397 protein-coding genes, 15 tRNA genes, 4 pseudogenes and 1 other annotated feature (2 of these 417 running past the window's edge) are annotated in these 461,373 nt (G+C 58.5%); of the genes and pseudogenes, 180 read left to right on the plus strand and 236 right to left on the minus strand.

What is annotated here, in order from left to right:
* The 6 genes in view from I6L35_RS16035 to I6L35_RS16060 are tightly spaced (at most 20 nt apart) and all read right to left on the minus strand, a layout consistent with a single transcriptional unit that may run on beyond the window.
* On the minus strand, window positions 1-746 hold the 5' portion of the coding sequence (locus I6L35_RS16035; RefSeq protein ID WP_216978737.1) for a BatD family protein. It extends 742 nt beyond the left edge of the window; the window shows 746 of its 1,488 coding nt (coding positions 1-746); its start codon is at window positions 744-746; its stop codon lies beyond the left edge, outside the window.
* 20 nt (window positions 747-766) lie between these two features.
* Window positions 767-2,218, minus strand: a complete 1,452-nt coding sequence (locus I6L35_RS16040) for a VWA domain-containing protein (protein ID WP_216978738.1) — start codon at window positions 2,216-2,218, stop codon at window positions 767-769.
* Window positions 2,209-3,201, minus strand: coding sequence for a VWA domain-containing protein (locus tag I6L35_RS16045; protein ID WP_216978739.1), 993 nt, complete (start codon window positions 3,199-3,201; stop codon window positions 2,209-2,211). Before I6L35_RS16045 ends, I6L35_RS16040 begins: the two co-directional genes overlap by 10 nt.
* Window positions 3,198-3,737: a DUF4381 domain-containing protein gene (locus tag I6L35_RS16050; RefSeq protein ID WP_204383140.1), complete on the minus strand. Its 540-nt coding sequence runs from the start codon at window positions 3,735-3,737 to the stop codon at window positions 3,198-3,200. The genes I6L35_RS16045 and I6L35_RS16050 overlap by 4 nt, the downstream gene beginning before the upstream one ends.
* Complete coding sequence (locus I6L35_RS16055) at window positions 3,722-4,624, minus strand: DUF58 domain-containing protein (protein WP_204383141.1); 903 nt, start codon at window positions 4,622-4,624, stop codon at window positions 3,722-3,724. The genes I6L35_RS16050 and I6L35_RS16055 overlap by 16 nt, the downstream gene beginning before the upstream one ends.
* A complete protein-coding gene (locus I6L35_RS16060; RefSeq protein WP_201902410.1) occupies window positions 4,615-5,565 on the minus strand; it encodes a MoxR family ATPase in 951 nt (316 codons plus the stop codon). Before I6L35_RS16060 ends, I6L35_RS16055 begins: the two co-directional genes overlap by 10 nt.
* A gap of 182 nt (window positions 5,566-5,747) precedes the next feature.
* Here I6L35_RS16060 and fadI point away from each other — a divergent pair, with 182 nt between their 5' ends.
* Together fadI and fadJ are read left to right on the plus strand one after the other, a co-directional pair.
* Window positions 5,748-7,058, plus strand: a complete 1,311-nt coding sequence (fadI, locus tag I6L35_RS16065; RefSeq protein ID WP_216978740.1) for an acetyl-CoA C-acyltransferase FadI — start codon at window positions 5,748-5,750, stop codon at window positions 7,056-7,058.
* Window positions 7,058-9,205 (plus strand): fatty acid oxidation complex subunit alpha FadJ, encoded by a 2,148-nt coding sequence (gene fadJ / locus I6L35_RS16070; protein ID WP_216980303.1) that lies wholly within the window; start codon window positions 7,058-7,060, stop codon window positions 9,203-9,205. Before fadI ends, fadJ begins: the two co-directional genes overlap by 1 nt.
* A gap of 168 nt (window positions 9,206-9,373) precedes the next feature.
* Here fadJ and I6L35_RS16075 read toward each other — a convergent pair whose 3' ends face one another.
* The 4 genes from I6L35_RS16075 to I6L35_RS16090 form a co-directional block, all read right to left on the minus strand.
* A complete protein-coding gene (locus I6L35_RS16075; RefSeq protein ID WP_040065652.1) occupies window positions 9,374-10,894 on the minus strand; it encodes a SpoVR family protein in 1,521 nt (506 codons plus the stop codon).
* 9 nt (window positions 10,895-10,903) lie between these two features.
* The gene (locus I6L35_RS16080; RefSeq protein ID WP_058058196.1) at window positions 10,904-12,175 is read right to left on the minus strand and encodes a YeaH/YhbH family protein; all 1,272 of its coding nucleotides are present in this window, start codon (window positions 12,173-12,175) and stop codon (window positions 10,904-10,906) included.
* 23 nt (window positions 12,176-12,198) lie between these two features.
* Window positions 12,199-14,121 carry a PrkA family serine protein kinase gene (locus I6L35_RS16085; protein ID WP_033113275.1) on the minus strand — a complete coding sequence of 641 codons (1,923 nt, stop codon included), beginning with the start codon at window positions 14,119-14,121 and terminating at the stop codon, window positions 12,199-12,201.
* Window positions 14,122-14,712: 591 nt separating this feature from the next.
* Complete coding sequence (locus I6L35_RS16090) at window positions 14,713-16,629, minus strand: ATP-dependent DNA helicase RecQ (protein WP_216978741.1); 1,917 nt, start codon at window positions 16,627-16,629, stop codon at window positions 14,713-14,715.
* Window positions 16,630-16,984: 355 nt separating this feature from the next.
* Here I6L35_RS16090 and sstT point away from each other — a divergent pair, with 355 nt between their 5' ends.
* Window positions 16,985-18,235 (plus strand): serine/threonine transporter SstT, encoded by a 1,251-nt coding sequence (sstT, locus tag I6L35_RS16095; RefSeq protein WP_005345324.1) that lies wholly within the window; start codon window positions 16,985-16,987, stop codon window positions 18,233-18,235.
* Between the two features lie 546 nt (window positions 18,236-18,781).
* On the opposite strand, the gene I6L35_RS16100 is transcribed toward sstT, so the two are convergent.
* The 3 genes from I6L35_RS16100 to pabB all read right to left on the minus strand — a co-directional run bounded on the left by I6L35_RS16100 (window position 18,782) and on the right by pabB (window position 22,189).
* Entirely contained in the window at window positions 18,782-20,080 is a 1,299-nt protein-coding gene (locus tag I6L35_RS16100) for a serine/threonine transporter (protein WP_164536753.1), read from the minus strand.
* 216 nt (window positions 20,081-20,296) lie between these two features.
* Window positions 20,297-20,863: a CoA pyrophosphatase gene (locus tag I6L35_RS16105; RefSeq protein WP_019445121.1), complete on the minus strand. Its 567-nt coding sequence runs from the start codon at window positions 20,861-20,863 to the stop codon at window positions 20,297-20,299.
* A 42-nt stretch (window positions 20,864-20,905) separates the two neighbouring features.
* On the minus strand, window positions 20,906-22,189 hold the full coding sequence (gene pabB / locus I6L35_RS16110; RefSeq protein ID WP_254204579.1) for an aminodeoxychorismate synthase component I: 1,284 nt from the start codon (window positions 22,187-22,189) through the stop codon (window positions 20,906-20,908).
* A 294-nt stretch (window positions 22,190-22,483) separates the two neighbouring features.
* On the opposite strand from pabB, the gene I6L35_RS16115 reads away from it, so the two are divergent.
* On the plus strand, window positions 22,484-24,010 hold the full coding sequence (locus I6L35_RS16115) for a fumarate hydratase (RefSeq protein WP_005351759.1): 1,527 nt from the start codon (window positions 22,484-22,486) through the stop codon (window positions 24,008-24,010).
* A gap of 203 nt (window positions 24,011-24,213) precedes the next feature.
* Here the strand turns inward: I6L35_RS16115 and I6L35_RS16120 are convergent, their stop codons facing one another.
* On the minus strand, window positions 24,214-24,792 hold the full coding sequence (locus tag I6L35_RS16120; RefSeq protein ID WP_005333203.1) for an alkylphosphonate utilization protein: 579 nt from the start codon (window positions 24,790-24,792) through the stop codon (window positions 24,214-24,216).
* 183 nt (window positions 24,793-24,975) lie between these two features.
* On the opposite strand from I6L35_RS16120, the gene I6L35_RS16125 reads away from it, so the two are divergent.
* Both I6L35_RS16125 and I6L35_RS16130 read left to right on the plus strand, forming a co-directional pair.
* Window positions 24,976-26,196: a methyltransferase gene (locus I6L35_RS16125; RefSeq protein WP_216978743.1), complete on the plus strand. Its 1,221-nt coding sequence runs from the start codon at window positions 24,976-24,978 to the stop codon at window positions 26,194-26,196.
* 306 nt (window positions 26,197-26,502) lie between these two features.
* A complete protein-coding gene (locus I6L35_RS16130; protein ID WP_216978744.1) occupies window positions 26,503-27,966 on the plus strand; it encodes a chitinase in 1,464 nt (487 codons plus the stop codon).
* A gap of 125 nt (window positions 27,967-28,091) precedes the next feature.
* On the opposite strand, the gene I6L35_RS16135 is transcribed toward I6L35_RS16130, so the two are convergent.
* Window positions 28,092-28,646 carry a porin family protein gene (locus tag I6L35_RS16135; protein ID WP_227342831.1) on the minus strand — a complete coding sequence of 185 codons (555 nt, stop codon included), beginning with the start codon at window positions 28,644-28,646 and terminating at the stop codon, window positions 28,092-28,094.
* Between the two features lie 328 nt (window positions 28,647-28,974).
* Here I6L35_RS16135 and I6L35_RS16140 point away from each other — a divergent pair, with 328 nt between their 5' ends.
* A complete protein-coding gene (locus I6L35_RS16140) occupies window positions 28,975-29,382 on the plus strand; it encodes a GFA family protein (RefSeq protein ID WP_216978745.1) in 408 nt (135 codons plus the stop codon).
* Between the two features lie 35 nt (window positions 29,383-29,417).
* Window positions 29,418-30,020 (plus strand): annotated as a pseudogene (locus tag I6L35_RS16145) (histidine phosphatase family protein).
* A gap of 17 nt (window positions 30,021-30,037) precedes the next feature.
* Here I6L35_RS16145 and smrB read toward each other — a convergent pair.
* The gene (gene smrB, locus I6L35_RS16150) at window positions 30,038-30,562 is read right to left on the minus strand and encodes an endonuclease SmrB (RefSeq protein WP_005333198.1); all 525 of its coding nucleotides are present in this window, start codon (window positions 30,560-30,562) and stop codon (window positions 30,038-30,040) included.
* An 82-nt stretch (window positions 30,563-30,644) separates the two neighbouring features.
* Here smrB and prmB point away from each other — a divergent pair, with 82 nt between their 5' ends.
* Window positions 30,645-31,580 carry a 50S ribosomal protein L3 N(5)-glutamine methyltransferase gene (gene prmB / locus I6L35_RS16155; protein ID WP_139462539.1) on the plus strand — a complete coding sequence of 312 codons (936 nt, stop codon included), beginning with the start codon at window positions 30,645-30,647 and terminating at the stop codon, window positions 31,578-31,580.
* Between the two features lie 12 nt (window positions 31,581-31,592).
* On the plus strand, window positions 31,593-32,681 hold the full coding sequence (gene aroC / locus I6L35_RS16160) for a chorismate synthase (protein ID WP_021230156.1): 1,089 nt from the start codon (window positions 31,593-31,595) through the stop codon (window positions 32,679-32,681).
* Between the two features lie 125 nt (window positions 32,682-32,806).
* On the opposite strand, the gene I6L35_RS16165 is transcribed toward aroC, so the two are convergent.
* Window positions 32,807-33,616, minus strand: a complete 810-nt coding sequence (locus I6L35_RS16165) for an ABC transporter substrate-binding protein (RefSeq protein WP_106843347.1) — start codon at window positions 33,614-33,616, stop codon at window positions 32,807-32,809.
* Window positions 33,617-33,974: 358 nt separating this feature from the next.
* Between I6L35_RS16165 and I6L35_RS16170 the strand changes: the two genes are divergently transcribed.
* Window positions 33,975-35,375 carry a DEAD/DEAH box helicase gene (locus tag I6L35_RS16170; RefSeq protein ID WP_216978746.1) on the plus strand — a complete coding sequence of 467 codons (1,401 nt, stop codon included), beginning with the start codon at window positions 33,975-33,977 and terminating at the stop codon, window positions 35,373-35,375.
* A gap of 113 nt (window positions 35,376-35,488) precedes the next feature.
* Here I6L35_RS16170 and I6L35_RS16175 read toward each other — a convergent pair whose 3' ends face one another.
* From I6L35_RS16175 to cra, 3 genes are all read right to left on the minus strand, one after another.
* Window positions 35,489-35,875 carry an MAPEG family protein gene (locus I6L35_RS16175; protein WP_216978747.1) on the minus strand — a complete coding sequence of 129 codons (387 nt, stop codon included), beginning with the start codon at window positions 35,873-35,875 and terminating at the stop codon, window positions 35,489-35,491.
* A gap of 220 nt (window positions 35,876-36,095) precedes the next feature.
* Window positions 36,096-37,289: an aromatic amino acid transport family protein gene (locus I6L35_RS16180; RefSeq protein WP_216978748.1), complete on the minus strand. Its 1,194-nt coding sequence runs from the start codon at window positions 37,287-37,289 to the stop codon at window positions 36,096-36,098.
* A gap of 559 nt (window positions 37,290-37,848) precedes the next feature.
* Complete coding sequence (cra, locus tag I6L35_RS16185) at window positions 37,849-38,835, minus strand: catabolite repressor/activator (RefSeq protein WP_216978749.1); 987 nt, start codon at window positions 38,833-38,835, stop codon at window positions 37,849-37,851.
* 296 nt (window positions 38,836-39,131) lie between these two features.
* Between cra and fruB the strand changes: the two genes are divergently transcribed.
* Genes fruB through fruA form a run of 3 tightly spaced genes read left to right on the plus strand, consistent with a single transcriptional unit; the run spans window position 39,132 to window position 42,942 of the window.
* Complete coding sequence (gene fruB, locus I6L35_RS16190) at window positions 39,132-40,232, plus strand: fused PTS fructose transporter subunit IIA/HPr protein (RefSeq protein WP_216978750.1); 1,101 nt, start codon at window positions 39,132-39,134, stop codon at window positions 40,230-40,232.
* The gene (gene pfkB / locus I6L35_RS16195) at window positions 40,232-41,221 is read left to right on the plus strand and encodes a 1-phosphofructokinase (protein WP_216978751.1); all 990 of its coding nucleotides are present in this window, start codon (window positions 40,232-40,234) and stop codon (window positions 41,219-41,221) included. Before fruB ends, pfkB begins: the two co-directional genes overlap by 1 nt.
* Window positions 41,218-42,942, plus strand: a complete 1,725-nt coding sequence (fruA, locus tag I6L35_RS16200; protein ID WP_216978752.1) for a PTS fructose transporter subunit IIBC — start codon at window positions 41,218-41,220, stop codon at window positions 42,940-42,942. The genes pfkB and fruA overlap by 4 nt, the downstream gene beginning before the upstream one ends.
* A gap of 101 nt (window positions 42,943-43,043) precedes the next feature.
* Here fruA and I6L35_RS16205 read toward each other — a convergent pair whose 3' ends face one another.
* On the minus strand, window positions 43,044-43,295 hold the full coding sequence (locus I6L35_RS16205) for a DUF1289 domain-containing protein (RefSeq protein ID WP_216953548.1): 252 nt from the start codon (window positions 43,293-43,295) through the stop codon (window positions 43,044-43,046).
* A 149-nt stretch (window positions 43,296-43,444) separates the two neighbouring features.
* Between I6L35_RS16205 and mltA the strand changes: the two genes are divergently transcribed.
* Window positions 43,445-44,596: a murein transglycosylase A gene (gene mltA / locus I6L35_RS16210; RefSeq protein WP_216978753.1), complete on the plus strand. Its 1,152-nt coding sequence runs from the start codon at window positions 43,445-43,447 to the stop codon at window positions 44,594-44,596.
* Between the two features lie 117 nt (window positions 44,597-44,713).
* On the opposite strand, the gene yfaE is transcribed toward mltA, so the two are convergent.
* The 5 genes from yfaE to ubiG form a co-directional block, all read right to left on the minus strand.
* Window positions 44,714-45,037: a class I ribonucleotide reductase maintenance protein YfaE gene (gene yfaE / locus I6L35_RS16215; protein WP_216978754.1), complete on the minus strand. Its 324-nt coding sequence runs from the start codon at window positions 45,035-45,037 to the stop codon at window positions 44,714-44,716.
* The gene (gene nrdB, locus I6L35_RS16220) at window positions 45,034-46,167 is read right to left on the minus strand and encodes a class Ia ribonucleoside-diphosphate reductase subunit beta (RefSeq protein ID WP_216978755.1); all 1,134 of its coding nucleotides are present in this window, start codon (window positions 46,165-46,167) and stop codon (window positions 45,034-45,036) included. The genes yfaE and nrdB overlap by 4 nt, the downstream gene beginning before the upstream one ends.
* A gap of 80 nt (window positions 46,168-46,247) precedes the next feature.
* Window positions 46,248-48,515, minus strand: coding sequence for a class 1a ribonucleoside-diphosphate reductase subunit alpha (gene nrdA / locus I6L35_RS16225; RefSeq protein ID WP_216978756.1), 2,268 nt, complete (start codon window positions 48,513-48,515; stop codon window positions 46,248-46,250).
* A gap of 622 nt (window positions 48,516-49,137) precedes the next feature.
* On the minus strand, window positions 49,138-49,833 hold the full coding sequence (locus I6L35_RS16230) for an HAD family hydrolase (RefSeq protein WP_216978757.1): 696 nt from the start codon (window positions 49,831-49,833) through the stop codon (window positions 49,138-49,140).
* The gene (gene ubiG / locus I6L35_RS16235) at window positions 49,833-50,549 is read right to left on the minus strand and encodes a bifunctional 2-polyprenyl-6-hydroxyphenol methylase/3-demethylubiquinol 3-O-methyltransferase UbiG (protein ID WP_064341269.1); all 717 of its coding nucleotides are present in this window, start codon (window positions 50,547-50,549) and stop codon (window positions 49,833-49,835) included. Before ubiG ends, I6L35_RS16230 begins: the two co-directional genes overlap by 1 nt.
* Window positions 50,550-50,747: 198 nt before the next feature.
* Between ubiG and gyrA the strand changes: the two genes are divergently transcribed.
* Window positions 50,748-53,495 (plus strand): DNA topoisomerase (ATP-hydrolyzing) subunit A, encoded by a 2,748-nt coding sequence (gyrA, locus tag I6L35_RS16240; RefSeq protein WP_216978758.1) that lies wholly within the window; start codon window positions 50,748-50,750, stop codon window positions 53,493-53,495.
* 110 nt (window positions 53,496-53,605) lie between these two features.
* Here gyrA and I6L35_RS16245 read toward each other — a convergent pair whose 3' ends face one another.
* The gene (locus I6L35_RS16245) at window positions 53,606-55,003 is read right to left on the minus strand and encodes an alpha-amylase family protein (protein WP_254204477.1); all 1,398 of its coding nucleotides are present in this window, start codon (window positions 55,001-55,003) and stop codon (window positions 53,606-53,608) included.
* A 261-nt stretch (window positions 55,004-55,264) separates the two neighbouring features.
* On the opposite strand from I6L35_RS16245, the gene I6L35_RS16250 reads away from it, so the two are divergent.
* On the plus strand, window positions 55,265-55,420 hold the full coding sequence (locus I6L35_RS16250; protein ID WP_005345370.1) for a hypothetical protein: 156 nt from the start codon (window positions 55,265-55,267) through the stop codon (window positions 55,418-55,420).
* Window positions 55,421-55,591: 171 nt separating this feature from the next.
* Here the strand turns inward: I6L35_RS16250 and I6L35_RS16255 are convergent, their stop codons facing one another.
* Entirely contained in the window at window positions 55,592-56,647 is a 1,056-nt protein-coding gene (locus tag I6L35_RS16255; RefSeq protein WP_216978759.1) for a PA0069 family radical SAM protein, read from the minus strand.
* Between the two features lie 173 nt (window positions 56,648-56,820).
* Between I6L35_RS16255 and I6L35_RS16260 the strand changes: the two genes are divergently transcribed.
* The 14 genes from I6L35_RS16260 to I6L35_RS16325 all read left to right on the plus strand — a co-directional run bounded on the left by I6L35_RS16260 (window position 56,821) and on the right by I6L35_RS16325 (window position 73,755).
* Window positions 56,821-57,408, plus strand: coding sequence for a tetratricopeptide repeat protein (locus tag I6L35_RS16260; RefSeq protein ID WP_216978760.1), 588 nt, complete (start codon window positions 56,821-56,823; stop codon window positions 57,406-57,408).
* Between the two features lie 232 nt (window positions 57,409-57,640).
* Entirely contained in the window at window positions 57,641-59,569 is a 1,929-nt protein-coding gene (gene thrS / locus I6L35_RS16265; RefSeq protein WP_216978761.1) for a threonine--tRNA ligase, read from the plus strand.
* 21 nt (window positions 59,570-59,590) lie between these two features.
* The gene (gene infC / locus I6L35_RS16270) at window positions 59,591-60,121 is read left to right on the plus strand and encodes a translation initiation factor IF-3 (RefSeq protein ID WP_196783562.1); all 531 of its coding nucleotides are present in this window, start codon (window positions 59,591-59,593) and stop codon (window positions 60,119-60,121) included.
* Window positions 60,122-60,207: 86 nt separating this feature from the next.
* Window positions 60,208-60,405: a 50S ribosomal protein L35 gene (gene rpmI, locus I6L35_RS16275; RefSeq protein WP_005300673.1), complete on the plus strand. Its 198-nt coding sequence runs from the start codon at window positions 60,208-60,210 to the stop codon at window positions 60,403-60,405.
* A gap of 15 nt (window positions 60,406-60,420) precedes the next feature.
* Window positions 60,421-60,777: a 50S ribosomal protein L20 gene (gene rplT / locus I6L35_RS16280; protein ID WP_005300683.1), complete on the plus strand. Its 357-nt coding sequence runs from the start codon at window positions 60,421-60,423 to the stop codon at window positions 60,775-60,777.
* Between the two features lie 365 nt (window positions 60,778-61,142).
* Entirely contained in the window at window positions 61,143-62,126 is a 984-nt protein-coding gene (pheS, locus tag I6L35_RS16285) for a phenylalanine--tRNA ligase subunit alpha (RefSeq protein WP_005336686.1), read from the plus strand.
* A 12-nt stretch (window positions 62,127-62,138) separates the two neighbouring features.
* On the plus strand, window positions 62,139-64,526 hold the full coding sequence (gene pheT / locus I6L35_RS16290; protein WP_216978762.1) for a phenylalanine--tRNA ligase subunit beta: 2,388 nt from the start codon (window positions 62,139-62,141) through the stop codon (window positions 64,524-64,526).
* A gap of 3 nt (window positions 64,527-64,529) precedes the next feature.
* Window positions 64,530-64,826 (plus strand): integration host factor subunit alpha, encoded by a 297-nt coding sequence (gene ihfA, locus I6L35_RS16295; protein WP_005300715.1) that lies wholly within the window; start codon window positions 64,530-64,532, stop codon window positions 64,824-64,826.
* A gap of 15 nt (window positions 64,827-64,841) precedes the next feature.
* Window positions 64,842-68,831, plus strand: a complete 3,990-nt coding sequence (locus I6L35_RS16300; RefSeq protein ID WP_216978763.1) for a transporter substrate-binding domain-containing protein — start codon at window positions 64,842-64,844, stop codon at window positions 68,829-68,831.
* Window positions 68,818-70,062, plus strand: coding sequence for a response regulator (locus tag I6L35_RS16305; RefSeq protein WP_216978764.1), 1,245 nt, complete (start codon window positions 68,818-68,820; stop codon window positions 70,060-70,062). The genes I6L35_RS16300 and I6L35_RS16305 overlap by 14 nt, the downstream gene beginning before the upstream one ends.
* Window positions 70,063-70,065: 3 nt before the next feature.
* The gene (locus I6L35_RS16310; RefSeq protein ID WP_216978765.1) at window positions 70,066-70,707 is read left to right on the plus strand and encodes a GNAT family N-acetyltransferase; all 642 of its coding nucleotides are present in this window, start codon (window positions 70,066-70,068) and stop codon (window positions 70,705-70,707) included.
* A 59-nt stretch (window positions 70,708-70,766) separates the two neighbouring features.
* Entirely contained in the window at window positions 70,767-71,540 is a 774-nt protein-coding gene (gene cobB / locus I6L35_RS16315; RefSeq protein ID WP_216978766.1) for a Sir2 family NAD+-dependent deacetylase, read from the plus strand.
* An 89-nt stretch (window positions 71,541-71,629) separates the two neighbouring features.
* Entirely contained in the window at window positions 71,630-72,106 is a 477-nt protein-coding gene (locus I6L35_RS16320) for a hypothetical protein (RefSeq protein ID WP_216978767.1), read from the plus strand.
* Window positions 72,106-73,755: a diguanylate cyclase gene (locus I6L35_RS16325; RefSeq protein ID WP_216978768.1), complete on the plus strand. Its 1,650-nt coding sequence runs from the start codon at window positions 72,106-72,108 to the stop codon at window positions 73,753-73,755. Before I6L35_RS16320 ends, I6L35_RS16325 begins: the two co-directional genes overlap by 1 nt.
* Before the next feature lie 87 nt (window positions 73,756-73,842).
* On the opposite strand, the gene I6L35_RS16330 is transcribed toward I6L35_RS16325, so the two are convergent.
* The 7 genes from I6L35_RS16330 to I6L35_RS16360 form a co-directional block, all read right to left on the minus strand.
* Window positions 73,843-74,847 (minus strand): substrate-binding domain-containing protein, encoded by a 1,005-nt coding sequence (locus tag I6L35_RS16330; protein ID WP_216978769.1) that lies wholly within the window; start codon window positions 74,845-74,847, stop codon window positions 73,843-73,845.
* Window positions 74,847-75,779, minus strand: coding sequence for a ribokinase (gene rbsK / locus I6L35_RS16335; protein WP_216978770.1), 933 nt, complete (start codon window positions 75,777-75,779; stop codon window positions 74,847-74,849). Before rbsK ends, I6L35_RS16330 begins: the two co-directional genes overlap by 1 nt.
* Before the next feature lie 108 nt (window positions 75,780-75,887).
* On the minus strand, window positions 75,888-76,763 hold the full coding sequence (gene rbsB / locus I6L35_RS16340) for a ribose ABC transporter substrate-binding protein RbsB (RefSeq protein ID WP_216980305.1): 876 nt from the start codon (window positions 76,761-76,763) through the stop codon (window positions 75,888-75,890).
* A gap of 35 nt (window positions 76,764-76,798) precedes the next feature.
* Window positions 76,799-77,767: a ribose ABC transporter permease gene (gene rbsC / locus I6L35_RS16345; protein ID WP_041207818.1), complete on the minus strand. Its 969-nt coding sequence runs from the start codon at window positions 77,765-77,767 to the stop codon at window positions 76,799-76,801.
* A complete protein-coding gene (rbsA, locus tag I6L35_RS16350) occupies window positions 77,764-79,293 on the minus strand; it encodes a ribose ABC transporter ATP-binding protein RbsA (RefSeq protein WP_216962780.1) in 1,530 nt (509 codons plus the stop codon). The genes rbsC and rbsA overlap by 4 nt, the downstream gene beginning before the upstream one ends.
* A gap of 35 nt (window positions 79,294-79,328) precedes the next feature.
* Window positions 79,329-79,748 (minus strand): D-ribose pyranase, encoded by a 420-nt coding sequence (rbsD, locus tag I6L35_RS16355; protein WP_144713133.1) that lies wholly within the window; start codon window positions 79,746-79,748, stop codon window positions 79,329-79,331.
* A 205-nt stretch (window positions 79,749-79,953) separates the two neighbouring features.
* Window positions 79,954-80,571, minus strand: coding sequence for a glutathione S-transferase family protein (locus I6L35_RS16360; RefSeq protein WP_216978771.1), 618 nt, complete (start codon window positions 80,569-80,571; stop codon window positions 79,954-79,956).
* A gap of 654 nt (window positions 80,572-81,225) precedes the next feature.
* Between I6L35_RS16360 and I6L35_RS16365 the strand changes: the two genes are divergently transcribed.
* Window positions 81,226-82,017 carry a hypothetical protein gene (locus I6L35_RS16365; protein ID WP_216953561.1) on the plus strand — a complete coding sequence of 264 codons (792 nt, stop codon included), beginning with the start codon at window positions 81,226-81,228 and terminating at the stop codon, window positions 82,015-82,017.
* Window positions 82,018-82,410: 393 nt separating this feature from the next.
* Here I6L35_RS16365 and I6L35_RS16370 read toward each other — a convergent pair whose 3' ends face one another.
* From I6L35_RS16370 to potA, 4 genes are all read right to left on the minus strand, one after another.
* On the minus strand, window positions 82,411-83,478 hold the full coding sequence (locus tag I6L35_RS16370; RefSeq protein WP_216978772.1) for an extracellular solute-binding protein: 1,068 nt from the start codon (window positions 83,476-83,478) through the stop codon (window positions 82,411-82,413).
* 81 nt (window positions 83,479-83,559) lie between these two features.
* The gene (gene potC, locus I6L35_RS16375; protein ID WP_005336644.1) at window positions 83,560-84,330 is read right to left on the minus strand and encodes a spermidine/putrescine ABC transporter permease PotC; all 771 of its coding nucleotides are present in this window, start codon (window positions 84,328-84,330) and stop codon (window positions 83,560-83,562) included.
* Complete coding sequence (gene potB, locus I6L35_RS16380; protein ID WP_042083135.1) at window positions 84,327-85,214, minus strand: spermidine/putrescine ABC transporter permease PotB; 888 nt, start codon at window positions 85,212-85,214, stop codon at window positions 84,327-84,329. Before potB ends, potC begins: the two co-directional genes overlap by 4 nt.
* Window positions 85,201-86,304 carry a spermidine/putrescine ABC transporter ATP-binding protein PotA gene (gene potA / locus I6L35_RS16385; protein ID WP_216978773.1) on the minus strand — a complete coding sequence of 368 codons (1,104 nt, stop codon included), beginning with the start codon at window positions 86,302-86,304 and terminating at the stop codon, window positions 85,201-85,203. Before potA ends, potB begins: the two co-directional genes overlap by 14 nt.
* A gap of 201 nt (window positions 86,305-86,505) precedes the next feature.
* On the opposite strand from potA, the gene I6L35_RS16390 reads away from it, so the two are divergent.
* Both I6L35_RS16390 and I6L35_RS16395 read left to right on the plus strand, forming a co-directional pair.
* Complete coding sequence (locus I6L35_RS16390; protein WP_216978774.1) at window positions 86,506-87,243, plus strand: hypothetical protein; 738 nt, start codon at window positions 86,506-86,508, stop codon at window positions 87,241-87,243.
* Between the two features lie 16 nt (window positions 87,244-87,259).
* Window positions 87,260-87,946: a DUF2987 domain-containing protein gene (locus tag I6L35_RS16395; RefSeq protein WP_216978775.1), complete on the plus strand. Its 687-nt coding sequence runs from the start codon at window positions 87,260-87,262 to the stop codon at window positions 87,944-87,946.
* Between the two features lie 104 nt (window positions 87,947-88,050).
* Here I6L35_RS16395 and ttcA read toward each other — a convergent pair whose 3' ends face one another.
* The 11 genes from ttcA to ccoN form a co-directional block, all read right to left on the minus strand.
* Complete coding sequence (ttcA, locus tag I6L35_RS16400; protein WP_139408168.1) at window positions 88,051-88,959, minus strand: tRNA 2-thiocytidine(32) synthetase TtcA; 909 nt, start codon at window positions 88,957-88,959, stop codon at window positions 88,051-88,053.
* 74 nt (window positions 88,960-89,033) lie between these two features.
* Entirely contained in the window at window positions 89,034-89,981 is a 948-nt protein-coding gene (gene uspE / locus I6L35_RS16405; protein WP_184233743.1) for a universal stress protein UspE, read from the minus strand.
* A gap of 151 nt (window positions 89,982-90,132) precedes the next feature.
* A complete protein-coding gene (locus I6L35_RS16410) occupies window positions 90,133-90,888 on the minus strand; it encodes an FNR family transcription factor (protein ID WP_005336632.1) in 756 nt (251 codons plus the stop codon).
* Window positions 90,889-90,956: 68 nt separating this feature from the next.
* Window positions 90,957-91,643 carry a sulfite exporter TauE/SafE family protein gene (locus tag I6L35_RS16415; RefSeq protein ID WP_019446375.1) on the minus strand — a complete coding sequence of 229 codons (687 nt, stop codon included), beginning with the start codon at window positions 91,641-91,643 and terminating at the stop codon, window positions 90,957-90,959.
* A complete protein-coding gene (gene ccoS, locus I6L35_RS16420; protein WP_005336630.1) occupies window positions 91,627-91,815 on the minus strand; it encodes a cbb3-type cytochrome oxidase assembly protein CcoS in 189 nt (62 codons plus the stop codon). Before ccoS ends, I6L35_RS16415 begins: the two co-directional genes overlap by 17 nt.
* Window positions 91,816-91,953: 138 nt before the next feature.
* Complete coding sequence (locus tag I6L35_RS16425; protein ID WP_216978776.1) at window positions 91,954-94,338, minus strand: heavy metal translocating P-type ATPase; 2,385 nt, start codon at window positions 94,336-94,338, stop codon at window positions 91,954-91,956.
* Between the two features lie 86 nt (window positions 94,339-94,424).
* Window positions 94,425-94,925 (minus strand): FixH family protein, encoded by a 501-nt coding sequence (locus tag I6L35_RS16430; protein WP_216978777.1) that lies wholly within the window; start codon window positions 94,923-94,925, stop codon window positions 94,425-94,427.
* A 140-nt stretch (window positions 94,926-95,065) separates the two neighbouring features.
* Window positions 95,066-96,049 carry a cytochrome-c oxidase, cbb3-type subunit III gene (gene ccoP, locus I6L35_RS16435; RefSeq protein WP_019446377.1) on the minus strand — a complete coding sequence of 328 codons (984 nt, stop codon included), beginning with the start codon at window positions 96,047-96,049 and terminating at the stop codon, window positions 95,066-95,068.
* Window positions 96,049-96,228 (minus strand): CcoQ/FixQ family Cbb3-type cytochrome c oxidase assembly chaperone, encoded by a 180-nt coding sequence (locus I6L35_RS16440; protein ID WP_005336620.1) that lies wholly within the window; start codon window positions 96,226-96,228, stop codon window positions 96,049-96,051. The genes ccoP and I6L35_RS16440 overlap by 1 nt, the downstream gene beginning before the upstream one ends.
* A gap of 10 nt (window positions 96,229-96,238) precedes the next feature.
* A complete protein-coding gene (ccoO, locus tag I6L35_RS16445; protein WP_021230095.1) occupies window positions 96,239-96,853 on the minus strand; it encodes a cytochrome-c oxidase, cbb3-type subunit II in 615 nt (204 codons plus the stop codon).
* 16 nt (window positions 96,854-96,869) lie between these two features.
* Window positions 96,870-98,294: a cytochrome-c oxidase, cbb3-type subunit I gene (ccoN, locus tag I6L35_RS16450; protein WP_005336616.1), complete on the minus strand. Its 1,425-nt coding sequence runs from the start codon at window positions 98,292-98,294 to the stop codon at window positions 96,870-96,872.
* Window positions 98,295-98,575: 281 nt separating this feature from the next.
* On the opposite strand from ccoN, the gene I6L35_RS16455 reads away from it, so the two are divergent.
* From I6L35_RS16455 to rmf, 15 genes are all read left to right on the plus strand, one after another.
* On the plus strand, window positions 98,576-99,037 hold the full coding sequence (locus tag I6L35_RS16455) for a hypothetical protein (RefSeq protein ID WP_040065751.1): 462 nt from the start codon (window positions 98,576-98,578) through the stop codon (window positions 99,035-99,037).
* Between the two features lie 93 nt (window positions 99,038-99,130).
* Window positions 99,131-99,589, plus strand: coding sequence for a GAF domain-containing protein (locus I6L35_RS16460; protein WP_216978778.1), 459 nt, complete (start codon window positions 99,131-99,133; stop codon window positions 99,587-99,589).
* Window positions 99,590-99,691: 102 nt separating this feature from the next.
* Window positions 99,692-100,330 carry an RNA chaperone ProQ gene (gene proQ / locus I6L35_RS16465; protein ID WP_005351923.1) on the plus strand — a complete coding sequence of 213 codons (639 nt, stop codon included), beginning with the start codon at window positions 99,692-99,694 and terminating at the stop codon, window positions 100,328-100,330.
* Window positions 100,331-100,338: 8 nt separating this feature from the next.
* On the plus strand, window positions 100,339-102,354 hold the full coding sequence (gene prc / locus I6L35_RS16470; RefSeq protein WP_216978779.1) for a carboxy terminal-processing peptidase: 2,016 nt from the start codon (window positions 100,339-100,341) through the stop codon (window positions 102,352-102,354).
* Window positions 102,355-102,498: 144 nt separating this feature from the next.
* Window positions 102,499-105,123, plus strand: a complete 2,625-nt coding sequence (pepN, locus tag I6L35_RS16475; RefSeq protein WP_216978780.1) for an aminopeptidase N — start codon at window positions 102,499-102,501, stop codon at window positions 105,121-105,123.
* A 68-nt stretch (window positions 105,124-105,191) separates the two neighbouring features.
* On the plus strand, window positions 105,192-105,413 hold the full coding sequence (locus I6L35_RS16480; protein WP_005345441.1) for a DUF2835 family protein: 222 nt from the start codon (window positions 105,192-105,194) through the stop codon (window positions 105,411-105,413).
* A gap of 278 nt (window positions 105,414-105,691) precedes the next feature.
* Window positions 105,692-110,530 (plus strand): NAD-glutamate dehydrogenase, encoded by a 4,839-nt coding sequence (locus tag I6L35_RS16485; protein ID WP_216978781.1) that lies wholly within the window; start codon window positions 105,692-105,694, stop codon window positions 110,528-110,530.
* A 77-nt stretch (window positions 110,531-110,607) separates the two neighbouring features.
* Window positions 110,608-111,618: a quinone-dependent dihydroorotate dehydrogenase gene (gene pyrD / locus I6L35_RS16490; RefSeq protein WP_216978782.1), complete on the plus strand. Its 1,011-nt coding sequence runs from the start codon at window positions 110,608-110,610 to the stop codon at window positions 111,616-111,618.
* Window positions 111,619-111,708: 90 nt separating this feature from the next.
* Window positions 111,709-112,245, plus strand: coding sequence for a cell division protein ZapC (locus I6L35_RS16495; RefSeq protein WP_216978783.1), 537 nt, complete (start codon window positions 111,709-111,711; stop codon window positions 112,243-112,245).
* Between the two features lie 372 nt (window positions 112,246-112,617).
* A complete protein-coding gene (locus tag I6L35_RS16500) occupies window positions 112,618-112,881 on the plus strand; it encodes a type B 50S ribosomal protein L31 (protein WP_005336598.1) in 264 nt (87 codons plus the stop codon).
* Window positions 112,882-113,007: a type B 50S ribosomal protein L36 gene (gene ykgO, locus I6L35_RS16505; RefSeq protein ID WP_005336596.1), complete on the plus strand. Its 126-nt coding sequence runs from the start codon at window positions 112,882-112,884 to the stop codon at window positions 113,005-113,007.
* Between the two features lie 141 nt (window positions 113,008-113,148).
* A complete protein-coding gene (gene rlmKL / locus I6L35_RS16510; RefSeq protein WP_216978784.1) occupies window positions 113,149-115,344 on the plus strand; it encodes a bifunctional 23S rRNA (guanine(2069)-N(7))-methyltransferase RlmK/23S rRNA (guanine(2445)-N(2))-methyltransferase RlmL in 2,196 nt (731 codons plus the stop codon).
* Window positions 115,344-115,574, plus strand: coding sequence for a glutaredoxin family protein (locus I6L35_RS16515; protein ID WP_216978785.1), 231 nt, complete (start codon window positions 115,344-115,346; stop codon window positions 115,572-115,574). The genes rlmKL and I6L35_RS16515 overlap by 1 nt, the downstream gene beginning before the upstream one ends.
* A gap of 73 nt (window positions 115,575-115,647) precedes the next feature.
* Window positions 115,648-117,561 (plus strand): ABC transporter ATP-binding protein, encoded by a 1,914-nt coding sequence (locus tag I6L35_RS16520; RefSeq protein WP_216978786.1) that lies wholly within the window; start codon window positions 115,648-115,650, stop codon window positions 117,559-117,561.
* A 160-nt stretch (window positions 117,562-117,721) separates the two neighbouring features.
* The gene (gene rmf / locus I6L35_RS16525) at window positions 117,722-117,898 is read left to right on the plus strand and encodes a ribosome modulation factor (protein WP_010674759.1); all 177 of its coding nucleotides are present in this window, start codon (window positions 117,722-117,724) and stop codon (window positions 117,896-117,898) included.
* A gap of 84 nt (window positions 117,899-117,982) precedes the next feature.
* Here the strand turns inward: rmf and fabA are convergent, their stop codons facing one another.
* The 5 genes from fabA to I6L35_RS16550 all read right to left on the minus strand — a co-directional run bounded on the left by fabA (window position 117,983) and on the right by I6L35_RS16550 (window position 123,847).
* Window positions 117,983-118,522 (minus strand): 3-hydroxyacyl-[acyl-carrier-protein] dehydratase FabA, encoded by a 540-nt coding sequence (fabA, locus tag I6L35_RS16530; RefSeq protein WP_196783564.1) that lies wholly within the window; start codon window positions 118,520-118,522, stop codon window positions 117,983-117,985.
* 98 nt (window positions 118,523-118,620) lie between these two features.
* Window positions 118,621-120,597, minus strand: coding sequence for a Lon protease family protein (locus I6L35_RS16535; protein ID WP_005336580.1), 1,977 nt, complete (start codon window positions 120,595-120,597; stop codon window positions 118,621-118,623).
* Between the two features lie 915 nt (window positions 120,598-121,512).
* Window positions 121,513-121,821 (minus strand): hypothetical protein, encoded by a 309-nt coding sequence (locus I6L35_RS16540; protein WP_216978787.1) that lies wholly within the window; start codon window positions 121,819-121,821, stop codon window positions 121,513-121,515.
* Window positions 121,822-121,921: 100 nt separating this feature from the next.
* The gene (locus tag I6L35_RS16545; protein ID WP_216980306.1) at window positions 121,922-123,169 is read right to left on the minus strand and encodes a tyrosine-type recombinase/integrase; all 1,248 of its coding nucleotides are present in this window, start codon (window positions 123,167-123,169) and stop codon (window positions 121,922-121,924) included.
* A 375-nt stretch (window positions 123,170-123,544) separates the two neighbouring features.
* Window positions 123,545-123,847 (minus strand): YebG family protein, encoded by a 303-nt coding sequence (locus tag I6L35_RS16550; RefSeq protein ID WP_005333111.1) that lies wholly within the window; start codon window positions 123,845-123,847, stop codon window positions 123,545-123,547.
* Window positions 123,848-124,017: 170 nt separating this feature from the next.
* On the opposite strand from I6L35_RS16550, the gene I6L35_RS16555 reads away from it, so the two are divergent.
* Entirely contained in the window at window positions 124,018-124,893 is an 876-nt protein-coding gene (locus tag I6L35_RS16555; RefSeq protein WP_216978788.1) for a triacylglycerol lipase, read from the plus strand.
* Window positions 124,894-124,983: 90 nt separating this feature from the next.
* Here the strand turns inward: I6L35_RS16555 and I6L35_RS16560 are convergent, their stop codons facing one another.
* Complete coding sequence (locus I6L35_RS16560; protein ID WP_206876881.1) at window positions 124,984-126,957, minus strand: SDR family oxidoreductase; 1,974 nt, start codon at window positions 126,955-126,957, stop codon at window positions 124,984-124,986.
* 248 nt (window positions 126,958-127,205) lie between these two features.
* Here I6L35_RS16560 and I6L35_RS16565 point away from each other — a divergent pair, with 248 nt between their 5' ends.
* The 4 genes from I6L35_RS16565 to I6L35_RS16580 all read left to right on the plus strand — a co-directional run bounded on the left by I6L35_RS16565 (window position 127,206) and on the right by I6L35_RS16580 (window position 130,517).
* Window positions 127,206-127,778, plus strand: coding sequence for a phasin family protein (locus tag I6L35_RS16565; protein ID WP_216978789.1), 573 nt, complete (start codon window positions 127,206-127,208; stop codon window positions 127,776-127,778).
* Between the two features lie 94 nt (window positions 127,779-127,872).
* Window positions 127,873-129,060, plus strand: a complete 1,188-nt coding sequence (locus I6L35_RS16570; RefSeq protein WP_108612728.1) for a patatin-like phospholipase family protein — start codon at window positions 127,873-127,875, stop codon at window positions 129,058-129,060.
* A 1-nt stretch (window position 129,061) separates the two neighbouring features.
* Window positions 129,062-129,703 (plus strand): TetR/AcrR family transcriptional regulator, encoded by a 642-nt coding sequence (locus tag I6L35_RS16575; protein WP_201956796.1) that lies wholly within the window; start codon window positions 129,062-129,064, stop codon window positions 129,701-129,703.
* A gap of 25 nt (window positions 129,704-129,728) precedes the next feature.
* Window positions 129,729-130,517, plus strand: a complete 789-nt coding sequence (locus tag I6L35_RS16580; protein ID WP_216978790.1) for a hypothetical protein — start codon at window positions 129,729-129,731, stop codon at window positions 130,515-130,517.
* A gap of 115 nt (window positions 130,518-130,632) precedes the next feature.
* Here the strand turns inward: I6L35_RS16580 and I6L35_RS16585 are convergent, their stop codons facing one another.
* Both I6L35_RS16585 and I6L35_RS16590 read right to left on the minus strand, forming a co-directional pair.
* On the minus strand, window positions 130,633-132,063 hold the full coding sequence (locus I6L35_RS16585; RefSeq protein WP_216978791.1) for a wax ester/triacylglycerol synthase family O-acyltransferase: 1,431 nt from the start codon (window positions 132,061-132,063) through the stop codon (window positions 130,633-130,635).
* Between the two features lie 255 nt (window positions 132,064-132,318).
* Entirely contained in the window at window positions 132,319-132,651 is a 333-nt protein-coding gene (locus tag I6L35_RS16590; protein ID WP_216978792.1) for a polyhydroxyalkanoic acid system family protein, read from the minus strand.
* Window positions 132,652-132,911: 260 nt separating this feature from the next.
* Between I6L35_RS16590 and I6L35_RS16595 the strand changes: the two genes are divergently transcribed.
* Window positions 132,912-133,640, plus strand: a complete 729-nt coding sequence (locus tag I6L35_RS16595) for a hypothetical protein (RefSeq protein WP_021230124.1) — start codon at window positions 132,912-132,914, stop codon at window positions 133,638-133,640.
* Window positions 133,641-133,740: 100 nt separating this feature from the next.
* On the opposite strand, the gene I6L35_RS16600 is transcribed toward I6L35_RS16595, so the two are convergent.
* The 3 genes from I6L35_RS16600 to prpB are packed head-to-tail and all read right to left on the minus strand — an operon-like array spanning window position 133,741 to window position 137,222.
* Window positions 133,741-135,186, minus strand: a complete 1,446-nt coding sequence (locus tag I6L35_RS16600; protein WP_216978793.1) for a bifunctional 2-methylcitrate dehydratase/aconitate hydratase — start codon at window positions 135,184-135,186, stop codon at window positions 133,741-133,743.
* Window positions 135,187-135,196: 10 nt separating this feature from the next.
* Complete coding sequence (gene prpC, locus I6L35_RS16605; protein WP_216978794.1) at window positions 135,197-136,324, minus strand: 2-methylcitrate synthase; 1,128 nt, start codon at window positions 136,322-136,324, stop codon at window positions 135,197-135,199.
* A 10-nt stretch (window positions 136,325-136,334) separates the two neighbouring features.
* Window positions 136,335-137,222, minus strand: coding sequence for a methylisocitrate lyase (gene prpB, locus I6L35_RS16610; RefSeq protein ID WP_216980307.1), 888 nt, complete (start codon window positions 137,220-137,222; stop codon window positions 136,335-136,337).
* A gap of 147 nt (window positions 137,223-137,369) precedes the next feature.
* On the opposite strand from prpB, the gene I6L35_RS16615 reads away from it, so the two are divergent.
* The 4 genes from I6L35_RS16615 to rsmF all read left to right on the plus strand — a co-directional run bounded on the left by I6L35_RS16615 (window position 137,370) and on the right by rsmF (window position 142,765).
* Entirely contained in the window at window positions 137,370-137,996 is a 627-nt protein-coding gene (locus I6L35_RS16615; RefSeq protein ID WP_216978795.1) for a paraquat-inducible protein A, read from the plus strand.
* A complete protein-coding gene (locus tag I6L35_RS16620; RefSeq protein ID WP_216978796.1) occupies window positions 137,980-138,582 on the plus strand; it encodes a paraquat-inducible protein A in 603 nt (200 codons plus the stop codon). The genes I6L35_RS16615 and I6L35_RS16620 overlap by 17 nt, the downstream gene beginning before the upstream one ends.
* 55 nt (window positions 138,583-138,637) lie before the next feature.
* Entirely contained in the window at window positions 138,638-141,190 is a 2,553-nt protein-coding gene (locus tag I6L35_RS16625; protein WP_216978797.1) for an MlaD family protein, read from the plus strand.
* 144 nt (window positions 141,191-141,334) lie between these two features.
* A complete protein-coding gene (gene rsmF / locus I6L35_RS16630) occupies window positions 141,335-142,765 on the plus strand; it encodes a 16S rRNA (cytosine(1407)-C(5))-methyltransferase RsmF (RefSeq protein WP_216978798.1) in 1,431 nt (476 codons plus the stop codon).
* A 226-nt stretch (window positions 142,766-142,991) separates the two neighbouring features.
* On the opposite strand, the gene I6L35_RS16635 is transcribed toward rsmF, so the two are convergent.
* The 15 genes from I6L35_RS16635 to yceD all read right to left on the minus strand — a co-directional run bounded on the left by I6L35_RS16635 (window position 142,992) and on the right by yceD (window position 155,172).
* Window positions 142,992-143,276: a RepB family protein gene (locus I6L35_RS16635; protein ID WP_216978799.1), complete on the minus strand. Its 285-nt coding sequence runs from the start codon at window positions 143,274-143,276 to the stop codon at window positions 142,992-142,994.
* Window positions 143,277-143,437: 161 nt separating this feature from the next.
* Window positions 143,438-144,379: a site-specific integrase gene (locus I6L35_RS16640; protein WP_254204480.1), complete on the minus strand. Its 942-nt coding sequence runs from the start codon at window positions 144,377-144,379 to the stop codon at window positions 143,438-143,440.
* Between the two features lie 370 nt (window positions 144,380-144,749).
* A complete protein-coding gene (locus I6L35_RS16645) occupies window positions 144,750-145,529 on the minus strand; it encodes a TatD family hydrolase (RefSeq protein ID WP_216978800.1) in 780 nt (259 codons plus the stop codon).
* A 25-nt stretch (window positions 145,530-145,554) separates the two neighbouring features.
* Window positions 145,555-146,502, minus strand: coding sequence for a DNA polymerase III subunit delta' (gene holB, locus I6L35_RS16650; protein ID WP_216978801.1), 948 nt, complete (start codon window positions 146,500-146,502; stop codon window positions 145,555-145,557).
* Window positions 146,487-147,128, minus strand: a complete 642-nt coding sequence (gene tmk / locus I6L35_RS16655; RefSeq protein WP_216978802.1) for a dTMP kinase — start codon at window positions 147,126-147,128, stop codon at window positions 146,487-146,489. Before tmk ends, holB begins: the two co-directional genes overlap by 16 nt.
* Window positions 147,128-148,129, minus strand: a complete 1,002-nt coding sequence (mltG, locus tag I6L35_RS16660) for an endolytic transglycosylase MltG (RefSeq protein ID WP_162632596.1) — start codon at window positions 148,127-148,129, stop codon at window positions 147,128-147,130. The genes tmk and mltG overlap by 1 nt, the downstream gene beginning before the upstream one ends.
* Window positions 148,119-148,925, minus strand: coding sequence for an aminodeoxychorismate lyase (gene pabC / locus I6L35_RS16665; protein ID WP_216978803.1), 807 nt, complete (start codon window positions 148,923-148,925; stop codon window positions 148,119-148,121). The genes mltG and pabC overlap by 11 nt, the downstream gene beginning before the upstream one ends.
* Window positions 148,926-148,993: 68 nt before the next feature.
* On the minus strand, window positions 148,994-150,235 hold the full coding sequence (gene fabF, locus I6L35_RS16670) for a beta-ketoacyl-ACP synthase II (RefSeq protein WP_064337925.1): 1,242 nt from the start codon (window positions 150,233-150,235) through the stop codon (window positions 148,994-148,996).
* A gap of 82 nt (window positions 150,236-150,317) precedes the next feature.
* On the minus strand, window positions 150,318-150,554 hold the full coding sequence (acpP, locus tag I6L35_RS16675; protein ID WP_005300909.1) for an acyl carrier protein: 237 nt from the start codon (window positions 150,552-150,554) through the stop codon (window positions 150,318-150,320).
* A 158-nt stretch (window positions 150,555-150,712) separates the two neighbouring features.
* On the minus strand, window positions 150,713-151,447 hold the full coding sequence (fabG, locus tag I6L35_RS16680; protein ID WP_005351850.1) for a 3-oxoacyl-ACP reductase FabG: 735 nt from the start codon (window positions 151,445-151,447) through the stop codon (window positions 150,713-150,715).
* Window positions 151,448-151,460: 13 nt separating this feature from the next.
* On the minus strand, window positions 151,461-152,396 hold the full coding sequence (fabD, locus tag I6L35_RS16685; protein ID WP_216980309.1) for an ACP S-malonyltransferase: 936 nt from the start codon (window positions 152,394-152,396) through the stop codon (window positions 151,461-151,463).
* Between the two features lie 71 nt (window positions 152,397-152,467).
* Window positions 152,468-153,427, minus strand: a complete 960-nt coding sequence (locus tag I6L35_RS16690; RefSeq protein ID WP_216978804.1) for a beta-ketoacyl-ACP synthase III — start codon at window positions 153,425-153,427, stop codon at window positions 152,468-152,470.
* Between the two features lie 7 nt (window positions 153,428-153,434).
* Complete coding sequence (gene plsX / locus I6L35_RS16695) at window positions 153,435-154,454, minus strand: phosphate acyltransferase PlsX (protein ID WP_216978805.1); 1,020 nt, start codon at window positions 154,452-154,454, stop codon at window positions 153,435-153,437.
* A 9-nt stretch (window positions 154,455-154,463) separates the two neighbouring features.
* A complete protein-coding gene (rpmF, locus tag I6L35_RS16700; RefSeq protein WP_005300935.1) occupies window positions 154,464-154,631 on the minus strand; it encodes a 50S ribosomal protein L32 in 168 nt (55 codons plus the stop codon).
* A gap of 19 nt (window positions 154,632-154,650) precedes the next feature.
* On the minus strand, window positions 154,651-155,172 hold the full coding sequence (gene yceD, locus I6L35_RS16705; RefSeq protein ID WP_013723766.1) for a 23S rRNA accumulation protein YceD: 522 nt from the start codon (window positions 155,170-155,172) through the stop codon (window positions 154,651-154,653).
* 118 nt (window positions 155,173-155,290) lie between these two features.
* On the opposite strand from yceD, the gene I6L35_RS16710 reads away from it, so the two are divergent.
* Window positions 155,291-155,872, plus strand: coding sequence for a nucleoside triphosphate pyrophosphatase (locus I6L35_RS16710; RefSeq protein ID WP_216978806.1), 582 nt, complete (start codon window positions 155,291-155,293; stop codon window positions 155,870-155,872).
* A gap of 100 nt (window positions 155,873-155,972) precedes the next feature.
* Here the strand turns inward: I6L35_RS16710 and I6L35_RS16715 are convergent, their stop codons facing one another.
* Together I6L35_RS16715 and rluC are read right to left on the minus strand one after the other, a co-directional pair.
* Window positions 155,973-156,635, minus strand: a complete 663-nt coding sequence (locus tag I6L35_RS16715) for an HAD-IA family hydrolase (protein ID WP_167572738.1) — start codon at window positions 156,633-156,635, stop codon at window positions 155,973-155,975.
* Window positions 156,635-157,579, minus strand: coding sequence for a 23S rRNA pseudouridine(955/2504/2580) synthase RluC (gene rluC, locus I6L35_RS16720; RefSeq protein WP_005351815.1), 945 nt, complete (start codon window positions 157,577-157,579; stop codon window positions 156,635-156,637). Before rluC ends, I6L35_RS16715 begins: the two co-directional genes overlap by 1 nt.
* A 413-nt stretch (window positions 157,580-157,992) precedes the next feature.
* On the opposite strand from rluC, the gene rne reads away from it, so the two are divergent.
* Complete coding sequence (gene rne, locus I6L35_RS16725; protein WP_216978807.1) at window positions 157,993-161,073, plus strand: ribonuclease E; 3,081 nt, start codon at window positions 157,993-157,995, stop codon at window positions 161,071-161,073.
* A gap of 994 nt (window positions 161,074-162,067) precedes the next feature.
* On the opposite strand, the gene I6L35_RS16730 is transcribed toward rne, so the two are convergent.
* From I6L35_RS16730 to apbC, 4 genes are all read right to left on the minus strand, one after another.
* Entirely contained in the window at window positions 162,068-163,537 is a 1,470-nt protein-coding gene (locus tag I6L35_RS16730; protein ID WP_216950818.1) for an inorganic phosphate transporter, read from the minus strand.
* Between the two features lie 377 nt (window positions 163,538-163,914).
* Window positions 163,915-164,496: a dCTP deaminase gene (dcd, locus tag I6L35_RS16735; protein WP_005336719.1), complete on the minus strand. Its 582-nt coding sequence runs from the start codon at window positions 164,494-164,496 to the stop codon at window positions 163,915-163,917.
* Window positions 164,497-164,559: 63 nt separating this feature from the next.
* Window positions 164,560-165,204, minus strand: coding sequence for a uridine kinase (gene udk, locus I6L35_RS16740; RefSeq protein WP_005345570.1), 645 nt, complete (start codon window positions 165,202-165,204; stop codon window positions 164,560-164,562).
* 110 nt (window positions 165,205-165,314) lie between these two features.
* Window positions 165,315-166,397 carry an iron-sulfur cluster carrier protein ApbC gene (gene apbC / locus I6L35_RS16745; protein ID WP_005345574.1) on the minus strand — a complete coding sequence of 361 codons (1,083 nt, stop codon included), beginning with the start codon at window positions 166,395-166,397 and terminating at the stop codon, window positions 165,315-165,317.
* A gap of 186 nt (window positions 166,398-166,583) precedes the next feature.
* Here apbC and metG point away from each other — a divergent pair, with 186 nt between their 5' ends.
* A complete protein-coding gene (metG, locus tag I6L35_RS16750) occupies window positions 166,584-168,617 on the plus strand; it encodes a methionine--tRNA ligase (RefSeq protein WP_128835679.1) in 2,034 nt (677 codons plus the stop codon).
* 137 nt (window positions 168,618-168,754) lie between these two features.
* On the opposite strand, the gene I6L35_RS16755 is transcribed toward metG, so the two are convergent.
* Complete coding sequence (locus I6L35_RS16755) at window positions 168,755-169,621, minus strand: CHAD domain-containing protein (protein WP_128816434.1); 867 nt, start codon at window positions 169,619-169,621, stop codon at window positions 168,755-168,757.
* Between the two features lie 15 nt (window positions 169,622-169,636).
* On the minus strand, window positions 169,637-169,909 hold the full coding sequence (locus tag I6L35_RS16760; RefSeq protein ID WP_005345583.1) for an acylphosphatase: 273 nt from the start codon (window positions 169,907-169,909) through the stop codon (window positions 169,637-169,639).
* Window positions 169,910-169,991: 82 nt separating this feature from the next.
* Between I6L35_RS16760 and I6L35_RS16765 the strand changes: the two genes are divergently transcribed.
* Window positions 169,992-171,422, plus strand: coding sequence for a methyl-accepting chemotaxis protein (locus I6L35_RS16765; protein WP_216978808.1), 1,431 nt, complete (start codon window positions 169,992-169,994; stop codon window positions 171,420-171,422).
* A gap of 129 nt (window positions 171,423-171,551) precedes the next feature.
* Here the strand turns inward: I6L35_RS16765 and I6L35_RS16770 are convergent, their stop codons facing one another.
* The gene (locus I6L35_RS16770) at window positions 171,552-173,120 is read right to left on the minus strand and encodes a flagellin (protein WP_216978809.1); all 1,569 of its coding nucleotides are present in this window, start codon (window positions 173,118-173,120) and stop codon (window positions 171,552-171,554) included.
* Between the two features lie 293 nt (window positions 173,121-173,413).
* Between I6L35_RS16770 and I6L35_RS16775 the strand changes: the two genes are divergently transcribed.
* On the plus strand, window positions 173,414-174,607 hold the full coding sequence (locus I6L35_RS16775; RefSeq protein WP_005336736.1) for a class I SAM-dependent methyltransferase: 1,194 nt from the start codon (window positions 173,414-173,416) through the stop codon (window positions 174,605-174,607).
* A gap of 343 nt (window positions 174,608-174,950) precedes the next feature.
* Entirely contained in the window at window positions 174,951-176,135 is a 1,185-nt protein-coding gene (locus tag I6L35_RS16780) for an acyltransferase (protein WP_216978810.1), read from the plus strand.
* A 34-nt stretch (window positions 176,136-176,169) separates the two neighbouring features.
* On the opposite strand, the gene I6L35_RS16785 is transcribed toward I6L35_RS16780, so the two are convergent.
* Window positions 176,170-176,598 carry a GNAT family N-acetyltransferase gene (locus I6L35_RS16785; RefSeq protein ID WP_216978811.1) on the minus strand — a complete coding sequence of 143 codons (429 nt, stop codon included), beginning with the start codon at window positions 176,596-176,598 and terminating at the stop codon, window positions 176,170-176,172.
* Window positions 176,599-177,003: 405 nt separating this feature from the next.
* Here I6L35_RS16785 and selD point away from each other — a divergent pair, with 405 nt between their 5' ends.
* Genes selD through I6L35_RS16800 form a run of 3 tightly spaced genes read left to right on the plus strand, consistent with a single transcriptional unit; the run spans window position 177,004 to window position 179,820 of the window.
* Entirely contained in the window at window positions 177,004-178,041 is a 1,038-nt protein-coding gene (selD, locus tag I6L35_RS16790) for a selenide, water dikinase SelD (RefSeq protein ID WP_139408216.1), read from the plus strand.
* Window positions 178,038-179,153 carry a tRNA 2-selenouridine(34) synthase MnmH gene (gene mnmH / locus I6L35_RS16795; protein ID WP_216978812.1) on the plus strand — a complete coding sequence of 372 codons (1,116 nt, stop codon included), beginning with the start codon at window positions 178,038-178,040 and terminating at the stop codon, window positions 179,151-179,153. The genes selD and mnmH overlap by 4 nt, the downstream gene beginning before the upstream one ends.
* 22 nt (window positions 179,154-179,175) lie before the next feature.
* A complete protein-coding gene (locus I6L35_RS16800) occupies window positions 179,176-179,820 on the plus strand; it encodes an MBL fold metallo-hydrolase (protein WP_216978813.1) in 645 nt (214 codons plus the stop codon).
* Window positions 179,821-180,629: 809 nt separating this feature from the next.
* Here I6L35_RS16800 and rnd read toward each other — a convergent pair.
* The 7 genes from rnd to I6L35_RS16835 form a co-directional block, all read right to left on the minus strand.
* On the minus strand, window positions 180,630-181,742 hold the full coding sequence (rnd, locus tag I6L35_RS16805; protein ID WP_216978814.1) for a ribonuclease D: 1,113 nt from the start codon (window positions 181,740-181,742) through the stop codon (window positions 180,630-180,632).
* A gap of 108 nt (window positions 181,743-181,850) precedes the next feature.
* Window positions 181,851-183,527: a long-chain-fatty-acid--CoA ligase FadD gene (gene fadD, locus I6L35_RS16810; RefSeq protein WP_085942148.1), complete on the minus strand. Its 1,677-nt coding sequence runs from the start codon at window positions 183,525-183,527 to the stop codon at window positions 181,851-181,853.
* A gap of 198 nt (window positions 183,528-183,725) precedes the next feature.
* A complete protein-coding gene (locus tag I6L35_RS16815) occupies window positions 183,726-184,592 on the minus strand; it encodes an alpha/beta fold hydrolase (RefSeq protein ID WP_216978815.1) in 867 nt (288 codons plus the stop codon).
* A 20-nt stretch (window positions 184,593-184,612) separates the two neighbouring features.
* Window positions 184,613-185,128: a Slp family lipoprotein gene (locus I6L35_RS16820; protein WP_216980310.1), complete on the minus strand. Its 516-nt coding sequence runs from the start codon at window positions 185,126-185,128 to the stop codon at window positions 184,613-184,615.
* 118 nt (window positions 185,129-185,246) lie between these two features.
* Window positions 185,247-185,948 carry a tRNA (adenosine(37)-N6)-threonylcarbamoyltransferase complex dimerization subunit type 1 TsaB gene (gene tsaB, locus I6L35_RS16825; protein ID WP_005345613.1) on the minus strand — a complete coding sequence of 234 codons (702 nt, stop codon included), beginning with the start codon at window positions 185,946-185,948 and terminating at the stop codon, window positions 185,247-185,249.
* Between the two features lie 90 nt (window positions 185,949-186,038).
* Window positions 186,039-187,958 carry an ATP-dependent DNA helicase gene (locus I6L35_RS16830; RefSeq protein WP_216978816.1) on the minus strand — a complete coding sequence of 640 codons (1,920 nt, stop codon included), beginning with the start codon at window positions 187,956-187,958 and terminating at the stop codon, window positions 186,039-186,041.
* A 67-nt stretch (window positions 187,959-188,025) separates the two neighbouring features.
* Window positions 188,026-188,271 carry a hypothetical protein gene (locus I6L35_RS16835; protein ID WP_216978817.1) on the minus strand — a complete coding sequence of 82 codons (246 nt, stop codon included), beginning with the start codon at window positions 188,269-188,271 and terminating at the stop codon, window positions 188,026-188,028.
* A gap of 188 nt (window positions 188,272-188,459) precedes the next feature.
* Window positions 188,460-188,584 (plus strand) — a sequence feature (His leader region).
* Window positions 188,585-188,612: 28 nt separating this feature from the next.
* Between I6L35_RS16835 and hisG the strand changes: the two genes are divergently transcribed.
* From hisG to hisIE, 8 genes are all read left to right on the plus strand, one after another.
* Window positions 188,613-189,509 carry an ATP phosphoribosyltransferase gene (gene hisG / locus I6L35_RS16840; RefSeq protein ID WP_071910208.1) on the plus strand — a complete coding sequence of 299 codons (897 nt, stop codon included), beginning with the start codon at window positions 188,613-188,615 and terminating at the stop codon, window positions 189,507-189,509.
* A gap of 12 nt (window positions 189,510-189,521) precedes the next feature.
* Window positions 189,522-190,847 (plus strand): histidinol dehydrogenase, encoded by a 1,326-nt coding sequence (gene hisD, locus I6L35_RS16845; RefSeq protein ID WP_216978818.1) that lies wholly within the window; start codon window positions 189,522-189,524, stop codon window positions 190,845-190,847.
* On the plus strand, window positions 190,844-191,914 hold the full coding sequence (gene hisC / locus I6L35_RS16850; RefSeq protein ID WP_216978819.1) for a histidinol-phosphate transaminase: 1,071 nt from the start codon (window positions 190,844-190,846) through the stop codon (window positions 191,912-191,914). The genes hisD and hisC overlap by 4 nt, the downstream gene beginning before the upstream one ends.
* Before the next feature lie 15 nt (window positions 191,915-191,929).
* Window positions 191,930-193,060, plus strand: coding sequence for a bifunctional histidinol-phosphatase/imidazoleglycerol-phosphate dehydratase HisB (gene hisB / locus I6L35_RS16855; RefSeq protein WP_216978820.1), 1,131 nt, complete (start codon window positions 191,930-191,932; stop codon window positions 193,058-193,060).
* Complete coding sequence (gene hisH, locus I6L35_RS16860) at window positions 193,060-193,689, plus strand: imidazole glycerol phosphate synthase subunit HisH (protein WP_216978821.1); 630 nt, start codon at window positions 193,060-193,062, stop codon at window positions 193,687-193,689. The genes hisB and hisH overlap by 1 nt, the downstream gene beginning before the upstream one ends.
* Window positions 193,690-193,694: 5 nt before the next feature.
* Window positions 193,695-194,456 carry a 1-(5-phosphoribosyl)-5-[(5-phosphoribosylamino)methylideneamino]imidazole-4-carboxamide isomerase gene (gene hisA / locus I6L35_RS16865; protein ID WP_216978822.1) on the plus strand — a complete coding sequence of 254 codons (762 nt, stop codon included), beginning with the start codon at window positions 193,695-193,697 and terminating at the stop codon, window positions 194,454-194,456.
* Window positions 194,456-195,229: an imidazole glycerol phosphate synthase subunit HisF gene (hisF, locus tag I6L35_RS16870; RefSeq protein ID WP_047440078.1), complete on the plus strand. Its 774-nt coding sequence runs from the start codon at window positions 194,456-194,458 to the stop codon at window positions 195,227-195,229. Before hisA ends, hisF begins: the two co-directional genes overlap by 1 nt.
* 182 nt (window positions 195,230-195,411) lie before the next feature.
* Window positions 195,412-195,978: a bifunctional phosphoribosyl-AMP cyclohydrolase/phosphoribosyl-ATP diphosphatase HisIE gene (hisIE, locus tag I6L35_RS16875; RefSeq protein WP_254204581.1), complete on the plus strand. Its 567-nt coding sequence runs from the start codon at window positions 195,412-195,414 to the stop codon at window positions 195,976-195,978.
* 34 nt (window positions 195,979-196,012) lie between these two features.
* On the opposite strand, the gene I6L35_RS16880 is transcribed toward hisIE, so the two are convergent.
* Window positions 196,013-197,515: a P-loop NTPase fold protein gene (locus I6L35_RS16880; RefSeq protein ID WP_216978823.1), complete on the minus strand. Its 1,503-nt coding sequence runs from the start codon at window positions 197,513-197,515 to the stop codon at window positions 196,013-196,015.
* Between the two features lie 359 nt (window positions 197,516-197,874).
* On the opposite strand from I6L35_RS16880, the gene I6L35_RS16885 reads away from it, so the two are divergent.
* Window positions 197,875-199,164 carry a diguanylate cyclase gene (locus I6L35_RS16885; protein WP_216978824.1) on the plus strand — a complete coding sequence of 430 codons (1,290 nt, stop codon included), beginning with the start codon at window positions 197,875-197,877 and terminating at the stop codon, window positions 199,162-199,164.
* A gap of 75 nt (window positions 199,165-199,239) precedes the next feature.
* Here the strand turns inward: I6L35_RS16885 and I6L35_RS16890 are convergent, their stop codons facing one another.
* Window positions 199,240-200,862, minus strand: coding sequence for an acyl-CoA synthetase (locus I6L35_RS16890; protein ID WP_216978825.1), 1,623 nt, complete (start codon window positions 200,860-200,862; stop codon window positions 199,240-199,242).
* Between the two features lie 667 nt (window positions 200,863-201,529).
* Here I6L35_RS16890 and I6L35_RS16895 point away from each other — a divergent pair.
* Entirely contained in the window at window positions 201,530-203,056 is a 1,527-nt protein-coding gene (locus I6L35_RS16895) for a YfcC family protein (RefSeq protein WP_216978826.1), read from the plus strand.
* A 62-nt stretch (window positions 203,057-203,118) separates the two neighbouring features.
* Here the strand turns inward: I6L35_RS16895 and I6L35_RS16900 are convergent, their stop codons facing one another.
* On the minus strand, window positions 203,119-203,307 hold the full coding sequence (locus tag I6L35_RS16900; RefSeq protein ID WP_159158888.1) for a hypothetical protein: 189 nt from the start codon (window positions 203,305-203,307) through the stop codon (window positions 203,119-203,121).
* Window positions 203,308-203,810: 503 nt separating this feature from the next.
* Between I6L35_RS16900 and I6L35_RS16905 the strand changes: the two genes are divergently transcribed.
* Window positions 203,811-204,350, plus strand: coding sequence for a glycine zipper 2TM domain-containing protein (locus I6L35_RS16905; RefSeq protein WP_031227576.1), 540 nt, complete (start codon window positions 203,811-203,813; stop codon window positions 204,348-204,350).
* A 114-nt stretch (window positions 204,351-204,464) separates the two neighbouring features.
* Here I6L35_RS16905 and xdhC read toward each other — a convergent pair whose 3' ends face one another.
* From xdhC to I6L35_RS16960, 11 genes are all read right to left on the minus strand, one after another.
* Window positions 204,465-204,950, minus strand: a complete 486-nt coding sequence (gene xdhC, locus I6L35_RS16910; RefSeq protein WP_058056839.1) for a xanthine dehydrogenase iron sulfur-binding subunit XdhC — start codon at window positions 204,948-204,950, stop codon at window positions 204,465-204,467.
* Entirely contained in the window at window positions 204,947-205,825 is an 879-nt protein-coding gene (gene xdhB / locus I6L35_RS16915; protein WP_216978827.1) for a xanthine dehydrogenase FAD-binding subunit XdhB, read from the minus strand. The genes xdhC and xdhB overlap by 4 nt, the downstream gene beginning before the upstream one ends.
* Entirely contained in the window at window positions 205,818-208,136 is a 2,319-nt protein-coding gene (xdhA, locus tag I6L35_RS16920; protein WP_216978828.1) for a xanthine dehydrogenase molybdenum-binding subunit XdhA, read from the minus strand. The genes xdhB and xdhA overlap by 8 nt, the downstream gene beginning before the upstream one ends.
* 384 nt (window positions 208,137-208,520) lie before the next feature.
* Window positions 208,521-209,822, minus strand: coding sequence for an NCS2 family permease (locus I6L35_RS16925; RefSeq protein WP_254203418.1), 1,302 nt, complete (start codon window positions 209,820-209,822; stop codon window positions 208,521-208,523).
* A 396-nt stretch (window positions 209,823-210,218) separates the two neighbouring features.
* Window positions 210,219-211,535 carry a guanine deaminase gene (gene guaD, locus I6L35_RS16930; protein ID WP_216978829.1) on the minus strand — a complete coding sequence of 439 codons (1,317 nt, stop codon included), beginning with the start codon at window positions 211,533-211,535 and terminating at the stop codon, window positions 210,219-210,221.
* A gap of 51 nt (window positions 211,536-211,586) precedes the next feature.
* Window positions 211,587-213,110 (minus strand): nucleobase:cation symporter-2 family protein, encoded by a 1,524-nt coding sequence (locus tag I6L35_RS16935; protein WP_216978830.1) that lies wholly within the window; start codon window positions 213,108-213,110, stop codon window positions 211,587-211,589.
* A gap of 95 nt (window positions 213,111-213,205) precedes the next feature.
* On the minus strand, window positions 213,206-216,103 hold the full coding sequence (locus I6L35_RS16940; RefSeq protein ID WP_216978831.1) for a molybdopterin-dependent oxidoreductase Mo/Fe-S-binding subunit: 2,898 nt from the start codon (window positions 216,101-216,103) through the stop codon (window positions 213,206-213,208).
* Window positions 216,100-216,876, minus strand: coding sequence for a molybdopterin-dependent oxidoreductase FAD-binding subunit (ygfM, locus tag I6L35_RS16945; RefSeq protein ID WP_204383217.1), 777 nt, complete (start codon window positions 216,874-216,876; stop codon window positions 216,100-216,102). Before ygfM ends, I6L35_RS16940 begins: the two co-directional genes overlap by 4 nt.
* Window positions 216,877-216,956: 80 nt before the next feature.
* Complete coding sequence (ssnA, locus tag I6L35_RS16950; RefSeq protein WP_216978832.1) at window positions 216,957-218,285, minus strand: putative aminohydrolase SsnA; 1,329 nt, start codon at window positions 218,283-218,285, stop codon at window positions 216,957-216,959.
* Window positions 218,286-218,315: 30 nt separating this feature from the next.
* Entirely contained in the window at window positions 218,316-221,426 is a 3,111-nt protein-coding gene (gene ygfK / locus I6L35_RS16955) for a putative selenate reductase subunit YgfK (protein WP_216978833.1), read from the minus strand.
* Window positions 221,427-221,769: 343 nt separating this feature from the next.
* Window positions 221,770-222,306, minus strand: coding sequence for an NTP transferase domain-containing protein (locus tag I6L35_RS16960; RefSeq protein WP_206525802.1), 537 nt, complete (start codon window positions 222,304-222,306; stop codon window positions 221,770-221,772).
* 100 nt (window positions 222,307-222,406) lie between these two features.
* On the opposite strand from I6L35_RS16960, the gene yqeC reads away from it, so the two are divergent.
* Together yqeC and yqeB are read left to right on the plus strand one after the other, a co-directional pair.
* A complete protein-coding gene (gene yqeC / locus I6L35_RS16965) occupies window positions 222,407-223,243 on the plus strand; it encodes a selenium cofactor biosynthesis protein YqeC (protein ID WP_216978834.1) in 837 nt (278 codons plus the stop codon).
* Between the two features lie 39 nt (window positions 223,244-223,282).
* A complete protein-coding gene (gene yqeB / locus I6L35_RS16970) occupies window positions 223,283-224,875 on the plus strand; it encodes a selenium-dependent molybdenum cofactor biosynthesis protein YqeB (RefSeq protein ID WP_216978835.1) in 1,593 nt (530 codons plus the stop codon).
* Between the two features lie 70 nt (window positions 224,876-224,945).
* Here the strand turns inward: yqeB and I6L35_RS16975 are convergent.
* The 8 genes from I6L35_RS16975 to ygeW form a co-directional block, all read right to left on the minus strand.
* Window positions 224,946-226,165, minus strand: a protein-coding gene (locus I6L35_RS16975; RefSeq protein ID WP_216978836.1) for an IS3 family transposase whose coding sequence is annotated in 2 segments (ribosomal slippage) — window positions 224,946-225,817 and window positions 225,817-226,165 — 1,221 coding nt in all. Because the reading frame shifts where the segments join, the coding sequence is not laid out codon by codon here.
* 139 nt (window positions 226,166-226,304) lie between these two features.
* Window positions 226,305-227,390: a calcium/sodium antiporter gene (locus tag I6L35_RS16980; RefSeq protein WP_216978837.1), complete on the minus strand. Its 1,086-nt coding sequence runs from the start codon at window positions 227,388-227,390 to the stop codon at window positions 226,305-226,307.
* Window positions 227,391-227,550: 160 nt separating this feature from the next.
* Complete coding sequence (locus I6L35_RS16985; RefSeq protein ID WP_216978838.1) at window positions 227,551-228,474, minus strand: DMT family transporter; 924 nt, start codon at window positions 228,472-228,474, stop codon at window positions 227,551-227,553.
* 193 nt (window positions 228,475-228,667) lie between these two features.
* Window positions 228,668-229,600: a carbamate kinase gene (gene arcC, locus I6L35_RS16990; protein WP_216978839.1), complete on the minus strand. Its 933-nt coding sequence runs from the start codon at window positions 229,598-229,600 to the stop codon at window positions 228,668-228,670.
* A 95-nt stretch (window positions 229,601-229,695) separates the two neighbouring features.
* A complete protein-coding gene (gene hydA / locus I6L35_RS16995) occupies window positions 229,696-231,120 on the minus strand; it encodes a dihydropyrimidinase (protein WP_216978840.1) in 1,425 nt (474 codons plus the stop codon).
* Between the two features lie 105 nt (window positions 231,121-231,225).
* The gene (locus I6L35_RS17000) at window positions 231,226-232,443 is read right to left on the minus strand and encodes a YgeY family selenium metabolism-linked hydrolase (RefSeq protein ID WP_101530615.1); all 1,218 of its coding nucleotides are present in this window, start codon (window positions 232,441-232,443) and stop codon (window positions 231,226-231,228) included.
* Between the two features lie 125 nt (window positions 232,444-232,568).
* Complete coding sequence (gene dpaL / locus I6L35_RS17005) at window positions 232,569-233,768, minus strand: diaminopropionate ammonia-lyase (protein WP_139408281.1); 1,200 nt, start codon at window positions 233,766-233,768, stop codon at window positions 232,569-232,571.
* A gap of 138 nt (window positions 233,769-233,906) precedes the next feature.
* Window positions 233,907-235,094, minus strand: coding sequence for a knotted carbamoyltransferase YgeW (gene ygeW / locus I6L35_RS17010; RefSeq protein WP_005336811.1), 1,188 nt, complete (start codon window positions 235,092-235,094; stop codon window positions 233,907-233,909).
* 612 nt (window positions 235,095-235,706) lie between these two features.
* Between ygeW and I6L35_RS17015 the strand changes: the two genes are divergently transcribed.
* Window positions 235,707-236,300 carry a hypothetical protein gene (locus I6L35_RS17015; protein ID WP_216978841.1) on the plus strand — a complete coding sequence of 198 codons (594 nt, stop codon included), beginning with the start codon at window positions 235,707-235,709 and terminating at the stop codon, window positions 236,298-236,300.
* Between the two features lie 41 nt (window positions 236,301-236,341).
* Here I6L35_RS17015 and I6L35_RS17020 read toward each other — a convergent pair whose 3' ends face one another.
* Complete coding sequence (locus I6L35_RS17020; RefSeq protein WP_216978842.1) at window positions 236,342-237,346, minus strand: Wadjet anti-phage system protein JetD domain-containing protein; 1,005 nt, start codon at window positions 237,344-237,346, stop codon at window positions 236,342-236,344.
* 211 nt (window positions 237,347-237,557) lie between these two features.
* Here I6L35_RS17020 and I6L35_RS17025 point away from each other — a divergent pair, with 211 nt between their 5' ends.
* The 3 genes from I6L35_RS17025 to I6L35_RS17035 all read left to right on the plus strand — a co-directional run bounded on the left by I6L35_RS17025 (window position 237,558) and on the right by I6L35_RS17035 (window position 240,407).
* Complete coding sequence (locus tag I6L35_RS17025; protein ID WP_216978843.1) at window positions 237,558-238,799, plus strand: alpha/beta fold hydrolase; 1,242 nt, start codon at window positions 237,558-237,560, stop codon at window positions 238,797-238,799.
* Window positions 238,800-239,278: 479 nt separating this feature from the next.
* Complete coding sequence (locus tag I6L35_RS17030) at window positions 239,279-239,482, plus strand: hypothetical protein (RefSeq protein WP_005345744.1); 204 nt, start codon at window positions 239,279-239,281, stop codon at window positions 239,480-239,482.
* Between the two features lie 298 nt (window positions 239,483-239,780).
* Window positions 239,781-240,407, plus strand: coding sequence for a heme-binding beta-barrel domain-containing protein (locus I6L35_RS17035; protein WP_216978844.1), 627 nt, complete (start codon window positions 239,781-239,783; stop codon window positions 240,405-240,407).
* Between the two features lie 36 nt (window positions 240,408-240,443).
* On the opposite strand, the gene I6L35_RS17040 is transcribed toward I6L35_RS17035, so the two are convergent.
* The 6 genes from I6L35_RS17040 to cmoM all read right to left on the minus strand — a co-directional run bounded on the left by I6L35_RS17040 (window position 240,444) and on the right by cmoM (window position 249,104).
* Window positions 240,444-240,971, minus strand: coding sequence for a hypothetical protein (locus I6L35_RS17040; protein ID WP_254204482.1), 528 nt, complete (start codon window positions 240,969-240,971; stop codon window positions 240,444-240,446).
* Window positions 240,972-241,121: 150 nt separating this feature from the next.
* Window positions 241,122-241,511 (minus strand): septal ring lytic transglycosylase RlpA family protein, encoded by a 390-nt coding sequence (locus I6L35_RS17045; protein ID WP_216978845.1) that lies wholly within the window; start codon window positions 241,509-241,511, stop codon window positions 241,122-241,124.
* Between the two features lie 247 nt (window positions 241,512-241,758).
* Window positions 241,759-246,186 carry a chromosome partition protein MukB gene (gene mukB, locus I6L35_RS17050; protein WP_216978846.1) on the minus strand — a complete coding sequence of 1,476 codons (4,428 nt, stop codon included), beginning with the start codon at window positions 246,184-246,186 and terminating at the stop codon, window positions 241,759-241,761.
* Between the two features lie 3 nt (window positions 246,187-246,189).
* Window positions 246,190-246,909 (minus strand): chromosome partition protein MukE, encoded by a 720-nt coding sequence (gene mukE / locus I6L35_RS17055; protein WP_005336835.1) that lies wholly within the window; start codon window positions 246,907-246,909, stop codon window positions 246,190-246,192.
* On the minus strand, window positions 246,890-248,224 hold the full coding sequence (mukF, locus tag I6L35_RS17060; protein ID WP_111901131.1) for a chromosome partition protein MukF: 1,335 nt from the start codon (window positions 248,222-248,224) through the stop codon (window positions 246,890-246,892). The genes mukE and mukF overlap by 20 nt, the downstream gene beginning before the upstream one ends.
* A 103-nt stretch (window positions 248,225-248,327) precedes the next feature.
* Window positions 248,328-249,104 (minus strand): tRNA uridine 5-oxyacetic acid(34) methyltransferase CmoM, encoded by a 777-nt coding sequence (gene cmoM / locus I6L35_RS17065; protein ID WP_031227571.1) that lies wholly within the window; start codon window positions 249,102-249,104, stop codon window positions 248,328-248,330.
* A gap of 101 nt (window positions 249,105-249,205) precedes the next feature.
* On the opposite strand from cmoM, the gene elyC reads away from it, so the two are divergent.
* From elyC to pfkA, 3 genes are all read left to right on the plus strand, one after another.
* Window positions 249,206-249,976: an envelope biogenesis factor ElyC gene (elyC, locus tag I6L35_RS17070; RefSeq protein ID WP_216978847.1), complete on the plus strand. Its 771-nt coding sequence runs from the start codon at window positions 249,206-249,208 to the stop codon at window positions 249,974-249,976.
* A gap of 135 nt (window positions 249,977-250,111) precedes the next feature.
* The gene (gene tpiA / locus I6L35_RS17075; RefSeq protein WP_120414341.1) at window positions 250,112-250,867 is read left to right on the plus strand and encodes a triose-phosphate isomerase; all 756 of its coding nucleotides are present in this window, start codon (window positions 250,112-250,114) and stop codon (window positions 250,865-250,867) included.
* 149 nt (window positions 250,868-251,016) lie between these two features.
* Window positions 251,017-251,988: a 6-phosphofructokinase gene (gene pfkA / locus I6L35_RS17080; RefSeq protein WP_005336840.1), complete on the plus strand. Its 972-nt coding sequence runs from the start codon at window positions 251,017-251,019 to the stop codon at window positions 251,986-251,988.
* Between the two features lie 1,612 nt (window positions 251,989-253,600).
* On the opposite strand, the gene I6L35_RS17085 is transcribed toward pfkA, so the two are convergent.
* Window positions 253,601-254,842 carry a dicarboxylate/amino acid:cation symporter gene (locus I6L35_RS17085; RefSeq protein ID WP_216978848.1) on the minus strand — a complete coding sequence of 414 codons (1,242 nt, stop codon included), beginning with the start codon at window positions 254,840-254,842 and terminating at the stop codon, window positions 253,601-253,603.
* A 270-nt stretch (window positions 254,843-255,112) separates the two neighbouring features.
* Between I6L35_RS17085 and I6L35_RS17090 the strand changes: the two genes are divergently transcribed.
* The 3 genes from I6L35_RS17090 (at window position 255,113) to I6L35_RS17100 (ending at window position 258,580) form a co-directional block, all read left to right on the plus strand.
* Window positions 255,113-255,397 (plus strand): pyrimidine/purine nucleoside phosphorylase, encoded by a 285-nt coding sequence (locus I6L35_RS17090; RefSeq protein WP_167556500.1) that lies wholly within the window; start codon window positions 255,113-255,115, stop codon window positions 255,395-255,397.
* 151 nt (window positions 255,398-255,548) lie between these two features.
* Window positions 255,549-256,934 carry an L-serine ammonia-lyase gene (locus tag I6L35_RS17095; protein WP_216978849.1) on the plus strand — a complete coding sequence of 462 codons (1,386 nt, stop codon included), beginning with the start codon at window positions 255,549-255,551 and terminating at the stop codon, window positions 256,932-256,934.
* Window positions 256,935-257,209: 275 nt separating this feature from the next.
* Window positions 257,210-258,580, plus strand: a complete 1,371-nt coding sequence (locus I6L35_RS17100; protein ID WP_005336844.1) for an L-serine ammonia-lyase — start codon at window positions 257,210-257,212, stop codon at window positions 258,578-258,580.
* Between the two features lie 847 nt (window positions 258,581-259,427).
* On the opposite strand, the gene I6L35_RS17105 is transcribed toward I6L35_RS17100, so the two are convergent.
* Window positions 259,428-259,706 carry a YcgL domain-containing protein gene (locus I6L35_RS17105; RefSeq protein WP_216978850.1) on the minus strand — a complete coding sequence of 93 codons (279 nt, stop codon included), beginning with the start codon at window positions 259,704-259,706 and terminating at the stop codon, window positions 259,428-259,430.
* Window positions 259,707-259,813: 107 nt separating this feature from the next.
* On the opposite strand from I6L35_RS17105, the gene minC reads away from it, so the two are divergent.
* From minC to mtgA, 5 genes are all read left to right on the plus strand, one after another.
* On the plus strand, window positions 259,814-260,521 hold the full coding sequence (minC, locus tag I6L35_RS17110; RefSeq protein ID WP_216978851.1) for a septum site-determining protein MinC: 708 nt from the start codon (window positions 259,814-259,816) through the stop codon (window positions 260,519-260,521).
* Between the two features lie 18 nt (window positions 260,522-260,539).
* The gene (gene minD / locus I6L35_RS17115) at window positions 260,540-261,352 is read left to right on the plus strand and encodes a septum site-determining protein MinD (protein WP_005345776.1); all 813 of its coding nucleotides are present in this window, start codon (window positions 260,540-260,542) and stop codon (window positions 261,350-261,352) included.
* 2 nt (window positions 261,353-261,354) lie between these two features.
* Window positions 261,355-261,624 (plus strand): cell division topological specificity factor MinE, encoded by a 270-nt coding sequence (gene minE, locus I6L35_RS17120; RefSeq protein WP_005345779.1) that lies wholly within the window; start codon window positions 261,355-261,357, stop codon window positions 261,622-261,624.
* 195 nt (window positions 261,625-261,819) lie between these two features.
* Window positions 261,820-262,146: an HI1450 family dsDNA-mimic protein gene (locus I6L35_RS17125; protein WP_005352317.1), complete on the plus strand. Its 327-nt coding sequence runs from the start codon at window positions 261,820-261,822 to the stop codon at window positions 262,144-262,146.
* Window positions 262,147-262,208: 62 nt separating this feature from the next.
* Entirely contained in the window at window positions 262,209-262,922 is a 714-nt protein-coding gene (gene mtgA, locus I6L35_RS17130; protein WP_123174166.1) for a monofunctional biosynthetic peptidoglycan transglycosylase, read from the plus strand.
* Between the two features lie 3 nt (window positions 262,923-262,925).
* On the opposite strand, the gene I6L35_RS21270 is transcribed toward mtgA, so the two are convergent.
* Window positions 262,926-263,054 (minus strand): hypothetical protein, encoded by a 129-nt coding sequence (locus I6L35_RS21270; protein ID WP_256689486.1) that lies wholly within the window; start codon window positions 263,052-263,054, stop codon window positions 262,926-262,928.
* A gap of 147 nt (window positions 263,055-263,201) precedes the next feature.
* On the opposite strand from I6L35_RS21270, the gene I6L35_RS17135 reads away from it, so the two are divergent.
* On the plus strand, window positions 263,202-263,525 hold the full coding sequence (locus I6L35_RS17135; protein ID WP_005336851.1) for an HI1450 family dsDNA-mimic protein: 324 nt from the start codon (window positions 263,202-263,204) through the stop codon (window positions 263,523-263,525).
* 55 nt (window positions 263,526-263,580) lie between these two features.
* Here I6L35_RS17135 and I6L35_RS17140 read toward each other — a convergent pair whose 3' ends face one another.
* The gene (locus I6L35_RS17140) at window positions 263,581-263,892 is read right to left on the minus strand and encodes a DUF1289 domain-containing protein (RefSeq protein ID WP_021229998.1); all 312 of its coding nucleotides are present in this window, start codon (window positions 263,890-263,892) and stop codon (window positions 263,581-263,583) included.
* 1 nt (window position 263,893) lies between these two features.
* A complete protein-coding gene (locus tag I6L35_RS17145; protein ID WP_005336853.1) occupies window positions 263,894-264,754 on the minus strand; it encodes a S1 RNA-binding domain-containing protein in 861 nt (286 codons plus the stop codon).
* Between the two features lie 231 nt (window positions 264,755-264,985).
* Here I6L35_RS17145 and I6L35_RS17150 point away from each other — a divergent pair, with 231 nt between their 5' ends.
* The 4 genes from I6L35_RS17150 to I6L35_RS17165 all read left to right on the plus strand — a co-directional run bounded on the left by I6L35_RS17150 (window position 264,986) and on the right by I6L35_RS17165 (window position 267,369).
* On the plus strand, window positions 264,986-266,200 hold the full coding sequence (locus I6L35_RS17150) for a UPF0149 family protein (protein ID WP_216978852.1): 1,215 nt from the start codon (window positions 264,986-264,988) through the stop codon (window positions 266,198-266,200).
* Between the two features lie 170 nt (window positions 266,201-266,370).
* Complete coding sequence (locus I6L35_RS17155) at window positions 266,371-266,835, plus strand: MarR family winged helix-turn-helix transcriptional regulator (protein ID WP_005345795.1); 465 nt, start codon at window positions 266,371-266,373, stop codon at window positions 266,833-266,835.
* Window positions 266,836-266,837: 2 nt separating this feature from the next.
* Window positions 266,838-267,026, plus strand: coding sequence for a DUF4250 domain-containing protein (locus I6L35_RS17160; RefSeq protein WP_204383253.1), 189 nt, complete (start codon window positions 266,838-266,840; stop codon window positions 267,024-267,026).
* A gap of 163 nt (window positions 267,027-267,189) precedes the next feature.
* Window positions 267,190-267,369 carry a hypothetical protein gene (locus tag I6L35_RS17165; RefSeq protein WP_005345799.1) on the plus strand — a complete coding sequence of 60 codons (180 nt, stop codon included), beginning with the start codon at window positions 267,190-267,192 and terminating at the stop codon, window positions 267,367-267,369.
* A 168-nt stretch (window positions 267,370-267,537) separates the two neighbouring features.
* On the opposite strand, the gene I6L35_RS17170 is transcribed toward I6L35_RS17165, so the two are convergent.
* Window positions 267,538-268,125 carry an FMN-dependent NADH-azoreductase gene (locus I6L35_RS17170; protein ID WP_005336864.1) on the minus strand — a complete coding sequence of 196 codons (588 nt, stop codon included), beginning with the start codon at window positions 268,123-268,125 and terminating at the stop codon, window positions 267,538-267,540.
* A 226-nt stretch (window positions 268,126-268,351) separates the two neighbouring features.
* On the opposite strand from I6L35_RS17170, the gene I6L35_RS17175 reads away from it, so the two are divergent.
* The 4 genes from I6L35_RS17175 (at window position 268,352) to I6L35_RS17190 (ending at window position 271,767) form a co-directional block, all read left to right on the plus strand.
* Window positions 268,352-269,242, plus strand: a complete 891-nt coding sequence (locus I6L35_RS17175; protein WP_216978853.1) for a DMT family transporter — start codon at window positions 268,352-268,354, stop codon at window positions 269,240-269,242.
* Between the two features lie 85 nt (window positions 269,243-269,327).
* Window positions 269,328-270,506, plus strand: a complete 1,179-nt coding sequence (purT, locus tag I6L35_RS17180) for a formate-dependent phosphoribosylglycinamide formyltransferase (RefSeq protein WP_216978854.1) — start codon at window positions 269,328-269,330, stop codon at window positions 270,504-270,506.
* A gap of 126 nt (window positions 270,507-270,632) precedes the next feature.
* Complete coding sequence (gene hxpB, locus I6L35_RS17185; protein WP_139478532.1) at window positions 270,633-271,292, plus strand: hexitol phosphatase HxpB; 660 nt, start codon at window positions 270,633-270,635, stop codon at window positions 271,290-271,292.
* Window positions 271,293-271,563: 271 nt separating this feature from the next.
* A complete protein-coding gene (locus tag I6L35_RS17190; protein WP_005336871.1) occupies window positions 271,564-271,767 on the plus strand; it encodes a CPXCG motif-containing cysteine-rich protein in 204 nt (67 codons plus the stop codon).
* Between the two features lie 174 nt (window positions 271,768-271,941).
* Here the strand turns inward: I6L35_RS17190 and I6L35_RS17195 are convergent, their stop codons facing one another.
* Window positions 271,942-272,559 (minus strand): riboflavin synthase subunit alpha, encoded by a 618-nt coding sequence (locus tag I6L35_RS17195; protein ID WP_216978855.1) that lies wholly within the window; start codon window positions 272,557-272,559, stop codon window positions 271,942-271,944.
* 132 nt (window positions 272,560-272,691) lie between these two features.
* Between I6L35_RS17195 and I6L35_RS17200 the strand changes: the two genes are divergently transcribed.
* The 7 genes from I6L35_RS17200 (at window position 272,692) to I6L35_RS17230 (ending at window position 275,065) form a co-directional block, all read left to right on the plus strand.
* Window positions 272,692-272,898: a YaeP family protein gene (locus I6L35_RS17200; protein ID WP_005345813.1), complete on the plus strand. Its 207-nt coding sequence runs from the start codon at window positions 272,692-272,694 to the stop codon at window positions 272,896-272,898.
* A 149-nt stretch (window positions 272,899-273,047) separates the two neighbouring features.
* Complete coding sequence (locus tag I6L35_RS17205) at window positions 273,048-274,427, plus strand: MATE family efflux transporter (RefSeq protein WP_040069252.1); 1,380 nt, start codon at window positions 273,048-273,050, stop codon at window positions 274,425-274,427.
* A gap of 159 nt (window positions 274,428-274,586) precedes the next feature.
* Window positions 274,587-274,663: transfer RNA gene (locus I6L35_RS17210), tRNA-Val, on the plus strand.
* Window positions 274,664-274,675: 12 nt separating this feature from the next.
* Window positions 274,676-274,752 (plus strand) — tRNA-Val (locus tag I6L35_RS17215).
* A gap of 18 nt (window positions 274,753-274,770) precedes the next feature.
* Window positions 274,771-274,847 (plus strand) — tRNA-Val (locus I6L35_RS17220).
* A 26-nt stretch (window positions 274,848-274,873) separates the two neighbouring features.
* Window positions 274,874-274,950, plus strand: a tRNA-Val gene (locus tag I6L35_RS17225).
* Between the two features lie 38 nt (window positions 274,951-274,988).
* Window positions 274,989-275,065, plus strand: a tRNA-Val gene (locus I6L35_RS17230).
* 170 nt (window positions 275,066-275,235) lie between these two features.
* Here the strand turns inward: I6L35_RS17230 and I6L35_RS17235 are convergent.
* The 6 genes from I6L35_RS17235 to fadR form a co-directional block, all read right to left on the minus strand.
* Window positions 275,236-277,071, minus strand: coding sequence for a sigma 54-interacting transcriptional regulator (locus tag I6L35_RS17235; protein WP_216978856.1), 1,836 nt, complete (start codon window positions 277,069-277,071; stop codon window positions 275,236-275,238).
* 283 nt (window positions 277,072-277,354) lie between these two features.
* The gene (locus I6L35_RS17240) at window positions 277,355-277,819 is read right to left on the minus strand and encodes a hypothetical protein (protein ID WP_127005689.1); all 465 of its coding nucleotides are present in this window, start codon (window positions 277,817-277,819) and stop codon (window positions 277,355-277,357) included.
* A gap of 215 nt (window positions 277,820-278,034) precedes the next feature.
* Complete coding sequence (locus I6L35_RS17245) at window positions 278,035-278,919, minus strand: AEC family transporter (RefSeq protein ID WP_216978857.1); 885 nt, start codon at window positions 278,917-278,919, stop codon at window positions 278,035-278,037.
* A 12-nt stretch (window positions 278,920-278,931) separates the two neighbouring features.
* Window positions 278,932-279,489: a YaeQ family protein gene (locus I6L35_RS17250; RefSeq protein WP_005336887.1), complete on the minus strand. Its 558-nt coding sequence runs from the start codon at window positions 279,487-279,489 to the stop codon at window positions 278,932-278,934.
* 187 nt (window positions 279,490-279,676) lie between these two features.
* Window positions 279,677-279,817 carry a TIGR02808 family protein gene (locus I6L35_RS17255; protein WP_005345965.1) on the minus strand — a complete coding sequence of 47 codons (141 nt, stop codon included), beginning with the start codon at window positions 279,815-279,817 and terminating at the stop codon, window positions 279,677-279,679.
* A 265-nt stretch (window positions 279,818-280,082) separates the two neighbouring features.
* Complete coding sequence (gene fadR / locus I6L35_RS17260) at window positions 280,083-280,796, minus strand: fatty acid metabolism transcriptional regulator FadR (protein ID WP_026034983.1); 714 nt, start codon at window positions 280,794-280,796, stop codon at window positions 280,083-280,085.
* Window positions 280,797-281,129: 333 nt separating this feature from the next.
* Here fadR and nhaB point away from each other — a divergent pair, with 333 nt between their 5' ends.
* Window positions 281,130-282,710: a sodium/proton antiporter NhaB gene (gene nhaB, locus I6L35_RS17265; protein ID WP_216962989.1), complete on the plus strand. Its 1,581-nt coding sequence runs from the start codon at window positions 281,130-281,132 to the stop codon at window positions 282,708-282,710.
* A 98-nt stretch (window positions 282,711-282,808) separates the two neighbouring features.
* On the plus strand, window positions 282,809-283,330 hold the full coding sequence (gene dsbB / locus I6L35_RS17270) for a disulfide bond formation protein DsbB (protein ID WP_005336895.1): 522 nt from the start codon (window positions 282,809-282,811) through the stop codon (window positions 283,328-283,330).
* Between the two features lie 78 nt (window positions 283,331-283,408).
* Here the strand turns inward: dsbB and I6L35_RS17275 are convergent, their stop codons facing one another.
* The 3 genes from I6L35_RS17275 to uvrB form a co-directional block, all read right to left on the minus strand.
* Window positions 283,409-284,056, minus strand: a complete 648-nt coding sequence (locus I6L35_RS17275; RefSeq protein ID WP_040069761.1) for a DedA family protein — start codon at window positions 284,054-284,056, stop codon at window positions 283,409-283,411.
* 171 nt (window positions 284,057-284,227) lie between these two features.
* Complete coding sequence (locus I6L35_RS17280) at window positions 284,228-284,488, minus strand: YkvA family protein (RefSeq protein WP_005345974.1); 261 nt, start codon at window positions 284,486-284,488, stop codon at window positions 284,228-284,230.
* Window positions 284,485-286,497, minus strand: coding sequence for an excinuclease ABC subunit UvrB (gene uvrB / locus I6L35_RS17285; protein WP_216978858.1), 2,013 nt, complete (start codon window positions 286,495-286,497; stop codon window positions 284,485-284,487). Before uvrB ends, I6L35_RS17280 begins: the two co-directional genes overlap by 4 nt.
* Window positions 286,498-286,630: 133 nt before the next feature.
* On the opposite strand from uvrB, the gene I6L35_RS17290 reads away from it, so the two are divergent.
* Window positions 286,631-286,706, plus strand: a tRNA-Asn gene (locus tag I6L35_RS17290).
* A 138-nt stretch (window positions 286,707-286,844) separates the two neighbouring features.
* Here I6L35_RS17290 and I6L35_RS17295 read toward each other — a convergent pair.
* The gene (locus I6L35_RS17295) at window positions 286,845-287,342 is read right to left on the minus strand and encodes a hypothetical protein (protein ID WP_216978859.1); all 498 of its coding nucleotides are present in this window, start codon (window positions 287,340-287,342) and stop codon (window positions 286,845-286,847) included.
* A gap of 137 nt (window positions 287,343-287,479) precedes the next feature.
* On the opposite strand from I6L35_RS17295, the gene I6L35_RS17300 reads away from it, so the two are divergent.
* Entirely contained in the window at window positions 287,480-289,165 is a 1,686-nt protein-coding gene (locus I6L35_RS17300; protein WP_005345980.1) for an aspartate:alanine antiporter, read from the plus strand.
* 284 nt (window positions 289,166-289,449) lie between these two features.
* On the opposite strand, the gene fabB is transcribed toward I6L35_RS17300, so the two are convergent.
* Window positions 289,450-290,661, minus strand: coding sequence for a beta-ketoacyl-ACP synthase I (fabB, locus tag I6L35_RS17305; protein ID WP_216978860.1), 1,212 nt, complete (start codon window positions 290,659-290,661; stop codon window positions 289,450-289,452).
* Window positions 290,662-290,751: 90 nt separating this feature from the next.
* On the opposite strand from fabB, the gene mnmC reads away from it, so the two are divergent.
* The gene (gene mnmC / locus I6L35_RS17310) at window positions 290,752-292,770 is read left to right on the plus strand and encodes a bifunctional tRNA (5-methylaminomethyl-2-thiouridine)(34)-methyltransferase MnmD/FAD-dependent 5-carboxymethylaminomethyl-2-thiouridine(34) oxidoreductase MnmC (protein WP_216978861.1); all 2,019 of its coding nucleotides are present in this window, start codon (window positions 290,752-290,754) and stop codon (window positions 292,768-292,770) included.
* A gap of 109 nt (window positions 292,771-292,879) precedes the next feature.
* Here the strand turns inward: mnmC and I6L35_RS17315 are convergent, their stop codons facing one another.
* Window positions 292,880-293,476 (minus strand): DUF922 domain-containing protein, encoded by a 597-nt coding sequence (locus tag I6L35_RS17315; protein ID WP_216978862.1) that lies wholly within the window; start codon window positions 293,474-293,476, stop codon window positions 292,880-292,882.
* Between the two features lie 183 nt (window positions 293,477-293,659).
* The gene (locus I6L35_RS17320) at window positions 293,660-294,124 is read right to left on the minus strand and encodes a hypothetical protein (RefSeq protein WP_216953505.1); all 465 of its coding nucleotides are present in this window, start codon (window positions 294,122-294,124) and stop codon (window positions 293,660-293,662) included.
* Between the two features lie 195 nt (window positions 294,125-294,319).
* Between I6L35_RS17320 and dcuC the strand changes: the two genes are divergently transcribed.
* The 5 genes from dcuC (at window position 294,320) to I6L35_RS17345 (ending at window position 300,769) form a co-directional block, all read left to right on the plus strand.
* Window positions 294,320-295,672, plus strand: coding sequence for an anaerobic C4-dicarboxylate transporter DcuC (gene dcuC, locus I6L35_RS17325; RefSeq protein WP_005336914.1), 1,353 nt, complete (start codon window positions 294,320-294,322; stop codon window positions 295,670-295,672).
* A gap of 90 nt (window positions 295,673-295,762) precedes the next feature.
* Window positions 295,763-297,409, plus strand: coding sequence for a bifunctional UDP-sugar hydrolase/5'-nucleotidase (locus I6L35_RS17330; RefSeq protein ID WP_216978863.1), 1,647 nt, complete (start codon window positions 295,763-295,765; stop codon window positions 297,407-297,409).
* A 193-nt stretch (window positions 297,410-297,602) separates the two neighbouring features.
* A complete protein-coding gene (locus I6L35_RS17335; RefSeq protein ID WP_216978864.1) occupies window positions 297,603-299,246 on the plus strand; it encodes a hypothetical protein in 1,644 nt (547 codons plus the stop codon).
* 144 nt (window positions 299,247-299,390) lie between these two features.
* Window positions 299,391-299,894 carry a M48 family metallopeptidase gene (locus I6L35_RS17340; protein ID WP_216978865.1) on the plus strand — a complete coding sequence of 168 codons (504 nt, stop codon included), beginning with the start codon at window positions 299,391-299,393 and terminating at the stop codon, window positions 299,892-299,894.
* Between the two features lie 26 nt (window positions 299,895-299,920).
* On the plus strand, window positions 299,921-300,769 hold the full coding sequence (locus I6L35_RS17345) for a DUF2927 domain-containing protein (RefSeq protein ID WP_216978866.1): 849 nt from the start codon (window positions 299,921-299,923) through the stop codon (window positions 300,767-300,769).
* Between the two features lie 172 nt (window positions 300,770-300,941).
* Here I6L35_RS17345 and I6L35_RS17350 read toward each other — a convergent pair whose 3' ends face one another.
* Window positions 300,942-301,193: a DinI family protein gene (locus I6L35_RS17350; RefSeq protein ID WP_129503940.1), complete on the minus strand. Its 252-nt coding sequence runs from the start codon at window positions 301,191-301,193 to the stop codon at window positions 300,942-300,944.
* A 74-nt stretch (window positions 301,194-301,267) separates the two neighbouring features.
* Complete coding sequence (locus I6L35_RS17355; RefSeq protein WP_216978867.1) at window positions 301,268-303,694, minus strand: DNA polymerase II; 2,427 nt, start codon at window positions 303,692-303,694, stop codon at window positions 301,268-301,270.
* A gap of 166 nt (window positions 303,695-303,860) precedes the next feature.
* On the opposite strand from I6L35_RS17355, the gene I6L35_RS17360 reads away from it, so the two are divergent.
* From I6L35_RS17360 to I6L35_RS17370, 3 genes and pseudogenes are all read left to right on the plus strand, one after another.
* Window positions 303,861-304,352, plus strand: a complete 492-nt coding sequence (locus tag I6L35_RS17360; protein ID WP_216978868.1) for a prolyl-tRNA synthetase associated domain-containing protein — start codon at window positions 303,861-303,863, stop codon at window positions 304,350-304,352.
* 208 nt (window positions 304,353-304,560) lie between these two features.
* Window positions 304,561-305,799 carry a GGDEF domain-containing protein gene (locus tag I6L35_RS17365; protein WP_216978869.1) on the plus strand — a complete coding sequence of 413 codons (1,239 nt, stop codon included), beginning with the start codon at window positions 304,561-304,563 and terminating at the stop codon, window positions 305,797-305,799.
* Window positions 305,799-306,332: pseudogene (locus I6L35_RS17370) on the plus strand (GNAT family N-acetyltransferase). The gene I6L35_RS17365 and the pseudogene I6L35_RS17370 overlap by 1 nt, the downstream one beginning before the upstream one ends.
* Before the next feature lie 52 nt (window positions 306,333-306,384).
* Here the strand turns inward: I6L35_RS17370 and I6L35_RS17375 are convergent.
* The 4 genes from I6L35_RS17375 to I6L35_RS17390 all read right to left on the minus strand — a co-directional run bounded on the left by I6L35_RS17375 (window position 306,385) and on the right by I6L35_RS17390 (window position 310,824).
* Window positions 306,385-307,245 carry a PA4780 family RIO1-like protein kinase gene (locus I6L35_RS17375; RefSeq protein ID WP_216978870.1) on the minus strand — a complete coding sequence of 287 codons (861 nt, stop codon included), beginning with the start codon at window positions 307,243-307,245 and terminating at the stop codon, window positions 306,385-306,387.
* A 195-nt stretch (window positions 307,246-307,440) separates the two neighbouring features.
* Window positions 307,441-308,436: a lauroyl-Kdo(2)-lipid IV(A) myristoyltransferase gene (locus I6L35_RS17380; RefSeq protein WP_216978871.1), complete on the minus strand. Its 996-nt coding sequence runs from the start codon at window positions 308,434-308,436 to the stop codon at window positions 307,441-307,443.
* 150 nt (window positions 308,437-308,586) lie between these two features.
* Window positions 308,587-309,576, minus strand: coding sequence for a lauroyl-Kdo(2)-lipid IV(A) myristoyltransferase (gene lpxM / locus I6L35_RS17385; protein ID WP_216978872.1), 990 nt, complete (start codon window positions 309,574-309,576; stop codon window positions 308,587-308,589).
* Window positions 309,577-309,831: 255 nt separating this feature from the next.
* Entirely contained in the window at window positions 309,832-310,824 is a 993-nt protein-coding gene (locus I6L35_RS17390; protein ID WP_216978873.1) for a TDT family transporter, read from the minus strand.
* 102 nt (window positions 310,825-310,926) lie between these two features.
* Between I6L35_RS17390 and I6L35_RS17395 the strand changes: the two genes are divergently transcribed.
* Window positions 310,927-311,832 carry a LysR substrate-binding domain-containing protein gene (locus I6L35_RS17395; RefSeq protein WP_216978874.1) on the plus strand — a complete coding sequence of 302 codons (906 nt, stop codon included), beginning with the start codon at window positions 310,927-310,929 and terminating at the stop codon, window positions 311,830-311,832.
* 100 nt (window positions 311,833-311,932) lie between these two features.
* Here I6L35_RS17395 and nfo read toward each other — a convergent pair whose 3' ends face one another.
* From nfo to I6L35_RS17420, 5 genes are all read right to left on the minus strand, one after another.
* On the minus strand, window positions 311,933-312,775 hold the full coding sequence (nfo, locus tag I6L35_RS17400; RefSeq protein ID WP_216978875.1) for a deoxyribonuclease IV: 843 nt from the start codon (window positions 312,773-312,775) through the stop codon (window positions 311,933-311,935).
* Between the two features lie 320 nt (window positions 312,776-313,095).
* Complete coding sequence (locus I6L35_RS17405; protein WP_041210739.1) at window positions 313,096-313,425, minus strand: YbaB/EbfC family nucleoid-associated protein; 330 nt, start codon at window positions 313,423-313,425, stop codon at window positions 313,096-313,098.
* Between the two features lie 114 nt (window positions 313,426-313,539).
* Window positions 313,540-316,065: a DNA polymerase III subunit gamma/tau gene (dnaX, locus tag I6L35_RS17410; RefSeq protein WP_216978876.1), complete on the minus strand. Its 2,526-nt coding sequence runs from the start codon at window positions 316,063-316,065 to the stop codon at window positions 313,540-313,542.
* 172 nt (window positions 316,066-316,237) lie between these two features.
* Window positions 316,238-316,783, minus strand: a complete 546-nt coding sequence (gene apt / locus I6L35_RS17415; RefSeq protein WP_005352403.1) for an adenine phosphoribosyltransferase — start codon at window positions 316,781-316,783, stop codon at window positions 316,238-316,240.
* Between the two features lie 134 nt (window positions 316,784-316,917).
* Complete coding sequence (locus tag I6L35_RS17420) at window positions 316,918-317,295, minus strand: YbaN family protein (RefSeq protein ID WP_216978877.1); 378 nt, start codon at window positions 317,293-317,295, stop codon at window positions 316,918-316,920.
* A gap of 218 nt (window positions 317,296-317,513) precedes the next feature.
* Between I6L35_RS17420 and dusC the strand changes: the two genes are divergently transcribed.
* The 3 genes from dusC (at window position 317,514) to I6L35_RS17435 (ending at window position 319,790) form a co-directional block, all read left to right on the plus strand.
* A complete protein-coding gene (dusC, locus tag I6L35_RS17425; protein ID WP_216978878.1) occupies window positions 317,514-318,458 on the plus strand; it encodes a tRNA dihydrouridine(16) synthase DusC in 945 nt (314 codons plus the stop codon).
* Between the two features lie 97 nt (window positions 318,459-318,555).
* On the plus strand, window positions 318,556-318,924 hold the full coding sequence (locus tag I6L35_RS17430; protein ID WP_216978879.1) for a conjugal transfer protein TraR: 369 nt from the start codon (window positions 318,556-318,558) through the stop codon (window positions 318,922-318,924).
* A 158-nt stretch (window positions 318,925-319,082) separates the two neighbouring features.
* Window positions 319,083-319,790 carry an ABC transporter substrate-binding protein gene (locus tag I6L35_RS17435; RefSeq protein WP_254204484.1) on the plus strand — a complete coding sequence of 236 codons (708 nt, stop codon included), beginning with the start codon at window positions 319,083-319,085 and terminating at the stop codon, window positions 319,788-319,790.
* A gap of 74 nt (window positions 319,791-319,864) precedes the next feature.
* On the opposite strand, the gene yjjG is transcribed toward I6L35_RS17435, so the two are convergent.
* The 10 genes from yjjG to I6L35_RS17485 form a co-directional block, all read right to left on the minus strand.
* Window positions 319,865-320,548 (minus strand): pyrimidine 5'-nucleotidase, encoded by a 684-nt coding sequence (gene yjjG, locus I6L35_RS17440; RefSeq protein ID WP_216978880.1) that lies wholly within the window; start codon window positions 320,546-320,548, stop codon window positions 319,865-319,867.
* Between the two features lie 22 nt (window positions 320,549-320,570).
* The gene (locus I6L35_RS17445) at window positions 320,571-322,061 is read right to left on the minus strand and encodes a leucyl aminopeptidase family protein (RefSeq protein ID WP_005346046.1); all 1,491 of its coding nucleotides are present in this window, start codon (window positions 322,059-322,061) and stop codon (window positions 320,571-320,573) included.
* Between the two features lie 171 nt (window positions 322,062-322,232).
* Window positions 322,233-322,309 (minus strand) — tRNA-Met (locus I6L35_RS17450).
* A gap of 87 nt (window positions 322,310-322,396) precedes the next feature.
* Window positions 322,397-322,473: transfer RNA gene (locus I6L35_RS17455), tRNA-Met, on the minus strand.
* A gap of 88 nt (window positions 322,474-322,561) precedes the next feature.
* Window positions 322,562-322,638 (minus strand) — tRNA-Met (locus tag I6L35_RS17460).
* Between the two features lie 86 nt (window positions 322,639-322,724).
* Window positions 322,725-322,801: transfer RNA gene (locus I6L35_RS17465), tRNA-Met, on the minus strand.
* Window positions 322,802-322,889: 88 nt separating this feature from the next.
* Window positions 322,890-322,966, minus strand: a tRNA-Met gene (locus tag I6L35_RS17470).
* An 88-nt stretch (window positions 322,967-323,054) separates the two neighbouring features.
* Window positions 323,055-323,131 (minus strand) — tRNA-Met (locus I6L35_RS17475).
* Between the two features lie 88 nt (window positions 323,132-323,219).
* Window positions 323,220-323,296 (minus strand) — tRNA-Met (locus tag I6L35_RS17480).
* Window positions 323,297-323,390: 94 nt separating this feature from the next.
* Window positions 323,391-323,467, minus strand: a tRNA-Met gene (locus I6L35_RS17485).
* Window positions 323,468-323,663: 196 nt separating this feature from the next.
* Here I6L35_RS17485 and glgX point away from each other — a divergent pair.
* On the plus strand, window positions 323,664-325,727 hold the full coding sequence (glgX, locus tag I6L35_RS17490; RefSeq protein ID WP_216978881.1) for a glycogen debranching protein GlgX: 2,064 nt from the start codon (window positions 323,664-323,666) through the stop codon (window positions 325,725-325,727).
* A gap of 66 nt (window positions 325,728-325,793) precedes the next feature.
* Here glgX and I6L35_RS17495 read toward each other — a convergent pair whose 3' ends face one another.
* From I6L35_RS17495 to I6L35_RS17505, 3 genes are all read right to left on the minus strand, one after another.
* Window positions 325,794-326,513: a hypothetical protein gene (locus I6L35_RS17495; RefSeq protein WP_216978882.1), complete on the minus strand. Its 720-nt coding sequence runs from the start codon at window positions 326,511-326,513 to the stop codon at window positions 325,794-325,796.
* Window positions 326,514-326,711: 198 nt separating this feature from the next.
* Window positions 326,712-328,349 (minus strand): ATP-dependent endonuclease, encoded by a 1,638-nt coding sequence (locus tag I6L35_RS17500; RefSeq protein WP_216978883.1) that lies wholly within the window; start codon window positions 328,347-328,349, stop codon window positions 326,712-326,714.
* A gap of 262 nt (window positions 328,350-328,611) precedes the next feature.
* Window positions 328,612-329,490, minus strand: coding sequence for a helix-turn-helix domain-containing protein (locus I6L35_RS17505; RefSeq protein WP_216978884.1), 879 nt, complete (start codon window positions 329,488-329,490; stop codon window positions 328,612-328,614).
* A 168-nt stretch (window positions 329,491-329,658) separates the two neighbouring features.
* Here I6L35_RS17505 and I6L35_RS17510 point away from each other — a divergent pair, with 168 nt between their 5' ends.
* Together I6L35_RS17510 and I6L35_RS17515 are read left to right on the plus strand one after the other, a co-directional pair.
* Window positions 329,659-330,576 (plus strand): DMT family transporter, encoded by a 918-nt coding sequence (locus I6L35_RS17510; RefSeq protein ID WP_216978885.1) that lies wholly within the window; start codon window positions 329,659-329,661, stop codon window positions 330,574-330,576.
* Window positions 330,577-330,645: 69 nt separating this feature from the next.
* Window positions 330,646-331,512, plus strand: coding sequence for a LysR family transcriptional regulator (locus I6L35_RS17515; RefSeq protein ID WP_216978886.1), 867 nt, complete (start codon window positions 330,646-330,648; stop codon window positions 331,510-331,512).
* A 77-nt stretch (window positions 331,513-331,589) separates the two neighbouring features.
* Here the strand turns inward: I6L35_RS17515 and I6L35_RS17520 are convergent, their stop codons facing one another.
* From I6L35_RS17520 to I6L35_RS17535, 4 genes are all read right to left on the minus strand, one after another.
* Window positions 331,590-332,366 (minus strand): TSUP family transporter, encoded by a 777-nt coding sequence (locus tag I6L35_RS17520; RefSeq protein WP_005333472.1) that lies wholly within the window; start codon window positions 332,364-332,366, stop codon window positions 331,590-331,592.
* A gap of 203 nt (window positions 332,367-332,569) precedes the next feature.
* Entirely contained in the window at window positions 332,570-333,325 is a 756-nt protein-coding gene (locus I6L35_RS17525) for a tRNA-uridine aminocarboxypropyltransferase (protein WP_005346055.1), read from the minus strand.
* Between the two features lie 174 nt (window positions 333,326-333,499).
* Window positions 333,500-334,711: an ROK family transcriptional regulator gene (locus I6L35_RS17530; RefSeq protein ID WP_216978887.1), complete on the minus strand. Its 1,212-nt coding sequence runs from the start codon at window positions 334,709-334,711 to the stop codon at window positions 333,500-333,502.
* Between the two features lie 130 nt (window positions 334,712-334,841).
* On the minus strand, window positions 334,842-336,509 hold the full coding sequence (locus I6L35_RS17535) for a methyl-accepting chemotaxis protein (protein WP_216978888.1): 1,668 nt from the start codon (window positions 336,507-336,509) through the stop codon (window positions 334,842-334,844).
* Between the two features lie 123 nt (window positions 336,510-336,632).
* Between I6L35_RS17535 and I6L35_RS17540 the strand changes: the two genes are divergently transcribed.
* From I6L35_RS17540 to I6L35_RS17600, 13 genes are all read left to right on the plus strand, one after another.
* Window positions 336,633-337,088: a YchJ family protein gene (locus I6L35_RS17540; protein WP_081042821.1), complete on the plus strand. Its 456-nt coding sequence runs from the start codon at window positions 336,633-336,635 to the stop codon at window positions 337,086-337,088.
* A 242-nt stretch (window positions 337,089-337,330) separates the two neighbouring features.
* On the plus strand, window positions 337,331-339,004 hold the full coding sequence (glpA, locus tag I6L35_RS17545) for an anaerobic glycerol-3-phosphate dehydrogenase subunit A (protein WP_058058474.1): 1,674 nt from the start codon (window positions 337,331-337,333) through the stop codon (window positions 339,002-339,004).
* Window positions 338,994-340,259, plus strand: a complete 1,266-nt coding sequence (gene glpB, locus I6L35_RS17550) for a glycerol-3-phosphate dehydrogenase subunit GlpB (RefSeq protein ID WP_058058475.1) — start codon at window positions 338,994-338,996, stop codon at window positions 340,257-340,259. The genes glpA and glpB overlap by 11 nt, the downstream gene beginning before the upstream one ends.
* 51 nt (window positions 340,260-340,310) lie before the next feature.
* Window positions 340,311-341,513, plus strand: coding sequence for an anaerobic glycerol-3-phosphate dehydrogenase subunit GlpC (gene glpC, locus I6L35_RS17555; protein WP_058058476.1), 1,203 nt, complete (start codon window positions 340,311-340,313; stop codon window positions 341,511-341,513).
* 623 nt (window positions 341,514-342,136) lie between these two features.
* Window positions 342,137-343,582, plus strand: coding sequence for an ammonia-forming nitrite reductase cytochrome c552 subunit (nrfA, locus tag I6L35_RS17560; protein ID WP_216978889.1), 1,446 nt, complete (start codon window positions 342,137-342,139; stop codon window positions 343,580-343,582).
* Between the two features lie 51 nt (window positions 343,583-343,633).
* Complete coding sequence (gene nrfB / locus I6L35_RS17565) at window positions 343,634-344,233, plus strand: cytochrome c nitrite reductase pentaheme subunit (RefSeq protein WP_216978890.1); 600 nt, start codon at window positions 343,634-343,636, stop codon at window positions 344,231-344,233.
* Complete coding sequence (gene nrfC / locus I6L35_RS17570) at window positions 344,230-344,910, plus strand: cytochrome c nitrite reductase Fe-S protein (RefSeq protein ID WP_216978891.1); 681 nt, start codon at window positions 344,230-344,232, stop codon at window positions 344,908-344,910. The genes nrfB and nrfC overlap by 4 nt, the downstream gene beginning before the upstream one ends.
* A complete protein-coding gene (gene nrfD / locus I6L35_RS17575; protein WP_216978892.1) occupies window positions 344,907-345,863 on the plus strand; it encodes a cytochrome c nitrite reductase subunit NrfD in 957 nt (318 codons plus the stop codon). Before nrfC ends, nrfD begins: the two co-directional genes overlap by 4 nt.
* A 172-nt stretch (window positions 345,864-346,035) precedes the next feature.
* On the plus strand, window positions 346,036-348,003 hold the full coding sequence (gene nrfE, locus I6L35_RS17580; RefSeq protein ID WP_216978893.1) for a heme lyase NrfEFG subunit NrfE: 1,968 nt from the start codon (window positions 346,036-346,038) through the stop codon (window positions 348,001-348,003).
* Window positions 348,000-348,602 carry a DsbE family thiol:disulfide interchange protein gene (locus I6L35_RS17585; RefSeq protein WP_144713450.1) on the plus strand — a complete coding sequence of 201 codons (603 nt, stop codon included), beginning with the start codon at window positions 348,000-348,002 and terminating at the stop codon, window positions 348,600-348,602. The genes nrfE and I6L35_RS17585 overlap by 4 nt, the downstream gene beginning before the upstream one ends.
* Before the next feature lie 38 nt (window positions 348,603-348,640).
* Window positions 348,641-349,804 (plus strand): heme lyase NrfEFG subunit NrfF, encoded by a 1,164-nt coding sequence (nrfF, locus tag I6L35_RS17590; RefSeq protein ID WP_254204583.1) that lies wholly within the window; start codon window positions 348,641-348,643, stop codon window positions 349,802-349,804.
* Window positions 349,805-349,895: 91 nt separating this feature from the next.
* Window positions 349,896-350,525, plus strand: a complete 630-nt coding sequence (locus I6L35_RS17595) for a DUF2268 domain-containing putative Zn-dependent protease (protein WP_216978895.1) — start codon at window positions 349,896-349,898, stop codon at window positions 350,523-350,525.
* Between the two features lie 54 nt (window positions 350,526-350,579).
* Complete coding sequence (locus I6L35_RS17600; RefSeq protein ID WP_216978896.1) at window positions 350,580-351,032, plus strand: NUDIX pyrophosphatase; 453 nt, start codon at window positions 350,580-350,582, stop codon at window positions 351,030-351,032.
* Between the two features lie 40 nt (window positions 351,033-351,072).
* On the opposite strand, the gene I6L35_RS17605 is transcribed toward I6L35_RS17600, so the two are convergent.
* Window positions 351,073-351,753, minus strand: coding sequence for a TetR/AcrR family transcriptional regulator (locus I6L35_RS17605; protein ID WP_216978897.1), 681 nt, complete (start codon window positions 351,751-351,753; stop codon window positions 351,073-351,075).
* 197 nt (window positions 351,754-351,950) lie between these two features.
* Between I6L35_RS17605 and I6L35_RS17610 the strand changes: the two genes are divergently transcribed.
* Window positions 351,951-353,882 carry an amidohydrolase gene (locus I6L35_RS17610; RefSeq protein ID WP_216978898.1) on the plus strand — a complete coding sequence of 644 codons (1,932 nt, stop codon included), beginning with the start codon at window positions 351,951-351,953 and terminating at the stop codon, window positions 353,880-353,882.
* Window positions 353,883-354,096: 214 nt separating this feature from the next.
* Window positions 354,097-354,699, plus strand: a complete 603-nt coding sequence (locus I6L35_RS17615; RefSeq protein ID WP_216978899.1) for a DUF6680 family protein — start codon at window positions 354,097-354,099, stop codon at window positions 354,697-354,699.
* A 185-nt stretch (window positions 354,700-354,884) separates the two neighbouring features.
* On the opposite strand, the gene I6L35_RS17620 is transcribed toward I6L35_RS17615, so the two are convergent.
* From I6L35_RS17620 to sdhC, 10 genes are all read right to left on the minus strand, one after another.
* Complete coding sequence (locus I6L35_RS17620) at window positions 354,885-355,481, minus strand: hypothetical protein (RefSeq protein ID WP_216978900.1); 597 nt, start codon at window positions 355,479-355,481, stop codon at window positions 354,885-354,887.
* Window positions 355,482-355,645: 164 nt separating this feature from the next.
* Window positions 355,646-356,865, minus strand: a protein-coding gene (locus tag I6L35_RS17625) for an IS3 family transposase (protein ID WP_216978836.1) whose coding sequence is annotated in 2 segments (ribosomal slippage) — window positions 355,646-356,517 and window positions 356,517-356,865 — 1,221 coding nt in all. Because the reading frame shifts where the segments join, the coding sequence is not laid out codon by codon here.
* 115 nt (window positions 356,866-356,980) lie between these two features.
* Window positions 356,981-357,853, minus strand: coding sequence for a succinate--CoA ligase subunit alpha (gene sucD, locus I6L35_RS17630; protein WP_005333542.1), 873 nt, complete (start codon window positions 357,851-357,853; stop codon window positions 356,981-356,983).
* Window positions 357,853-359,019 (minus strand): ADP-forming succinate--CoA ligase subunit beta, encoded by a 1,167-nt coding sequence (gene sucC, locus I6L35_RS17635; protein ID WP_216978901.1) that lies wholly within the window; start codon window positions 359,017-359,019, stop codon window positions 357,853-357,855. The genes sucD and sucC overlap by 1 nt, the downstream gene beginning before the upstream one ends.
* 104 nt (window positions 359,020-359,123) lie before the next feature.
* Window positions 359,124-360,314, minus strand: a complete 1,191-nt coding sequence (odhB, locus tag I6L35_RS17640; protein WP_216978902.1) for a 2-oxoglutarate dehydrogenase complex dihydrolipoyllysine-residue succinyltransferase — start codon at window positions 360,312-360,314, stop codon at window positions 359,124-359,126.
* Between the two features lie 33 nt (window positions 360,315-360,347).
* The gene (gene sucA / locus I6L35_RS17645) at window positions 360,348-363,158 is read right to left on the minus strand and encodes a 2-oxoglutarate dehydrogenase E1 component (RefSeq protein ID WP_216978903.1); all 2,811 of its coding nucleotides are present in this window, start codon (window positions 363,156-363,158) and stop codon (window positions 360,348-360,350) included.
* A 115-nt stretch (window positions 363,159-363,273) separates the two neighbouring features.
* Entirely contained in the window at window positions 363,274-363,990 is a 717-nt protein-coding gene (locus tag I6L35_RS17650) for a succinate dehydrogenase iron-sulfur subunit (RefSeq protein WP_216978904.1), read from the minus strand.
* A gap of 16 nt (window positions 363,991-364,006) precedes the next feature.
* On the minus strand, window positions 364,007-365,773 hold the full coding sequence (gene sdhA / locus I6L35_RS17655; RefSeq protein WP_013723668.1) for a succinate dehydrogenase flavoprotein subunit: 1,767 nt from the start codon (window positions 365,771-365,773) through the stop codon (window positions 364,007-364,009).
* Window position 365,774: 1 nt separating this feature from the next.
* Entirely contained in the window at window positions 365,775-366,119 is a 345-nt protein-coding gene (gene sdhD, locus I6L35_RS17660) for a succinate dehydrogenase, hydrophobic membrane anchor protein (RefSeq protein ID WP_216953466.1), read from the minus strand.
* A complete protein-coding gene (gene sdhC, locus I6L35_RS17665) occupies window positions 366,113-366,490 on the minus strand; it encodes a succinate dehydrogenase cytochrome b556 subunit (RefSeq protein ID WP_005346101.1) in 378 nt (125 codons plus the stop codon). Before sdhC ends, sdhD begins: the two co-directional genes overlap by 7 nt.
* Before the next feature lie 64 nt (window positions 366,491-366,554).
* Between sdhC and I6L35_RS17670 the strand changes: the two genes are divergently transcribed.
* The 3 genes from I6L35_RS17670 to I6L35_RS17680 all read left to right on the plus strand — a co-directional run bounded on the left by I6L35_RS17670 (window position 366,555) and on the right by I6L35_RS17680 (window position 368,630).
* On the plus strand, window positions 366,555-366,743 hold the full coding sequence (locus I6L35_RS17670; RefSeq protein WP_005346115.1) for a hypothetical protein: 189 nt from the start codon (window positions 366,555-366,557) through the stop codon (window positions 366,741-366,743).
* A 189-nt stretch (window positions 366,744-366,932) separates the two neighbouring features.
* Window positions 366,933-368,219 (plus strand): citrate synthase, encoded by a 1,287-nt coding sequence (locus I6L35_RS17675; RefSeq protein ID WP_005346116.1) that lies wholly within the window; start codon window positions 366,933-366,935, stop codon window positions 368,217-368,219.
* A gap of 93 nt (window positions 368,220-368,312) precedes the next feature.
* The gene (locus I6L35_RS17680) at window positions 368,313-368,630 is read left to right on the plus strand and encodes a DUF4377 domain-containing protein (protein WP_216978905.1); all 318 of its coding nucleotides are present in this window, start codon (window positions 368,313-368,315) and stop codon (window positions 368,628-368,630) included.
* A 62-nt stretch (window positions 368,631-368,692) separates the two neighbouring features.
* Here I6L35_RS17680 and I6L35_RS17685 read toward each other — a convergent pair whose 3' ends face one another.
* Both I6L35_RS17685 and I6L35_RS17690 read right to left on the minus strand, forming a co-directional pair.
* Entirely contained in the window at window positions 368,693-369,133 is a 441-nt protein-coding gene (locus tag I6L35_RS17685) for an acetyltransferase (protein WP_216978906.1), read from the minus strand.
* Between the two features lie 58 nt (window positions 369,134-369,191).
* Entirely contained in the window at window positions 369,192-370,037 is an 846-nt protein-coding gene (locus I6L35_RS17690) for a DUF5718 family protein (protein WP_216978907.1), read from the minus strand.
* 337 nt (window positions 370,038-370,374) lie between these two features.
* Between I6L35_RS17690 and I6L35_RS17695 the strand changes: the two genes are divergently transcribed.
* Window positions 370,375-370,767 carry an NUDIX domain-containing protein gene (locus tag I6L35_RS17695; protein ID WP_216978908.1) on the plus strand — a complete coding sequence of 131 codons (393 nt, stop codon included), beginning with the start codon at window positions 370,375-370,377 and terminating at the stop codon, window positions 370,765-370,767.
* Window positions 370,768-370,842: 75 nt separating this feature from the next.
* Here the strand turns inward: I6L35_RS17695 and pdxY are convergent, their stop codons facing one another.
* The 3 genes from pdxY to I6L35_RS17710 form a co-directional block, all read right to left on the minus strand.
* Window positions 370,843-371,706, minus strand: coding sequence for a pyridoxal kinase PdxY (gene pdxY / locus I6L35_RS17700; protein WP_216953460.1), 864 nt, complete (start codon window positions 371,704-371,706; stop codon window positions 370,843-370,845).
* A 173-nt stretch (window positions 371,707-371,879) separates the two neighbouring features.
* A complete protein-coding gene (locus I6L35_RS17705; RefSeq protein ID WP_216978909.1) occupies window positions 371,880-372,653 on the minus strand; it encodes a DUF429 domain-containing protein in 774 nt (257 codons plus the stop codon).
* Between the two features lie 84 nt (window positions 372,654-372,737).
* The gene (locus tag I6L35_RS17710) at window positions 372,738-373,301 is read right to left on the minus strand and encodes a phaC PHA synthase (RefSeq protein ID WP_100645709.1); all 564 of its coding nucleotides are present in this window, start codon (window positions 373,299-373,301) and stop codon (window positions 372,738-372,740) included.
* Between the two features lie 260 nt (window positions 373,302-373,561).
* Here I6L35_RS17710 and ybcJ point away from each other — a divergent pair, with 260 nt between their 5' ends.
* Entirely contained in the window at window positions 373,562-373,795 is a 234-nt protein-coding gene (gene ybcJ / locus I6L35_RS17715) for a ribosome-associated protein YbcJ (RefSeq protein WP_005361116.1), read from the plus strand.
* A 33-nt stretch (window positions 373,796-373,828) separates the two neighbouring features.
* Here ybcJ and I6L35_RS17720 read toward each other — a convergent pair whose 3' ends face one another.
* The 4 genes from I6L35_RS17720 to I6L35_RS17735 all read right to left on the minus strand — a co-directional run bounded on the left by I6L35_RS17720 (window position 373,829) and on the right by I6L35_RS17735 (window position 380,925).
* On the minus strand, window positions 373,829-374,302 hold the full coding sequence (locus I6L35_RS17720) for a DUF4442 domain-containing protein (protein ID WP_019446113.1): 474 nt from the start codon (window positions 374,300-374,302) through the stop codon (window positions 373,829-373,831).
* Between the two features lie 167 nt (window positions 374,303-374,469).
* Window positions 374,470-376,221, minus strand: a complete 1,752-nt coding sequence (locus I6L35_RS17725; protein ID WP_216978910.1) for an ABC transporter transmembrane domain-containing protein — start codon at window positions 376,219-376,221, stop codon at window positions 374,470-374,472.
* Window positions 376,218-377,954: an ABC transporter transmembrane domain-containing protein gene (locus I6L35_RS17730; protein ID WP_216978911.1), complete on the minus strand. Its 1,737-nt coding sequence runs from the start codon at window positions 377,952-377,954 to the stop codon at window positions 376,218-376,220. Before I6L35_RS17730 ends, I6L35_RS17725 begins: the two co-directional genes overlap by 4 nt.
* A gap of 166 nt (window positions 377,955-378,120) precedes the next feature.
* Complete coding sequence (locus I6L35_RS17735) at window positions 378,121-380,925, minus strand: response regulator (protein ID WP_216978912.1); 2,805 nt, start codon at window positions 380,923-380,925, stop codon at window positions 378,121-378,123.
* A 167-nt stretch (window positions 380,926-381,092) separates the two neighbouring features.
* Between I6L35_RS17735 and trxC the strand changes: the two genes are divergently transcribed.
* Complete coding sequence (gene trxC / locus I6L35_RS17740; protein WP_216978913.1) at window positions 381,093-381,527, plus strand: thioredoxin TrxC; 435 nt, start codon at window positions 381,093-381,095, stop codon at window positions 381,525-381,527.
* Window positions 381,528-381,688: 161 nt separating this feature from the next.
* Window positions 381,689-383,074 (plus strand): DASS family sodium-coupled anion symporter, encoded by a 1,386-nt coding sequence (locus I6L35_RS17745; RefSeq protein ID WP_216978914.1) that lies wholly within the window; start codon window positions 381,689-381,691, stop codon window positions 383,072-383,074.
* 366 nt (window positions 383,075-383,440) lie between these two features.
* Here the strand turns inward: I6L35_RS17745 and I6L35_RS17750 are convergent, their stop codons facing one another.
* Together I6L35_RS17750 and I6L35_RS17755 are read right to left on the minus strand one after the other, a co-directional pair.
* Window positions 383,441-385,915: a glycogen/starch/alpha-glucan phosphorylase gene (locus I6L35_RS17750; protein WP_216978915.1), complete on the minus strand. Its 2,475-nt coding sequence runs from the start codon at window positions 385,913-385,915 to the stop codon at window positions 383,441-383,443.
* A gap of 375 nt (window positions 385,916-386,290) precedes the next feature.
* A complete protein-coding gene (locus I6L35_RS17755) occupies window positions 386,291-386,488 on the minus strand; it encodes a DUF4250 domain-containing protein (protein ID WP_005333612.1) in 198 nt (65 codons plus the stop codon).
* A gap of 230 nt (window positions 386,489-386,718) precedes the next feature.
* Between I6L35_RS17755 and I6L35_RS17760 the strand changes: the two genes are divergently transcribed.
* On the plus strand, window positions 386,719-387,204 hold the full coding sequence (locus I6L35_RS17760; RefSeq protein WP_216978916.1) for a cell division inhibitor: 486 nt from the start codon (window positions 386,719-386,721) through the stop codon (window positions 387,202-387,204).
* A 412-nt stretch (window positions 387,205-387,616) separates the two neighbouring features.
* A complete protein-coding gene (locus I6L35_RS17765) occupies window positions 387,617-388,051 on the plus strand; it encodes a YcgN family cysteine cluster protein (protein WP_005361134.1) in 435 nt (144 codons plus the stop codon).
* A 546-nt stretch (window positions 388,052-388,597) separates the two neighbouring features.
* Here the strand turns inward: I6L35_RS17765 and pflB are convergent.
* The 4 genes from pflB to I6L35_RS17785 all read right to left on the minus strand — a co-directional run bounded on the left by pflB (window position 388,598) and on the right by I6L35_RS17785 (window position 395,563).
* Entirely contained in the window at window positions 388,598-390,880 is a 2,283-nt protein-coding gene (pflB, locus tag I6L35_RS17770) for a formate C-acetyltransferase (RefSeq protein ID WP_005346160.1), read from the minus strand.
* A 46-nt stretch (window positions 390,881-390,926) separates the two neighbouring features.
* A complete protein-coding gene (gene focA / locus I6L35_RS17775) occupies window positions 390,927-391,775 on the minus strand; it encodes a formate transporter FocA (protein ID WP_041210327.1) in 849 nt (282 codons plus the stop codon).
* 392 nt (window positions 391,776-392,167) lie between these two features.
* Window positions 392,168-393,928: a 30S ribosomal protein S12 methylthiotransferase accessory factor YcaO gene (gene ycaO, locus I6L35_RS17780; RefSeq protein ID WP_216978917.1), complete on the minus strand. Its 1,761-nt coding sequence runs from the start codon at window positions 393,926-393,928 to the stop codon at window positions 392,168-392,170.
* 201 nt (window positions 393,929-394,129) lie between these two features.
* Window positions 394,130-395,563, minus strand: coding sequence for a glycoside hydrolase family 1 protein (locus I6L35_RS17785; protein ID WP_216978918.1), 1,434 nt, complete (start codon window positions 395,561-395,563; stop codon window positions 394,130-394,132).
* A 157-nt stretch (window positions 395,564-395,720) separates the two neighbouring features.
* Here I6L35_RS17785 and I6L35_RS17790 point away from each other — a divergent pair, with 157 nt between their 5' ends.
* Window positions 395,721-396,584, plus strand: coding sequence for a LysR family transcriptional regulator (locus I6L35_RS17790; RefSeq protein WP_216978919.1), 864 nt, complete (start codon window positions 395,721-395,723; stop codon window positions 396,582-396,584).
* Between the two features lie 36 nt (window positions 396,585-396,620).
* Here I6L35_RS17790 and I6L35_RS17795 read toward each other — a convergent pair whose 3' ends face one another.
* On the minus strand, window positions 396,621-397,370 hold the full coding sequence (locus I6L35_RS17795; RefSeq protein WP_120414108.1) for an ABC transporter substrate-binding protein: 750 nt from the start codon (window positions 397,368-397,370) through the stop codon (window positions 396,621-396,623).
* Window positions 397,371-397,545: 175 nt separating this feature from the next.
* Entirely contained in the window at window positions 397,546-399,810 is a 2,265-nt protein-coding gene (gene metE, locus I6L35_RS17800; protein WP_216978920.1) for a 5-methyltetrahydropteroyltriglutamate--homocysteine S-methyltransferase, read from the minus strand.
* A 274-nt stretch (window positions 399,811-400,084) separates the two neighbouring features.
* Between metE and I6L35_RS17805 the strand changes: the two genes are divergently transcribed.
* Window positions 400,085-400,990 (plus strand): LysR substrate-binding domain-containing protein, encoded by a 906-nt coding sequence (locus I6L35_RS17805; protein ID WP_216978921.1) that lies wholly within the window; start codon window positions 400,085-400,087, stop codon window positions 400,988-400,990.
* A gap of 7 nt (window positions 400,991-400,997) precedes the next feature.
* On the opposite strand, the gene I6L35_RS17810 is transcribed toward I6L35_RS17805, so the two are convergent.
* Window positions 400,998-401,879 carry a LysR family transcriptional regulator gene (locus I6L35_RS17810; RefSeq protein ID WP_216978922.1) on the minus strand — a complete coding sequence of 294 codons (882 nt, stop codon included), beginning with the start codon at window positions 401,877-401,879 and terminating at the stop codon, window positions 400,998-401,000.
* 101 nt (window positions 401,880-401,980) lie between these two features.
* Between I6L35_RS17810 and I6L35_RS17815 the strand changes: the two genes are divergently transcribed.
* From I6L35_RS17815 to I6L35_RS17825, 3 genes are all read left to right on the plus strand, one after another.
* A complete protein-coding gene (locus I6L35_RS17815; RefSeq protein ID WP_216978923.1) occupies window positions 401,981-402,619 on the plus strand; it encodes an NAD(P)-dependent oxidoreductase in 639 nt (212 codons plus the stop codon).
* Window positions 402,620-403,064: 445 nt separating this feature from the next.
* The gene (locus I6L35_RS17820) at window positions 403,065-404,102 is read left to right on the plus strand and encodes an isopenicillin N synthase family oxygenase (RefSeq protein ID WP_216978924.1); all 1,038 of its coding nucleotides are present in this window, start codon (window positions 403,065-403,067) and stop codon (window positions 404,100-404,102) included.
* A gap of 133 nt (window positions 404,103-404,235) precedes the next feature.
* Window positions 404,236-405,399: a PLP-dependent aspartate aminotransferase family protein gene (locus I6L35_RS17825; protein ID WP_216977532.1), complete on the plus strand. Its 1,164-nt coding sequence runs from the start codon at window positions 404,236-404,238 to the stop codon at window positions 405,397-405,399.
* A gap of 110 nt (window positions 405,400-405,509) precedes the next feature.
* Here the strand turns inward: I6L35_RS17825 and I6L35_RS17830 are convergent, their stop codons facing one another.
* The 3 genes from I6L35_RS17830 to I6L35_RS17840 all read right to left on the minus strand — a co-directional run bounded on the left by I6L35_RS17830 (window position 405,510) and on the right by I6L35_RS17840 (window position 408,766).
* On the minus strand, window positions 405,510-407,174 hold the full coding sequence (locus I6L35_RS17830) for an AMP-binding protein (RefSeq protein WP_216978925.1): 1,665 nt from the start codon (window positions 407,172-407,174) through the stop codon (window positions 405,510-405,512).
* 98 nt (window positions 407,175-407,272) lie between these two features.
* Window positions 407,273-407,551, minus strand: a complete 279-nt coding sequence (locus I6L35_RS17835; RefSeq protein ID WP_139740389.1) for a YfcL family protein — start codon at window positions 407,549-407,551, stop codon at window positions 407,273-407,275.
* A gap of 99 nt (window positions 407,552-407,650) precedes the next feature.
* Window positions 407,651-408,766: an ATP-NAD kinase family protein gene (locus I6L35_RS17840; RefSeq protein WP_216978926.1), complete on the minus strand. Its 1,116-nt coding sequence runs from the start codon at window positions 408,764-408,766 to the stop codon at window positions 407,651-407,653.
* A gap of 120 nt (window positions 408,767-408,886) precedes the next feature.
* On the opposite strand from I6L35_RS17840, the gene I6L35_RS17845 reads away from it, so the two are divergent.
* Window positions 408,887-409,615: a TerC family protein gene (locus I6L35_RS17845; RefSeq protein ID WP_216978927.1), complete on the plus strand. Its 729-nt coding sequence runs from the start codon at window positions 408,887-408,889 to the stop codon at window positions 409,613-409,615.
* A 72-nt stretch (window positions 409,616-409,687) separates the two neighbouring features.
* Here I6L35_RS17845 and I6L35_RS17850 read toward each other — a convergent pair whose 3' ends face one another.
* The 18 genes and pseudogenes from I6L35_RS17850 to pspA form a co-directional block, all read right to left on the minus strand.
* Window positions 409,688-410,176: an OmpA family protein gene (locus I6L35_RS17850; protein ID WP_216978928.1), complete on the minus strand. Its 489-nt coding sequence runs from the start codon at window positions 410,174-410,176 to the stop codon at window positions 409,688-409,690.
* Between the two features lie 25 nt (window positions 410,177-410,201).
* Window positions 410,202-411,443, minus strand: a complete 1,242-nt coding sequence (locus I6L35_RS17855) for a diguanylate cyclase (protein ID WP_216978929.1) — start codon at window positions 411,441-411,443, stop codon at window positions 410,202-410,204.
* Entirely contained in the window at window positions 411,440-411,997 is a 558-nt protein-coding gene (locus tag I6L35_RS17860) for a YfiR family protein (RefSeq protein WP_216978930.1), read from the minus strand. The genes I6L35_RS17855 and I6L35_RS17860 overlap by 4 nt, the downstream gene beginning before the upstream one ends.
* Before the next feature lie 188 nt (window positions 411,998-412,185).
* A complete protein-coding gene (gene tyrR, locus I6L35_RS17865; RefSeq protein WP_005333656.1) occupies window positions 412,186-413,733 on the minus strand; it encodes a transcriptional regulator TyrR in 1,548 nt (515 codons plus the stop codon).
* A gap of 148 nt (window positions 413,734-413,881) precedes the next feature.
* A pseudogene (locus I6L35_RS17870) lies at window positions 413,882-413,977 on the minus strand (4a-hydroxytetrahydrobiopterin dehydratase); the annotation flags it as partial.
* Between the two features lie 53 nt (window positions 413,978-414,030).
* On the minus strand, window positions 414,031-414,369 hold the full coding sequence (locus I6L35_RS17875) for a 4a-hydroxytetrahydrobiopterin dehydratase (RefSeq protein ID WP_216978931.1): 339 nt from the start codon (window positions 414,367-414,369) through the stop codon (window positions 414,031-414,033).
* 63 nt (window positions 414,370-414,432) lie between these two features.
* Window positions 414,433-415,227: a phenylalanine 4-monooxygenase gene (gene phhA, locus I6L35_RS17880; RefSeq protein ID WP_167567042.1), complete on the minus strand. Its 795-nt coding sequence runs from the start codon at window positions 415,225-415,227 to the stop codon at window positions 414,433-414,435.
* A 152-nt stretch (window positions 415,228-415,379) separates the two neighbouring features.
* Window positions 415,380-416,810, minus strand: coding sequence for a gamma-aminobutyraldehyde dehydrogenase (locus tag I6L35_RS17885; protein WP_216978932.1), 1,431 nt, complete (start codon window positions 416,808-416,810; stop codon window positions 415,380-415,382).
* Between the two features lie 29 nt (window positions 416,811-416,839).
* Window positions 416,840-417,667, minus strand: coding sequence for an ABC transporter permease (locus tag I6L35_RS17890; RefSeq protein WP_216978933.1), 828 nt, complete (start codon window positions 417,665-417,667; stop codon window positions 416,840-416,842).
* Window positions 417,668-417,702: 35 nt separating this feature from the next.
* Window positions 417,703-418,671 carry an ABC transporter permease gene (locus I6L35_RS17895; protein ID WP_216978934.1) on the minus strand — a complete coding sequence of 323 codons (969 nt, stop codon included), beginning with the start codon at window positions 418,669-418,671 and terminating at the stop codon, window positions 417,703-417,705.
* Complete coding sequence (locus tag I6L35_RS17900) at window positions 418,668-419,681, minus strand: ABC transporter ATP-binding protein (RefSeq protein ID WP_206877046.1); 1,014 nt, start codon at window positions 419,679-419,681, stop codon at window positions 418,668-418,670. The genes I6L35_RS17895 and I6L35_RS17900 overlap by 4 nt, the downstream gene beginning before the upstream one ends.
* A 100-nt stretch (window positions 419,682-419,781) precedes the next feature.
* Window positions 419,782-420,927: an ABC transporter substrate-binding protein gene (locus I6L35_RS17905; RefSeq protein ID WP_216980315.1), complete on the minus strand. Its 1,146-nt coding sequence runs from the start codon at window positions 420,925-420,927 to the stop codon at window positions 419,782-419,784.
* Window positions 420,928-421,124: 197 nt separating this feature from the next.
* Window positions 421,125-422,048 (minus strand): LysR family transcriptional regulator, encoded by a 924-nt coding sequence (locus tag I6L35_RS17910; RefSeq protein WP_005346246.1) that lies wholly within the window; start codon window positions 422,046-422,048, stop codon window positions 421,125-421,127.
* A gap of 190 nt (window positions 422,049-422,238) precedes the next feature.
* Window positions 422,239-423,270: a YcjF family protein gene (locus I6L35_RS17915; protein WP_043824835.1), complete on the minus strand. Its 1,032-nt coding sequence runs from the start codon at window positions 423,268-423,270 to the stop codon at window positions 422,239-422,241.
* Between the two features lie 65 nt (window positions 423,271-423,335).
* Window positions 423,336-424,742, minus strand: a complete 1,407-nt coding sequence (locus I6L35_RS17920; RefSeq protein WP_216978935.1) for a YcjX family protein — start codon at window positions 424,740-424,742, stop codon at window positions 423,336-423,338.
* Window positions 424,743-424,843: 101 nt separating this feature from the next.
* Window positions 424,844-425,248 carry an envelope stress response membrane protein PspC gene (gene pspC, locus I6L35_RS17925; RefSeq protein ID WP_005333670.1) on the minus strand — a complete coding sequence of 135 codons (405 nt, stop codon included), beginning with the start codon at window positions 425,246-425,248 and terminating at the stop codon, window positions 424,844-424,846.
* A complete protein-coding gene (gene pspB, locus I6L35_RS17930; RefSeq protein ID WP_005333672.1) occupies window positions 425,245-425,481 on the minus strand; it encodes an envelope stress response membrane protein PspB in 237 nt (78 codons plus the stop codon). Before pspB ends, pspC begins: the two co-directional genes overlap by 4 nt.
* 3 nt (window positions 425,482-425,484) lie before the next feature.
* Entirely contained in the window at window positions 425,485-426,171 is a 687-nt protein-coding gene (gene pspA, locus I6L35_RS17935) for a phage shock protein PspA (RefSeq protein ID WP_005361184.1), read from the minus strand.
* Window positions 426,172-426,367: 196 nt separating this feature from the next.
* On the opposite strand from pspA, the gene pspF reads away from it, so the two are divergent.
* From pspF to I6L35_RS17965, 6 genes are all read left to right on the plus strand, one after another.
* Window positions 426,368-427,396 (plus strand): phage shock protein operon transcriptional activator, encoded by a 1,029-nt coding sequence (gene pspF, locus I6L35_RS17940; protein ID WP_005333674.1) that lies wholly within the window; start codon window positions 426,368-426,370, stop codon window positions 427,394-427,396.
* A gap of 108 nt (window positions 427,397-427,504) precedes the next feature.
* Complete coding sequence (gene sapA, locus I6L35_RS17945) at window positions 427,505-429,100, plus strand: ABC transporter substrate-binding protein SapA (RefSeq protein ID WP_216980316.1); 1,596 nt, start codon at window positions 427,505-427,507, stop codon at window positions 429,098-429,100.
* A gap of 2 nt (window positions 429,101-429,102) precedes the next feature.
* Window positions 429,103-430,062 carry an ABC transporter permease subunit gene (locus I6L35_RS17950; protein ID WP_216978936.1) on the plus strand — a complete coding sequence of 320 codons (960 nt, stop codon included), beginning with the start codon at window positions 429,103-429,105 and terminating at the stop codon, window positions 430,060-430,062.
* A 35-nt stretch (window positions 430,063-430,097) separates the two neighbouring features.
* Window positions 430,098-430,991 (plus strand): ABC transporter permease subunit, encoded by an 894-nt coding sequence (locus I6L35_RS17955; RefSeq protein WP_005346264.1) that lies wholly within the window; start codon window positions 430,098-430,100, stop codon window positions 430,989-430,991.
* Between the two features lie 127 nt (window positions 430,992-431,118).
* A complete protein-coding gene (locus tag I6L35_RS17960) occupies window positions 431,119-432,117 on the plus strand; it encodes an oligopeptide/dipeptide ABC transporter ATP-binding protein (protein ID WP_216978937.1) in 999 nt (332 codons plus the stop codon).
* A gap of 34 nt (window positions 432,118-432,151) precedes the next feature.
* Entirely contained in the window at window positions 432,152-432,937 is a 786-nt protein-coding gene (locus tag I6L35_RS17965; RefSeq protein ID WP_139459507.1) for an ATP-binding cassette domain-containing protein, read from the plus strand.
* Between the two features lie 105 nt (window positions 432,938-433,042).
* Here I6L35_RS17965 and htpG read toward each other — a convergent pair whose 3' ends face one another.
* Together htpG and recR are read right to left on the minus strand one after the other, a co-directional pair.
* Window positions 433,043-434,956, minus strand: a complete 1,914-nt coding sequence (gene htpG / locus I6L35_RS17970) for a molecular chaperone HtpG (RefSeq protein WP_216978938.1) — start codon at window positions 434,954-434,956, stop codon at window positions 433,043-433,045.
* Between the two features lie 164 nt (window positions 434,957-435,120).
* Window positions 435,121-435,723: a recombination mediator RecR gene (gene recR / locus I6L35_RS17975; protein WP_005346280.1), complete on the minus strand. Its 603-nt coding sequence runs from the start codon at window positions 435,721-435,723 to the stop codon at window positions 435,121-435,123.
* A gap of 214 nt (window positions 435,724-435,937) precedes the next feature.
* Here recR and I6L35_RS17980 point away from each other — a divergent pair, with 214 nt between their 5' ends.
* Together I6L35_RS17980 and I6L35_RS17985 are read left to right on the plus strand one after the other, a co-directional pair.
* Window positions 435,938-436,660, plus strand: coding sequence for a DUF2982 domain-containing protein (locus I6L35_RS17980; RefSeq protein WP_216978939.1), 723 nt, complete (start codon window positions 435,938-435,940; stop codon window positions 436,658-436,660).
* Between the two features lie 474 nt (window positions 436,661-437,134).
* A complete protein-coding gene (locus I6L35_RS17985; protein ID WP_005346285.1) occupies window positions 437,135-438,166 on the plus strand; it encodes a LacI family DNA-binding transcriptional regulator in 1,032 nt (343 codons plus the stop codon).
* 145 nt (window positions 438,167-438,311) lie between these two features.
* On the opposite strand, the gene I6L35_RS17990 is transcribed toward I6L35_RS17985, so the two are convergent.
* The 3 genes from I6L35_RS17990 to I6L35_RS21165 all read right to left on the minus strand — a co-directional run bounded on the left by I6L35_RS17990 (window position 438,312) and on the right by I6L35_RS21165 (window position 441,156).
* A complete protein-coding gene (locus tag I6L35_RS17990; protein WP_216978940.1) occupies window positions 438,312-438,731 on the minus strand; it encodes a GNAT family N-acetyltransferase in 420 nt (139 codons plus the stop codon).
* 96 nt (window positions 438,732-438,827) lie between these two features.
* Window positions 438,828-440,849, minus strand: a complete 2,022-nt coding sequence (locus tag I6L35_RS17995; protein WP_216978941.1) for an alpha-glucosidase — start codon at window positions 440,847-440,849, stop codon at window positions 438,828-438,830.
* Window positions 440,850-440,952: 103 nt separating this feature from the next.
* Entirely contained in the window at window positions 440,953-441,156 is a 204-nt protein-coding gene (locus I6L35_RS21165; RefSeq protein ID WP_254204486.1) for a hypothetical protein, read from the minus strand.
* On the opposite strand from I6L35_RS21165, the gene I6L35_RS18000 reads away from it, so the two are divergent.
* The 10 genes and pseudogenes from I6L35_RS18000 to I6L35_RS18045 all read left to right on the plus strand — a co-directional run.
* Window positions 441,139-442,527, plus strand: a complete 1,389-nt coding sequence (locus tag I6L35_RS18000; RefSeq protein ID WP_041234289.1) for a glycoside-pentoside-hexuronide (GPH):cation symporter — start codon at window positions 441,139-441,141, stop codon at window positions 442,525-442,527. The two genes, I6L35_RS21165 and I6L35_RS18000, sit on opposite strands and share 18 nt — an antisense overlap.
* Before the next feature lie 62 nt (window positions 442,528-442,589).
* A complete protein-coding gene (locus I6L35_RS18005; protein WP_216978943.1) occupies window positions 442,590-444,053 on the plus strand; it encodes a glycoside-pentoside-hexuronide (GPH):cation symporter in 1,464 nt (487 codons plus the stop codon).
* Between the two features lie 58 nt (window positions 444,054-444,111).
* Entirely contained in the window at window positions 444,112-445,866 is a 1,755-nt protein-coding gene (gene araD / locus I6L35_RS18010) for an L-arabinonate dehydratase (protein WP_216978944.1), read from the plus strand.
* 11 nt (window positions 445,867-445,877) lie between these two features.
* Window positions 445,878-446,666, plus strand: a complete 789-nt coding sequence (locus I6L35_RS18015) for an HpcH/HpaI aldolase/citrate lyase family protein (protein WP_216978945.1) — start codon at window positions 445,878-445,880, stop codon at window positions 446,664-446,666.
* A complete protein-coding gene (locus I6L35_RS18020) occupies window positions 446,666-447,559 on the plus strand; it encodes an aldose 1-epimerase (RefSeq protein WP_216978946.1) in 894 nt (297 codons plus the stop codon). The genes I6L35_RS18015 and I6L35_RS18020 overlap by 1 nt, the downstream gene beginning before the upstream one ends.
* Entirely contained in the window at window positions 447,552-448,439 is an 888-nt protein-coding gene (locus I6L35_RS18025; RefSeq protein WP_216978947.1) for an SMP-30/gluconolactonase/LRE family protein, read from the plus strand. The genes I6L35_RS18020 and I6L35_RS18025 overlap by 8 nt, the downstream gene beginning before the upstream one ends.
* On the plus strand, window positions 448,436-449,302 hold the full coding sequence (locus I6L35_RS18030; RefSeq protein WP_069556391.1) for an NAD(P)-dependent oxidoreductase: 867 nt from the start codon (window positions 448,436-448,438) through the stop codon (window positions 449,300-449,302). The genes I6L35_RS18025 and I6L35_RS18030 overlap by 4 nt, the downstream gene beginning before the upstream one ends.
* Window positions 449,303-449,397: 95 nt before the next feature.
* On the plus strand, window positions 449,398-450,087 hold the full coding sequence (gene ompL, locus I6L35_RS18035; protein WP_216978948.1) for a porin OmpL: 690 nt from the start codon (window positions 449,398-449,400) through the stop codon (window positions 450,085-450,087).
* A 42-nt stretch (window positions 450,088-450,129) separates the two neighbouring features.
* Complete coding sequence (locus I6L35_RS18040) at window positions 450,130-450,897, plus strand: SDR family NAD(P)-dependent oxidoreductase (protein WP_216953421.1); 768 nt, start codon at window positions 450,130-450,132, stop codon at window positions 450,895-450,897.
* A 191-nt stretch (window positions 450,898-451,088) separates the two neighbouring features.
* Window positions 451,089-451,217: pseudogene (locus I6L35_RS18045) on the plus strand (IS481 family transposase); the annotation flags it as partial.
* A 126-nt stretch (window positions 451,218-451,343) separates the two neighbouring features.
* On the opposite strand, the gene I6L35_RS18050 reads toward I6L35_RS18045, so the two are convergent.
* The 11 genes from I6L35_RS18050 to dauA form a co-directional block, all read right to left on the minus strand.
* On the minus strand, window positions 451,344-452,042 hold the full coding sequence (locus tag I6L35_RS18050) for a DUF2931 family protein (RefSeq protein WP_216978949.1): 699 nt from the start codon (window positions 452,040-452,042) through the stop codon (window positions 451,344-451,346).
* Between the two features lie 8 nt (window positions 452,043-452,050).
* The gene (locus I6L35_RS18055) at window positions 452,051-452,755 is read right to left on the minus strand and encodes a DUF2931 family protein (RefSeq protein ID WP_216978950.1); all 705 of its coding nucleotides are present in this window, start codon (window positions 452,753-452,755) and stop codon (window positions 452,051-452,053) included.
* An 8-nt stretch (window positions 452,756-452,763) separates the two neighbouring features.
* Window positions 452,764-453,462, minus strand: a complete 699-nt coding sequence (locus tag I6L35_RS18060) for a DUF2931 family protein (protein WP_216978951.1) — start codon at window positions 453,460-453,462, stop codon at window positions 452,764-452,766.
* Between the two features lie 175 nt (window positions 453,463-453,637).
* Window positions 453,638-454,336 (minus strand): DUF2931 family protein, encoded by a 699-nt coding sequence (locus I6L35_RS18065; RefSeq protein WP_216978952.1) that lies wholly within the window; start codon window positions 454,334-454,336, stop codon window positions 453,638-453,640.
* On the minus strand, window positions 454,336-456,288 hold the full coding sequence (locus I6L35_RS18070; RefSeq protein WP_216978953.1) for a DUF2235 domain-containing protein: 1,953 nt from the start codon (window positions 456,286-456,288) through the stop codon (window positions 454,336-454,338). Before I6L35_RS18070 ends, I6L35_RS18065 begins: the two co-directional genes overlap by 1 nt.
* Window positions 456,288-457,082: a DUF4123 domain-containing protein gene (locus I6L35_RS18075; protein WP_216978954.1), complete on the minus strand. Its 795-nt coding sequence runs from the start codon at window positions 457,080-457,082 to the stop codon at window positions 456,288-456,290. The genes I6L35_RS18070 and I6L35_RS18075 overlap by 1 nt, the downstream gene beginning before the upstream one ends.
* Complete coding sequence (locus I6L35_RS18080) at window positions 457,079-459,121, minus strand: type VI secretion system tip protein VgrG (RefSeq protein WP_216978955.1); 2,043 nt, start codon at window positions 459,119-459,121, stop codon at window positions 457,079-457,081. The genes I6L35_RS18075 and I6L35_RS18080 overlap by 4 nt, the downstream gene beginning before the upstream one ends.
* 11 nt (window positions 459,122-459,132) lie before the next feature.
* Window positions 459,133-459,420: a type VI secretion system PAAR protein gene (locus I6L35_RS18085; protein WP_021141173.1), complete on the minus strand. Its 288-nt coding sequence runs from the start codon at window positions 459,418-459,420 to the stop codon at window positions 459,133-459,135.
* 182 nt (window positions 459,421-459,602) lie between these two features.
* Window positions 459,603-460,121 (minus strand): type VI secretion system effector Hcp1, encoded by a 519-nt coding sequence (gene hcp1 / locus I6L35_RS18090; RefSeq protein WP_010634242.1) that lies wholly within the window; start codon window positions 460,119-460,121, stop codon window positions 459,603-459,605.
* Window positions 460,122-460,519: 398 nt separating this feature from the next.
* Window positions 460,520-460,607 (minus strand) — tRNA-Ser (locus tag I6L35_RS18095).
* A 183-nt stretch (window positions 460,608-460,790) separates the two neighbouring features.
* Window positions 460,791-461,373, minus strand: partial view of a C4-dicarboxylic acid transporter DauA gene (gene dauA, locus I6L35_RS18100; protein WP_216978956.1) — the 3' end only. 1,154 nt of this gene lie beyond the right edge of the window; the window shows 583 of its 1,737 coding nt (coding positions 1,155-1,737); the start codon falls outside the window, past its right edge; it ends in the stop codon at window positions 460,791-460,793.

Genomic DNA, 461,373 nt, shown 5'->3' on the forward strand with positions numbered 1-461,373 from the left:
TGGCTCAGGGTCAGCCGGGTGGCCACCGGCGTGGCGGGGGCTTTGTCGACCCTCACCTCTAGCGGTGCCGCGCGGGCCGAGAGTTTTTGCGGCTTGTTCCCTTGCTGCGTGAGCTGCCCCTGCAAGCGGGGTGAGTCGAGGAGCCATAGCCCAGGCGCTTTTGCCTGAACGAGCCAGCTGCGGGTGAGCCGGCCGGGTAGACCAGCCTGAACGGGGGCGATCCACTCGTCGCTACCGAGGCGACGGATGGTAAAGTGGGCAGAGCTGAGCTCGCTCAGGGCCGGGTTTTGCATGCTGGTAGGTAGCCACAGTGTCAGCCGGTAGATCACCGGCTGGCCGGGATAGAGCGGGCCCTGATGCTCAAGGCTAGCCTGCATCTCGAGGGGCGAGGGGGCAGCGGGTTGCGGCAGCGCCGCTGTTTTCACCTCTCTCAATGGCAGGGTGAGCGAGGGGGTAAACTCATTTCCCAGCTTGAGCGGGGCAATCACCACCTTTGTATTAGCGGGTGAGTCGCTCTGGTGCAGCGGGATCTGCCAGCGAGTCAGTTGTTGTACCGGGGTGGTGACCCGGCTCATGGTCACTCTGCCCACTGCAAATTGGCGCAGTAGGGGGGAGATCTCCAGTTCGTTGCTCTGGCGCTCGCCATCTGCTTCGATGATCAGTAGCCAATCGTTGGGGTCGGCCCCCGGCAGCAGCTCTGCCCGGGGGGGCAGGGCCCAACCAAGTGGACTCGCGAGTGCGAGCAACAGCCCCCATCCTGCCCGCGTCACCAGGGCTCCTCCACCTTGATCAGATCCCGGCGCAGCGCCTCTTTGCGCAGTCGCTGTTCCAGCAGCAACACCGGGGGAGAGGGGGGCAGGGGCATTGCCGTCGCCTGCTGAGCGGCCGATGGTTCGGGTTGCTTGCTGTTGCTGGTATCGGGAGCCGCCGCCGCTGCGCCCTGTAACAGAGAGAGGTTATAGAGCGCATCTTCATGACCGGGTTCAAGCGCCAGGGCCGCCAGATAGGCCTCTTTGGCTGCGGCAAACTCCCCCAGTTGCAGCAGGGCATTACCGCGGTTGTAGTGGGCAGTGGCACTCGCTGCTTCCTGATAGGCTGCGATGGCTTGCCGATAGGCACCGGCTCGATACCAGGCGTTGCCGCGCCAGACGGGATCGTTGAAGGTGCGGGCGGCCCGCTGAAAATCCCCCTCTTGATAAGCCTGCATCGCTTGCAGATCTCCCTTCTCTGCTGCTTGCAGATCTTGTGGCGCAAGCAACTGAGCTCCCACCATCAGCGCCATCATCAACCGGGCGCCGACTCTGGCCAGCAAGGCGAGCGGTAACAAGGGGATCAGCAACCAGGGGCCAAGATCCAGTGGCGCCGGGGTGAGGGCCGAGGTAGTGGTGGGCAGCGGTGCAAAGCGGGGGACATCGCTGCCAAGCCACTGCAGCTCACCGCCGAGACGGTTGGCCAGAGCGGCAATGGCCTGACTATCGGGGACGGGCAACTGCGCGGGCATGCGGGTGGCAAACCCCAACTCATTGGCCGGAATGGCGGGCATGGGGGCCGGTTGACCACTGCTGGCGAGCAGAATATCGAGGCGTGCCGACTGGGTGTCGCGGCAGAGAAGGCGTTGTTGGCAGGGCCACAGAGCAGCGATTTGGGCCATCTGATTCTGGGTGAGGTCGTCGGTGATCAGCAGTAGACGGGCCTGCTCACCGGGGGCCAGCTGCTTCATGGCAAGTTCCACCGCCCGTGCCGGGTTGCTGCCCTGCAGCGGCATGATATCGGGGCGCAAGTCGGGCAGTAGCAGCGAAAGGGCTTGATGATCACGGGTTGGTGGCATGGCGAGGTAGGCATCGCCCGCGTAGAGGATCAGCGCAATGCGCTCTCCCTTTGCGCGGCTCAGCAGCTGCTGCAACTGCCATCTGACCCGGGTCGCCCGATCTGGTTTGAGGTCGGTGGCGGTCATCGAGCGTGACAAGTCCAGCAGCCAGATATCGAGCGGCGCCGCAGGCTGCTGTTGCAGCTCGCCGCGCAGTGCGGGACCACTCAGGGCTAAAATGACGGGCAGGGTTGCCAGCCAGAGCCAGGGGCGCTGAGGACGAGATGCTGGCAGCAGATAAGCCTGCATAGCAGGTGCGAGCAGCGGGGGCTGGCGACGATGGTGCCACCCTTGCCAGAGCCAGGGGATGAGTGCGATCAGCCACAGGGGGCGGAGCAAGATCAGCTCCATCTGCGCGTGCCTCGTGCCAGCCAGTTACGCACCATGCGAAACTCCAGTCTGCCGTGCCCTGATGGCAGAAGCAGCAAGCCACAAAGCAGTGCCAACGGCCAGGGATAGAGCTCGATCACCGGCTGGTACTGGGCAATCGGCATGGGGGCAGGTTCAAGGGCATTGAGAGTCGCATTGATGGTATCGAGATCGCTTTGGGTGCGTGCCCGAAAGTAACGCCCCTGGCCTGTCTCGGCCAGCTCTTTCAGGAGCGGCTCGTCAAGTTCGCTGCTGGGATCGGCCTGACCGCTGCCCGCCTCATCGTAGGGTTGGATAAAGGTATCGGGATCGGCCCCGACCCCCAGCGTGTAGATCCGTATTCCCTGCGCTGCGGCGAGTTTGGCCTCCTGCAGCGGATCGGCATTGCCTGCGGTATTGCGGCCATCAGTGACCAGCAGCAGGGCGGTGGGGCGACCCGGATCCCCATGCTGACGTGCCAGCTGGATCGCCTCGCCAAGGGCGGTGGTACGGCCGACCAGATCAAAATCGAGCTCGTCGCTCAAGGTCAACAGCGCCGGGATCTCCTGAGTGAGGGGAGAGAGCAGATAGGCGTGATCGGCAAAGACGATGAGGCCCACCCTGTCACCAGCCCGCTTGGCGATCAACGCCTTGATCTGCTGGCGCACCGCCGTCAGGCGCGCTTGCTGTTCGCCGTTGTCGAGCATATCCGGAGTACGCATACTGTCTGACAGATCCACTGCCAGCAGCAGATCCCGACTCCCTTCATATTGGATAACCGGTTCCCCCCACCACTGGGGGCGGCAGAGGGCGAGAATAAGAGCGCACCAGAGCAGCATGGCGCGCCAGAGCGGCAATCCGGCCTGAGGGCGCAGCAGCGCAAACCCGGGATGAGCCAGATAACCGCGGCGCAGGGGTGGCAAGCCGAAGCGCACCAGCAAGGGCAGCACCAGCGCCAGCGCAAACCAGGGCCAGGCCAGGATCATGGCTGCCTCCGCGCAGCTTTACGCGTCAAGCGGGGATAGCGTTGCAAGAAGAGGCTCTTACCCCAGCGGCGATAATGTTGCCGAAGCTGTTCGCTCTGCTCGCGAGTCGGGTTCTGGCTGCCATAGAGCCAACTGCTCCAGTGAGACGAGAACTGGCTGAAATCGCTGCCACCGTGACGATCGACGAAGGCGAGCCACGCTTCTCCCTGAAGCTGGCGCGCCTCGGGCCAGCGTTGCAGTGCTTCATGACGCAGGGCCTCCTGTATGCGTGCCACCAGCAGTGCCGGATCTCCCTCCAGCTGACGACACCAGCGGCGGTAACGTATCACCCTCTTGGCAATCAGGGCGATCAGCAGCAGTAATAACGCTGTGATCAATAGCCACAATAGCGCCTGCACTCTGGGGTCAAGACTCTGTTCAATCAGATCCGGCCCCGGGTGGATGTCGCGCATCAGGGCGGCCAGCGGCGGAGTGATGGCCTCGGAGGCGGGACTGGCGCTGTCGAGTTCGGTGGGCGAGCTCATCCCTGATGACATAACCCCTCCTGCCACTGCTGTTGCAGCGTCTGGCTGTTATCGAGCAGATAGAGGCGCTGCACCAGCGGCAGCAACAGCTGCTTGCCATGGGCCAGCTGCTGTTCGGCAGCTTGCTGGTAGCGGCGGGAGAAACCGGCATGGCCCCCATCCAGCCAGCCCTGATAGTGCTGGGCTGGCCGATCGATGGCCACCGGCAGCTGGCCGTCAGGGGGAAGGGCAGCCTCAAGGGGATCGCGGATCTGCCAATAGTGGATATCGTGGCGGCGGGAGAGCAGCTGCAACTGCTGACAGAGCGCTGACTCACAGGGTCTGTGGTCGGTGATCAGCGTCAGTTTGGCACCATGGGGCAGCTTCACGCTGGCCAAGGTGTCGGCCAGTGAATGGGATAGTACCCGACGTGCCAGCCCTTGCTGGTAGTGATGGCAGAGGGATTCGAGCAGGGGCAGCACGCTGCCGCGCTGGCTCTGGTGATTTGGGATAAGCCCGTGGCAGATCAGGGTGTTGTGCTGCTTCTCCCCTTGCCAGATCAGGGCTGCTGCCAGCTCGCATCCCAGACGCGCCTTGAGCTGCCGTGTGGAGCCGAAATACATGGCGGGGGAGAGATCAAGCAGCAGCCAGTGCGCCTGATCCAGCTCCTCGCTATAGAGGCGGGTATAGGGACGACCGAGGCGCGCCGTCACTCGCCAGTCGATATGGCGTACCTCGTCACCCGCCTGATAGGCGCGCAGCTCGCGAAACGTGAGTCCGGGAGAGCGGCCAGGTTTGCCGCGTTCGCTATTGATTCGGCCTAAGTTAGGTGGCTTCTTGGCTTTCGCCCAGAGCCGGATATTGAGCAGCCGTGGCAGCGACAGGGCGATATCGGGATGGAGGTCCGGCGCTAGGGACATGGCACCTGATCCAGCAGTTGGGCGATCAGGATGTCGTTATCCAGATTGTCGGCCAGTGCCTGATAGCTGGGAATAAGGCGATGGCGCAGCACCGGATAGGCTTGCAGCTGGATATCTTCCGGCAGCACATAATCTCGTCCGGCAAGCCAGGCTCGGGCGCGGGCGGAGCGAGCCAGCCCCAGCGTAGCCCGAGGGCTGGCCCCCACGGCAATCAATGGCTCAAGGGCAGGGCAAAGACCACTGCCCGGGCGAGTGGCGCAGACCAGCTCCACCAGATAGTGCTCCAGTCTGCTTTGCATGGTCACCGCCAGCACTTCGCTGCGGGCATGCTGCAAGCTGGTCTGACTCAGTGTCACCGGCGCCGCGCCAAGCTGTTCGCCGCTGGCGTTGAGCTGCAAGATGGCGAGCTCCATCGTGGGGCTCGGGTAATCCACCATCAGCTTGAGCAGAAATCGGTCGAGCTGCGCCTCCGGCAGGGGATAGGTTCCCTCCTGCTCGATGGGGTTCTGGGTGGCGGCGACCATAAAGAGAGGCGGCAGTCGCCAGCTCTTTTTGCCCACGGTGATCTGGTGTTCGGCCATGGCTTCCAGCAGCGCTGATTGCACCTTGGCCGGCGCCCGGTTGATCTCGTCCGCCAGCACCAGATGGTTGAAGAGGGGGCCTGGCTGGAAAACAAAACTGGCATCCTGCGGGTGAAACACCTCGCTGCCGGTGAGATCGGCAGGAAGCAGATCGGGGGTGAACTGGATACGGGCAAAGCGCCCCTCGACGGCGCCAGCGAGCGCCTTGACGGCGCGGGTTTTGGCCAGCCCGGGGGCCCCTTCGATTAACACATGTCCTTCACATAACAGGGCAATCAGGAGCCCTTCTATTAGCTCCTCCTGCCCCAGGATCTGACTGCCAAGATAGTCCCTAAGTGCTCTGAACTCGGCCGCTGCCATGCGATAAACCCGTTGTTTTTATGGAAGTTGATCTTTTTATACTCCAGTTGCTCCCCAAGGGCGAGCAAAGGGGCCTTGCCGTGCTTAATTTAGTTTCAATCAGCTGTATGAAACTTGTGATTGGATTGTTAAGATGTGGCGCAATGAGGTCAGACCTCTGCCTTTTAAACCAAGGAGCCAGGATGAAACAGCCATTGAAACTGACGACTCGCCAGGGCGAACGGATTGCCGTCGTGGCGGGGCTGCGTACCCCCTTTGCCAAGCAGGCCACCGCCTTTCATGGCGTGCCTGCAGTCGATCTCGGCAAACTGGTGGTGAGCGAGATGCTCGCCCGTACCAATCTCGATCCCAAGCTTATCGACCAGCTGGTGTTTGGTCAGGTGGTTCAGATGCCGGAAGCCCCCAACATTGCTCGCGAGATCGTGCTTGGCACCGGCATGAGCGTCAATACCGATGCCTATAGCGTCTCCCGCGCCTGCGCCACCAGTTTTCAGGCGGTGGCCAACGTCACCGAATCCATCATGGCGGGCACTGTGGATATCGCCATCGCTGGCGGTGCGGACTCCTCCTCCGTGCTCCCTATCGGAGTGAGCAAGAAGCTGGCCCGCGCCTTGGTGGATCTCAACAAGGCGCGCAATCTGCAGCAGCGCTTCAATATTCTACGTCAGCTGCGGGTCAAGGATCTGCTGCCGGTGCCGCCTGCCGTGGCGGAATACTCTACTGGCCTCTCCATGGGGCAGACCGCCGAGCAGATGGCCAAGAGCCACCAGATCAGCCGCGAGGCGCAAGATGCGCTGGCTCACCGCTCCCACACTCTGGCCGCGCAGGCTTGGGCCGATGGCAAGCTCAGTGGCGAGGTGTTTACCGCCCATGTACCGCCCTACAAGTCGCCGCTGGAGCGGGACAACAATATCCGTGAAAGCTCGGATCTCGCGAGCTACGCCAAGCTCAAGCCGGTGTTTGATCGGGTTCATGGCACAGTGACGGCGGCCAACGCCACGCCGCTGACCGATGGCGCTGCCGCCGTGCTGCTGATGCGCGAAGGGCGGGCGAAAGAGCTGGGCCTCGAACCGCTGGGCTATATCCGCAGCTTCGCTTTCTCGGCCATCGATGTGTGGCAAGACATGCTGATGGGGCCCTCCTACGCCACGCCGCTGGCGCTGGACAGAGCCGGCATCACGCTCAGCGATTTGACTCTGATCGACATGCACGAAGCCTTTGCCGCCCAGACTCTGGCCAACCTCAAGATGTTCTCAAGCCACGAGTTTGCCCGTGACAAGCTGGGCCGCGATCAGGCCATCGGCGAGGTGGACATGGAGAAGTTCAACGTCCTCGGCGGTTCGCTGGCCTATGGCCACCCCTTTGCCGCGACCGGTGCGCGGATGATCACCCAGACCCTGCACGAGCTGCGTCGTCGCGGTGGGGGATTGGGGCTCAACACCGCCTGTGCGGCGGGTGGATTGGGCGTGGCTATGGTGTTGGAGGTTGAATGATGAGCGCTAAGACTTTTTCCCTGGATGTTCGCAAAGATGGCATCGGCATCCTCACCATGGATGTGCCGGGCGAGAGCATGAATACCCTGAAAGCCGCCTTTGTCGAGGAGATCCGCTCCGTACTGGACGAGGTAAAACGCAACAAGGATTTGATCGGGCTGGTGATCACCTCCGGCAAGAAGGACTCCTTCATCGCCGGCGCTGACATTACCATGCTGGCCGCCTGCACCAGTGCCAAGGATGCCGAGACCCTGTCACGAGAAGGGCAGGAGATCTTTGCCGAGATCGAGGGGCTGACCATTCCGGTGATCGCCGCCATTCATGGCCCCTGCCTCGGTGGCGGGTTGGAGCTGGCGCTGGCCTGCCATGGTCGGGTGGTGACCGAGCACGGTAAAACCGTGCTGGGATTGCCGGAAGTGCAGCTCGGTCTGCTGCCGGGCTCTGGCGGTACCCAGCGTCTGCCGCGCCTTATCGGGGTGGCCAAGGCGCTGGATCTGATGCTGACCGGCAAGCAGGTTCGTGCTAAACAAGCCAAGAAATTGGGGCTGGTGGACGATGTGGTGCCGCCGTCAATCTTGCTGGATGCTGCCATCAAGCTGGCCAAGAAGGGCAAACCGCGCCATCAGTTGAAACGGGATCTGCAGGGCAAGGTGCTGGAGACCAACAAGCTGGGCCGTAAGGTGCTGTTCGATCAGGCCAGCAAGGGGGTGAAAGCCAAGACCCGCGGCAACTATCCGGCGCCGGAGCGGATCCTGGATGTTGTGCGCATCGGCGTGGAGGAGGGGATGAAGGCCGGTCTGGCCGCTGAATCCCGCCACTTTGGCGAGCTGGTGATGACTGCTGAGTCTGCCGCCCTGCGTTCCATCTTCTTTGCCACCACCGAGATGAAGAAAGAGGTCACCTATCAGGGAGCCGAGCCGCGCAAGGTGGCCCATGCCGCCGTGCTGGGCGGTGGTCTGATGGGGGGCGGCATTGCGTTCGTCACCGCTACCAAGGCGGGCGTGCCGGTGCGGATCAAGGATGTGGCAAGCGCCGGGATCGGCAATGCCATGCGCTACAGCTATGACATTCTGGCCAAGAAGCTCAAGCGCCGTCATATCCTGCGCAGCGAGCTGGAAAAGCAGATGAGCCTGTTGACCGGTACCCTCGACTACTCCGGTTTCCACCGGGTGGACATGGTGGTGGAGGCGGTGTTTGAAGATCTCAATCTCAAACACCAGATGGTGAAGGACGTGGAGCGTGAGTGCGGTGAGCACACAGTGTTTGCCTCCAACACCTCTTCCTTGCCCATCAACCAGATTGCGGCAGAGGCGGCGCACCCAGAGCGAGTCGTGGGGCTGCACTACTTCAGCCCGGTGGACAAGATGCCGCTGGCGGAGATCATCCCCCACGCTGGCACCAGTGCCGAGACGGTCGCTACCACCCTGGCTTTTGCCCGCGCCCAGGGCAAAACGCCCATCGTGGTGAAGGACGAAGCCGGTTTCTACGTCAACCGCATCTTGGCGCCCTACATGAATGAGGCGGCAAGACTGGTGCTGGAAGGGGAGCCGGTAGAGGTGCTGGATAGCGCGCTGCTGGACTTTGGCTTCCCGGTTGGCCCCATCACCTTGCTCGATGAGGTGGGGATCGATGTGGGCGCCAAGATCTCCCCTATTCTTGAAAAAGAGCTGGGCGGCGAGCAGTTCCAGGCGCCCAAGGCGTTCGACAAGCTGCTGCAAAATGATCGCAAGGGACGCAAGAACGGCAAGGGCTTCTATCTCTATGGCAAGGCGGCACCGCGCAACAAGCTGACTGGCAAAGAGGGCAAGAAGACGGTGGACGAGAGCGTCTATGGCGTGCTCGGCATCAAGCCGTCTGCCAAGCTGGCCCGTCAGGAGATCGCCGAGCGCTGCGTGTTGCTGATGCTCAACGAAGCGGCCATGGCGTTGGATAGTGGTGTGGTGGCCTCGGCCCGTGATGGCGATATCGGCGCCATCTTCGGCATCGGTTTCCCGCCTTTCCTTGGCGGCCCGTTCCGTTATATGGATACGCTCGGGATCGATCATCTGGTTGGCCGTCTGGAGTATTACCAGAAGCGCCACGGCGACCGGTTCGCCCCCTGTGCCCGTCTCAAGGCGATGGCCGCAGAGCAGCAGACCTTCTACTGATAATCGCTGCCGAGTGACAGCAAGGCAAAGAGGCCCGCACACCATGCGGGCCTCCTTCTATGTTGTGGTTTGTTCGGGTTGTACGGCTTGGGCAGCGCTCATGCTGGCAGAAGCAACCGATTAAAAAACGGCCCACCGAAGTGGGCCGTCGAGATATCACGTCACGGGTCAGATCCCCGGTTTGCGCTCCGGGCAGCGGCCGATGATATCGGGCGGCAGCTCGCCGTTATCCTGCTCCAGCACCACGTCGAATCCCCACAGTTGATGCAGGTGTTTGAGCACCTCATGGCGTGAGTCGCCAAGGGGTATGCGGTTGTGGGGCACATAGCGCAGGGTGAGGGAGCGATCCCCCTTCACGGCAACGTTGTAGACCTGAATATTGGGTTCCAGATTACTGAGGTTGTATTGGGCCGACAGGGTATTGCGCACCTGACGGTACCCTTCGTCATTGTGGATGGCGGAGACCTTCAGATAGTTCTTCAGATCGTCGTCATCAATGGCGAACAGCTTCATATCCCGCATCACTTTGGGACTGAGGAACTGGCTGATAAAGCTCTCGTCCTTGAAGTTCTGCATGGCAAAGTGGAGGGTGTCGACCCAGTTGCTGCCGGCATAGTCGGGGAACCAGTATCTATCTTCCTCGGTCGGGTTCTCGCAGATGCGGCGCAGGTCGGTAAACATGGCAAACCCCAGCGCATAGGGGTTGATCCCCGAGTAGTAGCGGCTGTTGTAAGCAGGTTGATAGACCACATTGGTGTGGCTGTGCAGCACCTCCATCATGAAGCGATCGCTCAGCTTGCCCTCGTCATAGAGGTGATTGAGGATGGTGTAGTGCCAGAAGGTGGCCCACCCCTCGTTCATCACCTGAGTCTGCTTTTGCGGATAGAAATATTGGCTGATTTTGCGCACGATACGCACCACTTCCCGCTGCCAGGGCTCCAGCAAGGGTGCATTCTTCTCGATAAAGTAGAGAATGTTCTCCTGGGGCTCGGCCGGGTAGCGCCTGTCCTCCACGCCAGCCGCTTTATGCTGCTTGGGCAGGGTTCGCCACAGCTCGTTGACCTGAGTCTGCAGATAATCTTCCCGCGCCTTCTGACGCCGCTTCTCCTCAGCCATCGAGATCTTCTGTGGACGCTTGTAGCGATCCACCCCGAAGTTCATCAGGGCATGGCAGGAGTCGAGCAGCTGTTCCACCGCCTCGATGCCATGCTTCTCTTCGCACTGGGTGATGTAGTTCTTGGCGAACAGCAGGTAGTCGATGATGGAGGAGGCATCGGTCCAGGCCTTGAACAGGTAGTTGTTCTTGAAGAAGGAGTTGTGGCCGTAGCAGGCGTGTGCCATCACCAGCGCCTGCATCGGCATGGTGTTCTCCTCCATCAGGTAGGCGATGCAGGGATCGGAGTTGATGACGATCTCGTAGGCCAGCCCCATCTGGCCGCGCTTGTAGTTTCGCTCGGTATGGATAAAGCGCTTGCCGAACGACCAGTGCTGATAGCCGATGGGCATGCCGACGCTGGAGTAGGCATCCATCATCTGCTCGGCGGTGATCACCTCGATCTGGTTGGGGTAGGTATCCAGCTTGTAGAAACGGGCGACCCGGGCGATCTCCTGGTGATAGGTCTCCAGCAGATCGAAGTTCCAGTCTGGTCCGTCATCCAGTGGCGCTACACGTTTTTCTGTTTCGATCATGTGACCTCCTCACGCCGCTTGTTTCTTGAACAGCTCGCGGAACACCGGATAGATATCCTCGACCTTGCGAATGTGCTCCATCGCAAAGTGGGGGAACTGGCTGGCTACCGATTCATATTCGTGCCACAGGGTCTGGTGGGCACGGGTGGTGATCTCGATGTAGGAGTAGTACCTCACCCTTGGCATGATGTCCCGCGCCAGGATCTCCCTGCACTGCGGTGAGTCATCAGCCCAGTTGTCTCCATCCGACGCCTGCGCCGCATAGATGTTCCACTGGTTGGCGGGGTAACGCTCGTTGATGATGTCGTTCATCATCTTGAGGGCGCTGGAGACGATGGTGCCGCCAGTCTCCTGGGAGTAGAAGAACTCGTGCTCGTCCACCTCCTTGGCCTGGGTGTGGTGGCGGATATAGACCACCTCGACGTTTTTGTAGGTCCGGCTCAGGAACAGATAGAGCAGGATATAGAAACGCTTGGCCATCTCCTTGGTGGCCTGATCCATGGAGCCCGAGACGTCCATCAGGCAGAACATCACCGCCTGGCTGGAGGGAACGGGCCGTTTGACGAAGTTGTTGAACTTGAGATCGAAGGTGTCGATAAACGGAACCGCATCGATCCGCCGCTTCAGCTCGCGGATCTCCTTCTCGAGCAGGGCGATTTCTGCAAAGTGCTCGTTGGGATCGGCGGCCAGCAGGGCCAGCCTATCTTCCAGTTCATGCAACTGGCGTTTCTTGCCAGCTTGCAACGCCATGCGACGCGCCAGCGAATTTTGCAGGGAACGCACCACGTTGATGTTGGCGGGCACCCCGTTGGAGGTGTAGCCCGCCCGATAGGTTTTCACCTCCATTAGCTGATTGAGCTGGGTTTTCTGTAGCCTGGGCAACTCCAGATCTTCAAACAGCAGATCGAGATACTCATCCTTGGAGATCTGGAACACGAAATCATCGGCCCCTTCACCCTGATTGGATGCCTGTCCCTCGCCGGAACCCTGTCCACCGCCCCCTCCTTTGGGGCGGTCAATCTTGTCGCCGGAGACGAACTGATCATTGCCGGGATGCACCATCTCCCGTTTACCGCCGTGCCCCTGATGAAAATGGGGCTCGCCGATATCCTTGGTCGGGATGCTGATGCTCTCACCCTTGTCTACGTCCTGAATGCTGCGCTTGGAGACAGCATCCGAGACCGCTTGTTTTATCTGCTTCTTGTAGCGGCGGATGAAGCGCTGCCGATTGACAGCGCTTTTGTTTTTGCCGTTGAGCCTGCGGTCGATAAAATGCGCCATAACTCCCCCTTGAACAGTCAGGGTCAGGATGACTTGCGTACCCTGAGATACCATTCGGAGAGCAGTCGCACCTGTTTACGGGTGTAGCCTTTCTCCATCATCCGTTCGACAAAGTTATCGTGCTTCTTCTGCTCCTCGGCCGAGGTTTTGCTGTTGAAGGAGATAACCGGCAGCAGCTCTTCCGTGTTGGAGAACATCTTTTTCTCGATCACGGTGCGCAGCTTCTCGTAACTGGTCCAGTTGGGGTTACGGCCTGCATTGTTGGCCCGGGCACGCAGCACGAAGTTGACGATTTCGTTACGGAAATCTTTCGGGTTGCTGATCCCGGCGGGTTTTTCAATCTTCTCCAGCTCGCTGTTGAGCGAAGCCCGATCAAACAGCTGGCCGGTTTCGGGGTCACGGTACTCCTGATCCTGGATCCAGAAGTCGGCGTAGGTGACGTAGCGATCGAAGATGTTCTGCCCGTACTCGGAGTAGGACTCGAGATAGGCGGTCTGGATCTCCTTGCCGATGAACTCCACATAGCGGGGGGTCAGATAACCCTTGATGAACTCAAGGTAGCGATCGTGCAGCTCTTGCGGGAACTGTTCGCGCTCGATCTGCTGCTCCAGCACATAGAAGAGGTGCACCGGGTTGGCGGCTACTTCCGCGTGGTCGAAGTTGAAGACGCGGGAAAGGATCTTGAACGCAAAGCGGGTAGAGAGACCATTCATCCCCTCGTCCACACCGGCGTAGTCGCGATACTCCTGATAGCTCTTCGCCTTTGGATCGGTGTCTTTGAGGCTTTCGCCATCATAGACCCGCATCTTGGAGTAGATGCTGGAGTTTTCGGGTTCTTTCAGCCGTGACAACACCGAGAACTGGCCCAGCAACTCGAGGGTACCCGGGGCGCACTTGGCCTCGGTCAGCTCGCTGTTGACCAGCAGCTTCTCGTAGATCTTCACCTCTTCGGAGACGCGCAGGCAGTAAGGCACCTTGACGATGTAGACCCGGTCGAGGAAGGCCTCGTTGTTCTTGTTGTTGCGGAACTGCTGCCACTCGGATTCGTTGGAGTGAGCCAGCAAGATGCCGTCAAAGGGGAGGGCTGAGAGCCCTTCGGTACCGTTGTAGTTCCCCTCCTGAGTTGCAGTCAACAGCGGGTGCAGCACCTTGATAGGCGCTTTGAACATCTCCACAAATTCCATCACACCCTGGTTTGCTTTACACAGCGCACCGGAGTAGGAGTAGGCATCGGCGTCATCCTGGGCGAAGTGCTCCAGCATGCGGATATCTACCTTGCCGACCAGTGAGGATATGTCCTGGTTGTTGTCATCACCGGGTTCAGTCTTGGCGATGGCGATTTGATCGAGGATGGAGGGGTTGACCTTCTCCACCTTGAACTTGGTGATGTCGCCGCCAAACTCGTGCAGGCGCTTGGCAACCCAGGGCGACATGATGGGGCGCAGATAACGGCGCGGAATGCCGTACTCTTTTTCCAGGATTTCACCATCCTCTTCGATGTCAAACAGACAGAAGGGGTGATCGTTGACCGGTGAGCCCTTGATGCGATAGATAGGCACCTTCTGCATCAGGGATTTGAGTTTTTCTGCCAGCGAGGATTTACCGCCGCCAACAGGGCCCAACAGATAGAGGATCTGTTTCTTCTCCTCCAGCCCCTGGGCGGAGTGTTTGAGGTAGGAGACAATCTGCTCGATCGCCTCTTCCATACCGTAGAAATCTTTGAATGCCGGATAGCGTGCCACGACGCGGTTGGAGAAAAGCCGGCTCAGTCTGGGATTGGCAGAGGTGTCTACCATCTCAGGTTCACCGATGGCGGTCAGCAGACGTTCGGCCGCAGAGGCGTAGCAGGCTTTGTCCTGCTTGCACATATCCAGAAACTCCTGGATGGTGTACTCCTCTTCCCTTGCCTTTTCGTATCGCTGTTGGTAGTGCTCGAAGATGCCCATAACTTTGCCCTCGTTATAGTCGCTTACCCTGAAAAAAGTGGATGGCTGCTTTTGTGTTGTGCGCTTTTAAAGCCTAGTCAACAGACTCCAGTAATCCATCACGGTTGATAGGTTAAATTCTGAAGAAACCTGCCCGATCCTTGTGCGGGGAGGGTCAGTCAACAACACCGCTATGTTACTGACTGTTAAATTATTTTTGCCACGATAGCGAGGTAAATGTCAAAGACATAAAAAATAAATGTTTATGGGAAACAGGGAACTTATTGCGAAAAGATTAAGGGGTTTGACGAAAGGCAATGGGGCTGCGGGTTGGCGGGGTTATGGATGAGAATGTCATTACGTGAACGTCAACGTAAATCACTTTGTTTGGAGTTTTGGCTCTAATTTTTACATTGACGCTACATTTTGAGTGCCCTAGATTGGCGATGTGTGAGCAGCAAGACGCTTTAGCAAGAGAGTTGACTGTTGCCTCACCAAGCTCTGTTTAAGCACGTTTCCGTTGGCTTGACCCTCGCAACCGCGAGGGTCTTCTTTTTCTGTGTCTGTAAACGCTTGTTTCTGCTGGTGGCTATTGACGCCGCCAGAACTCATCTAGCAAGGGTAGGCTTGTTGCACTGCCGCCAAGACGCGGGCAAACGGGTGCGCGGCCAACTGGCCTGCGCCTGCCAGCGATTTGGCCTTGACCCGGCTGGTCAGCGGTGTGGCGATACCACACAAAAAACGGGCCAGAACACGAGCATCCACCGAACCTGTCTTGGCAATGAGCGGATCGCACCAGGCGCGGATCCCCGCCTCGTTTGGCATGGTCAGTTGGGGCAGGGGAGGAAGATGTACCACCTCGCCGCGACAAACCGAACAGTGGCCACAATGAACCGGCGCCACCTCATCGGCAAAATAGCGTGCGAGGCGGTGACTCAGGCACTCATCCGAGGTGAAAAAGTCGAGCATGGCTTGCAGTCTGGCCAGCTCACTCTGCTCTTTTTGCAGGAACAGGGCGTGCAGGGCATTTGCTTCCTGCTCGTTGTCCCACCCCTGACGGGTGATCCGGTAGACCTCGGTCATCTGTTTGCTTTCAAGCTCGATCCAGCCTTGCTGCTGCAGGTAGTCGAGCGCCGCAACGGCCCGCTGCCGCTCCCCCTGATAGCCCTGCCAGAGGGCGTCAAAGTCCATGGTGCACCAGCTGCGCGCTTGCGGGGCGCAGGCGAACAGCTGCTCCAGAAACTGGCGGCGATCCGGATTGAAGCGGCTCACTATCTCGCCTTTATCCAGCACAAACTTGAAGCGGTAGTCGGCGTAGTAGCTGTAGGCCGGGGTGATGATGCCTGCCATCTCCAGATAGACCAGCAGGGTTTTAAGGGGCAACTGGCGGATATTGGTGTCGTTGGAGAGGCGCAGCAGGGTGAATTCCCACTCGCTCCCGCTCTGTTTGATGAGGGCAAGTAGCTGGAGGATGGCACTCAAATCTGGCGTATCGCCGTAGACGAAGTTCTCCAGCACCGGCAGCTGGCTCTGGTTGGCCAGCACGATACAGCGCGATGGCTGGCCATCCCGTCCGGCGCGGCCAATCTCCTGGCTGTAGTTCTCGATGGATTTGGGCAGATCGTAGTGAATGACCCGCCGGATATCCGCTTTGTCGATGCCCATGCCAAAGGCGATGGTGGCGACGATGCAGTCCACCTTGCCCGCCATGAAGTCGTGCTGGATCTGACTGCGCAGCGCCGAGTCGAGTCCGGCATGATAGGCGCGGGCGTTGATCCCTTCTCTAATGAGTTGCTCGGCACAGGCTTCTGCGGTGTGTTGCAAGGTGACGTAGACGATGGTGGGGGCCGCCGGATCGTTGGCCAACTCCTGCGCGAGCCAGCTATCCCGCGCGTCGGGCGCCAGGGGAATGACCGCCAGATCAAGATTGGATCGGTAGAAACCGGTGACCACGACCCCCTCCGGTTCGATGCCGAATTTGGTCTGCATATCCTGAATCACCGCTGGCGTGGCGGTAGCGGTCAGCAGCAACACCTGCGGGATCTTCAGGTCATGACGATAGCTCGGCAGCTTGAGGTAGTCGGGGCGAAAGTTGTGGCCCCACTCCGAGATACAGTGCGCCTCATCGACGACCAGCAGCGAGAGCGGCACTTGCTGGATAAAACGGCGAAAACGCTCGTTCTTGAGTCGCTCCACCGAGATCATCAGGATCTTGAGCTGGCCATCCAGCGCCTGCTGCATCACTCGTCGGCTCTCCTCCGGGCTCTGGCTAGAGTCGAGGGTAGCGGCGCTTATTCCCTTGCTTTTGAGGAAGGCGAGCTGATCGTGCATCAGCGCCAGCAGCGGAGAGATAACCAGGGTCAGGTGAGGCAGGGCGAGGGCAGGCAGTTGATAACAGAGCGACTTGCCGGAGCCGGTGGGAAAGATGGCGGCGGCACTCTGACCTGCCAGCACCCGGCTGATCACCGCCTCCTGGCCTGGCCTGAGTGCGGAGAAACCAAAATATTGGTTGAGCAGGGATGGGATCATGGCAAGGCTCCACGGCAAATGGGGGATGATAGCACAGCGATGCCGGTCACGGGTGACACAGGAATGGTCGTGAGGGTAAGGGCAGAGAGTGTCGATAAAACGTACAAAAATGGGTGGTTGCGCTGTGGTTAAGGTTTTGTTGCGGTTTTTTGTGATGGAAACGGGATATTTTTTGGTGAGTCTCTGGAAAAAAAAGATGGCGAATGGGATATTCCGTCATGCAATCCGGTGACTGGCGGATCGGCCCGACAGAAGGCTGGCCACAGACACTACATTCGGGCGACAGGGGTCTCCCGATGAGTGGTTGCAGACAGGACTCATGATTCATGCACTACGGTGCTTAGGGACTTTTTTGATGACACAACAACACCCCCTTCTTCGGCTGGTCAATAGCACCAGTCTGGTCAGCCAGATCCTGGTTGGTCTGGTATTCGGTATCTTGCTGGCACTGTTTGCGCCCGAGTGGGCAAAAACGGCAGGTCTGCTCGGCAGTCTGTTCGTTGGTGCACTGAAAGCGGTAGCCCCGCTGCTGGTATTCGTACTGGTGATGGCGGCCATCATTGGTCACAAGCAGGGCCAGAAGACCAATATTCGCCCGCTGCTGGCGCTCTACCTGTTTGGTACTTTCTCTGCGGCCGTGGTCGCGGTGATTGCCAGCTTCCTGTTCCCCTCCAACCTCCATCTGGTGGCCAATACTGCCGAGATCACCCCGCCAGGCGGGATCACCGAGGTGCTGCAGACCTTGTTGTTCAATGTAGTGACCAACCCGGTCAAGGCGTTGATGGATGCCAACTATATCGGGATCTTGGCGTGGGCCATCGGTCTGGGTATCGCCATGCGCCATGCCAACGAGAGCACCAAGGCGCTGATCACTGACCTGTCTCACGGTGTCTCCGCCATCGTGAAAGCGGTGATCCGCTGTGCCCCGCTCGGGATCCTGGGTCTGGTTGCCTCCACGCTGGCAGAGACCGGCTTCGATGCCCTGTTTGGCTATGCTCAACTGCTGGTGGTGCTGATCGGCTGCATGCTGTTTATCGCCTTTGTGGTCAACCCGCTGATCGTGTTCTGGAAGATCAAGCGCAACCCCTATCCGCTGGTGCTGACTTGCCTCAAAGAGAGCGGCGTTACCGCCTTCTTTACCCGCAGCTCTGCCGCCAACATTCCGGTCAACATGGCGCTGTGTGAAAAACTGCGCCTGCCCAAAGATACCTACGCGGTCTCCATCCCGCTGGGTGCCACCATCAACATGGCGGGTGCGGCCATCACCATCACTGTGCTTGCCATGGCGGCGGTACATACCCTGGGGATGGAAGTGGACATGGCAACGGCCGTGCTGCTCTCCGTGGTTGCCACCGTCAGTGCCTGTGGCGCGTCCGGTGTCGCCGGTGGCTCTTTGCTGCTGATCCCGCTGGCCTGTAGCCTGTTTGGTATCAGCAACGACATCGCCATGCAGGTGGTGGCCGTCGGCTTTATCATCGGCGTGTTGCAGGATTCTGCCGAGACAGCGCTGAACAGCTCCACCGACGTGCTGTTCACCGCCGCTGCTTGCATGGCCGAAGATGAAACCCTGCTGGATGTGGCTCCGGTACCGAGCCGCGAAGCCTGATCTCGCAACGGTCAGTTTCGCAACACACTTGCGCCCTCTTCGGAGGGCGCTTTTTATTGCCGGATTTGCTCTCTTTTCCTCTTTAAGCAGGCTCTTTGGCTGATGTGCCGGACACTCTGTCGACCTTGTCCAGGGCGCTGCCTTATCTTTATCCCTTGGAGTTGTGCTTCCTCCTTCTGTTGTGCGTTACACATTTTTGTCTGTTCTGCTAACAGCCGATTGCTATGGCTGACCCCAGATCTTCAGGACAATCACAGCATCACAGCACCAAAGAAGAATGGAGGTGGCTGGCTGTGGCAGATGAACCCGTCCTATCAGACACGCCATCATGGTTTGGTGAGGGGGAGTAAACGTGTTGGCGATACTGAGCTGCGGGCATGAGGGGTCATGTTGATACCCGACGTGCTCAGTCATGGTGCTGGTGAGCATGCAGATATCCAACAAGGTGAGGAGAGTAGCAGGGCAATCGCGGATGCACAGATTGCAGAGATAAAAAAGCCAGCCGAGTGTTCGGCTGGCTTTTTGCTATCAGTGGCAGGTGAGGGATTAACCGACCAGCTGATAGAGGATGGCGGAGATAGCGGTCAGACCCATCACGGTTACGAAGACGTTGCTGATATGACCCTGATACTTCGCCATGGCCGGTACGCGCTTGATGGCGTACATCGGCATGATGAACAGGATGGTAGCGATGATCGGGCCGCCCAAGGATTCAATCATGCCCAGGATGGAAGGGTTGGCAATGGCAGTGCCCCACAGGGTCAGGATGAAGAAGGCGATGATGAACATCTCGACTTTCTTGGCGTTCGGCTCTTTGCCTGACTTGCGCATGTTCTGCACGATCATCCCTTTCAGACCTTCACGGGCACCCAGATAGTGGCCGAAGAAGGAGGAGACGATGGCTACGAACGCAACCAACGGACCGAAGTAGGAGATGATGGGGCTGGCATGCTGGTTGGCCAGATAGGAGAGCACGGCGATGTTCTGAGCCTTGGCTTCCGCCAGCTGGGCCGGTGTCAGGCTCATGACGCAGGAGAAGACGAAGAACATCACGAAGCCCAGCAGCACCATGGCGGTACGCTTGAGGATGGCATCGGCTTTCTCGACAGCCTGATCACCGTGGTCGCGGCGCTGGGCCAGAGAGAAGCTGGAGATAGCCGGGCTGTGGTTGAAGGAGAAGACCAGTACCGGGATGGTCAGCCACAGGGTAGTAGCGAAATCCTTGGCAGAGGGCACTTGCTCCAGCGCGGCGCCGGTCCAGTCCGGGATCAGGTACAAAGAGATACCGGCCAGAATGGCGATCAGCGGATAAACCAGCAGCTCGGTCACTTTCAGCATCAGCTTTTCACCGGCCAGCATCACCGACATCATGCCCATGATCAGCACGATGGAGAGGATCCAGCGCGGCGGAGCACTCATCTGCAGCTGGTTGACCATGAAGCTTTCCACGGTGTTGGTGATACCCACGCCGTAGATCAGCACGATGGGGTAGATGGCGAAGAAGTAGAGCAGGGTGATTAATTTACCGGCACCCACGCCAAAGTGTTCTTCCACCACTTCGGTGATGTCTGCGTTTGGCTTTTTGGAGGAGAGCACGAAGCGGGCCAGACCACGGTGGGCCAGATAGGTCATGGGACCTACCAGCAGCGCCATGACGACCAGCGGCCAGAAACCGCCCATACCCGCGTTGATCGGCAGGAACAGGATACCCGCACCAACCGCGGTCCCGAACAGACTGATGACCCAGGTAGAGTCGCGTTTTTCCCAACGAGTGGTTTGAGTAGAGCTGATCCCTTGCTCTGTTGACGCCGCAACTCCCTGCGTGCCAGTGACTGTGTTTGACATCTATCTCACCCCGAATGTGTGGTTCTTATTAAGTCGGCGCAAGGATACGGTTTTTCTAATCAAAAATGTTGATCAAATTCATCTTTACGGCACGAAAAACCGCACTTTCTTATGGAAATGTGATCAAAACAAGAAAAATTCAATTATTGTTTATCAATTGGCACGTTATTTTAGTGTTAATGATTAAATCTCGCTCAGCCAAATGTAGGTAAATTGTTATTTTGCGAGGTGCTGGGCTAGCTGGTTGATCATGCTGGCGGTAGCCCCCCAGATAAAGTGCTGTTGCCAGGGGATCCAGTAGATGGTGTGTGCTTTCCCCCCTCTGGAAAGGATCAGGGGGATGTGGTTGCGCCGATCCAGCAGATGGGTCAGCGGCACTTCGAAGGCGTGATCCACCTCATCCGGACTCAGGATGAGGGGATAGTTGCCATCGAGCAGCCCCAGCACCGGCAGCACCTCGAATCGTGACACTGTATTGAGCGGGTTGAGGGTGCCGATCACTTCAATCAGCCGGGCCGGAATGCCGAGCTCCTCTTCGGTTTCCCGCAGCGCTGTGGCAATGAGGTTTTCGTCGCCGGGATCCTGTCGCCCGCCGGGGAAGCTGATCTGCCCTCCATGATGACGTAGCCGGGGGCTGCGCCGGGTCAATAACACGCTGAGCCCCTCATCGCGCATCACCACCGGGATCAACACCGCAGCCGGACTGAGCCCGCCGATGGCGAGTCGATGGGCCGGGGCGGGTCGCTGCAACTGGAAGCGGGTCAGCAGTTCGTGGCGATCCATGGCGGGGAGCTCTCCTGTGCGTTGGCCTGACAGTGGGGAGGGTTACAGCGCCGACAGCGGCGGCAGGATGCGGGCGACCTTGTCATAGGTCTCCTGATATTCGCTGTCGGCGTCGGAGTCGGCGATGATGCCGCCACCGGCCCAGCAGTGCAGACGACCCGCTTCGGCGATCAAAGTGCGAATGCAGATGTTGGTATCCATCCGGCCGTGCTGGCTGAGATAGCCGATGCTGCCGCAATAGGCGTTGCGACGCTGGGGTTCCAGCTCTTCGATGATCTCCATGGCGCGGATCTTGGGGGCGCCGGTGATGGAGCCACCCGGGAAACAGGCCCGCAGCAGATCGACCCCTTGCCAGTGTGCATCCAGCTCACCGTGGATGGTGGAGACCAGATGATGTACCGCCGGAAACGACTCCACCGCAAAGAGATGGGGCACGCTGACCGAGCCCGGCCGGCTGACCCGACCTATATCGTTGCGCAGCAGATCAACGATCATCAGATTCTCTGATCTGTCCTTGTCCGCCTGCGCCAGCTCTTGCGCGACTTGTCGATCGGTCGCCGGATCGGGGTGGCGAGGGCGAGTGCCTTTGATGGGTTTGGTTTCGATATAACGGCCATCAAGCAGCAGGAACCGCTCGGGGGAGAGGCTCAGCAGCGCACTATCCGGCAAGCGGATAAAGGCAGAGAAGGGGGCCTTGTTAGCAGCCGCCAGCAGGCAATAGGCCTGCCACTCATCACCCTGATAGGGGGCGCTGAAACGCTGGGTCAGGTTGATCTGGTAGCAATCCCCCGCGGCAAGGTATTCCTGAATGCGGGCAAACTTCTCGCCATATTCCGCGCGGCTCATATTGCTCTGCCACTCCCCCTGCAAGGCAAAAGCGGGGAGCGGGGCGGCCTGTTGTTGCTCAAGCCAGGCCAGCCGCTTGGCAAGGCCCGCTTCATCCCCCCAGTGCACCAGCTGCCAGTCGCCGGTCGCCACATTGCGCAGCAGCGCCCAGTCGTAGATGCCTACCGCCATGTCTGGCACCGCGATATCGGCGGCGGCCTGCACTGGCAGTCGTTCGAAGCGACGGCCGAGATCATAGCCAAACAGGCCGAGGGCGCCGCCAATAAAGGGCAGGTGAGTGGCGCACAGTTCCAGCTCCCCCAGCAGCTGTTGCTGGGTATGGGCCAGCAGAGCGAGGGGATCTTCGTGGTGTTTGCTGATATCCGCCCCGACACGCAGAGTGGTCACCTCGCCGCGGGTTTCGAGGGTCGCCAGCGGATCGGCAGTGATGATATCAACGCCGTTATCGGCGCCGAGTGGCCCCGCCGATTCCAGCAACATGGCCCACGGCTGATGTTGCAGGCGGGCAAAAAGCTGATGGAGTTCAGCACTATGGTCTAGATGATGGATATGAAGTGTTGGCGTCATTTTATGTTACACAGGCAACAGTTTGGTTCCCGAACCCTAGTCGGTGCTGGTGGGCAAGCGTATCATAGGTGTCGGTGACTTAAGAAAAAACTGCCGTGTCGTTCGTTTTTTGTTGGTTGATAGTTTTTAGCCAGCACGTCAGCACGGCCCATCATATGGAAGCCCTTGCCCTGCTCTGTGGCAGAGACAAGGACCAGTGAGGATGATATGAGCATTATAAAAAAACAGGATTTCATCGATTCTATCGCAGATGCCCTCCAGTACATCTCCTATTACCACCCGTTGGATTTTGTTCAGGCTGCCAAAGCGGCGTATGACCGCGAGGCCAACCCGGCCGCCAAAGATGCGCTGGCCCAGATCCTGATCAACTCCCGCATGTCCGCCGAAGGTCATCGTCCGCTCTGCCAGGACACCGGCATCGTGACCTGTTTCGTCAAAATTGGCATGCAAGTCCAGTGGGACAGCGACATGACAGTGCAGGAGATGGTGGACGAAGGGACCCGTCGTGCCTACACCAATCCTGACAACCCGCTGCGCGCCTCCGTGCTGGCCGATCCGGCCGGCAGTCGCAAAAACACCAAAGACAACGCCCCTGCCGTGGTCCATATCGACATGATCCCCGGCAACAAGGTGGAAGTGAGCATCGCGGCCAAAGGCGGCGGCTCCGAGAACAAATCCAAGATGGTGATGCTCAACCCTTCTGACGATATCGTCGAGTGGGTGCTGAAAACCGTGCCGACCATGGGCGCAGGCTGGTGCCCACCCGGCATGCTGGGCATCGGCATCGGCGGTACCGCCGAGAAAGCGGCGGTGCTGGCCAAAGAGGCCCTGATGGAGCACATCGACATTCAGGAGCTGATCGCCCGTGGCCCGCAAACCACCGAAGAGAAGCTGCGGGTCGAGCTCTACGACAAGGTCAACAAGCTGGGGATCGGTGCCCAGGGGTTGGGCGGCCTCACTACCGTGCTGGATGTGAAGGTAAAATCTGCGCCGACTCACGCCGCTTCCAAGCCGGTGGTGATGATCCCCAACTGCGCCGCGACCCGCCACGTTCACTTCGAGCTGGATGGTTCAGGCCCTGCCGAACTGACGCCGCCGAAACTGAGCGACTGGCCGGAGATCACCCGTGAAGCGGGTGGCAACGTGCGCCGCGTCAACGTCGATGGCATCACCAAGGCCGAGCTGGCCAGCTGGAAGAGCGGTGATACCGTGCTGCTCTCCGGCAAGATCCTCACCGGTCGCGACGCCGCCCACAAGCGTATCGCCGACATGCTGAAAAATGGCGAAGGGCTGCCGGAAGGGGTCGATTTCACCAACCGCTTTATCTATTACGTTGGCCCGGTCGATGCGGTGCGCGACGAAGTGGTCGGCCCGGCAGGCCCCACCACCTCCACCCGTATGGACAAGTTCACCGACATGATGCTGGGTGAAACCGGCCTTATCGGCATGATCGGCAAATCCGAGCGGGGCCCGAAAACCGTCGAGAGCATCAAGCAGCACAAGGCCGTCTATCTGATGGCGGTGGGCGGCGCCGCCTATCTGGTGGCCAAGGCCATCAAGAAGGCGCGCGTGGTGGCTTTTGCCGATCTCGGCATGGAAGCGATCTACGAGTTTGAAGTGGAAGATATGCCGGTGACCGTTGCGGTCGATTCCGAAGGCAACAATATCCACGAAACCGGCCCGGCCTACTGGTCTGCCAAGATTGCCGAGCTGGATGGCAAGCTCTCCTCCTGAGTGACCGTTTCCGCTGCCGGTTAACGGTATCGGCCCTGTAAGAAGGCGCGTCCATCCGGATGCGCCTTTTTGCTTTGGCTGGCCTGTTATGGGCTCAAGTTGGCCGTTTGCGGCAAGCGGGTATAAAAAAGGATGGCGTGACGCCATCCTTTTTCGTTGTGCATGTGCTCTGGTAGTAGACAGCAGAGCAATCGCCCTTGGCTTTAGGCCTTTTTCAGGTAGGCCGCAACCAGAACGATCTGCACGCCGTTGACCTTGCCTTCGATATGAAGCGGGTTGTTGGTCAGACGGATGCCCTTGACCAGGGTGCCGCGCTTGGCGGTAAAACCGGCGCCTTTCACGTCCAGATCCTTGATCAGGGTAACGGAGTCGCCCTCTTGCAGCACGGCGCCGTTGGAGTCAACGGTCGGTACGCTGTCGTCATCTTCGTCAGCAATACCAGCTTCAGCCCAAGCCTTGGCTTCGTCTTCCATGTACATCATGTCCAGCAGATCCTGAGCCCACACTTCACCCTTGCCGGAGAGAGCTTTCAGCTGGCGCCATGCCATCACCTGCACCGCAGGCACCTGGCTCCACATGCTGTCACTCAGGCAACGCCAGTGGTTGACCACTAGGGTATCCGGTTGTTCCAGCTGACCACGGCAGGTGTCACAGATAGCAACGCTGTGATCATCGTCGCTGGCGGGGGAGTGAGGCACCACGAAGGCGGTCAGCGCCTGCTCGGCGCTGCACAGTTCACACTTGGCGCCCGCGCGCGCTTGCAGAATGGCGTTGATGGTCATGTTGTTGGTCCCATAGCTAGTGTAAAGCGACCCGCGTTGGGCGGGGCGCGTGAAAGAGGGGGCGGAATATAGCATAAAACCCCGTACTTTGTCAGGTCTGCCCTGGCTCACAAGGTTGGCTGTGCTGTTGCGCGGCGCTGATCGTTTGGTATTGAGAGTGCAATTTGAAGCGGGATCGCTAGAATGAGCCTCCTTTTTGACTGCAAGGCAGGGGCATTCGTGCTGGCTCAACGTTTTCAACAACTGGATCGACTGCTCACCCGCTACCGACGCTGGTGGCAATATCAGCCATATCATCATCTGACCATGGCCTTTGCCGATGAGGCGCCCGAACTGGCGGCACTGCTCAATGGGCTGACCCTTGCCCAGTTGGCAGAACTCGATGCAGATATGGGCGCCCTCAGCAGTCTGCTTGCCCCCTGGATTGCCGAGGGAGCCGAGCTGCAGCAACTCAGCCAGCTTGCCCCGTTTACCCCGGAGCCCATCAGCTGCAGCAAGGAGATGGCGCTGCATATGCCGGGGCGCAAGCAGGCCCAGATCGAGGCGTTCACCGCCTGTTTGCCGGCCCATCAGGGCCCCTATCTGGAGTGGTGTGCCGGCAAGGGCCACCTTGGGCGGCTGGTGTCACTTCATCGACAGGCTCCTATCCTCAGTCTGGAGTTGCAAGGGCAGCTTTGTGACGAAGGTCGGCTGCTGGCCGAGCGGGATGGCGCGAATATGACCTTTACCTGCGCCGATGCTTTTGCCCCCGAGTCGGCGGCGCTGATCGCCCCCGAACATCACGCTATGGCACTCCATGCCTGCGGCGAGCTCCACACCCATCTGCTGGAGCGGGTGGCCGAACGCAGTGCCCGCGGCGTGACTATCTCTCCCTGTTGTTACCACCTGATCCGTACCAGCCACTATCGCCCGCTGTCGGCCGCGGCCAACTCCAGCGAGCTGGTGTTGAGCAAGGCGGATCTCAAGTTGCCGCTACAGGAGACGGTCACCGGCGGTGCGCGGATCGCCCGCCTGCGTGAGCAGGAAGTGGTGTGGCGTCTCGGGTTTGACTGCCTGCAGCGTCAGGTGCGTGGCATAGATGAGTATCTGCCGGTGCCCAATATGCAAAAGAGCCTGCTGACCGGCACCTTCGAGGCATTCTGCGTTTGGGCTGCTGAACGCAAAGGGATTGTGCTGCCCGCCGGGCTCGACTATCCCGCCTGGTTGGAGCACGGGGAGCGTCGCTTTGGTGATGTCGCCCGCATGGAGCTGGTGCGTCATCTGTTTCGCCGTCCTCTCGAGATCTGGCTGGCGCTGGATCGCGCGCTCTTTTTGCAAGAGCAGGGTTATCGGGTCGAAGTGGGGGAGTTCTGTGCCAAACCCATGACCCCGCGCAATATCCTGATCCGTGCCGTGCGCGCCTGACAGCGAGCTCTTTGTGAGCGTTATTTGAACATTGTTGATGGCTGACTGGTGAAGCGGGTCAGCCATTTTTTTCATCACGAACAATGACCGTATGGCAGGCCACCTGGCCGTCTCAACTGTTCTAAAAATGGGCGAAAGATCACGCTTTGGCGTTTTCGTTTGGGTTCTATTTCTTTGTTTCAGCTGCACTGAATATCACAAGGTGAAATGGTTCACAAATTACGCGCATTTCTTAATTTTCATCGTGAATTTAGTTGTTGGAACACCTACTCTTGGAGCGCATTAATTCAAACAAGGACGATAAACATGTTCAAACCCAAGCGTTGTGCCTGGCTGATCGCTGCCGCTTGCGTATTGCCCAGCTATGCCGTAATAAGTGCAACCATGAATATTCAACCCGATCCACAAAATGCGGGAGGATATGTGATTGCGGCCCCGGATCTGGCCGCGGTGGAAAAGGCCAAGACGGCCAACCCCATGTATACAATATGGGCCAAGGCACTGGCCACCCGGTCAAATAAAATAGTCGATGCCATTGAACCGGGTCTGGCAAGCAATCCTGACAACGTAAAACGGGTTGAACGGGTATTTCCCCAATCTGAATGGGAATATTTAACCCAGATGGCCGCGCCGGAATATACCTATGTCCGCTTCTTGCGGGCCATCGGTAAATTTCCTGCGTTCTGCGGCGAATATAACGACGGGCGCGATTCTGATGCGATCTGTAAAAAATCCATTGTGACGGCCTTTGCCCACTTCTCTCAGGAGACCGGCGGCCATATTGCCAAGGAGAACGTCTCCGATAACCCGCTGGGGCTGGAGGAGTGGCAACAGGCGCTAGTGCATGTGCGGGAGATGGGCTGGTCAGAGGGACAGACCGGTTATACCACCGGCTGTGGCCAGAACGACTGGCAGAACAAGAAGTGGCCCTGCAGTACCGGACAAGGTTACTTTGGCCGCGGCGCCAAGCAGCTTTCTTACCACTTCAACTACGGGGCCTTCTCCGAGGCGATGTTTGATGGCGATGCCTCAGTGCTGCTCAACAACCCGGGGCTGGTGGCGGACTCCTGGCTCAACCTCGCTTCTGCCATCTGGTTCTTCCTCACCCCGCAGGCCCCGAAACCGGCCATGCTGCACGTGATTGATCGCACCTGGGTACCCTCCAAACGGGAAGCTGACGCCGGTATCGGCTATGGCTTCGGTACCACCATCAACGTCATCAACGGCGGTATCGAGTGTGGTGAACAGAACAAGGACAAAGGGCAGCCGGTCAATCGCATCCGCTACTGGGAAGGGCTGGCCAACCACTACCAGATCCCGGTCAAGGCGGATGAGAAGAACACCTGCTGGCAGCAGACTCCCTATGGCAGCCTCAATCTCAACGGCGCTACCGACATGCTCTACACCAACTGGGATGGCAACTGGAAGTACTATCCTGATCGCCCGGGCGGTTACTCCTTCGAGTGTGAGCTGGTGGGCTTCCAGACTGCTTATTCTGCGCTGGTGCCGGGTGATTACGAGAAGTGCGTGACCAACTTCTACGGTTCCCACGCCAACTGGCCGAAAGTGCGGATCGTCGCCAAGCTCGATCCTGCCCCGGTCGATCCGGTTGACCCGCCCATTGATGGCCAGCCTGCCTGGGAGGCCAGCAAGGTCTATACCGCGGGCAACAAGGTGAGCTACAAGGGCGCCGTCTATCAGGCCAAATGGTGGACGCAAGGGGATGATCCCGCCAAAGGTGGCCCCTGGGCTGTGGTGGTGACCAAATAAGGTTGCCGTTGGGATCATGGTCAATCACCATGATCTATCGGTAGTGGAAACAAGCAGGCAGCAGGGAGGAGATATCTCCCTGCTTTTTACCCGTTATCGGCCTGTTGTCGCCCCATCAGGCGGGATCAGAAACGGTAGTTGAGACCGACACTGACCCCTTTGACATCGAGTCGAGGCATGGGGATATATTGGTACTCCGCATTGAGTCCGATACCCGAATCAAAGCGATATTGCCAACCCGCAGCGCCATAAAAACCGACCCCGGAGTTGCTCTGATCTTCCTTGTTGATCGTGTATTCGACTCTGTGGGCGTTGGCACCCAGTTTGGCATAAAAGCTGTTGCCGGAAGAGACCGGGAATTGTGCATACAAGGCAGAGCGGATCCCTTTGTAATGGATATCTTTTACGTCATTGAGGGTTGCATCGAAGAGGGCGCTGACTACGCCACCGGTACCAAACAATATTCCTGAATCGATACCGATATAATCGTTGAACATATAACGGTAATAGAGATCGGCAGTCATATTGTCACCGCCATCGGCCTGATCCCCATTTTGTGCTTTGAATGACTGGGTGCCATAGCCAAGGGTGGCGCCGACGATATGGGGAGAGGGGGTTGCTATCGCCACGGAAGAGAAGATCGCCGTGGCAACCACCAGGGGAGTGAATAACTTCATCATGCAGGTTCCAATTAAATAGCGTGGAATATGGCTGCGACGAACAGATTTATATGGGCTCGGGTGAGCTTGTCTTATATTCGCAGGCCAGTAGTGAGTGGCAATATCTCATATTGTCAGCGGGATGAATAATCAGAGCCCCCATAACCGTTATGATGGGAGGTGAGAGTGGTTATCTTCTGTCTGAACAATGGTGAACTGTGTCAATACTATCTGAAACGGGCGCTGATAAATCGCAAATTTCATTGGTTTTCTGCACTAATCAACTTAGTGTAACGGGATGTTAGGCTGGCAATATATGCCTTCAAACGTGGACTGGATGGTAAACAAGATGGTGATTTCTCGTGACGGTATATTAGAGGGGGGTTGCCATTGTGGTGCAATCCGCTACAAGGTGCTAGCTGCTCCCTTTGCTACCGATTTTTGCCACTGCCGGGATTGTCAGCGCACGACCGGCGCTCCGGTCGGCGCCTGGATGGATTTTCGGGTGAAACAGGTGCAATGGCTATGCGGCGTATTGACTGAGTACGCCTCGTCGGAGGCGATTCGACGCGGCTTTTGTGCAACCTGTGGCGCCACCCTCAGCTATCGCAGCATTCAATACCCCGAGTACCTGATGGCTATTGTCTCACTTGATAACCCCGAAACGGTCGCACCAACCTATCACATCCATACCGTCAGCCAGCTCTCCTGGTTGCCGATCCAGGACGATCATCCCCGTTATCCGAAAGGGAAGTAGTTTTGCGATATTCCACGTAGAAAGAGGAGTACACCATGGAGCTGATAGTGATCCGCCATGGAGAGACTCACGCCAACGCCGAGGGGCGCTATCAAGGGGCGTTGGATATCGGGCTCAACCAAGATGGCGCGTGGCATATATGCTGACTGGCCGATGAGATGGTGACCACACTGGCCCCGTTCGATCGGTTGCTGGCGTCGCCCCTGCTGCGAACAAGAGAGAGCGCCGCGATCTTCTCACGTCAGTTGGGCTTGCCTGTGGAACTTGCTCCGGACTTTCGTGAACGGCATGTCGGCCTGTTCGAGGGGCTGACGCAGGCAGAGGCGAGAACACGCTATCCCGAACTGCGGGCACGCAACATCACCCGGCGCTGGGCTGAAGCTCCTCCTGGTGGTGAAACCATTGATGAGGTGATAGCCCGGATCTCGCAGGGACTCACGGAACTTGCTTCGACCATGAAAGGAGAGCGGATACTGCTGGTGGCGCACGGTGTGGTCGCCAAGGTGATCCGAGCCCTAACGACCGCCGGATTTGATGACTTCTTCGCGTGGCAGTTGCCCAACGGCGGCATGCTGGTGGTCAATATTGACTCCTTTATATCACCATTGCGATTCAAGCGACCGGTTGGGCAGAGTTAGTTTGTGCGCTGCTTTTTCTACTCTTCGATATCCAGCAACACCAGAATGGCGCTGTCGCCGCCCCATTCGCGGGGGGCCTGATGGAAGGCGCGCACATTGGGGTGCTGGGCCAGCCAGCTGGGAATGCGCTGCTTGAGAATATGTTTGCCGATGCCGTGCATCACTGAGGCGACGTGAATGTTCTCTTTCTGGCAGAGGGTGAGCAGGGCGGCCAGCTCCTGTTTTGCCTGCTGCTGGTTCATGCCGTGCAGATCGAGGTAGATCTCCGGCGGATAAATGCCCCGCTTGAGCTTTTTCAGCTCAAATTTTGACACATCTTCCCGCACGTAACGGGTCGGCCCATCATCGTCGAGATGGGGCTGATACTCATCGCTGAAATAGTGGTCAACCCCAAGCTTTTCGCGGGTTTCGCGCAATTCGCGTTTCTGCTTGACCGGGCGTAACTCGGCCCTTATGGTATCTTGCTTGATTTTCCGGGTACCTTTTATCGCATCGCGGAACAGCAGGGTTTCCTCGTCTGTCGGTGAGGGCGTTTTTTTCATCAGATGCTCATGTATTAGGTATGCGTCTTGCCCGTCAGGTAAACGGGGCTCGGGCCGGATATTACTCGACTTGGAGGTGGATTTGGACAAGATATTTATCGATGAGGTGGTTGCCGAGATGCACACCATCCAGGACATGTTGCGTTGGGCCATGAGTCGTTTCAACGACGCCGGGATTTTTTACGGTCATGGAACCGACAACGCCTGGGATGAAGCTGTGCAGCTGGTACTGCCCGCGTTACATCTGCCACCGGATGTAGACCCGGCCATGCGCCACTCCCGTCTCACCAGCAGCGAGCGTCACCGCATCGCCGAGCTGATTATCCGCCGTGTACAGGAGCGGGTACCGGCCGCCTATCTGACCAACAAGGCCTGGTATGCCGGTTGGGAGTTCTACGTGGACGAGCGGGTGCTCATTCCCCGTTCTCCCATCGCCGAGATGGTTGCCAACCGTTTCGCGCCCTTCCTCAAACATGAACCGACCCGGATCATGGACTTGTGCACTGGCTCCGGTTGCATCGCCATCATCATGGCCCACGAGTTCCCGGAAGCGGAAGTGGATGCCATCGACATCAGCATCGATGCGCTGAACGTGGCCGAGCGCAACATCAACGATCACGGGTTGGAGCAGCAGGTCATTCCGATCCGCTCCGATCTGTTCCGCGATCTGCCCGCGGGTGACAAGTACGATCTCATCGTCTCCAATCCGCCCTATGTGGATTCCGAAGATATGTCGGATCTGCCGGAAGAGTTCCGTCACGAGCCAGAGCTGGCGCTGGCGTCCGGTTCCGATGGCCTCAAGCTGACCAAGCGTCTGCTGGCCCATGCGGCAGATTTCCTCAAGGATAACGGCGTGCTGGTGGTCGAAGTGGGCAACAGCATGATCCATCTGGAAGCCCAGTTCCCCGAGATCCCCTTTACCTGGGTTGAATTCGAAAACGGCGGTCACGGCGTCTTTGTGATGACCCGTGAAGAGCTGGTGCAGTATCAGGATCATTTCGCCATCTACAAGAACTAAGCAGGAGCGCGCATGGCAGGGAACAGTTTTGGTCAACTCTTTCGGGTCACTACCTTTGGCGAGAGCCACGGCCTGGCGCTGGGCGCCGTGGTCGATGGTTGCCCGCCTGGGCTGGAGATCAGCGAAGCGGATCTGCAGGGGGATCTGGATCGGCGCAAGCCCGGCACTTCCCGCTACACCACGCCGCGCCGCGAGCCGGACGAGGTGAAGATCCTCTCCGGGGTGTTCGAGGGCAAGACCACCGGCACCTCCATCGGGCTGCTCATCGAGAATACCGATCAGCGCTCCAAGGATTACTCCGATATCAAGGATCTGTTCCGGCCGGGTCATGCTGACTACACCTACCACCAGAAGTATGGTCAGCGGGACTATCGTGGCGGTGGTCGCTCATCTGCCCGCGAGACCGCGATGCGAGTGGCGGCGGGGGCGATTGCCAAGAAGTACCTGAAACAGGTACATGGCATCGAGATCACCGGTTTTCTCTCCCAGCTCGGCCCCATCAAGGCTGAGGCGTTTGACGCGGCGCAGATTGAGCAGAATCCCTTCTTCTTCCCCGATGCGGGCAAGCTGGAAGAGCTCGATCAATATATGCGCGACCTGAAAAAAGAGGGCAACAGTATCGGTGCCAAGGTGCAGGTCATTGCGCGCAATGTGCCGGTGGGCCTGGGTGAGCCGGTGTTTGATCGTCTCGACGCCGATATCGCCCACGCCATGATGGGCATCAATGCGGTGAAAGGGGTGGAGATCGGCGATGGCTTTGCGGTAGTGGAGCAAAAAGGCTCCGAGCATCGTGACGAGATGACTCCGGCGGGCTTTGCCAGCAACCATGCGGGCGGCATTCTGGGTGGGATCTCGTCAGGTCAGGATATCGTGGTAAGCATGGCGCTCAAGCCTACTTCCAGCATCACTGTGCCGGGCAAGACCATCAATACCGAAGGCGAGGCCATCGAGATGATCACCAAGGGGCGCCACGATCCTTGTGTCGGCATTCGCGCCGTGCCTATTGCCGAGGCCATGCTGGCACTGGTGTTGATGGATCACCTGCTGCGCCATCGTGCCCAGAATCAGGGGGTGTTGACCCATACCCCACAGCTGCGTTGATCGCTCTTGCTGCACATCGACTGATCGCACCCTGTTCAGGGTGCTGGTTCGTCAACCAAATCAAAGGCGACCTTCGGGTCGCCTTTGTTCTTATGCTCTGCGGTACTTCTATCACTCGTCGGTTATCAAGAGTGATCAGCGTCCTGCGGATCGGCATCGAGACGGCAGTTGGGGGGAGAGAACTTCCCATGGTGTTTGGGCATAGCGTGAATGGCCTCGTTGACCTTGAGGAGCTGCTCTTCGCTCATGCTGTTTTTGGCAAACATCAGGCTGACCGGCTGATGGTGCAGCAACAGCTGACAACTGATAAACCCCTCGGCGCCCAATTGGGAGAGCCGATAGCGTGCATATTGCCACTCCATAATGATGCCATCGAGACGGCGGGCCAGCAGCAGTTCGATTAGTCGATCATCGGCATTGTACTCGGTCGCCCCCTTGAGGGCAGGACACTCGTCCATTTGATGAATGGGGCGAGTACCGCGCAGTTTGCCAATTTTGAGATCCTTGTTGTGGCACAGTTTGGACAAGGTATCGAGCTTTCCCCAGCGATCCTGATGGCCTGGAATCGGGTTATTACTCAACAGCACATAGGCGCTCTGGCGATAGGGTGCAGAGAAGCGGGCATACTTCTGCCGCTCCGGTAGTGGTAGTGCGGCCATCGCCACATCCAGCTGATCGTGCTCCACCAGATGGAGTGCCCGCGCCCAGGGGATCTCACGAAATTTGGGGGCAAAGCCCGCCTGGGTGAGGATCTGGCGAGTCAGGCTGACATCCAGCCCGTCCAGCTCACCCCTGTTGTTGATTTGACTGAAGGGGGGCCAGTGGCTCCAGGCCACGGTCAGGGTCTGACTGGCCTGCAGGGAAGGGGTCAGCAAAAGCAGCAGCAGGCAGAGCTTGGCCTGCCAGTTGCCGTGGGGACGATATTGCGTGCTCATAGCTTAACCTCGTTATTCTGCTTTTTGTTCTCTGCTATCCCGTGCGCCTGCGACCCGCGCATCACGATGGCGGGACAGGTAATAAGTTGTCAGTTAATAGTGTGGTGCGTGCTTCACTGGTCAACGGGATTATTCGGTGGAGAGCAGAGGGCTTTTCTGTGCGTGCTGGGAGGAGCATCACATTTTTCTCGTTTATCCGGCACAACTCCGTTAGACTGCGCCCCTATTCTTTCCCCTTTGCTCTGCTCCCCGGGGAAATCGTTGTGTTCTCAACAGGCCCGAGTCTGGCGAGATGGCATCGGCTCAGCAGAGGAGCCCCATCCCGGATTGTCGGCGCCCCTATCCCTAGCAGGTAACTATGAGTTTTACTTCCCTCGGTCTGGCCGAACCCTTGTTGCGTGCCGTTGCCGAACAAGGCTACGACACCCCGTCTCCCATTCAGCAACAAGCGATCCCCGCCGTTCTGGCTGGCCGCGATCTGATGGCGGCGGCCCAAACAGGGACCGGCAAGACCGCAGGCTTTACCCTGCCGATGCTGCAACGTCTGATGGAGAGCAAGCGCAAGGTCTCTCCGAACCGCGTCCGTGCGCTGGTACTGACCCCGACGCGCGAGCTGGCCGCCCAGGTGGGCGAGAGCGTGCGCAACTATGGCAAGCATCTGCCCCTGCGCAGCCACGTGGTATTCGGTGGCGTGAGCATCAACCCGCAGATGATGGCGACTCGCCGTGGTCTGGACGTGCTGGTGGCCTGTCCGGGCCGTCTGATCGATCTCTACAACCAGAACGCCGTCAAGTTTGACGAGGTGGAGATCCTGGTACTGGACGAAGCGGATCGCATGCTCGACATGGGCTTTATCCGCGACATCCGCCGCATCCTGACCCTGCTGCCGAAGAAGCGCCAGAACCTGCTCTTCTCCGCCACCTTCGCCGATGAAATTCGCGAGCTGGCCACTGGCCTGCTGGACAACCCGGCTGTCATTGAAGTTGCCCCGCGCAACAGCACTGCCGAGCGTATCGAGCAGCTGGTGCATCCGTGCGACAAGGCCAACAAGATCGCGCTGCTGAGTCATCTGGTCACCAGCAACAACTGGCAGCAGGTACTGGTGTTCACCCGTACCAAGCACATGGCCAATCGCGTTGCCGAGACTCTCGACAAGAACGGCGTCAGCGCCGCCGCCATTCACGGTAACAAGAGCCAGGGTGCCCGTACTCGCGCGCTGGCCGGTTTCAAGGATGGTAGCGTCAAGGTGCTGGTGGCGACCGACATCGCCGCCCGTGGTCTGGACATCGACAAGTTGCCGCAAGTGGTCAACTTCGAGTTGCCCAACGTGGCGGAAGATTACGTGCACCGCATCGGTCGTACCGGCCGTGCCGGTGCTGCCGGTCACGCCATCTCGCTGGTGGCTGCAGATGAAGGGAAGCTTATCAAGGCGATCGAGCGTCTGACCAAGCAGAACATTCCGTGCGAGCAGGTGGCCGGTTTTGAAGCTTCCCGCGAGACCCTCGACAACATCGCCCGTGGTATCGGCGCGCCGCTGCGCAAAGAGCCCCGGGATCCGAGCGAGCAGCGCCGTGCACCGCGTCCGCAAGGTCAAGGTCAGCGTCAGGGGGCCGGTCGTTCCGCCTCCAATGGCAATGCGGGTGGTACACGTACCGGTAACGGTGGCAAGCCCAAGCCGCAAGGTGGTCAGCGTCCGGCTGATGGCGCTGGCAAACCGGCTCAGGCCCGTCGTCCCCGTCGCGCCAGCCACAACCAGTAAGGGCAAGGAGAGTCACTCTCCCGCTCTGAACGGTTAAACGAAAAGCCCTGCCATATCGGCAGGGCTTTTCTATTTCTGTTTCGGCGGCTCCGCGTTTGGCTGACCTGCTCTGGTCAGGAGAGCAGGGCGGTGAGCAGGAGACAGGCCGCGCTCACCAGGATCACCGTGAAGGTCAGCCCCATTCCCACCACCCGATAGCGGAAATTCTCCGGTGTGCGACTCATGCCAAAGGCGTGACAGAGGCGACCAAGCAGCAAGGCACTCCCCAGCAGATGAACCACCCAAGGGGCATGGCTGCCGGTTTCGACGAAATAGATCAGTAGCAGAGCGAGGGGGACATACTCGGCAAAGTTGGCGTGCACCCGCATGGCCCGCAGCATGGCGGGATCATCGCCATGGCCGAGCGCCACTTTCTGGCGGTGACGGGTGCGAATGGTACGAATGCTCAGCAACACAAACAGCAGAGCGAGCAGGGCCGCGTAAACAGGCAGTATGGTCATGGTATCTGGCTCCCGGTGTGATGATATCGGGTGGCTGGTGTTGAGAGACGCCACATTGCTCGGCATCTCAAGGTCTTGCCTTGAGGGTAGCAGCCATTAGTACCAGATTGAGCCGTCATATTGCGATATGGCGCACGTTATGCAGACCCCAATAGCAAAAGCCCCGCCAATCTGATTGGCGGGGCTTTTGCCTATCTGGCGTATTGAATTGCAGCAAAGATTACAGCGCGGGCAGCATTCCAAGGCTGACGCTGATCTGGACGCCGACAATCAATGCGCCCATGGCGGCAGCCACTCCCAGCGCCACCACGCCACCCGGGGCGCGGTAGTGGTGGGCGGGAGCTTGCTTGCGGCTCTGCCATACCAGCGCTACCGGCAGCAGTACCGCGAGGATCGCCAGCGCAATGGCAGCGTAGCCAAGCGCCATGATAAAGCCCTGCGGGAAGTAGAGGGCAAACAGCAGCGGCGGCACGAAGGTGATAAGACCGGTCTGGCTGCGGCCCTGCCAGTTGTCCTTGCGGCGGGTTACCTTGGCCATAAAGTCGAACAGCCCCAGCGTCACCCCGAGGAAGGAGGTGGCGAGCGCCAGATCGGCAAACAGGTGCATAGCCTGATTGAAGGCCGGCCAGCTCACCAGCTTGCCGACGTTGGCCAGCAGGCTGTCCAGCGCGCCGCCGGTTTGCAGCAGGGCTTGCTGGCCGAGCAGACCGAGGATCGCTACCTGCCACAGCACGTAGAGGATCAGCGGCAGGGCGGAGCCCCAGACAAAGACCCGGCGCAGCTGTTTGGGACAATCGCCGAGGTAGAGCATGACACTCGGAATGGAGCCGTGAAAGCCGAACGAGGTGAAGATGACCGGCAGGCCCGCCAGCAACAGGCCCTGACCCAGCGGCATCGAAAGTAGATGCTGCCCTTCGGTGCGGGGCAGCAGCAACGCCAGCACCACCACCATGATTACCAGTTTGACGGTGAACATCAGCCGGTTGAGGTAATCCACCGAGCGGGTGCCGACACAGACCATGCCGCCAAACAGCAGAGTAAAGGCCCAGGCGGCCTGCTCCTGGCTGAGAGTCATGCCCGCATCGGCCAGCGCCTGTGCCAGCAGGCTGCTGCCACCGCTGATGTAAGCGGAGGCCAGCGAGTAGAACAGCATCAGGATACATAAGGAGGCGATGCGCTTGCCCCAGGGGCCGAGCAAATGATCCGCCAGCTGGTGCAGGTACCATTTGCCGGTGTTGAGGCTTGCCTCTACTTGCAGCATGGCGGTGAAGGCCATCAGGGCCCAGAGGCCAACCATCAGCAGCAGGGTGGCGGGGCCGCCGAGGGAGGAGGAGGCCAGCGGCAGGGCCAGCATGCCGGCGCCTATGGTGGTGCCGGCAATCAACAGGGTACAACCCAGAGTTTTGGTATTCATGTTATCCATCCGAACGTAGCGGTGTCAGTGCAAACAGACGATGTCAGCATTAACGTCAACAAAAGGGGGCCGATTGGCGTTATCAGAAGGTGCCTCCGGTGATAGGGCCGGAGGCTAGCAATATCGGAACGGGAACATCTGTACCTAAAACCTGTCAGTTGTAAAAGATGGTTGCCACGTTAGCGGATCAAAATAGCGGAAACAACCCCTTTTATACGGATCTTGTGCTGGCTTGTGGCAATAAGTGGAAATAAATGATGACAGTGATGGCTGATTGCAGAAAAAAGCACCGAAAAAATGACTGGCAGGGGCTCATTGATACAGGTCAGCCAAGTGGTTGCAGCACGGATGGGGGAGTGCCTTGTCGTGGCGTTGGCGTTTAGTTGCGGGGTGAAAGGAGTGTGGAGGCCGGTTGTTTAGTCGGGCAGACGGTAGAGAAAGCAAAGCGGGCGGGTAGGGTTGTGGGGAAAAACAATAAGGCTGCCAATCCTGGCAGCCTTATTGTCATCTGCATTCTTTACCCACCCATTAATAGCAAATCGGGTCTGCTTCGAGCAGGTTAGCGACGGCGCTTGAGGGTGCGGCTCACATAGTGCAGCCCGCTCTGGTAGTTGCCGTTCACCGCCTTGAGTGCCAGCTCCAGCGCCTGGCTCGCCAGCGCGTCGTGCTGCTGGGGCAGGGAGTTGATGCCAAAGGGGAGGAAGTCGAGCAGCCGATCGTCCCCGAAGGTGGCCATGGCGAGCTGGCTCATATCGATCTCTTGCTCCAACAGGTAGTCGAGTACCCCCTCCATCAGGATATAGGAGGTGGTGATCAGCGCTTCGGGCAACTGGCCCAGCTGCTGGTGCAGATCTTTGATCAGGCGATACCCCTCAAGGCGGGAGAAGTGATCCCCCTGACACAGGTGGCGAGCCGCGCTGTGACTGGCGACCGCCTGCTCGAAACCGGCTTTGCGCTCCTGACTGATCGTGAGTGCTGGCAGCGCGGTGATCAAGGCGATATGGCGCAAGGTCGGGGTGAGCAGGGAGCTGGTGAGATCAAAGCTCGCCTTCTCGTTTTCACTGGCGACGGTGACAAACTTGTCGGCGGCCATCGCCCGGTCGATGGCGAGGATCTGGCTGCCTTGCGCCTGCAATTTGCCGTAGAAGGGGTCGTCCGGGGGCAGGCAACTGGCCACCAGCAGGGCATCCACATGACGGCTCACCAGCATCTGGGCCAGCTCTTTTTCGGTGGCGGGCTCATCTTCCGAGCAGACGATGAGCAGCTGATAGCCCTGCGCCCGGGCCCCCTGTTCCAGCCGTTTGGCCAGCTTGGCATAACTGGCGTTCTCAAGGTCGGGCAGGATAAAGCCGAGGGTCTTGGTCTGGCCGCCACGCAGGGAGGCGGCGCGGCTGTCCGGCTGGTAGTTATGGGCGGTGACAACGGCCATCACCTTGTCGCGGGTGGCCTGACTGATGCGGTATTGGTCGGCCTTGCCATTGATCACATAGCTTGCCGTGGTGCGCGAGACACCGGCGAGGGCGGCGATTTCATCCAGTTTCATCATATTGGCTCTGTTTGAGTTGCAAGGCCCACGGTCACTGCCGGGTGAGGGCACCGAAAAGTGTGCGCGGGATCATATCATTGAAAAGCACTCTTTGTGGGTACTTGATCAATTCGCTGAAACGATTCAGTCTGAGTGTAAGTGAAACGATTCAGCCTGTCAGCAACGAAGAGACCCAGTGGCCTGAAAATCAGGCTCCGATCACAGTCAACCGTGTTCGGGTCTATTGTCAGCTGGCGAGTTACCCGAATGTTCAATTGTGACGTACCGGCGCGGCCGGAACCTGATGGAGAGTCTCTATGTTGAAGTTGGCGCGAGAGCAGATCTTGCTGGGGCAGTCGGTGGCGACCAAGTCGGACGCCATTGCCCTGCTGGCAGGCAAACTGACCGAAGCCGGTCTGGTGGAAGCGGGCTATGTGGATGGGATGCTGGCCCGTGAAGCGCAGCATGCCACCTATCTTGGCAGCGGCATCGCCATTCCCCACGGCACCACCGACACCCGTCATCTGGTGAAGAGCACCGGCGTCATGGTGGCCCAGTTCCCCAATGGTATCGAGTGGGAGGAGGGGCAGATCGCCTACGTCGCCATCGGCATCGCCGCCAAGTCAGACGAACATCTGGGCATTTTGCGCCAGCTCACCCATGTGCTGGGTGACGAGCAGGCGGCAGCTCAGCTCAAAGAGGCCACCGATGCCGACACCATCATCAACATCCTGACTGGCGCCACTGCCGCGAAAGAGGTGCAATACCTGACCCTAGCTGACTTCCCGGCCGATGATGGCGACCAACTGCTGCTGGGAGCAGCCGCCCGCGCCAAATCGGCGGGCTGGGGCGATGCCGCCATGGTGAGCGCGCTGCTGGCAAGCGATCCCGCCTATCTGGGCGAGGGCATCTGGCTGGCCCGGGCGCAAGCGGCCCAGACTGGCTGGGTGTTGGCAACGCCCAGCAGCGAACTTCGCGCAGGGGAGCTGCCGGTCAGCGCCATGCTACTGCTGTGCGCCGCAGATAGCGGCCATCTGCCGCAGCTGGAGAATCTGGCCAAACTGGCGGCTGCTGGTCAGCTGGCGACGCTGGCGGGCGGCGAGGGACTGGCCATGCTGCAAGCAGGCCCCGCGAGCGGTCTTTCCGAAACCTTCACCATCATCAATCCCCACGGCTTGCACGCTCGTCCCGGCGCCATGCTGGTCAAGGTGGCCAAAGAGTTTGAATCCGACATCCGGGTGGCCAATCTGGATGGCAGCGGCGAAGCGGTTTCCGCCAAGAGCCTGATGAAAGTGATCGGTCTTGGGGTCAAATGCGGGCACCGTCTGGCGTTTCGCGCCGAAGGGGCTGATGCCGAAGCGGCTCTCAAGGGGATCGGTGAGGCCATCGCCGCTGGTCTCGGCGAGGGGGCGCATTAATGAAGATTGTTACCATCACCCTCAATCCGGCCCTTGATCTCACTACTCGCCTCGAGGCGATGAGCCTCGGTGAGGTCAATCTGGTGAGCGAGGCCAACCTGCGTGCCGCAGGCAAGGGGATCAACGTCGCCATGGTGCTCAAAGATCTTGGCAGAGACGTGGGCGTCACAGGCTGGCTGGGCGCTGACAATGAGCAGAGCTTTGTCTCCCTGTTTGCAGAGCGGACGCTTGATGATCACTTTGTCCGTGTCGTGGGCAGCACCCGCATCAACGTCAAGATCTCCGAACAGTCCGGTCGGGTTACCGATCTCAACTTGCCGGGGCTCACCATCCAGCAAGGGGAAGTGTGCGCGCTGGAGCAGGCCATCGACAAATTGGCACCTCACGCCGAGTGGTTCGTGCTGGCGGGCAGCCTGCCCAAAGGGGTGGCCCCCGATTACTGCGCCCATCTGATCCGCCTGCTCAAGGCCAAGGGCAAGCAGGTGATCTTCGATTGCAGCGGTGCGGCGTTAAGCGAAGGGATCAAGGCGGCGCCGACCCTGGTCAAACCCAATCTGGAGGAGCTGAGCCAATGGGCTGGTCGCCCCATCAAGACCCTGAGCGAGCAGGCCGAGTGTGCCCGCGCGCTGCAGGCGAGCGGGATCCCCAACGTGGTGATCTCCAACGGCGCCGATGGCCTCATCTGGTTTGCCCCAGATGCCGTTTGGCAGGCCATTCCGCCGCGGATGCAGGTGGTCAGCACGGTTGGTGCTGGCGATTCTCTGGTGGCAGGTCTCGCCCATGGTCTGAGCCTTGGCTGGGCGCCGGAGCAGACCCTGCGGCTGGCCACCGCCGTCTCGGCATTGGCGGTCAGTCAGGTGGCGGTCGGCTTTGACGATATCAATGTGCTCAACCCTTTACTTGAACAGGTGCGCGTAGAGCGTCTGGATGCGCTGGCACCGGTTCAGTGCAATACCCCCTCAATGGAAAACTCAGGAGATGCCCAATGAAAGCAATCTTGGTTACGGCTTGCCCGGCGGGCATTGCCACCAGCTTTCTCGCTGCAAAACGGATAGAACAGCAGGCCAAACTGGCTGGCTGGGAACTCACCCTCGACGTCGGCTCCAGCGTGCAGCCCCGCCAGGTACCGAATAAGGAGCAGATTACCGCCGCCGATCTGGTGCTGGTTGTCGCCAGTGCCCCGGTGGATCTCGCCGCCTATGATGGCAAGCGAGTCTATCAGGGCAGCATGGATCTCGCCCTGCAGGATCCGGCTGCCTTGCTGGAAGCAGCCACCAGCGGTGCCAGCGTCTATCGTCATCAAGCCGCGCCTGCTGCCGCCAAATCGGTCGCCGCTGGGAAGCGCATCGTGGCAGTGACAGCGTGCCCGACTGGCGTTGCCCACACCTTTATGTCGGCAGAAGCGCTGGAGACCATGGCCAAACAGCTGGGTTATCAGATCCGCGTCGAGACCCAAGGCTCGGTCGGTGCCCAGAACGCCCTGACCGCCGAGGAGATTGCATCCGCTGATCTGGTGTTCCTCGCCACCGATATCGAGGTGGACATGGCTCGTTTCGACGGCAAGCTGGTCTATCGCACCAGTACCGGTGCGGCACTGAAGAAAACCCGTGCCGAGTTGGGCAAGGCGTGGACCGAGGCGAAAACCTATCGTCACAGCGGTGCCAGCCAGCCCAAGAAAGAGGAAAAAGCTGGCCCCTACAAGCATCTGCTGACCGGTGTCTCCTTTATGTTGCCGATGGTGGTGGCGGGCGGCCTGATTATCGCGCTCTCGTTCGTGTTCGGGATTGAGGCGTTCAAGGTGGAAGGCACTCTGGCCGCCGCTCTGATGAAGATCGGTGGCGGCTCTGCCTTTGCCCTGATGATCCCGGTGCTGGCCGGTTACATTGCCTACTCCATCGCTGACCGCCCGGGTCTCGCTCCCGGCATGATCGGTGGCATGCTGGCAAGCTCGCTGGGCGCCGGTTTCCTTGGCGGCATCGTCGCCGGTTTTCTGGCCGGTTACAGTGCCAAATACCTGAGTGACAAGGTGCGCCTGCCGACTACCCTGGAAGCGCTCAAGCCGATCCTGATTATTCCGCTGTTTGCCAGCCTGTTTACCGGCCTGGTGATGATCTACGTCGTCGGTGGCCCTGTGGCCGGTATCATGAATGCCATGACCGAGTTCCTCAACAACATGGGCTCTGCCAACGCTGTGCTGCTGGGTGTCATCATCGGTGCCATGATGTGCTTCGACATGGGTGGCCCGGTCAACAAGGCAGCCTACGCCTTCGGGGTCGGCCTGCTGGCCTCCAAAACCTACGCCCCCATGGCTGCCGTGATGGCCGCCGGCATGGTGCCGGCGCTGGGGATGGGGATCGCCACCTTCCTGGCCCGCGCCAAGTTCATCAAGGCGGAACAGGAAGCGGGCAAGGCCTCCTTCGTGCTGGGTCTGTGCTTTATCTCCGAGGGGGCCATCCCGTTTGCCGCCAAGGATCCGATGCGGGTCATCCCGGCCTGCATGGTCGGCGGCGCCCTGACCGGTGCGCTCTCCATGCTGTTCGGTTGCGAGCTGATGGCTCCCCACGGCGGTCTGTTCGTGCTGTTCATCCCGCACGCCATCAGCAATGTCATGATGTATATCGTGGCCATTGCAGCAGGCTCGCTGCTGACCGGTGTCTCCTACGCCATGCTCAAGCGCGGCGAAGAGCAGGCCAAGCTGGCCACGGCATAAGCCTCGCCACCCGGCAAGACGTCATAACCAAGAGCGGCCTGTGGGCCGCTTTTTGTTTTGTCGGGAGGATAGGTAACCTGTGAGGGGAAGATAGGGAGTGGTTAAAACTCCCAGCCTTGTTGTTCTGGCAACTGGGGTTGCGCTCCTTCCAGCGCTTTGCGCCTCGCAGCCTCAACCCGCGCCTTGCGGGCGCGACACAGACGCATTACATCCTGTTGCTGGGCCGGGCTCATTTTCTGCCAGTTGAAACGCTCCTCGCGATTGCGCAGGCATCCTTTGCAATAGCCCTTGTTGTTCACCTCGCAGACCCCGATACAGGGGCTCTGCAACGGGAATATTTCGAGCTGTTCCATCCATTACCTCGCATATCCTGTCACCTTGTTATAACCCAGCATCCTCCCTTTGGAGAAATCTCTCTTCAAGTGATTGATGTCGTTTGCTTTCCCCCTGCAAATTTGGCATCTTGCCGCCGAGCAGGACTCTTGGTGTTAAATGAGGACATATGAACAAACACGGATTCTGGCTGACCGCGATAGTGCTGGGGTTGGCCGGGTGTGCGGGTAACTCTGACAAAGCAGAGGTGCCAAAAAAACAGACTGATGACAGATGTTTTCTCAACTGCGAGGTGCCGGAAAATCTGGGCAAGCAGTATCTGGACGGTACCTTGCCGGGGGATCTGGTGCGGGTCGAGCGGGTCAACAGTCGTGCCAGTGCCGATTACAGCAAGTTTGGCCCCCAGAGTCGCATTGTCATGCAGCGTTCAGGGCGGATGGCGAGCCGTTATGGCGAGCTCTATCACCAGCTCTCCCGCTGGGTGGCGGGCGGCGGCAATCCTGCCGACATCACCCGTTACGGCATCAGCCTGGCTCAGCTGGGCGGCGCCGATCGCATGGGCAACGTGCTCTTTACCGGTTACTACTCGCCGGTGCTGGAGGTGCGTCACCGCCCCGATGCCAAATACAAATATCCCATCTATGCCATGCCAAAATGTGGCGGTCGCTGTCCGACCCGGGCCGAGATCCATCAGGGAGCACTGGCCAACCGCGGGCTGGAGCTGGGTTACAGCAAATCCCTTATAGACAATTTCCTGATGGATGTGCAGGGCTCGGGCTTTGTCCACTACGGGGATGACGATCGGCTGCAATATCTGGGCTACAGCGGCAAGAACGGCCACGGTTACGTCAGTATCGGTCGGGTACTGATCGACCGCGGTGAAGTACCCAAAGAGCAGATGTCGATGAAGGCCATCAAGGAGTGGGCCAACCGTCAACCGGAGGAGAGCGTCAAGGAGTTGGTGGAGCAGAATCCCTCCTATGTCTTCTTCGAGCGTCGACCCACCAATGACGTGATCGGCGCCGCCGGTATCCCGCTGCTGCCGATGGCGGCCGTCGCTGCCGACAAGACCCTGTTGCCGATGGGGACGCCGATCCTCGCTGAAGTTCCTTTGCTCGATAAAGAGGGCAACTGGACCGGCAAGCACCAGCTGCGCTTGTTGATTGCGCTGGATGTGGGCGGGGCGGTGAAGAAGGGACACCTCGATCTCTACCACGGTATGGGTGAGAAGGCTGGTGTCGCAGCCGGTCACTACAAGCACTTCGGCCGGGTCTGGAAGCTTGGCCTGCACCACGGGCCGACTGCCGCCCCCTGGTTGTAATCCTCTGAGGCTTTGGGCGTCTGTCATCGGGCGCCCGAGCAATGTGAAGAGACAAAGAAAGCCGCCGGATTGCTCCGGCGGCTTTCTATTTTGTGAGAGTGGCAGCTGGTGGCGGTGTCAGCTCTTCTGGATATCCAGCCGGATGGCGCCGACCGGTTTGCAGCAGCAGGGGAGACACTCCCCTTGGGCGACAAATGCCAGCGGCACATTGGGGTAGTGCACCTTGCCAGCCATCAGCGGAGTGCGGCAAGCGCCGCAATAGCCGCTGCGACACTGGAACTCCACATGATGACCATGGCGCTCCAGGGTCTCCAACACGCTTTCGCCGGGATGGGCGTGCAGCACGGCACCATCCCGGGTATGTACCCGTGGTGCCACGACCGTATGCTGTTCGGCAGGTGCGTGCGGGGCAGGGGTCAGCGTGTTGGTGGCGTCACTCACAGCTCGAAATCACCTAGGTCGTCGGCATTGACTTCGCTGTCGATCTGACCAACCAGATAGGAGCTGACCTCTACCTCTTGCGGGGCGACCTGCACGTTGTCGGATGACAGCCACGTGTTGATCCATGGGATCGGGTTTTGCTTGGTGCCGGCAAAGGCTGGCTGCAGGCCGACTGCGCTCATGCGCAGGTTTGTGATGTACTCCACGTACTGGCAGAGGATGTCCTTGTTCAGGCCGATCATGGAGCCGTCCTGGAACAGGTACTCGGCCCACTCTTTCTCCTGAATGGCGGCCTCTTTGAACAGGTCGAAACAGGCTTGCTCGCACTCCAGCGCGATCTCGGCCATCTCCGGGTCGTCCTGACCGCTGCGCATCAGATTCAGCATGTGCTGGGTGCCGGTGAGGTGCAGCGCTTCGTCGCGGGCGATCATCTTGATGATCTTGGCGTTGCCTTCCATCAGTTCGCGCTCGGCGAAGGCAAAGGAGCAGGCAAAGCTGACATAGAAGCGGATTGCCTCCAGCGCGTTGACGCTCATCAGGCAGAGATAGAGCTTCTTCTTGAGATCGCGTAAGGTGATGGTCACCTCGCGGCCAGCAACGGTGTGGGTTCCTTCACCATGCAGGTTGTAGAGGGCGGTCGCTTCGATCAGATCGTCGTAGAAGTGGCTGATGGAGCCGGCGCGCTTCAAAATCTGCTCGTTGGTCACGATGTCGTCAAACACCTGGGCGGGGGTGTTGACGATATTGCGGATGATGTGGGTGTAGGAGCGAGAGTGGATGGTCTCGGAGAAAGCCCAGGTCTCGATCCAGGTTTCCAGCTCCGGAATGGAGACCAGCGGCAGCAGCGCCACGTTGGGGCTGCGACCCTGAATGGAGTCAAGCAGGGTCTGGTACTTCAGGTTGGAGATGAAGATGTGCTGCTCGTGGGGCGGCAGGGCCTGGTAGTCGATGCGATCACGGGAGACATCCACCTCTTCCGGGCGCCAGAAGAAGGATAGTTGCTTTTCGATCAGCCGCTCGAACACTTCGTGCTTTTGCTGGTCATAACGGGCTACGTTGACCGATTGGCCAAAAAACATCGGCTCTTTGAGCTGGTCGTTTTGGGTTTGGCAGAAAGTTGAATAGGCCATGGTTACCAGAATGTCTGTATGGAGAAAACAGGAGAGCGGGAGCGACAAGCTCCCGCTCGGTTATCAGATCTTGCCGTGACTTAGATTTTGCAAGCCCCGCCAGCACAACCGTCATCTTGCAGGTCGGTCTGGGTGTCGTCTGCACCATCACGGGTGTTGTGATAGTAGAGGGTCTTGAGGCCGTATTTGTAGGCGGTCAGCAAGTCCTTCAACAGCTGCTTCATCGGCACCTTGTTGCCTTCGAAACGGGCCGGATCGTAGTTGGTGTTGGCGGAGATCGCCTGATCCACAAACTTCTGCATGATACCGACCAGCTGCAGGTAGCCGTCAACGCTCGGTTGCTTCCAGAGCAGTTCGTATTGATCTTTCAGGCGATCATACTCGGGCACCACCTGTTTGAGAATGCCGTCTTTGGACGCCTTGACCGAAACCAGACCGCGCGGCGGCTCGATGCCGTTGGTGGCGTTGGAGATCTGGCTGGAGGTCTCGCTCGGCATCAGGGCGGTCAGGGTTGAGTTGCGTAAGCCCACGGACTTGATCTCTTCGCGCAGGCTTTCCCAATCCAGATGCAGCGGCTCGTTGCACAGCGCATCCAGATCCTTCTTGTAGGTGTCGATGGGCAGGATGCCCTGAGCATAGGTGGTCTCGCCAAACAGCGGGCAGGGGCCGAACTCGCGGGCCAGCTGCACGGAGGCTTTCAGCAGATAGTACTGAATGGCCTCAAAGGTGCGGTGAGTCAGGGCCAGACCGGAGCCGTCGGAGTAACGGGCACCGTTTTTGGCCAGGTAGTAGGCGTAGTTGATGACGCCGATCCCCAGGGTACGACGACCCATGCTGCCCTTCTTGGCGGCGGCAATCGGGTAATCCTGATAGTCGAGCAGGGCGTCGAGGGCACGCACGGCCAGATCGGCCATCTCTTCCAGATCTTCCAGCTTCTCGATGGCACCGAGGTTGAAGGCGGAGAGGGTGCACAGGGCGATTTCGCCACTCTCGTCGTCGATGTTGTTGAGCGGCTTGGTCGGCAGCGCAATCTCGAGGCAGAGGTTGGACTGGCGTACCGGCGCCACACTCGGGTCGAACGGGCTGTGGGTGTTGCAATGATCCACGTTCTGGATGTAGATGCGACCGGTACCGGCACGCTCCTGCATCATCAGGGAGAAGAGGTCTACCGCTTTCAGAGTCTTCTTGCGAATGGCCGGATCCTGCTCGTACTTGACGTAGAGCTCTTCGAACTTGTCCTGATCGGCAAAGAAGGCATCGTACAGACCCGGCGCATCGGACGGGGAGAACAGGGTGATGTCACCGCCCTTGATGAGGCGCTGGTACATCAGCTTGTTGATCTGCACGCCGTAGTCCATGTGACGAACACGGTTCTCTTCCACGCCGCGGTTGTTCTTCAGCACCAGTAGGCTTTCCACTTCGGTGTGCCACAGCGGGTAGAACAGGGTAGCCGCACCGCCTCGCACGCCGCCTTGGGAGCAGCACTTCACGGCAGTCTGGAAGTATTTGTAGAAGGGGATGCAACCGGTGTGGAACGCCTCGCCACCACGGATGGGGCTGCCCAGACCGCGGATGCGACCGGCGTTGATACCGATACCGGCGCGCTGGGAGACATAACGCACAATGGAGCTGGCGGTAGCGTTGATGGAATCCAGGCTGTCATCGCACTCGATCAGCACGCAGGAGCTGAACTGGCGGGTCGGGGTGCGCACGCCGCTCATGATCGGGGTTGGCAGGGAGATCTTGAAGGTCGAGACTGCATCATAGAAGCGCTTGATGTAGTCCAGACGAGTATCTTTCGGGTACTTGGAGAAGAGGCAGGCCGCAACCAGCATATAGAGGAACTGCGGGCTCTCGTAGATCTCGCCGGTAACGCGGTTCTGGACCAGATATTTGCCTTCCAGCTGTTTGACTGCCGCGTAGGAGAAATCCATGTCGCGCCAGTGATCCAGATGGGTGTTCAGCTCTTCGAATTCGGCCTGGCTGTAGTCTTCCAGCAGGTGCTTGTCGTACTTGCCCATGTCCACCAGACGAGCCACGTGCTGGTAGAGGTGGGGCGGTTCGAACTGGCCGTAGGCCTTCTTGCGCAGGTGGAAGATGGCCAGACGGGCTGCCATGTACTGGTAGTCCGGGGTCTGCTCGGAGATGAGGTCAGCCGTCGCCTTGATGATGGTTTCGTGAATGTCGGCGGTACGGATACCGTCATAGAACTGGATGTGGGATTTGAGCTCTACCTGGGAGACCGACACGTTGTCGAGCCCTTCGGCGGCCCAGTCCAGCACGCGGTGAATTTTATCCAGATCGATGGGTTCTTTGTGTCCGTTACGCTTCGTCACAAACAAGTTCATTGGCTGATGACCTTCAGTTGATTCCCGAAAAACCATCGCACAATGGCGCCACCCAGGCCCCGGCGGTGTGCGGGAGTTGGGTAGAGATTGTGCGATGAATCACAAGATGTAGTGTTATTTTAAGTTCGAGCTACAAGATAGTGAGGTCAGCCCGCCATTGCAATGTGTGGATAAGTGACGAGCTGTGGATAAATTGTGAGTCTTGCCCCATCAGTTAGTGACCGCTCACAGTGAGCGGGTTTTCATTCGTCCGCTCCGCTAAATGCAAGTCTCCCGATCGAAGATGGAAAATTTAAATAACTTTTTTTGCTTGCGAAACGGGGGGCTTTTTACTAGCAAACGACGGATGATTATCCCTTATGCAACAAGGGTCAAAAGCTGTCCAGTTGTCGCAGCCGCGGGCTCAGCGTGGCAAGGGCTTTGCATCAGATGAGGGTGGTTTGTGGCCGCTTTTTGACGGCTGCGAGTTTGTCAAATGGGTATCCAACAGGCGGTAAGTTGCCTTTATTATCCATCAATAGAGGAGTGACGGTGGCGCAGGACGCGGGAGCGTAAAGGAAGAGATTCAGGGGGCGGAGAGTCTCTCCACCCCGTTATCACATGTCAGCCGGTAAGGCTGCCGTTACACCTTGGCCGTCAACTCATAGCGCAGCCAGTGGTGCAGGGCTTGCAAGGTATCAAACTGCAGATCAGCGCCCCACTGGGCGGGGTCTTCCTCATCATTGAGATACCCCCAACCAGCGACGGCGGTGCGCATCCCAGCATTGCGGCCCGCTTCGATATCCCGCACATGATCCCCCACATAGAGGCAGTGAGCCGCCTCGACCCCCAGCTTCTCACAGGCAAAGAACATGGGAGCGGGGTCGGGCTTGCGTACTGGCAGGGTATCGGCACTGACGGTGACGCCGCAGCTGGCAAGCTGTGGCAGGGCTGCCAGCAGTGGCTCGGTGAGAAAGCCCGGCTTGTTGGTGACGATGCCCCAGGGGAGCTGTTTCTCGTCGAGCCACTCGATAAGATCCACCATTCCCTCATAGGGACGGGTACCGACGCAGAGATTGGCCGCGTAGTAGTCGAGCAGGGCATTGCGCAGGCGGGTGGCCCCCAGCTCTTCAAGCAGTTCGTCGCCGAGGCCCGCTTTCAGCAGCCCGAGCGCCCCGTGGGAGGTGGTCTGACGAATAATATCGTCAGAGAGCGGCGCAAAGCCTTCGCTGATCAGCACGTGGTTGACGGCGGCCCCCAGATCCGGGGCCGTGTCGAGCAGGGTGCCGTCCAGATCGAACAGCACACCGTGCAGGGGCAGAGGGTGAGAGGCGCTCATCAACCTTGCTCCGGGCGGACAAACTCCACCATATAGTTGACGTCGACATTTTTGCCGAGCTTGAAACTGTTGGAGAGCGGTGCATAGTGCACACCGCTCATATCCCGCACCAGCAGGCCAGCTGCTTCACCCATGCGACACAGTTCGGCCGGGGTGATGAATTTTTTGTGATCGTGGGTACCCTTGGGCACCATCTTCATCAGGTATTCGGCCCCGATGATCATCATCAGATAGGATTTGGGGTTGCGGTTGATGGTGGAGACGAACACTCGGCCGCCCGGGCGTACCAGAGTCGCGATGGCGCGCAACACGGAGGCGGGGTCCGGCACATGCTCCAGCATCTCCATGCAGGTGACCACGTCATACTGGCCCGGTACTTCGGCGGCATGGGCTTCGGCGGTGATCTGGCGATATTCGAGCTCAACACCCTGCTCCAAGGCGTGCAGGCGGGCGACGCCGAGAGGTTCCTTGCCCATGTCGATGCCGGTGACCTTGGCACCACGGCGGGCCATGCTCTCGGAGAGAATACCGCCACCACATCCGATATCGAGAATGCGCTTGCCAAACAGACCGCCACTTTTGTCGGTGATCCAGTCAAGGCGTACCGGATTGATTTGATGCAGGGGTTTGAATTCACCTTCCATGTCCCACCAGCGGGAGGCGATGGCTTCAAACTTGGCGATTTCTGTCAGATCGACATTGGCATCACTGTTCATTTTTCGAAGATCCTGTGGCAGGGCGCCCGCTTCTGAGTCATGGGCGCAATCTATTGTCCTGGCGGGCATTATAACGGACGGACTTTGTCACACCAGCCCGATCTGATACCCGATTTGTGGCTTAAGGTATTTGGCTCAGTGTGTTACCATGTCGCGCTGTTTAAGCCAAAGAACAACTAATTAGGGATAAGGCTTTCTATGAGCGATCTGGCCAGAGAGATCACGCCGGTCAACATCGAAGAAGAGCTCAAGAGTTCCTATCTTGATTACGCCATGAGCGTGATCGTAGGACGAGCTCTGCCGGATGTGCGTGATGGCTTGAAACCGGTTCACCGCCGCGTTCTGTTTGCTATGAACGAGTTGGGGAACGACTGGAACAAGCCCTATAAAAAATCGGCCCGTGTGGTCGGTGACGTAATCGGTAAATATCACCCGCACGGCGATAGCGCTGTGTATGACACCATTGTCCGGATGGCGCAGGATTTCTCCATGCGTTACATGCTGGTCGATGGTCAGGGCAACTTCGGTTCAGTCGACGGCGACAGCGCCGCGGCGATGCGTTATACCGAAGTGCGGATGGCCCGCATCTCCCACGAGCTGCTGGCTGATCTGGACAAAGAGACCGTGGACTGGGTGCCGAACTATGACGGCACCGAGATGATCCCGGCTGTCATGCCTACCAAGGTTCCCAACCTGCTGGTCAACGGCTCCTCCGGTATCGCGGTGGGCATGGCGACCAACATTCCGCCTCACAACCTTACCGAGATTGTCAATGGCTGCCTGGCGCTGATCGAAAACGGCGACCTCACCATTGACGAGCTGATGACCTACATCACCGGCCCGGATTTCCCCACCGGCGGCATTATCAACGGGCGTTCCGGCATCGTGCAGGCGTACCGTACCGGTCGTGGCTCCATCTATGTGCGGGCCAAAGCTGAAGTGGAAGTGGACGAGAAGACCAGTCGCGAGACCATCATCGTTCACGAGATCCCCTATCAGGTGAACAAGGCTCGACTGATCGAGAAGATCGCCGAGCTGGTCAAAGAGAAGAAGATCGAGGGCATCAGTGCCCTGCGCGATGAGTCTGACAAAGACGGCATGCGCATCGTTATCGAGATCAAGCGCGGTGAGTCTGGCGAGATTGTGCTGAACAATCTCTACAAGCACACCCAGATGCAGACCACGTTCGGCATCAACATGGTGGCGCTCGATAACAACCAGCCCAAGGTGATGAACCTTAAAGAGATCCTGGATGCGTTCCTGCTGCACCGCCGTGAAGTGGTGACTCGCCGGACCGTGTTCGAACTGCGCAAGGCGCGGGATCGGGCCCATATCCTTGAAGGTCTGGCGGTTGCGCTGGCCAACATTGATCCCATCATCGAGCTGATCCGCCACAGCGCGACCCCGGCCGACGCGAAAGCGGGCCTGGTTGCCAAGGGCTGGGAACTCGGCAACGTGGCCGCCATGCTGGAAAAAGCGGGCGACGACGCGGCACGGCCAGAGTGGCTGGAGCCGGAGTTCGGTATCCGTGAAGGTCAATACTTCCTGACCGAACAGCAAGCCCAGGCCATCCTTGACCTGCGTCTGCACAAGCTGACTGGCCTCGAGCACGAGAAGATCCTGGAAGAGTACCAGTCTCTGCTGGATCTGATTGCCGAGTTGCTGCACATCCTGGCGAGTCCGGCTCGTCTGATGGAAGTGATCCGCGATGAACTGCTGTCCGTGCGTGAGCAGTATGGCGACGAGCGTCGCACCGAGATCAGCATGTCTAGTGCCGAGATCAACATCGAAGATCTGATCACCCCGGAAGACGTGGTGGTTACCCTGTCTCACCAGGGCTATGTGAAGTATCAGCCGCTCTCCGACTACGAGGCCCAGCGCCGCGGCGGTCGTGGCAAGTCGGCCACCCGGATCAAGGAAGAGGACTTCGTCGAGCGTCTGCTGGTGGCCAACACCCACGACACCATTCTGTGCTTCTCTACCCGCGGCAAGGTCTACTGGCTCAAGGTTTATCAGCTGCCGGAAGCGTCCCGTGGCGCCCGTGGTCGTCCCATCATCAACTTGCTGCCGCTGGAAGAGGGTGAGCGCATCACCGCCATTCTGCCGGTCAAGGAATATGATGCCGAGAAGTATGTATTCTTCGCGACCGCCAACGGTACCGTGAAGAAGACCAGTCTCTCCGACTTCAGCCGTCCGCTCTCCTCCGGTATCCGTGCCATCAACCTCAAAGAGGGCGATGAGCTGATCGGGGTGGATATCACCGATGGCAGTAACGAGATCATGCTCTTCTCCGATGCGGGCAAGGTTGTTCGCTTCGCTGAAGGCAGTGGTCGCGCCGATGCGGATGCCAATGATGAGGTCGAAACCGACGACGATGCCGGCAACGATGATGATGGCAGCGACAACGGCGAAGGCACTGAAAGCAAGGGTACCTTCAAGGGCGTGCGTCCGATGGGCCGTACCGCCGCCGGTGTCCGTGGTATCAAGCTGGCTGCTGGCGACAAGGTGGTTTCCCTTATCGTTCCGCGCGGCGAAGGTGCCATCCTCACCGCTACCGAGAACGGTTACGGCAAGCGTACCGCACTCGACGAGTACCCGACCAAGAGCCGTGGTACCCAGGGCGTTATCTCCATCAAGGTGGACGATCGCAACGGCAAGGTCATCGATGCCATCCAGGTTGAAGAGACCGATCAGATCATGCTGATCACCAACGGCGGCACTCTGGTGCGTACCCGTGTGGCCGAGGTGAGCATTATCGGTCGCAACACCGGTGGTGTGCGTCTGATCCGTACCGGCGAAGACGAAACCGTCGTCGGTTTGCAGCGCATCGCCGAAAGCGATGAAGACGAGAACGATGCAGTGGTTGCTGAGGGTGAGGTGTCCGAAGGCACTGATACCGCAGCAGACGCCGCCGGTTCCGTTGATGGCGAGCCGGGCGACGAGTAATCGTTCCCCCCTTGCTGCAGCAGATAAAAAGAGCGACCTTGCGGTCGCTCTTTTATTTTCTTCGTTTGGATGTTTTCTTCACTTTGGCCCGAGCTGCCGTGGCATCATCATTACTCCTGCAGCCACATTCTGGCGCTGCGAGCAGGGATCGCCAGCCGTACCCACTGACTCTGCACATTGACTACCGCATTCTGATCGAGCACATCCCGGTAGTTGCGATACCAGTTCATCTCGAACTTGGCGGTATCGAGCCAATACTCCTGCTCATAGTCGCACTTGTTTATGCCGACCAGCCCCTGTTTGCCCCGTTTGAACAGCACGAAGCAGTCACCGCTGCCGATCAGCTGCATGGGTTGACCCTGCACCGTATTGTGGAAGCGGATCATCTCCTTGAGATCGGCGCGCTGGTAGTAATCCTGCCAGCGCAGTCCATCCTTGGCCTGGGTTTCGCCGTGATCCGAATAGACCAGTGGCGAGCCACCATCGCGGCCGAGCAGGTAGGCATAGGCCAGCTTCTCGTCAGTCTGGCTCAGGATCTGATAGCGGAAGCCGTCGTTGGTGGGGATGTCGTGGGTCACGGCAAAGGTGACGGCACGACTGCCCGGTAGCGCCTGACCATAGGCGCCCGGATCCGCCAGCAGGTTCATGCTGCCACCGTAACTGAAGGCACCGCGCAGGGAGGCAAACAGCGGAAAGTCATAGGCTCCCTGGCCGCTGCTGTCGAGGTAGGGTTTGAGGAAGCGCTCGTAATCGGTGCTGCCTGCGCCCCCTGTGGTGATCACCTCGCCAAAGACATGCATCCCCTGTTTGATCTCGGGGGTGAACACGGCATTGATCTGGTAATCGCTCATGTGTTTGACCGCATCGACCCGAAAACCCTTGATCCCCATCCCCTTAAGCGCCTTGAGATAGGCCTGTTGCTGGCTCACTACCCAGTTGTTGGGATCCAGATCCGGCAGCCCCTTGTCACCGGCACCACCACAGAGTCGCCAATACTGGACATGACCCGGATCGCTCCAGTCGCTAATGCACCCTTCGGGATGAAAATCCTGACCGGAGAGGAAGTTTTGCCCGAGATCGCCAAACAGTTTCTGGCGCTCGAAATAGGCCGGGTTGCTGGCGTAGCTTTGCAGCAGCTCGTTGCCGGGATAGTTGAGATCGCTGCGTTTCCAGCTTTCGTTGGCCATGTGGTTGAGCACCACATCGGCATAGACGGCGATACCTCGCGCCTTCATGGCGGCGATCAGCTGCTCGAGATCCTGCTTGTTGCCAAGAGGGGAGTCGACAAGACGCAGATCCTGCGGCTGGTAACGAGCCCACCACTCGTTGCCTGATGACTTGAGAGGTGGTGAGATGAGTACCTGTTTGTAACCGGCTGACTTGATAAGATCGGCTTTGGCGGTCACTTCACTGTACTTCCAGTTGAAGGCGTGCAGTATGACGTCGGCGTGCGCCAAGGGGGCGATCAGCATGCCTGCGATCGCCCATATTCCCGCTGTGTGTTTCATTATTGTGTCCCTGTTTTTATAGATGCCTGAATGGGCAACTCAGCTTTGGCGGGAACAGAGTGAGCTGCAATCAACAACCTGCAGATTTGTGACCGCTTTCAGTATGATTCGCCGAATATGTGAACTGTTTCGGCTTTTCCTCGCCACCGCCAGTTGCCTTTTTACAAGTGATTTTTTTGTCATTTCCCTGTCATTCCCAGCCGCTATCCTGCCAGGCGAGTGGTGCGTTGTTGCCATCACCTTCACCGTCAGGAGCTGCATATGACCAGTTGGATCACGTGGGAAATTTGGTGGAGCCGGGTATGGGGCGAATCAGAGGTGCCGCTGTATGAAGAGGATGAGCACGAAGTGGCCCATGAACCCTCGCGACTGCCGGTTGAAATGGTGCAGCAGGGGCGGGATCAGCGCGCAGGCTAAGGCGTTAGCCCTCTCTTTACCGAATAGCGCTTTCTTGTCGCGACATGGCTACTTCGTTGGAAAATTCTGAAACGCGGGGTTTCCACAGGATGTGTCGCGGCAGGTCTTCCTCTCAACCTCTTAGCAGGCAAGGGCTGTGCACGTGATGTGTGAAGGGAGTAAAAGGGAGGATTAGAAGAGCGACAGCTGCTCCCCGGGGCGGATAAACCCATCCAGCCTGAGCTGAATATGGCGTTTGCCCAGATCGAGGCGCTTGCTGATGAGGCGAAAGCGCTGGGCCAGCAGATCGGCAAAGTGCCCCTCACCACGCATGCGGGTGCCGAAGGCGGTACTGTTGAGCCCGCCACCGCGGCTGGCTCGCAACTGATTCAAAATAGCCTCCTTCTGGCCCGGATAGTGGGTATCGAGCCAGTCACCAAATAGCGGCGCCAGCTCGTGGGGTAGCCGTAGCAGGATGTAATCGGCGCAGCTGGCGCCAGCCTCGGCGGCCGATTTGATGATCTGCTCCAGCTCAGGTTCATTGAGCCGCGGGATCATGGGGGCGGCCAGAACCCCCACCTGCACGCCAGCGTTGGCCAGCTTCTCGATCACTTTCAAGCGGCCGGTGCCCGTGCTGGCGCGGGGCTCCAGCTGTCGTCGCAGGGTTTCGTTCAAGGTCGTCACCGATACCATCACCTGACACAGTCCCTCTCTGGCCAGCTCGGTCAACAGATCGAGGTCGCGCAAGATCATGGCGCTCTTGGTAATGAGCCCGACCGGGTGGCGGTGGGCCAGCATCACTTCCAGCAACTGCCGGGTGAGGCGATAGCGCTGCTCGATGGGTTGATAGGGGTCGGTATTGGCGCCAATGAAGATGGTCTGTGGCAGATAGACAGGTTTGGCAAACTCCCGGCGCAGCAGGTCGGCTGCATTGCGTTTGGCAAACAGCTTGCTCTCGAAATCAAGGCCAGGGGAGAGCTCCAGATAGGCGTGGCTGGGTCTGGCATAGCAGTAGATGCAGCCGTGTTCGCACCCCTGATAGGGGTTGATGGAGCGACCAAAAGGCACATCCGGCGAGTTGTTGTAGCTGATAATGCTGCGTGCATCGATCTCCCGCACCTCGGTGCCAGGCACAGAGGGGGTGAAGGCGGCATCCCAATCGGACGATTGCCAGCCGTCATCGACCGCTTCGACAAGGGGACCGCTAAAACGGTGATCGATATTGTTGGGGCTGCCTCGTCCTGCCATGGTGTTCACCGATACTGTTTATACATACAGTTATTTTGCAGGTGCCCCGGATAAATGACAACAACTGCTGATCGAGCGGGTGCAAAAAGGGTTGTCGTAGGGATCTCTTGCTTGATCGCAACGCTACATTTCGTTTACATAGACGAAATGAGAACTGGATCACGGAAATCATCATGAGACCCACCCCTTCCCGCTGGCTGTTTATCGGTCTGCTTGCCCTTGTTATCTGGCGTCTGCTTCCACTCTCTACCGAGCAGGAGATGGCTGCTGCCAACCGTGCTTGGCGTACCGGTCACTTCGATGAGGCGACCCGGATCTGGTCGCCACTGGCGGCGCAAGGGCAACCTAGGGCGCAAGCCTTGATGGGCTGGAGCCATGAGGTGGGGCAGGGGAGCGAGCAGGATATCCATCAGGCCATCAGCTTCTATCTCCAGTCGGCGCAGGCAGGGGATGCCTTCGGCCAATATCGGCTGGCAGAACTCTATCTGCGCGGTGTTGGGGTCAAGCGAGATCTGCGCCAAGCCTTTCACTGGATGGATCAGGCTGCCCGTAATGGTGACGTCCCGGCCATGCTGAAAGTCGGCGTCCTTCATCTGATGGGGGTCAGCGGCAGGGTCGATTTGCCACAGGCGAAACAGTGGCTCTATCAGGCGGCACAAAAGGGCAACAAGCTGGCGCTTCAGGTGCTGCAAGAGCTGGCGCTGGCAGAGGAGGGGAGCAGTGACTTTGACTTCAACTGGCAATCCCTGCTTGGCGAATAGTCGGTAGGCGACTCATTTGACTGTAGAAAATATCTGCAAATCCGATACAGCACGCCCGACTTCTGGTAGCATGGGGCCGTTTTGGCTTGGTTTGTCACGTTAGACATGTGGTTTACGTGTCAGGCCGTCTTCGCAAAGTGCTGTGGAGAACCAAAACATCACCTTTTTGAATCTCTTTTCCATCCCGCATGTGACCTTTGGTAGGGGTCACCACTGTATAAGGAAACACATAATGCCAATCATTACTCTGCCTGACGGCAGCCAACGTCAATTTGCCCACTCTGTTTCCGTCATGGATGTGGCTGCGGACATCGGTCCCGGTCTCGCCAAGGCGTGCATTGCCGGTCGGGTAAACGGTGAACTGGTGGATGCTTGCGAGCTGATCGAAGCCGATGCTGCGCTGGCCATCATCACCGCCAAAGACGAAGAAGGTCTGGACATCCTGCGCCACTCCTGCGCCCACTTGCTGGGTCATGCTATCAAGCAACTTTGGCCCCAGACCAAGATGGCCATCGGTCCTGTCATCGACAACGGCTTCTACTATGACGTTGATCTTGACCGTACCCTGACCGATGAAGATCTGGCTGCCCTGGAAGAGCGCATGCTGGCGCTGGTAGCCAAGGATTACGACGTCATCAAGAAGAAAGTCTCCTGGCAAGAAGCGCGCGATGTATTCGAGGCGCGCGGCGAGTCTTACAAAGTCGAAATCCTGGATCAGAACATTGCCCGTGATGACCAGCCAGGTCTCTATCATCACGAAGAGTACATCGACATGTGTCGCGGCCCGCACGTGCCCAACATGCGTCACTGCCACCACTTCAAGTTGCTGAAGATGTCCGGCGCCTACTGGCGTGGCGACTCCAACAACAAGATGCTGCAGCGTATCTACGGTACTGCCTGGGCTGACAAGAAGCAGCTCAAGGCTTATCTGCAGCGTCTGGAAGAGGCCGCCAAGCGCGACCACCGCAAGATCGGCAAGCAGCTCGACCTGTATCACATGCAGGAAGAAGCACCCGGTATGGTGTTCTGGCACAACGATGGCTGGACCATCTTCCGTGAGCTGGAAACCTTTATCCGCGGCAAGCTCAAAGAGTACGACTATCAGGAAGTGAAAGGTCCGTTCATGATGGACCGCGTCCTGTGGGAGCGTTCAGGTCACTGGGAGAAGTATGCCCAGGCCATGTTCACCACCCAGTCCGAAAACCGCGAGTACGCCATCAAGCCGATGAACTGCCCGGGTCACGTCCAGATCTTCAACCAGGGTCTGAAGTCCTACCGCGATCTGCCGCTGCGGATGGCCGAGTTTGGTTCCTGCCACCGCAACGAGCCGTCCGGTTCCCTGCACGGTCTGATGCGGGTGCGCGGCTTCACTCAGGATGACGCTCACATCTTCTGTACCGAAGAGCAGATCATGGAAGAGGTCTCCGGCTGTATTCGTATGGTCTATGACGTCTACGGTACCTTTGGCTTCGAGAACATCGTGGTCAAGCTCTCCACTCGTCCCGAGCAGCGTATCGGCTCCGACGAGATGTGGGATCGCGCCGAGAAAGCACTGGCCGAAGCGCTGGAGCTCAACGGTCTGAAGTACGATCTGCAGCCGGGTGAAGGGGCGTTCTACGGTCCCAAAATTGAATTTACCCTGCACGATTGCCTTGATCGTGCGTGGCAATGTGGTACCGTGCAGCTCGACTTTGCCCTGCCTGGTCGTCTGGGTGCCACTTATGTGGGCGAAAACAACGATCGCCATGTACCTGTGATGATCCACCGGGCCATCCTGGGTTCTATCGAGCGTTTCATCGGTATTCTGACTGAAGAGTACGCCGGTCTGTTCCCGACCTGGTTGGCACCGACTCAGGCTGTGGTCATGAATATCACGGATAATCAGGCCGATTATGCTGTGAAAGTAGCCAAAGCATTGAATGATGCGGGTCTTCGCGCAAAAGCGGACTTGAGAAATGAGAAGATTGGCTTTAAAATCCGCGAGCATACTTTGAAGCGAGTACCTTTCATGCTGGTCTGCGGCGATAAAGAAGTTGAAGCCGGTAAGATTGCAGTACGTACTCGTAAAGGGGCTGACCTGGGCACTTATCCTGTTGAAGAGTTCATCTCTCTGTTGACCCAGGAAGTTCAGACCCGCGGACAAAAGAAAGTGGAGGAATAAGCTATAAAAGGCGGAAAAAAACTGGGTAAGCAACCGCAAGCCCGCGCTCACCGGATCAATGAAGAGATCCGTCTGAAAGAAGTTCGTCTGACTGGTCTGGATGGTGAAGCCATTGGCATCACCTCCATTCAGGATGCTCTGAACTTGGCCGCAGAGGCCGGAGTTGATCTGGTCGAGATCAGTCCAAATGCTGAGCCGCCCGTTTGCCGGATCATGGATTACGGCAAATTCCTCTACGAAAAGAGCAAAACAACCAAAGAACAGAAGAAAAAGCAGAAAGTCGTCCAGGTCAAGGAAATCAAATTCCGTCCTGGCACTGACGAAGGCGACTATCAGGTAAAACTACGCAACCTGGTTCGCTTTCTGGAAGACGGGGACAAGGCTAAGGTCACTCTGCGCTTCCGTGGTCGTGAAATGGCCCACCAGGATCTTGGTATCAAGGTTTTGGAGCGTGTCAAGAACGATCTGGAAGAGTTGGCCGTAGTCGAGTCGTTCCCGAAAGTCGAAGGCCGTCAAGCTGTGATGGTCCTCGCACCTAAGAAGAAATCTTAAGGCCCACAAGAAATTGACTCATGGGGCTATCCCCATGAGTCGGTTCGCCTTGCGATTTTGTTGTCACTCACAATGCGGAGTATGAAATGCCGAAGATGAAAACCAACCGGGGCGCCGCAAAGCGCTTCAAGAAGACTGGCTCAGGTCGCTTCAAGTGCAAGCACAACCACCTGCGTCACATCCTGACCAAGAAGAGCAGTAAGCGTAAGCGTCAGCTGGGACCGAAGTTCTTTGTTTCCGCTGCCGACCACAAACGTGTTGTCGCTTGTCTGCCGTACGCATAAGGGGGGATGTGAAAAATGCCAAGAGTTAAACGTGGTGTGACTGCTCGTGCTCGTCACAAGAAAGTAATGAAAGCCGCCAAGGGTTACTACGGCGCCCGTTCCCGTGTCTACCGCGTAGCGGTACAAGCGGTAACCAAAGCTGGTCAGTATGCCTACCGTGACCGTCGCCAGAAAAAGCGTCAGTTCCGTCAGCTGTGGATTGCACGTATCAACGCTGCAGCCCGTCAGAACGGTCTGTCCTACAGCCGTCTGATCAACGGTCTGAAGAAGGCTTCTATCGAGATCGATCGCAAGATCCTGTCCGATATCGCCGTTCACGACAAGCTGGCTTTCACCGCCCTGGTTGAAAAAGCTAAAGCAGCTCTGGTCTAATCCAGCTCTGTTATAAAAAATAAAGGAGGCTCAGGCCTCCTTTTTTGTATCTGTAATCCGCAGCGCTACATCACATAGTCCTTTCTCTTGCTACATCTGTCAGCCGGTTAACACATTCTCCACAGAAGGTGATATGTGAGAGATGTCTAGTTCTACAAACATCAGATATGCCAACAAACTAATTTTTTATTCCATTATTTGAGAGTGTAGGTGAGCTGGTGAGACTCACTTGATATAACAAAATGATTTGTAGGGAGAAAAGCCCACCTTAACTATGGTCAGCGAAGGGGCTTTTTTTGTATTATTCCCCTCTTGACCTTATTTAGCCTAAAGGCTCCTGTACCGGGAGTGGTGACGAGGAAGACATGCAACAGCTTGAAGAAGTAGTCGGCCAAGCCAGAGCCGAAATTGAGGGCGTGAGCGATATCGCTACCCTCGACGAGATCCGGGTCAAATATCTGGGTAAAAAGGGCTTTTTTACCGAGCAGATGAAGGGCCTGGGTGCCTTGTCTGCCGAAGAGCGTCCCGCCGCGGGCGCCGTGATCAACCAGGCCAAACAGCAGGTTCAGGATGCCCTGAACGAGCGTCGTGAAGCACTCGAAGTCGCCGTGCTGAACCAGAAGCTGGCCGCCGAGACCATTGACGTCAGCCTGCCGGGCCGCCGGATCGAGAATGGCGGTCTGCACCCGGTAACCCGCACCATTGAACGCATCGAGCGCCTGTTTGGCGAGATGGGCTTCAAGGTGGCCCGTGGTCCCGAGATTGAAGATGGCTTCCACAACTTCGATGCGTTGAACATTCCGGCTCACCATCCGGCGCGTACCGATCACGATACCTTCTACTTCAATCCTGATCTGATGCTGCGTACCCACACCTCGGGCGTGCAGATCCGTACCATGGAGCATCAGCAGCCGCCGATCCGCATCATTGCACCGGGCCGCGTCTATCGTAACGACTACGACATGACCCACACCCCGATGTTCCATCAGGTTGAAGGTCTGCTGGTTGACGAGCATGCCAGCTTTACCGAGCTGAAGGGCATTCTGCACGACTTCCTGCGCAACTACTTCGAGGAAGACCTGACCATTCGCTTCCGTCCTTCCTATTTCCCATTCACCGAGCCGAGCGCCGAAGTAGACGTGATGGGCAAGAACGGCAAGTGGCTGGAAGTGCTGGGCTGCGGCATGGTGCACCCGAACGTGCTGCGTTCGGTCGGTATCGATCCGGAAAAGTACTCCGGCTTTGCCTTCGGCATGGGCGTTGAGCGCCTGACCATGCTGCGTTACGGGGTCAACGACCTGCGTGCCTTCTTCGAAAACGACCTGCGCTTCCTCAAGCAGTTCAAGTAAGGGCGAGAGAACATGAAATTCAGTAAATCCTGGGTGATGGAGTGGGTCCGCACCGAGTTGAGTGACAATGCACTGGCCGAGCAGATCACCATGGCCGGTCTGGAAGTGGACGCCGTGGAAGCGGTGGCTGGCCAGTTCAATAATGTGGTGGTGGGTGAAGTGGTCGAGTGCGCCCAGCATCCGGACGCCGACAAGCTACGTGTAACCAAGGTCAACGTGGGCGAAGCCGAGCTGCTGGATATCGTCTGTGGCGCGCCGAACTGCCGTCAGGGCTTGAAAGTGTGTGTAGCCAAAGTAGGGGCGACCCTGCCGGGTGATTTCACCATCAAGAAAGCCAAGCTGCGTGGCCAGCCGTCTCACGGCATGCTTTGCTCTTTCAGCGAGCTGGGTATCGACGTTGAAGCCGATGGCATCATCGAGCTGCCGGCCGATGCCCCCATCGGTAGCGATATTCGTGACTACCTCAATCTGAACGACGTCTCCATCGACGTGGATCTGACTCCGAACCGTGCCGATTGCCTCGGTATCGCCGGTCTGGCCCGCGAAATCGGCGTGCTCAACAGTGTGGACGTGGTCGAGCCGACCTGGGCACCAGCTGTTGCCACCATCGATGCTATCTTCCCGATCCGGGTTGAAGCGCCGGCAGATTGCCCTCGTTATCTGGGGCGCGTCATCAAGGGGCTGAACTTGCAGGCCCAGAGCCCGCTCTGGATGCAAGAGAAGCTGCGTCGGGGCGGCATTCGCTCCATCGATGCCATCGTCGATATCACCAACTACCTGCTGCTGGAATTCGGTCAGCCGATGCATGCCTTCGATCTGGCGACCCTGGAAGGGGAACTGGTGGTGCGTCGTGCCCACGCCGATGAGCCGATGACCCTGCTCGATGGCAACGAAGTAAAGCTCAAAGAGACTACCCTGGTGATTGCCGATGCCAAAGGTCCTGCCTGCATGGCCGGTATCTTCGGCGGCAACCGCACCGGTGTATCCGAGACCACTACCGACATCCTGCTGGAGTGTGCCTTCTTCGCGCCGCTCTCCATCACAGGTCGTGCCCGTGCTTACGGTCTGCACACCGACTCTTCCCATCGCTTCGAGCGCGGTGTTGATCCCGAGCTGCAAGCCAAGGTGATGGACCGTGCAACTCGCCTGCTGCTGGATATCTGCGGCGGTGAAGCGGGTCCGGTCATCGAGGTCAAATCCGATGCCCATCTGCCCAAGGCTGCCCCCATCAAGCTGCGTCGCGCCAAGCTCGACAAGGTGATCGGTATCAGCGTGGCGGATGCTCAGGTGGTCGAGATCCTGACCCGCCTCGGCATGCAAGTCACTGTGGATGCTGACGGTTGGACGGCTCTGGCACCCTCCTGGCGTTTTGATATCGCCATCGAGGAAGATCTCATCGAGGAAGTGGCCCGCATCTACGGCTACAACAATATCCCGAACCTGAAACCCGCCGCCTCTCTGGCGATGGTGGAGCAGGCAGAAGGGCAGGTGACCCTGAAGCGCGTACGCGATCTGCTGGTTGACCGCGGTTTCCAGGAAGCGATCACCTACAGCTTCGTCGATCCCAAGACCCAGCAAACCCTGTTCCCGCAGAGCGATGCCATCGTACTGCCGAACCCGATCTCGGTCGAGATGTCCGCCATGCGCGTCTCTCTGTTCCCGGGTCTGGTGCAGGCCGTCGTTTACAACCAGAACCGTCAGCAGCCGCGCGTGCGTCTGTTCGAGCAGGGTCTGCGTTTCATCAAGGATGAAAGCGCCGAGAACGGCATCCGTCAGGAGCCGATGCTGGCCGGTATCATCACTGGCAACCAGAGCGACGAGCACTGGGATATCAAAACCCGCGCCGCCGACTTCTTTGATTTGAAAGGGGATCTGGAAGCGGTGCTGGACTTGACCGCCGAAGGGGCCACCTTTACCTTCGAGCGCACCGAGCACAGCGCCCTGCACCCGGGCCAGAGCGCAGCCATCCTGCGCAATGGCGAGATCATCGGCCACATCGGCGTGATCCACCCGAGCCTCGAGAAGAAGCTGGGCCTCAAGAGCCGCGCGGTGATGTTTGAGCTGGAGCTGGACAAGCTGACCCCGGCCAAGGTGCCTGTGGCAGCCGAAGTTTCCAAGTTCCCGGCGAACCGTCGCGACATCGCCGTCGTGGTCGATCGTCAGGTTCTGGCAGGTGATGTGCTTGCGGTAATTAAAAAAGTTGGCGGAAATCAGGTAGTTGGAATAAACTTGTTTGACGTATACCAGGGTGCTGGTATGGCAGAGGACAAGAAGAGCCTGGCCATCAGTCTTGTATTGCAAGACACCCAGCGCACCCTGGAGGAGAAAGAGATTGCCGAGACCGTAGACAATGTCGTGCGGGCCCTTGGTGAAGAGTTGAATGCATCCTTGAGGGATTGATCTATGGCGCTTACCAAAGCCGACATTGCAGAGCACCTGTTCACCCAGCTCGGGATGAGCAAGCGTGAAGCCAAAGATATGGTGGAAGCCTTCTTTGAGGAAATCCGACAGGCGCTTGAGCGTGGTGAACAAGTCAAGATTTCAGGCTTCGGTAACTTTGACCTTCGTGAGAAGAATCAGCGTCCCGGACGCAACCCCAAGACGGGCGAGGATATTCCTATCAGCGCCCGCCGCGTGGTGACCTTCCGGCCTGGCCAGAAGCTCAAGGCCAGGGTAGAAAATGTTGAACCCAACGAGTGATAAAAAGCCAGGCAGATGCCTGGCTTTTGTTTTCAGATGACCAAATTCCCCGTTTTTCTTCTGGGGGCCGTACTGGCACTGCCATTGCACGCCAAGCCTTTGCAGACCACAGTGCTGCCGTTGGCGCCGGCGACCCAGGCTTATGTAAATTCACTGAGTCAGCTTTCGCTCTGCTATCCTGCGACGCTTCCTCCACCATACCTGATGGCCGAGGGGGGACTGCTCAAGGATCGTCTCGCCCGGTTGCAGGAGCTGTTCCCGGTTCCCCTCGTGCTCAAAGAGTTGCCCGATTGGCAGACATTGCGCAACGGGCTCGCAGAGGGGGAATGCGACATCATTCCCTATGTCGGAACCCGCAAGAAGGCCGTGGAGGGTATGCGGTTAAGTCGTCCGATGATGGAAACCGATGCCGCCATCCTCTACAAGGGTGAAAATCTCAAACAGGCCCGCTTTCTGGTCTACTCGCTGGCAGACTCTGCCCGCCTGCTGCACGAGCTCTATCCCCAGGCACGCATTATTTCCCTAAAAAGCGGAGAGAAGGTCTACGACGCGCTGCAGAGTGGCAAGGGGGATGCCTATCTGGGGGACTATCTGCAACTGCGCTATCTGATGCGCGAGTTTCCTGCCGATGGTTTGCGCCTGCGCCGCCTGTTTGGTGAGGATCGGATCATCAGCTATCGCTTGATGATGCGTGATCAGCCTGAGTTGGCCAATCTGGTGGACACCCTGATCCGTCATATGCCCGCCGGTACTATCTATACCGATCTGGCCCGTTATCTCGATCAGGGGTCGCTCTACGTCAACCAACCCCACTTCAGCGATACCGAGCAGGCCTGGTTATCCGGCCGCGGTCGCACCATTCGCCTGGTGGTCAATCCCGAGTTGATGCCCTATAGCGGCGTCAATGATCTGGGGGAGCCGAAAGGGTGGAGCGCGGATGTGTTGCGCTGGGTCACCCAGGAGACCGGCCTGAAATACAAGCTGGTGCCTGCCGCCAGCAAGGCGGAGGCCGTAGAAAAGCTGCGTCGTGGTGAGGCGGATATGATGGCCGGTTTGCCGGAATCCCCGGCATTGACGGATCAGTTCATTTTCAGCCGGACGATCTCCACCAACCGGTTTGCCTTTATCAGCAAGCGCAAGCTGGCTGCTGATCGCATTACCCAACTCAAGCGGCAGCGTATTCTGGTGCCGGAATCCCTCTACGATCCCTCCTTGCTCGCCCTGCTCGGTGATCAGGAGTGGGTTCGCACCGACGGCATCGAACAGGGGCTGGCAGCGATCAAACATGGCAAGGCTGACGCCATGCTGAGCGAGCTATATCAGCTGCAATATCCCCAGCGTACCAACTTGCTGGAAGGGCTCGATATTGAGGAGCTGGAAGATCGCTTCAGTCTTGGCTTTGCCATCAACAAGAGTCAGACCGAACTGGCCGGGGTGATGGATCGCAACCTGATGGCCCTTACCAGCACCCAGATTGACGAACTTAACCAGCGCTGGCGCCGCTTGCTCGTCGTGCAGCAACCCGGTGTGAGCTACGCCGCCTGGTTTGGCTCCATCGCCATGGCACTGCTGATCAGCGGTATTGTCATCGGCGGGATCTGGCGTTCTCGCCAGCAACTGGCAAGGGAAGTGGCCCAGCGTCACGCCGCCGAGAAGGCGCTGGCCATCGAGAGCGAGCTGCGGGAAACCATGTTTCAGGCGTTGCCGGTGCCCGTCTATCTGCGCAACAGCCAGGGCAAGGTGATCAAATCCAATAAACAGGGGCGACGTCTGGCCCTGCGCTACTCTCAGCAGTTGATGCTGCCGCCGGTTCAGCCGCAAAAGAGCGAAGGGGAGCTGGTGCTGGGGGAGCAGGTCTTCGCCTATGCCCAGCATCCGCTGCGGCTGGACAAGCAAGCACCTGCCACCGATCTCATCGCCCTGTCGGATATCAGTGTGCTGCGTGAGCAGGCCCGTTTTCTACGTCAGGCAGAGCGCCGCCTGCGTGCCCTGACCAATACAGTCCCCGGCGTGGTGCTGCAGTTTATGTTCGAGCGGGGACGGGTAGGGGCCATCGAGTTTATCAGCCGAGGCTGTTACGAGCTGCTGGGGCTGGCGAGCCAGCAGATCCGCCGTGAGCCCAAACGGGTGCTCATTATGCTTGAGCGCGAGGATCGCCGCCGGGTAAGCCGTGAGATGTTCGCCATGTTGCAGGCTGGCAAACCCTTCGCATTCACCCTGCGCTATCACCATCCGACCAAGGGTCTGCGCTGGTTGCAGCTCTATGGCCGTGGCCGCAGTCAACCGCATGGTTGGCGAATTTATGCGGTGATGCAGGATGCCACTGCCCGGGTCGAGCAGGATCAAGCATTGCAGCACTCCCATGAACAGGCGCAGCAGGCGGTGCAGGCCAAGGGCCGTTTCCTGGCGGCGATTAGCCACGAGATCCGTACACCGATGAACGCCATGCTCGGCTTGCTTGAGTGGCTGGCCAGCACCCCTTTGTCGAGAGAACAGGATTCGGCGCTGGCGCGGGTGCGTCAGGCGGGGGATGAGCTGCTCGGCCTGCTCAACGATGTACTCGACTTTAGTCGCAACGAAAACAGCAAACTCTCCCTCTCGCCCCAGCCCACCGATTTCGCCGAGCTGTGCGAGCACGTGGCGGCGGTGCACTGGAGTAAGGCCAGATCCAAACGGCTGCAATTACGATTGCGGCTTGACCCTGCCTTGCCAGCCTTGCTGACTCTCGATCCCCATCGGGTACGGCAAGTGCTCCACAATCTGCTCTCCAATGCCATCAAGTTCAGCCTGCGTGGGGAAGTGGTGCTGTGGGTCGAGGTAGTCGCATCGACCTTGCGCTTCGGGGTCGATGATGAAGGGCCGGGGATCACCGCCAAGATGCGTCCTACTCTCTTTATGCCATTCGAACAGTTTGCTGTTGAAGGGCAGTTGCGGGCGCCGGGCACCGGCCTTGGTCTGGCGATCTGCAAGCAGCTGCTCGAGCAGATGGGCGGGTTGATCGATGTCGAGGGACGCCCGGGCGGTGGTAGCCGCTTCTTCTGCGAGTTGCCGTTGCAACAGGTTCAGCAAGATATCGATTGGCAGCCAAGAGTACGCCAGTTATCCCTCTCACTGCCTCACGATGAGGTTTTGGGGGTCACGCCCTGGTTGTCCAGGCTCGGTATTCATGTTGCCAGTCGTGCGGTTGATCTGCTGCAGGCCGAGAGAGACGAGGATAGTCTGTATCACTGGTCATGGCAGGGGGAGTCCTGGGTGCCGGGCACCATGATCAGCCTGTTCCAGCCACGGATGACATCAGAGCAACCTGTGGGTGAGATGCAGCCTGGGCTTGGTATGCGGGTACTGCTTGTTGAGGATCACGATGTCAACCGGGAGCTGATCTGTATGCAACTGGGGCAACTGGGTGCAAGCGTAGTCAGTGCCGCCAATGGGCAGCTGGCGCTGGAGATGCTGGTGAAGCACCAGGTGGATCTTGTGTTGACAGACCTGCAGATGCCGGTGATGAACGGGGCCGAACTGTGCAGGCAATTGCGTAAATCCGCGCGTTGGGCCCGTCTTCCGGTCTATGTGATCACCGCAGATCTCAGTGAGCAAGCGGCAAGGGAGCTGCAATCCTGCGGTTGCGATGGTCATCTGGACAAGCCGGTCGCCCTCAAGGTGCTGGCGACCTTGCTGCGCCATATTGGCAAAGAGGGGAGCAATGCTGTCGCCCCGACGCCGGTTGCCTCGTTGCTGACCGATGAACTGGCTGCCCTTTATCTGAAGGCTACCCGTGATGATTTGGCCGAACTTGAACGCTGCTGCACAGAAGAAGATGAAGTTGGCGTGAATGCTGCTTTACACAAGCTGAAGGGGGCCGCCAGAATGGTAGGAGCCACGGCGCTGGTGACGGTGATTGACGAGTGGCAACAAGCCCCCCATCCAGCTCTCCAGAGCAGTTTGAACCGGGCGTTGGATGAGTTCAGCCAGCATTTCTCGAAAAGGACCCAAGATGATCATTACTGATGAAGAACTGCTGGCGTTGCTCGACTCGGAAGAGCACGAGGCGGCAGATTTTTGCCCTGTCTTGCTCTATGCGCTTGATCGGGCCTCCCATGAGCTGGCAAAGAGCACGACACTCCCCTCCTATGTCACTTTGCAGCGCACCCAACCGGACGCCTGCTGGCAGTGGGAAGGGTTGTTTGCGGCAGGAGCCATTGCCCTTTACGATCCTGCCGCTCACCAGCAGGCGGACTATTTCCCCGAGTTGCAGCATCATCAGGGAATTTATGCCATTGGTGAAGATTGGCTGGGAGGACTTGCCGCCAGTTACCGTGACTGGAACAACTGGCTGGCGGCCAAGCGGGTACTGCTGCTAGAAGATCACCCGTTTCAGGGGATGCAGTTACAGCAGGCTATCGCCGAACTGGGGCTCTCCTGCCAGTGGGTGCAGGATGAAACTGCCTGTCTTGCTGCGTTGGAGGCTGGCGACATCAGTCTGCTGGTGTGTGATCTCAGTCTGGTGGAGCAGGATGCCATCAGCCTGCTGATGAGCCAGCCGCAAATTCAGCGCAGCGGGTTGCCGATCATTCTCTTGTCGGCGCACGAGCAGACATTGATCGACGGTGCCCGCCGTCTGCTGCACGATGCCGGTTTCAATGTGCTGGCTGCACTGGCCAAGCCACTCGATGGCAACGAGTTGCTCAGGTTGCTGCGCGGACTCTATCTGGGGCCTCTGCGTCAGCGTCGGCTGAGTGGCCAACGTCGAACAATTCGTCGTTGGCAGGGGGAAGTGCAGGGTCAGCTTGGGCTGCTCTCCAGCCCCGCGACTCCTCATCCGGTCTGGCTGGCGGTAACGGGTTTACCCGGCCGCTGGGAGGCACTTAAAGAGTGGTTGACGGATCAGTCACGTAGCCCCACAGAGCTGACATTATTGATCCATCGTCGGGATCACCTGTTGAGCAATGGAGAGCGGTTTGCGCTGGTACTGCAAGCGAGTCTGGCGGGGAGCAAGCTGGCGTTGCTGCTCGATAACAGCCAGCATTTGCCATTCGATCTGCTGGAGCGTTTGCCGTTGAGCGCTTTGCTGCTGGGGCAGGCGCTTTTACCCGAAATAGAGTCATTGGCCATGGACTCCCTGCTGGGACGCTTTATGGCCCGAGTCAGAGAGCTGGGGATCGCCGTCTATCTCGATGATCCTTACAATCTGCTCGACGCCGAGGTGTGGCGGGAGCAGGGTATTGCGGGGCGCTGGTAACCCGTGCCCCGTTATCTCTGCTGGCCCATCCATCGGGAGCGTCTCTGCAAGGGGCTGGCAGGCTGGCCCCATCCGGCTTCGCGGTCGGTACTGCCACTGACGATGCAGGTCGCCGACCAACCTTGTCTGCTACGAGAGCTGCAGGGGGTGGATCCTGACCGTATGCTGGCCGCCTATGATGCGCTCAGTGAGGAGAGCATCTACTTGCGTTTTATGCGCCCCAAACGGAGGCCACCGCCGGAGCAGGTGGCCCAGTTTCTCAATTACCATCCCGAACACCAGATCTCGCTGTTGCTGACCGATCTTGCCGGTGAGCCGCTGGCTCAGGCTCAGTCCATCCGGCGTCGACTCCATCCGGAGCGTGCCGAATTTTCCTGCATCGTGGCAGATCATTTCCAGCACAAGGGAGCGGGACGGCGCATTCTGCTGGCGCTGGCACTGCTGGCCCGAGCTGAGGGGATCTGTGAGTGGACCGCGGAGGTGCTGGCCCAGAATCGTCCCATGCTCACTTTGCTCAAGCGCCTTGGTCTGCCGCTGACCCTGGTAACCGGGCGGGAGATGGTTTTTGTCAGGCTCGATCTGACCGTGCTGGATGAGTGGTTGCCCGCACAGCCACGCCAAGCTTTTAAGACCAAGGGCGAATAGTGGCGCTTTTTTCCCTGTGCTAAGGTCACACTATTATGCGGGGATAGACGGAGCAGCTTATGGCGCAGTCATACAAACATATCGTGATCCTGACCGGAGCGGGGATCTCTGCCGAATCCGGCATCAAGACTTTTCGTGCCTGCGACGGTTTGTGGGAAGAGCACAAGGTCGAGGACGTGGCGACCCCCGAGGGTTATGCTCGTGATCCCGATCTGGTGCTGCGCTTTTACAACTCCCGCCGCAAACAGCTGCAACAGCCCCAGGTTCACCCCAATCCGGCCCACTATGCGTTGGCTCGTCTCGAGCGGCTTTTGCCCGGCACGGTCACCCTGGTGACCCAGAACATCGACAATCTGCACGAGAGTGCTGGCAGCAAGAACCTTATCCATATGCACGGCGAGCTGCTCAAGGCTCGCTGCCCGGAGTCCGGTCAGGTGATCGAGTGGCGCGGGGATCTCCATCAGGACGAGCTCTGCTCCTGCTGCCAGTTCCCCCAGCCGATGCGCCCCCACGTGGTCTGGTTTGGCGAGATGCCGCTCGGGTTGGATCGCATCTATAGTGCGCTGGCCCAGTGCGATCTGTTCATCTCCATCGGCACCTCGGGTGCCGTCTATCCGGCCGCCGGTTTCGTGCACGAAGCGGGATTGAACGGGGCCCACACCATAGAGCTCAATCTCGAGCCGAGCGAGGTGGGTAGCCAGTTTGACGAGAAGCGCTATGGGCCGGCCTCCCTGCTGGTACCCGCCTATGTCGATGAGTTGCTGGAGGCGTGCGGCATCCATCAACCGAGGCAAGTCGAGGGGCACAACTGGATGGAGATGCGCGGTCCCTGAGCTAGTGTGTGACGGGACAGTTGCAATGGTTCGGTGAAATCGCCACACTGGCAGCCACAAAAAATGGGACGCAGTTGGCGCAAATTACCATGAACGCAGTAAAGCAATGGATCGCTTTTTTTCTCCTGATGCTGGCCAGTGCCAGCGCATCGGCCTCCATCCCCCTGATGACCCTGGTACTGCCAGATGGCCAGCAGGTGACCCTCGATGAGGCGGCCCTCTCCGCCTTGCCACAGACCGAATTCACCACCACTACTCCCTGGACCCAGGGCACCCACCACTATCGCGGGCCGACCCTGTCAACCGTGCTGGCGGCGCAAGGGATCCCGGATGCTCGCAAGATCGCCGTTTCGGCCCTCAACGGCTATCAGCAGGTGGTGGATCTGGCCCTGTTCGACGGCGTGCCGCTGACCCTGGTGCGTCAGGAGGACGGCAAACCGCTGACCCGGCGCAACAAGGGGCCGCTCTGGCTGCTCATCCCGTTCACCACCTATCCCAAGCTGGACGTGCCTGCCATTCACAACTGCATGGTGTGGCAGGTGACCCGCATCGAGATCGTCGATTGATGGGGCTATCCCGCCAAAATCTGCTGTTGGTTGCGGTGTCGCTGCTGTTTCTGCTCTCGTCGGGCAGCAGCCTCTATCTGCAGTATCGGCAAGAGCAGCTGGTCGATACCTTCTACCGCAATGTCCACTGGAACATCAGCCAGGTGATGCTCGAATCCCAGCGTTTCCTCTACGATCTGCAGCTCTACCGGGCTGGCAGACTGTCGATGGAGACCCTGAGCCTTGATTACGATCTGCTGTGGAACCGGCTCGATATCTTCCTCATCAGCAGTGAAACCGCCGAGATGCGCCAGCGGCACGGGCTCGGCAAAGTGCTGGCCACCCTGTTCGAGCAGATCAAGCAGCTCGAACCCCAGATGGAGGCCGGTGCGCTGCGCGAGGGGGCTGAGCTTGCCCGCTTGCAGGAGGCGATCGCCAGCCAGACCCGTCTCATCGAACAGATTGGGGATCAGATCCTCTCCGGTCAGGAGCGGGAGCATTCGGTCAGCCAGATCCGCAACAGCCTGTTCTGGCTGCAGATCTGGCAACTGATCCTGTTGCTGACCGGTGGCGCTCTGGTCGCAGCCCTCATTCGCGCTAATCTGGCGAACCGTCGGCTTGCCCTGCTCGATCCCCTGACCCAGCTTGGCAACCGCCGTGCCCTGCAGGAGCAGCTCTCTCGCGCTCTTCATGCCGATGATGTGAGCGCCCTGGTGGTGCTCGATCTCAAGCGCTTCAAGCAGGTCAATGATCTGCTGGGTTATCAGGTCGGTGATCGGCTGTTGCAGATGGTGGCCAACAAGCTGCTGCAGGTCCATGGCAGCCACGCTTACCGGCTCGGCGGAGATGAATTTGCCGTGGTGCTGACCAAGGCGGATGATGCGCTGGAAACCGCCATTCATGAGCTGGTGGATCTGCTCCATTTCGAGTTCGTGACCCGGGAGTGCAGCTTCGATCTGGCCTGTCGACTCGGGGTCGCCAAGGCGCAGCAACAGGATGCCGCCCGGTTGCTGGATCAGGCCATCCTGGCCCTCAACCAGGCCAAGCGTAGCCAGGAGGGGGCGATCAGCTGGTTTGAGCCCGCCATGCTGCAGCAGTTGCAGTTGAGTCAGCAGCAGCTTCATCAACTGCGAGAGTGGCTGGCAGGGCGCGAGCCTGCACCGCTGCGAGTGGCATTGCAGGCGCTGACGGACGGACAGGGTAACGAGATGTGGCAATTGGCGCTTGAGTGGGGTGAGCAGGGGGCGCCCTGCCACATGCGCTGGCTGCAGGAGTGCGGTGTGCTGGGGCCCGTGTTGGCCCGTGTGCTGCAAGCGCACGAGGCGCAGTATGCCGATGGCCGGGCACTGCTGGTCCCGCTCGACAACCAGGCCCAGCTGATCCATCTACTGGCCTATCTGCCGGGGTCTTCCCACACGCCGCTGGTGTTGCTGATACCAACGCTGCAGCCGGATGGTGTCTTGCTGGCGGGATTGCGGCAGCAGGGTTGCACTCTGGCGCTCAGAGAGATTGGCAGCACCACCTCGGCGCAGCTGGCAGCCGGCTGGCCTGTTCGCTACTGGTTGCCGCAGGGTGATGATGATGGCGAGTTGTTGCAGCCTCTGGCCAGACGATTGGGACTGGTGCCACTGCAAGTGCTGGCAGCCAGGGAGACCCGGTCGCTGGCCTGAGGGCAAAAAGCGGTATTGCACCGGCAAGAGACAGAATGAAACAAGGCGACCTCGGGGTCGCCTTGTTTCGTTTATTGCCCCTGAACGTTAGGGGCAGGGCGCGCAAGATTGTCTGATCACCAGGTCAGGGTCGACGGTGATCAGGTGGTTCTCCACCGCTTCACCGTTGATCCGCGCCAACAAGCGGGTGACGGCGAGGCGTCCCAGCTCCTCTTTGGGCTGGTTGACGGTGGTGAGCGGCGGCGACATAAATTCGGCCAGCGCCACATTGTCATAGCCAACGATGGAGATATCCCGCGGGATCACCAGCCCCGCCTGATGGGCGGCACTGATGGCCCCCATCGCCATCATGTCGTTGCAGACAAAGAGGGCGGTGGGGCGCTCGGGCAATGCCAGCAGACGGGTCATCGCCTCATGGCCGCTGGCGCAGTCAAAATCTCCCTCCTGGATCCAGTCGGGATTGACAGTGAGTCCTGCCTCCTGCAGCGCCTGCTCAAAGCCAGCCTGCCGCTGGTTGGCGGGGGCGCGGCTGTGGGGGCCGGTGATGCAACCGATGGCGGTATGGCCCAGCTCAATCAGATGGCGGGTCGCCAGATAACCGCCGTGGAAGGAGTTGTCGGCGATAAGATCCACATCTTCGCTGACCAGCCCCCAATCCATCACCACCACCGGCAGGCTCTTGAGCCAGTCGAGCTGGTTGAACACCTCCTGTTGGCCCTCGCTGCACATGATGAGCAGGCCATCGACCCGCTTGCGCAGCATCATCTTGAGGTAGGAGAGGGCTGTTTCCGCCTGCCCCTCGGTGTTGCCCAGCATCAGGTTGTAGCCCTGCTCGAAGCAGTAACGCTCCACCCCGCGCACCACTTCGGCAAAGAAGGGGTTGCTCGAGGTGGTGACCAGCATGCCGATACTGTTGGTCTCCTTCACCTTGAGGCTGCGGGCCACCAGACTCGGGGCATAGTTGAGCTCACGCATGGCGGCGAAGACCCGCTCGCGGGTCTCCTCGGCCACGAAACGGGTCTCGTTGATGACGTGGGAGACGGTGGTGGTGGAGACCTGGGCCCTCGCCGCCACCTCCTTGATATTGGCCATCAGTGCCCCTGTGCAGTCTGCTCAAGCAGGAAGGTGTCTACCTCCTGCTTGCTCGGGATGGAGCTCTGGGCGCCGAACCGAGTGACGGAGAGCGCCGCCGCCCCGTGGGCAAAGCGCACCGCGCTGTGGAAATCGGCACCGGCCAGTTCCGCTGCCAGCAGGGCGCCGTTGAAGGTATCGCCCGCGGCTGTGGTATCCACTGCCTTGACCCGAAAGCCCGGGATCAGCTGTTGCTGCTGTGCGTTGCTGCAATAGACCCCCTGGGAGCCCAGGGTGATCATCACATCCGCAATGCCCATCTGGTGGAAGCGGGCTGCCGCCTCGCGGGCGCTCTTTTCGTCGGTGACTTTGACGCCGGTCAACAGCTCGGCTTCGGTCTGGTTGGGGGTGATAAGGTCGACCAGTGCCAGCAGTTCGCTTGAGAGCGGACGGGCAGGGGCGGGGTTGAGCACCACTCGGGTGCCGTGGGTGCGGGCCAGGCGTGCAGCTTCATGAACGCTTTCCAGCGGCACTTCCAGTTGCAACAGCAGGGTGTGGGCGCCGGCGATCATCGCTTCGTGGTTTTTCACCACAGCCGGAGTGATGGCCCCGTTGGCTTCGGCGGAGATACCGATACTGTTCTCCCCCTCATCGCTCACATAGATGATGGCGATACCGGTCGGGAGCTTGGGATCGAGCTCGACGGCGCTGACGTCGATGCCGTCTTTGGCAAAGCCGGCTTTCATCTGGTGGCCGATGGCGTCATCACCGATGCGGGCGATAAAGGAGACGAGGGCGCCAAGGCGGGCGGCAGCGACTGCCTGATTGGCCCCCTTGCCACCCGGGACTACCTGATAGCTGTGGCCGGTCAGGGTTTCACCCGGGCGAGGAAAGTGGGGAACGCGCAGCACATGGTCTGCATTGACACTGCCCAGAACGACGAGACGATTCATGTTGACTACTCCTGATGCATCTTGGCTTGAACACTGTGATGGAGTGAGCCCAAGCCGGGAGGCACCTGAACGAGAGGGAAAAAGGGAGGCGAACCTCCCCTCGAGCACTTACTTGCTGACCACTTGCAGCGGTACCGGAATGGATTTCTCGACCGGCTGACCTTTCAGCACCTTGTCGGCAGTCTCGACGCCGATGGCACCAATCAGAGCCGGTTGCTGGGCCACGGTGGCGGCCAGTTTACCCTTGGCCACCGCGGCTTTGCCATCGTCAGTGCCGTCGAAGCCGACGATCATCACCTCTTTACCGGCTGCCTGCACCGCACGGATGGCACCCAGCGCCATTTCGTCGTTCTGGGCGAACACCGCCTGCACGCTCGGGTGAGCGGCCAGCAGGTTTTCCATGACGTTCAGACCCTTGGTGCGGTCAAAGTCGGCTGGCTGGGAAGCCAGCACCTGCAGCTTGTTGGCTGCCACGGCCAGGGCAAAACCTTCGCCACGGTCACGGGCGGCGGAGGTACCGGCAATCCCTTCCAGCTGGATCACTTTGGCACCGGTACCCAGTTTTTCGGTGATGAAGTCACCGGCCAGCTTGCCGCCCGCCACGTTGTCAGAGGCAATGTGAGCCTTGACCTCGCCCTGAGCGGCGCCGCGGTCCAGAGTCAGTACCGGGATGTTGGCGCGGTTGGCCAGACGGATGGCGTTGCCCACCGCTTCGGAGTCTGTCGGGTTGATCAGGATGGCGTTGACCTTGCGCACGGTGAGATCTTCCATGTTGGAGAGCTCTTTGGCCGGGTCATTCTGGGAGTCCAGCACCACCAGCTCGTAGCCAAGCTCCTTGGCCTTGGCTTCGGCACCCTCCTTCATGGTGACGAAGAAGGGGTTGTTGAGGGTGGAGACCACCATCGCCAGGGTATGGTCGGCAGCCTGGGCAGTGCCCAGCACAGACATGATGGCGGCAGCGAGCAGGGTATTGAGCTTTTTCATCATTTCATTCCTTGTGTGTGGCGTGTTTTACGTTGTTATCGGGTGCTTTTGTTGTCGACCATCACGGCAAGCAAGATCACGCTGGCCTTGGCGATCATCTGGTAATAGGAGCTGACATCGAGCAGGTTGAGGGCGTTGTTCAGGAAGCCGATGATCAGCGCACCAATCAGGGTGCCCATGATGCGGCCCTTGCCGCCCATCAGGCTGGTACCACCCAGCACTACGGCGGCGATGGCATCCAGCTCGTAACCCATGCCGGCGGTCGGCTGGGCAGAGGAGAGGCGGGAGGTGACGATAAGACCTGCCAGCGCCGAGAGCGCGCCGCACAGACCATACACCGCCAGCTTCACCCGATCCACATTGATGCCGGAGAGACGGGTGGCCGATTCGTTGCCGCCGAGGGCATAGATGTAGCGACCGAGGCGAGTGTGGTTGAGCATGAACCAGGCGAGCAGAAAGACGATGGCCATCAGCCAGATGGGCACCGGCAGACCGAGCAGATAGCCGGTACCGAGCCAGGCGAAGTGGTCGGCGCCATCACTGAAACCGGTGGAGATGGGGCGACCCTCGGTATAGACCATGGTGATGCCGCGCAGGGCGGTCATGGTGACCAGGGTGGCGATAAAGGCTTGCACCTTGCCCTTGGCAATGATGAGGCCGCTGACGCCGCCAAGCAGGGCGCCGGCACCCAGAGTGAGGGGCACCACCAGCCAGATGGGCAGCTCCATCGCCACCATAGTGGCCGCCAGCGCGCCGCACAGGGCCAGCACAGAGCCGACCGACAGATCGATACCGGCGGTGAGGATAACCAGCGTCATGCCGACCGCCATGATGGCGTTGACCGAGGTCTGGCGCAGGATGTTGAGCAGGTTGTCGACGCTGAAGAAGTTGGGATTGAGCGCGGAGACGACACCAATCAGCACCAGCAGTGCGACCAGGGATTTGTTCTCGATCCACCAGGCCTTGTTCATGATGCCGCGGCGGGGAAGGGTTTGGGTTGTCATTGTGCTGCCTCTTGCTCTGCTTGCCACTGTTTACCGACTGCCGCCGCCATCAGCTTCTCCTGATTGGCATCGCGGGTGTTGAACTCTGCGCTGATGCGCCCTTCGTGCATCACCATGATGCGATCGCTCATGCCGAGCACTTCCGGCATCTCGGAGGAGACCAGAATGATGCTCATCCCCTCCTTCTTGAACTGGTTGATCAGCTGATAAATTTCCTTCTTCGCCCCCACGTCGACGCCGCGGGTCGGCTCGTCGAGGATCAGCACCTTGGGCCTTGTCAGCAGTCCCTTGGCGATGGCCACCTTCTGCTGGTTGCCGCCGGAGAGCAGCTTTATCAGCTGATCCTGACTCGGGGTCTTGATGTTGAAGAGGCGTACATAGTCGCTCACCGCCTGCCGTTCGGCCTTGCCGTCGATCTTGCCGTTGCTGATGAACTCGTCGAGGGCGCAGAGACTCATGTTTTCGCGCACCGACAGCTCCAGCACCAGCCCATCACCTTTGCGATCTTCGGAGATATAGGCGATGCCAGCGGCCAGCCCATCGGCCGGACTGGTTGGCACCAGCGCGTGGCCATCGACCGTGATTTCACCGCTGCTGACAGGGCTGGCACCGTAGATGAGCTTCATCAGCTCGGTACGACCGGAGCCCATCAGGCCGCTAAAACCCAGAATTTCCCCCTGACGCAGGGAGAAGCTCACCCCGCGCACGCCGGGACCGGCTAGGTCCTTCACCTGCAGGCTGACGGGGCCGAGCTCGCGCTCAAGACGCGGATACTGCTCTTCCAGACGTCGACCCACCATCATCTCGATGATCTTGTCCTCATCCAGATCGCTCACCGCCTTCTCGCCGATCCACTTGCCATCGCGCAGCACGGTGACCCGATCGCAGATCTCGAAGATCTCCTTGAGGCGGTGGGAGATATAGACGATGCCGCAACCCTGTTCACGCAGCTCGCGGATAACCTTGAACAGCTGCTCGGTCTCGGTATCGGTCAGCGCATCGGTCGGCTCGTCCATGATGATGACGCTGGCATCGAACGACAGCGCCTTGGCAATCTCCACCATCTGCTGTTCGCCGATGGAGAGATCCCCGAGTCGGGTATCCGGCCCGTGTTTGACGCCAAGTCGCGCCAGCAGGCCGCTCGCCCGTTCACGCAGCTGTTTGTGGTCGATGCTGCCAAAACGGGTACGGGGCTCGCGACCGAGGAAGATGTTGGCGGCAATAGACAACTCCGGCAGCAGGTTCAGCTCCTGATGGATGATGCTGATCCCCTGATCCTGAGAGTCGCGCGGCCCCTTGAAGTGAACCGGTTGACCGCGATAGCTGACGCTGCCAGCATCGGCCTGATAGATGCCGGTCAGCACCTTCATCAGGGTGGATTTACCGGCGCCATTTTCACCGAGCAGGGCCATCACCTGGCCCGGATAGACCCGCAGACCCGCTTCGTCGAGGGCGCGCACACCGGGGAAGGTCTTGACGATCCCGGTCAGCTCCAGAATGGGTGAGAGGGGGGAGGTTGTGCTCATTTGCAGCTTCCTTGAAGAGGCCTTCTTTGAAGGATTCAGAACGCCACACCGGCGCAGAGGATCAGGTTGGCGTAGGGAGTCACCTCGCCGCTGCGCACGATTGCCTTGCTCTGGCGGGAGCGGGTTTTGAACTCCTCGTGCAGGCAGTATTCGATGGCGATGGGTTTGCCCTGGGCGGCTGCGTGGGCCTCGAGCTGATCGACCAGCGCCTGATGGGCGGCGGGGCTGATCTGCTTGATCTCGGTCGCCATGATCACCTTCTCCACCACCAGATCGGTGAGCAGGGCGGTCAGCACGGTTTCGAGGCTGGGGGTGCCCGCCATCAACGCCAGATCGATCCGCTCCGGCCCTGCCGGAATGGGCAGCCCCGCATCGCAGACGGTGATCTCGTCGGTGTGACCCATCTGTGCTACCAGAGCACTCAGGGGAGCATTGAGCAGTACGCCTCGTTTCATACAGCACCTCATCAGGCTTTTGCCATCGCAGTTTTTTCAGGCAACCGGTTACGCAACCGGTTGCGTTATGGCGCAAAGATAGGCTTTTTAGGATGGAAGAGCCATGGCAAAACCACGGAAATGTGAAAACGATCTCAAAGGCGGGGGAGGAAAGAGAAAGAAGGGTGCCAGCAGAGCCTCGGCACCCTTTCTATTGATTTTTTACTTAGTTGTCGAGGGCTTTGTTGACCGCCGGACGGGTCAGCATTCGGCGATAATGATCGGCCACTTTGGGGAATTCACTGATCTCGACCCCATCGCTTTTCAGCCAGCCCGCGACCACGAACAGATAGATGTCCGCCACGCTGAACTGCTCGCCGAGTACCCAGGGGCCGGCGAGATAGTGCTGTTCAATTTGGGCAAAGCCATCGCGCATATTGCTGGCGACTTTCTGCTGCATGGCGACAATGGCCTGTTCGTCATCGGCCCAGCGGCTGCCACGGCGACCATGGGCATGGGAGACATGCACGGTGGAGGCGAGGAAGCTGTTGACCTCCTGCATGCGGGCCAGCAGGAACGGGTTGTCCAGCGGCGCCAGCTTGGCATCGGGGAAGCGCTGCGCCACATAGAGCAGCAGGGCCGGGGTCTCGGTCAGGGTGCCCTGCTCGGTGACAAGGGCAGGGACTCGCCCTTTGGGGTTGATGGCAAGATAGGCGGGGTCACGCTGCTCCCCTGCGGCGAGGTTGACGAGACGGGGTTGGAACGTGGCATTCGCTTCCAGCAGGGCAATCTGCACGGCCATGGCACAGGTGCCGGGAGCGAAATAGAGGGTCAGATCGGACATGAATACTCCTGATTGGCTCAGGCCACCCGCGATATCGGCGAAAAATGTGTTTTCGTGATACCTCGAGGGGTCATGAAAAAAGAGAGGGGGCAACGTTTGCCCCCTCAACCAATCTACACCCCTTAGAGGTGATGAAAAAGCGCAGAATTAATCGGTTTGTTTGCCCATTTCATAAATTCCTCGGCTAAGGGCGCAAATCAGATGGTGTTGAACTTGATGGGATAGTTGATACCTGAGGATGGGCGGTTGGTACTGAAAGGACTGGGGCACAATAGCGTCCTTGGTTGTTCTCCCGTTCTTGCACGATATGATCGTCATCAGATATTCTAATTTTTGGGTCGTTACAATGAATCCTATCTAACAAGACTGATCTTCATTTAGATCATCAAACAGAAAACGGCCTTTTTAGATAACTTTTTGATGACTGCAATCGTTTGTGTTTGATACCATGTTCTTCTACAAACTTTCCACGGCTTTCATGGTGGCTGTAATGTTTTATCATGCTTTAATCCGGTTATAAAACAGCATGTAGGTAGTTGGAAATATATATGCAGTAGCCATGTTGTTTACTAAGAGAAGGGGAGTGAAACTCAGCGAAATTGAGAGTCTTAAGGAAAGGTAGGAAGTAGGTTAAGGAAAATAAAGAGGTGATCAATGGATGATGAAAAGGGAAACTCAAGCAATATCAAAAATAAAACCAAACTGATATCGGGTTTTGTAGCTTTGGCCGTGATAGGCGGAGGGTGGTACTGGTGGCTTAAAGAGCCCTATATTGAGCCAGAGATTAATCCCACCCCAACAGAATTGTTTACTATTCAGGGCGAGTTTCCTTTTGATAAGGGCTATCAATTAGCTGTTCATAGTACTTTCATTGCATCTAATAAAACTGACTCTACTTGCAGCAAAACTTTTTATGCGTTCGGTGTTATACCTGCAAATACTAGACTCAGGGGATGGCAAATAGATAACCCCATTAAGAAATATCAATCAAACAGATTCAGTGTAAAAGTGTCAAAAGACTATTTATTGCCTGACCGATGTAATTGGGTGTTAGATTCTGTTGGCTATTTTATAGTGAAGGCAGGTTCCGAGTTGGAGGCTAATTTGAAAGCTAACCCTTCAGATCAACATAATCGTCAAGGGTATTTTTTATCTTCAGCATACAGCAATTGGAGTGAGTTAAAACTGGGGAGTGTAAATATTTCATGCCGACCAGATGTTGGTCTTAACAAATTAAAAGGTGGTGTTGTTTGTAAGCGACTGAATCAAAGAGAAGTAAACACATATAGACGTAACTATAAAGTTCATAATAAACCGCTACCATCGATAGTTAATTTTAAATTCGTTATGGAGGACAAAATGTCAAGCACTGAACAAAATACTGTTTTAGAGAGTGCATATGGCGATCCACTAAATAATAATTTGTCCTATGAAAAGGGGGTATAAAGACTGTTAGTTAGATTAGCGAATCGTAATCGGACGTTAGCTGTTTCGATAAAATTGCACAGTTATTCCCCATAAACACATCCGTTTTGCCTATATCTCCACAGTGGGGTCGCTATGAGTTCCTCCCTTCTAAATGGAGAAATACATCGCCCCCCTCATATTTCCCTACAAATTTGCTCTGAAGCCGGCTGCAGTGGAGCACTTACAAAAATTGTGGTCTGTCTGGCTTAAAGATGACTATCTATATATTTTGCTGTTAATCGATGCGCGCCTGTGCCTCTCAGTGTCTATGACTGTTGTGCTTAAAAATTGCGCTGGTGGTTAAAAAGAGAAGGGGGCAAATATTGCCCCCTTTATCCATTAAGCCCGTCAGAGGGTCGATTAACCGCCGACTTAACCGGCTTTGGCCACCATGGCTTTCAGCTGCAGGAAGTACTGCTCGTAGAGGCGGGAGGCATCACCCACATCAGACTGGAACTCGCCCTTGCGCTTGATCTCGTCGCTCGGGAAGACCATGGGGTTGTTGCGAAACGCCGGGGTGAGCAGGGGAATGGCATCCTTGACCGGGGTGGGGTAGCCAATCGCCTCGGCCACCTTGGCGGCCACATCGGGGCGCATCAGGAAGTTGATCAGGGCGTGGGCTTCCTTCACATGCTTGGCCTTGGCCGGGATGGCGAGGTTGTCCATCCAGAGCACGGCGCCTTCTTCGGGGTAGGTCATCTGGATGGAGGGGTATTCGCGCTGGGCGCCGTAGGCCGAGCCGTTCCACAGCATACCAATATTGACCTCACCGGCGATAAAGGGGTCGGCCGGGTTGTCGGAGTTGAACGCCTTGACGTTGGGCATCAGTTTTTTCAGGTATTCGAACGCTTCGGCAATTTGCGCCTTGTCCTGGGTGTTGGGGCTGTAGCCCAGCTGCACCAGCGCGATATGGAACACCTCGCGGGCATCGTCCATCAGCAGCAGGCTCTCTTTCCACTCCGGTGCCCAGAGCTGCTTCCAGCTGGTAACCGGCTGCTCGATGATATCGGTGTTGGTGCCGATCCCGGTTGCGCCCCAGATATAGGGGATGGAGTAGCTGTTGTCCGGGTCGTACTCGTGGTTGAGCAGGGTAGGGTCGAGGTGCTTGAAGTTGGGCAGCTGGGCGCGATCCAGCGGCTGCAGCATTCCCTCTTTGGCCATTTTCGAGATGAAGTAGGTGCTGGGCACCACCACGTCATAGCCGTCGCCATGGGTTTTCAGTTTGGCGTAGAGGGTCTCGTTGGATTCGTAGGTGGAGTAGATCACCTTGATGCCGGTTTCTTGCTGGAACTGCTCCAGCAGGCCGTCCGGCACATATTCCGACCAGTTGTAGAAGTAGACCACCTTGTCATCGGCCGCGTGAGCGCTCTGGCTCAGCAGCGGGGTGGTGAGGGTGAGGGCGGCTGCCAGCAGGGCGCCGGCCTTGTGTTGGATTGTCATCAACAACTCCTTGGGGTTATGGGGCCTTGCGGCCCACCGTGACAGAGTTCGCCAAAGATGGCGGGGACGAAACGGGCAGGGTCAACCCTGCCGTTTACGCAGTAACAGTTGCGCCAGCAGCACCATCCCGAGGGAGGCGACCAGCATCAGGGTGGCCAGGGCGTTGACCTCGGGGGAGACCCCCACCTTGACCATGGAGTAGATCTTGAGCGGCAGGATCTCGTAGGCCGGGCCGGTCACAAAGGAGCTCACCACCACGTCGTCCAGCGACAGGGTAAAGGAGAGCAGCCAGCCCGCCATCACCGCCGGCAGGGCCAGCGGCAGTATGATGCGGCGCAGGATGATCCACTCGCCAGCCCCCAGATCCCGTGCCGCCTCCAGCATCCGCACATCAAAACCGCACAGCCGCGAGTAGACGGTGATCACCACAAACGGCAGGCAGAAGGTGATGTGGGCAATCAGTAGCGACCAGAAGCCCAGCGCAATGCCGGTCACTACAAACAGGGTCAGCAGCGAAATGGCCATCACGATATCGGGGGACATCATCACCACAAACAGCATGCCGCTCACGTACTGCTTGCCGCGAAAGCGATAGCGAAACAGTGCCACGGCGGTGAGGGTGCCGATCAGGGTGGCGGCGGTGGCGGTGAGGGCGGCAATGGTCAGGGAGTGCTGGGCCGCCTGCATCAGGCTGGCGCTGGCAAACAGCTTCTCATACCACCCCAGGGTAAAGCCGCGCCAGTCGATGCCATATTTCGACAGGTTGAAGGAGTTGGCGATCAACACCCCGATGGGCACATAGAGATAGCCAAACACCAGCAGCAAGAACAGAGCTTTCAGTGCGCGCATCATGCCAGCTCCCCCTTCTTGCTGAGCAGCTTGCCCGCCCGCCAGTAGCAGTAGACCAACAGCGCCATCAGCACCGTCAGCATCACGCTGATGGCCGCGCCAAAGGGCCAGTCACGGCTGTTGAGGAACTGGGTCTTGATCAGGTTGCCGATCAGCAGGTGCTTGGCGCCCCCCAGCAGATCGGAGACATAGAACATCCCCATGGCGGGCAGGAACACCAGCAGACAACCGGCGATGATGCCGGGCAGGGTGAGGGGCAAAATGATCCGCACCAGTCGCTGCCAGCCGTTGGCTCCAAGATCCCGTGCCGCCTCCAGTAAACGGCCATCCAGCTTCTCGATGCTGGAGTAGAGCGGCAGCACCATAAAGGGGAGCAGCACATAGACCAGCCCGATGATGACGGCCACCTCGGTATACATCATCTGCAGCGGCCGCTCGATAAGCCCCAGATCCAGCAGCCAGCCATTGATCAGCCCCCGGGTGCCGAGCAGCACCTTGAGCGCATAGGTACGAATGAGGGAGTTGGTCCAGAACGGCACCACCACCAGAAACAGCAGCAGCGGGCGGATACGCGCTGGCAGATGGGCCAGCAGCCAGGCAAAGGGGTAACCCACCAGCAGGCAGATGGCGGTGGCGAGCAGCGCCAGCCAGAGGGAGTGGAGCAGCACCTCGAAATAGAGGGGGTCCAGCAAGCGGCCATAGTTGCTCAGGGTAAAGAGCGGTGCGATAAGCTCGGACTCGTCACGGGTCAGGAAGCTGACGCCGATGATCATCAGGTTGGGCAGGAAGACAAACAGCGTCAGCCAGCCGAGGATCAGCGCGATGGCCCCGTTGCGAAAGCCGTTGTGGGCAAAGCTGTGCGGTACCCGCAGATTAGTGAGGCTCATAGGGCAGCACCACCTCCCAGCTGTCAACCCAGTGGATCGCCACCTCCTGACCGAGACGGTAGTCAAAGTCGGGGTCATCTTCGTCGAAGAACTCGGAGATAAGCAGCTGTTTGCCACTTTCGAGCTCGATCACCGAATCCAGCGTCGCCCCCTTGTAGTTGCGCTCGCGGATGTTGCCCCGCAGCGCACCGCTCTGATCGTCATCCTGATCGAGAATGCGCAGATCTTCCGGGCGCAGCAGCACCACTACCTTGTCGTCTGGCTGGAATGGCAAGGTGGTATGGAGCAGGCATTCGCGCCCCTCTACCTCGGCCTGCCAGATACCGGGCTCGCGCTGGCTGATCAGCTTGCCATCCATCACGTTGATCTCGCCAATAAAGCGGGCCACGAACAGGTTGGCTGGCGACTCGTAGATATCGCGTGGGGTGCCGCGCTGGATGATCTTGCCGCCCTCCATCACCAGAATGCGATCAGACATGGTGAGCGCCTCTTCCTGATCATGGGTGACGAAGACAAAGGTGATGCCAAGACGACGTTGCAGCGCCTTAAGCTCGCTCTGCATCTGCTTGCGCAGCTTGTAGTCGAGCGCCGAGAGGGATTCGTCGAGCAGCAGCAGGCGGGGCTTGTTGACCACGGCGCGGGCGATGGCGACCCGTTGCTGCTGACCGCCGGAGAGCTGATCCGGGCGGCGGTTGGCCAGCTCGGTGAGCTGCACCATGGCGAGGGTCTCCTCGACCCGCTGACGGATCTCGCTGGCCGGTACTTTCTGCATCTCGAGGCCAAAGGCGACGTTTTCAAACACCGTCATATGGGGGAAGAGCGCATAGCTCTGGAACACGGTGTTGATGTGCCTGTGTTCGGCGGGGATATAGGTGATCTCGTCACCGGCCAGATGGATGGTGCCACCGTCGACCGATTCGAGCCCGGCCAGCAGGCGCAGCAGGGTGGTCTTGCCACAGCCGGAGGGGCCCAGCAGGGTAAGAAATTCACCGTCATAGATTTCAAGGTCAAGGTCACTCAGGATCACCTTGCCATCGTATTTTTTGCTGATCTTGTTCAGCGCGACAATTACCTGTGGATTGTTCATCATCCGCCAGTCTCACCCCAGCCAGTGGCCATCGTGTTGAAAGAGGGCCGCATTCTATGCAGCCGACACATGAAATTAAAGGCTTTTTGGCCCGAATTAGCCGCAAGTGCGCAGGAAAAACGGCTACGAATAGCAGACCAAATCGCTATAATGTGCCACCTGATTTGGTCGTTTTCGATATTGGATAGTCAATTGAGTAATAAAATGCGTATTGGCGGCTCCCTTGAGCAGTCTCTGAACCAGGGCTACCGCCTTGATCTGAAAGGGGTCATCCAGGAGGGATGGCAACAGACCCGCCGTACCGGATTTGGCCTGCTGCTGGCGATTGTCGGGGTGACGGCGATCTGGATCCTGCTTAGCAATGTGCTGCTGTTGCCCTATCTGGGGGATGACAGCCAGATGAATGTGGCCATGGTGCTGAGTCTGCTGATGACGGTGGTAATGGCCCCCATGACCAGCTCCCTCGATATGCTGGGGTTGCAGCAGTCGGTCGGGGTGCGCGCTAGAGCCAACCAGGTGTTCGACTTCTTCCGCCACTTTGTGCGCCTCGGCATGTTGAGCCTGCTTGGCAGTCTGCTCACCAGCCTGTTTGGCCCGCTATTCGAGCTGCTGGGCTTGCCCGCCGTGCTCTCTTTCATCCCCTCGGCCCTGATCGGCATGGGGCTGCTCTTTACCGTCCCGTTGGTGCTGGAGCGCGGTCTGACGCCGCCCCAGGCCATTCTGGTCTCTCTCAAGCTCTTTGCGCGCGGCTGGCCCAGCATTGTGCTGTTCCACGGCGTGATGACTGCGCTCTTCTTCCTGGCTCTGATCCCCATGGGGTTGGGGCTTATCTGGGTGGCACCGCTCTATTTCAACTGCAAGGGGATCCTCTATCGGGATCTCTGCGGGGTGGGGGTAGAGGTTAACGAGGTGACAGAAGGCCCCAACCATTTCAATGCATGATGCAAAAGGACGTTGAATGACCCGTCGAGATGGAGTGACCAAGGCTGTGCGCCAGAGTCTGCTGGGCACGCTCTTGCTGCCAGGGCTGGCGCTGGCTGAGTCGGTGCTGGATCTGCAATACAGCACCTTCTACAGCCAGATGAAGACCTTTGCCAAAGGGGAGTTTGGTCACGCCAGACTGGGGTTTTATCTGACCGATCCGCAAAATGGTCAGCGCTGTGGCCTCACCTTTGCCCGGGTTGCAACCGACAGCAAGGAAGTGGCGGGCGAGGTAACGGTCGATAGCGAACTGCGCCTGCCTTTTGATGAGGATCTCAACCTCGACAAGGGGATCGTGACCGTTGGCCTTAAAAAAGAGCACGCCACTTGCGATATGACGGTACAGGTTATGGCCGACGCACCGAACGGGCCCGAGCTGCCCTTGGCCGAGCTGGCGGCCCGTCAGCAGCAGATGCAGTCGCTGCTCGACAAGATGGCGGGCATGGTCGGCAAGCACTTCCTGCCGAAGATGGAAGGGGTACGCATTACCCTGGTGCAGCAGAGCGGAACAGCTTATCTGATTGATGGCGCCCGTCAGGAAGCGCTGCCCTGGCAGGAAGGCCATCTGTTGCTTAGCAATGAGCAACTGGCCGCGTTCGCTGCCGGGCAACTGCGTCTGCAAGGTGACGTGCTACGACTGACCCCCTGGCTGCACAAAGGCTGATACCGATGGTGCTGTCACGTTGGTAACAGGCAGACCAAGAAAGCAAAAAAGGAGCGATGATCGCTCCTTTTTATATTGCGTGGCGTTTGCCCTGTGAGCGCTGCTTAGCGCACTTCAATCACATCCAGCATGTCCATCTCGTCGATATCCAGCAGCGGCGCCTTTGGCATCTCGGGCGGATCAAACGCCTTGTCGCCGCCATCTATGATGCCGGAGTCGCGGTTGATGCTCTTGAAGTCAAATAGCTTGTGATCGAGCAGGTGGCTCGGGATCACGTCCTGAATGGCGGTGAACATGGTCTCGATACGACCGGGGAAGCGGCGATCCCAATCCTGCATCATCTGTTTGATGGCCTGACGCTGCAGGTTCTCCTGCGAGCCGCACAGGTTGCACGGAATGATGGGGAAGGCTTTGACGTCTGCGTAGCGGATCAGATCCTTCTCTTTGCAGTAGGCCAGCGGGCGGATCACCACGTTCTTGCCATCGTCGCTCACCAGTTTGGGCGGCATGGACTTGAGCTTGCCACCGTAGAACATGTTGAGGAACAGGGTCTCGAGGATGTCGTCGCGGTGGTGGCCAAGGGCAATCTTGGTGCAACCCAGCTCCTGGGCGGTGCGGTAGAGAATGCCGCGACGCAGCCGTGAGCAGAGGGAGCAGGTGGTTTTGCCTTCCGGTACCTTCTCTTTGACGATGGAGTAGGTATCTTCCTCGACTATCTTGTACTCGATGCCGAGGGAATCCAGATACTCGGGCAGCACATGCTCGGGGAAACCAGGCTGCTTCTGATCCAGGTTGACGGCAACCAGATCGAAATGGATGGGGGCACTGGCTTTGAGGTTCATCAGTATGTCGAGCATACCGAAGCTGTCCTTGCCGCCGGAGAGGCAGACCATGACCTTGTCGCCCTCTTCAATCATGTTGAAGTCGGCAATGGCCTGACCCACGTTGCGCCGCAGGCGCTTCTGCAGTTTGTTAAAACTGTATTTTTCTTTGGCGTTCAGCTCTTCTAGCATGCTCGTAAAACCCGGGACACAAATAAGCGCGTTATTATAGCCATGTCCCGGGGGAGGGCAAGGTGCCAGGCACCTTATGATTGATTGCGACGACTGTCGACCGGGCAGCTGTAGTCCGCCGGTTTGAGGATCAGGATGTCGCAGGAGAGGCGGTCAATCACATGTTCGGCGGTATTGCCGAGCAGAGCTGCAGAAAGCCCGGTACGCCCGACGCAGCCCATGATCATCAAGGTCGCCTTGAGCTCTTCGGCCATATCCGGCAACACCTCTTCCGGTAGTCCCTCTGCTACCCGGGTCCAGAGATGACCGATCCCGAACTTGTCGGCATGGCTGAGCAGAAGGCTTTCGTGGTGTTTGCGGATCGCTTCGTTGTAGGCGTTGGGATCAAACTCCGGCAGCTCGATGGCCACGTTGACCGGGGTGCCCGGGTAGGTGTTGACCAGATAGAGGTTGGAGCCCAGCAGCTCGGCGATGTCACTCCCCTCCTGGGTGATCCGTTCGTTGAGCAGTTTCTGATCCGGATCGTCACTTGAGCAGTTGATGGCGGCGATGATGTTGCCGCCCCGTTGCCAGTGACCCTCCTTGACCAGCAGCACTGGACAGGGGCATTTGCGTAGCAGGTGCCAGTCGGTGGGGGTAAAGATGAAGGTTTGCAGGAAGCTGTGATGGTGAGTGGCTTTGACCACCAGATCGTGGCGATGCTCCAGCACTTCCTGAATGACACACTCGAAGGGACGATTGTGCCAGACCACTTTCACTTCGCATTCGATCCCCTGTGCCCGATAGGGGGTCAGGATCTCGTCCAGCCACTCACGTCGCTGTGAAATGACGCCGTCGCGCATCTCTTGCCGCTCGTCCACCGAGAGCATGGCGGTCATTTCATACGAGAAGTCATAGATGGTGAGCAGCAGGGTCAGATGGGCGTTTTCGTCCAGCTCGGCGACTTTGACTGCCCGTTCGAGGGCGATTTGACGCTCCTCTTCTGGATTGATAACCACCAGAATATTCTGATATTTGACCATCTTCTCCTCCTTGGAAAAGTCCAATGACAGCAGAATCTTAGCCATTACAGCTTAGCGCAGGAGGAGGGTATGGGGAACGTACCGGATCACATTCCAGAGGAAAGGATCCGGCAGGGAAAGCAGGAAAATAGCGGGAGGGTAAGCGGAAAAATCAGCCGCAGGGCGGGCGAGTAGCTCCGGCCATCATGCCAAGGGCGACCTGATCCAGCACGGTAATGTATTTGCCTTTGACGCTGATGAGACCGGACTTCTGGAAACGGCCGAGCAGACGACTGATTGTCTCGACTGTCAGACCCAGATAGTTGCCAATGTCACCACGGGTCATGGAGAGACGGAACTCCTTGGCGGAGAAACCGCGCTCGGAGAAGCGTACCGACAGATTGTGCAGGAAGGCGGCGAGGCGCTCTTCGGCATTCTTTTTAGAGAGCAGCAGGATCATCTCCTGATCGCCCATGATTTCGTTGCTCATCAGACGCATGATCTGCTGACGCAGTTTGGGCATCTTGCCGGAGAGATCATCCAGCACTTCAAACGGGATCTCGCACACCATGGCGGTTTCCAGCGCCTGGGCGAAGGAGGGGTGGGCCTGTTTGTGGATGGCGTCAAAACCGACCAGATCGCCAGCGAGGTGGAACGCGGTGATCTGCTCATCCCCTTGCTCGGTGATGGTGTAAGACTTGATGGTCCCGGAACGGATGGCATAGAGCGATTTGAACTCATCGCCAGCCTTGAACAGCTCTTCACCCTTCTGGATCGGCTTCTTGCGCTCGATGATGCTGTCCAGCTGATCAAGCTCGTTGTCGTTCAGAGTGAAGGGAATACAGAGCTGACTGATGCTGCAATCCTGGCAATGAATTGCACAGCCACCGCTCTGGATACGTCTGCCAGGTTTCTTTTCCGGGATCATAGGCTCATACGAATAATTGATTTATATCAAACAAGTTTACCATCAACTCATCCGTTTTGGATAGGGTTTCAAAAGGAAGCAATGCCAATCCAGAAGGTATGCACCCCGAACAAAATGAGCAGCAGGGCACCGCCAAGGCGCAAACTGCGCAGGGTGAGCCAGTATCTCAGGCGATCGGCAAGCCCGCCCAACGCGAACAGGGTGGGCAGGGTGCCGAGACCAAAAAAGAGCATGATCAGCGCCCCGCCACTGGCCGAACCGGCCGCTGCGCTCCAGGTTAGCATGGAGTAGACCAGCCCGCAGGGCAGCCAACCCCACACCATGCCAAAGGGCAGTGCCTGCACAGGTGAGGTGAAGGGGAGAAACTTGCCCGCCAGCGGTTTGATACGGGGCCAAAGTCTTGCGCCGAGCCGCTCCAGCAGCAAGATCCCTTGCCACCAGCCCGCCAGATAGAGACCAAGCGCAATCATCAATAACGCCGCCACCAGGCGTAAGCCGGCAATAGCGTGTTTGCCTGCGCCCAGCTCGCTGGTGGTGGCGAGCAGGCCGCCCACCAGTGCACCTGCAATCACATAGCTCAGGATCCGGCCGAGGTTGTAGTTGAGCAGATAGGCAAGCCGCCCCCAGAAGTGCTGCTTGTTGGCGGGGATCGCCATGGAGAGCGCGGCGGAGACGCCACCGCACATGCCGATACAGTGGGCAGAGCCTGCCAGTCCGACCAGCAGGGCGCCGGCCAGATCAAGGTTGTGGGTCATGGTCAGCAGGCTTTACGGGTTTGTGGGCAGGTTGCTCTTCGTCAAACAGGATGTTGGAACCCTGCCGGTCGAGATCTTCAAACTGTTCGGAGCGAATGGCCCAGAAGAAGACGACCCCGGCGATGATCACAAACAGGATGGCGATGGGGATCAGGACAAAAATTATATTCATGAGAGGTACCTTGGCGTTCATCCTTGGCAAGTGTCCCCTATGGTAACCCTGTTTGGGCAGGGGGCCAGCCGCTATCAGTGAGAAATGTGGCCTGCATTGGAGGCAGGCCACATTTTCAGCTATTTTCCGCCACCGGTCTCATCGGTTGAGGCGCATCGAGTTGGTTACCACGATGAGTGAACTGAGCGACATGCCCGCCGCCGCCAGATAGGGGGGCAGCCAGCCGCAGGCCGCCAGCGGCAGCACCAGCAGGTTGTAACCGATGGACCAGGCGAAGTTCTCGATGATGATCTTGCGGGTACGCATTGCCAGCACTCTGGCCTCGAGCAGTCGGCTCAGGTCATCGGCCAGCAGGATGGCATCGGCGCTGTTTTTCGCCAGATCGGTGCCACCAGCCATGGCAAACGAGGCGTGAGCGCCAGCCAGTACCGGGGCGTCGTTGATGCCATCGCCCACCATGATGCTGATATCCCCTTGGGCTTCCCGGGCCTTGAGGTAGGCCAGCTTGCCATCGGGCGAGACCCCCTTGACCAGCTCATCCACTCCTAGCTCGCGGGCAATCTCGTCTGCCTGCAAAGAGCTGTCGCCAGTCAGCACGGTAGTTTGCAGACCGGCCGCCTTGAATGCCGCGATCAGCGCCCTGGCATCGGGGCGCAGGGTATCTTCCAGATTGAAGCGGGCCAAGACCTTCTGCTCGTCGGCCAGATAGATAGCCAGACCGCGGCCGCGTTCTTGCGCCGGATCCAGCCCAAGCCAGCGGGCACTGCCGATGCGGTAGCGTACGCCATCCACCAGAGCTGTGATGCCGTGACCGATGACCGGAGTGATCTCGCGGGTGGATGGCAGCACACTGATACTGTCGGCAGGTAGCCGGAAGGCGCGAGCTATGGGGTGTTCGGATTGCGCCTCCATGGCCCGGGCGATGGCGAGGCATTGCGTCTCGTCCATCTCTGCCAAGGTAGTGGTGCCTGTCAGACTGATCTCACCGGTGGTCAGGGTGCCGGTCTTGTCCATCACGATCCGGTTTGCCTTGGTCAGCACGTCCAGCACATGACCACGGCGCAGCAGAATGCCGTTGCGGGTCAGATTGGCGGTGGCCGAGGTCAGGGCAGTCGGAGTCGCCAGCGACAGGGCACAGGGGCAGGTGGCAACCAGCACGGCCAGCGCGATCCAGAATGCCTGTTCCGGTTGGTGGAAGTGCCAGAAGGTCCAGACCGCAGCGGCAATGATCAGCAGCACCAGAATAAAGTGGCGCGACAGCTGATCCGCCATCTGGGCGATGGCCGGTTTGTCGTCGAGGGCGTGATCCTGTAGCCGCATGATCTGGGCGATCCGCGACTCTTCGATGCGGTGGGTCACCCGGATCTGTAGCGGTGCATCCGTGTTGATGGTGCCGGCATAGACCTGCTCACCGCGCTGTTTAAGCAGGGGCAGCTGTTCACCGGTCAGCATGGATTCGTTGAGGCTGGCTTGCCCTTCGACAATGATGCCGTCCGCAGGCAAGGTTGCTCCGGCCAGCACCCGTACCCGATCGCCGACCTGCAAGGTCTTGGCCGCTACCTCATGCTCTCCTTTATCATCGATGCGGGTCGCCATAATTGGCACCAGTCGCGCCAGGTTGGAGCTCGACTCCGACGCCTTGCGCCGGGCCCGCAATTCGAGAAAGCGCCCCAGCAGCAGGAAGAAGACGAACATGGTGATGGAGTCGTAATAGACCTCACCGGTATTGAACACGGTGGCCCACATGGAGGCGATAAAAGCCCCGATCAGCGCCAGCGACACCGACACATCCATCGACAGGTGACCCTGTTTCAGGCTGCGCCAGGCACCCACGTAAAAGGGTTGGGCCGAGTAGATCATGATGGGGGTGGAGAGCAGCAGGCTTATCCACTTGAAGTAGACCATGAACTCATCTTCAACGCTGATGAAGAGATCCATATAGAGGGCCACGGCGCACATCATCACCTGCATTGAGCCCAGCCCTGCCAGTGCCAGCCGGAACATATAGCTGCGCACCTCTTTGGCGTAGAGCGCCTCCTGTTGATGGGTCTGGAACGGATAGGCGCGATAGCCGATCTGGGCAAATCCCTTGAGGATGTTACTCAGGGAGAGCTGGTCCGGATCCCACTTGATGCGAGCCCGGTGGGTGGTGGTGTTGACGTTGATGTAGCGCAGGCCCGTCAGTGTCATTAAGTGGCGTTCGATCAGCCAGGCACAGGCGGCGCAGGTTAGCCCTTCTACTGTCAGCTGGATTTCGCGAAGGGTACCACTGTCGGTGACAAACTCCTGTTGCACTTCTGCCAGATCGTAGTGGGTGAGGGCGGCCAGCTCCTCGGGCACCAGATCGCCCTTGGTGCCAGGAGCGGTGCGGTGATCGTAGTAACTGGCGAGGCCGCACTCCATGATGGTTTCTGCCACCGCCTGACAACCGGGGCAGCACATGGGGCGAACAATCCCCTTTATCTCGAGGGAATAGCCACTATTAGCGGGTACCGGCTCGCCACAGTGAAAGCAGGGGGTCATGCGTTATGCCCCCCTGAATGCAGAATGCAAGCAGCAGGGGCGCTGGCGAACACCGGCTCGCCACAGTGAGAACAGCCGGTCATGGCTTAGCGTCCTTTCGGGTCGAGTTCGACAGGGGCCTGGGTGGGCAACTGGACGGTCTCTTGCAATCGCCACTCGTGATCGAAAGCATCGACCCGAATGTGCCACTTGCCGACCAGCGGCTTGTCGAAATGGAGGCGATAGGTGCCGCTCGCATCGGCGGTGATCATGTGTTCGCTGTCCTGACCGGCCAAGGTCGGGTGGAACAATGAGAGATAGAGAGCTTGCCCGGCAGGAATGTCACCGCTGATGGGTTTGAGGATCAGCTCGTTGCCGTCAACCTCCAGCACAAAGCGGATATTGAGTGCTTCGGAGCGGTCAAACTTGCTCAAGTCCTGATTGATCTCTTTCCCTTGTTTGTAATAGTCCTCGGCCACCAGATTGACCCCATCCTTGCTGGCGATGATGGCGGTGGCGATGCTGCCGACAACGGCGGCAGTGGGGAGGGCGATGATAAACCAGGGCCAGAATTGGCGATACCACGGTTTGGATAGAGGTTGGGTCATGATTGCTACTGCCATGAAACGAATGATTAACGTGGAAGATGGTTTTTACGCAACACAAGATAACAAAAAGCCTCGAGGAGTCGAGGCTTTTTGCTGTGTAATCACGTGTTTATCACATGTTACAACGTTACGGGCGAACCTTATTTGGCAGACTGTTGATGAGACAGGCTGTAAACGTAGGAGGCCAGCAGGTGAACCTTGTCCTCACCCAGAATGTCTTTCCAGGCTGGCATCACACCGTGACGACCGTGGGTGATGGTTTGTACCACCACTTCGCGGGAGCCACCGTAGAGCCAGGTGTTGTTGGTCAGATCTGGCGCACCGACGGCAACACCGCCCTTGGCATCGGCCCCGTGGCAGGCAGCGCAGATGGCAAAGCGTGCTTCACCTTTCTTCGCTTCCACCAGGTCGACCTTGCGACCGGAGAGGCTCAGCACATAGGAGGCCACTTCCTGAACGCCATCTTTGCCGAGGATTTCACCCCAGGCAGCCATGATCCCCTGACGACCGCCCATGATGGTGGTCTTGATTTGATCAGGCTGGCCGCCCCATTGCCATTCGCTGTCGGTCAGGTTCGGGAAACCGCGACCACCGCGGGCGTCAGAGCCGTGGCACTGGGAGCAGTTCTGCAGGAACAGACGCTGACCCACTTTCAGGGCTTCCGGATCCTTGGCGATCTCGGTGATGGCACGATAGGTTTTGCCATCCGCTTCGTAGGTGAGTTCACGGAACTTGGCGCCGTAGATCTCGTCAGCCTTGGCGACCTCACGGTCATACTCCACCGCGCGACCTTCAGCCTTGGCCGATTCGGTTGCAGCTTTGGACTCGGCCAGCGAGCGCACGTCCTGGTTGGAACTTTGCCAGCCCAGCAGGCCTTTGAAGTTGCCAAGCCCCGGGAAGGCGATCAAATAAACCAGACCGGTGACGATGAAGAAGAGGAACATGTAAGTCCACCACTTCGGCAGCGGGTTGTTGATCTCCTCGATGCCATCGAAGGAGTGACCCATCGATTTGCCTTCTTCAACACCCATCTTGTCCTTGCGGCACCACATCAGCAGCAAGAAGCAGCCGAGGATGGTTCCCAGACTGATGACAGTCACAAAAATGCTAAACAGAGTGCTCATTATTGTTTCGCTCCTGCGTTCTTTTTATCAGCACCGGGTTGCTCATCATCGGCAAAAACCAAATTGGCAGCCTCGTCGAAAGAGGTCTTGCGGCGTTTGCTGTAGGCCCAGACGATGATGCCAATCATGATGGCCATCAACAGCAAGGTATACAGACCGCGAAATGTGCCGTAGTCCATTTTCGCCTCCTTATTTCAGGGCATGACCCAGTGATTGCAGATAGGCCACCAGCGCATCCAGCTCGGTTTTGCCCTTGACGGCTTCGCCAGCACCCTGAATATCGGCGTCGGTATAGGGCACACCGAAGTGATCGCGGAACAGCGCCAGTTTTTTGCCGGTCATCTCGCCAGTCAGCACATTGGTATCAAGCCAGGGATAGGCGGGCATGTTGGATTCCGGTACCACATCGCGCGGGTTGATCAGGTGAACCTTGTGCCACTCGTCGGAGTACCGGCCACCGACACGGGCCAGATCCGGACCTGTACGCTTGGAACCCCACAGGAAGGGGTGTTCCCAGACGCTCTCACCGGCGACCGAGTAGTGACCGTAACGCTCGGTTTCGGCACGGAACGGACGGATCATCTGGCTGTGGCAGTTGGTGCAGCCTTCGCGAATGAAGATGTCGCGTCCTTCCATCTGCAGAGCGGTGTAGGGCTTGAGGCCCTCCACCGGCTCGGTGGTTTGCTTTTGGAAGAACAGCGGAGTGATTTCAACCAGGCCCCCCAGACTGATGGCGAAGATGATGCCGACCACCAGCATGGGAACGCTTTTTTCAAATATTTCGTGACGGTTATTATTGCTCATGGGTTGACCTCTTCAATCATGCTGGCTGGGCGACAGGTTCCAGAGAACCTTTGGGCGCAGTGATGGTGCGATAGGCGTTGTAAGCCATCAGCAACATGCCGGTGACGAAGAAGCAGCCACCCAGGAAGCGCACGAAATAGAAGGGATAGGATGCCTGCAGCGCTTCAACGAAGCTGTAGGTCAGGGTGCCGTCTTCGTTGACTGCACGCCACATCAGGCCCTGCATCACGCCGGAAATCCACATGGCAACGATGTAGAGCACGGTGCCCACGGTCGCCAGCCAGAAGTGAACGTTGATCAGCTTGACGCTGTACATCCGGCCCTGGCCGAACAGGTTCGGGATCAGGTGATAAACCGCACCGATGGAGACCATGGCAACCCAGCCCAACGCACCGGAGTGAACGTGACCGACGGTCCAGTCGGTGTAGTGGGAGAGGGCGTTAACGGTTTTGATCGCCATCATCGGGCCTTCGAAGGTCGACATGCCGTAGAACGACAGGGAGACGATCAGGAAGCGCAGGATAGGGTCATAACGCAGTTTGTGCCAGGCACCGGAGAGGGTCATGATGCCGTTAATCATGCCGCCCCAGGAGGGTACGAACAGGATCAGGGACATCACCATGCCCAGCGACTGAGCCCAGTCAGGCAGTGCGGTGTAGTGCAGGTGGTGCGGACCGGCCCAGATATAGAGGGAGATCAGCGCCCAGAAGTGCACGATGGAGAGGCGATAGGAGTAAACCGGACGACCCGCCTGCTTGGGCACGAAGTAGTACATCATCCCGAGGAAGCCGGCGGTCAGCAGGAAGCCTACCGCGTTGTGGCCATACCACCACTGCACCATTGCATCCATGGCGCCGGAGTACATGGAGTAGGACTTCATGCCGGAGAGCGGCACTTCCATGTTGTTGACGATGTGCAGCACCGCAACGGTGATGATGAAGGCGCCGAAGAACCAGTTCGCCACATAGATGTGGGAGGTGGTGCGCTTCATCAGTGTGCCGAAGAAGACGATGGCATAGGCGACCCATACCACAGTGATGGCGATATCAATCGGCCACTCCAGCTCGGCATACTCTTTGGCGGAGGTGTAACCCAGCGGCAGAGAGATGGCGGCAGAGAGGATGATTGCTTGCCAGCCCCAGAAGACGAAGGTTGCCAGCGGGCCACCAAACAGTCTGGTTTGACAGGTGCGCTGCACCACGTAAAACGAGGTGGCCATGAGTGCACTGACGCCGAAGGCGAAGATCACTGCGTTGGTATGGAGGGGCCGCAGACGACTGTAAGTCAGCCACGGGGTCTCGAAGTTGAGGGCAGGCCAGATCAACTGGGCTGCGATCAGTACGCCAACCGACATGCCGACAATTCCCCAGACAATCGTCATGACGGTAAACTGGCGAACAACGGTGTAGTTGTACTCAGGATGGTTAGTTGTATGGCTCATCGTTATATTCCGCTTCCGATGCTGCTGTTGTTTGGTTTTGTATCCGGAGAACCGGACTGGCTTCATCAGCCACCGCCGACCAGTTGTTAACATCTGTTAACGAAAGGAAAAGCAAAAGATGGCTAAATGAAAACTGCATGGGAATGATACTGAAGTGACAGGTAAAATAACAGTATAAACAGTGATATATTTGGCTCCGTCCGGTCTCGATATGGCAGTTTTTTACCTTGTTCGAGATCACAAAAAACTATTTTAATTGCATCTTAATCGGGCTGTTTTTGATGAAAGAGAGACTTACCGCACGTAAAGTTTTGCACCTCGTACTGGTATTGGCGCTGTTATTGGCGCTGATGGCCTATCGCACCTGGTTTTCGGTCGATAACAGCGTCTCTGCTGACCAGACAAAAGATCAGATTTGTGATCTTTCCCACACCCCTTGCAGCGCGCTGATTGGTGACAAGTCGCTGACGGTCGCCATCAAGGAATTACCGCTGCGCGCTGAACATGACTTTGTCATCGCTATTAGCGGCGGCGATCCGGCCATCAAACCGGTGAAAGCGACACTCGAAGGCAAAGATATGTTTATGGGCACCATTCCGGTGAACTTTGAACAAATAGACGGACAGTGGCAGGGGGTAACCCAGGTGGGGAGTTGTACATCACCCGTCATGATCTGGTTGTTAAATATCGAGTGGAGTAATGGTCAACGCCAGCAATTGGCGCTTTCCGTTGCCCGGGAATAACGGCGCAAGGAGCGGGGAGTGGAAAAAATATTTGAAATTTCCCGGCCAGGCGTTACCTTCCCCAAACCATCAGGGAGTGAAGTTCATTTAATCATGATTGAAAAACAACCATTTTATCGCACCCTCAACCAGCAGGCCAAGGCGCTGCTGGAGGGGGAAACCGATCTGATTGCCAATCTGGCCAACCTCTCCGCACTGCTGAATCAGGAGCTGGCGGAGATCAACTGGGTCGGTTTTTATCTGTTGCAGGGCGAGACCCTGGTATTGGGGCCATTTCAGGGCAAACCGGCCTGCGTGCGGATCCCGGTCGGCCGCGGGGTGTGTGGTACGGCAGTGGCAGAGGGGAGAACCCAGCTCATTGACGATGTCCACCAGTTCGATGGTCACATCGCTTGCGATGGCGCGAGCAACTCGGAAATCGTGATCCCGGTGCGCCGTGGTGGCGAGATCATCGGGGTACTCGATATCGATAGTCCGATTTTTAACCGTTTCAACCAGGAAGACCGGATTGGCCTCGAAGAAACGGTGCAAATTTTGGAAAGCATGCTCTAAGTCATTGCTAGATGGTTCGCAAAAGGCCCCAAGCTCTCTATAATGGGGCCTTTGTTGTGCTCGGGACGTGCCCGTGCGTTTATATGAAAGCCAAGGTTATACATGGAAAACACTGAGAAGCTGAAGAACAGTAAAGAGATCGTTGCCTACCTGGTCGAGAAATTCCCGGCCTGCTTCGTTGCTGAAGGAGAGGCCAAGCCGCTCAAGATTGGTATCTTCCAGGATTTGGCCGAGCGTCTTGCTGACGATGCCAGAGTCTCCAAGACCATGCTGCGTTCAGCACTGCGTCAATACACCTCCAGCTGGCGCTACCTGCACGGTCTCAAAGCTGGCCAGGCTCGCGTTGATCTGGATGGCAACCCGGGCGAGCTGCTGACCGAAGAGCACATCGAACACGCCAAGCAAGCTCTGAAAGAGAGCAAAGAGCGCGTATTCGCCAGCCGTCGTACCAATACCAAAGAGAAGGATGAGAAGGCCAAGAAGCCCCGTCGTCCTGCTGTGCGCAAAACCGAGAAAGCTGATGTAGCTGCCAAGCCGAAAGCTGCCGCCAAGGCACCGGTCGCTGACGCTCCGCTGGTTAAAGTGGATGCCGCTACGCTGAAAGTGGGCCAGGATGTGCGCGTCGTTATGGGTAAATTCCCGGTTCCGGCAACCATCAAGGAAGTAACCAAGGACGATGTACAGGTCCAACTGCAGACCGGCATGATGGTGCGGGTCAAATCAGAGCACTTGGTTCTCTAAGGAGACAAATGTTGAAGCATGGCGTAATTCGTTTTTCCCTCGTTGCCTGTAGCCTGGCGCTTGCCGGGCTTGCACAGGCCATCGAGCCGGTGCTCAAGGAGAGTGATTTGCCTGTGTTGGCTCAAGAGAGCCAACATGCTACGGCCAGCAAGCGAATTACCAATCTGTTTACCCGCTCGCACTACAAACAGTTCAAGCTGGACGATGCCTTTTCCTCCGTGATTTTCGATAAATATCTGGAGAATCTGGACTACAGCCGCAACCTGTTTTTGGCCTCTGATATCAGCCGTTTTGAAAAGTACCGTAACGGTTTTGACACCGACCTCGAAAGAGGCCGTCTGGCTCCCGCCTACGAGATGTTCAACCTGAGTCAGCAGCGGCGTTATGAGCGGTTCGAATACGCCCTCAAACTGCTTGATACTCCTTTCGATTTTACCCAGACCGACAACTATGTGTTTGATCGGGAAGGGGCGGCTTGGCCCAAAGATGAAGCAGAGCTCAACGAGCTGTGGCGTCAGCGGGTCAAGTTCGATGCCCTGAGCCTAAAGCTCAGCGGCAAGGAGTGGCCCGAGATCAAGGAGCTGCTTGGCAAGCGTTACAACAACGCCATCAAGCGGATGTCCCAGACCGAGAGCGAAGATGTCTTCCAGCTCTTCATGAACTCCTTCGCTCGCGCCATCGAACCACACACTAGTTACCTCTCCCCGCGCAGTGCCGATCGTTTCAACACCGAGATGAACCTCTCGCTGGAAGGGATCGGGGCCGTGTTACAGGCGGAAGATGACTTTACCGTCATCCGTTCTTTGGTGCCCGGTGGCCCGGCTGCCAAATCTAACCACCTCAAGCCCGATGACAAGATCACCGGGGTAGGGCAGGAAGATGGCAAGATTGTTGATGTGATCGGCTGGCGTCTCGATGACGTGGTCGAGCTCATCAAGGGGCCCAAGGGGAGCAAGGTCAAGCTTGAAATTCAGCGCGGCAAGGGCGCAACCGCCAAGACCGAGCAGATCGAGCTGACCCGCGACAAGGTGCGCCTTGAAGACAGAGCCGCCAAGTCCAAGGTGATTAACGCCGAAGGCAAGAAGATTGGTGTCATCGAGATCCCGAGTTTCTACGTCAATCTGCATGACGACGTGATCAAGGAGCTCTCCAGCCTCAACAAGCAGAAGATCGATGGTCTGATCATCGATCTGCGCGGTAACGGCGGCGGCGCCCTGACTGAAGCCTCTGCCCTGAGTGGTCTCTTCTTTGGCAGCGGTCCTGTTGTTCAGATCCGTGATCATATGGGTCGTATCACGGTCAACGGTGACGACGATGGCAACGTCTATTACGGCGGTCCCATGTCGGTGCTGATCGACAGATACAGTGCCTCGGCCTCCGAGATCTTCGCTGCCGCCATGCAGGATTATGGTCGAGCCCTGATCCTGGGTGAAAACTCGTTCGGCAAGGGGACGGTGCAGCAGCATCGCAGCCTCGCCAAGGTCTATGACTTCTACGAGCAGCCGCTGGGTCACGTGCAGTACACCATCGCCAAGTTCTACCGGATCAATGGTGGGAGTACCCAGAACAAGGGCGTTGCGCCGGATATCAGCTTCCCGACACCGGTTGCGCCGGAAGAGACGGGTGAAAGCCGTGAGTTCAATGCGCTGCCGTGGGACAAGATAGCCTCTGCCAACTATCAGACTCTGGGCAATTTCACTACTCTGCTGCCCAAGCTGCAGGCCGCCCACGATGCCCGCATCGCCAAGGATCCCGAGTTTGCCTACGTGATGCAGGATATTGCAGACTACAAGGTGGAGAAGGAGAAGAAGTCGGTCTCCCTCAACGAGGCGGAGCGTGTTGCAGAGCAGGCGAAACAGGATGAGAAAGCGCTCAAACGTACCAACGAGCGTCTGGCACGTCTTGGCAAGCCGGCGGTGAAGAGTCTGGATGAACTGCCCGCTGATTTTGAAGCGCCCGATGAGTATCTCATCGAAGCGGCCAATATCACGGCGGATCTGGCCAAGGTCAGCAAACGCAGCTGACAAGGCGACCTCCAATGTACAAGGGCGACTGCGGTCGCCCTTTCTTTTTGTCTGGCGTATCTGACGTAATGCAAATTGTTTGACCCCGCCAGTTGGTTGTGACAGCCTCTTTCTCGCCTTTAACAAGCGTGGAAGCAGACAATAATGACCGATCACCCCCAGGCCATGACGGCCAAATATCGCCAGGATTATCAGGCGCCGCTCTACTGGATCGACACCATCGACCTCGATTTCCAACTGCAGGAGCCGCTGACCCAGGTCACCGCCATCACCCGCATTCGTCGTAACGGCGAGCACAATGCGCCGCTCGTCCTCGATGGTGAACAGCTGACTCTCAAGAGCGTTGCCATCGATGGCATTCCCTGTGACCACTACGAGCAAGGCGAGAGCAGTCTGACCCTGTTCAACCTGCCGGCCGAATGTGTACTGACCATCGTCACCCTGCTGGATCCGGCCGCCAACACCGCGCTGGAAGGGCTTTACAAATCGGGTGATGCCTACTGTACCCAGTGCGAAGCCGAAGGGTTTCGCCGCATTACCTATTATCTGGACCGCCCCGACATTCTGGCGCGCTACAGCACCCGCATTACTGCCGACAAAGCCCAGTTCCCCTTCCTGCTCTCCAATGGCAACAAGGTCGACAGCGGTGATCTGGATGGCGGCCGTCACTTCGTGCAGTGGCAGGATCCTTTCCCCAAACCCAGCTACCTGTTTGCGCTGGTGGCCGGTGATTTCGATGTGGAGCGCAGCCACTACACCACCAAGAGCGGCCGCAAGGTGGCCCTCGAGATCTTCGTCGACAAGGGCAACCTCGATCGCGCCGGTTTTGCCATGGAGAGCCTCATCAACTCCATGCGCTGGGACGAGCAGCGTTTCGGCCTCGAGTATGATCTCGACATCTACATGATCGTTGCGGTGGACTTCTTCAACATGGGCGCCATGGAGAACAAGGGGCTCAACATCTTCAACTCCAAGTTCGTGCTGGCCAATCCGGCCACCGCTACCGATGGCGACTACCACGGTATCGAACGGGTGATCGGTCACGAATATTTTCACAACTGGACCGGCAACCGCGTCACCTGTCGAGACTGGTTCCAGCTCAGCCTGAAAGAGGGGCTGACGGTATTCCGGGATCAGGAGTTCTCCTCCGATCTGGGCTCCCGTGGCGTCAACCGCATCAACAACGTGCGTACCGTGCGCGGCCCGCAGTTTGCGGAAGATGCCGGCCCCATGGCACACCCGATCCGCCCGGATGTGGTGATCGAGATGAACAACTTCTACACCCTGACCGTCTATGAGAAGGGGTCGGAAGTGATCCGCATGATGCACACCCTGCTGGGGGAAGATTCCTTCCAGGCCGGTATGCGTCTCTACTTCGAGCGTCACGACGGCTCGGCCGCTACTTGCGATGATTTCGTGCAGGCGATGGAGGATGCTTCCGGTGTCGATCTTGGCCGTTTCCGCCGCTGGTACAGCCAGTCAGGCACCCCCGAGTTGACCGTCACCGACGAGTACGATGCCGCCAGCGGTATCTATCGCCTCCATGTGAGCCAGCACACCCCGCCGACTCAGGATCAGCCGCAGAAGCTGCCGCTGCATATCCCCTTCGATATCGAGCTCTATGACGAGCAAGGTGCCGTCATCGCGCTGCAATATCAGGGCAAGGCCATCGGCAACGTGCTCGATGTGCTCGAAGCGGAGCAGACCTTCGAATTCGATCAGGTGCCGGTCAAGCCGGTTCCCTCCCTGCTGCGGGACTTCTCCGCGCCGGTCAAGCTGTACTATGACTACAGCGATGAAGCGCTCGCCTTCCTGATGCGCTTTGCTCGCAACGAGTTTGCCCGCTGGGATGCCGCCCAGATGCTGATCAACAAAGCGGTCATCGACGGGGTGGCGCGGGTGCAACACGGGCAGGGGGTTGAGCTCTCCCAAACCCTGCTGGCCGCCTTCGTCGCCATTTTGGACGACAGCGAGCTGGATTTGGCCCTCAAGGCGGAGATCCTGGCGCTGCCAGGTGAAGCGACCCTAGCCGAGCTGTTCGAGGTGGCCGATATCGATGCCATCCATCAGGTGCGCGACGCGATCCACACCCGTCTTGCCGAGGCCTTTGGCGCGCGCTTGGCGGCTACCTATCAGAGCCTGCGTCTGAGCGGCTATCAGGTGGTGCACGCCGATATGGCCAAGCGGGCCCTCAAAGGGGTGGTGCTCGGCTATCTGGCTGCGCTGGATGCGGAGCATGCCGATGCGCTGGTGCGCGAGCAGTACGCAACCGCCGACAACATGACCGACACCCTGGCGGCGTTGCAGGTGGCCAACGGCTATCTGCTGCCATGCCGCGCTGCGCTGCTGGCCGACTTCGAGGGCAAGTGGGCCAAGGATGGACTGGTGCTGGACAACTGGCTGCGGCTGATTGGCAGCAAGCCGGCTGCCGATGTGCTCGGCGAAGTGAAGCAGGCAATGAATCATCCTACCTTCAGCATTCGCAACCCGAACCGGCTGCGGGCGCTGATCGGCAGCTTCGCCATGAGCAATCAGGTGCAGTTCCATGCGGTGGATGGCAGCGGTTACCGCTTCCTGACCGATCTGCTGATCGAGCTCAACGAGGTCAATCCACAGGTGGCCTCCCGCCTCATCACTCCGCTTATCCAGTTCAAGCGACTGGATGAGGTGCGCAAGGCGCTGATCCGCGCCGAGCTGACCCGTCTTGCCAACCTTGAGGGGCTGGCACGGGATCTGTTCGAGAAGGTCAGCAAGGCGCTGCAGCAGTAAGTGTCGATGGGGCAGGAGCGTTACGCTCCTGCCCCATTGTGTGATTTGTCGTGTGATCAGGAGCAAGCGTGAAGCAGTTTACTTTTCGGCTCTCATTGAATAGCGATGAGGTGATGCTGATGTATCAGGGCCACGTCAGACGGCTGGTGGTGCGTAGCGAACAGGGATTGACCCTGGAACTTGGTATAGAAAAAATACGGCCCTTTGTCGCCATCAATGGTGTGCATGGCTACTTTCGGCTGAAAACCCAGGACGATTACCGCTTTATCAGTCTCGAACGCATAAATTAACAAAAATCGAACAGATTACCGACTGTTTATCTGCTTTGCGTCACTATCTATCCGGTAAACTGGCACAAAGGTAGTGGGAATTTCTGTATTTTTGGTTATTTGCAAAATTTCTCACAGTTTAAGCCGTGATCTGTACCTTGTTTTTAACATCTCGTTAGCACCTTTCCTCGCCTTCCCTTATCCAAGCCATTACACTTCGCAACAACTCTGCACCAGCGGGTAACCAGGGTGGTTGCCTCTGCGTCGGTGGTTAATGTCGTCCGATAAGGAATATAAAAATGGCATTGAAAGACGCCCCTACCTCAGTTCTGCTCGAAAACGTTCTCAGCCTGATCCATCAGAAGTTGCCCAAAAACAGCGCCTCTCTGGTCGAGCGCTTCGTTGCCAAGTTCTACGGCAACATGGCGAGCTCCGACCTGCACGATCGCAATGACAGCGATCTCTACGGCGCGGCCCTGAGCCTGTGGAATGCCCTCAATCAGCGCACCGGCACCGATCCCTACATCCGGGTCTACAATCCCGAGCTGACCCGTCACGGCTGGCAATCGCCCCATACCATCGTCGAGGTGATCCTGCAGGACTCGCCCTTCCTGGTGGACTCCATCCGGATGGCGCTCAAGCGACTCAATATCACCGCCCACATGATGCTGCACCAACCGCTGCACCTCATTCGTGGAGCGGATGGAAAGATTGATGCCATTCTGGAACTCGACAACACCGACGGGCAGACCTCGGTTGAAACGGCATTCCTTATCGAGATCGATCACCTCACCAGCGAGGAGCAGATGGCCGCGCTGGCTGCCGAGCTCAACTCCGTGGCTGGTGAAGTAGCGCTGGCAGTCGGCGACTGGCAGCCCATGCTAGCCAAGCTCAATGAGATCATCGACGAGCTTCCCAAACGCAAGAGTCCGGCCAGCAAGGAGGAGGTGGCCTCCTGCGTTGCCTTCCTCAAATGGGTAGCTGCCCACAACTTCACCCTGATGGGTTATCGTCGCTACGACGTCAAAGCGGTGGAGGGGGATCACGAGATCCTGCCGCAGGCCAGCTCCAGCCTGGGGCTGATGAAGAACTCCATCAAGGAGGTGGGCCAGCGCCTTGGCAACATGCCAGCCAGCGCACGTCACGCCGCTCTGAGTTCTGACCTGCTGATCCTCACCAAATCCAACAGCAAGTCCCGGGTGCACCGTCCGGCTTATGTGGATTACATCGGCATCAAGCGCTTTGACGAGCATGGCAAGGTGATCGGGGAAGATCGCTTCATAGGTCTTTACGCCTCTTCCATCTACAACACCAGCGCGACCCAGATCCCGCTCATCAGCCATCGTCTCGAACGCATCATGGCTGCCTCCGGTCACGAGAAGGGCTCCCACGCCTACAAGGCGCTGCTGAACGTGCTGGAAACCTATCCCCGTGACGAGCTGATCCAGGCCCGTGAAGAGGAGCTGCTGGCCACCGGTCTGGGCGTACTGGAGATGCAGGAGCGGGACATGCTGCGGCTGTTCGTGCGCCGCGATGTGTACGGCCGTTTCTTCTCCTGCATGGTCTATGTCACCAAGGAGCGCTACAACACGGCGCTGCGGATAAAGACCCAGCAAATTTTGCAGAAATATTTTGGCAGTAATGAAGAGGTGGAGTTCAACGTCTACTTCACCGAAGGCGTGCTGGCGCGGACCCACTACATAGTGCGGGTCAACAACAACAACGTGGATGTGGATGTGAACGAAGTACAGAACAACCTGATTGAAGCGGCCCGCAGCTGGGACGACAGACTCGACTCCGTGCTGCTCTCTCACTATGGCGAGGCCCGTGGCAACGAGCTGCGCCGCCGTTTCAGCACCGCATTCCCCCGTGCTTACAAGGAGGATGTGTTGCCTGGCTCGGCCGTGGCCGACATCATGGCGCTCGATAACCTGAGCGAAGCCGAGCCACTCGGCATGCTGTTCTACCGCGCGCAGGAGGAGGAGAACGATCGTCGGGTACGGCTCAAGTTGTTCCATCGCACCGAGCCCATTCACCTCTCCGATGTACTGCCGATGCTGGAAAACATGGGACTGCGGGTGATCGGTGAGACCCCGTATCAGGTACGCACTCCGGGTGGCGATCTGTTCTGGATCCTCGACTTCTCCATGTTGCTGCACGGCGAGCAGCCCTTTGATCTGGCCCAGAGTCAGCAACGCTTCCAGCAAGCCTTTGCCGCCATCTGGAACAAGCAGCTGGAAGATGACGGCTTCAACCGGCTGGTATTGGGGGCGGGTCTCACCGGCCGCCAGGTGTCGGTGCTGCGCGCCTATGCCAAATACATGCGTCAGACCGGCGTCTCTTTTAGCCAGTCCTATATTGAAGAGACCCTGACCCGTTATCCGGAGATTGCTCAGCTGCTGTTCACCTTGTTTGAACAGCGCCTGGATCCGGCCGGCAAGCAGGACGTCAAGGTACAGGCCAAGTTGCACGAGCAGCTTGCCACCAAGCTGGATCAGGTGGCCAACCTGGACGACGATCGCATTATTCGCCGCTATGTGGAGATGATCGACGCTACCCTGCGTACCAACTACTACCAGCTGGACAAGGCGGGCAACATCAAGCCCTACATCTCCTTCAAACTGGCTCCCTCCACTATCACCGACATGCCGCTGCCGCTGCCGAAATTCGAGATCTTCGTCTACTCGCCGCGAGTGGAAGGGGTACATCTGCGCTGGGGCAAAGTAGCTCGTGGCGGTCTGCGCTGGTCAGATCGCAAAGAGGACTTCCGCACCGAAGTACTGGGTCTGGTGAAAGCCCAGCAGGTCAAGAACACCGTCATTGTGCCAGTGGGGGCCAAGGGCGGTTTCTACTGCAAACAGATGCCGGTGGGGGCAACCCGCGCCGTCATTCAGGAGGAGGGAAAGGCCTGTTATCGCCTGTTTATTCGCGGTCTGCTCGATGTGACTGACAACATCATCGGCGGCGAGGTGATCCCGCCCAAATCCGTGGTGCGTCACGACGAGGATGACTACTACCTGGTGGTGGCCGCCGACAAGGGCACGGCTACCTTCTCCGACATCGCCAACGAAATAAGCCTCGAATATGGCCATTGGCTGGGCGACGCGTTTGCCTCCGGTGGCTCGGTCGGTTACGACCACAAGAAGATGGGCATCACCGCCCGTGGCGCCTGGGAGTCGGTCAAACGGCATTTTCGTGAAATTGGCGTCAACTGCCAGACCACCGATTTTACCTGCGTCGGGATCGGCGACATGGCGGGAGACGTGTTCGGCAACGGCATGCTGCTCTCCGAGCACACCCGGCTGGTGGGCGCGTTCAACCACATGCACATCTTTGTTGACCCCGCTCCGGATGCGGCCAAGAGTTTTGTCGAGCGCCAGCGCCTGTTCGATCTGCCGGGCTCCAGCTGGGATGACTACAACCGCGAGCTGATATCACAGGGGGGCGGCATCTTCCTGCGCTCGGCCAAGTCCATCAAGCTGAGCCCGGAAATACAAACCCTGCTCGGTACCGACAAGGCTAGCATGGCGCCAAACGAGCTGATCAAGGCGCTGCTCTGCCTCAATGTCGATCTGCTGTGGAACGGCGGCATCGGCACCTATGTGAAGAGCGCTCGCGAGAGCGATGGGGAAGTTGGGGATCGCAGCAACGACGCACTGCGAGTCAACGGCCGCGATCTGCGGGCCCGTATCGTGGGTGAGGGGGGCAACCTCGGCTTTACCCAGCTCGGTCGGGTGGAGTACGCCAGTCAGGGCGGTCGCATCAACACCGATTTTACCGACAACGTCGGCGGTGTGGATTGCTCCGACAACGAGGTGAACATCAAGATCCTGCTGAACCAGTTGGTTGCGGTAGGGGATCTGACCCTCAAGCAACGTAACCAGATGCTCTACGAGATGACCGACGACGTGGCGCAGATCGTGATCACCAATGCCTATCGCCAGTCCCAGTCCATATCGGTCACCAGCTTCCGCGGTTCTGAACAACTTAAAGAGCAGCAGCGCTTCATTCAGGGGCTGGAGCGGGAAGGCAAGCTCGATCGTGCACTGGAGTTCCTGCCATCCGATGAGGAGCTCTCCGAGCGGATGGCGGCAGGGCAGGGGCTGACCCGCCCCGAACTGGCGGTGTTGGTGGCGTACGGCAAGATGGTACTGAAAGAGCAGCTCAACTGCCCGGAAGTGACCGACGAGCCCTTCCTCGCCAACATGCTGGTCACCAGCTTCCCGGCCAAGGTACAGCAGCAGTTTGGTGCCCAGCTGGCCGATCACCCGCTACGCGGCGAGATCATCGCTACCCGGGTTGCCAACATGCTGGTTAACGACATGGGGCTCAACTTCGCCAGCCGGATGAAGGACGAAACCGGTGCCTCGGTCGCCGAAGTGGCCTGCTGCTTTGCCATGGCCCGCGAAGTGTTTGGCATGAACCAGCTGTGGCGCGATATCGAAGGGTGCGACAACCTGGTGGATGCCCAGACTCAGCTCGAGCTGATGTTCTACAGCCGCCGGATCGTGCGCCGTGCCACCCGCTGGTTCCTGCGCGCCCGCAATCGCAGCTGGAGCATCAGCGAGAACATCGCCTTCTTCCGTCCGGCGTTCGAAACCCTCGGTCAACACCTCTACGAGGTCATGGATGAGAGCGAAGTGGCCGAGCATCGTCAGGCTGTAGCCAAGTGGATGGAGAAACAGGTGCCGGAGGCCATTGCCCGTCAGGTAGCCCATATGAGCAGCCTCTTCTCCAGCCTGGATCTGGCGCAGATTGCCGCGGAGCACAAGACCGATATCCTGCGCGCCGCCAATGTCTACTATCGCCTCGGTGCCAAACTGGATCTGCACTGGTTCCTCGACCAGATCAACCATCAGCCGGTCGGCAACCACTGGCAGGCGATGGCGCGAGCCTCCTTCCGCGAAGATCTGGACTGGCAGCAACGCAGTCTCACTTCTGTGGTACTGGAAGGGTGCAAAGGAGAGGGAGAATGCGCTACCATACTGGCCAACTGGATTTCGGAGCATGAGCAACTCTTGTCCCGTTGGACCCATATGTTGGCCGACTTCAAGACCACCAGCACTCACGAGTTCGCCAAGTTCTCGGTGGCCTTGCGAGAGTTGAACCTGCTCCAGTTGAATTGTCGGGCACTTTAATTACCAGATTAAGGCATGGCACCGACATTACACCCAAAGCCCCGGCCAGTTGCCGGGGCTTTCTTTAAGGAGCAAAGATGTTGTACCCCATCGCCAGGCATTTCCTGTTCAAGCTCAATCCGGAACAGGCTCACGATCTCTCCATGAAATATTTGCCCCGCCTTCTCGGTACGCCACTCGATTGTTTCTTCCGCCAGAATTTGCCGAAACGCCCCGTCACTGTCATGGGGCTTTCTTTTGCCAATCCGGTGGGATTGGCGGCCGGTCTGGATAAAGATGGTGAGTGCATTGACGCGCTGGGCGCCATGGGATTTGGCTTTATCGAGGTCGGTACCGTCACCCCCAGACCCCAGAGTGGCAATGACAAGCCCCGCTTGTTCCGGGTTATTCCGGCAGAGGGGATCATCAACCGGATGGGATTCAACAACAAGGGGGTGGATCATCTGGTGACCAAGGTAAAAGAGGCCAAATATCAGGGGGTCATCGGCATTAATATCGGCAAGAACAAAGACACTCCCATCGAGCAGGGCAAGGATGATTACCTGATCTGCATGGACAAGGTTTATGATCATGCCGGTTATATTGCCGTCAATATCTCTTCCCCCAACACCCCGGGGTTGCGTTCGCTGCAATATGGCGAGGCGCTGGATGAGTTGCTGGCCGCCCTCAAGGTGCGTCAGCAAGAGCTGGCCGCCCAATATAAAAAGTACGTGCCGCTGGCGGTTAAAATTGCCCCGGATTTAAGCCTTGAAGAAATAGATCAGGTGGCCGCTTCGTTGGTACGGAATGGTATTGATGGGGTTATCGCCACCAATACCACCCTCGAGCGTGAAATGATTTATGACATGCCCCACGCCGGTGAAGCGGGTGGCCTGAGTGGTCGTCCGCTACAGCACAAGAGTACCGAGGTGATCCGTCATCTGGCCAAGGCGCTCAATGGTGCTCTGCCAATTATCGGGGTGGGTGGTATTGATAGTGCCATGGCTGCCCGTGAAAAGCTGGCTGCCGGTGCCAGTCTGGTACAAATTTATAGCGGCTTTATTTATAAAGGGCCGGGGCTGGTCAAAGAGATTGTGACCAATATTTAAGAAATAGATGGAGGAGCCCTTTATTTGACGTTGCTGATTTCCTGCATATGGAATAAAGTCAACTGGTAATTATCAAGTAAGGGCTCCAACATGTTTATTCAACCGACCGATAGCTGGCAATGGCACTATGATGCCCAGAATGACCGTCTGATGTTGGACCTGTCTGATAACATGTTATTTGCGACCGAGTATAAAGGGCGACAATTGGTGCCCAGCTCGTTTGCGACCCAACCTTTTTGTGTCGATGATGCAGCCCTCTATTATCAATTGATGGATAAAGCAGCCGAACTCGAGTGGAGTATTCCCCATCAGGTACAGCTGGTGCTTAATGCCATCGCGGTCAGTCGTTTTTATAAACCCCTGATGCCGCAAAGCTGGTTTTTTAGTGAACAGCATCCGCAAGTGCTCCCGCAAAATGGTGATCTGGTCTTGATGAATACACCCCATGGCAACGGTGAATTTATGGTCATTGAGGCTGGGGAGCAGGCCAGCGTCTGTTTGAACCTCACTGCCGAGCTGGTATTGACCACCAGTAAAACCTTGCCGCGTTTCGGGGTGATCAAGGTGATGAATAACCGGATGAAACCGCGTATTACCGTGACCGAGCAATACCGTAAGGTCAGTTGATATAATTTCATCAATCGTTTCATCTCTGTTATTACACCGCGTCTCTTTTACTGTTTTCACCTCTGTAGCATCTCGTTTCTGATATCTCATTGAACCGCGAACATCTTGCCTATTCTCATTGATGGTTATGATTCAGCCTCTCCTGAGGCTTGTTACACTCACTTGCACCTTGTGTTTTGACCCACGCAGTGTCTTGGCCTTCCGTGCTGCAAGTATGGAGCCTCCCTCTTGTTTCTTTCCGCTGGCGTAGTGCCTCCACCTCAGTATCAACACATCACTCACTGAAGCGATTTTCTTCATACGACATTTTATGCTTGAAACGAGAGCTATTCTCACTTACATTTTGTTATAACATAACAAAATGGAGTTGCCATGAAGCCTCATATTCACCCGGATTATCGTTTGGTGCTGTTCCATGACACGGCAGCAGATGCCTTTTTCCTGGTCGGGTCAACCATCAAGAGCGATCGCCGCTATACGTGGCAAGACGGGAAGGAGTATCCCTATGTGTCGCTCGATGTTTCCAGCCAGTCGCACTCGTTCTATACCGGCAAGCAGAAGCAGGTATCGAGTGAGGGGAGTGTGGCCCGTTTCAACAAGCGCTTTGGCGCATTTTCAAGCAAGAAGGAGTCCTGAATGCAGGTCGTCTGTTCACTCAAATCCGCACGGGCACGTCATCCCGATTGTCAGTTGGTGCGCCGTCGGGGCAAATTGTTCGTCATTTGCAAAAGCAATCCCCGTTTCAAGGCTCGTATGAAGTGATCCGCTAAATGATGTCTGGCCCCATGATCTCCCCATCGGGTAGTCATGGGGTCTTTTACCTTTATTCGCCACCTATCAATCTGTTTCCATCCTGCTGTTTGCGCCGACTTTTGCATGCTCCAGCCCGCCTGATGAGGTATAATGCGGCACTATTTTTATGGGTTCCCCGTGAGCGTGATGAAAGAATTTTTTGCAACCTGCCCCAAGGGGCTGGAAAACCTGTTGGCCGATGAGCTGACCAATCTTGGCGCAGAGCAGGTTCGTGAGACCGTGGCTGGCGTCCATTTCAAAGGCGAACTGGCGATTGGCTACAAGGCCTGTCTGTGGAGCCGTTTTGCCTCCCGCATCGTGCTGGTGCTCTCCGAATTCCAGATGAACGACGATCTGGATCTCTATCTGGGCGCCCACACCATACCCTGGGAAGAGCACTTTTCCGGCACCTCTACCATCGCGGTGGACTTTACCGGTACCAACCCTGCCATTCGCAATACCCAATATGGCGCGCTGAAGATCAAGGATGCCATCGTCGACCGCTTCACCAAGCGCGGTCACGTGCGTCCTGACGTGGACAAGAAGTCGCCGGATATTCGCATCATGGCGCACCTGGGCAAGGGCAAGGCCAATATCACGCTGGACTTGTCAGGCCCGGCGCTACACCAGCGTTTCTATCGTCAGGGCACAGGTGAAGCACCGCTCAAAGAGAACCTGGCCTGCGCCATGATTACCCGTAGCGGCTGGGCCGGTGAGCCCATGATGGACCCCATGTGTGGTTCCGGTACCTTGCTGATTGAAGCGGCCTTTATCGCCGCCGACATGGCACCGGCGCTGCGCCGCGAGCGCTTCGGGTTCGATCGCTGGCTGCAGCACGATAGCGAGCTGTGGCAAAGCCTGATGATGGAAGCGCAAGTACGCGCCAAACGTGGCATGCAGCGTTGCGAAGTCAAACTGTTTGGTTGTGATGCCGACCAGCGTGTGCTGCTCAAAGCCCGTGATAACGCCAAAGCAGCCGGTGTGGCCCATCTCATCACCTTCAGGCAGGCCGACGTCACCAAGCTGGAAAACCCGCTGCCGATGTCTGCCGCTGTTGAAGGGGAAGAAGGTCAAGGGGAGGCCCGTCAGGTCGGTATGCTCATCTCCAACCCGCCTTATGGCGAGCGTCTTGGCGAGTTCCCGGCGCTGCTGGAAGTGCATCAGGCCCTCGGTGATGCTCTGCGTCGCAGCTTCCAGGGGTGGAGAGTCTCCATTCTGTCCGCATCCCCCGAGCTGCTTAGCTGTCTGCGCCTGCGCGCCGACAAGCAATATCGCCTGTTCAACGGTGCCCTCGAGTGTCAGCTGCGCAACTACCAGATTGCACTGGACTCCGTGGCCTCCCAAAAAGAGGTGGCACAGGACTTTGCCAACCGTCTGCGCAAGAATCTGAAAACCCTCGAGAAATGGGCCAACAAAGAGGGCATCGATTGCTATCGCATCTACGATGCCGACTTGCCGGAATACAACGCCGCCATCGACCGTTATCAGGACTATCTTGTGGTGCAGGAGTATGCCGCGCCCAAGGACATCCCCGCCCAGAAGACCCGTCAGCGTCTGCTCGACATGGTGCAGGCCGCCATCAAGGTGACCGGGATGGATGGCGAGAAGGTGATCCTGAAGGTGCGTGAGCGTCAGGAAGGGAAACAGCAATATCAGAAGCTCTCCGAAGAGCAGCACCGGATGGAAGTGCAGGAGTACGGTGCCCGTCTGTGGGTCAACCTCTATGACTATCTGGATACCGGTCTGTTCCTCGATCACCGTCAGACTCGCCGTATGCTGGGTCAGATGGCCAAGGGCAAGCGCTTCCTGAACCTGTTTGCCTACACCGGCAGTGCCACCGTGCACGCAGGTCTTGGCGGTGCCAGCGAGACCACCACGGTGGATATGTCGCGCACCTACCTGAACTGGGCGCAGGACAACATGCGTCTCAACTCGCTGGTGGGCCGTCAGCACAAGTTTGTCCAGGCAGATTGCCTGAAGTGGTTGTCTGAAGCCGATGAGCAGTACGACCTCATCTTCATCGATCCGCCCACCTTCTCCAACTCCAAGCGGATGGACGAGAGCTTCGACGTACAGCGCGATCACCTGCTGCTGATGCAGCACCTGAAGCGCCTGCTGGCGGCGGACGGCACTCTGGTCTTCTCCAACAACAAGCGTCACTTCAAGATGGATCTGGCCGGTCTCGAGGCCACTGGTCTCAAGGCCCAGAACATCACCCAGAAGACGCGACCGAAGGATTTCGAACGTAACCAGCACATCCACAACTGCTGGATCATCACCCATGCGCCGGAGCAAGGCGAGGTGTGATGCTGACCCTGTTTCATACCGACGGTTGCCACCTGTGCGAACAGGCGTGGGCGCTGGTGGAGGCGGCTGGCCTTGCCACTACCACCCGCCAGTGCGACATCATGGATGATGAGCAGTGGCTTGCCGCCTATCGGGTGCGCATTCCGGTGCTGCGTGACGAGGCGGGCCGCGAGCTCGGCTGGCCCTTCACGCTGGTGGAGCTCAAGGGCTGGGCCGCCCGTCAGGGGTGAGAGTGATTTGACGATAAAACGGGGGCAGACCCAGTCTGCTGCCCGTTTTTTTCATATGAAATAAGGAACACACATGGCTCTTTTAACATTGCACGGCGCATGTCTGTCGTTCAGTGATTTCCCGCTGCTCGACAATGCCGAATTGACCATCGAGCGGGGCGAGCGCCTCTGTCTGGTTGGCCGCAACGGGGCGGGCAAGTCCACTCTGATGAAGGTCATTGCCAGCGAATTGCCGCTGGACGACGGGCGTCTGGTGCTGCAACAAGATTTGAAAGTGACCCGCCTTGAGCAGGATCCGCCGGCTTCCAGCGAGCTGACGGTGTTTGACTATGCCGCCGAAGGGCTGGCGGGGGTGGGGGAGCTGCTCAAGCAGTACCACCACATCTCCATGGAGCTGGCGAGCGATCCGTCAGATGCCAATATTCGCAAGATGAGCGAATTGCAAGAGCAGCTCGATTATCAGAACGGCTGGCAGTTCGAGACCCGTATCAGTCAGGTGTTGACCCTGCTGGGGCTGGATCCTGACGTGACCCTCGATAGCCTCTCCGGTGGCTGGCTGCGCAAAGTGGCGCTGGCCCGTGCGCTGGCTTGCGATCCCGACTTGTTGCTGCTCGATGAGCCGACCAACCACCTGGATATCGAAGCCATCAACTGGCTGGAAGATTTCCTCAAGGATTTTCGCGGCGCCATCGTCTTTATCTCTCACGATCGGGAGTTCATCCACAAGCTGGCAACCCGGATCATCGATCTCGATCGCGGCGCCATCACCTCCTGGCCGGGCAACTACGACGAGTATCTGCAGGGGAAAGAGGAGTGGCTGCGGGTCGAAGAGCTGAAAAATGCCGAATTCGACCGCAAGCTGGCCCAGGAAGAGGTCTGGGTTCGGCAGGGTATCAAGGCTCGCCGTACCCGTAACGAAGGCCGGGTGCGCGCCCTTGAAGCGATGCGGATGGAGCGCTCCCAGCGCCGCGAGCTGCAGGGCAAGGCCAAGCTGCAACTGGACGAGGTCAATCGCTCCGGCAAGCTGGTGTTCGAGACCGAAGGGCTGGGGTTGGACTTTGGCGATCGCACCCTGTTCAAGGAGCTCAATCTGCAAGTGCTGCGTGGCGACAAGATTGCGTTGGTCGGCCCCAATGGCTGCGGCAAATCGACCCTGATCAAGCTGTTGCTGGGGCAGCTTGAGCCGACCCGTGGCACCGTCAAGGGGGGCACCAATCTGGAGGTTGCCTACTTCGATCAGTACCGCGAGCAGCTCGATCCCGAGCAGACGGTGGTGGACAACGTCGGGGAGGGCAAGCAGGAGGTGATGGTGCGCGGCCGCTCCCGTCACATTCTTGGTTACCTGCAGGACTTTCTGTTCGAGCCCAAGCGGGCCCGTACCCCGGTCAAGGCGCTCTCCGGTGGCGAGAAGAACCGGCTGCTGCTGGCAAAGCTGTTCCTTAAACCCAGCAACCTACTGATCCTAGATGAACCGACCAACGATCTGGATGTGGAAACCCTGGAGCTGCTGGAAGAGCTGCTTTCCGACTATCCCGGCACCCTGCTGCTGGTGAGTCACGATCGTCGCTTCATCGACAACACAGTGACCGGCTGCTGGCTGTTTGAAGGGGATGGCCGCATCAGCGATTACGTGGGTGGTTACGCCGACATGATGGCGACCCGCGAACAGCAGAACGCTCAACAACAGGCCAAGAGTGCACCGGTCAAGGCCCCGGAGCCGGTCGTTGCCGCCGCGCCAGAAGCGCCGAAGAAGAGCAAGAAGCTCTCCTACAAGCTGCAGCTTGAACTGGAAGGGTTGCCTGCTCGTCTTGAGCAGCTGGAAGCCGAGCTGGATGCGCTGCAAAGCGAGATCAACCAGCCAGGGTTCTTCTCGCTGCCGGCAGATAAAACCCAGCCGAAACTGGATGCGCTCAATGCCGCTGAAGCCGCGCTGGAGCAGGCATTTGCTCGCTGGGAAGAGCTGGAAGGACTCAAAAATCAGGAGTAAGCTCCCTGTAATTAAAACTTAATCCAGTTCAGTGCCTTGTGTCACATAGCCCGGTTAGGGTGGAAGTTTTTGTTTGACCGAGTGCGTTCGCAGGAGTAAAGATGAAAGCGACCGATGCAGAATTGGTCGCTTTTTTTTTCCACGAAGAGGGTCGTAGATGATGAAGAGACAGAAGCGGGACCGTCTGGAAAGAGCTCGTGCTCGTGGTTATCAGGCTGGCGTGGTCGGCAAACAGAAAGAAGCGTGTCCGTATCAATGCCTGGATGCCCGAGGGCATTGGCTTGGTGGTTGGCGTGACGCCATGGAAGGGCGGGGCTCAGGCCTCTTCATGAAGTAGCTGCTACTTCATCACTCATTACAAAAGGAAAGGGGCCGTTGTGGCCCCTTTGCGTTAATGCTGTTTTACTACCAATCAGAGAGATCAGAATGCGGTGGTATCTTTGAACAGGCCCACTTTCAGGTCGGTGGCGCTGTAGATCGGACGGCCGTCGACTTCGACCACACCATCAGCAATCCCCATCACCAGCTTGCGGTTGATGACGCGCTTGAAGGTGATCTTGTAGGTCACTTTCTTGGCAGTCGGCAGGATCTGGCCGGTGAATTTCACTTCGCCCACGCCCAGAGCACGACCCTTGCCGGGGCCACCTTTCCAGCCAAGGAAGAAGCCAACCAGCTGCCACATGGCGTCCAGACCGAGACAGCCAGGCATCACAGGGTCACCCGGGAAGTGGCAATCGAAGAACCAGAGATCCGGAGTAATGTCGAGCTCAGCCAGGATCTCGCCCTTGCCGTGTTCGCCGCCGTTGTCATTGATCTTGACGATGCGGTCCATCATCAACATGTTGGGGGCAGGCAGCTGACTGTTACCCTCACCAAACAGTTCGCCACGGCTGCAAGCCAGCAGCTCTTCACGGGTAAAAGAGTTCTTGCCCTGCTCGCACAGGGAAAGGCGGGCTTCCATGGTGGTATTGTCTACGGTCACGCGGTATTTCCTTCAAATGGGTCAAAGCTGGGCCAATTTAGCTTACAGTTGTTCGCTAAACAACTCCGATCACTTCATCAGCGGCCAAACAGGCGCCCCAGCAGGGATTGCAGCAGTCCGACTTTGGCAGTGGAGCCGTTCAACTCGTCCAACCGCTCCTGAATACGGCCAAACAGGGTATCGGGCATATCAGGCTCACCGGCGACACAGCCAGTCAGCAACTCGATGGCCTCTTCCACATGATCCACCGGGTGGATGTGGAACTGGCCTGCTTCAACCGCTGCAATCACCTCGTCAGAGAGGTTCAGCTGCTGGATGTTGGTGCCCGGCAAAATGATCCCTTGCTTGCCGGTGATGCCGTGGATTTTGCACACCCGGAAGAAGCCTTCAATCTTCTCGTTCACGCCACCAACGGCCTGCACATTGCCAAACTGATCGACCGCACCGGTCACGGCGAAGTGCTGATAGATAGGCTGGCGGGCGAGGGCAGAGAGCAGGGCACACAAGCCGGTCAGGGAGGCGCTGTCGCCATCAATTTCGTGGTAAGACTGCTCGAACACCAGATTGGCCGACAGGGGGGAGGGGTTCTCTGCACCAAATTTGTTGGAGAGATAGCCGTGGATAATCATCATCGCCTTGGCGTGGATATGACCGGCCAGCTCCGCTTTGCGCTCGATATCCGCCACATCGCCATCACCAAGGTGTACGGTCGCGGTGAGGCGCACCGGCTCGCCGAAGTCATAAGGGTGACCGGAGACCTGAATGACAGACAGGCCGTTGATCTGGCCAATCTCTTCGCCGTCGGTTTGCAGCAGGATCTGGCCGTCGATAACCCCCTGATCGGACTGCTCAACCAGATAGTTGAGGCGGTAATCCTGCTCCTCCAGTGCGCCGCGGATATGCTCGTCGGTGACCACATCAGATTCCAGCTCCCGGGCCAGACTGTCAGCCATCCGCATGATGGCGGAGAGTTGCACTTCGGAGAGCGACAGCCACTCCTGATGGTCACAGAGGCGGCTGGCATGACGACAAAGGGCGGCGAGGGCGGCTGGCGTGAAGTCCAGCAGGCTCCAGCGCTGGCGCAGCCAGGCCAGGTACTGCAGAAATTCCTGCAGATCCTCTTCAATATTGACCTCTGACACCAGATCCGCGCGCAGGAAGATGCGTTCGGACATATCCCGATCCAGCATCTGGAACTCGGCCACGTCCAGTCGGTCACCAACCAGGATCAGCTTGAGCTTGATGGGGGTCGCTTCAGGCGCGAAGAAGGGGGTCAGAGTTTTCCCTTCCTGATAGGCGTTCCAGTCCAGCTCGCCTTTTTGCATGGCATTTTTCAGTTTGAACCAGAGGTGAGGCTGGTCGAGCAGCTCATCCAGTTGCAAGATGAGGTAACCGCCATTGGCTTCGCGCAGCAAGCCAGGCTCCAACAGGTGCTGATTGGCATAGACAGAGCCTTGTTCTGTCTGGTAATTGATGGAGCCAAACAGGGTATCCCAGTTGAGATCGCGGCCATAAATCACCGGCGCTTCCTGCGCTTCGTGGTGGATCAGCAGGTTGATCAGAATGGGGTGCTGGAACTCCAGACCCAATGCCACGTGAGCCGCCAGATCGGAGAGGAAATCATCGATTTTCGGATCATTGTTCTGCTTGCGCATGATGCGGGTCACGATACGTTCGGCATCGAGATGGTGGCTCAACAGCTTGAGCAGCTCGCCAACCATTTCGCAAAACTCGACGCCGGTGCCCGGTTGCAGGCGCAGCCAGATAGGTTTGTAGGGGTTGTTCAGATTTTCGGTGTAGCAGAGATCAAACAGGTCACCGTCCTTGCCATTGGAGTCGGCAATCAACGTTTGGCAAACGCCTTCGTAATCTGCGCCGGGGAACCCGTTGAGCAGCATGACCGGACAGTCACCATCAAAACTGGCAAGACGTTTGATGCCGGAAATGGCTCTGGGTTGCAGTGCAGCAAAGGGGATAGGTTCAAGCTCGCTAAGCTTGGGGAACTGTTCAATCGCAAAAGCGGGTTTTAATTGTTCTGATGTTAATTCAGCCACTTAAGACATCCGGTCGAAGATAGGATCAATTGTTGCCATTATACACAGTTCAATAAGTGGTGACAGGAAACAAGATACTTGATTTAACATAATATACATTATGCGCAGTGTTGGTTAAGAGTAAAACAGAGGGGCCGGAAGGCCCCCAATTCAAAATCACGGCAGTCTATAGCGCCACGAGCATTATCACCAAGTTTAAACAATGTTCGGCCATAGCCATATAGTTCCTGATTTTCTTTCAGTTTCAGCAGGATACTTGGGAAGGTCCACTCTACGGGCTTTCCGCCCAGTTCGGGATTGAACCATACGCAGCAGGTATCATTGCTCTCCTCATCATTCAGCGGCTTGACGGTTATCCTATAGCCACCGCCTGAAAGTGTCACAACTTGAGAAGTATTGGAATCTTTGCATTACTACGCCTTGTTACGCTAATAGCTCTAGCTTAATCAGTATCAAAATGACAATACAGCAAGCAATGAACCTTCACAGAATGCCATAAGGCTTCAGACATTTTTCCAGGGCTGACCCGTCGCACCAGATCGGCCAGACTCAGCACGTCCCCTTGGCCATAAGCTCCTCGAGGGTTGCGACCCGAAATGGTGAACGTTCTCCCATATATTTTTTTCTCTCTTCTGGTGTGGGCCTACTCTGTGAGACATGTTGAAGGTCAATTTTAACCTTGGTTTCACAAATTATGCCGATAACCCCATTTATCGGCATCACCATCCTAGTCCTTATCAACGTTGTTTTGCTCTGAGCTATCTGGAGCGGCTCTCACGAACCTGACCCCATTACGCTTATAAATATGAAAGTCAGGATGTTTTCCTTCGTGTATATCTTCAATAAGCCTTTACGAGGGCCTGTCCCCCGCCCAGGAATGGTGTAGGTTTGGTTTTCGCCGTTCTTCCCATCTTGTTACCACGAATATTCTTTGCCACGTGCATCCCCTGTTTGAGCACCATGCTTCATACGGATATTGATGCGGTTCTGGCGAAAAAAGAACTCAATGATAACAACCTTGCCTTGTGAGAGATAATGCCCCTCCCCTTTGGTTTGCGTGAGCATGGTGGGGGTGAGCTGTAGAGATAACAAGATATAGCAATCGCCCCCTCCCATTGGTCGATATTCTGAAACCACAAATGTCGTATTTTGAGACAAGCGTTCACTATTAAAATGCTTGAACAATATGTGTATTGGGCTCCCCTTTTCACAGTGGGCAGCCATTGCACTCACTCCGATTGACAGGGATATATTGTAAAATGACGTGGTTCAAGGTGATGCCATTCCATTTCTTCTCTCTTCGTTATCTCTCACTAGTGTGCTTTTATCGCAATCTGTCGAGCGGTTTTTGCTGTGCACTCTCATGGCGCTCGCTTTGGCTTGTGTGCAGGTATTTGGAGGTAGTGTCGATACTGTCGTGGCCCGCATCAGCTTGTACGTGGGAAAGTGGTCGGCCGTTGAGGTTGATGTCATGAGTGATCCCGGTGTGGCGAATAGCGTGGGGAGAGAGTTGCCGCATTTCGGCACCATCCTGATAAAAGCCATCCAGCTCGGCAAGCTCGGCACCTTTGGTTATCACCGCTTGTATCAGCTCACGCAGCTGACGTATCCCTAAATTGGCATTAAGTTCTCCCTGCTCCCGGCCGTGGGCTGCCGCTTTATGACGGATAAAAAGCGGAGTCTGCTCGTTGGGTGCCGGCAAGGGCGAGAGTCCCAGAAACGTGCGATAACGTTCGAGTGCTTGAAGCAGCGCCTGTGAAACGGCAACAGTGCGGCGCTTGCCCCCCTTGCTACTGGGTATGTAGTAACCCCAGACGCCGGTTTTGCGATCCCGCCTGAACTGCCCCATCACAGGGGTAAAGCCCGGCCGGGCTGCAACCTCAGAGATCCGCAGATAGCAAGCGTACATCAGAATGGTGAGAAAACGGCTGCGCTCGTGCTGCTCCGGATGGTCGTTGGCAAGGGTATCGGCGGCCTGCATCACGTATGACCACTGCAACTCGCTGAAGGCCTGCACCTGATCATCGGCCTCCTGCTGTTGCGGCCGTTTGACCCGCTGCAGTAGCAGAGCGGGATTCCTGTCCATGTACTCCTCCTGGATCAGGAACTGGAAGAAGGCCGACAGGATGGCGAGCTTGGTCTTCATCGCCTGCTCGCTAAGACGGTAGGGCAAGGTGCGGCCCAGTTCCCGCTTGCCCAAAAACGGTCGCCATTGCGGATTGGGCAACCGCTCCCCCCACTCCTTGTCTAGGACAAATTGCGCCACGTTGCGATAGGCGATTAACTCTTCAGGTGGCGACTGACAGTAGTCGAGATAGCGGATCATGATGCGGCGAGTGAGATCTTTCGGGCTGATGGCCGCCTCGCAAAAGCACCAGTGCAAAAAGGTGGTCAGTTCGCTGCGATAGGTTTTGTAGTTGTTTTCGCTGTTGCGCTGCTCCAGCAACCAATCGACCGCCAGCTCGTAAACCAGCCCGGCATCGGGCACATCGTTGAGGCTGAGGTTGGCAAGGTACTGATTGACCTGCGGGTTGCCAGTTTCCAGATAGATAAGACTGTCAAACAGCGGCATGGCCGGCGGCAAGGATAATGGGTGTTGAGTCATGGTGTTGCTTGTTGATGATGAATCGATATGTGCCTGTGAGCCGAGATGATAAAAAAGGGCTCGTGATAGATGAATGCTGCTTCTGCTAGTTTTTGTTCTGTCTCTTGTTATTGCTGATTGAGGTCACCGGGAGCGATCTGGATAACGATCTCTCCACTGTTTGCTCATTATTTCCTCATAGATCTGGCTGGTTTCGCTCAGTTGTGTACGCTATTCAGTTATGCATGGGATATGCATCTTTGTTAAAAAACTCTCGGGATAAATAGCCGTAAAAATGGATTTAAATGCAATTAAAGTGAATGGTGTGAGCTATTTATCCCGAGAAATAGCAGGTCTGTGCAATCAGGCAACCTGTTTGAGTGGCTTCTCCTTGCGCTTGGCCGCTGGAGCCTCTTCTTCCTTCGTGCCTGCCTGAACCTTGCCGCCACGCAGCAGGGTTTGCAGCACATCACGCTGCTCTGCCAGGTAGAATGCCAGACTCTCTTGCTGCTCTGGTGCCAGCTCGATCGGGGCGCCAGCCAACAGAGTCATCAACTCGTCGGCCGTATCCAGCAGCTTGTCATAGGCATCGGCCTCTTTTTTGCTGGCAAAGGTCATTTTTTCCACTCCCCCACGAACAACCACATATTTGATCTCGACAGCCATGATGGCCTCCTCTTGGTGATAATGGATAGAGTATATGTATGGATATACAGTATTGCAAATAGCCTCACCGGAAAAGAGTTCGCCGGGGTTTAGCGACAAAAGCCGCGCTGGATCAAGCTGTCTCAAAGTGTCATTTGACTTCCACGTCAGACTGGTCGGATCATGGCCTTATGACGATCGTACGACACCTGTTTATCCTGCTGATGGTAGAGGTGCTGCTCCTTGGGAGTATCGCCCACTTGGTCGTGGGACTCCCCTGGTTGCTGACCCTGCTGTTTGTGGTGTTTTCCCTGCTTGGGGTGCGCTGCCTGGTGGTGCTCGGTAGCTGGCTGTTTACCCGCTTCTACCCCTCCCCGGCTATCGGCCTTTGGCGCAGGGTGAAGATGATGGCGCAGGAGATGCTGGCCTACCTCTACACCTTCACCTTGTTGCTACCGTTTGAGCCTTTGCTGATGGCACCCGATCGGCTGCGTCCATGCCAGCGCCCCGTATTGCTGGTGCATGGTTACGGTTGCAGTCGCGGGATCTGGCGCACCCAGCGCGCCCAACTGGAGGCCGCAGGCCATGTGGTCGCCACCATTACCCTGATGCCACCATTTGGTCATATCGATGAGATGGTGCCGCTACTGGGCAAGCGAATTGACGATGTGCTCGCGCAAACTGGGGCTGACAAGCTGGTGCTGGTCGGTCACAGTATGGGCGGGCTGGTCTGCCGCGACTATCTGGCTATCCATGGTGGTGACAAGGTAGAGTGCCTGGTCACCCTGGCCACCCCCCATCAGGGCAGTCAGCTTGCCGCCCTTGGGCTTGGGGCCAATGCCCGTGAGATGGAGCCCGGTTCCGGCTGGTTGCAGCGTTTCGCCTCGGTTCCTCTCTGCGTACCCGGCATCTCGGTGCGCACCAGTCACGACAATGTGGTGATGCCGCAGGAGCGGCAACGCTTGGCGGGAATGGAAGATATCGAGTTGCCTGCCATTGGCCATCTCTCTCTGCTCTACTCGCGCCGCACGACTGATCTGCTGCTTTATCTGCTGTCCCGAGTCTGACCCTCCTTAACCGTTCTTCAACTGCTATTCCAAATAAAACAGGGGCCTGATTGCTCAGGCCCCTGTTGATCTCTTTATCCCATCACCCGGTTAGAAGTGTATCCCCTTGATCAGGGTCGAGACGGCAACCTGATCGGCGGTGGCCTTGGATTTGTCGCCATCCTTGGGATCGGCAAAGGTGCGGAAGCTGGTGTTCATGATGACCTGAGCGACACGCGGAGCCAGAGCGTGAACCACCTGACCAAATACCCCGAGGCGTGTGGCCAGTCGCACATGCTTGTTGATGATGGTATCGCACACCAGATCGGCCGCCTCTTCCGGCGTCATCATCGGTACCTGCTCATAGACCTTGGTCGGCGCGACCATCGGCGTTTTCACCAGCGGCATATTGATGATGGAGAAGCTGACCCCTTTATCGGCAAACTCGGAGGCGGCGGTACGCACCCAGGCATCGAGGGCCGATTTGGAGGCAACATAGGCGGAGAAGCGCGGCGCATTGGTCAACACCCCGATGGAGGAGATGTTGATGATGTGCCCTTTTTTCTTCTCAATCATGGTGGGCAGTACCCCCATGATCACCTTGAGCGCACCGAAGTAGTTGAGCTGCATGGTGCGCTCCAGATCGTGGAAGCGATCGAAGGAGTCCTCGATGGAGCGGCGGATGGAGCGGCCGGCATTGTTGACCAGAATATCGACGCCACCGTGATCGGCCACGATGCGAGCGGTGATCTCCTCGGCCTGCGCCAGATTGGAGAGATCCCCCTGATAGATTTCGATGGTCAGCCCCAGCTCGGCAAACTCCGCTTTAGTCTCGGCAATCTTCTGCTCGTCGCGAGCGATGGTAACGACGTTGGCCCCCGCACCCGCCAGCTTGCGCGCGGTTGCACGACCAATGCCGGAGGTGGCTCCGGTCACCAGCACCACCTTGCCTTCTACCCGACCACGCAGGGAGCGATCGATGAAGAGCTCCGGGTCGAGGTGGCGCTCCCAGTAATCCCATAACCGCCAGGCGTAGCTGTGCAGCGGTGGCACTTCGATACCGGTCCCTTTCAGTACCCGCTGGGTTTCGCGACTGTCGAAACGGGTGGGATAGCTGATAAGGCGGAACACATCCTTGGGCAGACCCAGATCGGCGATGGCGGCATCGCGGATGCGGCGCACCGGCGCCATGGTCATCAGCATGGCGGTCAGGTGGCGGGGAATGAAATTAAAGAGAGAGGCGTTGATGCGGATCGCAGGCTCCGGCGCATGGGCGGCGCGGGAGAAGGTGCTCAGCATGTCGCCGACCCGCATCGGGTTGGGGTCGGTCAGGTGGAAGGTCTTGTTCTCCTCGCCCTCCTGATGGGCAATATGCACCATGGCATCGACCACAAAGTTGACAGGCACTATGTTGATGCGCCCGCCCTCAACCCCGATGGCGGGCATCCAGGGCGGCAGCAGGCGACGCAGCTTCTGGATGGTCTTGAAGAAGTAGTAAGGGCCGTCAATCTTGTCCATCTCGCCGGTATTGGAGTCACCTACAACGATCCCCGGTCGGTAGACCCGCCACGGAATAGTGCACTCGTTTCGCACAATCCCTTCCGCTTCGTGCTTGGTCTGGAAGTAAGGCATGTCGAGGTGTTCGGCCTCATCGAACATGTCCTCGCGAAACAGACCGTCAAACAGGCCCGCTGCAGCGATGGAGCTGCAGTGGTGGAACTGCCCCGCCCCCAGCCGCTCGGCAAGTTGAACAGCCTGACGGGTCCCTTCGGTGTTGACCTGCTGCTGGATCCCGGCCTTGGCGTTCAGATCATAGATAGCAGCCAGATGGAAGAAGTGGTCTATCTTGCCGATCAACTGTTCCTGTATCTCGACCGATACCCCCAGCAGCGGTTGCGTCATGTCGCCAAAAACCGGGACTGCGCGCGATTCATCCACATTCCAGAATGCAAATAACTCCGGCAATTTATCCTGATGAGAGGCGCGCATCAGAAAATAGACGATACAGTCGGGATGCTGTTGGAATAACTTTTTGATCAATCGACGCCCGATAAAACCACTACCGCCAGTAATGAAATAGTTCATAAAGAGAATCCTGCTACTGATTAGGGTGTTACTAGGTTGTTAGATATATCACGATTCATATGGGAATCCGCAATTTGATTGTCGGTTCGTGAGCAAACCCTAATTTCGGTGGTGTGCCTGTTCCGTTATTAGGTAGAACCCTCTATTTTTTGTCCCTAGACTGAAGTTGAAAAATCAGTAATGCCACAACCCGATTGCAGTTTCGTTGTCGCCATTACATTTAACTGTCGTTATTCAAGGAGAAGATCATGGCTAAGAAATTGAAAGCGCTGGCAGGGTCAGTGACCGACAACCAACTCACCTCCACCATCAAGGAGTCCACCCAGCAGATCTGGTTGGCGGGTCTGGGTGCCTATGCCAAGGCGCAGGAAGAGGGTGGCAAGATCTTTGAAGCCCTGGTGCAGGAAGGTGAAGCGCTGCAAGCAAAAACCCGTCAGAGCGCAGATGAGAAGATTGCCGCTGTGACCGACAAGACTGCCAATACCTGGGGCCGTCTGGAGCAGGTGTTCGAAGAGCGCGTGGCCCGCGCTGTGGCCAGCCTCGGCATTCCGACCCGTAAGGATATCGACAAGCTCTCCAAGCGCATGGCCGAGCTGACCGACGTGGTCCAGCAACTGCTGGATGCACAGGAAGAGGAAGCCCCGGCCGCAGAAGCCAAACCGGCTGCCGCCAAAAAGCCCGCTGCCCGCAAGCCTCCGGTAAAGAAGGCACCGGTAGCCAAGGCTAAAGAGGCCGTAGTTGAGCAGGCCGCCGATCTCCTCTCCGCTGCGGAAGATGCGGTGAAAGAGGTGAAGGCCAAAGCAGAGAGCGTCCTGCCCTGATCCCTCGCGGTGACGGAAGGTGATTGATACCGGCCCATGCCCTGCGCTGGGCCGGTCTTGTCATGGTGAATGTCATGGATAGAGAGGCGACGCTATGAGTACCATCGCAATTGCCCTTGCTGGCGGCGGGCCGCTCGGCGGCATCTACGAGATCGGTGCCTGTGCTGCCCTCTCTGACAGCATCAGTGGCTTGCGCCTTGACCATGCCGATATCTATGTCGGCGTCAGTTCGGGGGCCGTGGTGGCATCGGCGCTGGCCAACGGCATCTCGCCGGCTAAGCTGGTGCGGATCCTGCTCAGCGATGATTCGGGGGAGATGTTTGACCCGGCCACCTTGCTGCGCCCCGCCTTTCGTGAATATGCCGACCGCCTGACCTCGATCCCGCCACTGGCGTGGCAGAGCCTGACCTACTATCTGGCGGCGCCCTGGAAGCGGAGCCTGTTTGAGTCGCTGCAAGGGCTCTCCAAGGCCATTCCGACCGGACTGTTCGACAACCGCGGGGTGGATCGTACCCTGACCCAGTTTTTCTCTCGCCCCGGCCGCAGCAACGATTTTCGCCAGCTGCGCAGCCGACTGTTTGTGGTCGCTACCGAACTCGACACCGGTCATCCGGTTGCCTTCGGTAGCCCGGGGCTCGATGACGTGCCCATCTCGGCGGCGGTACAGGCGTCAGCCGCTCTGCCCGGCCTCTTCCCCCCTTCATTGATTAACGGGCGTTACTATGTGGACGGGGCGCTGATCAAGACCCTGCACGCTTCGGTAGCGCTGGAAGAGGGGGCGGATCTGGTGTTCTGCATCAATCCGCTGGTGCCCTATGATGCGGACATGGCCGCCGGCGCGCCGACCAATCTGGTGGACAGCGGTCTGCCGGTGGTGCTGGCCCAGACTTTTCGCGCCATCATCCACTCCCGCATGCATGTGGGGATGGATCGCTACAAGCACCAATATCCGGACGCCGACGCCCTGCTGTTTGAGCCCTCTTCTGCCGATGGTGAGATGTTCTTCACCAATGTATTCAGTTACCGGGATCGCCGCCGTCTCTGCGAGCACGCTTACCAGCATACCCGCCGCGATCTCTGGCAGCGTCGTGACGAGCTGGCGCCGGTGCTTGCCAAGCATGGCCTCGAGCTCAATCTGGCCGCGCTGGCCGATGAAGATCGCACCCTGCTGGCCCCCGGCATTGGCTCGGTTGCCGCCCTCGACAAGTCGCTGGAGCAGCTGCAGCACTGGCTTGCCAAACGCTATCGCCACGGCGTGCGTCGTTCATCACCAAAGGAGTAGCATGGATCGCAAACCCAAACGCCGTACCCGGGAGCGGATCCTGACCACTGCCCTCGCCTGCTTCAATCGACAAGGGGAACCCAGCGTCACCACCTCGGCTATTGCGGCCGAGATGGAGATCAGCCAGGGCAATCTCTACTACCACTTCCACAACAAGGAGGAGATCGTCAACGCCCTGTTCTGCGAATTTGAACAGCAGATGGATCGCCTGCTGGAGGCGGTCAGCACCCCGTCCGATGAGCCCGAAGATATCTGGCTCTTTCTCCACCTGATGTTTGAAGCCGTCTGGCAGTACCGTTTCCTCTACTACGATATCGCGACCCTGATGAGTGGTTATCATCAGGTGGAACAGCGCTTTTCCGCCCTGCTGCGCCGCAAGGAGCAGACCGCCATCGCCATTTGCAACCATCTGCAAACGGTCGGGCTGATGGAGGGCACGACGCAACAGATGCGCACGCTGGCGGCCAATGTGGCGCTGGTGGGCACATTCTGGATCTCTTACCAGCGGGCACTGCACCCCAAGGCGGACGCCGATATCGCCCTCGGCGTCTTTCAGGTGATGCAGCTGGTCGCACCCTATTTGCGGGCCGATGCCCGCGCTCATCTGGGCGCCCTCGCCCATCACTACACCGACAAGGTTTGATTCACATGCTACAGGGAGAACAAGCATGACCACTTCACAACTCGAATTTGTCCCCTTCCCCTACGCGGATGCGGCCTATGACTATGCTGGCCAGAAGCTGGCGGACAACTGGGATCGTCTCCATCAGGGGGATGCCGAACCTTGGCCCGAGGATGAGCAGGTACAGGATGCCTGGCGGGCCTATCATGCCGGGGATTTTGCCCGAGCTGTCGCCCTTGGCGAAGCGGCCGGTGAGGCGGGCCTCAATGTGGCGAACAAAGCGCTGGTGATCCACGCCAGCTACCTGCTGGAGGACAAGTATGCCAAGCGCGCCGCCTTCGAACGGGCAGCCAGCCATGCCGAGCAGCTGCAAAAGCGCCAGCCCAAGAACGCCAACGCCTGGTATTTCCACGCTCTGGCACTCGGGCGATACAGTCAGGTGATCTCCATCTCCAAGGCCCTCTCGCAAGGGATTGGCGACAAGATCAAGGCAAGCCTGGAAAAGGCGCTGGAGATCGAACCCGACCACGCGGAAGCCCATATCGCCTTTGGCGCCTGGCACGCCGAGATCGTCGACAAGCTGGGTGCCATGATCGGCGGCCTCACCTATGGTGCCAAGAAGGAGGAGTCCGAGCGTCACTTCAAGGAGGCGCTGGCGCTGATCCCCGAATCGGCTATCGCCCGCATGGAGTACGCCAACGCTCAGGTGATGCTGCACGGCAAGAGCCGCCTGAAAGCGGCCGAAGCCCTCTATGCCGAAGCGGCCGAATGCGAACCCATGGATGCCATGGAGCGCCTCGATGTGGAGGCGGCGCGGGAAGAGCTGGAGGATTAACCGCCACTCTTGCCACGGATAGACAACAAAACAAGAGGCCAACCCGCGGGTTGGCCTCTTTTATGATGGGTGCAGTCCGGTTGGCTACGCCGTCACTGGTCGCTCAAATGCTCGCTCAACCGAGCAGCGCATCCAGTCCGTTGGGGTCAAACAATAGCTCCGGCTCCATCAGCACCAACAACAGCAGTTGCTCGAACTCCACCGCAAACCGCTCGACCACCCGATCCGGATCCGGTACCAGCTTCTTGTCGGTGATAAGGCCCAGCTGCACCTTGTGATCGTAAGAGAGGATGGAGACGCCGACGCCGATATCCCCCGATTGCGGCACCCAGAACAGCGGCTGACGCAATTTTGCTCCAGCCAGATAGAGGGTCTGCTGCGGGCCAGGCACATTGGTGATCACCGCACTGGCCTTGGCCGTGAGCAGCTCGACGGCCTGCTGTTGCACCGCATTGGGGGCCATGCCAAGGGCATGTAACAGGTTGAGCACTACTACGGGTTGTAGCGAGGTGCGTAGCGCCTGCATCCGGTCACGCACGGTATAGAGCCGCTGTAACGGGTGTTCAACATCCAGTGGCAAGTCCAGGGCCACCAGCCCGAAGCGGTTGCCCAGCGCCCCCTCATCGTCCGGTGCACGCATATTGACTGGCACCAGGGCGCGGATCTTGACCTTGTTGGCATCATCCCCTTTCTCCTGCAGGTAGTGGCGAAACGCCCCTGCGGTGGCGGCGATCAGCAGATCGTTGACCGAGCAGCCCAGCACCTTGCCCACGGCCTTGATATCCGGCAGATCAATTTGTTCCGACCAGGCCACCCGCTTGGTGCTGGTGGTCTTGCCACGCAGGCGGCAGGGTGAATCATCACCGAGGGTGGCGATATTGCACAGCTCGCTCGCCACATCCCGCCCGGTCTTGAGGTAATCCACCGCCTTGGTGGGATGGGTGACCACTTCGACATATTTGGACCAGAGGCTACCGGTCAGCTTGAGACCGGCCCGCACCAGACGGCTGCCCTGGTGGCAATCCTCCTCATCCTCGTCATCTCTGTCATCCAGTGGCTCCGGTGACGGTGGTCGCGGCGCCCCTTCCGGGGTGTTATCCATCATGGTCAGCATGGCCCGAACCAGCGAGAAGCCATCGCCCATGGCGTGGTGAATGCGCACCACCAGCGCTTGCCCACCCAGCGACGTGTCGGTCAGGTGCATATCCCACAAGGGGCGCTGGTGGTTGAGCGGCGTCGAGGCGAGATCGGCCACCAGCTTCTCCAGCTCCAGCTTGCCTGCTTCACCTGGCAGGATCACTCGCTTGAGGTGCTGATCGAGATCGAAATCGGGATCATGACGCCAGTAGTAGGAGCCCCCCTCCAGCACGGCCCGCTGGTGGAAGCGGGGTTGCACCGAAATGGTGTGGCGCAATCCGGCCCGCAGACGCGTTTCATCAAGCTCTCCTTCAAACATCAGAACACCGATGATCTGCATCAGGTTGTTGGGTCTGTCCATGCGTAACCAGGCGGTATCGACGCAGGAGATAAATTCACTCAGTGGCATGGTTGTTTCCCTACAAAATGAATTTACCGAGGCGGCAAATTGCTCAAGTCCTCATATCCTGATGAAGGCTTGATGCAATCAGAATGACATTAATGAGTGCCGACTCGAAATATGAAATAAAGATGAAAGATTACTTGGAAAATAGAATCGAGACCTTGCCAGATAATAAGCCTGACAAACCATATGGCTTGCCAACTTATTTCAAACAGCCATCGTTTACAGCTGGTTTATTTAAAACCGGTGCAACGAAGAGTTTCAAACACGTTTGGGGCAAGGTAAGCGATTGTCGACATAATCGAGGATCTCCTGCTCCAGTACGCTGCGTACCGGCAACAGCATCAAACCAAGATGCACTTCCAGTTCCAGGGTATCTTCGTCCAGGGTGAGAGTGCCATGTACCCCTGAGCCGCGAAAACGAAGCTCGGTCTCCTCTTCATCTGCCCATTCGCAATCGAGTTGATAGCTCTCGTTCATGTCAGCAGCGATGGCTTCGGCCGCGAGCCGGGCGGCGGCCAATCCCAGTGGATGCTGACGGCTGATCTGAATGATAGAGAGTGCGCTGGTGCCAGCGAGCGAGTTGAAGAACATGGTTGTTACTCTGGGTCAGAAGATATTTATTGATATTAAACACATGTTCACAACAAGTGAAAGGGCCGTTCACATAAATGGGACTCACTTAACAGAGTCGAGAGGCATGAAGGCCATCAGCGGGGCATGGCATTTATTCCCTATCCTTTGCGCGCTACACTTGTCACGTAACATTCAGCAAAAGCTGCTTGTTTTTCATTCACTTGTATCTTCGTATCACCCAATCCCCATCAATGGGCCCCAAGGCCAGAGAGCTGTAGATGACGCATCAAGAACATGCCCACGACGACGATAGTACCCTGGGTCGGCTCTACCGCCAGCTCAAGCGGGTTGCAGCCTTGCGCGAGCAGATGCGTGCTCATCCGGAAGATCAGCAGGATCGGGATCGGCTACGCCAGTGGCAGGCCGACCGGCTGGGGCGCACCCACAGGGATCTGCTGGAGAGTGACCGCTACGGCCCTGCCGCCGAGTTTTTCCTGACCGATCTCTATGGCCCCGGGGATTGCGCCCGCCGCGATGCGGACGTGATGCGGGTGATGCCAACCGCCGAGCGACTGTTGCCGGAGTCCGGCCTCAAGGTGCTGGCGCAGGCGATTGAGCTCGACGCTCTCTCCGAAGAGCTGGACTATCTGATGGTGGTGGCGCTGCGGCGCATTGATGGCATTGATCCCATTACGCCAGACCACTACACCATCGCCTATCGTGCCGTGGGTGAACAGGCGCGCCGTGAACATCAGATTGCATTGGTGAGCGAGCTTGGCATGACGCTGGACAGGCTGGCGAGAAAGCCGCTGCTGGGGGCAACCCTCAAGCTGGTCTCGGGCCCGGCCCATCTGGCGGGGCTTGGCGAGCTATTCTCTTTTGTCGAGCGCGGCTATCAGGTGTGTCATCAGATGGGGCGTGCCAACGAGTTTCTCGAAACCATCGCCAGTCGCGAGACGGCCATCATGACGGCGCTCTTTAACGGCGACAGCAGTGCGCTGGGGTAAGGCTTACGCGAGGGATAAGCCGCCAGAATAACAAAGCGGGCCGATGAGCCCGCTTTTCGTTTATCACTGTTTGCCGATATGTTGCCCAATGCAAGAGCGATCAGATCACCAGCAGATCCATAAAGGCGTGTACCGGGGTGGCTGCAAGCCGTGGCCCATCCTGACAGAGGGCAAGGATGTCGCTGACCCGTTTGGCCGGGAAGCGGGTGGCCAGATTGTGCTGGAATTTATCCACCAGCAGCGGGATCCCCTCCTCCCGACGGCGACGATGGCCGACCGGATACTCCACCTCCACCTTGGCGGTGTGAGTACCGTCCTTGAAGAAGATCTGGATGGCGTTGGCAATGGAGCGCTTGTCCGCCTCCAGATATTCGTGGCTGTAGCGTTTGTCCTCCTGCACCACCATCTTGCTACGCAGCGCGTCGATGCGGGGATCGGCCGCCACGTCATCCTCGTAATCCTCGGCGATCAGGCGCCCAAAGATCAGCGGCACCGCCACCATGTACTGCAGGCAGTGGTCCCGATCGGCCGGGTTATTGAGGGCACCCACCTTGCTGATGATGCGAATGGCCGACTCATGGGTGGTGAGTTCGATGCGGTCGATCTCATCCAGCCGCCCCTTCACCTGACCGTGCAGTTTCATGGCGCACTCAACCGCGGTTTGGGCATGGAACTCGGCGGGATAAGAGATCTTGAACAGCACGTTCTCCATCACATAGCTGCCGTACCCCTGATGCAGGGCGAACTGGTTGCCCTTGAACAGCACATCGTAGAAGCCCCACTTGGGGGCGCTCAGCACACCGGGATAGCCCATCTCGCCGCTCATGGTGATAAGGGCGAGGCGCACCGCGCGAGAGGTGGCATCCCCTGCCGCCCAGCTCTTGCGCGATCCCGCATTGGGGGCATGGCGGTAGGTACGCAGGCTCTGGCCATCGACCCAGGCCTGGGAGACCGCATCGATTACCTGATCGCGGGTGCCACCCAGCATATGAGTCACCACGGCGGTGCTGGCGACCTTGACCAGCACCACGTGATCGAGACCGACCCGGTTGAAGGAGTTCTCCAGCGCAAGCACCCCCTGAATTTCGTGGGCTTTGACCATGGCCACCAGCACATCGCTCATGGTGAGCGGCGCCTTGCCCTCGGCCACGCGAGTACGGGAGAGCCAGTCGGCGGTGGCCAGAATGCCCCCCAGATTGTCGGAGGGGTGACCCCACTCGGCGGCCAGCCAGGTGTCGTTGTAATCGAGCCAGCGGATGATGGCGCCGATATCCCAGGCCGCCTTGACGGGGTCGAGGCAGAGCTGGGTACCGGGCACCCGGGCACCATGGGGTACCAGTGTCCCGGGGACTATAGGGCCAAGGTGCTTGGTGCACTCGGGAAAGCGCAGGGCCAAGAGGCCACAGCCGAGCGTATCCATCAGGCAGTAGCGGGCGGTGTCGAGGGCCGCCTCGCTGGTAATGGGGTGGTTGCAGACATAATCGGCAATATCGACCAGCACCTGATCGGGCTCGGGTCTGTGGTTGACGTCGACGTTGGCGGACATCGTGATTTCCTTATCGTTGTTGTAGAGAGACAAAGTGACGGGGGGCCGGGCCGACATAATCGGCGCTCGGGCGGATGATCCGGTTGTGCTCGCGCTGCTCCATCACGTGGGCGCACCAGCCGCTGACCCGCGAGCAGACGAAGATGGGGGTGAACAGCTTGGTCGGGATCCCCATGTAGTGATAGGCGCTGGCGTGGAAAAAGTCGGCGTTGGGAAAGAGCTCTTTCTCCTCCCACATCACCTTCTCCGCCTCGCAGGAGACGCGATAGAGGCGATCATCCCCTACCGCCTCGGCGAGCTTGGCCGACCACTCCTTGATGATGACGTTGCGTGGATCCGAGGTGCGGTAGATGGCGTGGCCAAAGCCCATGATCTTCTCCTTGGCCGCCAGCTTGGCCAGCAGTTCGCGCCTTGCCTGCTCTTCATCCTGCCAGTGTTCGATCATCGCCATGGCCGCCTCGTTGGCACCGCCATGGAGCGGGCCGCGCAGGGTGCCGATGGCCGCGGTGATGCAGGAGAACATGTCAGAGAGCGTCGAGGCGCAAACCCGTGCCGCAAAGGTGGAGGCGTTGAACTCATGCTCGGCGTAGAGGATGAGGGAGACATGCATCACCCGCCGCTCTAGCTCGCTCGGCGCTTTCTGGTGCAGCAGCGCGAGGAAATGGCCACCGATACACTCTTCATCGCTGTCGAGGGCAATGCGAACGCCTTCATGGCTGAACTTGTACCAGTAGATCAGAATGCCTGGAAAGGCAGCCAGCAGCCGATCCGCCACTTCGTGTTCATGCTCGAAACCATCTTCCGGCTCCAGATCGCCGAGCATGGAGCAGCCAGTGCGCAGCACATCCATCGGATGGGCATCGGCGGGAATGCGTTCCAGCACTTCCAGCAGCGGCTGGGGCAAGGTGCGCAGGCGGCGCAGCTCGCGTTTGTAGGCGTCAAGCTGCTGCTCATCGGGCAACTCCCCCTTGAGCAGCAGATAGGCAACCTCCTCGAACTGGGCGCTGTCGGCCAGCTCCTTGATGTCGTAACCGCGATAGGTAAGACCGGTGCCGCTCTTGCCCACGGTGCAGATACTGGTCTCCCCTGCGCTTTGACCGCGCAGCCCTGCCCCGCCCAACGGTTTTTGCTGTCCCATAAGCTGCCTCCTATTCCTTGGCTGAAAACAGACGATCCAGTGTCTGCTCGTAGTGGTGATATCCGAGAAAGTCGTAGAGTGACTCCCGGGTCTGCATGGTCTCCACGACGGCCCTTTGATGACCATCCTGGCGAATATGGTGATAGACGTTGAGGGCGGCCTGATTGGCGGCGCGGTTGGCACTCAAGGGGTATAGCACCATGTCGACCCCGTGGGCGGCGAGCTGCTCCTTGTCAAACAGCTCGGTTTTGCCGAACTCGGTCATGTTGGCGAGGATCGGCACTTTGGCCGCCTGCTTGAACTGGTCGTACTGGGCAAGTTCGGTCACCGCCTCGGCGAAGATCATGTCGGCACCGGCGGCCACATAGGCGGCAGTGCGTTCAAGAGCCGACTCCATCCCCTCCACCGCCAACGCATCGGTGCGAGCCATGATGACGAACTCGCTATTCTCGCGGGCATCCACTGCTGCTTTTATCCGATCACACATCTCCTCCAGCGACACCACCGCCTTGTTGGGGCGATGACCACAACGCTTCTGGGCCACCTGATCTTCCATGTGCACAGCCGCAACCCCGGCTCGCTCGAACGCACGAATGGTGCGGGCGATATTGAATGCCCCGCCCCAGCCTGTGTCGATATCGACCAGTAGCGGAACACGGGTCGCCGCTGTGATCCGTTCGGCATCGATCAGCACGTCGTTGAGGGAGGTCATACCGAGATCCGGCAAGCCGTAGGAGGCATTGGCCACTCCGGCGCCGGAGAGATAGAGGGCTTGAAAACCGCTGCGCTCGGCCATCCGCGCCATATAGGCATTGATGGTGCCGACGATCTGCAGGGGATGTTCATTGGCAAGGGCGGTGCGAAATCGCAGGCCTGCCGAGGGGGACAAACTGGACATCATGACTCCTTTCACCTGTCTAGTCTGGCTATCTAATATCACGTTTACGTTAACGTCAATTATACTTTCGTGACATTCCGGCCACAGGCAAGACAGGAAACCGGTTTTAGGGTAAATTTTACCAATTCCTTCAACAGGTTGAATTGTATGATGGAGCCCGGTTCCGTAATTGTCTGTCCGGCGTGCGACTTGCTGATCCAGCGCAAAGCACTGCCGCTGCGTCGTCATGCCCACTGCCCGCGTTGTCACCAACATCTCTATGGCCGTTATGCCTTTCGTCCCTCCCAGTTGATGGCCCTGACCATCACCGGATTTCTGCTGCTCCCCTCCGCGTTTTTTGAACCGCTGATCTATCTGCGGCTGGCGGGGGTCAACTCCGATGCCGACCTGCTGCGCGGTATCCTGGTGCTATTTGGCGAAGGTGAGTTTTGGGTGGCCTCTTTGGTGCTCTGGTGCGCCGTACTGGCACCGGTAGGGTTATTGGCGGGGATCTTTGCGCTTGCCTCGGGTCTGGCCAAACGCTGGCATATCTTGGCGCCCACCTTGAAGCTGGTCGAGGTGTTTCGCCATTGGGCCATGCTGGAGGTCTATATCGTCAGTCTGCTTGTTGCCCTGTTCAAACTGATCGACATCGCCGATGTGCGCCTCGGTGGCGGGTTGCTCAGTCTCGGCATTCTGATGCTGCTCAATATGACCCTGCTGATCCTGTTTGACCCCGCCCCCTACTGGGCGCGGATCCCGTTAAAGGAGCCGGAACATGACCAGCGCCCGTGAGATGGGGCTCTGCCGCTGCCATACCTGCGGTCTGCTGGTGCGTTATCAAGCCGGGGCAGCCTGCCCCCGTTGCAGCAGCAAGTTGCAGGTGCGCATCCCCCGCTCCCTTGCCTGGTCGTGGGGCTTGCTGGCACTTGCCACCTTCATGTTGTTGCCTGCCAATCTGTTGCCTATTACCCATTTCTACAACAAGGGTTTACTGCAGTCAGATACCATCTTCAGCGGTATCATGATGCTCTATCGCAGCAAAATGGGCGGGATTGCCACTATCGTCCTTACCGCCAGCATACTGGTGCCGGTGGGCAAAATATTGGGGCTGGGCTGGATCTGCTGGCAGTTGCAGCGGGCCAAACCGGTACGGCGCAAGCGCCAGCTGGTGATGTATCGGGTGATCGATTTTATCGGTCGCTGGTCAATGCTGGACTTGTTCGTGATTTCGCTGATGGTGGCACTGGTCGATCGGGGTGTTCTGCTGAGTGTCCGCGCAGGCCCGGGGGCCACCGCCTTTGCCGGTGTGGTGGTGCTGACCATGATGTCGGCCCGCATGCTCGATACCCGCTTACTGTGGGACAAGGCGGCTCGTTAATGATTTCTCTGTTTTTGTCTGATGTGCTGTTTAATCCAGCCAATAAGGAGTCACTATGATCGGGGCTGAACCCGTCATTGAAAAGCGTCGCTGGTTATCACCGGTCTGGCTGTTACCCCTGATAGCCCTGCTGCTGGCAGGTGGCTTTCTCTATCAGCAGGTATTGAGCCGTGGCCAGCTTATCCAGATCAACTTCGCCCAGGGCAACGGCATTTTGCCGGGCAAAACCCAGGTACGTTATCAGGGGGTGGCCATCGGCGTGGTGCAAGAGCTGGAGCTGGCTGAAGATGGCCGCAAGATTGCGGTGATGGCCAAGATTGACAGCCGTGCCCGGCCGTTGATCCGCAAAGGCTCCGACTTCTGGCTGGTGAGCCCCAAGGCATCGCTGACCGAGATCTCCGGCCTCGATACTCTGGTCTCCGGCAATTACATCAACCTGCAACCGGGGCGTGAAAGCAATCCGCTGGAGGAGACCTTCGATGCCCTTGAGGGCCCTCCCCCCGGCTATCAGGCTCAGGGACGCATGCTGCACCTGACCGCCGATTCGCTGGGTTCTGTGGGGATTGGCGCCAAGCTCTATTTCCGCGGCATCGAGGTGGGCAGCGTTATCAATACCCGCCTGGGTCAGGACAACCAGAATGTCATTCTGGATCTGGTGATCGAGCCGCGTTTCGAACATCTGGTCAAAGCCGATACCCGCTTCTGGAACATCAGCGGCATCAAGGGCTCCTTCAGTCTGGCCGGGGTAAACGTGGAGGCTGGCAGCCTTACCTCCATCCTGAGCGGCGGCATTGCCTTTGACTCGCCCAAAGATTCACCGGAACCGGAGAAGGGACAGACTTTCGTCCTCTATAAAGGGCTGGCGGAAGCGGCGCGTGGCGAGCGTATCGACATTGCGGCTGGCGATCTTCCGGTCAAGGAGGGGATGCCCATCCTCTATGAGGGGATCGAGATTGGTCGTATCGACCCCATTCGCCTCACCGACAAAGGCCGTGTGGTCACAGCGCTGATCAACCCGGAGCAGGCTTACCGCATTACTGACAAGAGTCAACTGGTGTGGGAGAGCGTCTCCCTCTCCGCGACCGGCGTGCAGCATGCAGATCGCCTGCTCTCCGGCCCGGCCATTCGCCTCGACTATGTAGCGGGCAAACCGGTACAGAAGATGACCCTGACCGATCGCGCGCCCCAGAGCGGTACCAAGGTGACGCTGCAGGCTGACGATCTGGCGGGGCTCAATCAGGATGCACCTGTCTGGTACAAGGGATTGCAGGTGGGCCGTATCAGCCAGCTCACCTTGGATGCGCGCGGCAATGCCAGCGTTGAGCTGGTGATGGCGCCGAACTATGGCCATCTGCTCAATCGTGCCCGCTTCTATCGCGCCGCCCCGTTGCAGATCGATGCCGATCTGAGCGGCATCAAAGTAGAAACCAGTCCGGCCAGTGCCTGGTTGGGGGGCGGGATCAAGCTGGTACAAGCCAGCAGTGGCGAGCGGATTAACCGTCTCTACCCGAGTCAGGAGTTGGCACTGCTCGGTACCCGTGATGCCAAGCCGCAGCGCTGGTTGCTCAAGGCAGATCAGGCCGATGGCATTGGCATTGGCTCACCTGTGCTCTATCTGGGGCTGGAAGCGGGCAAAGTCAAACAGCTGCGCGCCGCCAAAGAGGGGGTCGAGATCGAGCTAGAAATTGATGGCGTCTATGCTCCCCTCCTCGCCCAGCAACCCCAGTTTTGGAAAAAACCGGCCATCGACACCAAGGTGCGGGTCGATGGGGTGCAGGTCAAGGTGGGCAACCTCGGTACCCTGCTGCGCGGCGCTATCGAGTTCGACCGGTTGGCCAATGGCCGCAGCAGTCATCAACTGTTCGATTCCAGGGAGCAAGCCAAGGCCAAGGTGCGCCAGCTGTCACTGGTAGCAGATAGCAATCCGGGGCTCGGGATTGGCAGCCCGATCCGCTATCGTGGGGTCGATATCGGCAAAATTGAAGAGATCGAGCTGGAGCCGTCTCTGGGTCAGGTGATCTTCAAGGCGGAACTCGATGGCCACTATGCCGAGCGTTTCCTGCAGTCCGGCGCCCGCTTCACTCTGGTGCAGGCCAAGCTGGGGCTGGGCGGTGTCGCTCACCTCGATACCCTGATCAAGGGGGCGTTTGTAGAAGCACAACCCGGTAAAGGCGCTGGCAAAGATCGCTTCCCCTTGAGTCAGGTCGGCCCGGTGGGTCTGGCCCTGACCCTCAAGAGCCCCTCCGTCAATGGCCTGAGCGTCGGCAGTCCGCTACTGTTTCGTAAGATGGTGGTGGGCAGTGTAACCAAGGTGGCGCTGGCTCGGGATGGCAGCGAGGTGGTGATCGGTGTCAACGTGGATCAGGAGTATGCCCATCTGGTGCGGGCCAACTCCCGTTTCTGGAATGTCTCCGGGGTCAAGGCGGATATCGGGCTGACTGGTGGCACCATCGAAGTGGAGACGGTGCAGAGCCTGCTGGCCGGCGGCATTGCTTTCAATACGCCGGAGAGAGAGATGGGGCCGACCGTCAAAGCGGGCCACAGCTATGCGCTCTACGGCAAGGCCGAGAAAGAGTGGCTGGAGTGGAGCCCGCGCATCCAGCCCTGATCCCTTCCCTTTGTATCTCATCCAAGCCCGGCACCCTGCTGGGCTTTTTTATATTCCGGAGCCTGTTGATAGGGTTCAGATTCAGAATATTCTTAGCCTTGTGGTAGGATATCGTCCCTCTTTTTCGGTCAACGAGACGGCACAGTGCACGACAACACCTTCCTTCCCGATTACTTTTTACGCCACATTGCGGCCATCATGCCGGCCCATCTCTCGATGGATGAGTTTGTGGCCAGTTGTCGACGTCCGCTGCGCCGCAGCATTCGGGTCAACACCTTGAAGATCGCCGTCTCGGATTTCGTCGCCCTGATGGAGCCACTGGGTTGGCAACTCGACCCTGTCCCCTGGTGTGATACCGGCTTCTGGCTGACCCGCTGCGATGAAACCGTCCCCCTTGGCAACACCGCCGAGCATTTGAGCGGGCTCTTCTACATTCAGGAAGCGAGCTCCATGCTGCCGGTAACGGCGCTCTTTGCCAGCGACAAGATCAAAACGGAGGGCATGTTGCTGGATGCGGCGGCGGCCCCCGGCTCCAAGACCACCCAGATCGCGGCCCTGATGAACAATCAGGGGATGCTGGTTGCCAACGAGTTTTCCAGCAGCCGGTTGAAAGTGCTGAATGCCAATATCCAGCGCTGCGGTGTGACCAATGTCGGGATGACCCACTTTGATGCCAAGGTATTTGGCCAGTGGCTGCCGGAGACCTTCGACGCTATCCTGCTCGATGCCCCCTGCTCCGGTGAAGGGACTGTGCGCAAGGATGAAGATGCGCTGCGCAACTGGAGTATCGAGAGCATCGACGAGATTGCGGCGGTGCAACAAGGGTTGCTGGAGAGCGCCTTCCATGCCCTGAAACCGGGTGGTGTGCTGGTCTACTCCACCTGCACCTTGAGTGAGCAGGAGAATCAGGCGGTCTGCCAATCCCTGCTGGACAAGTTTGGCGATGCCTTGAGTTTTGACTCACTGGCCGACCTGTTTCCCCATGCAGAGCAAGCCTGCACACCTGAAGGATATCTGCACGTTTGGCCCCAGATCTTCGATAGTGAAGGCTTTTTCGTCGCCAGATTGCGCAAGCATCACTCGGTACCCAACACCATGTTCAAGCCGGGCAAGCTGGGTAAATTCCCTTTTACGCCCCTTCCTGCCAAAGAGGCGGAACCCATATTGCGCGAGATTGAAGCCAACTTCGGAGTGGCACCGCAGGGTCAACTGTTTGGCCGCAATGACGAGATCTGGCTCTTTCCCCAGCAGTTTGATCTGGTGCAGGGCAAGCTGCGCTTCGATCGCATCGGCATCAAGTTGGCCGAGACCTTCAAGAAAGGTTATCGCCTCACTCATGAGTGGGCATTGGCCTATGGAGATAAAGCGAGCAAGGGCGTGGTCGAGCTGGATTGCACCAATGCGCGGGAATTCATGATGGGGCGAGATGTCTGGCCTGAACAGGATGCGGGCACTGGCGAGGTGATCGTCCGCTATCAGGGGTATACCTTGGGCATGGGGAAATGGGTGGGGAGTCGGGTCAAGAATGCCCTCCCCCGCGAGCTGGTGCGTGACAACAATCTGTTCAATGCGTAGTGGATCGTTCGGTGCATCAGCACTTGAACGAGTCTGAAATACCCACACTCTGGTTGAACTTTTCTTCGGTTCTTGAAAAGCCTTGAGCCTTGTCTAAGCTTAAGGCAATCCGAACACCAGTTAGCGCACGGCTCTGCAAGGAGCCAATTCCCCTATGCCAGGTACAAGGAATTCGTACCTGGCTTTTTTTATCTCTTCACGTATCGCTGTTACTTCACTCTTGGCTCTATTCGACGGTCTCTTCGAGCTGTGTGGCGACTCTGTTTTCAAACGGAGGTTCTCTACCCAGCTCATGTTGGTAGAGCAGATCGATCGCCTGCTCGATGAGTGATGCCTGACTGTCTTCGAGATGAAGACCCAGTGCGGCCAATCGTTCGGCGTGGCGATTGCTGATCCAGCATTGCAGCCGGGTATGGGTCTCCTGCTTGCGTTTTACATGTTGGCGCTGCCGCTCGGCATTGTTTTGGGGCCCCGCCTCTTGCTCTTCACGCACTGTGATTTCTTGGCTCATATGTCCTTGCGATATTACGTTTCCGAGTTTGTTATCTCTCATCACATGCCATTATCCATTGGAAGATGCCCCTTCCACCTTGGGCTGCTGGCTGCACGGCAAATATATCATCAGATCAACAGGATATCATTTAACATAAAAAACGAAGTGACGCAGTTGTGTCAAAGCAAGCCATCAAGGGCATGATCGGAGAACTTATGGGCGTCATCGAAGTACTCCTGCAGGGTCCGCATATCCTTGTGGCGCGTCACTTCTATGATCTTGTTCATCGGCTTACCGGCAGTCACCGCCGAGGTAATGAACCCGCGACGCAGGCTATGGCCACTGACGTAGAGATCGTCAATAGTTTGGCCGGTTCGGCGCTTGATCATCAGATTGATGCCCTGGGGGCCGAGTGGTTCGGCCATCAATTGGCCCCAGCGGTTCATGCGTCGAAACAGCGGCCCCTCGCTGATCCGGCTTTTGTGTAGCCATTTTTGCAGTGCCGACACGGGGCAATAGTGTTTGCCCGGAATCAAGGCTATCTCGGTTTCATGCAGCTGATGCTTGCTCGGTTTGAGGCGAAGGCGGATCCCCTGCCCCACAAAATCGAGATCGCTCACTTCAATTCGGGCTGCTTCCGAGCGGCGCAAGGCGCCACTGAACATCAAGAGCAGCAGGGTATGATCACGCAAGCCAGCCAGATCACCGGTGTCGATGCCATCGAGCACCTGGGTCAATGGTTGCAGCGTCAGGGCGCCGGTTTTGCGTTTACGGTTATCCCCCAACCTGACAATACCGCGCATCATCTCCTTGATTTCGGGATGTTCGGTGGGCATGGGGTGAATGCCTTTCTGCTTGAAGGCATAACGGATCCCCGCCAGCCGTCTCACCAGGGTTGCTGGTTTTCGAGGCTCGCCATTACGCAGTTCTCCCTTCCCCTCCTCTTTATCCAGCCATATCCAGTCGGCCAATACGCCGTCGGCCTGATCAGCGAGAAAATTCATGATGTCGTGATGGGTCGTTTGTAGCGGATCCAGCCCGTGCAATTGACACCAGAAGACAAAAATACGGGTATCCGCCTGATAGGCATTGAGGGTGGAATCCGCTTTTGCACTGCGCAAAAAGCGGCGTGCCCGACTATTTAGCTGCGCATCGAAAACAGTCTGCAGTGACTGATGAGCCGGATTGGATAAGGATGGATATGCCACGGAACACTATGATTCATATGAAGTTTGATAGGATCTTACAGGATCCTTTCCATACATCAAGTATCGATAATGAATATTATCGATACTTATAGCCTGATGTTTTAATACCCTTTGACCACGGTGAAAAAACGAAACATCGGAATATCATTCACCCAGTTTTGTATGGATGAACGAGTTGAATTGACTGGGTGGGTGAGAGATAACGTTGTGCTAGGTTGATTTTCAGGTGGGTAATCAGCTTGGTATTTGAAATATAAAAGCCCCGAGCAACGGGGCTTCTGTGTTATTTTTTCGCCAGCTTGAACAGTTCAAAGAAATTCCGGCTGGTGGCTTCTGCCAATTCATTAAGCGGAATATGACGCAGATCGGCAATAAACTGCGCAACGTCTCGCACAAAGGCAGGTTCGTTCTCCCTCCCCCGATGCGGAACAGGTGCAAGATAGGGCGAGTCGGTCTCGACCAGCAATCTGTCGAGGGGCAGAGCCTTGACCACTTCTTGCAGTGCAGACGCATTTTTGAAGGTGGCGATCCCGGAGATGGAGATATAGAACCCCATCGCCATCGCGGCTTGCGCCATCTCGAGAGACTCGGTGAAACAGTGCAGCACACCGCCCACCTGATCAGCTCCCTCTTCACGCATGATCTGCAAGGTATCTTGCTGGGCATCGCGAGTGTGGATGATCAGCGGCTTGTTCAACGCGCGGGCAACCCGGATATGTTCGCGGAAAGAAGCTTGCTGCACCTCTTTGTTTTCAGGGGAATAAAAGTAGTCAAGCCCAGTTTCGCCGATGGCGATCACTCTTTCGTCCGCAGCCTGTGTCAGCAACAAGGCTGTATCCACCCCGGGTTCCTGATTGAGCGGGTGTACACCGCAAGAGGCAAACACCTGGGGATAGGGAGCGATCGCCTCGAGCATGGTCGGGAACTGTGCCTGAGTCACACTGACACAGAGAAAATATCCCACGTCCAGTTTCGCGGCCTTGGCAAGTACATCAGACATGCTGGTCTGCTTGCTGCCATAGCTGAGGCGATCGAGATGACAGTGGGAATCAACGAGTAACATATAAAACCTTTCTGCTTGTCGGTACTTATAACCAGCGACTGAGCCAGTTCATCAGATGGATGGTGGGATTGGAGAGCTGACCCGGCTGACAGGCCGCTTTCAGGGCAACCAGATCTTGTTCTGCCTCCAGCAGTTTTTCGCTGGAGTGCTGCTCCGCCAACCGCTGGCTCAAGATGGCCAGATCAGGCATGGCCAGCTGATGGTGACCACATCCGGCCTGGGTTTTCAGGGCATCACACAAGAAGAGCTGCAACCAGTGCAACCTGACCTGCGTCTCCTGACCAAGCTGGCTGCACAGTGCCGTCGCCTTGACCGGACTTTGACTCAGGGCGACAAACTGTTCCAGCAGTTCGCGGCGAGTACCGTCCTGTTGCAGCTCGATATAGTCGAGTACCCGCAGCGGTGCCCCCTGACAGATCCGCACCTGAGCCAGAGTGGCCTGATGACCCTGCTCGGCCAACCAGCGTACTGTTTCCCCTTCCGCAGGCAACTGACAGACATGTTTGTGACAGCGACTGAGAATGGTGGGAAGCAACCGGGAAACCTGGGAGGCAATCAGCAACAGCAAGCTGTCGCCGGCCGGCTCTTCCAAGGTTTTCAGCAGGGCATTGGCCGCGGATTCGGTCATCCGCTCCGCATCAGGAATGATCACCACCTTGCCACGGCCGAGATGGGCAGAGCCCTGCAGCCGGGTGCAGATCTCGCGAATGGCCTCGACCCCGATGGTCTTGCTGTCGCGCGTTATGGTGCCGAGATCCGGGTGGTTGCCCTTGTCAAACAGCTGGCAGGAGTGGCACTGACCACACGGTTCTCCACGATCCGGTTGTTGGCAAAGGTGCAAACGCGCCAGCCGCTCAGCCAGTTGCTCCTTGCCAAGACCGGGATCGCCCAGCAACAACCAGGCGTGGCCGAGACGACCGGACTGGGCCGTCTGGCTCAGGGCATGCCAGTCAGGGATCAGCCAGGGATACATAGCGGCTCGTTCGACAGATAGTGATCCAATGCACACTCGATGGCCGCTTTGACCTGTTCCGGCGTTTGCGCCGCATCGATCACCACAATGGAATCATCCTGGGCGGCCAGTTCGAGATAACGAGTTCGGGTACGCTCGAAGAAGCTCAGTTGCTCCAGTTCGATGCGATCCAGCTCGCCGCGATGGCGTGCGCGCTGCAAGCCAAGGGCAGGATCGATATCGAGATAGAGGGTGAAATCCGGCTTGAAGTTGCCGAGCACCGCCTGCTTGATGGCTCCGATAAGCTGGGCATCGATACCACGGCCGCCCCCCTGATAGGCCTGGGAGGAGAGATCGTGGCGATCCCCCACCACCCAGATACCATCGGCCAGTGCCGGCTTGATGCGGGTCTCCACCAGTTGTACCCGGGAGGCATACATCAGCAGCAATTCCGCCTCGATGGTGAGGCGCTCGTCGTGCACCTCTTTGACGATAGCCCGCATCCGCTCGGCCAGTGGCGTACCACCCGGCTCGCGGGTGCACTCGATCCGGTTGATGCCGTGGCGCTGCAGATAGTCGGTCACATAACGAACGGCCGAGCTCTTCCCTGCCCCTTCCAATCCTTCGATCACAATAAATTTAGACATTAGGGTTTCTTCAATATGTATTCACGAACCGCCCGATTGTGTTCATCGAGAGTCTTGGAGAAATAGTGGGCACCGCCCCCCTTGGCGACAAAATAGAGATAATCAGTCGACTTGGGGTTAAGCGCAGCTTCGATGGAGGCCTTTCCTGGCATGGCAATAGGCGTGGGCGGCAGACCGTCGATCACATAGGTGTTGTAGGGATTCTTGTCGGTCAGATCGCTGCGGCGAATGTTGCCATCGAAGCGATCCTTCACCCCGTAAATGACGGTGGGATCGGTTTGCAACTTCATGCCCAGACGCAGACGGTTGACGAATACGGAGGCGATCTGCGCCCGCTCGTCCGGCTGGCCGGTCTCTTTCTCGATGATGGAGGCCATGATCAGCGCCTCATAAGGGGTCTTGTAAGGCAGGTTGGCCTGACGTTTCTCCCAGCTCTGCTGCAGGAAAGTCTCCATATCCTGATGGGCGCGACGCAGGATCGAGAGATCGCTGGCATGGGTGGTATAGGCATAGGTTTCCGGCAGGAACCAACCCTCCAGCTTGCCATTCTCGATGCCGAGTTCCTGCGCCAGGTCGGCTTCGGATTGCTCGACGGTCAACCGCTCAAGGTATGGGGCGCTGGAGAGTTGCTTTTGCCAATCCTCGAAACGGGAACCTTCGACGAAGGTGAGGCTGAAGTGAAACTCCTTGCCCGATGCGAACAGGGAAAGGGTCTCCTTGAGAGGGGCCCCTTCCTTGATTTCATAGGTGCCCGATTTGATGGCCACCAGTTCGGGATGGCTGCGCAGCCAGAGCCGCACCGCCCAGGGGCTGGTTTCCCCCTCACCCAGTTCGGCGATCAGGCGCGCCGCATGGGCGCCCTTCTCCACCGTAAAGAGCCGGGTCGGCCCCTTGTTGGTGAGCGTCTCTACCTGTTGCCATTTGTAATGTACATAGCCCCCGGCAGCGGCTACCGTCAGTGCCGCCCCCGCGAGCAGGGTGTAAAGCCGATTAAACTTCAATGACCAAACGCTCCTGTAAACGGCGACTCAATACCGCTGGGGGATAGTGAATATCCTCGATGCCATTGACCGGCACGATCCCCATCAGGGTATTGGTGAGCCACACCTCTTCCGCCTGCCATAGTGACTCCAGCGGAGCCTCTACCACACGCAACTCAATACTCATCTGTTTCAACATCGCCATCACCTGGCGACGCATGATGCCATCGACACCACCGCGGGCGAGATCGGGCGTAAACACCGTCTTGCCCCGACGCCAAAACAGATTGGCACTGACCCCTTCAATGAGAAAACCGCGACTGTTAAGCACTATCCCTTCGACTGCATTTCGGCTGACAAGTTCGCTTTTCAGCAATACCTGCTCCAGACGATTCAAGGTTTTAAGCCCGGCCAGCATGGGGGCATCACCGATCCGCTGGCGGCACACCACCATCTCGATCCCCTCCTGTTGCCACTGGCCATAGTGAGTGGGAAATGGCGCCAGAGTGACAATCCGGGTTGTGTGCTGACATCCGCTGCCGTCATAGCCCCGCCCCCCCTCGCCGCGGGTCAGGATCACCTTGGCCACGCATTGTGGCTGCTCGGCCACCATCTCTTCAACCTCCCGGGTCAAGAGATCCCAGTCCGGTTCAACCAATCCCAGCCGGCTATTGGTCTGTTGCAGTCGAGCCAGATGCGCTGGCCACAGCAATACCTGTCCTTCTCTCACCGCCATGGTGGTGAAATGACCGTCACCATAAGCCAGCCCCCGATCATGGGCCGAGATGGTATCAAGCTTCACGCCATTGATAAGCAAAGGGATCCCTCCGATAAAAAAGGCCCGATACCGGCAGTATCGGGCCTGTGTCTTTGCCCTGCGGCAAATTATACGCGTTTGAAGATCAGTGAGCCATTGGTGCCGCCAAAACCAAACGAGTTGGAAAGGGCGTACTCGAAGCTGCCTGGCTTGGCCACATGGGGCACCAGATCCAGATCGCACTCATCATCCGGGTTGTCCAGGTTGATGGTGGGTGGAGCCACCTGATCACGCAGAGCCAACACAGTGATGATCGCCTCGATGGCTCCGGCGGCGCCCAGCAGGTGACCGGTCATGGACTTGGTGGAGCTGATCATCAAAGATTTGGCGTGCTCACCAAACACCGACTTCATGCCACGCAGCTCGGCCACATCACCCAGCGGGGTGGAGGTACCATGCGCGTTGATGTAACCAATCTGCTCGGGGGCAATGCCCGCATCCTTGATGGCATTTTTCATGGCGCGGGCGCCACCGTTGCCATCTGCAGGAGGCGCAGTCATGTGGTACGCGTCACCGCTCATGCCAAAACCGACCAGCTCGGCGTAGATCTTGGCGCCACGGGCCTTGGCGTGTTCGTACTCTTCCAGTACCAGTACACCGGCACCGTCACCCAGCACGAAACCATCGCGATCTTTATCCCACGGACGGCTCGCTTTTTGCGGCTCGTCGTTGCGGTTGGAGAGTGCCTTGGCGGCAGCGAAGCCACCCATCCCCATCGCGGTGGAGGCTTTCTCGGCGCCACCGGCGACCATCACATCGGCATCACCGTAAGCGATCATCCGACCCGCCATACCGATGGCATGGGTACCAGTGGTACAGGCGGTGGTCACAGCGATGTTCGGCCCTTGCAGACCTTTCATGATGGAAAGATGACCGGACACCATATTGATGATGGTGGACGGAACGAAGAAGGGACTGATCTTGCGCGGGCCGCCGTTGACCAAGCTTTCGTGGTTCTGTTCAATCAGACCCAGACCGCCGATACCGGAGCCAATCGCCACGCCGACACGTTCGGCATTCTCTTCATTGATGGTCAGCCCGGAATCATCCAGCGCCTGCATACCGGCCGCGATGCCGTATTGAATGAAGAGATCCATCTTGCGAGCGTCTTTACGGTTGATACCGTACTGCTCGGGATCGAAATCCTTGACCAGACCTGCGAAGCGGGTTGCAAACTCGCTGGCATCAAAGTGTTCGATAAGGGAAATGCCGCTCTGCCCGTTGAGCAGTGCTTGCCAGCTGGATTCGGCAGTGTTACCCACCGGGGAAAGCATCCCCAAGCCGGTCACCACGACTCTGCGTTTTGACACTGAGGTAGTCTCCGAGAGGTGTTTTGAAAAGGAACAAATACAAAAGAAGCGGCCCTTGGGCCGCTTCTTTCAGAACAGGAACTTATTCCTGATTAGCGGTGATGTAGTCGATAGCCGCTTGAACAGTGGTGATCTTCTCGGCTTCTTCATCAGGAATTTCGGTATCGAATTCTTCTTCCAGCGCCATTACCAGTTCAACGGTATCCAAAGAGTCAGCGCCCAGGTCGTCGACGAAGGAGGCAGCGTTCTTAACGTCTTCCTCTTTAACACCCAGTTGTTCGATGATGATTTTCTTTACGCGTTCTTCGATGTTGCTCATGACCTGAATTTTCCTTTAAAAATACGCTATTTGCGTCTGGTTGGGGTAGTTTATTCAATTGACGTGAGTTTGCAAGTAGCTTGCCGCTGGTCAAACCACGAAATGTGCCAAACTTCGGCGTACTATCGCAAATTTGAACAGATCTCACGACAAATTGATTACACCATGTACATCCCGCCATTAACATGCAGGGTTTCGCCGGTGATATAGGCTGCTTCATCAGAAGCCAAGAATACCACAGCTGCGGCAATTTCTTTTGGATCACCCAAACGGGCGGCAGGCACCTGACTCATGATGCCGGCACGTTGATCGTCATTCAGGGCACGGGTCATGTCGGTTTCGATGAAACCGGGAGCAACCGCGTTCACTGTGATACCACGGGATGCCACTTCCCGCGCCAACGATTTGGTAAAACCAACCAGACCGGCCTTGGCGGCAGCATAGTTGACCTGACCGGCATTGCCCATGGTTCCCACCACGGAGCCAATGCTGATGATGCGACCGTGACGTTTCTTCATCATGGCACGCAACACCGGTTTGCTCAGACGATAAAGCGAGGTCAGATTGGTATCGATGATCTCGTTCCACTCGTCATCTTTCATCCGCATCAACAAGTTGTCACGGGTGATCCCCGCGTTGTTGATCAGGATGTCGATGTCGCCAAAGCGCGCCTTGATGGCGGCGAAGACGGCTTCGATGGATTCCTGGCTGGTCACGTTCAGTGCCATGCCGCAACCATTGTCGCCCAGATAGGCGCTGATCGCCTCGGCACCGCTCTCACTGGTCGCCGTACCGACCACTTTCGCGCCACGGGCCACGAATGTTTCGGCAATCGCACGGCCGATGCCACGACTGGCACCGGTCACCAACACAACCTTATCGGTAAAGCTCATTACTTGCTCCTGTTTACTTGATCTGGGCCAGCGCCTGCTCGAAAGAGACGGCATCGTTGGCGTGAATACCTTCCACGCGCTTGTCGATACGCTTGGCGAGCCCGGTCAACACTTTGCCCGGTCCCATCTCGATCTCGAGGGTAACCCCCTCGTTGGCCATCCGTTCGACAGTCTCGGTCCAACGAACCGGGCTGAACAGCTGACGTACCAGCGCTTGCTTGATGGCGGCCGGATCCTGTTCACAGGATACGTCGACATTATTGATGACAGCGATGGTTGGAACCTTGATCTCGATCCCGTCCAGCGCAGCTGCCAGTTTTTCTGCGGCAGGTTTCATCAACGCGCAGTGAGACGGTACGGAGACTGGCAGCGGCAACGCACGCTTGGCACCCGACTCTTTCATCAGCACGTTGGCGCGCTCAACGGCCTCTTTGTGACCGGCGATAACCACCTGGCCCGGAGAGTTAAAGTTGACCGGAGAGACCACCTGCCCTTCTGCCGCTTTTTCGCAGTTGGCGGCGATGGATTCGTTATCCAGGCCGATGATGGCCGCCATGGCGCCGGTGCCTTCCGGTACCGCTTCCTGCATGGCCAGACCACGCAGCTCGACCAGTTTGACCGCATCGGCAAAATCGAGTGCGCCGCTGCAAACCAGCGCGGAGTACTCACCCAGGCTGTGACCCGCCATCATGGCAGGCGTTGCCCCACCCTGCTGTTGCCACAGGCGCCACAGAGCGACAGAGGCTGTCAGCAGCGCAGGCTGAGTGCGCCAGGTTTTGTTCAGATCTTCAACCGGACCATCCATCACCAAGGCAAACAGGTCATAACCCAGCACCTGGCTCGCCTCGGCGAAGGTCTCCTTGATCACGGCATGTTGTTCGGCCAGCTCGGCCAGCATGCCTACGGACTGGGAACCTTGTCCCGGGAAGGCAATGGCAAATTGGGTCATCATTGATTCCTTTTAGATAAGACAAAAATGAAATCGGTGACGGAATGATGGAGACACCATCCCGCCGAAGATCAAAGGCGAACCAGCGCCGAGCCCCAGGCGAAACCGCCGCCAAAGGCCTCCAGCAGAACCAGCTGACCCGGTTTGATCCGGCCATCCCGCACCCCTTCGTCGAAGGCAACCGGAACAGAAGCGGCAGAGGTATTGCCGTGCTTGTCGAGGGTCAGTACCACTTTATCGAGGCTCATACCCAGCTTCTTGGCGGTGGCACTGATGATGCGGAAGTTGGCTTGATGCGGCACCAGCCAATCCAGCTCGCTCGGCTCGATACCGGCAGCGGCCAACGTTTCGGTTACGATCTCGCTCAGACGGGTGACTGCTACCTTGAAGACATCGTTGCCCTTCATATACATGTAGGCTTCGAGCTCGGCACCCGGCATGCCACGACGGGGTTGCGGCAGCTTGAGCAGCTCGCCATAACGGCCATCGGCATGAAGATGGGTAGAGAGGATGCCCGGCGTCTCGCTGGCACCGACAATCACAGCCCCGGCCCCGTCACCAAACAGGATGATGGTGCCGCGATCTTGCGGATCGCACATGCGGGAGAGCACATCGGCCCCGACGACCAGCACATGGCGGGCGGCGCCGGATTTGACGAATTGATCGGCAATGGAGAGTGCGTAGGTGAAGCCTGCGCAAGCAGCAGCCACGTCAAAGGCAGGAATGCCCGGAACGCCGAGCAGCCCCTGCAGCTCGCAGGCGGCAGCCGGGAAGGCATTTTCAGCACTGGTGGTGGCCAGCACTATCATATCGAGATCGGCAGCGGTCAGGCCGGCTGCATCCAGGGCGCGCAGGGCGGCCTGGTAAGAGAGGGTGGCAACGGTTTCGTCAGCCCCGGCAATACGGCGCTCACGGATACCGGTGCGTTCCACGATCCACTCATCACTGGTCTCAACCATCTGCTCGAGATCGGCGTTAGTCCGCACTGAACTCGGCAGGTAGCTGCCAGTACCCAGAATTTTGCTATGCATAGAGTTCTTATAGATCCCTGTCAGAGAAGACAGCTTCAAGGCGATCTGCTATTTGCAGTGGAAGTTGATGTTTGGCCTCTTGTGCGGCCAGCAGGATCGCATTACACAGAGCGCGCCGTTCGGCCCGCCCATGACTTTTTACCACAATGCCGCGCAATCCTAACAGACTTGCTCCGTTATACTGGTCGGGGTTCAGGTAAGAAAAACGCCGTTTGAACATAAATCCGGCGATCCGGCCAAGAAAAGTGCGTTTCTTGCGGGGATATCCGGCCAGCTGAGCCATCATCCGCACCACCCCTTCTGCCGTCTTGAGGGCGACATTGCCGACAAAACCGTCGCAGACGATCACGTCGCTGTCGCCGCTGAAGATGCGATCCCCTTCGACGAACCCGACATAATTGAGTGCGGGACACTGACGCAACAATTCGGCACTGTGACGCACCAGATCGTTGCCCTTGATCTCCTCCTCGCCGATGTTGAGCAAGGCAACACGGGGTGATGCAATGCCTTCTACCTTTTCGGCCACGACGGAGCCCATCACCGCAAACTGCAATAGGGTATCGGCATCGCAACTGACGTTGGCGCCAAGATCCAGCATCACGGTGCGTTTGCCGCTCAATGTCGGCAGCGCCTTGATAAGGGCAGGTCTGTCTACCCCGGGCAGGGATTTGAGCACGCACTTGGCCATCGCCATCAACGCACCGGTATTGCCAGCACTGACGCAAGCATCGGCCTCACCGGCTTTCACCAGATTGAGTACCACCCGCATGGAGGAGTCTTTCAGAGTACGCAGCGCCACGATCGGTTTATCGCCCATGCCAACCACCTGGGATGCATGTACGAAACGAACGCGGGGATTATTCAGCAAGCCATGTTGCTGCAGCAGAGAAGAGGTCTGGTGCTGGTCGCCGACCAGGATCAGTTTTAGCTGGGGTAAAAGAGACAGTGCCTGCACGGCGGCAGGCACTGTTTCCGAGGGGCCAATATCTCCCCCCATGATGTCTAGCGCGACAGTTTGCGTAGACAAAGGCAATCCTTAAGCGATTACCTTTTTACCGCGGTAGAAACCATCGGCAGTCACGTGGTGACGACGATGAATTTCGCCACTGGTCTGATCAACAGTCAGGGCAGCAGTGGTCAGCGCATCGTGGGAACGACGCATGCCACGCTTGGCACGGGTTTTACGGTTCTGTTGTACGGCCATTGTAGGCTAACTCCTAAATTCACTTACGTTTAAGCTCTTCAAGAACTGCAAAGGGATTCGGCCGCTCATCAGCAGGTTCGATTTCACCCCAGGTCATCTCCATGTTTCCTCTCGGGCATGCATCCAGAGAATGCATTGCGACTTGAGGCAACGAGAGGATGAGTTCATCCTCCAGGATTTGATGAAGATCTATCTCGCCGTTTTCGTCCAACTCAATGGGCTCATAAGCTTCCGGCAGTTCTTCCTCGTTTGTTCTTTCGAACAGCGGAGTGTAGATAAATTCAGCTTCACAGAGGTGTTCGAATGTCTCTCCGCAACGTTGGCAAACCAGGTCAACCTTGGCATGGGCAGTGCCTTTCATAACGGTCAACTTCTGGACATCTTTGCCAAAGTGCAGTGATACATCGATATCACTCTGCAAGCCAGCGGTTGATTCCTCCAGCCTGGGCATCTGCGACTTTTCCACTATCCCGATGTAATCGAGCAGCTTCAAGGCACTACGGACTGGATCAACCTTAACGGGCAACTTCACCTTTTGCATAGGGCGCGAATAATATAGGTCCAACAACTGATAGTCAAAGGAAAAAGTCCTTACCGCCGATGATTTTAACGTCACAAGTCCCTAGAATGCCGGTACTCGCTTTCATCGGTACCTGATTATGCCACAGAATCTGATCCTCGCCTCAACTTCTCGCTATCGCAAAGCCCTGCTGGAGAAGCTCGGCCTCCCCTTTGAATGTGCCGCCCCCGATGTGGATGAACGCCCGCTGGCTGGCGAATCCGCCGAGGCGCTGGTGGCCAGACTGGCTCGTGCCAAGGCTGATGCTGTTGCCCAACATCGTGATCACGGCTTGATCATCGGATCTGATCAGGTGTGTGTCTGCAATAATCACATCCTCGGCAAACCGGGCACCATCGACAATGCCATCGCCCAGCTGATGGTGGCTCAAGGTCGCAGCGTCACCTTCTATACCGGCCTGTGCGTGGTGAATGCCGCAACCGGTGAGGCTCATCAACTGGTGGAACCTTTTACCGTCCATTTTCGCAACCTCGATGAAGCCGCCATTCGCCGCTATGTAGAGGTAGAATTGCCCCTAGATTGTGCGGGCAGCTTCAAATGTGAAGGAATGGGGATCGTGCTGTTCAAGGGGCTGGAGGGGCGCGATCCTAACGCATTGATCGGTCTGCCACTGATCGGCCTGATCGAGCTGCTGGAGCGCCACGGTATTGCCCTGCCCTGATTGCGGACGAATAGATAAGCTAGAACGAGCATATAAAAAGCCCGGTCAATAGACCGGGCTTCTGTTATCAATCAGATCGATGTCTCTTAAAGAGAGGTGTCTATAACAGCCCGCGAAGAGCCGTCATGGAGTCCACCACCGCCACAGGTCCGTGACGACTGAGGGCATCCCGACTATCTACACCCCAAGTAACGCCAATGCGCGGCATGGCAATTGCCTCGGCCATCGCCATATCGTGAACAGAGTCGCCGATCATTACCGCCTGACGGGGTGACAGCCCCAGCTCGTCCAGGATCTGCTCAAGCATCAGCGGATCAGGCTTGGAGCGAGCCTCATCGGCCCCACGACTGGTCACAAACAACGGGCGCAGCCCGGTCTCATCCAATACCCGATCCAGCCCACGGCGTGATTTCCCGGTCGCGACGGCCAGTTGCAGCCCTCGTGACCGCCAATCATGCAGCAACTCCCCTGCCCCGGAAAACAACGGGCTGGGGGTAGCGTCGTGCAGATAGTGATGACGATAGCGATCGATGAGTGCGGCAATCTGGCGCTCACCGCTGGTAGCACCACTGCCACTGCATAAGGGGAACAGACGGGACATGGCGACATCGAGGCTCAATCCGATGATCTGCCGGATCTGGGCTGGCGCAGGTACCGCCAGCTCACAATCTCTGGCGGCCCCTTGCACACAGGCCACAATCCGGCCCACCGAATCCATCAGGGTACCGTCCCAATCGAAAATGGCGAGCCGGATATCCTGCATCAGCGTGGTAAGCCGTTGAGGAAGTTGTCGAGTTCAGGTGCAAGCGGCGCTTCGACCTGCATCTCGCGACCATCGGCCGGATGGGTGAAGCTGAGCTTCCAGGCATGCAAAAAGAGCCGTTTCAGCCCTTGGCTGCGCATTTTCTCGTCAAACGCCGCTTCACCGTACTTATCGTCACAGGCGATCGGGTGACCGGCATGCAGGGTGTGCACGCGGATCTGGTGGGTACGGCCAGTGATGGGGCTGCACTCGACCAGAGTCGCTTCGGCAAATTGACGCACGATACGGAACCGGGTTTCGGAGGGCTTGCCATCGGCACTGACCCGCACAACCCGTTCGCCTGACTGCAAATCGTTCTTGCGCAGCGGCGCATTAACCACCTTGACGTGAGCCTGCCACTTGCCACGCACCAGCGCCAGATACTGTTTGCGCATGGTCTTGACCCGCAACTGCTCATGCAGGCTGCGCAGGGCGCTGCGCTTCTTGGCAACCAGCAGCACGCCGGAGGTGTCGCGATCCAGTCGATGAACCAGTTCGAGGAAGCGGGCTTCAGGCCGCAGTGCGCGCAGCCCTTCTATCACGCCAAAGCTCAGGCCGCTGCCACCGTGTACTGCCATGCCGGAGGGCTTGTTCAGCACGATCATGGCATCGTCTTCGAACAGGATCTGGCTCTCCAAACGCTGGATAACCCCGAGGTTAGCTGAAGGCAGCTCATTCTTCTCGGCAACGCGCACGGGGGGCACCCTCACCTCGTCACCTGCGCAGAGTTTGTACTCCGGTTTGATGCGCTTTTTGTTTACTCGCACTTCGCCTTTACGAAGGATGCGATAGATCAGGCTCTTGGGGACGCCCTTTAGCTGAGTCTTGAGAAAATTGTCGATGCGCTGCCCGTCATGCTCAGCTTCGATGGTGAGCAGCTGCACTTGTTGTTGTATCTGTGTCATGGCGCGGATTTTAACACTGCCAGCGCCCCTTGGCTGCATGGTTTGTTGAAAAATGGCGCCTTGCTATAAAAGAGGTTTAAATGGGATAATAAACAAGGTTTTGTCATTGTGTTCAAGCCTTGTACTAAGTGGCCAAAAAGTATGCCACCCAATCCCGAAACACCGTGTATACAAGAACATGACGGTTCCCGGGTGCGAGGTACAACGCATGGAGAACACAAACATCACCGTTTATTTGTCTCCATTTCGGCATCCTTATTCATTCCTTCTCGAGAAGTGATGACCAGAACGCCCTTAGTTTGCGCCTCATGCATACCCCAACCGGGAGGTTGCCCCAGTATGCTGAAGACCCGAGGCCGGCGCTGGCAGGACCCAGATGGAGGAAATCAAAATGACACAATAATGAGAACTCAATGAAAAGAATGCTTATCAACGCAACTCAAGAAGAGGAGTTGCGCGTAGCGCTGGTTGACGGACAACAGCTCTACGATTTGGATATTGAAAGTCCGGGACACGAGCAGAAGAAAGCGAACATTTACAAGGGTAAGATCACCCGCGTAGAACCCAGCCTTGAAGCTGCTTTTGTCGACTACGGCGCCGAGCGCCACGGTTTCCTGCCGTTGAAGGAGATCGCCCGCAATTACTTCCCCTCCGGTTACTCCTATCAGGGTCGTCCCAACATCAAAGAAGTGGTCCGCGAAGGTCAGGAAGTTATCGTCCAGATCGACAAGGAAGAGCGTGGCACCAAGGGTGCAGCCCTCACCACCTTTATCAGCCTGGCAGGTAGCTACCTGGTACTGATGCCCAACAACCCCCGTGCCGGTGGTATCTCCCGCCGTATCGAGGGTGATGAGCGGACTGAACTGAAAGAAGCCCTGAGCGGATTGACCGTGCCGGAAGGCATGGGCCTGATCGTACGTACCGCAGGAGTGGGTAAGTCGCCAGAAGAGCTGGAGTGGGACCTGAACGTTCTGCTCAACCACTGGGACTCCATCCACAAGGCCTCCCAGGAGCGCGCTGCGCCGGTGCTGATCCATCAGGAGAGCAACGTCATCGTGCGTGCCATCCGTGACTATCTGCGTCGCGATGTGGGCGAGATCCTGATCGACAATCCGGTGATTTTCGAACGCGCCAAGGCCCATATCGAGCTGGTACGTCCCGATTTCCTCAACCGTGTGAAGCTGTACAAGGGTGAAGTTGCCCTGTTCAACCACTTCCAGATTGAGAGCCAGATTGAATCAGCCTTCCAGCGTGAAGTGCGCCTCCCTTCCGGTGGCAGCATCGTTATCGATCCGACCGAAGCTTTGACCTCCATCGATATCAACTCCTCCCGCGCCACCAAGGGCGGCGATATCGAAGAGACTGCGCTGCAAACCAACCTGGAAGCGGCCGACGAAATTGCCCGTCAATTGCGTCTGCGCGACCTGGGTGGCCTGATCGTTATCGACTTCATCGACATGACGCCGGTTCGCCATCAGCGCGAAGTAGAAAACCGTCTGCGTGAAGCAGTTCATCAGGATCGCGCCCGCATCCAGCTGGGCCGTATCTCCCGTTTCGGTCTGCTGGAGATGTCTCGCCAGCGTCTGCGCCCCTCCCTCAACGAGTCCAGCAGCCATATCTGCCCCCGTTGCCAGGGTCAAGGCGTGATCCGTGACAACGAATCCCTCGCCCTGTCCATCCTGCGTCTCATCGAGGAAGAGGCCATGAAGGACAACACCGAGCAGGTTCACGGCCAGGTGCCGGTGGATGTTGCCGCCTATCTGCTTAACGAGAAACGTGCCGCCATCGCCAGTCTGGAGCAGCGCAATGATGTGCGTGTTTACATCATTCCGAACCAGCATCTGGAAACCCCGCACTACGAAGTAACCCGCATTCGTCAGAACGAGATCCCGGAAGCGGCCAGCTACGAGCTGAAAACCGAGATTGCCAAGCCGGTCTACCAACCGAAGCAAGCTCAGGTGATCGAGCGTGAGCAACCGCTGCTGCAAGGCTTTGCCCAACCGGCACAACCGGCCCCTGTTGCACCGCAACAGCCGGCAGCTCCCGTTGCTGCGGCCCCTGCCGAAGCCGGCTTCTTCAGCAAGCTGATCAAAGGCATTACCGGCCTGTTCAGCAGCGATGCCGCCCCTGCCGACGTGAAAGCGCCCGCCGAGAAACCAGCAGCTCGTGAAGCACGCAAGGATGAAGGTCAACGTCACCAGCGCGAAGAAGGCCGTGGCCGTGGTCAGCGTCCTCGTCGTGATGACAATCGTGGCAACCGCAACAATGCGGAAGCTGGCGAGAAGCGTGAAGGTGGCAACCGCGAAGGTGGTGAAAACCGCAATCGCCGTCCGCGCAAAGAGCGCGAGCCTCGTCAGGAGCGTGAAGCTCGTGGCGAAGTGCGCATGGAACGTGAACCCCGTCAGGAACGCGAGCCTCGCGAACCGCGCCAGGAACGTGCACCACGTCCGGCCCGTGAACCTCGTGCTCCCCGTGAGCCGCGCGCCGAAGTCGTTGTTGAAGCGGTAGACACCGTTGATGCAACTGCCGTCCAGCCACGTCAGGAAAAAGAGCAGAAAGTGGCCGAGCGCCGCGAACGTCGCCAACTGCGCAAGCAGATCCGCGTCGATGTCGCCGCTGCTGACACCCCTGCCCTGCCGGTTGACGAAGTACCTGCGCAAGCTGACGTGATCGATGCCACCGTGGGTAACGAGCAGGAAGAGCAGAGTGAAGGCCAGCGCCGTTCACGCCGCACTCCGCGCAGCCAGCGTATCGAAGGACAGCGCCGCAAGCGCATCAACGAAGATGCCCGCAGCCAGCGTGATGAAGAACAGCAAGATACTACCACTCTGACCACCGCAGCCCAGGCAGATATTGCCAAAGCGCAGGTTGAAGAGCCGGTAGTGCCCGTTGTTACCATCCCGAGCGCTGAAGCCGTCGCAGCTGCCCTGCAAGCCTCTGCCGCACTGACCGAGCATGTGGTTGTCGAAGCCGTTGCAGAAGAAGCTGCCGAACAGGCTGCTGCCCAGGTTGAAGCAACTCAAGCCGATGTGAGCGCTAGCCCGGTTGTTGCAGCTGTTGCAGAAGTCGTGGTTGCAGCAGAGCCGGAAGTTGTCGTTGTCGCCGCTCCGGCTGTCGACATGGCTGCCACTGAAATCGTTGAAACTGCTCCGGTTGTTGAAGAAGCTCCTGCTGTCAACACTCCTGTCGTGGAAGCTGTACCGGCTGCAGCCGAAATGCCAGCTGATGTTGTCGAAGCCCCGGCACCTGTCGCTGCTGTTGCGATTGAAGAGACTCCGGTCGTTACAAAACAGGTAGCTCACGGTGCTGGCCTGTTGGCTCGTGCCCGCAAAGCATCCGCGCCGATGGCAACCCCTGCCGAAGCTCCTGCCCTGCCTACTCGTGAGCCGGTTAACTACCCGCCGCTGGTACGCAACGAAGTGAGCACATCAGGTCGTCATGGTGGCAGCACTGCCGCCGTCGACGTGGCCACCTGCCCAGCGGGTCGCCCCTGATATCCACCGGTAACGACTAAATTGAGAGCCACACCATTGTGTGGCTCTTTTTTATCTGCATGACATCGGTTGATAACGCCTCATCAATAAGGAGTTTGGATTAGGAACCTAATGAAAATATCCCATTAAATGCACTCTGCTCAGTTAGGTAATGCCTCAGATATCCTCCTCTACACCATATTTGGCTTGAGATAGTGATTAACCAGATATGTTTCTCGCCACCAGCCAGGTTAAACCATGCCTCAGAGCTTTATAGCCAACCATATCGGGTAACGATGGTGAAAGTTAGCCTTCGACTCTTGTGGATGCGGGCGAATAGACAAACAAGATACATAGAAGTAACAGCACCACAGATTGGCTCATGACCCGCCCCTCTGCTTGCACTGGCGGACCTGGCGACTGCAAGCAAGGTCAGTATCGCCAAGAATTGGCTCTCTTTTGCCAAGCCCTATCAAGATTTTCTCGTTATCTTCGAATACTTTAAAAATTAAATTCAACAATAAGCTTGTTGGCATATAAAGGCCGAAGGCGATTCAGCGGATACGCAATACAAACAAGGATTGATCTGTATTACCCCGCGGCAATACTGCTCAAACTCTCAGGAGTTGGGTTAGTCAGCATTTCAATCCCTGTTCATTCTAAAAGGGAGCCTGCTGATGATTGATGACCCGCGGCAAAAACTGATAGATCTACCCATCTTCATGATTTACTTGCTACTGACTCGACTGCGATATGGATTTTGCCGATAACAGGTATGTGGAGATCACCGCTGTCGCCATACCAAATAAAGATCCTTGTTTCACACAATCTGGTGAGTGTGAGATGTGTGAAAATATTTCACAAACAAGCCCTGACTATCGCATTCATGATGCGCTCTCATACCATTCAGTGGCCCTTGCCCTGTCCAGCCAGGTATCAAATCGATAATTTACAACCTGATATAGAAGCACAAAAAAAGGGCCCGCAGGCCCTTTATCGAATATGGTATTGGCATTTAGCCAAACAGATGATGGCTGACGATGAACAGGCCGCCGGAGAGCAGCATGGTCAGCGGCAGGGTCAGCACCCAGGCCATCAGGATGGTCTTGATAGTCTGGCTCTGCAGGCCGGATTTGTTGGCAATCATGGTCCCCGCCACCGCAGAAGAGAGGATGTGGGTGGTGGACACCGGCATACCAGTCAGACTGGCGACTCCGATGGAGGTCGCAGCCGTGATCTGGGCCGCGATGCCCTGGCTGTAGGTCATGCCGGTCGTGCCGATCTTCTCTCCCACGGTATGGACGATACGACGCCAGCCCACCATGGTGCCACAACCGAGCGCCAGTGCGATGGAGACGATCACCCAGGTCGGTGCGTATTCAGCGGTCGCGGTCAGATCCTTGCGCCATTTGGCCAGGTCGGTCAGCTCCTTGGCGGGCAGCGGCAGCTTGGCAACCTTGCGGGCAGTGTCATCGATACAGAGCAGCAGACGACGCACTTCGCGACGGTCGGTCAGACTCATCTGATCATAAGTACGCACAGCCCCCAGACGGGCATCCAGGGTGGCCATCGCCTGCAGCACGCCATCGGCGGAGCAGTGAGTCATCAGCTCTTCCTGAGCCGTTGCCGGTGCAGAGAAGTTGATGACACCAGAGAGGGCGGACTGGTTGCGCTGGTAGATCTCCATGATGCGCTGGTTGGCATCCTGGGTCCGATCCAGGTCATAAGAGCGGCTGTTCATGTCCAGCGCGAAATAGGCGGGTGCCATGCAGATCAGCACCAGCATCACCAGACCGATACCCTTCTGGCCATCGTTGGAGCCGTGCACGAAGCTGACGCCCATGGCCGATGCCACCAGGGTCAGACGCGCCCAAAACGGCGGGTGCTTCTTGCCATCCACCAGCTGACGCTCTTCCGGTGTTTTGTGGATCTTGTTGCTGGTCCAGATGCGTTTCATTGCCAGCAGCAGCAGCGCCGCGATGATGAAACCTATGGTGGGAGAGATGATGAGGGAAAGCATGATGTCGATCGCTTTGCCCACGTTGATCCCTTCTGTCACCGGTTTATGGGTGATCCAGGCATAGGCGCCGCCTACCCCCAGAATGGAACCGATCAAGGTATGTGAACTGGAGGCCGGGATCCCGAAGAACCAGGTGCCCAGGTTCCACACGATGGCGGAAAACAGCAAGGAGAAGACCATGATCAACCCTTGGGTGGAGTCCATCCCAAGCAGCAGGTCGATGGGCAACAGATGGACAATGGCATAAGCCACCCCCAGACCGCCGAACATGACGCCAAAAAAGTTGAAGATCCCCGATGCGACAACCGCCAGGTGAGCCGGCATCGCCTTGGTATAGATAACCGTTGCTACCGCGTTGGCGGTATCGTGAAAGCCGTTGATAAATTCATAGGCAAGCACAAAAAAAACGGCCAATACCAAACCGATTGACCACCACAAACCCAAACCACTAAACATTTCAAACATAAAAAAAAGCCTGTTTATGAGTTGCGGCGGATTATGCCAGATGGCGGCCAACACCATAGCCACCATTGAAATATTTCAGCCATAAAAAAAAAGAGCTTTTTGGAAAAAAATATCCTAGAGCCAGTCCTCATGCGGCTTGCCATCGATTAATTAAAGCCAACAATGATTGCAGGAAATGGCAAAATTAGCTGACAATTAAGCCAATGATTTCATTTTTATGACGTTTTTATGACATAAAAACAGGCAAAATTGGTGATAAAACGCCCCTACCCCACCAATCTCATCCGACCAGCACCATCAATCCCATATCCGTTTGATTCCAGATGCAAAAAGGGAGCACCTTGTGCTCCCTTGAATCGTTGCTGTGTTGCCAGTTATCAGTCCTGATTGATGCGGCTGGCGACGGCGCCCTGCTGGCTCTTGTACTTGGCATTTTCCCGCTTGTTGTAGGGACGGGCCGCGACGCCGGAAAGCATCTCGAAGTTCAAGGCGCCGATCTTCATCTTCGGGCGCAGCGCCAGCGGCAGCTTGCCGCCGTTGTAGAACTCCAGCACGATGCGACCGGACCAACCCGGATCGATGCGGTGCGCCGTCACGTGCACCATCAAACCCAGGCGCGCCAGTGAAGAGCGGCCATCCAGCCAGCCAACGATATCGGCAGGCAGAGTAACGGATTCGTAGGTCACCGCCAGCGCCAACTGACCCGGGTGCAGATAGAAGGCTTCGCCATCGGGGATATGGATCTCGTCACTCATCACCCGATCGATGGCATCGGCCATCTCGCTGCTCGGGCCGCTCAGGTCGATATAGGGCGCGGTATGATCGCGAAACACCCGAAACTCGTTACCCAGCAGCACATCGACACTGACACCACTGATCCGCTCTACCCCGGGCCGTGGCTCAATGACGATCTTGCCTTCATCCAGATGGCGTTCAATATCGGTATCACACAGACGCATTGGGCGACTCTCCTGACAAATTGTGCTTTTAAAAAAGCCGGGCATCACCCGGCTTGTTTCATCTTAACCAATCAACATGTGGCGAATACGCGCCTTGAGCATGTCGATGGCGATGCGGTTCTTGCCACCACGGGGCACGATCACATCGGCATACTGTTTGGACGGCTCGATAAACTGCAGGAACATCGGACGCACTGTCTTCTGATACTGCTTGAGCACGGAGTCCATGGTACGGCCACGCTCCTGCACATCACGCACCAGACGGCGAAGCAGGCAGATGTCGAGCGGGGTATCCATAAAGATGGAGGCATCCATCAGATCCCGCAGACGGCTGTCGGTCAGCAGCAGGATCCCTTCCAGAATGATCACCCGGCGCGGGGCAAACGGGGTCACTTCGCTCATCCGGGTGTGTTCGGTGTAGGAGTACTGGGGAATGGCAACCGCGTCACCTTTGACCAGCTGGCTAAGGTGCTGTACCAGCAGGTCGTGATCCAGCGCGTTGGGGTGGTCATAGTTGGTCTTGACCCGCTCTTCCATGGTCAGGTGGGTCTGATCACGGTAGTAGCAATCTTCGGTGATCACACCAATCTGACCTGCGCCCAGTTCGGCCACCAGCTCTTCATAAATGGTCTGGGCTATAAGACTTTTGCCAGACGCAGATGCGCCCGCAATACCGATGATCACACACGAATGTTGAGTATCAGACATGACAAATACCTAAAAGAGAAGAGCAGTGGGGATGGTTTAAACCGATCCATTATATAAAAAAGGGTGGGTCATGCCCACCCTCAATTCCCTTTCAAGTGACCGACCGCCGATTATTCATCCAGCGCCATGGCATAGAGAGGGGTCGCAATCGGTTTTGCGCTGAAAAAGAGTTCAGCCCCTACCCTGCGCGCCAGCTTCAAATAAGCCTGAGCCAAGCTCCCTTCCGGTGCACCGAACACCGTCGGACAGCCATCATCCATGTGTTGGCGGATATCAATGTGCAGCGGTAATTGACCAAGCAGTGCCACTTGATACTGCTCTGCCATCTTCTGGCCGCCACCGGTACCGAACAGCGGCTCATGATGACCACAGGCGCTGCAGACGTGGTAGCTCATGTTCTCGATAATACCGAGCACTGGCACATTGACCTTGTTGAACATGGCGATCCCCTTGCGGGCATCGGCCAGCGCCACATCCTGCGGGGTGGTGACGATCACTGCCGCCGAGGTAGGCACCTGCTGAGCCATAGTGAGCTGGATATCGCCAGTGCCCGGCGGCATGTCTACCACCAGATAATCCACCTCGCCCCAGCGGGTCTCATGGAGGATCTGCGCCAGCGCCTTGCTCGCCATCGGGCCACGCCAGATGGTGGCATCCTGCTCGGAGACCAGATAGCCGATGCTGTTGCTCTTGAGGCCGCAGGCCATCACCGGCTCCATCAGCTTGCCGTCATGGCTGACCGGGCGCTCCTTGAGGGTGCCCATCATTGTGGGAATGGAAGGGCCATAGATATCGGCATCGAGAATAGCGACCCGCGCCCCCTCTTTTTGCAGCGCCAGCGCCAGATTGACTGCGGTGGTGGACTTGCCTACCCCGCCCTTGCCGGAAGCAACCACGATGATGTTGCGAATGCCCTGCACGGCATTGAGGCCCTGCGCCCGCGGCATGCTGGCGACGTCAATCTCCAATGCCCAGTCGATACGGGCAGCGCCGGTGGCACTACGCAGCCTGGCATCGTAGTTCTCTTTGAGCTGATCGAGCAGCGAGAGACCGGCAAACGGCAATACCAGCCGGATAGTAAGCCCCTGACCCTGATTGATGATCTCGCGAACGAATCCGGCATCCACCAGATCCTTGTGCCAGCCTGCTGGCTTAAATTCGGCGAGGATCTGTTTTACTGAATCAATCACCATTAACTCCTCATTATCTTGTCATTATCTTGAGGTGAACGGTTACCGCACACAAATCAGTGGCTTGCCTGCCATCATAACGGCAGGTGCTGCCAAGGTTGGCACAGCCACAACCCTAGGCAGGCTACCCCCAATTCGGGTAACATGCACGGCACTCTATCATCCCAACAAGCACATCAAGAACGTAATATGGCAACTGATCCTCGTAAAATGCTGGTAACCTGCGCCCTCCCCTATGCCAATGGCTCCATCCATCTTGGCCACATGCTGGAACATATCCAGGCCGATATCTGGGTTCGTTATCAGCGAATGCGCGGTCATCAGGTGCACTTCATCTGTGCCGATGATGCCCACGGCACCCCGATCATGCTCAAGGCACAACAGATGGGGATCACCCCGGAAGAGATGATTGCCGCTGTCTCCCAAGAGCACCAGGCCGACTTCGCCGGGTTCAACATCAGCTTTGACAACTATCACTCCACCCACAGCGACGAGAACCGCGAGCTGGCGGAGTTGATCTACGGCCGTCTGAAAAATGGTGGCTTTATCAAGAGCCGCACCATCTCCCAGCTGTTCGATCCGGAAAAATCCATGTTCCTGCCGGACCGTTTCGTCAAGGGAACCTGCCCCAAGTGCAAATCTCCGGAGCAGTATGGCGACAACTGCGACAGCTGCGGCGCCACCTACAGCCCGACTGAACTGATCGATCCGAAATCTGCCGTCTCCGGCGCGACCCCGGTAATGAAGGACTCCGAGCACTTCTTCTTCGACCTGCCGCAGTTTGAAAAATGGCTCTCTGAGTGGGTGCGCGGCTCCGGCGCCATTCAGGAAGAGATGGCCAACAAGATGCAGGAGTGGTTCGAAAGCGGCCTGCAGCAGTGGGACATCACCCGCGACGCCCCCTACTTCGGTTTCGAAATTCCCGGCGCCCCGGGCAAGTACTTCTACGTCTGGCTGGATGCCCCCATCGGTTACATGGCTTCCTTCAAGAACCTGTGCAACAAGCGTGGCGACATCGACTTTGACAGCTACTGGAAAGCGGACTCCGACGCCGAGCTCTACCACTTCATCGGTAAAGATATCGCCTATTTCCACTGCCTGTTCTGGCCGTCCATGCTGGAAGGTGCCAACTTCCGCAAGCCGACCAAGGTCAACGTGCACGGCTATGTGACCGTCAACGGCGCAAAGATGTCCAAATCCAAGGGCACCTTTATCAAGGCATCCACCTACCTGAACCACCTGGATCCGGAGTGCCTGCGTTACTACTACGCCGCCAAGCTCAACAGCCGCATCGATGATCTGGACCTGAACCTCGAAGATTTCGTGCAGCGCGTCAACGCTGACGTGGTCAACAAGCTGGTCAACCTCGCCTCCCGCAACGCCGGTTTTATTGCCAAGCGTTTTGGCGGCAAGCTGGCTGCCACTTGCGCCGAGCCCGAACTCTACGCCGAATTCGCCAACGCCCGTACCGCTATTGCGGAAGCCTATGAGAGCCGCGAGTTCAGCCGCGCCATCCGCGAAATCATGGCGCTGGCCGACAAGGCCAACCGCTACGTGGACGACAAAGCGCCCTGGGTTATCGCCAAGCAGGAAGGCGCTGATGCCGAGCTGCAAGCTGTTTGCTCCGTCGGCATCAACCTGTTCCGTGTGCTGATGGCCTACCTCAAGCCCGTCATGCCGCTGCTGGCCGAGCGTGCCGAAGCCTTCCTGGCTGAAACCCTCAGCTGGGATGGCATCGAAATGCCGCTGGTCGATCACACCGTTGCGCCGTTCAAGGCCCTCTTCTCCCGCATCGAACCTGCGAAGATTGAAGCCATGATCGAGGCATCCAAGGAAGACCTGGCCAAGGAGCAGGCACCGAAAGTGACCGGTCCGCTGGCTGATGACCCCATCAGCGAAACCATCACCTATGACGACTTTGCCAAGATTGACCTGCGCGTAGCGCTGATCAAGAAGGCAGAAGCGGTACCGGAAGCCGAGAAGCTGCTCAAGCTGCAACTGGATATCGGCGGCGAAACCCGTCAGGTGTTTGCCGGTATCAAGTCCGCTTACAACCCGGAAGATCTGGAAGGCAAGCTGACCGTGATGGTGGCCAACCTGGCGCCGCGCAAGATGCGTTTCGGCATGTCCGAAGGCATGGTGCTGGCTGCAGGCCCGGGCGGCAAGGATCTCTGGATCCTGGAGCCGCAGGAAGGCGCCCAGCCGGGCATGCGCGTCAAGTAAGCACATCGCTGACTGTGATCACAGCCAGATAGAGAAGAGAGGCCAAACGGTCTCTCTTTTTTTGTCTCACCTGTTTGGCTTGGTTAGTTTTTGTAGATGCTGGTCGCGGATTACTTTCGTAGATTGCGGCCTCGAGGCTATCCACCGCTTGACTTGGTGGACGATACATTTTGTTCTGAATACCTGACCAGCCGACTTGCCATGTCTTCCATGTTGTGACCTGCCTGCATCGCCAGTTTGAGCGCTACCAGCTCCGCCTGCTGGCAGTCCAGTTGACGCAAACGGACAGTGATCTTTTGCTTCAACTGCTGCCGCAGTTTCGTCTGCTTGTGGGTGCCCCCCTGCTCTGCTCGCAACCTCCGCCGCCATTGACGCCAATCCTGCAACTGGCCGAGTCGTTCCTGCCAGTGAGTCAGGGTACTCAACCAGCCGGGATCTCCACTCCCCAGATCCAGCAACAGTTCCACGCCATAACGGGCCTGCTTGATCTCGAGGCGCAGCCGATGCCAGCGGCGCAACTGTTGCTGACGGGAGCTGACAGATTTCCCAACGCAGGGAATAGGTTCATCGAGAGCGCTCTGCGCCTCATCAAGGCGCAGGGCCAGATGCTGCAGATAGAGGAACGCCAATGCCCGCGCATCCTGCACCTGCGCCACCACCGCAAGCCAGCGGGCCAATCGCCGCGACAACAGGGGCACGCGACAGGCCGATTTGTGGGTATTGCCAGTGCTGGCAGGCAGCTTGCCAAAACGCTCGGCGTAGACCTGAGCATCCCGTAGTGCAGAGAGCCGCCCGACCGAGCGCAGCAGACGCCGCTCCAGCTCGGGATGATAGGTGAGTGGTCGCCACAGGGCGAGCAGTGCCAGCAAGCGGCGCGCCGCGATACGGTAGCCATGCACGGCCGGTTCGCTGGCCTCTTCGCGCACCGCTCGCGCCGCCTCCTGATAACGGGCGACCCAGCTTGTTGCCTGAGTCAGCAACAGACCTTCCTTGTCAGCGTCCATCTCGTCTCCGCCCCTTCAGTTGGTGTGAAAGCCCTGACCGGTGGGAGGCAGCGCCTCTTCATACTCCATCCGGGTCACCCTAGCGGTGCGCGGGCCATGCTCCAGCCACCCCAGCATCATCTGCACCCCCTGTGCGGGGCCGCTGATCAGGATCTCCACCGAGCCATCCTCCAGGTTGTAGGCATGGCCCCGCAAACCCAGTTGCAGCGCCCGCTCACGGGTGAAATAGCGAAATCCCACCCCCTGCACCTGCCCCCACACCCGAATGACAAACGATTGCTCTCCCATTTCTCACACCTTCCGCTTAAGAAAAAATTTCCCGAGACGATAATGTGCCCGACACTCTATCTCTGCAGGATGCAGCTCCATTATGAAAGAAGTTAAATTCCGGTGGGTTGACCGCTATCTCATTCACCTCACCATCAGTGAAAAATTCCATATCGCGTTCTGGTTACCTCTCTTCATCATCGCCTTTCTCAGCTGGTACATGCTGGCGGCCAGCCATCAGCAGGAGGTCTCCCTGCGGGTAGCGCAGTTGCAACAACGGGTCGAGACCACGGCGCAACTGGTCAGCCAGCAGCCAACGCTCACTCTGCCAGCCGATCTGCGCATCCAGCCACAAGGGGTGAGCGGGCTCGAACAGCAGGGCGATCGCTACCGCTTCACCGCACCAGCGGGTCAGGCTGGCTATGTGACCGGCGAGCTCGACACCAGTACGTCCTCAATGTGGGATGATCAGGGCACCACGCTCACCATGATTGGCGCGCTGGCAGCCCTGATGGCGCTGGTGATCCACTACATGATGACCTTTGTCTCCGGAGCGCTTTACTCCACCAACAAGGCGTTGCAAACCGTGGCGGACGGCGATCTCACCTTCCGACTCAACTTCTTCCCGGTGCGAGACGAGTTCTCCACCCTGGCGGGCAGCATCGACCGCTTTACCGACCGCCAGCACCAGATCGTCAAACTGGTGGAGGAGTCTGCCGAAGCGCTGACCATGGCAGCCGACGAGTTTCGTGATCATGCCTGCGAAGGCGAGACCATGGCGCGTTCCCAGCGCCAGCACATGGATTCACTGGCCACTGCCATGGAGCAGATGTCGGCGGCGATCCGCGAAGTAGCGCGCAATGCCAACGACACCCTGCTGCAGACCCGACAATCGAGCGAAGAGGCGGCCAATGGCGCCAACCGGGTGGCCCGCACCATCGAAGCGATCCGTACTCTGGCCGACGAGATTGGCAACGCCTCCGGCGCGGTCGAGCGGCTCACCCACAATGCCAACCGGATCAACGAGGTGGTCAACGTCATCAACGCCATCTCCCAGCAGACCAACCTGCTGGCCCTCAACGCAGCTATCGAAGCGGCCCGAGCCGGTGAGCAGGGTCGCGGCTTTGCAGTGGTGGCGGATGAAGTGCGTACCCTCGCCAGCCGTACCCAGCAGGCGACGGTGGAGATCCAGCAGATGATCGAAGAACTGCAGACCGGTACCGGCGCGCTGAACGAGATCATGGAACAGACTGTAGGACGCGCCGCCAGCAGCCAGCAGCTCATCAGCGAGGTGGGGCTGGATATCGAAAAACTGAGCAACCACAGCGATGCGGTGCTGGAGATGAGCACCCAGATCGCCACCTCCAGCGAGGAACAGAGCTCGGTCGCCGCCGAGATCACCCACAATCTGGATCAGGTGCGCCATGAGGCGGCGCAGGTGGAAGAGTCCGCCAGTGCCTCGGTAGCCGGTACGCAGGGGCTGAAAGCCACCGCCAACGAGCTGACCCAGGCACTCAAGGGGATCACTCTCTGACGCTGCCGAATAGCATCCGGCAACAAGAAGCAATAAGAAAAGAGGCCACCCATTGGGTGGCCTCTTTGTCTTTATGGATAGTGACCATGAATGATAGCGACCAATTGCTATGCCGGCTGGCAGTCCCGCTCAGGATTGAAGCAAACTCAGGACCGCATTGGGGCGACTGTTTGCCTGACTCAAAATCGAAGCACTCGCCTGCTGCAAGATTTGGGTGCTGACCAAGCGCGCCGATTCCACCGCCATGTCGGCATCCCGGATCCTTGAGCGGGCAGCGCTGAGGTTCTCATTGGCATTGGCCAGATTGCGTACCCGGGAATCCAGCGCGTTGGCTTGGGCCCCGAGCCGAGCGCGCTGAACACCCAGCTGTTTCATACCCACATCCAGGGTTTTGATGGCCCTGCTGGCGTTGTCTTCACTAAGAACATCAATGTTATCAACGGTATATTTCTTCTTGTCCTCTTGATAAAAACCAAGCGCATTCAAGCTGGATCCCTGCATATCAATATTGGAATACTTGTCGCCTGATGAGCGCAGCTCCATCTGACCGATATACGTCGTCGATGTAACATCGGGTAACAGAGAGCTCAGAGAGGAACTACTGATCACCGGAGGCGCCGGTGGTGCTGGTTGCGGAGGGGGGGTTGTGCCATTGGCCAGCGCAAGGCTGTTGCCCTGAGCGCTATGCATGGTCAATGAATTGCTGGCGGGATTGCTGTTGTTGGAGGCACTCACATAAAAACCCAGACCTGCCGATTGCGCAGTACTGTTGATGCGTTGCACCACGGTTGCCATGATGGCACTATTTTTTGCTGTCGGATTGACCGGATCCCATCCGGTCATATCAATGCCTGTGGTCAAATCCACAGAGTGACCCGCCACATCGATATAGGAGGGTAATGCGGATAAATCGACCGCGGAGGCGACACAAAATGGCAGTTGTTGCGCTTGTACCGGCCCCTGATTATTGGGAAAGGTGGTGCCATTAATATCTGCCACGAACGCTTCCAGGGTTGAATAGTCCTTGTCAAAAGTGACGCCATTAAGGGTGATAGGCTGAGATGAAAGCTTGAGATCAGCAATGTCATACGCCCCTGGCTTGCTTCCTGCCGGACTGCGCGCTTGCCACTCCATCTCCCCCAGATTTTTGGTCTGGGCATTGAGATCGGTAATGACAGTATTCTGTCCTGCATAGGCACCGACCAAGAAGATACCTTCGTAACTCCCCGCCAGCAGGTCCTGTCCGGCAAACCGGGTACCTGTGGCAATCCGGTCCATCTCCAACTGCAGTTGCTTGAACTCAGCATTCAGGGCTACGCGATCCTCTGCCGTATTGGCACCGCTTCCCGACTGCAGTGCCAGGGTGCGCATCCGCTGCATCAGGTTCACCGACTCATCAAGCGCCCCATCGGCGACGTTGATCACCGAGATCCCATCATTGGCGTTGCGAATAGCGGTGTTGGTCCCGTTCACTTCACTGGTGAGGCGATTACTGATCTGCAAGCCTGCTGCATCATCAGCGGCACTGTTGATGCGCAAGCCGGATGAGAGTCGTCGATATACCGAATCCAGCATGTTGGATGATTGACCAAGATGGCGAGAAGTATTGAGGGCTGAAATATTGGTAGCGATGGAGAGGGACATGGACAGCTCGATACAGGAAAGATTCAAAATGGTCTCCCCCACTATCGACATCATCAAATGACTCTTTAGCGAAAATCACTATAAAGTAAGGTTAAAACGCTTTATTGGCTACATTGTGCACACATAGTGACCAGCACTGAACAAAAAACAAGCACAACCGACTGTGACATATAAGATAAACAGCGTGAAACGCCAACATTGAGATTCTGCAAATCTTGCATATGCAACACTCGGGCGTTGTCCAGACGTACAATTCGTCACTCTGCCATATACCAGCAAAGGCTGGCTTAGCCGCACTATTGCACATAGAATGTGGCCCCTTTTCTTTCTACCATCGGCAAACATCAATGAGCGCTTCCATCTATCTCGTCAAAGGCCGCGAAAAATCCCTGCTGCGTCGCCACCCCTGGATCTTCTCCAAGGGGATTGAGCGGGTTCAGGGCAACCCCATTGACGGCGATACCGTCGAGATCTATGCCAACGATGGCAAGTGGCTCGCCCGTGGCGCCTGGTCAGGCAGCTCCCAGATCCGTGCCCGGGTCTGGACCTTCGACAAGGATGAGACCGTCGATCTCGACTTCTTTATCCGTCGCCTCAAATATGCGCAAGAGTCTCGCGATCCGCTGATCAAGCGTCAGGGTCTCACCGGCTATCGCCTCTGCGCCGCCGAATCCGACGGCCTGCCGGGTCTGACCATCGACCGTTATGCCGATTTTCTGGTGTGCCAGATCCTCTCTGCCGGTGCCGAGTTCCAGCGTGAGCTGATAACGCAAGCACTGCGTACCCTCTACCCAGAGTGCAGCATCTATGAGCGCTCCGATGTGGCAGTGCGCAAGAAGGAAGGGCTGAAAGAGCGCACCGGCGTTATCTATGGCGAGACCCCGAACGAGCCGGTGGTCATCGAGGAGAACGGTGGCGTCAAGATCCTGGTAGACATTCGCAACGGCCACAAAACCGGTTTCTATCTGGATCAGCGGGACAACCGTCAGGCTGCCGCCAAGTACACCGAAGGCAAGCGGGTGCTCAACTGCTTCTGCTACACCGGCGGGTTTGGCGTTTATGCCCTCAAGGGCGGCGCCAAGGAAGTGGTCAACGTCGATCTCTCCCAGAATGCGCTGGATATCGCCCGCCAGAACGCCGAGCTGAACGGGCTGGATACCAGCAACACCCAGTTTGTCCGTCACGACGTATTCAAGCTGCTGCGGGAATACCGCGAGAAGGGCGAGAAGTTCGATGTCATCGTGCTGGATCCGCCCAAGTTTGCCGAGAGCAAGGCCCAGCTGCTTGGCGCCTGCCGTGGCTACAAGGACATCAATATGCTGGCGTTCCAGCTGCTGGCGCCGGGTGGCGTGCTCTTGACCTACTCCTGCTCCGGCCTGATGGAGCAGAGCCTGTTCCAGAAGATAGTGGCCGATGCGGCGCTCGACGCCGGTCGCGATGCCCAGATCCTGGAGCTACTCTCCCAGGCCTCCGATCACCCCATCGGTACCGCCTATCCGGAAGGCTTCTACCTCAAGGGTCTGGTGGTACGCGCCCGCTGATCGGTCGTCATATTCCCTTGTGATCAATCAGGCCCCTTGCGGGCCTGATTGCTTTGCATCGTATGGTGCCTGAGCCTGACGCTCGTCCCGATTCCCCCTCTCTGCTTTATTCGCATTCCTTCTCCTCCTCTTTTGCTGCCATCGCCCCACTTCTTCTCTGTTTAAATTACTTTGCACAATAACTGCACATTTATGATTTAAATCACACCCGTATGACTCTCTTTTCCGTAGTGTGATCCCGCCTGCGGCAGCCAAGCCGGGGCAACCGTCCCATCAGGATTGATGGACGGCACAACAACAAAATAGATGTCAGGCCAAGCTGAACATCACAAAGGATCCCGTTATGAATCAATCATTGCCGCTGTTAACGCCGCTGCGGGGCATCGCTGCCCTGATGGTGGTGCTGTTCCATGCCCGCTTGCTGCTCTTTCCCCAGTGGATGGAGTCGATCGCAGGCCACACCCAGCTCATCGAGAATGGCTACCTCTGGGTCGACCTGTTCTTTATTTTGAGCGGCGTGGTGCTGGCCCATGTCTATGGCGAGGCCTTCACCCGCACGCCCCGCACCGTGAGCTATGGCCGTTTTCTCTGGCTGCGGCTGACCCGTGTCTACCCCCTCTATCTGGTGACCCTGCTGCTGCTGGTCGGCTGGGAGCTTTACAAGGCGCAGCACGGGGTGGGCTTCTACGCCGGCCCCTTGTTCAAGATGTGGGAGTGGGAAGGGATGCCCCCCTTCGGCTCCCCCTTCACCCCGGCCGAGGCGCTGCCGAGCGCCTTCCTGCTGCTGCAGGTGATGACCGATCACGGGCTGACCTGGAACTTCGCCGCCTGGTCGCTCAGCGTGGAGTGGATCAGCTACCTGCTGTTCCCGCTGCTGATTCCCCTCGCAGTCACCCGCAGTCGCTGGAGCCATCTCGCCCCCCTGCTGGCGCTGACGGTGCTGGCCTTTATCGTGCACAGTCGCGGCACCCTGGATGTCACCAGCGGCGCCTTAGCGGTGGGGCGCGGGGTGAGTGAATTTGTGCTCGGCCTCTGGCTGCTGCCGAGGGTCAAGGCCGCGCAAGGCGTGCCCATGATGAAGCGAGATCTGCCGCTGCTGGTCGCCTTTGTGCTGCCCTTCGCGCTGATGCAGTTCACCATGACGCCACCACTGACACTGCTGCTGATCGCCTCCTACGTGCTGCTGATCTGGATTGCCGCCTGCCAAGGCAATCGCCAAAGCACGCTGCTGCGCCTCCTGGATAACCGCTTCACCAACTGGCTGGGGGATCTCTCCTACTCTATCTACCTGCTCCATGCGCTGGTGCTGCTCACCGGCTGCGAGCTCATCCACTATCTGGCACCGGGGCTCACCGAGTGGTGGTATGGCCAGACCAACCCGCTGCTGGGGGTTGTGGCAACCTTACTGATGCTGGCGGTGCTGATCGGCCTCTCGGCATTGAGCTACAACCTGCTGGAGCGACCACTGCAACGGCGCCTGCGCCGCTGGGGCAAGTCACGGCAACCGGCGCTGGAGCAAGCCGGATAAGCTAATCTCGCCCTGTCTGGATGAGTTGACGGCTTTATGCCAACTCATCCAGTACCAGTTCATCCAGACTGCTCATCACCCAGGCGCTCGGGTGCTGGCTAAATCCGAGCTTGGGGTAGTACGCCACCGCCTGCGGCGCGGCCAGCAGGATCAGCTTGCAGCCGGGCTGCAATTGTAAAAACGTCTCGCGAATAAGGGCTTTGCCAATCCACTGCCCCTGCACTGACTCAGCTACCGCCAGATCCGAGAGGTAGCAACAAAAATGAAAATCGGTCACCGAGCGAGCCACCCCGACCAGGGTCTCGCCCTGCCAAGCGGTGATCAGCAAATTGGCGTTATCCAGCATGCCCTGCAGGGTGTCCGGATGGTCCAGCGGCCGTCTCGCCCCCAGCGAGGTCTGCGCCAACAACGCCGCAAACTGCGCCGTGGTGATGGGGTGGTTAACCAAAAATGTGGTGGACACTAAGCTCTCCTGTTGTAGATCGGCGGTTGCGTGCTTTTGGTCTCTTTGGCGTTCTTTTTGCTGCATCTGTACTGCAATCAATCAGCCAGCGCCGGATCCAGACCGATGACAGGCAAGTGCGGGCAATTCCCTGCTGTTTATGTGAATTCCTGTTCGAACCCCAAGGGGCAAATGTGGCATAATGCCCCGTCCTGTGGCCCTTGGCGGGGCTGCGCTGGCGTACCTTGTCGCCCATTTCTTCCCCGTCCGGCCTGGCGGTCTTTCATAACTGCCAGTCATCGCTGCCCCTGTTGGCACCGAGGCCACCCATATTTGCGGCTTCTTGTCTTCCTCACTACAAGGCCGCCCATTGACCAAGACGGCTCCACAGAGCCTCTGCTCTGTTTGCAAATAAAAGGGGTAAGTATGTCTTCCATTCGTCTGACCCAATACAGCCACGGCGCTGGCTGCGGCTGCAAAATCTCTCCCAAGGTACTCGACACCATCCTCAAGAGCCAGATCCCGGGCTTCAACGACCCGACCCTGATCGTTGGCAACAGCAGCAAAGATGACGCGGCCGTGGTCGATATCGGCAACGGTCAGGGCATTGTCTCCACCACCGACTTCTTCATGCCCATCGTCGATGACCCCTTCACCTTTGGCCGCATCGCCGCCACTAACGCCATCAGCGATATCTATGCCATGGGCGGCAAGCCCATCGTCGCCATCGCCATCCTCGGCTGGCCCATCAATACCCTGCCCGCCGAAGTGGCCCAGCAGGTGATCGACGGCGGCCGTCAGGTGTGCCATGAAGCGGGGATTTCGCTGGCCGGTGGCCACAGTATCGATGCCCCCGAGCCCATCTTCGGCCTCGCGGTGACCGGTATCGTGCCCCTTGACGCCATCAAGCAGAACGATACCGCCAAGGTGGGTGACACCCTCTATCTGACCAAGCCCCTTGGTATCGGTATCCTCACCACCGCCCAGAAGAAGGGCAAGCTCAAACCTGAACACGAGCAGCTGGCCCCCAACGCCATGTGCACCCTCAACAAGATTGGCCAGCGCTTTGCCGAGCTGCCGGGTGTGCACGCCATGACCGACGTCACCGGTTTTGGTCTGGCTGGCCATCTGCTGGAGATGTGTGAAGGATCCAATGTCAGTGCCCGCCTCGACTTCAAGGCGCTGCCGCTGCTGGATGAGGTGGATTACTACCTGAGTGAGGGCTGCGTTCCGGGCGGTACCCTGCGCAACCACGACTCCTACGGCCACAAGCTGGATGCCATGGACGATCGCACCCGCAACATCATGTGCGACCCGCAAACCAGCGGCGGCCTGCTGGTCGCCGTGGGTAAAGAGAGCGAAGCCGAGCTGCTCGCCATCGCGCAAGAAGCTGGCCTAGAACTCTCGCCCATCGGTCAGATCAAGCCCCTTGAGGGCTCCCGCTTTATCGAGATTGTCCAATGAGTGAATTGCCACTGGCCACGGACTACGCCCAGATTTTTTTAGGCGATGTGCCGTTGATTGATGTGCGCGCCCCCATCGAGTTCAAGGAGGGGGCCTTCCCCTGCTCGACCAATCTGCCCTTGATGACAGACGATGAGCGCGCCCAGGTGGGGACCTGCTTCAAGAAGCAGGGTCAGGCCGCCGCCATTGAGCTTGGACACAAGCTGGTGGGGGGAGCAGTACGTGCCGAGCGACTCGAAGGCTGGCTGGCGCAGTTGCGCCAGCAGCCCGATGCCGTGCTCTACTGCTTTCGCGGCGGCCTGCGCTCGCAAACCGTACAGCAGTGGCTGGCTGATGCCGGGGTCACTCGCCCCCGCGTCGCCGGTGGCTACAAGGAGCTGCGCCGTTTTCTGATCGACACCCAGGACAAGGCCTCTGCCGAGTGCCGCTGGAGTGTGCTGACCGGCATGACCGGCTCCGGCAAGACCCACATGCTCGATCAGGTGGCCCAGGCGCTCGATCTGGAGGGACATGCCCATCACAGGGGCTCGTCGTTTGGTCAGCTGCCCGGCGGCCAGCCGAGCAACATCAATTTTGAAAACAACATGGCCATCGAGCTGCTCAAGCGCCGCCATCAGGGCGAGCATGCCTTTGTGGTTGAAGATGAGAGCCGGCTGATTGGCCGCTGCTGCCTGCCCCTCTCCCTCCATGAGGCCATGAGTCAGGCACCGCTGGTGGTGGTGGATGTGCCGCAAATAGATCGGGCCGAGCAGATCCGTGAAGATTACGTGCACGATCTCTGGCTGCGCTATCAAGCCATGTATGGCCAGGAAGCCGGTTGGCCGCTGTTTGCCGCCTACCTCACCGATGCGCTGGCCCGCCTCAAGCGCCGTCTTGGCGATCAGGCCCACCGCGAGCTGGATGCCCTGATGCAGACCGCCCTCACCGAGCAGGAAAAGAGCGGCGATACCGCGCTGCATCTGGCCTGGATCACGTTGCTGCTGACCCGCTACTACGACCCCATGTATCTCTATCAGCTTGGCAACAAGCAGGAGCGCATCGTGTTTCGCGGTGACAAGCAGGCCTGCCTCGACTATTTCGCCGAGCAGCATGCCAGCGCACTGCGCGGCTGACCCATCCCAAGCGAGGAACTCTATGTTGAAATTCGAGGTGATCCCGGTCACCCAGTTCGCCCAGAACTGCTCCCTCATCTGGTGTGACGAGACCCATCAGGCGGCCCTGATCGATCCGGGCGGCGAAGCGGACAAACTGCTGGCCGCCATCGCCAAGCGCGGCCTGACCCTGACTCATATCCTGCTGACTCACGGTCATCTGGATCACGTCGGTGCCGCCGCCGAGCTGCGGGAAAAAACTGGCGTCGCCATTACCGGCCCCCACAAGGAGGACGCCTTCTGGCTCGACATGCTGCCCCAGCAGAGCCAGATGTTCGGCTTCGCCCATACCCCCGCCTTCACGCCGGATCGCTGGCTTGAGCAGGGTGACAAGGTGCAGCTTGGCCAGTGCGAGCTGGATGTCTACTTCTGCCCCGGCCACACCCCGGGCCATATAGTGCTGCTCTCCCAAGCCGAGCAGCTCGCCTGGGTGGGCGACGTGCTCTTTGCCGGCAGCATCGGCCGTACCGACTTCCCCCGTGGCGATCACGCCACTTTGATCAAGTCGATCACCGAGACCCTGCTGCCGCTGGGTGACGAAATCGTCTTTATCCCGGGCCACGGCCCCAGCTCCACCTTCAGTCGCGAGAAGGTGAGCAACCCTTATCTGACCCAGCCTATCTGGTGATCAAAAAAGGCAGCGGTGTTCCGCTGCCTTTTCTTTTTTTATGAAGTCCTCATTGATATAGGTACAAGCGAGTCTTTATAATTCACCATGATTTGTCTCTGACCATCAAAACTTGGGAACAAAAATGTATCTTGCTTTAGCTATTGCCATATTGTTATTTATTTTTTTTCTGAAGAAGTCACGAGCCAGATATAGAATCAGAGATTACAAACGCCCAACAATCATTCATGGGATAATAATACTACTCGTTAATATTGCATTTGAAATAATATATAGAGCTGAGTTTGCCCCCATTCAGGCCGGTTACAGCAGCTTACTAACCTATGTACTGCCTCAAGTTATATACTACCTATTGTTGATCACCATTTTTTTAGTTATGGCATATAGATATGGTTTTTTCATATGGCCAGATGATAGAAATGCAATAAATAGACAGCATACAATCAATATCCCTATGTGCTTCTTGTTGACTATTTTTATAGTATGCCCATCTGCCATGCGAAATGGAATTATTGAAGCATCACCCTATCTGCATGTTTGCAGTCTTATTGGTAGCGGACTTACCTCTATCTATCTTGTAAGAATTTTCACAATTAAGTTCAATAAGACAATTAATGATATATAACTTTTTATTGCCATCACAGTCATGAAAAATAAGCGCGTTTATTTCTACCTCTTGTTCTTGAACCACAATTATTTGATAAGCGACCACAATATATTCTGACATTTTAAATCATAAATATCCCCTGAAAATAAAAAATCCCCACCCGAGGGTGAGGATTGATTTATAAGTGCAACCGTAAGGTGGCTTATTGTGCCAGCAGGTGACCGACCAGCTCATGACGCCACCCTTGCAGCAGCATCGGCTTGTCGCTGCGGGCCCGCTCTTCGTCGTTCATCCGCCAGCTCCAGGTGAAGTACTGGTGAATGATCTTCTTGCTGGCAATCAGCTCGGGCGGAATATTGTTCGCCTTGGCCTTCTCTTCCACCATGGATTTGATGCGTTTGAGCTCGGCCTTGTACTGGGGGAAGTCGACCAGCCGGCGAATGGGCTCGGGCCAGCTGTCAGGATCGCTCTGCTGCGCCTTGGCGACAATATCGAGCATCCGCTTGCCGTGGATCTTGATCTCGATGGGCGAGAGGCCGAGCTCGTTGAGATCCCGCAGGGAGGCAGGACGACGCTCTGCCACCTTGAACAGGTGCAGCTCTTTGACCACGAAGTTCAGAGCCAAATCGCGGCGCACCGCCTCTTGCTGGCGCCAGGCGGCCAGCTCGCGCAGAATGGCGAGCTCGCGGCGACCCAGTTGCCAGGCGTTGACGATGTCAAGATATGCCTGACGGGGATCGCTACCCTGGGTCTTGCGGGCGGAGTGGTTCTGACACTCCTGCTCGAACCAGGCAAACTTGCCGCTTTCCCGCAGTTTGGCCATCACTTTCTCGTAGAGCGGCATCAGGTAGAAGACATCCGCTGCCGCGTATTCAAGCTGACGTGGCGTAAGCGGGCGGGCCAGCCAGTCGGTGCGCGCCTGATCTTTTTCCAGCTCGACCCCGAGGAATTCATTCACCAGCGCACCAAAGCCGACCGATACGCCGTAACCGAGAAAGGCGGTAGCCAACTGGGTGTCGTGCATCTGGTTGGGCAGGTGGCCAGCCTGATGCTGGATAAGCTCCAGATCTTCGCCAGAGGCGTGCAGGATGGCGATCTGCCCTTCCCTGCCCAGTCGTTGCCAGAGGGCGGAGAGATCCAGGGTAAGCGGATCCAGCAGCGCCAGATGCTCGCCGTCATAGATCTGGAACAGGCCAAGCTGGGGATAGTAGGTACGGGTGCGAACGAATTCAGTATCGATAGCCAGGGGAACGTCGGCCAGAGAAGCGAGATACTGCTCAAGTTCGTCTTGCTGAGTGATAAGTTGATAGTGCATCTGTGCCTGCGCGGTTGATCAGGGCCAAAAAGAAAAAACCGTGGGATGACCCACGGTTTTGCATAACGACGGTGCTGGTTTGCAGAAGATTCTGCAGCCGCTGTCCGGTTATTGCTTGGCAATCTCCTCGTCGCGCAGTACGCGGCGCAGGATCTTGCCCACATTGGTCTTGGGAAGTTCGTCACGAAATTCTACCAGTTTCGGCACCTTATAGGCAGTCAGATGTTTGCGGCAGTGGGCAATAATCTCATCCTCCTGCAATTTTGCATCTTTCTTGACCACAAAGATCTTCACCAACTCGCCGGAGACCTTGTGTGGCACACCGACAGCGGCCACTTCCAATACTTTCGGGTGCAGGGCAACGACATCTTCAATCTCGTTCGGATAGACGTTGAAACCGGAGACCAGGATCATGTCCTTCTTGCGGTCAACGATCTTGAAGAAGCCCTGCTCGTCGCACACGGCGATATCACCGGTACAGAGCCAGCCATCCTGCATCACTTCGGCTGTCGCCTCGGGGCGCTGCCAGTAGCCCACCATCACCTGCGGGCCACGAACCTGCATTTCGCCGGGGGTGCCGAGGGCGTGGATCACCTGACCGTTGTCATCTACCAGACGGATCTCGGTAGAGCAGACCGGCAAACCGATGGAGCCGTTGTAATCGGTCAGATCGTAGGGACAGACACTCACCAGTGGCGAGCACTCGGTCAGACCATAGCCTTCCAGCAGCGGAGTGTCGGTCAGTGTCTTCCACTTCTCCGCAACCGCGCGCTGCACTGCCATGCCGCCGCCGATGGTGAGCTTGAGCTTGTCAAAGGCGATCCCCTGAAACTCTTCGTTGTTGACCAGCGCATTGAACAGGGTGTTGACCCCGGTAATGCAGGTGAAGGGGTACTTCTTGATCTCTTTGACAAACCCCGGGATGTCGCGCGGGTTGCTGATCAGCAGGTTGTAACCGCCGATACGCATAAAGAGCAGGCAGTTCACGGTCAGGGCGAAGACGTGATAGAGCGGCAGCGCGGTGACCACGAACTCCTTGCCACGCTCCAGCATGGGGCCGTAGACGCCGAGGCACTGCTCGACGTTGGCAATCATGTTTCGATGGGTCAGCATGGCCCCTTTGGAGAGGCCGGTGGTGCCACCGGTGTACTGCAGGAAGGCGAGATCGTCGTTGGTGATCTCCGGCTTGATGTACTGCAGGAAACGCCCCTTGGAGAGGGCCTGACGCATGGTGGTAGCGTGGGGCAGATTGTATTTCGGCACCAGCTTCTTGACGTACTTGACCACGAAGTTGACCAGGGTGCCCTTGGCCAGCCCCAGGTTGTCCCCCATCCGGGTCAGGATAACGTGCTTGATCGGGGTGTCGTAGACCACTTTTTCCAGGGTATGGGCGAAGTTGGAGACGATGACGATGGCTTTGGCACCGGAATCTTTGAGCTGGTGCTCCAGCTCGCGCGGGGTATAGAGCGGGTTGACGTTGACCACTATCATGCCGGCGCGCAGGATGCCGAACACGGCGATGGGATATTGCAGCAGGTTGGGCATCATCACCGCAACCCGATCCCCTTTCTCCAGCTTCAGCTCGTTTTGCAGGTAGGCAGCAAAGGCGCGGGACTGCTCTTCCAGCCGGCGGTAGGTGATGGTTTGGCCCATGTTGACGAAGGCAGGCTGATCGGCAAACTGGGTTACCGAGGACTCGAACATCTCGACCAGGGAGCTGTATTGGTCTGGATTGATCTCGGCGGGGACCCCTTCCGGATAACGTTTCAGCCAGACTTTTTCCACAAACTTCTCCTGCATAACTAGCACCTGTGCGCTCACTGTGTTGCCTCCGTCCCGGTTCACATCCATTTTAATCGGTTGTTTTAAGCTGATGCTCTAATGCCGCACATATTTACACAGCGCAACATCAATTAACAGCAAATTAACAACAGAAAAATGTGAGGGAGAAAACAAACCTGGAATTATTGAAAGCTGGCGATTCTACCGAACTTGACAAAACTTTACGATACAAACGGCCGTATCAACCGAATTTTCCATATGAAAATGGTGGTTTCCACCCAATATGACCCGCTCGATCTGCTGGAAGGCATCCTGACGGGCCTGCCATTGGGCTTCAAGCGCAGCAAAGCCCTGCTCCCCCTGAATCAACAGCACAGGACAACGGATAGCCACCATCAATGCACGAGCCTGTCCTTCGCTCATTCTCAGGGGCGACAGATCCCGCAAACGGGGATCGCTGCGCCAATGCCAGCGCCCTGCCCGCTCTTCAAGCTGCCGCTCACAGATAAGGCGCGCCGACTGCGGCGTGATATCCGCCACTTTGCAACGGGCGGCGACAGCCTCATCGATGGAGGCAAAGCCGTTGGCACTGCGCTCCCGGGTGCGACTGCGGTTTAAAATCGCACGTCGCAGTTGGGCAGCTACCTCCTCATCGGGCTGGCTCAGCGGCCCCAACCCCTCCAGCATGATCAACCGCTCCACCTGTTCGGGAAACACCCCGGCATAGGCGGAGGCGATCAACGCCCCGAGGGAGTGACCGAGCAGGGTGAAACGCGACCAGCCGGCCGCCCGCACGATCTGGTAGAGATCGTCCAGCCAGTCGACAAAGACATAAGGGGTGGTTTTATGATCGGAGTGACCATGTCCCGGCAGATCGACACAGATGAGGTGAAAATCTCCCAGATGCGGCGCCAGCGGCAAGAAGCTGGCACTGTTGTCGAGCCAGCCGTGCAGGGCAATCAGCAGGGGTTTGCCCTGCTGAGCCTGATCCGCGAGTTGATTCTCAAGCAGGGCCACCTGCCGACCATCAGCCAAGGTGAGCAGACGTTCGTGCATGGTGCTCATCATAACGTTAATCATGGTAAGCCTTAGCGACGCAGCGGCCGTCTCGGCCAGAAGGGATCATAGAAGGGGTCGTAGAAGTAGGGGTCCATATAGCGCACCTCCACCTCCTTGACTGGCGGCCACAGCTTGCTGCCCGTCACATTGAGCACAGAGAAGCGGTACTTGTGCTCGCCAATCTGGCTATCAACCGGTTGGCCTATGGTACCAAGCACCGTCAGACTGCGCCCCTTGGCGTAGAGGGTCGGATCGACAAAACCCTTCATGATAGCCAGAAAACGGCCCGGGCTCTGCTCGGTCTGCTCCGGCACACCGTTGGATTTAAGCGGCAGATAGACCACTTCAATAACGCTCTGATCCGCCTTGTTGTGCACCGCCGAGATAACGCCGCTCCAGCGGGCCGGTTTGCCCTCCATCCCGCCAAGGGCGGGCTGATAGGCCACCAGCTGGTTTTCTGGCTCATAGGCCAGCTCTTTAGGAACCGAGCTGCAGGCTCCGAGCAGCAGGGCCAGCGCCCCGACCACCAACCCGCGTTTCATCATGTCGCTTCTGGTATTACGCATCATGTCACTCTCCTGTTGCCGGCGTAGCCCGTCGGGCCATCCGCTTGTGTTGCAGCTGATGAGCGGCAAGAGCGACATGCTGTCAGTGCTCCTGCCCTTATTCGCGACCCGGCAGTTTTTTCCAGGTCACCTTGTCACGCAAATAGACCGGCGTCGCCTGCTCCACTGGCACCGCCTCCCCCGCCAGCCAGGCGGCGCGGGCCAACGGCAACATGTCTTCTGCCGCCGGGAAGCGCACCTGACTCACCGCCAGCTCATCGGCCAGACCACTCAGGGTCTCGCCATAGGTTTCAAAACCGGTGCCGACGCAGGTCACAGGGCCCGCAAGCTTGCCACGGACGTCAACAAGTGCCGCGGGTTCGCTCACCACCTCGTCCCCCACCAGCTGCATACGGCCATCAATTAGCTCATAGCGGCCGAAATAGACCTCGTTCATCCGCGCATCGATGGCGGTCAGCACCTGCTCGGCGCCATCCAGTCGATAGGCGCCTTGCGCCATGGCGGCCAAGGTCGAGATGCCAATCAGCGGCACACCCGCACCAAACGCCAGACCTTGCGCCACACTGATGCCGATCCGCACGCCGGTAAAGGAGCCCGGACCACGGCCGAACGCGATGGCATCGAGGTCACTCAAACTTATCCCGGCATCCTCTAACACAGCCTGAACCATGGGCAGGATTTTTCGGGTGTGATCCCGTGGCGCCTCCTCCCAGCGGGAGAACAGCTTGTCACCCACCAGCAAGGCGGCGGAGCAGGCTTCGGTGGCGGTATCAACGGCCAGGATCTTCAACTCGTTCATGCTTTCCAATCTCTATAAAATCAGTCAATTACATAACCGGCAAGCGAGATATGCTCACCCGTTGTTCAAATCTGTTATCTGGCGGCACACTTATTCACCGCGTTCAGTGCGATCGAAAAAAATCCCCAACGTTCCCAACTCCCGGGTGCGAGGGATGGCGGGCAGACTCTTGATAAAGGTGGCGCCATAAGGCTTGTTGACCATGCGTGGATCACATATCACCAGTACCCCGTGATCACTGCGATCACGAATAAGCCGCCCCACCCCCTGCTTGAGGGCAATCACCGCCTTGGGCAACTGCAGCTCGGCGAAGGGATCCCCCCCCTTGAGCTTGCAATCATCCACCCGCGCCTTGAGCAGCGGATCATCAGGGCTGGCAAACGGCAGCTTGTCGATGATAACACACGACAACGCAGCCCCTCGCACGTCGATCCCCTCCCAGAAACTGCTGGTCGCCACCAGCACGGCACGGCCATTCTCGACAAACTCCTTGAGCAGCCGCTGCTTGTTATCCTCCCCCTGCAACAAGACGGTACGGCCAATCTCCCGGCGCAGCACCTCGGCTACCTGGCGCATCACCTGATGGCTGGTGCAGAGGAAGAAACAGCCCCCCGGTGTCTTGTTGATAAGCGGGATCATCAGATTGGCCAGCTGCTCGCCACGGCCAAAGGCGTTGGGTTCCGGTAGAAAACGGGGCACACAGAGCCGCGCCTGCTCGCCATAGTCAAACGGGCTGTCGAGGATCAGCTCGGCGCTGCCCGCCAGCCCCAGCTCGGCCTTGAAGTGGTCAAAACGCATATCCACCGTCAGGGTGGCGGAAGTGAAGACCCAGGCCACTTCCGGTCTTTGCACCTCGGCACTGAATCGCTCGGCCACCGAAAGCGGCGTGAGATTGAGGGTGAAATGAAGCCGTGAGCAGTCGTACCAGTAGGAGAAACCGGTCTGGTTGACCGCCAGCACTTCACCCAGGCGGGTGCGCAGTTCACTGATGCGCTCGAAGGCGTGATCCAGCTGCTCGCCACGGCCGAGAGCCAGTTTCAGCACCTCGTAGCAGAGCCCGATGGCATCGTTGAGACGAGCCAAGGCCTGACCCCAGAGCGGCCGGCGCAGCATGTCGCGGGTATTACCACGACCGCCATCCACCCCGAAGGCGAGACGCAAGTCCTGACTGGCGATAGCGAGCCGGTCCGCCGCCTTGCCGAGCTGGGCCATGTCGTGCGCCTCTGCCCGATAGGCCAGCTGGATATCCTGCGCCAGATCCTGAATCGTTCGGCTACCCACCGACTTGCCGAAATAGTTGGTGGCGATCTCCGGCAGCTGGTGTGCCTCGTCAAACACGTAGACTTGCGCTTCGGGCACCAACTCGCCAAATCCGGTGTCTTTCACCGCCATATCGGCGAAGAAGAGGTGATGGTTGATCACCACCACCTGGGCATCCATGGCACGGCGACGGGCCACCACCAGATGGCAGTCGTCATAATAGGGGCAGTCGCGACCGAGGCAGTTGTCGTTGGTGCTGGTGACGTGAGCCAGGATCTCGGCGTTCTCCTGCAATCCCGGAATATCCCCCACATCGCCGTTATCGGTAGCGGTGGACCAGGATTTGACCTTCACCAGATCGTTGAGAATTTCAGGCTTTTGCAGATGGGATTCGCTCAAGAGCCGGTTCATCCGCTCGATGCAGAGATAGTTGCTGCGTCCCTTGAGCAGGGCCACCGGCGGGGTGTAGGAGAGCGCGCCGGTAATGGTCGGGAGATCCCGATAGAAGAGCTGTTCCTGCAGATTTTTGGAGCCGGTACTGATCACCACCCGCTTGCCGGACTCCAACGCCGGCACCAGATAGGCGTAGGTCTTGCCGGTACCGGTCCCCGCCTCCACCAGCAGACGGCCACCACTTTTGATGGCGCGCGCGACCGCTTCGGCCATCTCCAGTTGGGGAGCGCGGGCTTTGAAACCGTCGATATGGCTGGCCAGAGGGCCATCTGGCTTGAACAGGGTCTGGATGGTCACAAGGGCGTCCCGCAGCAAAAGCGGCCATTATGCCAAAAGCGCGGCAAAAGCGGGACAGATAATCTGCCTAGACAAACAGATCGATCTGATGCTCGGGATCCGGCTTGTGATCAACCTCCTCCGCCTTGGGCTGATCACGCTTGGCGGGCGTGCTATACGCCTGCTGGCGCTGCTGGGAGTCACTGTTGTCAGTGCTGGTCTTGCGCAGCTGGTGCTTTTTGCTGATCTGGTTCACTTCCCGCTTGATCTCTTCGCTGCCGGGCGCGGCGGGCGCCCGGGGCAAAATGGGGAACAACAGGTCCTGGCTGGGCATGATGGCGACTCCTGCAAGGGGTTATTGTCTAGTTATCGGCCAGAAAACCGTTTTCGCCACTTTAATCGATCAAATCACAATTTCGGGTTGCATTTTCTGTCAAGGCAGGTAGTTTAAATCAGGCGTCAATTACGACATCTTATTTTGTAAAGGATTGATTACATGAAGTTCGCCACCCTGAAGACTCATCACCACCATCATCATCCCGACTAGTCTTTCAGGAGGTTGACTGCTGGAGGACACTTAACTGGTGACTTCCAAAAGGACCGCAAGATTCATAAACCCTCGGAAGCACCCACTTCCGAGGGTTTTTTCGTTTTTGACTAGAAGGAAATCGAGCAATGGAAACACAACGTCTACGTATCGCCATGCAAAAGTCCGGTCGTCTGAGCCAGGACTCCCAAGCCCTGTTCAAGAGCTGCGGCCTGAAAATCAACCTGCGCGAGCAGCGCCTTATCGCCCATGTCGAGAACATGCCCATCGATATCTTGCGGGTGCGCGATGACGACATCCCGGGTCTGGTGATGGAAGGGGTGGTTGACCTTGGCATCATCGGCGAGAACGTGCTGGAAGAGGTGCAGCTTATTCGCGCTTCACAGGGACTGCCCTTCGAGGTCAAAACCCTCAAGCAGCTGGACTTCGGTGGCTGCCGCCTCTCGCTGGCGGTGCCGGAAGATGTGACCTACACAGGGCCAGAGAGCCTTGCCGGCAAGCGCATCGCGACCTCCTACCCCGGGCTGCTCAAGCGCTTCTTTGATGAAAAGGGCCTTGGCTTCAAGAGCGTGATGCTGGGCGGCTCGGTGGAAGTGGCGCCCCGCGCGGGCCTGGCCGATGCCATCTGCGATCTGGTCTCCACCGGCGCGACCCTGGAAGCCAATGGCCTGAAAGAGGTGGAGGTGATCTACCGCTCCAAAGCGGTGCTGGTACAGGCCCCCAACCCCTTGTCCGATGCCAAGCAGAAGCTCATCGACAAACTGCTGCCCCGCATTCAGGGGATGCAGCAGGCCCGCGAGAGCAAGTACATCATGCTGCACGCCCCCAAAGACAAGCTCGATGCCATCACCGATCTGCTACCGGGTGCCGAGCGCCCCACCATCATGCAACTGGCCGGTGACACCAATCAGGTGGCGCTGCACGTCGTCTCCAGCGAGACCCTGTTCTGGGAGACCATGGAGCAGCTCAAGGCCCTCGGTGCCAGCTCCATTCTGGTGCTGCCCATCGAAAAAATGATGGAATAAGGAAGGGATATCATGCAGACCCTGATCTGGAAAACCCTCTCCCCCGCCCAGCAGGCCGACGTGCTGACCCGATCGGCCCTCAATGACGAGGCCGATATCGGCGCCGTGGTCAAAGAGATCATCGCAGCGGTACGCAGCCGTGGCGATGAGGCCCTGCGCGAGCTCAGCCTGCGCTTCGAGCGCGCCCCCCGTGAGCGGTTCCGCGTCAGCGAAGATGAGATTGAAGCTGCCTGCGCGCGGCTGGATGACGACATCAAAAGCGCCATCGAAGCGGCGATTGCCAATATTCGCACCTTCCACGCCGCCCAAGTGCAGCCTGTGGTACGGGTGGAAACCCAGCCCGGGGTGGTGTGCGAGCTGCGCACCCAGCCCATCAACCGGGTCGGCCTCTATGTGCCTGGCGGCAGCGCGCCGCTCCCCTCCACCGTGATGATGCTGGCTATTCCGGCGGCTATCGCCGGTTGCCGTGAAGTGGTGCTCTGCACCCCGTCCCCCGCCAGCGACGAGATCCTGTTTGCCGCCCGCGCCTGCGGGGTCGAGAAGGTGTTCGCCATCGGCGGCGCCCAGGCCATCGCGGCGATGGCATACGGCACCGAGAGCATTCCCAAGGTGGACAAGATCTTCGGCCCGGGCAACGCCTATGTGACCGAAGCCAAGGGGCAGGTTTCCCGCGACTGGCGCGGCGCTGCCATCGACATGCCAGCTGGCCCCTCCGAGGTGCTGGTGATTGCCGACGAGAGCGCCAACCCCGCCTTCGTGGCGGCGGATCTGCTCTCCCAGGCCGAGCATGGCCCCGACAGCCAGGTGGTGCTGGTGACCACCTCACCGCTGCTGGCCGACGCCATCAACGGCGAGATCAAGCGCCAGCTGGCCAAACTCACTCGGCGCGACATCGCCGCCAAGGCGCTGGGTTCAAGCCTGGTGATCCTCTGTGACGATCTGGCCGAGGCCTGCGCCATCTCCAACGCCTACGCGCCGGAGCACCTGATCGTGCAGACCCGCGCCCCGCGTGAGCTGCTGGACCGGCTTGAAAACGCCGGCTCCATCTTCCTCGGGGCATGGACACCAGAATCCGTGGGGGATTACGCCAGCGGCACCAACCACACTTTGCCCACCTACGGCTATGCCCGCACCTGCTCGAGCCTGGGCCTCGCCGACTATCAGCGCCGCTACACGGTGCAGGAGCTGAGCGAGCGCGGCATTCAGGGCCTTGGCCCCATCGTAGAGCGCATCGCCCAGGCCGAGGGGCTTGATGGTCACAAGAATGCCGTCACCCTGAGGTTGAACGCCCTGGCCGCCGCGCCCCAACAAACAGCACAGCAGAAGGATTTGTCATGAGCATTGCCAATCTGGCACGCCGCGTGGTGCGGGCCCTCACCCCCTATCAATCCGCCCGCCGTATCGGCGGCAAGGGCCACGTCTGGCTCAACGCCAACGAGGCCCCGCTGGCCTATCCCTTTACCGTCGAGGGGAGCCGTCTCAACCGCTACCCCGAGTGCCAACCGGTCGAGGTGGTGAACGGCTATGCCGCCTACGCCGGGGTCAATCCCGATCAGGTGCTGGTGAGCCGCGGTGCCGACGAGGCCATCGAGCTCTTGATCCGCACCTTCTGTGAAGCGGGACAGGATCAGATCCTCATCTGCCCCCCCACCTACGGCATGTACGCCATCAGCGCCGAGACCTGTGGTGTCGGCATCGTCGAGCAACCGCTCACCGCTAGCCGCCAGCCGGACTGGCCCGCCATCGCCGATCGCCTCGGCGACGTGAAGCTGGTGTTTCTCTGCTCCCCCAACAACCCCACCGGGGATCTGGTGGGTCGCGACGGCCTCATCGCCCTGCTGGAGAAGGCGCAGGATCGCGCCATCGTGGTGGTGGACGAGGCCTATATCGAGTTCTGCCCCGAGGCTTCCGTGGTGGACCTGCTGGCTCGCTTCCCCAATCTGGTGGTGACCCGCACCCTCTCCAAGGCCTTTGCCCTGGCGGGGATCCGCTGCGGCTTTACGCTGGCAAGCCCGGAGGTGATCGCCATGCTGGCCAAGGTGATCGCCCCCTATCCCATTCCCGAGCCTATCGCCCAGATAGCGGCGCAGGCCCTCTCCCCCATGGGGCTCGAGCTGATGCACGAGCGCGTGGTGGAGCTCAACAAGCAAAAGGCCGCCTTCAAGGCTGAGCTGGCAAGATTTGCCTGCGTGAAGGAAGTGTTCGAGGACAAGGGCAACTTCGTGCTGGTGCGCTTTGTGGATGGCGCCGCCGTCTTTGCCGCCATGAAGGCCGCCGGCATCATCCTGCGGGACTTCTCGACCAAGCCGGGCCTGGACAACAGCATTCGCGTCACCATTGGCTATCAGGGCGAGATGGACGCCGTGCTGGCCGTGCTGCGTGACCTGCCCTCTCCCACTTTGTAAGACAAGGATGTAGCGATGAAGACCCCGTTTTTGTTTATCGACCGCGACGGCACCCTGATTGAAGAGCCGGTGACCGACAAGCAGGTGGACAGCCTCGCCAAGCTGCGCTTCGAGCCCATGGTGATCCCGGTGCTGCGCGAGCTGCAGGCCGCCGGTTACGTGCTGGTGATGGTGACCAACCAGGATGGGCTGGGCACCGCCAGCCTGCCGCTGGAGAACTTCCAGCCGCCCCACGATCTGATGATGCACCTGTTCGAATCGCAAGGAGTGAGCTGGGAGCAGGTGCTGATCTGCCCCCACTTCCCCACCGACGGCTGCAACTGCCGCAAGCCCCACCTCGGCCTGGTGAAGGAGTATCTCGCCTCGGGTCGCATCGACTTTGCCAACTCCTTCGTGATTGGTGACAGACAGACCGATCTGCAACTTGCCGAGAACATGGGCATTCGCGGTATTCGCTACCACCCGCAAGATCACAATTGGCTCGCCATCCGTGATCAGCTGCTCTCCAAGGGGCGTACCGCCTCGGTGGAGCGCTACACCAAGGAGACCCGCATCCAGGTGGCGGTTGATTTGGACAAGAGCGGCGGCAACCAGATTGAAACCGGCATCGGCTTCTTTGATCACATGTTGGATCAGATAGCGACCCACGCCGGCTTCAGGCTCAAGCTCAAGGTGAGCGGCGATCTGCACATCGACGATCACCACACGGTGGAAGATGTAGGACTCGCGCTAGGTCAAGCCCTGCGCCAGGCCCTTGGCAACAAGCGCGGCATCGGCCGCTTCGGCTTCGTGCTGGCGATGGACGAGGTACAGGCGGTGATCGATGGCCGCCCTCGTGCGGATGAAGAGACCCCGCTCACCGAGCAGGAGGTGGCCACCGCGCTGGATTTGAGCGGCCGCCCCTACTTTGTGTTCGACTGCCCGAGCGGTTTTGGCCGCGACAATGTGGGCGAGATGGCCACCGAGATGGTGCCCCACTTCTTCCGCTCACTTTCTGATGCCATGGCCATCACCTTGCAGATGAAGGTAGGCAGCGGCAACACCCACCATCAGGTGGAGGCGCTGTTCAAGGGCTTTGGCCGTGCCCTGCGCCAGGCCATTCGGGTGGAAGGGAGCGAACTCCCCTCCAGCAAGGGGGTGTTGTGATGGATGTGAGCAAGCAGAAGCTGGTTATTATCGACACGGGGTGTGCCAATCTGGCGTCGGTCAGGATGGCGTTCGAGCGCCTCGGCGCGGCGCCTCGGGTCTCCCGCGAGGCTGCCGACATCGAAGCGGCTGACAAGCTGATCCTGCCCGGCGTCGGCACCGCCGTGGCCGCCATGAAGAACCTCAACGAGCGCAATCTGGTGCCGCTCATTCGCACCGCCAAACAGCCGCTGCTGGGCTTTTGCCTCGGCATGCAGATGCTGGCGGAGGCCTCCGAAGAGAGCATGAGTGCCGATGGCAGTGAAGGCGATCTCATCGACTGTCTCGGCATAGTGCCGGGCAAGATCCGGTTGATGGAAGTCGGCAATCTGCGCCTGCCCCATATGGGCTGGAATCAGGTGGAGCACGACGAGAGCCACCCGCTGCTCAAGGGCATTCCAAGCGGCAGCTACTTCTACTTCGTCCACTCCTACGCCCTGGAGGTGACCGACGCCACCATCGCCACCTGCGACTACGGCCAGCCGTTTACCGCCATCGTCGGTCGTGACAACTTCTTTGGCGCCCAATTCCACCCGGAGCGCTCCGGCGCTGCCGGTGCCCGCCTACTGCAAAACTTTCTGGAGCTTTAACAAGGATGATTATCCCAGCCATTGATCTGATTAACGGCCAAGTCGTGAGGCTCTATCAGGGCGACTACGGCCAGAAGACCGCCTACAGCGACAGCCCGCAGGCCCGCTTCGATGAATATGTCTCCCAGGGAGCGGTGCAGCTGCACCTGGTGGATCTGGACGGTGCCAAGGATGCCAGGGCGCGCCAGCTCCCCCTCATCGCCCAGCTGCTGTCGGCCACCGAGGCGCCGGTGCAGGTAGGGGGTGGCGTGCGCAGCGAGCAGGATGTGGCGGATCTGCTGGCCGCCGGCGCCAGCCGGGTGGTGATCGGCTCCACCGCCGTCAAATCGCCGGATCTGGTGGCCAGCTGGATGGAGAAATATGGCCCCGAGCGCATCGTGCTGGCGCTGGACGTCAATATCGACGCCCAGGGCAATCGCCATATCGCGGTAGCCGGCTGGCAGGAGAATAGCGGGGTAACCATAGAGGCACTGATCGAGCGCTTCCTCCCCGCCGGACTCAAGCACGTGCTCTGTACCGACATCAGCCGTGACGGCACCCTGGCCGGTACCAACGTCGAGCTCTACCGGGATCTCTGTGCCCGCTACCCGAGCGTCGGTTTCCAGGCCTCCGGCGGCATTGGCGGCATCGAGGATATCGAGGCGCTCAAGGGCTCAGGGGTCAAGGGGATCATCCTCGGTCGCGCCCTGCTGGAGGGCAAATTCTCGGTAGGTGACGCCATCGCCTGCTGGCAAGCCCCCGCAGCCGATACCACAGGAGGCAACTGATGCTGGCAAGACGCATTATCCCCTGCCTTGACGTGAAAGATGGCGTGGTGGTCAAAGGGGTGCAATTTCGCAACCACGAGGTGATGGGCGGCATTGTCGAGCTGGCCCGCCGCTACGCCGAAGAGGGTGCTGACGAGCTGGTGTTCTATGACATCACCGCCTCCAGCGATGCGCGGGTAGTGGACAAGAGTTGGGTGAGCCGGGTGGCGGAGGTGATTGATATTCCCTTCTGCGTTGCCGGTGGCATCAAAAGCGTCGAAGACGCCCGCCAGATCCTGGAATTTGGCGCCGACAAGGTCTCCATCAACTCTCCGGCGCTGGCCGATCCGACTCTGATCAGCCGACTGGCCGAGCGCTTTGGCGTACAGTGCGTGGTGGTGGGCATTGACTCCTACTTCGACGCCGACACGGGCCACTATCAGGTCAAACAGTTTACCGGTGACGAGAGCCGCACCCGCACCACCGCCTGGCACACCCTCGACTGGGTGCAGGAGGTGCAAAAGCGCGGCGCAGGTGAAATCGTGCTGAACGTGATGAATCAGGACGGCATGCGCCAAGGTTATGATCTCGACCAGCTCAAGCTGGTGCGAAGCGTCTGCAAGGTGCCGCTGATCGCCTCCGGCGGCGCCGGTGCCATGGCGCACTTTCGCGATGCCTTCACCCTCGCCGATGTGGATGGGGCGCTGGCCGCCTCTGTGTTCCACAAGGGCCTTATCCCCATTCCCGAATTGAAACGCTGGCTGAAAAACGAAGGAGTCGCCATCCGTGAATAACTTCTCAGACAACACACAAACAACCGCCAGCGCGCGCCCCCTTGCCGAGCAGCTCGACTGGGAAAAGTGTAAATGCGCCATGATCCCCCGCCCAGAGTGCCGGTCTGATAATAGAGGAGCCGATACCCGTGCATAATTCCAACTTATTAATTGAACAGCTCGACTGGGAAAAATGCGATGGCATGATCCCCGCCATCGTCCAGCACGCCGCCAGCGGCGAGGTGTTGATGCAGGGCTTTATGACCCGTGAAGCGCTGGAAAAGACCCAGAGCAGCGGTCAGGTCACCTTCTTTAGCCGCAGCAAACAGCGACTCTGGACCAAGGGTGAAAGCTCGGGCAATGTGCTCAAGCTCGTGGCTATCAGCACCGACTGCGATCAGGATTCCCTGCTGATCGCCGCCAACCCCGTCGGCCCCACCTGCCACAAAGGGACAACCTCCTGCTTCCATGGTCACCCGCTGCCACCGCTCGGTTTTCTGGCAGAGCTGGAGCAGGTGCTGGCCGCCCGCAAAGGGGCCGATCCGGCCACCAGCTACACCGCCAGCCTCTATGGCAAAGGCACCAAGCGCATCGCCCAGAAGGTCGGTGAGGAAGGTGTCGAAGTGGCGCTGGCCGCCATGGCCAAGGATCGGGAGGAGCTCATCAACGAATCCGCCGATCTGCTCTACCACCTGACCGTGCTGCTGCAAAACGAAGGGCTGGGATTACAGGATGTCGTTCAGCGGCTTTATAAGCGGCACAATAAATAATTATTTGATTCCTCTGTATTTCCATACAGAGGAATCATTTTAATAATGTAGAGAACTCAACCAAATCCATATAGTCAGATTTTGCTTTTCCTGCGTCATAAATTGCACACTTGAAATATGTTTCATCACAATCAGGTTGATTACCGCCATGTACATAGCGTCCAGATATTGTGCTTCCATCTTTCATGGAAAAATATTCCTTTGCAACTGATTCATTTCCCTGCAAAGCTAAATCAACATGCTTTAAATATTCTAAAAGTCCATCACATGTAAATTTAATCAAGCGGCCTTTATGCGAGCTTTCAAAGCCATAAAAAATCACTGATATTTTGTCAGACTTTGACAACCAACTGATCTTATCAGCTCGTTTATGCTCTGGCGTCATTTTGTTGGGAGAGAACACCAAACTAGTATTTTTTATACTGATATATGTATCATTGTCAAACTCATGTGCCATCAATATTGCTGACACATACAAAATGTCAATCTTCCAACTACTGACACTACTAATTGTTGCAACCAATCTATCTAAAAACAATTCCACTTCCCTTGCTGGTAAAGAAAAGGAAGATACAACATAGGATAAAATTTTTGTCAGGTCATCAATGTCGGATAAGTGCTGGATTGCTTTTTCTTTAAAAAGTTCAAAACTATTTAATAGTATTGGTTTCATAAACTTTTCAATAGGCATTTGCTTTAAATGAAAGCGCCTTTTAAAAAACCTTCTCAAATAAGCTTTTGCATCAAACCCATCCCCATAAATTACTTTGATAGCATGCTGCAACTGCTCGGTATCTGTTGCCAACACAAATACCACCCTGGGAATATCAAAAATATGCTTGATAGTCTCCAGCATTTCCACAGCATAGGAAGGACGACAGCGATCCAGCTCATCAATCAGAATAAAGGCGGGATAATCCAATCGACCTTGGCCATCCAATTGGTCTAAGTTTGCTGAAACCGCAGCTTCAACCCATTGCCGAATTTCTTGTTTAAGATACTGGATAGATTCATAACGCTCTTTGTGATTGCTGCAAAGTGTATCAACCAGCTTATCTGCGTCTTCGCCTTCCACAGAAAAATCACCATCTTCAAGTCCAGCTTTTTTAATAGCAGACTTGAGCACCAATTTTCCGCCCAGCTTGAGCAAACCCAATAGCTTGGGCTTGATGCCATCAGGTATGGAAACCTTATTTCCTGTTGCATCTTTCAATTGATCGATAATCGACGAAATCACCGTCAATAAGGGATCATCGGAAAAGTCCTGCTGCCAGGCATCGATATAGACGGTGGGATAGTGCGCTTTCAGCTCCATATACCAGCGCTTGATAAACCAGGTTTTTCCCGCCCCCCACTCGGCATTAAGGTTGAGCACATAGTTGCGCTGCTTGCCTTCGGCGGCGAGGTAGTTGGTCAGAAACTCGGCATAGCGGGCACGTTCCAGCCGATCGGCACTCAAGATCTCTTCGCAACCCGCAATGGCCCCCGGCCCGTCCCACTGAACTGCGTCATTCCAATTAAACGGTGCCACTACCATCTCGTATCTCTCCATATTGCGTTGCTGGAGATGATATCAGGGACACCGAGGAAATAGTTTGACTAAAGACCTGTTCGTTACCCTTTTTGCCACTCGGGGAGGTTTATTTAGCTGTTGTTCAACTTCTCTGTCGAGAGCCGATGATACGGGGTCGATACATGGTGGCAAGCTATCTCAACAACCATGGACTCAACTGATTTCCTTTGATTTGCTAAGAGGTTACAACCATGTGACATAACGCAGAACCTGCGGAAATAAATGAGAAATATGCCGTGAAGAGTGCTTAATTTAAAGCAGTTGATGCACGTTGGCCTCGTGTTCAGCCAACCCATCACAGCGACCCAAGGATGGCCAACTTCATGAAGGATGAACCCTTCTCCACCCGATTGCAGCACGAGCTGGATCACCTCAGATCCATCTTTAACGAGATGGGGGCTTACCTCTTTACCAAGGATCTGGATGGCCGTTATATCTATGCCAATCAGGCTGTGCTGGATCTCTTTGGTTGTACCCTGGCCGAACTGCAAGGCAAGGATGATCGCGCCTTTTTTGACCTCGACTTCTCGGAAGATCTGAGACGAAATGATCGTCAGGTGCTGGAGCAGCAGGTCGCCATCGCCCGGGAGGAGATCAACTACCTCAAACCCACGGGAGAGAAACGGGTCTACTGGAGCGTGAAAAAGCCGATGTACGACCGGGATGGCACGCTGATCGGTCTGTGCGGCATCTCCACCGATATCACGGAACACAAGCTGATTGAGGCCCGTATGGCCGAGCAGCATCAGTTGCTGGAGATCATCCTGGCCAACGTGGATGCCCATATCTATATGAAGGACAGCCAGCACCGCTTTCTCTACGTCAATCAGAAGGTGTGTGCCCTGCTCGGTTTACCCGCCGAACAGATCATCAACCGCAGCGATAATGAGCTGTTCTCCCCACACGGAGCAAACCAGCTGTGGCAGCTGGACAACCGGGTGTTCGAAACGGGTGAGCTGCAAGCCGGTGAAGAGTCACTGACCGATACCGAAGGCAAGCAACATTACTACTGGTCTGTCAAAGTCCCCTTCAAGCTGGCTGATGGTACCCCCACCCTGATCGGTATCTCCTCCGATATCACCGAGCTGCACCAGCTCAAGGAACAACTGCAATATCAATCGGTTCGTGACAGCCTCTCCGGACTTTATAACCGCCGTTTCTTCTTCGAGGTGTGCGAAAAGAACCTGAGTATGAACATGCGCCACCAGCTCACCTCGGTGCTGATAGTGCTGGATGTGGATCAGTTCAAATGCATCAACGATCGCTACGGTCACCCGCTGGGCGATCAGGCGCTGATCCATCTGGGCAGGGTGATGCAATCGGTGCTGCGCAGCGAAGATGTGCTGGCCCGCATCGGCGGTGACGAGTTTGCCATCTTGCTGCCCAACACCACCCTCTCGGCCGCCGCATCACTGGCCGAGCGACTGCGCCTGCAGGTGATGCAAAGCCCGCTTCCCCTGCCAGATGGAGATAAGCTGGTTATCACCATCAGCGCCGGGCTGGTGGAAAATAGCAAGGGGGAGCAGATGGAGAGCCTCTACGCGCGCGCCGATCAGATGCTCTATCAGGCCAAACAGAGCGGCCGCAACTGCGTTGCCTGCAAGGCTCCCTAGCCACACAATGGGAGGGCCCGCAGCCCTCTAGCTCCCTCCTATGAAAGTCTGTGCTGGCTCCTTACGAACAGGCCGCTACCCCAGCTGTTTGCGCAACACGAATTTTTGCACCTTGCCGGTCGAGGTTTTCGGCAGCGGGGTGAAGATGATGCGTTTAGGGGCCTTGAAGTGGGCCATCTGCTCCCGGCAAAAGGCGATCAGCTCCGCCTGGGTGGTCTCTCGCCCCTCTTTCAATTTCACGAAGGCGCAGGGCACCTCCCCCCACTTTTCATCGGGCATGGCGATCACCGCCGCTTCGTCCACATCGGGATGGCGATAGAGCACATCTTCCACCTCCAGACTGGAGATATTCTCCCCGCCGGAGATGATGATGTCCTTGGATCTGTCCTTGATCTCCACATAACCATCCGGGTGCCATACCGCCAGATCGCCACTGCGAAACCACCCCTCCGCCATCGCCTCGGCGCTGGCCGCCGGATTTTTGAGATAGCCCTTCATCACCACATTACCGCGCAGCACTATCTCCCCCATGGTTTTGCCATCTTTGGCCACCGGCTCGCCAGTGACCGGATTGATAACCCGCATCTCCCCCTGCAGAGGCGACGCAACACCCTGCCGTGCCTTGAGGCGGGAGAGCGCCGTGGCATCCTGCCCCTGCCAGCGTCTTTGCGGCTCGCACAACACGCAGGGGCCATAGGTTTCGGTGAGGCCATAGACGTGGGTCACGGCGATCCCCATCGCCTCCATCCCGGCGATCACGGTGGCGGGGGGCGCAGCGCCGGCGGTCATCACCTTGATGGGGAGATCCAGCCCCTGCTTGAGCGCCGGGCCGGCATTGTTGAGCATATTGAGCACGATGGGCGCTGCGCAAAAGTGACTCACCTTGTGCTCGTGCAGCGCCTCATAAATGGCGGCCGCCTGCACATGACGCAGACAGACGCTAACCCCGGCGGTGGCAGCCAGCGTCCAGGGGAAGCACCAGCCGTTGCAGTGAAACATCGGCAAGGTCCAGAGATAGACGGGGTGTTTGGGCAGCTCCCAGGAGAGCACGTTGTTGATGGCGTTGAGGTGGGCGCCGCGATGGTGATAGACCACGCCCTTGGGGTTGCCGGTGGTGCCGGAGGTGTAGTTAAGGGAGATCGCCTTCCACTCATCTTGTGGCAGCCAGCCGGGCTCATCGCCGTTACCAGTGGCAATAAAGGCCTCATAGGTCAGTTCACTGACAAGCGCCCCCTCCCGGTAGAGGGGATCGTCGATGGCGATGACCAGCGGTTGGCGCTCCAGCAGATCCAATGCCTTGCGCACCACGGCGCCGAACTCCCTGTCCACCAGCACCACCTTGCTCTGGGCATGCTGGAAGATAAAGGCCATCGACTCGGCATCGAGCCGGGTATTGATGGTGTTGAGCACGGCGCCGCTCATGGGCACCCCGAAGTGTGCTTCAAACATCGCCGGGATATTGGGCGCAACGATGGAGACGGTATCCCCCTCCCCGATACCGCTGAGCCGCAGGGCCGAGGCCAGCAGGCGGCAACGGCGGGCGGTCTCGCCCCAGCTCTGGCGCAGCGGGCCGTGGATCAGCGCCGGATAGTCGGGATAGACCCGCTCCGCCCGCCCCAAAAAGCTGATGGGGGTCAGGGCCTCAAAATTGGCGGCAGTTTTGGCAAGGTCGCGCTCATAGATGTTCTGCACTGTCATCGGGTTCCTTCCTCACAAGTGGCACAAAACGGGCTATTTCGGGATCAATCAGAGATCAGCAAGCGACATGGGCATCCTGCCCGTCACTGGTCTCTTATGGGGATGACAGCCTAACAGTGAGCCTGCGGCGGCAGGTATTAGCAAAACGTCTTAGACAGGGGCAGCCTGCTGCCAACAGAGGCCCCCTGTTTTCGTTGCAAAAAAATATTTCATTACGGGAAAGCGTGCCATTTTTTTCACAGGCTGTTTTTGGCGAATAACGAAAGATGACGATAATGGAATATTATTCCGTCAAAACTGCTTTATATGTCATTTCATTCATCTCGGCACGCACTATTTTCATGACCTTTATTTAAGGTAAACCGCATAAAACGAAAGCCGAAATAGTTATTGCATAATAACTTTTATTTCATATCAGCTGTTAAATCCATGGAAAATAAATTTTGTGAGCCATCCCATAAAGCGAGCATGGCACCATGTTCATTCAGCCACACACGGGTTACGGTTACAACGTGAAACAATCTACCGGATGTTCAATATCAGGCCAGATTTCTCGCCAATCACTACGCAATCCACAGTGAGTTTGCGTACCTTGGATGTATGACGCAGAAACCCTATCGACCCGATATTCCGCCGAGCCCAAACCTGCTTTATCAAGGAGCATTTTATGTGTGCCGTGCCGAATACCACACCACGCAGACAATTCCCTACTGCATTTACCATTCTGTTTCTTATTATGTTACTGGCCATTGCACTGACCTGGATAATTCCGGCGGGCGCCTATGCCAAGCTCTCTTATAATCCAGCCAGTGAAAGTCTGATGGTCAATAGCCCACAGGGGGAAATAAGCCGACTTCCCGCAACCCAGGATGCCCTGGCAAAACTCAATATCAATATTGCGGTGGAGCAATTTACCAACGGCACCATCCGCAAGCCCATTGCCATTCCCGGCACCTATGCCCGATTGGAGCAAGCGCCCAAGGGGTTCGGTGACGTGGCGGTCAGCATGGTCAAGGGCACCATAGAGGGGGCGGATATCATTGTCTTCATCCTGGTACTGGGGGGACTGATCGGCGTCATCAACAAGACCGGCGCCTTCAATGCCGGGCTGGTCGCCCTCTCGCGCAAGACCCGGGGCAATGAGTTCCTGTTTGTGGCGCTGGTCTGCTTTGTGATGGCGTTGGGGGGCACCACCTGTGGGCTGGAAGAAGAGGCTGTCGCCTTCTACCCCATACTGGTGCCCATCTTTCTGGCGCTCGGCTATGACTCCATCGTCTGCGTAGGGGCCATCTTCCTCGCCGCCTCCATGGGAACCACCTTCTCCACCATCAATCCCTTCTCGGTGGTGATCGCCTCCAATGCCGCCGGCATTCCCTTTACCGAGGGGCTGATCTTTCGCGCCATTGGCTGTCTGGTGGGCACCCTGGTGGTGATCGGTTATCTCTACTGGTACTGCAAGAAGATCAAGGCCAACCCTGCCTTCTCCTACACCTATGAGGACAGAGAGAGCTTTCGCGCCCGTTTTCTCAAAGAGGGCTCTATGGACGAAGGGGTGCCCTTCACCCTGCGCCGCAAGATCATTCTGACCCTGTTTATCCTCGCCTTCCCGCTGATGGTGTGGGGCGTCTCCATGGCCGGTTGGTGGTTTCCGCAGATGGCAGCCTCCTTCCTGACCATCGCCATCATCATCATTTTTATCTCGGGTCTCAAAGAGAAAGAGGCAGTCGAGGCCTTCACTCAGGGGGCGTCGGAGCTGGTGGCGGTCTCCCTCATCATCGGGCTGGCACGGGGGGTCAATCTGGTGCTGGATCAGGGGATGATCTCGGACACCATTCTGGCCTACGCCTCCGATCTGGTCTCCGGCATGCACGGCGCCGTGTTCGCGGTGGCGCAGATGCTGGTGTTCACCCTGCTGGGGCTGGTGGTGCCCTCCTCCTCCGGGCTCGCAGTGCTCTCCATGCCCATCATGGCGCCGCTGGCAGATACCGTGATGATCCCCCGCTATATCGTGGTGTCGGCCTACAACTGGGGCCAATACGCCATGCTGTTCCTGGCCCCCACCGGACTGGTGCTGGTCACCCTGCAGATGCTCGGCATCCAGTTCAACAAGTGGGTCAAGTTCGTGCTGCCCATGGTGGGCTTTGTGCTGGGATTTGGCGCCCTGATGCTGGTGGCGCAAGTGATGTTGGCCTGATGGGCCTGTGATACATGAGTGACAACACCCCGTGCCTGGCGCGGGGTGTTCTTTTGCCAACCTTAGTGGCGCATCCTCCCCTGCTGGCGGAAGCAGTAGAGTTTAAGGCTGATATCGGCGATATCGGCGGGAAGCTCCTCTCCCTGCTCGGCCAGGGGTCGGTAGAGGGATGAGAGCAGACGTTCGGCCTGCTGCACCGTGATGATGTTGGCCTGGATGGCCGGGGTGATCCAGCTGGGTAACATTGACATATCTCCCCCTCGTTGATCCGGTGATCTCGGGTGAACCTCTTTATTTCAGGTCTTACGCGGTTGTCTGCCGACCCGCTCACCCTCTGCTTCACCCAATCAAAGCAAAATGCTTGCCGTGATCTCTTATCGGCCAACATCTGATGGGGCTGGAGCCATTTATCAACCACTTGCGTGGCCATCTCAACGAACAGCTCGCCCGTTCAAGACCTCTCCCTTGACCTGCCCCCGTCAACGCCTTGCCACTCTGGCTTACGGCTCGCCGCCCGCCTTGCAAATTGCGACTCGAATTGCGCCTTATCACACAAGTAAAGCCCGCCATGCGCCGGAAACTGGTCACTTTTAGTCCGTTGTCGCCAAAGCCAGACACTTTTTCATGGTGGCTGTTTTTTGACCTTGCCAGCGCCTGTCGCAAGCCCATCCCCCTCGCCTTGTCCGGCCAGCCGGTTGTGACAAGATGACGCCAGATTGGAACAGCCCGTATGGGTATGCAGGAGAACAACAAGATGAACAGATCCATGATGGCAGGTATCGGTATTGGCATCGCCTCGGCCCTGGCGCTCTCGGCCGCGGCCAGCGGCTCCCTCTTTACACCCCAGCCCACCTTTGCCGAGGTGATCGCCAGCAAGCCGATCACCGAGAGCATCAAGACCCCGCGTCAGGAGTGTCGCAACGTCACCGTGACTCACCGCAAGCCGGTACAGGATGAGCACAAGATCCTCGGCACCGTGGTGGGCGCGGCGCTGGGGGGCGTGGTCGGCCACCAGTTTGGCGGCGGCAGCGGCAAGAAGGTGGCCACCGCTGCCGGAGCGGTCGCGGGGGGTTATGCCGGTAATCAGGTACAGGGCAATATGCAGGCGGGGGATACCTACACCACCACCGAGCAGCGCTGCAAAACCGTGCAGGATACGAGCGTCAACACCATTGGTTATGACGTGACCTATCGCCTCGCAGGTCAGGAGGGGGTGATCCGCATGAAGCAAGCCCCCGGCGCCACCATTCCGGTCAAGGATGGCAAATTGGTGATCGATCAGCCAAAAGTGTGATCTCTCCTGGCCCCACTCAGCAGCAGGCCCGTCTCTTTCGAGACGGGCCTGTGTTTTTGGGCGGCTTGTTTCCTTTTTCAAACAACAGCACTCAGGGTAATTACGCCCAGTCAGTTACCCCTTGCAGCACTTTTTCACCGCCCGCACCACGTTCTGATAGCCGGTGCAGCGGCAGAGGTTGCCCGACAGCCCGCGGCGGATCTCCGCATCGGTCAGCGGACGGCGTTCGGTCTTGTCGAGCAATGCCGCGCTCGCCATCACGAGGCCCGGGGTACAAAAACCGCACTGCACCGCCCCCTCGTCGATAAAGGCCTGCTGCACGTCGGAGAGCTCGTTACCTTTGCGTTCCCCCTCCACGGTACGAATGGATTTGCCATCGGCCCACACCGCCAGATAGAGGCAACTGTCGATAGCGGTGCCATTCACCCGCACGGTACAGGCGCCGCACTCACCGACACAGCACCCCTCTTTCACACTGATCAGCCCCTGCCCGCGCAGGAAGTGGAGCAGCGACATGGTGGGCGGCACTGCATAGGAGTAAGGCTTGCCGTTGATCTCGCACTGGATCTCCACGGCGGGACAGCTTTGCGGTTGCATCATAGGATCTTCCCTCCGGCACGTTCGACTGCGCAGGCGACCACCCGCTGCGCCAGGGTTTTGATAAGGTGCAGGCGAAACTCCTTCTCTGCCCGCCAGGAGGATCGTGGCGCCACATCGGCCACCACCGCCTCGGCAATCGCGGCCAGTGTGGCGCGAGTCAGCGGTTGCCCTTCGGCTGCCGCTTCCGCGTGAGGCGTGCGCACCGGGGTCGGGGCCGCCACCCCATAGGCCAGCCGCAGGCGCTTGAAGTGGCCATCCTCAATCTGGCAGTAGGCGGCGCAGCCGATGGTGGCGATATCCATGGCATCGCGCATGGCGTATTTGAAGTAGTGGGAGCCCACCTGGGGGTGCGAGTCCGGGGCAAAGTGGAATGCCACCAGAATTTCCGCCGGTTGCAGCGCAACCTTGCCTGGGCCGGTATGAAAACCGGCGATGGGGATGCGGCGTGTGCCGTTAGGACCAGCAATCTCAAGCTCGGCCTCCAGCGCGACGGTAGGCGCCGCCGAGTCAGCACTGGTGGCGCCGTTGCAAATATTGCCGCCATAGGTGGCGACGTTGCGGATCTGCGGGCCGGCGATGGTAGCGGCCGCCTCGGCCAACATTGGCAGGCGGCGCTGCACCAGTTCGTTTTCAATCAGCTCGGTAAAGGTGGTGCCGGAGCCGATACGGATCGATCCGTCCGGCAACTCGCTCACCCCTTTGAGTTCGGGCAAGTCGTGAATATCGACGATATGGCGATAGACGGCGTTGAGGTGATGAAGCTGGATCATCACATCGGTGCCACCGGCCAAGAGGCGCGCCTCGGGGTCGGCCTGGCGCAGGGCGACCGCCTCGGCCACGCTGTGCGCCTTGTAGTAACGGGCAATATCAAACATGGTGTTGCTTCTCCCCTGATCCCTCGCCAATCAAACCCGCCGCGACAAACTCCCGGAACAGGGTTTTGGGGGTGATGGGCAACTCGTTGATGGCGACCCCGGTCGCCATTCGAATGGCGTTACGGATTGCGGGGCCCGGCGAGATGATGGGCGGTTCCCCCAGTGATTTGTGGCCATAGACCGACTGGGGCTCGTAGGTCTGCACGAAGTCACATTCCAGCTCCGGCAAATCCAGCATGGTGGGGAACTTGTAGTCGAGCAGGTTGGGGTTGCGCACCACACCTGTCTTGGCGTCGATGATCATCTCCTCGAACAGGGACCAGCCAATCCCCATCCCCATGCCGCCGTGTACCTGCCCCTCCGCCAGCTGCGGATTGAGGATCTTGCCCGCATCGTGCAGGTTAATGATGCGATTGATGGTCACCTTGCAGAGATCGATATCGACGCTGAGATCGACAAAGGTACAGCCGAAACTGGGCGGGTTGGTGGTGGTCTTGTGGGAGACCTCGGAGGTGATCTGGCCGCCGATGGTGAGGTGGTAGTAGGCGTTGACCGACACCTCGGCGACGCTGATCAGCACCTTGTCCGGCGCACCGGCCAGCACCACGTAACCGTCGATCAGAGTCAATGACCCCACATCCTGATGGCAGAGTTGGGCCGCCAGCGACAAAATGCGGGCCCGCAACTGCAGCGCCGCCTGATGGATGGCGGGGGCCGCCACATAGCTCTGACGCGAGGCGAACGAGCCAGGATCATAGGCGGTGATGTCGGTATCCTGAGTCGAGATAACCCGGATCTGCTCAAACGGAATGCCCAATGTCTGGGCCGCCATCTGGGCAAAGACAGTGTCCGACCCCTGCCCTATCTCGGTGGCGCCGATCTGCAGATTGACGGTGCCATCCTGATTGAGCAGCATGCGGGCACCGGCGATCTCCACCCCCACCGGATAGGTGTTGGAGCCGTAGCTAAAGCACGCAACCCCGATGCCGCGCCGCACCCTAAGGTGAGGATCCTGCCCCAGACACTCGGCCTTGAGTCGATCCCACTGGAACTGCTCGCCCCCCCGGCGCAGACACTCAGGCAACCCGGCGCTGTAGATGGTCTTCTGGTTGACCTGATTGACGTCCCCTTCCCGCGCCACGTTGGCGATCCGCACATCGAGCGGGTCTAACCCGAGTTCAGCGCAGGCATCGTCCAGCATGCACTCGAGGGCAAAGATCACCTGCGGCGCGCCGTAACCGCGCATGGCACCGGCGGTGGGCAGGTTGCTGTAGAAGGTTTTGGCGTCATAGCCAAAGGCGCTGCGCGGATAGAGGTAGCTGATCTTGTTGCCACCGGCGCTGGCGATGGAGTGGCCGTGAGAGGCATAGCCGCCGGTGTTGGAGAGCACGTCGAGCTGATAGCCCTTGAGGGTGCCGTCGCGGTTGAGGCCAATCTTGCCATCGATGGCAAAGCCGTGGCGGGTGCGGGAGGCAAAAAAACACTCCTCCCGGCTCAAGGTCACCTTGACCGGCACGCCGCCGAGTTTGTAGCTCAGAAACGCCGCCATCGGCTCTTCCAGCACATCCTGCTTGTTGCCAAAGCCGCCGCCCATATAGGGTTTGATCACCCGCACGCTCGACCAGGGCAGGCCGAGAGATTTGGCCACCCGGCTGCGCACTATCTGGGGGATCTGGGTACTGCTGACCACGATGATGTGGTCCGGCTGATCCATATAGGCGTAGCAGGTCACCGTCTCCAGATGGCAATGCTGTACCACCGGCGTCTGATAGTGCGCCTGGAACTGCAGATCCGCTGCTGCGATTGCCTGTTCCGGATCATTGGCGCGAAGCTGGCTTTGGCGCAGCAGGTTGCCACTCGGGTGAATGGGATAGGCATCGTCGGCCAGCGCGCTTTGGGCATCCGTCATCACCGGCAGCGGCTCGTAAGTCACCTTGACCAGGGCGGCAGCCTTCTCGGCCACCAGCGGATCCCGGGCCACCACGATGGCGACGCCATCGCCGAAGTGGCGTACATGGTCGGTGAGCAGACGGCGGTCTTTCACGTCCCGTTTCGCCTCATCGAGAGACCAGGCGTGACCGGCGGTGCGAAAACAGGTGGTGGGCACATCTTCATGGGTAAACACGGCTTCGACCCCGTGCAGGGCCAGCGCCTCGGTCGCGTCGATGGCAAGCACCTTGCCGTGGGCAATATTGCTGCGCACGTACTTGGCGTGGCGCATCCCGAGCATGATGTTGTCATCGGTATAGCGAGCGCTGCCGGTCACCTTGGCCTCGGCATCCACCCGCTTGAGCGGTAATCCTATGGACATATGCAAGTCCTTTTTCGAATGGAAAAATCTGGAACCGGCATAAAAAACAGCAAGATATGCGCCTGTTTCCCGCCATCGTCAGGAGAATGGGGAGAAGTGTGAAGGGGATCCCATCTAGCCCGCTTTTGTTGGCTCGCAGCGACAAGCCAAGCGTGGCCCCTTAGCAAACGTGGCCCGTCGGCGGTGAAAAAAGCGGCAGAGCGAGGAGAGCAAGGGTGGGAGCCTATCAATCTGGTAGGAGGATTTATCAAAATGGTATCGCGATGCCCCCCAACTGCGGAGACGGCCGAGGCGTGATAGCCTGCGTGGGCGGGCTGAGCGCCGCAAACATAAGCAGATATAAAAATGGGGCCGCCAGTGCGGCCCCAAACGGGCGGGTTATCCCTAAATAGCCCACCCCCCAGCATAAAAGAGTACCAGTGCCAGGGCGATGATCACGGTGCCGACGTTGAGCTTGTGCCACTCCTTCGAACAGATGCGGCCGATCACCAGCGAGCTGAAGCCAAGCATGATGCCGGTCACGATATTGCAGGTGAGCACGATAAAGACGGCGCACACCAACCCGGACATGGCACCGACCGAATCGTTGAAATCGAGCTTGGTGACATTGCTCAGCATCAAGAGCCCTACATACATCAGGGCTGGTGCGGTGGCATAGGCGGGCACCAGATAGGAGAGCGGCGAGAGGAACAGCATCAGAAGGAAAAGACCACCGACCACAGTCGCGGTGAGACCGGTTTTTCCCCCCGCCGCCGTGCCCGCTGCCGATTCGATATAGACGGCAGCCGGTGCCGCCCCCACAAGGCCGGAGAAGATGCTGCTGACCGAGTCGGCACTGAGCGCCTTGCCGCTGTTGATAATGTGACCCTCCTTATCGAGCAGGTTGGCCTGCCCCGCCACGGCGCGAATGGTGCCGGTGGCATCAAATACCGCGGTCATCACCAGCGCCAGCACGCTGGGCAACACCAGCGGCGAGAGGGCCCCCATGATATCCAGACTGAAGATGAGGGACTTGCCCTGATCGTCGGAGAGGCTCGGCAGAGCGAACAAGCCCTGATACTTCACCGCCGGATCGAAAATCAGGCCGAAGATGGAGATGGCGATAATCACCAGCAGGATCCCCCCCGGTACTCGCAGCTTCTCCAGCCCGAAGATCACCGCAAGGCCGATCAGGGACATGATGACCGGCATCGAGGTGAAGGCCCCCAGCGCCACCGGCAGCCCCTCAAGCGGGTTCTTGATCACCAGCCCCACCCCGTTGGCGGCGATAAGCAGCAGGAAGAGACCGATCCCGATGCCGGTGCCGTGGGCAATTCCCATCGGCAGGTTGTCGAGGATCCAGCTACGCACTCCGGTCACCGAGATGGCGGTAAAGAGTACCCCCATCAGGAAGACGGCGCCCAGCGCCACCGGAATGGGGATCTGCTGCCCCAGCACCAGACTGAATGCAGTAAACGCCGTGAGGGAAATAGCGCAACCGATGGCCATCGGCAGCTTGGCCCAGAGCCCCATCAAGAGCGAACCGAACCCCGCCACCAGACAGGTGGCGACAAACACGGCGCCGGGAGGAAAGCCCGCCTTGCCGAGCATGCTCGGCACCACGATCACCGAGTAGACCATGGCAAGGAAGGTGGTGAGGCCCGCCAGAACCTCCTGTCTGACATTGCTGCCCCGCTCGCTGATCATAAAGTAGCGATCAAGAGCCGTGAGCGGCTGTTGCTTTGCTGCGCTCTGGCTGGCGTCATCATCGGCCAGCTGTTCCACGCTGTTTGTCCTGCTGTTTGCTTGGGTCATACCCAACTCCTTCACACGCGCCTGAATGTTCCATGACGAAATGGCGACAGGATCTGCGGGTCTGCCGAGCGCCAGTCTGATGAGAAACAGGCGATGGCGGCAGAGGATGCGACAGACAGACCAGGGCAGGCAGCCTTGACTCAAACGTTTGCCTTGCTGGTCAAAAAAACCGGGCCATTTCACGTTCTATGCGGGGAGATCCCCTGTGGTGCGGCAAGACTGGCCTCCTGTTGGGTACGCCAGCCGCCGTATTCGTTGGGGCTGCGCCGCGGCAGCCCACTCCAGCCCCTACCCCCGTTCATGCACCAGCTGGCCATCCACATAGGTGCGGTAGATGGATCTGTCATCCCCCAGGGTCAGCAGCACAAAGAGCTTGTCGCGCAAGGTGGTGGAGTTGTCATAACGCAGCTGCTGCAGCGGGGTGGCGACCGGGTCGAGCACCACGAAATCCGCCTCCTTGCCCACCGCAAAGCTGCCGATCTTCTCGTCCAGCCCCAGCGAATGGGCGCCGCCCAAGGTCGCCAGATAGAAGGCCTGATAGGCCGAGAGCCGCTCGCCCTGCAACTGCATCACCTTGTAGGCCTCGTTGAGGGTCTGCAGCATGTTGAAGGTGGTGCCCGCGCCGATGTCGGTGCCCATCCCCACCTTCACCTGCTTGCGCCACGCCTTGTGCAGCTTGAAAAGACCACTGCCGAGATAAAGATTCGAGGTGGGGCAAAACGCGATGGTGGAGCCGGTCTCATTCAGGCAATCCCACTCCTGCTCTTCCAGATGGACGCAGTGGGCAAAGACGCAGTTGTGGCCGGTCAGGCCATGCTGGTGATAGACATCGAGATAGCCCTTGTGCGCCGGGAAGAGGGATTTGACCCAGGCGATCTCATCCTTGTTCTCGCACAGATGGGTGTGCAGATAGGTGGTGGGAAACTCTTCGCGCAGTCGCCGCGCCATCGCCAGCTGCTCGGGTGTCGAGGTGGGTGCAAATCGTGGTGTGATGGCATAGAGCAGTCGACCATTGCCGTGCCAGCGCTCGATAAGCTGCTTGCTCTGCACATAGCTGCTCTCGGCGGTATCGAGCAGATAATCGGGCGCATTGCGATCCATCATCACTTTGCCCGCGATCATCCGCATATTGATGCGGCTCGCCGCCTCGAACAGGGCGTCTACCGACTCGGGGTGCACTGTGCCGAACACCAGCGCCGTGGTGGTGCCGTTGCGCAGCAACTGCTTGATAAAGAAGGTGGACATCTCGCGGGCATACTCGAGATCGTTGTAGCGCCGCTCGGCCGGGAAGGTGTGGCGGTTGAGCCACTCCAGCAGCTGCTCGCCATAGGCCCCCACCATCTCGCTCTGGGGATAGTGAATGTGGGTATCGACAAAGCCCGGCACTATCATCTTGCCGCGATAATCGCGCACCCGCACCTCGGTCGGAATGCGATCCTTGCCCTCCTCCCACTCACCAAACCAGTCGATGCAACCGTTGCGAATGATCAGCAGGCCATCCTCGATAAGGCGCGCGTTGGACTCAATCTCCTCGGGCTGATCCACCACCCGGGTGATATCGAAGAAGCTGCCGCGTACCGCTTTGACAGAGTTGTCGTTTTTCATAACCGTTTCCCTGTTTTTCTTGTTCTGTTGACGTTTTTGCCGGTTTAACCGTCAGATCCGTTCCACTTGTGGCGCCACCGCCTGCCCGGGCACTGGCTCTGGTGAACCCTCCCCCTTGCTGGCCGATGACAGGCCCGCGCTGCGGGCGGTAAAGATCACATCCGGCTTGTCGCTCAGCTGGATCACTTCAACCGCCTCGGCATCCCTGACGGCCGCCTTGCGCTTGCGGCTTTGCGGCAACACCAGATTCATGATGATGGCGGTGATGCCGCCGGCGCAGATGGGGTTCTCCACCAGCATGTAGATACCCGCCGGCAGCACCTTGAAGACGTTCGGGTCATAGGAAACCCCGAGCCCAAGACCCAGCGAGGTGGCGACAATCAGAGTCTCCCGCCGATCGAAACCGTGGCTGATGATGATGCGACCACCGGCGATGGCGATCATCGAGAACATGATGACCATGGCGCCCCCCATCACAGGTGACGGTATGGTGGTAAAGAAGCGCCCCACCACCGGGAAGAGCCCCAGCAGCACCAGGATGACGGCGATAAACTTGCCCACATGGCGTGAGGCCACCCCGGTCATCTGGATGACGCCGTTGTTCTGGGCAAAGGTGGTGAGTGGCAAAGAGCCGAGGGCCGAGGCGATCACCGATACCAGACCGTCCGCCAGTACGCCGCCGGAGAGCCGTTTTTGAAACTCGGGGCCCTGAATATCCCGGTGGGAGACCATGGCGGTGGCGGTGATGTCCCCCACCGCCTCCAGCACGCTCAACAGATAGATGGTGCCCGCCAACATAAAGGCATGAAAGTCGAAGGAGAAGCCGTACTTGAACGGGATCGGCACCGTAATAAGCGGCAGGTTCTCAAGGGCGGAGAAATCCACCATGCCAAGCATCAGGGCAACCGCATAGCCCACCAGCAGGCCGATGGCAATGCCGCTCATCCGCAGCAGCGGGCTTCGGCTGCAATTGAAGGCGACGATGACGCAGAGCACCAAGAGCCCCAGCCCGATGTGCTCGTATTTGCCGAAAGTGCCGCTGCTCATGGCGGAGAAGCCGCCGCCAAAGTCGATGATCCCTACCTTGATAAGGCTCAGACCAATCATCAGCACCACTACCCCGCTCACGGTCGGGGTGATCACCCGCTTGAGGTAGGGCAGCACAAAGGAGGAGCCCATCACCAGAAAGGCACCGACGAAGGAGACCCCGAGCAGAGTCGAGACGATCAGCTCCTCGTGGATGCCATCTTTTTTCATGGCGCCGCCGAGCGCGATCATCACGGTGACGAAGGAGAAGTTGACCGACTGGATGGAGAGCAGCCCAGAACCGATGGGGCCATAACGGTTCACCTGCAACCAGGTGCCGATGCCGGAGGCGATCATCGCCATGGAGACCAGATAGGCGGTGATCTCGGTGGATAGGCCCAGGGCACCGCCGACGATCAGCGCCGGGGTCACCATGGGAACAAAAATCGCCAGCAGATGGGTCACTGCACCCATCAGGGTTTGATAAAACGGGGGTTTGTCTTCCAGCTCGTAAATGAGATCCGAGTGCTTGCGTGTTGTTTTAGACATCGTGTTTGTCCCATCACACAGAATGTAGGCGGAGTACTCATTCCGCCGTCAGGCGCTGGGGGCGAGCTGGCGCCCGCCCCTCACCTTTTCTTTTGTTATGCCGACACTTTTTGCTCCAGCTTGCCCAGTTCGCGCAGGATCTGCTCCGGCGTGAAGTGCCACTTGCGCAGCCAGACACCGCAGGCGTCATGGATGGCGGTGGCGATGGCGGGCGCCGCCCCGTTCACCCCGATCTCCGAGATGGACTTGGCGCCGTAAGGGCCGACCTTGTCGTCACTCGGCACCAGGAAGGCCCGGAAGTCGCGGGGAATGTCGCCAATCTTGGGCGCGCCATAGCTCTTCAGATCCCGGGTGAGCGGGATGCCCTTGCTGTCGTAGCAGATCTCCTCGGTCATGGTGTGGCCTATGGCCCGCATGGTCGCCCCGTAGATCTGGCCGAGGGCCAGCTCCGGGTTGATGGGGGTGCCGCAGTCGAGCAGGGCGTAGAACTTGTCGAGACGGATCTCGCCGGTTCTGACGTTGACCGCCACCTCGGCGAAGTTGGCCCCGTACGGGAAGGCAAGCTCCGAGGTGATGTAGCTGGCGGTGCCCACCAGAATGCCGAAGCCGGTACCGGTCTCGGCCTTGTGGGCCAGCTTGGCGAGGCTCACCTCCCCCTGCTTGCCGCGTACTATGCCCGGGTGAACCAGCTCTACGTCTTCGACCGGCTCGCCCAGCATGGCGGCGCCATGGAACAGGATCTTCGCCTTGAGGTTCTCGGCCGCCATCTTGGCCGCATTGCCGGAGAAGCAGGTACCGGACGAGGCGTAGGCCCCCTTGTCGAACAGGGCGTGGTCGGTGTCGCCAGAGATCACATGCACATCGCTGAGCGGGCAATGCAGCACCTCGGCAGTCAGCTTGGCCACCACGGTATCGAGGCCGGTGCCGATATCAGCGCCACCGGAGTGGACGATAAAGGTGCCGTCCGATTCCAGCTTGACCATGCAGTTGGCCTGATCGATATCCGGGATCCCCGATTTTTGCATGATGATGGCGACGCCACGGCCGATCCGCCAATCCCCGTCGGCGGGTTTGGGACTATCCCAGGCAATCAACTCGCGGCCCTGTTTGAGGATGGGTTCGAGGGCGCAGCTGGCCGCATGGGGCACCGAGGTAGGCATCTTGCCCTCGCCGATGGCACCCAGCACCTTGAGGATGTCCCCCTCGTGCACCCGGTTGTGCTCCACCATGTCGAGCTGATCGATGCCCAGTTTCTCGGCAAGCTCGGCAATGGCCATTGTCAGCGCGAAGTTGCCCTTGGGCGCGCCATAACCCTGATAGGCGCCGGTCGGGCAGATGTTGCTGTAGTAGGTGTTGACGGTAAAGCGCACGTTGTCGCACGGATAGAGCGGCAGGGAGAGCGCCGGGCCGTTGCTCGGCACCGTCAGAGAGTGGTTGCCGTAAGGGCCGGTGTTGGCGCGAAAATCCATCTCGATGGCGGTGATGGTGCCATCTTTCTTGGCCCCCACTTTCACCTTCACCTTGGCCACGTGGCGGGAGGTATTGCTGATGAACTCCTCTTCACGGGTGTAGCGGAAGGTGACCGGACGGCCGGTGACCTTGGTCGCCCAGGCGCACACCTCTTCCAGCAGGATATCCTGCTTGGAGCCAAAGCCGCCCCCTACCCGCTCCTTGATCACATGCACCTGGTGCTGCTTCATGCCGACGATGCGCGCCACCTGACGACGCACGTGCCACGGCACCTGAGTAGAGGCGTGAATGACCAGACGATCGCCATCCATGTAGGTGAAGCAGATGTGTGGCTCGGTCGGGCACTGCTGGGCCTGGGTCGATTCGTAGGTGCGCTCGACTATCTCGTCCGCCTCTGCAAAGCCTTTGGCCACGTCACCGATCTGGCCATGGACGCTGGCGGCTAGGTTCTCGTGCGGACGGGAACCGATGGGGAAGTTGATGATCATGTGCTCGTCGCCGCGACGCACCGAGCAGGCGTTCTGCTGCTCGAGATCCGCCGGCGCCCCGGCCATGTAGACGATGGGCTCGTCGTGCACCAGCGGCGCATTGGGGGCCATCGCCTCGTCAATGCTCATGACCGCCGACAACACCTGATACTCGACCTCGATGAGCTTGAGCGCAGCCAATGCGATGGCTTCGCTCTCGGCCACCACGGCAGCCACCCGGTCACCTACGTGACGCAGCTTGCGGCCAAACATGCGGCGATCCAGCGGTGACGGCTCGGGGGCACTCTGGCCACCCGGGGTGTAGTAAATATCCGGGCAGTTGAGGTGGGTGATGACGTGCACCACCCCCGGCATGGCTTCGGCGCGGCTCACGTCGAGTTTGGTGATCACCGCATGGGGATGGGGGCTGCGCAGCATCTTGATGACCAGCGCATCCTCGGTGACCCGATCCTCCACGTAGCAGGGCTTGGCCTGCACCATCTTGGCTGCGTCCACTTTCGGGCAGCTCTTGCCGATGTGGCGCAGGTCGTCACGAAACTCGGGGGCAATCTGGCACAGATAATCGGGATCCTTCATCCGTGAACTGGCAAGCTCGATGGCCTGATAGAACTGCTGGTAGCCGCCGTCCCGGTGAAACAGGCCCGAGAGCGCGTCGTCGATTTGATCACGGCTGGGTTCGGGATGGCGATCAAGCAGGTCGGTGACAATGAGCGCCGCAGCCGGATCGTTGTAGCCGGACTGCACCACGCCCACATCTACCATCGCCTGCTGTACCAGACTGAGCTGGTTCCAGCTGCCCAGCGACTCGGCGGTGCGCACCTCTGATCCATCCAGCTGGGCGGCGATCAGCAGGGAGGCGTTGATCACCTTGCCGTTGAAGAGAATGGCGTCGGAGCCAGCAAAGCCAAAGCCGTCGTCACTGTTGCGCACCGAGTGCATCCGGCACTGGTTGAACAGCACCCGCTGGGCATTCTCGCCAGCCGGGGTGATGACAGTGCGCAGGGCACCGTTCAGTGTGAAGTTGAGTTCCATCATGCCTGTACCTCCTGCTGCTGGCACTCGACCAGCAGATCCGCCACCACTACCCCGCTGATATAGCGCTTGTAGGTCACGCTGCCGCCGAGATCCTCGCGCGGTGCAACCAGCTCGCTCACGGCCGCCTCCAGCGCGGCATCGTGCAGGGAGCGGCGCTCCACATCACGCAGGCGCATCGGCTGCGGCGTAACGCCAGCAACGGCGACCCGCATCTCGCCAAGGGCATCGAGGGCCACAGCGGCGGTCATTACCGCCAGACCGTCGGCGTTACGGCTGATGCGGCGAGTGGCGCAGCGCAGCGCGGGCTCCGGCAGCACCACCCCCAGCACCAGCTCCTTGCGCTGGCCCGCCAGATAGGCATCGATGGGTTGCAGCTGGTTGTTCTCCAGCACTACCACGGCTTCAAGCACCAGCAGTACCGGCAACAGCGGGGAGTCCTGCTGCTGGCAGGCAATTTCGCCGCCAATGGTGGCCTGATTGCGCAGATGGCGGGAGTAGACAAACCCCAGCGCCTCGCACAGGGCGGCCGGGGTACGGGGGTCATCTTTGAGGGCTTGCAGGGTGACGGTGGCGCCGATGTGGAGTTGACCGTGCTGCTGCTCAATCTGGCCAAGTCCGAGCTTGTCCAGCGAGATGGCGACCTTCTTGTCGGTGCGAGTCGGAGCTGCGTTGAGCTTGCTGCCGCCCCCCATGTAGACGGCGTCGTTGCCAAAGCGGGCCTTGAGTTCCAAAGCCTGACCCAGTTGCTCGGGTCGGAAGAATTGCTCAATCATGTGTCGTCCTTACTCTTGCTGCCCGCCGCCGGGAAAATCCACAGGGCGGGCAATCCAGTCCAAACGTGCGGAGGGTGGCCTCAGGCCAGCTGATCCATCCGTTGCCACAGGCGGCTCGCCACCTTGCTGGCCTGCTGATAAATGGGCTCGACGTCAAAGGCGAACTCGCGATCCTGATAGACCATGCGTCCCTCGACCATCACGCTGTTGACCGAGGATGAGCCCATACCGAAGGCGAGATGGCCGCCGAGGTTGCGCGGCGCCAGCGGGGTCGGTGCGGCGTAGTCGCAGATGGTGAGGTCGGCCTTGTAACCCGGCTCCAGGCGGCCAAATTTGGCGCCGAAGTTGCGTTCCAGCAGGGTGTTGCCATTCCAGAGGAAGCGGGCAAAGCTGTCGGGCCAGAGCGCTCCGCCGGCATCCTTGTGTTTGAAGTAGGCGAACTTGAGCTCTTCGAGCATGTCGGAGCCGATACCATCGGTGCCAAGTGCCAGATTGCGATACTCCGGCAGGTGCATGTTGTAGCCCACATGGTTGTTCATGTTGGAGCGGGCGTTATGCACCAGGAAGGCATCGCGGCTGTTGAGCAGCTCGATGTCGGCCGGGCTCAGGTAGATGCCGTGGGCGATCAGGGTCTTGCTGTCGACAAGGCCAAACTCGTCCAGCCGGGCGATGGGCTCCTTGCCATAGTGGTGGTGACCATGGGCCATGTCGTAGCGGTCTTCCGCCACATGGATATGCAGCCCGCGACCGGTGACCTGCACCGCTTCGCGCAGCATGGCGAGTCCCTCGTCGGGCACGGTGAAGGGGGCGTGGGCGCCGATATGAGCCTCCACCAGATAGGGATCGCTCCCCTTGGCCTTGGCGGCATCAATGGCCTGCGCGAACAGGATGTTCTCCTCCACCCCGGCCTGCAGTTCGGCGAGGCCGCCGTTGCGATCCGTAGTCTCGAAGCAGGTCATGCCACGCAGACCCGCCTCCATAAACCCTTTGCGCAACACATTCAGGGAGCCCTTGATGAAGTTGGGCGAAGCGTGGTGGTCGATCACCGCACTGCAGCCGCTCTTGATCGCTTCCAGCGAGCAGATGAGGCCGCTGTAGTAGAGGGACTCTTCATCGAGCGCCCGATCGAGGCGCCACCAGAGGTTTTTCAGGGTGGAGATAAAGTCCGGGCAAGGGGCGATATTGGCCATGATCCCCCGCGACAGGCCGGAGTAGAAGTGGTTGTGGGCACAGACGATGCCCGGCATCACCAGCTTGCCCCCCATCTCCCGATAGTTGGCCTCCGGGTAGAGGGCCCGCAGATTGGGCCCCACCGCTTTGATAAGCGATCCTTCGATGGCGATATCCACCCCTTCCAGCACCCGGGTCGGCTCCAGCTGGACAGCGGTGACGTTCTTCAGAATAAACATGGTTTGCTCCTTCGCTTATTCGTGGTTCGCTCAGGCCTCGACGGCCCCCAGCAGGTAGTGGTGATGAGCATGGACATGGCTGATGATCCGGCACATGTCGCCAAGGGCCGCTGGCGCATCCTTGATCCGGCTCTGGGCATCTATGGTCAGGCGATAGGTCTCGCCATCCTGACGCACCCGCAGTTCGCCACCGTCAGCCAGATAGAAACCGGGGTTGCGGCTGTTGTCGAAGTCCTCGGGCAGGCTGAAGATGGTGACCTTGTCCTGATAGGGCTTGCCCTGCCACGGGCAGAACTGGGCGCAGTTGCCACATTCGTTGCAGTAGGCATCCAGGTGCAGGGTCTGGAACTGGTCTTTGAAGCCCGGCACCGCTATGGCGACGTTGGCCCGGTTGGGGCAGACATCCACGCACTTGCTGCAGAGGTAGTTGCACTCGAGACAACGGTGCGCCTCTTGCGCCACGAAGGCATCGCGCTCGCTCTTGTCAACCATGGTGACGGCGATGCTCCCCTTGCGACGGTAGATCTCATCCTTGCCCGACGGCTGGATGGTCACTTCACTCTGCTGGCTGGCGATATGCTCGCGAGAGAGCACCAGATCCGCGGCGCGGCGGGCACCACCGATGGCACCGACGATCGAGGATGGGCCGCTCTGCACGTCACCGATAAGGAATACGTTGCGACGGCTGGTTTCGCCGGTCTGGCCATCCACCTCGGGCCAGCCATCGTTGCCAAGAGGAATCCCCATCGCTTTGAGCACCTCGCAGTCAGGCTGCTCGCCGATGGCGGTGATCAGGGCATCCATCTGCATCACTTCGGTCTGCTCGGTAGGCACCGGACGGCGGCGGCCCTGCTCGTCAGGATCCCCCAGCGCCATCATCCGCACGACAAGCTTGCCATCTTTGTCAAAGCGCTCCGGATTGGTGAGGAAGCAGAAACGCACCCCATCCTCCACCGCTTCCAGATACTCCTCGCGATAGGCGGGCATCTCTTTTTCGCTGCGACGGTAGATAACGGTCACATCGCTGACACCGGGCACCTTGAGGGCAGCGCGGGCACAGTCCATGGCGGTGTTGCCGGCACCGATCACCGCCACATGGCGGCCCAGCGGCAGCGGTTTGCCCTGATTGAAGCTGCGCAGGAAGTGGAAGGATTTGTAAATCCGCTCGTGACCCCCCTCGAGGCGCATGCCGCCATTCTTGTCGGCACCGATGCCAACGAAAACATAGCTAAAGCCCTGGGCATGCAGCTTGTCGACGGTGAGCGCCGGATCGCAGCCAAACTCGAACTTGACCCCGTGGGCGGCGACAAAGTCGATGTCATGCTGGATAAGTTCGGCCGGAATGCGGAACTCGGGGATGATGTGCTTGACCACGCCACCGGCATCGGCTTCACGCTCGAACACGGTGACCGGGTGACCGGCGCGGGCCAGGAAGTAACCGGCGGAGAGACCGGCAGGACCGGCGCCAATCACCGCAACCGGGTGCTTGTCACCGCTACCTGCCGGTTTGTGCCAGCGCGCCTTGTACCCTTCCCAGCCGCGCTCCAGCGCCACTTTTTTCAGCTCGCGGATATTGAGCGCGCTGTCGTAGTCGAGACGGGTGCAGTTGTACTGGCACTGGTGATCGCAGATATGGCCGGTGATGGCGGGCAAGGCGTTGCGCTGATAAATCAGCTCAAGGGCCGCCACATACTCCCCCTCGCCCATCAGGCGAATGTACTCGGGGATATCCTGATGCACGGCGCAGGCGGTGACGCAGGGTGCCACATAGCAGTCGGTCAGCGGCAGGCCGCCACCCACTTCGATGCGATCGTCGGACTTCCACTCCTTCTGGGTGTAATCCATAGTGAGGGCCTTGGCGGCAAGCGTTTCCAGCTTGGCCACATCTACCTGACTCATGCCCCAGCTGTCAGAAGCGTCGATCTCTTTGAGGCACTCGATCTGGCGCAGGTAGCCACCCGGTTTCAGCAGGTCGGTGGCCATGGTGATGGGACGAATACCGGTCTCGAAGATCTCCGCGATATTGAACTTGCTGGCGCCACCCGAGTAGGAGATGGGCAGCTTGCCATCGAAGGCGCGAGACAGCACGGCCGCCACGTTGATGGAGAGCGGGAACAGCGCCCGGCCGGACATGTACATCTCATCCCCCGGCAGTGCCCCTTTGCGGTTGATGGTGCCGAGGGTGTTGGTCAGCTTGACCCCGAAGGTGAGCCCCTTCTCGGCCCCCAGCGCCATCAGACGGGTCAGCATCGCCTTGGCCTGATCCAGCTTGAGGTCGTGATCGAACGACTCTTCGCTCAGACCAATGTAATCAAAGCCGCAGGTATCGAGGATCTCGCGCACCCGCGGGTAGCCCAGCAGGGTCGGGTTCAGTTTGACGAAGGTGTTGAGTCCCTTCTCTTCCAGCATGTAGCGGCAGATGGCCTCAATCTCGTTCGGCGGGCAGCCGTGCATGGTGGAGAGGGTAACACCGTGCACCAGCTCGGCCGGGATGCGATCCACCAGCTGTTGCAGACGATCGCGGCGCGCCCCCAGCCCCAGCTCGGCGATAAACTGCTCGTCGGCCACCAGCTCACGTACCACCTGCTGGTATTCAGCAAATTTCGGACTTTGGCTTGCATCCATCAGGCTGTGGATAAACTGCTGCATTGGTGGCTGTTTGATGCCGTCAAGGTTGTAACCCACGCTCATGTTGAAGATAAAGGACTTGGCCTCTCCGTCGAGGCGCGGGTCAAACACCTCCTCCAGCAGGTAGAGGGCAAACCAGGCTTTCAGATACTCATCAAACGCCTTGGGCAGGGTGAACTCGGTAGACCACTCGGTGTTGAAGCACTCGTCTTCGGCGTCGATGCAGGGCTTTTCCAGTTCGAGACGGTCCAGGATCTGCACCGTCTTGAGCTCGATAAAGCGCCCGCCAGTCAGCCAGGAGGTGACGATGTTCTGGGCCAACTGGGTATGGGGGCCGGCTGCCGGGCCGATGGGGGTCTCGCAGGTTTCACCGAACACCTTGATCTTGCGCTCGTCCGGCTTGCGATAAAATTGTGCGGCGGGAATACCGAAAATGCTCTGACTCTCTTTATATTCCGCAAAAATACGGGTCAGAAGGTTCTTGAAGGGAACGGGTCGCATAATATCGCCCATGGCTATCTCCTTGCAGCTGTTCTGCGCATTGGCAGCATGAATAAATGGGGTATCCCGCACGGGTGTTCCCCCTTGGCAAGGAGAAGAGCAACTATCAGGCCACTACAGTTACAAAACGAGCTACAAAACTATTTTTTAGGGTAAAAGCGTGAGACAGCTCCAATTAATGATGAGAAATTACGATGTCACCATTATGGGTATTGCGAGTAGTTATCAATCACTCTGGAATTTACTTAATGAGCAGTTCAAAAAGAACTCGCCCTATCAGATTAAGTGCGAGAAATATCACTTTGATACGCCATTTATCTCCCCGTTATCTTTTTAAACTGGGTTATTTCGTGGGCTAACTCTCATTTTCAAGAATGCCACCCAGCAGCGCCTGATAGCGCTCCGGGGTATCCACATCAAACAGGATGGCGGGGCTGTCAACTGGCACCATACGGTGCGGATGCCCTTGCAACCAGCACCGTACCGACGACTGCACCGGGGCCGCTGCCAACTCGCGGGCAAGGGATTTTGGCAGCAACACCGGATGGCCCGCCTCCCCCTGCCAGGTGGGAAAGAGAGCCTCACAACCCCGTGCCTGCCAGAGCTGTTGATAGACCTCGCGCGGGATACAGGGGAGATCCCCGTGGCTGATAAAGAGGTAGTCAGCGTCACTGGCCGCCAGGGCGCAGCGGATGGAGCTGCCCAGCCCCTGCCGATAGTCGGGGTTGTGGACGACAACAATATCCGGCCGTGACCCGTAGCGGGCTTGAAGTTCCTCGCCACGATGGCCCACCACCAGAATAACCCGCTGACAAAAAACCAGGGCATTTTTGAGACTTGCATCAAGCATTGTCCCCTGGCAATAAGGTAGCATCATTTTCCAGGTACCCATTCGGGAAGATAAACCCGCCGCCGTTATTATACAGTCACACTGCACTTGTTCCTGGCAACGTTGTTTTCCACTCCCTTCGATATTTATTTTGGTCGTCATTATGTCGCTACCACATGTTGTTGCTATCGCATTTCCAGATATAGATCCGCTATTAAACCCGCTCACCGAAAATATTGATAGCCGTACCACCTTAATTAGCCTCTGCGGGGCCGGTGGAAAAACCAGCACCCTGTTCTGGCTGGCGGAATATTTTTATAAACAGGGTAAAAAGGTGCTAATTACCACCACCACCCGGATGTTTCTACCTGCCCCGTCACACTATCGGGAATTGATTATTGAAGCCGATCCCGTCCGCCAGCTGACCCGCTGCCAGCAACTGCCCGATAAACCGACCCTGGTTGCCCTGTTCAGCCATCTCGACGAGCGCACCGGCAAGGTTGCAGGGCCGGATCTGCGCCAAATCGACCTGCTCAAAGGACAGAAGCGCTTCGATCTCATCCTGGTCGAAGCGGATGGCGCCCATCACAAGTTATTGAAAGTGCCCGCTTTGCACGAACCTTGCATTCCACACCAGAGTGACTGGGTGATCGCCCTGCTGGGCGGCGCCATGGTGGGAGCCAATGCCGAACCGGCGCAGATCCACCGCTGGGCTGAATTGCAGGCCCTGTGCGGGATTGCGGCGGGTGAGCCACTTGACTGGGCACTGTTTGACAGGCTGCTCTCCCACCCCGAGGGGGTGTTCAAGGGCACCCCGCCCGGGGCGCGCCGGATCTGGTTTATCAATGGCGATTATCAAAATGAGGCGTCGTGGCTGGCGGAATTGATAAAGCTGCAGAGCCGCCACCCCGAGATCCACGCCATCTGGCAGGGGGCCGTGCGCGAATCCCCCCCCATCCGTCACCTGATCTGCACAGCTCCGCACGGGGAGGCGCTTTAGCCTCGCCCCTGACGTTTTAAGGATGAAAAGAGGTACCTTATGAATCTGTTTGCACACGCAGCCCGACTGGAACAGGAGAACACGCCGTTTGCCATGGCCCAGATCATCGAGAGCCGGGGCTCCACACCGCGCCATCAGGCCCAGATGCTGGTGATGGCCGATGGCCAGATCCTCGGTACCATCGGCGGCGGCATGATCGAGCGGCTGGTGATCGAGGAAGCGATGGCCGCCATTGCCGAACGCAAGCCCCGTATCTTCCACGGCCGGATGGCACGCAACGGTGAGCATGCGGTCGGGTCGGATTGCGGTGGTGCAATGTCGGTCTATATCGATGTCTATGGTCTGCGACCACGGCTGGTGCTCATTGGTGCCGGCCACGTCAACCGGGCTGTGGCCCATGCTGCGGCGCCGCTCGGCTTTGATGTCCATGTAGGGGATTGCTTCGAGGGGAGCCTCAACCCTGACCTCTTCCCCGCCGGTACCCATCTGGTGCAGGCCGATACCATCAGCGCGGTGATCGATAAACTGGCCATCGAGCCCGCCAACTTCGTCATCATCGCCACCAACCATCAGGACAAGGAGGCGCTGGATCGGCTCATCAGCCGTCCCCTCGCCTATCTGGGGCTGCTCGCCAGCAAGCGCAAGGTGCAGACCTTCACCCAGGCGCTCCGCCAGCAAGGGGTGAGCCAGGAGCAACTGCAGCAGCTGCACGCCCCCATCGGCTACAACATCGGCGCCGAGACCCCCGAGGAGATCGCCATCAGCATTCTCGCCGAGTTGTTGCAGGTGAAAAACGGCAAGGCAGGCGGTCTGATGCAGGATGATGTGCGCCTCAAGCGGGATCAGCTGGTGGTGATGCGCGGCTCCGGCGATATCGCTACCGGCGTGGCGCTGCGCCTGCACAATGCCGGTTTCAAGGTGGTGATGCTGGATCTCGACAAACCCACGGTGATCCGCCGCACTGTCGCCTTCGCCCAGGGGATGTTCGACGGTGAAACAAGCGTCGAAGGAGTACGAGCCAAGCGGGTCGAGTGCGTCGAGCAGGCGTTCGAGCAGCTGGATCGGGGCGTCATTCCGCTACTGGTTGACCCCGACTGCGCCACCCTCACCGAGCTCAAGCCCCGCTATCTGGTGGATGCCATCCTCGCCAAGCAGAACCTCGGCACCCACAGGGAGATGGCCCCCATTACGGTGGCCCTTGGCCCGGGGTTTGAGGCGGGGCGCGACTGCGATGCGGTCATTGAGACCAACCGCGGTCATCATCTGGGCCGGGTCATCTATCAGGGCCCTGCCCAGCCCAATACCGGCATTCCCGGGGTGATCGAGGGGCACTCCGCCCGCCGGGTGGTGCGCGCCCCCGTCGCCGGGGTGATGAAGAGCATGATCAAGCTCGGTGATCTTGTGCAGGAGGGGGATGTGATCGCTCACGTGGGGGACGCCCCCATTATCGCGCCGCTCTCCGGCATGGTGCGGGGGCTGCTCAGCGATGGCATTGAGGTGACCATCGGCTTCAAGATCGGTGACATCGACCCCAGAGGCGAGCGGGCCGACGCAACTACGGTATCGGACAAGGCCCGCGCCATCGGCGGCGCCGTGCTGGAAGCCATGATGCATCTGGCCCAGCGCAGATAACGGCTCTTCGCGTCCCCCTCATGTCTAGTCCTGAAATAGGTTTACACATTTTCAACTAGCATTTCTCTACTCAGAACCCCCTATGTACCGCATCGGGGGTTCTGTATTTCAACGCATGATGCGGTCGCTCCGCGTTGTAAATATCTACTGCTTCACGCACCATCTCCCGCGCTTGCGCCAAATCCTGCGGGCTTTGCAACAATAACTCTCCTTTCAAAATCCCGTTCACCCGCTCCGCCAACGCATTCTGATAACAGTCATACCCATCCGTCATCGAGCATTTCACCCCGTACCGTTCATGTAATGACTGATACAGTCCCGAGCAATACTGCACGCCACGGTCTGAGTGATGGATTAGCTCCCCGCTGCCACACCGTTGCTTCAGCGCTTTCTTGAACGCCATCGCCACCGACTCCGCGTGCATCCCTTCGTGCACGTGATGGCCCACTATCTTGCGTGAGTAGGCATCCGTCACCAGGCTCAGGTACAGCGGCCCGCTCCTGGCTGGCAGATAGGTGATATCAGCGACCCAGACCTGCTCCGGGGCCACCGGCGTAACCTGCTCTGGTCCCGCTTTGAGCAAGTTGGGATGACGGTAGAAACGGTGAAAACTGTGGGTGGTCTTGTGATACGCCCGCTTAAGCTGCACCAGCAGGCGGTGCTCGGCCAATATCCGAAACAGCCTGTCCCGCCCGACCTTGAGCCCGCCATCATCCTGACCCTGCAGCAGATAATGCAGCTTGCGAGTGCCCACCCGAGGTTGTCGCAGTCGAACCTGACGCACGAAGCGCACCACCTGCAAGCCCTGTGCATGGCGCTCGTCGGCGACCCGATTGCGCTTGTAGTAAGCCTGCCGGCTTATCCCCAGAAACAGGCAAGCCCTGACAATGGTCAGCCTCTCGACTTGCCGCTGCGAGAGGACTTGCCGGGTCGCTTTTTTACGATAGAGACGCCGTAGTCATTCTTCAGTACATCGACGACGGCCTCAAAGAACTGGGCTTTCTGACTCATCAGCGCCAGCTGTTGCTCGAGTTCCTTGATACGCTGCTCGGGCGTCTGGTTGTCGGGGTCTGGCATGGTGATGCTCCTGCCGGCACGAACAGAAGCCCCCTGGCTCCAATCTTGCCGACCATGTTTACGCAACCATACCAGAACGGTGGAGCGGCCCTGAATGCCATAACGCACCTGAGCCTGTTTGTAGGTGAGCTCGCCTTTTTCAATCTGCTCGACCAGCGCCAGTTTAAAAGTCAGCGAGTAATCGCGCTGTGTCCGTTTCACACCTTGTCCCATCCGGTTCTCCATTTATTGGGAGGAAAGGTGTAAACCATATTCAGGACGGGACATCACCAAGCAAAAAGCCCCACCATGATGGTGGGGCTTTTTTCGGCCTGTCGGTTGATGCAGCGCCTTTACATCAGGAGAACCTGCATCACGACCGGGTTCGTTGCAATCGCCAGGCTCGCACCGCCAGCACAACCAGAGTGATGGCAGTGAGCGGCAACACAAAACCGGTTAGCGCTGCACTGAACTGACCTTGCAGCGGACTGGATGTGGCGTGGAGGATCAGCCAGCAGGTGTAGCCGATGTAGTAGGCCAGAAACAGCGCCCCTTCCCAGCGGGCGATGGTGTAACCGGTAAAGAAGATGGGCAGGCAGGCAAGCGCCACCGCAATCATTACCGGAATATCGAACTGAAGGGCGGTGGCCGACACTTCAAGCCCACCGGGAGTGACGATGGAGGTGAGCCCCAGCACGCAGAGGATATTGAAGATATTGCTGCCCACCACGTTCCCCACAGCGATATCCCGCTCCCCGCGCAGGGCTGCGACGATGGAGGTCACCACTTCGGGCAAGGAGGTACCGGCCGCCACTATGGTCAAGCCGATGATCAGATCGCTCACCCCGAAGTAGTGGGCAATCTCCACTGCACTGCCAACCAGCAGGCGGGAGCCGAGGATCAGCAGACCCAGACCTGCGGCAATAAAGAGCAGATTGCGCAACCAGTTGCCCGCCGTACTCGCTTCACGGGTACCAAACTCCTGCTCGTACTCCACCTGCACCGCTTTGTTTTCCCGTCGACTCTGGACAAAGAGAAACCCGGTGTAGGCGATGATGCCGGCAAACAGCAGCGCCCCTTCCAGTGGCGCAATACGGCCATCGTAGCCCAGCAACAACACCAGAAAAGAGACCACTATCATCAAGGGAACGTCGAGACGTACCAGTTGCTGGGAGACGGTCAACGGTACGATCAGTGCCGAAATACCTAAAATAAACAGCACGTTGAAAATGTTGCTGCCGACCACGTTCCCCACAGCTATCCCTGCCTGCCCCTCGAGGCCAGACTGGATGCTCACCGCCAGCTCGGGAGCACTGGTCCCAAAGGCCACTATGGTCAATCCCACCACCAGTGGCGATATCCCCATCATGGTGGCGAGGCGAGATGCGCCCCGCACCAGAGATTCGGCCCCCACCACCAGACACACCAGGCCTACAGCCAACCACACCAGCGTCATCATACGGTCTCATCCTTGCCGTTAGGTTCGTTGAAATAATCACAATAAATCAGATACCTGTGCTCCAGCACAGTCAGACCACGCAATTGTAACGAGGGGCTGGTCCCCTGTCGCGGGCTCTTTTGAGTGCTGTTTATCGTGCCACTGGCAGCCCAGTCACCACTCAACCGTGCTTGATGCGGGTCTCCCCCGCCACCGACACCACAGAGCGCTTGCCCTTGCGGCTGATGACGATAAGCGCCAGCACGATAAGGGCGATGCCGCTCCCCTCCACCGGCCCCGGGTTTTCCCCCAGCAGCCACCAGGAGAGCAACACGCCGGTCACCGGCACCGCCAGAGTGCTGAGGCTGGCGATACCCGCTGGCAGTTTTTTCAGCACAAACAACCAGAGACTCCAGGCGATGGCGGTAGCGAAGATGGCGCTATAGGCCAGCGCCCCCATCACGTAGGGCTGCCAGTCGATGGGGCGCTCCGGCACCAGCGCGGCCACCAGCGCCATCACTATGGTTGCGTAGATCATCTGCCAGGTGGTGAGGGACATCAGATCCACCCCGGGATGGCGGGCATACATCCGCTTGGCGATGATGGCGCTGATCCCCCAGCAGATACCGGAGGCAATCCCCAGCAGCGCACTCTTCATGGAATCCAGGTGCAGTTGCCAGGGCTGGATCACCAGCAGCAGCCCGCAGGCGGCCACTCCGACCGCCAGATAGTGCAGCTTGCGCATCCGCTCACCGAGAAAGAGCGCCGCGAAGATCACCACCCAGAACGGCATGGTGTAGCTCAGAATAGCCACCTTGCCCGCCCCGCCGCTGATCAGCGCCCACTGGGCCAACCCCACCATGCCGCAGGTCTGGAACAGGGCGATGGCGAGGGTATAGCGAAACGGGGTGGGTTTGAGATAACGGCGCCCGCGCAGGGCCAGTACCAGCAGCAGAACCAGAGACCCGCACAGGCAGCGCAGAGCGGTGAACTCGAAGGCCCCCGCGTAGAGCATCACCTGCTTCATCACGATCCAGCTGTAACTCCAGATGGCGGTGAGCAGGATCAATCCCACCAACGCCGCCATATTGATCTTTCCACTCATCTCTCACCACGCATAGCTCTGCCTTTCGCCTTTTGTTCCGATGGGCCAACCCTTATCGGGGTGGCTATCTTACCCCTGTGCTGGCGGGCTGCCCACGATCTATGGGAAATCGACCTCAGCCACAGTAGCGCCCGAGCCAAAAACATCAGGGGGCCAAGGCCCCCTGTCTATCACCCCGTCATCGCTTTGCACGCTACAGGCTGATCACGGTACCGGTCTTGCCAGCGATCCCCTCGGCTGCCTTTTCCAGCAGGGTGATCAGGGATCTTCGCCCCGGCAGAGATGTGGCAAACGAGAGCGCAGCCTCCACCTTGGGCAACATGGATCCTTTGGCAAACTGCCCTTGGGCGATAAAGCTGTTGGCATCGGCCACGCTCAGCTGATCGAGCCACTGCACTTCGGGCTTGCCGAAGTTGATGGCGACCTTCTCTACCGCGGTAAGGATGATCAGCATATCGGCGTCGATGAGCTCCGCCAGCTTGGCACTGGCCCAATCCTTGTCGATCACCGCGCTGGCACCGCGCAGGTGATTGCCCTCCCGCAGCACCGGAATGCCGCCGCCACCGACGGTGATCACCACCTGACCGGCGGCCAGCATGGCAGATACGGTCTCTTTCTCGATGATATCGACGGGTTTGGGGGATGCGACCACCCGGCGATAGCCACGGCCGGCATCCTCTTTGAGCCGCTCGCCCTTGGCCATCAATGCCCCGGCCTCCTCCTTGCTGAAGAAACCGCCGATGGGTTTGCTCGGGTCGAGGAAGGCAGGATCGTTTTTATCCACCTCCACCTGGGTCACCAAAGTGGCAACCGGCTTGTGGATGCCGCGTTCAAGCAGTGCCTCGCGCAAAGCGTTTTGCAGGTCATAACCGATATAACCCTGACTCAGGGCCACGCAGACCGACATGGGCAGATGGGGCGCCTTGGGGTCATAGCGGGCCGCAACCTCGAACGCCTGCTGGATCATCCCCACCTGCGGGCCGTTGCCGTGGGTCACCACCACCTCATGCCCCTGGGCGATCAGGTCGGCAATGGTGTGCGCCGTGCTCTGCACCGCCTTCATCTGCTCGGGCAGGTTGTTGCCCAGCGCATTGCCACCAAGGGCCAGTACGATTCTCTGTTTCATCTTGTTATCTCCAGTGATGGGACAAGCCGGCGCAATACCGGCCCACCTTTCGTTGTTCACATAACCTTGCTGCTCTGCGTGTTTCGAACTGATTGTCAGCCGGCCACTGTGGGGCAAGGCGAGTGCAGCTCCGGCGCCAAGGCCGGATCAAAGGGCGCTCTGGCCAGAAAACGGCCGTGACCACGCCGCCCCAGAAACTCGCCGTCGCGAGCGACTATCTCGCCGCGGCTCAGGGTCATTCTGATCCGGCCGGGGCAATGCATCCCCTCGTAGGGGCTGTAGTCGCCGTTGTCGTGCAACTGTTGATGGGAAATCAGGGTGTCACCACGGGGATCCATCAGCACCAGATCAGCGTCAGACCCCGGTTGCAGGTTGCCCTTGCGCGGCCAGAGGCCAAACAGGCGCGCCGAGTTGGCGCTGGTGAGGGCTACAAAGCGGGACGGCGAGATGCGCCCCCCCAGCACCCCGTGGGCAAAGAGCAGCAGCATCCGGTTTTCGACCCCGGGCAAGCCGTTGGGGCAGCGGCTGAAATCGCCCTCCGAGAGGGTCATGCGCTGGGCGTGGGAGAAGTTGCAGTGATCGGTCGCCACCGTGTCGATGTCACCCGCAGCGATACCGACCCACAGCTTGTCCTGCTCGCGGCGCGAGCGCAGCGGCGGACTCAGCAGATAGTCGACCCCGTTCTCCTTGTAATAACACTGCTCATCGAGCAGCAGATATTGCGGGCAGGTCTCCACCCAGACCGGTTGCCCCTGACGGCGCGCCAGTTTCAGATACTCCAGCCCCAAGCCGTTGGAGAGGTGGACGATATAGAGCGGCGCATTGCCAGCGAGCCCCGCCAGATTGATCATCCGGGCGATGGCCTCCGCCTCGCACTCCAGCGGGCGGCTTTGCGGGTGATACCAAGGCTCATGATGGCCGGCGGCCAGCAGGGCCGCCCGGCGCGCCGCGATGGCGGCATCGTTCTCGGGATGGACGGTGGCAAGCGCCCCCACCTCCTTGAGGCGAGCCAGCGCGCGCAGCACGTCGTGATCCCCCAGCTTGTACTGGTAGGTGAGATAGAGCTTGAAGCTGCTGATCCCCTCCTCCTGCACCATGGCGGCCATCTCGTGGAGGATGGCGTCATCCACATGTTGGACAACGCCGTGAAAACTGTAATCGATCACCGCCTGATCGGCGGCATAGTCGTGATAGCGGGCCAGCTGGTGATGCAGATTGCACCCCGCCGGACCAAATCCCATGTGATCGACGATGGTGGTGGTGCCACCACAGGCGGCGGCACGGGTACCGCTGAAAAAGTCATCACAACTGCGGGCAATGCCCACGTCGATGTTGAAGTGGGTATGGACATCGATACCGCCCGGCATCACGTAGCAGCCGCTGGCATCGATCACGTCGGTCTCGCCATCGGGCTGGATAGCGGCGGCTCGCGCGCGGATCACCCCGTTATCGATCAGCAGATCCTGACGATATTCCCCCTGCGCATCGACCAGCACACCGTTTTTGATCAGCCGTTTCATCCCCACCACCTCGAATATCACTTCAAACAGCAAAGCCCCGCCTCAATGGAGACGGGGCACTTGCAACAGCCGGGCAGCGATGGCAGTCACCACCCGGCAGACCCCTTACTTGTCCAGCTCGGCCAGATAGAGCATGGGGATCACGGCGTACATGGCGGCGCACTTGACCAGATGCTCTTTCCAGGTCTTCTCGTTCGGGGCGTGGGCCTCCGGCTCTTTACCCGGGCCAAAACCGATGACCGGAATACCGTGGCGACCCATGATGGAGACCCCGTTGGTCGAGAAGGTCCACTTGTCCACCACCGGCTCCTTGTTGAACAGCTCGCGATAAGCCTTGGAGAGGGTTTTGACGGTGATGTGATCCTCTTCCACCTTCCAGGTCGGGAAGTAGCACTCGGTCGGGTAGACCAGACCGGTATAGGCCGGACGGTCGTACTGGTACATGGAGACCTCGGCACCGGCGGCTTGCACCGCAGGCAGGGCGCGGATCTCGTCGAGTGCCCCTTGCCAGGTCTCGCCCCAGGTGAGACGGCGGTCGATGGAGACGGCGCAGCTGTCCGCTACGGCGCAGCGGCTCGGCGAAGTGAAGAAGATCTCGGAGACGGTCAGGGTGCCCTTGCCGAGGAAGTCGTCGTTGCCGAGGTTGTGGCTCAGCTCCTGCAGCTCGCCAAGGATCGGGCCCATCTTGAAGATGGCGTTGTCACCGCGCTCCGGCGCAGAGCCGTGGCAGCTGACACCCTGAACTTCAACGCGGATCTCCATGCGACCACGCTGGCCACGGTAGATCTGGCAGTCGGTCGGCTCGGTACTGACCACGAACTCGGGGCGGATCTTGCTCTGCTCGATGATGTACTGCCAGCAGAGGCCATCGCAGTCCTCCTCCTGCACGGTACCGGTCACCAGCAGGGTGTACTGATCTTCCAGTCCCAAATCCTTGATGATCTTGCCCGCATAGACCATGGATGCCATGCCGCCTTCTTGGTCAGATGCGCCGCGGCCACCGATGATCTCGTGATCTTCCATCCCCTCATAGGGGTCGAACTTCCAGTTGGCCATGTTGCCGACGCCCACGGTATCGATGTGGGCATCCATGGCGATCAGGTGCGGACCGTGGCCGATATAGCCCAGCACGTTGCCCATGGGGTCGATCTCGACCTTGTCAAAGCCAACCTTCTCCATCTCCTGCTTGATGCGCAGCACGACGCGCTCTTCATCGCAGCTCTCGCTCGGGATGGCGATCATGTCGCGCAGGAACTGACTCATCTCGGCCTTGTACTGGTAGGCCTTCTCCAACACCATTTCAAACGGAATTTGCTTGCTCATTGTGATTCTCCATAACAACTGAGAGTGCGCGGCCTGTTCGTCGGCCGCGCCCTGTGCCCGTTACCGCGCACCGTTGGCGAGGCGCGATCAATGCTTTAATTCGTGTCTCTGCTCTGGCGGGAGAGCTAGTCGCAGGCAGGATGTTTGCCTTCCCACACCACTTCCCGGTAGTGCTTCACATCGGTGTCCCCTTCGGTGTTGATGATCAGCACGACCGAGTTGCTATCCAGCCCGAGACGCGCCATCAGCGCCGCGCGATCCGGGTGGTGACGCACCGCAGCCAGCACGCCGGTACCGACCGAGCCGGACTCACCGGAGATGATGCGGGGGTCATTGCCAAGAGGGTTGCCAAGCACTCTCATGCCCAATGCCGACACCTTGTCGTGGCAGGAGATAAACTGGGTGGTGCAGCTCTTGAGCAGCGGCCAACCAAGCGGATTGGGTTCGCCACAGGCAAGACCGGCCATGATGGTGCGCATGTCGCCCCCCACGTTGACCATCTCCCCCGCCACGCCGGAGCGGTAGATGCAGTCGGCCTGATCCGGCTCGACGACTATGCTGTGCAGATTTTTCGCCCCGAAGCAGTCCACCAGATAACCGAGCACACCGCCCGCCAGCGCCCCTACCCCAGCCTGCAGCAGCACGTGGGTCGGCTGCTTGATGCCCATATCCTGCATCTGCTCGACCGCTTCGTCGGCCAGGGTGGAGTAACCCTGCATGATCCAGGTCGGGATCTTGGTGTAACCCTCCCAGGCGGTGTCCTGCACTATGTGCCAGCCGCGCTCTTCGGCCATCTTCATGGTCAGGCGCACGGTGTCGTCGTAGTTCATGTCGGTGACGATGCACTCGGCACCGAGATTGAGAATGTGGTCAACCCGCTCCTGGGCAGAGCCCTTGGGCATGTAGACCACCGCATGCTGACCCACCTGCTTGGCGGCCCAGGCGACGCCACGACCGTGGTTGCCATCAGTGGTGGTGGCGAAGGTCATCGGCTCCTTGATGGTGCGTTTGATGAGATCGAAGGAGAAATCTTCGATGGCCACCCCGTACTTTTCACAGAGCAGGTTGGCGATGGCATAAACGCCACCCAGCATCTTGAAGGCATTGAGGCCAAAGCGCTTTGACTCGTCCTTGACCAATATATTTTTCACCCCGATATAGGCGGCCAGATCTTTCAGGTCGCACAATGGGGTCGGCTCATAACCGGCCAGTTTTTTATGAAAAGCGCGAGCCTTTTGTGCTTCGGCGCGAGAAAACAGCGGAGATGGCTCGGCGGTAAAAAAGCGGTTATCGGCAATATCCATCTTCAGCGAAAATTGGGACATGCTTACCTCACTAGGCGTTACCTGACAAAGAGCTGCCTCGCCGGGAGATCCGTTATCCAGATACCACGGGGAGAAAACTCGAAATAATGGATTCGACAGCGTGGGCAGGATGAATATTCACCCTGCCCCTGCTGTTATTTATTTCACCCGCTTTTGCGCCTCTTTAATCAGATTTTCCAGGGTTTCTGCCGGCGCGGAGAATTTACGAGCCATGATCATGGCGGCGATAATATAGGGCTTCCAGCTCGCCTCTTTATAAGTGGCGATACGATATTTCTCGAATACCCCTTCGGTCACTTCACCCTCTTTGCAGGAGACGCCGGAAATATCGGCCGGCAGGCAGTGCATATAGAGCGCCTCGCCCCCCTTGGTGAGCTTCATCATCTCCTCGGTGCAGTGCCAATCCTTGTGCTTGGCGTTCTGCTCAAGGCAATGTTTCTCCAGCTCTTTGAGACCGGCGTGGTCATTGGCACGCAACAGCTCGGTACGCTGCTCCATCACCTTGTAGGGAGCCCAGGACTTGGGATAGACGATATCTGCATCCTTGAAAGCCTCTTCCATGGAGGTGACCTGACGGAAGCTGCCGCCGGAGGCCTTGGCATTCTCTTTGGCCACTTCGATCACGTCCGGGATCAGGTCATACCCCTCCGGATGGGCCAGGGTCACATCCATACCGAAGCGTGTCATCAGACCTATGATGCCCTGCGGCACGGAGAGCGGCTTGCCGTAGCTCGGGGAGTAGGCCCAGGTCATGGCAATCTTCTTGCCCTTGAGGCTCTCCAGGCTGCCAAAGTGCTCCTGCAACCAGGCGAGATCAGCCATGGACTGGGTCGGGTGATCAATGTCGCACTGCAGGTTGACCAGCGCCGGACGCTGGGGCAGCACCCCCTTCTCGAACCCTTCATCCAGTGCCGCGCCCACTTCACGCATATAGGCGTTACCGGCACCGAGGAACATGTCGTCACGGATGCCGATGGCATCGGCGCAGAAGGAAATCATGTTGGCCGTTTCACGGACGGTCTCGCCGTGGGCGATCTGGGATTTACCCTCATCCAGATCCTGCTGGGCCAGACCGAGCAGGTTCAGCGCAGAGGCGTAAGAGAAGCGGGTTCGGGTGGAGTTATCGCGGAAAACCGAGATACCGAGCCCGCTGTTAAACAGTTTGGTGCAGATATTTTCGGCGCGCAGGGTCTTGAGGGATTCGGCCAGTTTCAATACCAGCTCCAGCTCCTGAGGCGTTTGCTCCCAGGTCAGCAGAAAATCTTTTTCATGCAGGTTGGATTTGAGTGCTCTGATCTCTTTGATTAATTCGTTAACTGCTTTCATCGTTCGCCCCAATCATTGGATGAGATATGGATAGCTCCCCTTTCACTCACGATGTCACCAGCATCCCGGTTGTGGGTGAGCGCGTCGGTTAGCGTCGATATGAGGCAATCAATAACCGTGCCAAACCAATAAAATGCAGGCAGATATTAATAAATGGCGAAAGTGTGTGATGCCACCCACAAAATCAGCGGCTATTTAAGCGGTTTATTCAATAAAAAGCTGAGCGGATCAGCCAAGCCATAAAATAGCCGAGTGATAATAATCAGAGGCGATATCTCGGCATCGGTGAGAATTATCATCAAAGGCCCGTTTCAGGGGCTGAAATGATATCAGCTGGGCTGTCGTTATCATTATGATAATGCCGTGCAGCGACTTGCTCTTTTGTTACCACATCTTCTGCAGAAATGTCACTGCCATCTCGCATCCCTTGCACTCTCCACCCGTATCGCCTCTCGCCTTATCTTCCGGCCACATTGCTGGGCGCGGTTGGCCCAAGGTGCTAACGTGAATACGCCAGCTGCGCATCTGTATCGGATGCTCAGAAGAGGCCGACGTTCACGACCGCAACTGCGCGGATGAACCTGCATGACTTACATCTTTGAGGGATTATCTATGTCCAAGAATGCTGCTCTGCTCATCACCCTGACCCTGCTCGGGATCGCCCCTGCCCACGCCATCAGCGCCAAATATGCCGAGCAGCTGGAGCGCTCCGGCTGCACCCAGGTCACCGAGGCGCAGGGCTGTGACATTCACAAAACCAAAGCGGAAAATGCCAAGGCGGGATTTAGCGCGGCCGCCCCAGCCGCGGAGGGCGGTCTGAATCTCAGCTATGAGCAGAAGCTGGAGCGCTCGGGCTGCACTCAGGTGAGCGAGCTCAATGGCTGCGATATCAACAAAACCAAGGCTGAGAACGCAGCTGCCGGTGTTGGCAATGCTCCGGCCGCGGCAACCAGCGCCAGCCCCTATGCGGGCAACTGGATCGCCACCTTCCCCCAAACCGGCGCCACCGTGGCTAATATCCGCATCGATGGCAAGGATCAGGTGTGGGTCAACGACAAGAAGGTCAATGCCAAGAAATCCGATGGTGCGCTGGTGTTCAAGGATGGCATGGTCATCTACACCATTCAGGGGGATCGCCGCATCAAGGGTGAAGATGGCTGGGTCGATAATGATGCCGGCACCAAGGGGCCCATCAACGCCAAGTAAGCAGCTGACCACAAAATGACGGGGAGCGCGGGCTCCCCGTTTCACACCTGATTGCCCATCGCTTCCAATGACCAGCTCCACCAGCGAGGCGCCAGAATCAATACCTCCTGCTCCAGCCAAGTCCCGTCTGTGATCAGTTTATCGAGCCAGGGAACGCCTGCCAACGCGCCATGACTATCGACCTGATCAGCCTGCTTAGTCACACGCCAGGGCACCTTGCCACTGTCCGTCGCAAAGGTGCGTACCGGACGGGCATAGTGATCCAGATAAGGTTGCAGCTCACAGGGAAGCCAGAGCATGGCCGGTCGATTTAGCTCGCGCGCCAGCTCGATGGCAATATCGATACCCCGTTGATCGAGATCGCCAAAATGGGCCCACTGCACGCCCGCAGGCAGCAGCGGGATCAGCTGTTTGGCCAGGGTGGTATTGCGACCGGGGGCAAAAAGCAGCAGTTGCCCGGGTTGCAGCGGGTAGTCGACAAAGGCCCCCTTGTTCTCCACCGTAATGACCCGCTCCCCTTGCCAACCGATGGCAGCCAGCATGCCCAGAGTCCGCTCCGGCAACGCCAACTCTCCCAACAACGCCATCATTGCAGTCATATCGTGCTGCTGACCCTGCAGATCGACCAGTGAGAGCGGTTCGAGGGTACGGATGCGGATCACCTCATCCTGCGTGAGCGACAATTCCGCAAGCAGTGGCGCGGCAAGGGATGCTGACCGCGGATGCTTGCTGTCCCCCTGCCAGAGGGCATAAAAGCAGGCCTGATTGAGCCGTGCAGGCAAACTCACTCCCATTCGTTGCAGCTGCTCCCCCTTGTCCGGTTCGGGGGGCGCAGCCCGTGCCAGTTGTCCGGTCAGATAAGTCCGCCCCGCGTCGGTCAACGCATAATGAGCACCTCGGCCAACCGGCTTGATCCCGGCCACTGCCTGCAACAGATGCTTCAACTCGCGGCCATGCCGACTCTCAAGGGAGCAGCCCTTTCCGTTCTGGCTATCGAGCAACCGTGCACACAAATCCTGTACCCGCATCTCATCAAACAGCGACATCCTCACCTCTCCATGTGGCTTCATATGACGAAGTAGAGGTGATTTTCCCTGTCATTACCGTGACCGGCTTCGCAAGCGGTTCTTATCAGCCCCGCCATGCATGGCCCGTACTGGTAAACCCGCTACAAAGGGCGCAAGCTGGTTTGATATAGAGATACGCTGCGCTCTTCGCGGCACGACAACGCGATACCCGCTTTCACAAGGGCTTGCCATGACCGACGCCACAGACCCATCGCCATCCTCTTCTTGGCATCTTTCGGATATCCGCGAGCTGGCGCACCTGCTGACTCTGGTGCTGCCCGCCGCGGTAGAGATCACCGAAGCGGTACATCAGGCGGTACTGAGCGGTATGGGGCTCAAGGGACGGGATGAGGGAAAAACAGCCGGGATCACCGGGCTGGTCTACAAGGGGGTACACGGCACCGCCAACACCCTGGGCAGCGGTATCAACCATCTGCTCAGCCGCCTGCCAGCCACTCCGCCGCCCCACCAGATCCCCGAAACCCCGAAACGTGCAGCCCTGATCGCCACCCTCAACGGCGTATTGGGGGACAAGCTGGTCGAGCACCACAATGCCCTCGCCACCCCCATGACCCTGCGCTATCAGGGCAAGCCCCTCGATTGGCAGGCGATGCCAAAGGATCTACCCCGCGAGGGACGGGTGCTGCTGATGATCCATGGCCTCTGCATGAACGATCTGCAGTGGCAGACCGAGCATCAAGGCAAGCCGGTCAATCACGGGGAGCAACTTGCCAACGCGCTTGGCTATCAGCCTCTTTACCTGCGCTACAACTCGGGCCTGCCCATCGTACAAAACGGGCAGCAACTTGCCCTGTTGCTGGAGCAGTTGCTCGCCCACTGGCCGGGAGAGCTCAAAGAGATAACGATAATGGGCTACAGCATGGGCGGACTGGTTGCCCGCAGCGCCTGCCACCATGCCAGCCAGGCCGGGCTCACCTGGCCTGCGCACCTTGCCAACCTGATATTTCTCGGCACACCACACCACGGCGCGCCGCTCGAACATGTCGGTCACTGGCTGGAGCAGTTGCTGCCCGCCACCGCCTACAGCGAGCCCTTCGTCAGGCTGGCACGACTGCGCAGTGCAGGCATCAGGGATCTGCGCCACGGCCAGGTGATCGATGAGGTAGCCATACCCGATCCCGCCGCGCCCTTGCGCGCTCCCCGCATCCCACTCCCCTTGCCCGGTGGCGTCAACTGCTATGCCATTGCCGCGACCACTGCCGCCAAGCGCAGCCTGCTGGCCGACCGGCTGATTGGCGATGGACTGGTGCCGCTACGCAGCGCCCTCGGCCAGCACAACGAAGCACGCCATCAGCTTGCCTTCCTCCCCGCCCATACCCTGATTGTCTATCGCACCAGTCATATGGCCCTGCTCGCCAGCCCGCAGGTTGGCCAGCAACTACTGCGCTGGCTCAGCCCCTTGCAGCTATAGCGAGCTGGCTATTAAAGCAACAGAGTGCTGGTTCACAAAGGAGCCCTGTGGCACTCTGAGACGTCAAAGGGAAGACCCACACTGACACCTCATGTGTCCCCACTGCAAAGGAGCGCCACGATGGCCAAAGCAAGCAAGAAAGAGATCAAGAAGAAGATCGCCGCTCGTCTTGAGAAAATTGCCAAGCATGAAGGCAAGATCAAGAAGCTGAAGAAGGCCCTGAAGTAGGGCCCACAGCATATGAAAAACCGCCAGCTGGCGGTTTTTTCATCCCGATTTTCGCCCCTTTACCATCGTTTTGATACCAATGGCCTTGATGTAAACGCCTCAAGCGCACATCAGCAAAACAACCCGGCTGAAACCACGCACGTTCTCATCACCGCTATTTGGTCTAACAGCGCCAATCGGGCGCCGCGCCCATCCTTACCAGCAACTACCTTCAACTGAGTGTTTGATATGAGCCAGCAGTGGAGCGCCATATGTACTCTTACACCCTCACCTTCAGGGAAGATGTCGATCGCCTGACCGCCCCCGAGCAAGAGATTACCTTGCAGAGCCCCGCTCAGGCGGGGGATTTTATTATCCTCTCCGACGGCAGCCGCCATCAGGTGATGTTTGTCACCCACCGCGCCCACTACAGCAGCCTCTATCTCGATAAAGGGGTCAGGGTACCGCAGAGTTAGTGGCTATCGCCTTTAATTGATGGGGCTGGGTGAAATATTCACGCCGTTGACGTAATAATCATCGCATCATGTCAACGTTCCTTTATCTCTATCACGATATATCTGAGGAAGCGCGATGAAAAAATCCAACATTGTCTTATATCAAATTAAATTTATTTAGCCACGAAAAAACAAATCATACCTCACAAAAACAAATCACCATCACTCAATATCATTGACCACACCCTTGGTGCGTTATAACAATTACTTTGTTGAACATATTTATTCGCAAGTCATTATTAGTGATGGAGTTATCACAATGAATAAACTTATCTTACCCATAGCATTAATTACCTGTGCCACGCTCGCTCACGCAGAGTCCAGCACTATTATCAACGGTCTGGATTTTGGTCCATTAGCTCAGTTGGCTGGCACATGGAAAAGCACTGATGCTGGTGGTGTAGATGTAGCACCCGGCCAGGAGGGTAGCAAAGTTGGCAAAGGGGGGCCGGCAGTGGAACCCTTTTACGAAGTCATTACTTTTGAACCGGCTGCCGATGCTAAAAATGCCAGCGAACAATATCTGGTAGCCATGTATTACAAGCAGGAAGTATTCAGAAAAAGCGATAATGGGAAATTTCATGACCAACGCGGTTATCTGATTTATGACAAGACCAATCAGCTTGTTTACAACTCATACTGTATACCTCGTGCAGTCTGTGTGGTCACTGAAGGCAAAGCGGGTAACAAAATCGAGTTCAAGACGGGCAAGCGCGGTATTGCGGAAAGCAATTATATGACCATTAATGATTCCACCGCGGATTTCTCGATGACTCTGGACTTCTCAGAGAAAAATCTCCTCAAATACAGTCAAACCACCAACCTGATGGTGTATGGCAAGCCATTCGCACACTCCGATAGTGCATCCCTGACCAGAACCAATTGATGTTTCATGGCCAAGGTATTCATTATCTTGGCTTTTTTATATTCGTCGATAGTCTATCCTGATGGCATCCTTATCCCACTCGGGATTGAGTACACCGGCATACCAGAGTGTCAGAATGACATCCATCTGATTGTTATGCTTCACAACCTTGCCGCTCTTACAGGCCGAGAGCACCTCCAGCCATAACTGCTCGGGATTGATCGGTTTGGTAATATCCTTGTGTGACAATAAATCAATGGCAGCCAACACATATGCTCTGGTTTTGGTCGCAGCTACATAATGAACTGGCATGATGCAACTGATACAACCAAGACTGCAAAGAGTCAGAAAAGTGACCTTTGGATTATTTTTAAATTTACCTGTACTGATATCATCACCAAATGCTTCAGCAATAGCCATATCCCAGGCTGTGACATGACCGTAATTATTCTGTACCATCAGATGAACAGCTCTCAGCGCTGCTCCACCGTATTTACCATAGATAATCATCACTAATCCCTCCGTTTGCCACATAGTAAGGCCAAACAGGCGAGATAGGCTAAAATAAATATCAATCACGACCATCGAGTTTTTCCATTGATAACAAATCCATTTTTAGCTGAATTAAATATTGATCCATATCAATGTTATATCTTGAAAGGCTGACTGGTCGATGTCAGCCTCCCAATATCATTCATCAACATCCATTTTCGTGTATAAACAGGTCCCCCCAGCCTAGAGCACCTCTATTTTTACATTGATAATCCCGTCACGAATATTGCCGATGGTGCTAAACGCAGATTTGGAGAGATCGATAATACGCCCCCTTTTAAAGGCGCCGCGATCATTGACCTTGACCACTACGCTCTTGCCGTTGGCGAGGTTGGTCACCCGCACCATAGCGCCGAAGGGCAATTCCATATGGGCGGCGCTGTTGAGGTTGTTGCGATAGATCTCGCCGCTGGCGGTCTTTTTGCCGTGATAACGGTCGGCATAATAGCTGGCGTAACCGGTCTCGCTATAACCGCGCCAGCTGCCGCCGTGGCTCTCGTCATAACGGCTGCTACAGGCCGCCAGCAGCAGGCAAAGAGATAACAGCAGCCCTTTCTGGATATATTGCACCATTCCCCTCTCCTCTCTTCTTTTCGCTATGCGCAATTTTTCTTCTTCGATACGGCCGGTGACGCTGGCGACACGGGCGGGAGACCTCACCTTGCCATAGCTCCAAGGCACTCATCATGTTACTCGCCTTGTTGTCAGGCAACAGCGACCGCGCGGCTACTTTGCCATATCTTCCATGCAAAAAGGGAGGCAAATGCCTCCCTTTCAACTAGTTACCGGTCATCCCTTGTCGGGATGGGCCAGAGACTTCTCAGGCAATCAGCTTGTCATCGCTAAAGCCAAAGCCACGCAGACCCACCACATGCACATGCTCGTGCTTGCCCTGCACCTTGCGGATGAGCTTGTAGGTAGTTCCCTTCTCGGGGCTGATGTTCTCGGGTGCCGCGATAAGCAGTTGCATATCCTGGCGCTCGCACAGCTCGAACAGGGTGGCGATAGATTTGCCATCCAGACGGGCCGCTTCGTCGAGGAACAACAGACGGCAGGGGGCGATATCCTTGCCGCGCAGACGGCGGGACTCCTCCTCCCAGCTGATCAGCACCATCAGCAAGATAGCCTGACCGGTACCGATCGCCTCACCGGTGGAGAGCGCACCGCTCTCGGCCCGCAGCCAGCCATCGGCGCCGCGCTGCACCTCGATCTCCAGCTCCAGATAGTTGCGATAGTCGAGCAGCACGTCGCCCATCACCTGATAGCTGCGATCCCCCTGCTCGACCTGCGGATTCAGGCGCTGGAACAGCTTGGCCATCGCCTCGGAGAAGCTGAGCTCCTTGTCGGCGAACAGATCGTTGTGCATGGCGGTTTGATCGGCCAGTGCCGTCAGCAGACGGGTGTGAGCCTCGCGGATATTGACGTTGAGGCGCACTCCGCGCACCAGACCGAAGGCGATGTTCTGCAAGCCCTGGTTGAGCACCCGGATGCGGTTCTGCTCGCGGCGGATGATATTGGTGATCTTGGCCGCCACCTCATGGGAGGAGAGCGACAGATGGGTTTCCCGCTGCTTGAGCTCGTCAGCCAGACGGGCCAGCTCGATCTCCATCTCCTCGATCGCTTCGACCGGATCATCGGAGCGGATGATGTCGTTGCGGATGCGGTCCTTGAGGTAACGATAGACCTGCACGTAGAAGGCCACCTTCTGCTCGGTGCTACGGTTGCCCTCAGAGAGACGCAGCGCATCGCGCAGAGCCTCGTCGTGGGCCACCGCCACCCGCAGGGCGCCGAGGGCCTTGTCCGACATGGAACGCAGCTCGTCGCTGTCGAGGTACGCCAGCTCGCGCTTGTTGAGGCGCTTCTCGACGTCGGTCTCCCGCGCCAGCCGCACCACCCGCGACCAGCTCGCCTTGTGACCCACCAGAGATTTACGGGCGCTGTAGTAATCCTTCCCTTCCAGCTTGAGACGACCGCCGAGGGATTCGATCTCCCGCTTGGTGACCTGCAGCTGGGCCTCGGCGCTGGTGCGACGGGAACGGGTACGGATCAGCAGCTCTTCGATCTCTTTCTTGTGGGCGCGCGCCTTCTCTTCCATATCGTCAGAGAGGGTCAGCCCCATGGCCGCCAGCTCCTGTTCGAACTCGGCCAGGGTCTGGCGCTTGGCCTCGACGCTGGAGTTGAGGGCGGTGCGCAGCTGCAACGCCTCGGTATGGCGCAGGGCAATCTGCTTGTGCTGCTCACCGGCGGTGCGGGCAGCCAGCTCGGCCGCTTTCAGCTTCTCTTTGAGTCGCTCGCTCATCTCGGAGGCCTTGCCCAGCAGGTCTTGCGCATCCTGATAGGCAAAGTGCGGCAGACGCGCCACCAGCTGATCGAGGGCGTAGCAACGGCGCTTCTGCTCGGCCAACAGGTCGCTCACTTCATCATAGGCAGCTTGCAGCGCGGCAAGATCCTGCGGATCCTGACGCAGCACCTGCACCATGGTTTCCAGTTTTTCCAGCGACTTGCCGTGCTTGGCGATAAAGGCTTCGGCCTGTTTCAGCGCTTCCACATCGGCGTGAGCCGCCTCGAGGCGGGCCACCAGATCAGTCTCGGCAAACAGGTGGGCAAAGGGCAGCATCCCCTGCACCAGCTGGATATGGCGGGTCAGCTGGGCGGCGGCCGCTTTGGCCTCGGCCAGCTGCTTGTCGCACTCACCGATGGCCCCTTGCAGCGTGCGCAGTTCGGCCTGCTTGGCCTGCACTTCGGCTTCGGGGTCGGGGCGGAAGGCGATATCCAGATGCTGACCGATAAAGTCGCGGAAGTGACCGTAGAGACGGTGGTACTTCTGCTGCTCGAAAGCGGCCTTGGCGTAACCCTCGATGAGCCCTTCGCGCTCAAGGTCGAGCTGCTCGATCCGCTTTTCCCGGGCGGCGCGGCCAAACAGCGGCAGCTCGGGGTAGCGGGAGAAGCGCACCTGACGCTTGCTGGTGCGCACCAGCACGGCGTCCCCCAGCTCGTCGGCTTCCACCAGATCCTCGTCAAAGGAGTCGGGGTTGCCCTGAATCAGGTAGATATCTTCCGGGCAATCTTCCAGCTTTTTCAGCCGCTCGATGGCACCCTCAAGGTCGAGCACCACCAAAGCGCTGCGAGCCGGGCCATAGAGCGCGGAGTAGTAAGGGGCATCGTCGATGGAGATGTCGTCGTAGACATCGGAGAGCAGCACGCCCCCCACTTGCTCGGCGATGCGGGCAAGACGGGGATCCGCCTCGCCAGCACCCAACTGCAGGTTGCGAATTTGCAGCTCCAGCGCCTGTTTCTGCGCCGCAATGCGGTTGCTCTCCTGCTCGAACTCGCGCTCCTTGTCGAGCACGGTCTGCATACCGGCCGAAAGCTCTTCGGCGGTGGCGAGCGGCAAACCGCTCTGCTCGCGCAGCTGCTCGAGTTTTTCAAAGGATTTCAGCCAGCGCGGCGCCAACTTTGTGAGCTCCGCAATATCGCGGCCGAGCTGGGTACCCTGATGCTCGAGGCTGGCGCGGCGCTGATTCACCTCCGCCTGCTGCTCGGAGAGCTCCTCCTGACGAGTGCGCTGGGCTTCGAGGAAGATCTCCAGCTCGTCGCTGCTGGCAATAAGCTGGCCAGAGGCCTGCTGCAGCTCATCGCGCAGCTTGAAGAGACTCTTCTGGCTTTCGCTCTCTTTCTCGAGGCGAGCCAGCGCGGCGCGCAGCCCCTGCCCCTGGGCAATGCGAGCCTTGTCTTCGATGTGACGCTTGAGCAGCGCCTGCGCGGTAGGCCAGGCGGCCTCGCGCACTGTTTCCGGAGCGATGCTGAGCAGCAGCGCCAGCGCCGCTTCGTGCTCGGCCACAGCCGCCTTGGCCAGCGCCAATTGCTGTTCGGCCCCCAGCACCCGGCTGGTGAGGCTCTGCTCGGCGGCGCGGAACTGGTGCAGGGTGTCGCTCGCCTGTTCGGCGGTCAGCCCTGGCAGCTCGCACTGCTCGCGGGCAGCCTCCAGCGCCTGCACCGCCTGACGGTACTGGATGGCGCGGGTCTGCTGGATATCGAGCGCCTGCTGGTAGTCGGCCAGCTGGGTCTTGAGGCTGTCGACTTCGGCCTGTGCCAGCTCCTTGCGCTCTTCCACTTCCAGCAGCTGGCCGTGGATCTCCTCCACTACCGCCTGCTGCTGCTCGAGTTTGTCAGAGAGATCCGCCAGATCGGCGCGATACATCTCGATCTTCTTCTGCAAGCTGACAGCCGCCATCACCTTGGCCAGATGCTCGGAGGCAGACTCCAGCTCGTCGGTCAGCAATTTTTCGCGGTTGGTGAGCTGTTCCACCTCGTCGGCCAGATAGATGGCGCGCTGCTTCTCTTCGGCCAGAATACGGCGCTTGTCGGCCAGCTCCTGGCGCGCCTTGAGGGCCAGCTCGGAGAGACGGCTCTTCTCGGCGGCGTTGCGCACATAGTCGGCGGCCACATAGTGGGTGGTCTCGGTGATGAGGTTCTTGAACAGATCCCGCTGACCCTGGGTCTCCTTGATGGCCTCCAGGGTGCGGCGGTTTTCATAGATGGCCGCCTCCATATCTGCAAACGCCTTGCGCACCCCGGAGTTCTCCGGCAGCAGGTATTCGCGCAGGGAACGGCTGATGGACGAGGAGATGCCGCCGTAGAGGGAGGCTTCGATCAGGCGATAGAACTTGCCGCGATCTTTTTGATCACGCAGCTTCTTCGGGGTGATGCCGAACTCGAACATGAAGTTGTGATAGTCGGTCACCGTATTGAATTTGGCGACTTTCAGCGCCCCCAGCTCGGCGGCAGCCCCTTTCAGATCGGTAAAGGCGCGTACCCGCCCCTTGCCGTCATCGAGCTTCTCCAGCAGCAGGTCGGTCGGCGCCAGATTCTCCGGCACATCCACCAGTGCAAACGGGGTGATGTTGACCTTGTTGTCGCGGTTGGCCACCTGCTCGAGGTGCACGCCGACCCAGATCCGCTGTTCGCGGCTGTTCATCACTTCCAGCAGGGAGTAGCAGTGGCCACGCTGCAGCTTGCCGTAGAGCCCCTTGTCACGGGAGGCGCTGCTCGATCCCGCTTCCGTGGTATTGCGGAAGTGAAGCAGTGACTGGTCGGGGATGAGCGCCGCGATAAAGGCCGCCATGGTGGTGGACTTGCCCGCGCCGTTGCCGCCGGAAAGAGTGGTGACCAGCTGGTCGAGATCGAAGGTCCGGGCAAAGAAGCCGTTCCAGTTGACCATGGTCAGGGATTTGAACTTGCCTCGCACCGGTTATACCTCCAGATCCAGTTGTTCTTCATCGAGATCCGCCTCGATGTCATCAAAGAGCGAGTCGCTGCTCGGCATTTCGTCGTCGTGGAAGATGGCTTCACCCTCCTGGATCATCCGCAGCTGGACGGCGCGCGGATCTTCATCGGAGCGCACGTCAGCGGCGAAACGGAACACCGATTCGTTGACCCGGAATTTATCCCCGTTGCCAAGGGCGGTGATCATGCCAAGACGGCGCAAACGGCGCATGGAAGTACGGATCTTTTCGAGCAACTTCTTCTTGTCGAGATCGGTACCACCTGAGCGGCTGTTGACCATCCGCAGCAGCTGCTTCTCGTCGGCGAGGCTCAGCACCTCTTCTTGCAGCTCGGCCATGGCGAATACCCCTTCCGAGGCGAGACGATCCGGGCTCAGGTAGAGGTAGCAGAGCACCTTGCCCACCAGCATATCGAGCTCGGAGAGCACAGTGGTGCCGATATCGGAGCTCGGGCGCGGGCGCAGGTAAAAGAAGCCTTCCGGCGCCTTGATCAGCTCCACCTGATAGCGGCCGTAGAAGATCTCCAGCTCGCTGTGATATTCGACCAGCGCCGAATGCTGCTCGAACTCGTCGGCACTGATGTGGCGGCCGGAGCGCAAGGCGGTATCGATGCGCGGAAACAAGGGGTTGGCAATCGCCTCTGCGAGACGCAGCGGCAAGGGAAACTCAGAATTGATCAATGACATAGGCCTGAACCTTGGATCCAGCTTGGTTAATGGGTTTCCATGCGGGTTGGCGATGCAGTTCGCGCTCGCCGCTGGCATGGCCCAGGCGCACGGCCTGGTCGATCAGAAGACGCGCCACATCGAAGTGGGCATGGGCCGGGTAGTCCAGCAGGTATTCCCGCAGCACATCGGCCAGATCCAGCTGCTGTCCCTGCTCGGGGTAGCGGGCCAGATAGCGCTCGATGCGCTCTGCCAGCTCTTGATTGATATCCACCATCTCGACGTACTCCATCTCTAGGGGCACCTCACCGGTCACCTCCTCGTCGTGGATGGCGATGGTTTCGTCGCGCAGCTCCAGCAGACGGGGCTCTTCGGCCACCCGCAGTTGCCAGTTGTGCTGCTCGAAATTGCGGATGGACTCGCGCAGCCGCTGGCTGAAGGCGCGGTTCTTGTCCATGTCGATGGCGTTGCGGATAAATTTGTGGACGTGTCTGTCGTAGCGGGACCAGAGCTCGATGCACTGCTGACCCCAGCTGGTGATGACGTCAAGACGACCTTGCAAGGCGTGAGTCAGCTCCTCGACGTGGAACAGATCGTCGCGCCCCTGCGCCGCCTCCTGAATATTGAGCAGCCCTGCCTGCAGGCGGTGGCCGGCAGCGTCCAGGGTATCCTGCAGCTCGCGCAGGGTCTGGCCGGTCTCGTGCAGCAACTTTTCGCAGCTGTGAATGGCATCGACCCAGTTCTGGGTCAGCAGGGCTGCGATTTCGCTTTTGACCTGATTCTGCTGCTCATCCATGGCGCGCTGGGTGAGATCGATCCGCCCCAGCGTCTCTTCCAGCGAGAAGGTGAGGCGCGGCAGCACCTCGGCATCCCACTGCTCGCGGGTGTTGGTTTCAAGCGCCGCCTTGCGGGCGGTGTCGAGCTCGGAAGCCAGGTGTTCGAGCAGAATGGAGAGCTTGATGGAGTCAACCTGACGCTGATCCATAAAGAAGTCGACGATGCTCACACCCAGGCGCGACAGGCGGTAGAGGCTCTCCCCCGCCACCATGTCGGTGTTGAAACGCGACAGCAGCTGCTGGCGAATGAGATCGTTGATAGCGTTGTTGGCGCGACCGGTGAGGGTCTCGTCCATCTGGCCGAAGGCGCTGCTGACATAGCCGAAGGCATCGTGCAGCGCCGCCTCCGACAGGTCCGACTCATCCTCGGACAGGGTCTTGATTGCAATCAGAAAGGCCAGCCGGTCGGTTGGCAGGCTCAACGCCAACCCCTCCTGCCTGACCCACCCTACTAGCTCCGGCAAAGAACGCTCTGGCAGGGTACGGGATGTACTCATCATGATGTTGTCATCTCGTTGTTGTATTGGGCGCACAATCGTGCGCGCGGCTACATCCGGTAGCATCGAAAACATGGTTCACATTATTGACGTGAACCGCGAGCAGTCAGCTGGCCGGCTTCTGGGCCATCACATGGATATAGCGGCCGAGGGCGACAAAAGGCTCCTGACGGCAATATTGCTGCTCCATGGCCAGCAGATCGTCGAACTTCTCCACCTGATCCTGCTTGTGACGCATATAGTCGTGGATGACCCGCACCCCCGTCTTGCCGATGATGCGCAGCCCCCCGCGACCAATCCAGTCATAGACCTGCTCCGGCAATTGGGGATTGGTGGGCGTAAGCGCTGTCTGCCGCTTCTTGCGAAGGCCAAGGCGCACATAGTCAAAATTGCCCACCACCAGGCTCTGGAACAGCAAACCATGACGGTTGTAGAAAAGCAGCGACAGTATGCCCCCGGCATTGACGAAAGGGAACAGACCCAGCAAGGTCTGGCGCGGCTCGGCGAGCCACTCCAGCACCGCATGGCAGAGCACCAGATCAAATGTCCCGGTCACGTGTTGCTTCAGATCCTGAATGGGGCAATGGATGAGACGAATTTTGTCTTCCAGCCCCTTCTCGGCGATCTGGCTGCGGGCCAGTTCCAGCATTTCTGCTGACAGATCGCACAGCTCCACCTGATGGCCCATGGCCGCCAGCTTCTGGGCGAAATAGCCAAAACCGCCCCCCGCATCGAGGATGCGCAGCGGTCGGTTGCCAAGGCGGGCCAGGCAGGCTTCGATGTCGCTCCAGACAATGGTGGTGCGGATGCGCCCCTTGGTGGAGTCGTAAATGTTGCGGGCGAACTTGTCGGCGCGCCCGTCAAAACTCTGATCGTGCTTCAAGGAGAAACTCAACATTAGCGCCACAGGGTTGTGGCCATCCCAAAAAAGAGAGGTATTCTGTCACATCCCGAATTTGCTGAAAACTCAAGGAAGTGTCTGCCGTGTTTGTGCTCAAAAAGTGGCTTGGCCAGCTGTTGATGCCGCTCCCCTTCTCCCTCTCCCTGCTGCTGCTCGCCCTGCTGCTGCTCTGGTTCACCCGTTTTCAGAAAACCGGCAAGCTGCTGGCGACCCTCTCGCTGCTGCTGGTCACCCTGATGGGGATGCGGCCGGTGAGCTACGAGCTGGCCCGCGGGCTGGAGCAGACCTACCCGCCGTTCGAGGTGAGCCAGCATCCCAACATCGATGCCATCGTGGTGCTCGGCAATGGTCATGTCAGCGACCCGGCGGTGCCGATGCGCAGTTGGCAGAACAATATCTCGCTGGCACGGACTCTCGAAGGGGTACGCCTCGCCCAAGCCTATCCCGAAGCCGAGCTGGTTTTCTCCGGCTATGTGTCGGGGGATCCCCTCTCCAATGCCGAGGTCAATGCCCGGATGGCCGAGAGCCTCGGCATTCCCCGTTCGCGGATGACGTTGTTTGAAAACAACAAAGACACTCATGATGAAGCGGTCAGTATCAGCCGCCACCTCAAGGGAAAAGAGGTGGCGCTGGTCAGTTCGGCCACTCATTTGCCACGTGCCATGGCCCTCTATCAGGGTCAGGGACTCAAGGCCGTGCCGACCCCCACCGACTACACCGCCAAGCAGAGTCAGGTACCCCAGCCCCTCTACAGTTTTTTACCCAAAGGGCGTTATTTGATGTATTCCGAAGCTGCCATCCACGAATGGATTGGGGTATGGTGGGCTCGCTTGCGGGGGCAGGTTAACGAATGAGCAATCAAGCGTTTCATTCCTGATTTGGATCAGGAAAGCGAAAAAAAATTACGTCATTTGCCGCCGGGTCAGCTATCTTGGGCTCGGTTCAATTCATATAATGTCGCGCAATCAAATGCCTAGGAGATATACAAGATGAGACAGCACCTGGTAATGGGTAACTGGAAACTGAACGGCACCAAGGCTTCTGTAGAAGCTCTGATCAAAGGACTGACCCCGGCTGCTGCCGCTCATCCTTCTGTGCAAGTCGCCGTCTGCCCGCCGGTTATCTTTTTGGGTCTGGTTGAGCAACTGACCGCTGGCAGCAAAATTGCCTACGGTGCCCAGAACGCTGACGTTCACGAGTCTGGTGCCTTCACCGGCGAAAACGCCCCCTCCATGCTGAAAGCCTTTGGTTGCACCTACTCTCTGGTCGGCCACAGCGAGCGTCGTACCCTGCACGCAGAGAGTGACGACGTGGTTGCTGCCAAGTACGAAGCGATCCAGAAAGGCGGCCTGATCCCGGTTCTGTGCATCGGTGAAACTCTGGAGCAGTTCGAAGCCGGCGTGACCAAGAACGTGGTTGAGACCCAGCTGAAAGCCGTTATCGACCGTTGCGGTATCGCCTCCTTCAACAACGCCGTTATCGCTTACGAGCCGGTATGGGCCATCGGTACTGGCAAGACTGCCACTCCGGAGATCGCTCAGTCCGTTCACGCTCACATCCGTCAGTACCTGGCCGGTTTTGATGCCGCCGTTGCTGCCAAAGTACAGATCCTGTACGGCGGTTCCGTCACTGGCGCCACTGCAGCCGACCTGTTCGGTCAGCCGGACATCGACGGTGGCCTGGTCGGTGGTGCGTCCCTGAAAGTGGACGACTTCTCCCAGATCATCGCTGGCGCTGCCAAGTAATCGCTGATTACGGCAAAGAGAGGGGCTCGTCCCCTCTCTTGTATCGCTTTTCCTATGGTGGCCCCCGCATCCCATATGAAAGCCGATATAGTAAAAGTGGCTTGTCTATTTAAACATTCGTATTTGACAACTCAGATCCAGAGGCACTCATGACCAAACAAATCAAACGTATTGGTGTTTTGACCAGTGGTGGCGACGCACCCGGTATGAACGCAGCCATTCGCGCCGTGGTTCGCGCCGGTTTGCATCATGGCCTGGAAGTTTACGGTATTTATGATGGCTACCTCGGTCTGCACCAGGATCGCATCGTCAAGCTGGAGCGTCACAGCGTCTCCGACGTGGTGAACCGTGGTGGTACTTTCCTCGGCTCCGCCCGTTTCCCTGCCTTCAAAGACCCCGCAGTGCGCGCCGAAGCGATCGAAAACCTGAAAAAACACGGTATCGATGCGCTGGTCGTCATCGGTGGTGATGGCTCCTACATGGGTGCCAAGAAGCTGACCGAAGAGGGTTTCCCCTGCATCGGCCTGCCGGGCACAATCGACAACGACATCGCCGGTACCGACTTCACCATCGGCTTTGATACTGCCCTGAACGTGGTGGTTGACGCCATCGACCGTCTGCGCGACACCTGCAGCTCCCATCACCGTATCTCCGTGGTCGAGATCATGGGCCGCCACTGTGGCGACCTGGCCATGTCTGCCGCCGTTGCCGGTGGTGCCGAGTATGTGATCGTGCCGGAAGTAGCCTTCGACAAAGAGAAGCTGCTCAAGCAGATCAAGGAAGGCGAAGCCAAGGGCAAGAAGCACGCCATCATCACCATCTGCGAGCACGTTACCGACGTGAACGCACTGGCTAAAGACATCGAAGCCCTGACCGGTCGTGAAACCCGCGCCACCATTCTGGGCCACATCCAGCGTGGCGGTGCCCCGACTGCCCGTGACCGCATCATGTCCAGCCGTATGGGTGCTTACGCCGTTGAGCAGCTGCTGGCTGGTCACGGTGGTCGCTGCGTCGGTATCCAGCGCAACGAGCTGGTACACCACGACATCATCGACTGCATCGAGAACATGAAGCGTCCGTTCGATCAGGAGCTGTACAACCTCTCCACCACCCTGTTCTAAGCCACGCGGCGTTTAACCGGCTGTTGATGACAAAAACCCTCCGTCGGAGGGTTTTTTATATCTTACAAAAACTGATGTATCGGTACGCTGTGTGGCCCTCACCATACGGGTTGCCTGATTACCAACCCTTGCGCCATCTTACTGATCACCAGCCTTCCTCTCCTCACAGCAACCTGCTTCAGCCTACGAACAGAGTTCCGGTATTGTCGTGGATGTTTTATCAGTGCGAACCGGATTGCGTTGACCTGTGCTCTGTCGACCCTGAAACGAGCTTGTTCAGCCTCCTCGTCATACGCCGCTTTTTATATCTCAATCTTGCAGAAGGGATTCAGATATCTTATCCAACCATGCTCCGGCCCTGCTCTCGAATTACAATCACATGACTCACGCAGATGCACCGGCCACGCGGATCGCTACTCGCGCCCAGCCCAGCCCAGCCCAGCCCAGCCAGAGAATACGCATCTGGCCTATTGCCCACCTCACTCTTGCTGCGGCCATGTCTATTCCGAGGCCAACGGGGAAATTGGCGGTGATAAAACAGCCAGCTGCTACTCTGTATCCCCCCGATGCACGGCTCTCCTCCCTATGACCCCAGTGTATTGCTGTAAAAATGCGGATACTCCGGCCTGATAAACTCATGGTGGGACAAGGGTTGGCAGCCAGACTCTCTCCATAGACTTCTTTTGGATGAGCTATCTACATCAGGAATCGTCAAACCATGGTCTTACACACTTTTTATGACCTCAAGGATACTATTACGAGGGTTAAAACTTAAAAAATGCCATTTGAACCCCACACAAAACCCATCACCAAGCCAGTTAGAAGCTCACCAACCAATTGAATTTAAATGGAATAATTATAAAAACAGAATCTTGAATGCCTGCCATGCCAGAACAGGTGATAAAATCAGCTCAATATGACAAAAATAGCCATCTCAACTAACCCAACAAACAAAGAAGCTGTTTTATCAATTTACACCTTGTTTTACCCCCTTGTTATGGTATCTTGACTACATCAACCAACAACTTAGGGAGAGAAAAATGAAAGAGTTTGTCGTTACTGCCGTTTTCACGGTGTTTTTCACCCTGGTTGCTGTCTCTCTGCCCTCACTGTCACAGTTCTGAGCCGGATAGAGAGGCATCAATCCGGACCGACCCTCTTTGCCATGTCTGTTTAATCGCCACCAACTGGCGCTTTTCAGTAATAATGCCGAGATGGTCAACATAGATATGATTTCATCACTTTGACGCTGTTTCTTTCGCCACAAGGGTGTAACCAGGATGGTTTAACCATATGGCCTGATGGAGTAGAACCAGCAGCAGATCATATCCGAGGGGAGCAAGGCTCCCCTTTTTGTTACCCGCCGTTTGACAATCCCCTACCCCGGCATCTACAACAGGCCAGTTGACGCCATACGGCCCATGCCCACAACTGATGTTTTCTCCTCCTGTACTCTCCATTCAACACAGCTACATCCGTCAGCAATCTCTTGTGCACACCTTTGCTCTGATACTTGTCCGGCAGATATAAAAAAGCCCCCGCCATCATGGCAGGGGCTCGCGTAACGCAGTGTCAGCTTAGGGCTGTTATATCTCAGTCCAGCTCAAAGCAGTTATGCCTTGTTCCAGCGCTCTGGGTCATATTCCGGGCTGAAGCGGTCAACAATGACAGCACAGGCCGCATCGCCGGTGATATTGAGGGAGGTGCGGATCATGTCGAACAGTCGATCCAGCGCGAACAGCAGCGGCAACCCTTCGATGGGGATCCCGGCCGCCAGCAGCACGGCAACCACCAGGAAGCTTGGGCCCGGCACACCGGCCTGGCCGATCGCCCCTAGAGTGGAGGTCACAATGATGGCCGCCCAGGCACCGACGCTCAGATCGATGTTGTAAACCTGCGCGAAGAAGATGGCGACCAGACCGTAATAGATGGCATTGCCACTCATGTTGATGGTGGCCCCCAGCGGCAACACGAAGGAGGCGGTCGCGTTGGTCACTTTCAGATCATGCTCGCAGGTCTCCATATTGACCGGCAGGGTCGCCATGGAAGAGGCGGTGGAGAAGGCCACGATCTGTGGCTTCTTCATGGCAGAGAGGTACTTCATTACCGGCGTGTTGGAGAACATCATCACCAGCAGCGGGTAGACCACAAAGCCGAAGATGAGGATGGCAGCCACATAAATCACGAACAGCTTGAGCACCAGGGTCAGCACATCGAAGCCGTAGGTACCGATGGCTTCCGCCATAAGACCGAACACCCCGAGCGGCGCGATGATCATCACCTTGTTGATCATCCAGACGAAGGCATCCACCAGGGTATTGAGCCCATCGACCAGTGGCTTGGCCCGCTCGCGCGGCTGTTTGGCCAGCGCAATGCCGAGGAACATGCAGAACACCAGGATCTGCAGGATGTTCGCTTCGTTGAGGGAGTTGAAGACGTTGGTGGGGATCATGCCAAGCAAGGTGGCGACTGCATCCGGCAGCGCCCCTTTATCGGCGTAGTCACCGCCAAACATGGAGGCGACGGAAGCGAAATCGACCCCGACACCCGGCTTGAAGATCTGCCCCATCACCAGCGCCAGCAACACGGCCAACGCGGAGGTCACGAGGAAGAAGGCCAGCGTGGCTGCCCCGATCTTGCCCGCAGCCGGGCTGGCGCCCAGATTGGCGGCGCCGGAGAGGATGGCAACCGCCACCAGCGGGATCACCAGCATCTTGATCAGCTGGATAAACAGGGTACCGAGCGGTGCAAACACGGTGGCTTGTTCACCCATGAACGCGCCGACCACTGCGCCCAGTACCATGGCGACCACAACCTGGAAGCCGATGTTTTTAATGAGTCCTTTAGTTAACACAATATGTTCCTTTATGTAGCAAAATTCACACTTTTCCCAGTGCAATTAACCAAACAGGGGAATGAGCGGCTGCCCATTCCCCTGTTTGCGCGTGTTATCTCACATTTAATTGCTGTTTTAAATCAGCAAATCATTAACCTTGGCTATTAATAAGTTTGCGAAAAAGTGAAGATTCAAAGCGGTCTCGGCGATTTTTACCTCATCCCCCATGACAACTGGCAAAAGATTGTGCTAGTTTGGCTGCACAAACGTACACACAGGGATGTAAAGATGCTGAAAGTTAACGAGTATTTCGACGGAAATGTAAAATCCATCGGTTTCGAACAAAAAGGCGAGAAATCAACCGTCGGGGTGATGAACGTCGGTGACTACCTGTTCAACACCGCCGCCCCCGAACGGATGACAGTGATCAAGGGCGCCCTCACCATCCAGCTGGCTGATGAAGATGAGTGGCACACCTACAGCCAAGGTGAATCCTTCCTGGTGGCCGGTCACTCCTCCTTCAAACTGGAAGTGAAAACCCCCACAGCTTATCTGTGCGAATTTCTCGACTGATCAGGCCGGTTGAAGGGGATCAGCCCCTTCAACCTTATTGGCCCCCCAGCCCCATTATCTGTGTCCATGTCACAGCACCGCACATCCCCGCTTCCTATCCATGGCAAAAATCCTAGAATAAACAGACATAAACCATCACCGGATTGATGTCATGATCAGCGTGTTTGACCTGTTTTCCATCGGAATTGGCCCCTCCTCTTCCCATACCGTCGGCCCCATGCGTGCCTCCTATGCCTTCGTTCAGCAGCTCAAGCTGCAAGGCCATCTGCCGCAGATCACACGGGTCGAAGTGGAGTGTTACGGCTCGCTGGGCCAGACCGGCAAGGGACACGGCACTGGCAAGGCGATCATTCTGGGGTTGTCGGGCTTTGAACCGGAATCGGTCGATATCGATGCGATTCCCGCCATTCTGGCTCAAGTGGAAAATGAGCTGAGCCTGCCGCTGGCAGGCGAGCAACCAAGCCATTTTCCCCGCACCGGAGCCATCATTTTCAACCGTCGCAAAACCTTGCCGGCCCACACCAACGGCATGACTCTGCGGGCCTTTGATAAAGAGGAAAACCTGCGCTTCAGCCAGACCTACTACTCCATCGGTGGCGGCTTCATCATTGAAGAGAGCCACTTTGCCACCGCCAAAGAAGAGGCCGCCAAGTCCGATGCCGAGCACCCTGTCCCCTACCCGTTCGACAGCGGCGCCCAACTGCTGGCCCACTGTCAGGAGAGCGGCCTCTCCATCTCGGGGCTTATCCTCGCCAATGAGCGGGTATTTCGCAGCGATGAGCAGATAAAAGCGGGGCTACGCAAGATCTGGCAGGCGATGCAGGGCTGCGTAGAGCGAGGCTGCAAAAGCGAAGGGGTGCTGCCGGGCGGCCTCAAGGTTCGGCGCCGCGCCCCGGGGCTGTTCCGCCAGCTCAGTTGCGAGACCAACTTCAACAAGGATCCGCTGATGGTGATGGAGTGGGTCGATCTCTTTGCGCTGGCGGTCAACGAGGAGAACGCCGCCGGTGGCCGGGTGGTCACCGCCCCCACCAATGGCGCTGCGGGCATCATCCCCGCCGTGCTGCACTACTACGATCGCTTCGTGCACAAGGTGGATGACGAGACGCTGATCCGCTACTTCCTCACCGCGGCAGCCATCGGCATCTTATATAAGAAGAACGCCTCCCTCTCCGGGGCCGAAGTGGGCTGTCAGGGGGAAGTGGGTGTCGCCTGCTCCATGGCGGCTGGCGCGCTGACCGAACTGCTGGGGGGCAGCCCGGCCATGGTGGAGAACGCCGCCGAAATAGGCATGGAGCACAATCTCGGCCTCACCTGCGATCCCATCGGGGGACTGGTGCAGGTGCCCTGCATCGAGCGCAACGCCATGGGCGCAGTGAAAGCGATCAATGCCGCCCGCCTCGCCCTGCGCGGCACCGGCGAGCACAAGGTGTCACTGGACAAGGTGATCAAAACCATGTGGGAGACCGGCAATGATATGAAGACCAAATACAAGGAGACGGCCCGCGGCGGCCTTGCCGTTAACATTACCGAATGTTAAAAAACGGCAATTGACTCCATTTGGTTCCGAAATGCCCGGCATCGCCGGGTATTTTTATGGGCAAACGCTTAACAAAATGGATAAGCACCAAAATAAATTTTATACTCGCGCCTCAAACTCAACAAAAATAGATCTGTTTCAACTTTTTTTAGGTCGTGAGCCGTTACACTACGGTTATCTGGTTCAGTGACCTGCGCAAACCAGCGCGTTCCATGGATCTCCCAAATTTCTGTGAGTGGGCATGCCGCCCCCTTCTACCCTGAGGTAATAGTGACATGATCAGCGTTTTTGATATCTTCAAAATCGGTGTAGGCCCCTCTTCTTCCCACACTGTTGGCCCGATGAAAGCGGCCAAACAGTTTGTTGACGAGCTGCGCGCGGGCGGCAAGATCCGCGATGTAACCCGGATCAATGTCGATGTCTACGGCTCCCTCTCCTGGACCGGCAAAGGCCACCATACCGACACTGCCATCATCATGGGCCTGGCTGGCAACCTGCCGGAAAATGTCGATATCGATGCCATCCCCGAGTTTATCTCCCGTGTTGAGCAGACCGAGCGCCTGCCGATCGGCCTGCACTGCCACACCGTCAGCTTCCCGCGCGATGCAATGGTATTCCACGACGAAGCCCTGCCGCTGCACGAAAACGGCATGAAGCTAACTGCCCTGATCGAAGATGAAGTGGTGTACAGCAAGACCTACTACTCCATCGGTGGTGGCTTCATCGTTGACGAAGAGAACTTCGGCAAGGCTGACAGCGGCGACATGTCCGTACGCTATCCGTTCAAGAGCGCCGCCGAGCTGGTTGCCCATTGCAGCCAGACCGGTCTCTCCATCTCTGCCCTGATGATGGAAAACGAGAAGTGCTTCAACACTCCGGAAGAGATCTACAAGAAGTTCGGCAAGATCTGGAACACCATGCGCGAAGGTATCGAGCGCGGCTGCCGTACCGAAGGTGTTCTCTCCGGCCCGCTGCGCGTACCCCGTCGTGCCGCGCCGCTCTACCGTCAGCTCAACACCAACGAGAACCTCTCGAGCGATCCGATGAACATCGTTGACTGGGTCAACATGTTCGCTCTGGCCGTGAGTGAAGAGAACGCTGCCGGTGGCCGCGTGGTCACCGCCCCGACCAACGGCGCTGCCGGTATCATCCCAGCCGTACTGGCTTACTACGACAAGTTCATCCAGCCGGTTGGCCGCGACGAGTACACCCGTTTCTATCTGGCTGCCGGTGCCGTCGGCATCCTCTACAAGATGAACGCCTCCATCTCCGGCGCCGAAGTGGGCTGTCAGGGTGAAGTGGGTGTCTCCTGCTCCATGGCCGCTGCCGGTCTGACCGAGCTGATGGGCGGTAGCCCGGAGCACGTCTGCGAAGCTGCCGAGATCGGTATGGAGCACAACCTGGGTCTGACCTGTGATCCGGTTGCCGGTCAGGTACAGGTGCCTTGCATCGAGCGTAACGCCATCGCAGCCATGAAGGCAGTCAACGCCTCCCGTATGGCCCTGCGTCGTACCTCCAAGCCGCGCGTCTCCCTGGACAAGGTGATCGAGACTATGTACATCACCGGCAAGGACATGGACTCCAAGTACCGTGAAACCTCCCGTGGCGGTCTGGCCATCAAGGTGATGCAGGTTGCCTGCGAATAAATAGGGGTTGCGACCCTCATCTGAACAAAGGCGGGATATCCCGCCTTTTTTATTGCCCGAATGGGATACCGGGCACTTATACCGGCATACCGACCATGTCACTGTAGGGTGTCGCTGATATGTCCCTGCTACGCCACTGCAATGCGGACTCCCTTGTCTAAATGCCTCTTAATTACAAGCCTTGATTAACTCATCTCAGTGCATTGAAAGCAGTATTAAGCCCCTACATGAAACCTGTACCTGCTATCTTGCCCCAACCACGCTTTCACAACTAATCGATATCGAGATAGCCCCTCAGCTCAATCCCCTCCACTTTGGGCATACCCTTGTTCGGCAAGACGCGGTTACCGCTCACCCTTGCGAATTACATGCTAGTAGCCATCTGTGTTGCACCTTCTTGATCAGGGCAAACAATCAAGCACACAAACAGGGGGTTAGCTCATCATTTTGGCCACAGCACATCGCTCAAACTGGTTTTAGCACCGTTATCACCGCCCTCTTTACGCCCTATTTGATGTAAAACGCATCACGCAGTGGAGGCCAAAAAAGCGCCCAAAGAAGGGGCTGAAAATAATCGATGAATGGGCCAATAGCCGTTGAAATGGAGGATATGAGAGCGCGCCACTCGCTATTTTTGTGAGCGCCAGCAAAGGTTGAGGATATGGTGTTGGGAGCAGATTGACTTTCTATTTAAACAGCGAAAAGTGAATATCACCAAAGGGAGGGTTTAATTTGGCCAGATCCTGTCACGGGATTATCGCAGGCCACCTCTCCGGGGCCGGAATGCGTCATGCAGAGTCACAAAGAATTAGCCCCGCTGGGCAGAACGCACCACGGGGCTGGATATTCAGGATGGTTTTTTCAGGCTGGCCTTGTGTTGCTCCAGCAAATTCTCGGGGGGCGGCGGCACCTGCAGGTAGAAGCCCTGAGTCGTCAGCGCCTCCATTACCTTGCCAACATCGGCCATTCCCAAGGGCTTAGCGGGGTCCAGTTTGGTCATCAATACCAGTTCTGGGCGGCCAAACACCCCCATCAAGGGCGCGGGGACGCGGGAAAAATCCTCTCTTCTCTCAACAAAAAGGTAGGTCTCGGCTTTTTTGCGACTTTTATAGACTGCACACAACATGGAAATTGATATAATCCGACGAGTTTATTGCCTCTGATGGGGGCAAACTATAACATCAGGAATTGAATAACAATAACGGATTAGCATCTCTGCCTCGGGGAAGATTCATGGTTGAGCGCGATAACGAATTGAAAGGGACCACCTTCACTATTTCTGTGTTGCATATCAGCGATGGCGAGCCTGAGCGGATACGTCAGTTGTTGGCCGAAAAAGTGGCCCAGGCCCCCTACTTTTTTAATTGTGCGCCGCTGGTGATCAATGTTTCCCGACTGGAACATATTCCCGATTTCGAACAGCTCAAGGAGCTGGTGGAGTCCGAAGAATTTGTGCTGGTCGGCATCACGGGTGCGCGCAGCGAAGAGATGAAGACAGCCGCCAAGGCGGTGGGATTGGCCGTGATGGCCTCGGGCAAGAGTCGCAAGAGCGAACCGGAACCCGAGCCAGCCGCCCCTGAGGTAGTTCGTGAGCCCGAACCCGCCCCCTTGATTCCGAGCAAGGTACATGTGGGGCCAGTACGCTCCGGCCAGCAGATTTATGCCGCCGGCACCTCGTTGGTAGTGCTGGGGTCCGTCAGTCCGGGGGCCGAAGTGCTCGCCGATGACAGCATTCATATTTATGGCACCCTGCGTGGCAGAGCCATAGCCGGCGCCAAGGGCAACACCCAAGCCCGGATCTATTGCCAGCAATTACAGGCCGAACTGCTCTCCATCGCGGGCACCTTCCAGCTGAGCGATGCGTTGCCGGCAGGCCTGATCCAGCAACCGGTTCATATCCGGCTGGATAATGAACAACTCCGTATAGACCGTATCAAATAGAGTTACAAGGAAGCGAGAATGGCGCGAATCATAGTCGTTACATCGGGTAAAGGTGGCGTTGGCAAGACCACAACCAGCGCAGCCCTGAGTACCGGTTTAGCCCAGCGTGGCCACAAAACAGTGGTCATCGATTTTGACATCGGTCTGCGAAATCTGGACCTCATTATGGGTTGTGAGCGACGCGTGGTGTATGACTTCGTCAACGTCATCAACGGTGAAGCCAACCTCAATCAGGCGCTCATCAAGGACAAACGTTGCGAGAACCTGTTTATCCTGCCCGCCTCCCAGACCCGGGATAAAGATGCCCTGACCAAAGAGGGTGTCGAGAAGGTGCTGGATCAGCTGGCCGAAATGAAGTTTGACTACATTGTCTGCGACTCCCCGGCCGGGATCGAGGCGGGCGCGCTGATGGCGCTCTATTTTGCCGACGAAGCGATCGTCACCACCAACCCGGAAGTCTCTTCCGTACGTGACTCCGACCGCATCCTCGGCATCCTGGCCTCCAAATCCCGCCGTGCCGAGCGTGGCGAAGACCCCATCAAGGAGCACCTGCTGCTGACCCGCTACTGCCCGACCCGGGTCAACCGTGGCGACATGCTGAGCGTGCAGGATGTGCAGGAGATCCTGGCCATTCCGCTGCTCGGGGTGATCCCTGAGTCCCAGGCAGTGCTGCGCGCCTCCAACTCCGGCGAACCGGTCATTCTGGACAAGGAGTCCGATGCCGGTCAGGCCTATGACGATGCGGTTTCCCGTTTGCTCGGTGACACCAAGGAATTTCGTTTTCTGGAAGAAGAGAAGAAGGGCTTCTTTAGCCGACTGTTCGGGAGTTAAACATGTCATTATTGGATTATTTTCGTTCCAACAAGAAACAGAACACCGCACAACTGGCCAAAGAGCGGTTGCAGATCATCGTTGCTCACGAGCGTTCATCCAGAGGGGGGCCGGATTACCTGCCCCAGCTCAAGCAGGATATCCTCGATGTGATCCGCAAATACGTCAACATTGATCCGGAGAAGATAACCGTTCAACTGGATCAGAAGAGTGATGAGCTGTCAGTGCTGGAGCTCAACATCACCTTCGCCGATGACAACAAGAAGGGATGAGCTGACGCCCTATGCGTGACCCCTTCCCCCAATGAAACCGGATCCCCTGGCAGGATCCGGTTTTTTATTAGCACAAAAACAGGTCACAGCGGCTCGCCTCATCTCGCCAAGGGGTCTGCCGACAGCTAGAATAGCGCCGCCCCGCAGACAGTGTCTGTGCTGGTACCTTTTTCTCTTTTCTGGAACAGACCGCTTATGTCTATGAATGACGAAATGCACAGCGTCGAGGAACTGCTCGATACCGCCCTCGAACTCTTTATGGAGCTGGCCTCTGACAACCTGCCGGAGCAGGAGATCGCCCGTTTCAATCAGGAGTTCAACGACCGCGGCCTGCTGGCCGAAACCGACCCGGCCGATGACTGGGAAGCGGACGTGGGTTTTGCGGTGAGCGACACCGACTATGCCGAGATCTGGGTAGGCCTTGGCAATGAAGAACAAGAGTATGAGCACCTGTTTGCCCGCATGCTGCTCTCCCGCCGTGTTGACGAGAAGTTCTGCCACATCGAATGGCTGCCCCAATAATTCCGGATCCCGATGATCCCAGCCACTATCAGTGGGAGTCAGCCCCTGCTGCCGTGGCCCCCGTGCGCCCATCTGCATCCCTTGGGCGCCGGGTGTTGAGGTGGGCAGGCAAGATCGCGCTGGCCGGGCTGCTCTGCTCGGTCGGCTCGGTCGCCTTGCTGCGTTTTATCGATCCGCCGATGTGGAGCTGGCGTATCGAGCGGGCCCTCTTTCCGCCCGCCAAGATCACCCAAGTACGCCATCAATGGGTAGATCTGGAGTCCATCTCCAAGGAGCTGCAACTGGCGGTGATCGCCGCCGAGGATCAGCGCTTTGCCGATCACAACGGCTTTGACATGGATGCCATCAACGCCGCGCTCAAGCACAACCAGCACAGCGAACGAGTGCGCGGTGCCAGCACCCTCAGCCAGCAGACCGCCAAGAACCTCTTTATGTGGAGCGATCGCAGCTTCCTGCGCAAGGGGCTGGAGGCCTGGTTTACCCTGCTGATGGAGCTGGGCTGGGACAAGGCCCGCATTCTCGAGGTCTATCTCAATATCGTGGAGTTCGGCCCCGGCATCTATGGCGCCGAAGCCGCCGCCCGCACCTACTTTGGCAAACCGGCCAGCCGCTTGACCCGCTACGAGTCATCCCTGCTGGCTGCAGCCCTGCCCAATCCGTGGCGCTATCGGGTCAAGCCCCCGTCACCCTATGTGCAGAAGCGCTCGGTCTGGATCCGCCGCCAGATGGGACAACTGGGTCAGATCACCCTCAATCGGGTGCATCAGGCCGACTGATCCTCAGGGCTCATCGGGTTTCTCCGGTGGGCCCAGATGACCGCCCACCATCTCGCGGTGGAGTGGCAGATAGTGCCACCACCAGGCCTCGCGCCGTCGCTTGATCTGTTGCCGCCGTCCCCGCTGCTTCATCCCCTTACTCCCTGCCAGCTGATCCGCGCCTTAACCATACTCCCCCAACGGCAACTTGGACAGGTCAGGCACGCCCGGCGCACTGGTCTGGCCGCCACAGCCAATAATTGTTACAGTAGCGAACCTCGATGTATCTGGAGTGATTTCATGGAACAGCGTACCCCGGATCAGCTGGTCGAATGGGCCTATGATCAGTTTCTTGAGCAGGCCGCCGATATGCTGGCCCCCGAACAAATAGTCGACATCACCCTGGAGTTTGAGCAGCGTGGCGCCGTGGAGGCGACCCTGCCCAATGCCGACTGGTCGACCGAGCTGGGTGAGCCGGTCGATATGGAGCGCTGGGTCGAAGTGTGGGTAGGTTTGCTGGATCATCAGGATGAGTTTGAGGTGATCTTCGCCACCTTCCTGCTGCCCCGTCTGTTGACCGAAGATCAAGTCCATGTGCGCTGGCATCGCCAGCAGCAGGCATAAAAAAGGCGCCATCGGCGCCTTTCTTGTTTCTGTGCACTCTTATTGCTGTTCTCTGCTAATCCTGAGCCGCGATGGCCTTGGCCAGACAGCGGCGGCACCAGCAAGCGCTGGCCTCCTGCATCGGCAGTACCGGTAACTGGCTGCACCAGCACTGCGCAATGGTCTGACCGGCAGAGACGGCGCAATAGGCCGGTTCGCCACAACCTGGGCAGCGGTGGGTGCTTTTCGAGCCATTCAGCTCGGCCATCACCGCCAGCTGGGCCTTGCTATCCATCGCCGACCAGTGGCCGATCTCGCTCAGGGTGCGGCCACAACCAAGGCAAAGCCCATCTTTCGCCTTGCAGAGGCCAACACAGGGGCTCGGCATCTTATTCGCTATCCACTGCCGAGTCGGTCTCTGTGGCCACCAGAGTGATGGCGTTATCTTCGATGACGATCTTGCCCTGCTTGTAGAGGCCTCCGATCGCCTTCTTGAAGGTGCCCTTGCTCATGCTGAACAGCTTGTAGATGAGCTCGGGTTCGCTCTTGTCACCCACCGCCAGACTGCCGCCCTGTTTTTTCATCCGGCTCAAAATGCGTTCACCGGCGTCATCAACCCGCGCCAGACCCGGCTTTTGCAGGGTCAGATCGAGCTTGCCATCTTCGCGCACCTGCTTGACCCAGGCGGTTTGCGGCCGACCGGTCATCACCCGGCCAAACACCTCGTTCTTGAACAGCATGCCGGGATACTGACCGTTGACGATCACCTTGATACCTAGAGGAGAATGCTCCCCCGGCAGCGCGGTCACTTCGTCACCGACCTTGAAGTTGCTGCCGGCCGGGGTCAGGAAACGCTCGATGCGGCTGGTGCCGACCATGCGCCCTTCGTTATCCAGTTGCAGACGCACCAGATAAACGTGGCCCACCTGCATCGGCTTGTTCTGCTCGCGGCTGGGCACAAACAGATCCTTTTTCATGCCCCAGTCGAGGAAAGCACCAATCTTGTTGGCATTGACCACTTTCAGACCGGCAAATTCGTCCACCATGGCAAATGGCTTGTCGGTGGTGATCACCGGCTCGCAGTCGGCATCCAGATAGAGGAAGACCTGCACGCTATCCCCCTCTTTCACCCCTTCCGGCAGTTGACGCTTGGGCAGCAGCAGTTCACCGTACTCATCGGCCGCAAGCCAGGCGCCGCGATCTTCGAGTTCAACAACGGTGAGGGTGTTCATCTTGCCAATCTGTATCATGGTGCTCTCTTTTCTCATTACCCGGATGGGCCAATTGATCATGGCCCCTATGGGCGCGCATGTTACCTCAAGAGCGGTGATCCGGCCTAGTCCCCAAGCCACCACTGGCCGCCCTTTCGCCCTTATCTTATCCGCCAATGGTGATTAAATCGCCAAACAGGCGGCCATTTGCTGTAAATAACCCCACTTTTAGGTAGACTTCGCGGCTGTTCAAATCCAGAGGAACTGTCGATGAACCCATCCACTCGTACCCGCCATCTTAATCAATGGATCCAGAGCCACAGTAATCAGGACATGACCTACCCAGCCCTGCACGGTTTTCTCTGTGCCCGTCTGGTAGGGCCAGAGACCCCTGACTGGCAACGCCCGCTGGCTGGATTGCTGGAACAGGATGCCGAGTTGGATGAAAAAAGCGCAGAAGCCCTCAACCATCTGATCGCCGAGCTGGAAGCCCAGGCCGACGACGCCCAGCTAGCCCTGCCGAGCCAATGCCGCCTGCCCAGCGATAACCCGGAGCAGGTGTTCGAGCAGAGCCATCCCCTCGGTCAGTGGTGCTACGGTTTCAGCCAGGGCTTTGCCACCTGGCCCAAACCGAAGGATTTGAACGACCCGACCACCCAGTACCGCTTCAGTCTGGCCGCCGAGTTGAGCCTGTTTCGCGACAAGCAGATGACCCAGATGCTCTATAGCGCCGCCGCCAGCGAACTCCCCTTTGTCGAGTTCTGCAAACGCCAGCGCCAGAACATGAAAACCGCCCTCAACCAGCTGCTCAACCTCGACCAGTATCAGGCAGCCCCCAGCGCTGATGTCGCCCTCAATGGCGAACAGGCCCAACAGTGGCAGACCTGGTTCGAACTGGCCGACAGCTGCCGCGATCATCAGGCCCGCCTCGGCTGGTTCGAGAAGATCATCGCCGATGCCACGCCGCTCTTTGATGAAGCCTTCTGGCAGCAAATCGCCGGCCATGGCTGGAGTGCCCCCGAGCTGCGCCCCCTGTTGGCCGCCAGAGCCGGCCGCGCCGACTGCCTGTTGCGCCTTGGCAAGCTGGGTGAAGCCAAAGCGGAGTATCTGGATCTGCTGACGATCTGCGTGGCCGATGAGCTGGGTTGCCGCTACAACCTCTCCACTCTCTATGCACTGCAAGGGGATTGGCAGGCGCTGGCCGCCCTGCTGGTGCGCTTTGATGAAGCTTCCAGCTGGTTGCTATACAACAAGGCGCTGATGCTCTTTGCCACCGAGGGTGCCGAGGCAGCCAAGCCCCATCTGCTGGTCGCCATCGAGGCCAACCCGCACATCCCGGCCTGCCTGCTGGGTCAGCGCAAGCTGCCCAAACAGGAGCCGCAAAGCTGGCAAGCGGGCAGCCGTGACGAGGCCGCGCTCTACGCCATCCACACTCGCGAGGCTTGGCTCAAGCAGAACGCCCTCATCTGGTTGCGTAAAGGCTGAACAGCGTTGGCTTAAAATCCCGTCGGTCAGACCCGGTTTTTCCTTGAGGGCGTGCGCCACCGCACATTTCATCGCAACCGGGTCAGACAAATCAGCTTGAGTTTCGTATCATCAATGTCAAAGTATCAAAAGAAACTGCATCTGATGCAGCCGTCACAGCAGGGTGTAATATGTCAAAAATCATAGCGTTACTCGCTCACTACCCGCCCTATCAGTTGGTACATGCCGCCGAGATGCTACGGGATACCTTCGAACAGTTTTATGAACAGCGTTACCAGCTGACCGTGCCGCAATGGCGCCTGATGATGGTGCTCGGCCCCAACTACCCCATCAGCCAGAAAGAGCTGGTCGAGGCGAGCGGCATGGACAAGGTGCGCATCTCCCGCGAGATCCGCCGTCTGGTCGAAAAAGGGATCATCTTCACCGAGAGCAGCGAGCAGGACAAACGCATCAGCCTGGTCTCCCTCACCAATGCCGGCCAAGCGCTCTTCCTGCAGCTCAAGAGCGAAGCTGGCAGCTGGCAACATACCCTGACCGACTATCTGCCGAGCGAATCCCGCGAGGCGATCCGCCAGCATCTGCACAGCGTCAGCGCCGCCATCGAGCAGCTGCAGTCACTGGATCGGGAGAAATAATCATGGATTTGAAAAAGTTCGCCACCATGGATATCAACATGCTGTTGAGCGTCGTCAATATGCAGCTGCGTGATCACTATGACGACCTGGATGATCTCTGCAAAGCGCAGGAGATCGATCAGGCGGCACTGGAAGCGCGGCTCGCCAGCGGCGATTTTCACTACCAGCCAGCGCAGAAACAGTTCAGATAAAGAGAGCTAGCGGGATCGGGATCACAGCGCCAGTGATGGCGCTGGCTCTGCGGTAAAAACCTGATATGGTCTGAAGAGCCCCAACAGGGTGATGCACGGATACATCACCCTGTCACAAGAGGGCATTAAAATCGTTTCAGGTGAGCAAACCAAGGATGACCCCATGATATTGATGACCCGACAGAGCCTGTTGATCACACTCTGTACCCTGTTGATGATCAGCCTCTTCACGCCCCACTTGCCGCAAAGTACCGAACAGTGGCTGACCACCCTCTTGCTTGGCCTGCTGGTCACGGTGGCATTGCTGCTGGTGCGTGGTTGTCGCCGCTTTATGATGGAGTAGTGACTCCGCCAGAGCGTCTATACCGACCGCTTGCCGCGATACTCTCTGTAGCAGCAACGTCTGTCGCAATCATATCTAACCAAAAAACAAACGCAGCCTGATGGCTGCGTTCTTGTATCTGGCGGGGCAACCCCTTGAAGAGATAACCCCAGACGGGATAGAGAGCCCTTAGATAGCCAGAGCCTCAAGCTGCGCTTTGGCCGCTTCCATCCCCTTGCTCTGGGCATCCGGGCCCATACCCATCCCCTCTGCGTAGATGAAATCCACCTCTTTGATACCGATGAAACCGAGCACGGTACGCATGTAGGGAGTGACCAGATCGGTGGCGCTGCCGACGTGCATGCCGCCGCGGGGGCTGATCACCAACGCACGAGTATTTTCAACCATACCGACCGGACCGGTCTCGGTATAGCGGAAGGTGACGCCAGCGCGAGCCACCAGATCGATCCAGTTTTTCAGCTGGGTCGGGATGTTGAAGTTGTACATGGGGGCCGCAATTACCACCAGATCGCTTGCTTTGAGCTCGGCGATCAGCTCGTCAGACTGGGCGATCACCGCCAGTTGACGCTCGTTCAGGTTATCACCACCGCGCAGGCCGGAGGCCAGCTCGCCATCCAGCACCGGCAGGTTGAGTGCTGCCAGATCACGCACGGTGACGACATCATCCTGATGGTCAGCCAGGAAGCCGTCGATCAGGGCGTTGGATTGGGAATATTGACCCAGGATGCTGGATTTGAGTACGAGGATATTGGCCATGGTGAAACTCCATTTGGTTGTCGGTTGAACAGCGTTGCTGTCGATGGAGGTCACTCTAAACATTGTGCTTATTTGCTGATAGCGAAAATAGATGCTCAACTTGTTCAAATTTTTTGATGCAAGGCCACTTCCTCGCCAGCCAACCCTGCGGCCGCGCTTCAACCCTTGGCAGAACAAACGATTGCCGTTATGATCCGCCGCACTTTTTTCCAGCGACCCGGATCCCATGATACCCTCGCGCAGGCACTCTCCTTTGGCCGGTGCAGTCTGGATGATGGTGGCAGGACTCTGCTTCGCCGCCGTCAACAGCCTGAGCCAGTATGTCAGCTTCAAGCTTGGCCTCCCATCGACCCAGGTCGCTTTCCATCAATACCTGATCGCCCTGATCTGCCTGCTGCCCTGGCTGGTTCGTCACGGCCTGCGCCAATCCCTGATGACCAATCAGTTCCGGTTGCACCTGTTGCGGGTATTGCTGGCAGTGATCGGCATCCAGCTCTGGCTCTGGGCACTGGCGTACCCCGTCCCCATCTGGCAGGGGATCGCTCTGCTGATGACCTCACCGCTGTTTGCCACTCTGGGCTCCGCCCTGCTGCTCAAGGAGCAGGTGAGCCGCGCCCGCATTCTGGCCACCCTGGCGGGCTTTGCCGGCGCCATGGTGATCCTCGCCCCTTGGACTGACGAATTCAACTGGGCCTCCCTGCTGCCGGTGGCAGCGGCGCTGTTCTGGGCCGGCTACTCCCTGATGGTGCGCTATCAGGCGGCCAACGAATCATCCCACACCATTGTGGTCTATCTGCTTATCTTTAGTACCCCGTTCAACATCATGCTGGCCCTGCCGGAGTGGCAGTGGCCAAGCGAGAGCCAGTGGCTGCTGGTAGCCGCCTCCGGCGTGCTGACGGCACTGGCCCAAATGTCCATCGCTCGCGCTTACAGCGTGGCAGAGGCCTCCTTCGTGCAGCCTTTCGATTTTGCCAAGCTGCCGATGAACGTGCTGGCGGGCTGGCTGGTATTTGGCTGGGCGCCCCCCGGCCGTCTGTGGCTTGGCGCCGCCATCATCATTGGCGCCATTACCTTGCTGACCCATCTGGAGCAGCGCGCTCACAAACCCGTTTCCTGAGGTACGCCATGCGTGCCTCTTTTTTTGTCCGCTATTCGTGCGATAGCGATCATCAACAATGACCATCGACATCAGGAGAGATCGTATGTTTGGAACCGCAACCCGCCCCGGCGCCACCCGTGCCCTGCTGCTGGGCTCCGGCGAACTTGGCAAAGAGGTCGCCATCGAGTTGCAACGGTTCGGGATCGAAGTGATCGCCGCCGACCGCTATGCCAACGCCCCCGCCATGCAGGTGGCCCACGCAGCCCACGTGCTGGACATGCTCGATGGCAACGCCCTGCGTGCCCTGGTTGCCGAGGTTAAACCCGACCTCATCATCCCCGAGATTGAAGCGATTGCCACTGATACCCTGGCTGCCCTTGAGCAAGAAGGGGTCAAGGTAGTGCCCAACGCCTGCGCTACCCAACTCACCATGAACCGGGAAGGGATCCGCCGCCTCGCCGCCGAGACCCTGGGTCTGCCCACCTCACCCTATCGTTTTGCCCAAAGCAAAGAGGAGTTTGTCGCCGCCGTCGAGGCTATCGGCCTGCCCTGCGTGGTGAAACCTGTGATGAGTTCGTCCGGCAAGGGGCAGAGTGTACTGCGCGATCTCGCCAAGCTGGATGAGAGCTGGACCTACGCCCAGGAGGGTGGCCGCGCCGGTCGTGGCAAGGTGATCGTCGAGGGCTTCGTTCCCTTTGAGTACGAGATCACCCTGCTCACGGTACGCGCCGTCGATGGCATTCACTTCTGCGACCCTATCGGCCACCGGCAGGAAGATGGCGACTACCGCGAATCCTGGCAGCCACAGGTGATGAGCGAGCTGGCGCTGGTCCGATCCAAAGAGGTAGCGGCCAAGGTGGTCGAGGCCCTCGGCGGTTACGGCCTGTTCGGGGTCGAACTCTTCATCAAGGGGGATGAGGTGTGGTTCAGCGAAGTCTCCCCCCGCCCCCACGATACCGGCATGGTGACCCTGATCTCGCAGGATCTCTCCGAGTTCGCCCTGCACGTGCGCGCCATTCTGGGGCTGCCGGTCGGCACCATCACCCAGTACGGGCCGAGTGCCTCCGCCGTGGTGTTGCGCGAAGGGCACAGCCAGGACATCCGCTATCAGGGAATTGGTGAGGCATTGGCGCTGGTGCCGGGCGCCCAGCTGCGGCTGTTTGGCAAGCCGGAGATCGCCGGTCGCCGCCGTCTTGGCGTGGCGCTGACCCGCGCAGCGGATTGCCAGGATGCGGTGGAAAAAGCCAAAGCTGTGGCCGCCAAGGTCGAAGTACTGTTCTAAGGGCTTTTTTGCCACAGCAAAACAAACGTTTGCCGATGTGATCGAGCGCAAGGGGCATGGCAATGCCCCTTTTGCATTTCCCCGTCAGGCTTATAATCCCCTCTTCAAATTTGTCAGGAGTACAAGATGTTAGCTGCCGTGATCTTCGATATGGATGGTGTTCTGATCGACTCGGAACCCTTTTGGCAACGGGCCCAAATCGCCGTTTTCTCCGAACTGGGTCACCCCCACACCGTCGAGGATTGTGAGTCGACCATCGGCGTGCGCATAGATCAGCTGGTTGCCCACTGGTATCGCCTGCGCCCGTGGAGCGGCCCGACTCAGGAAGAGGTGGTACAGCGCATTCTGGATCGGGTCAACGCCCTGATCCTCTCCGAAGGTCAGGCCAAAGCCGGTGTGCAGGAGGCGCTCGACCTTATCGAGGCCCGCGGCCTGAAAGTGGGTCTGGCGACCTCCTCACCCTTTGCCATGGTAGAAGCTGTACTCGGCAAACTCGGCATTCGCGATCGCTTTATGGCGGTTCACTCTGCGGAAATCGAGCGTTTCGGCAAACCGCACCCGGATGTCTATATCCACGCCGCCGAGAAACTGGGGGTGGAACCGGTGCACTGCTTGGCCATCGAAGACAGCTTTACCGGTTTGCTGGCGGCCAAGGCGGCCTCCATGACAGCGCTGATCGTGCCGGATCCCGCTTTAGTGGGCGACCCACGCTTGGCCATCGCCAACTACCAGCTCGGCTCGCTGGCCGAACTCAATGCCGACATGTTGGCCAGCTGGGTCAAATAGCGCCTATCGGCGCCTTGCTGCGCTCGCGTTCTCATATCCGCAGGGGGCTCCAGCCCCCTGTTATTGCCAAACAACCGTTGGCAATTCCCCTCTTTTCACCCGTCAATCACAACCGGATTGTGCTTATCGCACACGACCAGTCCAGCCGGTTTCACCTTGCCATCCCTCAGGCTTGATCTCTGTCATAAACGTGCGTTTGCTCGCGGTTAACCCCCTGCAGCCCGACTAGAATCAGGGTAGATAGGCGGCCTCAGGGCCCGAGGAGGTTATCATGATCGAGTACACCAGCAAGCGCATCGTCTGCCCCCACTGCGGCCACCATACCCGGGTCGAGCTGGATGCCAGCCAAGGTGATCAGGAGTTTTACGAAGATTGCATGGCCTGTTGCAATCCGATCCATCTGCGGCTTCACCGCGACGAAGCACGCGACTGTTTGCAGTTGTTTGTGGATGCAGACGACGAGCAACTGTTTTGATTACGAGTCACAAAAGGCCGAGCAGCTGTTTTGCATGCAAGTCGCAAAGAGCTGAGCAGATGTTGTGACTGCGAGCCATAAAAAGTTGAGTGGATATTTTCACCATGTAAATAACAAGGGCCTGCACACTGCAGGCCCTTGCTTATGAGGGGATTGAAACAGAGCCGTTTCCTTTCAGTTACCCCCGCGTGCCGCCAGCACCCGCTCCACGGTATCGACGATGGCCTGGGTCTGAGGATCGATCTCGATATTGGTCTGCCAGCCAGCCTTGGCCCAACCCAGGTTGGTGCGGGCCAAGGTCTCGGGGATCAGGTGGACGCAGAACTCCCGCTCACGCACCTCGCCGATGGTCAGACTGATGCCGTCAATGCCGATATACCCCTTGGTCAGCACATATTTCATCAGCTCGGGAGCAAGGCGATACCACACCTGACGGTTGTTGGGTGTGTCGATCACCGAGGTAACCTCTGCCATGCCGATGATATGGCCAGACATGGCATGACCGCCGATCTCGTCGCCAAAGCGGGCAGCCCGCTCCACATTGACCTTGTCCCCCACCTGCAGCTTGCCGAGGTTGGTCAGGCGCAGGGTCTCCTGCATCAAATCGAAGCTGACCAGCTCCCCCTCGACCCGGGTGACGGTCAAACAGCAGCCGTTGTGAGCGACCGAGGCACCGAGGGCCAACCCTTCCCCCCACTCCCGGCTGGGCATGCGGATCACATGGGTACGGAAGTTGGGTTGCTCTTCGATGGCCACCAGTTCGGCGGTCCCCTGCACTATGCCAGTGAACATCTCTCGTCTCCTGCTACGGCAAAAAGGGCAGGTTAACCTCGGGCAGAGGGTGAGACAAGGGTACAGGCTGACAAGCTTGCGCCCGATCGCTATAGTGACGCCGTTCACATCCGGGTAAACAAGGAAAAAGAAATGCAGGTATATCAATGTTGTGAAGCGATCCGTATCGCCTATAACCAGATTGGCTCCGGCGAGCAGGGCTATGTGCCAAACGCCATCGCCGCTACTATCCGCGCCCTCAACGCGGTCGCCGCTGATGAGCGGGTACCCGCCGAGCTGCGCGAGCAGGCTGCCTATGCCGCTGCCAACCTGCTGATCAGCGATCACGAAGACGCCTGATCCTGCCCCTTGGGGTGGCAACTATTTCGTCCTGGCTGAATTTCAGGCTAGAATGCCTCCCCCACCCTTTGCACTTTCGTCCGAAAGTGCAAAGGCTCTTCCCGATTTCCGCTCTTTTTTACTCTTATCTGATCCACTCGGAGGTGTCAGTGCAACGTTATTGGTCCGAGGCGAAGCAGCTCGTCCGTCTAGCCAGCCCCATTCTGGTCGCCCAGGTGGCTCAGGTCGCCATGAACTTCGTCGATACCGTGATGGCGGGTCAGGTGAGTGCGGTCGATCTGGCCGCCGTGTCGGTGGCGTCCAGCTTCTGGCTACCGGTGATCCTGCTGGTGCAGGGGATCATCATGGCGCTCACCCCCATCGTCTCCCAGCTCAATGGCGCCCGTAAACGCGAAGCCATTCGCCCGGCCGTTCATCAGGGTTTCTGGCTGGCACTGATCGTCACCCCGCTGGCGATGATTGCGCTTTATTACAGCCCGCTGGCGTTGCAGTTCATGGATGTGGAGCCTGTGATGGCCGCCAAGACCACTGGTTACCTGCACGCCATCCTGTGGGGCCTGCCCGCCTTCGTGATGTTCCAGGTGCTGCGCAACTTCAGTGAGGGGCTCTCCCACACCATGCCCACCATGGTGATCGGCTTTGTCGGGCTGGCGGTCAATATTCCCGCCAACTACATCTTCATCCACGGTCACTTCGGCATGCCCAAGCTTGGCGGGGTGGGTTGTGGCGTGGCCACGGCAATCGTGCTGTGGGCCATGCTGCTGGCGATGATCCTCTATGTGAAGCTCTCCCGTCACTTCACCGAGATCCGGCTCTTCTCCCAGCTGGCTCGCCCCAACGGCAGCCGGATCTGGCGCTTGTTCCGCTTAGGGTTCCCCATCGCCATGGCGATCTTCTGCGAGGTGACCCTGTTTACCGTGGTGGCCCTGATGCTGGCCCCCTTCGGCGCCGAGACGGTGGCGAGCCACCAGATTGCGCTGAACTTCTCCAGCCTGGTCTTTATGCTGCCCCTCTCCATCGGGGTGGGTGTCACCATCCGGGTCGGTCACAGCATCGGCGAAGGGCAGCCCCATCATGCTCGGGTGGCGGCTCGCACCGGTTTGATGCTGGGGATGGCCATTGCCGCTGCCACTGCCGCCATGACGGTGTTACTACGCGAGCAGATCGCCTCCATCTATACCGATGATCAGCAGGTGATCGTCCTGGCGGCCATTTTGCTGTTCTTCGCCGCCATCTATCAGATCTCCGACTCGGTACAGGTGGTCGCGGCCGCCGCACTGCGCGGTTACAAGGATACCCAGGCGATTTTCTACGTCACCATCGTCGCCTACTGGGGACTGGGGCTGCCCACCGGCATGATCCTGGGTCTGACCGACTGGCTGGTGCCACGGATGGGGCCGCAGGGTTTCTGGATCGGCTTTATCGTCGGCCTCACCAGTGCGGCCCTGATGCTGGGGGCAAGATTGCGCTACATCTACGGCCGTTTTGCCACTCCGGAGGCCTGCACTACCCTGTCGCGATCTCAGTAACAGGGCTTGGCAAGCGACAACTCGCCTGCAAAATCAACAGGCTGCGCAAGAACTGGGCAAACAGTCTCCTTTGTGCATATGGCCTGTTGACAGCCTTGGGGGGCATGGGTAGTATGCCGACCACGTCAGCAGCGCTGGCGTAGTGAAGTAAGAGAAAGTGGGTTTATAGCTCAGTTGGTTAGAGCACTACCTTGACATGGTAGGGGTCGTTGGTTCGAATCCAATTAAACCCACCACTTTTCTGTGATGCGTCCTTAGCTCAGCTGGTTAGAGCACCACCTTGACATGGTGGGGGTCGGTGGTTCGAATCCACTAGGACGCACCATTACAGAATACTGATTATGCGTCCTTAGCTCAGCTGGTTAGAGCATCACCTTGACATGGTGGGGGTCGGTGGTTCGAATCCACTAGGACGCACCATTCAGCATTGAAAGAAATGCAGATGTGGGTTTATAGCTCAGTTGGTTAGAGCACTACCTTGACATGGTAGGGGTCGTTGGTTCGAATCCAATTAAACCCACCACTTCTGCATAAAGAAATAAAAGTCGCATTGCGCACCCTGCGTCCTTAGCTCAGCTGGTTAGAGCATCACCTTGACATGGTGGGGGTCGGTGGTTCGAATCCACTAGGACGCACCAGATTATAAAAAGCCCGCTCATCGAGCGGGCTTTTTGCATTCTGCAATGCAGCCACTCCCCTGCCCCGCCAATCCGTTCAGCACTGTTCGGCAATGGCGCAAAGCCTTGTTCCCATAAAAAACTCGTGTCATCCGATGAACGACACGGGCCGGATAGATGCCGCCAGCGCCTCAGCTCTGCACGGCAATCTCGTACTTCTTTATCTTGCGATAGAGGGTGGCAATCCCAATCCCCAGCGCCTGTGCGGCCAGTTTCTTGTTGCCGAGCCGCTGCAGGGTCTCTTCAATCATCTGTTTCTCCATGCTCTCAAGGCCGCTCTCACCCGGAGCGGGTTCAGGCAGTTTCTCCGGCATTGCGGCGAGCGGAGTGGTGGCAGGCACATTGAACGCCGCATCCAGATTGGTCACCGGGATCGACTGGGCGGTGACGCGATGGGGCTCCTGATTGCGGATGATGTTGGGGGGCAGCAGGCTGGCGTCAATCACCTCGCCCGCCTGGCTGACGTTGACCAGATATTCGATGAGGTTGCTGAGCTCGCGCACGTTTCCAGGCCAGCGATACCCCTTGAGCAGCGCCATCACCTCGGGCGCCAGACCGGGATAGACAATGCCAATGCGGCTGGTGTGCAGGTTGAGGAAGTAGTGGGTCAGCAGCTCCACGTCCCCTTCCCGCTCCCGCAGTGGCGGCAGGTTGAGGGGGATGACGTTGATGCGGTAGTAGAGATCCTCGCGAAACTTCCCCTCGGCTATGTATTGATCGAGATGCTGGTGGGTGGCGGCGATGATGCGAATATCCACCGGCACCGGTCGGCTGGCCCCGATGGGGGTCACCTCCCGCAGCTCCAGCACCCGCAGCAGCTTGGCCTGCATGGTGAGCGGCATGTCGCCAATCTCGTCAAGGAACAGGGTGCCCTGATGGGCTGCCTGGATCAGGCCCTGCTTGCCACCGCTGGAGGCACCGGTAAAGGAGCCCTTCACATAGCCAAACAGCTCGCTCTCCAGCAGTTGTTCGGGAATGGCGGCACAGTTGATGGCAATAAAAGGCTTGTCCTGCCGCGGACTCAGGCGATGGACAGCGCGGGCCACCACCTCTTTACCGGTGCCGCTCTCGCCACAAATCAGCACGCTGGAAGGACTCTGGGCGATGCGGTGCAGCAGTCGTTTGAGGGTGCGCATCGGCTTGCTCTCGCCGATCAGCTGATCGATCCGCACATCCGGATCCGGCTCCTGAACCTGACCAGAGTGGGACTGGTGAAACGCCATCAGAAAGAGCTGCTGGCCCTGCACATGATGTAGCTGGCCGATGATCAGCTCCTGACGACCTTCAAAAGTGATGATGTGCTGAAGATGACCACTCAGCCCCTGCTGGGAGAAGGTGAGCGGGCGGATCCCCACTTCGCGCCCCTGCAGCTGTTCCTGCTGGCAACCCAGATGATGGAGCGCCGCCTCGTTGGCGTAGAGCAGTTGGCTCTTCTCATCGAGCAGCAGGCAGCCCTGATCCATGTTGGTCATCAGATTGAGGAACACCTTGTTGACCCCGTCCGACAACCCGCGCGAATCGAGCAACTTGGCCACAAAGATGGTAGAGATGTGGCGCACATAGTCACACACATCTTGCAGATTGTTGTTGAGGCGCGCCTGCTGCTCGTCGCTGAAGGCTACCAGACTGATCACCCCGATACAGCGCTCGTCCACCATGATGGGCACCCCGAGGAAGGCGCGCTCACGACAGCTCTCCTTGCAGGTACAGCCGTCACACACGGGATCATCGCTGGTGTGGGTAACAATCTTCTCCCGCTGGTTATCAATCACATAGCGCAGCAGGCGGGAATCCCCCTCCAGCTGACGTCCGAAGAACTTGCCATAGGGCCCGGTGCCAGCCACCCGAACCATATCGGCATCCACAATCTCGACCTCAAGCTGCAGCACACTCGCCAGCATCTTGGCAAAGCGCAAGATGGTCGGCTGGATCTGCATCAATAGACACTGGTTGCTCACGGATCTCATCCATCATTCCTTTTTGTTCTTGTTATCCTCCCCCTAAAGGGAGTCATGCTGGCCAGATACTAAGGGATATCAGGGGGAACTACTTCGGGGGGGATCACGAAAAGGGAAAATGATCAGCATCCTCCGCGACTTCAGAGGTACAGATAAAATTCAATAAAAACATAAAGATGAAAACACATACAGCAAGATAAACCACTTGGGTCAGCCAAGCCTGCTGATCTGCGGACGCCATCGATGGATCATGCTGAATGTGGGGAAAACAACCTCTGATATGGCATTTGGTTCACGCGCCGCGTACCTGTTTCAGGACTTGGCACTCATGGTCGAAATCCGCTTTATCTTGCGGCTGAATGTAACTTTGCCAGCGGGCAAACAGCTCGGCCGTCGGATAACGATGCAGACGAATACCGGTGCGATAGAGTTTGGGAAAGAGTGGGTCTGGCTGGGATCTCACGACCAGACCTCGCAGCATCTCGCCAGAGGGAATGGCAATCACCAGCTCATCCCCCTCTTTCAACCTTATGGCCCCCAGGATGCCGATGCCGCCGATGGCTATGTCGCGCACTACTACATAGGGCACCGGGTTGAGCAACTCCAGAAACCAGTTGCGACGGCGACATTCTGCCTTGTAACCACCGCCACTGAGGATAAAACGGCGGTGTCTGCGCCAGTCATAACCGGTAGGCAATGCCGGGTCATAGCGCGATTTTGCCTGCCCCACAGGATCAGATTGCTCACTTGTGCTCATCCGGTTTCCCTCACTGGCATTGGTTAAACAGTGTCAGTCAGCTCTTTTTCAACTATAGCTGTCGCCGTTAGGCTCAGGGTCGGATACGGGGACGACAGATATATTACGGAGGCAATGATGGACAGAGATGGCATGGATGAGATACGAACGACTGCGGCTCGGTTCGATCAAGCAATAGACCAGTGAGTCGCACCGCCGCAGCGATGCAATCTAACTTAGCCGGGCAGATGAAGTGCCAACAAGACCGCCAGCGGGATCACCAGCACAGAGAGTGCATTGCCGCCGAGCACGATACTGGCCACCTTATCCGGCTGACAGTGATACTGCTCGCAGAGCATGTAATTCAACACCGCAGGGGGCAAGGAAACCGACAACATCAACAGCGGGATCCACTCCGTCTTGAGCGGCAACAACCAGATCGCCAGCAGCAGCGACAATCCCCCCGCCAGCAGATAGAGCAGGTTGCACTTGAGCGCGAGGCCCAGGTGATCGAGCTCCCCCTCCATCAGGCGAATACCCAGCGCAAAGAGCATCAGGGGCACCGAAATCTGGCCAAGCAGCGAGGCCGTGGTCACCACATAATCCGGCAGCGTAATGTGCAGGTTGGCCACCAGCAAACCGGCCAGCGCGGCCCACAACACAGGGCTGCGCAGCCACAGCCAGCGGGAGGTATTGGCCGAGAGGATAAACATGCCGACCGAGAAGTGCAGCAGATTGGAGAGCACAAAGAGGAGCACGATGGCCCCCAGTTGCTGCTCGCCAAATGCCAGCACCATCAAGGGGATACCGAGATTGCCGGTATTTCGGAACATAGCGGGCAAGATCAGCGCTGCCCTCTCAATTCCTTTGAGTTTGAGCAGCGCGAGCAGCAGACCGGGTAACAGAATAACCAGCGCCCCCGCCGCAATCAGCGGCAGATGCTCCGCCAGCACCAGCGGATACTTGACCAGCGCGGAGAAGACCAGCGCAGGGGTAAACAGCTCGATATTGGCCCGATTGACGTAACCGAGCGCGGCCCCCGGTCGCAATCGCCCATAGAGGGCGCCGAGCCCGACCACACCGAACACCGGGATGACGATATTGAGCAAGGCGCTGAACATGGGCGGCGTCCGTTACAGTTCGCGGGCCGGCTTGCCCATCAGCACCACCGGATCCAGCGTCACTTCCAGTGCCCCGTTACTGACCCAGAGCTGACCATCGGAGATAGTGCAGGTGAGCTGCATGGTGCGCTCGACCATGGCGGTCAGCGGCAGAGTCTGGCTGTCGGAGAGTTCGATGATGCTGAGGTTGTCATGCTGGCTCAGCTTGCCCTGGTTCTGCTTCCACCAGACGCTGGTGCCACGACCGCCGTAGAGGTAGAGCACCACCTGACGAGCACGGTTACAGGCCTTTTTCAGCCGTTTTTCATCGGGTTGGCCCAGCTCGATCCAGAGCTCTATTTCGTCCGAGTAGTTCTTGCACCAGAGCTCGGGTTCGTCATCGGCGCTCAATCCCTTGGTGAACTCCAGTCGCTCGGCAGCGTGCCAGGCAAAGGCCGCCAGCCGGATCATCATCCGCTCATCGGTTTCGGAGGGGTGGCGCGCCAGGGTGAGGGAGAAGTCCTGATACAGATTGCGATCCATATCAGACAAACTGATCTGGGCCTTGAATACGGTTGCCTTGAGAGCCATAGAAAACCTTGAACACCTGATAAGAGAAGGGTGAGTGGGAAATACGGGCGCCAGTGTAATCAAAATCGGCGACAGGTTCGACCATCCGGACCAAAGATTTCCCCTTCCCTGCCGGGATAAGTGCTTTAAAAGACACAAAAAACAAATGCCAGTCCGAAGACTGGCATTTGGCGGCATGAGAAGCGACTCACTTCTCGGCGGACTGTACCCCGAACGCGTTCAGCAGCATGCAACAGGTCACTGCCACCGCCACGAATCCGCTCAGAAAGATAAAGGGCATGGCCCCGTATCCCAGTACTGTCCAGATGGTGTGTTCAAGAAGACTCATTGTTGTGTCCTTCATCCGGTGAAAGGTGTGTTCCTTCTGGCGGATATTGGCTCCGCTCTTGATGCCTCCATTTGACCTCAATCAGCGGTTGGGTCCTATGCCACCAAAGTGATAAATGCAGGGTTCATTTGCGCTGGATCAAGCTTTTTGACCAAATATCCATGCAGTTCAAGCAATTACCACCGCAAATAAAGGATAGACACAAACACGGCAGAATAAAAAAACGCGCCGGATGGCGCGTTTCTTGGACAGCACAGGCAAGGGATCAGTTATCGCACAGATCGCTTGGCATGTCCTGACGCAGACGGGTCCACAGCTTGCCGGACTCGATACCGTACTGACGCACCGTCATGAACACGGCTTCGTGGTTCTTGGTCTCCGCCAGATTGAGCAGGGTCTTGTAGTAGGCGTCTGCGGTCTCGCGGGCCTGCTTGTCGGAGAAGTAGTAGCTGCCGACCCGGCTGTACAACCCTTTGAAACCGTTCAGGATCAGGGCGTAGATCGGATTGCCGGAAGCAAACGCCAGCTGGTGGTGCAGGCGATAATCGAACTCGGCATAAGCCTGTGCGTTGTTCTCGACCCCATCGGCGCCACGCAGGATCTCGGCGGCCTGCTCCGGATTGTGACGGATCGCCCCGCGGATAAAGATGGTGCAGATGTGGGTACGGGCGGAGAGCAGCTGAGCTATCAGATCAGGTACCTTGTCCTGATCCAGACGAGCCAACGTCTCCAGAATATTGAGGCCGGAGGTTTCCCAGAAATTGTTCACCTTGGTCGGCTTGCCATGCTGGATGGTCAACCAGCCATCACGGGCCAGTCGCTGCAGCACTTCGCGCAAGGTCGTCCGCGTCACCCCGATCAACTCGGATAATTCACGCTCGGCGGGCAGAATAGATCCGGGAGGAAAGCGATTGTTCCAGATGGACTCGATGATGTATTCCTCGGCAAACCCAGCTGGGCTCTGCGCTTTTATAACCATGAATTGACTCTGTTGTAATGCGTAAAAAGGCTGACGAATGATATCAAAGCGATGATGGCTGGCAAGCATAAGGTCAGTCCTCTGCTCACATATGGCAAATATAGTGTTGGGAATATGTATCTAATCGCCACGAGGGAGCCAGCCAACCCCGACAAGGTGGTTATAAAACAGACACATGGGCAGAGATCCATCGGCTATCATTTATAATCGTCACGCTTTTTGATTAAAATCACGAGGAATCAGACAGATAAAGGCCAACATCCGGAGGCACAGGTCGAATCATCCTTGACTGCATAGAAGCAGATCCTAACAACAAAGTTGAGACCCATTATCATGCCAATAAGCCTAGGGCAGGCATTCGCCAAGAACTTCTTGGGCAATGCACCACAGTGGTATAAAAGCGCCATCTTGCTATTTCTGGTGATCAATCCGATTGCCTTCCACCTTGATCCTTTCATTGCGGGCTGGTTACTGGTCGTTGAGTTTATCTTCACCCTGGCCATGGCCCTCAAGTGCTACCCCCTGCAACCGGGCGGTCTGCTCGCGATCGAAGCCGTGTTGATCGGCATGACCTCCGCCGATCAGGTCAAGCACGAGCTGGTCGCGAATATCGAAGTGCTGCTGTTGCTGGTGTTCATGGTGGCAGGCATCTATTTCATGAAGCAGCTGCTGCTCTATGTCTTCACCAAGCTGCTGATCGGCGTACGCTCCAAGATCCTGCTCTCCCTTTCCTTCTGTCTGGTGTCCGCCTTCCTGTCAGCTTTTCTCGATGCCCTGACCGTGATTGCCGTGGTGATCAGTGTCGCCACCGGCTTTTATGCCATTTATCACAAGGTCTCGTCCGGCAAGGGATTTGGACATGCACATGACCACACCCATGATCAGGAAGTAAAGGAAGACCACTATCAGGCTCTCGAGCAGTTCCGCGCCTTCCTGCGCAGCCTGATGATGCATGCCGCCATCGGTACCGCGCTGGGTGGTGTCTGCACCCTGGTGGGCGAGCCGCAAAACCTCATCATCGGCGAGCAGGCTGGCTGGCACTTTGGCGAGTTTGCCATTCGTATGTCCCCCGTCTCGCTCCCCGTCTTTATTTGCGGTTTGCTTACCTGTGTGCTGGTCGAGAAGATGGGATGGTTCGGTTATGGTGCCAAATTGCCGGAGTCGGTGCGCGCCATAATGGAGGAGTACAACCTGCATGAGAATGCCAAACGCACCCAGCAGGACAAAGCCAAGCTGATGGTACAGGCTCTGATCGCCATCTGGTTAATCGTCGGCCTGGCTCTGCATCTTGCAGCGGTAGGATTGATTGGCCTCTCGGTCATCGTGCTGGCAACCTCGTTCACCGGAATTACCGAAGAGCATGCTCTGGGCAAGGCCTTTGAAGAGGCGCTGCCCTTTACCGCCCTGCTGGCTGTGTTTTTCAGCGTGGTCGCCGTCATCATCGATCAGCAGTTGTTCAAGCCGGTGATCCAGTGGGTTCTTTCGGCGGAACAAGAGCAACAATTGGCGCTTTTCTATGTAGCCAACGGTCTACTCTCCATGGTCAGTGACAACGTCTTTGTCGGCACCGTCTACATCAATGAGGTGAAGACTGCTCTGCTCAACGGTGCCATCGACCGCGCCCAGTTCGATCTGCTGGCGGTAGCCATCAACACAGGTACCAACCTGCCATCGGTCGCCACCCCCAATGGTCAGGCCGCCTTCCTGTTTATGCTCACCTCGGCATTGGCGCCGCTGCTGCGCCTCTCCTATGGCCGCATGGTCTGGATGGCGCTACCCTACACATTGGTGCTGGGGCTGGTCGGCTTTTTCTCTGTCGAATTACTGCTTGGCCCTGCCACCGAATGGTTCTATCAGCACGGATGGCTGGTGATGGAGAGTGCGCTGCCAGCGGTACAGCCAGCGCTGCATTAATCCGTTGCGACGGTTTCCGAGGGCCCTTTCAGGGCCCTTTTCTTTTCTGCCCCGCTCTGCTCTAATTCAGCCACTGTTTTTTCTGAGAGATCAATGAGATGATCGAGTTTCTCCGCCGTATCGCCGCCCATCGGCTGGCTTGGGGCCTGTTGGCAGCATCAGCCCTGTTCCTCGAGTTGTGCGCCCTCTTCTTCCAGCATGTGCTGGGCCTCTCCCCGTGCGTGATGTGTGTTTACGAACGGTTGGCGACCCTGGGTGTGCTGGCCGCCGGTCTGCTCGGCATGGTGGCGCCGGATAAGTGGTATGTTCGCTGGAGTGCCATGTTGCTGTGGGGCTACAGTGCCTTCCGTGGCTTCCAGCTGGCCCTCAAGCATGTGGACTATCAGGTTAACCCCTCCCCATTCAACGTCTGCAGCCCGTTTGCCGACTTCCCGAGCTGGGCTCCGCTCGATCAGTGGCTCCCCTGGCTCTTTATGCCGGAAGGGGATTGTGCCCAGATCACCTGGCAGTTCTTCGGTTACTCCATGCCCCAGTGGCTGGTCGTCATCTTCGCCGCTTACCTGTTGGTCTTCACCGTGGTGGCCATCGGCAATCTGGTGAAAGGGCGTTGCTGCAACTGATCATCATGGCCGTGTGGAGATAAAAAGGGGGAGCCATCATGGCTCCCCCTTTCTCGTTCTGGCTGACCGTATTTCTGGTTACGCCCTGGCAGTGCTCATCTTGGCCTTGACTGCGCCAATTACCATAGGCAACAGGGAGATACCGATGATGCCGAAGATCAGCAGGGTAAAGTTATGACGCACCACCGGCAGATTGCCAAAGAAGTGGCCAGCATAGACGAAGGAGAGTACCCACAGCAGGCCGCCAACCAGGTTGAACGCCAGGAAGCGCGGATAGGTCATGGCCCCCATCCCTGCCACGAACGGCGCAAAGGTACGCACAATTGGCAGGAAGCGGGTGATGATGATGGTCTTGCCACCATGCTTGGCATAGAAGGCGTGGGTCTTCTCCAGATAATCCCGGCGGAAGATTTTGGAGTCCGGGTTGCGGAACAGCTGCTCGCCAAAGAAGTGACCAATGGTGTAGTTGACCACGTTGCCCAGCACGGCAGCGATGATCAGCACGGCCGCCAGGGTATGGACGTCCAGCACGCTGCCCACAGTAAGCGCACCGGCGGCAAACAGCAGGGAGTCACCCGGCAGGAACGGCGTCACTACCAACCCGGTTTCACAGAAGATGATCAGAAACAGGATGGCGTAAACCCAGACGCCATAGTTCTCGAACAGCTCTTTCAAATGCACGTCAACGTGCAGGATAAAGTCGATTGCAAAGAGGATCAGATCCATTTTTTCCATACCCATAAAGTGAACGGCGTGGAGTCTACGCCAATGCCATTCGGGCGACAATCTCTGGGTCAGCCTCTTTTTCATCCTGCTGTGCTCACCTTCAAATGAAACCGTTTTTCCGCAGATTGCCATACGATGCATCGAAGCAACCCGAAGAAGCGGACCGCTCTATCAATGAGGCACCTGTTCCAGATCGCTGCGCACGGCGGGGGGAAGGCAACGCTCCCAACCCCACAGCAACACCAGCAGCAGGGTCACGTCATCGAACCAACCCAGCAAGGGCACCACGTCGGGAACAAGATCCACCGGGCTGATGCCATAGAGCAGGATAAGGATCACCAGGCCCCTTGCCCACCAGGGGGTACCGGGATGGCGAAAGCCATGATAGAGACGACACAGTCGTTGCCAGACAACCCAGCGTTTACGGCTCATGATTCGATCAACTCGCTGCGCAACTGCTGGATCTGATCCCGCAGTGCCGCAGCCTGTTCGAACTCAAGATCCCTGGCATGCTGGAACATCTGCTCCTCCATCCGCTTGATCTCTTTGGCAATCTCGTTGGCAGAGCGGACATGGTACTCCCCTTGCGGCTCGGCCGCCTTGCGCATCCCCTTGCCTGGTTTGCCTACAGTGCGGCTGCCTCCCATGTCCATCACATCGCCAACGGATTTGTTGAGCCCTTTGGGGGTGATCCCATGCTTGAGGTTATAGGCATGCTGCAAGGCGCGGCGCCGCTCGGTCTCCTCAATTGCCACCTTCATGGAGTTGGTGATGGTATCGCCGTAGAGGATGACCTTGCCGTTGAGGTTGCGCGCCGCCCGACCGATGGTCTGGATCAGCGAGCGGGTAGAGCGCAGGAAGCCCTCTTTATCCGCATCCAGAATGGCCACCAGCGACACCTCCGGCATATCGAGACCTTCCCGCAACAGGTTGATACCCACCAGCACATCGAACTTGCCGAGACGCAGATCGCGGATGATCTCCACCCGCTCTACGGTATCGATGTCGGAGTGGAGATAGCGCACCTTGACGTCGTGCTCCGCCAGATACTCGGTCAAGTCTTCCGCCATCCGCTTGGTCAGGGTAGTAACCAGCACCCGTTCCTCGACGGCGACCCGCTTGCGGATCTCGGAGAGCAGATCGTCCACCTGAGTAGTCACAGGACGCACCTCGATCTCCGGATCGAGCAGGCCGGTTGGGCGCACCACCTGCTGCACCACATCGCCGCCGGACTTCTCCAGCTCGTAGGGGCCCGGAGTCGCCGAAACAAACACCGTCTGCGGCATCAGCGTTTCAAATTCGTCGAACTTGAGCGGCCGGTTGTCCAGCGCCGAGGGGAGCCGGAAGCCGTACTCCACCAGGGTCTCCTTGCGGGATCGGTCCCCTTTGAACATGGCGCCAATCTGCGGCACGGTCACATGGGACTCATCAATGATGAGCAGGCCGTCCCCCGGCAGGTAGTCAAACAGGGTGGGCGGCGGCTCCCCCGGCGCACGGCCGGAGAGGTAACGACTGTAGTTCTCGATGCCGGAGCAGTAGCCCAGCTCCTGCATCATCTCCATATCGAACTGGGTACGCTGGCTGATGCGCTGCTCCTCCACCAGTTTGTTGAGGGACAACAGCTGCTCGCGGCGGCTGCGCAGCTCTTCCTTGATATGTTCGATAGCCCCCAGGATAGTCTCTCGCGGGGTGGCATAGTGAGTCTTGGGGTAGATGGTGTAGCGCACCACCGTCTGCTCAATGGCGCCGGTCAGCGGGTCGAACAGGGAGAGCCGCTCCACCTCCTCATCAAACAGCTCTACCCGCAGCGCCAGCTTGTCCGATTCGGCGGGGTAGATGTCGATCACCTCGCCGCGTACCCGGAAGGTACCGCGCTGGAAGGCCATGTCGTTGCGGGTGTACTGCAATTCGGCAAGACGGCGCAGGATATCCCGCTGGTTGATCACATCCCCCACTTTGAGATGCAGCATCATGCTCAGATAAGCTTGGGGATCCCCCAGACCATAGATAGCCGATACCGAGGCGACAATCACCACGTCGCGCCGCTCCAGCAGTGCCTTGGTGGCCGACAATCGCATCTGCTCGATGTGATCGTTGATGGAGGCATCCTTCTCGATGAAGGTGTCGGTGGTCGGCACATAGGCTTCCGGCTGATAGTAGTCGTAGTAGGAGACGAAATACTCCACTGCATTATCCGGGAAGAACTCCTTCATCTCGCCGTAGAGCTGGGCGGCCAGGGTCTTGTTGGGCGCCAGAATCATGGTGGGGCGGTTGAGGGTCGCGATGACATTAGCCATGGTGAAGGTCTTGCCCGAACCGGTCACCCCGAGCAGGGTCTGGTGGGCCAGTCCTGACTCGATGCCGTCGAGCAGTTGGGCAATCGCCGCAGGCTGATCCCCGGCGGGTTTAAACTGGCTGGCTAACTTGAACAATTTGCTCATGAACACTCCCGACACAAAACAGCAGAGGAGCAGTGTAACCGAGGGTTTGGCAGCGGTATACCCGCGCCATCATCCCGCGAATGGCTTGACCACCTCGGACACCTTCTGTATGATGCACCTCCTTGCATGATGTTCCCCCGTAGTTCAGTCGGTAGAACGGCGGACTGTTAATCCGTATGTCACTGGTTCAAGTCCAGTCGGGGGAGCCAATTCCTCACCATCTCGGTGCAAGTTATCCACTTTAGTGCCCTCTCCTGCCAAATTTAATGCACAAGATCCTTCCTGCTGCCGATGCTCCCTTTTGTTACCCGTTCCGGCTCGACAGAGTTTTCTCCTGTCACACCTAACTATTTGATTTTTATGCAAACATTTTTCTTCCGGTATTTTTTGAACAGCCCTTGCATCCCAGTACTGGCGCGGCTTTGAGGGCGATGAACAAGATTCATAAACAGGGTTATCCACAGATTCTGTGGGTAAGTACAGCAAACCCTGTCAGGACGCGGGATTGCCCGTGATAGCCCCCGACGAAGAGTCATTTTGCTGGCCAACCTGATTTTATGCTGTTTTTTTGCCCCCTCAGGAACAGCGGGGTGATAGGCTCTATTGGCACTTTTCGGAGGTATCTTTTTGCCAACCCTTTCCCCGAGGGCGGGTGAGTAGATATCAACCTGATTTGGCCCTCTGCCAGCAATGACTGCTATCGGTTGAATCTGCTGAAACTGATCCCTGTCGACCGGCTGGACAGCAGAATCTAAAATATCTGCCTGCGCCAAAGAGCTTCGGTAGCGGGCAGCATATTTCACTAATTGACATCGGCAATGGCAGTAAAAATCCCCTGATTTCATTCGCGTGTCTCCCTATCACGCCACCAGCGTCATAAATAGCGCCCAATAACGACCGATTAATCGTCCCTTTGTGCTTCTTTATTGGGGATAGATCCGGCACAATATCGGCCCCACTTTTTTCCTCGGTTTTTCCGGGCATGACCATAGATTTTGTGACACTGCTACATCAAAGCGACTCCCTGCTGCTCTTCGTGGTACTGGCTTTTGGCCTGCTGCTTGGCAAGGTGCGAATTGGCAACTTTCAGATTGGCAACACCATCGGCGTATTGTTCACCGCCCTGCTGTTCGGCCAGATGGGCTTCGAGTTTACGGCCACCACAGAAAACGTCGGCTTTATGCTGTTCATCTTCTGTGTGGGGATCGAGGCTGGCCCTCACTTCTTCAGCGTCTTCCTGCGCGATGGCATCCACTACATCACCCTGACCCTGGTGATCTTGCTGACGGCCCTACTGCTGACGGTGGGGCTGGCCAAGTTCTTCAATCTGGGACCGGGCATGGCCGCGGGGATCCTGGCTGGTTCTCTCACCTCGACACCCGCGCTGGTAGGTGCCCAGGATGCCCTGCGCAGCGGTCTGCTCAATCTGCCCCATCAGACCGACATGCAGGCGGTGCTCGACAACATGGGCATCGGCTATGCCCTGACCTATCTGGTCGGTCTGGTGGGCCTGATGCTGGTGGTTCGCTACCTCCCCTCGCTGGCACGACTCGACCTCAACACCGAGGCGCAGAAAATAGCCCGTGAGCGGGGCCTCTCTGACAGCGACAGCCGCAAGACCTACCTGCCCATCATCCGCGCCTATCGGGTTGGTCCCGAGCTCGCGGCCTGGATCGGTGGCCGTACCCTGCGGGAGACCGGCATCTACCCCCACACAGGCTGCTATGTGGAGCGGATCCGCCGTAACGGCATTCTCGCAAGCCCCGATGGCGATGCCGTCATTCAGGAAGGGGACGAGATCGCCCTGGTAGGTTATCCCGAGAGCCACGAGAAGCTGGACGTCAACTATCGCAACGGTAAAGAGGTGTTTGACCGTAACCTGCTCGACCTGCAGATCGTCACCGAAGAGATAGTGGTGAAAAACGACGCAGTGGTCGGCCGTCATCTGGTGGAACTCAACCTCACCGAAAAAGGGTGCTTCCTCAACCGGGTGGTACGCTCCCAAATCGAGATGCCGTTCGATCGCAACATCATGTTGCAAAAAGGCGATGTGCTGCAGATCAGCGGCGAGAAACAGCGGGTCAAACTGCTGGCCAACAAGATCGGCTTTATCAGTATCCACAGCCAGACCACAGATCTAGTGGCTTTCACCACCTTCTTCGTGCTCGGCTTGCTGATCGGCTCCGTCTCGCTTGTGTTCGGCCAGATTGAATTTGGCCTCGGCAACGCCGTCGGTCTGCTGTTGGCTGGTATTCTGATGGGGTATCTGCGGGCCAACCACCCCACCGTGGGTTACGTACCGCCCGGAGCCCTGCGACTGGCCAAGGATCTCGGTCTTGCGGTCTTTATGGTGAGCACCGGCCTCAAGGCGGGTGGCGGCATTCTGGATCACCTGAGCGAAGTGGGTGCCGTAGTGCTCTTCTCCGGCATGTTGGTCACTACCCTGCCGGTGCTTGTCGGTTATCTGTTCGGGGTCTGGGTATTGAAAATGAACCCGGCGCTGCTGCTCGGCGCCATCACTGGTGCCCGTACCTGCGCCCCCGCCATGGATGTGGTCAACGAGGCCGCCAACAGCTCCATTCCGGCGCTTGGCTACGCAGGTACCTATGCGGTGGCCAACGTGATGCTGACGCTGGCAGGCTCCTTTATTATCGGCTTCTGGTTCTAACCAGTAACCATCAAATTACCGCTAACAAAGAAGGGAGCCTCAGGCTCCCTTCTTGCTATCTGCCTTTCTCCCAAGATGCGAAGCAGGCTTATTGGTGTGATCTCACCTGACACCAACCATCAGCGCTGAACTCTGCCCCCTATCCTACAATGGTTGACGCTCTGCTCTGCTCTGCTCTGCTCTGCTCTGCTCTGCTCTGCTCTGCTCTGCTCTGCAATGAGTGATGGCAGATCACGGAAACAAAAAAAGCGCCCTGAGGCGCTTTTTTCATATCAACCGGATAATCATGCTTTGAACTTGCTGAACACTAGGGAGGCGTTGGTACCGCCAAAGCCGAAGCTGTTGGACATGACGGTGTTGAGCTCGGCCTCTTCGTACTCGCGCACGATGGGCAGACCTTCGGCCTTCTCGTCCAGAGTCTCGATGTTGATGCTGGGAGCGATAAAGCCGTGCTCCATCATCAGCAGTGAGTAGACAGCCTCGTGCACGCCGGCAGCGCCGAGCGCATGGCCGGTCATCGCCTTGGTGGCAGAGATCTTGGGACCGTTGGCACCAAACAGAGTCTGGATGGCTTCCAGCTCCTTGGTATCGCCAACCGGGGTGGAGGTACCGTGGGTGTTGATGTAATCAACCTTGCCAACCCCCTGCATTGCCATCTTCATGCAACGCACCGCGCCTTCGCCGCTCGGCGCGACCATGTCATAGCCATCGGAGGTAGCACCGTAACCGGTCAGCTCGGCATAGATGTGAGCACCACGGGCCAGCGCATGTTCCAGCTCTTCGATCACTAGGATGCCGCCGCCACCGGAGATAACGAAACCATCGCGATTCGCATCATAGGTACGGGAGGCTTTTTCCGGCATGTCGTTGTACTTGGTGGAGAGGGCCCCCATGGCGTCAAACTGGATGGTAGAGGACCAGTCCAGCTCTTCACCGCCACCGGCGAAGACCACATCCTGTTTGCCAAGCTGGATCAGCTCAAGCGCGTGACCGATGCAGTGAGCAGAGGTGGCGCAAGCTGAACTGATGGAGTAATTGACACCCTTGATCTGGAACGGGGTCGCCAGGCAAGCAGAGGTTGTGGAGGACATAGTGCGCGGCACCATGTAAGGGCCCACACGCTTGACCCCTTTCTCGCGGGCGATGTCCACAGATTCCGAAGTGTTCTTGCCGGAGGCACCACCTGAACCGACCACCAGGCCGGTACGCTCGTTGGAGACCTGATCTTCCGCCAGACCGGCATCTTCAATGGCCTGCTGCATGGAGAGATAGGCGTAGGCCGCAGCGTCGCCCATGAAACGCATGACTTTACGGTCGATCAGTTCAGACGGATCGAGTTTGATGTTACCCCAGACACGGCTGCGCAGATTGTGCTGCTCGAACTGCTCGGAATAGGTGATGCCGGATTTACCTGCTTTCAGGGAGGCCAGCACTTCTTCCTTGTTGTTGCCGATACTGGAGATGACGCCGATACCGGTGATCACTGCTCTTCTCATTAATTCATCTCGTCTGGAAAAACTGGCGCCAAGTCTACCCGCTTTCGGCTGCCAAACTGGTCTGCTTTCACGTAGAATGCCCGCGATTTTGTGACGCGAGCCGAGGAAAACGTGAGTCAAACATCCTTACATCATGCCCGATTGGACTGGAATGAAGCGGGAACTCCTGTCTCCAGTGACTTCGGGGATGTGTACTTTTCCAATGATAACGGTCTAAGTGAAACCCGCTACGTCTTTTTGCAGCAAAACCGGCTACCTGCGCGATTTTCGCACCACGATAGTGACAGTTTCGTGATAGGTGAAACAGGTTTCGGCACAGGTCTTAACTTTCTGGCGACAATGCAAGCCTTCCTGGAACAGGCGCCCCAATCCGGTAACGGCTCCCGTCTGCACTTCATCAGTTTCGAGAAATACCCCCTGACCCAAGACGATCTGCGCAAGGCGCTGGCCGCCTGGCCTGAACTTGGCCACTTGAGCCAGGATCTTGTCGCCCAGTGGCCACTGCCGGTTTCCGGTTGCCACCGCCTGCATTTTACGGGTGGCCGCATTCGCCTCGATCTCTGGTTTGGCGACATCAAGGATATGCTGCCGCAAGTGCCTCACCGGGCAGAGGGGCTGGTGGATGCCTGGTATCTGGATGGTTTCTCCCCAGCCAAGAACCCGGAGATGTGGACACAGGAGCTGTTTGATAGTCTCGCTCGCCTCGCCCGTCCCGATTGCTCCATCGCCACCTTTACCTGTGCCGGTTTTGTCCGTCGCGGCCTGATTGCCGCCGGTTTTGCCATGAAGAAGGTGAAGGGCCACGGTAGCAAGCGGGAGATGCTGGTGGGGGAGCGCACCGACAAGCAGCCGCAGCAGACCATAGCCCCTTGGTATGCCCGTCCTGCCGGACGCGCTGGCGAGGTAGTGATCATCGGCGGCGGCATTGCCTCGGCCATGACGGCGCTCTCTCTGGTGGAGCGGGGCCGCAAGGTGACGTTGTTGTGTGCAGATGGCGAACCGGCCACCGGCGCCTCCGGCAACCGCCAGGGCGCGCTCTATCCGCTGCTCAACGGCGAGCACGATGCCCTGTCACGCTTCTATTCACTCGCTTTTGGCTATGCCCGCCAACGGCTACTGGCGTTGGCCGCGCAACATCCCATCGCTTTTGCACTGTGCGGGGTAACCCAGCTCGGTTATGACGACAAATCGGCAGCCAAGCTGGCGAAAATGAGCCAGGGCCCCTTCCCCCCCGAGCTGATGTATCCCCTCTCTACAGCAGAGGTAGAGCAGGTGGTTGGCCTGCCCTGTGGCCACAGCGGCGTCAGTTACCCGCTGGGAGGCTGGCTCTGTCCGGCCGATCTCACCCACGCAGCTATCAAAGAAGCGCAAGCCAGCGGGCTGCTTGAGGTGGCGTTCAATACCGAGGTGGTCGCTATTACTGAACTGGCCGATGGCTGGCAAATAAAAAGCCAGGATGGCCGCCACTGGCAGGCCCCCAATCTGGTGGTCGCCGCCGGTCACCAGTTGCCATCACTGCTCCCCTTTGCCGAGCTGCCGCTCTATCCGGTACGCGGTCAGGTAAGCCATGTGCCGACCTCAACCAGCCTGAGCCGGCTTAATACCGTGCTCTGCTACGATGGCTACCTCACGCCAATGCACAACGATCAACACTGTATTGGTGCCAGCTATGGCCGTAACCAGAGCAGCCTTGAGTTTCGTGCCGAGGAGCAAATCCAGAATCAGGTGCGCTTGCAAGCCTGCCTGCCGGAGCAAACCTGGCCCGCCGAGGTGGATGTGAGCGGCAACGAGGCGCGCGTGGGGGTGCGTTGTGCCAGCCGGGATCACCTGCCGGTGGTGGGGCCAGTGGCCAGATTGCAAGGTCTGGCGGATCATTATGTGCAGCTGCAGCATGAACAGCACAACGCCCAGCCGCTCCCCCTTCACCCCGGCCTCTATGTGCTGGGGGCGCTCGGTTCGCGGGGTCTCTGCTCGGCGCCGCTCTGTGGCGAGCTGCTCGCCAGCGAGATCTGCGGTGAGCCCCTGCCACTGGCCGCCGATCTACTGGAAGCGCTCCACCCTGCCCGTTACTGGGTGCGCAAACTGCTCAAAGGCAAGGCGCTGGTCTAAACATGGCGCTGTCTGCAATGAAATGGCCGCCCGGTGGGGCGGCCATTTCAGATGTTGAATCGTGCCATATTGACCGGGTTTGGCAGGGCTTCGCACCTCCAGACAGAGTTCACTTGGGCCAGTGCACCCCGAGCTGTTCGCCGTAACCCGTCTGACGCTGGAAATCGTCTACCCGTGCCTTAACCTTGTTCAATTCGCCACTGCCAGCAGCCCACGCGGCATACCGCAACGCCTGGCAATCTGCATGTCCGGGTAGCCCAGCAATAGCGCCACCCACCTGATTTCCGCCTTGCAGCACCATCTCTTTGAAACGGGATTCATAGTCAAACATGCTGGAGAGCAGCCGACCCCAGCGCTGGCGAGCAGGGTCACTCCCCTCCGAACTCTGACGCCAGCGGGGCAACAATACAGTGGCATGAGTCGTTACCGTTACCCGTTTGAGCTGGCAGCGCCCCGGCAACTGGTCGGTTTCCAGCTGCCAGTCCACCTGATAACTCGCCTTGCCGAGCACAGGCTTGCCATTCACCTTGGGGGCACTCTGAGCAATGGCGCGTGCCAGTTGATCTGGCTGGGCAGCACTTACCTCATAAAAACGGACATTGATGCGGGACTCTGGCACCACTTGCGGCCGGCTCGGCTGAGCCTGACTCATCAGGGGCAACAGCAATAGCACGCTCCCCACTACTCCATAAACCTTGCTGACCATGCCAGACTACCTTCCTTGATTGCACGGGCGGAGTACCAACCTTGGTGAAACCCACCGCCACACAGATGACGGGTATAGCCTATGTGTGACCAAGAGGCGGCGCAATACAATGATGAGCCCAGAAATCAGAGCAAGCTCACAGGTTGCGTGAGCAAAGTATGGCACAAGGATGAAACTGTATTTTTATTGAGCAGGACGACTGATGCGCTGCCAGTCGAGGTGATAGTTTTTCACATTGATGTCATGACCATCTATCTGAATGAAATGATCATTTTTAAGACGGTTGGCAAAAAAGTCCTGATCTGCCCCCTCATTGAGCCACAGCTCGCAAAGTCCCCGTTTTCCCTCTTTGGCATAAAATCTCGGGGTGACCAGCAACGCGACCCCATCTACCCGGATGGCATGACGGGCCAGGCAGTTTGCTTCGGTGGTTTTGGATGCCAGCGCGGCAAAACGGGGTCTGTTCCCCTCGGCAACCACCAGTACGCCGTAAGAGTGGGGAGCCATGAGACGCCGCATGGCGACCGCCTGATGAGGACCGGTTTGATGAAAACCGTCATTGGTTACCGCAAACACGCAAGTAGGTGAAAATAGCATCGCGAGCAGGAAAAGAGAGCGTTTAATGCCTGAAAAATCACCAATCACCATATAAAAGCCTCAAAAGACAACCAAGGCTGGCAAGGGTAGGTAGCCAAACCCGCTGGGTAAAGTACCTTTACCTTTCTTTAATTCTGTTCATGGGGTTAAACGTTGATTTAGCTCACACAACATCCTGTTTCCAGTCGCCACTCTACCCCTATCGGAATAGACTCCTTCCACTCTCATCCAATCAGAAGGCAACATATGCTGGAACTCATTGTTGGCACCCTGGTCACCCTGGTGGTGGGCCGTGCCATTTTCAAAGGATACTCCGCGACCGGGGTGCTGCTGAGCGGCGGCTTGCTGCTGCTGGTCATCACCGCCATGATGGGCAAGCCGGTACTGCCGAGCAAAGTGGTCAGCACCGGCTATATCGCAACCGATATCTTCGAATACGTCCGCTTCCTGCTCAATGACCGTGGCGGTGGACTGGGGATGCTGATCATGGTGCTGTGCGGCTTCGCCGGCTACATGAGCCATATCGGCGCCAACACCATTCTGGTCAAGCTGGCCAGCAAACCGCTTGGCATCATCAAGTCCCCCTATATTCTGCTGGTGGCTGCCTATCTGGTGGCCTGCGCCATGTCGCTGGCGGTCAGCTCCGCTACCGGCCTCGGCGTGCTGTTGATGGCAACCCTGTTTCCGCTGATGGTCAACATGGGGATCTCCCGTGGCGCGGCTGCAGCCGTGTGCGCCTCGCCAGCCGCCATTATTCTGGCACCGACCTCAGGGGACGTGGTGATGGCCGCCCAGGCCGCCAACATGCCGCTGCTGGACTTTGCCTTCAAGCTGACCCTGCCCATCTCGCTGGTGGCGATCGCCTGTATGGCGGTGACCCACTTCTTCTGGCAGCGCTACCTTGATCAAAAATCCGGTGAGCACAACGAGCCGGTCGCCCCGGGTGACCTGGTGACGACTGCGCCTGCCTTCTACGCCATCCTGCCCTTTACCCCCATCATCGGGGTGCTGGTATTTGACGGCAAATGGGGTCCGCAGCTGGATATCGTCACCATCATCGTCATGTGCATGGTGCTGGCCAGCCTGCTGGAGCTCGTGCGGATCCGAAATGGCAAGGAGCTGCTGGACGGTCTGCAGGTCTGCTGGCGCAACATGGCTGATGCCTTTGCCGGTGTGGTCATGCTGCTGGTCGGTGCTGGCGTCTTCGCCCAGGGTCTGATGACCATCGGCTTTATCGACACCCTGCTTGCTCACGCGCAGGATCTCGGTTCCGGCGGCCTGATCATGATGCTGTCACTGGTGGTGATCACCACCCTGGCCGCCTTCACCACCGGTTCGGGTAATGCCCCCTTCTACGCCTTCGTGGAGTTGATCCCCAACCTGGCCAGCAGCCTTGGCATCAACCCGGCCTATCTGGTGATCCCGATGCTGCAAGCCTCCAACCTGGGTCGCACCATTTCTCCGGTCTCCGGGGTGGTGGTCGCCTGTGCGGGGATGGGCAAGCTCTCGCCGTTCGAGGTGGTCAAGCGCACCAGTATGCCGGTCGCCGTCGGCCTGCTGGTGGTGATCGTCGCCACCCAGATCATGGTACCCGCCTGATCGCTGACCAGCCCGGCACCCTGCCGGGCTGGTATCCTCCCCCTCCTTTGCAGTAGACTCGGTGCTCATTTTCCCCTAAGGAGGACCGAGATGAGTATTACGGTTCAACTTGCCCATTTCAGTGATTGCCACTCCCACTTCGATGGCGCGCCCATGAGCTTCTCCCCTATCGGTGAAGGCCAGTGGCGCACCCAGTGCGGCGGTTATGCCCGGATCCTGACCCGACTGACCCAACTGCGTGCAAAAGCCGCAGCTGCCGGCCAGCGTTTTCTGTTTCTGCACGGTGGCGACTCCTTTCAGGGCTCGCTCTATTTCAACCGCTTCAAAGGGCGCGCCAACGCCGACCTGCTCGCCATGCTGGCCCCCGATGCCATGGTACTTGGCAACCATGAGTTCGATCTGGGCAACGGCCCACTGGTGGAGTTCTTGCGCCAGCTCGATTTTCCGGTGCTGGCCGCCAATCTGGATAACAGTCAGGAGCCTGCCGACACGCCGCTTGGGCTGTGGGATATTCCCCATCTCTACGACGCCCATCAGCCCTGGCATCGTCAGATGATCGACGGGGTTCCCTTTGCGCTGCTCGGCATCACCCTCGCCCAGATGGCTGCCATCGCCAACCCGGATCCCCACACCCGTTTCCACGCGGTCGCCGACACCCTCACCAGGGTGTTGCAGGAGATCAAGCGCGAAGGGATCCAGCATATCGTGCTGCTGAGCCACCTCGGGCTGGATCAGGACAAGCTGCTGGCCGAGCGCTTCCCCGAGCTCAGCCTCATCATCGGCGGCCATACCCATAGCCTGCTCGGCGATCTCGCGCCGCTGGGTCTGCCAAGCGAAGGCAGTTATCCGCTGATGAACAACGGGGTGGCTATTTTGCACGCTGGCCACAGCGCCCTCTGCCTCGGTGTCTGCGAGCTCACCTTCGATGAGGCGGGCCGCGTCGTGCAGAGTCAGGGGCAGCTGGAGTGGCTCCCCTGGCAGCCCTGGCCATTTGCCTCCACCCCACCCGCCGGGCTCACCTTCTGCGAGCCGGATGCACAGCTTGAAAAACATCTGGCCAAACGCTATCGGCCTGAGATTGAAACCATGAGCCAGCGCATCGTCACCCGACTGGCGGCGCCACTGCCCCATCAGCGGCTGCCGGATGCCACCCTGCCGCACGGCAGCCAGCTCGCCCCGCTGGTGGCCCGCGCCATGCTGACCGCTGCCCGTGAACAGGTAGGCGAGGTGGACTTTGCCCTGCACAATGCTGGCGGCGTGCGCTGCTCGCTGGAGCCGGGCCCCCTGAGCGAAGCGGATATCGCCGGTCGCCTGCTGCCGTTTGCCATTCCCCTCACCCTCTATCGGGTGCACGGTCACGAGTTGGCGGAGGCGCTGGAGAATGCCATCGACAACGCCACCAACAACGGCGTGGTCGGCAATGGCAACGGCAGCTTCCCCTACACCGCAGGGGTGCGATTCACCTATCAGGCCGATCGGCCCAAGGGCCAGCGCATCACCCGACTGGAGTGGGAAGCCGCCCCCGGCCAGTGGCAAGCGGTCAATGCCGCACAGGTCTATCGCGGGGTGTCGAGCGCCTATACCGCCTCCGGCAAGGAGGGTTACACCGCACTGGCGCGCACCCTGACCCAGCACAATCAGGAGCTCGGCATCACCCTGGCCGACGCTTTTATCCGCTGGGCCCGTCACCTGCCGACACTGGAAGCGCAGCCCCCCCTGCTTGAGTACATCCATTGATGCAGAGGGGGAATGGCTGGCTTCGCCACATCCCCCTGACGGCCAATATTGCCGCAGCCAGCGCCCGGTTCCCTGCAAGAACCGGGCTTTTTCGAGAATATTTGCCCCACACGGGCCTGCCCCATTGCATCGCACTCACTAGCTCGGCAAGATAGGCCCGCTTTCAAGACCAGCTGCAGGAACAGGCGACTTCATGAATCACTCCATCCGTTTCACCCCCCCTCGCGTCAACCCGGGTATCAAGCCAGCCATTGTGCTGCTGACCGCCTTGCTGGCGCTGCTCTTCTGTCTGCGCAACCCGCTCTTCCACGCCATGGCGCCGGGGTTTGATGCCTCGCTGTTCGCGGTGATGGGCAAGATGTGGAGCGAAGGGGGGGTGCTCTATCGCGACATGATCGACATCAAGGGGCCGATGATCTTCGCTCTCGACGCACTGGGCTATCGAATGGGGGGATTTGTCGGGATCTGGACACTGGAGTGGGTGCTCTGCTGGCTCGGACTGCTAGCCAGCTGGCAAGCCTTTGCCCAACTTGGCCTCTCGTTCAAGGCGCGTCTCGGTGCCATGCTGGCGGTGTTGGCCCTCTACGGTACCCGTTACTACTACGGCAACATGACCGAGGACTGGACCTTCCATCTCGCCCTCATCGCCCAGTGGGCCTTTATCACCCTGCTGCTGGACAAGGGATTTCGCTGGTGGCCCGCGCTGGTGGCGGCCCTCACCTTCGCCATCGTCGCCTGGATGCGCACCAACAACGGCGCCTTCTGGGGGGCCTGGTATCTGGTGCTGTTCTGCCACTGGTGCCTGCACGAGAAGTGGCGCGACGCTATCTTGCTGCTCATCTCCAGCCTGCTGGGGCTGGCGCTGATTGGCGGCCCGCTTTACGCCTACTTCCAGCAGAATGATCTGCTGGCGGCCTTCAAATACTACGCCTTCGACATCTTCTTCGAGGGGAGCTATGGCAACGGCTTCTCTCCCATGGTGGGCGCCGTCGGCCTGCTGCGCACAGGCCTGGTGATGCTGCTGCCCGCCTTCATCATTCTGATGCTGAGCCGCCGTCAGGAGTGGTATCTGCCCGCCCTGCTGGCGACCCTGTTTGGGGTGCTGTTTACCCTGATCGCCAACTCGGTCTCCGGCCATGTGTTCGATCACTACGACGTACTCTATCTGCAACTGGCAGTGCTGCCGCTGGCAGTATTACTGGATCGCAGCGAACAGCAGGCTGATGCGATCGGCCTGCTCTGCATCTCGCTGGTGGTACTCACCGCCAGCTGGCTGCTGGCCCAGCAGCTCGCCTTTGGCTGGAGCACCAAGGAGTGGTCCCTCGAGCGGGTCAACGAGGTGCTCGGCACCAGCCTGCTGTGGGCGCTGCCGGTGCTGATCCTCATCCCCCTCTGGCGCGCCTGGGATGTGCGCAGTGCCACCCCCTGGCTGGCGACGCTGGCCATGCTGCTGCTGATGATCAACAACGCCTGGGAAGGAACGATCAAGGGTCGCCCCTTCAATCCGGCGGCGCAGGTACGGGTCGATCGCATCAAGGCCGAGACCAGCCCGAGCGACAAGATCTGGGTCGATGGCATCCAGCCGCAATATTATCTCTGGACCGATCGCCAGCCGGCTTCCGCCTACCTCTTCTTTGCCAACGTCAATCCGCCCTATGACGTGCGTGAGCGGGTACTGGCCGATATCCAGCGCCAGACTCCGAAGTTCATCATCGCCAAGCCGGACCGGGTGAGCGAGGAGCTGAAAAAACCGAGCTCCCCTTCCCATCTCGCCTTCTATCAATACCTGACCAGCCACTACGAAGAGGTGGATCCGGGTCTCTATCGCCGACGCTGATCGTCAATACGCCCCGCAGGGCGGCCATTGTTGCAATGGCCGCCCTTTTTCTTGCGCCAAAGCCCCTTGCAGCAGCGGCCCGCAGTAGGCAAGCCCGCCCGAGATAACTACAATGACGCTCTTTTTGATGTAACGAGTGACACCATGGCGGAACTGACTTATCTGGGCGGCTATCCAGACCCCCTCAAGGCACAGGTACAGCAGCTGATTGCGGCGGGCAAGCTGGGGGAGATGCTGGCCAAGCGCTACCCGGATAGCCACCCGATCCAGAGCGACAAGGCGCTGCTTGCCTACACCATGGAGCTGAAGAACCGCTACCTCAAGAGCTCGGCGCCCCTGTCAAAGGTAGTGTTCGATGGCAAGATCAACGTCATCAAGGATGCACTCGGCCTGCACACCTACGTCAGCCGGGTGCAGGGCAGCAAGCTCAAGGCCAAGAACGAGATCCGCATCGCCGCCCTGTTCAAGGAGGCGCCGCCCCCGTTTCTGAAAATGATCGTGGTGCACGAGCTGGCCCACATCAGAGAGAAGGATCACAACAAGAGCTTCTACCAGCTCTGCCAGCATATGGAGCCGGACTATCATCAACTGGAGTTTGATCTCAGGCTCTGGCTCACCTGGCGCGATATCGGCAAGGCCAGCCGCTAGGCTGACACCCGTTTCAGGGAGGAAACATGTCATTTGCCGCCACCCGCTTTATTGCCACTTTGGTAATGACCAGCTTGGGCCGCGCAGCCCATCCCCGCTGCGCGTCACGCGGGCTGCTGGCCCTGCTGCTTCTGCTCGCGGGACACAGCGCCCGGGCCGATGAGCGCTGGCAGAGCGACAGCTATCTCACCGAAAGCTTTATGGCCATCGCCATGGAGCGGGAGTATGGCGAAGCCAGGCAGACCCGTTTTGCCCGCTGGCAACAGCCGATCCGGCTGCAGCTTGTCAACGAGTCGGGCGACAACCCCCTGCAGGCCGATGTGGTGAAGGTACAGGCGGCCCATCTGGCTCGCATCACCGGCCACCCCATCAGCATGGTGACCGCAAAGCCCAACCTTACCCTGATCATGACCGACTACAGCAAGATGAAGAGCTGGGCCAACCGCACCATGGGGGGCGATCCGTCGGTCGGGATGGCACTCAAGGAGGGGCTCTGCCTTGCCAACTTCGCAACCAATGCGAAACACGAGATCAGCCGTGCCACCATCATCATTCCGGTAGACTACAGCAGAGCCAAGGGGCGTTTTCTCGACTGCGTGGTGGAGGAGTTCACCCAGGTGATGGGTCTGCCCAACGACTCGGACAAGGTGTTTCCCTCCATCTTCAATGACAACAGCATCGACAGCTTTTTGACCGGGCTGGACTATGTGCTGCTCAAGATGGCCTATCACCCGGCCCTCAAAGCCGGAATGAGCAGTGCCGAGATCCGCGCCGCACTGCCCATTGCGCTGGCCGACCTGCGCGCCAAAGGGGAGATCCGCGAAGCCAACCGCCGGGTGCAGCAGCAGAGCCTGAAAAGCTGGGCGGGACTGTAACGGCATGGCTCAACCCAGAGCCAGACAAGCCACTGCGACTCACCACCAACAAAAAACGCAGCCACCTGGCTGCGTTTTTTGTTGTATGGGTATCAGCAGTGCATTAGCAGGCATGCCCGTTTATCCGCAGCCCATTTATCCACCGCCCAGAATTATCCACTGACCATGGGGATCAGGATGCGACGTTCTCTTCCGGCATCCAGCTGTCGGCGTTCTCCCACACCTCCTGCACCATAGCTTCGGCCAGCTCTTTGTCTTCCTTGCTGGCACGGCTGACGGTCAGAGCCATGGTACTGCCCGGCGCGACCCGCACATGGATGTCGGGAAATTTTTCGCCAAGCTGCTTGAGCAGCTCCTGACGCAGCGCCTCCATGGTCGAGGTCGGGATCTGATGTTTTCTGTCGATGATGATTTCAAGACGCATAGGAAACTTCTCCATGATTTATAACTGTATTTTTATCCAGTATTCATGGGAAGTAAAGTGCCAACTTGCACCAATCAGAAAAGATCCAGCTGCTGACCACAGATCCGGTCGAACGACTCGCCGATAAAGGGCAGGATGGCATCGGCAATGGGCCGCAACTGCTTGTCGATATAGTGCTCGTAATCGATGGCGCTGCGCCGGTACTCCAGCGGCTCGGGGCCATTGAGGGTCATCAGATAGGCGATGGCGCCCCGATGCTGATAGCGCTGGGGCAGCCCGCGGCGCAGGTTCTCCTCATCGGCCAGCCGCGCCGCACGCACATGGGGCGGCACATTCTTCTGATACTCTTCGAGCTTCTGGCGCAGCCGTTTGCGGTAGATAAGCAGATCGTCGTGACGACCGGCGCGGGTCTCATCCACCATGGTGCGCACATAGCCGCTGGGATCTTCATCGTGAAACACCAGCTCGTAGAGGCGGGTCTGAAACTGCTTGGCCAGCATGGTCCAGTCGGTGCGCACCGATTCGAGCCCCTTGAACACCAGCTGTTCACTCTCCTCACTGGCCTTGCCAACCAGCCCCGCATAGCGCTTCTTGCTGCCCTTCTCCAGCCCGCGGATGGTGGGCATCAGAAAGCGGCGATAGTGGGTCTCGTACTGGATCTCGAGATAACTCGGCAGGTCGAACTCTCGCCTGATCAGTGCAGCCCAGTTATCGTTGATCATTTGCGCCAGTCGCTGGCCAATCTCGTCCGCCTCATCCGGGCTGGTCTCGCGCCCCAGATGGACAAAAGTGGAGTCGGTGTCACCATAGATCACCTCGAACCCCTTCGCCTCAATCCACTCGCGGGTCTGCTGCATGATGCTGTGACCACGCAAGGTAATTGACGAGGCAAGTCGCGGATCATAGAAACGGCAGCCCCCCGACCCCAGCACCCCGTAGAAGGAGTTCATGATGATCTTGATGGCCTGGGAGAGTGCCTTGTTGCTGGCAGCCTTGGCCCGATCCCGCGCCGCCCACAAGGTAGCGATGAGATCCGGCAAGAAGTGCCGCTCGCGGGAGAACATGGCGCCGCGAAAGCCCGGAATAGCGTGCTCGGGATGCTGCAGCCCTTCGATAAGTCCCATGGGGTCGATGCAAAAGGTGCGGATGATGCTGGGATAGAGGCTCTTGAAATCGAGTACCAGCACATGGCGATAGAGACCGGGTTTGGAGTCCATCACATAGCCACCTGGGCTCGCCAGCCCCCCGTCGGCTGGCAAATTGGGGGCCACATAGCCGCCCCGATGCAGCCGCGGCAGATAGAGGTTGGTAAAGGCCGCCACCGAGCCCCCTACCCTGTCCAGTTCAAGACCGGTGAGGGAGGCGCGCTCGATGGCAAAAGGGATAAGGTGGCAGTAGTCGAAGATCTCCCACACCAGCTTGCAATCTTCCAGGTTGTAACGGGCGAGCGCCTCCTTGTCGGAGTGGAACAGCTCGGTGATCTTCTCCCCCCGATTGGCCACATCCTCGATATCCTTGCCACGACCGAGCAGTTCGCTCGCCACCGCATCCAGGCTGTAGCTGGCAAACTGCCAGGTGGCGCTTTTCAGGGTATCGATGCCATCGAGCACCATGCGCCCGGGAATGATGACGTTGCCGGTTTGGGGATCGCCCCGTGACGAGCGCCAGAAGCAGAGCTCGCGCCCCCGCCCGAGCCGCAGCCGCCGCTTGTTAAGCTCGGCGCGGCGCAGCAGCAGACGAAAGTCAAAATTGACCACGTTCCAGCCGATGACCAGATCGGGGTCATGCAGGCTGAACCAGCGCTCCAGCGCACTCAGCAGGGTGCTCTCGTCCGCCACCCACTCGACCTGGGTGCCCCAGCTCTCGGCATCCGCCTCCGGGGTGCCGATCATGATGACCCGCGCATCCTGCTCGCTGTAAAGACCGACCGAGAAGAGGGCCCCGTCCATGGCGCACTCCACATCCAGCGACACCCAGGAGAGGATTGGCGTCACCGCCTGCGGCGCGCAACGCGCCTCGTTCACCTCCCAGTAGCCCTGTTTGCCCCCCTTTTTTACCGCCCGGCCATCGAAGCGCACACCAGCTGTGATGAAACGCTCCATCAGAAACCGCTCCGGCAGCCGGATATCCGCCTCAAAGTGCTCCAGCCCGCGAATAAGCAGCAGCTCGATGGCGCGGTGAAAGGCGCTCAGGGTGGCGAAATAGCAGCCCACCACAGGGCGACCGTCGAAGGTGTGCATTGGCAGGCGGCGAAACCGCCCGCTCACCCCGGCCCCCTTGAACAGCTCGGCGGCTTCTGCCATATGGCTCTGCGGCAGGAAGAACACCGGCTCCTGTCCCGGCACCACCACCCGTACCGGCCCCTGCGCGCTCCAGAGCCACATCACGATTTCGGTGGTGGCTGCCTGCCCGTTGCGGCCGCGCACGTCCCGACCGTGGCGGGTCAGGATAAAACCGTCGAGCGGCGGAGTGGCGGGTACGGTGGGCTGGGTTGCAGTCATGAAGCGTAAAGGGGCTGTCCGAGAATGGGACTATTGTACGTTCATACAGTGCCTGCTCGCAATCGTCACGCTGGCTGCGAGGCGGGGGTCAAACTGGTAAGCTCGATCCGGTCGTTATTCCCGCCCATCCCGTTCTGACCACTCTTCGCCGACAAAAGGAGTCTATGTGGCAATCTATTCCCTGCTGGATCAGCTGGCTATCCCCTACCAGCGCTTTGACCATCCCCCAGTGTTTACCTGTGAGGAGGCGAGCAAGTTGCTGCCCGACCTGCCCGCAGCCAAGACCAAGAACCTCTTTTTGCGCGATCCGAAAAGCGAGCGGCTGTTTCTGGTGGTGAGTCCGGAGGAGCGCCGGGTCGATCTCAAGGAGCTGGCGGTCATGCTCGGCGTCAAGCGGCTGAGCTTTGGCTCCCCCGAGCGGCTCGATGCGGTGCTCGGCCTTACCCCGGGCTCGGTGACCCTGCTCGCCATGGTGCGCGACAGGGAAAAAGCGGTAGAGCTGGTGGTGGACGAGGCCATCTGGCAGGCCGAACAGGTGCAGTGCCATCCGCTGGTCAACACCGCTACTCTGATCATCCGCCTCGACGATGTGCGCCGCCTGCTGGCCCACCTCGGTCGGGAGGCCAACGTCATGCGGCTGCCGGTCATTATTGACTGACCCAAGAGTGTGGGAAGCATAAACGCTCCGGCGTCATGCCCCGCCCCTGATTAATCGAGTCAGCAGCCCTCTTGTGGCGGTTGTTGCCGCGATCGTGCCCGGATCACTTGAACCATTGCTCAACGGCGCAATTCATGCTGTGATCCGGCCCAGTCACCCGGCCCTGAGGTCGCTGCGCCGTTCCCGGCAGGAAGAGCCCAAACCCTTGATGCAGAGTCTGTTTTCCTCGGCCCAGTTGCTGAGTCTGGTGCTGTTCGTCAGCCTGTCGCACATCGGGGTCGCGGCCATTTTCGCCTACCTGTGGCATACCCAGCGACAGCTGCGCTCCCTGCTCTACTGGTCGGCCAGCGAACTGGCCATCGCCGCCGCCTTTGGCTGCCTGCTGCTGCGACCCCTTACGGGAGAGATCTCCCTTGCCAATATCCTGCTTACCAATCTGCTGATCATCGCCACCCCGCTACTCTATGAGCGGGGGCTGCGCCACTTCTTCCGGCGCGAGGCCGACCGTTTCGGCTGGCTCTGCCCGCTCCTTGCCCTCGCCGGCTTCCTGCTATTCGCTGTCACCGCCACACAGCTACCGCAGGATGACATACACAGCCGGATCGTGGTGCTATCCGGGGCCATCTCGCTGCAAATGTGCCTGCTGCTGTGGCAGCTCTGGCGCTATCAGCGGTTGGCCCCCGCCTACCGGGTGCTGCGCTTTGCCATCTTGCTGCTTGCGCTGCAACTGGCCCTGCAACTGATCAGGATGGCCAAGCATCAGTGGTGGCCTGAGTCGGCTGCCTCCAGCCTGACCGATCCCCTGCTCGGCCCGGTGATCCTGCTCAGCCTGCTCTTTACCATTGCCCGCAGCTTCATTTTGCTGAGCCTGGTGCACACCCGTCAGCAGCAGGCGCTGCTCGCCACCCAGCGCGAACTGGAGCGGCGCGCCAACCTGGATGCCCTGACCGGACTGGACAGCAGACACTATTTCGAACACCAGGTGGCCCTGCGTGCCCGCGAGATGGCTAGCCCCGGCCAGCTGCTGCTGATCGATCTGGACAACTTCAAGCAGATCAATGACCGCCACGGTCATCCCGCTGGCGACGCCATGCTGCGGGCGGTGGGACGGGTGATCCGGGAGAGCCTGCCGACGGCGGGGCTAGCTGGGCGCCTTGGCGGCGACGAGCTGGCGCTGCTGGTGATGGAGACTTCGCAAACGCTGCCGGCCTGCAGCCAGACCCTGCAGCAGCGGGTCGCAGACGCCACTCGGTCGCTGGCCGGTGGCCCCATCAGCCTCAGCATAGGGCTCACTTCGCTGCAGCAGGGCGAGAGCTTTGAGCAGGCCTATTCGCGCGCGGATCGGGCACTCTATGCCGCCAAACAGGCTGGCCGCCAGCGCGCCTGCATCCAGGAGCCACACCACAGCGAACCCTGGCCGCTGTGGCCTCTGGCCACCCAGACCTGATGCAACCCCTCATCGAGTGCCGGGCCGCTCGGCTGACCGACGCCCCCGCCTACCGCCGCTACGAGGCCGAATGTGGCGCCGCCGGGTTGCCGCTCTATCAGGTGGCGCAATTCGGCTCGACTCAGTGGCTGCAGGAGTTGCTCGCCCATGCCAATGGCCTGCATCTGCCGCCGGGCTACCTACCGACCACCACCTATTTTGCCCTCGAAGGGGAAGCGCTCCTCGCCACCTTGCGCCTGCGCCACGGCGACAAGCCAAGCCACCCACCAGTGGCTTGGCTATATCGATTACGAGACCATCCCACCCGCCGGGGTGAAGGTGCCGCCCGCATCCTGCTCGGTTGAGTGCAGCGCCATGTGCTCAGCGAACCTGTGCTCATCAGCTGTGACAAGACAAATCCCGCCTCGCTCAAGGTCATTGAAGCTGCAGATGGACAATGGCTGGATCGCCGCTATCATACCGGCGATCTCTGCTGGGTCCGGTTTTACCGGCTGGCCCCGGCCAAGAGGCCAGGGCTGTGCGGCAGACAATAAAAAAGAGCACCACTAGGCGCTCTTTTTCCATTGACCACGGCCACCAACAAGATCAGTAGCTGTCTTCCTCTTCGGCCTTCATCCTGGCCTGACGAGCCAGTGCCTCCTCCTGGGCGCTCTCGATCTCGTGCAATACAGAATCGAGATCCACCTGCTCGCGGCTCTCCTCGAACAAGCCGGTCAACTCGCTGTCGGGGGTCAGTTTGCCATCTTCATACAGGGCCCACATCTCCCGGGCGTAGCGGGTCTTGAGCAGCTCGGGGGCATACATGCCGTAGTAGTTGCGCATGTTGTTGACGTCCCGCTCCAGCATCGCCTTGGCCTGGTTGTTGGCGGCGGCATCCACCACCTGGGGCAGGTCGATAATGACGGGGCCCTGTTCATCCACCAGCACATTGAACTCGGAGAGATCGCCGTGGATAAGACCGGCGCAGAGCATCCTCACCACGTAACGGATCACCTTGGCATGGTCGATGACCGCCTGCTCGGGGGTAAGCGCCACATCGTTGAGGCGCGGCGCGACATTGCCATCCTCATCGGTGATAAGTTCCATCAAGAGGACGCCATCGAGGCAGACATAGGGCTGCGGCACCCGCACACCGGCCGCCGCCAGCTTGAACAGGGCGTCGACCTCGGTGTTCTGCCACACCTCTTCATGCTGTTTGCGGCCGTACTTGGAGCCCTTCTCCATGGCGCGAGCATCGCGACTGCCGCGCACCTTGCGGCCTTCCTGATAGACCACGGCCTGCTTGAAGCTGCGCTTGGACGCTTCTTTATAGACTTTGGCGCAGCGGATCTCGTCGCCGCAGCGCACCACATAGACGTCGGCCTCTTTGCCGCTCATCAGCCGGCTGATGACGTCATCGACCAGGCCGTCATCCACCAGGGGTTGGATTCGATTTGGAATTTTCATGGCCGCCCTTTTACCCTATTTCCGCTCTCGAAGATAGCTCCGCGCACGCTCACTTGCCTCTCCCTGTCATAAGACACCCTGTTATCCTCTGTTTGCGCTGTTTTTGTCCACCCGTTCGCCTTAAAAACCACCCGCAACAGACCAAATACGAAAGGCTCCTCTGCCAACAAAATTGGCCCGCATGCGGGCCAATTTTCAAGGTTCGGGCGGCAAGCCCTGACGAATACGCTGGATCCCCGCTTCATAGAGTCCGTCATCCCCCTCCTGATGCTCCAGGGTTTCAAAGATCTTGAGAAACCACATGTACTGCTCGGGATGGCGCGCCACCTGCATCTCCACCACCCGGTTCATGGCGTTGACGTCTGCCAGCAGATCGGCGGTGGGATAAGGGTCAAACGGCGGCTCGATCTCCAGCAGATAGCATCCCTCATCCTCGTCATAGCTGGCGAAGATGGGCACGGCTCTGGCACCAGTCAGTTTCACCAGCTTGGGCAACGCTGGCAGGGTTGCTTTGGGACGACCGAAGAAGGGAACAAACACGCTCGCCTCACGGCCGTGATCCTGATCCGGCAGATAAAAAAAACTGGCGCCAGCGCGGATCGACTTGATCGCCGGCTTGATACCGACACTGCGCTCATAGACCTTGCCCCCTTTGGCCCGCTCGCGGTTGATGTACCAGTCAAAAACCTGATCTTTCGGGCTCTTCATCATGGTGCACATCTCGATGCCCATCATGGAGAAGTAGCGGCCAATCATGTCGACCGCCCAGGTATGAGGCACCACCAGGATCACCGGACGGCCCGCAGCTTGCTCCGCTTGCACATGCTCCCAGCCGCTCACCTTGACGCGGCGGGTCAGGCGCGCCTTGCTGCGCCAACTGAGCTCGCCAAAGCCCATAAAGGTCTTGAGCCCGACCCGGATCGATTTGAGCAGCAGCGCCTGACGTGCGGCGGCATCCAGCGTTGGAAAGCAGATCTTGAGGTTGGTATCGGCAATATAGGCCTGCTTTTTCGAAAAACGCAGCAGGGTCGGTGAGACCAGATCGGCAAAGCGATCCCGCAACCTCGCAGGAGTAAATGCCAGCAGGGAGAGCAGGCCCAGTGCGAACCAGCTGCCCCACCATTTGGGATGCAGCAGGCGGCTATGAAATGAGGTATCAAATACCGGATCTAACGCAGACATGGCGACCATCAAGTCATCAAAAACAAGCGGTTATTGTAATTATCCTGACATTTTTTTCTACCCTGAGGAGGCTTGCTATCGACCTGCAAGGCACAGATCAGACTAGTTATCATAAAAAATGGCCCACCTGGGGCCATTTCAATCAATCTTAATTCAGGGTCAGCCGTGGGGCGACAATCCCTTGCGGATCCGCTGGATCCCCGCCTCGTAGAGGCCATCCGGCCCCTCCTGATCTTCACGGGTATCGAAGATCTTGAGGAACCACATGTACTGGCCCGGATGGCGCGTCAGCTGCTGTTGCACCATATCGTTCATCCGACAGGTATCGGCCATCACATCCTCGGTGGGATAGTTGTCAAACGGGGCATCTATCTCAAGCCGGTAACAGTGGTTCGCTTCGTCATAGCAGGCGAGCAGCGGCACCGCCTTGGCGCCGCTGACCTGAACCAGACGGGGCAAGGCTGGCAGGGTCGCCTTGGGGTGGCCGAAGAAGGGAGCAAAGATGCTCTTCTCGCGACCGTGATCCTGATCCGGCAGGTAGAAGAAGCTGCGACCACTCTTGATGGTTCTGATCACCGCCTTGATCCCGGCGCTGCGCTCGTAAACGCGGCAACCGTTTTTGGCCCGTGCACGGTTGAGGTGCCAGTCAAACACCGGATTGCGTGCCCGTTTCATCATGGTGCACATGGGCACCCCGCGCTGGGTGAAGCAGTAACCGGCGGCATCCACCGGCCAGGTATGGGGCACCACCAGGATCACCGGACGACCGGCAGCCCGCTCCGCCTCGATATGCTCCCAACCGATCACCTGCATCCGGCTCATCAGATAACGCTGACTGCGCATGGTGAACTCGCCAAATCCCAACAGACTCTTGAGGCCGACCCGGATCGAGGTCAGTGCAATGGCATCCCGCTCTTCCGGGCTCTTGTCCGGGAAGCAGATCTCCAGATTGGTTCTGGCGATATAAATCTGTTTTTTCGAGATACGAAACACCAGCGGCGCCAGGGCATCGGCCAAACGATCGCGCAATCGTACCGGCACAAACGCCAGCAGCATCAATACGCCGAGGGCCAGCCAACTGAACCAGTAACGGGGATGCAGAAAACGGGTTTCAAAGGAGGAATTAAATACGGGATCTTGGGGAGACATGATTCGGGGTCAAGCAAAAAAGTTGTGCTGCATTGTAGTCATCCTGACAGGTAATACCAGTTAATTCCATGGCCAGCAGCCCGACACGAGCGCGAGGTCAAAGAACCACAAAAAAATGCCCCGCACTACGGGGCATTTTGTTCGTTACACAACCAGAGTGGTGGCTCTTGGTCCAACCATCGTATGACTGGCCGTTTATCCCGTCGCTCTCGGAGCGCACTGCTTGACCATTTTTCGATATCACATCGTCAAGCGTCAGCGGTGAGCACCCTGGCGGGTAATGCCGTTATTCATTTCGGTATCACGCTGCGGCAGAAAAAACATCAGGTAACGCAGCGCCACATACCCGACGATCACGGTAGCAACCCCAAGCTCGAAGTGGGCCAGCAATCTTATCTGCTCAACGTAGTGACTCCCTTGCGCAAACCCTTCAACCAGATGGGCTACTTTGAACAGGGCAGTGGCACCGATCACCAGCGGGAAGGTGAAGGCGGCATAACCTGGCGAGAAGGGCAGACGCAGCAATTTGATGAAAGCCAGATAGATGATACCGGTCATCAGAATGGCAATCCCCAGCAGCACGGCCACCAGCAGCAGTGACGGCTCCTGGTTGACGGTCAGGTAACCGGCCAGAGAGAGGCTGGCAGGGGCAGCCAGAATGGCGATGGTCGGTTTGGCGGCATCCGGCACTTCATGACTGAAGATCAGGCGATAGAGCATCAGCGGCAGCATCAGGCCGTAGCAGATGATCCCGAACCAGAGCAGACCGTTGGCCAGCGGGGCAAACTGACCGCCCGGGAAGGCGACGTCAGCCACGATGATCCCCACCGGCGGCACGAACCAGCTCGGCACCATGTGGTGGATTTCAAACTCTTTGGCGCGATGCCAGATAAAAGTGGCCAGGAACAGCAGGTGAACTGCCACGGCAAACAGCCAGAGGGCTTCGCCCGCTTGCGGTGCAATCATACCCAGCGCTTTCGAGACCACCATGGTGCCCATGGCATAGGTCGGTACCACACTACCCACCACGGGGTGAGCGAGATCCTGCAACAGCAGCCGGGGGTGAAGCAGAAACTTGAAGGTCAGGATCACCAGCAGCACGGCCGCAATGGCGGCGCCCAGCAGCTGCATCCGGCCATCGAAGTGACCGGCATTTTCCCAACACCAACCAAGGCTGGCGATGCCCAGCGCCAAACCCGCCATAGGGGTTGGGGCGGCAGCCAGTGATTTACGGGTTCTTGCGATCATGATGACACCTTTCTATTGATGACGATGGCGATAGGATAATGGCCCCTTATCGTTTACGATATCTAAATGAATTGAATCAATCATTCAGGAAAACCAAACACAATGAAACTGACCCTGCAGCAGCTGAAAGTGTTCGCCACCATTGCCCGCTATGGCAATCTTGGCCTTGCCGCCAACGAGCTATGCCTGAGCAAGGGGGCTGTCTCCCAGTCGCTGCAGGAGCTGGAGCGCCAGCTCTCCACCCCGCTGTTTGACCGCATTCACCCCAGATTGCAGCTCAACAACGAGGGGCGCCTGCTGCAACCGGCCGCCGAAGAGCTGCTGACCCGGATGCAGGATATCGAGAACCTGTTTCGTCCCGATGCCGAGCCGAGCGGCCAGTTGCGCCTTGGTGCCAGCCAGACCATCGGCAACTACCTGCTCCCCACCCTGCTCGCCAGCAGCAAACAGGAGCTGGGGCTCCCCCCCAAGGTGACCATCAACAACACTCACCTGCTCTGTCATGCGCTGGCCAACTTCGAGCTGGATATGGCGCTGATCGAGGGGGAGAACCACCACCCCGACCTGCTTGCCGAACCTTGGCTGCAGGACGAGATGCTGGTGGTGGCCCCACCCGGTCACCCGCTTGCCAACAAGAAGGAGCTCTCCCTCTCCCGTCTGGGGGGCGAGACCTGGGTATTGCGTGAAGCGCAATCGGGCAGTCGCGAGCAATTTATCCAGCAGATCCAGCCCGAGCTGCCCCGCTGGCAACCAGGGCTTGAACTCAACACCCTGGAGGCGGTGATGCTGGCGGTGGAGAAGGGGCTTGGCATCTCCTTTATCTCCCGGCTGGCAGCCTCGGATCGCCTGGCAGATGGGCGGCTGATCGCCCTGCCCCTCTCCCGTCGCTTCCCGCGCCAGCTCTCCCTTATCTGGCACAAGCAGAAGTACCACTCCACCTCCCTGCGCCACTTTATCCACTTCTGCCGAGCTCAGGTGAAGGATGCCGAGGTGAGCCACGCAGAGTAACGCCCGCTCGGAGCGCCGCTGGCCCGCCCGCCCGCCCGCCAATGACGGAAAAAGCAGAGAGGGAGCCACGGCTCCCTCTCTTTGATTCACCTGTTCGGTATCACTGCGCCAGACTGCGCAACCAGCTGATCTCCTCACCCCAGATGGACTCGTCTATGGTCTCGAGGATAAGCGGAATGCGATCGAAGCGATCATCATTCATGATGTGGTGGAATACCGCCTCCCCCAGATTGCCCTCGCGCAAGCTGTGATGGCGATCGACCCGGCTGCCGAAGGTGCACTTGGCACCGTTGATATGCATCCCCTTGAGATAGTGAAAACCCACCGTGCGGTCGAACTCGGCAAAGACGGCGGCACAGCTCTCGGCGGTGCGCAGATCGTAGCCGGCGGCAAAGGCGTGGCAGGTATCGAAACAGATCCCGACCCGGCTCTTGTCCTCCACCCCCTCGATGATGGTGGCGAGGTGCTCGAACGACCAGCCGAGATTGGTCCCCTGCCCGGCGGTGTTCTCGATCACCGCCGTTACCCCTTCACTGCGCTCCAGTGCCCAGTTGATCGACTCGCTCACCAGCTTGAGGCTGGCCGCCTCTGGGATCTGCTTGAGATGGCTACCGGGGTGGAAGTTCAGATAACAGAGCCCCAGCTGCTCGCAGCGCTTCATCTCATCGAGAAACGCATCGCGGGATTTGGCCAGAGCATCGGGATCCGGGTGGCCCAGGTTGATGAGATAGCTGTCGTGGGGCAGGATCTGCTGCGGCAGAAAACCGGCCTTGTCACAGGCCGCCTTGAAGGCGCGGATGGTGGCATCCGACAAGGGGGCCGCCTGCCACTGACGCTGATTCTTGGTAAAGAGGGCAAACGCGTTGGCCCCGATGGCCTGGGCACGGGCGATGGTATTCTCCACCCCGCCGGCCGCACTGACGTGGGCTCCGATATATTTCATACAATCTCCTCAATACGGCAAGCCGCCATTATGCCGATCCCGCCCCTCCGGGCCAAACCGGGATATCCGATAGCAGGTATCGACAAATAGCGCCCCCTTCTGCGAGGCGTAGCAATTCACGACGTAATTTACCTGTGTGGTGGCCACCTCTCCCCACAAGGGGGCTGATCCATCCGGTCCATACCTGCATAGCATGCATAAAAAACGCAGCGCTATCGCACGGGCGATAACTGCTGCGTTTTGGGGTCCCTCGGACGTATCCCTTGCCATGGCCAGAATGGCTAGCGACAAGGGAGCAAGAATGCGCGGGGAAAGTCGCCTTAGAACGGCATCTTGAACCCTGGCGGCAGTTGCATGCCACCGGTCAGTTCGCCCATTTTGGTCTTATTCTGCTCTTCCACGCGGCGCACGGCATCGTTGCAAGCGGCGGCAACCAGATCTTCCAGCAGCTCCTTGTCATCTTCCATCAGGGAGGGATCGATCTCGATGCGACGGACGCTGTGGCTGCCCGTCATGGTGACCTTGACCATGCCGGCACCGGCTTCACCGGTCACTTCCATCTGGGCAAGCTGCTCTTGCATCTTCTGCATACGCTCTTGCATCTGCTGGGCCTGTTTCATCAGGTTACCCATTCCACCTTTACCAAACATATGTCGTCTCTCGTCTTGAAATCCGGCATCCAGCGCCGGGCTGTGGGCTTGTCTGTCCTAGATGGGGACAGCCAAACTGCTTTTCAACCGGGAGCCAGCTCCCGGCCACGGAATTTAGCGGTTGAGGGGCTCGATGCTCTCGTGATGGAGCACGGCACCAAACCGCTGAACTAAAAACTGTACGTTGGGATCCTGCTCCAGATCCCGGGTCACCTGCTCGCGTACCCCCAGATAGAGGCGATGCTCGATCTCAAGGGGAGTCTCCTTGTCAGGCACCACACCGAGCGTTACCTCGACCTGTACCGGTTGCCCCAGCGCAGGCCCGATGATCTCGGCCAGATCGGCGCGCGCCTTGTCGCTCACCAGATGGCGCTGCTCGGGCTTGAGGGTTAGCAGGACTTTATCCCCTTCCCGCGTCATCACCGAGTTGATGGCGAGCTGGCGCAGCCGACCACCCACCTGGGTGTGAGCAATCAACTCGGCCCAAGCGTCACCACAACCATTGAGCAACGAGGAGGGAATAAGGCGGGTCGCCTCCCCCTCTTGCGGCTCGCTGTCGCTCTCGAGCTCATCCCAGTCGATGGTCTCCATCACCGGCTGAGGAGGAGCAGGCTCACTCTCGAGTTGAACCTGGGGCAGTAGAGCTGGTGCCAGCGGTGCTGGTTCCTGACGAACGCTATCATGCCAAGCAGGCTGCCCCTCCAGATCCCAGGGTGGCAGATCGGTCGGCTGCGCGGGTTGGATCGCAGTAGGTGTGGTGTGATTGGATGAACTACGAACAGGATCCGGCACTGGCGAGGCCATAAAGCTCTGGCTGAGGTACTCCTCGTAATCCCCGTTATCGCTGGACTCGTCGTAGCTGTCGGTATAGAGATCCACCGGTGGCTGCTCGCCAAACTGCCCCATGGCGGAGCCACTTGGGGTTGCAGCCTGACGCACAGGCACAACCGGCACCGCACGGGGCGCAGGTGCTGGCGCGCTGCTCTCTCCACGTTGGCGACTACGCAGCATATTGCGCTTGCCCAGCAGACTCTGCATGGTCGACACCGCCGAGACTGGCTCAAGCACTTCCGGAGCTGGCGCAGTCGAAGCGCAATTCATCTGTACAGGCGCCATCTCCCCTGCAGCCATCTGAGCGGCGTCACTTGGTACCGAAAGTGTCGGGTTTGCAGCAGCCCTCTCTCCCCAACTCGCAGCGTCAACCGCCATGCCGCTATTCACGCCAGAGAGCGTGGCCGACTCGGCCTGATAACCCATACCGGTCGCCTCGCGCAGCAGCTCATCCTGCTGACTGAACAGCTCGGCGGCTTGCGCCTCTTCCTCGCTGTCTGCGAGGTTGCCGGTGTCATCAGTCATCGCAGGCAGGGAAAGATCCACCACGGGCACAGCACTGGTAGCAACAGGGCTGGCTAACGGTGCAGACACGGCGCCGCTGATCGGTGCCGGAGCGGCCGATTCAGCGGCCGGGCGCTTTCCCGGCAAAGAGACTACCGGAGTTGCACTGCTTGTCATTGACGGGGGCAATGCGGTGAGGCTGGCAGGATGCAGGGCATCGCGCCTTGGCGAGAAGGCGAGCATCCGCAGGCAGGTCATCTCCAGCGCGGTGCGGCCATCAGGTGCCCAAGGCAGATCTTTGCGGCCACCCAGCACAATCTGGTAGCAGAGCTGCACCTCTTCCGGGCTCATCGCCTTGGCCAGTTGCAGCAGGGCATCAGCATCCGCCCCCTGCTCCTGCACGCTGGCAGGTAGCAGCTGGGCCATGGCTATGCGATGGAGCAAGCCTTCCAGCTCTGCGTGGAGCTGATCAAAATCGGGACCAAGGGTGGCGATCTCGGTGATCTTGGCCATGGTTGCCGGCGCATCTTGCCGCAAAATGGCTTCCAAAAGCTGGTGCAGATGACGGTGATCGAGCGTGCCCAGCATCGCCAGCACGCTGTCGAGGCGCACGCTGCCGTTACCGTGGGCCAACGCCTGATCGGTCAGGCTCAGGGCATCGCGCATACTGCCGTCAGCCGCTTTGGCCAGGGCCAGCAGGGCGCGCGGTTCGAAGGGTTGGCCCTCCTGATCCAGCACCCATTCGAGCTGCTTAGCGATCTGGGTCTGATCCAGACTCTTCAGATGAAACTGCAGGCAGCGCGAGAGAATGGTAATGGGCAGCTTCTGCGGATCCGTGGTGGCCAGCAGAAACTTCACATAGGGGGGCGGCTCTTCCAGGGTTTTCAGCAGCGCGTTGAAGCTGTGGCGCGACAACATGTGCACTTCGTCGATGAGATAGACCTTGAAGCGACCGCGGGCCGGACGGTACTGCACGTTGTCGAGCAGCTCGCGGGTATCTTCCACCTTGGTGCGGGACGCCGCGTCAATCTCCAGCAGGTCGACAAAGTTGCCCTGATCGATCTCGCGGCAGGTATCGCAGACGCCACACGGATGGCTGCTGATCCCCTGCTCGCAGTTGAGGCTCTTGGCCAGAATACGGGCGATGGTGGTTTTGCCGACGCCGCGGGTGCCGCTCAGCAGATAGGCGTGATGCAGCCGTCCCTGATCCAGGGCGTTGGTCAGGGCAGTCAGCACATGTTGCTGACCAACCACTTGTTCATACGTATGGGGGCGCCATTTACGCGCCAGAACCTGATAGCTCATAAATCCATCATGCAGGGAAGACAGGGCATTGAGGCCGGATGCTAACACAAATGGCGGGCTGGCTGTATCGGCTATCGGTCAGAGCGGGAGGGATCGCTTGATTTTCAAACCGATGCCCACATAGGCATCGGTTCAACGCAGGCCCGATGCAGAGGATCGGGCCGAAGAGGCATTACTCGCCAGCCAGTTCGACCAGTGAGACCACCTTGATGCCAGCGGCAGTCAGGCGGGCATCCCCCCCCAGAGAGGGCAGGGAGATGATGAAGGCCGCATCGGCCACTTCACCACCGGCACGGCGGATCAGCTTGACGGTGGCATCGACGGTACCGCCAGTGGCGAGCAGATCGTCCACTACCAGTACCTTGTCACCGGGCACGATGGCATCGGTGTGCAGTTGCAGAGTATCGGTGCCGTACTCGAGGGCATAGGACTCCTCGATCACTTCGCGCGGCAGCTTGCCCGGCTTGCGGACCGGCACAAAGCCAAGTCCCATGGCGTAGGCAACCGGTGCGCCAAAGATGAAGCCGCGAGCCTCGGTACCAACAATCTTGGTGATCCCTTGATCACGATAATGATTGGCCAGCAGATCGATGGTGGCCTTGAAGGCCTCGGCGTTCTCGATCAGGCTGGTAATGTCACGAAACAGAATGCCCGGCTTCGGATAGTCGGGAATGGTCTTGATGCTCGCTTCGATAAATTTCAGGGTTTCCGGATTCATGGTTTGACCGTTTGTTTTTCGACCCAGGATGGCCGTTTTATCTTAGTCTTCCCGCCAGCGGGAAATAAAAAAGCCTGTCACGCAAGAATGACAGGCCGACTCCATAGCATTATTGCCGCAATAGCTTAGGGACTTCACTTCTCCATTGCAACTGGCTCCAGGACCGGCAGACGCATTAACCAGGTGAGCAGGATCACCATTATGAAAAGCAGCAGCCCCCTGACCCATAACAACGGCACCACCGCCAGCGACACCGAGAAGGTGAGCAGAATGAAGATAATTGCGCGCCGCCGTGCATGACGGCGAATACCGCGATACTGCTGCCAGTCTGCGATGGGTGGGCCAAACCAGGGATGGGCCAGCAGCCAGTGGTGAAAACGGGGGGACGAGCGGGCAAATAGCGCCGCCGCCAGCAGCATGAAGGGCGTGGTCGGCAACAGGGGCAGCACTATGCCGATGATGCCAGTTACGAATGCCAGCCAGCCCAACCCCATCAAACACCAACGTTTCATCGCAGCCCCTCTTGCATGCTCTTGCGCCATCCTAACAGGATCCGCCCCCATGTTGACAACGATTCCCATTATCACGGCAACTGATGCCCCGGATTACAGGGCTTGTGAACCAGTAATGGCCTGAACCTGCCCATTCCCATGGCGTGACGGCTGACAACCTGCCCCGTTACCACTACAATCTGCGCTCTTTTTTCTCTGTTTGTCCTTCGGAACCGGTTATGCGCGTTATTTTGGCCCCCATGCAAGGGGTGCTGGATCACCTGATGCGGGAGGTACTCACCTCCGTCAATGATTACGACCTCTGCGTGAGTGAATTTATCCGGGTGGTCGACCAACTGCTGCCCGCCAAGGTGTTCCATCGCCTCTGCCCTGAACTGCTGCAAGATGGCAAAACCCACGCAGGCACCCCGGTGCGGGTGCAATTGCTGGGGCAACATCCCGAGTGGCTGGCCGAGAACGCTGTGCGCGCCATCGAGCTCGGTTCCCCCGGGGTCGATCTCAACTTCGGCTGCCCCGCCCCCACGGTCAACAAGAGCAAGGGGGGCGCAGTGCTGCTCAAAGAGCCCGAGACCATCTACCGCATCGTCAAGGCGGTGCGGGACGCTGTGCCAACCCATCTGCCGGTGAGCGCCAAAATTCGGCTCGGTTACGATGACAAGGATCTTTACCTGGAGAACGCCCAAGCGGTCTACCAGGGAGGTGCCAACGAGCTGGCCGTCCATGCCCGCACCAAGCGCGAAGGGTACAAGGCCCCCGCCCACTGGGAGTATGTGGACGCCATTCGCCGCGCCCTGCCCATCCCCGTCACCGCCAACGGCGAGATTTGGGATCATCAGGATGCCCTCGCCTGCGCCTGCGTTTCCGGCTGCGATGCCCTGATGGTCGGGCGCGGCGCCATCTCTCTGCCCAATCTGGCCAACGTGATGAAAACCGGCTGCCCGCACATGAGCTGGGCCGAGGTGCTGCAGCTGATGGTGAGCTACACCGAGCAGGATCTGGCCAGCGAAAAAGCCGACTACTACCCCAGCCGTATCAAGCAGTGGTTCAGCTATCTCAAGCGGGAATATCCCGAAGCGGACCTGCTGTTTCAGGAGATCAGGGTACTCAAAGAGACCGACCCCATCCGCGATGCCCTGCTGCAAGCGGCCAAAAGCCACGGCTAACCACGTTTAACTTGACGCATGTCATCTTGATAGAGTTATCGGATCCCTATACTGCCCCGAAACTGCTGTCTGTCCTGTGGGGGATAATGTGTGTGAAATGACGCAAGCACAGCTGGCTGTCTGGCGTAATCGCCTGCTGTCCGACTGGGCCCAAGAACGAGAAACGCTGATCGGTCAGCTCAAAGCCTGCCGCCGTGATGAATGGGCCGAACAGGTCGGTCACTGCGAGCAGGATCAACTTGTAGAACTGACCAGTCGGCTTGATCTGCCGAAGGTAGAGCAGAGCGTGGCCCGCCTCAAGCGGATCGATGCAGCACTCTGCCAGATGGATCTCGGCCTCTATGGCCTCTGCTCCGATTGTGAAGAGCCGCTGGCCATTGAACAGCTGGAACAGGATCCGACCCTGCAACGCTGCCCGCGCTGCGAAGCCCGTTATCGCAAGGGATTCCACGCCCACGAGCTCTGAAAGATGCACCTGCCGGTGCATCCTCTCTTTACCGTATCACTGGTGACACTCCCATTCCTGTCCAATACTCGACTATATGAGCCGGTTCGAGGGGATGAGTCGTGTACAGACTCTTGTTGTTATGGTGTTTATGCTGCCAGGTTAATGCACAGGAGTCTTTGGTCGTTGGCTGGAGCAACTGGCAACCGTTCAGCTATCGCAACGAACAGCATCAGTTGCAAGGGTTGGATATCGAACTGCTCAACGCCATCCTGCAGCGGGCTGACTATCAACCCCGTTTCATTGAAATGCCATGGACCCGGGTACTGCACGAATTAGAATTTGGCACGGTACAACTGGCCATGTCAGCCAACATCACCATCGAACGGCAGCAATATGCCCGCTTCAGCCACCCCTATCGGGAAGAGGAAACGGTCATCATCATCCGCAAAGAGGATGAACCGCGCTGGCGCAAGATCACGACTCTGGAGCAGCTGATCAACACTCCCGATTTTCATATCGGCCTGCTCAAGGGGTTTGACTACGGTGAGGCGTTCCGCCGCCTTGTCGCCGACCCCAAAGTTCAAACTCGGCTGCAGGAACGGTTCACGTTGGAGCAACTGCTCAAGATGCTCAATGGCGGGCGGATCCAGGGGTTTATCCTCGACCCGAACAGCTTGCAAGAGTGGAAAGATCAGGGCATTACCTTGAAACAGCTCCATATCCTGCTTCGTATCGAGCGCACCCCGGTCCATCTTATGCTCAGCAAAAAGAGCACATCGCAAGCACAGCTGGATCGACTCAATCAGGCGATTGACCAACTCAAGCAAAGTCCAGAATATCAACAGATCCTGACCCGCTACACCCATACCTCGCTCGCAGAATAACAACAGGAGAGCCGATGGCTCTCCTGTTCTCTAAGCAGGTTCCTTTCAACGACACATCATGCACAACTTAATCTTCAATCCTGACCGAGCACGATGTCAGTTAGATGGGAGAAGTAATGGATCTCGTGGGTGGCATCACATTCGTCACCCTGCTTGCGCGGGTTATACCAACAGGTTGCAAGCCCCTGTGCAGCCGCACCGGCAATATCGGTCTTGGGATTGTCACCCACCATCAGTACTCTGGCAGGATCCGGAGCCCCCATCAGCGAGAGGGTGTGCTGGAAAATGGCTGGCGCTGGTTTGGTCACCCGGATCTCGTCGGAGATCACCAGCGGCTCGAACCATTCGCTCCAGCCCAGTTTGCCGAGCCGCCCCCGCTGAGGCACGCTGAAACCATTGGTGATGATCCCCATCCGCACCTTGCTGCGTAGCTGCTGCAGGGTCTCGACCACCCCTTCGAGAGGCATGCTAAGGGCAATGATCTGCTCCAGAAAGGTGTTGTTCATCGCCATGGGATCGGCGGCAACCTGCTGGGCAAAGAGGGAGAAGCGGGTCTGCTGCAACGCCGTTGCATCGATCTCGCCGTCGTTGTATTGCTGCCAGAGCCCGTGGTTGAGAGCGTGGTATTGCGCCATACTGGCGTCATCAGCCTGTACGCCATAGATCTGCAGAGTGTGCGTCAGCGCAGAGGCGACCGGAAAATCGAGCAGGGTTTCATCCAAATCGAACAGCACCCAGTCATAGCTTGGTTGTTTCACAGAAATCCTTGTATCAGTTAGATTATTCGCAAGCTGAATGTCCCACTCGACCCAGTGGGCCAGCCAGCAGATCCAGCGTGAGCCGCACACCAAAACCGGTTACTTCACTGGATACCACCCCGTTCCCACCCTTATTGCGAAAACCGCTCAGATCAAAATGTAGCCAGGGGGTCTGCTCGGGCACGAAGTGAGCTAGAAAGCGGGCGGCATCGATATGATCCGGCGAGCTACCTGGTGCACACTGCAACAGATCGGCCCACTCGCTCTCGATGTTGTCATCGTAATCCTCATCGAGCGGGAAGGGCCAAACTCGCTCGCCACTGTGCTGACCCAGCTTGACCAGTGATGCCAGCCATTCACTGCGATTGGTAAAGACGCCACTATAGCGGCTGCCCAGCGCCCGCTTGCACGCCCCGGTCAGGGTCGCATAATCGATCAGCAGATCAGGGGTATCCTGCGCCGCCATTACCAGGGTATCGGCCAGCACCATTCGCCCTTCAGCATCGGTATCAACCACCTCTATGGAGATGCCATTGATGGCGGTCACCACTTCACCTGGACGATAGGCGTGAGGGCCGATATGGTTCTCGGCAATGGCCAGCCAGCAGTGCACCTCGTAGGGTAATTGAGCACGGCTGATGGCGTAGAGAGCACCCAGCGCCACTGCGCTACCCCCCATATCGAGATGCATGCCATACATGCTGCCGGAAACTTTGAGGTTATAGCCCCCGGAGTCATGGCAGATCCCCTTGCCCACCAGCGCAATACGGCGCACCGGCTTGGGTGGGTAGTAGCTGAGCTTGACCATGGCACCCTGATTATCTTCCGAGCCACGGGCGACGGCCAAAAAGGCGCCGGCCCCCAGCTCGGCCAACTGTGCCTGATCATAGTGATGGCACTGCCAACCTTCGTCATGGGCAAGCTGGCTGACAAACTCGCGATAGCTGGCCGCCGTCAGCTCGGAGGCGGGCAACACCGCCAGATGACGGGCCAATCCATTGCCCCCCGCTTCGCTATAGATACGAGCCAGATCCAGCACCACCGCAGGAGAAACAGACAACTGCTGATAGCTCCAGCCACTTCCGCTGCGGCTTTTGCTGGTCGGCAACGAAAGGTTGGCGGCCAACAGAGCGGACAACATCAATTCTGCCAGCATCACCCGCTCGGAGGGGGAAAAACCTTCCAGATGCAGCCCGAGCCGTTCAACCTTGAGCCCGGAAAGAGGGGCTATCCAGCCTCTGACCTGCTTATAAAGACGGTGATCCCGCGTCACATTGCCAGCCACAAATATGACCAGCAACAGGGTGGAACCATGCATCAGGGTGAAGGGTGCTTTTTGCCCAAGCGCCAACTGGGTGTTGATCCCCGACAGGGCTGGTAACGACAGTAATGCCTCCTTCTGCTCTTCGGCGATCAGCAGCAGTTGCAACGGCAGTCCCTGGGCAAGGGCTTCGGCCAGCGTGGCATCCCGGCTTTCAATAGCAGGAGGAAGATAAGTGAAGGGTGTGATCACAGGCGAGAGCCTCATCCATGAAGAGATACCTGATGATACCCAACAAATGGTTGATACGACCAGTTTTGGTCTTGAAAAAGCGTCAGAAATAGCAGCAATCACCAGATGGTGACGAGCATCAAGAAGGATTGTTCAATGATTGGCAATGCAGGAAGGTAACGTTCAGAGAATTGGTTGCGGGGGCCGGATTTGAACCGACGACCTTCGGGTTATGAGCCCGACGAGCTACCGAGCTGCTCCACCCCGCGTCCGAATTGTCACCCTCAAGCCGAGCAGTAGCTTGATGGCGTTTGTCTACTTTCGATTCTTTACACAATCGCAAGCTGACGAAAAGTTGGTTGCGGGGGCCGGATTTGAACCGACGACCTTCGGGTTATGAGCCCGACGAGCTACCGAGCTGCTCCACCCCGCGTCCGAATTGTCACCCCCAAGCCGAGCAGTAGCTTGTTGGCGTTTGTCTGCCTTCGACTGTTTATACAATCGCACGCTGACGAAAGAGTTGGTTGCGGGGGCCGGATTTGAACCGACGACCTTCGGGTTATGAGCCCGACGAGCTACCGAGCTGCTCCACCCCGCGTCCGAATTGTCACCCCAGACCGAGCAGAAGTCTGTGGCGTTTGTCTGCCTTCGATTGTTTGCACAATCGCATGCTGACGAAAAAGTTGGTTGCGGGGGCCGGATTTGAACCGACGACCTTCGGGTTATGAGCCCGACGAGCTACCGAGCTGCTCCACCCCGCGTCCGAATTGTCACCCTCAAGCCGAGCAGTAGCTTGGTGGCGTTTGTCTGCTTTCGACTGTTTACACAATCGCAAGCTGACGAAAAAGTTGGTTGCGGGGGCCGGATTTGAACCGACGACCTTCGGGTTATGAGCCCGACGAGCTACCGAGCTGCTCCACCCCGCGTCCGAATTGTCACCCTCAAGCCGAGCAGTAGCTTGGTGGCGTTTGTCTGCTTTCGACTGTTTACACAATCGCAAGCTGACGAAAAAGTTGGTTGCGGGGGCCGGATTTGAACCGACGACCTTCGGGTTATGAGCCCGACGAGCTACCGAGCTGCTCCACCCCGCGTCCGAATTGTCACCCTCAAACCGAGCAGTAGCTTGGTGGCGTTTGTCTGCTTTCGACTGTTTACACAATCGCAGGCTGACGAAAAAGTTGGTTGCGGGGGCCGGATTTGAACCGACGACCTTCGGGTTATGAGCCCGACGAGCTACCGAGCTGCTCCACCCCGCGTCCGAATTTTTCTCGAAGTGGCCGAGCAGTAGCCAGTTCGATTTCTCCTTTCCCACCAACCGGTTACACCGGCTTGACTGGTCAGGATCTCAGATGGTTGCGGGGGCCAGATTTGAACTGACGACCTTCGGGTTATGAGCCCGACGAGCTACCGGGCTGCTCCACCCCGCGTCTGAGGTCGCCAATAATAGGCGCCAGCGCACAGATTGCAAGTAAATATCTCAAAAAAAGTTTATTCGTAGATTAATCGGACAAATAGTGCGGTCATTAGCAGCATCATGCTGTTTTTTCAGGCAATCGAGTCCTTGCCAGGCATCCGGCACTACACTCAATAAGGTGAACACTCCTCATTTTGGGTAGGTAGAATATGCGCATCTCCGCCGGTCACTGCCGTCAGTTGGGGGCCACACCCGACAGTAACGGCGTCAACTTTGCGATCTGGGCACGCCTCGCCAGCCGGGTCGAACTGCTGCTCTTCGCAAGCGCAGACGATGCGACCCCCGAGGTGATCCCCCTCTCCCCGCGCCTAAACCGCACCGCCTACTACTGGCATATCCATGTGGAGGGGATCTCGGTCGGGCAGCGTTACGCCTATCGCATTCAGGGCCCGTGGCGCCCATATGGCGGCACCCGCTTCGATGCCGAGAAGGTGTTGCTCGACCCTTACGGCCGCAGCATCGAGCTTGGCGCCAATTACGATCGATGGGCGGCGGCCCGTCCAGGCAGCAATCTGGCTTGTTGCGCCAAGAACAAGGTGGTCGATACTCGCCACTACGACTGGGAAGGAGACAAACTGCCCGCTCACTCCCTCTCCCGCTCGGTGATCTACGAGCTGCATCTGGGGGGCTTTACCAAGTCCCCGAGCTCCGGGGTCGATTCGGCGCTGCGTGGCACCTATCTCGGGCTGATTGAGAAGATCCCCTATCTGCAATCTCTCGGCGTCACCGCCGTCGAGCTGCTGCCGGTGTTCCAGTTCGATCCTCAGGATGCGCCCAAAGGACTCTCCAACTACTGGGGTTACAGCCCCATGTCCTTTTTCGCCCCCCACGCCCAATACGCCTGCGGCGATGATCCGCTGACCGAATTTCGCGACATGGTCAAGGCGCTGCACAAGGCCAATATCGAGGTGATCCTGGACGTGGTTTACAACCACACCGCCGAAGGGGGTGATGATGGCCCCACCTTCTCGTTTCGCGGCATCGACAACGAGGCCTACTACATCCTCGACAACAACCAGAAGGACACCAACTATTCGGGCTGCGGCAACACCTTCAACGGCGCTCATCCGGTGGTGCTTCGGATGATCATGGACAGCCTCCACTTCTGGCGTCAGGAGATGCACGTCGATGGCTTCAGGTTTGATCTTGCAGCCATCCTGTCGCGGGACGAATCGGGTCAGCCCCAAGCCAATGCCCCGACCCTGCGTACCATAGATACCGACCCCAAGATTGCCGATATCAAGTTGATCGCCGAAGCCTGGGATGCGGGGGGACTCTATCAGGTGGGGTCACTGGCCGGCGCCCGCTGGCGTGAGTGGAACGGCCAGTTCAGGGACGACGTACGCCGGTTTCTGCGCGGGGATGACAACAGCGTCACCGCCTTTGTCGAGCGGCTCTGCGGCAGTCCCGACATCTACCACTATCACCACGCAGATCCCGAGAAGAGTATCAATTTCGTCACCTGCCACGACGGCTTTACCCTGTGGGACTGGGCCAGCTACAACAACAAGCATAACGAGGCCAACGGTGAGCAGAACCGCGATGGCTGTGATCACAACTTCAGCTGGAACCACGGCCATGAAGGGGTAACGGAAGATCCCCAGATCAACGCCCTGCGCACGCGCCAGGCCAAGAACATGATGGTGGCAACCCTGTTATCGGTGGGATCCCCGATGCTGTTGATGGGGGATGAACTGCTGCGCACCCAGCACGGCAACAACAACGGTTACTGTCAGGACAACCCGACCTGCTGGATGGATTGGCAACCAACTCCCCGCAGCCAGGAGATGTTCCGCTTTATGAAGGAGCTGATCCAATATCGCAAACACCTGTTCCAACGCCCGGAGCAGGAGAGCATGCCGCTGTCGCTCACCGAGATCCTGCGGCACAGCGAGATCTGTTGGCACGGCGTCAATGCCATGCAGCCAGACCTCAGTCCCCACTCCCATGCTATCGCCATGTCGGCCCTGTCGAGCGAAACCAAGCTGGCACTCTATGTACTGTTCAACGCATACTGGGAGCCCCTCACCTTCAACCTGCCCAGCCCCCCCAAGGGAGTCGGCGGCTACTGGCGGCGGATCCTCGATACCGCCCTCCCCTCGCCGCAAGATATCTGCACCTTCGGCATGCCGCTGGAGGGGCTGACCCGGGAGTATCTCGCCCAGCCACGCAGCAGTTGCCTGTTTATCTGCGGGGCCGATGACTTCTATTGATTCTCGGAGTCAGATATGAAAAAGCCCCGGACCTTGGCTCGGGGCTTTCTCTTTTCAGCGCCAGTGTCAGATCAGCTGGTGCAACACGCTGGTAGCGGCGATCTGGGCGATCAGCAGGCCACACAGGGAGGTGGAGACCACCACTGGCGCGGTATCACGCTGCAAGTAGAGCGGGCTGAACCAGAGCAGCAGAGAGGCCACCAGCAGCGCTGCCTGGGTCACCACCGCCGGGATCAGGGCATCGAGATTGGCCTCCCCCCCTTGCCAGCCCACCAGCACGGCCAGCCAGACAAGGCTGGCCATCGCCCCCACCAGACCGGCCAGCGGCAACAGGGTGTTGAATGCCTTGAGGCGGTGACGGGCCCGCAGCAGCATCAGGTGGGCAAAGGCCGCCCCCAGCATCGCCATCTGCAGCAGACCGCTCACCCAGCCCTGCAGTTGCAGCAGCCCGAAGCCATAGAGAGCGAGCGGCAACGCCGGTAGCCAGAGCAGTGTCGAGGGGACTGAACGCTTCCCCTCCAGCCGTGACTGGGCCAGCGACAAGCCAACCCCGAGCACCAGTGCAGCCCCACCACTCCAGATGAGCCAACTGGCCGCCTTGGCCTCGACCGCCAGCATCAGGGAGAGCGCGGTAATAACCCAGATGGAGAAGAGCTGCTGAGTGATGCGTGAGCGCTGGCCAGGGCAGATATCACCGCGCCACAGCACGATACCGAGGGCGATCAGGGCGCCAATCGCCATCAATCCGGTGAGGGGAAAGAGCCAAAAAGGGAGTTGGACGAACACGACGCCTCCAGAAGTAAAGATTCGAGGTGCGCCACCGGGGCGCCAGAGAGGGGCGAGTATACCCAAACCGGCGGCTATCCCCAATCGCGACAAACAATCGTGGGCAAACAATCCGGGGCAATTTGCCGCCAGCAAGGCCCACCTTGAAGGGCGCCCTGCTGGCAGCCATGTCCATAGTGACGGGATGCGGTGGTGGCGTTAGCCCTGACCGCGGGCCAGCGCCACCACCCGGGCAAACATCTGGCGGATCACCGGTGGAATATGCTCGGCGCCGAGCCGCTCCGCCTCTTCCACCACCGCCAGTGCCATCCCCGGCTTGCTGCGGTGATGAATCGCCTTATTGATGATATGACTGGCACTCCACATGGCTCGTCCGCCCACCCCTGCTTCCCGCCGGAACACGGCTTCAAAACCATTGTGATAGAGGTAATGTTCAATGTCAGAGGCTGGCAACTGAGTCAACCGATCCCGTTCCCGCTCCCCTTTGAGTTGGCCCCGGGCCGAAGCAGCATACTTGAGCCCCGCCTCGTCGCCATCGGTCAACAGGTGCCACTCGATACCAAAATCCCGCGCCACCTTGATCAGCGGTGACTGGCCGCACTGGGCAAACTCGATAATCCGCACCCCTTCGGCCCGCAAACTGTAACCACAGATCTGGGCCAGCTCGGAGAGCAGCCAGATCTCGGTCTCCCCCTCCACCAGCAGCCAGCAACGGGCAAACAGCGACATGGGGCGGTTGATCCGCACGTGGAAGGCGATCTTGCGCAGATCGTCGCTGCTGTAACGCTCGCCCCCCAGCTGGTGACAGAGGATATCCTGCTGACGGCGCACCAGTCGTCGCACCTGATTGAGCGGCAGGGAAGAGAGCAGATCTCCCGAGTTGGTGGTGAGCAGCTTCTGGCCCGGCAGTTGTTCCAGCAGCCCCCACGCCAGCGCCAGCATGGTCGGGTGCAGCCGGCTCTCAGGATCCTCTAGGATCATGATGGGACGGGCCCCCTCCTCCAGCTCGCGATTGCCTCGCGCCTGCAGCAGGGTCGCCGCCATCCCGGCCATCGCCAGTTGCAGGGTGCGGTTATCGGCATGGCGCAGCAGGGTGTGCAGGTTGCCAGGATTGCGCAACGTCATGGGACGATTGATGATGTCACGCTGGCTGCGCGGTTTGTTCTTGATGGGGGCCAGAGCGTTGAAATAGTGATCCATCAGCTGGCGCACTGCTTGCAGCGCCTCCTTCAACTCCGGCTCCCCGATGCGCTGGGGCTCATCGATCAGCTTGTCGGCCAGTTCACTGAGTCTGTGCTCCGAGAGATCTCCCCACTGCAGGGTTTCCACCCCGTTGCGGGCACTGCGAGCGTCCCGCAGCCGGAACACCGGGTTCATGGTGATGAGCATGCAGACCAGCTCGTGGGTATTGGCGATGGGCAAGCTCTTGCCTACCCCGTCGAGAAAATCGTGAATGGTGAGCACAGAGCCATCCGCCTGCAGCTCGGCGCTGGCGCGATAGTGAATGCGGTGGAATTTGTCCTTGTGCAGCACCCAGGAGGGGCAAAGACGGGCCAGCCGACGGGAGTGCTGACACATCTGGGGTCTGTGCTCACTGAAGGTGAGCACCAGTTGCAGATGACGCGAAGGGGCCAGCTCGGGATCTTCCGGTTGGTGAAAATCATCGGCGGTGAACTGATAGGGCTCGGCATTTTGCCCCAGCAGACACCAGAGCGCGCGCAACAGGCTCGACTTGCCCCAGGTATTCTCGCCAATCAGCACTGTGGTGTGATCCAACCCGAGCGAAAGACGATTTATACCGCGAAAACCTTTTACTTCAATACGTTCCAGAAACATCCTGCAATGTCCACGTCACTCAGATTGAGCAATAGTGGCAAAGTTAACTGGAAAATCCTATCGGCAGCCGGGCTTTTTCAACGTGAACTGTGAGGCACTGCAGGTTCGGGAGGGGTGACGACAGCGGTGCGATCTTGCGGGGCATTCCAGTGGCTGAACCAAAGGTGACGGGTACGGATTTGACGTTTGCGATAATTCAATGGGCATTCCTTTCAATGGATAAGTGGTAGAGAGTACACCTCTTTTGCCCAAAGTCTCAGGCTTATCTGTGACGGGAAGATGACAATTGCGCCCGCCACTGCCCCGGCGTCAAACCAAACGCCTCGCGAAAACGATTACCGAAATGGGCCTGCGAAGAGAAGCCACACTGACTGGCGATGCTGGCCAGCGGCTCGGGGCCAGTCAACAGCTGCTTGGCCCGTTTGAGCCGCAGCCCCAGCAGGTAACGGTGGGGCGGGCAGCCGAGACTCTGGCCGAACATGCGGGCAAAGTGATACTCGCTCAGCCCCGCCTGCTGGGCCAGCTCTGCCAGCGTGACCGAATCGGCCAGATGGGCCTGCAGATACTCCTGCACCCGCTTGATCACCACGGGCGCCAGCCCGCCGCGCAGAGGCGGCAGACCGGGAGCCTCCTCGGTGTGGTGGCGATAGGCGTGGAGGATCAACATCCAGGCGCCGTGGGAGAGTGCCAACCGATCGACCCCTTGCTGCCACTGAAGCTGCATCAACTGGCGCTGCACCAGCGAAGCCGCCTGCGGATCGTCGATAAAGGTCTTGTCCACCAGTTGCAGGTGGCGCCCCTCCTTGTCACACACCTCCTCGGCGATACGGGTGAGGTGAGCCGGGGTGAAGTAGAGATGAAAGAAGCGAAACTCTTCGCGCACCAGCCACTCGGATCTGTGGTGATCCGGCATGATGCACACCTTGCCGGTGCCGCCGTGGCCACCCGGCCCATCGAGTCGCTCGGTCTGCTCGCCTCCTTGCAGATAGACGCTCAGGGTGTGGTGGCCCGGCTTGTGATAGCGGGTCTGGTCATAGCAGTTGCGCCAACTGGCGACGCCAAGCCCGGGTTCGAGCCAGCAAGCGTCGTCCAGCCGGGCGCCGGTGCTGACCAGAGCATCAAATACCCCTGCTGTTTTCATTCGCCCCTGCCGCCTGTTCCGGTGTAAGTGTTATGTCGCTGCCACCCATCTTACCGACCGCGCCCGCAGATGACAGCGCAGGGCGATGAAAAACCGCAAGATGGTGCAATCCAGCCATCAGGGCTTGCCCCATAGTGGGTCATCTCTCCCTGACTCACCGGAACAGTGATGAACCTGATGCTCTATCTTGCCACCGTGCTTATCTGGGGCAGCACCTGGATTGCCATCGCCTGGCAACTTGGCCCCATCCCCATCGAGGTGTCGGTGCTCTACCGCTTCCTGCTGGCTGCGGTGGCACTGTTTGCCCTGCTCACCGCCAGCGGCCGCTTTCCGCGCCTGCCGTGGCATGGCCAGCGCTATGCGGCGCTGCTCGGTGCCCTGCTCTTTTCCACCAATTTTCTCTGTTTCTACCACGCCACCCGCTATATCCCGAGCGGCATGTCGGCGGTGATCTTTGCCAGTGCCAGCATCTTCAACGGCCTCAACCTCTGGCTGTTCGAGAACAAGCGCCCCACCCTGCGCTGGCTGCAAGGCTCCTTGCTGGGGCTCTTTGGCACCCTGTTACTGTTCTGGCCGGTGCTGGCGGATGCGCAACTGGGTACAAACGGCTGGAAGGGGCTGCTGCTCGCCTGCGGCGGCACCCTCTGCTTTTCGCTGGGCAATCTGGTCTCGGCACGGGGCCAACGCCATGGCTACCACGTACTGCAACTGGTGCCCTGGGGCATGGTTTACGGCGTGGTGCTGTTGCTGGGCTGGGTCACATTGCTCGGCCAGCAACTGGTGGTGCCGACCGATGGCCACTATCTGGCGGCCATGGTCTACCTCGCCCTGTTTGGCTCGGTGATCGCCTTTACCGCCTATCTGACGCTGGTGGGGCGCATCGGGGCCAGCAAGGCCTCCTACGCGACCGTGCTCTTTCCGCTGGTGGCGCTTACCCTCTCCACCTTTTACGAAGGTTTTGTCTGGCAGCCGGTATCGGTGGCCGGAGTGGTGATCAGCCTCATCGGCAATCTGGTGATCTTCGCGCCGCCCTTAAGTGAATGGCGCATTCGACCGGCCAAGGAAGCAAACGCCCCTTGCTCCTGAACCAGTCAGCCCCTAAGGTAGCGCTGATCAATCTGTGACGATCCTGATGGCGATAAACAAGGGGGCGAGATGTTACTGGAAGGGCTGGAGACGCTGAGCCTGCTGGCAAGTGAAGGAACCATGGCCAAGGTGGCCAGTCGCCTCTATATCAGCCAATCGGCGGTAAGCAAGCGGATTGCCCAGCTGGAGCAGCGCCTTGGCAAGAAGCTGATCGAGCCGGAGGGGCGCCAGATCCGCCTCACCCCGCAGGCCAAGGAGCTGCTGGAACGAGTGGCCCCGAGCTTGGCCGAAATGAAGGGAGTGCTGGCCGATAGTCAGGATCTGGCGGATCAGAGCCCCCTCCCCATCGCCAGCTCCGAAACCCTGCTGGCGGGCTACCTCGCCCACTTTATGCGCGACTATCTGGAGCGCGATCCCCACCTTGCCCTCTCTACCCACCACACGCCGGTCATTCTGGCGCGGGTGCGCAGCGGCGATGCCCTGCTCGGCATCTGCGCCGGTCGGCTCCCGCCCGGCCATGGCCTCGGCGCCGATCTGCTGCTTGAGGAGCCCTTCTATCTGGTGGGCGAGGCGCAGCAGAGCCTGCCGCCAGCCAGCGCAGAAAGCAGGCACAAGATCCTCACCATGGATCTGGAGAACCCCTCCAACCGCTACCTGCGCGAACCGCTGGCAGATATGGGATTGGAGCCCACCATGGAGCTCGACTCCTATCTGGCGCTCATCGAACTGGCCAAGGCAGGCATTGGCCCTGTGCTGCTCCCCGCTGGCCTACTGGGGCTGGTGGGAGAACAGGGGGAGATGGCGCGCCCACTGCCCGGGCTAGGCCGCCCCCTGCATCTGGTCTACCGACCAAACAGCCTAAAGCGAGAGCGGATCGCCAGGCTGGTGAGCGCCTTGCACCAACACTTTCACCACTGCAGCGACACGCCGCGCTAGCCGTGTAAACCCGCCAGATGTGACAACGGGGCCCAAGGGCCCCGTTAACAATTGCGATGCGGCAAGCAAGGCGCACATCAGATCCAGGCAAACAGCTCCGGATACTGGCTCCAGACCAGCTTGGCAGACATCAGCAAGGAGACGGTCACCAGCAGCGGCTTGATCAGCTTCACCCCTTTTTTCAACACCATCTTGGAGCCGAAGCGGGCGCCGATAAACTGCCCCAGCGCCATGCAGAAGCCGACACTCCACACCACCTTGCCACCGAGCGCAAAGAACAGCAGGGAGGCGATATTCGAGGTGAAGTTGAGCAGCTTGGTATGGGCGGTGGCGCGCGCCATGCCAAAGCCCGCCAGCGCCACGAAACCGATGGCAAAGAATGAACCGGTCCCCGGCCCGAAAAACCCGTCATAAAAGCCGACCCCGCCCCCCACCAGCAACGCAAACAGCATGGGAGTCAGACGGCGGGAACTCTCGGCATCGCTTACCCGCGGCGAGAAGTAGAAGTAGCAGGCAAAGGCCATCAGCAGGAAAGGGAGCAGTCGCTCGAGAATGGCGGCGTCTATGGTCTGTACCGCCAGCGTGCCGATGGCCGCACCGATAAAGGTGCAGATCACCGCAGGCCAGATCATGGCCCACTCCAGCAGCCCCTTGCGGGCATAGAACCAGGTGGCAGAGAAGGAGCCAAAACTGCTCTGCAGCTTGTTGGTGCCAAGCACCAGCGCGGGGGGCATGCCAGTCGCCAGTAGAGCAGGCACCGTCAGCAGACCACCGCCACCGGCGATGGCATCGATAAAGCCGGCGACAAGCGCCACACCGAACAGGGCAAACAGGGTAACCAGTTCCAATTCCATCCATAGACCTCTCGAGAGTGGGTTGCCCGAAGGATCGAGCAACCGGAGCTAACCAAAGCGACGTTGTGCGGGGGGCTGCACAGGCTGTTCGCTATCCTAGCGGGCCACTGACCATGAATCTAACGAAACAGTGGCAGACAATTGATTCCTGATTTTCATTAATTAGAACGGGCACGCCCCTGGCCCAACCCTCAAAGTGTCCGTTAGCAAGCCGGTGAAGCGACGTTCGCTTCCTTGATGGCCGACAGCGCTTCACAGAGATGATCCTCATCGGCACCGGGGAAACGGCTGACCCGACCGGCCATGTAGCGGCTGCTGAACAAGTTGAACCAGTGCTGCAGGGCCTGCCCCGCCTTGAGCTCTCCCGCCACTTCCAGCACACAGGCCGCCACTTCGGCGGTGCAGAGGTGCTCGTCGCAGTTGGCGACCCGCATGCCGTAGGTGGAGAGCGCATCGGGTTTGATGGCGAGCACCGGAAAACCGTCGAGATAGGGGCTCTTGTTGAACATCTTGCGCGCCTCCGGCCAGGTGCCGTCGAGCAGGATAAAGAGCGGCTTTTTGCCGGGTGCCAGCGTCACCTCGCCGGTCAGGCGGGCAGGCTCCTTCTCGCAAGCGGGAAAGACTACATAGGGCTGCCAGACAGGATCGGCCAGCAGTGCCAGCAGCTCGGAATGGGGCTGGGTACGTGACCAGAGAAACGCCCAGGTAGTGTCCGGCAACACATCGGCAATGAGGCGACCGGTGTTGGAGGGTTTCATCGGCTCACTGTCATACATCAGCAGGCAGAAACCTGCCTCTGCTTTGAGTTCGGGGCGCCACTCGCAGGCACACCAATCCTCGCGCAGCTGACAGGCCGGACAGCGGGCCAGAGTGCCGCCACGGGCAAGAAACGGTCGGGTAGAGATACTCTTGCGCCAGGCCCGCAGGCGGTTGACGGCGTGATCAGGAACAGGCTTCATCTAGGTTCACAACTGGAGTCAAAACAGGAACGGCAGCGGTGCCAACATGTCACGGCGCCACAGGGCGCGATAACAGGGGGACTGCCGGAAAAGCGCAAGATTGTACCGAGTTACGCGCTGGCGGAACAGCAATCCCTGCCCTTTTCGCCAGACACTGCGCCAACTCCTCTTGTCTTACGACTCCTGACAGCTGCGCAGCAGCTCCAGCAACAGGCTGCCATCGCGCAGCGCCTTGTGCACCTGCACCGAGGTGGGCTTGGTGGGATCTTCGTAGAAGTGGGTGGATTCAATCTGCAGCCGAACCAGATATTCGGCGGGCAACTGGCTCGCCAGCGACTGGTGCAGCATGGGGAACAGCAGCCGATCGGCACGGGTGATCTCGCCCCCCAGCAGCAGCTTGCCCGGATTAAGCAGGCAGATGAGGTTGGATAGCACCTTGGAGAGGCGGCCCGCCGCCTGATGGAGAATATCCTGACAGAGGCTGTTGCCCGCCAGCGCCAGCTCGCACAGCTCGCGGATGGTAACGCTCTCGGGCAAGTCGTGCTCCTGCATCCGCTCGCGCAGATCCCGGTATTGCGCCTCCAGCGCCTGATTGGTCACCAGGGTACAGGCGCAGCCAAAGCCGCCGCAGTAGCAGCGCTGGCCATAGGGCTCGAGCTGCAGGTGGCTGAGATCCCCGAGCAGCGCATTCTCGCTCTCGATGAGCTGGCCATTGACCACCATGCCAACCCCGATGTCGTTGTGGACAAACACCAGCACCGCATCGGCGCAATTTTTGGCGGCCCCCCACTCCCGCTCTGCCTGGATCCAGGTGCGCACATCACCACTCACCAGCACAGGTACCGAGAACACCTCCTGCAAGGTCGGCCCAAGCGGCCAGTTGCGCAGATCATAGAAGGGGAAATGTTTGACCATACCGGAGTGACGCTCTACCTGTCCGGGTAGACAGAGAGCGATACAGGCCAGATTGAGGGACTTTCTCGGCAAGAACCCCTGGATCGCATGTACTAAGCTGCCCAGCAGGTCGTTACGCTCAAGCTCGGTAAAGAGGTGGCGATGGCGGGCTAGGGAGCGGCCTGAAAAGTCGAACAGCGCCATATCCACGTAACCACGACCAAGACGCATGGAGAGAAACTGGAAGCGGCGCTCGTTGATGCGCAGCAGGGTCTGACGACGACCGCGCCCCACCGAACTTTCGCCACAGGTCACCACCAGACCACCATCGAGCAGTTCACGAGTGATCTTGGTGATGCTGGCAGGCGAGAGGCCGGTCAGGCGGGAGAGATCGGTGCGCGACAGCTCCTTGTGCTCCTCCAGACTGGCATAGACCAGGCCATAGTTGAGCTGACGGATCAAATCGATACTGCCTTTCACGATCTCATTCATAGGGTATGGATTAAGGGCTGAAACTGGGGCCACCGATTTTCACACATTATTGCTCGATCCCCAAATAAAGCGCGGTCTGAACCGGGGTTCAGACCGCATTGTTGAGTGAATATCACCGAGATGGTCGGGCTCAATAACGGAACTGGGAGACCAGTTTGCGCAATTTGTCACCGGTATTGGCCAGATCGCGGGTGGTGCTGTTGGACTCCATGGCTGCGTCGGTCAGCTCGCTGACGATCTGCTGGATCGCTACCAGGTTCTTGTTGATCTCCTCCGACACCGCATGCTGCTCTTCGGCGGCGGTAGCGATCTGGATATTCATATCGTTGATGGTACTGACCGCCATCACCATGCTGTCGAGGGAGCTGGCAATATGGCTTGCCTCCTGCACCGTCTCCTGACTGCGATCCTCGCTCGCCTGCATCACATCCACCGCCTGCTTCACCCCCCCTTGCAAGCGCTGGAGCATCTCATTGATCTCTTTGGTGCTCTGTTGGGTACGACCGGCCAGCGAACGCACTTCATCCGCCACCACCGCAAAGCCGCGACCCTGCTCACCGGCACGGGCCGCCTCGATAGCGGCATTCAGCGCCAACAGGTTGGTCTGCTCGGCAATGCCGCGAATGACCTCCACCACCGAGCCAATCTTGGCGGTCTCTTGGGCCAACTGTGCGATGACGCCAGCAGCAGTATGCACCTCCCCCACCAGTCGGTTGATGCTGTTGATAGCCGTACTGACCACACCACGAGCTGCGTCGGACTCACGGGCGGCATCACTGGTTGCTGTCGCGGCATTGGAAGCACTGGCCGCCACCTCCTGGGCAGTGGAGCTCATCTCGGTCACCGCAGTCACCACCTGATCGGTTTCCCGGCTATGGCCATGCATCTGCTGGTCATAGTGCTCGCTCAGATGGTGCAGCTTGTCAACAGCGGTGAAGAGATGGTTACTGGTCTCGCCAACCTGACTCACCACCGACTGGATCCGCTCGACAAAGCGGTTGAAGGCGCTGGCCAGCTGGCCAATTTCATCGTCGCTCTGCACCTTGAGGCGCTGGGTGAGATCCCCGTCACCATTGGCAATATCGTTCAATGCCAGCACGGCATCAGCCAGCGGCTTGGTAACCCGATTCCCCACGATCACGGTCGCCGCCAGGGTGACACCCAGGATCAGCAAGATCACCAGCACACTGCTCTGCAGCGACTCGTGCATATTGCTTTCGCGCTCGGCGCGCAGGGCCGCCAGCTCGTTGTCGATGTCATCGATATAGAAACCGGTACCGATAACCCACTGGTATTTGTCGAGCGCAATGTTGTAGGCGAGCTTGGGAGCATCACGACCAATGGAAGGTTTGGCCGTCCAGTACTCGGCAAAGCCATCCCCCTGACGGGCCACCTTGATAATGTCCTGGATCAGCAACTTGCCCTTGGCATCCTTGTCGTTCCAGCGATTTTTTCCCTCCAGCTCGGCACGGGTAGGCAGCAATATAGTGTTGCCCTCGAAGTCATAGACAAAGAAATAGCCATCGCTGCCGTAACGCAACGGCCTGAGCAGCTCTTTGACCTTCTGACGATTTTCCGGAGAATCCGGCTGTACATAAACGGCATCGACGGCGGTTTTGGCCATCATGATGTAACTGCTGAGCAGCGCTTTACGCTCCTTGATGGCATTCTCCCTCGCCACCACCAGCTCAGACTCCAGGTCGCTCTTGGAGACCATATAGTTACTGAGATTGACCACCAGGGCCATCAGCAGCACGGGTACTGCACCCAATAACAGGATTTTCTGTTTTAGCGTCATCTTTCACATCCTTGCAGCTGTTTTTATTGGAATTCCTTGCTTACCCATCAGTATAGGTGCTGGCAGGGCGAGCCCAGCTTTCGTTACAATTCCCTTAAACAAATCGGCCAGAACGTGAAAATCATGAATCTTTGTCCTTGCGGCTCAACCCTTTCTCTCGAATTGTGCTGTGGCTCACGTCACAGTGGCGCAGTGGCTGACACCCCGGAGCAGCTGATGCGCTCTCGCTACAGCGCTTTTGTGCTCGGTCTGGGGGAGTATCTGGTCCATAGCTGGCACCCGGCCCACCTTGGCGGCCTCACCGCTGAAGAGCTTTCACGCATCGACACCCGCTGGGATGGTCTCGAGATCATCGCCAGCCAGGGCGGCCCGGAGGATGAAACCGGGATGGTGGAGTTCAAAGCCTGGTTTCTGGAGGGGGATGAGCGTCACTGCCTCCATGAGCGCTCCCGCTTCGTGCGTTATCAGGGGCGCTGGGTCTACACCGAAGGGGAGATCGATCCCCTTCCGCCCAAAACCGGCCGCAACGATCCCTGCCCCTGTGGCAGCGGCAAAAAGCACAAAAAGTGCTGCGGCTGACCCATAACACACCCACCAGACTCGTCAAACAGTGACAAGGGGCATCCGATGCCCCTTTTTTGTGCCTGTTATTCGCCAGCTGCCCATAAACCGATGCGATAACAAGCGTGACAAATGTCACACAATGCTCATTAACGCGCGGGAAAATGAGCGTTTACGAACGCAAATTTGGCCCATATCAAACATTTCCACTCAGAAGTAGGCCACACTGGCCTCATCTGGAAGAGATGAGACGGGCAACAATGAAAAGAATAACTACACAAGTCGTCATCATAGGCGGCGGTGCCACAGGGGCCGGCATCATGCGCGATTGCGCACTGCGTGGCATCGACTGCATCCTGCTCGAGCGCGATGATATCGCCGCCGGCACCACCGGCCGCAACCACGGCCTGCTCCACTCCGGTGCCCGCTACGCGGTGACGGATCAGGAGTCAGCTCGCGAATGCATCCAGGAAAACCGCATCCTCAAGCGGATTGCCAGCCACTGTGTCGAAGACACCGGCGGCCTCTTCCTCACCCTGCCGGAAGATGACATCAATTTCCAAACCACCTTTATGGATGCCTGCGCCCTGGCCGGGATCGAAACCCGTCAGCTCGATCCCCGCGAAGCCTTGTGTATGGAGCCCAACGCCAACCCGGCAATGATCGGCGCCATCCACGTCCCGGATGGCACGGTCGATCCATTCCGCCTCGCCGCGGCCAACGTGCTGGACGCCAAAGAGCACGGCGCGCGCATCTTTACCCACTGCAAGGTGCTGGGGCTGTTGCGCACGCAAGATCGGGTGCACGGGGTCAAGGCGATCAATACCCGCACCGGCGAAGCGTTCGAGGTGGAGTGTCAGGAGGTGATCAACGCCGCCGGCATCTGGGGCCAGCAAATTTGCGAATACGCCGATCTCGGCATCCGCATGTTCCCGGCCAAGGGCTCCCTGCTCATCATGGATTACCGCATCAACCAGCTAGTGCTCAACCGCGCCCGCAAACCGGCGGATGCGGACATTCTGGTACCCGGCGATACCATCTCCCTTATCGGCACCACCTCCAGCCGCATCGATTACAACAAGATTGACCAGCTCACCGTCGAGCCCGAAGAGGTGGAGGTGCTGCTGCGCGAGGGGATCAAGCTTGCCCCCATCATGGCGCGCACCCGTCTGCTGCGCGCCTACGCAGGCGTTCGCCCGCTGGTGGCGGTGGACGGTGACGACACCGGCCGCAACATCAGCCGCGGTATCGTGCTGCTCGATCACGCCGAGCGCGATGGCCTCAAGGGCTTCAACACCATCACCGGCGGCAAGCTGATGACCTACCGCCTGATGGCCGAATGGGCCACCGATCTGCTGGCCAAGAAGCTCGGCAACAGCAAGCCATGCCGCACTGCCGAGCTCAATCTGCCCGGCTCGCGGGATCCGGAGAAGGTCTCCGCTCCGGGGCTCTCGGTGCCTGCCGAAGGGTCGGCCCAATACCGCCACGGCGAGCGGGTCATCGCCTTCTTCCGTGACAATCCGAAAGCCAACGCCCTTATCTGCGAGTGCGAAATGGTCACTGCAGGCGAAATCGAATACGCCCTGCGCGAGCTGGATGTGGACAACCTCATCGATCTGCGCCGCCGCACCCGCCTCGGCATGGGCCCCTGCCAAGGCGAGCTGTGCGCCTATCGCGCCGCTGGCCTGATGCAGGAGTATGGCAAGGCTGACGGTCGTCAGGCCTGCGTCATGCTGCGCCAGTTCCTGGAAGAGCGTTACAAGGGCACCCGCCCGGTGCTGTGGGGCGATGCCTTGCGCGAGGCCGAGTTTACCTACTGGATCTACGAAGGGCTGTTTGGCCTAGGGGAATGGACGACGCCACAGCTGGTTGCCGATACCCCATGCGGCCCAACCAGCGAGACCACTCACAAGGAGAGCCGTCATGAAGTTTGACAATATCGTTATCGGCGGTGGCATGGCGGGACTCTCGGCTGCCCTGCGGCTGGTGGAGGCGGGCCAGAAGACCCTGCTGATGGCCTCCGGCCAGAGTGCCCTGCACTTCTCCTCCGGCTCGGTCGATCTGCTCGAAAGCGAGGGGGATCCCCGCGCTGCGCTGCCTGCCTTTATGGCAGCCCATCCGGATCACCCCTACAGCAAGGTGGGGATGCAAAATATCGAAGCGAGTCTGGCCGATCTGCAGCGCCACTGCGCCGAGCAGGGATTGCCGCTGGTTCGCCACGACACCAATCACCAGCGCCTGACTCCCATCGGTACCCTCAAGCGCACCTGGCTCTCCCCCGATACCTGTGCCTGCGTCACAGATGCGCCGATCCCGGACGTGCTGCTGCTGGCCACCCTCGAGGGCTTTCGCGACTTTCATCCGGCACTGGCGGCCGCCAATCTGGCGACCCATCCGCGCTTTGCCCACTGCCGCATTCTGACCGGCGAAATCCGCCTGCCCCAGCTGGCCGAATTCAGCCGCAATCCCCACGAGTTTCGCTCTGCCGACATCGCGCGTCTGTGTGACAAGCACCATCTGGTGGCCGATCTGGCCAGCGAGATCAGTCGCATGGTGCAGGAGAGCGGCGTACCCGGCTGCCGCCATATCGTGCTGCCCGCCTGCCTGTCTCTGGGGCTGGTAGGCCCGCGTCTGGCGGAGCTGGAGCAGCGTACCGGCTGCACCATCAAGGAGGTTGCCACCATGCCGCCATCACTGATCGGGATGCGGATGCAGGAGGCGCTCAAGCGCCGCTTTATGGCCCTTGGCGGCACCTTCCTCACCAGCGAGCGGGTGCTGGGCGCTCGTTACAACGGTGACCGGGTGGTCGGCGTACATACCCAGAATGGCGATGATCAGCTGTTCGAGGCAGACAACTTTGTGCTTGCCTCCGGCAGCTTCTTCAGCCGCGGGCTGGAGTCCCGTCTGCGTGGCATTCGCGAACCCATCTTCGATGCCGATGTGTTGAGTCTGGAGGAGCGCGATGCCTGGGCCGGTCGCCGCCTGTTCGATCACCACCCCTTCATGGGCTTCGGGGTCAAGACCGACGACAAGCTCAGAGTGCTGCGTGGCGGCAAGCCGCTCACCAACCTCTATGGCGCGGGCAGTGTCTTGGCCCATTACGACCCAATTCGTGAAGGTTCCGGCTCCGGCGTTGCCGTTGCCACCGGCTGGCAGGCTGCCGGCCATATTCTGGGCGCGGCCCAATGATTACTACGTCCCATATCCCGTGCCTTCACACCCTACGGGAGGAGAACTGACATGCTACTGGATCACGCCAACCAAACTTTCGATCAGTGCATCAAATGCACCGTCTGTACCGCCTACTGTCCGGTGGCCAAGGCCAACCCCGCCTACCCCGGCCCGAAACAGGCGGGTCCGGATGGGGAGCGGCTGCGGATCAAGAGCCCCGAGCTGTTCGATAGCGCCCTCAAGCACTGCACCAACTGCAAACGCTGCGAAGTAGCCTGCCCGAGCGGAGTGCGCATCGGCGACATCATCGCCAAGGCCAAGCACCAATACAGCGGCTTCAAACCGGGGATCCGCGAGTTCGTGCTCTCCCACACCGATCTGATGGGCAGCATGTCTACCCTGATGGCCCCGGTGGTCAACTTCACCACCGGCCTCAAGCCGATGAAGTTGGTGCTGGACAAGGCGCTGGGGGTCTCATCCCACCGCGATCTGCCCAAATACTCCCAGGGCACCTTCCGCGGCTGGTACAAGAAGCAAAAAGAATCTCAGGCCCGCTTTGGGCGGCAGATCGCCTACTTCCACGGCTGCTACGTCAACTACAACCATCCTCAGCTTGGCAAGGAGCTGGTACAGGTGCTCAACGCCATGAACATCGGTGTGCAGTTGCTGGAGCGGGAGAAGTGCTGCGGCGTACCACTGATTGCCAACGGCTTCATGGACAAGGCCAAGCAGCAGGCGGCCTTCAACATCAAGCAGATGGAGAACTCCCTGCAGGGCAACGAGATGCCGCTGCTGGCCACCTCCTCCACCTGCGGCTTTACCCTGCGCGATGAATATCCCCACCTGCTGGAGCAGGACAACCACAAGGTGCGGGATCGCATCTCGCTGGTGACCCGCTTCCTGTGGAACGAGTTCTACAAGGGCAACAAACCGGCGATGAAGCCGCTCAATCTGCACATCGCCTACCACACCCCCTGCCACATGGAAAAAATGGGGGGCGTCATCTACACCCTCGAATTGCTGCGCGCCATTCCCGGGGTCAAGGTGACGGTACTGGAGTCCCAGTGCTGCGGTATCGCCGGCACCTACGGCTTCAAGTCGGAGAACTACCAGACCAGCCAGACCATCGGCGAGGGGCTGTTTGATCAGATCAACCGCCTCTCCCCCGATCTGGTGATCACCGATTGCGAGACCTGCAAATGGCAGATCGAGATGAGCACCAGCTTCCGCTGCGAGCATCCCATTCATCTGCTGGCCCAGGCTCTGGCATAAGATGAGCGTGACCATATCCGCTGGTGTAAACCCCGAAGCCGGGGTATTCGTTGGTTCACCACCATGCCTTTGGGGCTGCAACCCAAACAGTATCTGATCACGATAAGACCTGAGAGGAGCCGGCATTGCCGGCTTCTCTCATTGATGTTGCCGACCATCTCGCCCATCGGCGGAACGCCCGGCCCGTACAGACTGTAACCGACAGCCCTCTCAAAAAAGAATATTTATTCATTTATTATTTTTATACCCATAAATAGATAATTGATATGACAGATAACCCTGCATGCCTTGCCAAATAACACAGGCATACCTCAGGTGTCGCTCCGTCCCGCCACAGAGACTCATTACACTTCCAATATTCTGACTTTCTTAATAATTTAACCGGGATCTCATTTCTGTCTGTTGGTGCTCTCGGTAATTGATCTAGCGCAAGCCCCCCTCTGATAAATCATCATTCTTTTTACCCATTTGGTAATATCCAACTCGAGCAATCGCATAAAAACATGGGTTTTATTCACTAATAACAATGAAGCGGCCTGCCTGCTCCTGCTTGGCGGGGGCGAACCAATGCCCACATCCAGGATGGAACTGTCAGGTCTGGCAATGAGATCGATTAGGGAGTGATGATCGTGAGTTCACGCAACAGACAGATCAAGCTGGGCCTCGCCGCCCTGCTGCTGACTACCAGCCTTGGCACCAGCGGCTGGGCACAGGCAGCCGATGACACGCAACCCAAAGGCAAGATCGAGGCGCGCAGCGAGCTGTTCGCCAAGGATCACGCCGATCAGTTCACCAGCTGGAAAGGTACCAGCGAGAGCAAGGAGCGAACCGACGCCCTGGCGGAAGATCCGCAGATGGTGGTGCTCTGGGCCGGCTACCCCTTTTCCAAGGATTACAACAAGCCGCGCGGTCACTTCTATGCGCTGACCGATGTGCGCGAAACCCTGCGAACCGGCGCCCCGAAGACCGCCGAAGATGGCCCCCTACCCATGGCCTGCTGGAGCTGCAAAGGCCCGGATGTGGCCCGCGTCATCGACGAGAAGGGTGAAGATGGCTACTTCAAAGGGATGTGGGCCAAGGGTGGGCCGGAAGTAGTCAACACCATCGGCTGCGCCGACTGCCACGACACCGCCTCGAAGGAGTTCAAGGAGGGTAAACCGGCCCTGCACCTCTCCCGTCCCTATGCCGATCGGGCCATGACCGCCATCGGCAAGCCGTTCAAGGAGCAGGGGCGCTTCGATCAGCAGTCCCAGGTGTGCGGCCAGTGCCACGTGGAGTATTACTTCAGCGGCCCCACCAAGGCGGTCAAATTCCCCTGGGACAAGGGCACCACTGTGGAGCAGATGGAGGCCTATTACGATGAAATCGGCTTTGCAGACTGGACTCATGCCCTCTCCAAAACCCCTATGCTCAAAGCCCAGCACCCCGAGTACGAAACTTGGCGTGCCGGCATTCACGGCCAGAACAACGTCGCCTGCGTCGATTGCCACATGCCCAAGGTGCAGAACGAGCAGGGCAAGGTCTACACGGATCACAAGGTGGGCAACCCCTTCGATCGCTTCGAGCAGACCTGCCGCAACTGCCACACCCAGAGCAAGAAGATACTGCAAGGGATTGTCAAACAGCGCAAAGAGGCGGTGATCGAGACCAAGCTGAAGGTCGAGAAGCAGCTGGTACACGCCCACTTTGAAGCCAAGGCGGCCTGGGATGCCGGCGCCACCGAGGCAGAGATGAAGGATATTCTGCAGGACATCCGTCACGCCCAGTGGCGCTGGGACTACGCCATCGCATCCCACGGGGTGCAGATGCACGCCCCCGAAGTGGCCCTCAAGGTACTTGGCAGCGCGCTGGATAAAGCCGCTGACGCCCGCACCAAGCTGGCGCGCCTGTTGGCCAGCAAGGGGATCAGCCACGAAATCGCCATCCCCGACATCTCCAGCAAGGAGAAAGCGCAAGCGGCCCTTGGCATGGATATGAAGCAGTTCAACAGCGACAAGGCCCAATTCCTCAAGACCACGGTCCCCGCCTGGGATGCCGAGGCCAAAGCGGCCGGACGGCTGGCACAGTAACGGCGCCTGCGGGCCCGGCCAGACCAGGCCCGCAGCGGATGGAGGCTTCCTATGGGTGATTTAACGATGGATTTTTTACGACTGATGCTGATGGCAGCCATGCTGTTCACCAGCCTGCAGGGTCAGGCGGCCGATCCGGTTGCAGCCCTTGTTCCAGCTACACATGAGGTGGAATTTTTACGCAATCCCGACAAGGCCTGTACCGACTGTCACAAGGAGCAGAGCGAGGGGATGCACGGCAAGCATGGTCAGGCGACCAATCCCAACAACCTGGCGCCTGTCACCTGCACCAACTGCCACGGCCAGCCCTCCCCCCAGCACCGGGAAGGGGTCAAGGATGTGATGCGCTTTAGCGACAGCTTCAATAACAAGCAGAGCACCCAGAGCTACCCCATCGCTGAGCAGAACGGAGTCTGCATGAGCTGCCACGAGCCCAAACCACTGCGCGAGGCGCTCTGGGCCCACGACGTGCACGCCACCAAGCTCACCTGCACCAGCTGCCACCAGCTGCATCCGGTCAAGGAGCCCATGGTGGCGATCCCGGAAAAATCCCGCATCAAGCTCTGCGTCGACTGCCACAGCAAGCAACATGAGGCCAGCAAGGCCCGGCAGGAGCAGTCCAAACCGGCTACCGGCAAGGAGGCATCATGAGCTGCTCTCGCCGTGACTTTATGGCGGGCATGGGCGCGGGGGCCCTTATCATGATGACGGGGCCGACTCGTTCCCTTGCTACCCCCCTCGCCCACAGCCAGACCATCGACGGGATCCGCTATGGCATGATCCACGACGAGACGGCCTGCATCGGCTGCACCGCCTGCATGGACGCCTGCCGGGAGGTCAACAAGGTGCCGGAAGGGGTCTTGCGCCTCGAGATCATCCGCTCCGGCCCCATCGGCACCTTCCCCGATGCCGAGTACCACTTCTTTCGCAAGTCCTGCCAGCACTGTGACAACGCCCCCTGCGTGCACGTCTGCCCGACCGGCGCCTCCCATATTCGCAAGGAGGATGGCATCGTCGATGTCGACGCGGATCTCTGCGTCGGCTGCATGTATTGCCTCGCCGCCTGCCCCTATCAGGTGCGCTTTATCAACCCGGTCACCCGAGTGGCGGACAAATGCGACTTTTGCCGCAAGACCAACCTGGCGGCGGGCAAGGAGCCGGCGTGCGTGGAATCCTGCCCCACCAAGGCGCTGGTGTTCGGCAATCTGGATGATCCGGACAGCCCCATCGCCCAACTGCTGGTGAAGGAGACCACCTATCGCTACAAGCAGGCGCTCGGCACCTCGCCCAAGATGTACCGCGTGCCCAAAGGGGAGATAAAGTCATGACGATGCAAGAGGCGTTTCACTTCCCTTCACTGGTGTGGGACTGGCCCATCGCCATCTATCTCTTTCTGCTCGGCATCTCCGCCGGGGCCACCACCCTTTCGGTGCTGCTGCGCCGCAAGGGGGCCGGCAGCGAGAGCGGCATCATCAAGGCGACCGCCATTCTGGCGCCAGCGAGCGTGATATTGGGGCTGCTGATCCTTATCTTCCATCTGGCCCGCCCCTGGACCTTCTGGAAGCTGATGTTCCACTACCAGTTCGACTCCGTGATGTCCATGGGGGTCATGCTGTTTCAGCTCTATATGGCGGTGCTGTTCGTCTGGCTGGCGGTGGTGTTTCGCGCCGAGATTGAGACCTTGCGTCGTCACCTGCTGCAAGAGAAGTTCGCTTTTGTGGATGGGCTGATTGGCTGGCTTGCCCGCATCGAGCGGCTGCTGGCCCCGCTGTTGTTGCTGCTCGCCGTGCTGCTGGGGGCCTACACCGGCTTTCTGCTCTCGGCGCTCAAGACTTATCCGCTTTTGAACAACCCTGTGTTGCCGGTGTTGTTTCTGGTCTCGGGCATCAGCTCCGGCATCGCCTCCACCATCTTGCTGGCGGTGACAATCTTCAAGGAGAACCATCACAGCCAGGGGGTGAGCTTTGTGCATCGTTTCGAGCGGCCGGTGCTGGCGGTGGAGGTGCTGCTGCTGGTCTGCTTCTTTACCGGCCTCTACTTCGGTGGCGGCCAGAAAGAGGCTGCCATGTGGGCGGCCATCGGCAGCGGTTTCTGGGCTCAGGTGTTCTGGCTCGGGGTGGTGGGCATCGGCATGCTGCTGCCCCAGCTGCTGGCTCTGCTGACCCCGGCGCCCCTTCGGGTGCGAAACGGCCATCTGGTGCTGGTCTGCAGCCTGACCCTGGTGGGGATCCTGCTGCTCCGCTACTTCGTGCTCTATGCCGGTCAAATGACAGTCGTATAACGGTATGATCACCAGCGCCAGCCACCCTCGGGTGACTGGCGCTAGTTTGTTGCTGGCCCAATGAATTTCTGGTGATGCCACACCCGTTGCTTGGCAATATTCCCCGCCAAAGCGAGACGACGCTACGTGTGTGCCATGACATGAATGACATCAAAGATTGACTGGAGGTTGTGTGCTGGCGGAGCTCGGCTATCTCTCACTGTTGCTGGCGGCGGCACTCTCCTTGCTGCAGGGCTCCCTGCCCTGGCTGGGATTGCGGCTCGCCTCCCCGACTCTGCTGCGCTGCGCAACGCAGCTGGCGCTGATCAATGCCATCCTGCTGTTGGCCGCCCTGCTGCTGCTCGCCAGCTGCTTTGGCCAGGATGATTTCACCGTCAGCTATGTGGCCCAGCACGCCAACAGCGCCCTGCCGCTGGGCTTCAAACTGGCTGCGGTCTGGGGCGGCCACGAGGGCTCCATGCTGTTCTTCGTCTTTGCGCTGGCTCTGTGGGGCGCCCTGGTGGCTCTTTGCTCCAAGCGGGTCGATCCGCTGATTACAACCCGGGTATTGGCCATCATGGGGCTGATCGTCGGGCTGTTCGGCCTCTATACCCTGATCTTCTCCAGCCCGTTTGACCGCCAGTTTCCGGGGCCGCAGGAGGGGCGCGATCTCAACCCCATGCTGCAGGATATCGGCCTTATCATCCATCCGCCCCTGCTCTATCTCGGCTACGTCGGCTTTGCGGTCAACTTCGCCTTCGCCATGGCGGCGCTGCACTCGGGCCGGCTCGATGGCGCAGTAGCCCACTGGAGTCGCCCCTGGGCGCTCGGCTCCTGGGTCTTTCTCACCGCCGGTATCGTGCTGGGCTCCTGGTGGGCCTATTACGAGCTCGGCTGGGGCGGCTGGTGGTTCTGGGATCCGGTAGAAAATGCCTCCCTCTTACCCTGGCTGCTCGGCACTGCCCTGCTGCACGCCCTGATTGTCTGCGAGAAGCGCGGCGCTTACGGCCACGCCGTGCTGCTGCTCTCCATCTTTACCTTTGCCTTGAGCCTGCTCGGCACCTTTGTGGTGCGCTCCGGGGTGCTCACCTCGGTGCACGCCTTTGCGGTGGACCCCAGCCGCGGCCTCACCCTCTTGTTGCTGCTCGGGCTGCTGTTAACCTGCGCACTCACCCTGTTTGCCCTGCGGGCGGACATTCGCGCCCCCTATGCCCGCTTTGGCTTGCTGTCAAAGGAGGGGCAGCTCGGTGCCGCCATCCTGCTGCTCTGCGTGGCCTGCGCCAGCGTGCTGCTCGGCACCTTCTACCCCATGGTGTTCCAGTCGCTTCATCTGGGTTCGCTCTCGGTGGGTGCCCCCTATTTCAATACCATCTTCGTGCCGCTGGCCCTCTGCCTGATGGCGCTGATGACCCAACTGCCGCGCCTGCGCTGGCAGGCGCTTGCGCCACATTCCCGACTCAACGCTCTGTTACCGCCGCTGTTTGGCCTGCTTGGCGGCGGGCTCATTAGCCTTGCCTATCTGGAACAGGGAGCGTTTTCCGGTAGCTGGATTGGCATCCTCGCCAATATGGTGAGCCTCTGGCTGATGGCCAGCCTGCTGCTCCCGCTCTTGCAACTGACGTCGCTGCGTGAACTCACCCTCAATCGGTTCGGCAGCCTGCTGGCCCACCTCGGGGTGGCGGTGTGCGCCCTCGGCATCGCGCAAATGAGCCACCACAGTCAGGAAGGAGGCACAGTGCTAAGTGCCAACCAGCCCTACCAGCTCGGTGCGTTCGAATTTCGCTATGAGGGACGCGAGCCGATCATCGGCCCCAACTACACCGCCGAGCGCATCACGCTCAGCGTGCATAAAGAAGATAAAGAGATCGCCAGGCTCACCCCAGAGCGACGTCACTACAGCGTGCGCACCATGAACATGAATGAACCCGGCATCGCGTGGGGAATGCTCGGCGATCTCTACGTGGTGCTGGGTGAGAAGATGGGACCAGATGCCTATGCCATGCGGCTGCACTACAAGCCGCTGGTGCGCTGGATCTGGCTCGGCGGCCTGTTGATGATGGCGGGCGGCACCCTGCGCCTGCTCGCCCGTCGCCCCTTGCTTGCCTCCCGTCCCGTTGAGGTTGGCACCTCCCATCCCCGGCTCGAACAGGAGGCGTTATGAGATCCCGCCTGCGCCTCTTTCTTCCACTGCTGCTGACCCTGGGCCTCGGCGCCCTGCTTTGGCTCGGCCTTGGCAACAATCCCTACAGCCAGGATGAGGCGACGCTCGGCCGTACCCTGCCTGCGTGGCAAAGCAACAATCTGCTGGATGGGAGTCCGATCCAGACTGCCAGCCTCAAGGGCGAGCCCTTTGTCCTTAACGTCTGGGCCAGCTGGTGCGCCAACTGCCGCGCCGAGCATCCGCTGCTCAGCGAGCTCGCGGGCACCGTGCCCCTCTACGGTCTCAACTACCGGGACAAGGGGGATGCGGCCCGCGCCTGGCTTATCCAGGCGGGCAACCCCTATCGCGCCGTACTGGCCGACCCTGACGGCAAACTGGCTCTTGAGCTCGGCGTCTACGGCACGCCAGAGACCTATCTGTTTGATGCCGATGGTGCCCTGCTCGCCCGCCATACCGGCGAGCTTACCAAAGGGATCTGGCAACGTCAGTTTGCCCCCCTGCTCGACCAGGCGCGAACTGACGCGCAAATGAAGGCCGCTGCAACGGCACACGCAATTGCGCCATCTATTGCAACATCAGCTCGGGAGACACAGCCATGATGTGCCGCTCTCTTGCCTGCACCCTGCTGGCCCTCGGCATGCTGCTGAGTGCAACTGCATATTCCAGCGGGGTCGATACCTATCAATTTCGCTATCCCGAGCTGCAAAATCGGGCGCAAGAGCTGGCCCGCGCCCTGCGCTGCCCCCAGTGCCAGAACCAGAACCTGGTGGAGTCCAACTCCCCCATCGCCCGGGATCTGCGGCTAGAGGTCTACCGCTGGGTGGACGAGGGGCAGTCTGATGAGCAGGTGATCGCCCGCATGACGGAGCGCTTCGGCGATTTCGTCCGCTACGATCCCCCCTTCAAGAGCAGCACGGCGCTGCTGTGGGGCGGCCCCCTGCTGCTGTTGGGGCTGGCACTGTTGATCCTGTTTCACCGCCTGACACGCACAAAGGCGCAACCCATCCCTGCCGTTAAGGCCATCGATGAGGCCCCCCCTCAACCCGCCGCCGATCCGCGCAGCGAATTGAATTTGCTGATCATGCACGGGGAGCAGGCAGGCCTCTCCCCCGACCAACCACTCTACAGGGAGCTGAGCGCCGCCCGTTTGGCCAACGCCATCCCGGCGGCTGAGCTGGCCCTGCGCACGCAACTGGCCAGCCAGCGTGACAATCGCGGCCGCAATAACCAGCACGGGCGGACCTTGTTGCTGCTTGGCATCATGGCCATCGCGGCCGTTGCCGCTGTGTATTTCAGCAGCGGCCGCTATCAGGCATGGCAGGATTATGCATCCCGTCCCGATCCGCTGGCGGGGTTGAGCCCGCGGGATCTGCAGGACAAGGAGCTGGGGAGTCTGCATCAGAAGCTTCAACGCAGCCCCGCCGATCTCGACAGCTGGGCGGCGCTCGGCCAGCTCTATCTCTATCGGGGTGAATATGACAACGCCCTGCTCGCCTACCAACGTCTCGCTCTGCTGGAGGGAGGCGCCAGCGCGGCGACCCAGGCCGCGCAAGCCACTGTGCTCTACTATCAGGCGGGCCAACAGCTGACTCCCGAGGCAACCCGCCTGCTGGAGAGCGCCCTCAAGCAGGACTCGGGGGAAGTGAGCGCCCTGATGCTGCTCGCCTCCGATCACTTCCTGCATGGCCGCTACAGCCAAGCCATTGCGCTGTGGCAGCAACTGCTCGATGGCGAGCGCCCTCGCATCAACCGAGCCGCGCTGATTGAGGCGATCCAGACGGCAAGCATAATGGGCGGGTAACCCCTTGATTGAAGGAGGGTAATCGTGGTGATATGGCGCCGCGACCACGCAAGTGGCTCAGCACTCTCTTTCAATAGACAAGGATGTCTGGATGCAACTCACCCTGTTAAACGACTCGGGCAAATTCGATGGGCTCGATGACACCATTAGGCACATTTTTGCCGAGACGGCGCACAAATTGAATGCCTTGTTCGATCTCTCCCAACTGGATGTCACCTTCAGCCCTTTTGCCGAGGGGGATGCTCCCGACTCGGGTATCGGTGGCTGGGCCATCAACATGTATCGAATAGAACTCCAGCTTGATCTGGAACGGCCCGACATCAAAGAGGTGATTATCACCGAATTGCCTGCCGTGCTGGCCCACGAAGTCCACCATATAGTGCAAAAGAAGAACAAGGTGGAAGCAGAAACACTGGCCGAAAACCTGATTTTTGAAGGGCTGGCCTGCTACTTTGAGCAGAGGTTCAATGGTGGCACACTCCCCTCGCTGTTCAAGGAGTCTCATAACCATGACTGGCAATCGCTCCTGGCAGAGATGACACCCCATCTATCCAGCAAGCAGTTCAACTATTTAGACTTTTTCTACTGCCGTGATAACCGGCCATTTCCCAAATATGCCGGTTACTGGGTGGGGTTCAATCTGGTGGCCAACTATCTGGCCAAAAATGGCCTGAATGAAATAGAGGTCATGGGCCTACCCGCCGAAGCGTATTTCAATTAACACGCCTTCACACTGTTCGTGGCGATTACATAGCTCAAATCCGGAGAGAAGATCATGAGCCCCATTAGCTGCAAGGCCGTCTCCGGCGTTGCCCTTACTACTGTCGATGGCGAAACAAAATTGCTGGTGATGAAACGGGTCAAGGGGGGCTTCTGGTGTCATGTGGCGGGCACGGTGGAGGCGGGTGAAACCGGCTGGCAGACCATTATTCGGGAGTTTGGCGAAGAGACGGGGATCAGGGTCACCGAACTCTACAACGGCCAGTATCTGGAGCAGTTCTACGATGCCGCCTTGAATACGATCGAGGTGGTGCCGGTCTTTGTGGTCTATTGCCCGCCCAGTCAGGCGGTGCGCCTCAACGACGAGCACACCGACTATCGCTGGTGTTCCCTGGCTGAAGCCAAGGCGCTGGTGAGTTTCCCCGGCCAGAAGGCGCTCTACGACCATATCTGGCACCACTTTGTCGACAACGCCCCCTCTCCCCTGATGCGGGTCGCGCTCGGCTGATGCATGCCGGGGCTGCGCGGCATGGTGGATGCTTGCGGTATTACTCGTTGGTCCCAAGCCGCAGCGCAGGCATTCCCTGCCACACCAGCTCGGGATCGGGCTCGACAATGGCGGCGGCGATCAGCTGCTCGCTCCAGCGACGATGCAGCAACCACATCCGCTGGCCCATCTCGCCATCAGCCTTGGTGCACTGCTTGGTGACATCGGCGGTGCGATAGAAGTAGCGCACCAGACTCGTGAGCTCGGCCTCCGGCCAGCGGCAGCCAAAGTCGCGCAGCAGGGATGACCAGAAGTCAATCTGGCGCCGCTCGTGCTCCTGCTCGACCACGTGCAGTTCGGGGATAAGATCCATGGCGTGCCACAAGGCACCATAGCCGACAAAGCGGCGATCCAGCTCTTCAAGCGCCAGATCCAGCAGTGCCAACGCCTGCGGCCAACTCGTTGCCTCGATACGGAGCTGTTGTTGCGCCTCGCAAACCGCCGCCAGCCACCCCATAGCGAGACGGCAAATGATCGCCTCCTTGTTGGGATAGAGGTGGTAGAGCGATTTGATCCCGACTCCGGCCCGATCAGCAATGGCATTGGTGTTGAGAGCGGCAAAACCTCGCTCCTGCAGCAACATCAGCGTTGCCTGTTCAATACGGCTCGCCACCGCCTGACTGCGCTGCTGCCGTGGCTGACGTCGCATATGCAGGGCGGCAGGCACTCGTTGTTCTGACATCTTCTCTCCTTCGAGCCACTGGGGGCCCCCTCTTTGCCCGGGGTACGACCGGTGGTGGCTCATTGACATCCATGAGACAAAGTAAACAAAAAGTTAAATAAATGCAGTAATTACTGGATTTTTTCAGAATAGCTGCAATAAACATATCTGCTCATATATGCAGCAATTACTGCATTTACCCCAAGGAGAGCAGTGCAATGGATAGCAAACAGACCTCAACCCGATTTGGCATCATCCTCCTGTTGGCCGCAGGCCTGCTCGGTGGCTGCCGAAGTGACACCAATGATACGAATGGGGCAACGACCCTCTATCTCAACGGCAAGATCCACACCCAGGATGGGCAGCGTCAGGTAGCCGAGGCCATGATGGTCAGTGACGGCCAGTTTATCTATGTGGGCAACCAGGAGGGGGCCGAAGCGCTCAAGCACCCCACCACCCGGGTGGTGGATCTGCAAGGCCGAATGGTACTGCCCGGCCTGCATGACAACCATATCCATCTGCTCGGTACGGTGGCGCTGGACATGTGCGATCTCGATGGCAAACCCGTCACTCTGGATCAGCTGGCCGCCAAGATCAGCACATGCCTGCCCCGCTATGCGGCCAAACCGGGGGAGTGGCTGGTAGTCAACCAGTGGTCTCCCTACGAGGGCAATACGGCAACCGCCAGCCATGCCACCCTGCTGGCAGCCCTCGATGCCGCCGCCCCCGACAATCCGGTGGTGCTGGCCGGGGTCGATGGCCATGCCAGTGCCTACAACTCCCGCGCCCTTGCCATGGCGCAGGATAACGACGGCAACACAATCGGCTTCAATGGAACTACGCTGGCCCCCGGCGGGGTCTTCGAGCCCTTTATCCCCTATGTCGACCTGACCAGCGGAGTGGTGCGTGACACGGCCCGCAGCGCCATTCCAGTGCCCGATAGTGGCGTTCTGAGCGCCAGTGATGAGCAGGCAGCCAGCCAATACGACCAGATCCTGCCCGCCATTGCCGAGCTGATGGCCTCTCGCGGTATCACCAGCATTCAGGATGCCTGCGCCACCGACTTTATCCGCCAGCGACTACTCACCATGCAGTCACGGGACCTGCTGCATATGCGTGTCACGGCCGCCACCTGCTTTAGCGATGATGATTATCAGGGCAAACTCGATATAGAGGGGCATCTTGCCAAGGCCAGCCAGGTGAGAGAATCCTTTGCCAACAACCCGCTGATCAAGGCCGATGCGGTCAAGATCTTCCTCGACGGTGTGCTGGAAGGGGATCCCTTCACAACCCCCCCCTTCCTGCCCAATGCCGGCATGCTGGCAAACTACCACACCCCCCATCTGGCCAGAGACCCGGCTACCGATGAAGTGACCATCACAGCCGACAGCGAGGAGTCCGGCAACAACGGGATCGTCAACTACCGGGAGGCCGACCTCACCCGCTATATAGGGGCGCTGGACAAGGCAGGCTTCAGCATCCATATGCACAGCATCGGTGATCGCACCACCCGCACGGCGCTGGATGCCCTCACCGCCGCCCGCGCCAGCAACGGTGATAGCGGCATTCCCCACACCCTGGCCCACCTGCAGGTGGTCCATCCCGATGATCAAAAACGGCTCGGCGAGCTTGGGCTCTACCTCACCTTTACCTATGCCTGGACCTCCCCCCAACTGGCCTACGACATGCTGGTCGCCTCCTTTATCCAGCCGACCCGGGTGGGCCAATCCCTGAGCGATGCCCTCTACGATCCCCTCGGTTATCTGCACGACGCCCTCTACCCGGTCGAGAGTTCACGCAAGGCGGGCGCCATACTGGTCGCTGGCAGCGATGCCCCGGTCGACAGCCGGGATCCCCGCCCCTTCGAAAATATGGCGACCGGGATCATCAAGGCTCCCCAAAGCGGCGATGACTATCGCGCCAGCCAGCGCATTACCCTGGACGAAATGCTGGCGGCCTACACCATCAATGGCGCGCGCGCGGTGCGCCAGCAGGCCATCAGCGGCTCCATCGAAACGGGCAAATCGGCCGACTTTATCGTGCTGGATCGGGATCTCTACCAGCTGGTCGCCGCCGGCAAGCCGGAGCAGATCGCCGATACCCAGGTAGTCCAGACCGTCTTTCGCGGGCAGACGGTCTTTAGCCAATAGGCTCCAGCACAATGGCGAGTGTGAGCATCTCGTCAGCGGCAAGCGAAGCCTATATGCCCCCTGCCCGATGCCTCTAGCAGCAAAATGCCGACCCCTAGGTCGGCATTTTATGCCTCAGTGCTATTACACTGGCACACCCAAAAATGATATTTTTATCACTTAAAACCAAGAGATTCGTGGCATAATATCCACACCAAATTCGGAGATTTTAAATATGATTGAGAGTTTTGAAATGCCATTGAAAGATATAATAATGACTGTTGCCGTAATTTTAGGTCCAATACTAGCAGTTCAGGCTCAGAAATATATCGAGCGAATACAGGATAAACGTAATCGTAGAATGGCCTTATTTAAAACTCTCATGTCTACTAGGGCAGAGCGTTTAAATAGAGATCATGTTCAAGCATTAAATATGATTGATATTGAGTTTTATGGTCGTTTACTACCATTCATTAAAACTCGTTACCAGACTAAAACTGAGCAAGCTGTTACTCATGCTTGGAAAATTTATAATAATCATCTCAACCATAAAGATGATTACGAATCACTCGACCAGTGGATTAAGAAAGGAGATGAATTATTTACAAACATGCTATATGCAATAACACAATCACTGAACTATGACTATGATAAAGTTCAACTGCAAAGGGACTGCTATCGACCTATAGCCCATGGTAATATTGAAAATACGCAATTAGCTATACTTGACGGGCTAGATCAACTTGTAAATAAAGGACGACCATTGCCAATGTATGTTGTTAATTTGCCAACTCAAGACCAACCCACCAGTGATGAGCAGTACAATAAGCATGATTAATCAAAAAATCACTTTACGGTATGGCCAATCCGACAACTTCTCCACCAAGAGTGCCACCCTATGGGCGGCATTCTAATTAAAAATGGTAAGTTTAATATAATTTAAACTCTATTAATTAGAACTTAAATGTGGACTCCCCATCGCTAGCCTCACACAAAAACAAAAATTAAATCAAGCTGTTATAATTATAATGTGTCATATTTTTGCATGTGCTCTGGGCATCTAACCTTTAGACCTCGGCCATTAATAATTTCAAATATGTCATCTTCATAACCATCAAGATCTACATACTCAATGGCATACTTACTCCAAAAATACTCTAGTATTGGATCTATAACATTATAAATAAAATACGTTGTTTCCGTTCGTAGATCTCTATCCGGCGTTGCAAAATGCTGAATACAGTTTCTTAACTTACCAAACCTATTAAATAAATCTATAGCCTCAATTTTGTAACCTGTTGCAGCCCATAATCTTTCTGGCAAATCAACATATTGTATTGTTTTCCCACTTTCAAATAGATCATTTAATGACAGAAATCCATCTTCTTCTTTAGTTGATTTAGGCAAGCTAGAAAAAATAAGTAAAGGATGCTGTTCTGCAATAGCTGCTTTAATTATCAACTCAGCTGCATGCGCAGCTTGAAGCACTCCATACACTCCCTCATCCAATCGAGAATCATAACCATAGCTTGTATAAAAAACATTCTTTTGTGCTTGGGATAAGACTCCAATCCCCATAGCCAATATATGTTCTGATATGTTTTTCAACTCAGGGTTCATAAAAACCTCTCATCACATTACATCTTAAAATCAATACTGGAACTATTTCACCCAAAAACCATTTTCCGAAATGTACGTTAAAAAACGAAGAAATGGGAAAATTTTTCAAACTATTTGTCTAGTCCTGAAATAGGTTTACACATTTTCAACTAGCATTTCTCTACTCAGAACCCCCTATGTACCGCATCGGGGGTTCTGTATTTCAACGCATGATGCGGCCGCTCCGCGTTGTAAATATCTACTGCTTCACGCACCATCTCCCGCGCTTGCGCCAAATCCTGCGGGCTTTGCAACAATAACTCTCCTTTCAAAATCCCGTTCACCCGCTCCGCCAACGCATTCTGATAACAGTCATACCCATCCGTCATCGAGCATTTCACCCCGTACCGTTCATGTAATGACTGATACAGTCCCGAGCAATACTGCACGCCACGGTCTGAGTGATGGATTAGCTCCCCGCTGCCACACCGTTGCTTCAGCGCTTTCTTGAACGCCATCGCCACCGACTCCGCGTGCATCCCTTCGTGCACGTGATGGCCCACTATCTTGCGTGAGTAGGCATCCGTCACCAGGCTCAGGTACAGCGGCCCGCTCCTGGCTGGCAGATAGGTGATATCAGCGACCCAGACCTGCTCCGGGGCCACCGGCGTAACCTGCTCTGGTCCCGCTTTGAGCAAGTTGGGATGACGGTAGAAACGGTGAAAACTGTGGGTGGTCTTGTGATACGCCCGCTTAAGCTGCACCAGCAGGCGGTGCTCGGCCAATATCCGAAACAGCCTGTCCCGCCCGACCTTGAGCCCGCCATCATCCTGACCCTGCAGCAGATAATGCAGCTTGCGAGTGCCCACCCGAGGTTGTCGCAGTCGAACCTGACGCACGAAGCGCACCACCTGCAAGCCCTGTGCATGGCGCTCGTCGGCGACCCGATTGCGCTTGTAGTAAGCCTGCCGGCTTATCCCCAGAAACAGGCAAGCCCTGACAATGGTCAGCCTCTCGACTTGCCGCTGCGAGAGGACTTGCCGGGTCGCTTTTTTACGATAGAGACGCCGTAGTCATTCTTCAGTACATCGACGACGGCCTCAAAGAACTGGGCTTTCTGACTCATCAGCGCCAGCTGTTGCTCGAGTTCCTTGATACGCTGCTCGGGCGTCTGGTTGTCGGGGTCTGGCATGGTGATGCTCCTGCCGGCACGAACAGAAGCCCCCTGGCTCCAATCTTGCCGACCATGTTTACGCAACCATACCAGAACGGTGGAGCGGCCCTGAATGCCATAACGCACCTGAGCCTGTTTGTAGGTGAGCTCGCCTTTTTCAATCTGCTCGACCAGCGCCAGTTTAAAAGTCAGCGAGTAATCGCGCTGTGTCCGTTTCACACCTTGCCCCATCCGGTTCTCCATTTATTGGGAGGAAAGGTGTAAACCATATTCAGGACGGGACAATTCCCATAAAAAAGCCGCCCATTGGGCGGCTTTTTTATTAGAGATAACGGGCGATAAGGAATTACCAGCCGGTTACTTCGCGCAGGGCCTTGCCGATATCGGCCAGGGAGCGGACGGTTTTCACGCCAGCATCTTCCAGCGCGGCAAACTTCTCGGCGGCGGTACCCTTGCCACCGGAGATGATGGCGCCAGCGTGGCCCATCCGCTTGCCGGGAGGTGCGGTAACACCGGCGATATAGGAGACCACCGGCTTGGTGACGTGGGCCTTGATATAGGCGGCCGCGTCTTCCTCGGCGTTGCCGCCGATCTCGCCGATCATCACGATCGCTTCGGTCTGCGGGTCGTTCTGGAACATCTCCAGAATGTCGATAAAGTTGGAGCCCGGGATGGGGTCGCCACCGATACCGACGCAGGTGGACTGGCCAAAGCCTTCGTCAGTGGTCTGCTTGACCGCTTCGTAGGTCAGGGTGCCGGAGCGGGAGACGATGCCCACCTTGCCCGGCTTGTGAATGTGGCCCGGCATGATGCCAATCTTGCACTCACCCGGGGTGATCACGCCCGGGCAGTTGGGGCCGATCATCCGCACGCCGGTCTCTTGCAGCTTCACTTTGACGTCCAGCATATCCAGCGTCGGGATGCCTTCGGTGATGGTGACAATCAGCTTGATGCCTGCGTCGATCGCTTCCAGGATCGCGTCCTTGCAAAACGGTGCCGGAACATAGATGACGGAGGCGGTAGCACCGGTCGCTTCGACCGCGTCACGGACGGTGTTGAACACCGGCAGGCCCAGATGGGTGGTGCCGCCCTTGCCCGGGGAGACGCCGCCCACCAGCTGGGTGCCGTAGGAGAGCGCCTGCTCGGAGTGGAAAGTACCCTGACCGCCGGTAAAGCCCTGGCAGATGACTCGGGTGTCCTTGTTGATCAGTACGCTCATCAGTTGGCCTCCGCTGCTTTGACGACTTGCTGCGCGGCATCGGTCAGACTCTTGGCCGCAATGATGTTGAGGCCGCTCTCGGCCAGCTTGATACCACCCAGCTCGGCGTTGTTGCCTTCCAGACGGACCACGACGGGCACCTTGACCCCCACTTCCCTGACCGCACCGATAATGCCTTCCGCGATCATGTCGCAGCGAACGATGCCGCCGAAGATATTGACCAGCACCGCCTTGACGTTGCTGTCGGAGAGGATGATCTTGAACGCCTCGGTTACGCGCTCCTTGGTGGCGCCGCCGCCGACGTCAAGGAAGTTGGCCGGCTTGCCGCCGTGCAGATTGACGATGTCCATGGTGCCCATGGCCAGACCTGCGCCGTTGACCATGCAGCCGATGTTGCCATCGAGGGCCACATAGTTGAGCTCCCACTGGGCGGCGTGCGCTTCGCGGGGGTCATCCTGCGACGGGTCGTGCATCTCGCGCAGCTTGGGCTGGCGATAGAGGGCGTTGGCGTCGATGTTGATCTTGCCATCCAGGCAGTGCAGGTTGCCCTGCGCGGTGATCACCAGCGGGTTGATCTCCAGCAGCGCGAAGTCGCAGTCGAGGAACATCTGACCCAGACCCATGAAGATCTTGGTGAACTGTTTGATCTGATCGCCGACCAGACCCAGTTTGAAGGCCAGCTCGCGGGCCTGATAGGGCTGCGGGCCAACCAGCGGGTCCAGGGTGGCCTTGTGGATCAGATGAGGGGTTTCGTGGGCGATCTTCTCGATGTCCACGCCACCTTCGGTCGAGGCCATGAAGACCACGCGACGGGAGCCACGGTCAACCACGGCGCCCAGGTAGAGCTCTTTGGCGATGTCGGTGCAGGATTCAACCAGGATCTTGGTGACCGGCTGGCCGTTGGCGTCAGTCTGGTAGGTCACCAGATTCTTGCCCAGCCAGTTCTGGGCAAAGGCACGGATCTCATCCTTGCTCTTGGCCACTTTCACGCCGCCCGCCTTGCCGCGGCCACCGGCGTGTACCTGGCATTTGACGACCCAGGTATTGCCGCCAATCTTGTCGGCCGCTTCGGCCGCTTCCTGCGGGGTAGCACAGGCATAACCTTCGGAGACCGGCAGGCCATACTCGGCAAACAGCTGTTTTGCCTGATATTCATGCAGATTCATAGATGCTCTATCCGTGTTGTAGGTATTTCCGTCCGGGGCTCGTGTTTCTCAATCCCCTGTGAGTGGGGGCCTCGGGGGCCCCTCGTTATCTTTCAGTTGGTTGCTCAGACGTCCAGCAGCAGGCGGGTCGGATCTTCCAGCAGCTCCTTGACGGAGACCAGGAAGCCTACCGATTCGCGCCCGTCGATGAGACGGTGATCGTAGGAGAGGGCCAGGTACATCATCGGCAGGATCTCGACCTTGCCGTCAACGGCCATCGGGCGATCCTGGATCTTGTGCATGCCCAGAATGGCGCTCTGGGGCGGGTTGATGATCGGGGTGGACATCAGGGAGCCGAACACACCACCGTTGGTGATGGTGAAGTTGCCGCCAGTCAGCTCATCAACGGTCAGTTTGCCGTCGCGGCCCTTGCCCGCCAGATCCTTGATGGCCTTCTCGATGTCGGCCAGGCTCATGTTGTCGCAATCGCGCAGTACCGGGGTCACCAGACCACGGGGGGTGGAGACGGCGATGCTGACGTCGAAGTAGTTGTGGTAGACGATGTCGTCACCATCCAGCCCGGCGTTCACTTCCGGATAGCGCTTGAGGGACTCCACTACCGCCTTCACGTAGAAGGACATGAAGCCGAGCTTGATGCCGTGCTTCTTCTCGAAGATCTCGCCGTACTGCTTGCGCAGATCCATGATGGGCTTCATGTTGACTTCGTTGAAGGTGGTCAGCATGGCGGTGGTATTTTTCGCTTCCAGCAGACGCTCGGCAATGCGCTTGCGCAGACGGGTCATCGGTACCCGCTTGTCGGTGCGACCACCCAGCGGTGCAACCTTGGCTGCCGGAACGGCAGCGGCGACCGGCGCGGCTGCCGCAGGCTGGCTCTTGACCTTAATGAAGGCTTCCACATCATCCTTGGTGATGCGACCACCCTTGCCGGTACCGGTCAGCTTGGTCACTTCGATGTCGTGCTCGCCAATCAGGCGGCGCACCGAGGGGCTCAAGCCATCGGCACCATCATCGGCCACCGCTTCAACGGGTTTCTCTTTGGTCTCTTCACCGGCCACCGGGGCTGCGGTGAGGATGGCAATCAGTTGACGGGACAACACGGTCGCCCCTTCCCCTTGCAGAATATCCCCCAGCACACCGGCTTGCGGTGCCGGCACTTCCAGCACCACCTTGTCGGTCTCGATGTCGACCAGCACTTCGTCACGGGCAACCATATCACCCGGCTTCTTGTGCCAGGTGGCAATGGTGGCATCCGCCACTGATTCCGGCAGGTCCGGTACCTTGATCTCGATAGTCATCTAATCAGTTCCTTGTTACTTCTTGTTCAGGGCTTAGGCCAGAGTAAGGGCATCTTCCACCAAGGCTTTCTGCTGCTTGGCGTGGACGGACATGTAACCAACCGCCGGTGAGGCGGACGCCGGACGACCGGCATAACGCAGGGTGGCTCCGGTCGGCAGCACGTCATCGTAGTTGTGACGGGTGCAGTACCAGGCGCCCTGGTTCTGCGGCTCTTCCTGGCACCAGACAAAGTCGGTGACATGGCTGTAATCGGCCAGAATGGCGCGCACTTCCTCTTCCGGGAAGGGGTAGAGCTGCTCGATCCGCACCAGTGCCACATCTTGCTGCTCGGCCTTGCGACGGGCATCGAGCAGGTCGTAGTAGACCTTGCCGGAGCAGAACACCACACGCTTGACTGCTTTCGGATCCAGCGCATCAATCTCGCCGATGGCGTTCTGGAAGGTACCTTCCGCCAGCTCATCAAGCTTGCTCACCGCCAGCGGATGGCGCAGCAGAGATTTGGGCGTCATGACGATCAGCGGACGGCGCATCGGGCGCACTACCTGACGACGCAGCATGTGGAATACCTGTGCCGGGGTAGAGGGCACGCACACCTGCATGTTGTGCTGGGCACACATCTGCAGATAACGCTCCAGACGGGCGGAGGAGTGTTCCGGCCCCTGCCCTTCGTAACCGTGCGGCAGCAGCATGGTCAGGCCGCACATCCGGCCCCACTTCTGCTCGCCAGAGGAGAGGAACTGATCCACAACCACCTGGGCACAGTTGGCGAAGTCGCCGAACTGGGCTTCCCAGATGGTGAGGCCAGCCGGCTCGGCGCTGGCGTAGCCATATTCAAAGGCCAGTACCGCGTTCTCGGTCAGCACAGAGTCATACACCTCGAACGGACCCTGCTCGTCGTGCAGGTTGCACAGCGGGGTGTAGGTGCTGGCATCGGTCTGGCTGTGCAGCACGGCGTGGCGGTGGAAGAAGGTGCCACGGCCGGAGTCTTCACCGGTAAAGCGGATACGGGACCCCTTGTCCACCAGGGTGGCGTAGGCCAGGGTCTCGGCAAAGCCCCAATCCACCAGCTTCTCGCCAGCGGCCATCAGACGGCGGTCTTCGTAAATCTTCTCGACCTGACGCTGCAGCACGTGGGTCGCCGGATACTGGCTCACCCTCTCGCCGAGGCTCTTGAGGTGATCCATCGGCACGGCACTCTCATAGGCCATGTTCCAGTCGTGGCCCAGATAAGGGGTCCAGTCGACGGAGTGCAGCTCCATCGGCCGCCACTCCTTGCTCACCCGCTCACCGCGATCCAGCGCTTCGCGATACTCGTTGACCAGTTCGGTCGCCCGCTCCTGAGCGAGGCTCCCCTCGGCCACCAGCTGATCGGCGTAGATCTTGCGCGGGGTCGGGTGCTGCTTGATCTTCTGGTACATCAGCGGCTGGGTGGCGCTCGGCTCGTCCGCTTCGTTGTGACCGTGACGACGGTAGCAGACCAGCTCGATCACCACGTCGCGTTTGAAGGTGTTGCGGTAATCCAGTGCAATCTGGGTCACCAGCACCACGGCTTCCGGATCATCCCCGTTGACGTGCAGCACCGGCGCCTGCACCGCCTTGGCGATGTCGGTGCAATATTCGGTGGAGCGCAGGTCACGGATATAGGAGGTGGTGAAACCAACCTGGTTGTTGATGACGATGCGCACCGTCCCGCCGACACCATAGGCGCGGGTCTGGGACATGTTGAAAGTCTCGGCCACCACGCCCTGACCGGCCATGGCCGAGTCACCGTGAATGGTGATGGGCAACACGCTGGAGCCATCCTTGTCACCGCGACGATCCATCCGGGCACGGACAGAGCCGATGACCACAGGGTTGACGATTTCGAGGTGAGAGGGGTTGAACGCCAGCGCCAGATGGACGTTGCCACCCGGGGTCGCGAAGTCGGAGGAGAAGCCCATATGGTACTTCACATCACCGGTGCCCCAGGATTCGCCATGCTTGCCGGCAAACTCGTCGAACAGGTCCTGCGCACGTTTACCGAGCACGTTGATCAGCACGTTGAGACGACCGCGGTGTGCCATACCGATAACGGCCTCTTTGCAGCCCTGCTCACCGGCGCGACGGATCAGCTCCTTGAGCATGGGGATCATGGCGTCGCCACCTTCCAGCGAGAAGCGCTTGGCTCCCGGGAACTTGGCGCCCAGATATTTCTCCAGCCCTTCGGCGGCGGTCAGGCTCTCGAGGAAACGGGTCTTCTCTTCGAGGGTGTAGCTCCCCTTCCCTTCTATGGATTCGAGACGCTGTTGCAGCCAGCGCTTCTCTTCCGTGGAGGTAAGGTGCATGTAATCGGCGCCGATGGAGCCGCAATAGGTCTTCTTCAGCGAGGCGTAGAGGTCGGAGAGCACCATGGTCTCGCGACCGATGGCGTAGGAGCCCACATTGAAGGTGGCCTCCATATCTGCGCCCTGCAGGTTGTGGAACGCAGGATCCAGTTCGGCAACGGTTTCACGCTGCCACAGGCCCAGCGGGTCCAGATTGGCATTCTGGTGACCACGGAAACGGAAGGCGTTGATCAGCTGCAATACCCGCACCTGCTTGGCATCCACTTGCGGATCGGAGACGGGGGCACTGTAGCGAGAGGGATCCTTGGCCAGACGACGGAAATAATCGCGGACCTGGGAGTGGGGTTGTTCAACCGCATGGCCATTGACCTGGGGCAGCTCGCTAAACAGGCTGCGCCACTCGTCGGACACGGAGTCAGGATTTTCCAGGAAGGATTCGTACAAATCCTCGATATAGCTTGCATTCGCACCAGCCAGGTGAGATGACTCCAACCAGGCCTTCATCACGCCGTTATGCATTTCTATCCCTTGTACTTCTTGTTACTGCTACGCAGCTTGTAGGGTTCAAACAGCCATCCTGCCACGGGTGGGATGGCTATCCGGAAGTCGGGCCAGCACAGGGCCGGCCCAAATACTAAACAGCCCGATTGAGCAACATCGACTTGATCTGGCCAATCGCCTTGGTCGGGTTCAAGCCTTTCGGACAGACGTTCACGCAGTTCATGATGCCGTGGCAGCGGAACACGCTGAAGGCGTCGTCCAGATTACCCAGCCGTTCGGTGGTCGCGGTGTCGCGGCTGTCAGCCAGCCAGCGGTAGGCGGCAAGCAGCCCGGCCGGACCGATGAACTTGTCGGGGTTCCACCAGAAGGAGGGGCAAGAGGTGGAGCAGCAGGCACAAAGAATACACTCGTACAGGCCATCCAGCTTGGCACGCTCTTCGGGGGATTGCAGGTGCTCACGCACCGGCGGCAACTTGTCTTCATTGATGAGGAAGGGTTTGACCTTCTCCCACTGGGCGTAGAACTGGGTCATGTCGATCACCAGATCACGGATCACCGGCAGGCCGGGCAAGGGGCGGATAACGACCTTGTTGCCCTTCTTCAGCAAATCGGAGAGCGGGGTGATGCAGGCAAGACCGTTCTTGCCATTCATGTTGAGACCGTCAGATCCACAAACCCCTTCGCGGCAGGAGCGGCGGAAGGCAAGCGTGGGATCCAGCTCTTTCAACTGGATCAGTGCATCGAGCACCATCATGTCGGAACCTTCAGGAATATCAAGATGATAATCCTTCATATGGGGGACGTTATCAACATCCGGATTGTATCTGTAGACAGAGAATGTGACGTTCATAGGGCTGGCTCCGCAATCAGTAAGTCCGAACCTTGGGCGGGAACGCCTCACGGGTCTTGGGTGACATGTTGACAGCACGACGGGTCATGGACTCGGTGTCCGGATGATAGAGGCTGTGGCACAGCCAGTTCTCATCGTCGCGATCCGGGAAGTCGAAGCGGCAGTGAGCACCGCGACTCTCGGTACGGAAGTTGGCGGCAACCGCCGTGGCAAACGCCGTCTCCATCAGGTTGTCCAGCTCCAGGCACTCGATGCGCTGGGTGTTGAACTCTTTGGAGGTGTCATCCAGACGGGCTGACTTGAGGCGCTCGCGGATAACCTTGAGCTCGGCCAGCCCCTCTGCCATCGCAGCCCCTTCGCGGAACACGGAGAAGTTGTTCTGCATGCAGCGCTGCAGGTCTTTGCGGATCTGCACCGGGTCTTCCCCGTCACGGCAATTTTCCCAGCGGTTGAAGCGGGCCAGTGCGGCATCCAGATCCGACTCAGAGGCATCGCGACCATGTTCCATCTCGCCCAGAGTGTTGACCAGATGCATGCCGGCCGCGCGGCCGAACACCACCAGATCCAGCAGGGAGTTGCCACCCAGACGGTTAGCGCCGTGCACCGAGACGCAGGCAATCTCGCCCACCGCAAACAGACCGACCACCGGCACATCGTTGCCGTTCTTGTCCTGGGTCAGGCACTGGCCATTCACGTTGGTCGGCACGCCACCCATCATGTAGTGGCAGGTCGGGATGATCGGGATCGGCTCTTTGACCGGATCCACGTGGGCGAAGGTGCGAGAGAGCTCGCAGATCCCCGGCAGACGGGATTCCAGCACCTCTTTGCCGAGGTGATCCAGCTTGAGCTTGATGTGCGGGCCCCAGGGACCGTCGCAGCCACGGCCTTCACGGATCTCGATCATGATGGAGCGGGCCACCACGTCGCGGCCGGCCAAGTCCTTGGCGTTCGGGGCGTAACGCTCCATGAAGCGCTCGCCATCTTTATTGAGCAGATAGCCGCCTTCACCACGGCAGCCTTCGGTTACCAGCACCCCTGCCCCGGCGATGCCGGTCGGGTGGAACTGCCACATCTCCATGTCCTGCACGCCGACGCCGGCACGCAGCGCCATGCCGACGCCGTCACCAGTGTTGATGTGGGCGTTGGTGGTGGACTGGTAGATACGACCGGCACCGCCAGTCGCCAGCACGGTGGCCTTGGCCTTGAAGTAGACGACTTCACCGCTCTCCATATCGATGGCGGTACAACCCACCACATGGCCATCCTGGTTCTTCACCAGATCCAGCGCATACCACTCGGAGAAGACGGTGGTCTTGTTCTTGACGTTCTGCTGATAGAGGGTGTGCAGCAGGGCGTGACCGGTACGGTCGGCGGCCGCTGCGGTACGAGCAGCCTGCTCGCCACCGAAATTCTTGGACTGACCACCAAACGGACGCTGGTAGACAGACCCGTTATCGAAACGGGAGAAGGGCAAGCCCATGTTCTCCAGCTCATAGATAGCCTCGGGACCGGTTTTGCACATGTATTCAATGGCTTCCTGATCACCGATGTAATCGGAACCTTTTACCGTGTCATACATGTGCCACTGCCAGTTGTCGTCGTGGGCATTGCCCAGCGCAACCGTGATCCCGCCCTGAGCGGAAACAGTGTGAGAACGGGTTGGAAAAACCTTGGACAACAGAGCGCAGCTCTTGCCGGACTGGGCAATCTGCAGCGCGGCGCGCATACCGGCACCACCGGCACCAATCACCACAGCATCAAATTCACGAGTTGGAATAGTCACCTTACACACCCCACAGCACGACGAAACCCGTCATCAGATAGACAAACAGCACCACGACCAGGGCAAATTGCAGCGCCCCGCGCAGCCCTACCGGCTTGATATAGTCGGTCAACACCTGCCACAGACCGATCCAGGCATGGATCAGTACGCAGAGCAGGGCCAACAGGGTGAATACCTTGGTGAAGGTATTGGCGAAGAAACCTGTCCACACCTCGTAGGTGATGTCGTTGAACGCGACAAAACTCACCAGATAGAGGACATAGCAGGTCATGATGAGGGCGGTGGCGCGGATCAGGATGTAATCGTGAACGCCGCTGCGCCCGAAAGTTGCAGAATTGGTTACCATACAAGCACTCCCGCTAATACAGCCAGGATCGCGGTGATCACGAAGGCCACACGGGCACTCTGATTACCGGATTCCAGCTCTTCCCAATAGCCCATGTCCATGACCAGATGACGCAAACCGCCCACAATGTGGTAAGCCAGCGCAGTCAGGATCCCCCACAGCACGAATTTGACCAGGAAGTTGTCCATGATGGACACCACTGTCTCAAATCCTTCGGGAGAGGCGAGTGAAGTGCCAAGCATCCACAGCAAGATGCCCAGTGCCACAAAGGTAATGACCCCTGAAACACGGTGCAGGATGGAGGCGATGGCAGTGACAGGAAAGCTGATCGTTTGTAGGTCGAGGTTGACCGGTCTCTGTTTGTTTTTCACGCTTGCCCACTCAGCTCTATTGAGCACGTTAGTTATTGTTTTAACTCACACTTGAGGGCACGGGATGGTGATTGTTGGCTATTTGTTACCAAAACACTCTGAAAAAGCCAAAACGCGAATTTTTGGTTTCACATCAGGCTTTGCCAAAGCGTTTCAAACACCAGCAGCCATGACCCACGTGGCGCAGTATATCCACGCCCTTAAACGAAGACAATCAAACAGCTACAAAGAAAACACAAAACCGCAAACTTGATCGCATATTTAATTTAACATTCCATTAATGCCGTTAATGCCGCCCCAGCAAAATTGACATTGATAGGGAACTCTGTTTCAAATAGGGCGCTCCAGCCACCTCGGTATGGGTAACAACCTTTGCCAGCGTCATAAAAGTCGTAATAGAGTAGGACTGGAACCAAATTATAAAGAGCAAAGGAGACGTGCTATGGCTGATAAGATAGCCACCCTACACCTGCCCGGGAAAGATCCGGTTGAACTGCCGATCCTCTCTGGAACCGTTGGACCTGATGTTGTCGATGTTAGAAAGCTGGGTGGGCAAGGGTATTTCACCTTTGACCCGGGCTTTATGGCGACCGGTTCTTGCAAATCTGCCATCACCTACATTGACGGGGATCAGGGTGTCTTGCTGCACCGTGGTTACCCCATCGCCCAGTTGGCCAAAGAGTCCAACTATCTCGAAGTCTGCTATATCCTGCTCTACGGCGAGGCGCCGACCAAGGCCCAGTTTGCCGATTTCCAGCGTACCGTGACCCGCCATACCATGGTGCACGAGCAGATTGCCTTCTTCTTCCGTGGTTTCCGTCGTGACTCCCACCCCATGGCCATCATGTGTGGTGTGGTGGGTGCACTCTCTGCCTTCTATCACGACGCCCTCGACATCAACAACGAACAGCACCGCGAGATCTGCGCCTTCCGCCTCATCTCCAAGATGCCGACCCTGGCGGCCATGTGTTACAAGTACTCTATCGGCCAGCCGTTCATGCATCCGCGCAACGCCCTCTCCTATGCAGGCAACTTCCTGCATATGATGTTTGCGGTACCGACCGAGGAGTACAAGGTCAATCCGGTGGTCGAGCGCGCCATGGACCGCATCTTCACCCTGCACGCTGATCACGAGCAGAACGCCTCCACCTCCACCGTCCGTCTGGCTGGCTCCTCCGGTGCTAACCCGTTTGCCTGTATCGCCGCCGGTATCGCCTCCCTGTGGGGTCCGGCCCATGGTGGTGCCAACGAAGCCTGCCTGCGCATGCTGGAGGAGGTAGGCTCGGTGGATCGCATCCCCGAGTACATCGCCAAGGCCAAGGACAAGAACGATCCGTTCCGTCTGATGGGCTTCGGCCACCGTGTCTACAAGAACCATGACCCCCGTGCCACTGTGATGCGTGAAACCTGTCACGAGGTATTAACCGAGCTGCAGATCAAGGATCCGCTGCTGGACGTGGCCATGGAGCTGGAGCGCATCGCGCTCTCCGACCCCTACTTCATCGAGAAGAAACTCTACCCGAACGTGGACTTCTACTCCGGTATCATCATGAAGGCGATCGGTATCCCGATGAACATGTTCACCGTGATCTTCGCCATCTCCCGCACTATCGGCTGGATTGCTCACTGGAACGAGTTCCACTCCGACCCGGATAGCAAGATTGGCCGCCCGCGCCAGCTCTACGTGGGCCACCCGCAACGGGATTTCACGCCGCTTGATCAGCGTTAATGAACTGAATCAACATGGTTTGTTACAAAGGCGGTCATTGACCGCCTTTTTATTTATCGCTCTAATGCCCCTTTCAATTCGAAGGAGTCCCCCATGAAACCTCTGCTTGCCAGCGCCGCCCTGCTGCTCACCGCCTGTCAGGGCACCGCGGTCCAACAGGGTGAGACCCTCTATATCAACAGCCAGCTGGTCGATTGTGTCGGGGTCGGGCCGATGCAGTGCATGCAGGTGCGCAGCGACGAGCAGCAGCCCTGGACGCTTTTCTATCAGCAGATCGAGGGTTTCCAGTTCGAGCCGGGCTACCAGTATCAGCTCACCGTGAGCAAGGAGCAGCTTACCAATGTGCCGGCCGATGCCTCCTCCCTGCGCTACCAGCTGATCAAGGTGGTCAGCAAGATCGCCAGCAAGTAACGGCAGGATCAAAAACGGGGGATGGCGCAGGCCATCCCCCGTTCATTATCACACTTGAACGACTATCGCGGCAGCAACGCCATATGGAGCAAAGGATAGGGCTTGCCCTGGCCATCCAGCGGCGAGCGGCCCGTCACGACGAACTCCATCTTGTGGTAGAAACCCACCGCCTGCTCATTCTGCTCGTTGACGTCAACCAGCGTCGCGCCACACTGGCTGATGGCATGTTCCACCAACCGGCGACTCACGCCACTGCCGCGCACCGCCGGCGCCACAAACAGCATCTCTATCTTGCCATCACATAGCCCGCAAAAACCGGCAATGCGCCCCTCCTCCATTCGGGCACAGTGCAGTGTCACTGCATCGAAGTAGTGCTCCAGAATAAGCGGTTTGAGCGCGAGGATCTCGGCCTCGGGCAGGAAGTGGTGGGTCGCCCGAACCGAGGCCTCCCACAACTCGATCAGGGCCGGATAATCGGCCCGCGTAGCAGTATCAATCTTCATCAATGACTCTTTGTTGCAGCCAGCAGGATGGCTGTGGCCTCCCCGCGGGCCAATCTGATTAGCGCGCATGCACCGCCTGCAGCAGCACCGACACATCGGCACCAAAACTGCGGGTACGGATCGCCTCGCGAATATCCGCTTCGCTGTAGCGGCTGCCCGGATAGACCACCACACAGGAGGTGTCGCCAGGCTTGAGGAAGTGGGTCTCGCCAAACGGGGTATAACGGGTGGCACCGATGCTGATGAGCGCGTGGGGAGGATGCCCCGCCTGCGCCAGCAGTCCCTGAATGTGCTCCGCCGGCCCTTCATCCTGCTGATGGTTGAACTTGTCGATGGCCCAGTCGAGCAGCTTGCAATGGAAGTAGCTGTAGTCGATGGCGGCGCTGTCTACCCCGTAGGCGTGCAGCTCACCGTCTCGCTCCAGATAGCAGGCGATGCGATAGTCATCGAGCTCGCAGCCGGCGGCAAAACCGGATAGCGGCAGCAGGTTGGCCGCCAGCCCCTTGCTCTCTTCGCCCCAGTTCTTCTTCTCGCTGATCTTCTTGGCGTTGGGACGACGGATAGAGCAGTCGTTATAGGCGCCAAAGGCGCGGGGATGGATCGCCACCACCTGCTTGCCCGCATACTCCAGCTCGCACCAGAGGGCCACTTCCGGCTCGATCTGCACCTTCTCGTCACCACTGACCGCCGCCTCCGGCAGGAAGATAGCCTTGTCGCTCAACGGGAATACCCCGAGCTGACCCGGATGACCGGGCACGAAGAAGGGGAACAACGCCTTGGGCGCCGTGGTGTCGCGCACCACAACCGCCACGAAATCCGACGCTTCACCCGCCTGCTCCAGATGACCGGCGAAATTGCCCGCTACCCCGAGTCCGATAAACTTGCTCTCTGCTGCTATCTGCATCTTGCTCACCTGCATCTTGCCCACGCAAGGTAGCAGGCCCGTCGCCCACTACCGCTAAAGTGGCAAGATTAAACCACAAGGGCCCCGCCTTCGCCCAGTCCGGCCCTGTCGTGGTGTGCGCCAGTCTACTTTTTTAGGGACGAGAAGGCTGTGGCGAACCAGCTAGTGCGCACTCTTCCAGCTACGCGGTCACCGCGCTGGAAACAGTGCGTTTCCGGCCTCTCCCCTCTTTCTTCTTGGGACTCAACTTCATCTTTGTTAGGCTGCCTGCATGCAAAACAGCGGTGCGCTTGAGTGCGCCCGGCTCATCACGGCAACCCCATCGGAGAGAAAACGGATGATCGACAAACTCGCCTGGCTCACCTTTAAAGATCAGCAACTGCTCTGCGCCCGCTCCCACGGCAAGGACATCTATTACATCCCCGGCGGCAAACGGGAACCGGGTGAGAGCGATGAGGCGGCCCTGATCCGCGAGATTGAGGAGGAGCTGGCCGTCACCCTGCTGCACGACACCCTACGCTTTGCCTGCGAGTTCAGCGCCCAGGCCGATGGCAAGCCGGCAGGAGTCGAGGTGCGCCTGCGCTGCTACACCGGCGAAGCGAGCGGCACCCCCATCGCTTCGGCCGAAATTGCCGAGCTGCGCTGGCTAGACAGCACTCACCTCGATGAGCTCTCCCCCGTCTCCCGTCTGCTGTTTGCCTGGCTGGCTGAACAGGGGTTGATCCGCTGACCCCATAACCGGGAGCGATACAAACAAAAGAGGTGAGCCAATGGCTCACCTCTTTTGCTTCAGACATGGCAGCAATCAGGGCAGTATCACCGCTCGCACCTCCACCTTCGGCGAATCAAACGCATCTTGCGCGGCGATCAGCTGCAACTCGTAAGCCTGCTGGCGCCAAGTCTCTTGCAGCACCGCATCCACCGAGGCGTTGGTGCGCTCGAACGCGCTGACCGCATCGTGGCCGGCCAGCAAATTCGCCAGCATCAGGGCGCTGATAAGATCGCCAACCCCCACCGGCTGGCGGGCAAAGTCATAAAGCGGACGGGCAATCAGGTAATCCCCTTGCGGGGTGGCCAGCAGCATCTCGAAGCGGCTGGAGTCCTGCGCCGCACGACCGAGATGCTTGACCAGCACCAGCTTGACGCCGCGGGCCAGCAGCTGATGGGCAGCCGCGCGGGTCTGATCCAGATCAGCCAGATGGGTATCACAGAGGGTCTCCAGCTCCAGCAGGTTGGGGGCCATCATGTCGGCCACCGGCAGCGCCTGCTCGGTCAGGAAACGGGTGACGCCGGGAGCAACGATACACCCCTTCTCCGGGTGCCCCATCACGGGGTCGCAGAAGTAGATGGCATCGGGGTTGGCCGCCTTGACGGCGTTGACCACGGTCAGGATCTCGTCCCCCTGTTCGGCGGAGCCAAGGTAACCGCTCAGCACGGCGTCACACTGGCTCAACACCTCGATATTGCCCAATCCTTTCACCAGCGCACTGATATGACCCGCAGGCATCGCCATCCCCTGCCACCCCTGGGCATATTGGGTGTGGTTGGAAAACTGCACCGTGTTGATGGGCCATACATCCATACCGAGGCGGCGCATGGGGAAGACGGCCGCGCTGTTGCCGGCACAACCAAAGACCACGTGGGACTGAATAGAGAGAACGGATTTCATCGGGAATACCACAGCAAAGGATCAGCAAGGTGGGCAATATATCGGATGAAGATAACGATGCGCCACCTTGGCGCGGGATGAACAGGCAATTTCCTGACTAAAGACAGGTTTTTTGCGCCATTTGGCCCGCATCGACAGGATGAGCGGCGCCATGATGTGCCGCGTCCCCGTCGTCACATGCCGTTGTGCTCAACGCCATGGGCAAAGTGATAGACCCATCCCTCATCACACGGCATGTCACTGGGTGGCGAAATCAGCTCAGGCAATACCGTAACCTTGCCACCAGCGGCATATTGCAGCGCCATCAGGGCGCAGAGCGCCGCATCGTAGCGATCCGTATCCGGCACCACATCGGCAGGCAGCAGCGCCGCCAGCTCGGGTCTGGCAGGGGATGCCTTGCCGCCCACTTTGGTCAATGCCGGATAGACCTCCAGCACGGCACGACTGGCCTTCGGGGCAACGGTCGGCACCAGTTGCAGATCCGAGAGTCGCGGCAGCATGGAGAGCGCCAGGGTGGCGTTGTTGCCGAGCCGGTCGAAGGTAGCCGAGAGCGGCTTCTTGCCGTACTGCTGATACAGCCAGCGCTCGCAGTCGCGGTAGGCGTAGGGGTTGTCTATCTCCCGTTCGGGCACGGCGCAGCTATGTGGTTGGCCGTTGAGCAGATCCCGCAAGGCGCGGGGAAAAGCGAGCGGCGCATCGATACCGAGCGCCAGTTGCGGGCAGGCTTCTACCTGCATCAGGGTCAACTCATTTTGCAGGGCGGGACGCAGCAGCGCGGCCAGATCCGGCGCCACCCGCGAGCTCAGACGAAACAGCGGCGACACCCCGAGCCAGTGCAGGCGGTTGGATTCGGCCTGCCAGCCCACCACGGCCACCGCCTGGGCACTGCCCTGCCAGCCACGCACATCCCAGCCGATCCCGATTGCACTCATCTGCCCTGCCGTCATCAATTACCTCTGTTCGCCTGTCACAAGTTGCAAGAGGCACAGGGTAATCAGCAGATGCCTTTAACGCAAAGCGAACTGCCTTGGTCAGAACGATTTCTGGAAGTTCACCAGCGGCAGAATGGGGAACACGCCGTTGGCGGCATAGTTGGCCAGCCCGATCTGCAAGCCGTCGAGGTGCTTGGTCGCATTGATAAAGCCAATCTGGAAAGTGGTACGCTCGGCATAGTTGACGAAGCCGACGTTGGCCAGCGCATTGCCCTTGGCGATATTGACCGCCCCCCAGTTAAGCCCCTGCACATTGTTGGTCAGGTTGACCAGCCCCAGATTGACGCCGGTATCCTGCCCTTCGTGCCAGTTGATGGCGTTGATGGCGACCCCGCCAAACTGGTGGCGCACCCGACCAGCACCCAGGAATACCCCGAGCTGCAGGCCGCTCAACTGATCCACATCGGAGAGGGCGAAGATCGGCAGATCAATACCCTTCACCTGACCGGTCCGACCGTAGAGCAGCGAGGCGCGCGCCCCTTCCACCTGATGGGACGCGGGCAAATTGACCCCGGGCAGCGAGACCTGCACCGGAGTACTGGCCTGCGCAACACCGCACAGAGTCAGGGCGCTGCATGCCAGCAGCAGGCGGGAGAGTGTCATGGGAAGTTCCTTGGGTCATTGAGAGTGGCCCGATCCTAACAGCCAAGGGAGAGTGTGGGCACACCAGCAGGGACGAGGTGCGTCACGATACGTCACGGGTGGCCCTCTCACCTCTCCATCAGGACTTGCGAAAGCGCCACCTCAAGAACAATCGGCCACTTTTTCACAGCGACTAGCCCCTCTTCCTTTCTTTGCCTGAGCGAACTGCCTAAAATAGTCGCCCTGCTGTATCCGGCATTCATCCATCTAGAGGATTTCCCATGGAGACGTTTCTGCTCGAAGGTCACCCCTTCGTTGCCTTGTGTGACCTTATCAAACATCAGGGGTGGGCCGATTGTGGCGGCGCCGCCAAAGCCCTCGTCGCCGAAGGGCTGGTCGAGGTGGACGGTCAGGTGGAGACCCGCAAGCGCTGCAAGATCGTGGCCGAACAGGTGGTCAACTTCAACGGCATGAAGGTCGTGGTGAAAGAGGGCGTCAGCCCGGAGATTGGCTAAACCCGTTTCGGGGAGCCACTCTCCGGCAACCGGCTAGCTGGCCTTGATCGACAGGGTCAGCACAAAACGCGCCATCGCCTCATCCCCGTTTAATGACGGACAGGTGGCCACCACCTGGATGGGGCGATTGATGCGCTGACCGCTTGCCAACGATTCGTCGATCATGGCGTCAATCTCCTCCCCCGCTGCGCAGTCGAACTGCACATCCCCCTCCGGTCGTTTCAAAAACTCCCCCTGCACATCCTTGAAGGCGAAGTGCACCTTCTTGCGCCGCTGCCGCCCCTTCTCCATCACCAGCAGACCGCCTACCAGATCGGCGCCGGTTGCCAGCGCGCCAAAATACATGCTGCCCAGGTGGTTGCGGGTACGCCATCCAAGGGGAATGCGAATGCGCAGCGCCTTGGCGTTCATCTCTTCGATGATCGGGGCACAAAACCCGATGACGGGAATATAGCGCCAGGCAAACAGCCGGAGCGCCAGATTGGCTTTGAAGCGTTGCAAATCCATATGCGAACTGATCCGATGAGTTAATGTAAACAACATGTTGCCTGCATCTACGCCATTCGACAAGCACAGGGATCACGGTTACGACCTTTTGCCCAACGCAAAAAAATAGAGGGAACCGCATCGGTTCCCTCTTTTCGTTCATGTCGCTGTTACAGCAAATGTGCCGATCAGGCGCGCTTCTCTTCCAGCCAGGCCCCCTGACTCTGCATCTCGAACAGCTGGGCATAGTGACCGCCGAGGGCCATCAACTCACCATGGGTACCCCGCTCATTCACCTGACCGCGTGAGAGCAGCAGGATCTCGTCCGCATCGACGATGGTCGAGAGGCGGTGGGCGATGGCGATGGTGGTGCGGCCACGACGGGCAGCAGAGATCGCCTGCGACAGCGCCAACTCGGTCTGGGAGTCCACGCTGGCCGTCGCTTCATCCAGAATGAGGATACGCGGATCCCCCACCAGCGCGCGGGCAAAGGAGAGCAGTTGCCGCTGACCGGCGGAGAGGTTCTTGCCACCCTCCTCCATCAGGGTGTTGATCCCCTGTGGCAAGCTGTGCACAAACTCGGCCAGCTGCACCTCGCTCAGCGCCTGCCAGAGCCGCGCGTCATCTATGCCGGCGCGGCCGAGACGCAGGTTCTCCGCCAGGGTGCCGACGAAGATAAAAGGATCCTGCTGCACCAGCCCGATGCTGCGGCGCACCGCCGCCAGCGACAGGGTATCCAGTGCGTGATCATCGAAGCGGATCTGCCCCTGATCCAGCGGATAGAAGCCCATCAGCAAGCTGATAATGGTGGACTTGCCGCTGCCGGTATGGCCCACCAGCGCCAGCATCTGGCCCGGTTTTGCGGCAAAACTGACCTCGCGCAGCACCTGCTGCTCACCATCGTAGGAGAAGCTCACCCGATCGAAACTGACCCGCCCTTCCAGCGGGATCATCTCGCCATCGGTGCTCTCGCGGGTTTCATCGAGCAGGGCAAAGACACGCTCCCCCGCCACCATCGCCTGCTGCAGCTGGTTAAGCTGGTTGGTCATCTCGATGAGCGGCTCGATCATCCGCCCCAGATAGCTGATAAAGGCGTAGAGCACCCCCACCTGAATGGCACCGGCGTGGCTCACCCCCTCATGGGAGAACAGCGCCAACAGGCCGATCAGCACCATCATGTAGAAGAGATCGATGAGTGGACGCAGCAAAATGCCGTTGATCTTGAGGCTCTTGATCCGTGCCGACCAGTGCTGCTGGTTCACCTCGGCAAAGGCGTTGGCAAAGTGGCGCTCCTGCACCATCGCCTGAATGACCGGCATCCCCTGCAGCGACTCGTTGAGGCGGCTGTTGATGTCGGAGAGCAGGCTGCGAGTCGCTCGCACCACCGGCACACTCAGTTTCTGGTAGAGCCACATCACCCCGCCCACGGCGGGCAGCAACAGGGAGCAGACCAGCATCAGCCGCAGATCCAGCAGCGCCATGGAGATGAGGATGCCGCACAGCAGCACCACCTTTTGCACCAGCAAGCCGATCACCTGCACATAGAGGTTCATGATCGCCTCGGTGTCGTTGGTGATGCGGGAAATCAGCGAGCCAGAGCGATGCTTGTCAAAGTAGCGGGCCGGCAACCGGATCGCGGTGGCAAATACCTGCTCGCGCAGGGTTTGCACCACCGCCTGGGCGATGCGGTTAAAGCGCAGGGATTGCAAATAGAAGCCCGCCGCCGAGAGCACCTGCAAACCCAGATAGCCCGCCGCAATCAGGGCAATGGTGGGCAGCACGATATTGCGAGGCGCCAGATAATCATCGATAAAGAGCTTGATCAGCAGCGGCCCGGCCACTTCGGCGCCGGTGGCGAGCAGCAAACAGATCCCCGCCTGGATCAGCCAGCGAGGATACTGGGCGCAGTAAGCGAGCAGTCGTTTAATTGTCGGATTCACAGGCTCTCCTCCACCGCTTCTTCGAGTCGCTGATAACGCACCATATCTGCATACCAACCATTGTGCGCCATCAGGGCACCGTGATGACCCCGCTCGCTGACGGCCCCCTGCTCCAGCACCAGGATCTCGTCGGCCTGCTCCACCGCCGTCATGCGATGGCTGACCAGGATCAGGGTGCGACGATGGGCCTTGAGGGAATGCAGAATTTGCTGCTCGGTGTGGGCATCCACCGCCGAGAGCGCATCATCGAGCACCAGAATGGGTGCATCCAGCAGCAGGGCGCGGGCAATGGCCAGCCGCTGTTTCTGGCCGCCGGAGAGGGTCACCCCTTTCTCCCCCACCTCGGTCTCATAGCCCTTGGGGAAACGCACGATATCATCGTGGACACAGGCAATGCGCGCCACCCGTTCGACCTCCTCGCGGCTCGCATCGGGTTTGCCGAGGGCGATATTGGCGGCGATGGTGGTGGAAAACAGGAATGGCTCCTGCGGCACATAGGCAAACTGGCTGCGCAGTGTGGCGAGCGGCAGCTGGTCAATCGGAACGCCACCCATGACAATCGAACCGTGAGTCGGATTGGCAAGGCGCATCAACAGCTTGAGCAGGGAGCTCTTGCCTGCCCCGGTGCGCCCCACCACCCCGAGCATCCCCCCTTGCTTGAGGGTAACGTCGATATCCGCAAGCAGGGTGCGCTGCTCAAGTTGATAGCTCACCCCTTTGATCTGCAAAGGAAAGGCTGAGGTAAACGCGGCCGGCTGGGCGGGCTCTTCGATATCACTGCGCTCCCCCAGCAGGCTTTCGATACGGGAGTAGGCGGCGCTGCCCCGCTCAATGATGTTGAACAGCCAGGCGATGGCAAACATCGGCCAGATCAGCTGGCCGAGGTACATGGTGAAGCTGGTGAGCTCACCCAGAGTCAGCTCATCGCGCAGCACCAGCACACTGCCCCCCGCCACCGCGAGGAAGTAGGAGCAACCGATACAGAGATAGATGACCGGATCGAACTTGGCATCGATGCGGGCCACCGCCATATTGCGCTCCCCCGCCTGTTTGGTCAGCTCGGCAAAGCCTTCATCTTCCAGCGATTCAACCGCATAGGATTTCAACACCCGCACGCCGGAAAGGGCCTCCAGGGTCTTGTTGTTGAGCCTGGAGAAGGCCCCTTGCGCCGCCTTGAACTGGGTGTAGATCTGGGTGCCGAAGCGGTTCATGAAATAGGCCATCACCGGCAGCGGCAGCAAGGAGACCAGCGTCAACTGCCAAGAGTACTGGCTGCACATGATGGAGAGCACCAATACCCCGACCATGATGGAGTCCACCAGAGTCAGTACCCCTTCGCCAGCGGTCATCTCCACAGCCTGAATGTCATTGGTGGCATGGGCCATCAAATCGCCGGTACGGTGGCGCTGATAAAAATCGGGGCTCATCCGGGTGAAATGGCTGAAAAGGCGATTGCGCAACACATAGGCCAGACGGTAAGAGGCACCGAACAGCATCACCCGCCAGACGTAGCGCAGCAGATAAATCAGCACACCCAGACCAAACAGCCCCGCCAGATAGCGCATCAGGGTACCATTGTCGAGACCGCCCTTGGTGATGCCATCAACCACCCAGCCCACCACTTTGGGCGGAATAACGGTCAACAGGGCCACCATCAGCAGCAGGGAGATGGCAGCCAGATAACGGGGCCACTGCTCCTTGAAAAACCAGCTCAATCGTAGAAATACGCTCACACCACCAACCTTTAGCGCTCTCTGCCCGTGACCGCTCCAAGGAGCGGCCATCAGAGAAGCCACGCAGAAATAGAACAATGAAAACAATCGCCTCCGGCTGGAGGCGATTTGAACGAAAGCTCATCATATCCCGAACCGGGATGGTTGAGAATAATTACTATTTAATTCACTGTGACATGCGATCATCCCCTGATGAATAGGGATTATACGAATTTTCATGCTGCTCACCGGTCAACAGGAAGTGTGACACCTCTTCCCGGGTCTGGCTGAAGACCTGTTGCAACTGCTCCAGATCCGCCTCGCTCAGCACCTCGTTTTGCCGCAGGCGCCACTCCAGCTCGCCAGCCACCAATTGCAGACGGGCCGCCGAGATATTGGCAGACACCCCCTTGAGGGTGTGCAGTAGCTTGCTGGCCACCTCGGGCTGCTGACGGCGCAAGGCGGAACGGATCTCCCACAGATCGTCCTTGTGCTCCGACATAAACAGCTTGAACAGGATCTGCAATGCCTCCTTGTCCTGCTCCAGCCGCTTGAGGGCATCCTGCAGATCGAGGATCCCCATCATATCCGGCGGTTTCACCTCCATGATCCCCGCCTGCTCCACCCCTTGCGGCTTCACCCACTGCAGCAGGTTGTTGTAAAGATCCAGCTTGCTCACCGGCTTGGTGACGTAACCATTCATCCCCACCCCCAGGCAGCGCTCCTTGTCTCCATGCATGGCGCTGGCAGTGAGGGCTATGATGGGCACATCGTGCTTGTCGACCATTTTGCGGATCTGGCGGGTGGCATCGAGTCCGTCCAGCACCGGCATCTGCAGGTCCATCAGGATCACGTCAAAAGGCTGCTCGGCAACCCGCTCCACCGCCTCGCGACCATTGTTAACCACGCACACTACCGCATCGACCCGACGTAGATATTCGATGATGAGCTGCTGATTGACCCGGTTGTCTTCGGCCAACAGCACTCGGGTACCCTGCAACAGGGATTTGAAGTGCTGCTGATCCCCCTGAGCCTCTGCCTTGCGCAGATTGAGTTCATAAGAGCTGCCATTGAGCAACTCGTCCACCTTGGCCAGCAGGGCATTCTCGGTCATCGGCTTGGGCAGAAAATGGGTCAGCCCCATGCTGTCCATCCGGGCGTGCAGCCCCTCTCTGGCCCAGGCGCTGATCATCAGGATGGGTATCCGCCGCCACTGGCTGTGCTGATACATCTCCAGCGCCAGATCGAGTCCATCCTCCTGCCCCATGCGCCAGTCGAGGATTGCCAACCGCAGATTGGGCCCCTCTTCACGCAATAATTGACGGGCACGGGAAAGGGAGTTGACCGGCAGCACTCGCACACCCGCCCGAGTCAGGATGTCCCGAGCCAGATCCAGCACCAGTTCGTTGTCATCCATCACCATCACCAGCGGCTGGTTTTCGAAGAAAACTTTCCGTCCAGCCACACCGTAGACCGCCTGCGCCATCGGGATATCGAACTTGAACAGAGAGCCGACGCCAGGCTTGCTCTCTACGGTGATCCGCCCCCCCATCAGCTCCACCAGCCGCTGGGAAATATTGAGCCCAAGACCCGAGCCGCCATATTTGCGGGTATTGCCCGCCTCCAGCTGGGTAAACGCCTGAAACAGTTGGGTCTGCTTCTCTTCGGCAATGCCGATGCCGGTATCGCGCACACTGAAGCGGATCCGCATTGGATGGGAGTTGGCCAGATCGATGGAGACTTCGACCTCACCACGTTCGGTGAATTTGATGGCATTGTTCACCAGATTGACCAGAACCTGCCCCAGCCGCAGAGGATCCCCACGCAAGAAGACAGGCACCTCCGGCGATTTGCGAATGATCACCTCCACATGTTTGCGCTCCGCCAGATCGGCAAACATGCCCGCCAGCGAGTCGAGCTGCTCGCTGAGATCGAAGTCGATCTCCTCCAACGTCAGCTTGCCGGACTCCACCTTGGTCAGATCGAGAATGTCGTTGATAAGCAGCAGCAAGGTATCTGATGAAGACTTTATCTTGCCCAGATAGTCCCGTTGTTGCTGATCCAGCTCGGTCTGCAGTGCCAGTGAGCTGAAACCGATGATGGCATTCATGGGGGTGCGGATCTCGTGGCTCATATTGGCCAGAAAATCGCTTTTGGCCTGTGCCAGCAAGGCCGTCTGACGGGACAACTCGCTCAACTTCTGATTACGACGCCATAGGGTATAGGCCACCAGCACAAAACTGATCAAGGCACCGCCAAGCACCATTAAATAGAAGCGGTTCAGCAATGATGAAGCCCGCTCCAGCTTATCCATCTTCCAGCGCACCAGGTTATCGCTCACCTGCATATCGATGAGACGATGGCGCAGGGTATGATAAGCCATCACCTGACGACTCAAATCCTTGCTCAGGTTAACCAAGGTGATCACCTCGGGTTGCGAGCCGTAATGGGAAGCAAGAGCACGCTGCAACAAGCTCAGCTGTTGCTGATACTGGTTATCGGCGCTGTGTTGCAAAAAATGGCTGAGTTGGGCCAACTCATTGAGATCACGATGCAAGAGGCTCTCTGCCGGCGTGATAGCGCGTACCTTCTCAAGCTGATGCTGAAAGGGTTGCACGATATATTCCACCGCCTTTTCCATGCTGTACAGTCTGGCCAGCTCCATCTGGTAGAGATCCAAATCCTGCAGCAACCTCTGTGAAAGAGGCGTTTGCTCAACCTCAGCATCACTACGAACCCTGTGAACAAAGCTATCGAGGATACCGGATAACTGGACGAGCCGTTGCTGAACATTGCTATCATTGGCACTCTCACGACCAAGCAGGTAAACACTGTCGGTGTTGATCCGGTTCAGCACTGCCTCCGCTGCCTGATTCAGGCTGTATGCACGCTGCTGTTGACTAAGCAGTTGCCAGCAAAGAACCAAGAAGCCGAGCAACAAGGCAGCAACAAGCAGCAGTACCACAGGGCTCTTCCGTGATCCTTTATTCATCCCGTTTTGACTCTCTACTTATAATGGCCGCTGAATTGTCCGGCTTGAGCAGAGCTCGGAGTGGAAGTGTCCACCCCAGCCGAGCGCTGTGTTAACGTTATTTCACTATTTTAACTCTGGCACTATTTTCATCACAGCCACCAGAACCGATCTTCAAGGAGACTATTATGTCATTTATCACTACTTATTGTAGCCACTGCTTTACAAGAAACCGCCTGCCCTCCACCCATGTAACCCACTCCGCCAAATGTGGGCACTGCAAGGCGTCCCTGTTCAGCCAAACCCCTTGCCTCGGGAAGGCGGATAACTTCGATACCCTGATCAACTCCGATATTCCGGTCGTTGTCGATTTTTGGGCCAGCTGGTGCGGCCCTTGCCAGCAGTTTGCTCCAGTATTTCATGATGTTGCCCATGAACTCGAACCACGGATGCGCTTTGTCAAAGTCGATACCGAGCAGCAGAGCACCATTGCCGCCCGTTACGCCATTCGCAGCATCCCCACCCTAATGGTCTTCAAACAGGGTAAAGTGGTGAACCAGATAAATGGATCCCTGCCCAAGAACATGTTCAAGCAGTGGCTGGAACAGTTCATGGATGTTTAATTTATGTTTCAGAAATGTTTGATTTATGTATTTATTTCCTCATTTTTATCAATGAGTGTGTGAGTAGAGACTGATTTTCAATATGTGAGCCTGTTTCAAACAAGTGAATGGATGTAATCTCGGCAACACAAAAACAACCATAAATTAACCGAGAGAACGATATGCACACATCGGCTGTACCCGCTACTCCATCTCGTTGGCTGGATATCAAGACCGGGATCGTGATCCTGGATCTGCTCCTGCTATGCATCATGCTCGCTTGGCTCCCTTTTGATCCTATGGTCAACAAGGGGCTGGGCATTCTGGTCTTTATAGCTATTCTCTGGCTGACCGAAGCGGTCAACATCACTATCACCGCGATCTCCATCCCGGTACTTGCCACCCTGCTCGGGGTGTTTGATATGAGCAAGTCGTTGACCGACTTCGCAAACCCGGTGTTGTTCCTCTTCTTTGGCGGTTTTGCCCTGGCGGCAGCGCTATCCAAACAGGGGCTAGACACCCAGATTGCCGGTAAGGTGATGCAGCTCGCCAAGGGACACCTCGGCTGGGCTGCCATCGTACTCTTCAGTATTACTGCGGCACTCTCCATGTGGATCAGCAATACCGCTACCGCCGCCATGATGATGCCGCTGGCCCTTGGCATGCTCAAAGGTCTCGACATTCACAAGGAGCGCCGCACACTGGTCTTCGTATTGCTTGGTGTTGCCTACAGCGCCAGTATTGGCGGCATCGGCACCCTGGTAGGCAGCCCGCCCAATGCCATTGCGGCCGCCCAGATGGGGCTGGGCTTCACTGACTGGCTGAAATTTGGCATTCCTGTTGTCCTCATCTTCATGCCAGTAGGCATCGGGCTGCTCTATCTGGTAACCCGCCCCAACCTCTCACATCAGGTCAGCACCGAGCGAGTGACCATAGAGTGGACCGGCCAACGCAAGGTGACCATGCTGATATTTCTGACCACAGTGCTGTTGTGGATTGGCTCCCAGCCTATTGCCCAGGCGCTGGGAGGAATACCTCAATTTGATACACTGATCGCCATGGGAGCCATCATCGCCATCGCCGTCAGCCGGGTGGCCAGCTGGGATGACATCAACCAGAACACCGACTGGGGAGTACTGATGCTGTTTGGTGGCGGCTTGACCCTGAGCGCCATCCTTAAGCAGACTGGGGCCAACGCCTTCCTGGCGGAGCACCTATCCAACGGTCTGGCCACCATGCCGATCTTCGTCATCCTGCTCTGTCTTGCCACCTTCGTGGTGTTCCTGACCGAGCTGGTATCCAACACCGCTACCGCCGCTCTGCTGGTTCCACTGTTTGCCGGAGTCGCAGAGGCACTGGGAGTCTCTCCCATTGTCGTATCCGTGCTGATCGCTGTCGGTGCCTCCTGCGCTTTCATGCTGCCAGTGGCTACCCCGCCCAACGCCATTGTCTTCGCCAGCGGCCATATCCAGCAGCGTGAAATGATGCGGGCCGGCCTGGTGCTGAACCTGGTCTTCACCGTCATTTTGACCCTGCTTGCCTATTTTATGGGCGACATACTGCATTGATGGCTGGTGGCTCGCTCGCCGGGCTCCTCAATCAACACCAGGTTCCAACAAAGCCCCGTATCATCGGGGCTTTCTCTTTTCCTGCACCCCAACGGCCATCTGTCACATCCCTGACCATCGTCAGCTTGTGCCATGCGACAGCAGCGAGAGTACACATGATGATGACTTCAGACTTATGAGCGATACGGGTGCCATGAGATGAGGTGTTCCCGGGAAAGGCTGGTAATAACGACATTAAAATAATATGTGATGCCCTGTACATCTATCACAGATGATCAAGCTTTTTGCAAATGGTGTACAAATATTTACGAATCCAAGCAGCTATAAAAAAACCCCGCATAGCGGGGTTCTCATATTAAGAGGTGATCAACCGATGTTGCAGGGTTTCAGCTTCCAGATACGATCCACATAGTCCTGGATGGAACGGTCTGAGTTGAACTTACCCATGGTGGCCGAGTTGATGATAGCCTTCTTCGCCCACAGTGCCGGATCCCGATACCAGGTATCGATCAGCTTGTGTGCATCCGAGTAGGACTGGAAGTCCGCCAAGGTCAGGTAAGGGTCTCCCCCTTCCAGCAAAGAGCGCTTGATGGAGGCCAGCTCACCCGGACGACCCGGCGTGAAGTAGTCGGTATCAAACCAGTCCAGCACGGCCTTGAGCTCGGAGTTGGCATAGTAGAAGTCGTACGGATTATAACCGCGCGCCTTCAGCGACTTCACTTCGTCCACGTTCAGACCGAAGATGGCACAGTTTTCGGCCCCCGCCTCTTCGGCGATCTCGATGTTGGCTCCATCCAGCGTCCCGATGGTGATTGCACCGTTGAGTGCCATCTTCATGTTGCCGGTACCGGATGCTTCGTAACCAGCAGTAGAGATCTGCTCGGAGACATCTGCCGCCGGGATCAACTTCTCGGCCAGACTCACGCGGTAGTTCGGCATGAACACCACTTTCAGCTTGCCCTGGATACGAGCATCGTTGTTGACCCGATCCGCCAGCTTGTTGATGGCATAGATGATGTCTTTGGCCAGCTTGTAACCGGGCGCCGCTTTGGAGCCGAAGATAAACACACGCGGATGCATGTCATAGTCCGGGTTGGCCAGCAGACGACGATAGAGTGCCATGATGTGAATAAGGTTCAGTTGCTGGCGCTTGTACTCGTGCAGACGCTTGATCTGAACGTCAAAGATCGCCTCGGCACTGACATCGATACCGGTTTCGTCTTTGATGACCTTGACCAGCTTCTCTTTGTTATGACGTTTGATGGTCATGAACTGCTGCTGGAACGCCTTGTCGTCGGCAAATTTCACCACGCCACGCAGTTTGTCCAGTTGCAGCGGCCACTCCTTGCCCACCACTTCGTTGTAGAGACCCGCCAGCTCCGGGTTGCAGGCCAGCAGCCAGCGACGCGGGGTTACCCCGTTGGTCACGTTGCACATTTTTTCCGGCCACAGCTCGGCATACTCGGGGAAGAGATCTTCCTTCACCAGCTTGGAGTGGATCTCGGCCACACCGTTCACCTTGGACGAACCGATCACGCACAGGTTGCCCATGCGAACCTTGCGCACGGCCCCCTCTTCGATGATGGAGAGCTTGGCCTTGATGGCGTCGTTGCCCGGCCACTTGGGCTCCACCAACTCGTTCAGGAAGCGGGCGTTGATCTCGTAAATCACCTCCAGATGGCGAGGCAGTACTTTCTCGAACAGGCTGACCGACCACTTCTCCAGCGCTTCCGGCAGCAGAGTGTGGTTGGTATAAGAGAAGACCTGATAGCAGATGGCCCAAGCGGCATCCCAGTTCAGATCTTCCTCGTCAACCAGTACCCGCATCAGTTCCGGGATGGCGACAGTCGGGTGAGTATCGTTGAGCTGAATGGCAATTTGCGCGGCAAAGTTGCTGAAGTCGGCGCCATGCACCCGCTTGTAGCGGCGCATGATGTCCTTGATGGAGCAAGCACAGAAGAAGTACTGCTGGATCAGACGCAGCTCTTTACCGGCATCGGTCTCATCGTTCGGATAGAGTACCTTGGATATGGTCTCGGCCTGGGCTTTCTCAGCCTGGGAGTCGATGTAACCACCGGCGTTGAATACGTCCCAGTCGAAAAACTCGGAGGCGCGGGATTCCCACAAACGCAGGATGTTGACGGTGTGACCGCCAAAACCGACCACCGGAATATCCCAAGGCACCCCTTTAATCTTGCGACCGGCGTGCCACACCTTCTTCAGGCCGCCATTGTCACCAAACACGGTCTCGACGTAGCCATAGAGCGGCACTTCTTGCACCGACTCGGGACGGCAGATCTCCCAGGGGTTGCCATATTCACGCCAGGAGTCTGGGCGCTCAATCTGGCGACCATCCTGAATTTCCTGACGGAACAGACCGTGTTCGTAGTGGATACCGTAACCAACCGCCGGATAGTTCAGGGTGGCCAGCGAGTCGATAAAGCAGGCAGCCAGACGACCCAGGCCGCCGTTGCCAAGTGCCATATCCGGCTCTTGTTCGCACAGGTCGGTCAGTTCCAGGCCGAGTTCGCCCAGCGCCTCTTCGCAAGTCTTGTAGAGGGAGAGGTTGTGCAGGTTGTTGGAGGTCAATCTTCCCATCAGGAATTCAGCAGAGAGGTAGTGAATCGCACGAGTATCTTTCTTGAAATGAGTCTGCTGAGTGCGGGTCAGGCGCTCGTACACCTGTTCATTGACGGCCGCCGCAGTGGCTTTCCACCACGCTTCGGGAGAGGCTTTCTGTTCGCTTGTTCCCAAGGTAGAACGCAGGTGACGCACGATACTCGCCTTGAGCTGATCTTTATCCAGTTGGAGATCCTGGTCTGTCTTCTTCTTGGTAGCCATAAACCATATTCCTTCGTTACAAATAAAATTGTTATCCCGCTTGCGGGACCGGCGCTGTTGTTATCTCAAAATATGTACCGGCGTGAGAATACTAACTAAAGCGGCAGAATTAAAAGTTAACGCAAGTCACACTTTAACCGATAAAAACAGCCTGAAAAGCTTGAAAACCCTTTCCTTAAATTGATCGCACAAAAACAAACATTCCCTTTATTATCATAAGCTTAATGAAAAAATAAAAATATTCTGGCATGAATAGGTTTTCAGAGATTGCCAAGCCTTGAAAATCCCTGAAAATAGGCAGCAAGACGGCACATTGAAACCGGTTTCAATGTGCCTGAAAAATTACCGTATAAATATGAAGCAATCATTGCATCCTTAAAGATGTGCTTTGAACTGATTGCTCAATGGATCGTAATGGTACCCAATCTGATCCAGACGCCCTGCCAACTGCTCTTCACTCATATCGTAATAGGCCAGCAACTCCTCCAACCCGTCACACTCAAGCCTTAGCTTCTCATTGATGATGCCCAGCAAGATGTTGGCATCAAGACGTTGCAAGGTACTGATATCCATGGCGGCACCTCCTGTAAATGACCTGTATAACCATGGGCGGTTACGCAAGGTTTGTCCATAGTACGAAAAACACCCAGCCAGTTTTATATTAAATAACTTTTAAAAACATAGTCTTACTAACGTCACATGCTAACACCATCACATTTTTCAGCAAAAACACCTTGTCACTGCCACAGGATATGACTACTGTATGCACATACAGCTTGGATATTCATACAGGAACCCCATATATGAACCAGCCCCTGCACTCACTGCCCTTTGCGATGAATCGTGTCATGAGCAAGCCCTGGCCAACCAGAACCGCCTGCAAAGCGGAGTTGGCTCATGATGGTGTGACTATCCAGTCTGATGATCAGTTTCTGAGCGAACTGAGCAAGTTAGGTGACTCTCATACCGGCTGGATCTTGTTGATCGCCCCGCCGGGACGCCCCACAGTCAGCCGTCTGGAAGAGCGAGGTATCGATCCCAAGAGAGTGCTGGTGGTACATAGCCCCAAAATCAAGAACTGGCAGCAAACCCTAGAGCGCAGTCTGGGCAATGGTCACTGCGCCGCCGTATTTACCTGGCTACCCGAGCAGATCGAGCTGGATCACGTCAAGCTGCAGCGACTGGGACAGCAATCTGGCGTACTCACCCGCTTCTTTGGCGCAAAACGGACTAACCTCGGCACACCTCTGCTGGCTTATTCAGAGCAAGATATCTATCTCAATCATTAAGACAAAAAACGAACGCCTACGCAGGCTCTCCCGCGGGTCGCAGTGACAGAAGGGCGCAAACAATATGTGACCAGCGGCTTTATTTGAAAGACAAGCTTGCAACAGCCTGACGGTAGGCATCGGAGATCATTTGACCCTGCTTGCTGCAAGCAGACAAACATCAAAAGATGTAACGGATAAAGAAGCAGAAAATAAAACCTGAACTGGACAATCATGCAGCCCAAGTATTCAAACCTGCGGGACTTCCTGCCCACCAGCGAACCCGTTTGAGCAATATGATGAGGCTGAAAGTCATTGCATTCATTTGAGCTGATCACGACAATTTGCCCACCGGAGTGACCCTCTCCTTGAAATACCGGGTAACAAGGGGTATAACCACGCGTTTTATCAGGTGTAATAAGTGAGCGGTATGATGCAAGCCCCCTTTTGGCAGACCAAGAGTCTGCAGCAGATGACTGAATCCGAATGGGAATCCCTCTGCGATGGTTGCGGAAAATGCTGCCTCAACAAGCTGATCGATGAAGATACCGACGAACTGGTTTTCACCAATGTCGCCTGCAATTTGCTTAACACCAAGACCTGTCAGTGCTCTGATTACGCCAATCGTTTCAAAAAAGAGCCTGACTGTCTGCAGATCACCCATGACAAGATCACCGAATATGACTGGCTCCCCTCAACCTGCGCATATCGCCTGCTGTCTGAAGGTGACGCTCTTCCAGAATGGCATCCTCTGCTGACCGGCAGTCGTTCCGCGATGCATCAGGCTGGTCAATCCGTCCGTGGCAAAGTCATTCACGAGGATCAGGCGGGTGAATGGATCGATCACATCATCACCTGGGCCAGCTGACACGCTCAACCCGCTATTCTCCAAAGACAAGGGCTGCACAATGTGCAGCCCTTGTTGTTTCTGCAAGCAGGGTTTGTAGCTTCACACATATCTGGCTGGCTAAACCAGACCACCTCCAAGCTGCGCATTGAGAGAGATAGAGGCAGAGGCAGAGGCAGAGGCAGAGGCAGAGGCAGAGGCAGAGGCAGAGGCAGAGAATGATTCCATAGTCACAGGCTTATGGGTATTGCTTGATACCCGCGATGGCGCCTCTGTTCACCCCTTAAACCTGATCAGCTGTTCCACGAGCCATAGCAACACTGATGCAATGGCAGGCAGAGCAACCGCCTATCCCCTTAGAGCGCGAATAAAGCATAATCGCATTACAGACGGGGCCCAGGTCAATCCTGGTGAGCCCCTCCCCTTGATCCTCTTCAAATCCCCAGTAACAACTGTTGTGGTTGCGATGGAACTGGGGGGCGATTCACAGGGGATGATTACTCCCCCTGAATCGCACGCATAAAAAAACCGGCGCCTTGGCGCCGGTTTTTGCTCACTATGTCTCGATTACAGAGAAGCAGTGAAGGTACGGGTGATGACGTCTTGCTGTTGCTCTTTGGTCAAAGAGTTGAAGCGAACGGCATAACCGGATACGCGGATGGTCAACTGCGGATATTTCTCCGGGTTTTCCATGGCGTCCAGCAGCATTTCACGGTTCATCACGTTAACGTTCAGGTGCTGACCACCCTCTACGTTGGATTCGTGGTGGAAGTAACCGTCCATCAGGCCAGCCAGGTTGGCTTTCTGGGCTTCCATATCTTTACCCAGTGCGTTCGGAACGATGGAGAAGGTATAGGAGATACCATCTTTAGCGTAAGCGAACGGCAGCTTGGCTACGGAAGTCAGGGAAGCAACAGCACCCTTCTGGTCACGACCGTGCATCGGGTTGGCACCCGGGCCGAACGGAGCACCAGCACGACGGCCATCCGGGGTGTTACCGGTCTTCTTGCCATATACCACGTTGGAGGTGATGGTCAGAACAGACTGGGTAGCAACAGCACCACGGTAGGTGTTCAGCTTCTGAATCTTCTTCATGAAGCGCTCAACCAGGTCACAGGCGATATCATCGACGCGAGCGTCGTTGTTACCGAACTGCGGGTATTCGCCTTCGATTTCGAAGTCGATGGCAACGCCATCTTCGTCACGAATCGGCTTGACCTTGGCGTACTTGATGGCAGACAGGGAGTCAGCGGCTACAGACAGACCAGCGATACCACACGCCATGGTGCGATATACGTCACGGTCGTGCAGCGCCATCAGAGAGGCTTCGTAGCTGTACTTGTCGTGCATGTAGTGGATGATGTTCAGCGCAGCAACGTATTGCTTGGCCAGCCAATCCATGAAGTGGTCCAGACGATCCATTACGTCGTTGTAGTCGAGGTACTCGGACTTGACCATCTCGGTTTTCGGACCGACCTGGATCTTGAGCTTCTCGTCCATACCACCGTTGATTGCATACAGCATGGTCTTGGCCAGGTTGGCACGAGCACCGAAGAACTGCATCTGCTTGCCAACGATCATCGGGGATACACAGCAAGCGATGGCGTAGTCATCGTTGTTGAAATCCGGACGCATCAGATCGTCGTTCTCGTACTGAACGGAAGAGGTCTCGATGGATACCTTGGCACAGTACTTCTTGAAACCGACCGGCAGCTTCTCGGACCACAGGATGGTCAGGTTCGGCTCAGGGGACGGGCCCATGGTGTACAGGGTGTTCAGCATACGGAAGCTGTTCTTGGTGACCAGAGTACGGCCATCAACGCCCATACCAGCCAGGGTCTCGGTCGCCCACATCGGGTCGCCGGAGAACAGTGAATCGTATTCCGGAGTACGCAGGAAGCGAACCATACGCAGCTTCATGACCATGTGGTCCATCAGCTCCTGGGCTTCTTGCTCGGTGATCAGGCCTTTCTGCAGGTCACGCTCGATGTAGATATCCAGGAAGCTGGAAGTACGACCGAAGGACATGGCCGCGCCGTTCTGGGACTTGACTGCCGCCAGGTAAGCGAAGTAGGTCCACTGAACTGCTTCACGGGCATTGGTAGCCGGTACGGAGATATCGCAACCATACTTGGCAGCCATCACCTTCATCTGAGCCAGGGCACGGTGCTGCTCGGAGATCTCTTCGCGCAGACGGATAGTGGCTTCCAAGTTGACGCCGTTTTCCAGGTCAGCTTGCAGGGACTTGAACTGTGCCAGTTTGTCGGCCATCAGGAAGTCAACACCGTACAGGGCAACACGACGGTAGTCACCGATGATACGGCCACGGCCGTAGGCATCCGGCAGACCGGTGATAACACCAGACTTGCGGCAGTTCAGGATGTCTTTGGTGTAAACATCAAACACACCCTGGTTGTGAGTCTTGCGGTACTCGGTGAAGATCTTCTCGACCATCGGGTCCAGTTGACGACCGTACACTTCGCAAGAAGTTTTAACCATCTTGATACCGCCGTTGGCGATGATGGCGCGCTTCAGCGGCTTGTCGGTCTGCAGACCTACGATCTTCTCGAGGCTCTGATCGATGTAACCGGCATCGTGTGCGGTAATGGTGGAGGGCAGGTCAGTATCAAAATCGACCGGCGCGTGAGTGCGGTTCTCGATCTTGATCCCTTCCATGACCTTGTCCCACAGCTTGGTGGTCGCTTCGGTCGCGCCAGCCAGGAAGGACTCGTCACCTTCATACGGGGTGTAGTTCTTCTGGATGAAGTCACGGGTGTTGACAGAGGTCTGCCATTCACCGGCCGCGAAGCCTTCCCATGCTTTTTGGAACTGTTCGTTAAGTTCTGCCATTTTTCATTACCTCACACGGTATTGATGTAGTATCCCGCGATCATCCTTAATGATGACGACGGAAGATAAACCAGTAAGTCAGACCAACCATCACGCCACCACCGATGATATTGCCGATGGTCACGGGGATGAGGTTGTGTAGGACGAAGTTGGATACGGTCAGGTCAGCAAAGGTTGCCGGATCCTGGCCGATGGCCTGCCAAAATTCCGGGCCAGCCACGCTGTGGATAGCGATACCAACCGGAATCATAAACATGTTTGCGATGCTGTGCTCGAAACCTGATGCAACGAACATGGCAACCGGCAGCAGCATGACGACTACCTTGTCAGTCGCGCTGCGGGCACCAAAGGCCATCCAGGCAGCAAGACATACCATCAGGTTACAAAGGATACCCAGCGCCACCGCTTCGAAGAAGGTGTGGTGAATTTTGTGTTGGGCCACTTTCAGGGCATTCAGACCCCACTGGCCGTCCGCTGCCGTGTACTCGGCAGAAACGATGATCAGCGCCACCATCAGCAGACCGCCAATCAGGTTGCCGAAGTAGACCAGCCCCCAGTTCTTGAGCAGCTGGGCCCAGCTTATCCGGTTGGCCGCTTTGGCTACCAGCGTCAGGGTGGTGGAGGTGAACAGCTCGGCACCGAGCAGTACGCAGAGAATAAGTCCGAGAGAGAAGCAGAGACCGCCAACCAGCTTGGCCATACCCCAAGGCATGGAACCGGTTCCGGTAGTCACTGTAATGTAGAAGATAAATGCGATGGCGATGAAAGCGCCTGCGGTAATGGCCAGTGGAATGACCTTGTATGCCGGCTTGGTAGCCTTGGCGTAGGTGATGTCTTCAGCCAGTGCAGCGATGGCTTCGGGCTTGAGACAATCGAATGGGGATTCAGCTTTCAATTATGATCTACCTGAATGTTTTGCCTGTTGAAATCATAACAAAGGGCCAAATGGCCAAAATTGACATCGATCAAATTTATCAGTGTGCGATTGTAATTTTACTACAAATATTTGAGCCGCATGGCTGCGCCAGTTTACACCAGGTTTCAGCTGAAACAGAAGTGTTGGATTTTTAATATAATGATTTTAAAGAATTTATAGTTCGCCACATAAACCATGCATTGGCAAGATATCTTTGCAGTTCCCAAGCATGCCCCCTGCCCTGCCTGCAACCCCCTTAGAGGTATTTTTTGTTTTTTATTTCATCTTTGAATAACAACGACATCGCTTATCTGCATCAAACAGAAGGGGCCAACCGGCCCCTCCTTTACTCACACATTGTCAATGTATCTTTATGACCACTGATGGGCGCGCTTGGCCTTTTGCAGCTTCTCGTAAGCCGCCAGCAGCTTCTGGTGCAGCGGGAATTGGGCAAGCGACAAGTCGGCCGCCTCCAGCCCGTGGAAACGCGCTTCGCCACTGGCGTTGGCCCAGGCCTGTGCCAGCGTCTCCTCACCATACATACGGGTAAAGACGCCACGATACTGCTCGGGGTCGCGCTCCTCGTCGAGGAAAAGCTCGACGCAGGCGCGCAGGGCACGATAGTAGCTGGCACGCTCGGCAGTAAACACCGACTGGTTGAACTCCATGGTCCAGTCGATGAGATCCAGCGCCGTATCCAGCTCACCGGCGGCCAGCGCCAGCATGGCTTTCAGCTCGCCAACGCGCAGGGTATGCAGCGCGGTACCCTTGGCGGCAGCGATGCCCAGCAGCTCGCGTACACGGGTACGCTCGTCGTGCCCCTCTTCATCCAGCTGGTCGAACAACGCCATGTACTGCTCGGCATCCCAATCAAGTGATGGCAGCGCCAGGATCACTTCGCGCAGGTTGGCGCCCATGTTGTTGTTGGCCAGCAGCAGATCTTCAGCCGGATAGATGTCGGACATGCCGGGCACCAGAATGCGGCAGGCGTAGACGCCCAAGTGCTCGTAATCGGCGATATAGACCGGCTGCTCCAGCTCGTGGAAGATGCCGATCAGATGGTCGAACTCCTCCTGCGAGGTGCCGCGGAAATCCCAATCAGCAAACTCGAAGTCCGCCTCTTCCTTGAACAGATCCCAGCTGATAAGGCCGGAAGAGTCGATGAAGTGGGTCTCGAGGTTGTGGTGATCCGCCACCTGCTCGTTGTCGAATGAGGGCGGCACAAACACGTCGAGATCTTTGAGGCCACGGCCCTGCAGCAACTCGGTCACGGTACGTTCGAAGGCCACTTCAAAGCGCGGATGGGCACCGAAGGAGGCAAAGCAGGTGCCGTTGCTCGGGTTGAGCAGCACCACACAGATAACCGGATAGCGGCCGCCCAGAGACGCATCGAAGCTGTAAATCGGGAAACCTTCCGCTTCCAGCGCCGCGATGGAGGCGGCAATCCCCGGATAACGGGCAATCACTTCGCTCGGGATCTGCGGCAGGCTCAGTGCCTCGGCGATGATCCTGTTCTTCACATGGCGCTCGAATACCTCGGAGAGCGCCTGGGTGCGCGCTTCGGTCTTGGTGTTGCCGGCGCTCATACCGTTGGAGACATAGAGGTTGCCGATGATGTTCATCGGGATGTAGACAGTCTCGTGATCGGACTGGCGCTCGAACGGCAGGGCGACGATGCCGCGCTCCTCGTTGCCAGATTGCAGATCCACCAGCATCTCGGCGGTCACTTCACCATCCGGGTTGTAGAACTTGCGGGTGAAGCTGTCGAGCAGACCAGCTGGCAGTTGATCCCCTTCGATGGGGAACCACTTCTCGTTCGGGTAGTGAACGAAATCGCCGTTGGCTACCTGCTCGCCCAGATAGAAGTCGGCAAAGAAGTAGTTGGTGGAGAGACGCTCGAAATACTCACCCAGAGCGGAGGCAAGTGCCGCCTTCTTGCTGGCACCCTTGCCGTTGGTAAAGCAGAGGGAGCACTCCTTGTCCCGGATGTGCACCGACCAGACGTTCGGCACGGGGTTGAGCCAAGAGGCCTCTTCGATATCAAAGCCAAGGGCTTGCAGTTTGGTCTGGAAGCGTTCGATGGAATCTTCCAGCGCTGCGTCCTTGCCGGGAATAAAAGTGTGGTCAGTCATCACGATATCCTGATTTTTATTGGCTCATGTTTGGCCGCAGATAATAGCAGGGGTCGCCGGCTTTGGCAGGACAAAAATCAGCAAACGCCAAGCAATGCGCCCCACTTCCAGCCCCCTCTCCTCTCTCGGCCAAAGATGACAACCAAAGCAAACGGGCCCGGGGATTGCCCGGGCCCGCTTGTTACGCAATGCGATACATCGTCAGAGCTGCTTGCCCTGGCTGGCGATCACCTGGCTGTACCAGTGGAAACTCGCCTTCTTGATCCGGCGAAGGGAGCCCCCCTGCTCGTCACGCTCCACATAGACGAAGCCGTAACGCTTCTGGTAGCCGTTGAGCCAGCTCAGGATGTCGGTGAACGACCAGGCGCAGTAGCCGAGCAGTTCCACCCCATCCTGCATCGCCTCCTGGCACGCCTTGACGTGGCTGCGCAGATAATCGATGCGGTACTCATCGTTCACCTTGTCGCCCGCCTCCAGCTTGTCGAACTCGCCAAGGCCGTTCTCGGTGATCATCAGCGGCAAACCGTAACGGGAAGAGAGGCGACGCAGCGCGATGCGCATCCCGGTCGGGTCGATGGCCCAGTCCCAGTTGCTGGTCTCAAGGTGCGGATTGGGCGCCGTCTTGTAGAGGCCGGGAATACCGCTGGACGGCGTGGTGCCCTTCTTGCCGGTGGTGTTGATCCGCTGCAGGGTCTGACCGCCCAAGGGGTTATCGGTGTAGGTCAGGGTGTAGTAGTAGTTGACGCCAATGTAGTCGGGCGTCCCTTCGCGCAGCAACTCCATATCGCCCGGCAGGATCTCGGGCGCCTCACCGTTTTCCTGCAAGTAAGCGAGCGCCGCCTGCGGATAGCGGCCAAAGCAGTAGGCGTCCAGCCACCAGAGGTTGTTGAACTCCTCGGCGTTCTCATAGGCCAGCATATCTTTCGGATCGCACGACGCCGGATAGGCAGGGGAGTAGGCAAAGCTCGGGCCGATGAGGCCGTTCGGCACATGCTGGCGAAACGCCTTGATCACCCGGGCATTGGCCAGAAACGCGATATGGTTGGCGACGAAGAAGCGCTTGCGGTCCTGCACTGCGGGCGGATGGGTGCCGAGCTGATAGGCGTTGGTCAGGTTGTAGTTCTGCTCGTTAAGCGACACCCAGTATTTCACCTTGCCGGCAAAGCGCTGATAGAGGGTTACGCAGTAGCGCTCGAAATCCTCGATTATGCGTCGGTCTTCCCAGCCGCCGTACTCATCTTGCAGCGCCTGCGGCAGATCCCAGTGATAAAGGGTCAGCACCGGTTCGATCTGGTGAGCCAAGAGGGTGTCGATCAGCTTCTCGTAGAAGGCCAGTCCCGCCTCGTTCACCTCCCCCCGACCGGTGGGGTAGATGCGCGGCCAGCTCACCGAGAAGCGGTAGGCCTTGAGCCCCATCTCGGCCATCAGCGCCACGTCCTCTTCCATGCGGTGGTAGTGATCGACCGCCACATCACCGTTGCTCCCCTCAAAGGTCTTGCCCGGCAGCTTGGTGAAGAGATCCCACACCGAGGGCCCCTTGCCATCGGCATTCCAGCCCCCCTCCACCTGATAGGCTGCGGAGGCGGCGCCCCACAGAAAATCGCTCGGGAAGTCGTTGAACTTGTGGTGATGCATCTGGTGTTGCTCCTTCTGCGGCGGTGGTCCTGGCCACCTAGATTGCGCCGGCTGGCGGCACCCAATTGAATTGGCAATAGCATCGAACAGTTCTAGAATTCCGTCCAATGACAAATATGACCACTCAACATTCCTAACAGGAATGAAAGGAGCCGCTGTGGAGCTACGGGACCTGAAAGCCTTTGTCACTCTGGGGGAGGTACTGCACTTCGGCCAGGCGGCGGTGCGCCAGCATGTCACCCAGTCGGCACTGAGCAAGCAGATAAGGCGGCTGGAGGAGGAGCTCGGCGGCGAATTGTTCGAGCGCAACGCCAGCACCACCCGCCTCACCGGACTGGGCAGGGCACTGTATGAGGATGCCAGCGCTGTGGTCATCCAGAGCGAGCAGCTCTCGCGCACCGCCCGCGACGTGCTGGCGGGCAATGTCGGCACCCTGCGCATCGGCTTTGGCGTGGCCACCAAAATCCTGGTGCCCGCCGCCATTGCCCGTTTTCGCGCCGAGCGGCCGCAAGTGACTATCGAGCTCAACGATCTCTCCACCCACCACCAGCTGCTGGCGCTCAGTGAAGGCAAGCTGGATCTCGGTTTTTGCCGCCTGCCCGCCCCCAAGGGGTGGCACGCCCTGCCGGTGGTCGAAGCCCACTTTGTCGCCGTACTACCCGCCAGCTACCGCGATGTGAGGGAGTTGGCGGATCTGGTGGACAAGCCGCTGGCGATCCTCCGTCGGGACAAGGCCCCGTCGTTTTACGATCACCTGATGAACTATCTGGCCCAGAGCGGGCTGCGTTTTCGCGATATCCAGTACGTCAACGACTTTGCCGCTGGCGTCGCCACCGCGGCAGCCGAGATCGCCTGGACCCTGGTCCCCTCCTCCACCACCATAGAGCACCCGGATGTGCTCACCCTCCCCTTGAGAGACGGGGAAGCCTGTTGGACCATTGGCCTTATCCGTCCGCCCCACAGCAAGGGGCCCTTGATCGATGCCTTCTGGGCAACCATCGCCGATATGACGCCAAGATAGACACGCCCTTGGCAAACCGCAGATGGCGGCAACGCATCAACGATAGCGTTCGACGATACGCGCCAACTCGCCGCTTTGTCGCAGCTGTTGCAGGGCACGGTTGAACTCGGTTATCCGGGTATTGAAGCGGGAGTGCTTGCCGATGCAGAGATTGAACGGGGTAGAGGCAAGCTGCAGCGGCACCTCGACCACCTGCCCGGACAATCCCAGCTGGTTGAGTTTGAAACGTGCCACCAGTGGGTCGGTCACCATCAGGTCCCCCCGACCCGCCGCCAGCATTTTGAAAACATTATCGACATTGATGGTGTGATGAACGGTGAAGCCCGCCAGGTTCTCCTTGCCCCAGCCGTTACCGAAATAGTCGAGAAAGGTAAGTGATTTGAAGTCGCTCAAGCGGCTGGCACGCTGAAAATCGCTCATCCGGGGGTGGCCAAGCCGGGTAAATACCGTCAAAACCGTCGTGGTAACGGGCTCCTCCACCACCAATGTGTAAGAGCGGCGCTCCCGGGTGGCGATGGTGACAAAGCCATCGGCCTGCGCCATCCGCACCAGTTTTTGCGCCCGTTGCCACGGATAACCTTCATGGCGCACCCGCAGCCCCATCTGCGCTGCCACCCGATCCATCACGTCTATCATCAGCCCGCGCATCCTGCCCTGTTCGTCACGCCACGAATATGGGGCAAAGTCGTCAAAGTAGACCATCTTCAACTCGGCCGCTGGTGCCGCCCATGCACTCTGCCACATCAGCAATCCCCACAGGATTGCGCTCCCCAGACTGACTCTCATGGCCGCGACTCCATCCACTTCTGCCAACTCTGAGCCTAGTGCAAAGCGGGCTGCGGCAAGGTTCAGGATCCAGTGGAAAAGTGGCCAACGAAAAAAGAGAGAGGAAGCAATGGCTTCCCCTCTCTCGTTCGTTTGTCAGCACGCCACCTTACCGATAGAGGTCACGACTTGCCGGTTACGCCAGCTCGGCCCGCAGTGCCTTGGTGGCATCGACCATCACCTTGAGGGCGGCCTCGGTCTCTTCCCAGCCGCGGGTCTTGAGGCCGCAATCCGGGTTGACCCAAAGTCGCTCGGCCGGGATCTGTTTGGCCGCCTTGCGCAGCAACCCCTCAATCCAGCTCTGGCTCGGCACGTTTGGCGAATGGATATCGTAGACGCCCGGGCCAATCTCGTTGGGGTAGTTGAAGCGCTCGAACGCTTCGAGCAGCTGCATCTGGCTGCGGCTGGTCTCGATGGTGATCACATCCGCATCCAGCGCCGCCACCGCCTCGATGATGAGGTTGAAGTCGCTGTAACACATGTGAGTGTGGATCTGGGTGCTGTCCGCCACCGGACTGGCACTCAGACGGAAGGCCCGCACCGCCCAGTCGAGATAAGCCTGATGATCCTGCTTGCGCAGGGGCAAGCCTTCACGGATCGCCGGTTCGTCGATCTGGATGATCTTGATGCCGGCGGCTTCCAGATCTGCCACCTCGTCGCGAATGGCCAGCCCGATTTGCAGGGCGGACTGGTCCCGGCTCACATCTTCCCGCGGGAAGGACCAGCAGAGGATGGTCACGGGGCCGGTCAGCATCCCCTTGACCGGCTTGTCAGTCAGGCTCTGGGCAAACTTTGTCCACGCCAGGGTCATGGGGGTCGGGCGGTCAATGTCGCGGGTGATCACCGGCGGCTTGACGCAGCGGGAGCCATAGCTCTGTACCCAGCCGAAGCGGGTGATGGCAAAGCCATCCAGCAGCTCACCGAAATACTCCACCATGTCGTTGCGCTCGGCCTCGCCATGTACCAGCACGTCCAGCCCGATGGCCTCCTGACGCGCGATGGCATCGCGGATCTCCGCCTTAATGCCCGCCTCGTAGGCGCGGTTATCGATGCGACCGGCGCGCCAATCCTGCCGCAATACCCGGATCTGCGAGGTCTGCGGGAAGGAGCCGATGGTGGTGGTGGGCAGCAGCGGCAGCTTGAGATCCGAGCGCTGCAGCTCGGCCCTGATCGGATAGGGGCTGTGGCGATCAAAATCGCCGTTGGTGAGGCTGGCGAGCCGTGACTGCACCGCTTTTTTGTGCACCCGGCTGTCAGACTCCCGATCGACGATGGGCTGGCTGTAGGCGGTAATTTTGTCGAGCTCGCCCCCATCCAGATACTCTCTGAGCAGTCCCAGCTCGAAGCATTTTTGCAGGGCGAAGGCGAACCAGCTGCGGGTCTGGGGATCCAGCTCCTGCTCCAGGGTCAAATCCACCGGGCTGTGCAGCAATGAGCAGGATGAGGCCACCCAGAGCCGCTCGCCGAGTCTGGCTTTCAGTGCCTTCAGAGTCGGCGCCAGCTTGGCCAGGTTGGCACGCCAGACGTTGCGGCCGTTGATCACCCCGGCGGAGATGACCCACTGGGCCGGCAGATGCGGCACCAGGGTCTCCAGCTGTTCGGGGGCGGCCACCAGATCCAGATGCAGGCCATCCACCTTGAGGCTGGTGATGATGTCGCGCTGATGGGCCACCGAGCCGAAATAGGTGGTGAGCAGCAGCTTGCAGGGGCCCGCGAGGCGAGCGTAGGCGTTGAGGTAGGCGAGGCGCCACTCGTCCGGCAGGTCCAGCGTCAGCGCCGGTTCGTCGATCTGCACCCACTCCACCCCTTGTGCAGCCAGTTTCGCCAGGATCTCCTGATAGACGATCAGCAGGCGATCGAGCAGTTCAAGGCGCGAGAAGCCGCTCTCTTTTTCCTTGCCAAGCCACAGATAAGAGACTGGCCCCAGCAGCACCGCCTTGACCGGCAGCCCCAGCACCTTGGCCTCTTCCACCTCGTCAAACAGCTGGCTCCAGCCCAGTTTGAAACGCTGATCACGGCTGAATTCCGGCACCAGATAGTGATAGTTGGTGTTGAACCATTTGGTCATCTCGGCGGCGGCCGCCGCCGGGCCGGTCGGTGCACGGCCGCGGGCCACCCGGAACAGGGTGTCGAGATCGGTCTCGCCATGACGGTGACGGGCAGGCACCGCATCCACCAGCAGACTGGTGCCGAGCACCTGATCGTACCAAGCGAAGTCGCCCACCGGCAGCAGATTGACCCCGGCGGCATGCTGGGCTTGCCAGTGGCGTTCACGCAGCGTCTTGCCCACGGCAACGAGTTCGGCCTGAGTGGTCTCGCCACGCCAGTAGGATTCGAGGGCAAATTTCAGCTCGCGCTTGGCGCCGATACGGGGGAAGCCCAGGGTGTGTGCTCGTGTCATAGGTTCATTTCCTTATGCTCATTCATCTGATGGGAAACTGGATGATTTAGCCATCCAGATGTTTACACATCCAAAATGACAAGATAAGGTGACGCTGGCTATTGAATCCTCTTCAAGTGGCTCTCAAATAATTCTCAACTGACCGCCAGTCAGGTTCACCGCGAGGATACAGAGGCCGATGTTTACAGATGCAAGAGATGCAGGAGTCTCAGAGCAGCAGGCCACCGCCGGCCGCAACCTCAGCGCCATACGCAATCTCACAAGGAGCCATCTTATGGCAGTGCCAAGCAATGCAGGGATAGAGATCAAACACTTGAAAACATTGACCGCGCTGGCCGAACAGGGCTCGCTGGCCGGTGCGGCGCTGACCCTCAACCTCACCCAGTCCGCCCTCTCCCACCAGCTCAAAGAGCTGGAGACCCGCCTCAATCTGGAGCTTTACCTGCGCAAAAGCCGTCCGCTGGTGCTGACCACAGCCGGCAGCCAGCTGCTCGCCCTCGCCCGTCAGGTACTGCCCGCTCTGGCCCAGACCGAGAAACAGCTGCAAGCCCTGCAGAGCGGCGATGCGGGCAGGCTGCATCTGGCGCTCGATTGCCACAGCTGCATCCAGTGGCTGCTCCCGCTGTTGCCGGAATTTCGCCGCCAGTGGCCAGGGGTGGATCTGGAGGTGGAGTCGGTGCCGGGTTTTGATGCCATCAATGCCCTGCTCGGCGGTCAGCTCGACCTGCTGCTCACCTCGGACGTGCAGGCCCGCGGCGATCTCCACTTCGAGCCGCTGTTTTCCTTCGATCTGACTCTGGTGATGGCGCCGGATCACCCCCTCTGCTACCAGAGCCGCATCGAGCCGGGCGATCTGGGGGCGGAGGTGCTGCTGGTCTATCCGGTGGAGCGCAGCCGCATGGATATCTTCAGCCGCTTTTTGCAACCCGCCGGGGTGGAGCCCGCCCGCTGCAAGCCGGTGGACAACACCTCGGTGATGCTGCAGATGGCCGCCGCTGGCCTGGGCGTCGCCGCCCTGCCGCGTTGGGCCAGCGACGAGTTTGTCAGACAGGGGATGCTCTGCGCCCGCCCCCTCGGCAGCGGTATTCGCCGCCATATGTACGGCGCGGTGCGGGCCGCCGATCGGGATCAAGCCTGCCTGCAGAGCCTCTTTGCTCGCATCCGGGCTACCATGGCTTGATGATGGCTCAGAGCGTTCCGAAGTAGCTGCGCAGCGCCTCCACCACCCGTCGCACCTTCTCCGGGATCTCCCGCTGCGGCGTGATGGCGTGGATCTCCATCGGTGCCACCCGAAAACCGGGCAGCAGTTCGAGCAGACGCCCCTGCGCCAGATCCTCGCCAATCTCTCCCTCCGGTTGCAGCGAAATCCCCTGCCCCGCCAGCGCAAACTGGCGCAGGGGCAACACGTTGTTGCAGAGCACCTTGGCCTTGAACCTCACCCTGTGCTCGCCCCCCTTCTCGTCAAGCAGCAGCAAACCGTTGCCCAGCATGTCGCCGCAGAGCCAGTCGTGGGTGGCCAGATCGGCGGGCGTGCGCGGCGTAACCTTGCGCGCCAGATAGGCGGGGGCGGCGCAGAGCAGCATCCGGGTCTGCCCCAGTTTGCGGGCCACCAGGGTCGAGTCAGGCAAGGTGCCGACCCGCAGCGCCACATCGATCCGCTCGGCAATCAGATCCCGCTTCTCGTCGTCGGCGATGATCTGGATGGTGAGGCCGGGATGGGCCTGCAACAGCGGCGAGAGGGCCAGAGCCAACGGCTGGCCCGCCATCCCCACCGGGGCGGTGATCCGCACTTCCCCGAGCAGGGCGTCGCGCACCTCCGAGAGGCGCAGCTCGGTCTCGCTCAGAGTCTGCTGCAACGCCCGACACCCTTGCCACACCACCTCTCCCGCCTCGGTCAGACTGAGACGACGGGTGGAGCGATGGAGCAGGGGCAGTCCGAGCAGGCTCTCCAGCTGGCTGATATGCTGACTGACGGCGGAGGGTGTCATGCCAAGGGATTTGGCCGCCCCTGTCATGCTGCCCGCTTCCACCACGGCGGCGAAGATGGCGTAACGTCTGAGCTGTTCCATTATTAAATCCAGCTTATAAGTGAATGCATTTTTGAGGTGATTATTAAATCATAAATGGCGGCGTAGGATAGCCCCATTCCAACAGTGAAGGAGAGTTCCCCATGAAGATTGCCCTGATCGGTGCCAGCGGTTTTGTCGGTTCAGCCATCCTGAACGAGGCCGTCAGCCGCGGCCATCACGTCACCGCCATCGTCCGCGATGTCAGCAAGGTGGCCGCCCATCCGCAGGTCACCGCAGTGGCGGTGGATGCCCAAAACCCGCAGGCATTGGCCGAGGTGATCAAGGGGCACGATCGGGTGATCAGCGCCTACAACCCGGGCTGGACCACACCGGATATCTACGACCAGTACCTCAAGGGTGCCAACGCGATTGTCGCAGCAGCCAAAGCGGCCAACAGCTGGCTGCTGGTAGTAGGTGGCGCCGGCAGTCTGGAGGTCGCCCCCGGCGTACAACTGGTGGATACCCCGGAGTTTCCGGCCGAGTGGAAACAGGGGGCGCTGGCGGCCCGCGACGGTCTCACCGCCCTGCGTCGTGAAACCGCCCTCGACTGGCGCTTTGTCTCTCCTCCGGTGTTCCTGGAGCCGGGTGAGAAGCGCGGCGGCTATCGGATTGGTGGCGATCAGGTGCTCTTTAGTGGCGAACAGCCTGCCGGGATCACCGCCGGTGATCTGGCCGACGGCGTGCTGAACGAGGCGGAAAAACCGGCTCACCTGCGCCAGCGCTTTACCCTGGGTTACTGAGAGCCTGCAACCGGTTAAGGCCAGAATGCGCGGTCACTTGCCTGAGCACCCGGTCAGGTGAACACCCGCTCAAACAGAAGGGAGGCATCCGCCTCCCTTCTGTTTTGGCCATTTTCTGTTTTGTTCATTTTTACCGCGGGCAGCTTGCCTCTGGTTATCACTCTCCTTCCCATCATTTCCCATTCCGCCCTTAATGGCTGCGCAAAAAGCAGCCACCCCATTACACACCGAATTCCATTTCGAATTTTGTATATAACTAAGAATAATTTGTTGTTTCCGTCTTATAACACCGAACAGTAGCATCCCCTTCATTCCAGATGGCGCCACACCGCTGCGCATACCGCCACACTGTCGCGCCATCCCGTTTGCCGCTCATCAGACCTGCCCGCACCAGAGGCAGCAGAAGAGATGGCGCTAGAGATAACGAAAGAGTGAGGAGGTGCACATGGAACATTCACCACTGCCGATCATCGATCTGGCTGCCCTCAACGGGGCACCCGACCTGCGTCGCCCTATGCTGGCCCGGCTGGCCGCGGCCGCCCGCGACGTCGGCTTTTTCTATCTGACAGGGCATGGCCTGAGTGACGCCGAGCAACGAGAGACTCTGGCGCTGGCAGAGCGCTTCTTTGCCCTGCCGGAGCAGGAGAAGCTGGCGGTGCAGATGGTCAACAGCCCCCACTTTCGCGGCTACAACCGGGTCGGTGCCGAGCTGACCCGAGCGCGGCCGGATCTGCGGGAGCAGTTCGATATCATGAATGAGGCGCAAGCCCTGCCTGCGGCCCTGATCCGTGAACCATGGCAGCGGCTGATCGGCCCCAACCAGTGGCCGACCGCCCTGCCAGAGATGAAAGCCCATCTGCTGGCGTGGCAGGATCGGCTGAGCGACATCACCCTCACCCTGCTGGCCGCTTTTGCCGAGGTGCTGGAGCAACCGGCCAACGTGTTTGACGACAGCATCCGCGGCGCCCCCTACCAGCACATGAAACTGATTCATTACCCGGGGCAAGAGGCGGGCGGCAGCAGTCAGGGGGTTGGCGCCCACAAGGATCCCGGCTACCTGACGCTGGTGATGCAGGACAATCATTCGGGGCTTGAGGTCGAGACGGCCGACGGCTGGATCTCCGCGCCCCCCCTGCCGGGAGCGCTGGTGGTCAATATCGGCGAGCTGCTGGAGCTGGCCTCCAACGGCTATCTCAAGGCGACCCTGCATCGGGTGGTGAGCCCGCCGTCCGGCGTATCGCGCCTCTCCTGCGCCTTCTTTATGGCGGCGCGGCTCGATGCCACCGTGCCACTGCTCAGCCTCTCCCCCGCGCTGGCAGCGCAGGCGCAAGGGCCGGAGAGTGACCCGACCAACCCGCTCTTTAATCAGGTGGGGGAGAACGTGCTGAAAGGGCGGCTGCGCTCCCACCCGGATGTGGCGGCCCGCCACTATGGGGAACCCGCTCGCCTACCGCGCACAAAGAGCGAAGCGATACTGGCCTGAACAGCGCAGAGATGCGCAGGCGGGTATATGCATAAGCCACAAGCCGCATGCACATACCCGCGCTGACAAACACAACAAGCAACGAACAACAAAACAAGTCATGGCCAGAGCCTGGCCATCACGGAGCAACACGATGAAATTCAAGACCATGAGCGTACACAGCGGCCAACGGATCGACCCCCAGACCGGCGCCCTCACCACCCCGCTCTACCAGAGCAGCACCTTCAGCTACTTCAACGCTCAAGCGGGCAAGGATCGTTTCGCAGGTCAGGCCCCTGGCTTTATCTACAGCCGCTTTGGCAACCCCACCACTGCCGAGCTGGAGCAGAAGCTGGCGGCGCTGGAAGGGGCTGACGAAGCGCTGGTGGTGGCGAGCGGCATGGCGGCGGTGAGCGCCATCATGTATGCCCTGGCCGACAGCGGCGATGAGGTGGCCTATATCGGCCCGCTCTACGGCGGCACCGATGCGTTCCTCAAGCAGACCTTCAGCCGCGCCGGTATCAAGATCACCGCTTACGAGAGCGATCGGGATCTGCTGGCCAACATCCGCCCTGCTACCAAGGTGGTACTGTTCGAAACCCTGACCAACCCCACTCTCAAGGTGGTGGATCCGCGGCTGGTGGTGGAAGCGGCCCGCAAGGTGGGCGCTATTACGGTATGTGACAACACCTTCCTCACCCCCTACCTGCTGCGTCCGCTGGAACTCGGGGTCGATGTAGTGATGCACAGCGGCACCAAATATCTGGGCGGCCACGGCGACATCATCGCCGGGGTGGTGGCGGGCTCTCACGCCCTGATGAAGTCCATCCGCACCGTGGCCCTCAAGCATATCGGCTCCCCCATCGGCCCGCAGGAGGCCTACCTGCTGCAGCGCGGGGTCAAGACCCTGCCGCTACGGATGGATGCCCACCTGCACAATGCCCAGAAAGTGGCCGAGTTTCTGGCAGCCCACCCGGCAGTGAAGAAGGTGATCTACCCGGGGCTTGCCAATCATCCGGGCCACGATGCCCTCGGCGCCTTCGCCAGCGGCTTTGGCGGCATGGTGAGCATTGAGCTGGAAGGCGGGTTTGAGCGCTGCGCTACCCTGCTCGACAACCTGCAACTGTTCGTGCAGGCGGTGAGTCTGGGGGATCTCGAGAGTCTGGCCTGCCATCCAGCCAGCACCACTCACGCCGCCATGGACGAGGCGAGCCGCCTCGCCGCCGGGGTCAATGACGACCTCATCCGCTTCAGTATCGGAGTGGAAGATGCCGACGATCTGATCGCCGATCTGGCCGCCGCGCTGGCGCAGATCTAACCGGGCGCGGTTTTTACTCCCAGACAAAACAGCGGCGAGTGAGATGCCCCAAACACAACAACGGCCCATCAAGGGCCGTTGTTGTTTGTCGCGCTATGGAAAAATGGGATTTACTCCTCCCACACCACCACTTGGGATGAGGGCCAGTGATCCCCGACCTGGGCGTACTTTTGCTCCAGCAGGTGGCGCTTGATCTTCATGGTGGGAGTCAGCACGCCGTTCTCGATATTCCAGGGGGTTTTCACCACCAGAATGCCGCGAATTTTGGCATGAGATTCCAGCTGATCGTTGACCCGAACCCGCGCCGCTTCCAGTCTGGCGTTGACCTCCTCCCGATTGCCCTTCATGGCGCTCTCGGCCAGTTGCACCAGCGCAATGGGCTGGGGCATGCCGTACCCAATCACGCAGAGCTGTTCGATAATGGGCTCCTGACCCAGCAGCCCCTCGATGGGCACCGGCGCCACATACTTGCCCTTGGCGGTCTTGAACACGTCCTTCATCCGGCCGGTGATGGTGAGATAACCCTCCTTGTCCAGCTTGCCCATGTCACCGGTGTGCAGCCACCCCTCGGCATCGATGGCCTCGGCGCTGTGCTCGGGATCCTTGTAGTAACCCAGCATCATCCCTTCGCAGCGGCAGAGGATCTCCCCCTCGTCGGAGATCTTGATGGTCACCCCGATCCCCGCCTTGCCGACGGTGCCGATCTTGTCGGCGCGGAACGGGTAGTTGATGGTGGAGTAGGCGTGGTTCTCGGTCATGCCCCAGGCTTCCGTCACCTTGAGGCCAATGCTCAGATACCACTCAAGCAGCGCAGGGGAGACAGGCGCGGAGCCGCAGCCGAGTACCCGGGCCTGATCCAGTCCCAACCCCTTTTGCAGCTTGCGTTTGATAAGGCCGGAGATAAGCGGGATCTTGAGCAGCAACGCCAGTTTGTTCTGGGGCAGCTTCTCGTGGATCTTGATGCGGAACATGGCCCACAGCCGCGGCACCGAGATAAAGACGGTGGGACGGCAGCGTTTGACATCTTCGATAAAGGTGTCGAGGGATTCAGGGAAGGCTATGGTAGCACCGCCATAGAGGCTGCCGCCGTAGATGTAGACCCGCTCGGTAATGTGGGCCAGCGGCAGGTAGGAGAAGCCCCGATCGGCCTGGCTCAGGCTCACCGTCTCAACCAGCTTCTCACACGACCAGGCGTAGCGCTCGACGCTCAGCATGGCACCTTTCGGCTTGCCGGTGCTGCCGGAGGTGTAGACCAGACTCAGCAGGGAGTCAGGGGCCTGCACCGGGCTGTCAGGGATCGGCTCATGCGCCTCCAGCAGATCGTCCCACTGGTGGCTGGCTGGCATGGTGTCATAGGGGAAGGCGATGCGCAGCAGATCGGCGGGTACGCCCGCCTCCTGACTCTTCCAGTCATCCAGCTTGCCGACGAAGATCGCTTTGGCCTCGCTATGGCGCAGCACATATTCGATGGTATCGACGTTGGCAGTCGGGTAGATGGGCACGCTCACATACTGCCCCATCTGCATCGCCAGATCGGCGATAAACCACTGGGCGCAGTTCTTGGAGAGCAGCGCCACCTTGTCACCGGCCACCAGACCGAGGTGACGCAAGGCCGTCACCATCCGCCGCGCTTCATCGGCCACTTCACCCCAGGTGAAATCGACATATTCGCGGTTGATGGTTTGACGCAGGTAGGTTCGATCAGGACACTGCCGCTCCCAGTGATAGAGCATCTCGAGCGGCAGTTTATTGGCAATGCGTGAGGAGGAGGCCATAGTTTAATCCCTGAAACAAAAGGCGAAACTTATTATTAACCTTTCACTAACTTCAGGGGAAGAATAAACTCAAACTTCAGTTTGAATTGTGTATCCGATCAAGCTTCTGCGTCTTGTTGCAAACGAATCCACATTGCCTGCACCAGTTTCTCATCCTCTTCCGAGAGCTCACCTTGCAAGATCGCCTCGTTGAGGCTGCGCAGCACATAGCTCTTGACGTCCCGCACCAGGGTCTTGCCTTCCAGCTCGGCCCGGGCAACGGCCAATGAGATATGACCTCGCAGGTAACCCCCCGCAAACAGCTCATCATCGGTCGCGGTGGCAACCATGCTGTCGATCAGTCCCAACAACTTGTGCTCAAAATCGTGAATCGTCATGTAACGCAGCCTCATTTGCGGCAAAAAATTCGGGGGTATGGAACCGCAATCCGGTTGATTGCAGCTCTCTGGCGCCAGGCCAGCAGCGTCCTTGGCGTCCTATTCCGGGTTGGCCACCGGGTAGATGACCTGATCCTTGTATCCCGTGGTTATTCGCAGATAACCGCGCAACGCCCGGTTTAATTGCGGATCATCGGTATCCACCAGCAGCGGCCTGCCCGCAAGGGCGGCAAGCTTGGCTTTGGTTGCCAGCACCTGGATATTCTCCAGCCCGACACACCGAATCACCTCAGGACTCAATTGCTGATTTCCGCGCCCGAACAGATGTCCCTGTCCGCCGATCAGGGTAATGATCAGTCGGCAGCGACGGCCGCGGATCCGGGTCAGGATCTCGGCGGCGCTGAGATCCTGCCCGATAAGTCGGCCATTTTCCACCAGATCCACACCGAGCAAAGTATTTTCCAGACCGAGCTCTGCCATACAGGCTGCCACCGTGCTGCCGGAGCCCATCAGATAGAGGGTATCGGGCTCCATCTGCTCCACCACACCGGCGGCGAGATCCGCCAACACCAGCTCTTCGGACTCCTTGCCCCCCTGTTTTACCGCCTGTACATAACGCAGATCACCGGGCACCTTCAGCTGGCCGTAGTGGCGAGCCCGCACCTTGCCCGCGCGAAACGCCTCCTCGTCGATGTCGCGCACCTCGGCATCGATCAGGCTGAGCAGTTCCCCTGCGATCATCCGCGCCACCACCCGCCCGCTGGCAGCGGGCGTCACCCCGTAGACGCCGGAGTGGATCTTGCACCCCGCGGGAATGCCGAGCACATGGCAGGACTCCCCCACCGCGGCGCAGATATCCCGCGCCGTGCCATCGCCACCGGCAAACAGCAGCAGATCGACCCCGGCTTCGCGCATCAGCCCGGCAGCATGGCGGGTGTCATCGGCCGAGGTGCTCTCCCCGGCCGGTTGATAGATGACCCGACAGGGCAATCCCAGAGAGCGGGCCACCGTCTCCCCCATATCTCCGGCCACCGTCAGCAGTTCGAACGGGACGCTCAGCTCGCATAGTGGCAACAGCGCTTGCCGCGCCCGCTCCTGCGCTTTGGGCACAGCGCCACGAGCAATCGCCTCATCCACCACGCCGTCACTCCCCTTGAGCCCCACTGCGCCGCCAATCCCGGCGAGCGGATTAATGATGAACCCTAATCGAAACATGCCTGCCTCCCTTGCAATGGGCACCATTTTTATCTTTTCGTCCCTCTGGGACAAGCGGTGATACCCCTGCTAGAATTCGCACCTTCATTTTTCCAACCAATGTTCAATCAAGGTTCAATCATGCTGGAATGGGTTCTTGATCCCTCCGCCTGGGTTGCTCTCGCGACCCTTACCCTGCTCGAAATCGTGCTGGGCATCGACAACATCATCTTTATCTCCATCCTGGTCGGCCGCCTGCCGGAGGCTCAGCGCCAAAAAGCGCGCATTCTGGGGCTGGGGCTCGCCATGGGCACCCGCATCCTGCTGCTGCTCTCGCTGGCCTGGGTGATGCGTCTCACCGAGCCGCTCTTCACCGTGCTGAACGAGGCTATCTCGGGCCGAGACCTGATCCTGCTGCTGGGGGGGCTGTTCCTTATCGCCAAAAGTACCCACGAGATCCACGCCACCCTGGAAGGAGCCGCCGAGCCGGAGAGCGTCAGCAAAGCGGCCTCGGGATTTGTCAGCACCCTGATCCAGATTGCCATTCTGGACATAGTGTTCAGCCTCGACTCGGTGATCACTGCAGTCGGCATGGCCGATCACGTGCCGGTGATGGTGCTGGCCATCATGATCGCCGTCTTCATCATGATGTTCGCCGCCAAATCCATTGGCGATTTCGTCGATGACCATCCCACCATCAAGATGCTGGCCCTCTCCTTCCTCACCCTGGTGGGGTTTGCCCTGATGGCGGAGGGGATGGATCTGCACATACCGAAGGGCTACATCTACTTCGCCATGGCCTTCTCGCTGGTGGTGGAGATGATCAATATCCGCTTGCGCAAGCACAGCGAGCCCGACACAGGAAAGTAGTGTCGCCGGATCAAAAAGAGCGCCTCTCGGGGCGCTCTTTTGCTATGCACACGGCGTACTGCCGGGTAGAAATCACTGGTTGGCAATCACAATGGCAACCCGGCGGTTTTCTGCTCGTCCGGCGGCGCTCTTGTTGTCCGCCACCGGGGCCGTCTCACCACGGCCACGGATCTCAAGATTGGCGGGCTTCATCCCCACCGAGATCAGCACATCGGCCACCGATTGAGCCCGTTTCAGAGAGAGCTGCTGGTTATAGCTGCTCTCGCCGGTATTGTCGGTATGGCCGTCAACCCTCGCCTTGTCGAGCCCGACCCCAAGCAGGGCCTTGCCCAGTTTTTCCACTATCTGCCGGGTCTGCGGATTGAGTTCACCCACATTGTTGGCAAACAGCACCCGGTTGGCCAGATCCAGTGTCCAGCCCTCATCGGTCAGATAGAAACCTTGCTCCTTCAATACTGCCAGCTGTTCCGGGGTCAACCCCCTGGGGGTGCTCTGACAACCCACCAGCAGAGAGAACAACAGGCCCAGCACGACAGCCTTGATGGAGAGGGATAGTTTCATTGTTATGACTCCTTTACACCTTGACTCACGCCGATTTGGCGGCCTCAACCTCCTCACGGCGTGTACGTTTTGCCAAATACATGGCTTTGTCTGCCAGCTCGCACAGCTCGCTGGCGCGGGTCCCGGGTTGATGGATGGCAAAACCGATGCTGATCCCTGCCACCAGTTGCTGTCCATCCCGCAATACCACAGGATCACTCATCGCCTGCTGAATGCGGTCGATCACCTCTTCCACATCCTGCCCCAGATGCACAGGTGTCAGCAGTATGGCGAACTCATCCCCCCCCAGCCGGCAGACCAGATCTCCGGGGCGCAGCTGATGCTGTACCCGCCGGGAGAGGGTCACCAGCACATCGTCACCGGCGTTGTGCCCCAGGGTGTCGTTAATCTGTTTGAAACGATCGCAATCGAGATAAAGCAGGGCGAACGAGGCCCCCCCCTCGCTTACCTCCCCAATGGCATGCTCGAGGCGCGCCTCGAACAACGCCCGGTTGGGCAACCCGGTCAACGCATCATGGGTCGCCTGGTGGAGCAGACTGGCGTTCTCCCGCGCCTGATGAGCCTGCCAGGCTTGCAGCTCATCCAGCAGGGCGTTGAAATCCTCTCCCAGTTCATTGAGCTCGACGATATCGGCCGGTGGCGCCCGCATCCCCAGAGTGCGTTGTCGACGCACCGAGTGGGCGACCTGTGCCAGTTGTCGCAGTGGCGAGGTGATCGCGACCTGCATCCGCCCGGCGACATAGAAGGCGCCCATCACACTCAACACCAGGCAAATCACCATCACCAGCAGCACCGAGAGCAAGAACAGCAACAGATACTCGCCATGACCGCGCAGCTCTATGGTGGCAATCTGATCACCTCCCCGCAGCATGGGATAGGTGACCGGCCCCGGTAACAGCAGGCGGGCAAGATAATCTTCGACTGTGGCCAGTGGATTGCTGACGGGACGAACCCATTTAGCGAGCTGTTGACCATTGGCCAGCACGATACTGGCTTCGGCCACCTCCTCATGGGCGACAATACCGCCAAGCGCCTCGCTCGCTGCCTCTTCATCGTGGAACACCACCGCCGCCTCGGCGCTGTAGCTGATTGCGCGGGCCACCAGCTCCAGATTGTGATCGGCGTAGAAGCGTACTACCAGCAAGGCAATCAGAGTAAAAAATAGTCCCGCCACGCTGACGGCCGTGATGGCGGCCACCAGATGGGTTCGCCCCAGGCTCTGACGTAGGGTCGGACGACGGGGATCCGCGCTGACCTGTCGTCTCATGGGACCCCCTTGTCGGCACGGGCCAGCTTGAGCACAGCGGGATGTACTCGTACGCCGCTCAGGGCCAGGGCATCGAGGTTCACTTTAAACCGCACTCGCACGCTGTCCGGCGAGGTCTGCAGGCAGAACACCGAGCTGGTGGAACAGTCGTGGTTGTATTCGCTGATGCTGAGCACTGAATGACCCTGCAAGCGCGCAAACAACGCAATCCGGGTCGGCTCGTCGACGACGCCGAGATAGAGCACATCGCAATTATCACTGATGGCCGGATCACTCGCGTCGTAGCGATTGACCTGCACGGCACGGCCATTGGCCTGACGATCGATGGTAAAGAGGGCTCCGGCATACTCCGTCGGCGCCGCCACACATAGGCGCAGCACCGCAGGCTCGGTGGGCCAGCGAGTGTAACTCAGGATATCGAGCACCAGCTCCCTGACCGCCGTCGCCCGGCTCTCTGCGGCCGTTTCCGCCAGCGCGTGAGGCAACAGCAGACCAAACCCTAACAGCAAGGGCGCCAGGCGAGCGGCGAAACGGGGAGAAAAGAGTAACAGCATGATCGGGAAGTGGCCGCCTTGACAACACCGCTGCAGTGGCATAGCGGTTCGGGTACATGTATCCAGATAGTAAGTTGGTGGACACTGGCCTGACAAGTCTCCCGAAGCCCTCCCGCCCGGAAGCCGTGTAAAGAAAACAGAGAGCCCGTCTGGTGACGGGCTCTCTGTTGGCTGGCATCCGGAACAACTTACTTCTTGCTGATGCCGTATTCTCGCAGCTTGTTGGCGATGGCGGTATGCGACACACCCAGGCGTTTGGCCAGCTGACGGGTCGACGGGAAGGCGGGATAGAGCCGGGCCAGCAGCTGGCTCTCGAAGCGCTTCACCGCATCGTCGAGGTTTCCCTCAAACCACTCGTCGATCAGCGGCATGGTATCGGCCGCCACCGGCAGGTCGATCTGCTCGGGCCCCAGTTCATCCCCTTCCAGCAGGGTCATGGCACGGTAGAGACAGTTGCGCAGCTGACGCACGTTGCCCGGCCAGCGATAGGCGGTCAGGTAGTCTGCCATGTTGCGGGTAAAGCGCGGACGGGGTCGCTGCAACTCGCTGGCAAAGCGGGAGACAAACTGCTGGGCCAGCACCATGATGTCTGCCTTGCGCTCGCGCAGGGGGGGCAGCGCCAGACTGAGCACGTTGAGGCGATAGTAGAGATCCTCGCGGAAGGTTCCTTCGTGCACCAGATCCAGCAACTGCTTCTGGGTAGTGCAGATGAAACGCACGTTGACCTTCACCTCCTGCTCGTCACCGACCCGGCGGAACACCCCATCCTGCAGCACCCGTAAAAACTTGGTCTGCAGATGGGGAGACATGTCGCCGATCTCGTCCAGCATCAGGGTGCCGCCGCTCGCCAGCTCCAGCACGCCGCGCTTGCCCTCGGTGTTGTTGCCAAATGCGCCGGGGGCATAACCAAACAGCTCGCTCTCGGCCACGTTATCGGGCATGGCGGCGCAGTTGAGGGCCATAAAGGGGTGGCTGGAGCGCAGGCTGGCCCCGTGACAGGCACGGGCCAGCAGCTCCTTGCCGGTGCCGGTCTCGCCGACGATCAGCAGCGGCGCGTCCTGCATCGCCAGTTTGCGCGCTTGCGACAGCACCTCTTTCATCTTGGGACTCTCGGCCTGCAGATGCTCGAAGCCCCCCACTTCCACCGCATGAAGCGCGCTGAAGTGCAGACCGACCCGACGGGCAGATTTGAGCACCACCACGGCCCCGGCCAGCGCCTGCTTGCCGCGGGCTTCTGCCACGAACAGCGGCATCAGATCTGCCAGATACTCTTCGCCATTGAAACTGAGCTTGCAGGTCTGCGGCTTGATCTCGCTCGCCTCCAGCCAGCGGGTGAAGGAGAAACCCTTGACCAGCGAACCGAGCGCCACCCCGCGCACCTCCTCCACCGGCAAGCCGAGGGTGGTGAGGGCAGACTGGTTGGCCTGGGTCACCTTGCCCTTGCTGTCGAGGGAGAAGACCAGATCCGGCAGCGCCTTGAGCAGCGCCTCGATCTCGTGATGCTCTCGCTCGGAAGGCATGTAGGGGATGGTCTTGACGTCGTAGACGCCGGGAATGCGGCGGATCTCCGGCATCAGGTGCTGAAAATCACTGAACTCCAGCTCGGGAAAGTTGAGATAGATGATGCCTGAGGTATCGATTTCGATGCCGCGCAGATCGATATTGTGCTCCACCAGGCGGTCGAGCAGTTCCCGGGTCAGGCCCAGGCGGTCTTCACAGCTGACTTCAAGACGCATTCGGGACACACTTCCTAGCTAACTCTATGAATGAGCGGATAATACAGTCTCGATCCCCCCAGTGCGAGCGCCAGCCCATAAAAATGCGGGCCCGCCCCGCTTTCGCAGGCAGGCCCGGGTCAACCGATGACGCTGGTGTGGGGTGCGATTACCGGAGCAACTGATCGGTGCGCGCCGCCATGATGAAGTCGTTGCGATGCAAGCCGCCGATCTTATGCATCCACCAGCTGACGGTCACCTCCCCCATTCGGTCAGAAATGCAGGAAGGGGGATACTCCGCCTCAACCTGTTCTCAGATTATCTGGGCAATTGGTCTGTACGCGCAGCCATGATGAAGTCGTTGCGATGCAAACCGCCGATCTTGTGGGTCCACCAGCTGACGGTCACCTTGCCCCACTCGGTCAGGATGGCCGGATGATGGAACTCTGCCTCCGCCAGCTCGCCCAGGCGGTTGGTAAACGCCAGCGCCTCCTTGAAGTTGCGAAACGTAAATTCCCGCCGCAGTTGCAGCGCCCCCCCCTCCACCAGCGGCTGCCAGTCGGGAATAAGCTGCATCAGCTCACGCAGCTCCTCATCGCTCACCTTGGGGGCATCGGCGCGACACGCTTCACACTGTTGGCTGGCCAGTTCGGACATGGGTTACTCCTGCTTGAATTAATGAAAAATTAATGAAAATGAAATAGGGTTGTTTGCTTTTGGTCAGCTCGCCTGTTTGCCAGCGGGAACCTCAAAACGTGGCGGATAGAGGCCAAGCCGACTGGCCTCGGCCAGAGCAGCCATGATCTCCTCCCCGGTCAGCTGGTAGAGATGATCGAGACTCGGCAGCACAAAATAGGTGGGCTGCATGATGTCGATGCGATACGGGGTGCGCAGCACGGTCAGCAGATCGAAGGGTTGCAGCAGCGGTTTGCCACAGAGGGCATAGGCGGTCTCGCCGATGGAGGAGAGAATACCGCCGCCGTAGATACGTAGCCCGTCCGGCGTTGCCAAGAGGCCAAACTCCACGGTGAACCAGTAGAGACGGGCCAGAAAGACCCGCTGCTCCTTGCTCGCCTGCTGGCCAAGCTGGCCATAGAGGTGGGTGAAGTGGGCAAAGGCCGGATTGGTCAGCATGGCGCAGTGGCCGAAGATCTCGTGAAAGATATCCGGCTCTTGCAGGTAGTCGAGCTCGTCCCGGCGCCGGATAAAGGTCGCCACCGGAAACTGGCGATTGGCCAGCAGAGCGAAGAAGCGATCGAACGAGATAAGTGCAGGTACTGCCGCCACCGACCAGCCGGTCGCAGGCTGCAAGACGGCGTTGATCTCGGCCAGCTGGGGGATGCGATCACGGGGCAGCCCCAGCCTGTCGAGACCGACCAGATACTCGTTACACCCCTTGCCAGCAAGAGCGGCGAACTGACGCTCGATCAGGATCTGCCAGGTGCCGTGCTCTTCGTTGCTGTAGTGGATCACCCCGTCAGCATCCGGCTGGTGGGCGGTGTAGAAGGTTGCCATAGCGGTTCCATCCTCTGGCGCCACATCAGGCGCCTTGCCGTTTCATCACGGCTTCACTGTAACGAAATGGCAACAAAAAAAGCAGCCGACCCATGAGTCGGCAGCCTGAAACAGTTGTAAATAAATTGTGACAACCCGCTAACCAATCCCCACTACAGCTTGACCATGATATGGCGCGGCACCGTGTAATCCTCCAGCGCATAGAGGGAGAGATCCTTGCCGTAGCCCGACATCTTCATGCCGCCGTGGGGCATCTCGGAGGTGAGCATGAAGTGGGTATTGATCCAGGTGCAACCATATTGCAGGTAGCTGGCCACCTTGCTGGCGAGGCTCAGATCCTTGGTCCAGACCGACGAGGCGAGGCCATAGTCCGAGTCGTTGGCCCACTGCACCACCTGCTCGGCATCGTTAAAACGGGTCACCGACACCACGGGGCCAAACACCTCGCGGCGCACGATCTCATCCTCCTGCCGGGCCCCGACAATCAGGGTCGGCTCGAAGAAGAAGCCGTTGCCGGGACGGATCTTGCCCCCCGCCGTCACCTCCACATGACCGCTGCTCTGGGCCCGCTCGACAAAGCTGGCGACCCGGTTGCGCTGTCTGTCCGAGATGAGCGGCCCCATCTCAACCCCCTCCTCGTACTGGCTGCCCACCTTGATGGAGGCCACCGCCTCGGTCATGGCGGCGACGAACTTGTCGTAGATTTTGCCCTGGGCATAGATACGGCAGGCGGCGGTGCAATCTTGCCCTGCATTGTAGAAACCGAAGGTGCGAATACCCGCCACCACCGCCTCCAGATCCGCATCGTCGAAGATGATCACCGGCGCCTTGCCCCCTAGTTCAAGGTGGGTGCGCTTCATGGTACGGGCGGCGCTTTGCAGGATCTTCTGGCCGGTGGCGATATCGCCGGTGAGCGACACCATCCGCACCAGCGGGTGCTCCACCAGCGGCGCCCCCACACTCTCGCCCCGCCCGCAGATGACGTTGATGATGCCGCGCGGGAAGATCTCGCTGGCCAGCTCGGCAAGGCGCAGGGCGGTGAGCGGGGTCTGCTCGGAGGGTTTGAGCACCACCGTATTGCCCGCCGCCAGCACCGGCGCCATCTTCCAGGCCGCCATCATCAACGGGTAGTTCCAGGGGGCGATACTGCCTACCACCCCGACGGGATCGCGGCGGATCATGCTGGTGTGTCCCTCGATATACTCCCCCGCCAGCGGCCCTTGCAGGCAACGGGCCGCCCCGGCAAAGAAGCGGAAGCAGTCCACCACTGCGGGCAGCTCGTCATTGAGCACTGCCAAATAGGGTTTGCCGCAGTTGAGGGATTCGAGCGCTGCGAACTCCTCGGCGTGACGCTCGATGAGATCCGCAAGCCGCAGCAGCAGGTTGCTGCGGCTTGCCGGGGTGGTGCGGCTCCACTGGGCGAAGGCGCGCTGGGCACCGTTCACCGCCCGGTTCACCTGTTCGAACGAGGCTTCGGGCACGGCGGCGATCTGTTCGCCGTTGGCCGGGTTGAGAATGGGTTCGGCCTGCCCCTCGCCGGTCACAAACTGGCCATCAATCAAGAGTTGGGTAGAGAGTTTCATGGTTGCATCCTTGCGCACGCGTTGAGTCATCATTTGCCACTGCCAGCGACATCGTGGGTGTCGCGAGTGAGGTAGTAGGCAAGCAAAATAGGGATAGTGGTGAAGGCCACTATGATGAGGGCCACCACGTTGGTGACCGGCCTGTCTCGGGGGCGGATCAGCTCCTGATACATCCAGATGGGCAGGGTGGTCTGCTGGCCCGCAGTGAAGGTAGTGACGATCACTTCATCAAAGCTCAGGGCAAAGGCCAGCATGCCCCCCGCCAGCAGCGCCGTGGCCAGATTGGGCAGGATCACGTAGCGCAGGGTCTGAAAACCATCGGCCCCGAGATCCATCGACGCTTCGATCAGCGACTGGTTGGTGCGGCGAAAACGGGCCAGCGCATTGTTGTAAACCACCACCACACAGAAGGTGGCGTGGCCGATGACGATGGTCCAGAAGCTGAACGGGATCTCCATCAACCCGTAGGCCGAGCGCAGCGCAATGCCGGTGACAATGCCGGGCAGCGCGATGGGCAGCACCAGCAAGAGCGACACCACCTCCTGACCGAAGAAGCGGCTGCGGGCAATGGCCCCTGCCGCCAGAGTGCCGAGCACCATGGCCGCCAGCGTCGCCAGCCCCGCTACCTCCAGCGACAGCTGGATGGCACGCCATACATCGGGGCGATTGAGGGTCACCTCGAACCACTTGAGGGTGAGCCCGGGGGGCGGAAACTGGTAACTCTTGCTCTCGCTGGTGAAGGCGTAGAGGAAGATAAACAGAATGGGAAAGTGCAGGAACAAGAGCCCACCGATGGCGGCGTACTTGAGCAGGCCCGAAGGGCGCTCTCCCTGACTGCTCACTGAGCTAGCTGACATGACGGCCTCCTTGCTGCCGGTTCAAAGCGATAGGGTCAAAGCGCATCAAAAGCCCCCAGTCGTTTCGCGATCGCCAGATAGATGGCGATGATAAGGATCGGCACCAACGAGAAGGCGGCGGCGAAGGGCAAGTTGCCCGCAGTCCCCTGCTGCATATAGACCACCTGACCGATATACATGGTCGAGTTGCCAATGATGCCGGGGATGATGTAATCACCGAGGGTCAGCGAGAAGGTGAAGATGGAGCCCGCCACCACACCGGGCAACGCCAGCGGCAGGATCAGGTTGCGAAAAGTCTGGGCGGGTGTTGCCCCCAGATCACTGCTCGCCTCCAGGAGGGATCGCGGAATACGCTCCACCGCCGCCTGAATGGGCAGGATCATGAAGGGCAGCCAGACATAGACGAACAAGATAAAGGTGCCGAGCCGCGAAAAAGAGAGCGACGGGCCACCTATCACCGGCAGGGAGAGGATGGCATCGAGCAGCCACTCCAGCCCCATGCTGTCCGCAAGCCAGCTCACTACCCCCTCCTTGGCCAAGATCAGCTTCCAGGCGTAGACCCGCACCAGATAGCTGGACCAGAGCGGCAGCATGATCCCCACATAGAACAGCGCCCGGGTCTTGCCACTGGTGTAGCGCGCCATGTAGTAGGCCACCGGAAAACCGAGCAGGGCGCAGGCCAGGGTCACCAGCAGCGACATGCCGACGGTGCGGCCGATCACATCCAGATTCTCCGGCCGTAGCAGGGCGACGAAGTTTTGCAGCCCCAGCTCGTGGCGCACCTGACCGCTGAACTCGTCCAGCCCGAACAGAGAGTTGGAGAGCAGCATCAGCAAGGAGCCGACATAGATGATGCCGAGCCACAGCAGCGGCGGCCCCAGCAGGATCGCCAGCAGCAGGCCGGGCCGACCATAGAGCAGGGTCGAGAGGCGCCGCAGCGGCCTGAAACGGGCAGGTTCGGGCTGATGGTTCATGGCAAGACTCGCACTGTGAGAGGCACTCATGGCTGCGCCCCCTGATGGGCGCCGCTCAGGCGATGGATGGCCTGCTCCGGCCAACTGAGGCTGACCCTGCTGCCACGCGCCAGACGGGCCTGCCCCTCATTGGGGTGGTTGACGATGATCTCGAGCTGCTCCCCGAGATCAACCCGATAACGGACGAAGGGGCCCAGATACTCCACCTCGCGGATCTCCCCCGACCAGCCCGGCGCGCCCGCCTCAGCGAGCCGGATCCGCTCCGGGCGCACCATCATCTGGCTGCCGTCGCCGCACAGCCGTCTGGCCTGCTCCCCTTCGAACAGATTGACGGTGCCAACGAAGCGGGCCACAAACGGCGTTGCCGGAGCGTCGTAGATAGTATCGGGCGCAGCGATCTGCTCGATCTTGCCCTGACTGAAGATGCAGATCCGGTCGCTCATGGAGAGCGCCTCCTGCTGATCGTGGGTGACGAAGATAAAGGTGATGCCCAGCTGGCGTTGCAGCGCCTTGAGCTCAAGCTGCATCTGCTCTCGCAGTTTGAGATCGAGGGCCCCCAGCGGCTCATCCAGCAGCAGGATGCGTGGCTGGTTGATAAGCGCCCGGGCGATGGCGATGCGCTGGCGCTGGCCGCCGGAGAGCTGGCTCGGGCGGCGCTTGCCGACCCCGGGCAGTCGCACCAGCTCCAGCATCTCGTCCACCTTGCGGTAACGCTCCGCCTTGGCGACCCCCTTGAGCATCAGGCCATAGCCGATGTTGTCGCGCACATCCATGTTGGGAAACAGGGCGTAGTCCTGAAACACGGTATTGAGGTTGCGATCATAGGGCGGCACGGTGGAGCAGGGTTCGCCAAACAGGCGGATCTCCCCGTCGCTCGGGTACTCGAAGCCCGCGATCATCCGCAGGCAAGTGGTCTTGCCGGAACCGCTCGGCCCCAGCAGGGTAAAGAATTCCCCGGAGGGGATCTGGAAAGAGATGTCGTCGACCGCCTTCACCTCGCCATAGTGGCGACTGACCCGGTCAAATTGTACGGCGTTCATGGGGCGTCCTTGTCTGTACTGGGATGGGCCGGACTCCTGTCCGGCCCGCTTGATTATCCGGTTTGAGCAACTGTGCAGAGGAAACGCTGCTCACCCCACCTCAGCGACCGCCCAGAATGGCGATATAGTCGGAAACCCAGCGGTAATAGGGCACGCAAGTTCCCTGGCTCTTGCACTGGGAGACCGGAGTGCGCCAGAAGCGAACCCGATCGAAGTTGTCGATACCGTTAGTTTTGCACCCGGTCGGGCCCAGCAGGGCATTGCCCTCGCAGGCGGCAGGTACCACAGGCACCGAGCCAAACCAGGCGGCGAGATCTCCCTGCAGCTTGTTGCTCAGGGAGTGCTCCAGCCACTTGTAAGCGCAGGTGAGGTTCTTGGCATCGCTGTGCACCATGCTGGTATCGGCCCAACCGGTCACTCCCTCTTTCGGCACAGTGGTGGCGATGGGCTGCTTGTCGGCGATCAGGGCATTGGCCTGGAACGGCCAGGAGCCTGAGGCAACCACCCCTTCGTTCTTGAAGTCGTCGATTTGAACGAAAGCATCATGCCAGTAGCGTCCCACCAGCTGGCGCTGCTTGCGCAGCAGATCGAGGGAGGCCTTGTACTGCTCCTCGTTCAGCTCGTAAGGATCCTTGATGCCCAGCGCGGGCTGATGGGTCATCAGATAGAGGGCGGCATCGGCGATGTGGATCGGGCCGTCAAAGGCCTGCACCCGCCCCTTGTTAGACTTGCCATCCGCCAGGGTCTGTTCCTCGAATACCACGTTCCAGGAGTCCGGTGCCTTGGGGAATACCTTGGTGTTGTACATCAGGATATTTCCGCCCCACTGGTAGGGCACGCCGTAGTGCTTGCCATCCACAGTGTGCCAGGGGGCATTTTGCAGCCGGGGATCAATCTTGCTGTAGCTCGGGATGAGTGCCAGATTGAGCGCCTGCACCTTGCCACCGGCAATCAGACGCAGACTGGCATCGCCGGAGGCGGTCACCAGATCGAAGCCCCCCTCGTTCATCAAGGCCACCATCTCGTCCGAGGTGGCCGCCGTCTTGACGCTCACCTTGCAGCCGGTCTCTTTCTCGAATCCGGTCACCCAGTCGTAGTTCTTGTCGGTCTCGCCACGCTCAACGTAGCCAGCCCAGGCCACGATATTGAGCTGGCCTTCACCCTTGCCGAGCTCGGTCGGGGCAGCCTGGGTCTGGCCTGCCAGCAGCGCCGGAACAAGAGCCAGCATCAGAGGGGTCAATTTCATCATGCACTCCTTGCATTGTGTTGACTTGCATCAGGTGAGGGAACGCCGCCGTGGGCGTTAACATCCTGTTAACCAGCAATGAGCTTAGGGGAGTGGCAATACGATGAATATTTCAATTTTTGATGGCTCAGGTATCAGCTAAATCGATATCGAGTGCAGATGAATCTGATTTTTGGTGGCTACCCCGCAAGAGATGGCTAGCGAGGGAGCGCCTGACGGGCCCGCAACCGGCTCTGATCCCGCGCAATATCGATAAATTCCCGCGCCGTCCAATCCAGCCGAGAACCACGGCGCCACACCAGCCCGATATCGATGGCGGGAATGGGCTCCTTGATGGGGCGCGCCTCGACCCGCTCCTGCTCCAGCGACCAGGGGCGATAGGCAAAGTCGGGCAACAGGGCGACCCCGAGCTGGCTTGCCACCAGACTGCGCACCGCCTCCACCGACGCGGTGCGCAGCACGATACGGGGGGAGATGCCGTAGCGACGCAGGCCGCCACCGATGATCTGATCCAGCTGATCGGCGGTCAGCGAGATCATCGGCTCCTCCCCCAGCGCGGTGAGCGAGAGGGTCGACTCGGCGCAGAGCGGGTGGTTGGCGGCCAGCCAGAGCCGCAGCGGCGAGCGGGTCAGCAACTCGGTATCAAACGCCTCTTGCCGGATGGTGCGGTTGGTCATCAGGATCCCCACATCCACCTCGCCGTTGACGATCTGGTGCTCAAGGAAGGGCTGTTCATCCTCCTTCACCTCGATCTGTACCGCCGGAAAAGCGCGGCGAAAGCGGCCAAGCGCCTCAGAGAGGTAGTAACCCGCCACCAAGGTGGTCACGCCGATGGTGAGTCGCCCCTGATCCTGCTGGGCCACCGCTTTGAGGGAGTGGCTCGCCTCGGTCATGGCGCCGAGAATGCGGCGGGCGTGGAGCAAAAACTGGTGCCCCTGAGTGGTGAGGGTGACGCCGCGCGGATTGCGCTCAAATAGCGGGGCCCCTAGCTCGGTCTCCAACTCGCGAATGGCGCTGGTGACCGCCGACTGGGAGATGTGCAGCTCGGCGGCGGCGCGACTCACTGAGAAGCTGTCGGCCACGGCCACAAAATAACGGATCTGGCGAAAGGTAAAGTTCATCGGGCATCCTTGCCGATTGGTACTATTGGTGTGATTGGTAAGATTGACTGCCAGCTTAACCGTAAACGGGCGCCCCGCCAAAGCAGGACTCTGCTGCCAACTCAATGATCTGCCGATTAAAACTATGCCCCTGTGGCTTGGCGAGCACGACAGGGGCATGGATCATCGCAGCAAGGTGCAGACAGGGCTATCAGGATTTGTTGAGATACCCCGCCAACTGGCCGATCAGCCGCTTGCGCAGCTCACCGAGTTTGGGCTTCTCGTCAGCACACCATGGCAGTGGGCGGCACGCCTCTATGGTGCGCAGGCCAAGGCGAGCGGTGAGCAGCCCGGCCCCCACCCCTTGCGCCGCGCGGGCAGAGAGCTTGGCGGCAAACTCGGCGCCCAGCAAGTCCATCCCCACCTCGGTCACCAGCTCGGTGGCACCGGCGTAGAGCATGTTGCGAAACACCTGACGAATGAGGCGTATGCGGCTCCAGTAGCCGAGCTCGATGGCGTAGACATCGGCGATATCCTCGATCATCCGCAGGTTACGCCACAGCATCAACATCATGTCGACGGTGGCGAGCGGGCTCAGGGCCACCAGCACCGCGGCCTCCCCCGACCATTTGGCCACCCGCGCCTGCGCCAGTTTGTCGCGCTCGCCGAGCACCAGCTGGCTATAGAGGGTCAGCACCTCCCGATCGCTGTGGCTCTCGTCGAGCTGGGCCAGCCAAGTTTGATACCCTTCGCGCCCCTTGTCGCCACTTTTGACCGCCAACCCTTCGCAAAAGGCCTGCCCCTGTCCGACTCCCTGATGAGCAAGCAGATCTTCTGCTCGCGAGCGTACATCCTGACGCCGCTTGAGGGTCCGCAGTCGCAGCCACTCGCGCCCCACCACGCTGGCGGTCCCCGCCGCCACCAGCGCCGAGGCCGCCAGCCAGGCGCTGCCCCAGAGCGGGGTGGTGAGGAATTGATCGTAAAGAAAGGCGCCATACTGGCCCAACGAGAGCAGACCGACTGCCCCCAGCCCCCACGCCAGCAGCCGATGACGGCGACGCGGTTTGATGACGAGGGCGCTCTCCACCTCGGTGAACTCGTCCAGCTCGTCGAGGCGCTCGAAGCTCGCCTCCTCCAGCCGTTGGGCCGGAGCGGGCGGTCGCTCGTCACTGGCCACCGTCAAGGCTGGCTCAAGGATCACCTTGCCCTGCAGCGGTGGCCGCTCTTTTATCTGATCGTTCATCGCCTTATTCTCCTGAAAACAGTCTCCTGCGGGCGGCGCAGGAAACAAACCCGAGCCGCACACCGTTATTCGAGGTGATCCCCGAGCAGAAACTCCAGCGCCGCATCGAGCCGGATATGGGGCAACGCCTGATGGGCGCTCATGGGCATGGGGCGAAACGCCTGAAAATCAAAGCCCTGACTGTTCCACCACTGCACAGGCGGAATATGGGGAGGCACCTCCCCGGGGAATAGCAGCAGCGGCTCACCGTTCAGGCTGGTGCCACGGATGGCCGGGAACTCGCGGCCATTGGCCACCCCCTTGCCCACTTCGGTCGCCTTGATGGCGGCGAGCGCCAAGCACTCAGTGGTGATCCCCTCAAAACGAGCCTGACCGCGACCGCTGCGTACCAGATGCTGCAGCAGGGAGACCATGGGCGCATGCTGTTCGGGGGTGACGTGATCGGCCTTGCTCGCCACAAACAGCAGCTTGTCGATACGGGGCGAGAAGAGCCGCCGCCACCAGTTGCTTTTGCCGTAGGCAAAGCTCTCCATGATGCGGGCGATGGCCTGCTGCATGTCGCCAAAGCTGGCCGCCCCGGCGTTAAGCGGCTGCAGGCAATCCACCAGCACGATCTGGCGATCAAAGCCGGCAAAGTGCTGCTCATAAAAACCCTGCACCAGATGCTGCTTGTACTGCTCGAAGCGCTGCTTGAGAGTGGCGTAAAGAGTGCCATCGGCGGGCTCGCCGACAGGCATCTCCCACACCCAGGGGACAAATTGCAGCATGGGGGCACCGGCATACTCGCCCGGCAAGACGAAGCGGCCGGGCTGAATAAGGTGCAATCCCAGCTCCTGTTTGCAAGCATGCAAGTAGGCGGTGTAACGCTCGGCTAGCTCAGCCACCGGCCGCTCTTCGAAGCGCTGATCGACCTGCCACCCGGGTGTCAGCCAGCTGGCGGCAAGTGCCTGCAGCTCTGAGCGACGAAGCTGCTCGCGCACCTGTTCGCTCCACTGCTCGTAGCTCATCTCAAGGAGCGGCAAGTCGAGCAGCCACTCTCCGGGGTAGTCCACCAGATCCACGTAGAGGGTGGAGATCTCCCCCAGATGTTTGCGCAGGGGATGACGGGTGCGGTAGCGAATTTCGAGGCGCACTTCGGCCACCCCGCGGGTCGGCTCGGGCCAGGCAGGTGGATCGCCAAACAGGGAGTCGAGGCCACGTTCGTAGGCAAAGGTGGGGATGTGGGCATTGAGCTGCGGCACCCGGCGGGCGCCGAGGATGCGCCCTTGACGCAGGGCATCCCACAACGGCAAACGGCCGTCGATGGCCGCGTGTTCCAGCTGGTTGACCAGCGCCGTGATAAAGGCGGTTTTGCCGCTGCGAGAGAGGCCGGTCACCGCCAGCCGAATATGGCGATCCCGCACCCGGTTCACCACGTCGTTCGCCTTGTGTTGCAGGCGAGTCAACTTCTGTTCCAGTTTATTGAGTATCAAGGCTTGACCCGTTCTCCCTTGGTGGTTGCATCTGGATAGCTGGTGTCGATGGTGGCGCATCACGGGAGGCGCCGCCATCGACATGGGGGCTTCAGCAAGCACTACAGCTTGCGAAATTCCCGCTGCAGGGTGAACTCCCTGGAGGTCACCAGCTTCTCGATCCGCTGAACTCTGGGCTCCAGCGCGTCAAGTTCCTGCGCGATGCGACCCAGCGCCTGATGAGGGGTGATCCCCGCCTGCCAGCTGCGCGCTTTCATCCGCACCTCGGCAAAGTCGGCATCCTCTTGCGAATAGAGGGTGACCGGCTTTTTGTCGAGCAGGAACCAGGCGGCGATATAGGCGGTGAAGGTGATGAAACCGGCGAAGATAAGGCCACTGATGGCGAGCAGCCGCACGATCCAGGTCTCCACCCCGAAATACTCAGCCAAACCGGCACAGATCCCGGCTATCTTGCCACGCTGGGGATCGCGATAGAGGTTACGCCCTTCACGACTGACACTGCTCATACCTTGTTCCTCCAACCGGGTACTTCCGCATCCAGAATCGACTCCAGCGCGCCCACTCGCTCCTGCATCTTCTCGGTGCGAGCCAGCAGCCCTTGCAGCTGTTCCCGCTCGCTATCGGCAAGACCGGCGCCGATGCGCCCCTTGGCACGATAGTGCAGCACCAGCCAGATGGGGGCTACCACCACCATGAAGACCACCATGGGAACCATCAATACGCCCAGCAGATCTTCCATCTGTTACTCCCCCTGTTTGCCTTCGCTTTTGCTGTCGCCCTGACCCAGCTTCTGGCGCATGGCTTCCAACTCGCGGCTTATCTGATCGTCCACTTCCAGCTCGGCAAACTGCTGCGCCAGCGCCTTGTCGGACTGTCCCAGATCGGCGCGCGCTTCCATTTCGTCGATGCGACGCTCCATCCGCTCAAACTTGCTCACCACCGCCTGGCTCTCGCCACGAGCTACCTGGCTCTGCACGTTGAGACGGCTGCTGGCCGCTTCGGTGCGAATGGCCATCGCCTTTTGACGGGCGCGGGCATCTTCCAGCTTGGCTTCGAGCTGACGGATCTCTTCACCCAGCTTCTCGATACCGCTGTCGACCGCTTGCTGCTCGCGGTAGAGGGTCTCTGACAACTCGGTCTGTTTCTTCTTCTCGATAAGGGCGGCGCGGGCCAGATCTTCACGTCCCTTGGTCAGGGCCAGCTCGGCCTTGGCTTGCCACTCGTCGACCCGCTCCTGATGACGGGCGACCTGACGACCAATCTCTTTCTGGCTGGCGAGGAAGCGGGCCAGATTGGAACGCTCCTTGACCAGCTCGTCCTCCATCTCCTGGATGATCAGGCGCACCATCTTCTGGGGATCTTCTGCCTTGTCGAGCAGGGCCGTCAGGTTGGAATTGATGATGTCGGCCAGACGGGAAAAAATACTCATGATTGCACTCCTGTTATTGGCATGGCGTTGTTTCTCCATTGACAATGGCAACTTGTGTGCCAATCTGGAACAAAATTTAACTTGTTGATTTATATGGGGCTGCTTTGCCCCGTTTCAATAGATGTCATGCAGGTGGTGATAAAAATCACCACCTTTTGGTAAGATTGACCAGCTTTAACAACTGACAGGGATCACTATGACCACGGCCACGGAAAGCCTGCTGGGGGAATCCAACGCATTCCTCGAAATCATCGAGCAGGCCTCACGGCTCGCCCCGCTGCGCAAACCCGTGCTGATCATCGGTGAGCGGGGGACGGGCAAGGAGCTGATCGCCCACCGCCTACATTATCTCTCGGCGCGCTGGGATCAAAGCTTTGTCACCATCAACTGCGCCACCCTGAGCGAGAGCCTGCTGGAGACCGAGCTGTTCGGTCACGAGGCGGGGTCGTTTACCGGCGCGGCCAAGCGCCATCAGGGCCGCTTCGAGCGGGCCGATGGCGGCACCCTGTTCCTCGACGAGCTGGCCACCACCAGCGCCCGGGTGCAGGAGAAGCTGCTGCGGGTCATCGAGTATGGCGAGTTTGAGCGGGTGGGTGGGGCCAAGCCCCTCAAGGTGGATGTGCGACTGGTCTGCGCCACCAACGAGGATCTCCCTGCGCTGGCCGACAAGGGGCAGTTTCGCCACGATCTGCTCGACCGGCTCGCGTTTGATGTGATCACCCTCCCCCCCTTGCGGGAGCGGCGGGAAGATATCCTGATGCTGGCGGAGCACTTCGCCCACAGCATGACCCGGGAACTGGGCTATCCGCTGTTTGCCGGTTTCTCGCGCAAGGCAACCCAGCTACTGCTGGATTACCACTGGCCGGGCAACGTGCGGGAGCTGAAGAACGTGGTGGAGCGAAGTATCTATCGTCAGGGCAATCCCCAGTTGCCGCTCTCGACCCTGGTGCTCAACCCGTTTGATTCCCCCTGGCGACCACAGGTCACGCAACCAGCTCAAGAGGCCCGAAGCGAGGTACAATCTGCATCCCCCCTCGCCTTGCCGCTCGATCTCAAGCAGGCGGTGGCGGAGTACGAGATTAATTTACTCAAGCAAGCGATGCAGCAATCCCAGTATAATCAGCGCAAAGCCGCTCAACTGCTGGCCTTAAGCTATCACCAGTTCCGTGGCATGCTACGCAAATATCAGCTGCTGGATGGCGATAACGATGCAGAACAAGAGTGAAGGAGCGCGGTTGATGCCGACTCCAGCAACACGCCAGCCTTCGCGCTGGCACATTTGTATCAAAACGTGCGTACAAAACCCCTATAAGAACATGGTTCAACAATGAGAATGCTCACACCCTTGCTGCTGGGTCTGCTGGTGCTGGTCACCGGCTGCCAGAAGCAACCCGAGGCCTCCAAAACCGGGCTTATCTATTGCGCTGAGGGCTCCCCCCTCTCCTTCAATCCCCATGTTTCCAACTCAGGGGTGACGCTGGATGCCAGTGCCCGTCCGCTCTACGACCGCTTGCTGGAGGTGAACCCCAACACCCTGGCGCTGGAGCCGGCGCTTGCCACCAACTGGCAGATCAGTGAGGATGGCCTCACCTACACCCTGACCCTGCGCGAAGGGGTAAGCTTTCACCATACCGCCTGGTTCACACCTAGCCGTCCCTTCAATGCCGACGATGTGGTTTTCACCTATGCCCGCCAGCTTGACGAGCAGCACCCCTATCATCTGGTTTCCGGCGGCGACTACCCCTACTTCTTCAGTCTGGGGCAGGATCAGCTGATCAAGAAGGTCTACAAAAAAGGGCCACACACCGTCGTCTTTGAGTTGAATCAGCCCAACGCCTCTTTCCTTGCTACCCTGGCGAGCGACTATGCAGTGATCCTCTCGGCCGAATATGCCGACCAGTTGCTCAACGCAGGCACACCGACCCTGCTGGATAGCCGCCCCATCGGTACCGGCCCGTTCAGCTTCAAGGAGTATCGTCACAACGAGTTCATTCGCTATCAGCGCCATCCCGCTTACTGGAACGGGCCAGCAAAAATTGAACAACTGGTTTACGACATCACCCCCAAATCCGCCAAACGGCTGGCCAAGCTGCTGACCGGCGAGTGTGACGTAATGAGCACGCCGGCTGCCAGCCAGCTCTCGGTGATCAAAGAGCACCCCGACTTGAGCCTCTCGGTCCAGTCAGGAATGAATGTCGCGTTTTTAGCCCTCAATACCCGTAAACCACCGTTCAACAACGTCAAGGTTCGCCAGGCCATTGCCAGCGCCATCAATGTCGACAACCTGCTACAGGCGGTCTATTTCGATACCGGCCTGCCAGCCAACAGTCTGCTGCCCCCCCTCTCCTGGGGCTACAACCCCAGCCTGCCCGAGCGCAAGCCCGACCTGAAACGGGCGCGCCAACTGCTCAAGGAGGCCGGGCTCGAACAGGGACTGGAAATGCAGGTACTGGTGCAACCGGACGCCCGCCCCTACAACCCGGATGCGGTCAAGACAGCCCAACTGATCCGCAGTGACCTGGCCAAGGTGGGGATCAAACTCAAGATTGTGCAGCAAGAGTGGCCCGTCATTGAGAGACGCCTGCTCAATGGGCAATACGACAGTCTGCTCTCCGGCTGGATCGCCGACAATGCCGACCCGGACAACTTCTTTCGCCAGTTGCTGAGCTGCTCTGCGGTGGAGCGGGGCAACAACTACAGCCGCTGGTGCAGTCCGGCCTTCGACCAGCTGCTGGATGATGCGGTCACCACACCCCAGCTCTCGTTCCGGCTGCGCAACTACTATTACGCGCAAACCCTGCTCAATGAACAGTTGCCGCTCATTCCGCTGGCCCATGCCCTGCGTACCCAGGTCACTCGCAGCGATATCGAGGGGCTGACACTGATGCCCTTTGGCGGCACCTCCTTCAATCAGGCCTACAGGGAGTAAGCATGCTTCTATACATCTTGCGCCGCATCAACCTGCTGCTCATCACCCTGCTGGCGCTGACGCTGGTCGCCTATCTGCTGGAGTATCGGTTGCTCGGTCACGAACTGAGTTTCTGGCGCGGTTATCCCGACTTTCTGCGCCGTATTTTTGCTGGCGACCTGGGGATCTCCAGCGTCTCCGGGCTGCCGGTGCTGGGCGAGATCCGCCACTATTTTCCCGCCACCCTGATCCTCTGCCTGGCGGCATTTGCCATCTCGCTGCTGGTGGGTATTCCCCTCGGCACTCTGGCGGCCCTGTCACAAGGCAAGACGCTGGATCTCTCCATCATGACCGCAGGTCTTATCGGCTATGCGGTACCGGTATTCTGGTTGGCACTGCTGGTGGTAATGCTCTTTTCGCTGGATCTTGGGTGGCTACCGTCATCAGGACAGATCAGCCTGCTCTACGATGTACCACACATTACCGGTATTGCCCTGATCGATGTATTGTTGAGCCACGAGCCCTGGCGACAAGCAGCACTACATGATGCCCTGCGCCACCTCATTCTCCCGTCACTGGTGCTGGCGGTGGTGCCCACCACCGAGGTGATCCGTCATGTGCGCAGCTCCCTCATCGACGTGATGAAGCAGAACTACATCAAGGCGGCGGCGAGCCGGGGCCTGTCCAAGGCGCAGATCGTCTGGCGCCATGGTCTGAAGAACGCCCTGCCGCCGGTACTCCCGCTGCTGGGCTTGCAACTGGGCAGCGTGCTCACCTCCGCCATGATCACCGAGGTGGTGTTCGAGTGGCACGGGATCGGCCGCTGGCTCATCAGCAGCATCGCCCTGCAGGATTACGCCGCCATTCGTGGTGCGACTCTGGTGGTGGCCAGTTTCGTTATTCTGATCAGCGTCAGCACAGAGTTGCTGACCACCCTTATCTATCCGGCACGGCGCAAAGAGCTCTATGCCAAACAGGATTGAACGCGCTCATGGCGTGACCAGGAGCCAGGTACCCTATGCAAGATAAATCGAACATTTACCCCGAACTCAAGATCCTTTCGCCCCTTGAGCAGACGTGGGCATCCTATCGCCGTAACCCGCTGGCGATGGCGGGTCTCTGGTGTTTTTTACTGTTGCTGCTTGTCACTCTGGTGGGGCCACTGGTCGTTCCCTACGGCATTGATGAACAACACACCGACAAGCTGCTGCTGGCCCCCTCCTGGGCGGCAACCGGCAATATCGACTACTTCCTGGGCACCGATGATTTGGGGCGCGACATGCTCTCCCGGCTGGTGGTAGGAGCACGTCTCACCTTCGGCTGTGCCCTGGTCGTGGTGGCGATCGCCATGGTGGTCGGCTCTGCCATTGGTATCCTCGGTGGCATGAGCAAGGGGCTCAAATCGAGTGTGCTGCACCATCTGCTCGATACTCTGCTCTCCATCCCTTCCCTGTTAATGGCCATCATCATGGTTGCCATTCTGGGCCCGGGCCTTGGCAACACCCTGATCGCCATTACCCTGGCATTGATCCCCCCCTTTATACGGGCCACTTACAACGCGGTGCATGCCGAGATGCAGAAGGAGTACATCATTGCCAGTCGGCTCGATGGCTCACCCCCCTTCAGGATCATGCGTCTGGCTATTTTGCCCAATATCGTCGAAACCCTGGTGGCCCAGACTACTCGCACCTTGTCGGCAGCCATCCTCGATATCTCGGCAGTCGGTTTTCTCGGCCTCGGCGCCCAGTCTCCCCAACCGGAGTGGGGCACCATGCTGGCTGATTCGAGCGATCTCATCTATCTCGCCCCCTGGACCGTCACTTTGCCGGGCATGGCTATCCTGTTCAGCGTGCTGGTCACCAACCTGGTTGGCGAAGGCATCCGCGAAGCGCTCAAAGAGGGGAATGACTGATGCAATGCTCTGTGCCCAAGATAGACATGCTCACCCTTGTCCCCCACTCATTCCTGTACGGCGTGCAGGTCAACCCATCGCTGGTTGGTGAAGGCATTCGTGAAGCACTCAAAGAGGGGAATGACTGATGCCTCTGCTCGACATACGCAACCTCACCATCGAGATCGACACCCCGCAGGGCAAGGTCAAGGCGGTGGACAAGGTGAGCCTGACCCTGACCGAGGGGGAGATCCGCGGTCTGGTGGGTGAATCCGGCTCCGGCAAGAGTCTGATCGCCAAGGTGATCGTCGGCATCGAGAAGGACAACTGGACGGTACGTGCCGACCGGATGCGCTTCAACGACATGGATCTGCTGACCATGGCCCCCAAGGAGCGCCGTCGCATCATGGGTCGCGAGATCGCCATGATCTTCCAGGACCCCATCAGCTGTCTCGACCCCTCCGAGGAGATCGGCACCCAGCTGGAAGAGGCGATCCCGACCGATTCGTTCGAGGGACAATTCTGGCAGCGCTTCCAGTGGCGCAAGAAGAAGGCCATCGCCCTGCTGCACCGGGTAGGCGTCAAGGATCACCGCAAGGTGATGCGCGCCTATCCCCATGAGCTGTCGGATGGCATGTGCCAGAAAGTGATGATCGCCATGGCCATTGCCAACCAGCCGCGTCTGCTGGTAGCCGACGAGCCCACCAGCGCCATGGAGTCCACCACCCACTCCCAGATCCTGCGACTGCTGGACAAGATGAACAAGCTGGGCAATACCACCATCCTGATCATCAGTAACGATATCGCCGCCATCGCCAACCTGACCGATACCATCAACGTGATGTATTGCGGCCAGATGGTGGAGGTGGGCACCCGGGAGCAGATCCTCGAAACCCCGCATCACCCCTATACCGATGCCCTGCTCAAATCGATCCCCGACTTTGACAAGCTGGTGCGCCACAAGTCGCGCCTCGAGACCCTGCCCGGCGTCATACCGCCGCTGCAACACCTGCCCATCGGTTGCCGTCTGGGGCCGCGCTGCCCCTACGCCCAGAAGCAGTGTGTGCAGACTCCGTTGATGAACAGGATCAAGGGCCATCAGTTCAGCTGTCACTTCCCGCTGAACATGGAGGAGCCGAAAAAATGATGACCGTTAATGCCCCCATGAAGGAGCCCCGCTTGTGATCGAGCCATCCCTGTTGCAGGTCAGAGGCCTTAGCAAAACCTACCAGAACCGCACCGGTCTGTTCCGTCGTCAGGCGGTGGAGGCGATCAAGCCCCTCTCGTTCGATCTCGAAGTGGGTCAGACCCTCGCCATCGTCGGCGAAGCTGGCTCCGGCAAGAGTACCCTCGCCCGCATTCTGGCTGGCATGATCGAACCCACCAGCGGCGACATCGCCATCGACGGCCAGCTGATGGTGCATGGCGATTACCAGACGCGCTGCAAACTGCTGCGGATGATTTTTCAGGATCCCAACACCTCGCTGAACCGCAAGATCCGGGTCGGCCAGATCCTGGAGACACCGCTGCGCCTCAACACCGAGATGACTGAAGAGGAGCGCCGCGAGAAGGTGGTGCAGACCCTGCGTATGGTGGGGATGCTGCCGGATCACGCCCTCTTCTACCCGCAGATGCTCTCTGCCGGTCAGCAGCAGCGTGTGGCGCTGGCGCGGGCATTGATCCTCAACCCCAAAATCGTGGTGGCCGATGAAGCGCTCTCCACCCTGGATATCTCGGTACGCTCCCAGATCATCAACCTGCTGCTGGAGATGCAGGAGACCATGGGGCTGAGCTATGTGCTGGTAGCCAACGATCTGGGCATCGTCAGCCATATCAGCGACGAGGTGCTGGTGATGCACGAAGGTCGGGTGGTGGAGCGCGGCAAGACCCTCAAGGTGTTTGCCGATCCCCAGCACGAGGTGACCCGCCGTCTCATCCAGAACTACAACAACGAATACCGCAAGTAGAGAGGCGCTGGCCGCCTCCCTTGCCGCTGTGTTTCGCCGAGCTCACTCGGCGGGATCAAAAAAGCCCACTGCATGCAGTGGGCTTTCTGTTACCGGCGTTGCTGCTTAGGCTTGCAGCAGCAGACGGTTGATGCGGGAAACGAAGCTCGCCGGATCATTCAGCCCGCCCTGCTCGGCCAGCTGGGCCTGTTCGTGCAGCAGGGTGACCCACTCACCGAACAGTGCCTCGTCTTCAATGGTGTCGAGTTTCTTCACCAGCGCGTGATCAGGGTTGAGCTCCAGAATGTACTTCTGCTCCGGTACCGGCTGGCCAGCCGCGCGCATCAGCTTGATCATCTGGGTGCTCATACCGTAGGCGTCGGTGACGATGCAAGAGGGGGAGTCGGTCAGACGGTGGGTGACACGCACCTCTTTCACTGCATCGCCCAGGCTCTTCTTGACCCGCTCAACCAGACCGGCGTTGGCCTTCTCGGCCTCTTCCTGTGCCTGCTTGGAGGCTTCGTCTTCCAGATCGCCGAGATCCAGCTCGCCACGGGTGACGGAGATAAGTTGCTTGCCATCGAACTCGGTCAGGTGGCTCATCAGCCACTCGTCCACGCGCTCCCACATCAGCAGCACTTCGACACCCTTCTTGCGGAAGATCTCGAGGTGCGGGCTGTTCTTGGCGGCGGCATAGGAGTCAGCAGTGATGTAGTAGATCTTCTGCTGGCCTTCCTTCATGCGGCCAACGTAATCTTCCAGCGACACGGTCTGGGCTTCACCCTCGCCAGCGGTACTGGCAAAGCGCAGGAGCTTGGCGATCTCTTCGCGGTTGGCGTAATCCTCGGCCGGGCCCTCTTTGAGCACGTTACCGAACTCTTTCCAGAACTTGGCGTACTTCTCGGCATCGTCTTTCGCCAGCTTGGAGAGCATGGTCAGCACGCGCTTGGAGCAAGCCTTGCGCAGGGAGGCAGTCACCTTGTTATCCTGCAGGATCTCGCGGCTGACGTTGAGCGGCAGATCGTTGGAGTCCAGCACCCCTTTGACGAAGCGCAGGTAGGTCGGCATAAACTGCTCGGCGTCATCCATGATGAAGACGCGCTGCACATAGAGCTTCAGACCGTGCTTCTGATCGCGGTTGTAGAGGTCGAACGGTGCGCGGGCCGGTACGTAGAGCAGGCTGGTGTACTCTTGCGCCCCTTCCACCCGGTTGTGACCCCAGAGCAGCGGATCTTCAAAGTCGTGGGCGACGTGCTTGTAGAACTCCTGATACTCCTCGTCCTTGATATCTTTCGGGTTACGAGTCCACAGTGCAGTCGCGCGGTTGACCTGCTCCCACTCGCCCGGGGTGCCGACGATGGTCTCACCATCCTCTTCGCGATCCGGGGTACCCTCTTTGAACATCTCGACCGGTACACTGATGTGATCGGAATATTTGCCCACCACGGAGCGCAGACGCCAGTCATCGAGGAACTCGTCCTCTTCGGCGCGCAGGTGCAGGATGACGTCGGTACCGCGACCCTCTTTGGTCACATCAGCGACGGTGAAGGAGCCTTCCCCTTCCGACTCCCACTGCACACCCTGCTCCGGAGCAGTACCGGCGGCGCGGGACACCACGGTCACCTTGTCGGCCACGATAAAGGCAGAGTAGAAACCGACCCCGAACTGACCGATCAGCTGGGAATCCTTGCCCTGATCGCCGGAGAGGTTCTTGAAGAATTCGGCGGTGCCGGACTTGGCGATGGTACCCAGATGCTCAATCACCTGATCACGGGTCATACCGATCCCGTTATCGGAGATGGTCAGGGTACGCTTCTCTTTGTCCACCACCAGGCGCACACGCAACTGGCCGTCGTTTTCGAACAAAGAGGCATCGGAAAGCGCCTTGAAGCGCAGCTTGTCCGCCGCATCGGATGCGTTGGAGATCAGCTCGCGCAGGAATACTTCTTTGTTGGAGTAGAGGCTGTGAGCCATCAGGCTCAGCAGTTGTTTGACTTCAGTTTGAAAGCCGTGGGTTTCGGCATGAACACTTTGGGTCATGGACCAATCCTCAGAAACATCGGGTTGAACATACGCCCAACCTAGATGGGGACAGCGATCCAAATATCAAGGGGGCGAATGTGCAATCCTGCTCATTCGCCCCCTGTTGGCGTGTAACCGCCGATTTTATGTTCAGTTTTTCGCGACTTGTCACCACCCGCCCCTTACTTGAGGCGCTGGCGTCCCATCAGGGAGTGGGAGAGCGTGGTACCATCCACCAGCTCCAGCTCACCCCCTACCGGCACGCCATGGGCGATGCGACTCACCTCCACCCCGGCCGCACGGGCCATATCGGCGATATACCAGGCGGTGGCATCCCCCTCGATGGTGGGATTGGTGGCGAGGATCAGTTCGCTGATCGCCTCATCCTTCAGGCGGCGCTCCAGAATATCGAGCCCCAGCTCCTCCGGGCCTATGCCGTCCAGCGGCGACAGATGGCCCATCAGCACGAAGTAGCGACCGGAAAACTGGCCGGTCTGCTCGATGGCGGCCACGTCCGCCGGACTCTCCACCACGCAGAGCAGACCGTTCTCTTCCCGCTTGGGATTGGCGCAAATATCGCAGCGATCGTTCTCGGTAAAGGTGCGGCAGTGGCTGCAGTGGCCAATCTCGGTCAGGGCGCGAGAGAGCAGCTGGGCCAACCGCAAGCCGCCGCTGCGCTCACGCTCGAGCAGGGTAAAGGCCATCCGCTGGGCAGACTTGGGCCCCACCCCCGGCAATACCTGCAGGGCTTTCATCATCTCATCGAGCAGGGGACTGAACTTCATAACACTCCTTACACAGGCCTGGCCCTCGCCACCACCTGGGCCACGACGGGTCAGCAAAACAGGATAACGCCATTGGCGCAGGACTATACCCGAGCCGGCCCATGACTGCCATTTGCTTTGCTGGCCAGCGCAAAAACGCGGCTCTTATACTTGCTCAAAGACAATCAGGTGGTGTCATAAAAGATCGCCCCTCTCATCAGGACAAGGAGGTTAAATGGAGACACAACATATAAAGCCTCTGGTCCGCCGAAACGGGCTGACCCTGATCTGGGCCGGGGGGCTCATCACCAGCCTGATGCTATTACTGCTCTGGTTGCTTGTGGAAGGCCCGGTGCTCCCGGCCTATATATTGCTACTGAGTGGCATGATGATGACCTTGATAGGCTGGCTCAAGCTCAATGAACCCCCGATCAGCCTCTCCCTATGCCAGCAATCCCTCCACTATCACCACAAATATGGCGGCTGGGCACTGAAGTGGCACAACATCCAGCGTATCGATCAACCCAGAATCCATGTTGGTTGGGATCTCCAGCCCCTGCCCTATATCGGTTTCAAGATAAAACAGTATGACGAGTTTCTGACCCTGATCACTCCCAGACTGGCCGTGCATCTGTTGACAGAGCAGCGCCCTGTGTTGCTGCATGCCTTGCATAATGAGCAGCCCCATGAGCAGCCTGTGCATACCAATGATCCCTTACAGGGCATCGACTGGCTGGAGGAGAGTCACTTTTGCTCCCCGCAAGGGCTGCACTACGATGGCGCATTGGCCATGCTGGCCCACCGGATGATTCGCATGCGCCACTTGCTCGGTTATGACCTGTTGATCCCGGTAGGCAGCCTGGATCGGGAACCGGACGATTTCCTCAAACTGCTGCGCCAATACCGGCAGGAGGCGAACGTATCTCCACTACCTTCATCAGAGCCACATGCTCAATAACCCCCATGCCAAGTGGTTGTCGCTACGTCCCAGGCACTGAACGGTGAGCTATCCAACGCGGTTGTAACACCCATTAGACGATTGCAGAGAGTGCCGATGAGAACTACCTATTCCCATAACACTAAACACTCATACTCATACCCTGAAGTAACACCCCTTCACCATGGGGTGTGGTGTTTATTTGAACAGTGAACTGCCATGGGTAATGGCGGTTAAACAGGCTCATTTTTCGACGTTGGATGCCAAAACGGTCAAGCGCTCTTGGCAACACGTTTTTATTTGTAATGGCTAACCAAAATCTAATTACCATACAAGTAACCCGAATTGCCGACGCACCTCCTACAGCGAATCATCACTTTTACTTAAGCCTTATTTTTTATACACTTAAATACATGTCGGGAGATTATTGGATGGCTTTACCCTCAGATCACGAAGGATATCGAGCCGAGTAAAACCAATCAGGAAGCAGAACACGTGTCCTCGAGAAGCAAACAAACCGTCAAGCTTGATGATGTCGCGGCCCTGGCCAAAGTGTCCCCCTCGACAGTCTCACTTTATGTACGTCATCCAGACAAGGTAAAAGCCAATACCGGCCATAAAATTCAGCGTGCCATTGATGAATTGGGTTATGTGCACAACAAAATTGCCAGTCAGTTTACTGCCGGGCGAAGCTCGGCAATGGCAATTATCGTTCCTTCCATTTCCAATATTACCTTTAGTACCTTTGTCCAACAGATTGAACATATCGTGAGTGATGCAGGTTTTCAGCTCTATATCGCATCTCATGATCACTCCATGGAAAAAGAGGAGCAGCAGATCCGCTCCATTTTACAATGGTCTCCTGCTGCCATAACCCTCACTGGCGCTAAGCACAGTGATACTACGATTCGTATGCTGGAGCACAGTGCGGTGCCTGTGGTTCAAGCATGGCAAATCGGTGAAGCCAGTCCGTTTGTCGCGCAGGTCGGTATCGATCATTTTCAGGTGGGTTACGATGCCGCATCTTACCTGATACGCTCCGGCTGCCATAAAATTGCCTATTTCACGACCCGTTTTAACGATGACGTGCGTGCGCAGAGCCGCTACAGCGGCTTTTGCCAGGCACTTGAGACGGCGGGTATGGATCCCTTGTTGGTCGAAATCCCTTACAGCGACAATATTTATCCCGCCGCGCGCGAGCTACTCATCAAGACACTGCTCAAAGAGCGCAAACTCGACGGCATTTTTGCATCAAACGATACCATTGGTACGGCATTGCTGATGGAGGCGATTGCACGCAATATCCCGGTACCAGAGCAACTCTCTATCATCGGGTTTGGCGACTTTCCAGGCAGCGGTTATCTGGCACCCGTGACCTTGTCCAGTATCAATATCAATATCCACTCTGTTGCCAGCCAGGCTGCATCCATGATGTTGCGGATGGCTCGCGAGCCCGATTATAAAGGCGAGATCATTGATGCCGGATTTGACTTGATCCCCAGACAGAGTACCCGGTTTGTTTTGTGACCAAGCCAATACAGTCACACCATGAACCATCACAAAACCATGGCCTTGATAAATAGCCCATGAAGATAAATGCCCCCCATGTATCTACCAGAACACTATCCGTTGCGTCAGATATTTTTAAGCAGGACACCAGTCACTGCCTGCGCTACAAGGTTTTGGTTAAGTAATATCGTTGATGAAACACCGGGCACTTTTCCAACGTCATGACGACTGAATACCCCCGCGCTTGGTAAAAAGGCTTTGCTTGAAAGCTAAAAGTATCGAGCTGTGAAAAACAGCAGCCGCGCTCGCGGGCAGCCTGCTCCATCGCCGCCAATAACCAGCCTCCTACACCGCGCCCCCGCAGGCTACTGGCCACCCACAGATACTCGATATAGAGCCAGTTACCGTAGGTATGGCCGCTGCATCCTCCGGCACGACGCATCTGATCATCCTGATAGAATATGGCAAGTGGGCGACGTATCTGTTCACCGACAAACTCACGATTGGTTTTGATCAGGTTGTCTCGTAAAAAATCTATGTCGTCCTGGCTGGGGTTTTGCACAACGTCAAGAGTGTCAATCATGCTGCTCTGCTCCTCTGTTGAAACATAATGGCCGTGAACATTGTCACGGCCATGGGTTATCCGGGTCGCATCCTCTATAGCGAACGCCGGTGCGATTTACGCCAGATCCTTTAGCTCGGCAAACAGCGAAGTCCAAGGACTTTTGGCACGATAGAACACCGGGGGCTGGCCAATCGGTGCAGGCAGAGTGACCCGCTGGCCCCCTGTAAAGCGCTGGCCGCTCCAGACATGCGTCCACTGCTCACCTGCAGGCAGGTAAGTTGTCCACTCACGCACATCCCCTTGGTGAACCGGTGCCACCAGCAACTCTGACCCATAGAGGTATTGATCCTGTATGACGTAGGTCTCGGGATCATGTTCAAAATGCAGCATCATGGCACGTTGAACCGGATACCCTTTCTCGGCCGCTTCATCCACCAGGCTACGCAAGTAAGGAGTCAGGTGGCAATAAACTCGGGTCATCCGGGCAAAATGCGCCAACGTGCTGCCATCCTGGTCAAACTGGAAATTCTCATCAGGGCGGTTACCTTCGTGGGTACGCATGACTGGGGTAAAGGCAGCCATTTCAACCCAGCGGTCAAACAGCTCCTTGGTTCGACGGTTGCCAAACAGTGAGGTGTAGCCACCGATATCCGAGTGGTGATACGCGTTCCCCAACATACCGGAGGAGAGCGCCCCCGAGATCACCGTGACCAGACCATCGTGACGGCTGAAATCGACACATTGATCGCCTGCCCACAGTAGCGGGCAGTATTGCTGCACCCCGGTGTAACCGGCTCGCATAAAGAACAGGGCATCACCGGTTTGGCCGTTCATCGCGATCGCTTCAGCGTTGCACTGGGCCCACAGAGTCGGCCAGGCATTGTGCATCAGCTTGGCATCGACACCGTTGTGCAGGTAGATATTATCGGTCGGCAGGTACTCGCCAAAGTCAGCCATCCACCCCTTGATCCCCATATCCAGCATGTTTTTACGCAGCACGGTATCACGGAACCAGGCCATGGCATCTGGATTGGTAAAGTCGATACAGCCGCAATAGAATTCGCCAAAGTCGACCAGCGCAACCTGACCATCCTTGTCCAGCGCCATATAGCCGAGCTCTTTGGCGATCGGAAACAGCTTGCCATCTTCACACAGGTAGGGGTTGACGTAGGCCATGAACTCGATGCCCTGGTCATTGAGCGCCTTGATCCTGGCGGGCAGATTGGGGTAGCGATCCTGATGGTGCTGCCAATCCCAGTCCCAGAACAGGCGCTTGCCAAACGAGGTGACCCGCAAGCCGCACCAGTCTTCACTCCACAGACCCGAAACCTTGATACCATGGTCAAGGGCGTTTTCCAGACGACTGAAGGTATTGACCTCTCCCCCCTTCAGACCAAGGATCGCCCCCTTGTAAACCCACTCAGGCAACCGGGGCTGGCGGCCAAACCGGGCGGACAGTTTTTCGATAATGCCCAGATAGCTCTCTGCGGTGCGCAACTCGATGGCCTGCGGGATCGCCCACACTTGCAGCTCATGAAACCCTTCGTGACGAAAATCGAAATCGGCATAAGCGGTGGTGTCGATATGGCAGCTGTATTTGCGAGAGGAGACAAACGTGGGTTGCGGATAGTTGGTGTGGTAGTAATCCCCACCGGCTTTGCCCATCACATCGGCTTTCCATTTGATCTCGCTGTGGGGATGGCGACCAACACCGGGCTCTGACGTCCACAACGGAAAGTGACGACCACGCAAATCGAAATAGGACATCTGCTCGCCACAACCCCAGACATGCTCTTTACGTTCGGCCGGCAATCTGACCCAAAAGCGGTTATATGCCTCGTCCAGTATGGTCGGATAAAGCATCACATCATCGCCATCACACACCACTGCCACCTGTAGCAAAGCAGGAGTAAAGGCATTCGGGGCAAAAACAAACAGGTTGTTGTCAACCTGTTCGATATGAGCCAATGCAACGCGAGACTCGATGTAGTCTTCGATGTCAAAGTTGCCGCGATAAATTTCCATTTTTTCCCGGCCCTTGCCTATATAAAACGCCGGGGCATCCGCTTGATGAGAAAATAACAACTGCTGCTGGTGCTGAATCGTTAACGCCTGTGACGAAAATTCGAGTTGCATTGCATAAGCTCCTGTTTAGTCGGGCCATCCCCGCTTGCTCGCAAACACAATAATAGCGCTACGATTTCATTTCAATCGCGTAAAACCCAAACAGCGATCTCGATCACCAATCAACACCCGCCACATGAAAACGTTTGGCCCGTTTGCAAACACCATTTGTAAGAGAATCCTTAACCACCAGCGCAATCTCTCGATCTGGATCCCACTTTTCAACAATCACCCTTGCGCCAACAATCGCATCGCTACGATTATTGGGCTGCCGGATGGATTCCACACTATGGAGAATAAAATGGTTGTTCAGGCGCATATCGAAAGCAGACTGCCTTTTAGGGAAAAACTTGCCTATGGCGTCGGCGATTTTGGTTACAACTTTGTATTGAATATCACCACCCTCTACCTGCTTAAATTTCTGACCGATGTAGCAGGTATCAATGCGGCGTGGGCAGGCGTCATCTTTTTGGTGGCGAAAGTGTTCACCGGCTTCACCGACCTGGGCACCGGCATTTTCCTCGACACCCGCAAGAGCTTCGGACCTCGCGGCAAGTTTCGTCCGATGCTGCTCTGGACCATAGTGCCGCTGTTTGTCTGCAACATGTTGCTGTTTTGCAATTTTGAGCTCGACAGCGAGACCAAGACCACCCTGTTCATCGTCTGCTTTATGGCCTTTGGCCTGTTCTTTAGCTTGGGCAATGCCAGCTATGGCGCCATGGTGCCCTCTATGACCAAAAATGTTCAGGATCGCGCAGAGCTGGCAGCATGGCGTCAGGGCGGAGCCAACACTGGCTTGTTGCTGGCCACCGTCGGTTTCATGCCCATCGCCATGTTGTTTGAATCCCAGGAGACCGGCTACATGGTGGCAGCCCTGGCCTACACCTCGGTCGGCTTGGCGGCGGTACTCTTTTGCTACCTCAACGTCAAAGAACACCACACCATCATAGGTAATGACCCTGACCAGATCGTCGAGAAGCCCACTATCAAGGAGGGGCTCAAGGCGGTACTCAAGAACAACCAGTTGCTGGTGCTGGCAGTAGCCAACCTGCTGACCCTCTCCGCATTCAACGTCAAACTCACCGTGCAGGTCTTCTACGCCCAGTACATTCTGGGTGATGTCTCCATGGTCTCTTACATGAGCTTTGTCAGCATGGGGTGCATCTACCTCGGGGTGTTGTCTGTGCCTGCGCTGGTACGCCGCTTCGGCAAAAAACCTGTCTATCTGGCCGGATTGTGCCTGTGGATCTCCGGCGACATTGCCAACTACCTGTTCGGTGGCACCGTCATGAGTTACGTGCTGTTCACCTCGCTGGCGTTCTTTGGCACCTCTTTCGTCAACAGCCTTAACTGGGCATTTGTCTCAGATACCGTTGAGTACGGTGAGTGGAAAACCGGTACCCGTACCGAAGGCTTGGTCTACTGCGGCATGACCTTCTTTAGAAAGTGTTCGCAAGCTATCGCAGGGTTCGTCCCCGGGTTCGCTCTGGCACTGGTTGGCTATATGCCCAATGTGGAGCAAACCGATGCCGCCAAAGCCGGGATCACCGGACTGATTTTCATCTACCCGGCAAGCCTGGCCATCGTAACGGCACTGGTGATGGCCCTCTTCTACACCCTCAACGAGCAGCGCTATCAAGAGATCATCGCCAGCCTTGGTGCCCGCCGTGTGGCGACCACCCAAAGCTGACTCTCATGCAACTGGCAGCGGCGTGCTGGCCACGCTGTTGCTCTCTTCAAGGATGTGATCCCATGACATATCGCAATGTGGCAAGTGACCGTCTGGCATGGCAGGAAAAGATGGCCTACGGAGTGGGTGATCTCGGCTATAACTTCCTGCTCAACTGCACAACTCTCTATTTGCTGATCTTCCTGACCGATGTGGCAGCCATTCCGGCAGCATGGGCCGGAGCAATCTTTCTGGTTTCGAAGTTCTTTACCGCCTGCACCGATCTGGTGACCGGCAGCGTGCTGGATAATCGTTCCGAGCTCGGCCCCAGAGGTAAATTTCGCCCCTTCCTGCTCTGGACCATAGTGCCACTGGCTCTTATCAACACCGCCCTGTTTACCAGCGTTGAGCTCCCGGTCATCGCTAAAACAGTGCTGTTTACCCTGCTGTTCATGATGTTTGGTGCCTTTTACAGTTTTGGCAATGCCTCCTATGGCGCCATGGTCCCGGCCCTCACCAAGCGACTCCAGGACCGAGCCGAGCTCGCCGCCTGGCGCCAGGGGGGAGCCAATACCGGATTACTGCTCTGCTCGGTAGGGTTCATGCCGCTGGTATTGCTGTTTGACAAGCCACAGGTCGGCTATAGCGTTGCGGTACTGATTTATTCGGTCATGGGGGCTGCAGCAGTACTCTTTTGCTACAGCAGAGTTCGTGAACGCCATGTGCTGCCATCGGTTGTCAACGAATCGGGGTTTTCGGCAGTACAAACCAACGCACGGGCCGTGCTGGCAAACCGTCCGCTGGGCATCCTGGCGCTGGCCAATCTGCTGACGCTGGCAGCGTTCAACACCAAGCTGATTGTTCAGGTTTTTTACGCCCAATATGTGATTGGCGACGTATCGATGATCGCCTACATGAGCTTCATCAGCATAGGGTGTATCTACCTGGGGGTATTGCTGGTTCCCTTTGCCGTGCACCGTTTTGGCAAACTACCTGTCTATCTGGCCGGTATTGGCGTGTGGATATGCGGTGACCTGCTCAACTACCTCTACAGCGAGAGCGCTCTCGATTACATCCTCTTTACCTCCCTGGCCCTGTGGGGATCCGCTTTCGTCAACAGTCTCAACTGGGCGTTCATCTCTGACACCGTCGAGTATGGGGAATGGAAAACCGGCATCCGCACCGAGGGGCTGGTCTACTGCAGTCTGACCTTCTGCCGCAAATGCTCGGCCGCGCTTGCGGGCCTCATTCCCGGGCTGGTGCTGGCATGGTCAGGCTATGTTCCCAACGCGACGCAAAGCACCGAGACCCAAAGCAGCATCGCTAATCTGATGTTTCTCTACCCGATCTGCGCCCTGATTTGCGCTGCAGCCTTGATGTTGCTGTTCTACCCGCTCACTGATGCCCGCTATCAACAGATCGTCCGGGAGCTGGCACAACGCCATGCCCTTGCTTCTCCCCGGAGACCCCATCACCGGATACATGAGCAATCTACTCCATCGCCTGACAGCCATCTTCTTCGCGCAGGTCAGAATGGGGGAATTTAACATGCTGTTTTTATTGAATTAATCCTTAATCAAATCAGACAAAGAGAGCGGTATTCCTATGTCATTCAACAGTGAAAACCTGGCCAAGCTCGATATCTCGGCGCTGCGTAGCCAACGCTGGTATGCCCCCGACACCATCCGTGCCTTCGCCCACCGTCAACGCAGTCAGCAAAGTGGCTTGAACCGCGACGAATTCATGGGCAAGCCCGTGATCGGGATCATCAATACCTGGAGTGAAATGAGCCCCTGCCATAGCCACCTGCGTGAGCGCGCCGAGGCCGTCAAACGAGCTGTCTGGGCCGCGGGGGGCTACCCCGTTGAATTGCCCGCGCTGTCGGTCGGGGAAGTATTGGTCAAGCCGACCACCATGCTCTATCGCAACTTTCTGGCGATGGAGGCAGAAGAGCTGCTGCGCCAGCATCCGATCGATGGGGCCGTGCTGCTCGGCGGTTGCGACAAATCCACGCCAGCCCTGCTGATGGGTGCCATTTCGATGGACTTGCCGGTGATCTTCTGCCCCGCCGGCCCCATGTCGAGCGGCAAATGGCGCGGCCATGTCACCGGTGCCGGTACCCATACCAAGAAGTTCTGGGACCAATTGCGCTTGGGGGCCATTACCCAGCATGACTGGATCGAGCTGGAGGGGGCGATGACTCGCTCCATCGGCACCTGCAATACCATGGGCACGGCATCCACCATGACCTCCATCGCCGATGCCATGGGCTTTATGTTGCCGGGGGCCAGCTCCATCCCCGCCGCTGACTCACGACACGTCCAGATGGCAGCCCAATGCGGCCAAATCATCGTCGACATGGTGTGGCATGATCACAAACCTTCCCGCTGGCTGACCCGAGCCAACTTCCTCAATGGCGTAGTGGCCTACATGGCGCTCGGCGGCTCCACCAATGCCGCGATCCACATGATTGCGATGGCCAACCGGGCAGGCATCAACCTCACTCTGGAAGACATGGAGTCGGTAGCACGGGAAGTCCCTGTGCTGGCCAATCTGTTTCCCTCTGGTGATCAGTTGATGGAGGAGTTCTTCTTCGCCGGCGGTCTGATGGCCCAGCTGAAAAAGGTGGAGTCATTCCTCCACCTCGATGCGATCGGGGTCACCAATCGTCCCGTTGCACAGTGGATTGCCAACGCGACATGTTATGACGACAACGTGATCCGCTCGCTCGATAACCCTGTGGTACCGCTCTCCCGTGGATGTGCATTGACAGTATTGCGCGGCAATCTGTGCCCCAACGGGGCTGTGATGAAATCATCTGCCGCCAAACCCGAACTGCGCCACCACAAGGGCCCTGCCATCGTCTTCGACAGCCATCAAGAGCTCTCGGATCGCATCGATGACCCCGCCCTGGAGGTAACCAAGGAATCAGTGATTATCCTGCGCAATGCCGGCCCGGTCGGCGCGCCGGGCATGCCGGAGTGGGGCAACCTGCCGATCCCGAAAAAGCTGCTGCAACAAGGCGTCACCGACATGGTGCGGATTAGCGATGCCCGCATGTCCGGTACTCACTATGGCACCTGTATCCTGCACGTTGCCCCTGAAGCGGCCATTGGTGGCCCACTGGCACTGGTACGTACCGGTGACCTCATCGAGCTCGATATCGCCAATGGCCGCCTCAACATGCTGGTCAGTGATGAAGAGCTGGCCGAGCGCCGCCGCACGCTCAAACCGGTACACAAAGTTTATGAACGCTCTTATGCCGCACTCTATCAACAACATGTGACCCAGGCCGATCAGGGCTGTGACTTCGATTTCCTCCAGGCTGGCAGCAAAGTGCCCGAGCCCCCGATTTTCTAAAGGAGCAAACAATGAATCCGTTCAAACTTGCGATTACTCAAGGTCCACGCCCACTGGGCACCTGGATGATGACTGGCAGCGATACGGTGGCGGAAGCCATGGCGACTGTCGGTTTCGATTTCTTGGTGCTGGACCAGGAACATGTGCCGGTCGATAGCCTGGATGCGATCCGTATCGATCGCGCCATTCGTGCCAGCAACCCGGCCACCACCCCACTCTACCGCCTGGCCTGGAACGACACTGTGTTGATCAAACGGGCGCTTGATGGCGGTGCAACGTCGCTGATGGTGCCGTTTGTCAACAGTGCAGCAGAAGCCCGCAAAGCGGTAGAGGCGGCCTACTACCCTCCCCTAGGCAAACGCGGCTTTGCCGCGGTGCATCGTGCGTCCGGTTACGGTGCCGAACCCGAATTCGTGCGTAAAGCCCGGGAAGAGCTCTGCCTTATCCTGCAAATTGAGACCCCTGACGCCATTGATGCCATGGAAGAGATGGCCATTGAAGGAGTGACCGGCTTCTTTATCGGCCCCGGCGATATGAGCGCAGCCATGGGCCATATTGGCAATCCCTCTCACCCCGAGGTGCAAGCCAAGATCCGTGAAGGGCTGGAGAAGTGCCAGCGCTTGGGATTGCCTTGCGGGATCGTCGGTGGCAACCCCGAGCTGGTGAACAAATATCAAGAGATGGGTTTTAGCTTTGTGGCGCTCGGCTCCGACATGAGTTACCTGCTGGCTCGCGCCCGTGAACAGCTCGCCGCGATCCGGGGGGAACGTCTGAGCATATCCGGTGGCGAGGTTTACTGATGAAGAGGCTTCACCGCCAAAGCGGCCCGCTTGATCTGGAGCTCATCCCCGAGCTTGGTGGCGCTATCGGCAAACTGACCTGGCATGGCAGGGAGATCTTGCGCTCCCTGCCCGATGGTCAGAACGTCACAGTCAACCAGGGGGGCTGTTTTCCCCTGGTACCTTACTCCAACCGTATTGCTCATGGACGGTTTCACTTCGCCGGATATGATTACGCCCTGCTGCGTAACTTTGGCGATCATCCCCACTCAATTCATGGCAACGGCTGGCAGCAGCCATGGCAAGAAGGGGATGCAGATGATGACTCTGTCGTGCTGACCCTGCACCATGACGCACAGGGAGCATCCGCGGCGCAATGGCCCTGGCCTTATCGGGCAACTCAGCGCTTCACCCTGCAAGAGAATGCGCTTCATATCATACTCACTTACCACAATCTGGCCGATCACGCTGTCCCGGCTGGGCTGGGCTTTCACCCCTATTTTCCCCGTGCGGCGCACGCCGAGATCCAGTTCGACGCAGGCGGTGTGGTACTCAACGACCACAAGTCCCTGCCCACTGGTCTCGCGCCACTACCGACCCAATGGAACTATCGCACTTGGCGCAAACCTGAACCCGCCAGTGTCGATAACTGCTTCCATCACTGGAGTGGCTGTGCACGGGTGCGCTGGCCAGATGAGAAGCTGATGGTGACCCTGAGCTCACCCGATGCGCCTCACGCCATCCTGTTTCTGCCGCCCGCCGATCGTGACTTCATCGCCATCGAGCCGGTTTCTCATATCAATGATGCCATCAACAACGGTGGCTTTGGTGACCCTGCGCTGGCCATGGCCACTGTGCCAGCCAATGGGCAGTTGCAGATCTCCATGCTGCTTGAGGTTTCTCACTATGCCTAATCCTGCTCTGCTACTGGCCGACTACCGCGGCCATCTGCCCGAGTGCCCGACCTGGAGCACTGATGAACAGGCGCTCTACTGGACCGATATTCTCGAGCGTTGCCTGCACCGCTATCACCCCGAAAGCGGCGCCATGACGACAATCCCCTTCCCCGAAGAAGTGGGCTGTTTTGCCCTGCGCGAACAGGGTGGCTTTATCGCAGCGATGCGCACCGGGATCTATCTGTGTGATCAACACGGGCAAATTGAGCGTAAAGTCGCCGATAACCCCAATAACCCAGCGCTGGCCCGTTTTAATGATGGCGGTACCGATCAGGCGGGTCGTTTCTATGCGGGCACTTACTGGAGCCCACGAGATTACAACGGCGCCCTGCTATGCCGGGTTGATGCCGAGCTGCAGATGTCGGTGATCCAGTGCGACATTCTGGGAGCCAATGGCTTGGCATTCAGCCCAGACATGCGCTGGATGTACACCACTGATACCCCCAACCGCCGCCTTTATCGCACTCCGTTGGCCCGCGACGGTTCACTCGGTCAACGGCAACTGCTGCGCGAGTTTGCAGCCCGCGCCGACGAAGGGCGCCCGGATGGGGCTGCAATCGATGTCGAAGGATGCTACTGGAGCGCCCTGTTTGATGGCCATCGTATCGCCCGCTTCTCTGCAGAGGGGGTATTGCTGGCCGAATATCCCTTGCCGGTACGTTGCCCCACCATGGTCTGTTTTGGTGGTGAAGACATGAAGACCCTCTTCATCACCACCACTCGCGAAAATATGGACGCCGCCGAACTGGCAGCACGTCCGCTCTCAGGTGCGCTGTTCAGCATGCGTGTTGACATCGCCGGTCTTGCTAAACCCACATTTAAGGAAAACAACAGATGAAAACTATTGGCTTTATCGGTCTTGGTCTGATGGGCGAAGCGATGTCAAAGAACATCGTCAAAAAATTTGATGGCAATGTGTTGGTATTCGATATCAATCAGGAGGCTGTCGCCCGGGTGGTCGATGCAGGCGCCATCGCCTCCCCTTCCATTGCCAGGTTGGCAGCCGATGCGGATGTGATCATCTCCATGGTACCGCGCTCCGAACACGTCAAAGCGGTCTATACCGAACTGCTGCCACACCTTGGCCCCGGCAAGATCACCATCGACATGTCCACCATTGACCCGGCAGTGTCAATCGCCTTATCCCGCCAGGTAGCAGAAACCGGTGCCGTGATGCTCGATGCGCCCGTGGTCAAATCCGTCCCTGCCGCCGTGGCTGCCGAGCTCGGGATCTACATAGGTGGCGACCTGTCCGCCTACAAAAAGGTCAAGCCATTGCTAGCCATGATGGGCAGCAACCAGATCCACCTGGGGGGCAACGGCCGTGGTTTGATCATGAAGGTGCTGCACAACACCTTGGTCGCCCAAATTCAGAACAGTGTCAACGAAATGCTGGCCACCGCCGATCATTTCGGCATCGATAAAGAGAGCTTCAACACCGCCGTCTCTTACGGTGGCGGCAGCAACTTCTATCTGACCAGCAAGATAGGTGCCCTGATCGCCGAGAACTACAACACTGTCTTCTCGCTGGAGAACATGGCCAAAGATATCGGCATTATGAAGAACCTCATGGGAGAAGAAGCGCTGACCCTGCCCGGAGTCGAATTGGTGAATAACATTTACCAGCAAGGCCTGAATAACGGTTTGGGCCGTGAGGATTTCTGTGCCACTTATAAGTTGGTAAAGCAAAACATTCAATAGCTGGCTGATAAAAACCATCGCATGAGGTAATTAATTTACCTCATGCCAATCGCTGTACGATTTAATATCAACTTACCATTGGCGAGTCAATCACTATGCGTATCCACCCCAAAATATGCTTAATCCCTCTTATATGCTGCAACGCAGCTTTCGCGGGCGGTTATTTTGAAAGCCGTGAGGCATTTAACTTTGCTACCGACCAAAATGAGTTATTGTTGCGACTCGGCTATAACTGGGAATCTGGTGCGGGTATTATGGCCAGCAATGCGTATAATACCGATAAACTAGACAAGCTAAAGCACAGTTATAACGAAATTGAAGGGTGGTATCCGCTATTAAATTTAACCACCAAACTCTCGGTCAATGCCGGTGGTTTGGTTAACTCCTCTAGCTCTGGCTCTGGTGGCTCTGCGTATCTGGATGGAAAGTACAACTTTACCGATAACTTTTCCGTTATTGCACGATACCGTTACAATCATCAAAATTATCTAACTACGGATCTTGATGGTTATGGCGATAATAACGATACCAATGAATACGCACTGTATATTGTCAATAAAATAACACCAGCTTTGACCCATACTTTTGAATCGCACTATTTTTCTCGCGTCAATAATTTCAACAGTGCTAATGGGAAAGATCATCACTGGGAGCTAACCAGTCAAACCCGCTATCGAATCAATCCACAATGGATGCCTTATCTGGAATTACAGTGGTACGATAGAAATATTGCCTATGATGCAGAGGCATACCGGATCCGTATTGGTGTTAAATACTTTTTCTAATGTTGCCAGATGAATTCAATCTATGACTCACGGAGAGCAGTTATGAACTATTCCCAGCAAGTACAATATCACTCTATTGCCGGCAAGGTCGCCGTTATCACAGGTGGCGCCAGTGGCATTGGCGAAGAGTTGGTGCGCGCCTTTGTCAGCCAAGGTGCCAAAGTCGCCTTCCTCGATTTTGATAAATCTGCAGGCGAAGCACTCGCGCATGAGCTCGACTGCCTGTTTCTGTTTTGCGATGTCACCGACCTGACTCTGCTCAAAGCGTGTTTTACGACCATTGAACAACAGCTGGGCAGTGTCGATATCCTGATCAACAACGCGGGCAGCGATGATCACCATAAAATTGAGGATCTGACCGAGGAGTATTTCGAAAACCGCATCAATATCAATCTGCGTCACCAGTTGTTTGCGATCCAAGCCGTGTTGCCAGGCATGGAGCAAAAAGGGAGCGGCAGCATCATCAATATGGGATCCATCAACTGGATGCGGGGCCGCCCCGGGAGAGTCTGCTACTCCCTGTCAAAAGCCGCTATCCATGGTTTTACCCGTACCCTGGCGCAGGAGTTGGGCGCAAGAGGCATTCGGGTTAACAGCCTGGTCCCAGGCGCAATCCGTACCCCCAAACAGGATGCGATGTGGGCGCAACTCGACCCTGCCGCGGTGAACCAGTTTGTCGAACTGCAAGCACTCAAATTCCGTCTCGATGGCTCACATTGTGCTCGCATGGCCCTCTTCCTGGGTTCTGACGAATCCAATGGCTGTACCGGCCAGGATTTCATTGTTGATGCAGGTCTTACTTTGAACTAAGGCTTTTCCCAAGGTAATAATGTTTGTCGATGATATCGCAGGGCGTCCAATGATGACGTTGAGACAATATCGGCTGGCGCTGCACGTGTAGAGATACTATTCATCTGACTATAGTTCAACAAGGGGGTGGTCATACGGCTTCTAACCGGATAACAAAATGGTACGCCCATCGTATTATCCGGAGCCAACGTATGACCACCAACGAGAATGTAGTACGTCGGAAACGCCGTCTGCTAGAGCTCGCCAAAGAGCTCAATAATGTCAGCAAAGTCTGCAAGCTCGTCGGCTACAACCGCCAGCAGTTCAACGAAATCCGCCGACTTATGTGCTGTGTAGTGGTCGACTAAATCCGGACACTATTTTAGGTAGGCGCCCGGAGTGAGTGGCTTGGCAGGCTGCGACTATCGGCAACAGCAGCAATAAGAGAATCCAGCGCGTACAAGTCATCATTGCACAGGGTCAGTATCCGTCTTGGGTTGCGCGGCACGATAGGCATCCATGATGGGAGCCCAAGCCATTCCGCTAGGAACTGGGTATTGCTTGTAGGCATTACCGTATGCTTTGTCAAAATCGTCAAACCACTCTTTGTATACTTTGGTGACAGGATTTTCCTTGTCTTGCGAGGTTTGAATTTCCTTAGCAATCCCCCTGGCCAGCAAGATATCAGGCTTCACTTTGGCGTTGGTTAAAAATGCTTCCACATAACCGCCGGTGGCCATACCTAAGCCAATGTTATCTCGACGTTCTTCACGCCACTCATCTCTCACCTTGATGCGATAAGGTTGTGCAATCATGCTTTCCAGCTCTGCTGGCAATGCCAGGTTAATGCGATAGCGTTTTTTGTCGTGAAATGAAATCCACTCCAGTTCCACCCGATCTGGAATTGGTCGTGTGGTGTGGCTCCCTTTTGAAATACTCCAGCGATAGTCTTTTTCTTTTAACCCTTCAGCCCCAAAAAATCCGGCAGAACCATTCGTCGAAGCATCAACCAATTTACCCTGGCGATAAAAGAGTACCTCGGTCACCCATAGTTCATCTGAGTTGGAACCAACCATATGCCACCACTCCAAATTTTTGGGTGGGGTAGACACGGCCTGACAAGCAGTGACTAGCGGCAACAACACCAGTAAGAGTATCCAGCGCATGGAGGTCATCATTGGACCGGGTCAGTATCTGTTTTGGGCTGTGCGGCACGGTAGGCGTCCATGATCGGGGCCCAAGCCATACCACTGGGAACTGGGTACTGTTGATAGGCTTGGTTGTACTTTGCATCAAAGTCTGCCCAACGATTCTCATATTGGCTGGAAAGGGGAAAACGTTGATCATAGGGATCATCCGTCACCTCTTTTGCAATCCCTCGGGCTAGCAAGATATCGGGGGTGACACGAGGGTCTCTCAAAAACGCCTCGACATAGCCCCCGGTTGCCATGCCCAACCCAATATTATCTCGGCGCTCTTCGCGCCACTCCTTGCCTACTTTGACCCGGTAACGCTGCGCTATCATCCTTTCCAACTGCGCGGCGGGTAAGTCAAGGCTGATGCGATAGCGTTTCTTGTCGTGGTACGACACCCATTCCACCTCAACCCGATCAGGGGCGGGGTGAATATCACGGCGGCCTTTGCTAATGCGCCAGCGATAATCTTTGGCCTTAAGAGCTTTAGGACCGACAAACCCAGCTACCCCACTGGATGAGGCATCGACCAGTTCCCCCCCGCGATAAAACAATGTTTCGGTTACCCATATCAGATCGGCATTGGAGCCCACCATATGCCCCCAATCCAGATCGTGGGGTGCGGAGGGGGCGGCCTGGCAGGCGGTGACTAACGGTAACAGCAGCAGTAAGAGTATCCAGCGCATGGAGGTCATCATTGGACCGGGTCAGTATCTGTTTTGGGCTGTGCGGCGCGGTAGGCGTCCATGATCGGGGCCCAAGCCATGCCATTGGGAACTGGGTATTGCTTGAATAGCTCACCATATTTCTTATCAAAATCATCCATTCCATATTGGCGCGCAATCGGTACTCTCTGGTCATACCAATCATCGGTCACAACTTCGGCAATACCACGAGTAAGCAGAATATCTGGCTTAACATTTAGCCTATCTCCCTTGAGCAACACCTCAAAATAGCCGCCGGGCGCTAGGCCAAAATAGAGCCAGCTACGGCGGTCATAACGATCCTCAACAGAGTAGACCTGGCGCATCTGTTGCTCCAGATTGGCAGGCAAGTCCACCTTTATGCGGTAGCGCTTGCGATCATGGAAGGAAACCATCTCAATCACAGCTTTATCGGGGATGGGAATACCGTCGGTAGGCAGGCCACCACCGCCCGCCCAATAATAACGTTGCGTCTTGATTCTATCGGTAAGTAGACCTCCAGCTCCGCCACCGGCCAGACGGTCGGAATAAACTTGTTTCCCTCTAAGATAGAACTCGGTCTTGGTGTTCTTAGTAAGATCTATATTACTGCCTGTACCATAATCCCAATCAAATTTAGGCAAAGGTTGTGGCGCCGCGCAGGCAACTAATGACAGGCTGAACCACAACAATGCGACGATATATTTCATCTCTGTGTTGGTACATCCTGCTCTAGATGGGAGAGATCCATGGTTTCAAGCGCCTTCATATTATCAATGTGTCGGCGGCGCAGAGCTTCAATCTCCTCTGGCGTGAGCTGCCGCGGGAGGACATCTGGTGATGTTGGTTTGGTACCCTTAGCCGGCACTTTCAACCTCCATGGTATTACCTTACTGGGTCAGTATCTGTCTTGGGTTGAGTTGCGCGGTAGGCATCCATGATGGGAGCCCAAGCCATTCCGCTAGGAACTGGATATTGCTTGTAGGCATTACCGTATGCTTTGTCAAAATCGTCAAACCACTCTTTGTATACTTTGGTGACAGGATTTTCCTTGTCTTGCGAGGTTTGAATTTCCTTAGCAATCCCCCGAGCCAGCAAGATATCAGGCTTCACTTTAGCGTTGGTTAAAAATGCTTCCACATAACCGCCGGTGGCCATACCTAAGCCAATGTTATCTCGGCGTACTTCACGCCACTCATCCCTCACCTTGATTCGATAAGGTTGCGCAATCATGCTTTCCAACTCTGCTGGCAAGGCCAGGCTAATGCGATAGCGCTTTTTATCGTGGAATGAAATCCACTCCACTTCTACCCGATCGGGGGCGGGGTGAATATCTCTGCGACCCTTGCCTATGCTCCAGCGGTATTCTTTCTCTTTTAACGAGTTAGTGCTAACTGAGCGTAGAGCCCCATTGGTTGAGGCATCAACCAACTTGCCTTGACGATAAAAGAGCACCTCAGTCACCCATAATTCATCAGCATTGGTGCCCACCATATGGCGCCAGTTCAGTTGTTTTGGACCGGAGGGGGCTGCTTGGCAGGCTGCGACTAATGGCAACAGCAGCAGTAAGAGTATCCAGCGCATTAATAACCTCCCTTATCATTGCCCGTCAGCTTACGGATTTCTTTGTCACCAACTCTGTTGGGTTTGTTGACCAGTCCAGTGTCAGCGCTGTAGTGCAAATAACTTAGCCGCAACTTTTGGTACACATCGTCAGGTAAGCTGCGAGCCAAGTTGATCACCTCTCCGCGCCGTTTGGCCACATCAACCCATAGCTCATCGAGTTTGGCCAAGTTCACTGTGGGATACGAAAGTGCGCTATCCAAACGGTAAGCATTATCACCTTGTGATACCCACTTGTTCAAAGGCACTCCAGCATCACGCGCCGCTTCTAACATCATGTGCAGCGGTATGCGTGAATATTCCCCCTCCACCACCCGGTGCAGTACCACATCAACGCTGATGTTCCTATGCCCCCCAGACTGACTACCTGTGATCGGCCCCAGTGGTCTGGGACGCACATTCAAATAGCCAAGCTGAGTTGTATCTCGATGGCTAGCTAGAGACACAACGCCTTTGGCCCAGCCTTGCCCAACCCGCATTTTGGCATAGGCAAGGGCATCCCGATATGCCTGGGAATCGGTTGGATTGAGGTATGGCATCGCATCAGAATTGAAGGTTGCGATCACGCAGTTTTCAGTGATGAGCGGTGAGGCCCTGTTGGGATCACGCAAACTCCAGCGGCTGTAATAGCCCCCACCGATATCGGAGTGAGCGCCGGGAATAATCACCTCGGTAAAATTCTTCGCGATTGCGGTGCCAGCGGCATCGTCGGTGATACGAGTCAAGTCAAAGTGATAACGCCACTCATCAGCTGCCACAATATGCACCACCCGCTCGGCGCAGTCAGCGGCCAACGTCACATTACGTTTGCCCCACAGATAGGAACTGACCACGGTATCAAACAGCCCGACAAACTGGATCCGCACATTATCCCGACTGGCCCAATCAAAGCCTGCTTTCAAGGGAATATCTGGGTCAGCAGCCATGGCCTCCACTAGGGGGTGATCCCCCTTCTTATCGATACGGTTTACAAACTGGCGGGCGGCAGAGGCTCCCCGGCTAAAGCCAAACACATCGAACTCGACCTTATGAATGCACTCAATGGTGGGCAGTATGTTCTCCAGTTGTTCTTTTATTTCTGCAACAATCTGGGTACGACAAGCCTCTTCGACTCGGGAGGCGCTGGAGGTCTGGCCCTTATCTGCCCCTAAGCCTGCGGTGGCGTCATCCTCACCTTTGGTCGTGCCGATGCCTTCGATGTACACCGCGACACTTAACTCAGGAGCTTTGTCATTACGTAGATATAGGTCACTGGCCTTGCCAATATTGGTGACATCGTTTTTCTCGCTGTTATTAAGATCATCAGGCAACGCCCCTTCAAAACACTGCTCCAGCAATACCTGCTGCTCTTCCGGGCTGCATTGCGCCAAGGCAGTCTCCAATGCACTTTTCCCTTCCCTGTGTTTGAAGGTGTTGTTGGCGGTGCCATCAAAGAACACCCCGATACGCAGGGTGGTGAGCTGATAGCCCTTCACTTCAATCACGTAGGAGTGCTTGGTGATAAAGCGCGGTGGTTGGGCCCCGGCTTTGTGCGCTTCCGGTAGCGGCTGTTCTGGGTCGCTGAGGCAGAGGTCGCCGGTGGTCACTTTGACATGCTCGCGCTTCACGTCACAGTGCCCCCAAAATTTCTCGGTGTAGGCGGGAACCTGGCTGGTTTCGCCCTCTTTCAGGGCTTCACGAGATTGAGCGGCTTTGAGCCAAGGCTGGGTCTCGAACTTGACCGTCACCGGCCCCACCGCAAAGCCTTCAACCAGGGTTGGGCCATCTTTCAGAGTCACGGTTTTGCTGGTGCCAGTGGCATCGGTCAAGGTGGCCTTTTGCCCCTTGAACGAGCGGTTCTGTTCGTCGCGAACGTCTATCTCAATCCAGCAGTTGTACTTTTCACAGGGTATGCAGTGGGCACTGATAGCCATTACACAGCTCCTATCAAGTCAGGGTGTTTGTTCAGCCAGTTATTCACCTGAGCCATTTCGTCATCGGTCAGCATCAACGGCGCTCTGATGGCATCCAGCGCCATGCTTGCCTGTATCGTGAGCGCACCAGCTACCACGCCATCAAGGACGTCGCCTGTCAGCCCAGCTTGATTGGCCTGCTTGAGGACAGTGGTAATGGCGGCTTCCGGATTGGGATGACGCGTCATCATCTCCTCCATCCGTTGCCAGAAGTGACGAGAGAGGGTGTAGGCGTGACGGCTTTCGTCATACAGCGGCGCCAGATTGTGAGGCTGAATGCGAAACCAGGGGGCTTGGCGGGGAGTGAATTCGTTATCAGGCGTGCGTTGCCACACACTGTCGGTGGCCCACAGGCTTGAGCAGGGCCCCAGGACATCATCGAGTTCCTGCTGGCTCATGGTGGCCAGCATCTTGGGAAAGACCCGGTTATCGGCATAACGCAGCCACATCACCTCACCTTCACAAGCCACCTCTATCAGGCTTTGCCAGTGCTGCTGGACGACATCGATAGCCGCATCGCTTGTGACGTAGACGCCCCCCAGTTGCGGGTGAGCCGCAATAAACTCAGGAGCTGGGTCGGGCAGTAGCCAAGGGCCTTGTTCGGCTTGGTTCGCGAAGGCCGTACCGGCAAACAAGGGGATGGCATTGGCACCACCTTGGTTGCAGTAGTCCGCCACGGCGGTGGTATCGAGCGCGGCATCAACGATGGCAAACAGTTGGCCGGGGTGTTGGCTACGCCACTCTTGAAAGGTCATGCCTTACCTCCCTGGGCAAAGGGGCAGGGCTTCACCAACGGGGCCATGGATTCCATGCTCTTTTGAATCGCGCTCGCAGGGATAGTCGCTGGAGGCGCGGGTGGTACCTTGACCGCCCCCGGCAAGCCGGGCATTTGACCCGCCCAACCGGAGCCCGAGCCGGGACTGCCGCCAGAATTCATCTTGATAGTGGGACCGACCAGGGTGACGCCACTGGGGTCAACCTTCACAAAGCTGCCGCCGACTTTGAGGGTCAGCTCGGAGCCTGCTTCCAGCACAATCTTGTTACCGGCCTTGATGTGGATCTCTTGCCCAGCCTCAACCAGCAGCGACTGGGCCAGCTTCTGGTGCAGGGAAGCATCGACCGTCAGCGAATAGTCCGCCTTGATCTGGTCACGCTTCTCACCCTTCACCGTCAGGTGGTCGTTGGCCTTGATGCGGGTGACCCGCTCGTTGTCGATGTCGCGATGCTCGTCGTGTTTGATATGCCAGGCCGCATCGTTTTCTATCAGCACATTCAGGTCTTTCTGACCGTGGATATAAATCTCTTCCTGCCCTGCCTGGTCTTCAAAACGCAGCTCGTTGAAACCCTCGCCCTGGTGGGTCTCGGTGCGCAGCACGGTACGAGTCTTGTTGGCAGGCAACTCATACGGTGGCCGGTTGGTGGCGTGATAGGTACGACCCGTGACGATAGGCTGGTCGGGGTCACCTTCCAAGAACTCGACAATCACCTCGTGGCCGATGCGCGGGATAGCCATCATGCCATATTGGCCACCGGCCCAGCCTTGGCTCACTCGCACCCAGCAGGAGCTCTGGTCGTTGGAGCTGCCGTAGCGGTCCCACGGGAATTGCAGTTTGACCCGGCCATGTTCGTCGCAGTAAATCTCTTCCCCTTCAGGGCCCACCACCATGGCGATTTGCGGGCCATCCACCATCGGCTTATGGGGTGCCTCGGGGCTGCCGATACGGGCGCGCCAGGTGGTGCTCGCCTTCACTACGCCAAATTCGTTGTGGTAGACGGTCGGGCCACTGCCGCCCTCTTCCTCCAGCGCCTGCGGTTGCTCACCGGTGTGGCAAATATGGACGATTTGCCAGTCGGTGTTGAGGCTGCCGTTAGGATGCTCGGTGAGTGAAAAGTGCTGACCCGGCAAAAGCGCCGCGCTATTGGATTTGCCGCTACCCGCCACCGCGTCGTTGCGCAGGGCATCGAGCCGGTGCTGGGCAAAGGCCTTGCCGCTGCCGTCCTGCTTGTAGCGGCCCGGGTAGTCAAAATGCTGATAGGTATCGCGCTGATGCTCGAGATCGCTACCCTGCTTTTTGTGGGAGAGGCCATAAGCCGGGGTCTTGAAGCTGTAATCTTTCAGCTCCACATCAGAGGGGCGCACCGCCTCGCGGTAGTGGAACTGGCGCACGTAAGGACCTTGTTCCAGCGAACGGTTGCCAAGGTTGAAAAAGAGCTCGGGGCCAGCAGTCAGGGCTGCGGCATCGTCAGCAAAGACGATGCGATGTTTGCCTGCTTCAAACTCGTGGAAGTAGAACAAGCCCTCTTCAGCTGCGAGGCGGTTAACGAAATCGAGGTCAGTCTCGCGATACTGCACGCAGTATTCCCGCTGGGCGTGCTCGTTCTTGAGCGCAAAGGCGTAGTCGGTGATGCCGTGTTCTTGCAGCAAAATGGAGAGGATTTCGTCAGGTTTCTGTGCCTGGAAGATGCGGGAGCTCTGGCGCAATCCCAATCGCCACAGAGCAGGTTTGACTTGCAGCTGATAGCGGGTACGGCGAAAGCCGCTGTCCCCTTGGGCAAACTCGCTCACAACCCCGCAGACCCGGCGTTGCAACTCGCCGTTGTACCACACCATCAGCTCGCATGGCTGGTCCAGCACGGCGCCAAAGTCGATGTCCGGTTGCTGGCTGGCGACCTCAAGGTGGAGGTTAAAGGGACGGTTCAAGCCCTCATCCAGCTTGAAGCTTGCGACCGCAAAGGTGCTGTCAGCCAGTGCGCCAACCTTGACGGTAAATTGTAATCCTGTGCTCTGTGCCATGACCTTGTTCCTTATCCTGCTTGCCCACTACCCGAACCAATCACCACACCACCGCAATCCACCGCAGTGCCAGTGACGGCGATGGGCTTGCCGTTCACCAACACAGAACCCACACCACCGGCAATGCTGCGCGGGTGCGGCGGGTTGTTGGGCTTGTCGTGGGGTGCTAACGGGTCACCCTGGCGGGCAACAGGCTTACCATCGAGGAACACGTCAGGACTGGCTGCTATCACCGGGGTCGGTGGAAAGCCATCGTGGTCGGTGCCGATATCACCGAGCAGTGCAATGGAGGGACACATAATTCAAACCTCTTGTGTGCTTTGCCATCACTCAGCACCGAACGTCAGAACAGGGGGATGGCAAAACATAAAAGCCCCAGCCTGCGGGATTAATCAGGCTGGGGATACATCAACGTGCTACGGATACGGACCACGTGGACAGCACTTCCAGAAAACTAAAACAAAGAAAGGAAAACGAGTTATTACGCCTCGATAGGTGCACGCCAATCATCAGCACCAGAGGTACCGGCAACGGTGTGTTCCCAATCAATCTTGCGGTAAGCCATAGAGACCTGGATAAGCTGGGTGAAGTCAGACTTCGCCGGGTCCTGGCAGTGCGGCATCTGGCAGTCGATGTCAACGATGGTGGCATCGGTCAGCACGGTAGAGAAGAAGTGCTCCTGCTTGCCCTCAACGGAGGTGCGGTACCACTTCAGGGTCACTTTTGGCAGCATCTCGCCGGAAGCCAGCGCGTTGTACATCAGCGGCACAGCTTTGTTCAGCGCAACGGTGAACTTGAACGGCTTATGGACACGCTGACCGGCAGGTTGACCGGATTGCGGGTCGGTCGGGACGGTCACAACGTGCTGGAACTCTTGTACCAGCATCTCGTCTTCGTGGCCTTGTACGAAGATGTTGCCGACGGAATCGGAAGTGAAGGCACCGGCGGTGATATTGCCCTGAGTTTTACCTTCGATGCTGATATAACATGGAGTTGGCATATGTATGCTCCTAAATAAGTTGGTTAAACGAGATAGCACTCGACCAACCTTTAGCAGCGACCATGCCATTATTTTTATTCATTTATTATCAATAGGTTACAACCAAAACAATCAAACACCAAGGTTCACTCACGCAAAAAGTTGCGCAAATCAAAATTATTGGTGGCTAATGATTGCAAATGAAGTGGATGAAACCAGGTGCTGCGCAATATTTTGCACAAAAAAGAGATTATCACTATCACAACGCACGTTGGCATCAATACCAATCGCAAACGGGTACATCGCAACAAGAATCTGATTACTCAAGTAATAGATTGCATGAGAGATGATGAGCAGAGGACATATCAAAAATCGCATATAAAGAAAAGCCCTGATGTTTCCATCAGGGCTTTGCAATGTGGCGGTGAGGGAGGGATTCGAACCCTCGATACGTTGCCGTATACACACTTTCCAGGCGTGCTCCTTCAGCCACTCGGACACCTCACCAAATTTTTGCTCACTGTTTTATGTGCTTGAGCTGCACATTCGCTGGCGGACCATGCCGCGGCGACGGGGCGTAATGTAAGGGATACGATGGCTTTTGGTCAATGCAATTTTTTACTTTTTGCGTTCGTTTGCTCAATATACGAACCAAGTGACTAAAAATATGCCGTTTCGTATCCCTTTCAATCAATTTACTGCCGCTTCGTGCAAATGTTCACCTTTGAGCGCCTCTTCCAGCGAGCCGTAAAATTCCAGCTTGCCGGGCTGCGGCCGCACCTTGGCACGGGCCAGGGTCTTGAGCGGTTGGAACTGCAACTCGGCCACCCGCAACTCGACACCGGCTTTAGCCATCTGCTTGCCAAAGTGGAGGAAGGCAGACAGGCCGCCCGCATCGAGGATGGAAACCGCCTCCATCTGCAACACCAGCACCTTGTGCCCTTTCACTTGTGATTCCAGCTCGGCAAAGACCCGTTCGGCCGCTGCGAAGAAGAGCGGGCCGTTGATCTTGTAGAGCAGGCCATTGTTCGGCACCTCATGGGTATAGCGCTTGTGCTCGGCCAAATCGTGCAGTTTGGTCATCTTGGCGATTTCGCGCATAAAGAGCAGGGACGCCAGGATCACCCCGAAAGTGATGGCGATGACCATGTCGAAAATGACGGTGAGCGACAGGCAGACCAGCAGCACCAGCACATCGGATTTGGGCGCGCGACGGATCAGCTCCACCACCTTGTGCGCTTCACTCATGTTCCAGGCCACGATGAGCAGCAAG

Source organism: Aeromonas sp. FDAARGOS 1405, from assembly GCF_019048265.1.
In the GTDB taxonomy this organism is placed as follows: domain Bacteria; phylum Pseudomonadota; class Gammaproteobacteria; order Enterobacterales; family Aeromonadaceae; genus Aeromonas; species Aeromonas veronii_A.

Bases quoted from the DNA above. Each gene is read 5' to 3' on its own strand.
- I6L35_RS16550 (WP_005333111.1), bottom strand. From the start codon at position 123,847: ATGGCTGTCGAGATCAAATATGTGGTTGTTCGTGGGGGAGTGGAAAAA.
- I6L35_RS16715 (WP_167572738.1), bottom strand. From the start codon at position 156,635: ATGCAGGATATCCGGCTCGCCATTTTCGATTGGGACGGTACCCTGATG.
- metG (WP_128835679.1), top strand. From the start codon at position 166,584: ATGGCAACTGATCCTCGTAAAATGCTGGTAACCTGCGCCCTCCCCTAT.
- I6L35_RS16125 (WP_216978743.1), top strand. From the start codon at position 24,976: ATGAGCCTCCTTTTTGACTGCAAGGCAGGGGCATTCGTGCTGGCTCAA.
- I6L35_RS17835 (WP_139740389.1), bottom strand. From the start codon at position 407,551: ATGACGATTCACGATTTTGAGCACAAGTTGTTGGGACTGATCGACAGC.
- I6L35_RS21270 (WP_256689486.1), bottom strand. From the start codon at position 263,054: ATGAAGCAGCGGGGACGGCGGCAACAGATCAAGCGACGGCGCGAGGCC.
- pepN (WP_216978780.1), top strand. From the start codon at position 102,499: ATGACCGATCACCCCCAGGCCATGACGGCCAAATATCGCCAGGATTAT.
- I6L35_RS16055 (WP_204383141.1), bottom strand. From the start codon at position 4,624: ATGTCCCTAGCGCCGGACCTCCATCCCGATATCGCCCTGTCGCTGCCA.
- I6L35_RS16595 (WP_021230124.1), top strand. From the start codon at position 132,912: ATGACGCATCAAGAACATGCCCACGACGACGATAGTACCCTGGGTCGG.
- hisIE (WP_254204581.1), top strand. From the start codon at position 195,412: ATGATCCCCGCCATCGTCCAGCACGCCGCCAGCGGCGAGGTGTTGATG.
- mltA (WP_216978753.1), top strand. From the start codon at position 43,445: ATGAACAAACACGGATTCTGGCTGACCGCGATAGTGCTGGGGTTGGCC.
- I6L35_RS16540 (WP_216978787.1), bottom strand. From the start codon at position 121,821: ATGGCTGCCCACTGTGAAAAGGGGAGCCCAATACACATATTGTTCAAG.
- rpmF (WP_005300935.1), bottom strand. From the start codon at position 154,631: ATGGCCGTACAACAGAACCGTAAAACCCGTGCCAAGCGTGGCATGCGT.
- pspF (WP_005333674.1), top strand. From the start codon at position 426,368: ATGACCACGGCCACGGAAAGCCTGCTGGGGGAATCCAACGCATTCCTC.
- I6L35_RS17720 (WP_019446113.1), bottom strand. From the start codon at position 374,302: ATGGATTTGCAACGCTTCAAAGCCAATCTGGCGCTCCGGCTGTTTGCC.
- sstT (WP_005345324.1), top strand. From the start codon at position 16,985: ATGACACAACAACACCCCCTTCTTCGGCTGGTCAATAGCACCAGTCTG.
- acpP (WP_005300909.1), bottom strand. From the start codon at position 150,554: ATGAGCAACATCGAAGAACGCGTAAAGAAAATCATCATCGAACAACTG.
- I6L35_RS16900 (WP_159158888.1), bottom strand. From the start codon at position 203,307: ATGTCAATGTTACCCAGCTGGATCACCCCGGCCATCCAGGCCAACATC.
- I6L35_RS17540 (WP_081042821.1), top strand. From the start codon at position 336,633: ATGAATCTTTGTCCTTGCGGCTCAACCCTTTCTCTCGAATTGTGCTGT.
- I6L35_RS17280 (WP_005345974.1), bottom strand. From the start codon at position 284,488: ATGAGCCGTAAACGCTGGGTTGTCTGGCAACGACTGTGTCGTCTCTAT.
- I6L35_RS17255 (WP_005345965.1), bottom strand. From the start codon at position 279,817: ATGAGTCTTCTTGAACACACCATCTGGACAGTACTGGGATACGGGGCC.
- nrdB (WP_216978755.1), bottom strand. From the start codon at position 46,167: ATGGCCTATTCAACTTTCTGCCAAACCCAAAACGACCAGCTCAAAGAG.
- minE (WP_005345779.1), top strand. From the start codon at position 261,355: ATGTCATTATTGGATTATTTTCGTTCCAACAAGAAACAGAACACCGCA.
- I6L35_RS16960 (WP_206525802.1), bottom strand. From the start codon at position 222,306: ATGGGTACCTGGAAAATGATGCTACCTTATTGCCAGGGGACAATGCTT.
- I6L35_RS17705 (WP_216978909.1), bottom strand. From the start codon at position 372,653: ATGACGGCAGGGCAGATGAGTGCAATCGGGATCGGCTGGGATGTGCGT.
- dcuC (WP_005336914.1), top strand. From the start codon at position 294,320: ATGCTGGAACTCATTGTTGGCACCCTGGTCACCCTGGTGGTGGGCCGT.
- I6L35_RS17810 (WP_216978922.1), bottom strand. From the start codon at position 401,879: ATGGAACAGCTCAGACGTTACGCCATCTTCGCCGCCGTGGTGGAAGCG.
- I6L35_RS17350 (WP_129503940.1), bottom strand. From the start codon at position 301,193: ATGCGTCTTGAAATCATCATCGACAGAAAACATCAGATCCCGACCTCG.
- mnmH (WP_216978812.1), top strand. From the start codon at position 178,038: ATGAGTGAATTGCCACTGGCCACGGACTACGCCCAGATTTTTTTAGGC.
- I6L35_RS16730 (WP_216950818.1), bottom strand. From the start codon at position 163,537: ATGTTTGAAATGTTTAGTGGTTTGGGTTTGTGGTGGTCAATCGGTTTG.
- I6L35_RS16245 (WP_254204477.1), bottom strand. From the start codon at position 55,003: ATGAAACACACAGCGGGAATATGGGCGATCGCAGGCATGCTGATCGCC.
- hisC (WP_216978819.1), top strand. From the start codon at position 190,844: ATGAGCATTGCCAATCTGGCACGCCGCGTGGTGCGGGCCCTCACCCCC.
- I6L35_RS17915 (WP_043824835.1), bottom strand. From the start codon at position 423,270: ATGAACGATCAGATAAAAGAGCGGCCACCGCTGCAGGGCAAGGTGATC.
- I6L35_RS16230 (WP_216978757.1), bottom strand. From the start codon at position 49,833: ATGAGCGCCTCTCACCCTCTGCCCCTGCACGGTGTGCTGTTCGATCTG.
- htpG (WP_216978938.1), bottom strand. From the start codon at position 434,956: ATGACCCAAAGTGTTCATGCCGAAACCCACGGCTTTCAAACTGAAGTC.
- I6L35_RS16690 (WP_216978804.1), bottom strand. From the start codon at position 153,427: ATGCATAGCAAAATTCTGGGTACTGGCAGCTACCTGCCGAGTTCAGTG.
- hxpB (WP_139478532.1), top strand. From the start codon at position 270,633: ATGTTAGCTGCCGTGATCTTCGATATGGATGGTGTTCTGATCGACTCG.
- I6L35_RS16515 (WP_216978785.1), top strand. From the start codon at position 115,344: ATGCTGACCCTGTTTCATACCGACGGTTGCCACCTGTGCGAACAGGCG.
- I6L35_RS16935 (WP_216978830.1), bottom strand. From the start codon at position 213,110: ATGTCTAAAACAACACGCAAGCACTCGGATCTCATTTACGAGCTGGAA.
- pflB (WP_005346160.1), bottom strand. From the start codon at position 390,880: ATGGCAGAACTTAACGAACAGTTCCAAAAAGCATGGGAAGGCTTCGCG.
- I6L35_RS17820 (WP_216978924.1), top strand. From the start codon at position 403,065: ATGGAACATTCACCACTGCCGATCATCGATCTGGCTGCCCTCAACGGG.
- I6L35_RS17145 (WP_005336853.1), bottom strand. From the start codon at position 264,754: ATGATACAGATTGGCAAGATGAACACCCTCACCGTTGTTGAACTCGAA.
- glgX (WP_216978881.1), top strand. From the start codon at position 323,664: ATGCGCATCTCCGCCGGTCACTGCCGTCAGTTGGGGGCCACACCCGAC.
- I6L35_RS18085 (WP_021141173.1), bottom strand. From the start codon at position 459,420: ATGTGTCCCTCCATTGCACTGCTCGGTGATATCGGCACCGACCACGAT.
- dpaL (WP_139408281.1), bottom strand. From the start codon at position 233,768: ATGTCCCAATTTTCGCTGAAGATGGATATTGCCGATAACCGCTTTTTT.
- rluC (WP_005351815.1), bottom strand. From the start codon at position 157,579: ATGACACAGATACAACAACAAGTGCAGCTGCTCACCATCGAAGCTGAG.
- I6L35_RS16980 (WP_216978837.1), bottom strand. From the start codon at position 227,390: ATGATGACGCTGGTGTGGTTGGCTGTAGGCCTGGTGTGTCTGGTGGTG.
- I6L35_RS16635 (WP_216978799.1), bottom strand. From the start codon at position 143,276: ATGAGCCAAGAAATCACAGTGCGTGAAGAGCAAGAGGCGGGGCCCCAA.
- rnd (WP_216978814.1), bottom strand. From the start codon at position 181,742: ATGCACTATCAACTTATCACTCAGCAAGACGAACTTGAGCAGTATCTC.
- ygeW (WP_005336811.1), bottom strand. From the start codon at position 235,094: ATGAAAGCAGTTAACGAATTAATCAAAGAGATCAGAGCACTCAAATCC.
- I6L35_RS17905 (WP_216980315.1), bottom strand. From the start codon at position 420,927: ATGAAATTGACCCCTCTGATGCTGGCTCTTGTTCCGGCGCTGCTGGCA.
- fadI (WP_216978740.1), top strand. From the start codon at position 5,748: ATGAAACAGCCATTGAAACTGACGACTCGCCAGGGCGAACGGATTGCC.
- I6L35_RS17955 (WP_005346264.1), top strand. From the start codon at position 430,098: ATGCAAGATAAATCGAACATTTACCCCGAACTCAAGATCCTTTCGCCC.
- I6L35_RS17030 (WP_005345744.1), top strand. From the start codon at position 239,279: ATGTACTCTTACACCCTCACCTTCAGGGAAGATGTCGATCGCCTGACC.
- I6L35_RS17345 (WP_216978866.1), top strand. From the start codon at position 299,921: ATGTCATTTGCCGCCACCCGCTTTATTGCCACTTTGGTAATGACCAGC.
- udk (WP_005345570.1), bottom strand. From the start codon at position 165,204: ATGTCTGATACTCAACATTCGTGTGTGATCATCGGTATTGCGGGCGCA.
- I6L35_RS17765 (WP_005361134.1), top strand. From the start codon at position 387,617: ATGCAAGCCCCCTTTTGGCAGACCAAGAGTCTGCAGCAGATGACTGAA.
- minC (WP_216978851.1), top strand. From the start codon at position 259,814: ATGGTTGAGCGCGATAACGAATTGAAAGGGACCACCTTCACTATTTCT.
- I6L35_RS18080 (WP_216978955.1), bottom strand. From the start codon at position 459,121: ATGGCACAGAGCACAGGATTACAATTTACCGTCAAGGTTGGCGCACTG.
- I6L35_RS17515 (WP_216978886.1), top strand. From the start codon at position 330,646: ATGTTACTGGAAGGGCTGGAGACGCTGAGCCTGCTGGCAAGTGAAGGA.
- nfo (WP_216978875.1), bottom strand. From the start codon at position 312,775: ATGAAATATATCGGAGCCCACGTCAGTGCGGCCGGCGGGGTGGAGAAT.
- pabB (WP_254204579.1), bottom strand. From the start codon at position 22,189: ATGTTGCTGGAATCGGCGGGGCCACTCGGCGCCGATAACGGCGTTGAT.
- holB (WP_216978801.1), bottom strand. From the start codon at position 146,502: ATGTATCCCTGGCTGATCCCTGACTGGCATGCCCTGAGCCAGACGGCC.
- I6L35_RS16175 (WP_216978747.1), bottom strand. From the start codon at position 35,875: ATGACCATACTGCCTGTTTACGCGGCCCTGCTCGCTCTGCTGTTTGTG.
- nrfC (WP_216978891.1), top strand. From the start codon at position 344,230: ATGAGCTGCTCTCGCCGTGACTTTATGGCGGGCATGGGCGCGGGGGCC.
- I6L35_RS18060 (WP_216978951.1), bottom strand. From the start codon at position 453,462: ATGAAATATATCGTCGCATTGTTGTGGTTCAGCCTGTCATTAGTTGCC.
- ubiG (WP_064341269.1), bottom strand. From the start codon at position 50,549: ATGAACAGTGATGCCAATGTCGATCTGACAGAAATCGCCAAGTTTGAA.
- I6L35_RS18020 (WP_216978946.1), top strand. From the start codon at position 446,666: ATGAAGAGGCTTCACCGCCAAAGCGGCCCGCTTGATCTGGAGCTCATC.
- ihfA (WP_005300715.1), top strand. From the start codon at position 64,530: ATGGCGCTTACCAAAGCCGACATTGCAGAGCACCTGTTCACCCAGCTC.
- rbsA (WP_216962780.1), bottom strand. From the start codon at position 79,293: ATGAGCACAACCTCCCCCCTCTCACCCATTCTGGAGCTGACCGGGATC.
- I6L35_RS17895 (WP_216978934.1), bottom strand. From the start codon at position 418,671: ATGAGTGCCTCTCACAGTGCGAGTCTTGCCATGAACCATCAGCCCGAA.
- I6L35_RS16250 (WP_005345370.1), top strand. From the start codon at position 55,265: ATGACCAGTTGGATCACGTGGGAAATTTGGTGGAGCCGGGTATGGGGC.
- I6L35_RS17375 (WP_216978870.1), bottom strand. From the start codon at position 307,245: ATGAAAATTCCAAATCGAATCCAACCCCTGGTGGATGACGGCCTGGTC.
- I6L35_RS16770 (WP_216978809.1), bottom strand. From the start codon at position 173,120: ATGATGTCGATAGTGGGGGAGACCATTTTGAATCTTTCCTGTATCGAG.
- rplT (WP_005300683.1), top strand. From the start codon at position 60,421: ATGCCAAGAGTTAAACGTGGTGTGACTGCTCGTGCTCGTCACAAGAAA.
- I6L35_RS17585 (WP_144713450.1), top strand. From the start codon at position 348,000: ATGAGATCCCGCCTGCGCCTCTTTCTTCCACTGCTGCTGACCCTGGGC.
- I6L35_RS17250 (WP_005336887.1), bottom strand. From the start codon at position 279,489: ATGGCTCTCAAGGCAACCGTATTCAAGGCCCAGATCAGTTTGTCTGAT.
- I6L35_RS17675 (WP_005346116.1), top strand. From the start codon at position 366,933: ATGGCTGATAAGATAGCCACCCTACACCTGCCCGGGAAAGATCCGGTT.
- recR (WP_005346280.1), bottom strand. From the start codon at position 435,723: ATGAAGTTCAGTCCCCTGCTCGATGAGATGATGAAAGCCCTGCAGGTA.
- I6L35_RS16390 (WP_216978774.1), top strand. From the start codon at position 86,506: ATGCGTATTGGCGGCTCCCTTGAGCAGTCTCTGAACCAGGGCTACCGC.
- I6L35_RS17825 (WP_216977532.1), top strand. From the start codon at position 404,236: ATGAAATTCAAGACCATGAGCGTACACAGCGGCCAACGGATCGACCCC.
- I6L35_RS16460 (WP_216978778.1), top strand. From the start codon at position 99,131: ATGATTGAAAAACAACCATTTTATCGCACCCTCAACCAGCAGGCCAAG.
- I6L35_RS17300 (WP_005345980.1), top strand. From the start codon at position 287,480: ATGACCATAGATTTTGTGACACTGCTACATCAAAGCGACTCCCTGCTG.
- I6L35_RS18030 (WP_069556391.1), top strand. From the start codon at position 448,436: ATGAAAACTATTGGCTTTATCGGTCTTGGTCTGATGGGCGAAGCGATG.
- I6L35_RS16485 (WP_216978781.1), top strand. From the start codon at position 105,692: ATGGCATTGAAAGACGCCCCTACCTCAGTTCTGCTCGAAAACGTTCTC.
- rne (WP_216978807.1), top strand. From the start codon at position 157,993: ATGAAAAGAATGCTTATCAACGCAACTCAAGAAGAGGAGTTGCGCGTA.
- I6L35_RS18040 (WP_216953421.1), top strand. From the start codon at position 450,130: ATGAACTATTCCCAGCAAGTACAATATCACTCTATTGCCGGCAAGGTC.
- uvrB (WP_216978858.1), bottom strand. From the start codon at position 286,497: ATGAGCAAATTGTTCAAGTTAGCCAGCCAGTTTAAACCCGCCGGGGAT.
- I6L35_RS16305 (WP_216978764.1), top strand. From the start codon at position 68,818: ATGATCATTACTGATGAAGAACTGCTGGCGTTGCTCGACTCGGAAGAG.
- dcd (WP_005336719.1), bottom strand. From the start codon at position 164,496: ATGCGTCTGTGTGATACCGATATTGAACGCCATCTGGATGAAGGCAAG.
- yqeB (WP_216978835.1), top strand. From the start codon at position 223,283: ATGAATCTGTTTGCACACGCAGCCCGACTGGAACAGGAGAACACGCCG.
- lpxM (WP_216978872.1), bottom strand. From the start codon at position 309,576: ATGTCTCCCCAAGATCCCGTATTTAATTCCTCCTTTGAAACCCGTTTT.
- glpA (WP_058058474.1), top strand. From the start codon at position 337,331: ATGAAAAGAATAACTACACAAGTCGTCATCATAGGCGGCGGTGCCACA.
- I6L35_RS17320 (WP_216953505.1), bottom strand. From the start codon at position 294,124: ATGGTGATTGGTGATTTTTCAGGCATTAAACGCTCTCTTTTCCTGCTC.
- pfkA (WP_005336840.1), top strand. From the start codon at position 251,017: ATGACCAAACAAATCAAACGTATTGGTGTTTTGACCAGTGGTGGCGAC.
- I6L35_RS18015 (WP_216978945.1), top strand. From the start codon at position 445,878: ATGAATCCGTTCAAACTTGCGATTACTCAAGGTCCACGCCCACTGGGC.
- I6L35_RS17095 (WP_216978849.1), top strand. From the start codon at position 255,549: ATGATCAGCGTGTTTGACCTGTTTTCCATCGGAATTGGCCCCTCCTCT.
- I6L35_RS17710 (WP_100645709.1), bottom strand. From the start codon at position 373,301: ATGACACTCTCCCGCCTGCTGCTGGCATGCAGCGCCCTGACTCTGTGC.
- I6L35_RS16100 (WP_164536753.1), bottom strand. From the start codon at position 20,080: ATGTCAAACACAGTCACTGGCACGCAGGGAGTTGCGGCGTCAACAGAG.
- I6L35_RS16645 (WP_216978800.1), bottom strand. From the start codon at position 145,529: ATGTTACTCGTTGATTCCCACTGTCATCTCGATCGCCTCAGCTATGGC.
- pyrD (WP_216978782.1), top strand. From the start codon at position 110,608: ATGTTGTACCCCATCGCCAGGCATTTCCTGTTCAAGCTCAATCCGGAA.
- I6L35_RS16905 (WP_031227576.1), top strand. From the start codon at position 203,811: ATGAACAGATCCATGATGGCAGGTATCGGTATTGGCATCGCCTCGGCC.
- I6L35_RS16320 (WP_216978767.1), top strand. From the start codon at position 71,630: ATGAACGCAGTAAAGCAATGGATCGCTTTTTTTCTCCTGATGCTGGCC.
- I6L35_RS16090 (WP_216978741.1), bottom strand. From the start codon at position 16,629: ATGATCCCATCCCTGCTCAACCAATATTTTGGTTTCTCCGCACTCAGG.
- I6L35_RS17335 (WP_216978864.1), top strand. From the start codon at position 297,603: ATGAATCACTCCATCCGTTTCACCCCCCCTCGCGTCAACCCGGGTATC.
- I6L35_RS17885 (WP_216978932.1), bottom strand. From the start codon at position 416,810: ATGAAACTCTCTACCCAACTCTTGATTGATGGCCAGTTTGTGACCGGC.
- I6L35_RS17365 (WP_216978869.1), top strand. From the start codon at position 304,561: ATGCAGAGTCTGTTTTCCTCGGCCCAGTTGCTGAGTCTGGTGCTGTTC.
- rbsK (WP_216978770.1), bottom strand. From the start codon at position 75,779: ATGAATCGTCTCGTCGTTCTGGGCAGTGTCAATGCAGACCATGTGCTG.
- I6L35_RS17025 (WP_216978843.1), top strand. From the start codon at position 237,558: ATGACCGACGCCACAGACCCATCGCCATCCTCTTCTTGGCATCTTTCG.
- I6L35_RS17890 (WP_216978933.1), bottom strand. From the start codon at position 417,667: ATGTCAGCTAGCTCAGTGAGCAGTCAGGGAGAGCGCCCTTCGGGCCTG.
- I6L35_RS17530 (WP_216978887.1), bottom strand. From the start codon at position 334,711: ATGAATGAGATCGTGAAAGGCAGTATCGATTTGATCCGTCAGCTCAAC.
- guaD (WP_216978829.1), bottom strand. From the start codon at position 211,535: ATGAAAAACGACAACTCTGTCAAAGCGGTACGCGGCAGCTTCTTCGAT.
- ykgO (WP_005336596.1), top strand. From the start codon at position 112,882: ATGCAGGTCGTCTGTTCACTCAAATCCGCACGGGCACGTCATCCCGAT.
- rpmI (WP_005300673.1), top strand. From the start codon at position 60,208: ATGCCGAAGATGAAAACCAACCGGGGCGCCGCAAAGCGCTTCAAGAAG.
- I6L35_RS17045 (WP_216978845.1), bottom strand. From the start codon at position 241,511: ATGGTGCAATATATCCAGAAAGGGCTGCTGTTATCTCTTTGCCTGCTG.
- pspB (WP_005333672.1), bottom strand. From the start codon at position 425,481: ATGGAAGATCTGCTGGGCGTATTGATGGTTCCCATGGTGGTCTTCATG.
- sucA (WP_216978903.1), bottom strand. From the start codon at position 363,158: ATGCATAACGGCGTGATGAAGGCCTGGTTGGAGTCATCTCACCTGGCT.
- metE (WP_216978920.1), bottom strand. From the start codon at position 399,810: ATGACACGAGCACACACCCTGGGCTTCCCCCGTATCGGCGCCAAGCGC.
- I6L35_RS16440 (WP_005336620.1), bottom strand. From the start codon at position 96,228: ATGGACTACGGCACATTTCGCGGTCTGTATACCTTGCTGTTGATGGCC.
- I6L35_RS17125 (WP_005352317.1), top strand. From the start codon at position 261,820: ATGTCTATGAATGACGAAATGCACAGCGTCGAGGAACTGCTCGATACC.
- I6L35_RS17140 (WP_021229998.1), bottom strand. From the start codon at position 263,892: ATGCCGAGCCCCTGTGTTGGCCTCTGCAAGGCGAAAGATGGGCTTTGC.
- ccoS (WP_005336630.1), bottom strand. From the start codon at position 91,815: ATGAATATAATTTTTGTCCTGATCCCCATCGCCATCCTGTTTGTGATC.
- I6L35_RS16040 (WP_216978738.1), bottom strand. From the start codon at position 2,218: ATGGAGCTGATCTTGCTCCGCCCCCTGTGGCTGATCGCACTCATCCCC.
- xdhC (WP_058056839.1), bottom strand. From the start codon at position 204,950: ATGATGCAACCGCAAAGCTGTCCCGCCGTGGAGATCCAGTGCGAGATC.
- I6L35_RS17190 (WP_005336871.1), top strand. From the start codon at position 271,564: ATGATCGAGTACACCAGCAAGCGCATCGTCTGCCCCCACTGCGGCCAC.
- I6L35_RS17200 (WP_005345813.1), top strand. From the start codon at position 272,692: ATGCAGGTATATCAATGTTGTGAAGCGATCCGTATCGCCTATAACCAG.
- uspE (WP_184233743.1), bottom strand. From the start codon at position 89,981: ATGGTCAAATATCAGAATATTCTGGTGGTTATCAATCCAGAAGAGGAG.
- rbsB (WP_216980305.1), bottom strand. From the start codon at position 76,763: ATGAAAAAGCTCAATACCCTGCTCGCTGCCGCCATCATGTCTGTGCTG.
- apbC (WP_005345574.1), bottom strand. From the start codon at position 166,397: ATGGTGATTGATTCAGTAAAACAGATCCTCGCCGAATTTAAGCCAGCA.
- I6L35_RS17950 (WP_216978936.1), top strand. From the start codon at position 429,103: ATGCTTCTATACATCTTGCGCCGCATCAACCTGCTGCTCATCACCCTG.
- I6L35_RS16815 (WP_216978815.1), bottom strand. From the start codon at position 184,592: ATGATGAGCACCATGCACGAACGTCTGCTCACCTTGGCTGATGGTCGG.
- nrfA (WP_216978889.1), top strand. From the start codon at position 342,137: ATGATCGTGAGTTCACGCAACAGACAGATCAAGCTGGGCCTCGCCGCC.
- I6L35_RS17785 (WP_216978918.1), bottom strand. From the start codon at position 395,563: ATGCATCACCACAAGTTCAACGACTTCCCGAGCGATTTTCTGTGGGGC.
- I6L35_RS17160 (WP_204383253.1), top strand. From the start codon at position 266,838: ATGGATTTGAAAAAGTTCGCCACCATGGATATCAACATGCTGTTGAGC.
- xdhA (WP_216978828.1), bottom strand. From the start codon at position 208,136: ATGTCCATAGGATTACCGCTCAAGCGGGTGGATGCCGAGGCCAAGGTG.
- I6L35_RS17510 (WP_216978885.1), top strand. From the start codon at position 329,659: ATGAACCTGATGCTCTATCTTGCCACCGTGCTTATCTGGGGCAGCACC.
- I6L35_RS16835 (WP_216978817.1), bottom strand. From the start codon at position 188,271: ATGCCCAGCCAGGACCTGTTGTTCCCCATTTTGCCCCGGGCGCCCGCC.
- hcp1 (WP_010634242.1), bottom strand. From the start codon at position 460,121: ATGCCAACTCCATGTTATATCAGCATCGAAGGTAAAACTCAGGGCAAT.
- glpC (WP_058058476.1), top strand. From the start codon at position 340,311: ATGCTACTGGATCACGCCAACCAAACTTTCGATCAGTGCATCAAATGC.
- I6L35_RS17805 (WP_216978921.1), top strand. From the start codon at position 400,085: ATGGCAGTGCCAAGCAATGCAGGGATAGAGATCAAACACTTGAAAACA.
- I6L35_RS17355 (WP_216978867.1), bottom strand. From the start codon at position 303,694: ATGACTGCAACCCAGCCCACCGTACCCGCCACTCCGCCGCTCGACGGT.
- I6L35_RS17855 (WP_216978929.1), bottom strand. From the start codon at position 411,443: ATGAGACGACAGGTCAGCGCGGATCCCCGTCGTCCGACCCTACGTCAG.
- I6L35_RS17135 (WP_005336851.1), top strand. From the start codon at position 263,202: ATGGAACAGCGTACCCCGGATCAGCTGGTCGAATGGGCCTATGATCAG.
- I6L35_RS16120 (WP_005333203.1), bottom strand. From the start codon at position 24,792: ATGACCATCAACGCCATTCTGCAAGCGCGCGCGGGCGCCAAGTGTGAA.
- I6L35_RS16050 (WP_204383140.1), bottom strand. From the start codon at position 3,737: ATGTCATCAGGGATGAGCTCGCCCACCGAACTCGACAGCGCCAGTCCC.
- I6L35_RS17900 (WP_206877046.1), bottom strand. From the start codon at position 419,681: ATGAACGCCGTACAATTTGACCGGGTCAGTCGCCACTATGGCGAGGTG.
- pheT (WP_216978762.1), top strand. From the start codon at position 62,139: ATGAAATTCAGTAAATCCTGGGTGATGGAGTGGGTCCGCACCGAGTTG.
- I6L35_RS17330 (WP_216978863.1), top strand. From the start codon at position 295,763: ATGAGTATTACGGTTCAACTTGCCCATTTCAGTGATTGCCACTCCCAC.
- I6L35_RS16560 (WP_206876881.1), bottom strand. From the start codon at position 126,957: ATGAACTATTTCATTACTGGCGGTAGTGGTTTTATCGGGCGTCGATTG.
- nhaB (WP_216962989.1), top strand. From the start codon at position 281,130: ATGCCAATAAGCCTAGGGCAGGCATTCGCCAAGAACTTCTTGGGCAAT.
- I6L35_RS16755 (WP_128816434.1), bottom strand. From the start codon at position 169,621: ATGGACGCTGACAAGGAAGGTCTGTTGCTGACTCAGGCAACAAGCTGG.
- I6L35_RS16565 (WP_216978789.1), top strand. From the start codon at position 127,206: ATGGCTAAGAAATTGAAAGCGCTGGCAGGGTCAGTGACCGACAACCAA.
- I6L35_RS17610 (WP_216978898.1), top strand. From the start codon at position 351,951: ATGGATAGCAAACAGACCTCAACCCGATTTGGCATCATCCTCCTGTTG.
- I6L35_RS16545 (WP_216980306.1), bottom strand. From the start codon at position 123,169: ATGCCGCTGTTTGACAGTCTTATCTATCTGGAAACTGGCAACCCGCAG.
- I6L35_RS16800 (WP_216978813.1), top strand. From the start codon at position 179,176: ATGTTGAAATTCGAGGTGATCCCGGTCACCCAGTTCGCCCAGAACTGC.
- I6L35_RS16590 (WP_216978792.1), bottom strand. From the start codon at position 132,651: ATGTTCTTCAACTCGCTCGCTGGCACCAGCGCACTCTCTATCATTCAG.
- I6L35_RS16370 (WP_216978772.1), bottom strand. From the start codon at position 83,478: ATGACAATCCAACACAAGGCCGGCGCCCTGCTGGCAGCCGCCCTCACC.
- tmk (WP_216978802.1), bottom strand. From the start codon at position 147,128: ATGTCTAAATTTATTGTGATCGAAGGATTGGAAGGGGCAGGGAAGAGC.
- I6L35_RS17735 (WP_216978912.1), bottom strand. From the start codon at position 380,925: ATGAATAAAGGATCACGGAAGAGCCCTGTGGTACTGCTGCTTGTTGCT.
- mukE (WP_005336835.1), bottom strand. From the start codon at position 246,909: ATGTCATTGATCAATTCTGAGTTTCCCTTGCCGCTGCGTCTCGCAGAG.
- I6L35_RS16620 (WP_216978796.1), top strand. From the start codon at position 137,980: ATGACCAGCGCCCGTGAGATGGGGCTCTGCCGCTGCCATACCTGCGGT.
- I6L35_RS16330 (WP_216978769.1), bottom strand. From the start codon at position 74,847: ATGGCCAATATCAAGGAGGTGGCGGCGAGGGCCCAGGTCTCCACCACC.
- sapA (WP_216980316.1), top strand. From the start codon at position 427,505: ATGCTCACACCCTTGCTGCTGGGTCTGCTGGTGCTGGTCACCGGCTGC.
- pheS (WP_005336686.1), top strand. From the start codon at position 61,143: ATGCAACAGCTTGAAGAAGTAGTCGGCCAAGCCAGAGCCGAAATTGAG.
- I6L35_RS17520 (WP_005333472.1), bottom strand. From the start codon at position 332,366: ATGGAATTGGAACTGGTTACCCTGTTTGCCCTGTTCGGTGTGGCGCTT.
- I6L35_RS16085 (WP_033113275.1), bottom strand. From the start codon at position 14,121: ATGGGCATCTTCGAGCACTACCAACAGCGATACGAAAAGGCAAGGGAA.
- potB (WP_042083135.1), bottom strand. From the start codon at position 85,214: ATGAGCCTCACTAATCTGCGGGTACCGCACAGCTTTGCCCACAACGGC.
- I6L35_RS17840 (WP_216978926.1), bottom strand. From the start codon at position 408,766: ATGTTTCGATTAGGGTTCATCATTAATCCGCTCGCCGGGATTGGCGGC.
- pdxY (WP_216953460.1), bottom strand. From the start codon at position 371,706: ATGAAATCCGTTCTCTCTATTCAGTCCCACGTGGTCTTTGGTTGTGCC.
- yceD (WP_013723766.1), bottom strand. From the start codon at position 155,172: ATGCAAAAGGTGAAGTTGCCCGTTAAGGTTGATCCAGTCCGTAGTGCC.
- glpB (WP_058058475.1), top strand. From the start codon at position 338,994: ATGAAGTTTGACAATATCGTTATCGGCGGTGGCATGGCGGGACTCTCG.
- I6L35_RS17000 (WP_101530615.1), bottom strand. From the start codon at position 232,443: ATGAGCAAGCAAATTCCGTTTGAAATGGTGTTGGAGAAGGCCTACCAG.
- tsaB (WP_005345613.1), bottom strand. From the start codon at position 185,948: ATGAACGAGTTGAAGATCCTGGCCGTTGATACCGCCACCGAAGCCTGC.
- I6L35_RS17685 (WP_216978906.1), bottom strand. From the start codon at position 369,133: ATGAAGATTGATACTGCTACGCGGGCCGATTATCCGGCCCTGATCGAG.
- ycaO (WP_216978917.1), bottom strand. From the start codon at position 393,928: ATGACTGACCACACTTTTATTCCCGGCAAGGACGCAGCGCTGGAAGAT.
- I6L35_RS16575 (WP_201956796.1), top strand. From the start codon at position 129,062: ATGGATCGCAAACCCAAACGCCGTACCCGGGAGCGGATCCTGACCACT.
- I6L35_RS17240 (WP_127005689.1), bottom strand. From the start codon at position 277,819: ATGAGCACAAGTGAGCAATCTGATCCTGTGGGGCAGGCAAAATCGCGC.
- dusC (WP_216978878.1), top strand. From the start codon at position 317,514: ATGCGCGTTATTTTGGCCCCCATGCAAGGGGTGCTGGATCACCTGATG.
- I6L35_RS17295 (WP_216978859.1), bottom strand. From the start codon at position 287,342: ATGAAATCAGGGGATTTTTACTGCCATTGCCGATGTCAATTAGTGAAA.
- thrS (WP_216978761.1), top strand. From the start codon at position 57,641: ATGCCAATCATTACTCTGCCTGACGGCAGCCAACGTCAATTTGCCCAC.
- I6L35_RS16495 (WP_216978783.1), top strand. From the start codon at position 111,709: ATGTTTATTCAACCGACCGATAGCTGGCAATGGCACTATGATGCCCAG.
- I6L35_RS17620 (WP_216978900.1), bottom strand. From the start codon at position 355,481: ATGAACCCTGAGTTGAAAAACATATCAGAACATATATTGGCTATGGGG.
- I6L35_RS17830 (WP_216978925.1), bottom strand. From the start codon at position 407,174: ATGGCCTCCTCCTCACGCATTGCCAATAAACTGCCGCTCGAGATGCTC.
- I6L35_RS16115 (WP_005351759.1), top strand. From the start codon at position 22,484: ATGAGCATTATAAAAAAACAGGATTTCATCGATTCTATCGCAGATGCC.
- I6L35_RS16260 (WP_216978760.1), top strand. From the start codon at position 56,821: ATGAGACCCACCCCTTCCCGCTGGCTGTTTATCGGTCTGCTTGCCCTT.
- I6L35_RS16165 (WP_106843347.1), bottom strand. From the start codon at position 33,616: ATGAGCACGCAATATCGTCCCCACGGCAACTGGCAGGCCAAGCTCTGC.
- I6L35_RS17990 (WP_216978940.1), bottom strand. From the start codon at position 438,731: ATGATTGACACTCTTGACGTTGTGCAAAACCCCAGCCAGGACGACATA.
- I6L35_RS16130 (WP_216978744.1), top strand. From the start codon at position 26,503: ATGTTCAAACCCAAGCGTTGTGCCTGGCTGATCGCTGCCGCTTGCGTA.
- I6L35_RS17390 (WP_216978873.1), bottom strand. From the start codon at position 310,824: ATGATCGCAAGAACCCGTAAATCACTGGCTGCCGCCCCAACCCCTATG.
- sdhD (WP_216953466.1), bottom strand. From the start codon at position 366,119: ATGGTAACCAATTCTGCAACTTTCGGGCGCAGCGGCGTTCACGATTAC.
- mukF (WP_111901131.1), bottom strand. From the start codon at position 248,224: ATGATGAGTACATCCCGTACCCTGCCAGAGCGTTCTTTGCCGGAGCTA.
- purT (WP_216978854.1), top strand. From the start codon at position 269,328: ATGTTTGGAACCGCAACCCGCCCCGGCGCCACCCGTGCCCTGCTGCTG.
- I6L35_RS16585 (WP_216978791.1), bottom strand. From the start codon at position 132,063: ATGCCACTGAGTGAATTTATCTCCTGCGTCGATACCGCCTGGTTACGC.
- I6L35_RS16925 (WP_254203418.1), bottom strand. From the start codon at position 209,822: ATGATCAGCGAGCGGGGCAGCAATGTCAGACAGGAGGTTCTGGCGGGC.
- fruA (WP_216978752.1), top strand. From the start codon at position 41,218: ATGAAAGCAATCTTGGTTACGGCTTGCCCGGCGGGCATTGCCACCAGC.
- tpiA (WP_120414341.1), top strand. From the start codon at position 250,112: ATGAGACAGCACCTGGTAATGGGTAACTGGAAACTGAACGGCACCAAG.
- ccoP (WP_019446377.1), bottom strand. From the start codon at position 96,049: ATGAGCACTCTGTTTAGCATTTTTGTGACTGTCATCAGTCTGGGAACC.
- fabB (WP_216978860.1), bottom strand. From the start codon at position 290,661: ATGAGAAGAGCAGTGATCACCGGTATCGGCGTCATCTCCAGTATCGGC.
- I6L35_RS16365 (WP_216953561.1), top strand. From the start codon at position 81,226: ATGGATGATGAAAAGGGAAACTCAAGCAATATCAAAAATAAAACCAAA.
- I6L35_RS17670 (WP_005346115.1), top strand. From the start codon at position 366,555: ATGGTGATTGTTGGCTATTTGTTACCAAAACACTCTGAAAAAGCCAAA.
- prpC (WP_216978794.1), bottom strand. From the start codon at position 136,324: ATGGGACAGCAAAAACCGTTGGGCGGGGCAGGGCTGCGCGGTCAAAGC.
- prpB (WP_216980307.1), bottom strand. From the start codon at position 137,222: ATGTCCAGTTTGTCCCCCTCGGCAGGCCTGCGATTTCGCACCGCCCTT.
- I6L35_RS17505 (WP_216978884.1), bottom strand. From the start codon at position 329,490: ATGAAAACAGCAGGGGTATTTGATGCTCTGGTCAGCACCGGCGCCCGG.
- ttcA (WP_139408168.1), bottom strand. From the start codon at position 88,959: ATGCTAGAAGAGCTGAACGCCAAAGAAAAATACAGTTTTAACAAACTG.
- I6L35_RS17690 (WP_216978907.1), bottom strand. From the start codon at position 370,037: ATGCAGATAGCAGCAGAGAGCAAGTTTATCGGACTCGGGGTAGCGGGC.
- I6L35_RS16300 (WP_216978763.1), top strand. From the start codon at position 64,842: ATGCCTGGCTTTTGTTTTCAGATGACCAAATTCCCCGTTTTTCTTCTG.
- yqeC (WP_216978834.1), top strand. From the start codon at position 222,407: ATGTCGCTACCACATGTTGTTGCTATCGCATTTCCAGATATAGATCCG.
- I6L35_RS16775 (WP_005336736.1), top strand. From the start codon at position 173,414: ATGAGCGCTTCCATCTATCTCGTCAAAGGCCGCGAAAAATCCCTGCTG.
- I6L35_RS16580 (WP_216978790.1), top strand. From the start codon at position 129,729: ATGACCACTTCACAACTCGAATTTGTCCCCTTCCCCTACGCGGATGCG.
- I6L35_RS17605 (WP_216978897.1), bottom strand. From the start codon at position 351,753: ATGTCAGAACAACGAGTGCCTGCCGCCCTGCATATGCGACGTCAGCCA.
- I6L35_RS17875 (WP_216978931.1), bottom strand. From the start codon at position 414,369: ATGTCCGAACTGGCCAGCCAACAGTGTGAAGCGTGTCGCGCCGATGCC.
- I6L35_RS18050 (WP_216978949.1), bottom strand. From the start codon at position 452,042: ATGCGCTGGATACTCTTACTGGTGTTGTTGCCGCTAGTCACTGCTTGT.
- hisA (WP_216978822.1), top strand. From the start codon at position 193,695: ATGATTATCCCAGCCATTGATCTGATTAACGGCCAAGTCGTGAGGCTC.
- I6L35_RS17395 (WP_216978874.1), top strand. From the start codon at position 310,927: ATGAAACTGACCCTGCAGCAGCTGAAAGTGTTCGCCACCATTGCCCGC.
- potA (WP_216978773.1), bottom strand. From the start codon at position 86,304: ATGATGAACAATCCACAGGTAATTGTCGCGCTGAACAAGATCAGCAAA.
- prc (WP_216978779.1), top strand. From the start codon at position 100,339: ATGTTGAAGCATGGCGTAATTCGTTTTTCCCTCGTTGCCTGTAGCCTG.
- trxC (WP_216978913.1), top strand. From the start codon at position 381,093: ATGTCATTTATCACTACTTATTGTAGCCACTGCTTTACAAGAAACCGC.
- fadR (WP_026034983.1), bottom strand. From the start codon at position 280,796: ATGGTTATAAAAGCGCAGAGCCCAGCTGGGTTTGCCGAGGAATACATC.
- I6L35_RS16325 (WP_216978768.1), top strand. From the start codon at position 72,106: ATGGGGCTATCCCGCCAAAATCTGCTGTTGGTTGCGGTGTCGCTGCTG.
- I6L35_RS17750 (WP_216978915.1), bottom strand. From the start codon at position 385,915: ATGGCTACCAAGAAGAAGACAGACCAGGATCTCCAACTGGATAAAGAT.
- apt (WP_005352403.1), bottom strand. From the start codon at position 316,783: ATGAATCCGGAAACCCTGAAATTTATCGAAGCGAGCATCAAGACCATT.
- pspA (WP_005361184.1), bottom strand. From the start codon at position 426,171: ATGAGTATTTTTTCCCGTCTGGCCGACATCATCAATTCCAACCTGACG.
- I6L35_RS18065 (WP_216978952.1), bottom strand. From the start codon at position 454,336: ATGCGCTGGATACTCTTACTGCTGCTGTTGCCATTAGTCGCAGCCTGC.
- I6L35_RS17995 (WP_216978941.1), bottom strand. From the start codon at position 440,849: ATGCAACTCGAATTTTCGTCACAGGCGTTAACGATTCAGCACCAGCAG.
- I6L35_RS17235 (WP_216978856.1), bottom strand. From the start codon at position 277,071: ATGAGATCCGTGAGCAACCAGTGTCTATTGATGCAGATCCAGCCGACC.
- rbsD (WP_144713133.1), bottom strand. From the start codon at position 79,748: ATGAAACGAGGCGTACTGCTCAATGCTCCCCTGAGTGCTCTGGTAGCA.
- I6L35_RS16985 (WP_216978838.1), bottom strand. From the start codon at position 228,474: ATGAGTGGAAAGATCAATATGGCGGCGTTGGTGGGATTGATCCTGCTC.
- I6L35_RS17430 (WP_216978879.1), top strand. From the start codon at position 318,556: ATGACGCAAGCACAGCTGGCTGTCTGGCGTAATCGCCTGCTGTCCGAC.
- I6L35_RS16455 (WP_040065751.1), top strand. From the start codon at position 98,576: ATGAAAGAGAGACTTACCGCACGTAAAGTTTTGCACCTCGTACTGGTA.
- I6L35_RS17150 (WP_216978852.1), top strand. From the start codon at position 264,986: ATGAACCCATCCACTCGTACCCGCCATCTTAATCAATGGATCCAGAGC.
- ccoN (WP_005336616.1), bottom strand. From the start codon at position 98,294: ATGAGCCATACAACTAACCATCCTGAGTACAACTACACCGTTGTTCGC.
- I6L35_RS17755 (WP_005333612.1), bottom strand. From the start codon at position 386,488: ATGGATATCAGTACCTTGCAACGTCTTGATGCCAACATCTTGCTGGGC.
- phhA (WP_167567042.1), bottom strand. From the start codon at position 415,227: ATGGCAACCTTCTACACCGCCCACCAGCCGGATGCTGACGGGGTGATC.
- ccoO (WP_021230095.1), bottom strand. From the start codon at position 96,853: ATGAGCAATAATAACCGTCACGAAATATTTGAAAAAAGCGTTCCCATG.
- ybcJ (WP_005361116.1), top strand. From the start codon at position 373,562: ATGGAGACGTTTCTGCTCGAAGGTCACCCCTTCGTTGCCTTGTGTGAC.
- I6L35_RS17815 (WP_216978923.1), top strand. From the start codon at position 401,981: ATGAAGATTGCCCTGATCGGTGCCAGCGGTTTTGTCGGTTCAGCCATC.
- I6L35_RS16520 (WP_216978786.1), top strand. From the start codon at position 115,648: ATGGCTCTTTTAACATTGCACGGCGCATGTCTGTCGTTCAGTGATTTC.
- I6L35_RS18000 (WP_041234289.1), top strand. From the start codon at position 441,139: ATGGTTGTTCAGGCGCATATCGAAAGCAGACTGCCTTTTAGGGAAAAA.
- I6L35_RS17760 (WP_216978916.1), top strand. From the start codon at position 386,719: ATGAACCAGCCCCTGCACTCACTGCCCTTTGCGATGAATCGTGTCATG.
- I6L35_RS17850 (WP_216978928.1), bottom strand. From the start codon at position 410,176: ATGAAACTATCCCTCTCCATCAAGGCTGTCGTGCTGGGCCTGTTGTTC.
- I6L35_RS16885 (WP_216978824.1), top strand. From the start codon at position 197,875: ATGAAGGATGAACCCTTCTCCACCCGATTGCAGCACGAGCTGGATCAC.
- fruB (WP_216978750.1), top strand. From the start codon at position 39,132: ATGTTGAAGTTGGCGCGAGAGCAGATCTTGCTGGGGCAGTCGGTGGCG.
- arcC (WP_216978839.1), bottom strand. From the start codon at position 229,600: ATGAAACAGAGAATCGTACTGGCCCTTGGTGGCAATGCGCTGGGCAAC.
- I6L35_RS17680 (WP_216978905.1), top strand. From the start codon at position 368,313: ATGAAACCTCTGCTTGCCAGCGCCGCCCTGCTGCTCACCGCCTGTCAG.
- sucD (WP_005333542.1), bottom strand. From the start codon at position 357,853: ATGAGCGTACTGATCAACAAGGACACCCGAGTCATCTGCCAGGGCTTT.
- I6L35_RS17595 (WP_216978895.1), top strand. From the start codon at position 349,896: ATGCAACTCACCCTGTTAAACGACTCGGGCAAATTCGATGGGCTCGAT.
- selD (WP_139408216.1), top strand. From the start codon at position 177,004: ATGTCTTCCATTCGTCTGACCCAATACAGCCACGGCGCTGGCTGCGGC.
- aroC (WP_021230156.1), top strand. From the start codon at position 31,593: ATGGCAGGGAACAGTTTTGGTCAACTCTTTCGGGTCACTACCTTTGGC.
- ssnA (WP_216978832.1), bottom strand. From the start codon at position 218,285: ATGTTTATTCTGAAGAACGTCACCGCTGTCCAGCTGGAGCCGACCCGG.
- I6L35_RS18025 (WP_216978947.1), top strand. From the start codon at position 447,552: ATGCCTAATCCTGCTCTGCTACTGGCCGACTACCGCGGCCATCTGCCC.
- I6L35_RS17795 (WP_120414108.1), bottom strand. From the start codon at position 397,370: ATGAGAGTCAGTCTGGGGAGCGCAATCCTGTGGGGATTGCTGATGTGG.
- I6L35_RS18075 (WP_216978954.1), bottom strand. From the start codon at position 457,082: ATGACCTTTCAAGAGTGGCGTAGCCAACACCCCGGCCAACTGTTTGCC.
- rlmKL (WP_216978784.1), top strand. From the start codon at position 113,149: ATGCGGCACTATTTTTATGGGTTCCCCGTGAGCGTGATGAAAGAATTT.
- nrfF (WP_254204583.1), top strand. From the start codon at position 348,641: ATGCTGCTGAGTGCAACTGCATATTCCAGCGGGGTCGATACCTATCAA.
- I6L35_RS16140 (WP_216978745.1), top strand. From the start codon at position 28,975: ATGGTGATTTCTCGTGACGGTATATTAGAGGGGGGTTGCCATTGTGGT.
- hisH (WP_216978821.1), top strand. From the start codon at position 193,060: ATGGATGTGAGCAAGCAGAAGCTGGTTATTATCGACACGGGGTGTGCC.
- minD (WP_005345776.1), top strand. From the start codon at position 260,540: ATGGCGCGAATCATAGTCGTTACATCGGGTAAAGGTGGCGTTGGCAAG.
- xdhB (WP_216978827.1), bottom strand. From the start codon at position 205,825: ATGTTTGATATTGCCCGTTACTACAAGGCGCACAGCGTGGCCGAGGCG.
- odhB (WP_216978902.1), bottom strand. From the start codon at position 360,314: ATGACTATCGAGATCAAGGTACCGGACCTGCCGGAATCAGTGGCGGAT.
- hisF (WP_047440078.1), top strand. From the start codon at position 194,456: ATGCTGGCAAGACGCATTATCCCCTGCCTTGACGTGAAAGATGGCGTG.
- I6L35_RS16500 (WP_005336598.1), top strand. From the start codon at position 112,618: ATGAAGCCTCATATTCACCCGGATTATCGTTTGGTGCTGTTCCATGAC.
- I6L35_RS17980 (WP_216978939.1), top strand. From the start codon at position 435,938: ATGGAGACACAACATATAAAGCCTCTGGTCCGCCGAAACGGGCTGACC.
- nrfB (WP_216978890.1), top strand. From the start codon at position 343,634: ATGGGTGATTTAACGATGGATTTTTTACGACTGATGCTGATGGCAGCC.
- I6L35_RS18005 (WP_216978943.1), top strand. From the start codon at position 442,590: ATGACATATCGCAATGTGGCAAGTGACCGTCTGGCATGGCAGGAAAAG.
- cra (WP_216978749.1), bottom strand. From the start codon at position 38,835: ATGATGAAACTGGATGAAATCGCCGCCCTCGCCGGTGTCTCGCGCACC.
- I6L35_RS21165 (WP_254204486.1), bottom strand. From the start codon at position 441,156: ATGCGCCTGAACAACCATTTTATTCTCCATAGTGTGGAATCCATCCGG.
- pspC (WP_005333670.1), bottom strand. From the start codon at position 425,248: ATGAGCAGTGTCAGTCGTGAAGGGCGTAACCTCTATCGCGATCCCCAG.
- smrB (WP_005333198.1), bottom strand. From the start codon at position 30,562: ATGAAAAAAACGCCCTCACCGACAGACGAGGAAACCCTGCTGTTCCGC.
- I6L35_RS17650 (WP_216978904.1), bottom strand. From the start codon at position 363,990: ATGAACGTCACATTCTCTGTCTACAGATACAATCCGGATGTTGATAAC.
- I6L35_RS18055 (WP_216978950.1), bottom strand. From the start codon at position 452,755: ATGCGCTGGATACTCTTACTGCTGCTGTTACCGTTAGTCACCGCCTGC.
- I6L35_RS16045 (WP_216978739.1), bottom strand. From the start codon at position 3,201: ATGATCCTGGCCTGGCCCTGGTTTGCGCTGGCGCTGGTGCTGCCCTTG.
- I6L35_RS16760 (WP_005345583.1), bottom strand. From the start codon at position 169,909: ATGGGAGAGCAATCGTTTGTCATTCGGGTGTGGGGGCAGGTGCAGGGG.
- I6L35_RS17015 (WP_216978841.1), top strand. From the start codon at position 235,707: ATGTCCAAGAATGCTGCTCTGCTCATCACCCTGACCCTGCTCGGGATC.
- araD (WP_216978944.1), top strand. From the start codon at position 444,112: ATGTCATTCAACAGTGAAAACCTGGCCAAGCTCGATATCTCGGCGCTG.
- I6L35_RS16710 (WP_216978806.1), top strand. From the start codon at position 155,291: ATGCCACAGAATCTGATCCTCGCCTCAACTTCTCGCTATCGCAAAGCC.
- I6L35_RS17245 (WP_216978857.1), bottom strand. From the start codon at position 278,919: ATGTTCAGCGCCTTGCTCAATATCGTCATCCCGGTGTTCGGTGTGGTC.
- I6L35_RS16890 (WP_216978825.1), bottom strand. From the start codon at position 200,862: ATGACAGTGCAGAACATCTATGAGCGCGACCTTGCCAAAACTGCCGCC.
- I6L35_RS17105 (WP_216978850.1), bottom strand. From the start codon at position 259,706: ATGTTGTGTGCAGTCTATAAAAGTCGCAAAAAAGCCGAGACCTACCTT.
- I6L35_RS17195 (WP_216978855.1), bottom strand. From the start codon at position 272,559: ATGTTCACTGGCATAGTGCAGGGGACCGCCGAACTGGTGGCCATCGAA.
- I6L35_RS16205 (WP_216953548.1), bottom strand. From the start codon at position 43,295: ATGGAACAGCTCGAAATATTCCCGTTGCAGAGCCCCTGTATCGGGGTC.
- I6L35_RS17165 (WP_005345799.1), top strand. From the start codon at position 267,190: ATGATATTGATGACCCGACAGAGCCTGTTGATCACACTCTGTACCCTG.
- I6L35_RS16880 (WP_216978823.1), bottom strand. From the start codon at position 197,515: ATGGTAGTGGCACCGTTTAATTGGAATGACGCAGTTCAGTGGGACGGG.
- I6L35_RS17175 (WP_216978853.1), top strand. From the start codon at position 268,352: ATGATACCCTCGCGCAGGCACTCTCCTTTGGCCGGTGCAGTCTGGATG.
- I6L35_RS17340 (WP_216978865.1), top strand. From the start codon at position 299,391: ATGGCGGAACTGACTTATCTGGGCGGCTATCCAGACCCCCTCAAGGCA.
- I6L35_RS17525 (WP_005346055.1), bottom strand. From the start codon at position 333,325: ATGAAGCCTGTTCCTGATCACGCCGTCAACCGCCTGCGGGCCTGGCGC.
- fabD (WP_216980309.1), bottom strand. From the start codon at position 152,396: ATGACCCAATTTGCCATTGCCTTCCCGGGACAAGGTTCCCAGTCCGTA.
- I6L35_RS17845 (WP_216978927.1), top strand. From the start codon at position 408,887: ATGCTGGAATGGGTTCTTGATCCCTCCGCCTGGGTTGCTCTCGCGACC.
- dsbB (WP_005336895.1), top strand. From the start codon at position 282,809: ATGATCGAGTTTCTCCGCCGTATCGCCGCCCATCGGCTGGCTTGGGGC.
- fabA (WP_196783564.1), bottom strand. From the start codon at position 118,522: ATGGAAGCCCGCCTTTCCCTGTGCGAGCAGGGCAAGAACTCTTTTACC.
- I6L35_RS16170 (WP_216978746.1), top strand. From the start codon at position 33,975: ATGAGTTTTACTTCCCTCGGTCTGGCCGAACCCTTGTTGCGTGCCGTT.
- ygfM (WP_204383217.1), bottom strand. From the start codon at position 216,876: ATGATTGAGCAATTCTTCCGACCCGAGCAACTGGGTCAGGCTTTGGAA.
- I6L35_RS16570 (WP_108612728.1), top strand. From the start codon at position 127,873: ATGAGTACCATCGCAATTGCCCTTGCTGGCGGCGGGCCGCTCGGCGGC.
- I6L35_RS16075 (WP_040065652.1), bottom strand. From the start codon at position 10,894: ATGATCGAAACAGAAAAACGTGTAGCGCCACTGGATGACGGACCAGAC.
- I6L35_RS17860 (WP_216978930.1), bottom strand. From the start codon at position 411,997: ATGCTGTTACTCTTTTCTCCCCGTTTCGCCGCTCGCCTGGCGCCCTTG.
- I6L35_RS17040 (WP_254204482.1), bottom strand. From the start codon at position 240,971: ATGGTCGTGATTGATATTTATTTTAGCCTATCTCGCCTGTTTGGCCTT.
- nrfD (WP_216978892.1), top strand. From the start codon at position 344,907: ATGACGATGCAAGAGGCGTTTCACTTCCCTTCACTGGTGTGGGACTGG.
- I6L35_RS16410 (WP_005336632.1), bottom strand. From the start codon at position 90,888: ATGATCCCGGAAAAGAAACCTGGCAGACGTATCCAGAGCGGTGGCTGT.
- potC (WP_005336644.1), bottom strand. From the start codon at position 84,330: ATGATGCGCGCACTGAAAGCTCTGTTCTTGCTGCTGGTGTTTGGCTAT.
- I6L35_RS16600 (WP_216978793.1), bottom strand. From the start codon at position 135,186: ATGTCCGCCAACGTCGACGTCAACCACAGACCCGAGCCCGATCAGGTG.
- I6L35_RS17420 (WP_216978877.1), bottom strand. From the start codon at position 317,295: ATGAAACGTTGGTGTTTGATGGGGTTGGGCTGGCTGGCATTCGTAACT.
- I6L35_RS18070 (WP_216978953.1), bottom strand. From the start codon at position 456,288: ATGGCTATCAGTGCCCACTGCATACCCTGTGAAAAGTACAACTGCTGG.
- I6L35_RS17600 (WP_216978896.1), top strand. From the start codon at position 350,580: ATGAGCCCCATTAGCTGCAAGGCCGTCTCCGGCGTTGCCCTTACTACT.
- I6L35_RS17090 (WP_167556500.1), top strand. From the start codon at position 255,113: ATGCTGAAAGTTAACGAGTATTTCGACGGAAATGTAAAATCCATCGGT.
- I6L35_RS17275 (WP_040069761.1), bottom strand. From the start codon at position 284,056: ATGGATCTGATCCTCTTTGCAATCGACTTTATCCTGCACGTTGACGTG.
- I6L35_RS16765 (WP_216978808.1), top strand. From the start codon at position 169,992: ATGAAAGAAGTTAAATTCCGGTGGGTTGACCGCTATCTCATTCACCTC.
- hydA (WP_216978840.1), bottom strand. From the start codon at position 231,120: ATGAAACGGCTGATCAAAAACGGTGTGCTGGTCGATGCGCAGGGGGAA.
- I6L35_RS17020 (WP_216978842.1), bottom strand. From the start codon at position 237,346: ATGTCGCTGTTTGATGAGATGCGGGTACAGGATTTGTGTGCACGGTTG.
- tyrR (WP_005333656.1), bottom strand. From the start codon at position 413,733: ATGCGTCTTGAAGTCAGCTGTGAAGACCGCCTGGGCCTGACCCGGGAA.
- I6L35_RS17695 (WP_216978908.1), top strand. From the start codon at position 370,375: ATGATCGACAAACTCGCCTGGCTCACCTTTAAAGATCAGCAACTGCTC.
- fabG (WP_005351850.1), bottom strand. From the start codon at position 151,447: ATGAGCTTTACCGATAAGGTTGTGTTGGTGACCGGTGCCAGTCGTGGC.
- I6L35_RS16430 (WP_216978777.1), bottom strand. From the start codon at position 94,925: ATGACCCAACCTCTATCCAAACCGTGGTATCGCCAATTCTGGCCCTGG.
- I6L35_RS17910 (WP_005346246.1), bottom strand. From the start codon at position 422,048: ATGAACTTTACCTTTCGCCAGATCCGTTATTTTGTGGCCGTGGCCGAC.
- I6L35_RS16105 (WP_019445121.1), bottom strand. From the start codon at position 20,863: ATGGATCGCCACGAACTGCTGACCCGCTTCCAGTTGCAGCGACCCGCC.
- I6L35_RS16360 (WP_216978771.1), bottom strand. From the start codon at position 80,571: ATGTCCGATCTGACCCTCTATTTCGCTCCCGGCACCTGTGCCATGGCC.
- I6L35_RS17380 (WP_216978871.1), bottom strand. From the start codon at position 308,436: ATGGTCGCCATGTCTGCGTTAGATCCGGTATTTGATACCTCATTTCAT.
- I6L35_RS17615 (WP_216978899.1), top strand. From the start codon at position 354,097: ATGATTGAGAGTTTTGAAATGCCATTGAAAGATATAATAATGACTGTT.
- I6L35_RS16895 (WP_216978826.1), top strand. From the start codon at position 201,530: ATGTGTGCCGTGCCGAATACCACACCACGCAGACAATTCCCTACTGCA.
- I6L35_RS17155 (WP_005345795.1), top strand. From the start codon at position 266,371: ATGTCAAAAATCATAGCGTTACTCGCTCACTACCCGCCCTATCAGTTG.
- I6L35_RS16395 (WP_216978775.1), top strand. From the start codon at position 87,260: ATGACCCGTCGAGATGGAGTGACCAAGGCTGTGCGCCAGAGTCTGCTG.
- I6L35_RS16625 (WP_216978797.1), top strand. From the start codon at position 138,638: ATGATCGGGGCTGAACCCGTCATTGAAAAGCGTCGCTGGTTATCACCG.
- pfkB (WP_216978751.1), top strand. From the start codon at position 40,232: ATGAAGATTGTTACCATCACCCTCAATCCGGCCCTTGATCTCACTACT.
- ompL (WP_216978948.1), top strand. From the start codon at position 449,398: ATGCGTATCCACCCCAAAATATGCTTAATCCCTCTTATATGCTGCAAC.
- I6L35_RS16060 (WP_201902410.1), bottom strand. From the start codon at position 5,565: ATGGCAGCGGCCGAGTTCAGAGCACTTAGGGACTATCTTGGCAGTCAG.
- I6L35_RS16615 (WP_216978795.1), top strand. From the start codon at position 137,370: ATGATGGAGCCCGGTTCCGTAATTGTCTGTCCGGCGTGCGACTTGCTG.
- I6L35_RS16555 (WP_216978788.1), top strand. From the start codon at position 124,018: ATGACGATCGTACGACACCTGTTTATCCTGCTGATGGTAGAGGTGCTG.
- I6L35_RS16080 (WP_058058196.1), bottom strand. From the start codon at position 12,175: ATGGCGCATTTTATCGACCGCAGGCTCAACGGCAAAAACAAAAGCGCT.
- rmf (WP_010674759.1), top strand. From the start codon at position 117,722: ATGAAGAGACAGAAGCGGGACCGTCTGGAAAGAGCTCGTGCTCGTGGT.
- I6L35_RS16820 (WP_216980310.1), bottom strand. From the start codon at position 185,128: ATGATGAAACGCGGGTTGGTGGTCGGGGCGCTGGCCCTGCTGCTCGGA.
- I6L35_RS17170 (WP_005336864.1), bottom strand. From the start codon at position 268,125: ATGGCCAATATCCTCGTACTCAAATCCAGCATCCTGGGTCAATATTCC.
- I6L35_RS16180 (WP_216978748.1), bottom strand. From the start codon at position 37,289: ATGAATACCAAAACTCTGGGTTGTACCCTGTTGATTGCCGGCACCACC.
- I6L35_RS17315 (WP_216978862.1), bottom strand. From the start codon at position 293,476: ATGGTCAGCAAGGTTTATGGAGTAGTGGGGAGCGTGCTATTGCTGTTG.
- sucC (WP_216978901.1), bottom strand. From the start codon at position 359,019: ATGAATCTGCATGAATATCAGGCAAAACAGCTGTTTGCCGAGTATGGC.
- fadJ (WP_216980303.1), top strand. From the start codon at position 7,058: ATGAGCGCTAAGACTTTTTCCCTGGATGTTCGCAAAGATGGCATCGGC.
- I6L35_RS17960 (WP_216978937.1), top strand. From the start codon at position 431,119: ATGCCTCTGCTCGACATACGCAACCTCACCATCGAGATCGACACCCCG.
- I6L35_RS16940 (WP_216978831.1), bottom strand. From the start codon at position 216,103: ATGATGGAACTCAACTTCACACTGAACGGTGCCCTGCGCACTGTCATC.
- I6L35_RS17100 (WP_005336844.1), top strand. From the start codon at position 257,210: ATGATCAGCGTTTTTGATATCTTCAAAATCGGTGTAGGCCCCTCTTCT.
- I6L35_RS16780 (WP_216978810.1), top strand. From the start codon at position 174,951: ATGAATCAATCATTGCCGCTGTTAACGCCGCTGCGGGGCATCGCTGCC.
- proQ (WP_005351923.1), top strand. From the start codon at position 99,692: ATGGAAAACACTGAGAAGCTGAAGAACAGTAAAGAGATCGTTGCCTAC.
- I6L35_RS17745 (WP_216978914.1), top strand. From the start codon at position 381,689: ATGCACACATCGGCTGTACCCGCTACTCCATCTCGTTGGCTGGATATC.
- ygfK (WP_216978833.1), bottom strand. From the start codon at position 221,426: ATGGGCGATATTATGCGACCCGTTCCCTTCAAGAACCTTCTGACCCGT.
- I6L35_RS17035 (WP_216978844.1), top strand. From the start codon at position 239,781: ATGAATAAACTTATCTTACCCATAGCATTAATTACCTGTGCCACGCTC.
- I6L35_RS16255 (WP_216978759.1), bottom strand. From the start codon at position 56,647: ATGGCAGGACGAGGCAGCCCCAACAATATCGATCACCGTTTTAGCGGT.
- I6L35_RS17405 (WP_041210739.1), bottom strand. From the start codon at position 313,425: ATGTTTGGTAAAGGTGGAATGGGTAACCTGATGAAACAGGCCCAGCAG.
- I6L35_RS16425 (WP_216978776.1), bottom strand. From the start codon at position 94,338: ATGACCCCCTGCTTTCACTGTGGCGAGCCGGTACCCGCTAATAGTGGC.
- rbsC (WP_041207818.1), bottom strand. From the start codon at position 77,767: ATGACAACCCAAACCCTTCCCCGCCGCGGCATCATGAACAAGGCCTGG.
- hisG (WP_071910208.1), top strand. From the start codon at position 188,613: ATGGAAACACAACGTCTACGTATCGCCATGCAAAAGTCCGGTCGTCTG.
- dnaX (WP_216978876.1), bottom strand. From the start codon at position 316,065: ATGAGCTATCAGGTTCTGGCGCGTAAATGGCGCCCCCATACGTATGAA.
- gyrA (WP_216978758.1), top strand. From the start codon at position 50,748: ATGAGCGATCTGGCCAGAGAGATCACGCCGGTCAACATCGAAGAAGAG.
- I6L35_RS16415 (WP_019446375.1), bottom strand. From the start codon at position 91,643: ATGACCCACAACCTTGATCTGGCCGGCGCCCTGCTGGTCGGACTGGCA.
- I6L35_RS16135 (WP_227342831.1), bottom strand. From the start codon at position 28,646: ATGATGAAGTTATTCACTCCCCTGGTGGTTGCCACGGCGATCTTCTCT.
- I6L35_RS17500 (WP_216978883.1), bottom strand. From the start codon at position 328,349: ATGTTTCTGGAACGTATTGAAGTAAAAGGTTTTCGCGGTATAAATCGT.
- I6L35_RS17535 (WP_216978888.1), bottom strand. From the start codon at position 336,509: ATGACGCTAAAACAGAAAATCCTGTTATTGGGTGCAGTACCCGTGCTG.
- nrdA (WP_216978756.1), bottom strand. From the start codon at position 48,515: ATGAACTTGTTTGTGACGAAGCGTAACGGACACAAAGAACCCATCGAT.
- hisD (WP_216978818.1), top strand. From the start codon at position 189,522: ATGCAGACCCTGATCTGGAAAACCCTCTCCCCCGCCCAGCAGGCCGAC.
- hisB (WP_216978820.1), top strand. From the start codon at position 191,930: ATGAAGACCCCGTTTTTGTTTATCGACCGCGACGGCACCCTGATTGAA.
- cobB (WP_216978766.1), top strand. From the start codon at position 70,767: ATGGCGCAGTCATACAAACATATCGTGATCCTGACCGGAGCGGGGATC.